General features: G+C 60.2%; 403 protein-coding genes, 1 other RNA gene and 4 pseudogenes (2 of these 408 running past the window's edge). 243 read left to right on the top strand and 165 right to left on the bottom strand.

Features of this window, described 5'->3' with window-relative positions; all coding sequences use genetic code 11:
• The 4 genes and pseudogenes from LCU97_RS02885 to LCU97_RS02870 all read left to right on the top strand — a co-directional run.
• Positions 1 to 47 (top strand): annotated as a pseudogene (locus LCU97_RS02885) (transposase) (its annotated part extends 384 nt beyond the left edge of the window); the annotation flags it as partial.
• Between the two features lie 90 nt (positions 48 to 137).
• On the top strand, positions 138 to 443 hold the full coding sequence (locus LCU97_RS02880; RefSeq protein ID WP_156315969.1) for a hypothetical protein: 306 nt from the start codon (positions 138 to 140) through the stop codon (positions 441 to 443).
• A gap of 112 nt (positions 444 to 555) precedes the next feature.
• Entirely contained in the window at positions 556 to 636 is an 81-nt protein-coding gene (locus LCU97_RS02875) for a type II toxin-antitoxin system RelE/ParE family toxin (protein WP_232775574.1), read from the top strand.
• The gene (locus tag LCU97_RS02870) at positions 636 to 923 is read left to right on the top strand and encodes a HigA family addiction module antitoxin (RefSeq protein ID WP_232775492.1); all 288 of its coding nucleotides are present in this window, start codon (positions 636 to 638) and stop codon (positions 921 to 923) included. Before LCU97_RS02875 ends, LCU97_RS02870 begins: the two co-directional genes overlap by 1 nt.
• A gap of 20 nt (positions 924 to 943) precedes the next feature.
• Here LCU97_RS02870 and LCU97_RS02865 read toward each other — a convergent pair whose 3' ends face one another.
• The 3 genes from LCU97_RS02865 to LCU97_RS02855 form a co-directional block, all read right to left on the bottom strand.
• On the bottom strand, positions 944 to 1135 hold the full coding sequence (locus tag LCU97_RS02865) for a helix-turn-helix domain-containing transcriptional regulator (RefSeq protein ID WP_232775491.1): 192 nt from the start codon (positions 1133 to 1135) through the stop codon (positions 944 to 946).
• Between the two features lie 101 nt (positions 1136 to 1236).
• Positions 1237 to 1509 carry a hypothetical protein gene (locus LCU97_RS02860; RefSeq protein ID WP_232775490.1) on the bottom strand — a complete coding sequence of 91 codons (273 nt, stop codon included), beginning with the start codon at positions 1507 to 1509 and terminating at the stop codon, positions 1237 to 1239.
• A 260-nt stretch (positions 1510 to 1769) separates the two neighbouring features.
• Positions 1770 to 2501, bottom strand: coding sequence for a DUF899 domain-containing protein (locus LCU97_RS02855; RefSeq protein ID WP_232775489.1), 732 nt, complete (start codon positions 2499 to 2501; stop codon positions 1770 to 1772).
• Positions 2502 to 2676: 175 nt separating this feature from the next.
• On the opposite strand from LCU97_RS02855, the gene LCU97_RS02850 reads away from it, so the two are divergent.
• Positions 2677 to 3069, top strand: coding sequence for a hypothetical protein (locus tag LCU97_RS02850; protein ID WP_053155721.1), 393 nt, complete (start codon positions 2677 to 2679; stop codon positions 3067 to 3069).
• Positions 3070 to 3245: 176 nt separating this feature from the next.
• Here LCU97_RS02850 and LCU97_RS02845 read toward each other — a convergent pair whose 3' ends face one another.
• The 3 genes from LCU97_RS02845 to LCU97_RS02835 form a co-directional block, all read right to left on the bottom strand.
• Entirely contained in the window at positions 3246 to 4112 is an 867-nt protein-coding gene (locus LCU97_RS02845) for a DUF6279 family lipoprotein (RefSeq protein WP_053155719.1), read from the bottom strand.
• 82 nt (positions 4113 to 4194) lie between these two features.
• Entirely contained in the window at positions 4195 to 4911 is a 717-nt protein-coding gene (locus tag LCU97_RS02840) for a TorF family putative porin (protein ID WP_053155717.1), read from the bottom strand.
• 186 nt (positions 4912 to 5097) lie between these two features.
• Positions 5098 to 5286 carry a hypothetical protein gene (locus LCU97_RS02835; RefSeq protein WP_172679659.1) on the bottom strand — a complete coding sequence of 63 codons (189 nt, stop codon included), beginning with the start codon at positions 5284 to 5286 and terminating at the stop codon, positions 5098 to 5100.
• A 339-nt stretch (positions 5287 to 5625) separates the two neighbouring features.
• Here LCU97_RS02835 and LCU97_RS02830 point away from each other — a divergent pair, with 339 nt between their 5' ends.
• Both LCU97_RS02830 and LCU97_RS02825 read left to right on the top strand, forming a co-directional pair.
• Entirely contained in the window at positions 5626 to 6462 is an 837-nt protein-coding gene (locus LCU97_RS02830; protein ID WP_232775488.1) for a CvfB family protein, read from the top strand.
• A 317-nt stretch (positions 6463 to 6779) separates the two neighbouring features.
• The gene (locus tag LCU97_RS02825) at positions 6780 to 8234 is read left to right on the top strand and encodes an NCS1 family nucleobase:cation symporter-1 (protein WP_232775487.1); all 1455 of its coding nucleotides are present in this window, start codon (positions 6780 to 6782) and stop codon (positions 8232 to 8234) included.
• On the opposite strand, the gene LCU97_RS02820 is transcribed toward LCU97_RS02825, so the two are convergent.
• Entirely contained in the window at positions 8235 to 9407 is a 1173-nt protein-coding gene (locus LCU97_RS02820; protein WP_232775486.1) for an MFS transporter, read from the bottom strand.
• Positions 9408 to 9510: 103 nt separating this feature from the next.
• On the opposite strand from LCU97_RS02820, the gene ptrR reads away from it, so the two are divergent.
• Together ptrR and LCU97_RS26615 are read left to right on the top strand one after the other, a co-directional pair.
• Positions 9511 to 10404, top strand: a complete 894-nt coding sequence (gene ptrR / locus LCU97_RS02815; protein WP_232775485.1) for a putrescine utilization regulator PtrR — start codon at positions 9511 to 9513, stop codon at positions 10402 to 10404.
• Positions 10405 to 10543: 139 nt separating this feature from the next.
• A complete protein-coding gene (locus tag LCU97_RS26615) occupies positions 10544 to 10672 on the top strand; it encodes a PA1414 family protein (RefSeq protein ID WP_256222727.1) in 129 nt (42 codons plus the stop codon).
• Between the two features lie 141 nt (positions 10673 to 10813).
• Here the strand turns inward: LCU97_RS26615 and LCU97_RS02810 are convergent, their stop codons facing one another.
• Genes LCU97_RS02810 through speB form a run of 4 tightly spaced genes read right to left on the bottom strand, consistent with a single transcriptional unit; the run spans position 10814 to position 15176 of the window.
• Positions 10814 to 12202: a sodium:solute symporter gene (locus LCU97_RS02810; protein WP_232775484.1), complete on the bottom strand. Its 1389-nt coding sequence runs from the start codon at positions 12200 to 12202 to the stop codon at positions 10814 to 10816.
• A gap of 25 nt (positions 12203 to 12227) precedes the next feature.
• On the bottom strand, positions 12228 to 13736 hold the full coding sequence (locus LCU97_RS02805; RefSeq protein ID WP_269802790.1) for a purine-cytosine permease family protein: 1509 nt from the start codon (positions 13734 to 13736) through the stop codon (positions 12228 to 12230).
• Positions 13737 to 13790: 54 nt separating this feature from the next.
• Positions 13791 to 14216, bottom strand: coding sequence for a YybH family protein (locus LCU97_RS02800; protein WP_053155703.1), 426 nt, complete (start codon positions 14214 to 14216; stop codon positions 13791 to 13793).
• A gap of 9 nt (positions 14217 to 14225) precedes the next feature.
• A complete protein-coding gene (gene speB, locus LCU97_RS02795) occupies positions 14226 to 15176 on the bottom strand; it encodes an agmatinase (RefSeq protein WP_053155701.1) in 951 nt (316 codons plus the stop codon).
• Between the two features lie 180 nt (positions 15177 to 15356).
• Here speB and LCU97_RS02790 point away from each other — a divergent pair, with 180 nt between their 5' ends.
• Both LCU97_RS02790 and LCU97_RS02785 read left to right on the top strand, forming a co-directional pair.
• Entirely contained in the window at positions 15357 to 16250 is an 894-nt protein-coding gene (locus LCU97_RS02790; RefSeq protein ID WP_053155699.1) for a LysR family transcriptional regulator, read from the top strand.
• Positions 16251 to 16257: 7 nt separating this feature from the next.
• Positions 16258 to 16854, top strand: a complete 597-nt coding sequence (locus tag LCU97_RS02785; protein ID WP_232775483.1) for a tRNA-uridine aminocarboxypropyltransferase — start codon at positions 16258 to 16260, stop codon at positions 16852 to 16854.
• A 144-nt stretch (positions 16855 to 16998) separates the two neighbouring features.
• Here the strand turns inward: LCU97_RS02785 and LCU97_RS02780 are convergent, their stop codons facing one another.
• From LCU97_RS02780 to LCU97_RS02770, 3 genes are all read right to left on the bottom strand, one after another.
• Positions 16999 to 18363, bottom strand: coding sequence for an HlyD family type I secretion periplasmic adaptor subunit (locus LCU97_RS02780; RefSeq protein ID WP_053154808.1), 1365 nt, complete (start codon positions 18361 to 18363; stop codon positions 16999 to 17001).
• A 72-nt stretch (positions 18364 to 18435) separates the two neighbouring features.
• Entirely contained in the window at positions 18436 to 20595 is a 2160-nt protein-coding gene (locus LCU97_RS02775) for a type I secretion system permease/ATPase (RefSeq protein ID WP_053154811.1), read from the bottom strand.
• Between the two features lie 18 nt (positions 20596 to 20613).
• On the bottom strand, positions 20614 to 21972 hold the full coding sequence (locus LCU97_RS02770) for a TolC family outer membrane protein (RefSeq protein WP_053154814.1): 1359 nt from the start codon (positions 21970 to 21972) through the stop codon (positions 20614 to 20616).
• A 449-nt stretch (positions 21973 to 22421) separates the two neighbouring features.
• Between LCU97_RS02770 and LCU97_RS02765 the strand changes: the two genes are divergently transcribed.
• Positions 22422 to 29537: a retention module-containing protein gene (locus LCU97_RS02765; RefSeq protein ID WP_232775482.1), complete on the top strand. Its 7116-nt coding sequence runs from the start codon at positions 22422 to 22424 to the stop codon at positions 29535 to 29537.
• 93 nt (positions 29538 to 29630) lie between these two features.
• On the opposite strand, the gene LCU97_RS02760 is transcribed toward LCU97_RS02765, so the two are convergent.
• The 5 genes from LCU97_RS02760 to LCU97_RS02740 all read right to left on the bottom strand — a co-directional run bounded on the left by LCU97_RS02760 (position 29631) and on the right by LCU97_RS02740 (position 35753).
• Positions 29631 to 31940 (bottom strand): hypothetical protein, encoded by a 2310-nt coding sequence (locus LCU97_RS02760; RefSeq protein WP_232775481.1) that lies wholly within the window; start codon positions 31938 to 31940, stop codon positions 29631 to 29633.
• Positions 31941 to 32243: 303 nt separating this feature from the next.
• Positions 32244 to 33890, bottom strand: a complete 1647-nt coding sequence (locus LCU97_RS02755; RefSeq protein ID WP_232775480.1) for an Ig-like domain-containing protein — start codon at positions 33888 to 33890, stop codon at positions 32244 to 32246.
• Positions 33891 to 33970: 80 nt separating this feature from the next.
• A complete protein-coding gene (locus LCU97_RS02750; protein ID WP_053154826.1) occupies positions 33971 to 34300 on the bottom strand; it encodes a DUF6124 family protein in 330 nt (109 codons plus the stop codon).
• 459 nt (positions 34301 to 34759) lie between these two features.
• Positions 34760 to 35155: a YbaN family protein gene (locus tag LCU97_RS02745; protein WP_232775479.1), complete on the bottom strand. Its 396-nt coding sequence runs from the start codon at positions 35153 to 35155 to the stop codon at positions 34760 to 34762.
• A 10-nt stretch (positions 35156 to 35165) separates the two neighbouring features.
• Positions 35166 to 35753 carry a UPF0149 family protein gene (locus tag LCU97_RS02740; RefSeq protein ID WP_053154832.1) on the bottom strand — a complete coding sequence of 196 codons (588 nt, stop codon included), beginning with the start codon at positions 35751 to 35753 and terminating at the stop codon, positions 35166 to 35168.
• Positions 35754 to 36077: 324 nt separating this feature from the next.
• Here LCU97_RS02740 and recQ point away from each other — a divergent pair, with 324 nt between their 5' ends.
• The 3 genes from recQ (at position 36078) to LCU97_RS02725 (ending at position 40824) form a co-directional block, all read left to right on the top strand.
• Positions 36078 to 38204 carry a DNA helicase RecQ gene (gene recQ, locus LCU97_RS02735; RefSeq protein ID WP_232775478.1) on the top strand — a complete coding sequence of 709 codons (2127 nt, stop codon included), beginning with the start codon at positions 36078 to 36080 and terminating at the stop codon, positions 38202 to 38204.
• A 117-nt stretch (positions 38205 to 38321) separates the two neighbouring features.
• Positions 38322 to 38756 carry a MarR family transcriptional regulator gene (locus LCU97_RS02730; RefSeq protein WP_053154838.1) on the top strand — a complete coding sequence of 145 codons (435 nt, stop codon included), beginning with the start codon at positions 38322 to 38324 and terminating at the stop codon, positions 38754 to 38756.
• A 100-nt stretch (positions 38757 to 38856) separates the two neighbouring features.
• Positions 38857 to 40824 carry a FimV/HubP family polar landmark protein gene (locus LCU97_RS02725; protein WP_232775477.1) on the top strand — a complete coding sequence of 656 codons (1968 nt, stop codon included), beginning with the start codon at positions 38857 to 38859 and terminating at the stop codon, positions 40822 to 40824.
• A 59-nt stretch (positions 40825 to 40883) separates the two neighbouring features.
• Here the strand turns inward: LCU97_RS02725 and LCU97_RS02720 are convergent, their stop codons facing one another.
• Complete coding sequence (locus LCU97_RS02720; protein ID WP_232775476.1) at positions 40884 to 43085, bottom strand: patatin-like phospholipase family protein; 2202 nt, start codon at positions 43083 to 43085, stop codon at positions 40884 to 40886.
• A gap of 70 nt (positions 43086 to 43155) precedes the next feature.
• Between LCU97_RS02720 and LCU97_RS02715 the strand changes: the two genes are divergently transcribed.
• Complete coding sequence (locus LCU97_RS02715; protein WP_053154847.1) at positions 43156 to 43443, top strand: SelT/SelW/SelH family protein; 288 nt, start codon at positions 43156 to 43158, stop codon at positions 43441 to 43443.
• Here the strand turns inward: LCU97_RS02715 and LCU97_RS02710 are convergent.
• Both LCU97_RS02710 and LCU97_RS02705 read right to left on the bottom strand, forming a co-directional pair.
• Positions 43437 to 44324, bottom strand: coding sequence for a DMT family transporter (locus LCU97_RS02710; protein WP_232775475.1), 888 nt, complete (start codon positions 44322 to 44324; stop codon positions 43437 to 43439). The two genes, LCU97_RS02715 and LCU97_RS02710, sit on opposite strands and share 7 nt — an antisense overlap.
• A 245-nt stretch (positions 44325 to 44569) precedes the next feature.
• Complete coding sequence (locus tag LCU97_RS02705; protein ID WP_232775474.1) at positions 44570 to 45313, bottom strand: helix-turn-helix transcriptional regulator; 744 nt, start codon at positions 45311 to 45313, stop codon at positions 44570 to 44572.
• Between the two features lie 134 nt (positions 45314 to 45447).
• On the opposite strand from LCU97_RS02705, the gene LCU97_RS02700 reads away from it, so the two are divergent.
• Positions 45448 to 46266: a UDP-2,3-diacylglucosamine diphosphatase gene (locus tag LCU97_RS02700; RefSeq protein WP_053154856.1), complete on the top strand. Its 819-nt coding sequence runs from the start codon at positions 45448 to 45450 to the stop codon at positions 46264 to 46266.
• Between the two features lie 52 nt (positions 46267 to 46318).
• Here LCU97_RS02700 and LCU97_RS02695 read toward each other — a convergent pair whose 3' ends face one another.
• Positions 46319 to 46630, bottom strand: coding sequence for a DUF962 domain-containing protein (locus LCU97_RS02695; RefSeq protein ID WP_232775473.1), 312 nt, complete (start codon positions 46628 to 46630; stop codon positions 46319 to 46321).
• A gap of 136 nt (positions 46631 to 46766) precedes the next feature.
• Between LCU97_RS02695 and LCU97_RS02690 the strand changes: the two genes are divergently transcribed.
• Positions 46767 to 47822 (top strand): AraC family transcriptional regulator, encoded by a 1056-nt coding sequence (locus tag LCU97_RS02690; protein ID WP_232775472.1) that lies wholly within the window; start codon positions 46767 to 46769, stop codon positions 47820 to 47822.
• On the opposite strand, the gene LCU97_RS02685 is transcribed toward LCU97_RS02690, so the two are convergent.
• Positions 47779 to 49233, bottom strand: coding sequence for a TrkH family potassium uptake protein (locus LCU97_RS02685; protein WP_232775471.1), 1455 nt, complete (start codon positions 49231 to 49233; stop codon positions 47779 to 47781). The genes LCU97_RS02690 and LCU97_RS02685 overlap by 44 nt on opposite strands.
• Before the next feature lie 172 nt (positions 49234 to 49405).
• Between LCU97_RS02685 and LCU97_RS02680 the strand changes: the two genes are divergently transcribed.
• Complete coding sequence (locus LCU97_RS02680; protein WP_053154868.1) at positions 49406 to 49969, top strand: NAD(P)H nitroreductase; 564 nt, start codon at positions 49406 to 49408, stop codon at positions 49967 to 49969.
• 72 nt (positions 49970 to 50041) lie between these two features.
• Here LCU97_RS02680 and LCU97_RS02675 read toward each other — a convergent pair whose 3' ends face one another.
• The 3 genes from LCU97_RS02675 to phhA form a co-directional block, all read right to left on the bottom strand.
• Positions 50042 to 51235 (bottom strand): amino acid aminotransferase, encoded by a 1194-nt coding sequence (locus LCU97_RS02675; RefSeq protein WP_053154871.1) that lies wholly within the window; start codon positions 51233 to 51235, stop codon positions 50042 to 50044.
• A complete protein-coding gene (locus tag LCU97_RS02670; RefSeq protein ID WP_003184087.1) occupies positions 51235 to 51591 on the bottom strand; it encodes a 4a-hydroxytetrahydrobiopterin dehydratase in 357 nt (118 codons plus the stop codon). The genes LCU97_RS02675 and LCU97_RS02670 overlap by 1 nt, the downstream gene beginning before the upstream one ends.
• A gap of 97 nt (positions 51592 to 51688) precedes the next feature.
• Positions 51689 to 52534: a phenylalanine 4-monooxygenase gene (gene phhA, locus LCU97_RS02665; RefSeq protein WP_082339825.1), complete on the bottom strand. Its 846-nt coding sequence runs from the start codon at positions 52532 to 52534 to the stop codon at positions 51689 to 51691.
• Between the two features lie 242 nt (positions 52535 to 52776).
• Between phhA and LCU97_RS02660 the strand changes: the two genes are divergently transcribed.
• The 62 genes and pseudogenes from LCU97_RS02660 to LCU97_RS02355 all read left to right on the top strand — a co-directional run bounded on the left by LCU97_RS02660 (position 52777) and on the right by LCU97_RS02355 (position 118311).
• Entirely contained in the window at positions 52777 to 54342 is a 1566-nt protein-coding gene (locus tag LCU97_RS02660) for a sigma-54-dependent transcriptional regulator (protein ID WP_053154877.1), read from the top strand.
• 231 nt (positions 54343 to 54573) lie between these two features.
• The gene (locus LCU97_RS02655; RefSeq protein WP_003199043.1) at positions 54574 to 55311 is read left to right on the top strand and encodes a flagellar basal body rod protein FlgF; all 738 of its coding nucleotides are present in this window, start codon (positions 54574 to 54576) and stop codon (positions 55309 to 55311) included.
• A 49-nt stretch (positions 55312 to 55360) separates the two neighbouring features.
• Positions 55361 to 56146, top strand: a complete 786-nt coding sequence (gene flgG / locus LCU97_RS02650) for a flagellar basal-body rod protein FlgG (RefSeq protein WP_053154880.1) — start codon at positions 55361 to 55363, stop codon at positions 56144 to 56146.
• 52 nt (positions 56147 to 56198) lie between these two features.
• Positions 56199 to 56894, top strand: a complete 696-nt coding sequence (flgH, locus tag LCU97_RS02645; RefSeq protein ID WP_053154883.1) for a flagellar basal body L-ring protein FlgH — start codon at positions 56199 to 56201, stop codon at positions 56892 to 56894.
• Between the two features lie 30 nt (positions 56895 to 56924).
• Entirely contained in the window at positions 56925 to 58010 is a 1086-nt protein-coding gene (locus LCU97_RS02640; RefSeq protein ID WP_172679650.1) for a flagellar basal body P-ring protein FlgI, read from the top strand.
• A gap of 10 nt (positions 58011 to 58020) precedes the next feature.
• A complete protein-coding gene (gene flgJ / locus LCU97_RS02635) occupies positions 58021 to 59328 on the top strand; it encodes a flagellar assembly peptidoglycan hydrolase FlgJ (RefSeq protein ID WP_232775470.1) in 1308 nt (435 codons plus the stop codon).
• Between the two features lie 10 nt (positions 59329 to 59338).
• Entirely contained in the window at positions 59339 to 61399 is a 2061-nt protein-coding gene (gene flgK / locus LCU97_RS02630) for a flagellar hook-associated protein FlgK (RefSeq protein WP_053154891.1), read from the top strand.
• A 13-nt stretch (positions 61400 to 61412) separates the two neighbouring features.
• Entirely contained in the window at positions 61413 to 62981 is a 1569-nt protein-coding gene (locus LCU97_RS02625) for a flagellar hook-associated protein 3 (protein ID WP_053154894.1), read from the top strand.
• Positions 62982 to 63105: 124 nt separating this feature from the next.
• Positions 63106 to 66675, top strand: a complete 3570-nt coding sequence (locus LCU97_RS02620) for a glycosyltransferase (RefSeq protein WP_232775469.1) — start codon at positions 63106 to 63108, stop codon at positions 66673 to 66675.
• Positions 66676 to 66980: 305 nt separating this feature from the next.
• Positions 66981 to 67754, top strand: coding sequence for a glucose-1-phosphate cytidylyltransferase (rfbF, locus tag LCU97_RS02615; protein ID WP_053154898.1), 774 nt, complete (start codon positions 66981 to 66983; stop codon positions 67752 to 67754).
• Positions 67736 to 68818: a CDP-glucose 4,6-dehydratase gene (rfbG, locus tag LCU97_RS02610; RefSeq protein WP_053154900.1), complete on the top strand. Its 1083-nt coding sequence runs from the start codon at positions 67736 to 67738 to the stop codon at positions 68816 to 68818. Before rfbF ends, rfbG begins: the two co-directional genes overlap by 19 nt.
• Positions 68815 to 69375: a dTDP-4-dehydrorhamnose 3,5-epimerase family protein gene (locus LCU97_RS02605; RefSeq protein WP_232775468.1), complete on the top strand. Its 561-nt coding sequence runs from the start codon at positions 68815 to 68817 to the stop codon at positions 69373 to 69375. Before rfbG ends, LCU97_RS02605 begins: the two co-directional genes overlap by 4 nt.
• Positions 69372 to 70598 (top strand): class I SAM-dependent methyltransferase, encoded by a 1227-nt coding sequence (locus LCU97_RS02600; RefSeq protein ID WP_232775467.1) that lies wholly within the window; start codon positions 69372 to 69374, stop codon positions 70596 to 70598. The genes LCU97_RS02605 and LCU97_RS02600 overlap by 4 nt, the downstream gene beginning before the upstream one ends.
• Positions 70595 to 71716 carry a DegT/DnrJ/EryC1/StrS family aminotransferase gene (locus LCU97_RS02595; RefSeq protein ID WP_053154906.1) on the top strand — a complete coding sequence of 374 codons (1122 nt, stop codon included), beginning with the start codon at positions 70595 to 70597 and terminating at the stop codon, positions 71714 to 71716. The genes LCU97_RS02600 and LCU97_RS02595 overlap by 4 nt, the downstream gene beginning before the upstream one ends.
• Complete coding sequence (locus LCU97_RS02590) at positions 71713 to 72378, top strand: acetyltransferase (protein ID WP_053154908.1); 666 nt, start codon at positions 71713 to 71715, stop codon at positions 72376 to 72378. The genes LCU97_RS02595 and LCU97_RS02590 overlap by 4 nt, the downstream gene beginning before the upstream one ends.
• Positions 72379 to 72405: 27 nt before the next feature.
• Entirely contained in the window at positions 72406 to 73134 is a 729-nt protein-coding gene (locus tag LCU97_RS02585) for a cephalosporin hydroxylase family protein (RefSeq protein ID WP_053154911.1), read from the top strand.
• A gap of 51 nt (positions 73135 to 73185) precedes the next feature.
• On the top strand, positions 73186 to 76119 hold the full coding sequence (locus tag LCU97_RS02580) for a TIGR00180 family glycosyltransferase (protein WP_232775466.1): 2934 nt from the start codon (positions 73186 to 73188) through the stop codon (positions 76117 to 76119).
• 6 nt (positions 76120 to 76125) lie between these two features.
• A pseudogene (locus LCU97_RS02575) lies at positions 76126 to 76269 on the top strand (DegT/DnrJ/EryC1/StrS family aminotransferase); the annotation flags it as partial.
• Between the two features lie 6 nt (positions 76270 to 76275).
• Entirely contained in the window at positions 76276 to 76977 is a 702-nt protein-coding gene (pseF, locus tag LCU97_RS02570) for a pseudaminic acid cytidylyltransferase (RefSeq protein WP_232775465.1), read from the top strand.
• 320 nt (positions 76978 to 77297) lie between these two features.
• Positions 77298 to 78224 (top strand): ketoacyl-ACP synthase III, encoded by a 927-nt coding sequence (locus LCU97_RS02565; protein ID WP_053154917.1) that lies wholly within the window; start codon positions 77298 to 77300, stop codon positions 78222 to 78224.
• A gap of 84 nt (positions 78225 to 78308) precedes the next feature.
• Positions 78309 to 79601: a motility associated factor glycosyltransferase family protein gene (locus tag LCU97_RS02560; RefSeq protein ID WP_232775464.1), complete on the top strand. Its 1293-nt coding sequence runs from the start codon at positions 78309 to 78311 to the stop codon at positions 79599 to 79601.
• Positions 79598 to 79867 carry a hypothetical protein gene (locus LCU97_RS02555; protein ID WP_053154921.1) on the top strand — a complete coding sequence of 90 codons (270 nt, stop codon included), beginning with the start codon at positions 79598 to 79600 and terminating at the stop codon, positions 79865 to 79867. Before LCU97_RS02560 ends, LCU97_RS02555 begins: the two co-directional genes overlap by 4 nt.
• 252 nt (positions 79868 to 80119) lie before the next feature.
• Positions 80120 to 80965, top strand: a complete 846-nt coding sequence (locus LCU97_RS02550) for a flagellin domain-containing protein (protein WP_053154923.1) — start codon at positions 80120 to 80122, stop codon at positions 80963 to 80965.
• Between the two features lie 72 nt (positions 80966 to 81037).
• Positions 81038 to 81403, top strand: a complete 366-nt coding sequence (locus tag LCU97_RS02545; protein ID WP_053154925.1) for a flagellar protein FlaG — start codon at positions 81038 to 81040, stop codon at positions 81401 to 81403.
• A gap of 82 nt (positions 81404 to 81485) precedes the next feature.
• Positions 81486 to 82925, top strand: a complete 1440-nt coding sequence (gene fliD, locus LCU97_RS02540) for a flagellar filament capping protein FliD (RefSeq protein ID WP_053154928.1) — start codon at positions 81486 to 81488, stop codon at positions 82923 to 82925.
• 125 nt (positions 82926 to 83050) lie between these two features.
• Positions 83051 to 83446 (top strand): flagellar export chaperone FliS, encoded by a 396-nt coding sequence (gene fliS, locus LCU97_RS02535; RefSeq protein ID WP_053154930.1) that lies wholly within the window; start codon positions 83051 to 83053, stop codon positions 83444 to 83446.
• An 11-nt stretch (positions 83447 to 83457) separates the two neighbouring features.
• On the top strand, positions 83458 to 83754 hold the full coding sequence (locus LCU97_RS02530) for a hypothetical protein (protein WP_053154932.1): 297 nt from the start codon (positions 83458 to 83460) through the stop codon (positions 83752 to 83754).
• A 161-nt stretch (positions 83755 to 83915) separates the two neighbouring features.
• Positions 83916 to 85391 carry a sigma-54 dependent transcriptional regulator gene (locus LCU97_RS02525; RefSeq protein WP_053154934.1) on the top strand — a complete coding sequence of 492 codons (1476 nt, stop codon included), beginning with the start codon at positions 83916 to 83918 and terminating at the stop codon, positions 85389 to 85391.
• A 110-nt stretch (positions 85392 to 85501) separates the two neighbouring features.
• Positions 85502 to 86710: a sensor histidine kinase gene (locus LCU97_RS02520; protein ID WP_232775463.1), complete on the top strand. Its 1209-nt coding sequence runs from the start codon at positions 85502 to 85504 to the stop codon at positions 86708 to 86710.
• Between the two features lie 5 nt (positions 86711 to 86715).
• The gene (locus LCU97_RS02515) at positions 86716 to 88110 is read left to right on the top strand and encodes a sigma-54-dependent transcriptional regulator (protein WP_232775462.1); all 1395 of its coding nucleotides are present in this window, start codon (positions 86716 to 86718) and stop codon (positions 88108 to 88110) included.
• Between the two features lie 238 nt (positions 88111 to 88348).
• Complete coding sequence (fliE, locus tag LCU97_RS02510) at positions 88349 to 88675, top strand: flagellar hook-basal body complex protein FliE (RefSeq protein WP_003199082.1); 327 nt, start codon at positions 88349 to 88351, stop codon at positions 88673 to 88675.
• A gap of 15 nt (positions 88676 to 88690) precedes the next feature.
• Entirely contained in the window at positions 88691 to 90475 is a 1785-nt protein-coding gene (gene fliF, locus LCU97_RS02505; RefSeq protein WP_053154941.1) for a flagellar basal-body MS-ring/collar protein FliF, read from the top strand.
• On the top strand, positions 90468 to 91487 hold the full coding sequence (fliG, locus tag LCU97_RS02500) for a flagellar motor switch protein FliG (protein ID WP_053154943.1): 1020 nt from the start codon (positions 90468 to 90470) through the stop codon (positions 91485 to 91487). Before fliF ends, fliG begins: the two co-directional genes overlap by 8 nt.
• A 7-nt stretch (positions 91488 to 91494) precedes the next feature.
• Entirely contained in the window at positions 91495 to 92325 is an 831-nt protein-coding gene (fliH, locus tag LCU97_RS02495) for a flagellar assembly protein FliH (protein ID WP_232775461.1), read from the top strand.
• A complete protein-coding gene (fliI, locus tag LCU97_RS02490) occupies positions 92315 to 93673 on the top strand; it encodes a flagellar protein export ATPase FliI (RefSeq protein ID WP_053154947.1) in 1359 nt (452 codons plus the stop codon). Before fliH ends, fliI begins: the two co-directional genes overlap by 11 nt.
• 6 nt (positions 93674 to 93679) lie before the next feature.
• On the top strand, positions 93680 to 94129 hold the full coding sequence (fliJ, locus tag LCU97_RS02485; protein ID WP_053154949.1) for a flagellar export protein FliJ: 450 nt from the start codon (positions 93680 to 93682) through the stop codon (positions 94127 to 94129).
• A 102-nt stretch (positions 94130 to 94231) separates the two neighbouring features.
• Positions 94232 to 94531: pseudogene (locus tag LCU97_RS02480) on the top strand (STAS domain-containing protein); the annotation flags it as partial.
• Between the two features lie 99 nt (positions 94532 to 94630).
• Positions 94631 to 96337 carry an ATP-binding SpoIIE family protein phosphatase gene (locus LCU97_RS02475; RefSeq protein ID WP_053154951.1) on the top strand — a complete coding sequence of 569 codons (1707 nt, stop codon included), beginning with the start codon at positions 94631 to 94633 and terminating at the stop codon, positions 96335 to 96337.
• Positions 96338 to 96368: 31 nt separating this feature from the next.
• Positions 96369 to 96713, top strand: a complete 345-nt coding sequence (locus LCU97_RS02470) for an Hpt domain-containing protein (RefSeq protein ID WP_042731736.1) — start codon at positions 96369 to 96371, stop codon at positions 96711 to 96713.
• 97 nt (positions 96714 to 96810) lie between these two features.
• Entirely contained in the window at positions 96811 to 98184 is a 1374-nt protein-coding gene (locus LCU97_RS02465; RefSeq protein ID WP_232775460.1) for a flagellar hook-length control protein FliK, read from the top strand.
• A gap of 200 nt (positions 98185 to 98384) precedes the next feature.
• Positions 98385 to 98888, top strand: a complete 504-nt coding sequence (gene fliL, locus LCU97_RS02460) for a flagellar basal body-associated protein FliL (RefSeq protein WP_053154955.1) — start codon at positions 98385 to 98387, stop codon at positions 98886 to 98888.
• A 9-nt stretch (positions 98889 to 98897) separates the two neighbouring features.
• A complete protein-coding gene (fliM, locus tag LCU97_RS02455; protein ID WP_053154957.1) occupies positions 98898 to 99866 on the top strand; it encodes a flagellar motor switch protein FliM in 969 nt (322 codons plus the stop codon).
• A gap of 64 nt (positions 99867 to 99930) precedes the next feature.
• The gene (fliN, locus tag LCU97_RS02450) at positions 99931 to 100389 is read left to right on the top strand and encodes a flagellar motor switch protein FliN (RefSeq protein ID WP_053154959.1); all 459 of its coding nucleotides are present in this window, start codon (positions 99931 to 99933) and stop codon (positions 100387 to 100389) included.
• 27 nt (positions 100390 to 100416) lie between these two features.
• The gene (gene fliO, locus LCU97_RS02445) at positions 100417 to 100830 is read left to right on the top strand and encodes a flagellar biosynthetic protein FliO (protein ID WP_156315965.1); all 414 of its coding nucleotides are present in this window, start codon (positions 100417 to 100419) and stop codon (positions 100828 to 100830) included.
• Entirely contained in the window at positions 100830 to 101579 is a 750-nt protein-coding gene (fliP, locus tag LCU97_RS02440; protein WP_053154963.1) for a flagellar type III secretion system pore protein FliP, read from the top strand. The genes fliO and fliP overlap by 1 nt, the downstream gene beginning before the upstream one ends.
• 23 nt (positions 101580 to 101602) lie before the next feature.
• Positions 101603 to 101872: a flagellar biosynthesis protein FliQ gene (gene fliQ / locus LCU97_RS02435; RefSeq protein WP_047226258.1), complete on the top strand. Its 270-nt coding sequence runs from the start codon at positions 101603 to 101605 to the stop codon at positions 101870 to 101872.
• Between the two features lie 10 nt (positions 101873 to 101882).
• Entirely contained in the window at positions 101883 to 102659 is a 777-nt protein-coding gene (fliR, locus tag LCU97_RS02430) for a flagellar biosynthetic protein FliR (protein ID WP_371259605.1), read from the top strand.
• A 3-nt stretch (positions 102660 to 102662) separates the two neighbouring features.
• On the top strand, positions 102663 to 103799 hold the full coding sequence (gene flhB / locus LCU97_RS02425) for a flagellar biosynthesis protein FlhB (RefSeq protein WP_053154967.1): 1137 nt from the start codon (positions 102663 to 102665) through the stop codon (positions 103797 to 103799).
• 123 nt (positions 103800 to 103922) lie between these two features.
• Positions 103923 to 106052: a flagellar biosynthesis protein FlhA gene (gene flhA / locus LCU97_RS02420; RefSeq protein ID WP_053155391.1), complete on the top strand. Its 2130-nt coding sequence runs from the start codon at positions 103923 to 103925 to the stop codon at positions 106050 to 106052.
• Between the two features lie 11 nt (positions 106053 to 106063).
• Entirely contained in the window at positions 106064 to 107413 is a 1350-nt protein-coding gene (gene flhF, locus LCU97_RS02415) for a flagellar biosynthesis protein FlhF (RefSeq protein ID WP_053154970.1), read from the top strand.
• A 116-nt stretch (positions 107414 to 107529) separates the two neighbouring features.
• Positions 107530 to 108360 carry a flagellar synthesis regulator FleN gene (gene fleN, locus LCU97_RS02410; protein ID WP_003184001.1) on the top strand — a complete coding sequence of 277 codons (831 nt, stop codon included), beginning with the start codon at positions 107530 to 107532 and terminating at the stop codon, positions 108358 to 108360.
• Complete coding sequence (gene fliA / locus LCU97_RS02405) at positions 108357 to 109100, top strand: RNA polymerase sigma factor FliA (protein ID WP_053154972.1); 744 nt, start codon at positions 108357 to 108359, stop codon at positions 109098 to 109100. Before fleN ends, fliA begins: the two co-directional genes overlap by 4 nt.
• Positions 109101 to 109263: 163 nt before the next feature.
• A complete protein-coding gene (locus tag LCU97_RS02400) occupies positions 109264 to 109635 on the top strand; it encodes a chemotaxis response regulator CheY (RefSeq protein ID WP_003183998.1) in 372 nt (123 codons plus the stop codon).
• A gap of 18 nt (positions 109636 to 109653) precedes the next feature.
• Positions 109654 to 110442 carry a protein phosphatase CheZ gene (locus LCU97_RS02395; RefSeq protein ID WP_053154974.1) on the top strand — a complete coding sequence of 263 codons (789 nt, stop codon included), beginning with the start codon at positions 109654 to 109656 and terminating at the stop codon, positions 110440 to 110442.
• A gap of 30 nt (positions 110443 to 110472) precedes the next feature.
• Entirely contained in the window at positions 110473 to 112740 is a 2268-nt protein-coding gene (locus tag LCU97_RS02390) for a chemotaxis protein CheA (protein ID WP_232775459.1), read from the top strand.
• A 48-nt stretch (positions 112741 to 112788) separates the two neighbouring features.
• On the top strand, positions 112789 to 113922 hold the full coding sequence (locus tag LCU97_RS02385) for a protein-glutamate methylesterase/protein-glutamine glutaminase (protein ID WP_053154979.1): 1134 nt from the start codon (positions 112789 to 112791) through the stop codon (positions 113920 to 113922).
• The gene (locus LCU97_RS02380; RefSeq protein WP_053154981.1) at positions 113922 to 114662 is read left to right on the top strand and encodes a flagellar motor protein; all 741 of its coding nucleotides are present in this window, start codon (positions 113922 to 113924) and stop codon (positions 114660 to 114662) included. The genes LCU97_RS02385 and LCU97_RS02380 overlap by 1 nt, the downstream gene beginning before the upstream one ends.
• Before the next feature lie 15 nt (positions 114663 to 114677).
• The gene (gene motD, locus LCU97_RS02375; RefSeq protein WP_053154983.1) at positions 114678 to 115562 is read left to right on the top strand and encodes a flagellar motor protein MotD; all 885 of its coding nucleotides are present in this window, start codon (positions 114678 to 114680) and stop codon (positions 115560 to 115562) included.
• 49 nt (positions 115563 to 115611) lie between these two features.
• The gene (locus LCU97_RS02370) at positions 115612 to 116403 is read left to right on the top strand and encodes a ParA family protein (RefSeq protein WP_232775458.1); all 792 of its coding nucleotides are present in this window, start codon (positions 115612 to 115614) and stop codon (positions 116401 to 116403) included.
• An 80-nt stretch (positions 116404 to 116483) separates the two neighbouring features.
• Positions 116484 to 117356 (top strand): CheW domain-containing protein, encoded by an 873-nt coding sequence (locus tag LCU97_RS02365; protein WP_053155392.1) that lies wholly within the window; start codon positions 116484 to 116486, stop codon positions 117354 to 117356.
• Between the two features lie 72 nt (positions 117357 to 117428).
• Positions 117429 to 117914, top strand: a complete 486-nt coding sequence (locus LCU97_RS02360; protein WP_003183968.1) for a chemotaxis protein CheW — start codon at positions 117429 to 117431, stop codon at positions 117912 to 117914.
• 1 nt (position 117915) lies between these two features.
• Positions 117916 to 118311, top strand: coding sequence for a DUF2802 domain-containing protein (locus tag LCU97_RS02355; RefSeq protein ID WP_053154987.1), 396 nt, complete (start codon positions 117916 to 117918; stop codon positions 118309 to 118311).
• Positions 118312 to 118502: 191 nt separating this feature from the next.
• On the opposite strand, the gene LCU97_RS02350 is transcribed toward LCU97_RS02355, so the two are convergent.
• Positions 118503 to 118832, bottom strand: coding sequence for an EscU/YscU/HrcU family type III secretion system export apparatus switch protein (locus tag LCU97_RS02350; RefSeq protein ID WP_053154989.1), 330 nt, complete (start codon positions 118830 to 118832; stop codon positions 118503 to 118505).
• Positions 118829 to 120400 (bottom strand): flagellar hook-length control protein FliK, encoded by a 1572-nt coding sequence (gene fliK / locus LCU97_RS02345; protein WP_232775457.1) that lies wholly within the window; start codon positions 120398 to 120400, stop codon positions 118829 to 118831. The genes LCU97_RS02350 and fliK overlap by 4 nt, the downstream gene beginning before the upstream one ends.
• Before the next feature lie 198 nt (positions 120401 to 120598).
• Between fliK and ccmA the strand changes: the two genes are divergently transcribed.
• The 11 genes from ccmA (at position 120599) to LCU97_RS02290 (ending at position 130336) form a co-directional block, all read left to right on the top strand.
• The gene (gene ccmA, locus LCU97_RS02340) at positions 120599 to 121234 is read left to right on the top strand and encodes a cytochrome c biogenesis heme-transporting ATPase CcmA (protein WP_232775456.1); all 636 of its coding nucleotides are present in this window, start codon (positions 120599 to 120601) and stop codon (positions 121232 to 121234) included.
• Positions 121231 to 121899, top strand: coding sequence for a heme exporter protein CcmB (gene ccmB, locus LCU97_RS02335; protein WP_053154995.1), 669 nt, complete (start codon positions 121231 to 121233; stop codon positions 121897 to 121899). The genes ccmA and ccmB overlap by 4 nt, the downstream gene beginning before the upstream one ends.
• A 94-nt stretch (positions 121900 to 121993) precedes the next feature.
• Positions 121994 to 122749 (top strand): heme ABC transporter permease, encoded by a 756-nt coding sequence (locus LCU97_RS02330; RefSeq protein ID WP_053154997.1) that lies wholly within the window; start codon positions 121994 to 121996, stop codon positions 122747 to 122749.
• Positions 122746 to 122922: a heme exporter protein CcmD gene (gene ccmD, locus LCU97_RS02325; protein WP_053154998.1), complete on the top strand. Its 177-nt coding sequence runs from the start codon at positions 122746 to 122748 to the stop codon at positions 122920 to 122922. Before LCU97_RS02330 ends, ccmD begins: the two co-directional genes overlap by 4 nt.
• On the top strand, positions 122919 to 123374 hold the full coding sequence (gene ccmE / locus LCU97_RS02320) for a cytochrome c maturation protein CcmE (RefSeq protein WP_053154999.1): 456 nt from the start codon (positions 122919 to 122921) through the stop codon (positions 123372 to 123374). Before ccmD ends, ccmE begins: the two co-directional genes overlap by 4 nt.
• A 3-nt stretch (positions 123375 to 123377) precedes the next feature.
• Entirely contained in the window at positions 123378 to 125366 is a 1989-nt protein-coding gene (locus LCU97_RS02315) for a heme lyase CcmF/NrfE family subunit (protein WP_232775455.1), read from the top strand.
• A complete protein-coding gene (locus LCU97_RS02310) occupies positions 125363 to 125899 on the top strand; it encodes a DsbE family thiol:disulfide interchange protein (protein ID WP_053155003.1) in 537 nt (178 codons plus the stop codon). The genes LCU97_RS02315 and LCU97_RS02310 overlap by 4 nt, the downstream gene beginning before the upstream one ends.
• Positions 125896 to 126369, top strand: coding sequence for a cytochrome c-type biogenesis protein (locus LCU97_RS02305; protein WP_053155005.1), 474 nt, complete (start codon positions 125896 to 125898; stop codon positions 126367 to 126369). The genes LCU97_RS02310 and LCU97_RS02305 overlap by 4 nt, the downstream gene beginning before the upstream one ends.
• Positions 126362 to 127570 carry a c-type cytochrome biogenesis protein CcmI gene (gene ccmI / locus LCU97_RS02300; protein ID WP_053155007.1) on the top strand — a complete coding sequence of 403 codons (1209 nt, stop codon included), beginning with the start codon at positions 126362 to 126364 and terminating at the stop codon, positions 127568 to 127570. The genes LCU97_RS02305 and ccmI overlap by 8 nt, the downstream gene beginning before the upstream one ends.
• 14 nt (positions 127571 to 127584) lie before the next feature.
• Positions 127585 to 127992: a hypothetical protein gene (locus tag LCU97_RS02295; RefSeq protein ID WP_232775454.1), complete on the top strand. Its 408-nt coding sequence runs from the start codon at positions 127585 to 127587 to the stop codon at positions 127990 to 127992.
• 250 nt (positions 127993 to 128242) lie between these two features.
• A complete protein-coding gene (locus LCU97_RS02290) occupies positions 128243 to 130336 on the top strand; it encodes an LTA synthase family protein (protein WP_053155011.1) in 2094 nt (697 codons plus the stop codon).
• 51 nt (positions 130337 to 130387) lie between these two features.
• Here LCU97_RS02290 and LCU97_RS02285 read toward each other — a convergent pair whose 3' ends face one another.
• A complete protein-coding gene (locus LCU97_RS02285) occupies positions 130388 to 130540 on the bottom strand; it encodes a DUF3309 family protein (protein WP_018606531.1) in 153 nt (50 codons plus the stop codon).
• Between the two features lie 313 nt (positions 130541 to 130853).
• On the opposite strand from LCU97_RS02285, the gene LCU97_RS02280 reads away from it, so the two are divergent.
• From LCU97_RS02280 to csrA, 3 genes are all read left to right on the top strand, one after another.
• Positions 130854 to 131669 carry an SDR family oxidoreductase gene (locus LCU97_RS02280; RefSeq protein WP_053155016.1) on the top strand — a complete coding sequence of 272 codons (816 nt, stop codon included), beginning with the start codon at positions 130854 to 130856 and terminating at the stop codon, positions 131667 to 131669.
• A gap of 57 nt (positions 131670 to 131726) precedes the next feature.
• Positions 131727 to 132059, top strand: a complete 333-nt coding sequence (locus LCU97_RS02275; protein ID WP_053155017.1) for a YnfA family protein — start codon at positions 131727 to 131729, stop codon at positions 132057 to 132059.
• 150 nt (positions 132060 to 132209) lie between these two features.
• Positions 132210 to 132410 carry a carbon storage regulator CsrA gene (gene csrA / locus LCU97_RS02270; RefSeq protein WP_053155018.1) on the top strand — a complete coding sequence of 67 codons (201 nt, stop codon included), beginning with the start codon at positions 132210 to 132212 and terminating at the stop codon, positions 132408 to 132410.
• On the opposite strand, the gene LCU97_RS02265 is transcribed toward csrA, so the two are convergent.
• The 5 genes from LCU97_RS02265 to mnmC all read right to left on the bottom strand — a co-directional run bounded on the left by LCU97_RS02265 (position 132399) and on the right by mnmC (position 139833).
• A complete protein-coding gene (locus LCU97_RS02265; protein ID WP_024778700.1) occupies positions 132399 to 132626 on the bottom strand; it encodes a YheU family protein in 228 nt (75 codons plus the stop codon). The genes csrA and LCU97_RS02265 overlap by 12 nt on opposite strands.
• Positions 132627 to 132835: 209 nt before the next feature.
• Positions 132836 to 134026, bottom strand: a complete 1191-nt coding sequence (locus LCU97_RS02260) for an osmoprotectant NAGGN system M42 family peptidase (protein ID WP_053155020.1) — start codon at positions 134024 to 134026, stop codon at positions 132836 to 132838.
• A gap of 129 nt (positions 134027 to 134155) precedes the next feature.
• Positions 134156 to 135904, bottom strand: coding sequence for an N-acetylglutaminylglutamine synthetase (gene ngg / locus LCU97_RS02255; RefSeq protein WP_232775453.1), 1749 nt, complete (start codon positions 135902 to 135904; stop codon positions 134156 to 134158).
• 3 nt (positions 135905 to 135907) lie between these two features.
• Positions 135908 to 137680: an N-acetylglutaminylglutamine amidotransferase gene (locus LCU97_RS02250; RefSeq protein ID WP_053155024.1), complete on the bottom strand. Its 1773-nt coding sequence runs from the start codon at positions 137678 to 137680 to the stop codon at positions 135908 to 135910.
• 170 nt (positions 137681 to 137850) lie between these two features.
• Positions 137851 to 139833, bottom strand: coding sequence for a bifunctional tRNA (5-methylaminomethyl-2-thiouridine)(34)-methyltransferase MnmD/FAD-dependent 5-carboxymethylaminomethyl-2-thiouridine(34) oxidoreductase MnmC (mnmC, locus tag LCU97_RS02245; protein WP_232775452.1), 1983 nt, complete (start codon positions 139831 to 139833; stop codon positions 137851 to 137853).
• Positions 139834 to 139984: 151 nt separating this feature from the next.
• On the opposite strand from mnmC, the gene pap reads away from it, so the two are divergent.
• A complete protein-coding gene (gene pap / locus LCU97_RS02240; RefSeq protein ID WP_053155027.1) occupies positions 139985 to 141493 on the top strand; it encodes a polyphosphate:AMP phosphotransferase in 1509 nt (502 codons plus the stop codon).
• Positions 141494 to 141598: 105 nt separating this feature from the next.
• On the top strand, positions 141599 to 142783 hold the full coding sequence (locus LCU97_RS02235) for a thiolase family protein (protein ID WP_232775451.1): 1185 nt from the start codon (positions 141599 to 141601) through the stop codon (positions 142781 to 142783).
• A 117-nt stretch (positions 142784 to 142900) separates the two neighbouring features.
• Here LCU97_RS02235 and LCU97_RS02230 read toward each other — a convergent pair whose 3' ends face one another.
• A complete protein-coding gene (locus tag LCU97_RS02230; RefSeq protein ID WP_232775450.1) occupies positions 142901 to 143098 on the bottom strand; it encodes a DUF6316 family protein in 198 nt (65 codons plus the stop codon).
• 190 nt (positions 143099 to 143288) lie between these two features.
• Here LCU97_RS02230 and LCU97_RS02225 point away from each other — a divergent pair, with 190 nt between their 5' ends.
• Positions 143289 to 144251, top strand: a complete 963-nt coding sequence (locus LCU97_RS02225) for a DMT family transporter (RefSeq protein ID WP_053155034.1) — start codon at positions 143289 to 143291, stop codon at positions 144249 to 144251.
• 59 nt (positions 144252 to 144310) lie between these two features.
• Here the strand turns inward: LCU97_RS02225 and LCU97_RS02220 are convergent, their stop codons facing one another.
• On the bottom strand, positions 144311 to 145705 hold the full coding sequence (locus LCU97_RS02220; protein WP_053155036.1) for a class II fumarate hydratase: 1395 nt from the start codon (positions 145703 to 145705) through the stop codon (positions 144311 to 144313).
• 191 nt (positions 145706 to 145896) lie between these two features.
• Between LCU97_RS02220 and LCU97_RS02215 the strand changes: the two genes are divergently transcribed.
• The 5 genes from LCU97_RS02215 (at position 145897) to LCU97_RS02195 (ending at position 150251) form a co-directional block, all read left to right on the top strand.
• Positions 145897 to 146418 carry a DUF2059 domain-containing protein gene (locus LCU97_RS02215; protein ID WP_053155038.1) on the top strand — a complete coding sequence of 174 codons (522 nt, stop codon included), beginning with the start codon at positions 145897 to 145899 and terminating at the stop codon, positions 146416 to 146418.
• A gap of 12 nt (positions 146419 to 146430) precedes the next feature.
• Positions 146431 to 146730 carry a BolA family protein gene (locus LCU97_RS02210; protein ID WP_053155039.1) on the top strand — a complete coding sequence of 100 codons (300 nt, stop codon included), beginning with the start codon at positions 146431 to 146433 and terminating at the stop codon, positions 146728 to 146730.
• Positions 146731 to 146860: 130 nt separating this feature from the next.
• Complete coding sequence (trhO, locus tag LCU97_RS02205) at positions 146861 to 147802, top strand: oxygen-dependent tRNA uridine(34) hydroxylase TrhO (protein WP_232775449.1); 942 nt, start codon at positions 146861 to 146863, stop codon at positions 147800 to 147802.
• A 3-nt stretch (positions 147803 to 147805) separates the two neighbouring features.
• Entirely contained in the window at positions 147806 to 148441 is a 636-nt protein-coding gene (locus tag LCU97_RS02200) for a DsbA family protein (protein WP_232775448.1), read from the top strand.
• Positions 148434 to 150251, top strand: a complete 1818-nt coding sequence (locus LCU97_RS02195) for an ABC transporter ATP-binding protein (RefSeq protein WP_232775447.1) — start codon at positions 148434 to 148436, stop codon at positions 150249 to 150251. Before LCU97_RS02200 ends, LCU97_RS02195 begins: the two co-directional genes overlap by 8 nt.
• 10 nt (positions 150252 to 150261) lie before the next feature.
• Here LCU97_RS02195 and LCU97_RS02190 read toward each other — a convergent pair whose 3' ends face one another.
• On the bottom strand, positions 150262 to 154953 hold the full coding sequence (locus tag LCU97_RS02190) for a hypothetical protein (protein WP_232775446.1): 4692 nt from the start codon (positions 154951 to 154953) through the stop codon (positions 150262 to 150264).
• A 304-nt stretch (positions 154954 to 155257) separates the two neighbouring features.
• Between LCU97_RS02190 and LCU97_RS02185 the strand changes: the two genes are divergently transcribed.
• Complete coding sequence (locus LCU97_RS02185) at positions 155258 to 157717, top strand: EAL domain-containing protein (protein WP_232775445.1); 2460 nt, start codon at positions 155258 to 155260, stop codon at positions 157715 to 157717.
• A 78-nt stretch (positions 157718 to 157795) separates the two neighbouring features.
• Complete coding sequence (locus LCU97_RS02180; protein ID WP_269802788.1) at positions 157796 to 158554, top strand: TenA family transcriptional regulator; 759 nt, start codon at positions 157796 to 157798, stop codon at positions 158552 to 158554.
• A gap of 75 nt (positions 158555 to 158629) precedes the next feature.
• On the opposite strand, the gene LCU97_RS02175 is transcribed toward LCU97_RS02180, so the two are convergent.
• The 5 genes from LCU97_RS02175 to LCU97_RS02155 all read right to left on the bottom strand — a co-directional run bounded on the left by LCU97_RS02175 (position 158630) and on the right by LCU97_RS02155 (position 163514).
• Positions 158630 to 159556 carry a GGDEF domain-containing protein gene (locus LCU97_RS02175; protein ID WP_053155054.1) on the bottom strand — a complete coding sequence of 309 codons (927 nt, stop codon included), beginning with the start codon at positions 159554 to 159556 and terminating at the stop codon, positions 158630 to 158632.
• 361 nt (positions 159557 to 159917) lie between these two features.
• Positions 159918 to 160658, bottom strand: coding sequence for a YciK family oxidoreductase (locus tag LCU97_RS02170; RefSeq protein WP_232775444.1), 741 nt, complete (start codon positions 160656 to 160658; stop codon positions 159918 to 159920).
• Between the two features lie 87 nt (positions 160659 to 160745).
• A complete protein-coding gene (gene mupP, locus LCU97_RS02165) occupies positions 160746 to 161417 on the bottom strand; it encodes an N-acetylmuramic acid 6-phosphate phosphatase MupP (protein ID WP_053155057.1) in 672 nt (223 codons plus the stop codon).
• A gap of 4 nt (positions 161418 to 161421) precedes the next feature.
• Positions 161422 to 162120, bottom strand: a complete 699-nt coding sequence (gene ubiG / locus LCU97_RS02160; RefSeq protein WP_053155394.1) for a bifunctional 2-polyprenyl-6-hydroxyphenol methylase/3-demethylubiquinol 3-O-methyltransferase UbiG — start codon at positions 162118 to 162120, stop codon at positions 161422 to 161424.
• Between the two features lie 62 nt (positions 162121 to 162182).
• A complete protein-coding gene (locus LCU97_RS02155; RefSeq protein ID WP_053155062.1) occupies positions 162183 to 163514 on the bottom strand; it encodes a TRZ/ATZ family hydrolase in 1332 nt (443 codons plus the stop codon).
• 107 nt (positions 163515 to 163621) lie between these two features.
• Between LCU97_RS02155 and mtnA the strand changes: the two genes are divergently transcribed.
• From mtnA to LCU97_RS02005, 30 genes are all read left to right on the top strand, one after another.
• Complete coding sequence (mtnA, locus tag LCU97_RS02150) at positions 163622 to 164698, top strand: S-methyl-5-thioribose-1-phosphate isomerase (RefSeq protein ID WP_053155063.1); 1077 nt, start codon at positions 163622 to 163624, stop codon at positions 164696 to 164698.
• Positions 164699 to 165070: 372 nt separating this feature from the next.
• Positions 165071 to 167734: a DNA gyrase subunit A gene (gene gyrA / locus LCU97_RS02145; RefSeq protein ID WP_053155065.1), complete on the top strand. Its 2664-nt coding sequence runs from the start codon at positions 165071 to 165073 to the stop codon at positions 167732 to 167734.
• 159 nt (positions 167735 to 167893) lie between these two features.
• Positions 167894 to 168979 carry a 3-phosphoserine/phosphohydroxythreonine transaminase gene (gene serC / locus LCU97_RS02140; RefSeq protein WP_053155067.1) on the top strand — a complete coding sequence of 362 codons (1086 nt, stop codon included), beginning with the start codon at positions 167894 to 167896 and terminating at the stop codon, positions 168977 to 168979.
• Positions 168979 to 170073, top strand: a complete 1095-nt coding sequence (gene pheA, locus LCU97_RS02135) for a prephenate dehydratase (RefSeq protein WP_053155069.1) — start codon at positions 168979 to 168981, stop codon at positions 170071 to 170073. The genes serC and pheA overlap by 1 nt, the downstream gene beginning before the upstream one ends.
• Positions 170074 to 170086: 13 nt before the next feature.
• Positions 170087 to 171199, top strand: coding sequence for a histidinol-phosphate transaminase (gene hisC, locus LCU97_RS02130; RefSeq protein ID WP_232775443.1), 1113 nt, complete (start codon positions 170087 to 170089; stop codon positions 171197 to 171199).
• A 28-nt stretch (positions 171200 to 171227) separates the two neighbouring features.
• Positions 171228 to 173435, top strand: coding sequence for a bifunctional prephenate dehydrogenase/3-phosphoshikimate 1-carboxyvinyltransferase (locus LCU97_RS02125; protein WP_232775572.1), 2208 nt, complete (start codon positions 171228 to 171230; stop codon positions 173433 to 173435).
• Positions 173432 to 174121: a (d)CMP kinase gene (gene cmk / locus LCU97_RS02120; RefSeq protein WP_053155075.1), complete on the top strand. Its 690-nt coding sequence runs from the start codon at positions 173432 to 173434 to the stop codon at positions 174119 to 174121. The genes LCU97_RS02125 and cmk overlap by 4 nt, the downstream gene beginning before the upstream one ends.
• A gap of 119 nt (positions 174122 to 174240) precedes the next feature.
• The gene (rpsA, locus tag LCU97_RS02115; protein WP_053155077.1) at positions 174241 to 175926 is read left to right on the top strand and encodes a 30S ribosomal protein S1; all 1686 of its coding nucleotides are present in this window, start codon (positions 174241 to 174243) and stop codon (positions 175924 to 175926) included.
• A 219-nt stretch (positions 175927 to 176145) separates the two neighbouring features.
• The gene (locus tag LCU97_RS02110; protein WP_053155080.1) at positions 176146 to 176424 is read left to right on the top strand and encodes a hypothetical protein; all 279 of its coding nucleotides are present in this window, start codon (positions 176146 to 176148) and stop codon (positions 176422 to 176424) included.
• 144 nt (positions 176425 to 176568) lie between these two features.
• The gene (gene ihfB / locus LCU97_RS02105) at positions 176569 to 176865 is read left to right on the top strand and encodes an integration host factor subunit beta (RefSeq protein ID WP_053155082.1); all 297 of its coding nucleotides are present in this window, start codon (positions 176569 to 176571) and stop codon (positions 176863 to 176865) included.
• 27 nt (positions 176866 to 176892) lie between these two features.
• Entirely contained in the window at positions 176893 to 177117 is a 225-nt protein-coding gene (locus tag LCU97_RS02100; protein ID WP_053155083.1) for a LapA family protein, read from the top strand.
• A gap of 179 nt (positions 177118 to 177296) precedes the next feature.
• On the top strand, positions 177297 to 178355 hold the full coding sequence (locus LCU97_RS02095) for an LPS O-antigen chain length determinant protein WzzB (RefSeq protein ID WP_232775442.1): 1059 nt from the start codon (positions 177297 to 177299) through the stop codon (positions 178353 to 178355).
• 233 nt (positions 178356 to 178588) lie between these two features.
• Entirely contained in the window at positions 178589 to 179845 is a 1257-nt protein-coding gene (locus LCU97_RS02090; RefSeq protein WP_053155085.1) for a lipopolysaccharide biosynthesis protein, read from the top strand.
• Positions 179846 to 179877: 32 nt separating this feature from the next.
• On the top strand, positions 179878 to 180876 hold the full coding sequence (pseB, locus tag LCU97_RS02085) for a UDP-N-acetylglucosamine 4,6-dehydratase (inverting) (protein WP_053155088.1): 999 nt from the start codon (positions 179878 to 179880) through the stop codon (positions 180874 to 180876).
• A 3-nt stretch (positions 180877 to 180879) separates the two neighbouring features.
• Positions 180880 to 182037, top strand: coding sequence for a UDP-4-amino-4,6-dideoxy-N-acetyl-beta-L-altrosamine transaminase (gene pseC / locus LCU97_RS02080; RefSeq protein ID WP_232775441.1), 1158 nt, complete (start codon positions 180880 to 180882; stop codon positions 182035 to 182037).
• Positions 182034 to 183659, top strand: a complete 1626-nt coding sequence (locus tag LCU97_RS02075; RefSeq protein WP_232775440.1) for an aldo/keto reductase — start codon at positions 182034 to 182036, stop codon at positions 183657 to 183659. The genes pseC and LCU97_RS02075 overlap by 4 nt, the downstream gene beginning before the upstream one ends.
• Positions 183660 to 183662: 3 nt before the next feature.
• Positions 183663 to 184463 carry an SDR family NAD(P)-dependent oxidoreductase gene (locus LCU97_RS02070; protein ID WP_232775439.1) on the top strand — a complete coding sequence of 267 codons (801 nt, stop codon included), beginning with the start codon at positions 183663 to 183665 and terminating at the stop codon, positions 184461 to 184463.
• The gene (gene pseG / locus LCU97_RS02065) at positions 184457 to 185578 is read left to right on the top strand and encodes a UDP-2,4-diacetamido-2,4,6-trideoxy-beta-L-altropyranose hydrolase (RefSeq protein WP_269802786.1); all 1122 of its coding nucleotides are present in this window, start codon (positions 184457 to 184459) and stop codon (positions 185576 to 185578) included. Before LCU97_RS02070 ends, pseG begins: the two co-directional genes overlap by 7 nt.
• A gap of 31 nt (positions 185579 to 185609) precedes the next feature.
• On the top strand, positions 185610 to 186101 hold the full coding sequence (gene pseH / locus LCU97_RS02060) for a UDP-4-amino-4,6-dideoxy-N-acetyl-beta-L-altrosamine N-acetyltransferase (protein WP_232775438.1): 492 nt from the start codon (positions 185610 to 185612) through the stop codon (positions 186099 to 186101).
• 1 nt (position 186102) lies between these two features.
• Complete coding sequence (pseI, locus tag LCU97_RS02055) at positions 186103 to 187161, top strand: pseudaminic acid synthase (protein WP_232775437.1); 1059 nt, start codon at positions 186103 to 186105, stop codon at positions 187159 to 187161.
• Positions 187151 to 188041, top strand: a complete 891-nt coding sequence (locus tag LCU97_RS02050; protein ID WP_232775436.1) for a hypothetical protein — start codon at positions 187151 to 187153, stop codon at positions 188039 to 188041. The genes pseI and LCU97_RS02050 overlap by 11 nt, the downstream gene beginning before the upstream one ends.
• Before the next feature lie 40 nt (positions 188042 to 188081).
• Positions 188082 to 189194 (top strand): hypothetical protein, encoded by a 1113-nt coding sequence (locus LCU97_RS02045; protein ID WP_232775435.1) that lies wholly within the window; start codon positions 188082 to 188084, stop codon positions 189192 to 189194.
• A gap of 53 nt (positions 189195 to 189247) precedes the next feature.
• The gene (gmd, locus tag LCU97_RS02040) at positions 189248 to 190366 is read left to right on the top strand and encodes a GDP-mannose 4,6-dehydratase (RefSeq protein ID WP_053155099.1); all 1119 of its coding nucleotides are present in this window, start codon (positions 189248 to 189250) and stop codon (positions 190364 to 190366) included.
• Positions 190367 to 190368: 2 nt separating this feature from the next.
• Positions 190369 to 191343 carry a GDP-L-fucose synthase gene (gene fcl / locus LCU97_RS02035; protein ID WP_053155101.1) on the top strand — a complete coding sequence of 325 codons (975 nt, stop codon included), beginning with the start codon at positions 190369 to 190371 and terminating at the stop codon, positions 191341 to 191343.
• Between the two features lie 98 nt (positions 191344 to 191441).
• Complete coding sequence (locus LCU97_RS02030; protein WP_053155103.1) at positions 191442 to 192857, top strand: mannose-1-phosphate guanylyltransferase/mannose-6-phosphate isomerase; 1416 nt, start codon at positions 191442 to 191444, stop codon at positions 192855 to 192857.
• 4 nt (positions 192858 to 192861) lie between these two features.
• A complete protein-coding gene (locus tag LCU97_RS02025) occupies positions 192862 to 193632 on the top strand; it encodes a glycosyltransferase family 2 protein (RefSeq protein WP_232775434.1) in 771 nt (256 codons plus the stop codon).
• Positions 193629 to 194585: a UDP-glucose 4-epimerase family protein gene (locus LCU97_RS02020; protein ID WP_053155107.1), complete on the top strand. Its 957-nt coding sequence runs from the start codon at positions 193629 to 193631 to the stop codon at positions 194583 to 194585. Before LCU97_RS02025 ends, LCU97_RS02020 begins: the two co-directional genes overlap by 4 nt.
• Complete coding sequence (locus LCU97_RS02015; protein WP_232775433.1) at positions 194585 to 195598, top strand: MraY family glycosyltransferase; 1014 nt, start codon at positions 194585 to 194587, stop codon at positions 195596 to 195598. The genes LCU97_RS02020 and LCU97_RS02015 overlap by 1 nt, the downstream gene beginning before the upstream one ends.
• A gap of 114 nt (positions 195599 to 195712) precedes the next feature.
• Positions 195713 to 197707 carry a polysaccharide biosynthesis protein gene (locus LCU97_RS02010; protein WP_408636345.1) on the top strand — a complete coding sequence of 665 codons (1995 nt, stop codon included), beginning with the start codon at positions 195713 to 195715 and terminating at the stop codon, positions 197705 to 197707.
• A gap of 114 nt (positions 197708 to 197821) precedes the next feature.
• Entirely contained in the window at positions 197822 to 198157 is a 336-nt protein-coding gene (locus LCU97_RS02005; RefSeq protein WP_053155111.1) for a ComEA family DNA-binding protein, read from the top strand.
• A gap of 76 nt (positions 198158 to 198233) precedes the next feature.
• Here LCU97_RS02005 and LCU97_RS02000 read toward each other — a convergent pair whose 3' ends face one another.
• Complete coding sequence (locus LCU97_RS02000; protein ID WP_082339828.1) at positions 198234 to 199322, bottom strand: acyltransferase family protein; 1089 nt, start codon at positions 199320 to 199322, stop codon at positions 198234 to 198236.
• A gap of 174 nt (positions 199323 to 199496) precedes the next feature.
• Here LCU97_RS02000 and LCU97_RS01995 point away from each other — a divergent pair, with 174 nt between their 5' ends.
• Positions 199497 to 200348 (top strand): urea carboxylase-associated family protein, encoded by an 852-nt coding sequence (locus LCU97_RS01995; protein ID WP_053155114.1) that lies wholly within the window; start codon positions 199497 to 199499, stop codon positions 200346 to 200348.
• Positions 200349 to 200411: 63 nt separating this feature from the next.
• On the opposite strand, the gene LCU97_RS01990 is transcribed toward LCU97_RS01995, so the two are convergent.
• On the bottom strand, positions 200412 to 200579 hold the full coding sequence (locus LCU97_RS01990) for a DUF2897 family protein (protein WP_082339829.1): 168 nt from the start codon (positions 200577 to 200579) through the stop codon (positions 200412 to 200414).
• Positions 200580 to 200835: 256 nt separating this feature from the next.
• Between LCU97_RS01990 and kdpF the strand changes: the two genes are divergently transcribed.
• From kdpF to LCU97_RS01960, 6 genes are all read left to right on the top strand, one after another.
• A complete protein-coding gene (gene kdpF / locus LCU97_RS01985; RefSeq protein WP_053155116.1) occupies positions 200836 to 200925 on the top strand; it encodes a K(+)-transporting ATPase subunit F in 90 nt (29 codons plus the stop codon).
• 8 nt (positions 200926 to 200933) lie between these two features.
• Positions 200934 to 202628, top strand: coding sequence for a potassium-transporting ATPase subunit KdpA (gene kdpA, locus LCU97_RS01980; RefSeq protein WP_232775431.1), 1695 nt, complete (start codon positions 200934 to 200936; stop codon positions 202626 to 202628).
• Positions 202629 to 202638: 10 nt separating this feature from the next.
• Complete coding sequence (gene kdpB, locus LCU97_RS01975) at positions 202639 to 204693, top strand: potassium-transporting ATPase subunit KdpB (RefSeq protein ID WP_408636343.1); 2055 nt, start codon at positions 202639 to 202641, stop codon at positions 204691 to 204693.
• A 65-nt stretch (positions 204694 to 204758) separates the two neighbouring features.
• Positions 204759 to 205304: a potassium-transporting ATPase subunit KdpC gene (gene kdpC / locus LCU97_RS01970; protein ID WP_053155122.1), complete on the top strand. Its 546-nt coding sequence runs from the start codon at positions 204759 to 204761 to the stop codon at positions 205302 to 205304.
• A 54-nt stretch (positions 205305 to 205358) separates the two neighbouring features.
• Positions 205359 to 208010 (top strand): sensor histidine kinase, encoded by a 2652-nt coding sequence (locus tag LCU97_RS01965; RefSeq protein WP_232775430.1) that lies wholly within the window; start codon positions 205359 to 205361, stop codon positions 208008 to 208010.
• A 48-nt stretch (positions 208011 to 208058) separates the two neighbouring features.
• Positions 208059 to 208772 (top strand): response regulator, encoded by a 714-nt coding sequence (locus LCU97_RS01960; RefSeq protein WP_053155127.1) that lies wholly within the window; start codon positions 208059 to 208061, stop codon positions 208770 to 208772.
• Positions 208773 to 208824: 52 nt separating this feature from the next.
• On the opposite strand, the gene LCU97_RS01955 is transcribed toward LCU97_RS01960, so the two are convergent.
• Positions 208825 to 209862: a patatin-like phospholipase family protein gene (locus tag LCU97_RS01955; protein ID WP_053155128.1), complete on the bottom strand. Its 1038-nt coding sequence runs from the start codon at positions 209860 to 209862 to the stop codon at positions 208825 to 208827.
• 205 nt (positions 209863 to 210067) lie between these two features.
• Here LCU97_RS01955 and LCU97_RS01950 point away from each other — a divergent pair, with 205 nt between their 5' ends.
• From LCU97_RS01950 to LCU97_RS01940, 3 genes are all read left to right on the top strand, one after another.
• Positions 210068 to 210358, top strand: a complete 291-nt coding sequence (locus LCU97_RS01950; protein WP_053155130.1) for a hypothetical protein — start codon at positions 210068 to 210070, stop codon at positions 210356 to 210358.
• A gap of 98 nt (positions 210359 to 210456) precedes the next feature.
• Positions 210457 to 211218: a CHAD domain-containing protein gene (locus LCU97_RS01945; protein WP_053155133.1), complete on the top strand. Its 762-nt coding sequence runs from the start codon at positions 210457 to 210459 to the stop codon at positions 211216 to 211218.
• Positions 211219 to 211448: 230 nt separating this feature from the next.
• Positions 211449 to 212246 (top strand): acyl-CoA thioesterase, encoded by a 798-nt coding sequence (locus LCU97_RS01940; protein ID WP_053155135.1) that lies wholly within the window; start codon positions 211449 to 211451, stop codon positions 212244 to 212246.
• A gap of 16 nt (positions 212247 to 212262) precedes the next feature.
• Here LCU97_RS01940 and LCU97_RS01935 read toward each other — a convergent pair.
• The 3 genes and pseudogenes from LCU97_RS01935 to LCU97_RS01925 all read right to left on the bottom strand — a co-directional run.
• Positions 212263 to 212481: pseudogene (locus LCU97_RS01935) on the bottom strand (terminase); the annotation flags it as partial.
• Positions 212482 to 212638: 157 nt separating this feature from the next.
• Positions 212639 to 214120, bottom strand: a complete 1482-nt coding sequence (locus tag LCU97_RS01930) for a methyl-accepting chemotaxis protein (RefSeq protein WP_232775429.1) — start codon at positions 214118 to 214120, stop codon at positions 212639 to 212641.
• Between the two features lie 129 nt (positions 214121 to 214249).
• A complete protein-coding gene (locus tag LCU97_RS01925) occupies positions 214250 to 215059 on the bottom strand; it encodes a TatD family hydrolase (RefSeq protein ID WP_232775428.1) in 810 nt (269 codons plus the stop codon).
• A 234-nt stretch (positions 215060 to 215293) separates the two neighbouring features.
• Here LCU97_RS01925 and LCU97_RS01920 point away from each other — a divergent pair, with 234 nt between their 5' ends.
• The 3 genes from LCU97_RS01920 to LCU97_RS01910 all read left to right on the top strand — a co-directional run bounded on the left by LCU97_RS01920 (position 215294) and on the right by LCU97_RS01910 (position 217811).
• A complete protein-coding gene (locus tag LCU97_RS01920) occupies positions 215294 to 216715 on the top strand; it encodes an MltF family protein (RefSeq protein ID WP_232775427.1) in 1422 nt (473 codons plus the stop codon).
• 102 nt (positions 216716 to 216817) lie between these two features.
• Positions 216818 to 217255: a DoxX family protein gene (locus tag LCU97_RS01915; protein ID WP_053155143.1), complete on the top strand. Its 438-nt coding sequence runs from the start codon at positions 216818 to 216820 to the stop codon at positions 217253 to 217255.
• Positions 217256 to 217502: 247 nt separating this feature from the next.
• Positions 217503 to 217811, top strand: coding sequence for a hypothetical protein (locus tag LCU97_RS01910; protein ID WP_053155145.1), 309 nt, complete (start codon positions 217503 to 217505; stop codon positions 217809 to 217811).
• Here LCU97_RS01910 and LCU97_RS01905 read toward each other — a convergent pair.
• From LCU97_RS01905 to LCU97_RS01890, 4 genes are all read right to left on the bottom strand, one after another.
• On the bottom strand, positions 217798 to 218685 hold the full coding sequence (locus tag LCU97_RS01905; RefSeq protein WP_232775426.1) for a PI-PLC domain-containing protein: 888 nt from the start codon (positions 218683 to 218685) through the stop codon (positions 217798 to 217800). The two genes, LCU97_RS01910 and LCU97_RS01905, sit on opposite strands and share 14 nt — an antisense overlap.
• A gap of 142 nt (positions 218686 to 218827) precedes the next feature.
• Positions 218828 to 219325: a transcription elongation factor GreB gene (greB, locus tag LCU97_RS01900; RefSeq protein ID WP_053155148.1), complete on the bottom strand. Its 498-nt coding sequence runs from the start codon at positions 219323 to 219325 to the stop codon at positions 218828 to 218830.
• Positions 219326 to 219358: 33 nt separating this feature from the next.
• On the bottom strand, positions 219359 to 221863 hold the full coding sequence (locus tag LCU97_RS01895; protein ID WP_232775425.1) for an ABC transporter permease: 2505 nt from the start codon (positions 221861 to 221863) through the stop codon (positions 219359 to 219361).
• Entirely contained in the window at positions 221863 to 222546 is a 684-nt protein-coding gene (locus tag LCU97_RS01890; protein WP_053155152.1) for an ABC transporter ATP-binding protein, read from the bottom strand. Before LCU97_RS01890 ends, LCU97_RS01895 begins: the two co-directional genes overlap by 1 nt.
• Positions 222547 to 222556: 10 nt before the next feature.
• On the opposite strand from LCU97_RS01890, the gene LCU97_RS01885 reads away from it, so the two are divergent.
• The 3 genes from LCU97_RS01885 to LCU97_RS01875 all read left to right on the top strand — a co-directional run bounded on the left by LCU97_RS01885 (position 222557) and on the right by LCU97_RS01875 (position 224619).
• Positions 222557 to 223162, top strand: a complete 606-nt coding sequence (locus tag LCU97_RS01885) for an arylesterase (RefSeq protein WP_053155154.1) — start codon at positions 222557 to 222559, stop codon at positions 223160 to 223162.
• A gap of 56 nt (positions 223163 to 223218) precedes the next feature.
• Positions 223219 to 223512 carry a hypothetical protein gene (locus LCU97_RS01880; RefSeq protein ID WP_047226351.1) on the top strand — a complete coding sequence of 98 codons (294 nt, stop codon included), beginning with the start codon at positions 223219 to 223221 and terminating at the stop codon, positions 223510 to 223512.
• Between the two features lie 135 nt (positions 223513 to 223647).
• Positions 223648 to 224619 carry a L,D-transpeptidase family protein gene (locus LCU97_RS01875; protein WP_053155156.1) on the top strand — a complete coding sequence of 324 codons (972 nt, stop codon included), beginning with the start codon at positions 223648 to 223650 and terminating at the stop codon, positions 224617 to 224619.
• A gap of 122 nt (positions 224620 to 224741) precedes the next feature.
• On the opposite strand, the gene oprI is transcribed toward LCU97_RS01875, so the two are convergent.
• Positions 224742 to 224993, bottom strand: a complete 252-nt coding sequence (gene oprI / locus LCU97_RS01870) for an outer membrane lipoprotei OprI (RefSeq protein ID WP_011335311.1) — start codon at positions 224991 to 224993, stop codon at positions 224742 to 224744.
• Between the two features lie 684 nt (positions 224994 to 225677).
• Between oprI and LCU97_RS01865 the strand changes: the two genes are divergently transcribed.
• Positions 225678 to 225959 (top strand): GNAT family N-acetyltransferase, encoded by a 282-nt coding sequence (locus LCU97_RS01865; protein WP_042728324.1) that lies wholly within the window; start codon positions 225678 to 225680, stop codon positions 225957 to 225959.
• Between the two features lie 68 nt (positions 225960 to 226027).
• Here LCU97_RS01865 and LCU97_RS01860 read toward each other — a convergent pair whose 3' ends face one another.
• A complete protein-coding gene (locus tag LCU97_RS01860; RefSeq protein WP_053155158.1) occupies positions 226028 to 227104 on the bottom strand; it encodes a 3-deoxy-7-phosphoheptulonate synthase in 1077 nt (358 codons plus the stop codon).
• A 218-nt stretch (positions 227105 to 227322) separates the two neighbouring features.
• Here LCU97_RS01860 and LCU97_RS01855 point away from each other — a divergent pair, with 218 nt between their 5' ends.
• The 4 genes from LCU97_RS01855 (at position 227323) to cysB (ending at position 230892) form a co-directional block, all read left to right on the top strand.
• Positions 227323 to 228276 (top strand): putative 2-dehydropantoate 2-reductase, encoded by a 954-nt coding sequence (locus LCU97_RS01855; RefSeq protein WP_232775424.1) that lies wholly within the window; start codon positions 227323 to 227325, stop codon positions 228274 to 228276.
• 20 nt (positions 228277 to 228296) lie between these two features.
• Positions 228297 to 229202 carry a 5'-nucleotidase gene (locus tag LCU97_RS01850; protein WP_053155161.1) on the top strand — a complete coding sequence of 302 codons (906 nt, stop codon included), beginning with the start codon at positions 228297 to 228299 and terminating at the stop codon, positions 229200 to 229202.
• A 96-nt stretch (positions 229203 to 229298) separates the two neighbouring features.
• Positions 229299 to 229799, top strand: a complete 501-nt coding sequence (locus LCU97_RS01845; protein WP_053155163.1) for a universal stress protein — start codon at positions 229299 to 229301, stop codon at positions 229797 to 229799.
• A 118-nt stretch (positions 229800 to 229917) separates the two neighbouring features.
• Complete coding sequence (gene cysB / locus LCU97_RS01840) at positions 229918 to 230892, top strand: HTH-type transcriptional regulator CysB (protein WP_053155165.1); 975 nt, start codon at positions 229918 to 229920, stop codon at positions 230890 to 230892.
• An 8-nt stretch (positions 230893 to 230900) separates the two neighbouring features.
• On the opposite strand, the gene LCU97_RS01835 is transcribed toward cysB, so the two are convergent.
• Both LCU97_RS01835 and LCU97_RS01830 read right to left on the bottom strand, forming a co-directional pair.
• Positions 230901 to 231383, bottom strand: coding sequence for a GreA/GreB family elongation factor (locus LCU97_RS01835; RefSeq protein ID WP_232775423.1), 483 nt, complete (start codon positions 231381 to 231383; stop codon positions 230901 to 230903).
• A gap of 2 nt (positions 231384 to 231385) precedes the next feature.
• Complete coding sequence (locus tag LCU97_RS01830) at positions 231386 to 231772, bottom strand: cytochrome b/b6 domain-containing protein (protein ID WP_053155170.1); 387 nt, start codon at positions 231770 to 231772, stop codon at positions 231386 to 231388.
• A 120-nt stretch (positions 231773 to 231892) separates the two neighbouring features.
• Here LCU97_RS01830 and earP point away from each other — a divergent pair, with 120 nt between their 5' ends.
• Complete coding sequence (gene earP / locus LCU97_RS01825) at positions 231893 to 233026, top strand: elongation factor P maturation arginine rhamnosyltransferase EarP (protein ID WP_232775422.1); 1134 nt, start codon at positions 231893 to 231895, stop codon at positions 233024 to 233026.
• A 48-nt stretch (positions 233027 to 233074) separates the two neighbouring features.
• Positions 233075 to 233644 carry an elongation factor P gene (locus LCU97_RS01820; RefSeq protein WP_053155174.1) on the top strand — a complete coding sequence of 190 codons (570 nt, stop codon included), beginning with the start codon at positions 233075 to 233077 and terminating at the stop codon, positions 233642 to 233644.
• A 73-nt stretch (positions 233645 to 233717) separates the two neighbouring features.
• Here LCU97_RS01820 and LCU97_RS01815 read toward each other — a convergent pair whose 3' ends face one another.
• The 3 genes from LCU97_RS01815 to LCU97_RS01805 all read right to left on the bottom strand — a co-directional run bounded on the left by LCU97_RS01815 (position 233718) and on the right by LCU97_RS01805 (position 236016).
• Positions 233718 to 234731: an alpha/beta hydrolase gene (locus LCU97_RS01815; protein WP_053155176.1), complete on the bottom strand. Its 1014-nt coding sequence runs from the start codon at positions 234729 to 234731 to the stop codon at positions 233718 to 233720.
• Positions 234732 to 234765: 34 nt separating this feature from the next.
• A complete protein-coding gene (locus LCU97_RS01810) occupies positions 234766 to 235185 on the bottom strand; it encodes an organic hydroperoxide resistance protein (RefSeq protein WP_053155178.1) in 420 nt (139 codons plus the stop codon).
• Positions 235186 to 235554: 369 nt separating this feature from the next.
• Positions 235555 to 236016 (bottom strand): MarR family winged helix-turn-helix transcriptional regulator, encoded by a 462-nt coding sequence (locus LCU97_RS01805; RefSeq protein ID WP_053155180.1) that lies wholly within the window; start codon positions 236014 to 236016, stop codon positions 235555 to 235557.
• A gap of 154 nt (positions 236017 to 236170) precedes the next feature.
• Between LCU97_RS01805 and LCU97_RS01800 the strand changes: the two genes are divergently transcribed.
• Positions 236171 to 236920 (top strand): sulfite exporter TauE/SafE family protein, encoded by a 750-nt coding sequence (locus tag LCU97_RS01800; RefSeq protein ID WP_053155182.1) that lies wholly within the window; start codon positions 236171 to 236173, stop codon positions 236918 to 236920.
• Here LCU97_RS01800 and LCU97_RS01795 read toward each other — a convergent pair.
• Entirely contained in the window at positions 236910 to 237764 is an 855-nt protein-coding gene (locus tag LCU97_RS01795; RefSeq protein ID WP_024776693.1) for a LysR substrate-binding domain-containing protein, read from the bottom strand. The two genes, LCU97_RS01800 and LCU97_RS01795, sit on opposite strands and share 11 nt — an antisense overlap.
• A gap of 97 nt (positions 237765 to 237861) precedes the next feature.
• Here LCU97_RS01795 and LCU97_RS01790 point away from each other — a divergent pair, with 97 nt between their 5' ends.
• The gene (locus LCU97_RS01790; RefSeq protein WP_053155186.1) at positions 237862 to 238083 is read left to right on the top strand and encodes a DUF1127 domain-containing protein; all 222 of its coding nucleotides are present in this window, start codon (positions 237862 to 237864) and stop codon (positions 238081 to 238083) included.
• 64 nt (positions 238084 to 238147) lie between these two features.
• Positions 238148 to 239377: a winged helix-turn-helix domain-containing protein gene (locus tag LCU97_RS01785; protein ID WP_232775421.1), complete on the top strand. Its 1230-nt coding sequence runs from the start codon at positions 238148 to 238150 to the stop codon at positions 239375 to 239377.
• 133 nt (positions 239378 to 239510) lie between these two features.
• On the opposite strand, the gene LCU97_RS01780 is transcribed toward LCU97_RS01785, so the two are convergent.
• Positions 239511 to 240857 carry a class II 3-deoxy-7-phosphoheptulonate synthase gene (locus LCU97_RS01780; protein WP_053155189.1) on the bottom strand — a complete coding sequence of 449 codons (1347 nt, stop codon included), beginning with the start codon at positions 240855 to 240857 and terminating at the stop codon, positions 239511 to 239513.
• A gap of 154 nt (positions 240858 to 241011) precedes the next feature.
• Between LCU97_RS01780 and LCU97_RS01775 the strand changes: the two genes are divergently transcribed.
• Together LCU97_RS01775 and LCU97_RS01770 are read left to right on the top strand one after the other, a co-directional pair.
• Complete coding sequence (locus LCU97_RS01775) at positions 241012 to 241767, top strand: spermidine synthase (RefSeq protein WP_053155191.1); 756 nt, start codon at positions 241012 to 241014, stop codon at positions 241765 to 241767.
• A gap of 303 nt (positions 241768 to 242070) precedes the next feature.
• Positions 242071 to 243741 (top strand): DEAD/DEAH box helicase, encoded by a 1671-nt coding sequence (locus LCU97_RS01770; protein WP_053155193.1) that lies wholly within the window; start codon positions 242071 to 242073, stop codon positions 243739 to 243741.
• A 142-nt stretch (positions 243742 to 243883) separates the two neighbouring features.
• Here the strand turns inward: LCU97_RS01770 and LCU97_RS01765 are convergent, their stop codons facing one another.
• Positions 243884 to 244651, bottom strand: a complete 768-nt coding sequence (locus tag LCU97_RS01765; RefSeq protein ID WP_053155195.1) for a DODA-type extradiol aromatic ring-opening family dioxygenase — start codon at positions 244649 to 244651, stop codon at positions 243884 to 243886.
• A 104-nt stretch (positions 244652 to 244755) separates the two neighbouring features.
• Here LCU97_RS01765 and LCU97_RS01760 point away from each other — a divergent pair, with 104 nt between their 5' ends.
• Positions 244756 to 245409 carry a thiopurine S-methyltransferase gene (locus LCU97_RS01760; protein WP_232775420.1) on the top strand — a complete coding sequence of 218 codons (654 nt, stop codon included), beginning with the start codon at positions 244756 to 244758 and terminating at the stop codon, positions 245407 to 245409.
• A 72-nt stretch (positions 245410 to 245481) separates the two neighbouring features.
• On the opposite strand, the gene htpX is transcribed toward LCU97_RS01760, so the two are convergent.
• Both htpX and LCU97_RS01750 read right to left on the bottom strand, forming a co-directional pair.
• Positions 245482 to 246369: a protease HtpX gene (gene htpX / locus LCU97_RS01755; protein ID WP_053155198.1), complete on the bottom strand. Its 888-nt coding sequence runs from the start codon at positions 246367 to 246369 to the stop codon at positions 245482 to 245484.
• 301 nt (positions 246370 to 246670) lie between these two features.
• A complete protein-coding gene (locus tag LCU97_RS01750; RefSeq protein WP_053155200.1) occupies positions 246671 to 247882 on the bottom strand; it encodes a pyridoxal phosphate-dependent aminotransferase in 1212 nt (403 codons plus the stop codon).
• A gap of 221 nt (positions 247883 to 248103) precedes the next feature.
• On the opposite strand from LCU97_RS01750, the gene msrB reads away from it, so the two are divergent.
• From msrB to LCU97_RS01735, 3 genes are all read left to right on the top strand, one after another.
• Positions 248104 to 248499, top strand: a complete 396-nt coding sequence (msrB, locus tag LCU97_RS01745) for a peptide-methionine (R)-S-oxide reductase MsrB (RefSeq protein WP_232775419.1) — start codon at positions 248104 to 248106, stop codon at positions 248497 to 248499.
• 140 nt (positions 248500 to 248639) lie between these two features.
• Positions 248640 to 249125: a glutathione peroxidase gene (locus tag LCU97_RS01740; RefSeq protein WP_053155203.1), complete on the top strand. Its 486-nt coding sequence runs from the start codon at positions 248640 to 248642 to the stop codon at positions 249123 to 249125.
• Entirely contained in the window at positions 249122 to 249583 is a 462-nt protein-coding gene (locus tag LCU97_RS01735) for a MarR family winged helix-turn-helix transcriptional regulator (protein WP_053155205.1), read from the top strand. The genes LCU97_RS01740 and LCU97_RS01735 overlap by 4 nt, the downstream gene beginning before the upstream one ends.
• Here the strand turns inward: LCU97_RS01735 and LCU97_RS01730 are convergent.
• Complete coding sequence (locus LCU97_RS01730; RefSeq protein ID WP_232775569.1) at positions 249567 to 251888, bottom strand: hybrid sensor histidine kinase/response regulator; 2322 nt, start codon at positions 251886 to 251888, stop codon at positions 249567 to 249569. The genes LCU97_RS01735 and LCU97_RS01730 overlap by 17 nt on opposite strands.
• Before the next feature lie 163 nt (positions 251889 to 252051).
• On the opposite strand from LCU97_RS01730, the gene LCU97_RS01725 reads away from it, so the two are divergent.
• Together LCU97_RS01725 and LCU97_RS01720 are read left to right on the top strand one after the other, a co-directional pair.
• On the top strand, positions 252052 to 252942 hold the full coding sequence (locus LCU97_RS01725; RefSeq protein ID WP_053155210.1) for an ATP-binding protein: 891 nt from the start codon (positions 252052 to 252054) through the stop codon (positions 252940 to 252942).
• Positions 252939 to 253421: a GAF domain-containing protein gene (locus LCU97_RS01720; RefSeq protein WP_053155211.1), complete on the top strand. Its 483-nt coding sequence runs from the start codon at positions 252939 to 252941 to the stop codon at positions 253419 to 253421. Before LCU97_RS01725 ends, LCU97_RS01720 begins: the two co-directional genes overlap by 4 nt.
• A gap of 35 nt (positions 253422 to 253456) precedes the next feature.
• Here the strand turns inward: LCU97_RS01720 and LCU97_RS01715 are convergent, their stop codons facing one another.
• The 8 genes from LCU97_RS01715 to LCU97_RS01680 all read right to left on the bottom strand — a co-directional run bounded on the left by LCU97_RS01715 (position 253457) and on the right by LCU97_RS01680 (position 263814).
• Positions 253457 to 256408, bottom strand: a complete 2952-nt coding sequence (locus LCU97_RS01715) for an HD domain-containing phosphohydrolase (protein WP_232775418.1) — start codon at positions 256406 to 256408, stop codon at positions 253457 to 253459.
• A gap of 58 nt (positions 256409 to 256466) precedes the next feature.
• Complete coding sequence (locus LCU97_RS01710; RefSeq protein ID WP_232775417.1) at positions 256467 to 260087, bottom strand: transporter substrate-binding domain-containing protein; 3621 nt, start codon at positions 260085 to 260087, stop codon at positions 256467 to 256469.
• Positions 260088 to 260098: 11 nt separating this feature from the next.
• The gene (locus LCU97_RS01705) at positions 260099 to 260725 is read right to left on the bottom strand and encodes a response regulator transcription factor (RefSeq protein ID WP_024776711.1); all 627 of its coding nucleotides are present in this window, start codon (positions 260723 to 260725) and stop codon (positions 260099 to 260101) included.
• A gap of 313 nt (positions 260726 to 261038) precedes the next feature.
• Positions 261039 to 262367 (bottom strand): deoxyguanosinetriphosphate triphosphohydrolase, encoded by a 1329-nt coding sequence (locus tag LCU97_RS01700; RefSeq protein ID WP_053155217.1) that lies wholly within the window; start codon positions 262365 to 262367, stop codon positions 261039 to 261041.
• 64 nt (positions 262368 to 262431) lie between these two features.
• Positions 262432 to 262767 carry a hypothetical protein gene (locus tag LCU97_RS01695; protein ID WP_053155220.1) on the bottom strand — a complete coding sequence of 112 codons (336 nt, stop codon included), beginning with the start codon at positions 262765 to 262767 and terminating at the stop codon, positions 262432 to 262434.
• The gene (locus LCU97_RS01690) at positions 262764 to 263156 is read right to left on the bottom strand and encodes a phage holin family protein (protein ID WP_053155222.1); all 393 of its coding nucleotides are present in this window, start codon (positions 263154 to 263156) and stop codon (positions 262764 to 262766) included. The genes LCU97_RS01695 and LCU97_RS01690 overlap by 4 nt, the downstream gene beginning before the upstream one ends.
• A gap of 2 nt (positions 263157 to 263158) precedes the next feature.
• Positions 263159 to 263473: a DUF883 family protein gene (locus LCU97_RS01685; protein ID WP_053155225.1), complete on the bottom strand. Its 315-nt coding sequence runs from the start codon at positions 263471 to 263473 to the stop codon at positions 263159 to 263161.
• Between the two features lie 173 nt (positions 263474 to 263646).
• Complete coding sequence (locus LCU97_RS01680) at positions 263647 to 263814, bottom strand: hypothetical protein (RefSeq protein ID WP_232775416.1); 168 nt, start codon at positions 263812 to 263814, stop codon at positions 263647 to 263649.
• Between LCU97_RS01680 and LCU97_RS01675 the strand changes: the two genes are divergently transcribed.
• Complete coding sequence (locus LCU97_RS01675) at positions 263813 to 265021, top strand: ammonium transporter (protein WP_232775415.1); 1209 nt, start codon at positions 263813 to 263815, stop codon at positions 265019 to 265021. The two genes, LCU97_RS01680 and LCU97_RS01675, sit on opposite strands and share 2 nt — an antisense overlap.
• Positions 265022 to 265029: 8 nt before the next feature.
• Here LCU97_RS01675 and LCU97_RS01670 read toward each other — a convergent pair whose 3' ends face one another.
• Positions 265030 to 266742: a cation:proton antiporter gene (locus LCU97_RS01670; RefSeq protein WP_232775414.1), complete on the bottom strand. Its 1713-nt coding sequence runs from the start codon at positions 266740 to 266742 to the stop codon at positions 265030 to 265032.
• A 181-nt stretch (positions 266743 to 266923) separates the two neighbouring features.
• Here LCU97_RS01670 and LCU97_RS01665 point away from each other — a divergent pair, with 181 nt between their 5' ends.
• The 3 genes from LCU97_RS01665 (at position 266924) to LCU97_RS01655 (ending at position 268558) form a co-directional block, all read left to right on the top strand.
• Positions 266924 to 267178 (top strand): glutaredoxin family protein, encoded by a 255-nt coding sequence (locus tag LCU97_RS01665; RefSeq protein WP_053155231.1) that lies wholly within the window; start codon positions 266924 to 266926, stop codon positions 267176 to 267178.
• 95 nt (positions 267179 to 267273) lie between these two features.
• Positions 267274 to 267594, top strand: a complete 321-nt coding sequence (locus LCU97_RS01660) for a hypothetical protein (protein ID WP_053155233.1) — start codon at positions 267274 to 267276, stop codon at positions 267592 to 267594.
• Between the two features lie 73 nt (positions 267595 to 267667).
• On the top strand, positions 267668 to 268558 hold the full coding sequence (locus LCU97_RS01655) for a pseudouridine synthase (RefSeq protein ID WP_232775413.1): 891 nt from the start codon (positions 267668 to 267670) through the stop codon (positions 268556 to 268558).
• Between the two features lie 79 nt (positions 268559 to 268637).
• Here the strand turns inward: LCU97_RS01655 and LCU97_RS01650 are convergent, their stop codons facing one another.
• The gene (locus LCU97_RS01650; RefSeq protein WP_053155237.1) at positions 268638 to 268859 is read right to left on the bottom strand and encodes a YgdI/YgdR family lipoprotein; all 222 of its coding nucleotides are present in this window, start codon (positions 268857 to 268859) and stop codon (positions 268638 to 268640) included.
• A gap of 104 nt (positions 268860 to 268963) precedes the next feature.
• Complete coding sequence (gene mobA, locus LCU97_RS01645; protein ID WP_053155239.1) at positions 268964 to 269560, bottom strand: molybdenum cofactor guanylyltransferase MobA; 597 nt, start codon at positions 269558 to 269560, stop codon at positions 268964 to 268966.
• A 78-nt stretch (positions 269561 to 269638) separates the two neighbouring features.
• Here mobA and moaB point away from each other — a divergent pair, with 78 nt between their 5' ends.
• Positions 269639 to 270178: a molybdenum cofactor biosynthesis protein B gene (moaB, locus tag LCU97_RS01640; RefSeq protein ID WP_053155241.1), complete on the top strand. Its 540-nt coding sequence runs from the start codon at positions 269639 to 269641 to the stop codon at positions 270176 to 270178.
• Between the two features lie 22 nt (positions 270179 to 270200).
• A complete protein-coding gene (locus LCU97_RS01635) occupies positions 270201 to 271388 on the top strand; it encodes a molybdopterin molybdotransferase MoeA (RefSeq protein WP_232775568.1) in 1188 nt (395 codons plus the stop codon).
• 61 nt (positions 271389 to 271449) lie between these two features.
• Here LCU97_RS01635 and LCU97_RS01630 read toward each other — a convergent pair whose 3' ends face one another.
• Positions 271450 to 271758, bottom strand: a complete 309-nt coding sequence (locus tag LCU97_RS01630; protein ID WP_232775412.1) for a hypothetical protein — start codon at positions 271756 to 271758, stop codon at positions 271450 to 271452.
• Positions 271759 to 272105: 347 nt separating this feature from the next.
• Here LCU97_RS01630 and yegS point away from each other — a divergent pair, with 347 nt between their 5' ends.
• Positions 272106 to 273023 carry a lipid kinase YegS gene (yegS, locus tag LCU97_RS01625; protein WP_232775567.1) on the top strand — a complete coding sequence of 306 codons (918 nt, stop codon included), beginning with the start codon at positions 272106 to 272108 and terminating at the stop codon, positions 273021 to 273023.
• Here yegS and LCU97_RS01620 read toward each other — a convergent pair.
• The 3 genes from LCU97_RS01620 to LCU97_RS01610 form a co-directional block, all read right to left on the bottom strand.
• Entirely contained in the window at positions 273007 to 273666 is a 660-nt protein-coding gene (locus LCU97_RS01620) for a response regulator transcription factor (RefSeq protein ID WP_053155247.1), read from the bottom strand. The genes yegS and LCU97_RS01620 overlap by 17 nt on opposite strands.
• Positions 273663 to 274556 carry a sensor histidine kinase gene (locus tag LCU97_RS01615; protein WP_232775566.1) on the bottom strand — a complete coding sequence of 298 codons (894 nt, stop codon included), beginning with the start codon at positions 274554 to 274556 and terminating at the stop codon, positions 273663 to 273665. Before LCU97_RS01615 ends, LCU97_RS01620 begins: the two co-directional genes overlap by 4 nt.
• Positions 274557 to 274781: 225 nt before the next feature.
• Complete coding sequence (locus LCU97_RS01610; protein WP_053155251.1) at positions 274782 to 275252, bottom strand: hypothetical protein; 471 nt, start codon at positions 275250 to 275252, stop codon at positions 274782 to 274784.
• 485 nt (positions 275253 to 275737) lie between these two features.
• Between LCU97_RS01610 and LCU97_RS01605 the strand changes: the two genes are divergently transcribed.
• Both LCU97_RS01605 and LCU97_RS01600 read left to right on the top strand, forming a co-directional pair.
• A complete protein-coding gene (locus tag LCU97_RS01605) occupies positions 275738 to 276661 on the top strand; it encodes a chemotaxis protein CheV (protein WP_053155253.1) in 924 nt (307 codons plus the stop codon).
• 70 nt (positions 276662 to 276731) lie between these two features.
• Positions 276732 to 277541, top strand: a complete 810-nt coding sequence (locus LCU97_RS01600; protein WP_053155255.1) for an MOSC domain-containing protein — start codon at positions 276732 to 276734, stop codon at positions 277539 to 277541.
• A 106-nt stretch (positions 277542 to 277647) separates the two neighbouring features.
• On the opposite strand, the gene ppnP is transcribed toward LCU97_RS01600, so the two are convergent.
• From ppnP to LCU97_RS01570, 6 genes are all read right to left on the bottom strand, one after another.
• Positions 277648 to 277932 carry a pyrimidine/purine nucleoside phosphorylase gene (gene ppnP / locus LCU97_RS01595; protein ID WP_053155256.1) on the bottom strand — a complete coding sequence of 95 codons (285 nt, stop codon included), beginning with the start codon at positions 277930 to 277932 and terminating at the stop codon, positions 277648 to 277650.
• An 87-nt stretch (positions 277933 to 278019) separates the two neighbouring features.
• Positions 278020 to 278562: an exonuclease domain-containing protein gene (locus tag LCU97_RS01590; RefSeq protein ID WP_232775411.1), complete on the bottom strand. Its 543-nt coding sequence runs from the start codon at positions 278560 to 278562 to the stop codon at positions 278020 to 278022.
• 82 nt (positions 278563 to 278644) lie between these two features.
• Entirely contained in the window at positions 278645 to 280612 is a 1968-nt protein-coding gene (locus LCU97_RS01585) for an acetyl/propionyl/methylcrotonyl-CoA carboxylase subunit alpha (protein WP_053155407.1), read from the bottom strand.
• 5 nt (positions 280613 to 280617) lie between these two features.
• Entirely contained in the window at positions 280618 to 281775 is a 1158-nt protein-coding gene (gene atuD / locus LCU97_RS01580; RefSeq protein ID WP_232775410.1) for a citronellyl-CoA dehydrogenase, read from the bottom strand.
• Positions 281776 to 281802: 27 nt separating this feature from the next.
• Complete coding sequence (atuC, locus tag LCU97_RS01575) at positions 281803 to 283419, bottom strand: geranyl-CoA carboxylase subunit beta (protein ID WP_053155262.1); 1617 nt, start codon at positions 283417 to 283419, stop codon at positions 281803 to 281805.
• Positions 283420 to 283449: 30 nt separating this feature from the next.
• The gene (locus tag LCU97_RS01570; RefSeq protein WP_053155264.1) at positions 283450 to 285240 is read right to left on the bottom strand and encodes an acyclic terpene utilization AtuA family protein; all 1791 of its coding nucleotides are present in this window, start codon (positions 285238 to 285240) and stop codon (positions 283450 to 283452) included.
• A 150-nt stretch (positions 285241 to 285390) separates the two neighbouring features.
• On the opposite strand from LCU97_RS01570, the gene LCU97_RS01565 reads away from it, so the two are divergent.
• From LCU97_RS01565 to LCU97_RS01555, 3 genes are all read left to right on the top strand, one after another.
• Positions 285391 to 286017 (top strand): TetR/AcrR family transcriptional regulator, encoded by a 627-nt coding sequence (locus LCU97_RS01565; RefSeq protein ID WP_053155266.1) that lies wholly within the window; start codon positions 285391 to 285393, stop codon positions 286015 to 286017.
• A 110-nt stretch (positions 286018 to 286127) separates the two neighbouring features.
• Positions 286128 to 286904 (top strand): substrate-binding periplasmic protein, encoded by a 777-nt coding sequence (locus LCU97_RS01560; RefSeq protein ID WP_232775409.1) that lies wholly within the window; start codon positions 286128 to 286130, stop codon positions 286902 to 286904.
• A gap of 69 nt (positions 286905 to 286973) precedes the next feature.
• Complete coding sequence (locus tag LCU97_RS01555; protein WP_232775408.1) at positions 286974 to 287987, top strand: GNAT family N-acetyltransferase; 1014 nt, start codon at positions 286974 to 286976, stop codon at positions 287985 to 287987.
• 72 nt (positions 287988 to 288059) lie between these two features.
• Here the strand turns inward: LCU97_RS01555 and LCU97_RS01550 are convergent, their stop codons facing one another.
• Positions 288060 to 288608 (bottom strand): RNA polymerase factor sigma-70, encoded by a 549-nt coding sequence (locus tag LCU97_RS01550; RefSeq protein WP_053155271.1) that lies wholly within the window; start codon positions 288606 to 288608, stop codon positions 288060 to 288062.
• A gap of 270 nt (positions 288609 to 288878) precedes the next feature.
• On the opposite strand from LCU97_RS01550, the gene LCU97_RS01545 reads away from it, so the two are divergent.
• Positions 288879 to 301865 carry a non-ribosomal peptide synthetase gene (locus LCU97_RS01545; RefSeq protein WP_232775407.1) on the top strand — a complete coding sequence of 4329 codons (12987 nt, stop codon included), beginning with the start codon at positions 288879 to 288881 and terminating at the stop codon, positions 301863 to 301865.
• A gap of 153 nt (positions 301866 to 302018) precedes the next feature.
• Here LCU97_RS01545 and LCU97_RS01540 read toward each other — a convergent pair whose 3' ends face one another.
• Positions 302019 to 302282: a hypothetical protein gene (locus LCU97_RS01540; RefSeq protein WP_053155274.1), complete on the bottom strand. Its 264-nt coding sequence runs from the start codon at positions 302280 to 302282 to the stop codon at positions 302019 to 302021.
• 164 nt (positions 302283 to 302446) lie between these two features.
• On the opposite strand from LCU97_RS01540, the gene LCU97_RS01535 reads away from it, so the two are divergent.
• On the top strand, positions 302447 to 303253 hold the full coding sequence (locus tag LCU97_RS01535; RefSeq protein ID WP_053155277.1) for an alpha/beta fold hydrolase: 807 nt from the start codon (positions 302447 to 302449) through the stop codon (positions 303251 to 303253).
• A 30-nt stretch (positions 303254 to 303283) separates the two neighbouring features.
• On the opposite strand, the gene dsbG is transcribed toward LCU97_RS01535, so the two are convergent.
• From dsbG to dsbD, 3 genes are read right to left on the bottom strand one after another with little or no spacing between them, the layout of a single operon-like run.
• Positions 303284 to 304051: a thiol:disulfide interchange protein DsbG gene (gene dsbG, locus LCU97_RS01530; protein ID WP_232775406.1), complete on the bottom strand. Its 768-nt coding sequence runs from the start codon at positions 304049 to 304051 to the stop codon at positions 303284 to 303286.
• Positions 304027 to 304896 carry a TlpA family protein disulfide reductase gene (locus tag LCU97_RS01525; RefSeq protein WP_053155281.1) on the bottom strand — a complete coding sequence of 290 codons (870 nt, stop codon included), beginning with the start codon at positions 304894 to 304896 and terminating at the stop codon, positions 304027 to 304029. The genes dsbG and LCU97_RS01525 overlap by 25 nt, the downstream gene beginning before the upstream one ends.
• Positions 304896 to 306623: a protein-disulfide reductase DsbD gene (gene dsbD / locus LCU97_RS01520; protein WP_232775405.1), complete on the bottom strand. Its 1728-nt coding sequence runs from the start codon at positions 306621 to 306623 to the stop codon at positions 304896 to 304898. The genes LCU97_RS01525 and dsbD overlap by 1 nt, the downstream gene beginning before the upstream one ends.
• 174 nt (positions 306624 to 306797) lie before the next feature.
• On the opposite strand from dsbD, the gene LCU97_RS01515 reads away from it, so the two are divergent.
• From LCU97_RS01515 to LCU97_RS01500, 4 genes are all read left to right on the top strand, one after another.
• Positions 306798 to 307478 (top strand): response regulator, encoded by a 681-nt coding sequence (locus LCU97_RS01515; protein ID WP_053155284.1) that lies wholly within the window; start codon positions 306798 to 306800, stop codon positions 307476 to 307478.
• Positions 307475 to 308821, top strand: coding sequence for a sensor histidine kinase (locus tag LCU97_RS01510; RefSeq protein WP_232775404.1), 1347 nt, complete (start codon positions 307475 to 307477; stop codon positions 308819 to 308821). Before LCU97_RS01515 ends, LCU97_RS01510 begins: the two co-directional genes overlap by 4 nt.
• A gap of 67 nt (positions 308822 to 308888) precedes the next feature.
• Positions 308889 to 310301, top strand: coding sequence for an aspartate aminotransferase family protein (locus LCU97_RS01505; RefSeq protein WP_232775403.1), 1413 nt, complete (start codon positions 308889 to 308891; stop codon positions 310299 to 310301).
• An 84-nt stretch (positions 310302 to 310385) separates the two neighbouring features.
• Positions 310386 to 310613: an MbtH family protein gene (locus LCU97_RS01500; RefSeq protein WP_232775402.1), complete on the top strand. Its 228-nt coding sequence runs from the start codon at positions 310386 to 310388 to the stop codon at positions 310611 to 310613.
• 136 nt (positions 310614 to 310749) lie between these two features.
• On the opposite strand, the gene LCU97_RS01495 is transcribed toward LCU97_RS01500, so the two are convergent.
• Positions 310750 to 311649 (bottom strand): LysR family transcriptional regulator, encoded by a 900-nt coding sequence (locus LCU97_RS01495; protein WP_053155298.1) that lies wholly within the window; start codon positions 311647 to 311649, stop codon positions 310750 to 310752.
• A gap of 103 nt (positions 311650 to 311752) precedes the next feature.
• Between LCU97_RS01495 and LCU97_RS01490 the strand changes: the two genes are divergently transcribed.
• Positions 311753 to 312598, top strand: a complete 846-nt coding sequence (locus tag LCU97_RS01490; RefSeq protein WP_232775401.1) for a type 1 glutamine amidotransferase domain-containing protein — start codon at positions 311753 to 311755, stop codon at positions 312596 to 312598.
• Between the two features lie 132 nt (positions 312599 to 312730).
• Here LCU97_RS01490 and ppsR read toward each other — a convergent pair whose 3' ends face one another.
• On the bottom strand, positions 312731 to 313549 hold the full coding sequence (ppsR, locus tag LCU97_RS01485) for a posphoenolpyruvate synthetase regulatory kinase/phosphorylase PpsR (RefSeq protein WP_042732259.1): 819 nt from the start codon (positions 313547 to 313549) through the stop codon (positions 312731 to 312733).
• A 179-nt stretch (positions 313550 to 313728) separates the two neighbouring features.
• Between ppsR and ppsA the strand changes: the two genes are divergently transcribed.
• From ppsA to LCU97_RS01445, 8 genes are all read left to right on the top strand, one after another.
• A complete protein-coding gene (ppsA, locus tag LCU97_RS01480; protein ID WP_053155302.1) occupies positions 313729 to 316104 on the top strand; it encodes a phosphoenolpyruvate synthase in 2376 nt (791 codons plus the stop codon).
• Between the two features lie 146 nt (positions 316105 to 316250).
• Positions 316251 to 317243 carry an alpha/beta fold hydrolase gene (locus tag LCU97_RS01475; RefSeq protein ID WP_232775400.1) on the top strand — a complete coding sequence of 331 codons (993 nt, stop codon included), beginning with the start codon at positions 316251 to 316253 and terminating at the stop codon, positions 317241 to 317243.
• 138 nt (positions 317244 to 317381) lie between these two features.
• Positions 317382 to 317873, top strand: a complete 492-nt coding sequence (gene rraA / locus LCU97_RS01470; protein ID WP_053155307.1) for a ribonuclease E activity regulator RraA — start codon at positions 317382 to 317384, stop codon at positions 317871 to 317873.
• Between the two features lie 25 nt (positions 317874 to 317898).
• The gene (locus LCU97_RS01465) at positions 317899 to 318894 is read left to right on the top strand and encodes a zinc transporter ZntB (RefSeq protein ID WP_053155309.1); all 996 of its coding nucleotides are present in this window, start codon (positions 317899 to 317901) and stop codon (positions 318892 to 318894) included.
• A 58-nt stretch (positions 318895 to 318952) separates the two neighbouring features.
• Positions 318953 to 319204 (top strand): CrfX protein, encoded by a 252-nt coding sequence (locus LCU97_RS01460; protein WP_371259599.1) that lies wholly within the window; start codon positions 318953 to 318955, stop codon positions 319202 to 319204.
• A gap of 2 nt (positions 319205 to 319206) precedes the next feature.
• Positions 319207 to 320031 carry a mechanosensitive ion channel family protein gene (locus LCU97_RS01455; RefSeq protein ID WP_053155313.1) on the top strand — a complete coding sequence of 275 codons (825 nt, stop codon included), beginning with the start codon at positions 319207 to 319209 and terminating at the stop codon, positions 320029 to 320031.
• A gap of 91 nt (positions 320032 to 320122) precedes the next feature.
• Entirely contained in the window at positions 320123 to 320713 is a 591-nt protein-coding gene (gene sigX / locus LCU97_RS01450) for an RNA polymerase sigma factor SigX (protein ID WP_053155315.1), read from the top strand.
• Positions 320714 to 320821: 108 nt separating this feature from the next.
• On the top strand, positions 320822 to 321856 hold the full coding sequence (locus tag LCU97_RS01445) for an OmpA family protein (RefSeq protein WP_232775399.1): 1035 nt from the start codon (positions 320822 to 320824) through the stop codon (positions 321854 to 321856).
• A 203-nt stretch (positions 321857 to 322059) separates the two neighbouring features.
• Here the strand turns inward: LCU97_RS01445 and cobA are convergent, their stop codons facing one another.
• The 8 genes from cobA to LCU97_RS01405 form a co-directional block, all read right to left on the bottom strand.
• Complete coding sequence (gene cobA / locus LCU97_RS01440) at positions 322060 to 322815, bottom strand: uroporphyrinogen-III C-methyltransferase (protein WP_232775398.1); 756 nt, start codon at positions 322813 to 322815, stop codon at positions 322060 to 322062.
• A gap of 10 nt (positions 322816 to 322825) precedes the next feature.
• Entirely contained in the window at positions 322826 to 325543 is a 2718-nt protein-coding gene (locus LCU97_RS01435; RefSeq protein WP_269802783.1) for a nitrate reductase, read from the bottom strand.
• Positions 325540 to 325860, bottom strand: coding sequence for a nitrite reductase small subunit NirD (gene nirD, locus LCU97_RS01430; protein ID WP_053155322.1), 321 nt, complete (start codon positions 325858 to 325860; stop codon positions 325540 to 325542). The genes LCU97_RS01435 and nirD overlap by 4 nt, the downstream gene beginning before the upstream one ends.
• Entirely contained in the window at positions 325857 to 328310 is a 2454-nt protein-coding gene (gene nirB, locus LCU97_RS01425; RefSeq protein ID WP_232775397.1) for a nitrite reductase large subunit NirB, read from the bottom strand. The genes nirD and nirB overlap by 4 nt, the downstream gene beginning before the upstream one ends.
• Positions 328311 to 328685: 375 nt before the next feature.
• The gene (locus LCU97_RS01420; RefSeq protein WP_232775396.1) at positions 328686 to 330356 is read right to left on the bottom strand and encodes a bifunctional protein-serine/threonine kinase/phosphatase; all 1671 of its coding nucleotides are present in this window, start codon (positions 330354 to 330356) and stop codon (positions 328686 to 328688) included.
• Positions 330357 to 330363: 7 nt separating this feature from the next.
• Positions 330364 to 331575: a nitrate/nitrite transporter gene (locus LCU97_RS01415; RefSeq protein ID WP_232775395.1), complete on the bottom strand. Its 1212-nt coding sequence runs from the start codon at positions 331573 to 331575 to the stop codon at positions 330364 to 330366.
• A gap of 390 nt (positions 331576 to 331965) precedes the next feature.
• The gene (locus LCU97_RS01410) at positions 331966 to 332541 is read right to left on the bottom strand and encodes an ANTAR domain-containing response regulator (RefSeq protein ID WP_053153356.1); all 576 of its coding nucleotides are present in this window, start codon (positions 332539 to 332541) and stop codon (positions 331966 to 331968) included.
• Positions 332542 to 332555: 14 nt separating this feature from the next.
• Positions 332556 to 333767, bottom strand: a complete 1212-nt coding sequence (locus LCU97_RS01405) for a CmpA/NrtA family ABC transporter substrate-binding protein (RefSeq protein WP_053153353.1) — start codon at positions 333765 to 333767, stop codon at positions 332556 to 332558.
• A gap of 239 nt (positions 333768 to 334006) precedes the next feature.
• Here LCU97_RS01405 and LCU97_RS01400 point away from each other — a divergent pair, with 239 nt between their 5' ends.
• Positions 334007 to 335026 (top strand): quinone-dependent dihydroorotate dehydrogenase, encoded by a 1020-nt coding sequence (locus LCU97_RS01400; protein ID WP_232775394.1) that lies wholly within the window; start codon positions 334007 to 334009, stop codon positions 335024 to 335026.
• A gap of 172 nt (positions 335027 to 335198) precedes the next feature.
• Here the strand turns inward: LCU97_RS01400 and rmf are convergent, their stop codons facing one another.
• Entirely contained in the window at positions 335199 to 335414 is a 216-nt protein-coding gene (gene rmf / locus LCU97_RS01395) for a ribosome modulation factor (RefSeq protein ID WP_003223300.1), read from the bottom strand.
• 530 nt (positions 335415 to 335944) lie between these two features.
• Between rmf and rlmKL the strand changes: the two genes are divergently transcribed.
• Together rlmKL and LCU97_RS01385 are read left to right on the top strand one after the other, a co-directional pair.
• Complete coding sequence (gene rlmKL, locus LCU97_RS01390; RefSeq protein ID WP_232775393.1) at positions 335945 to 338209, top strand: bifunctional 23S rRNA (guanine(2069)-N(7))-methyltransferase RlmK/23S rRNA (guanine(2445)-N(2))-methyltransferase RlmL; 2265 nt, start codon at positions 335945 to 335947, stop codon at positions 338207 to 338209.
• 141 nt (positions 338210 to 338350) lie between these two features.
• On the top strand, positions 338351 to 340735 hold the full coding sequence (locus LCU97_RS01385; RefSeq protein ID WP_053153344.1) for a sensor domain-containing diguanylate cyclase: 2385 nt from the start codon (positions 338351 to 338353) through the stop codon (positions 340733 to 340735).
• A gap of 112 nt (positions 340736 to 340847) precedes the next feature.
• Here the strand turns inward: LCU97_RS01385 and dacB are convergent, their stop codons facing one another.
• On the bottom strand, positions 340848 to 342314 hold the full coding sequence (gene dacB / locus LCU97_RS01380; RefSeq protein WP_232775392.1) for a D-alanyl-D-alanine carboxypeptidase/D-alanyl-D-alanine endopeptidase: 1467 nt from the start codon (positions 342312 to 342314) through the stop codon (positions 340848 to 340850).
• Between the two features lie 233 nt (positions 342315 to 342547).
• On the opposite strand from dacB, the gene LCU97_RS01375 reads away from it, so the two are divergent.
• On the top strand, positions 342548 to 342892 hold the full coding sequence (locus LCU97_RS01375; RefSeq protein ID WP_053153338.1) for a YggL family protein: 345 nt from the start codon (positions 342548 to 342550) through the stop codon (positions 342890 to 342892).
• Between the two features lie 159 nt (positions 342893 to 343051).
• On the opposite strand, the gene LCU97_RS01370 is transcribed toward LCU97_RS01375, so the two are convergent.
• The gene (locus tag LCU97_RS01370; RefSeq protein WP_053153271.1) at positions 343052 to 344242 is read right to left on the bottom strand and encodes a benzoate/H(+) symporter BenE family transporter; all 1191 of its coding nucleotides are present in this window, start codon (positions 344240 to 344242) and stop codon (positions 343052 to 343054) included.
• A 342-nt stretch (positions 344243 to 344584) separates the two neighbouring features.
• Here LCU97_RS01370 and LCU97_RS01365 point away from each other — a divergent pair, with 342 nt between their 5' ends.
• A complete protein-coding gene (locus LCU97_RS01365; protein ID WP_053153273.1) occupies positions 344585 to 345349 on the top strand; it encodes a GntR family transcriptional regulator in 765 nt (254 codons plus the stop codon).
• A gap of 133 nt (positions 345350 to 345482) precedes the next feature.
• On the opposite strand, the gene guaD is transcribed toward LCU97_RS01365, so the two are convergent.
• From guaD to xdhA, 4 genes are all read right to left on the bottom strand, one after another.
• Positions 345483 to 346787, bottom strand: coding sequence for a guanine deaminase (gene guaD / locus LCU97_RS01360; RefSeq protein WP_232775391.1), 1305 nt, complete (start codon positions 346785 to 346787; stop codon positions 345483 to 345485).
• Between the two features lie 21 nt (positions 346788 to 346808).
• The gene (gene xdhC, locus LCU97_RS01355) at positions 346809 to 347645 is read right to left on the bottom strand and encodes a xanthine dehydrogenase accessory protein XdhC (protein ID WP_232775390.1); all 837 of its coding nucleotides are present in this window, start codon (positions 347643 to 347645) and stop codon (positions 346809 to 346811) included.
• 113 nt (positions 347646 to 347758) lie between these two features.
• Positions 347759 to 350155, bottom strand: coding sequence for a xanthine dehydrogenase molybdopterin binding subunit (gene xdhB, locus LCU97_RS01350; RefSeq protein WP_053153286.1), 2397 nt, complete (start codon positions 350153 to 350155; stop codon positions 347759 to 347761).
• Positions 350148 to 351602 carry a xanthine dehydrogenase small subunit gene (gene xdhA / locus LCU97_RS01345; protein ID WP_232775389.1) on the bottom strand — a complete coding sequence of 485 codons (1455 nt, stop codon included), beginning with the start codon at positions 351600 to 351602 and terminating at the stop codon, positions 350148 to 350150. Before xdhA ends, xdhB begins: the two co-directional genes overlap by 8 nt.
• Before the next feature lie 369 nt (positions 351603 to 351971).
• Here xdhA and LCU97_RS01340 point away from each other — a divergent pair, with 369 nt between their 5' ends.
• The 7 genes from LCU97_RS01340 to LCU97_RS01310 all read left to right on the top strand — a co-directional run bounded on the left by LCU97_RS01340 (position 351972) and on the right by LCU97_RS01310 (position 362076).
• Positions 351972 to 352631, top strand: a complete 660-nt coding sequence (locus LCU97_RS01340; protein WP_232775388.1) for a GntR family transcriptional regulator — start codon at positions 351972 to 351974, stop codon at positions 352629 to 352631.
• A gap of 2 nt (positions 352632 to 352633) precedes the next feature.
• On the top strand, positions 352634 to 356122 hold the full coding sequence (gene smc, locus LCU97_RS01335) for a chromosome segregation protein SMC (protein WP_232775387.1): 3489 nt from the start codon (positions 352634 to 352636) through the stop codon (positions 356120 to 356122).
• A gap of 206 nt (positions 356123 to 356328) precedes the next feature.
• On the top strand, positions 356329 to 357171 hold the full coding sequence (gene zipA, locus LCU97_RS01330; protein ID WP_053153298.1) for a cell division protein ZipA: 843 nt from the start codon (positions 356329 to 356331) through the stop codon (positions 357169 to 357171).
• Positions 357172 to 357319: 148 nt separating this feature from the next.
• A complete protein-coding gene (gene ligA / locus LCU97_RS01325) occupies positions 357320 to 359683 on the top strand; it encodes an NAD-dependent DNA ligase LigA (protein ID WP_232775386.1) in 2364 nt (787 codons plus the stop codon).
• Positions 359684 to 359793: 110 nt separating this feature from the next.
• Positions 359794 to 360954 (top strand): zinc-binding metallopeptidase family protein, encoded by a 1161-nt coding sequence (locus tag LCU97_RS01320; protein WP_232775385.1) that lies wholly within the window; start codon positions 359794 to 359796, stop codon positions 360952 to 360954.
• A gap of 120 nt (positions 360955 to 361074) precedes the next feature.
• Positions 361075 to 361171: signal recognition particle sRNA small type (gene ffs / locus LCU97_RS01315), an RNA gene on the top strand.
• A gap of 254 nt (positions 361172 to 361425) precedes the next feature.
• Positions 361426 to 362076, top strand: coding sequence for a Pr6Pr family membrane protein (locus LCU97_RS01310; protein ID WP_232775384.1), 651 nt, complete (start codon positions 361426 to 361428; stop codon positions 362074 to 362076).
• A gap of 122 nt (positions 362077 to 362198) precedes the next feature.
• Here the strand turns inward: LCU97_RS01310 and LCU97_RS01305 are convergent, their stop codons facing one another.
• Positions 362199 to 362978, bottom strand: a complete 780-nt coding sequence (locus LCU97_RS01305) for a hypothetical protein (protein WP_232775383.1) — start codon at positions 362976 to 362978, stop codon at positions 362199 to 362201.
• Between the two features lie 285 nt (positions 362979 to 363263).
• Positions 363264 to 363578: a helix-turn-helix domain-containing protein gene (locus LCU97_RS01300; RefSeq protein WP_232775382.1), complete on the bottom strand. Its 315-nt coding sequence runs from the start codon at positions 363576 to 363578 to the stop codon at positions 363264 to 363266.
• Between the two features lie 331 nt (positions 363579 to 363909).
• Here LCU97_RS01300 and LCU97_RS01295 point away from each other — a divergent pair, with 331 nt between their 5' ends.
• Positions 363910 to 365652 carry a putative bifunctional diguanylate cyclase/phosphodiesterase gene (locus tag LCU97_RS01295; protein ID WP_232775381.1) on the top strand — a complete coding sequence of 581 codons (1743 nt, stop codon included), beginning with the start codon at positions 363910 to 363912 and terminating at the stop codon, positions 365650 to 365652.
• On the opposite strand, the gene LCU97_RS01290 is transcribed toward LCU97_RS01295, so the two are convergent.
• The gene (locus LCU97_RS01290; protein WP_053153318.1) at positions 365604 to 366368 is read right to left on the bottom strand and encodes a substrate-binding periplasmic protein; all 765 of its coding nucleotides are present in this window, start codon (positions 366366 to 366368) and stop codon (positions 365604 to 365606) included. The two genes, LCU97_RS01295 and LCU97_RS01290, sit on opposite strands and share 49 nt — an antisense overlap.
• A 142-nt stretch (positions 366369 to 366510) precedes the next feature.
• Here LCU97_RS01290 and dnaX point away from each other — a divergent pair, with 142 nt between their 5' ends.
• The 4 genes from dnaX (at position 366511) to recR (ending at position 370860) form a co-directional block, all read left to right on the top strand.
• Positions 366511 to 368574, top strand: coding sequence for a DNA polymerase III subunit gamma/tau (gene dnaX / locus LCU97_RS01285; protein WP_232775380.1), 2064 nt, complete (start codon positions 366511 to 366513; stop codon positions 368572 to 368574).
• A 64-nt stretch (positions 368575 to 368638) separates the two neighbouring features.
• Positions 368639 to 368977 carry a YbaB/EbfC family nucleoid-associated protein gene (locus LCU97_RS01280; RefSeq protein ID WP_053153324.1) on the top strand — a complete coding sequence of 113 codons (339 nt, stop codon included), beginning with the start codon at positions 368639 to 368641 and terminating at the stop codon, positions 368975 to 368977.
• A gap of 179 nt (positions 368978 to 369156) precedes the next feature.
• Complete coding sequence (locus LCU97_RS01275) at positions 369157 to 370191, top strand: NADP-dependent oxidoreductase (RefSeq protein WP_053153326.1); 1035 nt, start codon at positions 369157 to 369159, stop codon at positions 370189 to 370191.
• Between the two features lie 66 nt (positions 370192 to 370257).
• Positions 370258 to 370860: a recombination mediator RecR gene (gene recR / locus LCU97_RS01270; RefSeq protein WP_053153329.1), complete on the top strand. Its 603-nt coding sequence runs from the start codon at positions 370258 to 370260 to the stop codon at positions 370858 to 370860.
• Positions 370861 to 370974: 114 nt separating this feature from the next.
• Here the strand turns inward: recR and LCU97_RS01265 are convergent, their stop codons facing one another.
• The 20 genes from LCU97_RS01265 to ccoN (LCU97_RS01170) all read right to left on the bottom strand — a co-directional run bounded on the left by LCU97_RS01265 (position 370975) and on the right by ccoN (LCU97_RS01170) (position 392412).
• Positions 370975 to 371523, bottom strand: coding sequence for an adenine phosphoribosyltransferase (locus LCU97_RS01265; protein ID WP_047701465.1), 549 nt, complete (start codon positions 371521 to 371523; stop codon positions 370975 to 370977).
• A gap of 76 nt (positions 371524 to 371599) precedes the next feature.
• On the bottom strand, positions 371600 to 372334 hold the full coding sequence (fnr, locus tag LCU97_RS01260; RefSeq protein ID WP_232775379.1) for a fumarate/nitrate reduction transcriptional regulator Fnr: 735 nt from the start codon (positions 372332 to 372334) through the stop codon (positions 371600 to 371602).
• A gap of 94 nt (positions 372335 to 372428) precedes the next feature.
• Positions 372429 to 373811 carry an oxygen-independent coproporphyrinogen III oxidase gene (gene hemN, locus LCU97_RS01255; RefSeq protein ID WP_232775378.1) on the bottom strand — a complete coding sequence of 461 codons (1383 nt, stop codon included), beginning with the start codon at positions 373809 to 373811 and terminating at the stop codon, positions 372429 to 372431.
• A gap of 203 nt (positions 373812 to 374014) precedes the next feature.
• Positions 374015 to 374698: a sulfite exporter TauE/SafE family protein gene (locus tag LCU97_RS01250; RefSeq protein ID WP_232775377.1), complete on the bottom strand. Its 684-nt coding sequence runs from the start codon at positions 374696 to 374698 to the stop codon at positions 374015 to 374017.
• Positions 374691 to 374909: a cbb3-type cytochrome oxidase assembly protein CcoS gene (gene ccoS / locus LCU97_RS01245; protein WP_053158784.1), complete on the bottom strand. Its 219-nt coding sequence runs from the start codon at positions 374907 to 374909 to the stop codon at positions 374691 to 374693. The genes LCU97_RS01250 and ccoS overlap by 8 nt, the downstream gene beginning before the upstream one ends.
• Positions 374910 to 374934: 25 nt before the next feature.
• Positions 374935 to 377385: a heavy metal translocating P-type ATPase gene (locus tag LCU97_RS01240; protein WP_232775376.1), complete on the bottom strand. Its 2451-nt coding sequence runs from the start codon at positions 377383 to 377385 to the stop codon at positions 374935 to 374937.
• Between the two features lie 147 nt (positions 377386 to 377532).
• Positions 377533 to 378072, bottom strand: a complete 540-nt coding sequence (locus tag LCU97_RS01235; protein WP_053158898.1) for a FixH family protein — start codon at positions 378070 to 378072, stop codon at positions 377533 to 377535.
• 11 nt (positions 378073 to 378083) lie between these two features.
• Entirely contained in the window at positions 378084 to 379499 is a 1416-nt protein-coding gene (ccoG, locus tag LCU97_RS01230) for a cytochrome c oxidase accessory protein CcoG (protein ID WP_053158778.1), read from the bottom strand.
• 446 nt (positions 379500 to 379945) lie between these two features.
• On the bottom strand, positions 379946 to 380233 hold the full coding sequence (locus LCU97_RS01225; RefSeq protein ID WP_232775375.1) for a hypothetical protein: 288 nt from the start codon (positions 380231 to 380233) through the stop codon (positions 379946 to 379948).
• A 3-nt stretch (positions 380234 to 380236) separates the two neighbouring features.
• On the bottom strand, positions 380237 to 384592 hold the full coding sequence (locus LCU97_RS01220) for an RHS repeat-associated core domain-containing protein (protein WP_232775374.1): 4356 nt from the start codon (positions 384590 to 384592) through the stop codon (positions 380237 to 380239).
• Positions 384593 to 384695: 103 nt separating this feature from the next.
• Positions 384696 to 385106: a type II toxin-antitoxin system VapC family toxin gene (locus LCU97_RS01215; protein ID WP_053158772.1), complete on the bottom strand. Its 411-nt coding sequence runs from the start codon at positions 385104 to 385106 to the stop codon at positions 384696 to 384698.
• Complete coding sequence (locus LCU97_RS01210) at positions 385106 to 385363, bottom strand: type II toxin-antitoxin system Phd/YefM family antitoxin (RefSeq protein ID WP_232775564.1); 258 nt, start codon at positions 385361 to 385363, stop codon at positions 385106 to 385108. The genes LCU97_RS01215 and LCU97_RS01210 overlap by 1 nt, the downstream gene beginning before the upstream one ends.
• A 147-nt stretch (positions 385364 to 385510) precedes the next feature.
• On the bottom strand, positions 385511 to 386494 hold the full coding sequence (ccoP, locus tag LCU97_RS01205) for a cytochrome-c oxidase, cbb3-type subunit III (RefSeq protein WP_053158766.1): 984 nt from the start codon (positions 386492 to 386494) through the stop codon (positions 385511 to 385513).
• Entirely contained in the window at positions 386491 to 386676 is a 186-nt protein-coding gene (locus tag LCU97_RS01200; RefSeq protein WP_003183474.1) for a CcoQ/FixQ family Cbb3-type cytochrome c oxidase assembly chaperone, read from the bottom strand. Before LCU97_RS01200 ends, ccoP (LCU97_RS01205) begins: the two co-directional genes overlap by 4 nt.
• Before the next feature lie 5 nt (positions 386677 to 386681).
• Positions 386682 to 387290, bottom strand: coding sequence for a cytochrome-c oxidase, cbb3-type subunit II (gene ccoO / locus LCU97_RS01195; protein ID WP_053158763.1), 609 nt, complete (start codon positions 387288 to 387290; stop codon positions 386682 to 386684).
• Positions 387290 to 388732 (bottom strand): cytochrome-c oxidase, cbb3-type subunit I, encoded by a 1443-nt coding sequence (gene ccoN, locus LCU97_RS01190; RefSeq protein ID WP_053158760.1) that lies wholly within the window; start codon positions 388730 to 388732, stop codon positions 387290 to 387292. Before ccoN (LCU97_RS01190) ends, ccoO (LCU97_RS01195) begins: the two co-directional genes overlap by 1 nt.
• A gap of 480 nt (positions 388733 to 389212) precedes the next feature.
• Positions 389213 to 390163, bottom strand: a complete 951-nt coding sequence (gene ccoP, locus LCU97_RS01185; protein ID WP_232775373.1) for a cytochrome-c oxidase, cbb3-type subunit III — start codon at positions 390161 to 390163, stop codon at positions 389213 to 389215.
• Positions 390160 to 390363 (bottom strand): cbb3-type cytochrome oxidase subunit 3, encoded by a 204-nt coding sequence (locus LCU97_RS01180; protein WP_053158754.1) that lies wholly within the window; start codon positions 390361 to 390363, stop codon positions 390160 to 390162. The genes ccoP (LCU97_RS01185) and LCU97_RS01180 overlap by 4 nt, the downstream gene beginning before the upstream one ends.
• 5 nt (positions 390364 to 390368) lie before the next feature.
• Complete coding sequence (gene ccoO / locus LCU97_RS01175) at positions 390369 to 390977, bottom strand: cytochrome-c oxidase, cbb3-type subunit II (protein WP_053158751.1); 609 nt, start codon at positions 390975 to 390977, stop codon at positions 390369 to 390371.
• 10 nt (positions 390978 to 390987) lie between these two features.
• The gene (gene ccoN / locus LCU97_RS01170) at positions 390988 to 392412 is read right to left on the bottom strand and encodes a cytochrome-c oxidase, cbb3-type subunit I (protein ID WP_053158748.1); all 1425 of its coding nucleotides are present in this window, start codon (positions 392410 to 392412) and stop codon (positions 390988 to 390990) included.
• A gap of 96 nt (positions 392413 to 392508) precedes the next feature.
• On the opposite strand from ccoN (LCU97_RS01170), the gene LCU97_RS01165 reads away from it, so the two are divergent.
• Complete coding sequence (locus LCU97_RS01165; RefSeq protein ID WP_232775372.1) at positions 392509 to 393201, top strand: alpha/beta family hydrolase; 693 nt, start codon at positions 392509 to 392511, stop codon at positions 393199 to 393201.
• A 150-nt stretch (positions 393202 to 393351) separates the two neighbouring features.
• Here the strand turns inward: LCU97_RS01165 and LCU97_RS01160 are convergent, their stop codons facing one another.
• The 3 genes from LCU97_RS01160 to acnA all read right to left on the bottom strand — a co-directional run bounded on the left by LCU97_RS01160 (position 393352) and on the right by acnA (position 398891).
• A complete protein-coding gene (locus tag LCU97_RS01160; RefSeq protein WP_232775371.1) occupies positions 393352 to 394917 on the bottom strand; it encodes a methyl-accepting chemotaxis protein in 1566 nt (521 codons plus the stop codon).
• Between the two features lie 219 nt (positions 394918 to 395136).
• Positions 395137 to 395925: a CPBP family intramembrane glutamic endopeptidase gene (locus LCU97_RS01155; protein WP_232775370.1), complete on the bottom strand. Its 789-nt coding sequence runs from the start codon at positions 395923 to 395925 to the stop codon at positions 395137 to 395139.
• Positions 395926 to 396149: 224 nt separating this feature from the next.
• Positions 396150 to 398891, bottom strand: coding sequence for an aconitate hydratase AcnA (acnA, locus tag LCU97_RS01150; RefSeq protein WP_232775369.1), 2742 nt, complete (start codon positions 398889 to 398891; stop codon positions 396150 to 396152).
• Positions 398892 to 399063: 172 nt separating this feature from the next.
• Between acnA and rlmM the strand changes: the two genes are divergently transcribed.
• Entirely contained in the window at positions 399064 to 400158 is a 1095-nt protein-coding gene (gene rlmM, locus LCU97_RS01145) for a 23S rRNA (cytidine(2498)-2'-O)-methyltransferase RlmM (RefSeq protein ID WP_053158734.1), read from the top strand.
• Between the two features lie 167 nt (positions 400159 to 400325).
• Complete coding sequence (gene tusA, locus LCU97_RS01140) at positions 400326 to 400577, top strand: sulfurtransferase TusA (protein WP_053158731.1); 252 nt, start codon at positions 400326 to 400328, stop codon at positions 400575 to 400577.
• Here the strand turns inward: tusA and LCU97_RS01135 are convergent.
• Positions 400574 to 401977, bottom strand: coding sequence for an MATE family efflux transporter (locus tag LCU97_RS01135; protein ID WP_332875334.1), 1404 nt, complete (start codon positions 401975 to 401977; stop codon positions 400574 to 400576). The two genes, tusA and LCU97_RS01135, sit on opposite strands and share 4 nt — an antisense overlap.
• Positions 401978 to 402170: 193 nt before the next feature.
• On the opposite strand from LCU97_RS01135, the gene pdxB reads away from it, so the two are divergent.
• Positions 402171 to 403313, top strand: coding sequence for a 4-phosphoerythronate dehydrogenase PdxB (gene pdxB, locus LCU97_RS01130; RefSeq protein ID WP_232775368.1), 1143 nt, complete (start codon positions 402171 to 402173; stop codon positions 403311 to 403313).
• A 66-nt stretch (positions 403314 to 403379) separates the two neighbouring features.
• On the opposite strand, the gene LCU97_RS01125 is transcribed toward pdxB, so the two are convergent.
• Positions 403380 to 403559, bottom strand: coding sequence for a PA1571 family protein (locus tag LCU97_RS01125; RefSeq protein WP_232775367.1), 180 nt, complete (start codon positions 403557 to 403559; stop codon positions 403380 to 403382).
• A 221-nt stretch (positions 403560 to 403780) separates the two neighbouring features.
• On the opposite strand from LCU97_RS01125, the gene LCU97_RS01120 reads away from it, so the two are divergent.
• A complete protein-coding gene (locus LCU97_RS01120; RefSeq protein WP_053158717.1) occupies positions 403781 to 405553 on the top strand; it encodes an ABC transporter transmembrane domain-containing protein in 1773 nt (590 codons plus the stop codon).
• A gap of 117 nt (positions 405554 to 405670) precedes the next feature.
• Here LCU97_RS01120 and LCU97_RS01115 read toward each other — a convergent pair whose 3' ends face one another.
• Entirely contained in the window at positions 405671 to 407599 is a 1929-nt protein-coding gene (locus LCU97_RS01115; RefSeq protein WP_053158714.1) for a transglycosylase SLT domain-containing protein, read from the bottom strand.
• A 224-nt stretch (positions 407600 to 407823) separates the two neighbouring features.
• On the opposite strand from LCU97_RS01115, the gene LCU97_RS01110 reads away from it, so the two are divergent.
• Positions 407824 to 409743 (top strand): ATP-binding cassette domain-containing protein, encoded by a 1920-nt coding sequence (locus LCU97_RS01110; RefSeq protein WP_053158711.1) that lies wholly within the window; start codon positions 407824 to 407826, stop codon positions 409741 to 409743.
• A 130-nt stretch (positions 409744 to 409873) separates the two neighbouring features.
• Here LCU97_RS01110 and LCU97_RS01105 read toward each other — a convergent pair whose 3' ends face one another.
• On the bottom strand, positions 409874 to 410314 hold the full coding sequence (locus LCU97_RS01105) for a universal stress protein (protein WP_232775366.1): 441 nt from the start codon (positions 410312 to 410314) through the stop codon (positions 409874 to 409876).
• Between the two features lie 102 nt (positions 410315 to 410416).
• Here LCU97_RS01105 and LCU97_RS01100 point away from each other — a divergent pair, with 102 nt between their 5' ends.
• The 7 genes from LCU97_RS01100 to LCU97_RS01070 all read left to right on the top strand — a co-directional run bounded on the left by LCU97_RS01100 (position 410417) and on the right by LCU97_RS01070 (position 418876).
• On the top strand, positions 410417 to 410854 hold the full coding sequence (locus tag LCU97_RS01100; RefSeq protein WP_053158705.1) for a hypothetical protein: 438 nt from the start codon (positions 410417 to 410419) through the stop codon (positions 410852 to 410854).
• 500 nt (positions 410855 to 411354) lie between these two features.
• Positions 411355 to 413502: a fatty acid oxidation complex subunit alpha FadB gene (fadB, locus tag LCU97_RS01095; RefSeq protein WP_232775365.1), complete on the top strand. Its 2148-nt coding sequence runs from the start codon at positions 411355 to 411357 to the stop codon at positions 413500 to 413502.
• A gap of 30 nt (positions 413503 to 413532) precedes the next feature.
• On the top strand, positions 413533 to 414708 hold the full coding sequence (gene fadA, locus LCU97_RS01090; protein WP_053158700.1) for an acetyl-CoA C-acyltransferase FadA: 1176 nt from the start codon (positions 413533 to 413535) through the stop codon (positions 414706 to 414708).
• A gap of 98 nt (positions 414709 to 414806) precedes the next feature.
• Positions 414807 to 415043 (top strand): DUF1653 domain-containing protein, encoded by a 237-nt coding sequence (locus LCU97_RS01085; RefSeq protein WP_053158697.1) that lies wholly within the window; start codon positions 414807 to 414809, stop codon positions 415041 to 415043.
• A 115-nt stretch (positions 415044 to 415158) separates the two neighbouring features.
• On the top strand, positions 415159 to 417768 hold the full coding sequence (gene topA / locus LCU97_RS01080) for a type I DNA topoisomerase (RefSeq protein WP_053158694.1): 2610 nt from the start codon (positions 415159 to 415161) through the stop codon (positions 417766 to 417768).
• A gap of 243 nt (positions 417769 to 418011) precedes the next feature.
• On the top strand, positions 418012 to 418536 hold the full coding sequence (locus LCU97_RS01075; protein ID WP_053158895.1) for a DUF6586 family protein: 525 nt from the start codon (positions 418012 to 418014) through the stop codon (positions 418534 to 418536).
• 106 nt (positions 418537 to 418642) lie between these two features.
• Positions 418643 to 418876 (top strand): hypothetical protein, encoded by a 234-nt coding sequence (locus tag LCU97_RS01070; RefSeq protein ID WP_053158690.1) that lies wholly within the window; start codon positions 418643 to 418645, stop codon positions 418874 to 418876.
• Between the two features lie 73 nt (positions 418877 to 418949).
• Here LCU97_RS01070 and sulA read toward each other — a convergent pair whose 3' ends face one another.
• Both sulA and lexA read right to left on the bottom strand, forming a co-directional pair.
• Positions 418950 to 419423, bottom strand: coding sequence for an SOS-induced cell division inhibitor SulA (sulA, locus tag LCU97_RS01065; RefSeq protein WP_053158686.1), 474 nt, complete (start codon positions 419421 to 419423; stop codon positions 418950 to 418952).
• 11 nt (positions 419424 to 419434) lie between these two features.
• Positions 419435 to 420043 carry a transcriptional repressor LexA gene (gene lexA / locus LCU97_RS01060; RefSeq protein ID WP_053158679.1) on the bottom strand — a complete coding sequence of 203 codons (609 nt, stop codon included), beginning with the start codon at positions 420041 to 420043 and terminating at the stop codon, positions 419435 to 419437.
• A 241-nt stretch (positions 420044 to 420284) separates the two neighbouring features.
• On the opposite strand from lexA, the gene LCU97_RS01055 reads away from it, so the two are divergent.
• Both LCU97_RS01055 and nagZ read left to right on the top strand, forming a co-directional pair.
• Complete coding sequence (locus LCU97_RS01055; RefSeq protein WP_053158676.1) at positions 420285 to 420992, top strand: TetR/AcrR family transcriptional regulator; 708 nt, start codon at positions 420285 to 420287, stop codon at positions 420990 to 420992.
• Positions 420993 to 421155: 163 nt separating this feature from the next.
• Positions 421156 to 422154: a beta-N-acetylhexosaminidase gene (gene nagZ / locus LCU97_RS01050; RefSeq protein WP_232775562.1), complete on the top strand. Its 999-nt coding sequence runs from the start codon at positions 421156 to 421158 to the stop codon at positions 422152 to 422154.
• A gap of 83 nt (positions 422155 to 422237) precedes the next feature.
• Here nagZ and LCU97_RS01045 read toward each other — a convergent pair whose 3' ends face one another.
• Genes LCU97_RS01045 through mfd form a run of 3 tightly spaced genes read right to left on the bottom strand, consistent with a single transcriptional unit; the run spans position 422238 to position 428969 of the window.
• Entirely contained in the window at positions 422238 to 424931 is a 2694-nt protein-coding gene (locus LCU97_RS01045; protein WP_053158671.1) for a DEAD/DEAH box helicase, read from the bottom strand.
• Positions 424932 to 424942: 11 nt separating this feature from the next.
• On the bottom strand, positions 424943 to 425509 hold the full coding sequence (locus LCU97_RS01040; RefSeq protein ID WP_053158668.1) for a CsiV family protein: 567 nt from the start codon (positions 425507 to 425509) through the stop codon (positions 424943 to 424945).
• A gap of 10 nt (positions 425510 to 425519) precedes the next feature.
• On the bottom strand, positions 425520 to 428969 hold the full coding sequence (gene mfd, locus LCU97_RS01035; RefSeq protein ID WP_053158665.1) for a transcription-repair coupling factor: 3450 nt from the start codon (positions 428967 to 428969) through the stop codon (positions 425520 to 425522).
• Positions 428970 to 429138: 169 nt separating this feature from the next.
• On the opposite strand from mfd, the gene LCU97_RS01030 reads away from it, so the two are divergent.
• Entirely contained in the window at positions 429139 to 430602 is a 1464-nt protein-coding gene (locus LCU97_RS01030) for a glyceraldehyde-3-phosphate dehydrogenase (protein ID WP_053158662.1), read from the top strand.
• 102 nt (positions 430603 to 430704) lie between these two features.
• On the opposite strand, the gene tcuC is transcribed toward LCU97_RS01030, so the two are convergent.
• The gene (tcuC, locus tag LCU97_RS01025; protein WP_053158659.1) at positions 430705 to 432006 is read right to left on the bottom strand and encodes an MFS transporter; all 1302 of its coding nucleotides are present in this window, start codon (positions 432004 to 432006) and stop codon (positions 430705 to 430707) included.
• A gap of 142 nt (positions 432007 to 432148) precedes the next feature.
• On the opposite strand from tcuC, the gene LCU97_RS01020 reads away from it, so the two are divergent.
• Positions 432149 to 433135: an FAD:protein FMN transferase gene (locus LCU97_RS01020; protein WP_232775561.1), complete on the top strand. Its 987-nt coding sequence runs from the start codon at positions 432149 to 432151 to the stop codon at positions 433133 to 433135.
• Positions 433136 to 433608: 473 nt separating this feature from the next.
• On the top strand, positions 433609 to 435003 hold the full coding sequence (gene sthA / locus LCU97_RS01015) for a Si-specific NAD(P)(+) transhydrogenase (RefSeq protein WP_053158653.1): 1395 nt from the start codon (positions 433609 to 433611) through the stop codon (positions 435001 to 435003).
• Between the two features lie 42 nt (positions 435004 to 435045).
• Here sthA and LCU97_RS01010 read toward each other — a convergent pair whose 3' ends face one another.
• Together LCU97_RS01010 and LCU97_RS01005 are read right to left on the bottom strand one after the other, a co-directional pair.
• Positions 435046 to 435768 (bottom strand): glycerophosphodiester phosphodiesterase, encoded by a 723-nt coding sequence (locus tag LCU97_RS01010; RefSeq protein WP_053158650.1) that lies wholly within the window; start codon positions 435766 to 435768, stop codon positions 435046 to 435048.
• A complete protein-coding gene (locus LCU97_RS01005; protein WP_232775364.1) occupies positions 435765 to 436361 on the bottom strand; it encodes a PilZ domain-containing protein in 597 nt (198 codons plus the stop codon). Before LCU97_RS01005 ends, LCU97_RS01010 begins: the two co-directional genes overlap by 4 nt.
• Before the next feature lie 94 nt (positions 436362 to 436455).
• On the opposite strand from LCU97_RS01005, the gene LCU97_RS01000 reads away from it, so the two are divergent.
• The 3 genes from LCU97_RS01000 to LCU97_RS00990 all read left to right on the top strand — a co-directional run bounded on the left by LCU97_RS01000 (position 436456) and on the right by LCU97_RS00990 (position 439703).
• Positions 436456 to 437706 (top strand): lipoprotein-releasing ABC transporter permease subunit, encoded by a 1251-nt coding sequence (locus LCU97_RS01000; RefSeq protein WP_053158644.1) that lies wholly within the window; start codon positions 436456 to 436458, stop codon positions 437704 to 437706.
• Positions 437707 to 437713: 7 nt separating this feature from the next.
• Complete coding sequence (gene lolD / locus LCU97_RS00995) at positions 437714 to 438397, top strand: lipoprotein-releasing ABC transporter ATP-binding protein LolD (protein WP_232775363.1); 684 nt, start codon at positions 437714 to 437716, stop codon at positions 438395 to 438397.
• Positions 438398 to 438458: 61 nt separating this feature from the next.
• Positions 438459 to 439703: a lipoprotein-releasing ABC transporter permease subunit gene (locus LCU97_RS00990; RefSeq protein ID WP_053158639.1), complete on the top strand. Its 1245-nt coding sequence runs from the start codon at positions 438459 to 438461 to the stop codon at positions 439701 to 439703.
• A gap of 59 nt (positions 439704 to 439762) precedes the next feature.
• Here LCU97_RS00990 and LCU97_RS00985 read toward each other — a convergent pair whose 3' ends face one another.
• Positions 439763 to 441115, bottom strand: coding sequence for a heavy metal sensor histidine kinase (locus LCU97_RS00985; RefSeq protein ID WP_053158636.1), 1353 nt, complete (start codon positions 441113 to 441115; stop codon positions 439763 to 439765).
• On the bottom strand, positions 441112 to 441792 hold the full coding sequence (locus tag LCU97_RS00980) for a heavy metal response regulator transcription factor (protein WP_053158633.1): 681 nt from the start codon (positions 441790 to 441792) through the stop codon (positions 441112 to 441114). Before LCU97_RS00980 ends, LCU97_RS00985 begins: the two co-directional genes overlap by 4 nt.
• A 155-nt stretch (positions 441793 to 441947) precedes the next feature.
• Between LCU97_RS00980 and copI the strand changes: the two genes are divergently transcribed.
• Together copI and queF are read left to right on the top strand one after the other, a co-directional pair.
• A complete protein-coding gene (gene copI / locus LCU97_RS00975; RefSeq protein WP_232775362.1) occupies positions 441948 to 442487 on the top strand; it encodes a copper-resistant cuproprotein CopI in 540 nt (179 codons plus the stop codon).
• A 61-nt stretch (positions 442488 to 442548) separates the two neighbouring features.
• On the top strand, positions 442549 to 443379 hold the full coding sequence (gene queF, locus LCU97_RS00970; protein ID WP_232775361.1) for an NADPH-dependent 7-cyano-7-deazaguanine reductase QueF: 831 nt from the start codon (positions 442549 to 442551) through the stop codon (positions 443377 to 443379).
• Between the two features lie 135 nt (positions 443380 to 443514).
• On the opposite strand, the gene LCU97_RS00965 is transcribed toward queF, so the two are convergent.
• Both LCU97_RS00965 and LCU97_RS00960 read right to left on the bottom strand, forming a co-directional pair.
• Positions 443515 to 443781: a DUF4404 family protein gene (locus tag LCU97_RS00965; protein ID WP_232775360.1), complete on the bottom strand. Its 267-nt coding sequence runs from the start codon at positions 443779 to 443781 to the stop codon at positions 443515 to 443517.
• Between the two features lie 106 nt (positions 443782 to 443887).
• Entirely contained in the window at positions 443888 to 444508 is a 621-nt protein-coding gene (locus LCU97_RS00960; RefSeq protein ID WP_232775359.1) for an HAD family phosphatase, read from the bottom strand.
• A 202-nt stretch (positions 444509 to 444710) separates the two neighbouring features.
• Here LCU97_RS00960 and LCU97_RS00955 point away from each other — a divergent pair, with 202 nt between their 5' ends.
• The 3 genes from LCU97_RS00955 to rssC all read left to right on the top strand — a co-directional run bounded on the left by LCU97_RS00955 (position 444711) and on the right by rssC (position 447397).
• The gene (locus LCU97_RS00955; RefSeq protein ID WP_053158619.1) at positions 444711 to 445400 is read left to right on the top strand and encodes an MlaA family lipoprotein; all 690 of its coding nucleotides are present in this window, start codon (positions 444711 to 444713) and stop codon (positions 445398 to 445400) included.
• A gap of 327 nt (positions 445401 to 445727) precedes the next feature.
• Positions 445728 to 446909 (top strand): two-component system response regulator RssB, encoded by a 1182-nt coding sequence (gene rssB / locus LCU97_RS00950; RefSeq protein ID WP_053158617.1) that lies wholly within the window; start codon positions 445728 to 445730, stop codon positions 446907 to 446909.
• Positions 446909 to 447397 (top strand): anti-sigma factor antagonist RssC, encoded by a 489-nt coding sequence (gene rssC / locus LCU97_RS00945; RefSeq protein ID WP_053158614.1) that lies wholly within the window; start codon positions 446909 to 446911, stop codon positions 447395 to 447397. Before rssB ends, rssC begins: the two co-directional genes overlap by 1 nt.
• A gap of 115 nt (positions 447398 to 447512) precedes the next feature.
• Here the strand turns inward: rssC and tal are convergent, their stop codons facing one another.
• The 4 genes from tal to dusA all read right to left on the bottom strand — a co-directional run bounded on the left by tal (position 447513) and on the right by dusA (position 453526).
• Positions 447513 to 448439, bottom strand: a complete 927-nt coding sequence (tal, locus tag LCU97_RS00940) for a transaldolase (protein WP_232775358.1) — start codon at positions 448437 to 448439, stop codon at positions 447513 to 447515.
• A gap of 183 nt (positions 448440 to 448622) precedes the next feature.
• Positions 448623 to 450611, bottom strand: coding sequence for a UvrD-helicase domain-containing protein (locus tag LCU97_RS00935; protein ID WP_232775357.1), 1989 nt, complete (start codon positions 450609 to 450611; stop codon positions 448623 to 448625).
• Positions 450608 to 452344, bottom strand: coding sequence for a DEAD/DEAH box helicase (locus LCU97_RS00930; protein ID WP_232775356.1), 1737 nt, complete (start codon positions 452342 to 452344; stop codon positions 450608 to 450610). Before LCU97_RS00930 ends, LCU97_RS00935 begins: the two co-directional genes overlap by 4 nt.
• Positions 452345 to 452506: 162 nt before the next feature.
• A complete protein-coding gene (dusA, locus tag LCU97_RS00925) occupies positions 452507 to 453526 on the bottom strand; it encodes a tRNA dihydrouridine(20/20a) synthase DusA (RefSeq protein ID WP_232775355.1) in 1020 nt (339 codons plus the stop codon).
• Positions 453527 to 453628: 102 nt separating this feature from the next.
• Here dusA and LCU97_RS00920 point away from each other — a divergent pair, with 102 nt between their 5' ends.
• From LCU97_RS00920 to LCU97_RS00910, 3 genes are all read left to right on the top strand, one after another.
• On the top strand, positions 453629 to 454732 hold the full coding sequence (locus LCU97_RS00920; protein WP_232775354.1) for a tyrosine-type recombinase/integrase: 1104 nt from the start codon (positions 453629 to 453631) through the stop codon (positions 454730 to 454732).
• Between the two features lie 63 nt (positions 454733 to 454795).
• Positions 454796 to 455713, top strand: coding sequence for an endonuclease/exonuclease/phosphatase family protein (locus LCU97_RS00915; protein WP_232775353.1), 918 nt, complete (start codon positions 454796 to 454798; stop codon positions 455711 to 455713).
• 1 nt (position 455714) lies between these two features.
• Positions 455715 to 456572 carry a hypothetical protein gene (locus tag LCU97_RS00910; protein WP_232775352.1) on the top strand — a complete coding sequence of 286 codons (858 nt, stop codon included), beginning with the start codon at positions 455715 to 455717 and terminating at the stop codon, positions 456570 to 456572.
• Between the two features lie 93 nt (positions 456573 to 456665).
• On the opposite strand, the gene LCU97_RS00905 is transcribed toward LCU97_RS00910, so the two are convergent.
• The 10 genes from LCU97_RS00905 to LCU97_RS00860 form a co-directional block, all read right to left on the bottom strand.
• Positions 456666 to 456935: a pyocin activator PrtN family protein gene (locus LCU97_RS00905; protein WP_232775351.1), complete on the bottom strand. Its 270-nt coding sequence runs from the start codon at positions 456933 to 456935 to the stop codon at positions 456666 to 456668.
• Positions 456936 to 457221: 286 nt separating this feature from the next.
• Positions 457222 to 457764: a phosphohydrolase gene (locus tag LCU97_RS00900; protein WP_232775350.1), complete on the bottom strand. Its 543-nt coding sequence runs from the start codon at positions 457762 to 457764 to the stop codon at positions 457222 to 457224.
• Positions 457761 to 457982, bottom strand: coding sequence for a hypothetical protein (locus LCU97_RS00895; protein WP_232775349.1), 222 nt, complete (start codon positions 457980 to 457982; stop codon positions 457761 to 457763). The genes LCU97_RS00900 and LCU97_RS00895 overlap by 4 nt, the downstream gene beginning before the upstream one ends.
• Positions 457979 to 458395 (bottom strand): hypothetical protein, encoded by a 417-nt coding sequence (locus LCU97_RS00890; RefSeq protein ID WP_232775348.1) that lies wholly within the window; start codon positions 458393 to 458395, stop codon positions 457979 to 457981. The genes LCU97_RS00895 and LCU97_RS00890 overlap by 4 nt, the downstream gene beginning before the upstream one ends.
• A gap of 49 nt (positions 458396 to 458444) precedes the next feature.
• On the bottom strand, positions 458445 to 458768 hold the full coding sequence (locus tag LCU97_RS00885) for a pyocin activator PrtN family protein (RefSeq protein ID WP_106271166.1): 324 nt from the start codon (positions 458766 to 458768) through the stop codon (positions 458445 to 458447).
• The gene (locus LCU97_RS00880; protein WP_232775347.1) at positions 458761 to 458940 is read right to left on the bottom strand and encodes a hypothetical protein; all 180 of its coding nucleotides are present in this window, start codon (positions 458938 to 458940) and stop codon (positions 458761 to 458763) included. Before LCU97_RS00880 ends, LCU97_RS00885 begins: the two co-directional genes overlap by 8 nt.
• On the bottom strand, positions 458927 to 459211 hold the full coding sequence (locus LCU97_RS00875; protein ID WP_232775346.1) for a phage antirepressor KilAC domain-containing protein: 285 nt from the start codon (positions 459209 to 459211) through the stop codon (positions 458927 to 458929). Before LCU97_RS00875 ends, LCU97_RS00880 begins: the two co-directional genes overlap by 14 nt.
• 10 nt (positions 459212 to 459221) lie before the next feature.
• Positions 459222 to 459806 (bottom strand): hypothetical protein, encoded by a 585-nt coding sequence (locus LCU97_RS00870; RefSeq protein WP_232775345.1) that lies wholly within the window; start codon positions 459804 to 459806, stop codon positions 459222 to 459224.
• Between the two features lie 271 nt (positions 459807 to 460077).
• On the bottom strand, positions 460078 to 460389 hold the full coding sequence (locus tag LCU97_RS00865; protein WP_232775344.1) for a hypothetical protein: 312 nt from the start codon (positions 460387 to 460389) through the stop codon (positions 460078 to 460080).
• A gap of 26 nt (positions 460390 to 460415) precedes the next feature.
• Positions 460416 to 461189: an XRE family transcriptional regulator gene (locus LCU97_RS00860; RefSeq protein ID WP_232775343.1), complete on the bottom strand. Its 774-nt coding sequence runs from the start codon at positions 461187 to 461189 to the stop codon at positions 460416 to 460418.
• 106 nt (positions 461190 to 461295) lie between these two features.
• Between LCU97_RS00860 and LCU97_RS00855 the strand changes: the two genes are divergently transcribed.
• A protein-coding gene (locus tag LCU97_RS00855) for a transcriptional regulator (protein WP_332875333.1) crosses the window boundary here: on the top strand, positions 461296 to 461373 show its 5' portion. Its footprint extends 210 nt past the window's final position; the window shows 78 of its 288 coding nt (coding positions 1-78); it begins with the start codon at positions 461296 to 461298; its stop codon lies off the right edge, out of view.

Raw genomic sequence — 461373 nt, 5'->3', positions numbered from 1 at the left:
CGGGGCGGCCGAGGGCTGGGTCTGCGAGGGCTGGGTCTGGAAAATAAATCTGTCCCCTTTTCTCTTAGTGTTGAACAAAATATTGCTGTTGGGGTTGGCTCAAACGGCTTCGTGGTTCGAGCTAATCCGGTCAGCTCTTGGAAGCCATTGCCATGATCAGGTTAAGACTAACAAATGAGTATTTGGCTGGGCCGATATTCTGCCCAGATCCGGATAGAATGGGGCACATTGATATTGAAGATCTGCCGATTTCTCAAGAGTTGAGGGCCAAAATCAGTAAGTGGGACGGTGAGTATCAGGCGACGTTCAACAGTGACTACCCGCCAGATTCTGGTTTTACCACGCCTGAGGCAGAGCTTCGGCACATAGCCGAAGGGATGCAACTGGCCAAATCGATACAACAAGAACTAGAGAGTGATTATACGGTGGAGTACTGCCCATAGCCGATAATTAGTCGGTGTAAAAGGTACTGGTAGGAAAAAAGGGGACAGATTTATTTTTCAAGGCGTGCGTTGAAAATAAATCTGTCCCCTTTTTTCCTGACGCTGGTCGATCATGGTGAACGGCAACTGGCGGTTGACGTTCGAGTTTCGTGAAGGGAACGCTTATGTTCTGGACTATGAGGATTACCACTGATGAACATGCACAACCCTCCCCACCCTGGTGAATTTATCACTGAGGTCTACCTGGAGCCGAACGGTATCAGTGGTCGCGAATTGGCTGAAAAACTTGGCGTTGCGCCCTCAACTCTCAGTCGTGTTTTGAAGGGTTCCAGCCGCGTTTCACCTGAAATGGCGCTGCGGCTGTCGGTCGCGCTGGGCCGCTCACCAGAAAGCTGGTTGGCTATGCAAGATGCTCACGATCTTTGGGTAGCTCGCCAGCACGTTGATTTGCAGCAGGTAGGAAAGCTTGCTTTTGCATGATCAGCAAAGGGTTGGATGAGTTATTCCTGTTTTCGAAGTTGGTTGGTCTTGCTGGGTAATTCGATCATTCCCTGGGCGTATGCGACCGTCGCTATAGCTTTGTCGATATAGCTAGCATTGCCGGTTTCCAAGGCATCGGCAATGAATTCAGAAATGGCTTCAGGTGTGCTGAGGTATTCGGCGGGGTTGAACTCTGTGAAAGTCTCTGTCATGTGCTTTCCGTGTCTACGGTACGCAGGTTCAACCGCGTCCTCCGATGGCAACTTTGCTTATTGAAACGTGAAACGGGCGACCTAAAATCGCCCGTTTTTCATTACTCCGCCGCTTGCGCCCGCAAGCGCCTCCCAATCACGTCCATCACATCACACCCATCGCGCAGCGATATCATCGCCATTTTGCAAAAATCGGTAAGCACCAACGTGTCGGAGCTGATATCCGAGCGGAACGCTAGATTTTCAAGCAGTTGGGTCACTGTGCGGATGCGGTAGTCGGCGGTTTCGAAGAGGACGTCGAGTGGGGCTTCGGTGTCGATGAGAAAGGTGGCCGGGGTAATGTCTATGCCGGTGATAGGCATGTATCGAGTCATGATCAGAGCCTCGTGAAAAATTAATGAGTCTCTCTGTAAGTCGGGTCGCCAAACCCGTTCGCCTTTTTGGACGACGGGAGACTATAGGCCGTGCCGTTCTTCAGCCACAAGCCGCCGCTTTCCGAGTTTCAAGTAGGACGTTTGACCTGCTTGCGCTAGGTTTCGTGATTGCGGTGGTGCAGGCAATGTAGGCGCCTGCTGCGCAGTCGAGCGGGAGCAAGCTCCCTCGCCACGGGAGCTGCGCCCGACCAGCGTCCACGTCAACTGTGGCAGCAGCTATGGGGCTTGGCCTCATCATACTTATCGTGATGCCGCACCCAATCCATGATCTCGTCTTCGTTGCGGCCCTTGGGCGTTAGATCGAGGTAGTGGTAGGTACCGACCAGCATGTCCAGGCCGCGGGCATAGGTGGAGTAGGTGTGGAAGATGTCGCCGGCTTCATTGCGATAGAAGACGCTCAGGCCTGGGAGTTCGCCCTCGGTGGTGTCGGTTGTTTCGTAGTTGTAGGTGGCTTTCCCTCCGGCGGTGTCTTCGGCTTTGAAGCTGACACCGAAGTCGTAGTTGAAGTCGCAGCCGTTTGAAGAGACCCAGTCGAAGGCCCAGCCCATGCGGCGTTTGAACGGTTGGAATTCGGCGAACGGGGCGCGGGAAACGGCGACCACCGCGACGTCGTGATGGGCCAGGTGCTGGTTGGCGCCGTCGATGTGGTCGGACAGGAAGGAGCAGCCCTGGCAGCCTTCTTTCCAGCCGGGGCCGAACATGAAGTGATAGACGATCAGTTGGCTGCGGCCGCCGAACAGGTCGGCCAGGCTCAGTTCGCCGTGAGGGCCCTGGAAGCGGTAGGGTTTGTCGATTTTCACCCAGGGCAGGGCGCGGCGTTCGGCGCTGAGTTTGTCTCGTTCGCGGGTGAAGGCTTTTTCGCGGGCCAGGTGTTCGCGGCGGCCGGCGAGCCATTCTTCGCGCGAGACGACGGGGTGATTTTCTACGTTCATGGCGATTTCTCCTGTAGGCAAAGGCGCTTCAGCAAATGGTCGTTTGACCCTGGTCGGATTCGACAGACCGTTGGTCGGCGTGTGAAATGACCCGCCTGGAAGCTCGGCTGAACGGTGACGTAGCGTCTCGGTCACACCTTGAGTAGGCATCTCACTCTTTGGAGGATGGATCAGGATGACGACTTATAACTGGGACTTGATCGAAAAGTTGTTGCACGAAGTGCAGAACGGCGCCGGCCACAGCTTCACCCCTCGGCCTTATGCGGAGCAATACGCTGCAGAGAAAGCGGCGGCGGGCGAAGAAATCGAGAACCTCGATCATCTGAAAGCGGTCGCCGCCGAGTATGAAAAGTTACTGCTGGAGCGTGGCTTCATCGAGCCACGGCCGGAGGAAGAGGGCGGTAACGGCGAGAATTTCGTGCTGACGATGCGCGGCTCGCGGTTGTTGAGCCTGATCGACAGTAGCATTCCCGGCAATGATCATCCGCGTCAGGTGCTGGATGAGCAGGAGGATGCGCTGGATGAGTTTACGTTTGATGATCTGGCTTCGAAGGCGCAGATTGCCTGACGGGCAAAACACTGTCCTATTCCTGTGGGAGCGAGCCTGCTCGCGATGGCGGCGTGTCAGGTTGCATACATGTTGACTGACATACCGCTATCGCGAGCAGGCTCGCTCCCACAAGGGATCTGCACTGCACAAGGGAACTCAACAAGGGACCTCCTACATGGGGTCTGGGGGTGTTCTTATGAGCGTGCCGCCTTCAAACACTTCAAATCACTGAAATCCTTTTTCACCCCGTCGATTTTCTTCAACAACCGTTCCCGCTGGGGCGGGGTGCTGTCGGCCATCAGGTCGATCAACAGGCTGCGGGCCTGGGCTTCGGTTTTGTTGTAGGCCTCGCGGTAGGCGGGCGTCCACAGGCTTTCGCGGTCGACCAGCAGTTGTTCGATGCGTCGTGGAAAGTCGGGGCTGTGGCGTTGGGCCACGGCGGCGCTGAACTGGTTCTGCCAGTGGGCGCGGTTGGCGATCCACTGCTGGTTCTGGTCGCCCAAGGCAGTGGACCAGGCCACCACGCGTTGGCGTTGAGCGATGTTGAGCGGGCCGAGCCAGTCGTTCAGGCGTTTTTCCATGCGTTCGCTGCGTTCCTGGATCTGCTGTTGCAGCGTGGGCTTGAGGTATTGTTCCTGGCGTTTGCGCTGGTCCTTGACGAATGCGGCGTCCATGTCCGCGACTTGATCGTCGCTCAGCCCTTGTAACAATTCGATGGCCGACGGGGTGATCGCCCGTGCGGTTTCGGCGATGGCGGCCTTGGCTTCGCGGGTGCGTTGCTGGAGGGCTTCGTCGGTGACCTGATCGGTTTGCACCATGGTCTTCAAACGGTCCAGCCAGTCGAGGTAACCCGGCAGTTGGGTGGTGCAGTGCCAGCTCAGGTGTTCCTTGAGGCGCTCGTTGAACCAGTCTTTCTGCTCCCCGTTGATTTCCAGGTAGTCGTTGAGGGTCCAGGGAATGATCAGATCGAGATTGCGGTAAGCCAGGCCAATGCGGCTGCACGCAGTAAGTGTCAGCAGCAGGGCGATGAACATGGCGGTGCGGGTGAGCCAGCGCGACATGAGCGAGTCCTTGCGAAGCCATCAGGTGTTTTGTTTGAGCTTCGCAGACGCGTGGCAGTTCAGCCGATTAAAAGCGTAACGGTTAGTAAAATGGATGAGCCATCTTGAGGGTCAGCAGGCCGTCGCATTCGCTATTGTGGCCTGAATAGGCCGAGCAATTACTGCCGCTGAGGCTGGAGTCGCTGTAGATCAGGTCCAGGTCGATGCCCCGCCATGGACGGGAAATTTTCAGCGACCAATCACTGAAACTGCCGACATAGCCGTTCTCGACGGAGACAGGCGTGTTGAGCTGGTGAGTGGTGTATTTGGCGCTGACACCGATGCCGAATGGCACGTTGCCGCCGAGGTCGGCGAACAGCGTGCTGTTCTGTTTGTCCGGATCGTTACTCAGGGCCGCGCCGAAACGGCTGCCTAGCACGGTCAGGCCGCCGTAGAGCTCCTGGCTGTCGAGGGTGTCGACGGTGGGGTAGCTGTAGTGGATCAGGCCGACTTCGTAGCCCAGGGTCTGGTCGAAAGGCTGTTTGAAGCCCAGGTAGGAATCGACTTCGAGGTCGGTGGATGGGCTAAGCCCGGCGCTGGGTGACCACTGACCGAAATACCAGCCACTGTCATGGCTCAGGTCCAGGCCACCATGGAACGAACCGGTGCTCGACGGCGTGACGAGGCCCTGGGCCATGCTACGGCTGGGCGTGGTGCCGAGCTTGAGGTCGAAGTCGCCGAGTTCGCGCTGGAACACCTGCCCATGGGCAAGCGCGCAGGCCAGCAGGCTGACGGTCAGCGGGACAATAGAAATACGCATGCTTCACTCCATCAATAGCGAGGAGCAACCCGGCTGGAACACTTGAAATAGAGAGGTGCAAGCATACCGGCGAATGCCAGGCATCGAGGGCCGTTCGTCGATTTTTACGAAGGGAATGTCGCGGGAAGGGCTTCCAGTCCAAGCGCTTCGAAGCTCAAAGCGCTTTGGGACCAGATGGTGCGGGGATTACTTCTTGCCCAGGCTGATCTGCTTGGACGGGCCGAATGTCTGGCCGCTGACGCCCTTGGCAATTTGCTGGATTTCACCGCCGTTCTTGAGGAACGCAGCGATCTGATCGTTGATCGATTCGCTGGTTTCAACGGCTGGAGCTGGCTTTGCTTTGCTGTTGGATGCTTTTACGCGCATGGCGGCCATTAACCTGTGTAGATAATTAATTGGGCCAGGCATCGTACAGGAAATAACCGGCCCTTGCTTGGCCGATATTTCTGGAAACGTCCTGGCAATTGCCAGGACGGATAGGGAATTTCTCGCCAATTATTCCCCTAAGCCGCTGTTTTAAATAACAACCATGCGAAAAATATATTCGCGATGCAGCGCTGTGCAACCGCCGCCCAGCCTGAGGGCCGTCTGACGAACGGCCGGCTGAAGGCGAAAAGCCAGGAAAATCAATGGCTGCACAGGCGGCTGGCTGGCGACCACGAATCGCCGTGTAAAAACAGGTAGAATGCCGCCCACGCAATGAGGGTATTGGAAATGGCTTTAGTCGGGCGCTACAACAGTTTGCAAGTGGTTAAACACACTAACTTCGGTTTATATCTGGACGGTGGCGCTGATGGCGAGATTTTGTTGCCCAACCGTTATATTCCCAAGGATATTCCCAGCGAAGATGAAGATTGGCTGAACGTATTTATTTACCTGGACAGCGACGACAAACTGATCGCGACCACGGAAAAACCCAAAGTCCAGGTCGGTGAATTTGCCAGCCTGAAAGTGGTTGAGGTCAACAGCATCGGTGTGTTCCTCGACTGGGGATTGCCCAAGGATCTGTTGCTGCCGTTTTCGGAAGAAAAACGCCAGATGAAGGCCGGGGACTATTGCGTGGTGCATGTCTATCTCGACAAGCACACCCGCCGCATTACCGCCACGGCGCGCCTGGATCGTTATCTGGACAAGACGCCAGCCAACTACACGCCGGGCCAGGAAGTTGACCTGTTGGTGGCCGAAGCCACCGACATGGGGTTCAAGGCCATCATCAATAACAAGCACTGGGGACTTATCCACAAGAACGAAATCTTCAAGTTCATGCGCGTCGGCATGCGCGAGAAGGGCTTCATCAAGGAAGTTCGCCCGGACGGCAAGATCAGCCTGAGCCTGCAGCCGGTAGGCCAGGAAGCCGCCACCAGCCTGAACGCCAAGATCCTCGCCAAGTTACGTGAGAACAGCGGCACGCTACCCGTCAGTGACAAGAGCGATCCGGCACTGATCAGCAGCCTGTTTGGCGTGAGCAAGGGCAACTTCAAGAAAGCCATTGGTGCGCTGTACAAGAATGGGCAGATTGTCATTCATGCCGATCGGATCGAGTTGATCTGATCCTCTGCCCGACCACACTACTGAAGGTTGAGGTGATCTTGTGGCGAGGGGATGACTCCCCTTGCCACAGGTGCGGTACTCGACCACCCTCTGTATACAAATCCATGCACCTTTAGCATGCATCCGCGCCCTGTTCGTGGGCGCCTGGCTGCGCCGGCCTGGCTTCCAGCCTCGCTACACCCCCCGATTTGTCTCACATCCAACCCCTGTGGCACGCATTCTGCGTAGAGCTTCGTATACAAACCATGCCGGCTCCCGTGCGCAGTAGGGTGAACAGTTGATTCGGGGGCCCGGCTTCATAAAAAAGGAGCCCCGCAATGTCCGAGCAATTGCCCGACGGCTACAGTCCCCGCCTCTATAACGAGGACTTGGGCCCGCTGCCGCAGAAATGGAATTGGTACAACATCTTCGCGTTCTGGATGAGCGATGTGCACAGCGTGGGCGGTTATGTATTCGCCGCCAGTCTGTTTGCGTTGGGGCTGGCGAGTTGGCAGGTGCTGATTGCCTTGCTGGGCGGGATTTGCATCGTGCAATTGATCGCCAACCTGGTCGCCAGGCCGAGCCAGCAGGCGGCGGTGCCGTATCCGGTGATTTGCCGATTGGCGTTCGGGGTGTTCGGGGCGAATATTCCGGCAGTTATCCGCGGCCTGATCGCTGTGGCGTGGTACGGGATTCAGACTTATCTGGCGTCCAGCGCGCTAATCATCGTGGTACTGCGGTTTTTCCCTTCTATGGAAGCCTACGCCGCGCCGCACTTTGCCGGTTTGTCCTACTTGGGTTGGTTCGGCTTTCTCACTCTCTGGTTCGTCCAGGCGCTGGTGTTCTGGGCGGGCATGGAGTCGATCCGGCGTTTCATCGATTGGGCCGGACCGGTGGTGTATGCGGTGATGTTCCTGTTGGCCGGCTGGATCGTGTGGAAGGCCGGTTGGAGCAACATCAGCTTCACCCTGGCGGAAAAGTCTCTGTCCGGCTGGCAGGCGTTCGGCCAAGTGATCGTCGCAATGGCCCTGGTGGTGTCGTACTTTTCCGGTCCCACCCTGAATTTCGGTGATTTCAGTCGCTACTGCCGGAGCATGTCTGATGTGCGCCGGGGCAATTTCTGGGGGCTGCCGGTGAATTTCCTGGCGTTCTCCCTGGTCACGGTGGTGATCGTATCCGGGACGCTGCCGGTGTTCGGCGAAATGCTCCATGATCCGATTGCCACGGTGGCGCGCATCGACAACAGCGTGGCTGTACTTCTAGGGGCGTTTGCTTTCGTAACTGCGACGGTCGGCATCAACATCGTCGCGAACTTTGTGTCGCCGGCGTTTGACTTTGCCAACGTCGCGCCCAGCAAAGTCAGCTGGCGCGCCGGTGGCATGATCGCGGCAATTGCGTCGATTTTCATCACACCCTGGAACCTGTTCAACAACCCCGAAGTGATCCACTACACCCTGGACGTGCTGGCCGCGTTCATCGGCCCGTTGTTCGGGATCCTGCTGGTGGATTACTACCTGATCAAGAAGCAGCAGATCGACGTGGATGCGCTGTTCAATGATGGGCCGAGCGGTCGCTATTACTACAGCGGCGGCATCAATTGGACGGCGGTCAAGGCGCTGATTCCGGCAACGCTGATGGGCGTAGCGATTACCTTCACCCCGATGCTGCAACCGATGGCCAATTTCGCCTGGTTCACCGGTTGCTTCCTCGGCGGGGTGTTGTATTTCGCCTTGGCCCGGCGCGAGCCGGCCATGTTGCCGAAACCGTCGTTCAGCCAGGTCGGCCAAGCCTGATCAGCGCACGGCAGTTTGAGCGCAAGGGTTCGCTGTGCGTTCGCCGCTGGGGTGCAATAGCAGCCCACCGGCCAACAGCAGACCACTGCCGGCAATGATCAACGCCGGTTGCAACCCTCCGCTGAAATGGCTGCTCAATGCCGCCAGCAGCGGGCCACTGAGCTGGCCCACGGCAAAGCAGGCAGTCAACAGGCCGGCGTTGCGCTGGGTGGCATGAGGCGCCAGTTCTCGCGAGCGCTGCATCACCAGTTGCATGCAGGCCAGGAACGGTGTGCCACACAGGATGACGCCGAGCGCCAACCCTGCGCCGCTGCCCGACAGACAGGCGAACACCCCGACGGCCTGCAGCCACAGCGTGCCGATCAGCCAACGACCCGTGGTGCTTGGGTCCGGACGGCGCAGGCTGACCACCAGCACCCCGAGGGCGGCGGCCAAGCCGAAGCAGGGCCAGAACAGATCGGCTTGCCATTGCCCGTGGAACTGCGACGACGCCATCTGCGACAGGAACGTGGCCGGAATGATGTAGCCCACGCCGTACAAGGCGTAGACCACGCCGAGGCGGGCGATGCCACGGTTCGATGAGGTGGCGGCCGGCGCTGCAACGGTCGCGGTCGCGGCGGTGTGTGGCAGGATCGGCAGGATCACCAGCAACATCGCCAATGCCACCCCGGCGTACACCAGCCACAGGGTCGCAGAGCTCTGGCCCAGTAGATTGGAGCCCAGGGCGAGCAAGCCTGTCAGGAAAATCCCCAGCCCCGGTCCGGCAAACACCACAGCGCCAAGCCGTGGTCGCCCGGCCGTCGCTGCCAAAGGCTGGCTCAACGCGGTGATCATCACCAGTACCCAGGCACTCGCCACACCGGTGCCGAAGCGCAGCGCCAGGTGCGGCCAGAAACCCCAGGCCCAGAACGACGCCAGGGTCAGCAGCACACACAGCCACAGGCCGCCGAGCAGACGCCGCCGCACTTGATCCGGCCGGCGGGCGAACATGGCATCCAGCGCGCCGAGGAAGTAGCCCAGGTAGTTGGCGGCGGCAATCAGACCGGCGGCCGTCAAGTCGATCTGACCTTCGCCGATCAAATGAGGTAACTGAGGCGTAAGTGCGAAGCGGCCGATGCCCATGGCCATCATCAGCGCGATGAAACTGCCGAGCAGGCGGATAAGAGGTGACATGGTCGTTCTCCAGCAATGAGGCGAATGACCGTCAGGCTAGAATTCATTGACTTTCATTAAAATTGAATAATAGTGAGTAACTTGTTCTTTTTTGGAGAAGGTCGTGGAGTTCAGCCAATTGCGGATTTTCCAGGCGGTGGCCGAAGAAGGCTCCATCACCCGAGCCGCTGAACGCTTGCACCGGGTGCCGTCGAACCTCTCGACCCGGCTCAAGCAGCTTGAAGAGCAGTTGGGTGTGGATCTGTTCCTGCGCGAGCGTCAGCGTTTGCAGTTGTCACCGGCGGGAAAGGTCCTGCTGGACTATGCGACCAAGCTCTTTGCCTTGCACGATGAAGCCTACGCTGCCGTGCAAGGGGGGCAGCCCGCCGGGGATTTTGTCTTGGGTACGATGTACAGCACGGCGGCAATCCATCTGCCGGACCTGCTGGCCGGTTATCACCGCCGCTATCCGGCGGTGAACCTGCAAGTGCAATCGGGGCCCAGTGGCGAGTTGCTCGAAGGCTTGCTCACCGGGCGGCTTGATGCGGCGTTGGTGGATGGACCGCTGGAGCTGGCAGGGTTGGACGGGGTGCCGTTGTGCGATGAACGGTTGGTGCTGATCACCGAGGCCGATCATGGGCCGGTGCGCAGTGCGCTGGATGTCCAGAGGCGTTCGGTGTTCACCTTTCGTCGAGGCTGTTCGTACCGCATGCGCCTGGAGGCCTGGTTTGCCCACGACCACGCGACCATGGGCCGGGCGATCGAGATTGAGTCTTACCAGGGGATGCTGGCGTGTGTGATCGCCGGGTCCGGAGTGGCGCTGATGTCCGAGTCGATGCTGGCCAGCCTGCCGGGCCGTGAGCGGGTGGCGGTGCACCCGTTGGCCGAGCCGTTTGCCAGCGCCACGACCTGGTTGATGTGGCGCAAAGGGATGGTCGGCGCCAACCTGAACGCCTGGATCGAATTGCAACAACAAGCCTGGCCGCGAGCCTCGCGGTTGACGGCTCAATTGGCTTGAACTCCGGAGAACGGATTTGGATCAATTTAGTAACAGATCATTGCAAACTGAAGCGAGCATTGCGTAGCACATCGGACTATTATCAACGCGAAGGGGCCACAGATATCTGCCGCTCGCACGACCCTGAGGGGGCACCACGATGAAAGAGAAAATCCAGAACTGGCTTCATGACCTGGGTGTCGCGCTTGGCTTGATCGAACCGCCGATGCAACCGATCCCGATTCGCACCGATGACGAGCAACGCCGTCGCCAGCCGCGTCGCCGCTGAATACCTGTCAGGTCGTTTTTTTGTGGGAGCGAGCCTGCTCGCGAATGCGTTGTATCAGCAGCATAAGCCGTGGCTGATACGCCGCCATCGCGAGCAGGCTCGCTCCCTCAGTCTTAACCGGCAACCCTTGCGGCGCGTTGTTCAAACCGCCTTGGCCACTACGTTCGAACGTGGCGATAACACGCTCACCACCACAAAACTCACCAGCGCCACGCCCAGGCTGTAGTAGATCGGCGTGTTGGCGTCCAGCCCGTCCTTGAACATGAAGAACAGCGCCGTCACGAAGCCCAGGGACATGCTGGTGATCGCCCCGGCGGTGGTGGCACGTTTCCAGTAGATGGCACCGATCAGCGGGATAAGCATGCCGCCCACCAGCAGGTTGTAGGCCAGGGTCAGGGCGCTGATCACATCACTGACCACCAGGGCGATGCCCAGTACCACCACACCCAGCAGCAGCGTCGCGATGCGGTTTTCGTGGACGTCGGCGTTGTTGCCCTCGCGGCCACGGCGCAAGCGGGGCAGCAGGTCCTGGACCACCGTCGTGGACGCCGCCAGCAGCCCCGCCGAGGCGGTGGACATCAACGCTGCCAGTGCCGCAGCGACCACCAACCCACGAATGCCATTGGGCAGGCTGGTCTGTACGACGCTGGCGAAGGCGTTGTTGACGTTGGCGAGGTCCGGTAGCAACACCTTGGCGGCCATGCCGATCAATGCTCCGGCCAAGCCGTACAGCACGCAGTACAGGCCGGCGGCGGTGCCCGCCATTTTCGCCACGCCTTCGCTGCGGGCGGTGAAGACCCGTTGCCAGATGTCCTGGCCGATGAAGATGCCGAAGAAGTAGATCAGGAAGTAGGTGACGATGGTGTCCCAGCCGATGGCTGTGAAATCGAAGTAGCTGGCCGGCAGTTTCGCCACCATCGCGTCCCAGCCGCCCGCGTCGACGATGGACATCGGCATCAGCAGGAACACCAGACCGATGGTCATGATCAGGAACTGCACGATGTCGGTCAGGGTCAGCGACCACATGCCACCGATGGTCGAATACAACACCACCACGCCGCCGCCCACCAGGATCGAAACCCAGAAGGGCAGGCCGAACAGCACTTGCATCACGGTGCCGATGGCGATGGTCGAGGTGGCGCCGATCATCAGTGCATACACCAGCATGATCACTGCACTGGCGTGGCGCGCGGCCGGGTTGTAGCGGCGCTCCAGGACCTGGGTAACGGTGTAGATCTTGAGTTTGAGCAACGGCTTGGCCAGGAACAGGCTGAGGCCGACGATGCCCAGGCCGATGGCCCCGCAGAGCCAGAAGCCAGAGATGCCATGAACGTAACCCAGGCGCACGGTGCCGATGGTGGACGCGCCGCCCAGGACCGTGGCGGCCATGGTGCCCAGATAGAACCCCGGACCGAGGTTGCGACCGGCGACCAGATAGTCGTCACGGGTCCGGGCGCGGCGCATGCCATACCAGCCGAGGGCAATCATGCCGGCGGCGTAGATGAGAACGACGATTAAATCCAAAGCCATGGTGGCGTGTCTCCGATTGTATTTTTTATTGGAAGGTCGGGATGCTTGGCTCAGCGGTGTGCCCCGAACCCTTGCTACGCAAATCCCTCGGCCCGTAAACCTCCGCCGGTTCCGGGAACACCCCCAACAACACCAGGTACACCACGCAAGCCAGCCCGAGGGTCACCGGCAGGCTGATGTCAATGCCACCGGCCAGTTCGCCCAGGGGCCCGACGAACTGCCCCGGCAGGTTGACGAAGCACAAGCCCACCAGTGCGCTGGGAATCCAGGCCCCCAGACCGCGCCAGTTCCAGCCGTGGTTGAACCAGTAGCGCCCGCCGGTTTCGCCCCGGGTGAATACTTGCAGGTCATCCGGGCAGTAGAAGCCGCGGCGTACCAGCAGGCCGATGATCATGATCACCATCCACGGGGTGGTGCAGGTGATGATCAGCACGGCGAAGGTCGACACGCTCTGCACCAGGTTCGCGGCGAAGCGTCCGATGAAGATGAAGGCAATCGACAGCACGCCGATCAGCAGCGTCGCCTTGACCCGCGACAGCACCCGTGGAAGCACGCTGGACATGTCCAACCCGGTGCCATACAGCGACGTGGTGCCAGTGGACATGCCGCCGATTACCGCGATCAGGCACACCGGCAGGAAGAACCAGCTCGGCGAAACCGCCAGCAGGCCACCCACGTAGTTGTTGGAAGCGATGTAGTCCGGTGCCTTGATCGCCACGATGGTGGCGGTGGCGAGGCCGAACAGGAACGGGATCAGCGTGGCCAGTTGTGCGGCAACCACCGCTGCCATGATGCGGCGCTTGGAGGTGTTGCGCGGGATGTAGCGCGACCAGTCGCCCAGGAATGCACCGAAGGAAATCGGGTTGCTCATGGCCACCAGCGCCGCGCCGATGAACGCCGCCCAGAAACCCGGCTGGCCGAGGCCGACGGTGCCGGCGAACTGGCTGTCGAAGGTCGGTGCGAAGGCCACGATGCCCAGCAGGAACAACAGGCTGGCAGCCCACACGGCGATGCGGTTGACCCACAGCATGAAGCGAAAGCCGTAGATGCACACCGTCAGCACCAGCAGGGCGAACAGACCGTAGGCCAGGCCCAGGCTCAGGTCGGTTTCCGGTACGCCCGCCAGGCGCTTGGCGCCGCCGATCAACGCATCCCCCGAGCTCCATACCGACAGCGAGAAAAACGCAATGGCCGTCAGCAACGACAGGAACGAGCCGACGATCCGCCCGTGGACGCCGAAGTGCGCCCCGGAAGACACCGCGTTGTTGGTGCCATTGAGCGGCCCGAACAGCCCCATCGGCGCAAGGATGATTGCGCCCAGCAGTACCCCCAGCACAATCGCCCAGACCCCGGCCTGGAACGAAAGTCCGAACAACACCGGAAAGCTGCCGAGCACGGCGGTGGCGAACGTATTGGCGCCGCCGAAGATCAGTCGAAACAGATCCCCCGGGCCGGCGGTGCGTTCATGGTCCGGGATCTGCTCGACCCCGTAGGTTTCGATTTGCGTAAGGCTTTTATCGTTATTGTTATTCATGATCTGCTCCGATCATCGAGGCGCGCTCATCGGATGTGAGCGCTGCCTGTTTGGCTAAGGGGGTGGCAGCCCTTCCGGCATGGCGGATAAATGTTCGTGACAGGCCAGCCATCGGCCCTGTTGTTCTTGTACGTGTCCTTCCTGTCTGCGGAACAGGATGGTTTCGCGTTCCTGGCTAGAGTGTCGCTCCCCTTGCATGCGCAGCTCGGTAGCCACGTCATGGATAAACACCGCCACGTCTCCTTGCAGGCTGACGAAGGCGTTGCTTGAGGTGCATGAGAGCACCTCGAAGCCATCCTCGGACCGCCAGCGATCCCACAACGCCTGGTAGGCGTCGCGTGACAGCAGGGGCTGTTCGAGGGTGTGAAACACGAAGCTTGCGTCGGCCGTGAACGCCCCGAAGTAAGCATCGCGGTCATTTCGGGCGAAGGCCGACACCAATTGTGCGGCGGCCTGGAGCACTTGATCCTGATCGTTCATCACGGCGCCTCAGCGATGAGCCACGCCGGGCAGTACGCAAAGCATCTCGTACAACAAATTGGCGCCCAGCAACGAGGTGTTGCCAGTGGTGTCATACGGCGGCGAGACTTCCACCAAGTCGCAACCGACCAGGTCGAGGCCCTGGCAACCGCGCACGATTTCGATGGCCTGGATGGTGGTCAGGCCGCCGATTTCCGGGGTGCCGGTGCCGGGCGCCCAAGCCGGGTCGATGCCGTCGATGTCGAAGCTCAGGTACACCGGACCGCCGCCGACTTTCTCGCGGACTTCGGCCATCAGCGGCGCCAGGGATTGGTGCCAGCACTCTTCGGCCTGGACCACGCGAAAGCCCTGGCGGCGGCTCCAGTTGAAGTCATCGGCGGTGTAGCCCTGGGCCCGCAGGCCGATCTGCACCACCCGGTCGCAGTCCAGCAGGCCTTCTTCCACGGCGCGACGGAAAGTGGTGCCGTGGGCAATTTTCTCGCCGAACATGTGATCGTTCACGTCGGCGTGGGCGTCGATGTGGACCAGGCCGACCTTACCGTGCTTCTTGTGGATGGCCCGCAGGATCGGCAGGGTGATGGTGTGATCGCCCCCCAGGGTCAGGGGGATGACGTTGTGTTCGAGAATCTTGTGGTACGACTCTTCGATGATTCGTACCGCTTCCAGCAGGTTGAAGGTATTGATCGCCACGTCGCCGATATCGGCCACCGACAGCGAGTCGAACGGCGCGGCACCGGTGGCCATGTTGTAGGGGCGGATCATCACGGATTCGGCGCGGATCTCCCGAGGCCCGAAGCGAGTGCCGGCGCGCAGGGAGGTGCCGATGTCCAGCGGCACGCCGACGAATGCAGCGTCCAGGCCGGCAGCGGTGGGCACGTGGGGCAGGCGCATCATGGTGGCGATGCCGCCGAAGCGCGGCATTTCGTTGCCGCCCAGTGGTTGGTGAAGAATCTTGTCCACGGGTAGGGCCTCATCGTTTGTTTTAGTTATCAGGGGCCGATTCTGCGAAAAGCCGTTGCCGTGAAAAATCGCTGGGGGCAAATACTTAGTTCAGATTTTTCTAAACTAAGGCGCAGCGCGGCGATAGACTCCAATCCCTCGCCACAAATGTGGAATGACACGCCTGTCTGGAGAAACCCAATGGCCAACGCTCTACCCGACCTCAAGCTGCTACGGATTTTCGCCAGCGTGGTCCGGCACCAGGGGTTTGCCAACGCCCAGCACGAGCTGAACCTCTCCACATCGGCCATCAGCACCTACATGAGCCAGCTTGAATCGAGCCTGGGCCTGGTGCTGTGTCACCGCGGGCGGGGTGGGTTCAGCCTGACCAGCAAGGGTGAGTTGTTCCATCAGGAAACCCTGCGTCTTTTGGGCGAGCTCGAAGGGTTCGAGCAGTATGCCGCGGCGCTGAAAGGTGAGTTGCGCGGTACGCTGAACCTGGGCGTGATCGATTCCACGGTCAGTGACAAGGCATTGCCGTTTGCCGAAGCCATCGGTGCCTACAGTCAGGAACACCCGGCGGTGCACCTGCATCTGTCGGTGATGAGTCCCTATGAGCTGCAGCTCGGTGTACAGGACAACCGCCTGGATCTGGCCATCGGTGCGTTCTCTACGCGCATGAGCGGGTTGGTGTACATGCCGCTGTACCGCGAGCAGCACTGGTTGTATTGCAGTAATCGCCATCCGCTGTTCACTGAGCGGCGCATTCCCGAGCAAGTCATCACCCAGCAACGCATGGTCGGGCGCGGTTATTGGAGCCAGGCGGAACTGGCCCGCCACGGTTTCAAGCACAGTGCGGCGACGGTGGAGAGCATGGAGGCGCAATTGATCCTGGTGCTGTCGGGCGCTTATGTCGGTTACCTGCCCGAGCACTATGCCCAGGCGTGGGTCGACAAGGGCGACCTGCGCGTGCTGTTGCCGGCGACGTTCGGTTATCAGGCGCCGTTTTCGATGATCATGCGCCGAGGCCGCAGCCGCGAACCTTTGATCCAGACTTTCCGCGACCTGCTCAAGGCGCAGCTCAACCAGGCCTGAGGTCCCCATGTCCAGAATTCATTGCCCACGCTGCCAGCGACCGCAGAGCCATTGCCTTTGCCCCTTGATCCCGAGTCTCGACAGCCGCACCCGGGTCTTGCTGTTGCAGCATCCCAGCGAAGTGAATCATGCCCTGAACACCGCCCGGCTGGCGGCCTTGGGCCTGAACAACGCCGAGTTGATCGTGGGCGAGGTGTTCGAAGACTTGCCACGATTGCTCAACCCACCGGGCTATCAGGCCCGACTGTTATTTCCCGGCGATGAGGCGCAGCCGTTGCAAACCTGTGCGGCGTCCGATGAGCCCATCCTGTTGGTTGTCCCTGACGGCACCTGGCGCAAGGCGCGCAAGCTGCTGCACCTCAATCCGCTGCTGGCGGCGTTGCCGAGGGTAACCCTGGCCGACGGTGGTATGTCCCGCTACCGTCTGCGCAAGGCACCGGGGCCGGGGGCATTGTCGACGGTGGAGGCGATTGTCCAGGCGTTGCAGGTGCTTGAAGCACCGGACAGTTTCGAGCCGTTGCTCAGGCCGTTCGAGGCGTTGATCGAGGGGCAGATTGCGGCGATGGGGGAGGAGACGTTTCAGCGTAATCATGCGGGAAAATGAGGTTGTTCTTGTGGGCTTCTTCGCGAGCAAGCCCGCTCCCACAGTAGATCTCCAGTGGGCGAATGAGTGTCCGTCGCAGATCCACTGTGGGAGCGGGCTTGCTCGCGAAGGCGGCGTATCAAACAACACATTCTTCTGAGGATATCAGCGCTCCCGCATCGCCTCGGTCCTGGCCTTCAACACCGGCTTGAGCAAGTAATCCAACACACTTTTCTCCCCGGTGATGATATCCACCGTCGCCACCATCCCCGGGATGATCAGCAACGGCTTGGCATCGCCGCCCAGGTGGTTCTTATCGGTGCGCACCTGGATCAGGTAGAAGCTGTTGCCCTTGTCGTCGGTGATGGTGTCGGCACCGATCAGTTCGAGCCTGGCGCTCAGACCGCCATAGATGGTGTAGTCGTAGGCGCTGAACTTGACCATGGCTTTCTGGCCCGGATGGAGGAAGGCCACGTCCTGTGGGCGGACCTTGGCTTCGATCAGCAGGTTGTCTTCCAGGGGCACGATTTCCACCATGTCGCTGCCCGGCTGGACCACGCCGCCGATGGTGTTTACCTTCAGTTGTTTGATCACGCCGTGCACCGGCGAGACGACGGTGGTGCGGGTCACGCGGTCGTCGATGGCGATGCTCGAAGCGGTGATTTTCGACAGATCGGTGCGTTTCTCGTTGAGCTCCTTGGCTGCGTCCGAGCGGAAGCTCTGTTCCGATTCGTCGATCTTGCTCTTGATCTCGTTGATCGCCGATTCGGCCCGGGGAATTGCCAGGGTGGTGGCGTTGAGCGAGCCGCGGACTTCTACCGCGCTGCGTTTGAGCCGCAGGATTTCCACCGGCGACACCGCCCCGGTTTTCACCAGCGGTGCGGACATGTTCATTTCTTCCTGCAGCAGGGCCAGGGCGGAACTGAATTGGCCTTGCTTGGAGCGAAACTCCGCCAGCTCCTGGGTTTTCTGCCGCAGTTGTTCGGTCAGGGTGCGTTGTTCGCTGGCCAAGCGCCGCTGCCGTTGTTCATACAGCGAGCGCTCGTCTTCGGCCACCTGCGGTGCCTTGGCGGTCACTTCGGCGGATACCTGGAACGGCCGGCCCTCGGCCTCGGCCGACAGGCGCTCGACCTGGGCCATCAGGGCGTACCGGTCGGCTTCGCTTTCACCCTTGTTGGAAAGATAGCGCGTGTCGTCCAGGCGCAGCAGCGTATCGCCCTTGTTCACCATCTGGCCTTCGCGCACGAAAATCTCGGTGACGATGCCGCCCTCCAGGTTCTGGATGACCTGCACCTTGCTCGACGGAATCGCCTTGCCTTCACCGGTGGTGACTTCCTGCAAGACCGCCAGCTTCGCCCACACCAGCCCGGTGATAATCAGCCCGGCGGCCAGCCACACCGTGACGCGGGACCGACGGGGCGAATCCTGCAACGCAGCCCCGGTGGTTTCCGACATGAACTCGCTTTCGGCGCTTTTGCTGAAGCTGCCGAAGTAGCTTCGGGCGGCGGAATCGGATGTTTGAGCAGACATGGCGGTACTCGTCGGTTAAATGAAGTTGAAGCTCGGCACATGACCGATGGGAGCGAGCAGGCATGGAAGCTGTTAAACCGCCCCGGAACCCACTCGCCCCTTGCGCAACGCATCGATCACCACGTCCTTGGGCCCATCCGCCACGACCCGACCGTTGTCCAGCACCACCAGCCGCTCCACCAGGCTCAACATCGAGGTGCGGTGGGTGACCAGCAGCACGGTCTTGCCCTGGACGTGGTTCTGGAGTTTTTGCCGCAAGGCATCTTCGCTGCTGTTGTCCATGGCACTGGTGGGTTCGTCCAGCAGCAGAATCGGTGGATCGAGCAGCAGCGCCCGGGCCAGCAGTACCGCCTGGCGCTGCCCACCGGACAGCAACTGGCCACGTTCGCCCACCGGGCGGTCGAAGCCTTGGGGATGTTGGCGGGCCAGTTCGGTGACGCCGGTCAGTTCCGCCACTTCCAGCATGCGTGCGTCGCTGATGTAGCGAGCGCCGAGGGTCAGGTTGTCCCGCAGGCTGCCGGCCAGCAGCGGCAGGTCATGGGCAACGTAACCGATCTGTTGCCGAAGGTCGGCGACGTCCAGTTGTCGCAGGTCCAGGCCATCGAGCAGTAACTGACCTTCCTCCGGTGCATAGAACCCCATCACCAGCCGTGCCAGGGTGCTTTTGCCCGAGCCGCTGCGGCCGATGATCCCGACCCGCTCGCCGGGCTTGAGGCTGAAGCTCACGTTCGCCAGGGCCGGGGTGTTCTGGCCGTTGTAGTGGAACGTCACGCCCTGGATGTCCAGGGCACCTTGTAATTGAGGATGGTCCAATGGCCGCTGTTTGGCGTCGCGCTCCTGGGGCAAGGCCATCAAGGCGTCGGTGCTGCGCATGGTGAGTTGGGCCTGCTGGTAACGCGTGATCAGCCCGGCGATTTGTCCCAGCGGCGCGAGAACCCGGCTGCCCAGCATGTAGCTTGCCACCAGCGCACCGACGCTGAGGTTGCCGGCGATGATGCTGTAGACGCCGGCAACGATGGTCGCCATGCCGGCCAGTTGTTGCAGGAACAGCGTACCGTTGGTCGCCAGGGCCGAGAGGTTGCGCGCATGGCTGTCCAGGCGGGTGAGGGCGCCGTGGGTGCTTTCCCACTGATGCTGACGCTCGCTTTCGGCGCTGCAGGCCTTGAGGGTTTCCAGACCGCCGAGGGTTTCGATCAGCAGGGCCTGGCGTTGGGCGCCCAGGGCCAGGCTTTTTTGCACGGTGTCGCGCAGGCGTGCCTGGATGATCATGGCGAAGACAATGGTGATCGGAAAAGCCACCACCGGAATCACCACCAGCCAGCCCCCCAGCAGGCCGATCACCAGCAGCATCAGCACGGCGAAGGGCAGGTCAATCAGGCTGGTCAAGGTGACAGCCGTGAGAAATTCCCGCAGCCCCTGGAAGTCGTGGATGCTCTGGGCGAAACCGCCGATGGTCACTGGCCGTGCCTTCATGGCCATCCCGGTGATGCGCTCGAACAGGGTCGCGGAGAGAATCACATCGGTTTTCCTGCCGGCCGTGTCCAGCAAGTGGGCGCGCACCACTCGTAGCACCAGCTCGAATCCCGTGCCGATCAACAGCCCCACGGCCAGCACCCACAGGGTGGACGTGGCCTGGTTCGGCACCACGCGGTCGTAGGTCTGCATGACGAACAGCGGGACCATCAGCCCGAGCAGGTTGATCAGCAGGCTCGCCAGGATCGCGTCGCTGTACAGCCAGCGCGACAGTTTCAAGGTATCCCGAAACCAGGCCTCGACCCGTGGCACCAAGGGTGCTCGCAGGTCTTCGAGTTCATGGCGTGGTCGGGCGAACAGGGCCTGGCCGCTGTAGTCGAGGGCCAGTTCCTCTGCGTTGACCCATTGTTCGCCGCCATCGGCTTCGCTGGGCAAAATCAACGCTTGGCCATCCTCACCCCAGCGCCGCAGCACCGCACAGCGGCCACCGGCGAGAATCAGCATCACCGGCAGGTTGAGCGGTGAAATTTCGGCCAGCTTGCGACGCAGCACCCGCGCCTGCAAACCGACCCGGGCCGCCGCGCGTGGCAGCAGGTCCGGGCTCAGCCGTTGGTGCGCCATTGGAAGCCCGGCGCTGAGGCTGGCGCGGCTGGCCGTCGCGCCATGGAGTTTGCAGAGGATCAACAGACCGTCCAGCAATGGGTCATCGACAGTCACGCGCGGATCGGCGCTGGGCGTTGCGGGTGCCATGCTGGTCATCGGATCGCTCCCCGTGGACTACTTCAGTTCAGGCAACCGCGCTTCGTTCTTGACCTCGGTCTGGGCAACTGCGTCAGCGGGCAGTACTACCCGCTGCTTGCTCAGCAACACGCCCATGTTCGCCAGCACGCGGTACATCGAGTATTCCTCGGTGTAGCGGACTTCCGTGTAACGACGGTTGGCGTTGTACAGCTCGTTTTCGCTGTCGAGCAGGTCGAGCAGGGTCCGCTGGCCGAGGCCGAACTGATCCTGGTACGCCGCCCGGACACGGGCGGTGGTGTCGGCATATTCCCGGGCGGTGGGGGTCTGTTTGCGGGCATTGTTCATGGCGTTCCAGGCCAGGCGCGTGTCTTCGTTGAGCTGGCGCAGGGCGTTGTTACGAATGTCCATGGCCTGGTTGATCTGGTGGGAATTGGAGGCCAGTCGCGCTTTGTCGCTACCGCCGCGGAACAGGTTGTAGTTCATCACCACACCGACCCGCCAGTTGTTGTCATGGCCTTCTTCGCCACCGATGTTGTTATTGGCACCCACCGCCGCTTCGGCGTCGAAACGTGGGTAGAACGGCGACTTGGCCGACTCGTACTGGCTCTGGGCGGACTGTATGTCGGCCTGGGCCGATTTCAGGTACGGGTTGTTCTCTACCATGCTTTGCTGGGCCTGGCGCAGGTCTGCGGGGATCTCGCCCCGGGTCGAGGGGGGCGTTTCCAGCTCGTCGGGCATGCGTCCGACCACGCTGTAGAAGTTCGCCTCGGCGTCGGCCAGGTCTACCTGGGCGGTGTCGTAGTTGTTTTCCGCCAGGGCGCGGCGGGCATTGGACTGGTCGGAGTCGGCGGTGCTGCCCACCCCGCGCTCGGTGCGCAGGCCGATCTGGTCGTTGACTCGCAGGTGGGCTTGCAGGTTGTTCTTGGCCAGGGTCACCAGTTCGCGGCGCTTGAGCACTTCCAGATAGACCTCGATGGTGCGCAGGGCCAAGTCCTGGGCAGTGCCCTGGGCGTAATAGGCGCGGGAGTTGACCACGCCTTTGGTGCGTTCCACTTCGTTGGTGGTGTTGAAACCGTCAAAGAGCATCTGCCGCAGGCGCAACTCCGACTGGGTGTAAGTCAGGACATTCGTGTGGTGGTCGCCTTGTCCCCGAGTACTGGGGTTATCGCTGTAGCCCCGGCCGTAGCCGGCATTCAAATCCACCGACGGGAAAAAGCCCCCCCTGGCGACCTTGACGTCTTCATTGGCCGACAGACGGCTGTCCACTCGTTGGGCCAGTTCCGGATGGGTCGCGATGGTGCTCTGGATCGCTTCGGTCAATGACATGGCCTGGGCGTGAGAAGAGCAGGCCATGGCCAGCAAAACCGCGCTGCAGAGGGGGGATAAAACGCGCATGGGGTGCATCTCCTGAGGTCTGTTGTGCTTCTGTGTCGCCAAAATCTTGACGTATTTAAGATCAAAACCGTTTCAACCTTGTAACAACACAGCTAAGAACATCCTGCGAGAAACCTAAGAAGAATTTCTCATAGCGGTTATTCCGAAAAAAACTTATGTGCTTAGAAAAAAGCGGCACATTGTTCAAAGCGAAAACCTTTGAAAATGCGGGTTCTGACGGCTTTTAGGCGTCAATAAAAGTTCCATGGAAATTTTTGAACGACGTGGGGAAGTGGTCGAAAGAGCGAAATGAAGGGTGATGTTTTGCGACGGTTTTTTGTCATTGTGGCAAAGAGCTAGCCCTTCGGATCCTGTGAAACCTGGCAGATTTTCCAGATTTCCGGGGGGCTCTTCAGGCATCGCTTCTTCACCCAGACATGCCGACCGCGGTTGGCAACGGAGGAATGCACATGGCAGCGCTCATCGGTACCGTCAGCAAGGTAATCGGGCAGGTTTTCGCGCAAGCGGCCGGGGGCCTGCGACGCCCGCTGGTGGAGGGAGATCGACTGTATGCCGGTGAGCATCTGGTGACCGGTGCCGAGGGTGCCGTGGCCGTGCAGCTTGCCAATGGCCAGGAGTTGACCCTCGGACGTGAAAGCGACCTGACCCTGACCTCGCAGTTGCTGGCCCGGCAGGCGCCTCGCGTCGAGACGCCTGAGGCAGCGGCACCGAGTGATGCGCAACTGACCGATGTGCAGAAGCTGCAACAAGCCATCGCCGCCGGTGCCGACCCGACCCAGACCGGCGAAGCCACGGCGGCCGGCCCCGGTGCTGGCAATGCCCCGGGCGGCCTTGGGGGGGGACACAGTTTTGTGCTGCTGGAAGAGGTGGGCGGGGCGGTTGACCCGAGCATCGGATTCCCTACGGCGGGATTCAACGGGATTCCCGAATTTCCTCTGCTGCGCCTGGCGGGGGATGTGGATGACGGTGACAATGGAACCGTACCGCCAGTGACCCCCGAGACGCCTGATAACCCGGTGACCCTCGACGGGCTGACCGTGGAGGGCGGCGAGCTGACGGCAGACGAGGCCAGTCTGTCCGACGGTTCGGCCAGCAACCCGGCGGCGCTGGTGCAAAGCGGTATCTTCACCATCAACGCCCCCGACGGGCTGAGCAGCCTGAGCATCGGGGGCATCAGCGTCATCGCTGGCGGCGTACCGGCAGGTTTTCCTCAATCGATCACCACGGTACTGGGCAACACCCTGACCATCACTGGCTACAACCCCGCCACCGGTGTCGTCAGCTACAGCTACACCCTCACGGACAACGAAACCCATCCTGCCGGTGCCGGCGCCAATACCCTCACTGAACAGTTCCCGGTCGTGGCCGTGGACAACGACGGTGACAGCGCGAACGGCACCCTGGACGTCAATATCACCGACGATGTGCCCCAGGCGATCGACGATAGCCACGCCAGTACAGCGTCGGAATCGTTGGTCACCCTCACCGGCAACGTCTTGCCCAACGACCATCAGGGGGCCGATCGTATCCCCACCGGCCCCGACAGCGGGCCGATCATTGGCGGCACGTTCACCGGCACCTACGGCACCCTGGTGCTTAACCCCAATGGCACTTACACCTATACGTTGAACACCAGCGATCCGCAGTTCATCGCGTTGCACGGCGGCGGCAGCGGCACGGAAACCTTCACCTACACCCTGACCGATGCCGATGGCGACACCAGCACCGCCAACCTGGTGCTGCAGGTCCATAACAACGACGATCCGGTGATCATCCAGGGGCTGGACACTGAAGGCGGCGAGCTGACCGTCCGGGAACAACACCTGGCCGATGGCACCAGCCCGGATGCACCGGCCCTGACCCAGAGCGGCACGTTCACCGTGACAGCGCTGGACGGTGTGCAGAACCTGAGCGTCGGTGGCATCACCGTGGTCAGCGGTGGCGTGGCGGCCGGTTTCCCTCAATCGATTACCACGGCGCTGGGCAATACCCTGACTATCACCGGCTTCAACGCTGTCACCGGCGTGGTCAGCTACAGCTACACCCTGCTGGATAACGAGGCCCACCCGAATGCCAGCGGTGCCAACAGCCTGAGCGAGCAGTTTGCCGTGGTGGTTACCGACGACAACGGCACCACCGCCACCGACAGCCTGGACGTGAACATCGTCGATGACCTGCCCCAGGCCGTGGATGACAGCAACGCCGGTACCGCCTCGGAGACCCAGCTGACCCTGAGCGGCAGCGTCCTGACCAATGACAGCCAAGGCGCCGACACCGTGGCGTCCGGCCCCATCACCCCCGGCACGTTCACCGGCACCTACGGTACGCTGGTGCTCAATGCCGACGGGTCGTACACCTACACCCTCAACACCAGCGATCCGCAGTTCATCGCGTTGCATGGCGGCGGCAGCGGCACGGAAACCTTCACCTACACCCTGACCGATGCCGATGGCGACACCAGCACCGCCAATCTGGTGCTGCAGGTCCATAACAACGACGATCCGGTGATCATCCAGGGGCTGGACACTGAAGGCGGCGAGCTGACCGTCCGGGAACAACACCTGGCCGATGGCACCAGCCCGGATGCACCGGCCCTGACCCAGAGCGGCACGTTCACCGTGACAGCGCTGGACGGTGTGCAGAACCTGAGCGTCGGTGGCATCACCGTGGTCAGCGGTGGCGTGGCGGCCGGTTTCCCTCAATCGATCACCACGGCGCTGGGCAACACCCTGACCATCACCGGCTTCAACGCCGTCACCGGCGTGGTCAGCTACAGCTACACCCTGCTGGATAACGAGGCCCACCCGAATGCCAACGGTGCCAACAGCCTGAGCGAACAGTTCACGGTGGTGGCCACCGATGACAACGGCACCACTGCCACTGGCAACCTGGATGTGAACATCATCGATGACGTGCCCAAGGCCGTGGACGACAGCAACGGCACCGCATCGGAAAGCAGCCTGACCCTGACCGGCAACGTGTTGACCAACGACACCGAAGGCGCCGATCACGTGGCGTCCGGCCCTGTCACGGCGGGCACGTTTACCGGGACCTACGGCACTCTGGTCCTCAACGCCGACGGTTCCTACACCTACACTCTCAATACAGCCGATGCGGATTTCAAAGGCCTGCACGGCGGTGGCAGCGGCACCGAAACCTTCACCTATACCCTGACCGATGCCGACGGCGACACCAGCACCGCCAACCTGGTGCTGCAAGTCCACAACAACGACGACCCGGTGATCCTCGACGGCCTCGACACAGAGGGCGGCGAGCTGGTGGTGCAGGAGAACAACCTCTCCGATGGCACCAGTCCCGATGCGCCGGCCCTGACCCAGAGCGGTACGTTCACTGTCACCGCACTGGATGGGGTGCAAACCCTCAGCGTCGGCGGTATCAACGTCGTCACCGGCGGCGTGGTGGCAGGCTTCCCGCAATCCATCACCACCGCGTTGGGCAACACCCTGACCATCACCGGTTTCAACGCCATTACTGGCGTTGTGAGTTACAGCTACACCTTGCTGGACAACGAGTCCCATCCAAACGCCAACGGCGCCAACAGCCTGAGCGAACAGTTCACGGTGGTGGCCACCGATGACAACGGCACCACCGCCACCGGCAACCTGGATGTGAACATCGTCGATGACCTGCCCACCGCTCATGCCGATTCTGCCTCGGTGCAGGAGGGCGGGACGGTCAGCGGCAACGTGCTGGACAACGACGTGGGCGGTGCCGACGGGCCGGCCCCGAGCGGCGCGGTGATCGGTGTACGCGCCGGCGACGACACCTCGACGCCGGCCATCGGCGGGCTCAACATCCAGATCAACGGCACCTACGGCTACCTGACCCTGGACGCCAATGGCAATGCGGTCTATCACAGCAACCCGGACAGCGTCAGCGCACCCGGCGCCACCGACGTGTTCACCTACACCGTGCGCGATGCTGATGGCGATGAAAGCACCACCACCATAACCATCAATGTGCATGACGTCTGCCTCATCGCCACGCCGGACCAGGACATCAGCGTCGACGAAAAAGCCCTCGACCTGCAGCAGGACGGCCAGGACCTGGCGCCGGGCACGGTCAACGGCAGCGACCCGAGTGCTACGGGTGAAACGGCCATGGGATCCCTGGTGGGCTCGGTCACCGGTGCCACGGGCGCCGTGACGTTCACTCTGGTGGGCAACGCCACCGGCGCCTACGGCCAGTTGTTGCTCAACCCGGACGGTTCCTACACCTACACGCTGACCTCTCCCGCCACCACGACGCCCCACGCCAACGATGGCCCGAACGTGATGACTGAGAGCTTCACGTATCAGGCCACGGATTCCCTGGGCAACACGGTGACCAGTACCATCGTCATCAACATCGTCGACGACGTGCCGCAGGCTCACTGCGATACCGCTTCGGTGTTGGAGGGCGGCACCGTCAGCGGCAACGTGCTGTACAACGACGTACTCGGCGCCGATGGCGGAACGATCATCGGTATACGCGTCGGCAACGATACCTCGACCCCCGCCATTGGCGGGCTCAACACCCAGATCAACGGCACCTACGGCTACCTGACCCTGGACGCCAACGGCAACGCCGTCTACCACAGCAACCCGGACAGCGTTGGCGCACCCGGCGCCACGGACGTGTTTACCTATACCGTGCGCGACGCCGATGGCGATGAGAGCACCACGACGATCACCATTGATGTGCACAACAGTTGCCTGGTCGCTGAAACCGATCAGGACATCACCGTCTACGAAAAAGCCCTCGACCTGCAGCAGGACGGCCAGGACCTGGCGCCGGGCACGGTCAACGGCAGCGACCCGAGTGCTACGGGTGAAACGGCCACGGGGTCCCTGGTGGGCTCGGTCACCGGTGCCACGGGCGCCGTGACGTTCACTCTGGTGGGCAACGCCACCGGCGCCTACGGCCAATTGTTGCTCAACCCGGACGGTTCCTACACCTACACGCTGACCTCTCCCGCCACCACGACGCCCCACGTCAACGACGGCCCGAATGTCCTGAGCGAAAGCTTCACCTATGAAGCCACGGACGCCCTCGGCAACAAGGCAACCGGCAGCCTGGTGGTCAATATTGTCGACGATGTGCCCACGACCGTTGCGTCCGAGCGTTCGGTGACGGCGGTGGAGATCGACTCGAACCTGCTGATCGTGCTCGATGTGTCCGGCAGCATGGCCGATCCTTCCGGTGTGCCGGGGCTGTCGCGGCTCGATTTGGCGAAACAGGCCATCAGCGCCTTGCTGGATAAATACGATGACATGGGGGACGTGAAGGTCCAGTTGGTAACCTTCAGCAGCAGCGCCACCGACCAGACGTCCGTGTGGGTGGATGTGGCGACCGCCAAGACATTGCTCACCAACCTGTCGGCCGGAGGCGGCACCAACTACGACGCGGCAGTGGCTGCGGCGAAGACGGCCTTCGTCACCTCCGGGCAACTGACCGGGGCGCAGAACGTCGGCTACTTCTTTTCCGACGGCAAACCCACCTCGGGCCAGGAAACCGGCACGGCGGATGAGGCTGCATGGAAAGCGTTTCTCGACGCCAACGGCATCAAGAATTACGCCATCGGCTTGGGCAGTGGCGTGAGCAATGCCAACCTCGATCCGCTGGCCTACGACGGCAGTACCCACACGGACACCAACGCGGTGGTGGTCACCGACCTGAACCAGCTCAATTCGGTGCTTTCCGGCACTGTGCAAGGCGTGCCGGTCACCGGCAGTCTGCTGGGCGAGGGCGGTTCGTTCGGCGCCGACGGCGGCTTTGTCAAAAGCCTGGTGGTGGATGGCACGACCTATTCTTATAACCCGGCCGCCAACGGTGGACAGGGCGCATTGACTGCCAGCGGCGGAGCCAACCATGGCACCTTCAACACGGTCGACAACACCCTGAGCATCGCCACCGATCACGACGGCACTCTGGTGGTCAACCTCGACACCGGCGAGTACAACTACACCTCGCAAACCACCACCAGCACGCTCATCACCGAGAACATCGGCTACACCGTCAGTGACAACGACGGTGATCTGGCGAACTCCACGCTAGTGATCAAGGTCGTGCCCAACAGCGCGCCCGTAGCGATGGACGACCACATCATCACCAACGTGCTGTCGGGCAATATCGTGGTGCCGGGTGAATTGCTGCTGGGCAATGACAGCGATGCCAACGGCGATCCGCTGACTGCTTCGCCCACCGGCTTCAATACTGGCTGGATCGCCAGGGGCGCGGACTTCACCGGCACTACCGGCACGGTCAGCTTCACCGGCCACAACGTACAGTCGATCAATCTCGACCGTAGCACCTTCGTCGCCAATGCTGCCGCCATGACGGCGGTGCTGGTGGTCAGCGGTGCGCTGGGGGCGGTATCCAACAACAATGCCAACGATGAAGACCGGCTCAACATCAGCCTCAAGCAGGGCGAAACCCTTACCCTGGACCACAACCTGGCGGCAGGGCGTATCGCCCTGGAATACTCCCTCAATGGCGGACCTTTCATCGCCATCAACGACGGTGCCTCGTTCACCGCAGCGGCGGACGGCAACTACCAGATCCACGTGACCAACATCCCCAACCCCGGCAATGGCAACGTCAATGCCTCGGAAAACTACCAACTGACCTTGACCGTCAACTACGCCGGCGCCCAAGACAGCACGCCGGATTACCACGGCACCTACACCGCCAGCGACAACCATGGCGGCAGCGACAGCGCGGCGGTGGACATCAGCTACCAGGCGGGCCACACCCTGACGGGCACCAGCGGGGACGACGTGCTGCTGGCCGGTAACGGCGACAACATTCTGAGCGCGGGTGACGGCAACGACATCCTCAGCGCCGGTACGGGCAACAACACGCTGCATGGCGGCGCGGGTAATGACTGGCTCTACAGCGGCGCTGGCAATGATCTGCTCGACGGCGGCACGGGCAACGACACCGCCAGCTACGCCCACGCCACGGCGGGCGTCACGGTGAACCTGAGCCTGCTGGCTGCACAAAACACCTGGGGCTCCGGCACCGACACCCTGGGCAGCATCGAGAACCTGGTGGGTTCGAACTTCAACGACACCTTGACCGGTAACGGCGGCAACAACCGCATCGACGGTGGGCTTGGCCATGACGTACTCAATGGTGGCGGTGGCGACGACATCCTCATCGGCGGCCTGGGCAACAACACCCTCACCGGCGGCAGCGGCGCTGACACCTTCCAGTGGCAGGCGGGCAACAGCGGCCACGATGTCGTGACCGACTTCACCCCGGGCTTGGACAAGCTCGACCTGTCCCAACTGCTATTGGGCGAGAGCGGCAGCAGCGCATCGCTGGACGATTACCTGCATTTCACCGTCACGGGCAGCGGTGCCTCGGTCATCACCAGCATCGACGTCAGCACCACCGCCGGCGCCAACCCGAACCAGACCATCGACCTGGCCGGTGTCGACCTCGCCAGCCACTACGGTGTCACACCGGGGGCGGGCGGAATCATATCGGGCGGGGCGGACACGGCGACGATCATCAATGGGATGCTGAATGATCATTCGTTGAAGGTGGATACGGTGTGAGGTGAACTGAAACGACAGACCCCGCCTTTCCCTCGCTGGAAATGCATCGGCCGAGGCCAACGGCGCCGAATTGCCGCTGGGGGGCGGGGACTGTCATATCGCCTTGATCATCCATCCTGTCGCATAGTCGTCATCCTGATGCAATGACTCAGTAGCCCCTGTCAAAGGATTGATGGAATATTCTCTTCTATCACCGGGAGCTGGGTTTGAAGTCCATGAACGCAGGTTGCTCAAACCCGGGTCACCGTCATGGATTGTTCGAATGGCTCCCCAAGTCTGAAGGTCTGGGATGACACCTCCAAAGCTCACCGCAGCGCTCCAGCAATACCAGTACGTGTGCCATTTATAGACATCACCCATGCCCATGAGCAGCCAAACGCCGGAGGTGGTGACTGGGTAGCTGACGTGCCCACCGAATTGATCATGAACGGTGATGGTGGCCGACCCTGAGAATTTCGACACAACCCGTGGTTGTGTTGACGTAAGAAGCTCAGCAATATTGGGATCGCTGGAGGTGTATATATAGGGAGGCACCCCCCCTGTCGGTGTCCGCTCCACGTATGCACCTACCGGCGGGCGCGCTGGAAACTTGGCAGTTCTATACATTCTCGTGCTGAGAATGGCGTCGCTGGTATCGATCGCCATAGGTTCCACTACTGTAAATCGCCAAGGAGGCGACACTGGATTATCACGGTAGGTCGCCCGAGCGGTGATGCTATGCCCCCCTATCTGGAGTCCACTGAGGGTGTCATGCCATAAGCCATTGGCATCAACTTCTACGGTTTTTATATATCCACTGCTGTCAAAAATTTCGACTTTCGTATTGGGCGTTGCTTCGCCGGTCAGCCTTACGCTCGTCGCGAGTGTATAACCGCTATCGGAGATTGGGGTGCCGCTTAAATCCTTGACCGAGGTAATAAGCGGTGTATCCAGCACTGCGGACTTGACCGAATAAGTGCGTAACGGAAAGGCGGTGGCCTCCAGGACATCAGCGGAAGCGTTGAAGGTTACCCGCAGCACAATGGTCAGGTCAGAGCGGTCCCGCAAAAGTTGTAGCTGGCCCCGTGAAACCGGTTTGAGCAGTCCCGCTCGGACTTCATCAGCGGTCACTTCGGACGCGGTTTGCAAGATGATCGTATGCTTTGTACCGTCGGTCCTGGTGCCTTCACAACTCAGCCAAACCCGCTGCCCCACCGCAATCAACGGCCAAGGCGCTACGGTAACGCGTGCATCCCCGATAAATTTACTCAGATCCAACTCACTACCAAGCCCCCCCTGCGCCGCCTCCGGAATCAACGGTATCGTCAGGCTGGCCACGGGCATCGCCTGCACATTTAACGTCAATACCTCCGAGGGCGGCGACTCCACGCCGTTCTGGATCACCGTGTAACTGACCGTCACCGCTTTACCCATGCTGAACGCCACTACACTGTTCGGAATCGGAACCTCCAAGCCATCCCTGACCGGCCATTCGCCCGAGGTGTGTGAACCTCCGGCTGGCGTGCCCGACGCGCCGGTCCAGGTGACTTTCAATGTGTCGTCGGGCAGCAGCGCGGCGTTGGCCGGCACCTGAACGGTCAGCGTGTCCTTGGCATTGACCGGGTTCAGGGTCGCGCCAGCGGCCTCTTTCACCGAAGGGGGAAGCAGATCTGACGGCCGACCAAGATGAATATCCAAACGCTTGATGGGCGACTGATTGGTATTGCCCAATTGGTCGGTCACCCGGTATTGGATCAAGGTATTGGCGTTGTCACCCGCCTGTTGGAAGGTATCGGTAAACAAGGTCTTCACCACAGGTGTCGAAGCGTCGGCCACCTCGAACGGAATGGTTACATCCCCCAACAGAAAATCGATGCGGTCGTAGTTTCGCGGGTTGGAGTAGGCAAAACCAAACTCCACGCCCTGCGCCGCTCGCTCGGCGCTGACCCCATCGCGGATCACATCGGGGGGAATCACCAGATCCAGGCCTTCCGGCGCGGGTTCGCCCGGAGCGCGCAGGTGATACAACACGAATAAGTCCCTGGAGGGCTGTGAGGAATTGTCACTGGGGCGGGTCACGAGGTAGTACAGCCTGTTGACGCCATGGATCAAGCGTCCATGGGGGATATGCAACGACATGCGGTTTCCTTCCTCCCCCGGCTGGACGGTATCGCCAGCGACGGGAGTGGGGTTGTCATTGACATACAGATCGACTCGATCCCAAGCCGCCAGCGGCCAGGCTAAACGCTGCATCTCCGGCAACGGGTCGATCAGGCATTGGAGCCCTTGAGGCTGATCGTCGTAAAGGCTTTTAGGGATACCGCCATCGGCGAGGTCGACCGGTTTCACTGGCGTAATCCAACCCGGAATGATGACGGGATAAAGCGCGAACAGATCGTCCAGGGTAGAAGAGTGGCTAGCCATCGGGTTCTCCTAGCGGGTGACGGGCGTGAGGTTCTTGGGTAGGGCTTATCACACGCCACACCGAGGCAATTGCCTACTGTCAGAATTGACAGTAGAGAACAGGTTTAGGACGGATGGTAGGGACTGTTGGTTGAACGCGAAAATATGCCGGAGACGGTGATTCACTGAGCAAACGGCAGGCAAGGCCTGCGCAGTTGCTTCTGCCTGAGGATATACACCGTCACCAGCAGGTACAGGGGTAAGGGGTCCGGGATCTGGGGACGGGTTCCCGCCGCGCCTGAGCCGAAATTCAGGTTTGTGCATTTACCCGATGACCCGCATACAGATCAGAGCCCTTCCCGCAAAATGCGTGGCGTTGTCAGTAGAACTCACAATGTCTGACGGGAACGAGGTAAATCCCCAGCTGCCGTTTGGGGGAATAGGGGGAGGAGCCCATATCAATACGGTCGGATATAGCCACTCGCTTCCGATCTCGAAGCGCGTAATCAGAGAGCTGCCCCAACCAAATTCGGGCCTGAAGCCCCCGGCCTGAACGTAAGGCGTAGCCCAGGTATTGGCTTGCCATGCATCCATGTAGGCGTTCCCGTTATTTAGGATAACGTCGTGAACCCTGCCGGCTGTGACGTCGTAGCTCGAGGTTTTCCCTGCGGAGTCACGAACGGTGATTGTGGTAGTGCCGGCGCCCTTGACCAGAACGCCTCCTTCTTCAGCATCGACCGTGGCGACACTTGGCTTGCTGGACCGGTAGGTATACGGGGGCATTCCTCCGGTTGGCTTTCGTTCCAAGTCGTAGTAACGATTTTTCGGCGCGAAGTTGCTGGTGGTGTAGATGATCTGGGTAAAGACATGTGGGGTTGTATCAATGATCTCGGAGGTTCCGACAGTAAACGTCCAGGGTTGCGACACCGGTTCGGTTCCATATTTCCCTTTGGCGGTGAAGCTGTGGTGACCCATGGCCAAGCCGATGACGGCGTGGGTCCAGATACCGCCGTCGACGTAGGCGATACCTTTGGAGTCGATGACGTCGAAAATCTCCACTCGCTGACCGCTCACCCCGGTGCCCCTGAGCGTGACGGCGGTAGCCTCGGTGCTTGTGCCATCGGGAATGTCAGCGCCTTGGGCATCTTTCACCAAGGTGATTTGCGGTGGGGCAAGTTGGTTCAGGTGGATATCCAGGCGCTTGGCGGATGACTGGTTGAAATTGCCCAATTGATCAGTAACCCGGTATTGGATCAAGGTATTGGCGTTGTCACCCACCTGTTGAAAGGTGTCGGTGAAAAGGGTTTTTGTCACGGGGGTCGAAGCGTCGATCACCTCGAACGGGACGGTTACATCCCCCAACAGAAAATCGATGCGGTCGTAGCTTCGCGGGTTGGAGTAGGTAAAACCAAACTCCACGCCCTGCGCTGCCCGTTCGGCACTGACCCCATCGCGGATCACATCGGGGGGAATCACCAGATCCAGGCCTTCCGGCGCGGGTTCGCCCGGAGCGCGCAGGTGATACAACACGAATAAGTCCCTGGAGGGCTGTGAGGAATTGTCACTGGGACGGGTCACCAGGTAGTACAGCCTGTTGACGCCATGGATCAAGCGTCCATGGGGGATATGCAACGACATGCGGTTTCCTTCCTCCCCTGGCTGGACGGTATCGCCAGCGACGGGAGTGGGGTTGTCATTGACATACAGATCGACTCGATCCCAAGCCGCCAGCGGCCAGGCTAAACGCTGCATCTCCGGCAACGGGTCGATCAGGCATTGGAGCCCTTGAGGCTGATCGTCGTAAAGGCTTTTAGGGATACCGCCATCGGCGAGGTCGACCGGTTTCACTGGCGTAATCCAACCCGGAATGATGACGGGATAAAGCGCGAACAGATCGTCCAGGGTAGAAGAGTGGTTAGCCATCGGGTTCTCATGGCAAGTGATGACCGTGACCTCTAGAGACACGGTCATCACACTCCAGGCTGAAGAGACTGGCTACTGTCAGAACTTACAGGTTAGGACTGGTTTAAGACGAGCGGTCGGTGTGTCGACTAGCGCGGGTTGACGGTGTCCAGCGCCCGGTTCGCCAGTAATCCGCTCAGCTCGATCAACTGCTGGATGCCCAGCGCCACGTGCCGCCGCGAACCGTCCAGTTCAAAGGCCAGGTCGCTGATCATGGCGTCGGCCGAGGCCAGTGTTTCGCTGAGGTTGGCGAGCAGGTGTTCGGTGTCGATGCCGTTTACGACGGTAAAGAGTTGATTGGGGGGCGGATCGGTGTCGGGCTTTGACTCTAGATAAAAATCGAGGGCGCGTTTGGCGGCTTTGTCGAAGGCTGTTGGGGTTGGATCGGTGTCCGGCGGATTGGGGGTTGGTTTGAACATGGTGAATCTCCTACGGGGATGGCACCACCCAAACCTGTCGCTAAACAGAACTGGGTGGCGGCTGCATGCGGGTTAGCGAACCGGTCGTAGGCACCCGGCAGACCCGAAGGTCTCCCACATACAGCCGCCATAACGTAATTGCAGTCAGAACTGCAACGAAGCATGGAGTGCTTATTGTGCCTAGAGTGATCCGGGTCGCTAAACCCGATCGCTGATCAGTCAGCGACCCGCAAACGATAGAACCCACCCCCCAGGCGCACAAGCCGGCGGATTCTGGCGTAGTTGTAGGCAATGGCGCAAGGCGATGTAGCCAAGTCCAGCAGTGTCCTACGGCAGAATAAACATAGGATCGCTGGGGACAGTTCCGCTTTCAGAAACCCGATCGCCCGCATCGCGAGCAAGCTTTGCTCCCACAGGGGATTCGGTGCGCTAGAAGCAACAGGCAGGGTTGGACTGCAATCAGGGACGGCGCAGCGTCTTCTGCCTGAGGATATAAACCGTCACCAACACCGCACTCGTCAACATGAACCCCCGTGCCCACGGCAGCGGCACCAGGTAGCAGGACAACAGGATGCTCGCCCACATCAAGCCGATGGCGTAGACCTTGCCCTTGAGCGGGATGCCGTGGCCGCTGAGGTAGTCCTTGATCCACGGGCCGAGCCGGGGATGTTCCACCAGCCAGTGGTAGAAGCGGGGCGAGCTGCGGGCGAAGCAGGCAGCGGCGAGCAGCAGGAAGGGGGTGGTGGGCAGTACCGGCAGGAAGATCCCGATCACCCCTAACGCCACGCTCAGCCAGCCGATGGACAGCAGCACGTAGCGCAACATCAGGGGGCGGTTGCCTATGGGGTTGTCCATAGGCCGTGTCTTAGTGGTGGCGAGGCTTGAGAATCGCCGGTTTCTCGTCCGGTGCGTTGCACAGCAGATACAGGGCGGTGAGGGCTTCCGGGATCTGCACGATCATGTCGTCCATCAGGTTCGGGTCGGCGGCGATGTCGGAAAACTCCGGTTGTTCATCGAACAGGCCGGAACCGACCATGATCGGCAGGAGCATTTCGCTGACTTCTTCTTCGGCGGTTTCGAACCAGGCGGCTTCGCGCAGGAAGACACCCTCCATGAAGCCGATGCACCAGCCACGTAATTCAGAATCGTCCGGGTCGTCGCCCAGGTCGAGTTCGCACGGCAGTTCGAATTCTTCGTCCGAGGCCAGCTGACGGGCGATATGGGCCTTGAGACCCACCAGCGTCGCTTCGATCTCGGTGCGCTGGGCTTCGTCGGTGTAATGCGGCTCTTCGGCGAACAGGGCGTCGATCCACTCCCGGTCGGGCACTTGCTCGGAACAGATCGAGAGGGCGGTCAGATAGCCATGAGCGGCCACGTAATCCAGCGCTTCGTCGTGCAGCTCATCGGCATCGAGGAAGACTTGCAGGCGGGTCAATTGCTCAGCGAAGGACATTGCGGGCTACCTTGGGGGAATAAACAATGCGGGAATTCTAGGCCTTCTTGAGCGCCCAGGCCAGCCGCGTGGCAGATTTGCCTCTTTAAGGCGCGAGGTGGTCGCGAATACAGCGGCGCCGCCGATTAATGTGGGAGCGTGAGAAGGCGCGATCACCTCTTGTCAGCATCGCCCTCTGGGACGAAGGCCTCGGGTATACTGCCGCGTTTTGTGATGCCCTGCGGCGTCCCACCGGTTCGAAACGCGCCCTTACGATTTGCCGGTGCAGCCTTTTCGATTCTGAACCAGCCTTGCAGGGATGTTTCGGTGATTTTTGGAGTTTCTATGCTCGAACAGGCTCAACGCGTCCTCAAGGACATCTTCGGCTACGACAGTTTCCGTGGCCGTCAGGGTGCCATTATTGAGCGCGTGGCCAACGGTGGCGATGCCCTGGTGCTCATGCCCACCGGCGGTGGCAAGTCCTTGTGCTACCAGGTGCCGGCGCTGTTGCGCAACGGCCTGGCGGTGGTGGTTTCGCCGCTGATCGCCCTGATGGACGATCAGGTCGCCACCCTTGAGGAACTGGGGGTTGCCGCCGCTTCGCTGAACTCTACCTTGAGTGCCGATCAGCAGCGGGACCTGGCGGCGCGGATCAAGCGCGGCGAAGTGAAGATGTTGTACCTGGCCCCCGAACGCTTGGTGCAGCCGCGCATGCTGGCCTTCCTGCAGGGCCTTGAAATTGCCCTGTTCGCCATCGACGAAGCCCACTGCGTCTCCCAGTGGGGTCACGATTTCCGTCGTGAGTACCTGCAACTGGGGCAACTGGCGGAACTGTTCCCGGACGTACCGCGCATCGCCCTGACCGCCACCGCCGACAAGCGTACCCGCGAGGAAATCGTCGAGCGCCTGCACTTGCAGGACGCCGAGCGCTTCCTGTCCAGCTTCGACCGACCCAATATTTTCTACCGCATCGTGCCCAAGGAGCAGCCGCGCAAGCAGTTGCTGGCGTTCTTGGCCGAGCGTCGCAGCGATGCCGGTATCGTCTACTGCCTGTCGCGAAAAAAGGTCGATGAGGTGTCGGCATTCCTCTGCGACCAGGGATTTCCGGCGCTGCCATATCACGCTGGCCTGCCCAACGACCTGCGGGCCTATCACCAGAAGCGCTTTCTCAACGAAGAAGGCCTGATCATGGTTGCCACCGTGGCGTTCGGTATGGGTATCGACAAGCCCAACGTGCGTTTCGTCGCACACCTGGACCTGCCCAAGTCCCTGGAGGCCTATTACCAGGAAACCGGCCGAGCCGGCCGTGATGGTTTGCCCGCGGATGCCTGGATGGCCTACGGCCTGCAGGACGTGGTGATGCTCAAGCAGATGTTGCAGAACTCCGAAGGCGACGAGCGCCACAAGCGCCTTGAACAGCACAAGCTCGATGCCATGCTCTCGCTGTGCGAAGAAACCCGTTGCCGACGCCAGACTTTGCTTGCCTATTTCGACGAAGACATGCCCCAGCCGTGCGGGCATTGCGACAATTGTGTCGATGGCGTGGAAACCTGGGATGCCACCGAACCGGCCCGTCAGGCGCTGTCGACCATTTATCGCACCGGCCAGCGCTATGGCGTCGGTCATCTGGTGGATGTCTTGCTGGGCAAGGACAACGAAAAGGTCCGCAACTTCGGCCATCAGCATCTGTCGGTGTTCGGCGTGGGCAAGGCCCGTTCCGAGAGCGAATGGCGTTCGTTGTTCAGGCAACTGGTGGCGCGTGGCCTGGTGGATATCGACCTGGAAGGCTACGGCGGCCTGCGCCTGAGTGCGAGTTGCCGGCCGTTGCTCAAAGGCGAGGTCACCCTGGAGTTGCGTCGTGATCTCAAGCCGGCAACGGCGGTCAAGAGCAGCAAGAGCCAGGCCAGCCAACTGGTGCGTGGCGAGGAGCGCGATCAGTGGGAAGCTTTGCGCGCCTTGCGTCGCAAACTGGCCGAAGAGCATGGTGTACCACCTTATGTCATTTTCCCCGACTCGACGTTGCTGGAAATGCTGCGCAGCCAACCCACCTCCCTCGCCGAAATGGCCCGGGTCAGTGGCGTGGGCGCCCGCAAGCTGGAGCGTTATGGCGAGGCATTCCTCCAGGTATTGGGCGGGGAGGCCGAGACGCCGAGATCGGTGGCCGATGTACGTCACGAACTTATCACTCTGGCCCGGGCCGGCATGACGCCATTGCAGATTGCCGGGCAATTGCAATGCTCGGAAAAGAACGTCTACGCGATGCTCGCCGAGGCCATTGGCATGCAGCAATTGTCCCTGGAACAGGCATTGGACCTGCCGGAGGAATTGCTGGGCGAGGTCCAGGACGCGTTCCTCGATGGCGAGGGCGAATTACCTTCCGTGTCGGAGGTTGCCGCGCTGTTTGTCGGGCGTGTGCCGGAAGGCGTCCTGTATTGCGTCAGGGCCGCCTTGCAGTCGGAATTCGAAGTCTGATCAATATGTTGCGTCCCTTTAACGATTCAGTACGGAGCGGGCCTTGCCTGAATCCGATACGCATGCTTAGCTGACTAATAATTAGTATTCCTCTATTTCAGATCTGATGAGTTTTTTATGTCGTTAACCGATCAACACCGTTTTGGCATGCAACTGGCGCAGATGTCCCGAGGTTGGCGTGCCGAGCTAGACCGGCGCCTGGCCGGGCTGGGCCTGTCCCAGGCGCGTTGGCTGGTGCTGTTGCACCTGGCCCGTTTCGAACACGCGCCGACCCAACGGGAGTTGGCCCAGAGCGTCGCCGTCGAAGGCCCGACCCTCGCGCGCCTGCTCGATAGCCTGGAAACCCAGGGGCTGGTGCAGCGCCAGGCCGTGGCCGAAGACCGTCGAGCCAAGAAAATCGTCCTTTGCGCGCCGGCCCGGCCGTTGATCGAGCAGATCGAAACCATTGCCACCCAGTTGCGCAAGGAACTGTTCGAAGGCGTCGACGAAGCGGACATGCGCGTGTGCATGCGCGTTCACGGCACAATCCTCGCCAATCTGGAAAAATCCTGAGGCATATCACGGCTGGCATGCCTTTGAGATTCGGCGGTTAGCGAACTATAACCAGTACTAAGCGTTCGTATTGGAAGCGTTCGAATCGAAAGGGATACCCATGCTTGAAAGTTTGCAGTCCACGTTGCGCAGTTGCGTCAACGTGTCGGTCGTCTTGGGTGCCTTGGGGTATTCGGCTTTGGCGTCTGCGCTGGGGCTGGGGGAGATCACGCTCCATTCAGCCCTGAACCAGCCGTTGCGCGCTGATATTGCCCTGGTCGACGTGGCCGGGCTGGAAGAGGGCGATCTTTCGGCCAGCCTGGCGAGCCCGGACGATTTCAGCCGAGCCGGCGTGGAACGGGTGTTTTTTCTCAACAATCTACGCTTTACGCCGGTGCTGCGTGGTGAGCGCAGTTTCATCCGGGTGACCTCCAGCAAGCCGGTGGAGGAGCCGTTTCTCAATTTCCTGGTGCAGCTCAGTCAGCCCAATGGACGCCTCCTGCGCGAATACACCGTACTGATCGACCCGCCGGGCACGCCCGGCGTCGTGCCTGCCGCCGACCCACTTGCCAACGTGTCCCAGTCTTCGCTGCCGACCCAGGCAACACCTGCCATCAAGCCGCCCCCTGCCACACAAGGCAAGCACTATACCGTCGTGCAGGGTGACAACCCCTGGCTCATTGCCAAACGCCTGCACGCTGCCGGCAGCGGCGGTTCGGTCAATGAGTTGATGCAGGGCATCCAGGCCCTGAACCCGGGCAGTGACCGGCTTTCTATCGGTCAACGCTTGTTATTGCCCGACTCGGTGGTACTGCCGTCCACCGCCGAAGCAGCGACTGGGCCTGCCGCTGCCGCTTCCGACGAACAACTGGCCGCCAGCGTGCTGCAAAACCAGCAGCAACAGAAAACCATCGACGAACTTCAAGCCAGGATTCAGGCCCAGGATGAAGAACTGGCCGGCCAACGCAAGCAGATCAGCGAGTTGCAGGCGAAATTGGCCGAGGTCAGCCCAGTTGCCGAAACCGCGGCAACACCGCCACCGGCGCCACCGGCAGGCGAGGCGATGAATGACAAAACGGCTGTCGAGCCTCCCATGACAGCGCCAGAAGCGGAGTCCGAGGGCTTCAGCGGTTTGTTGTGGGCGGCGCTGGCAGGCCTGTTGGGGCTGCTCGCGCTGTTGCTGTTCATGCGCCGTAGGCAACAGGCGCAGGCTGGCTCGGAGTCCATGAGCGAGCGTCCCGAACTGCTGCTCGACGACGATACTGAAAGCTTTGCATCGCCGGTCGACACGGGGCAGTCCGAGGCCGCGACGTCATTCAATAACGGCGACACGCCTTTAGGGGATGTACTGGAAGGCGTCGGGATCTACCTCACCTATGGCCGCTTCAGCGAAGCAGCGGGATTGTTGCGGGCCGCGCTGTTGGCGGAACCGGAGCGCACGGACCTGGGCCTGAAGTTGCTGGAGGTGCTGGGCAAGCAGGGCGACGCCATCGGTTTTCAGGCTCAGGAGCATCATTTGGCAACCCAGGGCGTCGATGCCAGCCTGCTGGAGGAAATTCGCGGGCGGTATCCGAAGGTTGCCGTGACCAGCGCACCCGAGGTGGTGCCAGCGCCACCGTCTCCGCTTCCTGAACCCGCACCTGAACCCGGCGACGAATTCGAGCTGGACCTGGACGCGCTGTCCATGGAAACCAGCTGGGACCTGGCCGATGGGCAGGGCTCCGTCGCTGGAAAAAACGCCGCTGCGTCACCCGCTGCCGAGGCTTCGGAGGGGCTGTCGCTTTCCGGTTTCGACGAGTCGGATCTGCAGTGGAGCGCCCCGCTGGAAACCGAGTCGCTGGATGACGCCTTTCTTGATGGATTTGCCGATGAAGAACAGTCGCTCGAGCTGGAGCCGCTGCCCTCTGAGTCAGAATCAATGTCCCTGGAACCTCAGGCCGCGGAACATTCGGAAAAGCTGGAACAGGCGCAGAACTGCATTGATGAGGGCGATTTGAAGACCGCCGTCACACTGCTGGAGGAACTGCTTGAGGACGGCGACGAACCGCTCAAGCAGACCGCTCGGGTGCTGCTGGCCGGGATTCGCTGATACGTGGGGATCAAGGCTGGCTGGGTGCAGCTCTTCGCGGGCAAGCCCAGCCAGACCCGTCAAAACGTTTGCCCCAAATTCAGGTACACCGCTTGTTCATCGTCGTCGTTGAAGCCGTAGCTGAAGTTCAGTGGCCCCAGTGGCGTATCGAAACCCAGGAAAATGCTAGCGGCATTGATGTAGCCGCTGTCGAACGCGTTGTCGTTGTTCCAGGCCCGGCCCCGTTCTAGCGAGCCGCCGAAGTACAGTGGGAAATCCAGGGGCAGGTAGGCTCGTGGTGTCAGCCGGCGATAGTAAACGGTGCGCATCAGGCTCATGTTCTGCCCGGAAATCCCGTCTTCGCGAAAACCTGATAGCTGCCGTGCCCCGCCAAGTACGAAGCTGGAAGTCACGACCTCGGCCGTGTCGAGGGTGCGGCCGTAGCGCCCGCCGAGAATAAACGTGTTCGGGCCATTGCTCAGGGCTTTGTCCAGCTTCAGCTCCCACTGGCGGTAACGCTGGTCCGAGCCCAGCCCTGGATCGTACTGGCGCCAGGACAAACCGACGTCTTCGCCTTCGTGGGGAAAATACACGTTATCCAGGGAATCGAACGAGTACTTGAGCTCATAGAAGCCTTCGTTGAAGTCTTCGCTGGGCTGGTCGTGATCACCGATGCGTACGTCCGCCTTGCCCCAAGCCTGGCCGACCCCGAAACGGATCTCGCCGCTGTTGCCGATCTGGCGGCCCAGGTTCAGGCCCAGTCCATAACGTTCAACGCGATACTGCGCGATCGGGTCATTGTCCAGGATCGCGTCGACATTGCGGGATTCGAACTGCCCATAAGGGGCAATGAAGTAACGCGAGCCTACATCCAGGGGCTGATAGAACTCGCTGTACAATTCCTGCCTGTCGCCGATCTGCGCCCGGGTCAGCCATTCGGCGCCCAGGCGATTGATGCCGTTGACCCGATAGCTGGCACCGAGGTTGAAGGCGCTGTCACCGCGCATGTCGTCTGACAGGCTCAGCCCCAGTCGTAGATAGTCGGTGCCGGTGCGCTTGCCCCGGGCATTGATTACCAGGGTATTGTCCGACCCCTTATGGACCACGCGGTATTGCACCTGCTCGAAGTAATCCAGGCCGTACAGCGTGCCCATGTCGGTTTGCAGGCGCCCCAGGTCCAGCGGCTCGCCGATCTGCTGGCGAATGTAATAGCGAATCACATCGTCGCCGACCTTCGAGTCGTTCTCCACGCGGATCGCCGTGATGACCGGTGTCCGTTCGCTGGGGGTGCGGGCCGCCACGAGTTGCGGATCGGCTGCCTCGAGGGGGCGCAGGTGTGCCAGGCGGGCCTGGAGAATCCGAGTGGCGCGGTAACCCGCATCGATCATTTCACGAGCCTGGCCGAAGTCGGTCGAGCCGAAACTCGCCAGGGCCGGTTGGATCAGCACGTCGTCTTTTTTCAGCGTGGCCAGTTGTTCTTCCGAATTGCGCCGGGTCATCAGGGTGGTCGACTGGTTCAGGACGTCCAATACCGTGACCAGTTGCTTACGGTTGCGCAGCGGGGTGCCGATGTCGACCACAATGGCCATGTCCACGCCCATTTCCCGCGCCACATCCAGGGGGATGTTGTCGCTCATGCCGCCATCCACCAGCAGGCGGCCGTCCAGCTCCACCGGAGCGAACACCGCCGGGATCGACATGCTGGCGCGGATGACCTTGGGCAGGTGGCCTTTGCGGAACACGACCTTTTCACCGCTGGCAATGTCCGTTGCGACGGCACGGAACGGGATCGGCAGTTTGTCGAAGTCTCGGGTGTCGCTGGCATGCGCCAGCAGGCTCTCAAGCAGCAGGGCCAGGTTTTGTCCCTGGATAACGCCTAATGGAAGGCCGAGGCTGCCGTCATCGCGAAAGCTCAGTTTTTGTTTCACCAGGAAGTCCCGGTCGTCCTGCTTGCGTCGGAATGGCACGTCCTTGCGGGGTGGGGCATCGGACAGGGCCTGTTGCCAGTCGATGTCCAGGGCGAGTTTTTCCAGTTCGTCGATCTTGTAGCCGGAAGCGTACAGCCCGCCGATCACGGCGCCCATGCTGGTGCCTGCAATGGCGTCGATCCTGATGCCTTGCTCTTCCAGGGCCTTGAGCACACCGATATGGGCCAGGCCTCGCGCCGCGCCGCCGGACAGCACCAGGCCAATCTTCGGGCGCGGGGTGTCGACGGCGGATTCACTGGCATGGCCGAACAGGGGCATCAATAGCAAGAGCAGGCAGGGCAGCAAGCGGCGCATCGTCAATCTCGGGGCGTGGGGCAAAGGCGAGTATTATAGCGATGCCTTCGAACCCACGAGCCGACCTCCAATGACTGAGCAAAAACCGGAAATCGTCATCACCTATTGCACTCAATGCCAATGGTTACTGCGTGCGGCCTGGCTGGCCCAGGAACTGCTCAGCACGTTCGGCGACGATTTGGGCAAAGTTTCCCTGGTGCCCGGCACTGGCGGAGTGTTCCGCATCGCTTGCGACGGCGTGCAACTCTGGGAGCGCAAGGCTGATGGCGGATTCCCTGAGGCCAAAGTGCTCAAGCAGCGGGTGCGCGACCGTATCGATCCGGAGCGGGACCTGGGCCATAACGACCGGGTTCAGTGAGACGTCGCTTCGACGCTTGCCTGTGGTTTCTTCGAACTCAACTGACTCGACACCACGATCGCGACGATGATCAGGAGGCCGCCCAGCAGCATGCGCAAGGTCGGGGTCTCGCTGAACAACAGCCAGGCCATGGCGATGCCATAGACCGGTTCCATGGCGAAGACCACGGCCGCGGTGCGGGCCTTGATCACCCCCAGGCTGGCAACGAACAGACTGTGTGCCAGACCGGTGCAGAACACCCCGAGCAGGCCGATCCACAGCCAGTCGAGCGGGCGCACATCACTCAGTTGCGGAGCGGCCAGGGGCAACAGGCATAACCCGACCACCAGGTTCTGGCAGAGCGCGGCCTGTACGGGAGGGACATGGCCGGAGCCGGCGCGGTTGGTCAGCGACAACAGGGAAAACAGCAACCCTGATGCCACCGCCCACAGGAGCCCGGAGGTGGCGCTGCTGGCCAGGTCGAATGCTGGCGTGACCAGCACCAGCCCGATGCTTACCAACACCACCAGCAGGATTTCATTGGCGCGAATCCGCTCGCGAAAGATCAGTCCTTCGAGCAATACCGTGAAGGCCGGGAAACTGGCGAACCCCAACGTGGCGACCGCCACCCCCGCGATTTTTACCGCAATGAAAAAGCTGACCCAATGCCCCGCCAACAGCAGGCCACCCAACAGCAATCGCCGGCCGTCCGCTGCACGGAGTTTCTGCCAACGGGCGCGGCTGGCAAAGCGGGCGAAGAGCGCCAGGGCCAGTACGGCAAATACCGCACGACCGAACACAATGACTGCCGGCGACGCGGCCGCGAGCTTGCCGAACACGCCAGTCAGACCAAACATGAGAGCGCCAATGTGCAGGGCGCCGAGGGCAGTACGGGGCGTCATCACAATCCTTCCAGACAAAACGGTAACAGGCGGATCCCTGAGGGAGGCATTCACAAAAGCCCGGAACACCGCCGCCCCTGTGGGAGCGGGCTTGCTCGCGAATGCGTTCGACCTGTCACGAAAGTATTCACTGACACACCGCGTTCGCGAGCAAGCCCGCTTCCACCGAAGCTTTCTCCGGTCAGTATTTAAACGTGGTCAAGAGCAGTGTGTCTGTCGCGATCCTGGCGATTTTTAGCGCCAGGCTAGCGCCGAAGCTTGCTCGGCGACACGCCGAATTCGCGCAACACCGCGGCGGCAAAGGCGCTCTGGGAGCCATAGCCGACCCGGTGAGCGACCTCGCCAATCGGCAGGTCCGTGTCGCGCAGCAACCCTACGGCCTTGTGCAGGCGACGGCTGCGGATGTACTCCATCGGCGTCTGGCCGCATTCGGCGATGAAGCGCGCATGCAGGCGGGCGCTGGACAGCCCGGCGACCTGGGCCAGGTCCGCCACTTGAAGCGGATAGGCCGCGTATTGGTCGATGTGAGCGTCGAGCGCGGCGTAGGGCAGGCGACGGCCTCCGGTCGTGGCGGGACGAGCACCATTGAGACTGGCCAGGAGCAGCACCGCCCCCTGTCGGGCAATCAGCGGATCGTCCATCCGGCTACTTGCCAGCCAACAGACCAATTGGCTTTGCCCCGCATTCAGGGGCAGGCGGGCACTGCTGTCGAGCAACCGTCGGCTGGCGTCGGCGTGGTCCCCCAGGCACTGATCGATCCAGTCGTCGCCCGGCACGTCCATCACCAGGCAGCGGCTGCCGTGGGGGCTGTCACAAGCGTGGTGTGCTCCGGCCGGCACTACCACCAAACTCTGCCGGACCACCTGGCTGCCGCAACCTTCGATCTCGAAATCCAGCGCACCGGACAACCCGAATACCAATTGCGCATGGTCATGGCTGTGGACGATCAGGTCCTGGCTGTATTGGCGTAGCGTGAGGATCGGTCTCATCGCGGTCTCCCGTGGCAGGCCGTCAGGATACACTGAGGGCGTGACGTAGCGCGCTGTCATGCAATGGACTTGTGTTTGTCATGGGGCATTAATCGCCGGCGTGCACAGTGGTGGAAACGATAGAGGGGGTGCCCATGACCAGCGCCGAGCTCGCCAGACCCAGCCGCAAGCAGCGTGTCCGCACCCTGTGGATTTCCGACGTACACCTGGGCACCCGGGACTGCCAGGCCGAGCACCTGTCGCAGTTCCTCAAGGGCTATCACGCCGACAGGATCTACCTGGTCGGTGACATCATCGACGGTTGGAAACTGCGCGGCGGCATGTACTGGCCCCAAGCGCATACCAACGTCATCCGACGCTTGCTGACCATGAGCAAGCGCGGCACCGAAGTGATCTACGTCACCGGCAATCATGATGAATTTCTGCGGCGCTATTCGAAGCTGATCCTGGGCAATATCCAGCTGGTGGACGAGGCGGTGCATGTCACCGCCGATGGCCGGCACCTGCTGGTGATCCACGGCGACCAGTTCGATGTCATCACCCGTTACCATCGCTGGTTGGCATTCCTCGGCGATTCGGCGTACGAACTGACCCTCACACTGAACCGTTGGCTTAACCATTGGCGCGCCCGTTATGGCTACGGCTACTGGTCACTGTCGGCTTACCTCAAGCACAAGGTAAAGACCGCTGTCAGCTTTATCAGCGACTTTGAGGAGGCCATCGCCCACGAATGCGTGAAACGTGAGTTGCACGGCGTGGTGTGCGGCCATATTCACCATGCCGAGATTCGCAAGGTGGGAGAGGTGGAGTACCTCAACTGCGGTGACTGGGTCGAATCGTGCACGGCATTGATCGAACACTGGGATGGCTCGATCGAGTTGTACCGGTTGGCGGATGCCCAGGCGCGCGAGGCGCAGATCAAGGCCGGGTTGAAGATTTCCGAACCTGCTTGAGTCGTGTCGCGGGCAAGGCTTGCCCCGCGATAAGAACACCATGGTCCGCCGGTTAGAACGCCACCTTGCCCCGCAGCATGTCGCGGTACATCACAAAATCCCCCAACAGGCTGTAGAGCGGATGCTGGAAGGTGGCCGGCCGATTCTTTTCGAAGAAGAAATGCCCGACCCAGGCGAAGCCGTAGCCGGCCACCGGCAAGGCGATCAACCACCACCAGACGGTTGCGACGAGCGCCAGGACGAAAATCAGGATGACCAGGGAGGTGCCGACGAAGTGCAGGCGCCGACAGGTGCTGTTGCTGTGTTCGCCGAGGTAATACGGGTAAAACTCGGCAAAGCTGTCGAATCGTTTGCGCTTTTCCAAGACTGCGGGCTCTTTGGTTGTTGTGCTGTATCCAAGTCTAGGGCGAACGGTTGCATTGGCCAGTGACAAAGAGCGCCACTTTAGTATCCTTCGCAAAACCGGCCGTGGCACACGGCCCGTCATGCGGGGGAAACGTATGGGCGAACGAACCACTTCTTCCAGCTGGGCGATGGGGATTGTCAAGGCGCTGGAAATGGACGGCCTGGATTGTCGCGCGCTGTTCGGGCAACTGGGGCTGGACTTTGATGCGTTGGACGATCCGGACGCCCGTTTCCCCCAGGACTCGATGACGCGACTCTGGCAACGGGCGGTGGAGCTATCGGGTAACCCGGCCATCGGCCTGAACATGGGCAAGGTGGTCCGCCCGGCGTCGTTCCATGTGGTGGGTTATGCCCTGATGTCCAGCCGCACGTTGATCGAGGGTTTCCAGCGGCTGGTGCGCTATCAGAGAATCATCGCCGAAAGCGCCGAGGTCAGTATTCGCCAGTTGGATGGCCATTACGGACTGATCCTGACGGTGCACGGCGACCATATTCCGCCCACCCGGCAAAGTACCGAGGCCTCCCTGGCCTGTGCGCTGAGCCTGTGCAACTGGCTGACCGGACGCACCCTGCATCCGGTGAAAGTGTTGTTCCAGGCCCCTGAACCCCTTGATCCGACACCTTACCAGCAGGCTTTTGCCGCGCCGCTGATATTCAATTCGCCGTACGATGCGCTGGTCTTCGAACGCTCAGACATGGAAGCGCCGCTGCCGACGGCCAACGAGGCCATGGCATTGCTTCACGACCGCTTTGCCGGCGAGTACTTGGCCCGTTTTTCGGGAAGCCGAGTGACCCACAAGGCGCGGCAAGCCCTCTGCCGGCTGTTGCCCCAGGGCGAACCCAAGCGCGATGTGGTGGCGCAGGCATTGCACTTGTCCCAGAGGACCTTGCAGCGACGGCTGCAGGAGGAGGGCACCAGCTTCCAGCATTTGCTCGACGACACCCGCCGAGAACTGGCCGAGCAGTACCTGACACAGCCGGACATGACATTACTGCAAATCGCCTATCTGCTGGGGTTTGCCGACCCGAGCAATTTTTTCCGCGCCTTCCGCCGCTGGTTCGATGCCACGCCCGGAGAATACCGGGCGGCAAGGGGACTCAAGCCGGTCAGTGACGCCAGAACGCCGGGATGCACAGCACGAACACCGTGATGATTTCCAGGCGACCCAGGAGCATGCCCGCCGACAGGATCCACTTGGCCGCATCCGGCAGCGGCGCGAAGTTGCCGGCCGGCCCGATGGTTTCCCCCAACCCCGGGCCGACGCCGGACACCGTACTGGCTGCCCCGGTCAGCGCGGTCATCCACTCCACGCCCAGCAAGGACAGCAGGAGGGCGATCACGCAGATGGTGATGGCGAAGAAGAACGAGAACGTAAGGATCGACCGCACGATTTCTTCATCGAGGCGGTGACCGTTGTATTTTTGCTTGATCACCGCGCGCGGGTGGATCAATTGCATGAGGTTGGCCCTGAGCAGGATATACGCGACCTGGAAGCGGAAAATCTTGATCCCGCCAGCCGTCGAACCCGAGCAGCCGCCCACGAAGCCCAGGTAAAAAAACAGCATGAGCGAGAAATTGCCCCAGAGGCTGTAGTCTCCCAGGGCGAATCCCGTGGTGGTCACGATGGACGTCACATTCAGCGCCACGTGGCGCAGTGCGTCCAGCCAATGCAGGTCGGTGGTGGCCCAATACCAGGTGCCGAGGACCAGCCAGGTGACCAACAACACACCGATCAGACCCTGAACCTGCTGGTCCTTGATCAGCGCCCGACGATGGCCTCGCAGCATCGCGACATACAGGGCGAACGGCAGGCTGCCGAGGATCATGATGACGATAGCGACCCAATGCACCGCCGGTTGGGTCCATTTGGCCAGGGACAGGTCCGAGGTGGAAAACCCGCCGGTGGAGATCGCCGACATCGAATGGTTGATGGCATCGAACGGGCTCATTCCAGCCCACCAGAGCGCCAGGGTTCCGAATATGGTAATGCCGACGTAGGACGCCACGATCAGTCGCGCCACCATATGGGAGCGGGGCATGACTTTTTCCGAACGGTCCGACGACTCGGTCTGGAACAGCCGCATGCCACCGATGCGCAGCAGCGGCAGGATCGCTACCGCCATGCCGATGAAGCCGATACCGCCGAGCCAGTGCAGCAGCGAGCGCCACATGAGGATGCCGGGAGACATGGTGTCCAGGCCACTGAGGACCGTAGCGCCGGTGGCGGTGATCCCCGACATGCTTTCGAAGAACGAATCCGTATAGCTGATGTGCTGGGTCAGCAGAAATGGCAGCGCCGCGAAGATGCACACCACCAACCAGCTGCTGACGGTCAGCAGGTACATGTCCCGGGGGCGCAGATGAATGTGTTCAGGGCGTCCGGGCAGCACCAGGGCCAGGCCGGCGACGAAGGTGATCATGCTCGACCAGAGAAATGATGGCAGGTCGCCCGTGCGCTCGAAGACCAGCAGGGTGGCCATGGGCACGACCATGAAGATCGCCAGGGTGATCAGGAAGATGCCGATGATAAAACCAATGATCCGTAGGGTCGGCAACGCCATGGAGTCCGCTCGGGCTGAAAGGGAAGGGCGCCATTCTACCTGCGACAGACCTCGTGTAAACCAGCCCCTTTGGGCGCTTGCGGCGAGCAGGAGCCTGACATCGGAATTTGCGCTGACGGACGGGCCGTGCAGCCACTAGAATAGTCGGACATTTTTTCCAGGGAGGTGCCTGATGCAGGCTCTCGACGTACTGCTCAACCGTGTTTCCGTTCCACGCCTGATGGAGCCGGCGCCCACGGCCGAACAACGGGAAGTGATGTTCGCTGCCGCAATGCGCGCTCCGGATCACGGCCAGTTGCGGCCATGGCGTTTCCTGACGGTCGAAGGGCAAGCGCGTTATCGCATGGGCGAACTGCTGGCCGAAGCGGCGCGCTTCAATGACCCGCTGGTACCCGAGGCCGTGGTGGAAAAGGCCCTCAATGGCCCGTTGCGCGCACCGCTCGTCGTGGTGGTGATCGCTCGTCTGCAGGACCATTTCAAGGTGCCCAAGTCCGAACAGCTGCTGGCGGCGGGTTGCGCGGCGCACGCCATCCTGCTGGCGGCCTACGCCCAAGGCATCGGTGGAGTCTGGCGCACGGGGGAACTGGCCTATTCGCCACATGTGGCCGAGGGGCTTGGCCTGGAGGTTGGCGAAGAGGTGATCGGCTTCCTCTACCTGGGCACGCCGCAGAAAGAAGCCCGGATCGCGCCGAAGGAGGATACGGCTGAATTCGTTGGTGAGTGGACGGGGGCGTAGGTCCGTCAGACTAACCTGTGGGAGCAAGCGTTGCTCCCACAGGTTGTCCGCCGTTTGAGCTTTCGGTGTTGGTTATTTGCAGACGTCTGCAATGGCCCCGGCCAGCAAGTCCAGGCGAGTGGCGTCGATGCCGGCCACGTTGGCCCGGCCCGTACCGACCATGTACACGCTGTGGCACTCGCGCAGTTGCCTGACCTGTTCCGGATTCAAACCGGTGTAGGAAAACATCCCGCGTTGCACGCCGATATGGGCGAAGCGTTCCCGTAAACCATGGGGCTCCAGCGCCTCCAGCAGGCCATTGCGTAACTGCGCGATACGCAGCCGCATGTGCTCTACCTCATCGCTCCACCGGCTTTTAAGTGCTGCATCACCGAGGATGGTCGCCACCACCGACGCGCCATGATCCGGTGGGGTCGACCACAGGTTGCGGGCAATATTCGCCAGTTGGCTGCGCACGTCCACCAGCTTGTCGGCATCGCGGGCGCAGACGATCAGCGCGCCGGTACGGTCGCGGTACAGGCCGAAGTTCTTGGAGCAGGAGCTGGTGATCAATACTTCGGGCAAGGTATCGGCAAACAACCGGACAGCCCAGGCATCCTGCTCCAGGCCATCGCCAAAGCCCTGATAGGCGAAGTCGATCAGCGGCAGCAGTTCACGGCTGCGCACCACCTCCAATACCTGGCGCCATTGGTCATGGGACAGGTCGAAGCCGGTGGGGTTGTGGCAGCAGGCATGCAACAGCACCACATCACCGGTCGGCGCTTGCTTCAGGGTCGCCAGCATCGCCTCGAAATCCAGACGGTTGTCGTTGCCCACGTAAGGGTAATGACTGGCCTTGACGCCGGCGGCTGCAAAAATGGTTTCGTGGATCGGCCACGTCGGATTGCTCAACCAGACGCCACGGCCCGGCAGGCACTGGGCGATGAAATCGGCGCTCAGGCGCAAGGCCCCGGTGCCTCCCGGGGTCTGTGTGGCGCCAGCACGCTGTTGCGCGATCAGCGAGGAGCCGGCGCCCAGCACCAGCGCGTTGATCAAGTGGCCGAATACAGCATCGCCATGACCACCGATGTAGGTCTTGGTGGTCTGGCGATCCACCAGCCGCTGTTCGGCCAGTTTCACCGACTCCAGGATGGGCGTCAGACCCTGTGCATCCTTGTAGACGCCAACGCCCAGGTCGAATTTGCTCGGGTTGCTGTCCGCCCCGTAGGCCTCCATCAAGCCCAGGATCGGGTCGCCGGGCACCCGGCCGATGGCGTCGAAATGCATTACTTGCGGCCCTCGGCGGTTTTGGCCACGTCATCGGTGCGGGCGGCCATGATGAAGTCGTTGCGGTGCAGGCCCTTGATGGAGTGGCTCCACCAGGTCACGGTGACCTTGCCCCATTCGGTGAGCAGGCCAGGGTGATGGCCTTCGGCCTCGGAAATCTCGCCGACGGCGTTGGTGAACGCCAGGGCATGCTTGAAATTCTTGAACAGGAAGACTTTTTCCAGCTGCATCACGCCGTCGCGCACTTCGATGTTCCAGTCCGGGATCTGCTTGATCAGGACCGGCAGTTCTTCGTCGCTGACTTGTGGGGCGTCGGCGCGGCAGGCTTCGCAGTGGGCTTGGTTCAGAGTGTTCATGGTGTGTTCCTGGATCAATAGATGAAAGCGTCGATGCACCCACGCTAAAGCAAAGCCGTGCGGTGCAACAGACTCACTTGAGGTCGAAAAACGCCATTCAGGCGGCTTTCGGCGGAAATTTCGGTGCGTGCAGGCCCAGTTCCCGGCCGCGCTTGACCATCCCCATGATGTCTTCGTGGGCCAGGTCGAACAGGCGCTTGAGTTCGGGCAGCACGAAATACACCGGCTGCAAGATGTCGATGCGATACGGCGTGCGCATGGCTTCCAGCGGGTCGAAGGGCTGGTGCTCCGGCTCATCGGACAGGCAATACACGGTTTCCTTGGGCGATGACAGGATGCCGCCGCCGTAGATGCGTCGACCTTGAGGCGTTTCCACCAGCCCGAACTCGATGGTCATCCAGTACAGGCGAGCCAGGTAGACGCGCTCTTCCTTGGAGGCCTGCAGGCCGAGCTTGCCGTAGGTGTGGGTGAACTCGGCGAACCAAGGGTTGGTCAGCAGCGGACAGTGGCCGAATATCTCGTGGAAGATGTCCGGTTCCTGCAAGTAGTCCAGTTCTTCACGGGTACGAATGAAAGTCGCCACCGGAAACTGCTTGCTGGCAAGCAATTCGAAGAAGGTCTGGAAGGGGATCAGCGCTGGCACCCGGGCGACTTGCCAGCCCGTGGTCTCGCCCAGCACTTTGTTTATTTCTCCCAGCTGCGGAATGCGGTCGTGGGGCAGGCCAAGTTTGTCGATGCCGTCCAGGTATTCCTGGCACGCACGGCCTTCGATGACTTTCAGCTGGCGGGTGATCAGCGTGTTCCACACCGCGTGTTCTTCGGCGGGGTAGTGAATAAAACCTTGCGCATCGGGCTCGCGGGCCACGTATTGCGTCTGCTTCATGCTGCTCTCCTGCTGTTTTTTCACCGGTGTTTCGAACCGGGGAAAGCTGTTTGTTGTTATGTCCAGCGATGCATTAGAGATAAACCCGATACACGCAGATGCACAGCAGGTCCATGGAAGGCGAGACAGTCGATTGATTGAAATTCGTAACGTTTTCTTTACGTATCTGGTCGGAGTTAATGCGTATCGAGATTTCACGGTGGGAATCAGCCTACAACTGTCACATAATCTTGACGACTATTTGCGCCGCCAGACAGAAAAAGCGGGTGGCGTGCAGGCTGTTCCTACTCATCGGGCCTTTTATGCGCATCAAAGTCCATTGCCAGAACCGCATCGGCATCCTGCGGGATATCCTCAACCTGCTGGTGGAATACGGAATCAACGTCGCCCGGGGCGAAGTCGGTGGCGAGCACGGCAATGCGATCTACCTGCACTGCCCGAACCTGATCAACATTCAATTCCAGGCGCTTCGACCGAAGTTCGAAGGCATCGCCGGGGTATTCGGCGTCAAGCGCGTAGGGCTGATGCCCAGCGAGCGGCGGCACATGGAGCTCAATGCCTTGCTCGGCGCCCTGGAGTTTCCGGTGCTGTCCATCGACATGGGCGGATCCATCGTCGCGGCCAACCGGGCGGCGGCGCAGTTGCTCGGGGTGCGGGTGGATGAGGTGCCGGGCATTCCATTGTCCCGGTACGCCGAGGATTTCGATTTGCCGGAACTGGTGCGAGCCAATCAGTCGCGCATCAACGGACTGCGGGTCAAGGTCAAGGGTGATGTGTTCCTGGCCGACATTGCTCCGCTGCAATCGGAGCACGACGACAGCGAGGCCATGGCCGGCGCGGTGTTGACCTTGCACCGCGCCGACCGGGTCGGTGAGCGTATCTATAACGTACGCAAGCAGGAACTGCGGGGCTTCGACAGTATCTTCCAGAGCTCCAAAGTCATGGCGGCCGTAGTCCGCGAAGCCCGGCGCATGGCACCGCTGGATGCGCCGCTGCTGATAGAAGGCGAAACCGGCACCGGCAAGGAATTGCTGGCCCGTGCATGCCATTTGGCGAGCCCTCGCGGGCAATCGCCATTAATGGCGCTCAACTGCGCGGGGTTACCGGAGTCGATGGCCGAGACCGAGCTGTTCGGCTACGGCCCCGGCGCCTTCGAAGGCGCACGCGCCGAAGGCAAGCTTGGCCTGCTGGAGCTCACTGCCGGAGGGACCCTGTTTCTCGACGGCGTGGGCGAGATGAGCCCGCGTCTGCAAGTGAAGCTGCTGCGCTTCCTGCAGGACGGTTGCTTCCGACGGGTGGGCAGCGATGAAGAGGTGTACCTGGATGTGCGGGTGATCTGCGCGACCCAGGTGGACCTGTCCGAGCTCTGTGCTCGGGGAGAATTCCGCCAGGATCTGTATCACCGCTTGAATGTGCTGTCGCTGCACATCCCGCCGCTGCGTGAATGTCTCGATGGCCTGGCGCCGCTGGTGGAGCACTTTCTCGATCAGGCCAGCCGGCAAATCGGCTGCTCGTTACCGAAGCTGGCTCCGGCGGCAATGGAGCGACTGAGCCATTACCACTGGCCGGGCAATGTCCGGCAATTGGAAAACGTATTGTTCCAGGCCGTCTCCCTGTGCGATGGCGGTACGGTGAAGGCCGAGCACATCCGCTTGCCGGACTATGGCGTGCGTCAGCCCCTGGGGGATTTTTCCCTTGAAGGCGGGTTGGATGAGATCGTCGGGCGTTTCGAGAAGGCCGTGCTGGAACGCCTGTATTCCGAACACCCCAGCAGCCGGCAGTTGGGTAAGCGGTTGGGGGTTTCCCATACGACCATTGCCAACAAGTTGCGTGAGTATGAGGTGGGCAAGGAGCCGGCTCGTGAGTGACTGACAAACAGTTCCTTTTGTGGCGAGGCTATCAAAGGCCGTTGCTTGCCGTAAGCGGCATGACACCGCCGGTTTTACGTCTTTCCCCTTGCTGAAAAAACTCCCTTCAATTCCCTCAAGCCCTTTGTTTTCCGGGCTCTTGAGCGTCAGGAAATAACTTGGTCTGCAAATTGCTTAAGGCTCAGCAGTACAGCAGTGGGCGGCAAACGTCCGGCATGCAGAGGAACGAAAGTGGACAAGTACCTTTATGTGGCAATGACCGGTGCCAGCCAGAACGCATTGGCGCAGCGGGCTCATGCCAACAACCTGGCGAACATCTCCACCAACGGTTTTCAGAAAGACCTGGAGCAGGCGCGTTCGATGCCGGTGTTCGGCGACAGCTTTCCGGCGCGGGCATTCGCCATGTCCGAACGTCCTGCCACTGACTTCACCCCAGGCGCGCTGGTTGAAACCGGTCGCGACCTCGACGTGGCGGTCAGCGGGCCAGGCTGGATGGCCGTGCAGAACCCGGACGGCGGTGAAAGCTATGTGCGCACCGGCAGCCTGAACGTTGACGCCCTGGGCGTTCTGCGGGCCGGCAACGGTATGCCGGTGATGGGCAACGGCGGTCCGATTGCCGTGCCGCCGGAGCAGAAAATCGAGATTGGCCAGGACGGTACCATCAGCATCCGCGCCATGGGCGAAGGTCCGCGCGTGATGGCTGAGGTCGACCGCATCAAGCTGGTCAATCCCGACCTCAAGAATATGACCAAAGGGCTCGACGGCTCGATTCGTACCAAGGATGGCCAGCCGGCGCCGATCGACGCCAACGTGCAGTTGGTGTCGGGCTTCCAGGAAGCGAGCAACGTCAACGCCGTGGATGAGATGACTTCGGTGCTGGCCCTGGCCAAGCAATTTGAGCTTCACGTGAAAATGATGAACACCGCCAAAGAAGGCGACGAGGCCATGGCTCGGGTCTTGCAGATCTAACCATTAATTAAAGCGTCGCGCCGAAAATCAGGCGTACGAGGAGAATCGAATGCTTCCGGCTCTGTGGGTTGCCAAAACAGGTTTGTCCGCCCAGGACACCAACCTTTCCACTATTTCCAACAACCTGGCAAACGTCTCGACCACGGGTTTCAAACGTGATCGCGCCGAGTTCCAGGACCTGCTGTACCAAGTCAAGCGCCAGCCAGGTGCCCAGTCGACCCAGGACAGCGAACTGCCGTCGGGCCTGCAAGTGGGTACCGGTGTGCGCATCGTCGGCACGCAGAAGAACTTCAACGCCGGCAGCCTGCAAACCACTGAGCAGCCACTGGATATGGCCATCGACGGTCGCGGTTTCTTCCAGATCCTGCAACCGGACGGCACCACGTCCTACACCCGTGACGGTACGTTCCACCTCGATTCCAATGGCCAGATCGTCAACGCCAGCGGTTTCGCCCTGGAGCCGGCCATCATCATCCCGAACGATGCCCAGACCTTCACCGTGGGCCGTGACGGCACCGTGTCCATCACCGTGGCGGGCAACCCGGCCGCTCAGGTGATCGGCAACCTGCAGACCGCCGACTTCATCAACCCGGCCGGCCTGCAAGCGGTGGGCAACAACCTGTTCCTGGAAACCGCTGCCAGCGGTGCGCCACAAGTCGGTACGCCGGGCCTGAACGGTTTCGGCACCACCCTGCAGAACACCCTGGAAACCTCCAACGTGAGCACCGTTGAGGAGATGGTCAACATGATCACCACCCAGCGCGCCTACGAGATGAACTCCAAGGTGATCTCCACCGCCGACCAGATGCTCTCGTTCGTTACGCAGAATCTGTAATTACGTCCATGAGGCGGTCGCAAGCCGCCTTGCAACACCTAGAGGTAGGGTCATGAATCGCTTTGTATCTGTACTGGCACTGAGTGGGATCACCGCGCTCGCGGGCTGCGTCGCGCCTACGCCCAAGCCCAATGACCCATACTACGCTCCGGTGTTGCCGCGCACGCCGTTGCCGGCCGCCGCCAACAACGGCTCGATCTATCAGGCCGGTTTCGAGCAGAACCTGTACAGCGACCGCAAGGCCTTCCGGGTCGGTGACCTCATCACCATCACCCTGAACGAGCGGACCCAGGCCAGCAAGAACGCCAACTCGCAGATCGACAAGACCAGCGAAACCAGTGTCGGCCTGACCTCGTTGTTCGGTTCGAGCATGACCACCAACAACCCTATCGGTGGCGGTGACCTGAGCCTCAACGCCGGCTATGGCGCCGACCGGGCCACCAAGGGCGACAGCAAGTCCGGGCAGAGCAACAGCCTGACCGGCTCGATCACCGTGACCGTTGCCGATGTGCTGCCCAACGGCATCATCGTCGTACGTGGCGAGAAGTGGCTGACCTTGAATACCGGTGACGAACTGGTGCGTATCGCCGGCATGGTTCGTGCTGACGATATCGCTACCGACAATACTGTGTCGTCGACTCGTGTGGCGGATGCGCGCATCACCTACTCGGGTACCGGTGCGTTTGCCGATGCGAGCCAGCCGGGCTGGTTCGACCGTTTCTTCCTCAGCCCGAAGTTCCCTTTCTAGGTGGCCCCGTTGAATCTTAAGAAGCTGTTGATGGGTGCATTGCTGATGTCGGCAGCCTTCGCCGCTCAAGCCGAGCGTTTGAAGGACATCGCCAGCATTTCCGGTGTGCGTTCCAACCAGTTGATCGGCTACGGCCTGGTCGTGGGCCTGAACGGCACCGGTGACCAGACCACCCAGACGCCGTTCACGCTGCAGACCTTCAACAACATGTTGTCGCAGTTCGGTATCAAGGTACCGGCCGGTTCGGGCAACGTGCAGCTCAAGAACGTCGCTGCGGTGTCGGTCAGTGCCGATCTGCCAGCGTTCGCCAAGCCCGGTCAGCAGGTGGATATCACCGTTTCGTCCATCGGTAACTCCAAGAGCCTGCGTGGCGGCACACTGCTGCTGACACCGCTCAAGGGTATCGACGGCAACGTATACGCCATCGCCCAGGGCAACCTGGTGGTGGGTGGTTTCGATGCCGAAGGGCGTGACGGTTCGAAGATCACCGTCAACGTTCCGTCGGCCGGTCGAATCCCCGGTGGTGCGTCGGTGGAGCGTGCGGTGCCGAGCGGTTTCAACCAGGGCAACAGCCTGACGCTGAACCTCAACCGCTCCGACTTCACCACCGCCAAGCGCATCGTCGACAAAATCAACGACATGCTCGGCCCAGGCGTGGCCCAGGCCATCGACGGCGGTTCGATCCGCGTCACCGCGCCCCTGGACCCGAGCCAGCGGGTCGACTACCTGTCGATCCTGGAAAACCTGGAAATCGATCCTGGCCAGGCTGTGGCGAAAGTCATCATCAACTCGCGCACCGGCACGATCGTGATCGGCCAGAACGTCAAGGTTTCGCCGGCCGCCGTGACCCACGGCAGCCTGACGGTGACCATCACCGAAGACCCGATCGTCAGTCAGCCGGGCCCGTTGTCCAACGGCCAGACCGCGGTAGTTCCCCGTTCGCGGGTCAATGCCGAACAGGAAGCCAAGCCGATGTTCAAGTTCGGCCCAGGCACTACCCTGGATGAAATCGTCCGGGCGGTGAACCAGGTCGGCGCGGCACCGGGTGACCTGATGGCAATCCTCGAAGCCTTGAAGCAGGCCGGGGCGTTGCACGCCGACCTGATCGTGATTTAAGGAACGAGCCATGGATATGCGCAAAGGTGCCTTGATCAGCGGGGATTCGGCGTCCTACTCGGACCTGAATCGCCTGAACCAGCTCAAGGTCGGCGACAAGAACAGCGATGGCAACCTGCGCAAGGTGGCGCAGGAATTCGAGTCACTGTTCCTCGGCGAAATGCTCAAGTCCATGCGTTCGGCCACCGAGGCCCTGGGCAAGGACAACCCCATGAACACGCCCGAGGCCAAGCAGTACCAGGAAATGTACGACCAGCAGTTGGCCGTCTCCATGTCCCGCGAAGGTGGCGGCATCGGCCTGGCCGATGTGCTGTTGCGTCAGATGTCCAAGAACAAACCGTTGGCGTCGGGCGAGGCGGCTACTTTGTCGGCTGCCAAGCAGCAAGAAGCGCTGGACAAGGTGGCCAAGGCGCCGGTACCCACGCCCGTGGCGGCGGGAACGTTGTCCGACGGGCCTCTTTCGCGCACCAGCGGCCAGCGTCCGTTGTGGGCGTCGCGGGCCGCGAATGCGCCGCATGGCGCAGAAGGCGTCCACCGCAACGACATGGAACTGCTCAACCAGCGTCGCCTGGCCCTGCCGCCGAAACTGGCTGACCGCTTGCTGGCCGGCCTGGTGCCTTCGGCCGCGGTCAACGCCACGGGCGACGCCGCTGCGCAAAATATTCTGCCGGATCGTGCCGTCGCAGCCGTCAAGCCCGCGTCCGGCGAATTGGCCAATGGCGACTGGCTGGCTGCGCTCAAGGCCTCCGAGTCGAAAGGGGATATGCAGATCTACGGCCGTGCCGTGGCCCAGCCGCCACTTGCGCCGGCCCGCAAGGCCTTCCGCGATGCCGACGAGTTCGTCAACGCCATGTTGCCCATGGCCAAGGAAGCGGCAGATCGCATCGGTGTCGACCCGCGTTACCTGGTGGCCCAGGCCGCCCTGGAAACCGGGTGGGGCAAATCGGTCATGCGCCAGCCTGATGGCAGTAGCAGTCATAACCTGTTCGGCATCAAGGCCAGCCAGAACTGGAAAGGCGGTTCGGCGCGGGCAATCACCAGCGAGTTCCGTAATGGCGAGATGGTCAAGGAGACGGCCGAGTTCCGTTCCTACGCCTCGTACCGCGACAGTTTCCATGACCTGGTCAATCTGCTGCAAAGCAACAGCCGCTATCAAGATGTGCTGAAGTCGGCCGATAACCCGGAACAGTTTGTACGCGAGCTGCAAAAGGCCGGTTATGCCACCGACCCGAACTACGCCCGCAAGATTTCGAATATTGCCCGGCAGATGACGAGTTACCAAAACTACGCATCTGTAAGCGCCACCACGACTTTATAAGGTCTGAACCATGAGTTTGCTCAACATAGGGATGTCGGGTCTGTCTGCAAGCCAGACCGCGTTGGTGACCACCGGTAACAACATCGCCAACGTCGATACCGCCGGTTATTCGCGTCAGCAGACCGTGCAGACCACGAAGGCGTCGAACCAGTACGGCAACGTGTTCATCGGTTCGGGCACGACGCTGGCCGATGTGCGCCGGGTGTATAACTCCTATCTCGAAGCTCAACTGAAGACCACCACATCGCTCAACAGCGATGCGGCAGCCTATCAGGGGCAGATCACGCCCCTGGATTCGTTGTTGTCGGACAGTGGCACCGGCCTGAACGGCGCGCTGACCAAGTTTTTCGCCTCGGTGCAGAACGTCAATGCCAAGCCGGGCGACGATGCCTCGCGTCAGTTGCTGCTCAGCGACGCCCAGGCCTTGAGTAACCGGTTCAATTCGGTTGCCAGCCAGATGACGGAGCAGAGCAATAACATCAACGGCAACCTGAGCAGCATGGTCGATCAGGTCAATAAACTGGCGACCACCATTGCCCAGTTGAACAAGAAAATCGCCGAAGTCTCCAACACCGGCGGTGCGCCCAACGACCTGCTGGATTCCCGTGGCGAGGCCATTCGCCAGTTGTCGACTTTCACCGGCACCCAGGTCGTGGAAAACGGCAGCAGCCTGGACATCTACCTGGGCTCCGGCCAACCGCTGGTAATGGGCAACATCACCAATACCCTTGAGGCCGTGCCGGACAAGAACGACCCGGGTCGCATGGGCATCCAGCTCAACAGCGGTTCCAGTTCCATGGACATTACCTCGGTGCTCACCGGTGGCGAAATCGGTGGCCTGATGCGCTACCGCAGCACCGTGCTCGACCCGGCCATGAACGAGTTGGGCCGTGTGGCGCTGGTGGTCGCCGACCAGATGAACCGCATCCAGGCGTCCGGCATCGACATGAACGGAGCCTTCGGCTCCAACCTGTTCAGCAACATCAACAGCACCGCGCAGATGAGCCAGCGCAGCGTCGCTTCACTGAACAACAGTGCCGGCGCCGGTAACTTCAACGTGTCCATCGAGGACACCGGCAAGCTGACCACCAACGACTACAAAGTGACGTTCACCAGCGCCACCGGGTACATCGTGCAACGCTTGCCCGAAGGCACGTCGATGGGCGCGTTCAGCACCACCACCACACCGCCACCGGTGATCGATGGTTTCTCCATGTCCTTCGCTGGCGGCGCTCCGGTGGCCGGTGATTCGTTCAAGATCACCCCGACCCGCAACGCGGCGGGCAGCATCAAGACCGAAATGACCGACTCCAAGCGGTTGGCGATTGCCGCGCCGTTGGGCGCTGCCATCGCGCCGGGCGGTAGCGGCACGCTGACCATTCCTGCCAGCGGCCAGCCGACCCTGACGACGAAGTTTGACATTTATGATCAAGCCACCACGTCCATCATCCAGGACGGCATCAAGAATTCCATGCCGGTCAAGGTGGTCTTCGACGCGGCTTCAGGTACCAGCCAGGGTTACCGCTTGCTGGATGCCAAGGGCGGCCTGATCAGCAGCGGCACAATCACCCCTGGCCAGAGCAATACGCTGAGCTTGAGTGTTCCGCTCAAGGACGCCAGCGGCAACCCGATCATGGATTCGTCCGTTCCGCCAGCACAGCGCACCGTCACGTTCGAGATGTCCATTGCTGGAGCGCCATCGGATGGGGCTGGCATCAACATCAGCCTCAGCCAGCCCGGCAGCCTGGACAACCGTAACGGTACTGCCCTGGCTGCGTTGCAGACGGCCAAGACCGTGGATACCGGTTCGAGCAGCAAGGGTATTTCCCTGAACGATGCCTACGGCAAGCTCGTGGAAGGCGTGGGGGCCAAGGCCGCCCAAGGCAAGCTCGACAGCGCCGCCACCGGAGCGATCCTGAACAACGCCAAGAACGCCCGCGATTCGCTGTCGGGTGTGGACCTGGACGAAGAAACCGGCAACCTGGTCAAGTTCCAGCAGTACTACACCGCGTCTTCGCAGATCATCAAGGCGGCGCAGCAAATCTTCAGCACACTGATCAACAGTCTTTAAGGAGCCGTAGCCCATGCGCATCTCTACCTCCCAGTTTTACGAAAGCACGGCTGCGAACTACCAGAAGAACTTCGCCAAAGTCGTCAAGACCAGCGAAGAAGCCAGCAGCCTGGTGCGGGTCAATACCGCCGCCGATGATCCGGTAGGGGCTTCGCGCTTGTTGCAGTTGGGTACGCAGGCTTCGATGCTGAATCAGTATTCGGCCAACATGACCACCATCAAGGGCACGCTGGGCCAAACCGAAGCGGTGATGACGAGTATCAATAATGTGCTGCAACGGGCCAAGGAACTGGCTTTAGGTGCCGGTAACGCGGGCTACACCGACAGCGATCGGCAGGCGAATGCATCCGAGCTGGGGCAGATCGAAGAGCAGTTGCTCAGCCTTATGAACAGCAAGGACGAAAACGGCAAATACATTTTCTCCGGTTCAAAGGGCGACGTAGCGCCGTTCTCGCGCAATAGCGACGGCACGTACAGCTATAACGGAGATCAGGTGACGCTCGATCTGCCGATTGGCGATACCCAGTCGATGGCCACCAACAGTACCGGTTGGGAAGTATTCCAACAGGCAATCAACACCAATCGCACCGGAACCACGCTGGTAGCGCCGGCCGTGGATGACAATCGCGTGGTGTTGTCCAACGGTCAGGTCGAGTCCGATGTGACCTACAACGCCAAATTTCGCAGCGGTGAACCTTACACCGTATCGTTTTTGAGCAGCACTCAGTTGCAGATCACCGATGCGTTGGGCAATGACGTGACGGCTGAAGCCAGCCAGAACGGCGCGTTCAAATCCGGCACCGCAGACTCGCAGACGGTGAGCTTCCGGGGCGTTGATTTGAAGCTCAACATTAACCTCAAGGCCGGTGATACCAACCCTGACGCTGTTATCGCCGGCCACACGTTTACCCTGGCGGCCAAGCCGGACAGCTTCATCACGTCGCGCAGTCCGGGTAATCCGACCGCAGCCCTGGTCACGGGTGCCACGGTGACTAACAGCGTGGACTACCATGCCAGCTTCCCAAGCGGCGGAGCGGTCCTCAAGTTCACCAGTGCCACCGATTTCGAGCTGTATGCGTCCCCCCTGACCGCCAATAGCACGCCGGTATCTACTGGCACCATGGCCGGAACGACTGCAACGGCCTCAGGTGTTTCGTTTACCGTGTCCGGCACGCCTGGTACAGGCGATCAGTTTTCCATAGGGGTCAATACGCACCAGACCCAAAACGTCCTGGACACCGTAAGTCAGCTGAAAACAGCGTTATCGACGCCAACCAATAATGACCCGATCGCCATTCAGAAAATGAACGCGGCGGTCCTTGCCGGTGTCGGTAACTTGTCTGCTGGTATTGATAAGCTGTCGTCGAGCCTCAGTTCGGTGGGCGGGCGCGGGGCATCGCTGGTGACCCAGACCGACATCAATCAGAGCCTGGCGTTGGCCAATACCCAGACCCAGGGTGCCATCCGCGATTCCGATCCAGCGGAAGTCATGACCCGCCTGACGCTACAGCAAACCATGCTGCAGGCTTCGCAACTGGCCTTCAGCAAAATCGCTCAGTTGGGCCTGTTCAACAAAGTCTGAGTCAGCGCCTTTGTGATCATCCTGCGATGGTTGCGAATGCCGAGCGAAAAACCGTTTTCATTCAGCGGTTAAGGGGGTTTCACTTCGTTGAAGTGAGCTCCCGCCGCTCGCGAGTTCAGCCACAGTGAAATCAGCCCCTCTCGTTACCATTGCCATCCCCGCTTTCAATCCGCAATTCTTCCAGGCGGCGCTGCAAAGTGCGCTGAATCAGACCTACTCCCCTCTGGAAGTCATAGTTTGTGATGACAGCGGTGGCGAGGAAATCCGCCAACTCGTCGCTGCTTGCGAAGTGCCGGCCACGACCCGACTGCGTTACGTGTGTAACCCAAGCCGGTTGGGCTTCCAAGGTAACCTGCTGGCATGTGCGCAAGAGGCTACAGGCGAGTTTCTCAAGTTCCTGTGTGACGATGATCAGTTGTTGCCTGAATGTATTGCGCAGCAGATCATCGGTTTCGTTGACCACGAAGATGTCAGTCTGGTGACCGCGCAACGGCAGTTCTGCGATGAGGATTACCTGCTGCTGTCAGAGCGTCTGGAAAACTGCTGTTTTTCCACCGGGGTTACCTTGTTCAAGGGTGAGGATCTGTTGGGGATTCTTGAAAGTACCCTGATCAATTTCCTCAGCGGTTTGAGCGGGGCGTTGTTGCGTACCCGCCATGCGTTGGAATACCTGCCCGCGCTGACCCAGGTGGGGGATGGTTTTATCGCTCGCCTGGACTTCGCCTTGTTCGCCTGTCTGCTGCGACGCGGTAATCTGGTGGTGGTCAGCCAGGTGCTGAGCCTGGAGCGTTTGCATCCGGCACGCTTGAGTAACCAGTTATCGGTCAGCAATGCCGTGATGACGGAACTCGACTGGCTTAAGCAGATGCTTGCCCTGCGCAGTGGCGAGCCGGCACCTGCTCCCGGCTGGGTGCGCTATATCGCATTGGCCGATGCCATTCAAGGGCAGCCCTATGCCTGGGAAGAAACCGGTCTTGGTCGGCAGCTGGGTTTTATTCAAACACTCATTGAGTCTCGGGTCGGCAGCGAAAGTGACAGTTTTACCGACCTTTATCAGGAGTGGCTGTCCTGTCGTCATTTGAATCCAGCGCAGGAGCGCTTGTTGGGGACGCGCTTGCAGAGTTGGAGCTGGCGTCCACGCATCGTACCGATTGTGTTGGACGCCAATGGCGACACCCACGCGCTGAACGTAACGCTCAAGAGCATTCGCCAACAGCTCTACGCTGCAGAACAGATCGTGGTGCTCTGCGATTCTTCGCAAACCGATGAAGATGTGCGCTATGTGCTTCTGGAGGAAAACCCGGTCGCTCAGTTCAATCGCTTGCTGGCTGAGCTGCACGATGCTGACTGGGTCTATCTGCTGCGTGCCGGTGATCGCCTGAGCGAGTGTGCGTTGCTGTTGTTGGCCGAACGCATGGTAGAAATGCCAGACGTGCGGTGCCTTTACAGTGACGAGGGTGGCCTGCGCGACGATCTTTCGGTCGAACCGGTGTTCAAGCCGGATTTCAACTTGGACCTGATGCGCAGTTACCCCTATATCGGGCGAGTCCTGGCTTTTGAGCGGCAGCAGGCTGTGGCGCTTGGGGGCATTGCCGACGGCTTCGGCGACCTGGCTGTCCACGACCTGATCTGGCGCCTGGTGGAAACCAACGGCCCTCATGCGGTAGGGCATGTCACTGAGGTTCTGGTGCAATCAACGTTGCGCCTCTCCCAATGGCTGATGCAACCGCAAGTCGTCGAGCACAATCCAGGTGTGCTGGCCGCTCATTTACAGCGGATTGGCGCGCCCCATCGGATCCGTTCCGGCAGTGTGCCGCTGATCAACCGCGTGGACTATCTGCATGATCAACCGGCCATGGTGTCGATCATCATTGCCACCCGCAACGATCTCGACACTTTGGAGCGCTGTGTTGAAAGCCTGTTGGAGAAGACGGCCAATACCCGATACGAAGTTCTTGTTGTCGATAACGCCAGTACTGCGATTGATGCTCGTGACTGGTTGTCGGCCATGGAGCAGGTCGGCGGTGACAAGCTGCGGATTCTGCGCTGTGATCACGGTGACAATCTGGCGGCTGTGCACAATTTCGCCGCGGCTCAGGCGCGGGGCGATTACCTGTTGTTCCTCAGTTCCTACAACCGGATCGTCAATCCCGATTGGCTGGATGAATTACTCAACCATGCCCAGCGTCCTGAGGTCGGAGTGGTCGGCGGGCGCCAGGTAAGTTCGCAAGGCCGCATCGAAGGTACGGCCCTGGTGCTGGGCTTACGCGGAGCCATTGGCGTCCCGAATCGTGGTGAGCCGCTCAGTACGCCGGGCTATATGAAGCGTCAGCAAACGGTGCAAAACTTCAGTGCCGTGAGTATTGAGTGTCTGCTGATACGCAAGACAATATTCGATGACCTGAACGGGCTGGATGAGCAAGACCTGTCGCAGGTGCTTAATGGTACCGACCTGTGCCTGCGAGTCAGGGAGAGCGGCCACCTGGTGGTATGGACGCCTTACGCCGAGTTGGTGCGTGCGGTACCTGCGTCGGCTCCCCATCCAACGCCCAGCGTGTTGCAGGCCGAGCAGAAAAGTTTCTATCGGCGCTGGATGCCGTTGGTGGCCCGGGATCCGGCCTATAACCCTAACCTGAGCCTGGGGACCAGTAATTTCAGCATGGAACCAGGTTTCAAGGACGGCTGGGATCCGTTCTCACGGCAGATTCTGCCCAAGGTCCTGGCGATTCCCATCAATGCGACCGCCGTGGGCCATTACCGCGTCAGCCAGCCATTTCTGGAACTGGAGGCTGCCGGTCGCGTGGTCGGGCACTTGAGTTATCACACGCCGTCGGACATTGAACTTGAGCGTTGCTCGCCCGATGTGATCGTGTTGCAGGGCCGATACAGCCAAGGCGCGGTCGACGAGGTTGAACGGGTCAAAAATGCCTCACGGGCGTTTCGGATCTTTGAACTCGATGATTACGTGATCGATGTGCCGAAAAAGAATGCACATATCCGTAAAGCCGAAATTGGGGTCGATAAACTGGTGCGTCGTGGCGTTGGCCTGTGTGACCGTGTCGTGGTGTCGACCCAGCCCCTGGCTGATGCCCTGCGAGACATGCATCACGACATCCGGGTCGTTCCGAACATGCTTGCACCGCATTTGTGGCTCGGATTGACCAGCCAACGGCGTACCTCACGTAAACCCCGCGTCGGTTGGGGCGGCGGAACAAGTCATGATGGCGACCTGGCAATCATTGCAGACGTCGTACGTTTGTTGGCCGATGAGGTCGATTGGGTATTCTTCGGCATGTGTCCAGAGGCGCTGCGTCCGTTCGTTCACGAGTTCCATTCCGGCGTCGGGCTGCAAGCCTATCCAGCCAAACTGGCCAGTCTCAATCTCGACCTGGCTCTCGCCCCGTTGGAATTTCATATTTTCAACGACTGCAAGAGCAACCTGCGCCTGTTGGAATATGGCGCTTGCGGGTATCCGGTCATCTGCACCGACACCGAGGCCTATCGCGGCTATCTGCCCTGTACGAAGGTCGTCAGCAACAGTACCGAAGAATGGCTGGAGGCAATCCGCATGCATCTGTCTGACCCGGATGCCAGTTACCGTATGGGCGACGCGCTGCGAGAAGAAGTGCTGCGCGATTATCTATTGCGGGGTAACAACCTTAACTACTGGGCGGAGGGTTGGTTGCCGGGCTGAGCTGAGACGGATGCCTATCGCAGGTGATCTTGGTTTTACCTGTTTTGTTGGGACAGCCAATCGCAAGCTCTGTTGTTATTCATCAAAGGGACAGCCCTGGCTAATCCAGCAGGGGGCGTCCCTTTCTCATACCGTTTATCCTCCCTTGAGCTGGCGCGTTTCCTGCAAGTCCCTCCCTGAATCGCCATAAAAAGAGCACTCGCGGGTCATCCCGACAGTACTTGAACTGGCAACCGGTTTAGCCACAAGGCCCGCGAAGCTCAAGACAGCCGCGCGCGGCCCTGAGATGAACGAGAGGGGAGTTGATGAAGGCAGTTATTTTGGCGGGTGGCCTGGGCACGCGCATCAGCGAGGAGTCGCACCTCAAACCCAAGCCAATGATCGAGATCGGCGGTAAGCCAATTCTCTGGCACATCATGAAGCAGTATTCCGCCCATGGAATTCATGATTTCGTGATTTGTCTGGGCTACAAGGGCTACGCGATCAAGGATTTCTTCGCCAACTACTTCCTGCATACCTCCGATGTGACCTTTGACATGCGTGAAAACCGCATGGATGTCCACCAGAACTACAGCGAACCCTGGCGCGTCACATTGATCGACACCGGCGAGGAGACTATGACCGGCGGTCGTTTGCGGCGCGCATCGCGTTATCTGAAAGACGAAAAAGCCTTCTGCTTTACCTATGGCGACGGTGTATCGGACCTGAACATCAGCGCGTTGGTGGAGTTTCATCTTGGTCACGGTAAATCCGCGACGGTGACCGCAGTTCAACCACCAGGACGCTATGGCGCGTTGGATCGCGATGGGGACCGGGTGCTCGGCTTCACCGAAAAGCCGCGCGGCGATGGTGGCTGGATCAATGGTGGCTTCTTTGTCTTGTCCCCCGATGTCCTGCCTATGATCAAAGGGGATGAAACCTCTTGGGAATCCGGCCCTCTTGATGATCTCGCCAGTCGTGGGGAGCTAATGGCCTATCAGCACGACGGTTTCTGGCAACCCATGGACACCCTGCGTGACAAGAACCATCTGGAAGCGCTGTGGCAAACCGGGGAGGCACCGTGGAAGCAATGGGACTGAGCCCGGAATTCTGGCGCGGCAAGCGTGTCCTGTTGACCGGTCACACCGGGTTCAAGGGCAGTTGGCTGGCGCTGTGGCTGCAGAGTCTCGGTGCTGAGGTCAGCGGGTTCGCTCTGGAGCCATCGACCCGTCCCAGCCTTTTCGAGCTGGCGCGTGTGCACGAGGGGATCAATGACCGACGTGGCGACTTACGCGATCTTGGCGCGCTGTTGGAGTTGATCGCTGAAGTGAAACCGCAAATCGTCCTGCACCTGGCTGCCCAGCCGTTGGTGCGTGAAGGTTACCGGGATCCGCTAGGGACCTACTCCAGCAATGTCATGGGTACGCTCAACCTGCTCGAAGCCATACGCCAGGTCGGCGGCGTGCGAGCCTGCGTGCTAGTGACCACTGATAAGGTTTACGCCAATAAAGAGTGGGTGTGGCCATATCGTGAGGACGAGCCTCTCGGTGGTCATGACCCCTACAGTAGCAGCAAGGCTTGTTGCGAGTTGCTGGCGCAGTCTTTCGCGGCGTCGTTCTTCCCGGCCGAAAGATACGCCGATCACGGTTTGGCGTTGGCCACCGCCCGTGCCGGTAACGTGCTGGGCGGAGGGGATTTCGCACCCGAGCGCCTGATTCCGGATGTCCTCAAGGCCTGGTCGGCGGATGAGCCGGTGACCCTGCGCTATCCGCAAGCCGTGCGCCCTTGGCAGCATGCGCTGGAGCCGCTGGCCGGTTATCTGTTGGTGGCGGCAGGCCTCTATACAGAGGGGCCGAAATTTGCCGGGGCGTGGAACTTTGGACCCGGCGAAGCGGACATGCGCAGCGTGGGCGAAGTGGTCCAGCTGCTCGCCGATCGCTGGCCTGAAGCGCCTGGTTTGCGCATCGAGCCGAGCGATCTGCATGAGGCCGGCCTCCTGCGCCTGGACAGTAGTCGCGCCCGCCAGCTCCTGGGCTGGCAGCCCCGTTGGACATTGCAGCAATGCCTGGCCCAGACACTCGATTGGCATTTGGCCTGGCAGCAAGGCGACGACATGCGCGCGGTTACACTCGGCCAATTGAGCCTGTATCGGGGGACGCTGTGAGCGAATTTTCCCTGAAGGAACTGCCCCTGGCCGGACTATTCAGCGTCCAGCACAAACGTTTTGAAGATCAGCGAGGGCATTTCGCCCGATTATTTTGTGAAGGTAGCCTGATGGCGTTCGGCCAATCTTTTCACATTCGCCAGATCAACCATTCCTGCACCCGCGAGCGTGGAAGCGTGCGCGGTCTGCATTACCAGGGAAGCCAGGCACCCGAAGCCAAGCTGATCACCTGCTTGCGAGGGGAGGTATGGGACGTGGCCGTGGATCTTCGACCAGATTCGGAGAGCTTTTTACATTGGCATGCCGAACATCTGAAAGCCGGGGATGGCCGCAGTCTGCTGATTCCGGCCGGATTTGCCCATGGCTTCCAGACCCTCACCGACGACGCCGAATTGCTTTACCTGCACAGCGCCGACTACGCGCCAGAGCATGAGGGCGGCCTGTCGGTCGTCGACCCCAGGCTGGCCATTACTTGGCCGCTGCCTGTCAATAATCTGTCGGCCAGGGACGCCAGTCATCGTCCGCTCGATCAAAATTTTGCCGGAGTGCGTCTATGAATTGCCGTGGTTGCGCTGCACCACTGAGCCTGCCGTTGATCGATCTCGGTACCGCTCCACCTTCCAACGCCTATGTGCATGCCGATCGCCTGGCCGAGGCCGAGCAGTGGGTTCCGTTGAAAGCCGCGGTATGCCAGCAATGCTGGCTGGTACAGACCGAGGATTACACCAGCGCGGACAGCCTGTTCGATGCCGAATACGCCTATTTCAGTTCATTCTCCACAACCTGGCTGGCCCATGCCGAGTCCTATGTGGATGCGATGGTCAAGCGTTTTGCTTTAAATGCCGACAGCCGCGTTGTGGAAATTGCTGCCAACGACGGGTACCTGTTGCAGTTCGTCGCTCAGCGCGGCATAGCGTGCCTGGGCGTCGAGCCGACCCGCAGCACTGCGCAGGCGGCGCGTGAAAAGGGCCTGGAGATTCGCGAGGTGTTCTTTGGTCGCGAGACGGCGACGCAGCTGAAAAGCGAAGGCTGGGCCGCCGACTTGATGGCTGCCAACAACGTGCTGGCCCATGTACCGGACATCAATGATTTTCTCGCCGGCTTTGCGACCCTGCTCAAACCCACGGGAGTGGCAACCTTCGAGTTCCCGCAATTGCTGACGCTGATGGCTGGGCAGCAGTTCGACACGCTGTATCACGAACACTATTCCTACCTGTCACTCACCGCCGTTCAGGCGTTGTGCGAGCGCAACGGCCTGGAAGTCTTCGATGTCAGCCAGTTGACCACCCACGGAGGCTCGCTACGGGTATTCGTCCAGCGTCAGGATGGCGAACGACGCGCTGTGCAGCCAGAAGTGCGAGAGCAGTTACAGCTCGAACTGGCGGCGGGTGTGAAAACGGTCGAGTACTACGCGACCCTGGCGCCCGCGGCCGAGCGGATCAAACATCAGTTGCTGCGGTTTCTATTGCAGGCCAAGGCCGACGGCAAGCGTGTGGTGGGCTACGGCGCCGCCGCCAAAGGCAACACCTTGCTCAACTACGCCGGGATCAAGCCGGATCTTTTGGCCTGGGTGGCCGATGCCAACCCTCATAAGCAAGGCAAGTACCTGCCAGGTAGCCGCATCCCTGTTGTGGCGCCCGATCGCATAGCGCTGGAAAAGCCTGACTACATTCTGGTGCTGCCGTGGAATCTGCTGGAAGAAGTTACCCGCCAGTTGGCCCATGCAACCCAATGGGGAGCTAAATTTGTCGTTGCCGTGCCGGAGTTGAGCATTCGATGAGCAGAATTCATTACACCAAACCCAGTGTTGGCGAGCTTGAAGCGCGCTATGCCCTGGATGCTGTGCAGAACGGTTGGGGAGCTCGTTGCTACGAGTATCTGACCCGCTTCGAAAGCAGTTTTGCCGAGCATCTGGGGGCGAACTACGCAATTGCGACTTCCAGCTGCACCGGAGCCCTGCACATGGGCATGGCGGCGCTGGACATCGGTCCTGGCGACGAAGTGATATTGGCCAACACCAATTGGATTGCCTCCGCAGCGCCGATCACCTACCTGGGGGCCACCCCGGTATTCGTTGACGTGCTGAGTGATAGCTGGTGCCTTGACCCTCAGGAAGTCAGACGCGCCATCACAGCGCGAACCAAGGCGATCCTGGCGGTTCATCTGTACGGCAACCTGTGTGACATGGACGCTTTGCTGGCAATCGGTCGGGAGTTCGGCATTCCGGTGATCGAGGACGCGGCGGAGGCCATCGGTTCGCAATGGCGCGGTAAAGCGGCGGGCTCGCTGGGCGCGTTCGGGGCTTTTTCGTTTCATGGCACGAAGACAATGACCACTGGCGAGGGCGGGATGTTCGTCACCTCGGACAAAGCGTTGTACGAGCGCGTCCTTACCTTGTCCAATCATGGCCGGGTAGCCGGTAGCACCAAACAGTTCTGGCCGCAAATGCTCGGCTTCAAATACAAGATGAGTAATCTGCAGGCGGCAGTCGGCTGTGCCCAAGTGGAAAGGATCGAGGAGTTGATCACGCGCAAGCGGGCAATCTTCGCCAACTATGCGCAGGCACTTGAAGGCGTGCAGGGCGTTTCCCTGAACCCTGAACCGGCACATGGACGCAACGGCTACTGGATGCCCACTGTTGTATTCGATGCTGATACCGGCGTGCGTCGCGAGCAGTTGATTGGCGCTTTCGAGGCCGCGAACATCGACGCCCGGGTATTTTTCTGGCCGCTGTCGTCGTTGCCGATGTTCAGTGCTCATGTCGTGGATACGCCAAATGCGTTCGCCTTGCCCGAGCGAGCCTTCAACCTGCCCAGTTATCACGACATGACCGATGCCGATCAGCAACGCGTGGTGGATGTCGTGCTCGGCCAACTGGTAAGCAGGCACGCGCTGTGAAGATGTATCTGCTGGGGGCCGCGAACCCGGAAGCGGTGCGAATGCTGCTCGCCGTCAAACGCAGCGTGCCGAATATCGATTTTGCATTTCTGGATAACGATCCGCGCAAACAGGGCACGTTGTTCCACGGCGTACCGGTGGTCGGCGGATCTGATCGAGTGGGCGAGCTCAACGGTCCGGATGTTCATTTCGTCAACCTGATCACCGGCTCCACCCGGTTGCGCTACGAGACCACCTGCCAACTGGTCGAGGCCGGTGCGCGCCTGGGGCAGTTCATTCATCCCAGTGTCGATTTGAGCATGATCCGTGTCGGAGCGGGGTGCTATCTGCAAGAAGGTGTACTGATGCAGGCCGAAGTCACACTGGGCGACAACACCAGCATCAGTGCCGGCAGCGTCGTGGGCCACGAAGGGCGAATCGGTCATTCGGTATTCCTGGCACCAGGCGTGTGTATCGCCGGCTGTGTGGAAGTCGGCGACGGCACCTTTATCGGCACGAATGCGACGATCCTGCCGCGCCTGCGTATTGGCCGTTGGGTCACCATTGGTGCCGGTGCCGTGGTCACCAAGGACGTTCCTGATTTCTCGGTCGTGGCGGGCAATCCCGCCAGGATCATCAAGACTAACTCAGTGCCTTATCCCGACGGTCGGGTACTGAAGTAGTTGCTTCCCTATTTTCTGGAGAGTTCAATGAATCCCCATGAGCAGTTTCGCGAAGAAGTAAAAGGCAACATCGAAGGCTTGCAACAGGACAAAGCGCTGCAGGAGCAGTCGCTGGGCTGGGTCGGCACCACGGCCAAGCACAAATACACCTACAACTTCAGCTGGATGGGCCGGCCGATCATTCAGTTCCCGCAGGACATGGTCGCCATGCAGGAAATCATCTGGAACTTGCGTCCGGACGTGATTGTTGAAACCGGGATTGCCCATGGCGGTTCGCTGGTGTTCTACGCCTCGATGCTTGAGCTGATAGGCCATGGTGAAGTGCTGGGTGTCGATATCGATATCCGTCAGCACAACCGCGAGGCCATCGAAGCTCATCCGATGAGCAAACGGATCAGCATGATCCAGGGTTCCAGCATCGACACTGCAGTCGTCGATCAGGTCCGTGAACGTATCCAGGGCAAGAAAGTACTGGTGGTGCTGGACTCCAACCACACCCATGAACACGTGCTGCAAGAGCTGCGTCTCTATGCGCCGCTGGTCTCGGTGGGCAGTTACTGTGTGGTGATGGATACCGTGGTCGAAGATATGCCGGAGGACGCGTTCCCCGATCGCCCGTGGGGCAAGGGAGACAACCCGAAAACCGCAGTCTGGGCCTACCTTGAAGAGAACCGCGATTTTGAGATCGATCAAGCGATCCACAGCAAGTTGCTGATCACAGTCGCACCGGACGGTTACCTGCGCCGAGTGCGCTAAACGGTCCCTCATTCAAGCGTTCATCGGCAGTCGATTTTGGCGAGGAAAGAAATGCAAGGCATCCATGGTTCTGAACATACATTGCCCCTGAGTGAGCTGTTCACTCTGGTGCTGATTACACACAATCGCCCGGCGTTCCTGCGTAGGGCATTGCAGTTCTATAGCACGTTGCCTTGCCGGATCCTGGTTCTCGACTCCTCGTCCGCCGCGCTTGAAGGCGCCGGCGCAATAGCCCGGACCATCGACTATCGGCATTTGCCCGAGTTTGGCTACTGGGGAATCCAGAACAAGCTCAAGTACGGCGTCGAACAGGTCACCACGCCATACATGGTCTTCGCCTCCGATGACGATTTCCTGGTGCACGAGGCGTTGATCGAATCGGTTGATTTCCTTGAGGCCAACCCTGACTACGGCCTATGCCACGGCTACTGCCTGATGTACCTGACGCACTCCAACTATGTGCAGTACTACAGGCGAGACAAAAAGGTGCAGGAGGACTACTGCGCCGACCGTGCCCAGGATCGTGTGCTTGATTGCATGAGCCAGTACATCCCGCCGTTCTATGCGGTGCATCGCACGGCGCTGTTGCGCGACTGGTATGCAGTGATGCCGGACGGGACAATTTTCCAGTGGCAGGAAATCGGCCACGTGTACTACATGCTGGCACGGGCCAAGGCGCGCATTCTGCCAAGGCCGTATGTGGTGCGAGAGGTCAATTATGGCCGCTCCGACCACAACACCGAAATCATGAGCACACTGAGTTTCAAGGATGCCCGCTCCGTCGCCGACCGCGAGCGTTTCGCCGCTTTCCTCGCGACGTTGCCAACCGGCATCAGCGATCTGGACGAAGCCCAGACCGCGCAGTTCGCCATGAAAAGTTTCCAGGCACTTGCGGACAGCCTTGCCCAGCGCAACGCGTTGACCATCGAGCCGATTTTCGAGTCCTACTGGAAGGATCCGACTGTGGGGCCGAAGCGGGTATTCGGTACTGAGCAGTATGTCGAGATGCCGTTCTACAACCAGGCTTTTTTTGATCGACTCACCGAATATGAATTCCTGCTGCACGCGATGCCTGCCGGCCGTTTGCAACTGGAAGAAATGGAAGGTGCACTGCTCCAGCAGCACCGGCTGCAACGTACTTATTCGAACGATAGCCCGGAAACCATCCAGAACCGTTTGCTGGAAGCCGTGCAGTTGGGCGCGTTCAACCGCCACGTCGTGCAGAAACTGGAGCAGCAGATATTGGATAAGGGAGAGTCCGCCGAAGCAAAAGTGCTGAGCGACTGGATTGCGCGGCTGGACAGTGTCCCGACCTTCGACAGTCGCCGATTGCTCGACAGCATGCCGTCGGGTCGGCTGTTGAACTGGTTGCAGGCGCGTCAACCGAACGACACGGCCGTGCGCAAGATCAACCAGCATCTGGCGGCCACGGGTGGAGGCCCGCAGTTCGGCATTCTGCTGCTCGATCTTGAAGCTGACATGGATAAGTTGCAGCGCACCTTCGACAGTCTGATGGAGAGCGCTTTCCGGGCCTTCAAGGTCGTGGTCTTCACCACTGGGGAACTGCCGGCCGTCACCACCGAAAAACACACGGTGCATTTCGTCAAGGTCACTGCCGATAATTATGTCGACCGGCTCAATCAGATAGCCCGGCGTTCAAGCGCCGATTGGCTGCTGCTGGCCGAGGCGGGCGATGAGTTCACCGCTGCCGGTTTGTTGCGTGCCAGCCTGGAATTGCAGAAAGCCGACGGCTGCCGTGCGGTGGCAATGGATGAAATTCATCGTCGCAGTAACGGCACTCTGACCGATATTTTCCGTCCGGCCTTCAACCTCGATTTATTGCAAAGCCTGCCGGCGCTGATGTCACGGCATTGGCTGATCAGTCGCGAAGCACTGAACGATGTCGGTGGCTATGATCGGGAGTTCGCCGATGCGCTGGAGTTCGACTTGCTGCTGCGCCTGATCGAGGCGGGTGGGATGGCAGGACTGGCGCATCTGGCCGAACCGTTGTTGCTCGCACCAGCAGCGTCCATGGCGCCGAACGAGCAGGCGCGTCAGGCCTTGCTGCGTCATCTGAAAAACCGCGGCTACCAGGCGCAGGTGAGCGCCGAGGCGTTTGGTGGCTTGCGTGTCGACTACCGTCATACCGACCGACCGAAAGTGTCGATCATTATCGCCAGCGAAGACAATCAGGCGGATTTGCAGCGCTGCCTGGTGAGCGTATTGCAACGCACGCGCTACCAAAACAACGAAATCATCATTACTGATAATTGCAGTCAGTCAGCGGAACTTCTGGACTGGCTCGACAGCCTTCAACAAAACGCTCGTGGGCGGATCCATCTGATTAAAAACGAGCAGCGCTTGAGTTCTTCGGCGTTGCTTAATCAGGCTGCCGCGCAGGCGCAGGGTGAATACCTGGTGTTGTTGGCAGCCGACGCTGAGGTGATCAATGCCAATTGGATCGAAGCGTTGCTGAACCAGGCCCAACGTCCGGAAGTCGGCGTGGTCGGTGCCAAGCTGGTGGATCGCGAAGGTGGTGTGACCGGCGCCGGGCTGATTTTAGGCTTCGAGGGCGGTGTGGTTTCAGCATTCGTTGGCGAGGAAAAGGACGCTCAAGGCTATATGTATCGATTACAGGTCGAGCAGGACTGCTCGGCGGTCTCTGGTGCGTGCCTGATGGTGCGCAAGGCTGTGTTCGACGAGCTGGGCGGGCTCGATCAGGAGTATTTTGCACAGGCATATGCCGATGTCGATTTGTGCCTGAGGGTCGCAGACCACGGGTTGTTGACCGTGTGGACGCCGCAGGTCCAGATCGCACACCCCGGCACCTTGCCGGAAAATCCTCAGGCGGTGGCTGCGCTTCGGAAAAAATGGCAGGCACGTTTTGCTCAAGACCCGGCCTACAACCAGAGCCTGGCCGTCACTGGGACGCCTTTTACGCTGGGCGAAGCCCATGCAGTGGACTGGGCACAATTGCTCGCATAGGCACGGCGCGACCTGGGGGTTGCCGAAGGCGATTTTCCCCAGGCCGAACGTTATTACACCGAGGCCATAAGCTTGCCCATGTTTCCTTCCCGGAGCGACGAACAATTGGGTTATGTGGTTGAGCAACTTCGCCGATTGTTTGAGGGGTAACGGCCAGTGAGTACTGTCGCGATCATTCCCGCCCGTGGCGGCAGCAAGCGGATCGCTCGCAAGAACCTGAAGCCGTTCGACGGCGTGCCGATGATTGTCCACTCGATTCGAACCGCGTTGTCGTCACAATTGTTCGATGAAGTGATTGTCAGTACCGACGACGAAGAAATCGCCCGGCTGGCTCAGGCCCACGGTGCGCAGGTTCCGTTCATGCGCCCGGCGGCATTGGCCGATGATTTCACGGGAACGGCCGCGGTGATCGCCCATGCCCTGAGGGAGTTGCAGGAGCGGGCATTTGATCTGGCATGTTGCATCTATGCCACCGCACCGCTGCTGCAGGCCCGATACCTGCGGCAGGGATTGGAACTATTACGGGCGCATCCCGAGAAATCGTTCGCGTTTTCTGTCACGGATTTCGGCTTCCCTGTGCAGCGTGCCTTGACCCTGGATAGGCAGGGGGCACTGACGCCGCTCTATCCTGAGTTTCGCAACACTCGTTCCCAGGACTTGCCTCAGACCTTCCACGATGCCGGCCAGTTCTACTGGGGGCGCCGGGAAGCATGGTTGAGCTGTGACGTGCTGTTTTCATCCAAAAGCTTGCCGGTGATCCTGCCCCGTTATCTGGTGCAGGACATCGACACGCCTGAGGACTGGACGCGTGCCGAATACCTCTTCGCCGCATTGAAGGCTGGCGGAGAGCTGCAATGAAGATACTGATCCGCGCTGACGCTTCGCCAATCATCGGCTGAATAATGCAGAGTCAATCGTCGGCGCGTCGCGCTCGCCTTGTAATCAAGTGGGGTATGCCGTTGGCCTGGTCGCTGGTTGAATAGCCTGTAGATCGGCCTTATTCGGCAAAATTGCGTGACCTGCGAGTCATAACGCGCATCTTCACTGTATTGTATTGACCGGGAAGATGGCGCCTGGCCGTTATCGGGTCCAGTGATAGCCCTTTGTACTTCCCTTTGTCGGCGCCCCTCGATTCCTGCGAGCGGTGGTATTGGGCTGTTTTTGATTGGGAAGCCGTAATGATTGGCATAAAGAGCATTGCGAGCTACGTTCCTGTAGCCGGCGTGGACAATTACGCACAGGGTGCGAAGTTTGAAAAGGATGAAGAATTCATTCTCGGCAAGATCGGCTCGGCATTCCTGCCTCGCAAGGGTGACGACCAGGAAACCTCGGATTTGTGTGTCGAAGCTGCCAACGCGCTGTTTGCCAACAATCCCAGTCTGAAGCGCGAAGCCATCGATGTACTGATCGTGGTCACCCAGAACGGTGACGAGGAAGGATTGCCCCATACGGCGGCCATCGTTCAGGACAAGCTGGGCTTGCCTACCACCGTGGCAGCATTCGATATCTCCCTGGGGTGTTCGGGTTATGTCTATGGAATCTATGCCATCAAGGGCTTCATGGAAGCTGCTGGCTTGAAGAACGGGCTGTTGATCACGGCTGACCCGTACTCCAAGATCGTTGACCCGGAAGACCGCAACACCACGATGCTGTTCGGCGATGCCGCCACCGCCACGTGGATGGGTGAAGATGCGCCGTGGCAACTGGGCAAATCCAAATTCGGCACCGACGGTTCCGGTGCGCCGCATCTGAAGGTCAGCGACGGCGTGTTCTTCATGAATGGCCGTCAGGTGTTCAACTTCGCCTTGCTCAAGGTTCCTGCCCATCTGCATGAGTTGCTGGCCGATTCCGATCTGCAGCCCGCTGATATCGACGCGTTTTGCATCCATCAGGGCAGCGCGGCGATTGTCGATGCCGTGGCGCGGCGATTTGAAGGTGAACCAGAGAAATTTATCAAGGATATGGTCGAGACCGGGAACACGGTATCGTCGAGCATTCCTTTGCTGCTGGAAAAGCATGTACTCGATTCCAACTGGAAACGCGTGGCCCTGAGCGGTTTCGGGGTCGGGCTGTCCTGGGGCTCGGCGATCATCTATCGTCCTTGATTCACTTGGATCCGGGCACAAAAATAGCGTCCAAGGTGTAATCTTGAGCGCTATTTTTTTTTGCCCGACGAAAGGCGAGACGCAATGAGTGAGTTCTTCGCGCGCAATCTCCAACTGATCGAACAGCGCTGGCCGGCCCTGGCCGAACGCCTGGTGCTGGAGGATGCCAGCCGATTGCAGGCGGATCTGGTGGAGGGTATGGGCTCGACCTTGAGCATCAATGGCATTCAGCTGACCAGTCGTCATGATCGCCTCGCCGAGGCCGAGCTACAGGCCTCCAGCCTGCCGTCGGACGCTGCCGTTGTGCATGTCTATGGCACGGGGCTGGGGGATCTGCAAAACCGGATGCTGGAGAGACCAGCGCTTGAGCGCCTGTACGTGCATATTCTCAACGGCTCTGTGTTCGCGCTGGTGTTGCAGGTGCTGGACCAGTCGCCATGGCTCGTCGATCCTCGCGTCGAGTTGCTTTACGCCGGCGATCTGACGGAAATCCAGCTACCGTTCTTCGCCTTGCCTGCAGAACTGGTGTTGGCCGACGACTACAACGCCAAGATTCGCGACCGATTAATCAGTGAAACCCATCTGTTGTTCAACAATCGGGAGTTCGATCCCGGTGCCCCGGAGATTATCGAGCGCCTGCGATCGACCTTCAACCTTGTGCAGCGTGATCGTGATGTAGGCGAGCTGTTCGGTTCTTATAAGGGGCGGGACGCTTTCGTCATCGCAACCGGGCCCAGCCTCGAGCAGCACTTCGAGAAACTACGCAACCTGCATGACCAGGCCGAGCGGCCCTTGTTGATTTGTGTCGATACTGCCTACCGACCGTTGATCAACCATGGCATACGACCAGATATCGTGGTCACCATCGATCAACGCATTTCGATGCGGCACCTCCCGGCCGAACATTCAGGCGGCGTTACGCTGGTTTATCTCCCCATGGCTGATCCGCTGGTAATTGAAGCTTGGCAGGGCGCGCGGTATGTGGGGTATTCCGCCAGTCCGATCTATCGGCAGATGCGCCAGCAGATGCTCCGGCATGAGTTGTATGTGGGGGGCAGTGTGATCCATCCGGCCGTCGACCTGGCCGTCAAAATGGGAGCGTCAAGGGTCACTCTGTTCGGTGCTGACTTCGCGTTCCCCCATGACAGGACTCATGCAGGGTGGAATGACGGGGACCTGGGGCCCAAATTGGACGCCGCAAGGCACTGGGTGCTCGATGGTCATGGGCAGCGAGTCAAGACCCAGCTCAACTTCCGCAGTTATCTGTGTGAACTGGAGCGTTTTATCGCCGGGCATCCCCGGGTGCGTTTCTTTAACAGTAGCCGGGACGGGGCGATGATCGCCGGCACTGATTTCGATCCGGAGTTTACCCAGTGAACAAACTTCAAGACGTGGTCCGGGAGGCTCATGACTGTGCCCGGCTGTTTCGCCTGGGGCGGGACGTCGAGGCGGGGCTGGCGATGGTGGTACTGGTCGAGTCTGCTCAACTGTTGGTTGAAAATATGACGAGTGACATCCACTCGTCATGGCATGAGCTGTTGACCTTGATGATCAATGACCAGATAGCGCAGAACTGGCTATCACTGGCAGATTATCTCGACCGCGAACTCGTCGATCTGCTGACGGGCGGGGCTCGTATCTAGGCTTCACCGACAGGCTGCCTTGTCTTGCTCCCCCGGAATCCTGGTCGACATATCTCTGGCGTCATTTTTTCAGTCCTCGATCTCGTCCAAGTCCTTGATTTATGAGGGGTGGCACCCTGATGGCAAAAAATTTGAAAAAACTGCTAAAGCAAGCTCCGATTACGACGATAACTATTACGAAGGTTCTCTAGGCCACACCCGGCGAGTTGCCAGGGCCGGAAGCCGCAGTACCCAACCAACGAGGAATTCGTCATGGCTTTAACAGTAAATACCAATACCACATCGCTGGGTGTTCAGAAGAACCTGGGCCGCGCTTCCGACGCGCTGTCGACTTCGATGACCCGTCTGTCTTCCGGCCTGAAAATCAACAGCGCCAAAGACGACGCCGCCGGCCTGCAGATCGCTACCCGTATGACTTCGCAGATCCGTGGTCAGACCATGGCTATCAAAAACGCCAACGACGGTGTTTCGATCGCTCAGACCGCTGAAGGCGCCCTGCAAGAGTCGACCAACATTCTGCAGCGTATGCGTGAAATTGCACTGCAATCGCGAAACGACTCCAACGGCACTGCCGACCGTACCGCTCTGGACAAAGAATACCAACAGTCCGTTGCTGAACTGACCCGTATCGCTCAGTCGACCAACCTGAACGGTAAGGCTCTGCTGGACGGTACTGCTGGTTCGATGGAATTCCAGGTAGGTTCGAACACCACTTCGGACAACCAGATCACCCTGACTCTGGCTTCGAGCTTCGACTCCAGCGCCCTGGGCATGACCGGTACTACCATTTCGGGTACCTCCAACGGCGCTAACCACTCGGCAGTTCTGTCGGCCATCTCGGCCATCGACGCGGCTCTGGGACGAATCAACAGTACTCGTGCCGACCTCGGTGCTGCTCAAAACCGTTTCTCGAGCACCATCTCGAACCTGCAGAACATCAACGAAAACGCCAGTGCTGCACTGAGCCGCGTACAAGATACCGACTTCGCTGCTGAAACTGCACAGCTGACCAAGCAGCAGACTCTGCAACAGGCTTCCACCTCGGTTCTGGCCCAGGCCAACCAATTGCCATCCGCTGTACTGAAACTGCTTCAGTAATCGCTGGATGAATTTTAGCGGGGGGGTGCGCTTGCGTGCTCCCTCGCTTTTTCAGTTTAAGAGGTGTTGGACATGGATATGAGCGTGAAGCTGAACTTGTCTTATCCTGCGGCTCAGCAGGCGACAACTGTTGCCAGCAAGCCGGTGGAGAAGCCTCGAGCGGAAGCCGCGCCTGCGGTTGCCGTCAAGGATGAGCGCAAAAGCGAGCAGGTTGAACAGGAAAAGCTTAAACGGGCCGTTCAGGAAATCGAAAAGTTTGTTCAATCGGTCAAGCGCAACCTGGAGTTCTCGATTGACGAGCCTTCTGGCAAAGTAGTGGTCAAAGTGATTGCCGGTGATTCTGGTGAGGTGGTCCGTCAGATCCCTAACGAGGAAGTCTTGAAGCTGGCAAACAGTTTGAATGATGCAAACAGTCTGCTATTCAGTGCGAAAGTCTGATAGCTGGCATGAATTTTGTTGCTATGTTCTTTTGGGCGTTGTAGTGGTCAAAAAGCCGGCGACACACTGAAGGGAGTCCCACATGGCAAGTCCAATTCTACCTGGCTTGGGTTTAGGTTCCGGCCTCGATACTACCGCGATCGTCAAGGCTCTGGTTGATGCTGATAAATCTGCCAAGCAGAACCAGATCACCCGTCAGACCTCCATCAATACTGCGCAGATTTCCGGTGTTGGTACTCTCAAAAGTGTCCTGGCGAACTTTCAGACGGCGATCAAAAATCTGGGGGACACCAAGACCCCGCAGTTTCTAGGGTACAACGCAACGTCGGCTGATCCCAAAGTGCTGACGGCCGTGGCCAGCAATACGGCGGTGAATGGCACTTATTCCATCAAGATCAACAACCTGGCGACGTCCTCCAAGGTGGCTACTGCTGCTTTTGCAGGCGGTCCAACCAGTGCCATTCCGAGCGGTACGCTCACCATCACTCAAAACGGTGTATCTCGCCCCGTCACCATTGGTGCGAACGCAACCCTGCAGTCGGTGCGTGACGCGATCAACGCCCAGCAAGGCATCAACGGTTTCAGTGCGAACATCGTCACCGACTCGTTCGGCTCGCGCTTGGTAATGGGGTCTACGACGACCGGTGCCGGTTCCGACATCACCCTTAGCGGCATTGCCGGCCTGGAAGTCAATGCCGGCCAGCAAATGGGGGCAACGCCTACGGCGACTTCGGCAGGTGCCATTGGCGATTTCGCCACAGACGCCAGCTTCACCGTGGATGGCCTGACGCTGACCAGCAAAAGCAATACCGTCGATAAGGCTATTTCGGGATTGACCTTGAATCTGGTGGCCACCACTGGAACCACTACCGTGACAGTCGGGCCGAACAATGATGGCCTGAAGAAGTCGATTCAAGCGTTCGTCGATGCGTACAATCAGGTTGTCAGCAGTGTCAACACTCTGACCAAGCCGACTTTGGACGCTGACGGCAAGCCTACAGTTGGCGCGGCGCTGACAGGTGACCCGCTGGCGCGTAGCATCCTGGCTTCGATTCGCGAGCCGTTGGTGACCACCGGTGCCGGTGACAAGCTGACCGTGCTTTCGCAGTTGGGTATTACCACCAACCAGAAAACCGGTGCGTTGGACTTCGATAGCACCAAGTTTTCGAAGGCGATGGATACCCAGCAACTGGGCGGTGAGATCCAGAAACTGTTCCTGGGGGATCCGGCTGCGACCGGTACTGCGGCCAAAGGCCTGCTGGAACGCATGAACGATGCAATCACGCCATACACCTTGACGGGCAACAACGGCATTCTCGATGCCCGTTCGACCAGCCTTGCCAAGATCAAGACGAATCTGGCAAGCCAGCAGGAAGCTTTGGATCGTCGGATCGAAACCCTGACGGCTACGTTGACTAAAAAATACAACGACATGGACAAGCTGGTCGGTCAGCTCAAGGCGACAGCAAGTAATATCACTTCGATGTTCGAAGCGATCAATGCCCAGAAAAACGCCTCGTAACCTATGAGCGCCAGAAGCCCGGCAGCGGATGACGCTTGCCGGGCTTTTTGGTTTTTGATCTAAAGAATTCTGACGCCAGGTCGATAGACTGGTTATACGAATACAGAGTTTGGATGAGGTAAAACATGAACCCGATGTTGGCCCTTCGGCAATATCAGAAGGTCGGTGCCCATGCCCAGACTTCCGTGGCCAGTCCTCACCGTCTGGTGCAAATGCTCATGGAAGGGGGGCTGGATCGTATTGCTCAGGCCAAAGGTGCCATGGAGCGTAAAGACATCGCTAATAAAGGTGTTTTCATTGGCAAGGCCATCGGCATTATCGGCGGCCTGCGCGAAGGCCTGGACCTGGAAAACCAGGCCGAGTCCGTGGCTGAGCTGGATAGTCTCTATGCCTACATGATGCAACGCCTGGCCGAAGCCAACGCCAAGACCGACCCGAAGATCCTTGACGAAGTGGCCGATCTGCTTCGTACGGTCAAGGAAGGCTGGGATGGTATCGCCGATCCCGGTCCGCAATTCTAAGGAGCACTCCCATGAGTCATGTCCTGCAGCGGATAGAACAAACCCGTGACGCTCTGGTCGATGCTTTGGCCGAGCGAAATTGGGAGGCCATTGGTCAGTTGGACATGACGTGTCGTTCCTGCATGGAAGATGTGCTGGAGGCGTACGAGGTGGATGGAGCGGCATTGCGCGCCAATCTTGAGGAACTGATGGGGGTCTACAAGCAGCTTCTGGAGGCTGCGACAGGGGAGCGCCAGGCAATCGTCGACGAGATGTCGCAGGTTCATCAAGCACAAAATGCGGCAAAGGTCTACAACTTGTTTGGATAATAAATCCATGCAAAGTGCGCCATAAATTTGACTGTGACCCGTTTTTTGACTTAACTAGTAACTGTTTTCAGATTTCAGACGTCTACAGGCACAACAAGTCTGCAAGCGTCTAGCTTGCCCCCAAATCCCGGGCTCTGAGTTGACTAGGAAGTTGCTATTGCATGTGGCGTGAAACCAAAATTCTCCTGATCGATGACGACAGCGTCCGCCGCCGTGATCTGGCGGTAATCCTGAATTTTCTCGGTGAAGAAAATTTGCCCTGCGGCAGCCATGATTGGCAGCAGGCTGTCGGCTCTCTGTCGTCCAGTCGTGAAGTCATTTGCGTCCTTATCGGGACCGTAAATGCTCCCGCAACTCTTTTGGGCTTGTTAAAGACACTGTCAACCTGGGATGAGTTCCTTCCGGTTTTGTTAATGGGCGAAAATTCTTCCCTTGACTTACCGGAAGACCAGCGCCGTCGGGTGCTTTCCACCCTGGAAATGCCCCCTAGCTATAGCAAGTTGCTCGATTCGCTGCACCGCGCCCAGGTCTATCGCGAGATGTACGACCAGGCTCGTGAGCGTGGCAGGCACCGCGAACCCAATCTGTTCCGCAGTCTTGTCGGCACCAGTCGGGCGATCCAGCACGTGCGCCAGATGATGCAACAGGTGGCCGACACCGACGCCAGTGTGTTGATCCTGGGCGAGTCGGGCACCGGCAAGGAAGTGGTGGCGCGCAACCTGCACTACCATTCCAAGCGTCGTGAAGCTCCGTTCGTGCCGGTCAACTGTGGCGCAATCCCGGCCGAGTTGCTGGAAAGCGAATTGTTCGGTCATGAGAAGGGCGCTTTCACAGGCGCCATCACCAGTCGGGCCGGGCGTTTCGAATTGGCCAACGGCGGTACGCTGTTCCTCGATGAAATCGGTGACATGCCGCTGCCGATGCAGGTCAAGCTGCTGCGAGTTCTGCAGGAGCGTACTTTCGAGCGTGTGGGCAGTAACAAAACCCAGAGTATCGATGTACGCATCATTGCTGCGACCCACAAGAACCTCGAGAGCATGATCGAGGTAGGCAGTTTCCGCGAAGACCTCTATTACCGCCTCAACGTATTCCCGATCGAAATGGCGCCGTTGCGCGAGCGTGTCGAAGACATCCCGTTGCTGATGAATGAGCTGATTTCGCGCATGGAGCACGAAAAGCGCGGTTCGATCCGCTTCAACTCGGCGGCGATCATGTCCCTGTGTCGTCATGGCTGGCCGGGTAACGTGCGCGAATTGGCCAACCTGGTGGAGCGCATGGCGATCATGCATCCCTATGGCGTGATCGGCGTGGCTGAGCTACCGAAGAAATTCCGCTACGTCGACGATGAAGATGAGCAAATGGTCGACAGCCTGCGCACCGATCTGGAAGAGCGGGTGGCGATCAACGGCCACACGCCTGATTTCACCGCCAATGCCATGCTGCCGCCTGAAGGTCTTGATCTCAAGGACTACCTAGGTGGCCTGGAGCAAGGGCTTATCCAGCAGGCCCTGGATGACGCCAACGGCATCGTGGCTCGGGCAGCGGAGCGCCTGCGTATCCGTCGCACCACCCTGGTGGAGAAGATGCGCAAGTACGGCATGAGCCGTCGCGAAGGAGACGAACAGGCGGATGATTGACGCCTGTTTTGCAACCGCCTGATTTTCAGGCGGTTTTTTTTAGGCATGGGTATTGCTAAGGCTCTCTCAACATTCCGTTTAACTGACGGTCAGCCAAGCGAGAGAGTCCGATGCCCCAAGTCGCCCAGATATCTCCTGTCTCCGAATCAGGGAGCATGCCGTCCGCCGAGCAGGCAAGCCGGCTCGGACTTGAACAGGCGTTTTCTCTGTTCAACCAGATGTCCAGCCAGCTGACCGATTCCTACAGTCTGCTCGAAGCCCGTGTCACTGAGCTCAAGGGTGAATTGGCAGTGGTCAGCGCCCAGCGCATGCAGGAGCTGGCGGAAAAGGAACGCCTGGCCAACCGGTTGCAGAATCTGCTCGATCTTTTGCCGGGCGGCGTCATTGTCATCGATGCCCATGGCTTTGTCCGCGAGGCCAACCCGGCCGCTTGCGAATTACTCGGGCTGCCGCTCGAAGGCGAGCTGTGGCGACATGTCATAACCCGATGCTTCGCACCTCGTGAAGACGATGGTCATGAAGTATCCCTCAAGAACGGACGACGCCTGTCCATCTCGACCCGTTCGCTGGACGCCGAGCCCGGGCAGTTGGTGCTGCTCAACGACCTGACTGAAACCCGTCACCTGCAAGACCAGCTGGCGCGCCATGAGCGTCTGTCTTCCCTGGGGCGAATGGTGGCGTCGCTGGCGCACCAGATTCGTACGCCGTTGTCCGCCGCTTTGCTGTACGCCAGTCATTTGACCGAGCAACAACTGCCGATGGAAACCCAGCAGCGTTTCGCCGGGCGCCTGAAAGAGCGTTTGCACGAGCTGGAACATCAGGTGCGGGACATGCTGGTCTTCGCCCGTGGCGAGTTGCCGCTGACCGATCGCGTGACGCCGAAAGCCTTGTTGCAGGCGTTGCAAGCGGCGGCGTCTACCCATGTACAGGGTTTGCCGATCCGCTGGCAGTGCGACAGCCATGTCGGCGAGGTGCTGTGTAACCGCGACACCTTGGTGGGGGCGGTGCTGAATCTCATCGAAAATGCGATCCAGGCTGGTGGCGAGACAGTTCGCCTGAAGATTCACCTTTATACCCGCGATGATTCCCTTCGCCTGTGTGTCAGCGACAGCGGCGGTGGTATCGAGCCGGCCGTGCTGGCACGCCTCGGCGAGCCGTTCTTCACGACCAAGGCGACTGGCACCGGGCTCGGCCTGACCGTGGTCAAGGCCGTGGCTCGTGCCCATCAGGGAGAATTGACGTTACGTTCGCGGCTGGGGCGTGGGACCTGTGCAACGGTGTGCCTGCCATTGTTTTCCAGTGCGCCGCAGGTGGAGTGATAGCGATGGCGATCAAGGTGTTGCTGGTAGAGGATGATCGGGCCCTGCGTGAAGCGCTGGCCGATACGCTGGTTTTGGCCGGGCATGGCTACGTGGCCGTAGGTTCGGCTGAGGATGCGTTGCAGGCGGTGGCTCGGGAAACCTTCAACCTGGTGGTCAGCGATGTGAACATGCCGGGTATGGATGGGCATCAGTTGCTCGGGTTGTTGCGTACCCGTCACCCTCAGTTGCCGGTATTGCTGATGACGGCCCATGGGGCGGTCGAGCGTGCGGTGGAAGCCATGCGCCAGGGCGCAGCGGATTATCTGGTCAAGCCATTCGAACCCAAGGCGCTGCTTGATCTGGTGGCGCGTCATGCGTTGGGCACCCCTGTTGTCGAGGGTGAAGGCCCGGTGGCGTTCGAGCCGGCCAGTGCGCAATTACTGGAATTGGCGGCGCGAGTGGCGCGCAGTGATTCAACCGTGTTGATTTCCGGTGAATCCGGTACAGGCAAGGAAGTGTTGGCGCGTTATATCCACCAGCAATCCCGTCGCGCCAACGAACCGTTCATTGCCATCAACTGTGCGGCAATTCCCGACAACATGCTCGAAGCGACACTGTTCGGTCATGAGAAGGGGGCGTTTACCGGGGCCATTGCGGCCCAGGCCGGCAAGTTCGAACAGGCCGATGGTGGCACCATTTTGCTCGATGAGATCTCCGAAATGCCCCTGGGCTTGCAAGCCAAGCTGCTGCGGGTGCTCCAAGAGCGGGAGGTGGAGCGGGTCGGTGGGCGCAAACCCATCAGCCTGGATATTCGCGTGGTGGCGACCACCAACCGCGACCTTGCGGGCGAAGTGGCGTCGGGACGGTTTCGCGAAGACCTATATTACCGCCTGTCGGTTTTTCCCCTGGCCTGGCGTCCACTTCGCGAGCGCACTGCCGATATCCTGCCGCTGGCTGAACGGCTATTGGCCCGGCACGTCAATAAAATGAAACACGCGACGGCGAGGCTTTCGCCGGCGGCCCAGGCCTGCCTGGTTGCGTATCCATGGCCCGGGAACGTACGAGAGCTGGATAACGCCATCCAGCGGGCGCTGATCCTGCAGCAGGGCGGCTTGATCCAGCCGGAGGATTTCTGCCTGGCCGGTCCGGTGGCCTGTGCGCCGTTGCCCGTGTTGGCAGCGGCACCCGCACCGGTGTTTGCGGCCCCGGTGGACGTGGATGGCGAGTCGGCCGGCGCTTTGGGCGACGACCTGCGTCGGCGTGAGTTCCAGATGATCATCGACACCCTGCGCGCCGAGCGCGGGCGTCGCAAGGAGGCGGCAGAACGCTTGGGCATCAGCCCTCGCACCTTGCGCTACAAACTGGCGCAGATGCGTGATGCCGGTATGGATGTGGAGGCTTATCTGTTCGCTAGCTGATAACACACCGACACCGCCATTCCTTTGGAAGCGAGATTGCTCGCGAAGGCGGTGATTCCAGCGATGCACAGCTTGACTGTCAGACCGCTATCGCGAGCAGGCTCGCTCCCACGGGAGCCTGACGGGACGGTATGCGCATTTGTTTATCGCGGCCATGGAGCTGGCACCCTTGTTGCTACTACCTAGATACCCGCTGACCAAGTGTCAAAAAAACGCGGACCGCCAGAGAGAATAGAGCATGAGCCAAGGTATTGAATTTAATCGATTGATGTTGGACATGCGGGCCATGCAAATGGACGCCATGGCCCAGCCGAAATCGGTCGCCGTACCCCAGGTGGGTGGCAGCAGCTTTTCCGACATGCTCGGTCAGGCCGTCAATAAAGTGAACGATACCCAGCAGGCATCGAACCAATTAGCCAGTGCCTTTGAAATTGGCAAAAGTGGCGTCGACCTGACTGACGTAATGATCTCTTCGCAGAAAGCCAGTGTCTCGTTCCAGGCGTTGACCCAGGTTCGCAATAAACTGGTTCAAGCCTACCAAGACATCATGCAGATGCCGGTTTAAGGAAACTATTGAGTCATGGCAGAAGCAGCCGTAGATAACGTTCCGGCCAAGGCCACCCCGACCGACGGCAAACCGCCGCTGTTCGGCCTGTCCTTCCTGGAAAATCTCTCCGAGATGACCATGCTGCGTCAGGTGGGCCTGTTGGTCGGCCTGGCTGCCAGCGTGGCGATTGGTTTTGCCGTGGTGCTGTGGTCTCAGCAGCCGGACTACCGTCCTCTGTACGGCAGCCTGGAAGGCATGGACGCCAAGCAAGTCATGGAGACCCTGGCTTCTGCCGACATTCCATACACCGTCGAGCCCAACTCCGGCGCCTTGCTGGTCAAGGCTGACGATGTTGCCCGTGCGCGCCTCAAGCTCGCCGCCGCCGGCGTGACGCCGAGCGACGGCAATGTCGGTTTCGAGATCCTCGACAAGGACCAGGGCCTGGGCACCAGCCAGTTCATGGAAGCGACCCGTTATCGTCGTGGCCTGGAAGGCGAACTGGCGCGTACCATCTCCAGCCTGAACAACGTCAAGGGGGCTCGTGTGCACCTGGCGATTCCGAAAAGCTCGGTGTTCGTGCGTGATGAGCGCAAGCCGAGTGCTTCGGTACTGGTCGACCTTTATCCGGGCCGTGCCCTCGAGCCTGGCCAGGTCCTGGCGATCGTCAATCTGGTGGCGACCAGCGTTCCCGAGTTGAGCAAGTCGCAGATCACCGTGGTCGACCAGAAAGGCAACCTGCTGTCCGATCAGGTGGAAAACTCCGAACTGACCATGGCCGGCAAACAATTCGATTACAGCCGTCGCATGGAAGGCATGTTGACCCAGCGTGTGCATAACATCCTGCAACCGATCCTGGGCAATGACCGTTACAAAGCCGAAGTGTCGGCCGATGTGGATTTCAGCGCCGTTGAATCGACGTCCGAGCAATTCAACCCCGATCAGCCGGCGTTGCGCAGCGAGCAGTCGGTCACCGAGCAGCGCACCGCCAGCAATGGCCCACAAGGTGTGCCCGGTGCCTTGAGCAACCAGCCGCCATCACCGGCCAGTGCGCCGCAGACCACGGGTGGTGCCGCCGGTGCCGCCGGCATGGTGCAGCCAGGCCAGCCGCTGGTGGACGCCAACGGTCAGCAGATCATGGACCCGGCCACCGGCCAGCCGATGCTCGCGCCTTACCCGGCCGACAAGCGCCAGCAAGCGACCAGGAACTTCGAACTGGACCGTTCCATCAGCCACACCAAGCAACAGCAGGGGCGTTTGAACCGCCTGTCGGTTGCGGTGGTGGTGGACGATCAGGTCAAGGTCAACCCGGCCAATGGCGAAACCACCCGTGCGCCATGGAGCGCCGACGAACTGGCGCGCTTCACCCGCCTGGTGCAAGACGCCGTCGGTTTCGACGCCAGCCGTGGTGACAGCGTCAGCGTGATCAACGTGCCGTTCTCCTCCGAGCGCGGAGAGGTGATCGCCGAAATTCCGTTTTATTCGCAACCCTGGTTCTGGGATGTGGTCAAGCAAGTATTGGGCGTGCTGTTCATCCTGGTGCTGGTATTCGGGGTGCTGCGCCCGGTGCTCAACAACATCACCAATGGCGGCAAGAACAAGCAACTGGCCGGCCTGGGTGATGTAGAGCTGGGAGGCATGGGCGGCCTGGATGGCGAATTGGCCAACGATCGCGTCAGCCTCGGCGGGCCGCAGAGCATTCTGCTGCCAAGCCCGAGCGAAGGTTATGACGCACAGTTGAACGCCATCAAGAGTCTGGTGGCAGAAGATCCGGGTCGTGTGGCCCAGGTCGTGAAAGAGTGGATTAACGCAGATGAGTGATAATCGAGCCGCCGTAGCCAAATTGTCCCGGGTCGACAAAGCCGCGATCCTGCTGCTGTCCCTGGGGTCGACCGATGCCGCGCAGGTGCTGCGTCACATGGGGCCCAAGGAGGTCCAGCGTGTGGGCGTGGCCATGGCCCAGATGGGTAACGTGCATCGTGAACAGGTCGAGCAGGTCATGAGCGAGTTCGTCGACATCGTCGGCGATCAGACCAGCCTCGGCGTCGGTTCCGATGACTACGTGCGCAAAATGCTCACCCAGGCCCTGGGCGAAGACAAGGCCAACGGTCTGATCGACCGGATCCTGCTGGGTGGCAACACCAGTGGCCTGGACAGCCTCAAGTGGATGGAGCCACGTGCCGTGGCCGACGTGATCCGTTACGAGCACCCGCAGATCCAGGCGATCGTGGTGGCCTACCTTGATCCGGACCAGGCCGGCGAAGTGCTCGGCAACTTCGATCACAAGGCGCGCCTGGACATCATTCTGCGGGTGTCATCGCTCAACACCGTGCAGCCGGCGGCCCTGAAGGAATTGAACCAGATCCTCGAGAAGCAGTTCTCGGGCAACTCCAATGCCTCGCGCACCACCCTGGGTGGCATCAAGCGTGCGGCGGACATCATGAACTTCCTCGACAGTTCGATCGAAGGTCAGCTGATGGACTCGATCCGCGAGTTCGACGAAGACCTGTCCGGTCAGATCGAAGACCTCATGTTCGTGTTCAACAACCTGGCCGATGTCGACGACCGTGGTATCCAGGCCCTGTTGCGCGAAGTGTCCTCCGATGTGCTGGTGCTGGCCCTCAAGGGATCGGACGAAGGCGTCAAGGAAAAGATCTTCAAGAACATGTCCAAGCGGGCGGCCGAACTGTTGCGCGACGACCTCGAGGCCAAGGGCCCGGTGCGCGTCAGCGACGTGGAAACCGCACAGAAGGAAATCCTCACCATCGCCCGTCGCATGGCCGAAGCCGGAGAAATCGTGCTCGGTGGCAAGGGCGGCGAAGAGATGATCTAAGGTCGTTATGTCTGCCAAGAGTGATGAAGCACCCAGCGACCTGATCCGCGCCCGGGACGTCGGCGGTTTCGACGTCTGGTCGCTGCCCAGCTTCGACCCCCATGTGCCGGAGCCTGAACCCGAGCCGGTGGAGGAACTGCCGGAAATCGAGGAAGTGCCGCTGGAGGAAGTCCAGCCGCTGACCTTGGAGGAAGTCGAAAGCATTCGTCAGGAAGCCTACAACGAAGGCTTCGCCATTGGTGAAAAGGAAGGCTTCCACAGCACCTCGATCAAGGTCCGCCAGGAAGCCGACATTGCACTGGCGGCCAAGCTTCAGACGATGGAGGCGTTGATGCACAACCTGTTCGAGCCCATCGCCGAGCAGGATACGCAGATCGAAAAATCCCTGGTGGGGCTGGTGCAGCACATCGCCCGGCAGGTGATCCAGCGCGAACTGGCCATCGATTCGAGCCAGATCGAACACGTCATGCGCGAAGCCCTCAAGCTCTTGCCACTGGGCGTGGACAATGTGCGGCTCTACATCAATCCCCAGGATTTTGCGTTAGTCAAAGCCTTGCGCGAACGTCATGAGGAAACCTGGCGCATCGTCGAAGACGAGTCCATGCTGCCGGGCGGTTGCCGGGTGGAAACCGAACACAGCCGCATTGACGCGACCATCGAAACCCGCATTGCGCAGATCATGGCCAAGTTGTTCGACCAGCTTCACGAGCAGGCCCTGCATCCGGCCGCTCCGGACCTGAGCCTGCAATTGCCGGATGAACCCAAGGTCACCGCCGGCGTCAGCCCGGACGCCGCTGAATCGATCGCAGCTGAACCGGATGGTCGCGATGCGTCTTGAACGAACCAGCTTCGGCAAGCGCCTTGGCAGCTATGCCGAGGCCACCGAACTGGCCGGCCAGCCCATCCTGGAAGGGCGCCTGCTGCGCATGGTCGGCCTGACCCTCGAAGCCGAAGGCCTGCGCGCCGCCATGGGCAGCCGCTGCCTGGTTATCAACGACGACACTTATCATCCCGTACAGGTCGAAGCCGAAGTCATGGGCTTCTCCGGCAGCAAAGTCTTTTTGATGCCGGTGGGCAGTGTGGCCGGGATCGCCCCCGGTGCGCGCGTGGTGCCTTTGGCCGATACGGGCCGACTGCCCATGGGCATGAGCATGCTCGGCCGAGTGCTGGATGGGGCCGGTCGTGCCCTGGATGGCAAGGGCGGCATGAAGGCCGAGGACTGGGTGCCGATGGACGGCCCGACCATCAACCCGCTCAAGCGTGATCCCATCAGCGTTCCGCTGGACGTGGGCATTCGTTGCATCAACGGTTTGTTGACGGTGGGGCGCGGTCAGCGTCTGGGTCTGTTCGCCGGTACCGGCGTGGGCAAGAGTGTGCTGTTGGGCATGATGACCCGCTTCACCGAAGCCGACATCATCGTGGTCGGGTTGATCGGCGAGCGGGGTCGTGAGGTAAAGGAATTCATCGAGCACATCCTCGGCGAGGAAGGCCTCAAGCGTTCCGTCGTGGTGGCTTCGCCGGCGGACGATGCGCCGTTGATGCGGTTGCGGGCCGCCATGTATTGCACCCGTATTGCCGAATATTTCCGCGACAAGGGCAAGAATGTCCTGTTGCTGATGGACTCGCTGACCCGTTTCGCCCAGGCCCAGCGGGAAATCGCCCTGGCTATCGGCGAGCCCCCGGCCACCAAGGGTTATCCACCTTCGGTGTTCGCCAAATTGCCCAAGCTGGTGGAGCGTGCCGGTAACGCCGAAAAGGGCGGCGGTTCGATCACCGCGTTCTATACCGTCCTTTCCGAAGGGGACGACCAGCAGGATCCCATTGCCGACTCGGCGCGGGGTGTGCTCGATGGGCACATCGTGCTGTCCCGGCGCCTGGCGGAGGAGGGGCATTACCCGGCCATCGATATCGAGGCGTCCATCAGCCGGGTCATGCCGTCCGTCATCAGCGCCGAACACCTGAAGCGTGCGCAACAGTTCAAGCAATACTGGTCGCGTTACCAGCAGAGCCGCGATCTGATCAGTGTGGGTGCCTACGTACCGGGTGGCGACCGCGAGACGGACACTGCCATCAATCTTTATCCGGCCATGGCGGTTTACCTGCGCCAGAGCCTGAACGACAACATTGGCATGGGAGCCAGCGAAGCGCACCTGCAGACCATCTTCGCCCCGGTATCCGGCGGATAACCGATCATGGCCACGAGTCGTGCGGCGCGTCTGGCGCCTGTGGTGGATATGGCGGAAAAGGCCGAGAAAACTGCCGTTCAACGTTTGGCGTATTTTCAGGGCCAGGTGGCCGTCGCCGAAAGCAAACTGGCGGACCTCGAGAATTTTCGCCTCGAATATCAGGAACAATGGATCGCCCGTGGCAGCCACGGCGTTTCCGGCCAGTGGTTATTGGGCTATCAGGGGTTTCTCGCGCAACTGGGGACGGCCATCGACCAGCAGCGCCAGAGCCTGGTCTGGCACCAGAACAATCTGGAGAAGGCTCGCCAGAGCTGGCAAGAGGCCTTCGCCCGGGTCGAAGGGCTGCGCAAGCTGGTGCAGCGCTATATCGATGAGGCGCGGCAGTTGGAGGACAAGCGCGAGCAAAAATTGCTGGATGAACTGTCCCAGCGCCTGCCGCGCCAGGATCCATTCTGATCGCGGCACCGAATTTAGAGGAACGGGCGATCCAAAACCTTGCTCAGACCTCTACCAGGTGCTACACCTTGTACACGTATGTCCATGACAGGGAAGCCTACTATGTCAGTCGTTACAGAAGTCTCCGGCGATGGGAAGAAACTGACGATTTCGATCAAGGGTCGTTTCGATTTCGGGCGGCATCAGGAATTTCGTGAATCTTACGAAAAGTTTTCCCAAAAGCCCGAAATTTACGTCGTGGATCTGAAAGACACCACTTATCTTGATAGCTCCGCCTTGGGCATGTTGCTCCTGCTTCGGGATTACGCCGGAGGGGAAGACGCCAATGTGAGCGTCTCCAACTGCAGTGCGGATGTGCGCAAGATTCTTGCGATTTCCAATTTCGACAAGCTGTTCGACATCGACGGCCCGAAAGAGGACAGGTCGGATCCTAAAGACGCAGCGCAGCACGACCACGCCCATCGGGACAAGCTTCATGCAGGCAAAGCTTGACCGGCAGCCATGTTGTCCGATACCGAGCCCCTGACGGTCCTGATTGCCGAGGACAGTGCCGCTGATCGGCTGCTGTTGTCGACCATTGTCCGTCGCCAGGGTCATCATGTGCTGACTGCCGCCGATGGCGCCGAGGCAGTGGAGGTCTACCGGCAGCAACGTCCTCACATGGTATTGATGGATGCCATGATGCCCGTCATGGACGGATTCGAAGCGGCACAGAAGATCAAGCACCTGGCCGGCGAACAGCTGGTCCCCATCATCTTTCTCACGTCCTTGACCGAAAGTGAAGCCTTGGCTCGTTGCCTGGAGGCCGGTGGCGACGATTTCCTGGCCAAACCCTATAACCAGGTGATTCTGGCGGCCAAGATCAAGGCCATGGACCGCTTGCGCCGGTTGCAGGCCACGGTTGTCGAACAGCGCGACCAGATCGCTCGACACCATGATTACCTGCTCAACGAACAACGGGTCGCCAAGGCCGTGTTCGACAAGATCGCCCATTCCGGCTGCCTGAGCGCGCCGAATATCCGATACCTGCAATCGCCCTATGCCCTGTTCAACGGCGATTTGCTCCTGGCCGCCTTCAATCCGGCCGGAGACATGCACGTCCTGTTGGGGGATTTTACCGGGCACGGCTTGCCGGCGGCGGTCGGCGCCATGCCCCTGGCGGAGGTCTTCTACGGCATGACCGCCAAGGGCTACGGCCTGGCGCAGATCCTGCGGGAGATGAATGCCAAGCTCAAGCGCATCCTGCCGGTCGACATGTTTTGCTGCGCGACGCTGTTGTGCCTGAGCTTTCAGCGTTGCACCGTGGAAATCTGGAACGGTGGCATGCCCGACGGCTACCTGCATGACAGTCTCAGCGGCGCGCGCAAGCCCCTGCCAGCGCGCCATTTGCCGTTGGGCGTACTGACGCCACAACTGTTCGACGACCGTACCGAAGTGCATCCCATGGCGGTGGGGGATCGGGTATTCCTGTTGTCGGATGGTGTGATCGATACCAGTAATGAAGAGGAAGAACTGTTCGGTGTGGAACGGCTACAGGCGGTATTCGCTGCCAATCGCGAGCCGGACTGCCTTTTTGAAGAAATCCAGCAGTCGCTGCGCGAGTTCCGTGGCGAGGCTCGCGATGACTTCAGCATGGTGGAGGTGCGGATGGTTGCGCCGACGCAACTCAACCCGCCGCCACCGGTCTATTCCGATAGCGGCCAGTCCAGCCCCCTGGACTGGTCGGTGAGCTTCGAATTCCGGGCGCAGACGCTCAGGCGGTTCAATCCGATGCCGTACTTGCTGCAGCTGTTGCAGGAGGTTCATGGGCTCAGGGCTCAGAGTGGAGCCCTCTACAGCGTTCTCTCGGAGCTGTATTCCAACGCCCTTGAGCATGGGGTGCTGGGACTCGACTCGGGTATCAAGCGTGATGCGTCGGGTTTTGCGCGCTACTATACGGAGCGCAACTCACGCCTGGAGGCGTTGAGTGACGGTCATATCAGGGTGCATTTGCACGTTACCCCCCATGGTGAGGGGGGGCGCTTGGTGATTGAGGTCGAAGACAGTGGTGGGGGCTTCGATGTCGCCCATGTGCTGGCGCGCCCGCAGGACTGCGACAGGCTGTCCGGGCGAGGCGTGAGCCTGGTACGCCAGTTGAGTCACCAGGCCGTCTGGTCAGACGATGGTCGTAATGTACGCGTGGAGTTTTTCTGGGAGGCTCTGGCATAATCCAGGCCATTCTTGATCAAGGAGTGAACAAGTGAGTGAGATACATCTGGACCGCGATGTGCTCAGCACATTGAAGGAAGTCATGGAGGAAGGGTATCTGGAATTGCTCGATACCTTTCTCAACGATTCCGAGGCTCGCCTTCGGGTGCTGCACGAGGCCCGCGACGCCGAGAAACTGAGTGCCACGGCCCATAGCTTCAAGGGCAGCAGCAGCAACATGGGCGCCATCCGCCTGGCCGAGCTGTGCGGTGAGCTGGAGCAGCGCGCCAAACAGCCTTCACTGGGTGGCATCGAGAAACTGGTCAGCGAAATCGACAGTGAATTTGCTCATGTGCGCAACCTTTGCAGGGAAGAGCGCGAAGGTTTCCACTGCTGAGAGTCGTGCGCGCAATTCCATGTTTGCCTGAGTTGGCCCAACCCTTGCAGTGACTTGTCCCGACTGTACCTATGATTTCAGTGCAGCGGAGACTTTTATGCCCGTTACGCCCAACACACTGCTGCAGGCCGCTACCCAGGCCAAGCCCCAGACCGCCGTCAATTCACCGGCAGCGGCCCCGGAGCCAGGGAATAGAGCCTCCAGCTTCGCGCAGGTCTTCGCCAAGCAGACGCCTGTCAAATCACCGTCGGTCTCGGACCCTTCGATCAAGCCGGTGCGTGATAAGAGCCCCGACAACCCCGTCAAGAAGGAGGTCGACAGCGAAACGGCTGCCGCGCCAGAACCGACCGTTGCCGATAGCGGCAAACCTTTGCCCGCCGACAAGCCGGCTACGGCTGACGATCAGGGCGCCAGCGAAGACCGCGACGATACCGCCCAAGCGCCTGAGGCCGAGGCTCAGCCTGCCAATCCGACGCTCGATCCTGCCTTGTTGCCGGAGACCGTCGCACCGGTCGTGACCGTGGAGGTTGCCCCCGCGCCGGTGGACGCTTCCTCTGCATCTCAAGTGGCTACTGCGGTGGCATCGCCGGTTGTTCCCCTGATCACGCCGGCCAAGGCCGAGACGCCAGTGGTGGATCCGGAGTTCGATCCACAGGCTGATCCTCTCGATGCCCTGCCAGTGCTGCGCCTGGCGATGGAGCAGAGCGGCCATGTTTCCGCTGCCAGCCAGCCAAAGGCGGCCGCTACGGCGCCGCTCGAAGCTGAACAGACGTCCACGTCGGCCCAGGCATTTGCCGCCGGCATGGCCAATATGCTCAGCGTCCAGGCCGACCAGGACAGCACCGGCCCGGGTAGTCAGGGCGGCGACAAAGCCTTTAGCGGCCTCATCAGCGAAGGTCTGAAGGATTTGGGCGCTGCATCCAGCGATACCCGGGTGGATGATTTCGCCAACCGTCTGGCGGCACTGACCCAGGCCGCTACACCCAAGACGGCCAATGCGGTACCGGTCAACCAGCCCATCGCCATGAACCAGAGCGGTTGGACTGAAGAAATCGTCAACCGGGTCATGTACCTCTCCAGCGCCAATCTCAAGGCGGCGGACATCCAATTGCAGCCGGCCGAACTCGGGCGACTGGATATCCGGGTGAACATGGTTCCGGACCAGCAGACCCAGGTGACCTTCATGAGCGCCCATTCCGGCGTTCGCGAGGCCCTCGAAGGCCAGATGCACCGCTTGCGGGACAGTTTCGCCCAACAGGGCATGGGGCAGGTCGATGTCAACGTCTCCGATCAGTCCCGTGGCTCCCAGAACCAGGACCAACAGGCACAGCAGCAGGCCCAGGCCGGACGCATCACCTCAAGCGGTTCGCGTCTGGATTCGGCCGATGAAAGCCTGCCGGCCAACGTGGTCGATGCCGCGGCCAACACCACCAGCGTCATCGGCACCAGCGCGGTGGATTACTACGCCTGATCAGGCGCCACAGACCCTGTGGGAGCGGGCTTGCTCGCGAAAGCGGTATATCAGTATCGATGACGTCGACTGACACTCCGCCTTCGCGAGCAAGCCCGCTCCCACAGTTGTTTTGAGTTTTGCAAATTGCTTCTGGCATAACACTTGCTCCTGCCTTCCCATGCAACCGTAAACCCCCCGATTAGTGACGGATTATTGGCATGGCGAAGAGCGAAGCAGCAGCTGTAAAAGACCCCGCGACCAAAGGCAAACTCAAGATGATCATTCTGATCGTGGTGGGCTTGCTGCTGGCGATCGGTGTTTCCGTGGGGGCGACGTGGTATTTCATGCACAACGCTCAAAGCAAGCCAGCGCCCGTGGCCGAAGCGGCTCCGGTCGGCAAGCAGCCGGCTATTTTCGAGCCCATGGCGCCTGCGTTCGTGGCCAACTACACCCAGAATGGTCGCCAGCGCTACATGCAGGTCAGCATTACCTTGTTGGGCCGCAACCAGGCCGACCTCGAAGCGCTGCGTGTGCACATGCCGCTGATCCGCAATAACCTGGTGATGCTGTTTTCCGGACAGAATTTCGACACCCTGGCGACTCCGGTCGGCCAGGAAATGCTCCGTCAGAAAGCCACGGCCAGCGTTCAGGAAGTGGCTCAGAAAGAGCTGGGCAAAGTGGTGATCGAACAACTGCTTTTCACTAACTTCGTATTGCAGTAGGAACACGACATGGCCGTGCAGGACCTTTTGTCCCAGGACGAAATCGACGCGCTGTTGCATGGTGTCGACGACGGCCTGGTGCAGACCGAAACCGCTACTGAACCGGGCAGCGTCAAAAGCTATGACCTGACCAGCCAGGACCGCATCGTTCGTGGACGCATGCCGACCCTGGAGATGATCAACGAGCGTTTTGCCCGATACACCCGCATCAGCATGTTCAACATGCTGCGCCGTTCGGCCGACGTGGCCGTCGGTGGCGTGCAGGTGATGAAGTTCGGTGAGTACGTGCATTCGCTGTATGTGCCCACCAGCTTGAACCTCGTGAAGATCAAGCCGCTGCGCGGTACCGCGTTGTTCATTCTGGACGCCAAGCTGGTGTTCAAGCTGGTGGACAACTTCTTTGGCGGCGACGGTCGGCACGCCAAGATCGAAGGGCGTGAATTCACTCCCACCGAATTGCGGGTGGTGCGCATGGTGCTGGAGCAGGCCTTCGTTGACCTGAAGGAAGCCTGGCAGGCGATCATGGAAGTGAACTTCGAGTACATCAACTCGGAGGTGAACCCGGCCATGGCCAACATCGTTGGCCCGAGCGAAGCCATTGTGGTATCGACTTTCCACATCGAGCTCGACGGAGGAGGCGGTGATCTGCACGTGACCATGCCTTATTCGATGATCGAGCCGGTGCGCGAAATGCTCGACGCCGGTTTCCAGTCGGACCTCGACGATCAGGACGAGCGCTGGATCAATGCCCTGCGCCAGGACGTCCTGGACGTGGATGTGCCGATCGGGGCGACAGTTGCCCGGCGTCAACTGCGCCTGCGGGACATCCTGCACATGCAGCCAGGGGACATCATTCCCGTCGAAATGCCCGAAGACATGATCATGCGCGCCAACGGCGTGCCGGCCTTCAAGGTCAAGATGGGCTCTCACAAAGGCAACCTGGCGTTGCAGGTAATCGAGCCGATCGAACGCCGTTGAGTGGTGTCGAACGCTGTAATCGAATTTAGGTTTTTTACTGATTTTTGCCCGCCGAGGACAAATGATGGCTAACGATATGAACAACCAGGACGACCAGGCGCTGGCCGATGAATGGGCTGCGGCCCTGGAAGAAGCCGGTGAAGCCGGGCAGGCCGACATCGACGCCTTGCTGGCCGCCGACACCGGCGCCCATGCGTCCAACCGTCTGCCGATGGAAGAGTTTGGCAGCGTGCCCAAGAGTCATGAGCCGGTGACGCTGGATGGACCGAACCTGGACGTGATTCTCGACATCCCGGTGTCGATATCCATGGAAGTGGGCAGCACCGACATCAATATCCGCAACCTGCTGCAGCTCAACCAGGGGTCGGTGATCGAGCTGGACCGCCTGGCCGGCGAACCGCTGGACGTGCTGGTCAACGGCACCCTGATCGCCCATGGCGAGGTGGTGGTGGTCAACGAGAAGTTCGGCATCCGCCTGACGGACGTGATCAGCCCGAGCGAACGCATCAAGAAGCTGCGCTGAGTGAAAGGGGTTATCGCAACAGCCCTCATGCTGCCGTTCAGCGTGTTGGCCGCCGAGCCTGCGGCGACTGCAACGGCAAGCGCAGCGGCGACCGGCAGTGGCATGGCCGGGCAGCTGGCGCAATTGGTGCTCGGCCTGCTGTTGGTGCTGGGGTTGATCTTTTTCCTGGCCTGGCTGCTGCGTCGCGTTCAGCAGGCGGGGCCGGCCGGCAAGGGGCAGGTCATCGACATCGTCGGCTCCCGCGCGCTGGGACCGCGTGATCGTCTGGTGCTGGTGCAGGTTGGCAATGAACAGATCCTGCTGGGCATGAGCCCCGGCACCATCACCGCGTTGCACGTGCTCAAGGAGCCGGTGCAGGTGCCCACTTCCGAACAGGCTGCTCCCGAATTTGCCCAGCGCCTCATGGAACTGCTGGGTAAAGACCAGAAGGATAGAAAGTAATGCCGTTGCGCATTCTGTTGGCGCTGGCCTTGATGCTGGCCGCACCGTTGGCGTTTGCCGCCGATCCGTTGTCGATCCCGGCGATCACCCTCGGCACCAACGCCGAAGGAGCCCAGGAATACTCGGTCAGCCTGCAAATCCTGCTGATCATGACGGCGCTGAGTTTCATCCCTGCGTTCGTCATGCTGATGACCAGTTTCACCCGGATCATCATTGTCTTTTCGATCCTGCGCCAGGCCCTTGGCCTGCAGCAGACGCCGTCGAACCAGATCCTTACCGGCATGGCGCTGTTCCTGACCATGTTCATCATGGCTCCGGTGTTCGATCGGGTGAACCAGGATGCGCTGCAACCTTACCTGGCAGAGAAAATCACCGCCCAGGAAGCCGTGGCCAAGGCTGAGGTGCCGGTCAAGGACTTCATGCTGGCCCAGACCCGCAGCAGCGACCTGGAACTGTTCATGCGCCTGTCCAAGCGCACGGATATCCCCAGCGCCGACCAGGCGCCGCTGACCATCCTGGTGCCGGCCTTCGTGACGTCCGAGCTGAAAACCGCGTTCCAGATTGGCTTCATGATTTTCATCCCGTTCCTGATTATCGACCTGGTGGTCGCCAGTGTGCTGATGGCGATGGGTATGATGATGCTGTCGCCGCTGATCATTTCCCTGCCGTTCAAGATCATGCTGTTTGTGCTGGTGGATGGCTGGGCCTTGATCATCGGTACGCTGGCAGGCAGTTTCGGCGGTGTTTAGACCATTCGTGCAGGTAGCAAGATATGACGCCTGAAGTAGCGGTAGACCTGTTCCGCGAGGCTCTCTGGCTGACGACCATGATGGTGGCCGTGCTGGTGATTCCCAGTTTGTTGGTGGGCCTGCTGGTGGCGATGTTCCAGGCCGCAACCCAGATCAACGAACAGACCCTCAGCTTCCTGCCACGTCTGCTGGTCATGCTGGTGACGCTGATCGTCGCCGGTCCATGGCTGGTGCAAACCTTCATGGAATACATCCTGCAGTTGTACGGCAGTATTCCCCAGTTGATCGGTTGACCCGATGTCGATGCTAGCGTTGACGGATACCCAGATCAGTACGTGGGTGGCGTCCTTCATCCTGCCGCTGTTTCGCGTGACGGCCGTATTGATGAGCATGCCGGTCTTCGGCACGACTCTGGTACCCACGCGCGTGCGCCTTTATTTTGCCTTGGCTATCACAGTGGTCATCGTGCCCGGCCTGCCGCCGATGCCGCCGGTCAACGCCCTGGACCTCAGTGCGCTGATGCTGGTGGCCGAGCAGATCCTCATCGGTGTGTTGTTGGGTTTTTCGCTGCAATTGTTTTTCCAGGCGTTCGTGGTGGCCGGGCAGATCATCTCGATCCAGATGGGCATGGCTTTCGCCTCCATGATCGACCCCACCAACGGGGTCAACACGGCGGTGATCGGGCAGTTCCTGACCATGCTGGTCACGCTGCTGTTCCTGGCCATGAACGGTCATCTGGTGGTGTTCGAGGTATTGACCGAAAGCTTCACGACCTTGCCGGTGGGCAGCGCGATGCTGGTCAACCATTTCTGGGATGTCGCCGGCAAGCTCGGTTGGGTGCTGGGAGCTGCCATGGTTCTGGTCTTGCCTGCAATCACAGCATTGCTGATCGTCAATATCGCATTCGGGGTCATGACCCGCGCCGCGCCGCAATTGAACATTTTCTCCATCGGTTTTCCACTGACTCTCGTCCTTGGCATGGTGATTTTCTGGATCAGTCTGGGAGATATCCTTAATCAGTATCAGCCGCTGGCCACCCAGGCCTTGCAGTTGCTGCGTGACATGGCACAGGCGCGCTAAACCATGGCGGAAAGCGAGAGCGGTCAGGACAAGACAGAAGACCCCACGGACAAGCGCAAGCGCGAATCCCGGGAGAAGGGGGAGATTGCGCGCTCCAAGGAGCTCAACACCCTGGCGGTGACACTGGCCGGTGCCGGTGGACTGCTGATTTATGGGGGAGGATTGGCCCTGGACCTGCTGGAGATCATGCGCCTGAACTTCTCTTTGCCCCGTGAGGTGTTGCTCACGCCGGGGGCCATGACCCAATACCTGCTGCATTCGGGCAAGATCGCTATCCTGGCGATGCAGCCGATCCTGATTTTCCTTCTGCTGGCTGCCATCATCGGTCCGATTTCCCTGGGAGGGTGGTTGTTCGCGAGCGGAAGCCTGGCGCCCAAGTTCAGTCGGATGAATCCGCTCTCGGGTCTCAAGCGGATGTTCTCCACCACGGCGCTGATGGAGTTACTCAAGGCACTTGGCAAGTTCCTGCTGATCCTGTTCGTGGCCCTGACAGTGTTGCAAGCCGACATCGACGATCTGCTGCGCATCGCCCATGAACCGTTGGAGCAGGCCATCATCCACAGTGTGCAACTAGTGGGCTGGAGTACCCTGTGGATGGCCTGTGGTTTGATTCTGATCGCAGCGATCGACGTGCCGATCCAGCTCTATCAGAGCAAGCAGAAGCTGATGATGACCAAGCAGGAAGTTCGTGACGAACACAAGGAGCAGGAGGGCAAGCCCGAGGTCAAACAGCGGATTCGTCAGTTGCAACACGAAGTGTCCCAGCGGCGGATGATGGCGGCGATCCCGCAGGCCGATGTGGTCATCACCAACCCGACCCACTACGCCGTGGCGCTCAAGTACGACCCCGACAAAGGCAACGCCCCGGTGTTGCTCGCCAAGGGTAGCGACTTCCTGGCGTTGAAGATCCGTGAAATCGCCGTTGCCAACGAAGTGATGCTGCTCGAATCCCCGGCGCTGGCGCGGTCGATCTATTACTCCACCGAACTCGACCAGGAAATCCCTGGCGGCTTGTACCTGGCGGTGGCTCAGGTGTTGGCCTACGTGTACCAGATCCGTCAGCACCGCGCCGGCAAGGGCAAGCGACCCGAACCGCTCAAGGACTTGCCGATTCCGCCGGACCTGCGCCGCGACTCTTGATTCACCGGGTTGGCTTTCAGGCCCCTGTTCTGGCCTTTGGCAAAAGTTGGAAGGCTTCTTGCAATACCCCCTCCGAGCCCGCTCCGGGCGTCAAAAGTTTGCTTCACGGAACGGGGAATATTGGTGGATCGCTCTCAGCTACTCAGCACCGCGCGCAGCAACGTCGTAGACCTCAGCAGGGGCAATCTGGGCGTGCCGCTGTTGCTCATGGTCATGCTGGCCATGATGATGCTGCCGGTACCACCGTTCCTGCTGGACGTGTTCTTCACGTTCAACATCGCTTTGTCGATCGTGGTCCTGCTGGTCTGCGTGTACGCCCTGCGTCCGCTGGATTTCGCGGTGTTCCCCACCATCCTGCTGGTGGCAACGTTGTTGCGCCTGGCGCTGAACGTGGCGTCCACCCGCGTGGTCATGCTCCATGGCCAGGAAGGTCACGCCGCCGCCGGTAAGGTGATTCAGGCCTTCGGTGAGGTGGTGATCGGCGGTAACTACGTGGTCGGTATCGTGGTCTTCGCCATCCTGATGATCATTAACTTCGTGGTGGTGACCAAGGGTGCCGGACGGATTTCCGAGGTGAGCGCGCGCTTTACCCTCGATGCGATGCCCGGCAAGCAGATGGCAATCGACGCCGACCTCAACGCCGGTCTGATCGATCAGGGTCAGGCCAAGGCGCGTCGCTTGGAAGTGGCCCAGGAAGCCGAGTTCTACGGTTCCATGGACGGTGCCAGCAAATTCGTGCGCGGTGATGCCATCGCCGGTCTGCTGATCCTGTTCATCAACCTTATCGGCGGCATGGCTGTCGGTATTTTCCAGCATGGCATGACCTTCGGCGACGCCGGCAAGGTCTACGCGTTGCTGACCATCGGTGACGGTTTGGTGGCGCAATTGCCATCACTGTTGTTATCCACAGCCGCCGCGATCATGGTCACCCGTGCCTCGGGCTCCGAAGACATGGGCAAGCAGATCGGCCGGCAGATGTTCGCATCGCCCAAGGCTCTGGCCGTGGCCGCGGGTCTGATGGCGGTGATGGGGCTGGTGCCGGGCATGCCGCACATCTCCTTCCTGAGCATGGCGGCCGTGGCGGCAGGCGGTGCCTACCTGTTCTGGAAGAAGCAGAACGTGCAGAAGGAGCAGGCCCTGCAAGAGGTCAAGCGTCAGCAGGAGCTGTTGCCGTCGCCAGCGCGCGCCATGGAAACCAAGGAGCTGGGCTGGGACGACGTGACGCCCATCGACATGATCGGCCTGGAAGTCGGCTATCGCCTGATCCCATTGGTCGACCGTAACCAGGGCGGCCAGTTGCTGGCGCGGATCAAGGGCGTGCGCAAGAAGTTGTCCCAGGACCTGGGCTTCCTGATGCCCACCGTGCACATCCGCGACAACCTCGACCTGGCGCCGAGCGCCTATCGGCTGACGCTGATGGGGGTCATCCTGGCCGAGGCCGAGATCTACCCGGATCGCGAACTGGCGATCAACCCGGGTCAGGTCTATGGTTCGCTCAACGGCATCACCGCCAAGGATCCGGCTTTCGGCCTGGAAGCGGTGTGGATCGAAATCAGTCAACGGGCCCAGGCCCAGTCCCTCGGTTACACCGTGGTGGACGCCAGTACCGTGGTTGCAACCCATTTGAATCAAATTCTGTACAAGCACTCCAGCGAGCTGATTGGCCACGAAGAAGTCCAGCAATTGTTGCAGGTACTGGCCAAAGGCTCGCCCAAACTGGCCGAAGAGCTGGTGCCAGGTGTGGTTTCGTTGTCGCAACTGCTCAAGGTCCTGCAAGCGCTGCTGGCCGAACAGGTGCCGGTGCGCGACATCCGCAGTATCGCCGAAGCGATCGCCAACAACGCTTCCAAGAGTCAAGATACCGCCGCCCTGGTGGCTGCGGTGCGGGTCGGCGTATCCCGTGCAATCGTCCAAAGCATTGTAGGCACTGAGTCCGAGCTGCCTGTGATCACTCTGGAACCAAGGTTGGAACAGATATTGCTCAATAGTCTTCAGAAGGCAGGACAAGGCTCGGAAGAGGGTGTTCTGCTGGAGCCAAGCATGGCCGAGAAGCTGCAACGTTCGTTGATCGAGGCAGCCCAGCGGCAAGAGATGCAAGGCCAACCGGTGATCCTGCTGGTGGCAGGTCCGATCCGCGCGATGCTCTCGCGCTTCGGCCGCCTCGCAGTTCCGGGGCTGCATGTGCTGGCGTATCAGGAAATACCGGACAACAAGCAAGTGACCATTGTTGCGACAGTAGGGCCCAACGGCTGAGGTAGTGGTTTATGCAAGTGAAGCGTTTTTTCGCCGCCGATATGCGTCAGGCCATGAAACTGGTTCGTGACGAGCTGGGCGCCGAAGCAGCCATCATCGGCAACCGCCGGATCGCCGGCGGTGTCGAGCTGACGGCGGCCCTGGACTACAAACTGTCTGCGCTGGCCCCGCGGGTTCCGAACATGGAACTCGAGGATGAGCTGCGCAAGACCCAGTCGCGCATCGCCAGCGCCCAGGCTGAACTGAGCCTGCGCAGCAGCGAAGGCGAGGCCGCGGCGGGTACCAATCGTCAATTGTTCGCCGGCCAGCCGTTGACCGCCGGCCTGCCCTTGACCGCTGCCGAGCCGCTGATCGAGCCGACCCCGGCCGAGCCGCGTCGTCCGGCTCCGGCACCGGCCGCGCCAGCCCCCGGTCTCGATCCGCGGGCTCTGGACTCGATGCGCTTCGAACTCAACAGCCTGCGCGAGTTGATGGAAGTCCAGCTCGGCTCCCTGGCCTGGAACCAGTTGCAAGGTAGCCGTCCGGCCCAGGCCAACCTGTGGCGTCGTCTGCAACGCATCGGCCTGTCCGGCCCGTTGGCTCGCGACCTGCTGGCGCTGATCAATGACATCGAGGAGCCTCGCCAGGCCTGGCGCATGCTGCTGGCGCACCTGGCACGGATGATCGCCACGCCGGAAGTCGAGCCGCTGGAAGAGGGCGGGGTGATTGCGATGGTCGGCCCGGCCGGCATGGGCAAGACCACCACCCTGGCCAAGCTCGCCGCCCGTTATGTACTCAAGTACGGTGCCCAGAGCATTGCCCTGGTCAGCATGGACAGTTTCCGCATCGGCGCCCAGGAACAGCTCAAGACCCTGGGTCGGATTCTCAATGTGTCGGTGACCCACGTGGACCCGGGCCAATCCCTGGCCCAGGCGCTGGAACCCCTGCTGCGCAAGCGCGTCGTGCTGATCGATACCGCCGGCCTGCAAGCCAGCGATCCGGCCCTGCGTATGCAGCTTGAAAGCCTGGCCGGTCGCGGTATACGGTCAAAAAATTATCTCGTGTTGGCAACCACCAGCCAGAAACAGGTTCTAACGGCCGCTTATCACAGCTACAAGCGCTGTGGTCTGGCCGGTTGCATCCTGACCAAGCTGGACGAAACGGCAAGCCTGGGCGAGGTATTGAGCCTGGCGATCGGTCACGATCTGCCGGTGGCGTACCTGACCGATGGGCCGCGGATCCCGGATGATTTGCATCTGCCGCGTCGCCATCAACTGGTCAGCCGTGCAGTGAGTGTGCAAATGCAGGACGAACCCAGCGAAGAAGCCATGGCTGACATGTTCGCTGATATCTACCACAGCCCGACCAAGCAGGTTGGCTGAGGTAATCATGAATATTTTTTTTGTACCTACATCGATGGTCTGCCATGCAATGTTCAATGTGAACGCGCAGCCAGTAATGTGGCCTCCGTCTAAGTAAGACAAGGTAAAGAACGAACATGGGCAGCATGCATCCCGTACAGGTGATCGCGGTGACCGGCGGCAAAGGTGGCGTCGGCAAGACTAACGTGTCAGTGAACTTGTCCCTGGCTCTGGCAGAGCTTGGCCGACGGGTCATGCTGCTGGACGCCGACCTGGGCCTGGCGAACGTCGACGTGCTGCTGGGGCTCACACCCAAGCGCACCCTGGCGGACGTCATCGAAGGTCGTTGCGAGCTGCGTGACGTGCTGCTGCAAGGCCCTGGCGGGATTCGCATCGTGCCGGCCGCCTCTGGCACCCAGAGCATGGTTCATCTGACTCCGGCGCAGCACGCGGGCCTGATCCAGGCGTTCAGCGATATCGGTGACAACCTCGATGTGCTGGTGATCGATACCGCGGCCGGCATCGGTGACTCGGTCGTCAGCTTTGTGCGCGCAGCCCAGGAGGTGTTGCTGGTGGTCTGCGACGAGCCGACGTCCATCACCGACGCCTATGCCCTGATCAAGCTGCTGAACCGCGACTACGGCATGAACCGCTTCCGCGTCCTGGCCAACATGGCCCAGAGCCCCCAGGAGGGACGCAACCTGTTCGCCAAGTTGACCAAGGTCACGGATCGCTTCCTGGATGTTGCGCTGCAATACGTGGGCGCCGTGCCTTACGACGAAAGCGTACGCAAGGCCGTCCAGAAGCAACGTGCCGTCTATGAAGCCTTTCCACGTTCCAAATGCGCGCTGGCGTTCAAGGCAATCGCCCAGAAGGTCGATACCTGGCCGCTACCGGCAAACCCACGCGGGCATCTGGAATTTTTCGTCGAGCGTCTTGTGCAACAAACAGCAGGGCCCGTGTTATGACAGCCAGCGGTTACAACCATCTCTACAAGAAATCGGCACGGGACGCCCAATACGAGCTGGTGGAGCGTTACGCGCCCCTGGTCAAGCGTATTGCCTATCACTTGCTGGCGCGTCTGCCAGCCAGTGTCCAGGTCGAGGATCTGATCCAGGCCGGCATGATCGGCCTGCTCGAAGTGGCGAACAAATACGACGCTAGCAAGGGCGCCAGTTTCGAGACCTACGCGGGTATCCGTATCCGTGGGGCGATGCTCGATGAGGTCCGCAAGGGCGATTGGGCACCGCGTTCGGTCCACCGCAATACCCGCATGGTCAGTGACGCGATTCGCGCCATTGAATCTAAAACCGGGCGTGACGCTAAAGATCACGAGGTTGCGGCCGAACTCCAGTTGAGTCTCGACGATTATTACGGGATTTTGAACGATACCCTGGGCAGCCGCCTGTTCAGTTTCGACGACCTGTTGCAGGACGGCGAACACGAAGGGCTGCATGAGGATGGCCCAAGTACCTACATGGAACCGTCGCGTGACCTGGAAGATGAACGCTTCCAGAGTGCGTTGGCGGATGCGATTGCCAATTTGCCGGAGCGCGAGCGACTGGTCTTGGCGCTGTACTACGACGAGGAGCTGAACCTCAAGGAAATCGGTGAGGTCCTGGGAGTCAGTGAATCGCGGGTCAGCCAGTTACACAGCCAGTGCGCGGCCCGTTTACGGGGGCGTTTGGGGGAGTGGCGAGCGCGCTGACAGGCGGCAGGAACGCATTGGGCGAGGTTGGCGAGGCAAGCCGCGTCAGTCGCCGTACGGTGTGTTCCGGACCGTTGTCGAGTGTTGTGCCGGATTGATTGAAATGGCGCGTTCAGGTGCTGGACACGTTTAAGACTGCTTGGAGGTCGAATTGGACAAGAACATGAAAATCCTCATCGTTGACGATTTTTCAACGATGCGGCGGATCATAAAAAACCTGTTGCGTGACCTTGGGTTCACCAACACGGTCGAGGCGGACGATGGCACCACTGCCATCCCGGTCCTCAACAGCGGGAGTATCGACTTTCTGGTAACAGATTGGAACATGCCCGGCATGACCGGTATCGACTTGCTGCGTCACGTGCGCGCCGATGAAAAACTCAAGCACCTTCCCGTGCTGATGGTCACCGCCGAAGCCAAGCGCGAGCAGATCATCGAAGCGGCCCAGGCCGGTGTGAACGGCTATGTGGTCAAACCCTTCACGGCCCAGGCGTTGAAAGAGAAGATCGAAAAAATCTTCGAACGCATCGGTTAATGGCGCCACGGGGGAGCTATGGAGCATAACGAATCTTCAATGGGCGATTTCGAATCGACCCTGAAAAAACATGCCCACGAACTGGTCGAGAACCTTGAAAAAGGCCGCTTCGGCGATGCAGTCCAGATGATCCACGAGCTCAATCAGACCCGGGATCGTGGTCTGTATCAGGAAGTCGGCAAGCTCACCCGTGAACTGCACAGCGCGATCGTCAATTTCCAGATCGACCCGAACACGCCGCAGGCCGAGGAAGTCTCGCAGATCACTGATGCGACCGAGCGTCTGTCCTATGTGGTCAAGCTGACCGAGGCTGCGGCCAACCGCACCATGGACCTGGTGGAAAGCGCAACGCCCCTGGTCAACGGCCTGAGCGACGAAGCCCAGGCCTTGAGCACCGATTGGGGCCGGTTCATGCGGCGTGAAGTCGGAGCGGAAGAGTTTCGCGAGCTGGCCCGTCGCGTCGACGGTTTTCTGACGCGCAGCAGCACCGAAAACCGCGCCGTGGCGAACAACCTCAATGACATCTTGCTGGCCCAGGACTATCAGGACCTGACCGGTCAGGTGATCAAGCGCGTGACCCAACTGGTCACCGAAGTCGAAAGCAATCTGCTCAAACTCGTGCTCATGGCCAGTCAGGTGGACCGCTTTGCGGGCATCGAACATGACCGTGCGGCGATGCTCGCTGAAAAAGATCCACAAAAACATCTCTCTCAGGGTGAAGGTCCGCAGATTCATGCCGATAAAAGAGAAGACGTTGTGTCCGGTCAGGACGATGTGGACGATTTGCTGTCCAGCCTTGGATTCTGAGTTTTAGCCCTGTTTTAGGAGCACCCCTTGATGAGCTTCGGCGCCGATGAAGAGATCCTTCAGGATTTCCTGGTTGAGGCCGGCGAGATTCTAGAGCAACTGTCCGAACAATTGGTCGAGCTGGAAAGCCGTCCCGATGATGCGGATCTGCTCAATGCAATTTTTCGCGGTTTCCACACTGTAAAAGGAGGCGCCGGCTTCCTCCAGCTCAACGAGCTGGTGGAGTGCTGTCACATTGCCGAGAACGTGTTCGACATCCTGCGCAAGGGGGAGCGTCGCGTTGACTCGGAGTTGATGGACGTGGTGCTTGAAGCGCTGGATGCGGTCAACAGCATGTTCAGCCAGGTGCGCGAGCGCTCGCCCATTACCCCCGCCACGCCTGAGTTGCTCGCCGCGCTGTCGCGCCTGGCCGAGCCGCAATCGGCTGACGAAGCCGCTCCGGTCGAAGCCGTGGTTGAAGAACCCGCTGTCGAAGAGCCGGTTGCCGAAGCGTCGGGCGATATTACCGATAACGAATTTGAACAACTGCTGGACTCCCTGAGCGCGGTGAAAGCCGAAGCCCAGGCCCCGGCAGCACCTGTTGCCCCGGCCGCCGAGGGCACGGCCAGCGATGAAATCACCGACGCCGAGTTCGAGTCGCTGCTCGACCAGCTTCACGGCAAAGGTCAGTTCGCGCCCGACGCCGTAGCCCCGGCAGCGGCGCCTGCCGCTCCGAATGCAACAGGTGACAATTCCGATATCACCGACGATGAATTCGAAGCGCTGCTCGACCAATTGCATGGCAAGGGCACGTTTGCCGTTGATGCACTGGAGTCGGCTATCGCATCTGCGCCGACCGCGGACAAGCCTTCGGCTGCAGCGGCCGGCAGTGACCTGATCACCGATCAGGAATTCGAATCGCTGCTTGACGAGCTGCACGGCAAGGGCAAATTCAGCGAAGTCGGTACGGCTTCCGCTGCGCCTGCAACTGCCGCGACTACGGCTGCACCGGCCGCCAAGGCTGCGCCAAAACCCGCCGCCAAGGCGCCGGAACCGAAGGCCGAGACACCCAAGCCTGCCGCTGCCGCTGCCGCCCCGGCGCCAGCCCGCGCTGCCGCCGCGCCACCGCCGGAAAAACCTGCCAGTGAAGCCGAAACCACCGTGCGGGTCGATACCGCGCGCCTGGACGAGATCATGAACATGGTTGGCGAACTGGTGTTGGTGCGTAACCGTCTGGTGCGCCTTGGCCTCAACAGCCAGGACGAAGCCATGTCCAAGGCCGTGTCGAACCTCGACGTGGTCACGGCCGATCTGCAGACCGCGGTCATGAAGACCCGGATGCAACCGATCAAGAAGGTGTTCGGGCGCTTCCCGCGCCTGGTACGTGACTTGGCTCGCCAGCTCAAGAAAGAAATCAACCTGGAACTGGTGGGTGAAGAAACCGACCTCGACAAGAACCTCGTCGAGGCCTTGGCCGACCCGCTGGTCCACTTGGTGCGCAACGCGGTCGACCACGGTATCGAGTCGCCGGAAGAGCGCGAAGCCGCGGGCAAGGTCCGTAGCGGCAAGGTGATCCTGGCGGCCGAGCAGGAGGGTGACCACATCCTTCTGTCGATCTCCGACGACGGCAAGGGCATGGACCCGGAAATACTGCGCGCCATCGCCGTGAAGCGCGGCGTGATGGACAAGGATGCCGCCGACCGCCTGAGCGACACCGAGTGCTACAACCTGATCTTCGCTCCGGGGTTCTCGACCAAAACCGAGATTTCCGACGTGTCGGGCCGCGGTGTAGGCATGGACGTGGTGAAAACCAAGATTTCCCAGCTCAACGGTTCGATCAACATCCAGTCGGTCAAGGGTTCGGGCTCGAAGATTCTGATCAAGGTCCCGCTGACCCTGGCGATCATGCCGACCCTGATGGTGATGCTGGGCAACCAGGCATTCGCCTTCCCGCTGGTCAACGTCAACGAGATTTTCCACCTCGACTTGTCGAAAACCAACGTGGTGGACGGCCAGGAAGTGGTGATCGTGCGGGACAAGGCGTTGCCGCTGTTCTACCTCAAACGCTGGTTGGTCAGTTCCGCCGCCCATGAAGAACAGGGCGAGGGCCATGTGGTGATCCTTTCGGTGGGCACCCAGCGGATCGGCTTTGTCGTCGACCAGCTCGTAGGCCAGGAAGAAGTGGTCATCAAGCCGTTGGGCAAGATGCTCCAGGGGACCCCAGGCATGTCCGGCGCCACCATCACCGGCGACGGTCGCATCGCGCTCATCCTCGATGTGCCAAGCATGCTCAAGCGTTACGCCACACGGCGTATTTGATTCTGGAGGGGCGTGGCCCAGGGCCGCGCCTCGTCTAACGGAGTGTTTATGGTAGTTAAAGTCCTGGTGGTGGACGATTCGGGGTTCTTCCGCCGCCGCGTCTCGGAAATTCTTTCAGCGGATACGAGTATTCAGGTCGTCGGCACCGCGACCAACGGCAAAGAGGCGATCGATCAGGCCCTGGCCCTCAAGCCGGACGTGATCACCATGGACTATGAGATGCCCATGATGGACGGCATCACGGCCGTGCGGCATATCATGCAGCGCTGCCCGACTCCGGTATTGATGTTTTCCTCACTGACCCACGAAGGCGCTCGGGTGACCCTCGATGCGCTGGACGCCGGTGCGGTGGATTTCCTGCCGAAGAATTTCGAGGACATCTCGCGCAACCCCGACAAGGTCCGGCAGTTGCTCTGCGAGAAGGTCCACAGCATTTCCCGCAGCAACCGGCGTGTCAGCGCCTATAGCCCACCGGCCTCGGCGCCTGTGGCTGCCCCGGCGCCTGCCCCGGCGCCATCGAGCAGCTTCAGTCCTTCGCCCTCACGCAGTGTACCGGCCCCCGTGCCGGCCCGTTCTGCGCCAGCCACGGCCACGGCTTCGTCGCCCGCGCCCAAGCGAAAGGCCTACAAGCTGGTCGCCATCGGTACGTCCACCGGCGGCCCGGTGGCGTTGCAACGGGTTCTGACCCAGTTGCCGGCCAACTTCCCGGCTCCCATCGTATTGATCCAGCACATGCCTGCCGCGTTCACCAAGGCGTTCGCCGAACGCCTGGACAAGCTCTGTCGCATCAGTGTCAAGGAAGCCGAGGACGGCGATATCCTGCGTCCTGGCCTGGCCCTGCTGGCGCCGGGTGGCAAACAGATGATGATCGATGGCCGTGGCGCAGTGAAAATCCTGCCTGGCGATGAGCGCTTGAACTACAAGCCTTGCGTGGACATCACCTTCGGTTCCGCTGCGAAATCCTACGGCGACAAAGTTCTGGCGGTGGTGCTCACCGGCATGGGCGCCGATGGTCGCGAAGGCGCGCGCCTGCTCAAGCAGGGCGGCAGTACGATCTGGGCCCAGGACGAAGCCAGCTGTGTGATCTATGGCATGCCGATGGCGATCGTCAAAGCGGACCTGGCCGATGGGGTATACGGGCTGGACGATATTGGCAAGCACCTGGTCGAGGCGTGCGTGTAATGGACGTACTCAGCCTGATCGGCATCATCATGGCGTTCGTCGCCATCATTGGTGGCAATTATCTGGAAGGCGGCCATCTGGGCGCGCTGGCCAACGGCCCCGCAGCATTGATCGTGCTCGGCGGCACCATCGGTGCGGCTTTGTTGCAATCGCCCATGAGCGCTTTCAAGCGCGCCATACAGGTTCTGGTCTGGATCCTTTTCCCGCCACGGGTGGACTTGGCCGGTGGTATCGATCGCGTCGTGAATTGGAGCTTGACCGCTCGCAAGGAGGGCCTGCTCGGCCTGGAAGGGGTCGCCGATGCGGAGCCGGACGCCTATTCGCGCAAAGGCCTGCAATTGCTGGTGGATGGCGCCGAACCGGAAGCCATCCGCAGCATTCTGGAAGTGGATTTCTACACCCAGGAGAGTCGCGACATCGAAGCGGCGAAGGTGTTCGAAAGCATGGGCGGTTACGCACCGACCATTGGCATCATCGGTGCGGTCATGGGCCTGATCCATGTGATGGGCAACCTGGCCGATCCATCGCAGCTGGGCAGCGGCATTGCGGTGGCCTTCGTCGCCACCATCTATGGCGTGGCGAGTGCGAACCTGGTGCTGTTGCCGATTGCCGCCAAGCTCAAGTCCATCGCATTACGCCAGTCGCGTTATCGCGAGATGTTGCTGGAAGGCATCCTGTCCATCGCCGAGGGTGAGAACCCGCGTTCCATTGAGTTGAAGCTTCAGGGCTTCATGGATTGATGGGAGTAATGGACCATGGCGCGCCGCAGACATCATGAAGAACACGTCAACCATGAACGCTGGCTGGTTTCCTACGCCGATTTCATCACGTTGCTGTTCGCCTTTTTCGTGGTCATGTACTCGATCTCGTCGGTGAACGAGGGCAAATACAAGGTTATTTCCGAAGCGTTGATAGGGGTCTTTACCGACTCGGACCGTGCCCTCAAGCCCATTCCCATCGGGGAGGAACGACCCAAGACCACGACGCCGGCCAAGCCGCTGGTCAGGGACGCCGAGCAGGTCGATGCCGGAATCGCTGGTGGCAGCGATCCGCTGAAAAGCATCGCCGATGATATCAGCGCTGCGTTCGGCGACTTGATCAGCTCCAACCAGATGACCGTGCGCGGCAATGAGCTATGGGTAGAGATCGAGCTCAACTCCAGCCTGTTGTTTGGCAGCGGCGATGCGATGCCCAGCGACATGGCGTTCAATATCATCGATAAAGTGGCGGCGATCCTGAAGCCGTTCGACAACCCGATTCATGTGGAAGGCTTCACCGACGACCAGCCGATCCGCACCGCGCAGTACCCGACCAACTGGGAATTGTCTTCGGCTCGTTCGGCCAGCATCGTGCGCATGCTCGCCATGCAGGGCGTCAACCCGGGTCGCCTGGCGTCGGTGGGGTATGGCGAGTTCCAGCCGGTGGCCAACAACGCCACCGTCGAAGGGCGGGCCAAGAACCGTCGCGTGGTACTGGTGGTGTCGCGCAACCTTGATGTGCGCCGCAGCCTGACCGGTACCGGCACGGCCCACGCGACGCCGGACGCGGCATTGAAGCGGGCTGGCACACAAACTGCACCGGCTCCGGTCAAGACACCGGGAAGACAGAGCGCCGTCAATTCTCCGTCACCCGCTTTATAACCGAGCTATTTCTCGGTCGAGCCAGTTTCGGCCGGGAGGAACGATCCGAATGAGAGTCTGGGCAGTTGCCAATCAAAAAGGGGGCGTGGGTAAAACCACCTCTTCCATCGCTTTAGCCGGATTGCTGGCGGAGGCGGGCAAGCGCGTGGTCATTGTCGATCTGGACCCCCACGGCTCGATGACCAGCTATTTCGGCTACGATCCCGACAGCCTCGAGCACAGCAACTACGACCTGTTCCTGCACAAGGGCAGCGTGCCCGAAGGGTTGCCGGGGCAATTGTTGTTGTCCACCAGTGACGAGCGGATTTCACTGTTGCCGTCCAGCACCGCCCTGGCCACCCTGGAGCGCCAGTCGCCCGGCCAGAGCGGCCTGGGCCTGGTGATCGCCAAGAGTCTGGCGCAGCTGTGGCAGGATTTCGATTACGCGATCATCGACAGCCCGCCGCTGCTCGGCTTATTGATGGTCAATGCCCTGGCGGCCAGCCAGCAGTTGGTGATCCCGGTGCAGACCGAACACCTCGCGGTCAAAGGCCTGGAGCGGATGGTCAACACCCTGGCGATGGTCAACCGCTCGCGCAAGCAATCGCTGGCCTTCAACATCGTGCCAACCCTGTTCGACCGGCGCACCCAGGCTTCCATGGGCACCCTGCGGGTATTGCGCGACATGTATCCCGATGACATTTGGCAAGGCTATATCCCGGTGGACACACGCCTGCGCGATGCCAGCCGCGCCGGCCTGACTCCTTCGCAATTCGATGGCAAGAGCCGTGGCGTGCTGGCTTACCGGGCACTGCTCAAGCATCTGCTGGCTCAGCAGCTCGTTTCACAGCAGGTGGCCTGATTGAACGCCTCTAAATGTTTCCCAGGCTCAAGTCCCATGGCAATCATGCCGATAACATCCATATGCGGTGCACTGTTTCAATGAACCGCCCGATCAAGACAACCTCGCGTCCGCAATTGGCCTTGCAGTCCTACCTGGACGGGCTTCTGCAGGAAGCGACCGAAGAACTGCCACCGCAGCCGAGCGTGGTCGAGGCTACGCCCGAACCCGTCGAAGCCGAAGGCGCGTTGGATGAGTTTCAAGCGGCCGTGCTCGAGGAGCAGGCCCGTGATGCACGCCAGTCGGTCATGACTGCGGCGGTCGAAGCACCGTTCGTCAAGCCGCCGGTGAAAGTGATGGAGGCACCCGCGCCAATCCTGGCGCCGGTCTCGACCGTTGCGCCGTTGTTGCAGGGCCTGGTCAAGCCGGTGGTGGAAGTCCACCTGCCGCCGAGCAGTCCGCCGCCACCGGTGCCGGGCGACGACCGTCCGGCCTGGGCCGCCGAAGCGTTCGAGTGCCTGTTGTTCGATGTGGCCGGGTTGACCCTGGCCGTGCCGCTGGTGTGCCTGGGATCGATTTATTCCCTGGCCGGGCAGGAATTGACGCCGTTGTTCGGCCAACCGGAATGGTTCCTCGGGATCCTGCCCAGCCAGGCCGGCAACCTGAAGGTACTGGATACCGCGCGCTGGGTGATGCCGGATCGTTATCGCGACGATTTTCGCCAGGGCTTGCAGTACGTGATTTCGGTACAGGGTTACGAGTGGGGGTTGGCGGTGCATCAGGTCAGTCGCTCGTTGCGCCTGGACCCGAACGAAATCAAGTGGCGCAGCCATCGAGGGCAACGGCCATGGCTGGCCGGTACGGTGATCGAACACATGTGCGCCTTGCTGGACGTTTCCGAGTTGGCTGAGCTGATCGCCAGCGGCGGGGCAAAACACCTGGGCGGCACCAAGCCGGTCCAGAAACCGAAATAACACAACCGGCGACGCGCAGCGTCACGGGGCAGAATACACACCGCCACAGGCGGTTTTTCGAGGGGTCAGGGTATGAATGATAAGGCGTCGTCTCTCAAGGGTTCCGAAGATCCGATCCTGCAATGGGTCACCTTCAAGCTCGATAACGAAACCTACGGCATCAACGTGATGCGCGTGCAGGAAGTGCTGCGCTACACCGAGATCGCGCCGGTGCCGGGTGCGCCCAGCTACGTGCTGGGTATCATCAACCTGCGGGGTAACGTGGTCACCGTGATCGACACCCGTCAGCGTTTCGGCCTGAGCTCCACCGAAGTCAACGACAACACCCGTATCGTGATCATCGAGGCCGACAAGCAAGTGGTCGGTATCCTGGTCGACAGTGTTGCCGAAGTGGTTTACTTGCGTCAGTCGGAAATCGAAACCGCGCCTAACGTCGGTAACGAAGAATCGGCCAAGTTCATCCAGGGCGTCTGCAACAAGAACAACGAGTTGCTGATCCTGGTCGAGCTGGAAAAAATGATGAGCGAAGAAGAGTGGTCGGAACTGGAGAGTATCTGATTTGATCCTTGAGGTAGCAGTCATTGTCCTGTTCCTGTTCTGGGCGGGCACGCTGGCGATGTTTTTAGCGTACATACGCGGCCAGCGGCAGATCGCCGCACAGCAGGCCCAGGGCGATGCGCTGCGTGACCAGCGCATCAAGGACTTGGCCAAGCGTGTCGACGATTACCAGAACGGCACCGTGCGCATGGGCGAAGCCATCCATGAGCTGCGTGCCGTGCTCGCGCCGTTGCCGGACAAACTGGCCCAACTGGAACAGCGCGACCCCTCCAGCCTGTCCTTCGCCCAGGCCGCCCGCCTGGTCGGCATGGGCGCCAGCGTCGACGAACTGACCCAGGCCTGCGGCCTGACCCAGGCCGAGGCGGAGTTGATGAGTAAGTTGCACCGGGGCGGGTGAGCGCCTCAAGTCGCAGAACCTGTGGGAGCACAGCTTGCTCGCGATAGCGGTAGACCAGTCAAGACAATTGTCGACTGACCTGCCCCAATCGCGAGCAAGCTATGCTCCCACGGGTGTTGTAGCGCCGTTTGATCCCTGACTGACCAGCATCGGGTAGCAGCCAGGATCTTTTTATCCCAAGGTCGTCGTGGTCAATAATCGTCGCCGCGATCGGTCACGTCTTTCTCGAGACTCGGCGCGTGCGGGTCATAGCCCTGAGGAAACTTGCCCTTGAGGTTCCAGGCAAACGCGATGATTTCGGCAATCGTGCGGTACAACTCTTCCGGAATGCTATCCCCCAATTCCAGCCGTGCCAGCAGCTTCACCAGCTCGGCATTTTCATAGATCGGTACTTCGCTGTCCCGGGCGATCCGCAGGATTTCCTCGGCCAGGGCTTCGTCGCCCTTGGCGGTGAGGGTCGGGGCGTGATGGCCATCGTACTTGAGGGCGATGGCCTGGCGGGGTTCGGTGTGGCTTGTCATGCGGTTTCGTCCACCCAGCGTTGTTCGAGCCGGGTCTTGGGGCCTTGGGGCGGGGTGCCGAGATGGCAATCGAGATCACCCACGTTCAGACCACAGGTCAGTAGGCGTTCGCGCAGCGCGGCCAGGTTGCTTTCGATCAGGCTGGCCGTGTAAGGCCGTTGTGCCCACAACTGGCTCGACAGACTGCCGCTGAGCAGCTGCACCTGAACCTGTAACGGCCCCAGCGGCTCCATGTCGAACGCCAGCTCGACCCGCCAGAGCTGCTGTCGTGTCTCGCGTTCTTCCCGATGCTCGTTCGATTGCTCACGGGGCGGGGTTTCCTCGCGCTGAAACTTCACCTGCAACGGCACAATATCCTGCAGGTTGCGCATCGGGATTTCCAGTTGCCAGGTGCTCATCAAGCGACCGTCGTCGGTCAGGCCGGTCTGTTCCAGGCTGGACAGTTGATGGCTCTGCAGGCGCGACACGGCGGCAGCGGCGAGGCGCAGCAGGTGTTCAAGATCGCCTTCGTCGTCCTGCTCTTTCAACAGGCGCGAGGGGAGGGGAAAACTGGTGGGTTGCGGCTTGGCGCTGACCTGACCGAGGGTGCCGAGGGCGTTGCGCACGAAGCTGGGCAGTGCCTGGGCCAGGGTGTTGGCAGCAATGATTGCACTCAGGTTAGTGGAGGCGGGCAGGGCCGGTGTCAGTTGCGCGATCAGTTTCAGCAGGTCACCCTTGAGGTCCGGCGCCACGGCGGGCGGTTGTCCGGCCAGCAATTTGCTTTCCAGGAACACGCCGCTGGATGCCAGGGCCAGGGCGAGGCCCTTGGGCGTGCTCAGTTGCTGGACGTCCGGCAGACTGGCCAACAGACGCGTCACCGCGGCGCGCAGCTCGATACCGGTGTCTTCGGTGGCGGGCAGGTTCTGCAACACGGTAATCAAATTGTCCAGCGAGCCCTGGCGGCTCACTTGGGTGACCAGTTGCTGGCTCACCGCCAATTGTTCCTGGCGGTTGCTCAATGGAACGAACTTCAGTGTCTGGGCATCCTGGACCTGGGCGCTGAGCAGCGCGCCGATACGCAGCGGCTGGGGACTGTCGATATCCAGGGTGGCGCCGGCCTGGGCGGTGTTGAGCAGGCTCACCAACGACCGGTATACCACCGGCTGCCCTGGCACCTGCGGCAGCGCCTGACTGGTGATGACCTTGCCTTGCAACAGGGTGCCGACGGGCATCTGTGTTGTGTCGATACGGGTCAGGGTGGCCACGCTGGACGCGACGGCCTGCTGCACGGCAATCGCCAGGTTGTTGGCGGACGGCTGGGTCACCGCCAGGCTGGTGCCCTGGGGCAGCGGCTGGGTGCTGGTGGCCTGTACCGTGGCCTGGCGACCGCTGTCCAGGGTGAGTTTGAGCAACAGCTGAAAGGTCTGGTCCGCCTGTTTAAGTGACAAGACCTCGGCCTGGGCGGTCTGGCCGGAGCCGATCAGGCCCTCGACCGGCGTCAACAGTTTGAGCAGCTCGCCGTTGACCACCGGCGTGCGTGTCGTTGCCGTGGCCTGGGGCAGCGGCAGGATGTTCATGTCGCCTGTCATCTGCGGTCTTACCTTGGAAAAATAAGCTCTCTTTAGACCCGGGAGCGGCATGTATAATGCCGCCCGTCTTTCAGGCAGTGGCGAAAACCTTGCAATTGTTTGACGCAGCTCTGTGGAACAGGCCCTCAAAGCATCTATGCTGCACCTCTTTAACGGCCGCTGCACCGCCGACTTGAACCGTATAAGGCCCGCGATCCCTTGACCAGTCCTCTTTTGCAAACCGTCGGCCTCGCCTGTGAGCGAGACTTGCGGCTGCTTTTCGAACACCTCGAATTGAGACTCTCGCCTGGCGATATGGTGCAGGTCAGTGGTCCCAACGGCAGCGGCAAGACCAGCTTGTTGCGCTTGCTGGCCGGATTGATGCAACCGACCGCTGGCCACGTGTTGCTCAACGGCCAGCCGCTGCAGGAGCAGCGCAGCGAACTGGCCCGCAACCTGCTCTGGATCGGCCACGCCGCGGGTATCAAGGACCTGCTGACCCCCGAAGAAAACCTCAGCTGGCTCTGCGCGCTGCATCGGCCCGTCGGGCGGGAGGCGATCTGGCAGGCATTGTCGCGGGTAGGATTGCGCGGTTTCGAAGACGTACCGTGCCATACCCTGTCCGCCGGCCAACAGCGCCGCGTGGCCCTGGCCCGGTTGTATCTGGACAGCCCGCCGCTGTGGATTCTCGACGAACCGTTCACCGCCCTGGACAAACAAGGGGTAGCGCAACTGGAGGAGCATTTGGCTCGCCACTGCGAAAACGCCGGCATGGTGTTGCTGACCACCCACCATACATTGGCCCGGATGCCGACCGGTTACCGCAATATCGATCTGGGGAATTGGGCCGTATGACTGTGTTTGGCCTGTTGCTCGCCCGCGAAGCACGCCTGTTGTTCCGTCGACCGGCCGAACTGGCCAACCCCTTGGTATTTTTCGCCATCGTCATTGCGCTGTTCCCGCTGGCGGTTGGCCCCGAGACTCAATTGTTGCAAACCTTGTCGCCGGGGTTGGTCTGGGTGGCGGCGCTTTTATCGGTCCTGCTCTCGCTGGACGGGCTTTTCCGCAGTGATTTCGAGGACGGCTCGCTGGAACAGTGGGTCCTTTCGTCGCACCCCCTGGCCCTTCTGGTTTTGGCCAAGGTACTGGCACACTGGGTTTTTTCCGGCCTGGCGCTGGTGTTGCTCTCGCCGCTGCTGGCGATGATGCTGGGGTTACCCGCCGCCTGCATGCCGGTGTTGCTGGTGTCTCTGTTGCTGGGTACACCGGTGTTGAGCCTGCTCGGCGCAGTGGGCGCGGCATTGACCGTAGGATTGAAGCGCGGTGGCCTGTTGCTTGCGCTGTTGATCCTGCCGCTGTACATCCCGGTCCTGATTCTCGGCAGCGGGGCTTTGCAAGCCGCGCTGCAAGGCATGCCGGCAACCGGTTATCTGCTGTGGCTTGGGAGCCTGACCGCCCTGGCGATAACCCTGACACCCTTTGCAATAGCTGCTGGCCTGAAGATCAGCGTCGGCGAATAATAATGAGGCCTGGTCAAAAACTGACCACTTCCCGTGAAGTAAAGGCATACCCTGCGGCGCGTGACAGCGAGCCGCGACCGTGATGGAAACAGCAATGAATTGGACCTGGTTTCATAAGCTCGGCTCACCCAAATGGTTCTACGGCATCAGTGGCAGGTTGTTGCCCTGGCTGAGCATCGCCGCACTGCTGCTGATCGGTATCGGCGTGGTCTGGGGCCTGGCTTTCGCCCCTCCGGACTATCAGCAGGGCAACAGTTTCCGCATCATCTATATCCACGTTCCCACGGCGGTGCTGGCCCAGTCCATCTACGTGATGCTGGCGGTATGCGGGGTGGTCGGGCTGGTGTGGAAGATGAAGCTGGCCGACGTTGCCTTGCAATGCGCCGCGCCCATTGGCGCCTGGATGACCGCCGTGGCGCTGGTCACCGGGGCAATCTGGGGCAAGCCGACGTGGGGTTCGTGGTGGGTCTGGGATGCCCGACTGACGTCGATGCTGATCCTGCTGTTCCTGTACTTCGGTCTCATTGCGCTGGGCAACGCCATCAGCAATCGTGAGAGTGCGGCCAAGGCCTGCGCGGTTCTGGCGATTGTCGGCGTGATCAACATCCCGATCATCAAGTATTCGGTGGAATGGTGGAACACCCTGCACCAGGGCGCCACCTTTACCCTGACCGAAAAACCGGCGATGCCCGTGGAAATGTGGCTGCCGTTGCTGCTCACTGCGCTGGGTTTCTACTGTTTCTTCGGCGCGGTGTTGCTGCTGCGCATGCGCCTGGAAGTGCTCAAGCGCGAAGCCCGCGCCAGTTGGGTGAAGGCCGAAGTACAGAACAGCCTGGAGAGCGCTCGATGAGTTTCGCTTCATTCGGCGAGTTTCTCGCCATGGGCCATCATGGCCTGTATGTCTGGTCAGCCTATGGCATTTGCGTGGCCGTGCTGGTCCTCAACGTGGCGGTGCCGATCCTGGCCCGCAAGCGGTATCTGCAACAAGAGGCGCGTCGTTTGCGCCGGGAGAGTGGTCAGTGAATCCGGTGCGCAAAAAGCGTCTTGTCATCATTCTTGCGATCCTGGTGGGGGTGGGCGCCGCGGTCGGCCTGGCCCTCAGCGCCTTGCAACAGAACATCAACCTGTTCTACACCCCGACCCAGATCGCCAATGGCGAAGCACCGAAGGACACGCGCATCCGTGCCGGCGGCATGGTGGAGAAGGGCTCGCTGGTGCGGTCCGGGGATTCGCTGGACGTGACCTTCAACGTCACCGACTTCAACAAGACCGTGACCATCACCTATCGGGGCATACTTCCCGACCTGTTCCGCGAAGGGCAGGGCATCGTCGCCCTGGGCAAGCTCAATGCCGACGGCGTGGTGGTGGCCGATGAGGTGCTGGCCAAGCACGACGAAAAATACATGCCGCCGGAAGTGACCAAGGCTTTGAAAGACAGTGGTCAATCGGCACCTGCTCCCGTGAAGGAGGGCTGATCGATGACGGCAGGACTTTTTATCCCCGAATTGGGCCACCTGGCGATGATCCTGGCCTTGTGTCTGGCCCTGGTACAGGCCTTGGTGCCGTTGCTCGGCGCCTGGCGCGGTGACCGCCTGTGGATGAGCCTGGCGCAACCGGCGGCCTGGGGACAGTTCGCATTCATGGTGTTCGCCTTCGGTTGCCTGACCTATGCCTTCATGGTCGATGACTTCTCCGTGGCATATGTCGCCAGCAACTCCAATAGCGCGTTGCCCTGGTACTACAAGTTCAGCGCGGTGTGGGGTGCCCACGAAGGTTCATTGCTGCTGTGGGCGCTGATCCTCAGCGGCTGGACCTTCGCCGTCTCGGTGTTCTCCCGGCAGTTGCCTCAAGTCATGCTGGCTCGGGTGCTGGCGGTGATGGGCATGATCAGCACCGGTTTCCTGCTGTTCCTGATCGTCACGTCCAACCCGTTCGAGCGCATCCTGCCCCAGGTGCCGATGGATGGCCGCGACCTCAACCCGCTGCTGCAGGACATCGGCCTGATCGTTCACCCGCCGATGCTTTACATGGGCTACGTCGGTTTCTCCGTGGCGTTTGCCTTCGCCATCGCTGCCTTGCTGGGCGGTCGCCTCGATGCCGCCTGGGCCCGCTGGTCGCGTCCATGGACCATTGTCGCCTGGGCCTTCCTCGGTATCGGCATCACCCTCGGTTCCTGGTGGGCCTATTACGAGTTGGGCTGGGGCGGCTGGTGGTTCTGGGACCCGGTGGAGAACGCTTCCTTCATGCCATGGCTGGTGGGGACGGCGCTGATCCATTCTCTGGCCGTCACGGAAAAACGCGGCGTGTTCAAGAGCTGGACGGTATTGCTCGCCATCGCGGCGTTTTCGTTGAGCCTGCTGGGGACTTTCCTGGTGCGTTCCGGCGTGCTGACGTCGGTGCATGCCTTCGCCTCGGACCCTGAGCGTGGCGTGTTCATCCTGATATTCCTGCTGTTCGTGGTCGGCGGTTCGCTGACGCTGTTCGCGGTGCGTGCTCCGGTGGTCAAGAGTCAGGTCGGCTTCAACCTCTGGTCGCGGGAAACCCTGCTGCTGGGCAACAACCTGGTGCTGGTGGTGGCGGCGTCGATGATCCTGTTGGGGACGCTGTACCCGCTGGTGCTCGATGCGCTGTCCGGCGCCAAGCTGTCGGTGGGGCCGCCGTACTTCAATGCATTGTTCATCCCGCTGATGGCGATCCTGATGGTGGTGATGGCGGTCGGCGTGCTGGTGCGCTGGAAAGACACGCCGGTCAAGTGGCTGGTGGGCATGTTGACCCCGGTGCTGCTGGGTACCGCCGCCTTGTCCGTGGTGGCCGGCATCGTCTATGGCGATTTCAACTGGGCGGTGCTGGCGACGTTCGTGCTGGCGGCCTGGGTATTGCTGGCCGGCATCCGGGACATCTTCGACAAGACCCGCCACAAGGGCCTGATCAAGGGCCTGCCAACCCTGACCCGCAGTTACTGGGGCATGCAGATCGCGCACCTGGGCATTGCCGTCTGCGCCCTGGGCGTGGTCCTGTCCAGCCAGAACAGCGCCGAGCGCGACCTGCGGCTGGCGCCGGGCGAGTCCATGGAGCTGGGGGGCTACCAGTTCGTTTTCGAAGGGGCCAAGCATTTCGAAGGGCCGAACTTCACGTCCGACAAGGGCACCGTGCGGGTCATCCGTGACGGCCAGGAAGTGACGGTGCTGCACCCGGAAAAACGCCTCTACACCGTTCAGAACTCAGTAATGACCGAAGCCGGGATCGATGCCGGTTTCACCCGCGACCTCTATGTGGCGCTGGGCGAATCCCTGGGTGAGGGGGCATGGGCGGTACGGGTGCACGTCAAGCCGTTCGTACGCTGGATCTGGTTCGGTGGCCTGCTCACCGGCCTGGGTGGGGCGCTGGCGGCTTTGGACCGGCGCTATCGAGTCAAGGTGAAGACCCGGGTGCGTGAAGCCCTGGGTGTAACGGGAGCCACTGCATGAAACGTTGGTTGATGCTGTTGCCGCTGGCGCTGTTCCTGGTGGTGGCGGTCTTTCTGTACCGGGGGCTGTTCCTGAACCCGGCTGATTTGCCCTCGGCGATGATTGGCAAGCCGTTCCCGGAGTTCACCCTGCCTTCGGTGCAAGGCGACAGGACCCTGACTCGCGCCGATCTGCTGGGCAAGCCAGCGCTGGTCAACGTATGGGGCACCTGGTGCATTTCCTGCCGGGTCGAGCACCCGGTGCTGAATAAGCTGGCCCAGAACGGTGTGGTGATCTACGGCGTCAACTACAAGGACGTCAACGCCGACGCCTTGAAGTGGCTGGCCGAATTCCATAACCCCTACCAACTGGACATTCGCGATGAGGAAGGCACCCTGGGACTGAATCTGGGGGTCTATGGCGCGCCGGAAACCTTCTTCATCGACGCCAAGGGCATCATCCGCGACAAGTTCGTCGGCGTGATCGACGAGCAGGTCTGGCGCGAGAAACTCGCTGCCAAGTATCAGGCGCTGGTGGACGAGGCCAAGCCATGAAGCGCTGGTTAGCCGCTGTCATCCTCGGCTTGAGCCTCGCCGGTGTGGCGCATGCCGCCATCGATACTTATGAGTTTGCCAACGACGCCGAGCGCGAGCGGTTTCGCGAGCTGACCAAGGAACTGCGCTGCCCCAAGTGCCAGAACCAGGACATCGCCGATTCCAATGCGCCGATTGCCGCCGACCTGCGCAAGGAAATCTTCCGCATGCTTGGTGAGGGCAAGGACAACCAGCAGATCATCGATTTCATGGTGGATCGCTACGGTGAGTTCGTGCGCTACAACCCGGCCCTGACCTCCAAGACCGCGCTGCTCTGGTTCGGTCCCGCCGGGCTGTTGCTTGGCGGTTTCGTCGTCATTGCTGTGATCGTGCGCCGTCGCCGGGTCCAGCGCACCGCAGCCCCGGACTCGCTTTCCGTCGAAGAGCGCCAACGCCTCGACCAACTGTTGGATAACACCAAGCATGATTGATTTCTGGCTCGCCGCAGGTCTGCTTCTCCTGGTTGCCCTGAGTTTTCTGCTGATCCCTGTGTTACGCGGTCGCCGCGCCCAGCGGGAAGAGGACCGTACTGCCCTCAACGTAGCGTTGTATCAGGAGCGCGTCGCCGAACTGCAGGCCGAGCAGGAGGAGGGCGTGCTCAACGCCGCGCAATTGGACACCGGCCGCGCCGAAGCTGCCCGTGAATTGCTCGCCGACACCGAAGGCGCCGACGCGCCACGGGAGTCCCGACTGGGCAAGCCATTGCCATTGCTCGCCGCCGTGCTCGTGCCGGTGCTGGGCCTGGGGTTGTACCTGCACTTCGGCGCCAGCGACAAAGTCGAGCTGACCCGCGAATTTGCCCAGGCACCACAGTCGATGGAAGAAATGACCCGGCGCCTGGAAAGGGCCGTGGCGGCCCAACCGGAAAACGCGGAGGGCTTGTATTTCCTGGGGCGTACGTACATGGCCCAGGACCGCCCGGCGGACGCGGCGAAGATCTTCGAGCGCACCGTGGCGCTCGCCGGTCGGCAACCTGAACTGCTCGGGCAATGGGCTCAGGCCCAGTATTTCGCCGACGGGAAGAAATGGTCCGACAAGGTCCAGGCCTTGACCGACGAAGCCCTGAAGGTCGACCCCAAGGAAGTCACCAGTCTGGGCCTGCTGGGGATCGCTGCGTTCGAGGGCGAGCGCTATCAGGACGCTATCGATTACTGGGGACGCCTGCTGGCGCAACTGCCGGAAGGTGACAAGTCCCGTGAGGCCTTGCAGGGCGGCATCGCTCGCGCCACCGAGAAGCTTCAGGCCAGTGGTGGCAAGGTCGCCCCGGCCCCGGCTGCCGTAACGACAGCCGCTGCCGTACTCACGGTGCGCGTCGACCTGGCTCCGGCGGTCAAGGCCAAGGTCAAGCCGGGCGACAGCGTGTTCGTCTTTGCCCGCGCCGCTTCCGGCCCGCCCGCGCCGCTGGCTGCCAAGCGCCTGACGGTCGCTGACCTGCCGGCCAATGTCGAACTGGGCGATGCGGATGCGATGATGCCGCAACTGAAACTGTCGAACTTCCCCGAAGTCCAACTGGTGGCGCGGATTTCCCGCGCCGGTCAACCGACCGCCGGCGAATGGATTGGTCGCAGCCAGCCTCTGGCGAGCAGCACCCGGACGCCGCAACAACTGACCATCGACAGCCCGGACCAATGACAGGAACTCGCACCATGACCGCCCTCGCTCGTATCACCCTGCTTTCGCTCGTCCTGGGCCTGAGCGCTTGTGCGGTCCACCGCCCGCCGGAGCCCTCGGCGCCGTTGCCACCCATCCCGCCTTCCGGACCTGCCAGCAAGCCGGTGCCATCGACGGTCCCCGGCAAACCGGCTACGCCGAGCAAGCCGGCCAAGCCGCTGCCCCGTACTTCCGCCAGCTTCGCCCCGCCGCCGGGCGGCAACAGTCATTGGGACGCAAGGCTTGGGGTCTATGTGTTGGATAACCAGACCAATACCTTTTACCGCCAACGGACCTACTACCGTTGGAATAACGGCTGGAGCCGCTCTGTCAGCCCTAACGGCCCTTGGGAGGAAACCACCATCGAAGGGGTGCCGGCGGGTCTGGGGCGTCAGTTCCGTTAATCGCTCTCCACGACAGCCCGGTCAATGCCATCGGCGGACCGGGCTTTTTTGTATTTCCGAATATGCATTGAACGAAATTTTCACAAATGCTTGAGGACAATTCCTCGCGCTTTTATTGCCGTCGGTTATTTAATGGAAATGCCCCGACCGTTCGTGCAAGATTTGCCCCCTCTGCGCAAACCCCTCGGGCAACAGAGGGGGACGCCGTTGTTCCATCTGTCTCACACACTCCAATAGGTCCTCAAAAGACATGGCAATTCCGGACGCCCTGAGCCCACAGCGAAGTACGCATCGCCTGCTGCAACCGACCGTCAAATCACACTTGGCCTATACCTTGCTCTGTGCCCTGGTGATGATGGTGATGTTCAGCCTGCTGCGCCTGGCGCTGCTGGTTTATAACCGCGAGATGATCCTCGATACCCCGGCTTCGACCTTCGTCGAGGCCTTTGTCAATGGTCTGCGTTTCGACCTGAGACTGGTGGTCTATCTCAGTATTCCGCTGCTGCTGTCCCTGGTCAGTGTCCGGGCAATGGCGGCACGCGGATTCTTCCGTTTCTGGCTGACGGTGACCTCCAGCATCGCGCTGTTCCTGGGCTTGATGGAAATGGACTTTTACCGCGAGTTCCACCAACGGCTCAATGGCCTGGTCTTCCAGTACGTGAAGGAAGATCCGAAGACCGTAATGAGCATGCTCTGGTATGGTTTTCCGGTGGTTCGCTATCTGCTGGCCTGGGTCGGCGGAACCCTTCTCCTGAGTTTTGCATTCAAGGGCGCCGATCGTGCGACCCGACCGCGTGGACCTTTCAGCGGCGGTAGCATCAGCACGCGCCGGGTCGCCCCGTGGTATGGGCGTGTAGCGGTGTTCATGGTCTGCCTGTTGGTGGCCGTCGCTGCCGCCCGTGGCACCCTGCGCCAGGGGCCACCCATGCGTTGGGGGGACGTCTATACCACCGATTCGAATTTCGCCAACCAGTTGGGCCTCAACGGTACGCTGTCGTTGGTGGAAGCGGCCAAGAGTCGGATGTCCGAAGACCGTGACAACATCTGGAAAGCCACCCTCGAACAACCATTGGCCCAGCAGACCGTCCGCGACATGCTGGTGATGCCCGACGACAAACTGGTGGATACCGAGACCGCCGCCGTACGTCGTGATTACACGCCACCGGTCGACAAGACCCTGCCGATCAAGAACGTGGTCGTCATCCTCATGGAAAGCATGGCGGGGCACTCGGTGGGCGCCTTGGGCGCGCCGGGAAACATCACGCCATATCTGGACAAATTGTCCAAGGAAGGCCTGTTGTTCGATCGTTTCTTTTCCAACGGCACCCATACCCACCAGGGTATGTTCGCCACCATGGCCTGTTTCCCGAACCTGCCGGGCTTTGAATACCTGATGCAGACGCCGGAAGGCAGCCACAAGCTGTCGGGCCTGCCGCAACTGCTCAGTGCCCGTGATTACGACGATGTGTACGTCTACAACGGCGATTTTGCCTGGGACAATCAGTCGGGGTTCTTCAGCGGCCAGGGCATGACCAATTTCATCGGGCGTAACGACTTCGTGAACCCGGTATTTTCCGATCCGACCTGGGGTGTGTCCGACCAGGACATGTTCGACCGTGGCCTGATCGAGCTCAAGGCGCGGGAAAATGGCAAACCGTTCTATGCCTTGCTGCAAACCCTGTCCAACCACACGCCGTATGCGCTGCCGACGCCGTTGCCGGTGGAGAAGGTCACTGACCGAGGCAGCCTCAACGAGCACCTGACCGCCATGCGCTATGCCGACTGGGCGCTGGGCCAGTTCTTCGAGAAGGCGCGCAAGGAGCCTTACTTCAAGGAGACGCTGTTTGTGGTGGTAGGCGACCATGGTTTCGGTAACGAACGCCAGATCACCGAAATGGACCTGGGTCGTTTCAACGTGCCGATGCTGCTGATCGGCCCGGGCATCCAGGAAAAGTTCGGCCAACGCAATCACACCGTGGGGACCCAGGTCGACATCGTCCCGACCATCATGGGCCGGATCGGTGGCCAGGTGCGCAACCAATGCTGGGGCCGGGACCTGTTGAACCTGCCGGAAGGCGACACCGGTTTCGGTGTGATCAAGCCATCGGGAAGCGAGCAGACCACGGCGATCATCCGCGACGACCAGATCCTGGTACTGCCAAGGGAGAAGGAAATGGCGCCGAAGATGTACCGCTATGAGTTGGGTAGCAACCCCCGTGCGGAAATCATCCCGGACGCACCGGCTACGGCGCAGATGAGGCTCCAGCTTGAGTCCTTCCTGCAAACGGCCACCAAGAGCCTGCTGGATAACACCGCCGGCGTGGTAGACGGCAAGCCGGACTGATGAGCGATAAAAAAGAGGCCTTGAGAAAGGCCTCTTTTTTTTGCCTGGGTTTTATATCTTGCCCAGTAACAGCAGGATCAACAGCACCACTAACACTACGCCGATGATACCGGATGGGCCGTAACCCCAACTTCTGGAGTGTGGGAAGACCGGCAGGCCACCGATCAGGAGGAGGATCAGGATAATGATGAGTATTGTGCCCATTGTTGATTTCCTTATTGGTCAGTTTCGGAGTGAGACAACTTTTCAACTGCCAGCGCGCTGCATTAAATCCGGGCGGCTTAATAATTCCGACCGTAACGTCCTGTAAAAAATTCAAAGTTTTTAATGGTATTGGCCGGTGAGTTCAAAAGTCGGTGGTGTCTGCATCGCGGGCAAGCCTTGCTCCCACAGATCTTGCTCTCACTGGGACTCTACAAGTTTGTCCCTGCCATTCAGCAATCTGATGGAGGATGGGGCAGGTCGTGTCCTTCGCTACACTCGGCCCATCTCTCCCGGAACAACAAGGCTGTTTCCTATGCAAAATCGCATGATGATCACCGGTGCCGGCTCCGGCCTGGGTCGCGAAATCGCGCTGCGCTGGGCCCGTGAAGGTTGGCGCCTGGCCTTGTCGGATGTCAGTGAGGCGGGCCTTGCGCAGACACTCAAGCTGGTGCGTGATGCCGGCGGCGACGGCTTCGTCCAGCGCTGTGATGTGCGCGACTACAGTCAGCTGACTGCATTTGCCCAGGCCTGCGATGAGAAGCTCGGTGGCATCGATATCATCGTCAATAATGCTGGCGTGGCGTCGGGCGGCTTTTTCAGTGAGCTATCCCTGGAGGACTGGGACTGGCAGATCGCGATCAATCTGATGGGGGTGGTCAAGGGCTGCAAGGCGTTCCTGCCGTTGCTGGAAAAAAGCCATGGCAAGATCATCAACATCGCTTCCATGGCAGCGCTGATGCAAGGGCCGGCGATGAGCAACTACAACGTGGCCAAGGCCGGCGTGGTCGCCTTGTCGGAAAGCTTGCTGGTGGAGTTGGCGCAGCAGGAAATCGGTGTGCACGTCGTCTGCCCGTCGTTCTTCCAGACCAACTTGCTGGACTCTTTCCGTGGCCCGACCCCGGCGATGAAAGCCCAGGTGGGCAAATTGCTGGAGAGTTCGCCCATTACGGCAGCCGACATCGCCGATTACATTTATCGTCAGGTGGCACAGGGCGAGTTCCTGATCTTGCCTCATGAGCAGGGGCGCCTGGCCTGGGCGACCAAGCAGAAGAATCCGCAGCTGCTTTACGATGAGATGACCGCCATGGCCGATAAAATGCGCGCCAAGGCCCGCCAAAGCTCGAGTTGACCTGGGCGCTCGGTGTCCTCAGGATGTCGCCATCCGGCCTTCCTGATGGACATTCCAATGCTCAATTACTTGTGGTTTTTACTGGCCGCGCTGTTTGAAATCGCTGGCTGCTACGCCTTCTGGATGTGGCTGCGCCAGGGCAAAAGCGCCTGGTGGATCGCGCCGGCATTGCTCAGCCTCACGCTGTTCGCGCTGCTGTTGACTCGCATTGAGGCAACGTATGCCGGTCGCGCCTATGCCGCCTATGGCGGTATCTACATCATCGCCTCGATCGGCTGGCTGGCGGTGGTGGAACGCGCCAGGCCGCTGGGATCCGACTGGATCGGCGTGGCGCTCTGTGTGTTGGGAGCCAGCGTCATTCTGTTCGGTCCGCGGTTCTCGGCTTCCTGAGAACCGGACAATTCCACAGGGTTTTGCAGGACGTTTCCGTCAGTCACGAGTGCCTTGTTTGTAGGGGTTTACTGAATTCTTGTCGTTGTCTTGTGAACATGCGTGAGGCCGGGCATGGTCAAGGTCCAGACATTCTTAAGGACAAGGACCATGCTCGTATTAAGCCGTGCTGTGGGTGAACTGATTTCCATCGGTGATGATATTTCCGTCCGGGTGCTGTCGGTCAACGGCACCACCGTGCGGTTCGGCGTGGAAGCGCCACGGCACATCGATGTTCATCGCTTTGAAATCTACGAGAAAATCCAGAAAAAGAAGGCGCAAGCCACGCCTGGGGCGTGTTCAGTCAAATAGGTGTTTGGGCACGTCGTGCTTGAGCATCAATTGGCACTGTTCGCTTTCGGGGTCGAAGACGATCATCGCCTGACCTTTCGTCAGGGCTTGTCGAACCCGCAACACTCGCGTCTCCAGGGGCGTGTCGTCGCCGTTGTCGGTGCCGTCGCGGGTCACGAAATCCTCTATCAGGCGAGTGAGCGTGTCGACTTCGAGTTGGTCGTGGGGAATCAGCATGGTCTACCTCGGCTGGATAATGTCGCGATGCTACGTCCAATGGACGATGGCGGCTAGCCTTGGGGACGTGGGTGTCCGGGTGATTGCCATCGCGAGCAGGCTCGCTCCCACAAGGTTTGTATGGAACACGACATGTGCATCCGCTGAAGATCCCCTGTGGGAGCGAGCCTGCTCGCGATGACGATCGCCCAGGCAACAAAAAGTGCCGGTCAGTTCTCTGAACGCTGCCCCACCAGGCTGTCCACCGACGGCACGCGGGTATCGCTTTCCATCTGTGCATCATGCTCGATCTGATGGCTGAAGCGGTCCAGGGAGCCTTGGGCCGGTTGCGCGTCGCTGGCAAACACTGGCGGGCTGAGGATATAGGCACCCAGCAGGCGGCTGAGCGCGGCGAGGCTGTCGATGTGGGTGCGTTCGTAGCCATGGGTGGCATCGCAGCCGAAGGCGAGCAGGGCGGTGCGGATGTCGTGGCCGGCAGTGATGGCCGAATGGGCATCGCTGAAGTAATAGCGGAACAGGTCCCGGCGGGCCGGCAGGTCGTTTTCCTTGGCCAGGCGCAGCAGGTGCCGGGACAGGTGATAGTCGTAGGGGCCGCCGGAGTCTTGCATCGCCACGCTCACCGCGTGTTCGCTGGAGTGCTGGCCCGGCGCGACCGGCGCGATGTCGATGCCGACGAATTCGCTGACGTCCCAGGGCAGCGCGGCGGCGGCACCGGTGCCAGTTTCCTCGGTGATGGTGAACAGCGGATGACAATCGATCAGCAGTTCCTCGCCGCTGTCCACGATGGCCTTGAGCGCCGCCAGCAACGCTGCCACGCCGGCCTTGTCGTCCAGGTGCCGGGCGCTGATGTGGCCGCTCTCGGTGAACTCCGGCAAAGGATCGAAAGCGACGTAGTCTCCGACGCCCACCCCCAGGGTCTCGCAATCGGCGCGGGTGGCGCAGTAGGCGTCCAGGCGCAGTTCGATGTGGTCCCAACTGATGGGCATCTCATCCACGGCGGTGTTGAACGCGTGGCCGGACGCCATCAATGGCAGCACACTGCCGCGAATCACCCCGGTGTCGGTGAACAGGCTGACCCGGCTACCTTCGGCAAACCGGCTGGACCAACAACCCACCGGGGCCAGGGTCAGGCGGCCGTTGTCCTTGATGGCACGCACAGTAGCGCCGATGGTGTCCAGGTGGGCGGATACGGCGCGGTCCGGGCTGTTCTTGCGGCCCTTGAGGGTTGCGCGAATCGTGCCGCGCCGGGTCATCTCGAAAGGAATGCCCAGTTCTTCGAGCCGCTCGGCGACATAGCGCACGATGGTGTCGGTGAAGCCGGTGGGGCTGGGAATGGCCAGCATTTCCAGCAGGACCTTTTGCAGGTAGTCGAGATCCGGTTCGGGAATTTTGCTGATCATGGAAACTCCTGATCGGTTGGTTTCGATGAGTGGCCCGTCTTCTGAAGGGTGGGTGTCAGGTCGCCGTTGTCCGCCCTGACATATTGTGGGAGCGAGCCTCGCGATGAGGCCCGCTCAGGCGCTACATCGCTATAAGGCCACCGCCTGGCTATGGGGAAACAACAGATCCACAAAACGCTCGGCGGTAGGTTGCGGTTCATGATTGGCCAGGCCGGCGCGTTCGTTGGCTTCGATGAAGACGTATTCGGGCTGGTCGGCAGCTGGCACCAGAAGGTCGAGGCCAACCATGGGAATGTCCAGCGCCCGCGCGGCGCGTACCGCCGCATCGGCCAGGGTCGGATGAAGAATGCCGGTGACATCCTCCAGCACGCCGCCTGTGTGAAGGTTAGCCGTGCGTCGCACGAACAGATGTTCGCCAGCCGGCAGGACACTGTCGTAGTCATAACCCGCCGCGCTCAGGGTGCGTTGGGTCTCCGCGTCCATCGGGATTTTGCTTTCGCCCCCGGTAGCCGCCTGCCGACGGCGGCTCTGTGCTTCGATCAACGCGCCGATGGTGTGCTGGCCGTCACCGATCACCTCCGCCGGACGCCGGATCGCTGCTGCCACCACTTCGAAGTTGATCACCAGGATCCGCAGGTCCAAGCCTTCGTGGAAACTCTCCAACAGCACCCGGCTGTCAAATTGCCGGGCGGCTTCGATGGCGCTCTGCACGTCTTCGATGGTGCGCAGGTCCACCGCCACGCCCTGGCCCTGTTCACCGTCCAGCGGCTTGACCACCACCCGTGCGTGCTCATCGAGAAACGCCAGGTTGTCGTCGGCATTGCCTGCCATCTGTTGGGCCGGCAGGTTCAGGCCGGCGTTTTTCAGGACCTTGTGGGTCAGGCTTTTGTTCTGGCACAACGTCATGCTGATGGCGCTGGTCAGGTCGCTCAGGGATTCGCGGCAACGAACCCGGCGGCTGCCGTGGATCAGCGTGAACAGCCCGGCCTCCGCGTCGTCCACCTGCACTTCGATACCCCGGCGATGCGCCTCGTCGACGATGATCCGGGCATAGGGATTGAATTGCGCTTCGGGCCCCGGGCCCAGGAACAGCGGTTGATTGATGCCGTTCTTGCGCTTGATGGCAAAGGTGGACAGGTTACGGAAGCCGAGCTTGGCATAAAGGTTTTTCGCCAGGCGGTTATCGTGCAGCACCGACAGGTCGAGGTAACTCAACCCCCGGCTCATGAAGTGCTCGATGAGGTGACGCACCAGCACTTCGCCAACCCCTGGCCTTGAACATTGCGGGTCCACGGCCAGGCACCAGAGGCTGCTGCCGTTTTCCGGATCGTTGAAGGCTTTCTGGTGATTCAGGCCCATGACGCTGCCGATCACCGCGCCGGTGTCATCGTCTTCCGCCAACCAATAGACCGGCCCTCCCTGGTGGCGCGGGGTCAGTCGTTGTGCGTCGATAGGCAGCATGCCCCGGGCCAGGTAGAGCTGGTTGATGGCTTGCCAGTCGGTCTCGCTCTGGGCCCGGCGAATTCGGAAACCGCGAAACACCCGTGTGGCTTGCCGATAGTCGCTGAACCACAGGCGCAGTGTGTCGGAGGGATCGAGGAACAGATGCGCCGGCTCCAGTCCCAGCACTTGCTGGGGAGCGGCGACGTATAACGCGATGTCGCGCTCGCCGGGTTGTTCGTTGAGCAGCTCCCGGGCCAGGGTGGCAGGGTCCGGGAAGGTGTGGCCGATCAGCAATCGGCCCCAGCCGCAATGCACGGCGATGGGAGCTGCGCCCAGTTCGCTGCCATCTTCGGCCAGACGAGCCTGCAAGCGCTCGTAGGAGGGGGCCTGGCCGCGCAGCAGGCGTTGGTTGTGAACGGTAGGGTTGGGTTTCATCAATCAGATTCCTTGCTCGCTGAGCCACAGGTTCAGCGCTGCCAGTTGCCACAGCCGGGAGCCGCGCAATGGGGTGAGCTGGCCGTTAGGGTCGGTGAGCAGGCGGTCGAGCATGGCCGGTTTGAACAGGCCGCGATCCTGGCTCGGGTCCAGCAGCAGTTCGCGAACCCAGGCGAGGGTATCGCCTTCCAGGTGCTTGAGACCGGGCACCGGGAAATAGCCCTTCTTGCGGTCGATCACTTCGCCGGGGATCACCCGCCGGGCCGCTTCCTTGAGCACCTGCTTGCCGCCGTCGGGCAATTTGAATTTCGCCGGGACCCGGGCCGAGAGTTCTACCAGTCGGTAATCCAGGAACGGCGTGCGAGCTTCCAGACCCCAGGCCATGGTCATGTTGTCGACTCGCTTGACCGGGTCGTCTACCAGCATCACGGTGCTGTCCAGGCGCAGCGCCTTGTCCACCGCCGCGTCTGCACCCGGCTGGGCGAAGTGGTCCTTGACGAAATCACCGGCCGCGTCGTGAGCGACCAGCCATTGGGGTTGCACGGTGGCGGCGTACTCTTCATAACTGCGATCAAAGAACGCCGCACGATAGGCCGCGTAAGGGTCGCTGGCACCGTCCACCTGCGGGTACCAGTGGTAACCGGCGAACAGTTCATCGGCGCCCTGGCCGCTTTGCACCACTTTGCAATGCTTGGACACTTCCCGCGATAGCAGATAGAACGCAATGCAGTCGTGGCTGACCATCGGTTCGCTCATGGCGCGGAAAGCCGCCGGCAGTTGTTCGATGATCTCTTTTTCGTCGATGCGCAACTGGTGATGACGGGTGCCGTAGTGCTTGGCGATCAGGTCCGAATACTGGAACTCGTCACCTCGCTCGCCACCGGCATCTTGGAAACCGATGGAGAAGGTCGACAGGTTTTCCACACCGACTTCCCGCAACAGTCCTACCAGCATGCTCGAATCCACGCCGCCGGACAGCAGCACACCGACATCCACGGCGGCCCGCTGACGGATCGCGACAGCCTCGCGGGTACTGTCGAGCACGCGATCGATCCAGTCTTCCAGGTTAAGGTTCTGTTCATCGGCTCGTGGGCCGTAGGGCAGGGTCCACCAGGTTTTCTGTTCGCTGCTGCCATCGGCTTCGATGCGCATCCAGGTGGCCGGTGGCAGTTTTTCAACGCCGGCCAGCAACGTGCGGGGGGCCGGGACCACTGCGTGGAAATTCAGAAAGTGATTGAGTGCCACCGGGTCGAGCACCGGACTGATGTCGCCCCCCTTGAGCAGTGCCGGCAGCGCGGAGGCAAAACGCAACCGCTGGCCGGTGCGCGACAGGTATAAAGGCTTGACGCCGAGCCGGTCGCGGGCGAGGAACAGCCGCTTGGCGTCGCGTTCCCAGATGGCGAAGGCGAACATGCCGTTGAGCTTGGGCAGCAGCGCTTCACCCCAGGCGTGATAGCCCTTGAGCAGCACTTCGGTGTCGCCACCCGAGTAAAAGGCATAGCCCAGCGCTTCGAGCTCGGCGCGCAGTTCCGGATAGTTATAGATCGCACCGTTGAACGCCAGGGACAGACCCAGTTGATTGTCGATCATCGGCTGGGCCGAGCCATCGGACAGGTCCATGATTTTCAGGCGACGGTGGCCCAGGGCAATCGGGCCCTGGCTATGGAAGCCCCACGCGTCGGGGCCGCGAGGGGCCAAGTGATGGGTGATTCGCTCTACGGCCGCAAGGTCCGCAGGTTGTTGATCGAAACGTAACTCTCCAGCTAATCCGCACATAAGTCCTTACCGGTTTTTCCGTTGGGGAGGGGTCAAGCGGTACGCGCCGATAGGGCGGGTACTCTGAAACTGACCGGAGGGATTGCCGTGAGTTTTATATCGATGCGTTATAAGCCGATGGATGGGGACTGGCTCGCTCCCACAGATGTTGTGGCATGTCGGCAATGGTGTCAGGGTTTGCCACGAATCAACGACCGCAACGCAAACCGGTTCGGGTGGCAGGCCTCGGCCACGCTGCGGGGCAGAGGAAGGGGTTCGTTTTCCAGCCAGGCGGCGATCAATTCGCCCGACAGCGGGGCGGTGATCAGGCCCCGGGACCCGTGGCCGCTGTTGATGTACAGGCCGTCGAGCCAGGGGCAGGGGGTATCCGGTACCTGGCGGGCATCCTTGCCCAGTACCGAATAGGCCTCGGTGAACGCTTGGCTATCGGCCAATGGGCCGACGATGGGCAGGTAGTCCGGGCTGGTGCAACGGAACGCCGCGCGGCCTTCGAGGTTTTCCGGGGCCAGGGCGTCGGCCTCCAGACGATCCAGCAGATCGGCGGAAATTTCCTCCAGCATCTGTAGGTTGCCGGCATGTTCGGCAGCGGTGGGGGTCAGGTCGTCGCTGTTGAAGTCGAAACTGGCACCGAGGGTATGCTCGCCCAGCCGCACCGGGGCCACGTAGCCTTCGGCGCAGACCACGGTGCGCAGGTCCTGGCTGCGGGCGGTCTGCGGCAAGCGAGTGATCTGCCCGCGGATGCGCTTGAGCGGCAGGTCGGCGGCCGGTTCGAAACGTTTGATTTCGGCGGCACTGGCGAGGATCGCCACCGGTGCGCTGGCCAGGCACCGTTTGCCATCCCAAGCTTGCCATTGCCCGTCGACGCGGCGCAGCTCCAATACTTCATGGTGAGTCTGTAGGTCGATGGCCGGCGCCGAAGCCTGCCAGCGGCACAACGCCGGCGGATGCACCCAACCACCCTCGGGATAGAACACGCCGCCACAGGCCAGGCCGATGCCCGCGCGCGCCTCGGCCTCGGGCTGGTCGAGTCGATGCAGCAAATCTTGGGGAAACGCCTCGGCCAGTTGGGCCTGGCGTTCGGCTTCCTTGTGGTTGAAGGCCAGTTGCAGGACACCACAACCGTCCCAGTCAACGCCCCGTTGCAGATGTTCGAGCAAGCGTCGGGTGTAGCCGAAACCGCTGAGGATTATCTGCGACAATGCCGTGCCATGGGCGGAAAGCTTGAGGTACAGCACGCCCTGGGGGTTACCGGACGCTTCTTCGGCCAATCCGGCGTGGCGTTCCAGCAGCGTGACCTGCCAGCCTCGTGCCGCGAGACTGGCCGCGCTGGCGCAACCGGCCAGGCCGCCGCCGATCACCAGTGCGCGGCGCTCTCCGGCCAGTGGGGCGGGGCGGTCATACCAGGGTTTCGCCTGGGATGGTGCCGGCGTCTGCTCCGGCCAGCCGAGATAAGTCCCTCGAAGAATTTCCCATTTATGGCCGATGCCCGGTGTGCGCTTCATCTTGAATCCGGCCGAGTTCAGCAGCCGGCGCACCCAACCTGTACTGGTGAAGGTACTCAAGGTGGCGTCGGGTGCCGCCAGCCGCGCCAGCTCGGCGAACAGTTCGGCGGTCCACATATCGGGATTCCTGGCCGGCGCGAAGCCGTCCAGGAACCAGGCGTCGATCTGCCCGTCCAGTTGCGGCAACTGTTCCAACGCGTCGCCGATCATCAGGGTCAGCGTGACGCGTCCACCCGCCAGTACCAGGCGCTGGAAGCCCTGGTGAATCGCGACGTACTGTTCAAGCAGTTGATCGGCCTGGCCCTTGAGCGACGGCCACAGGGCGAGCGCGCGCTGCAGGTCCGCCGGAGTCAGCGGGTATTTTTCGACGCTGACAAAGTGCAAGCGTGCCCCGGCCGGCGCGCATTGCTCGAACAACTGCCAGGCACAGAGGAAATTCAGACCGGTGCCAAAGCCGGTTTCACCGATCACCAGCCGGCCGTTGTCCGGCAACGCGGTAAAACGCTCGGCCAGGTTGTTCTGCTCCAGGAACACGTAGCGGGTTTCTTCCAGCCCCGAGTGGTCGGAAAAATACACGTCGTCGAACACCCGCGAGCGCGGGCGACCGTGTTCGTCCCAGTCGAGTTGGGCGTGGAGCTGGATGGGTGTCATGGCAGGCTCGGTGAAAACGGGGAGGCCATTCTAGCCGATCGCTATCGGCTTGCTTGATCCATCGCAACAGACTGCGCATCTGGATGGAATCTGCTGCGCGTCGGCGTATCCAATCCGCTAGTCTTGGCCCATTCCCTGGAAGGAGCTGCCCATGTTCGAATCCGCCGAAATCGGCCACGTCATCGATAAAGACACCTTTGAAGCCGAAGTGCCGGCCTTGCGTGAAGCGTTGCTCGAAGCCCAGTTCGAGTTGCACCAGCAGGGGCGCTTTCCGGTCATCGTGTTGATCAACGGTATCGAAGGGGCGGGCAAGGGCGAGACGGTGAAGTTGCTTAACGAATGGATGGATCCGCGGTTGATCGAAGTGCGCACCTTCGACCAGCAGACCGATGAGGAGCTGGCGCGGCCACCGGCCTGGCGCTATTGGCGAATGCTGCCGGCCAAGGGGCGCATGGGGATTTTCTTCGGCAACTGGTACAGCCAGATGCTCCAGGGGCGGGTTCATGGCGAGTTCAAGGATCCTCGGCTGGACCAGGCGATCAACGCGGCCGAGCGCCTGGAGAAAATGCTTTGCGATGAGGGCGCGTTGATCTTCAAGTTCTGGTTCCATCTGTCCAAGAAGCAGATGAAGGCCCGGCTCAAGAGCCTCAAGGATGACCCGCTGCACAGCTGGCGCATCAGCCCGCTGGACTGGCAGCAATCCGAGACCTACGACAAATTCGTCAAGTATGGCGAAAGGGTGCTGCGCCGGACCAGTCGCGATTACGCGCCGTGGCATGTCATCGAAGGCATGGATGCCTGCTACCGCAGCCTCACGGTCGGCAGGATTCTGCTCGAAGGGTTGCGTCAGGCTCTGGACCGGCCGAAGATCAAGCCGGAGAAAGTCAGCGTGGCGCCGTTGCCGGCGCTAGACGAGCAGATCACTTTGATCGACAGCCTCGACATGACCTTACGCCTGGACAAGGCCGACTACGAAGAACAGTTGATCACCGAACAGGCACGGTTCGCCGGTTTGTTGCGGGACAAACGGATGCGCCGACATGCTCTGGTGGCCGTGTTCGAGGGTAACGATGCGGCGGGCAAGGGTGGGGCAATCCGGCGGGTGGCGGCGGCCCTCGATCCGCGCCAGTACAGCATCGTGCCGATCGCTGCGCCCACTGAAGAAGAGCGCGCCCATCCCTATATGTGGCGGTTCTGGCGGCACATTCCGGCACGGGGCAAGTTCACCATGTTCGATCGCTCCTGGTATGGACGGGTTTTGGTGGAGCGGGTCGAAGGTTTTTGCAGCCGGGCCGATTGGTTGCGAGCCTACGGCGAAATCAACGATTTCGAGGAGCAGATCGCCGACGCCGGTGTGGTGGTGGTCAAGTTCTGGCTGGCTATCGACAAGCAAACCCAGCTCGAACGTTTCCAGGAGCGCGAGGAAATTCCATTCAAGCGATTCAAGATCACCGAGGACGACTGGCGCAATCGAGACAAGTGGGACGCCTACCGGTCAGCGGTATGTGACATGGTGGATCGCACCAGCACGGAGATCTCCCCCTGGACCCTGGTGGAGGCCAACGACAAGCGCTGGGCACGGGTCAAGGTGTTGCGCACCCTCAATGAGGCGCTGGAGGCAGCGTTCGAACGCAGTGCAAGGCAGGCGCGCAAGAAGTAGCCAACGATGACGCTGCATACGCGAGGTGAATGATCATCGCGATCGGTTATGTGTCGGATCTATGCTCGTTGTCACTTAATCCAATAACGACAATGAGGTAGCGCCATGCGTGAAGTGGTGATCGTCGACAGCGTCCGGACTGGCCTGGCCAAGTCCTTTCGTGGCAAGTTCAACATGACTCGGCCGGATGACATGGCGGCCCATTGCGTCAACGCGCTGCTGACGCGCAGTGATATCGACCCCGCCAGCGTCGAAGACTGCATTGTCGGCGCCGGCTCCAACGAGGGAGCCCAGGGTTATAACATTGGTCGTAACGTGGCGGTGCTGTCCCACCTGGGCACCGGCACCGCCGGCATGACACTCAACCGTTTCTGTTCTTCCGGCCTGCAAGCCATCGCCATCGCTGCCAACCAGATCGCCTCCGGTTGCAGCGAGATCATCGTGGCCGGGGGCGTGGAGTCCATCAGCCTGACGATGAAAAGCGTCAACACCGACAACCTGATCAATCCGTTGCTCAAGGAACAGGTACCGGGGATCTATTTTCCCATGGGCCAGACTGCCGAGATCGTCGCACGCCGTTATCAGGTCAGCCGCGAGGAGCAGGACCGCTACGCCTTGCAGAGCCAGCAACGCACCGCCCGCGCCCAGGCGGCGGGCTTTTTTCAGGATGAGATCGTGCCGATGGCGGTCAAGTACAAGGTCGAAGACAAGCACACCGGTGCGGTGCAGATCCTCGATGGGGTGGTCGATCGCGACGATTGCAACCGCCCGGACACGACCTATGAGAGCCTGGCCGGCTTGAAGCCGGTGTTCGCCGAGGACGGATCGGTTACGGCGGGCAACTCGTCGCAACTCTCCGACGGTGCTTCGATGACCCTGGTGATGAGCCTGGAAAAAGCCCTGGCCCTGGGGCTCAGGCCCAAGGCGTTTTTTCGTGGCTTTACCGTGGCCGGTTGCGAGCCGGACGAAATGGGCATCGGTCCGGTGTTCTCGGTACCGAAACTGCTCAAGGCCAAGGGACTGCAGATCGCTGACATCGATCTGTGGGAGCTCAACGAGGCGTTCGCGTCCCAGTGCCTGTACAGCCGCAATCGCCTGGAGATCGACAACGAGAAATACAACGTCAACGGCGGCTCGATCGCCATTGGCCATCCGTTCGGCATGACCGGCTCGCGCCAAGTGGGGCATCTGGTGCGTGAACTGCAACGGCGCAGTTTGCGTTATGGCGTGGTGACCATGTGCGTGGGCGGCGGTATGGGGGCGACGGGGTTGTTCGAGGCGGTGAGGTAATCAAGCCGCGAGCTGTTGTGGCGAGGGGATTTATCCCCGTTGGGCTGCGCAGCAGCCCTCATTTAACAGCGGGATGCTTTGGTCTGTTGCTCCGGTCAGACAGTCCCGATAAGGTCGTCAGCTGGCGACCTTATCCACCTGCAGCATTCGCTTGATATAGGCCTCGACTTCGAGCAAGGCAACCTCGCGGCTGACGAACGGGCCTTCCTGGGTGCCTTCCCGGGTACTGAAATAGAATTCACCGTTTATCCGGCAAATCCGGTCACTGGGGAAGACCATCGCCGGGGCGACGTCTTGGGCGCGTTTGCCAAGCATTGGAAGGCTCCAAAAAAAGCGTCGAACGAAGGGCGCATTCTATGAGTTGCCGTTCACTGGCGCTTGGCCAGCCGATAGGCGGCAATGTGCCATACCCTTTTGCCCGAACTGTTAGTATCCAACTGTCTCTGTGTCGCCAAAGCATTCTCCAACTAGAATAGCCGTTCTTTTCTTGAGCCTCGGGGATTGCATGCACATTTCGTCCGGTCGTTGGGTCTACGGCCTGCTGCTCGCCTTATTGACCGCGCTGTTATGGGGCATCCTGCCAATCAAGCTCAAGCAAGTGCTGCAAGTGATGGATCCGATCACCGTGACCTGGTTTCGCTTGCTGGTGTCCGGCGGACTGCTGTTCATCTACCTGGCGGCGACGCGACGCTTGCCCAGCCGCAAAGTGCTTGGCCCGCGTGGCGGCTGGTTGGTGGCAATGGCAGTGTTGGGACTGGTGGGTAACTACGTCCTGTACCTGATGGGCCTCAATCGCTTGAGCCCCGGCACCGCGCAACTGGTGGTACAGATGGGGCCGATCATGTTGCTGGTGGCCAGCCTGTTTGTGTTCAAGGAGCGTTTCAGCCTGGGGCAGGGAATCGGCCTGCTGGTGTTGTTGATCGGTTTCACGCTGTTCTTCAACCAGCGCCTCGCGGAATTGTTGACTTCCTTGAGCGACTACACCGCCGGGGTTCTTATGGTGCTGCTGGCATCGACGGTCTGGACCTTCTACGCCTTGGGCCAGAAGCAATTGTTGACGGTCTGGAATTCCTTGCAGGTGATGATGGTGATCTACCTGTTCTGCGCCTTGTTGCTCACGCCGTGGGTGCATCCGCTGGAGGCCTTGCAACTGAGTCCTTTGCAAGGCTGGCTGCTGTTGGCCTGCTGCCTCAACACCCTGATTGCCTATGGTGCGTTTGCCGAGGCCCTGGCTCACTGGGAAGCCTCGCGGGTGAGTGCGACCCTGGCGATCACGCCGCTGGTGACTTTCGCTGCGGTGGCGCTGGCCGCCTGGTGGTGGCCCGATTACGTCCATGCCGAGCAGATCAATCTGCTGGGCTATGGGGGGGCAGTGCTGGTGGTGCTCGGTTCGGCGCTGGTGGCGTTGGGGCCTTCGCTGATGGCCGGGCTCAGGGCCCGGCGTGAGCGGATGGTTACAGAGCGATAGGGTTCATTCCCCTGTGAGAGCGAGCCTGCTCACGATGAGGGCTGTCAGTCACACACGACTCAGCCCTGGCTTCCCGCCTCCAGCATGTTCTCCGGCCGTACCCAGGCATCGAACTCTTCGTCGGTCAAATACCCCAACTGCAAGGCCGATTCGCGCAAGGTCAGCCCTTCGCCATAGGCCTTCTTGGCGATTTCAGCGGATTTGTCGTAGCCAATGTGCGGATTCAGGGCGGTGACCAGCATCAGGCCGCGTTCCAGGTGCGCCGCCATCTGCTCGCCGTCGGGCTCCAGCCCGGCGATGCAATGCGCCTGGAAGTTGCTGCAACCGTCGGCCAGCAGGCGGATCGATTGAAGCAGGTTGTGGATGATCACCGGTTTGAACACGTTCAGTTGCAAATGACCCTGGCTGGCGGCGAAGCCGATGGTCACGTCGTTGCCCAGGACTTGGCAGGCCAGCATCGACAATGCTTCGCACTGGGTCGGGTTGACCTTGCCGGGCATGATGGAGCTGCCCGGCTCGTTGGCTGGTAGCTTCACCTCGGCGAACCCCGCACGAGGCCCGGAACCCAGCAGGCGCAAGTCGTTGGCAATTTTCATCAGGGTCACGGCAAGGGTCTTCAGGGCGCCGGACAGGGTGGTCAGCGGCTCATGGCCCGCCAGGGCCGCGAACTTGTTCGGCGCGGTGACGAACGGCAGGCCGGATAGCGCCGCCAGCTCAGCGGCAATCGCTTCGCCGAAACCATGGGGCGAATTCAGTCCGGTGCCCACTGCGGTGCCGCCCTGGGCCAGTTCGTACACCGCTGGCAACGCGGCACGGATCGCCCGTTCGGCATAGTCCAGTTGGGCGATGAAAGCCGACAGTTCCTGGCCAAACGTGATGGGCGTGGCGTCCATCATGTGGGTACGACCGGTCTTGACCAGTTTCATGTGCCGCGCCGCCAGTTCCGCCAGCCCGCCCGACAACTCGGCGATGGCCGGCAGCAGTTGCTGATGGACGGCCTGAGCGGCGGCGATGTGCATGGCGGTCGGGAAGCAGTCGTTGGAGCTCTGGGAACGGTTGACGTGATCGTTAGGGTGCACCGGGCTCTTGCCACCACGGGGATTGCCCGCCAGCTCGTTGGCGCGACCGGCGATCACTTCGTTGACGTTCATGTTGCTCTGGGTGCCGCTGCCAGTCTGCCAGACCACCAGCGGGAACTGATCGTCGTGCTGGCCGGCCAGTACCTCGTCGGCGGCCTGTTCGATCAGGCGGGCGATGTCGGCGGGCAGGTCGCCATTGCGGTCGTTGACCCGTGCGGCGGCTTTCTTGATCAGTGCCAGGGCGTGCAACACCGACAGCGGCATGCGTTCGTTGCCGATGGCAAAGTTGATCATGGAGCGCTGGGTCTGGGCTCCCCAGTAGGCTTCATCCGGGACTTCAACCTGGCCAAGGCTGTCGGTTTCAATACGGCTCATCGGGTCAAACTCCTGTAGGTCTGAATGCGCTGTTTAGGCCCTGGCGGGCGGCACCGGTTCCGTCAATGTAGGAGCGCCCGGTTCGGTCCGTCAATCGGACCCGGCAAGGGACGGGGTTGAGGCGCGGCGTTTTTTAGGCGCAGAATGGTCGCCCCTGGGGTTTAACCTCGCCAGCTAGAAAAGGAAACTCGATGACCCGTCTTCGTGCCATCTGTACCGCAGTTGCTCTGGTGTGTGCCAGCGGCCCTGTTCTCGCCGATACCGCCAGCCACAACGCCAGTGCCGAAGCGTTCCTGACCCTGGCGCATGCTGACAAACTGGGCACCCCGGTGTACATGCAGGTGCAGCAGATGTTTGCCCAACGCTTCGAGCAGACCAAGGCGCCCGAGTCGAAGAAAGCCACCCTGGAAACCTACCAGGCCAAGGCCAACGCCGCGCTGGACCAGGCCATCGGCTGGAACAAGCTCAAGCCGGATATGGTCAAGCTCTACACCACCAACTTCAGCGAGTCGGAGCTCAAGGACCTGGTAGCCTTCTACCAGTCGCCCCTGGGCAAGAAAGTCCTGGAAAAAATGCCGCAGCTGACCCAGCAGTCGGCCCAACTGACCCAGGCCAAGCTGGAAAGCGCCGTGCCGGTGGTCAACAAGCTGCTGGCGGACATGACCGCCGAGCTCGAACCGAAAGCCGCCGCCCCGGTCAAGAAAAAGCCGTAAGCGGAGCCCGATATGAGCATGCAACAACGCATCGAATCGACGCTCGGGCTGCTGCAGCCCGAGCATCTGCAAGTGCTGGATGAAAGCCACATGCATAGCCGCGGGCAGCAGACCCATTTCAAGGCGGTGGTGGTCAGCCGACAATTCGAAGGCCTCAATCGGGTCAAGCGCCACCAGAAGGTCTATGGCACCCTCGGCGAGCTGATGGGCGAATTCCATGCGTTGGCGCTGCACACCTACACCCCCGAGGAGTGGGCACAGATCGACGCGGCCCCGGCTTCGCCGACCTGTGCCGGTGGCAGCAAGCACTGATGCAGTCGCCACAGGTGTGCTCCTAAAGCCACCGTGTATTTGTTAGAATCCGCAGCGCGCCGCTTACCCGGCGCGTTTTTTTTCGTATCCGGTTCACCCTTTACGAGGGTAGCCACCTGGAGAAATACCCATGACACCACCCATTGTCGTGGCGGCACTATATAAGTTCGTCACCCTGGAAGATTACGTCGAGTTGCGTGAGCCACTGCTCAAGGCCATGCTCGATAACGGCATCAAAGGCACCTTGCTGATTGCCCTGGAAGGCATCAACGGCACGGTTTCCGGTACTCGCGAAGGCATCGACGGACTGCTGGCCTGGCTGCGCAGCGATCCGCGCATGGTCGATATCGACCATAAAGAGTCGTACTGCGACGAACAGCCGTTCTACCGCACCAAGGTCAAACTCAAGAAAGAAATTGTCACCCTTGGCGTCGAAGGCGTGGACCCGAACAAGCAGGTCGGCACCTATGTCGAGCCCAAGGACTGGAACGCACTGATCAGCGATCCGGAAGTGCTGCTAATCGACACCCGCAACGACTACGAAGTGTCCATCGGCACTTTCGAAGGCGCCATCGACCCGAAGACCACCAGTTTTCGCGAATTCCCCGACTACATCAAAGCCAACTTCGATCCGGCCAGGCACAAGAAAGTGGCGATGTTCTGCACCGGCGGCATTCGTTGTGAAAAGGCTTCCAGCTACATGCTTGGCCAAGGGTTCGATGAGGTCTATCACCTCAAGGGTGGGATCCTGAAATACCTCGAAGAAGTGCCTCAGGAAGAAACCAAGTGGCGCGGTGACTGCTTCGTGTTCGATAACCGTGTGACGGTTCGCCACGACCTCAGCGAGGGCGACTATGATCAATGTCATGCCTGCCGTACGCCGGTCAGCGTCGAAGATCGCGCTTCGGAGCATTACGTACCGGGTATCAGTTGCCCGCATTGCTGGGACACGCTGAGCGAGAAGACCCGGCGCAGTGCCATCGACCGGCAGAAGCAGATCGAGCTGGCGAAAGCTCGTAACATGCCGCACCCGATCGGTTACAACTACAAGCAATCAGCTTCCGAGGCTTGAACCATGGCATCGCGCCTGCTCTATGTGATGGACCCGATGTGTTCCTGGTGCTGGGGCTTCGCGCCGGTAGCCGATGCATTGGCCGAGCAGGCGCACGCCGCTGGCGTCGAACTGCATTTGGTCATGGGGGGGCTGCGTACCGGCAGTGGTTCGGCGCTGGAGCCGACGACCCGGCGCTACATCCTCGAGCATTGGCAGGCCGTGACCCATGCCACCGGCCAGCCATTCAAGTTCGAAGGGGCATTGCCGGACGGTTTCGTCTATGACACCGAACCTGCCTGCCGGGCGGTAGTGACGGCTCGCTGCCTGGCGCCGGACCTGGCCTGGAAGCTGGTGAAGCTGATCCAGCAGGCGTTCTATGTACAAGGGCGCGACGTGACCCATGCCAGCGTCCTGGTGGAACTGGCCGAGCAGGCCGGGCTACCGCGCATCGAGTTTGCCGAAGCGTTTGACCGTGCCGACCAACATGCGGCCACCGCTGCGGATTTCACTTGGGTGCAGGACCTCGGTATTGCCGGGTTCCCCACGCTGCTCGCCGAGCGTGACGGCCAATTGGCCTTGCTCACCAACGGCTACCAGCCTCTGAGCCAGTTGTCTCCATTGCTGGGTCGTTGGCTGGAGCGCGCGGCCTGTGCCTGACCTGCCGGAGGGGGCTTCGGTCCCGCAACGCACCGATCGATTGACCTGGGCAGAAATCCGTCGCCTGGCCCTCAAGCACAAAAAAGCCCTGTGGATCGCCAACGGCGTGGCCGTGCTGGCGACCTTGTGCAGCGTACCGATTCCCTTGCTGTTGCCATTGCTGGTGGACGAAGTGCTGCTGGGCCGTGGCGATGCGGCACTGGAGGTGATGAACCACGCCTTGCCGACAGGTTGGCAGAGCGCGGCCGGCTACATCGGGCTGATGCTACTGGCGACCCTGGTTCTGCGCTGCGGCGCGTTGCTGTTCAACGTCTTGCAGGCGCGCTTGTTCGCAAGATTGGCCAAGGACATTGTCTATCGCATCCGCATCCGCTTGATCGACCGCCTCAAGCGCATCTCCCTGGGTGAATACGAAAGCCTGGGCAGCGGCACCGTGGCGGCTCACCTGGTCACCGACTTGGACACCCTCGACAAGTTCGTCGGCGAAACCCTCAGCCGGTTCCTGGTGGCGATGCTGACTTTGGTGGGCACCGCGGGAATTCTGATGTGGATGCATTGGAAACTGGCGCTGTTGATTCTGCTGTTCAACCCCCTGGTGATCTACGCCACGGTGCAACTGGGTAAACGGGTCAAGCACCTCAAGAAGCTGGAGAACGACAGCACCTCGCGTTTCACTCAAGCCTTGACCGAAACCCTGGATGCCATCCAGGAGGTACGGGCCGGTAACCGCCAGGGTTTCTTCCTCGGGCGACTGGGTCTGCGTGCACGGGAAGTGCGTGACTACGCCGTCAATTCCCAATGGAAAAGCGACGCATCTGGCCGCGCCAGTGGCCTGCTTTTCCAGTTCGGTATCGATATCTTTCGTGCCGCGGCGATGCTCACCGTACTGTTCTCCGACCTGTCCATTGGCCAGATGCTGGCAGTGTTCAGCTACCTGTGGTTCATGATCGGCCCGGTGGAGCAATTGTTGAATCTGCAGTACGCCTATTACGCGGCGGGCGGTGCCCTGAGCCGCATCAACGAGTTGCTGGCGCGCAACGACGAGCCCCAGTACAGCGGCGACATCGACCCCTTCGAGGGGCGTGACACCGTGGGGATCGATATTCAGGGGCTGAGCTTCGGTTATGGTGAGGAACTGGTGCTCAACCAGTTGAACCTGTCTATTTCGCCCGGGGAAAAAGTCGCCATCGTCGGGGCCAGCGGCGGTGGCAAAAGCACCCTGGTGCAGCTACTGCTGGGACTTTACACACCGCAGTCGGGCAGCATCCGCTTCGGCGATGCCATGCAACAGGAGATCGGCCTGGAAACCATCCGGGAAAATGTCGCAGTGGTTCTGCAACACCCGGCACTGTTCAACGATACGGTGCGGGCCAACCTGACCATGGGCCGCGAACGCAGCGACGAGGCCTGCTGGCGGGCATTGGAAATCGCGCAGTTGCACAGCACGATCCGCGAGCTGCCCAACGGACTGGACAGCATCGTCGGGCGTTCCGGCGTGCGTTTGTCCGGTGGGCAACGCCAGCGCCTGGCCATCGCCCGCATGGTACTGGCCGAGCCGAAGGTGGTGATCCTCGACGAGGCGACGTCCGCCCTGGACGCCGCCACCGAATACAACCTGCACCAGGCGCTGGCCCGGTTCCTGAGTAACCGGACAACCCTGATCATTGCGCACCGTTTGTCGGCCGTGAAACAGGCTGACCGGGTGCTGGTGTTCGATGGCGGGCAAATTGCCGAAGACGGCGGTCACCAGCAACTGATGGCTGATGGTGGCCTCTACGCCAAGCTCTACGGTCATCTGCAACAGCATTGATGACGCGGGATCATTCCGAATCGCTTGATGCGTTCATTTCCGTGGCCGGGCGCTTGCGCCGCTGTCCCCAGATGACGTTCAGTGCGTCGGCACCGCGTTCATGGCCGAATTCCTTCATGACAATCGAGCAGGATTCGCAGGGCGGCAGGGTCGTCGCCATTGTGATCGACTTGATGTCTTCCGGATCCGGGTACTTTTCACTGAGATAGGCGACCAGTTTGCTTTCGCTGTCACCCGAAGTGACGCGGCTCAGCCTGTCCGAACTGCCTGGGCCGTCCATGAGGTGAGGGATGGCCAGCAGTTTCCCTTCAGGGCTCAGGCTAAGCGCGGCTGGATCGATGGGCGGCCTGAGGCCGTCGACATTGAAGTATGTGGTGTCGCCCCGTGGAATCTCGGTCAGCCCACCGCTGGATTTGAACAGTGGCAGATGCCGGGTGTAGTCCTCGATTCCGGAGACGCTGACATAGACTTCATTTTTGCCCGACGCGGTGGTCACGCTGGCGAAGGCGATGTTCTTCTGGTTTTGCGTCGGCAGGATTTTTTGCAGTTCCTGCATGGCGTCGTTGATGGTGATGACCCGGCTTGTCGATGACGCCGTATCGGGGGTGGATGGATTTGTAAAAAGCGCGTTGAACACGTCCCCTGTAGATTTTTGCAGGGCTTCGGGCGCCTGCGTGGAAGGCTTCCAGACGGCCGCGCCATTGGGTAGCTCGCAGACGATCATTCTCGTCCTGCGGTCGAACAACACGGCTTCAGCGGAGTAGGTATTAACTTTCACCCACTTCATGTTCGAAGGCGGGTGGACAGGCGCTCCAATGGGAATCGAAATTTCATCGATTTTGTCCAGCGCCAGTTCGATCTGGTCTCTGCCGTAGACCCTGGCGGCATTGTTCGCATTCAGCGAACCGATGTACACCCGTTGCAGTTCCTCACCCACCGTGCCTGGCGCCAGGTCGTCAGTGCTCAATTTCTTCAGGGTCAGCGCAGACTCGACACTGTCGGTGGAGGACAGTGTCGTCATGTAGTAATCATCGAAGTTCAGGCGAGTGAAGACATACGTGGATTTCTCGTCGAGAGAGCGGATGATCAACGCGCCCGTCTCATGTATATCGTCGATGTTCTGTGCTGTACCCGTAACTTTGATTCCCCCATACAGACCGGTCTGGAACTGCAGTGTCGCCGAAACGGTTTCCCGAGGGACGGGGACTTTGCTGGTGAGGCCAATCCATTCCGGTCGGCCTTTGTAAGTGTTGAGCTTGCCGCCCTTGAGTTCATAGATCTTCCCTTCGAAGGCCAACAGGGCGCGGTCATTGACGGTTTCCGGCACGGAGGGATAAAGCGTCGTATCGCCGAACCAGGGGGCCCAACTCGGTTCGGGGTCGAACTCACCGGCAGGTGGCCGTTCGGCGGGCTTGCCCGGCAACACATACCTGGTCTTGCAAAACTCGTCGGGTGCACGACGCACACGGCATGGGCGTTGCCCGAGTCGTTCGCTGGCGTCCAGTTGGCTGGCCCGACGCAGGCGTCCATCGTGCAACCGATAGGGCACATCATCCAGATAAAAGGTCCGGTTGCCGTCGACTTCAAGCAATTCTCGCACGCGGGTTTTATCCGGCACCTGGACGATGACATGGGCGTCGGTCCGGACCAGCGTGCTGTAGTGGGAGCGTCCCAGGGACAAGTCGGCCGAAGCCGCGGTCAGCGACGAACCGTAAGGTTTGGAGGAGAGCGGGTCTACCAGGCGGTAGTCGGCAATCTCCAGGGTGCCGACGTTGCGCACAGGCACATCATCGACACCACGCACGGCGCCGAGGTGGTCATTTGGCAGCAGGGGGCGCCATCGTCCAGGATCGGTGACCTGGCCCATGCCTTTCACGAAATCATATTGTCCTGCTCTGCCGCTCAAGGTCTTGAGGCTCAGATAACCTTTTTTGCCGAGCCGGTAGGCGCTTTGGCTACCCGCCTGCAACAAGGATGGAATGCCATCGAGGGGGTTCAGGGTGGCGTTAAGCAAGGTGCCCGAGAGTTTCGCAAAGGCGGGAAGGGTTTCGCGGATACTCCATTTCCCCACCGTCCTGACCAGCTTCAATGAGCCCGAGGCGAATTTCCCGATGGGCAGGACGAACGATGCAAAATCAATGAACAGGCCAAAGGCACCGCTTGCCAGCCGGCCACGATCACCTGAGGTCAGGTCTTCGATGCTGCTCCAGAAAGGCACCAGCATCTTTGCCCATTCGATGATCTTCTTGCGCCTGGCTTCTTCATGGTCGAATTCGGTTTTTCCATAGCAACTGTCGTACAGCGCTTTTTCATCGACGAAAAGCAGATGTTGGGCAATGTGCCGGGTGATTCGGTGAGTGGTCTTCGACTCCAATGTATTTGGCAGGGCGGTGTTGTCATTTCTTTCTGTCGGTTCAAGTGTTTCACCGAGCTGGTCCAGGATCGCGTCGCAGTGGGCATCAGCGCCTGGAGCCGTTCCTTTTACATGGGCATCCCAATCGAAAGGGAGACGCTTGTGACGTATCACTGTCGCGCTCACGGCTGAACCGCGGCTGACTCTCCATTTCTCGGTTTTTTGTTCGCCACCCAGGTGCTGCGAAGTCATATCCGTTCGGCGCCGGATGACTCCGGCCCGGGGCAGCAGTTCATAGTAGGCAGTTTTTTCGTCTCGGGTCGCCGCCAGGATGAATCCGTTGCGTGCGCGCAGAGGGAGCGTCGTCTCGTGCGTCTCATTCGCCGCTTCGACCCCGGTGGTTGCTTGTCTCAAGGAGTAGACCTTGATCGATCCATATTCCAAGGTGTGACGGTCAGACAACGGAAGAGACGCGAGTTGGTGGGCGATCAGTGTCCTGTAGGCGCTTTTGATTTGGTGGATGTAAATCTTGAAGTGAGTCGCAAAGGTCTTCTCGATATCTGGCAGAACTCTGTCTTCCCGGGGTATTGCAGACAGGTTCGGCCACCACAGATTCGTCTGGACGGTTCGATCACTGGCGATTTTCAACCAGGCATTGGTTGCATATTTTCCATCGGGCCCGGTGACAAACCATTTTCGCCCGGTGAGTTGGCCGGAGGCGTAGACGTCAATAAATGAATAAGTGTTTGGGGCAGTTCCGCCAATCGGGGGCACACTTCGAAAGTTTGGGGCGGCGTGAACAGCATCGGCTTCCTTGACCAGTTTCCTTCCATCGGTCACGAAGCGTCCTTCGCCAAAGAGTCTCGCCACCTTGAGTTTGGCAATGTTCAGCCTTTCGGGCGGTGGACTGTCGAGCCAGCGGATCGCCTGATTCAAACTATCGATGGTGGTATCGAGCTTTTGCGCGGTGTCCTGTAGATCTTGCGTCGAATAGTTGGCGTCAGCTTTGTAAGAAACCATTCCATTCGTCACGGCCCATTCCAGCATCGGTTTCAATCGGGTCAGCGTAATCAACTTCAAGTCTTCGGATGTTGCTTCGTCGGCCTGCCGTATTGGCAGATCGACCAATTGCTGGAAGTTCAGGCGGTGCAATAACAAAGGGTCAATGGCATTGGCGAGATGGACGCCATGGACAAAATTCACCCAGACAGTGGAGCTTCGGTAAGCCAATTGTGGCGGTATATCGCGAACTTGGAACTCCGCCGGGAACAAGGGTTGGAAAAGCCCCGCAATCAAAATGGATTCGTTCTCGGACGAGGCGCGTTTGGACGCGAGCAGATGCTCCTCGAACCCTGTCTGGATTTCCTGGTAGCTCTTTCCCCAATAGGACGACTTTTGCCAAACATAGCCGGCAACGCCCTCCGGATTTTCGCCACCTGCCGGGGCGATCCACAGGCGAAGGGCTTTGATCACCAGCTGGACGCGAATTCCAGGAGCGGTTTCTTCGCCGGCTCCGCCACCGAACCAGCCCAGGGCTTGCAACAGTAGGTTCGCCAAGGCCTGGGCTTTTGCCGATTGCAGGATTGTTTCGAGGTACATCGACGGTTTCGCACGGAGTTTCGCCGTCGTCAGCTTGTCGATGTCGACAGCATCGAGACAGGCCAGCAGGGAGGTTTGTGGTGTGGGCAGGAATCGGCGCACCGTGTCGATGATCCGACTGTTGGTCAGCGCCTGTTCGGGTGTCGGCTCCTGGCTGGCTTCGTCGAGATTTATGCCATGCCACAGTCCGAGTGAATGGCGAGCACGCTTTTCTTCCAGAGCATCGATCGTGGCTTCGCGTTGTCCGGCGTCTTGCGGGTCCCAAGGGATAAAACCATAGAAGCGGGTCATTCTGATCAGGGAAAACTGACTGTCGAAGCGGATCTTGCCACCCAGCCTTAGAGCGGATTTTTCAATGTTCACCAATAAGCCCTGGCAGCCAGGCTGCTTGTCGAGTTCAAGCTGGACGACATCGGGACCGCTCTTCTGGTGTGTCGAGTAAAAGGCTTTGCCTTCTTTCAGCGTGACCGTCAGCTTGTCGGGCGAGGCATCCAGCCTGTCGCACAGCGCTTGATAAGCCTTGTCTTCGATCAGCGCTCGCAATGCACGTTGACCGACTTCATTTTCCAGGGCCATGGGCGAGCACGGTCTGGGGATCAGCAGCCTGTCGATAAACCTGTCGGAGGGTGTTTCATTGCTTCGAATCACTGCCAGCAGTGCGTCATATTCATCCAGCAGACCCTGGTGCGCTTGGGCATGAGACGGCCATGGGTTCAGTGCTGAAAGGTCAGAAGCGGGCGAGGACGGCATAGTGGGGTTCCCTGATAACTAACGAAAGGTTCTCTACCGCTTCAAAAGTGCGAAATAGAGAGCGCTCGTATCCAATCAGTCCAGGGAAAGTCCGAGGCGGTAGATATGTATAGCGTGCAGGCATGTTGTCACTTTTTCGGTAGTTACCCTCACGCGTCGCCAGCAGCGGTTCGGGTGTTCGAGTGGGAGCAACGTTAAATAATGTGTGGCCTCTTGCGGGGAACTCTCGCTGCTCCTAGTCTTGCTGGAATGATCGGTCTGAAGGCTGGTCGACGAGCCTAGCAGGCCACTAGACAGGGACCTCATGAATCAAGCGCGGACTCTCGGAACTCCCCGGTTGTTGGGCATCGTCTGGCCTTTTATAGCCGTTGTCCTGTTTCAGGCCTTGTTGGGAGGCGTCAGTCTTTACGTATTGTCGGCGGTCCGTGGCTATGTGGCGGGAGAAAGTCTCTGGTCGAAGGGACAGAAAGATGCGATCTATTATCTCAATCTTTACGCCGACAGCCGCGACGAGGCGATTTTTCACAAGTACCAGCAAGCCATCGCCGTGCCCGAGGGCGGTCATGAACTGCGAGTGGCGCTGGATCGCCAGCCGCCGGATCTGGAAGCGGCACGGGCGGGTATCCTCAAGGGGGGCAATCACCCGGACGACGTCGCCAGCCTGATCTGGCTCTACCTGAATTTCCGTCACTTCAGTTACCTGGAAGAAGCCATCGATCTCTGGACGGTGGGGGACAGCTATCTGACCGAACTCAATAGCGTCGCCCGGCAGATGCACGAGAGCATTTCCCAAGGCAAGGCCACGGACCCCGATATCCGCGGCTGGAAGGCGCGGATCTTTGCCATCAACGATTCCGTCACACCTGCCGCGAAGGCTTTCAGTGATGCGCTGGGCGAGGGGTCTCGCTTTATTCTGCGCCTGTTACTGGTGACCAACTTCGCCACCGCCCTGGGTCTGATTGTCCTGGCATTGTTGCGTACCCATAAACTTCTGGCCCAACGACAGATTTTTGCCAACGCGCTGCAAGTGGAGAAAGAGCGGGCGCAGATCACGCTGCAGTCTATTGGCGACGGTGTCATTACCACCGACGTCGAGGGCGCCATTGCCTATATGAACCCTGCGGCCGAGGCGATGACCCACTGGAAGGCCGAGCATGCCACCGGCCTGCCCCTGGCTGCGCTGTTCAATTTACTCGACGACAACGCCCAGACCGAGGGCTTGACCCTGATCGAGCATATCCTCAGCGGTCGGCTCGGTGGCGGCAGTGAGCATTCGAAACTGATCCAGCGCCTGGACGGCAGCACGGTTTCGGTGACGCTCGTGGGTGCGCCGATCCGCCATGGCGGCAAGGTCAGTGGCGCCGTGCTGGTATTGCACGACATGACCCAGGAGCGTCAATACATCGCCAACCTATCGTGGCAGGCCACCCATGACGCCTTGACCGGCCTGGCTAACCGCCGGGAATTCGAGTACCGCCTGGAGCAGGCCTTGCACAGCCTGACGCGCCAGAGCGGTCGTCATGCCTTGATGTTCCTCGATCTGGACCAGTTCAAACTGGTTAACGATACCTGCGGCCACGCGGCGGGTGATGAACTGTTGCGCCATATCTGTGCTTTGTTGCAATCGGGGTTGCGGGAAAACGACACCCTTGCCCGGCTGGGTGGGGATGAGTTCGGTATCCTGCTGGAGAACTGCGCGCCAGACGCGGCGGAGAAGATCGCCGAGGGGCTGCGCCAGACCGTGCAGAATCTGCATTTCGTCTGGAAAGGCCGGCCCTTTGTGACCACCGTCAGTATCGGGCTGGTGCATATCGCTCAGAACCCGGCGACCCTGGAGGCGTCCCTGCGTGCCGCCGACATGGCCTGCTACATGGCCAAGGAGAAGGGCCGCAACCGCGTGCAGGTTTATCACGCCGACGATTCGGAGCTGTCCCTGCGATTTGGCGAAATGGCCTGGGTGCAGCGTTTGCACATGGCCCTGGAGGAAAACCGCTTCTGTCTTTATGCCCAGGAAATTGCCGCGCTCGGGCCAGGTGACCATGGCGGCGGGCATATCGAGATCCTGTTGCGCCTGTATGACGAAGCCGGTCGGATGATATTGCCTGACAGCTTCATTCCCGCGGCGGAGCGCTATGGCCTGATGACCTCTCTGGACCGTTGGGTGGTGGAGAACGTCTTCAAGATCATTCGTCAGTGCCTGAATGAGACGGGACAGAGACCGCTGGCCATGTGTGCGATTAATCTGTCAGGCACTACTATCGGAGATCAGGCGTTTCTCGATTTCTTGCGTAAACAGTTTGCGGTCTATTCGGTTCCGCCAGAAATGATTTGTTTTGAAATAACCGAAACCAGCGCTATTTCGAATTTAGGCAGTGCGATCCGCTTTATTAATGAACTCAAGGGCTTGGGTTGTTATTTCTCCCTGGATGACTTTTGTGCCGGAATGTCTTCATTCGCTTACCTGAAACATTTACCTGTAGACTTCCTGAAGATCGATGGGAGTTTCGTAAAGGATATGCTGGACGACCCGATTAACCGTGCAATGGTCGAAGTGATCAACCACATCGGCCACGTCATGGGTAAGCGCACCATTGCAGAGTTTGTTGAAACCGCCCAGATCGAGCAGGCATTGCTGGAAATCGGCGTGGATTACGCTCAAGGGTATGTGATCGAGCGCCCGCAATTGTTTACCTGTGACACGTTGCAGTGTAGGCCGGCCCGGCCCCAGCCGTTGTTATTCAAGGCCCCCGGCACGTTCCGCTGAACCTCTTGTTGATCCGTAAAAATCACAATCAAAAGGAGCCAGACAGTGATCGACACATTCAACCGAACAGGCCCGCTCATGGACGCCACAAGCTATCCGAAATGGGCACAGTTGCTCATTGCCGATTGCAGCGAGAGCAAGCGCCGGGTTGTCGAACACGAGCTGTATCAGCGCATGCGTGATAACAAGCTCAGCACCAGGACCATGCGCCACTACCTCATCGGTGGTTGGCCGGTCGTCGAACAGTTCGCCTTGTACATGGCGCAGAACCTCACCAAGACCCGCTTTGCCCGCCACCCTGGCGAGGACATGGCCCGTCGTTGGCTGATGCGCAACATTCGTGTCGAACTCAACCATGCCGACTACTGGGTGAACTGGAGTGCGGCCCATGGCGTTACGCTGGAAGACCTGCAAGCACAGCAGGTGCCACCTGAACTGCATGCATTGAGTCACTGGTGCTGGCACACCAGCTCATCGGATTCGTTGGTCGTGGCGATTGCGGCGACCAACTATGCCATCGAGGGTGCGACCGGGGAGTGGTCGGCGCTGGTGTGTTCCAGTGGTGTCTACGCGGCAGCCTTTGCCGAGGAAGACCGCAAGCGGGCCATGAAATGGCTGAAGATGCATGCCCAGTACGACGACGCCCACCCGTGGGAAGCGCTGGAAATCATCTGCACGCTGGCGGGCATGAACCCGAGCAAGGCTTTGCAAGCCGAGCTGCGCCAAGCCATTTGCAAGAGCTATGACTACATGTACCTGTTCCTGGAACGCTGTATGCAACTGGAGCAGGAGAAAATCTCATCCACTCGCGAGCGTCTGGCCCTGGCCGGGAGCTGATCACCCCTGAGTCAGTCCGATGGCCAACGGGGAGGTTGGCTGTCGGACTTCATTGCGAACAGGCTCGCAAACATTTCAGCCCGCCATCGCCAACCGGTTCCGTCCTTCTCGTTTGGCGACATACAGCGCGCTGTCGACCCTTCTGAGCACGCTATCGACGGATTCCCCCGGCAGCAGGGTCGCGCAACCGAGACTGACCGTCAGGTCGATCCTCGTTTGCGCTGCAAAATAATCCTGCAACTGAGCGGCATGACGCAGCCTTTCACCGACCACGGCTGCGGCCTCTCGGCTGGTATTGGAAAGCAGGATCAGGAACTCCTCACCGCCGAACCTGAACACCATGTCGACGTTGCGCAATTGCTGTTTGATCGACTCGGCGACAGTCTTGAGCACTACATCGCCAGCGTCATGGCCGTAGGTGTCGTTGATGCGCTTGAAATGATCGATATCGAGCATCAGCAGCGACAGCGGCTGCATATGACGCCGGGACATGTCTATTTCCCGATTCAAGGTCTGTTCCATCGCGATGCGGTTACCGGTGCCGGTCAACGGATCGCGCAGGGCGCTCTGGGTCGCGACGCGGTAGAGCAGGGCGTTGCGCAGTGGAAACAGCAGCGTCGACATCACGGACTCGAGGTCGTGCTGCTCGGGATCGGTAAAGCGCTGATTGCGCCGGAATACCAGCTCGCCCAGATCTTCGCCTCCATGACTCAAGTTGTAGCTGAGCACGTGGTGTCCGCGCTGGCCGAACTCCATGCGTAGGTCGCTGGGCTTGTGCTGGTAGGCCAGTGCATCCAATGGCACCAGCCGCTGGACTTCACGGAAGAACAGCCCCAGGACCCGCTGTGGCTCCAGGCTGGTCTGCAATTGCTGGCCCAGTTGTTGGCGCAATTGCTCAAGAGTGACGGACCGCGCCGATAACGGTGACGGCTGGCCGAGCCCCAGGCGCTGCAACTTGGCGCTGTCGAAGTCAATCGTATTGGTCTGGGTGGGCGTTTTCATATGGCGTAAGCCCCTGCAAAATCTGTCCCGATAGGGTGGGCGAGGCAGCGCCGGGCTGCGTATCGTACTGGTCCATCAATCCCGTGAGGCATTGAGTTGAGTCTAGTCTGCTTTCCCTGAGTGGCCGCAGGTCTCGCCTCAATGCCTGTTACCCGCCGGACATGGCGTGTTTGAGGGTATTTAGAGCGAAACTCGTGCCAGTCCGTTCAATACGGAAAAATCACTTGGAAAATCAACGCAGTGAAATGCAGATGCGGGCCTGGCGCTGGTGTCGAGCGACAGAGGTCTGGCGATTCGCCTGGCTTGGCATTGCACGAGGCAGCGCCGCGACGGTAAACCGCCGCGACGTGAAGTGGAGGCGTTATTGGGCGTTGAAAGCCTGGCCGTTGACACCCGTGCTGTCCGGGCCCATCAAATACAGATAGACCGGCATGATCTCTTCAGGCGTCGGGTTGTTGAGTGGATTTTCTCCTGGATAGGCCTGGGCACGCATGCTGGTGCGGGTGGCGCCCGGGTTGATGCTGTTGGCGCGAACCGCCGAAACGGAGTCGACCTCGTCGGCCAGGGTCTGCATCAACCCTTCGGTCGCGAACTTTGACACGCCATACGCACCCCAGTATGCCCGGCCCTTGCGTCCGACGCTGCTGGAGGTGAACACCACCGATGCATCCTTGGACAGTTTCAGCAAAGGCAGCAGCGTGCTGGTGAGCATGAACATGGCGTTGACGTTCACGTGCATCACGCGCATGAAGTTTTCGCCGGAGAGTTGTTCAAGCGGTGTGCGCGGGCCGATGATCGAGGCGTTATGCAGCAAGCCGTCCAGGTGACCGAATTCGGTTTCGATCATGGCCGCCAATTCATCGTACTGGTGGGGCAGGGCGGTTTCGAGATTGAATGGGATCACCGCCGGTTGTGGATGGCCGGCCGCTTCGATTTCATCGTAGACCTGGGTCAGGTTGGCTTCGGTCTTGCCCAATAGCAACACGGTGGCGCCATGGGCGGCGTAAGCCTTGGCGGCAGCGGCGCCGATGCCGCGACCGGCGCCGGTCACGAGGATGACCCGGCCTTCGAGCAGGTCGGAGCGGGCGGTGTAATCAAACATAAAGAACCTCACGAAACAAAACGATGCGTGGTGATGCACTGTTGTGGTGAGGGGATGGATCCCCTTCTCACGACTGCGACTTTCAGCTCAGCAACTGCACAACGCGTTATCCAATACTTCCCGCAGCGCCGACGGGTGATCGATCACCACATCCGCCCCCCAATGTCTGGGGTTGTCGTCTGGATGGATATAGCCGTAGGTCACCGCACAGGTCCGGGTACCGGCGCTGCGGCCGGACTCGATGTCCCGCAGGTCGTCGCCCACGAACAGTACGCTGGACGGGTCCAGGTCCAGCATTTTGCACGCCAGGATCAACGGCTCCGGGTCGGGTTTGCTGTTCTTCACATGATCCGGGCAGATCAGCACCTTCGAGCGCTCGGCCAGCCCCAGTTGCTGCATGATCGGTTCGGCGAAGCGCACGGGTTTATTGGTCACCACGCCCCAGATCAGGTTGGCGGCTTCAATGTCGGCCAGCACCTCGGCCATGCCGTCGAACAGGTGGCTGTGGACCGCGCAACCCTTGAGGTAACGATCCAGGAACTCCTGGCGCAGTTCCTCGAACCCGGGTGATTCCGGGTCCATGGAAAAGGTCACCGCGACCATCGCCCGGGCGCCCCCGGAAATCTCGTCGCGGATATGCTGCGTATTCATCGGCGGCAAGCCGCGGTCGGCACGCATGGCCTGGCAGATGGCGATGAAGTCCGGTGCCGTGTCGAGCAGCGTGCCATCCATGTCGAAGAGAACTGCCTTCAGACGCATTGACTTACTCCTCGCGCAGGGTCTGGATCATGTAGTTGACATCAACGTCCGAGGCCAGTTTGTAATGCTTGGTCAGCGGGTTGTAGGTCAGGCCGATGATGTCCTTGACGGTCAGCCCGGCCATGCGGCTCCAGGCGCCGAGCTCGGATGGACGGATGAATTTCTTGAAGTCGTGGGTGCCGCGCGGCAGCAGCTTCATGATGTATTCGGCACCGATGATGGCGAACAGATACGCCTTCGGGTTGCGGTTGATGGTGGAGAAGAACACCTGGCCGCCGGGTTTGACCATGCGGAAGCAGGCACGGATGACCGACGAGGGGTCTGGCACGTGTTCAAGCATTTCCAGGCAGGTGACCACGTCGAACTGCCCGGGCATCTCTTCGGACAGGGCCTCGGCGGTGATCTGCCGGTATTCGACGTTGACGCCGGATTCCAGTTGATGCAGTTGCGCGACCGCCAGGGGCGCTTCGCCCATGTCGATGCCCATCACCGTCGCCCCGCGCAGAGCCATGGCTTCGCTGAGGATGCCGCCGCCGCAGCCGACGTCGAGCACTTTCTTGCCGGCCAGATTGACCCGTTCGTCAATCCAGTTGACCCGCAGCGGGTTGATGTCGTGCAGCGGTTTGAATTCGCTTTCACGGTCCCACCAACGATGGGCCAGTGCTTCGAATTTGGCGATTTCGGCGTGGTCGACGTTACTCATGTGCAGATCCTCGAAAAACTTTAAAAAAATCAGGGCCCCGAGCCGCGGCTCGAGGGGCAGGGTCATTCGTCATGGCCGCCGATACGACGCCCCCAGGCCTGGGCCGTGGCGATCAGTTGCGATTCGTCCAGGCGAGTCAGCCGGCCGTCCTCCAGCAATGGTTTGCCGGCCACCCACAGGTACTTCGCGCAATCGCGGCCCGTGGCATAAATCAGTTGTGACACCGGATCGTAGATCGGTTGCTGCGCCAGTCCCGACAGGTCGAAGGCCACCAGGTCGGCCGCCTTGCCGACTTCCAGCGAGCCAACCGTCGCTTCGAGGCCCAGCGCCCGGGCGCCATTGAGCGTGGCCATGCGCAACGCCCGGTGGGCATCGAGGGCGGTGGCCGAGCCGGCGACAGCCTTGGCCAGTAGCGCCGCGGTGCGGGTTTCGCTCAGCAGGTCCAGGTCGTTGTTGCTCGCCGCGCCGTCGGTGCCGATCGCGACATTGACCCCGGCTTGCCACAGACGCTCCACCGGGCAAAAGCCGCTGGCCAGCTTGAGGTTCGATTCGGGGCAATGAATCACGCTGCAATTGCTTTCTACCAGCAACCCCAGGTCTTCATCGCTGACCTGAGTCATGTGCACGGCCTGAAATCGTGGGCCCAACAAACCCAGTCGACCCAGGCGCGCCAGGGGCCGCTCAGCAGTGTTATCCAATGCCTGCTGCACTTCGAAGGCGGTTTCGTGGACGTGCATATGGATTGCTGCGTCCAGTTCCTCGGCGATGACGCGGATTTTTTCCAGGTTGTCGTCGCCGACGGTGTAGGGCGCATGGGGCCCGAATGCAACTTTGATCCGAGGATGGTGCTTGAGGTCGCCAAACAATTCGATGCCCTGACGGATGGCTTCGTCGGCGTTGGCGGCTCCGGGAATCGGGAAGTCAAGGATCGGAAGGGCGATTTGTGCGCGGATGCCGCTGTTATGAACGCGTTCGCTGGCAACCTTGGGATAGAAATACATGTCAGAGAAACAAGTGATGCCGCCCTTGATCTGCTCGGCGATTGCCAGATCGGTGCCATCGCGGACGAATGCCTCATCGACCCATTTGCCCTCGGCCGGCCAGATATGCTGCTCGAGCCAGGTCATCAACGGCAGGTCGTCCGCCAGGCCGCGGAACAGGGTCATCGCCGCATGGCCGTGAGCGTTGATCAGCCCTGGGCTGAGTAGCATGCCCGGCAGCTCGCGGACTTCGGCGGCGTTGCACTGGAGGGCTTCTGCCCGTGGCCCGATGAAGACAATGCAGCCGTCGCGGACACCCAGACCATGATCCTTGAGTACCACACCGGCGGGTTCGACAGGCACCAACCAGGTCGGCAGCAATAATAAGTCGAGCGCAACGGCGGTCCTGGGCATCGTGGGTCGGTTCCATCGGATATATAAGGATGGCGAAGTATACCCGAGCGTCTTCGCGGAGGGATCGCTATAATCGGCGGCTTTTGTTCATGAGTGCGGGGTGAGGGATGCGCGATCGTCTGTTGGCAGCTGAGAAGGTGAAGGCCATCGACTGGCGCAATGGCTACCTGCACTTGCTGGATCAGCGTCTTTTGCCGTTCGAGGAACGCTGGATTGCCTATGACAGTGCGGCCGGCGTGGCCGAAGCCATCCGTTCGATGGTGGTGCGCGGTGCGCCGGCTATCGGCATCAGTGCGGCCTATGGCGTGGTGTTGGCCGCTCGCGCGCGATTTGCCGAAGGCGGTGAATGGCGGGTCGCGCTGGAAACCGACTTTGCGCTGCTGGCCGAATCCCGGCCGACAGCGGTGAATCTGTTCTGGGCCCTGGACCGGATGCGCGACCGGCTGGCGCGTCTGAAGGAGCATGTCGAGCCGCTGGCGGCGCTCGAAGCCGAGGCCATGGCTATCCATGAAAGCGACCGCGAAGCCAACCTGACCATGGCCCAGCTCGGTGTCGATCTGATTCGCAGGCACCAGGGCAATGCCCAGGCCATCCTCACTCACTGCAACACGGGCGGCCTGGCTACCGGTGGTTTCGGTACGGCCCTGGGCGTGATCCGTGGCGCGTTTCTCGAAGGCATGGTCGAGCGCGTCTATGTCGGCGAAACCCGTCCGTGGCTGCAGGGTTCGCGCCTGACCGCCTGGGAATTGCTCAACGAAGGCATCCCGGTAACCCTCAACGCAGACTCCGCGGCCGCCCACATCATGAAAACCAAGGGCGTGACCTGGGTGATCGTCGGTGCCGATCGCATCGCCGCCAATGGTGACGTGGCGAACAAGATCGGCACTTACCAACTGGCGGTCTGCGCCATGCACCACGGCGTGCGCTTCATGGTGGTGGCGCCGAGTTCGACCATCGACATGAGCCTGGCCAGTGGCGAGGACATTCCCATCGAGGAGCGCGATGGGTGCGAACTGTTGGAAGTCGGCGGCAAGCGGGTGGGCGCGCAGGCGGATGCCTTCAATCCGGTATTCGACGTGACGCCGGCAGACCTGATCGACGCCATCATCACGGAAAAGGGCATCGTCGAGCGCCCGGATACCGCGAAACTGGCGCAGTTGATGTGTCGCAAGCGGTTGCATTGATATCAGGGTTGACCAAAAAGCCGCTATTGCGAGCCTGCTCGCGATAGGGCCCTTAAAGTCAGTGGAATAGCCAGAACCACCCCACCATTCTGCATCCGGCAAGCCTCTAAGCGCCTCTGCTCCGATATCAGCCTGTCATCGGTCAACTAACTACTCACCATGCGCATCTGGGGGATAGGTGCGTGGCGGCTCTTGTGATAACATCCGGCGGTTTCCAGGGCTGCCTTGCGAGGCAGTCTCTACTGCGCAGATCCATGGCATAACTCGTTGATTTGTCGTAAGTCGTTGCATGGCACTTGTTCTGCAGCGGCGAGCTTCGTTCGTCCCATCTGGACGCACGGGGTTTCACCAGAAAAAGGAATCAGGCTTCTCATGGGCGAACTGGCCAAAGAAATCCTCCCGGTCAATATCGAAGACGAGCTGAAACAGTCCTACCTCGACTACGCGATGAGCGTGATCGTCGGGCGGGCGCTGCCGGATGCGCGCGATGGCTTGAAGCCCGTGCATCGGCGCGTGCTGTACGCAATGAGCGAGCTGGGCAACGACTTCAACAAGCCGTACAAGAAATCCGCCCGTGTCGTCGGCGACGTGATCGGTAAGTATCACCCCCACGGTGACACTGCCGTGTACGACACCATCGTCCGGATGGCGCAGCCCTTTTCCCTGCGCTACCTGCTGGTAGACGGTCAGGGCAACTTCGGTTCCGTGGACGGCGACAACGCCGCGGCCATGCGATACACCGAAGTGCGCATGACCAAGCTGGCCCACGAGCTGCTGGCCGACCTGCACAAGGAAACCGTGGACTGGGTGCCGAACTACGACGGCACCGAGATGATTCCGGCGGTGATGCCGACCCGTATCCCGAACCTGTTGGTCAATGGCTCCAGCGGTATCGCCGTGGGCATGGCCACCAACATCCCGCCGCACAACCTCGGTGAAGTCATCGACGGCTGCCTGGCCCTCATCGACAATCCCGAGCTGACCGTCGATGAGCTGATGCAGTACATTCCCGGCCCGGACTTCCCGACCGCCGCGATCATCAACGGCCGCGCCGGTATCATCGAAGCCTATCGCACCGGCCGTGGTCGCATCTACATGCGCGCCCGCTCCACCGTCGAAGATATCGACAAGGTCGGCGGCCGCCAGCAGATCGTTATCACCGAGCTGCCATACCAGCTGAACAAGGCCCGCCTGATCGAGAAGATCGCCGAGCTGGTGAAAGAGAAGAAGCTCGAAGGTATCACCGAGCTGCGTGACGAGTCCGACAAGGACGGTATGCGCGTGGTGATCGAGTTGCGTCGTGGCGAAGTGCCTGAGGTGATCCTCAACAATCTCTACGCCCAGACCCAGCTGCAAAGCGTGTTCGGCATCAACATCGTTGCGCTGATCGACGGTCGTCCGCGGATCCTGAACCTCAAGGACCTGCTGGAAGCCTTCGTGCGTCACCGTCGCGAAGTGGTGACCCGCCGTACTGTGTTCGAACTGCGCAAGGCTCGCGAGCGTGGCCATATCCTCGAAGGCCAGGCCGTTGCCTTGTCGAACATCGACCCGGTCATCGCCCTGATCAAGGCCTCGCCGACCCCGTCGGAAGCCAAGGAAGCGCTGGTCAGCACCCCTTGGGAATCCAGTGCGGTGATGACCATGGTCGAACGTGCCGGCGCCGACTCATGCCGTCCGGAGAACCTCGATCCGCAATACGGTCTGCGCGACGGCAAGTATTTCCTGTCCCCGGAACAGGCCCAGGCCATCCTGGAATTGCGTCTGCACCGCCTGACCGGCCTGGAGCACGAGAAGCTGCTGGCCGAGTACCAGGAAATCCTCAACCAGATCGGCGAGCTGATCCGCATCCTCAACAGCGCCACGCGCCTGATGGAAGTGATCCGCGAAGAACTGGAAGTGATCCGCGCCGAATACGGCGACGTGCGCCGCACCGAGATCCTCGATGCGCGCCTGGACCTGACCCTGGGTGACATGATCCCGGAAGAAGACCGCGTGGTGACCATTTCCCACGGCGGTTACGCCAAGACCCAGCCGCTGGCCGCCTACCAGGCCCAGCGCCGTGGCGGCAAAGGCAAGTCGGCCACTGGCGTGAAGGACGAGGACTACATCGCTCACCTGCTGGTCGCCAATAGCCACACCACGCTGCTGCTGTTCTCCAGCAAGGGCAAGGTGTACTGGCTCAAGACCTATGAAATCCCCGAGGCGTCCCGTGCTGCGCGCGGTCGTCCGCTGGTCAACCTGTTGCCGCTGGACGATGGCGAGTACATCACCACCATGCTGCCGGTCGAGGAATACACCGAAGGTCACTACATTTTCATGGCGACCGCCAACGGTACGGTGAAGAAGACCCCGCTCGAATCGTTCAGTCGCCAGCGCAGCGTGGGCCTGATCGCCCTGGAGCTGGACGAAGGCGACGTGCTGATCTCCGCTGCCATCACCGACGGCGAGCGTGAAGTGATGCTGTTCTCCGACGGTGGCAAGGTGACCCGCTTCAAGGAATCCGACGTCCGCGCCATGGGCCGTACCGCCCGCGGTGTGCGCGGTATGCGCCTGCCGGAAGGGCAGAAGCTGATTTCCATGTTGATCCCCGAAGAAGGCAGCCAGATCCTCACGGCTTCCGAGCGTGGCTATGGCAAGCGCACGCCTATCAGCGAGTTCCCGGAGTACAAGCGTGGCGGTCAGGGCGTGATCGCCATGGTCAGCAACGAGCGTAACGGCCGCCTGGTGGGGGCTGTCCAGGTGCTCGATGGCGAGGAAATCATGTTGATTTCCGACCAGGGTACGCTGGTCCGTACACGGGTCGATGAAGTGTCCAGCCTGGGCCGTAATACTCAGGGCGTGACGCTGATCAAGCTGGCCAACGACGAAACGCTGGTGGGACTCGAGCGGGTCCAGGAGCCATCGGAAGTCGAAGGCGAGGAGCTGGAAGGCGACGAGAACGTGACCTTCGACGGCGCCCTTGGGGCTGACGTCGATGACATGACCGGCGACCAGTCGCTCGACGCTGCCGCAGATGAAGAAGAACCGCAGGACTAAGCAGACACGCAGGGGGCGGATGAAGATTCGCCCCCTTGTTGTTTATCCCTTTTGAAAATTTGCGACACTGCATAACTGTGTAAGCGAGCCTTGCTCCCACAGTGAGCACTCGCTGACACCGTATTAATGTGTGACCACCAGATCAGAGCGAGATTGGATGTGAGCAAGAGAGCCTATAACTTCTGTGCCGGCCCGGCGGCGCTTCCTGAAGCGGTCCTGAAGCGCGCCCAGGGTGAACTTCTCGACTGGCATGGCAAGGGCCTGTCCGTCATGGAAATGAGCCATCGCAGCGATGAGTTCGTGTCCATTGCCACCAAGGCCGAGCAGGACCTGCGTGATCTGCTGAACATCCCGTCCAACTACAAGGTGCTGTTCCTGCAAGGCGGCGCCAGCCAGCAATTTGCCCAGATTCCGCTGAACCTGCTGCCGGAAAACGGCCACGCCGACTACATCGACACCGGCATCTGGTCGCAGAAGGCCATCGAAGAGGCTTCGCGCTACGGCCGCATCAATATTGCCGGCACCGCCAAGCCCTACGACTACTTCGCCATTCCTGGCCAGAATGAATGGAACCTGTCCAAGGACGCGGCCTATGTTCACTACGCGCCAAACGAAACCATCGGCGGCCTGGAATTCAACTGGATCCCGGAAACCGGCGACGTGCCGCTCGTGGCCGACATGTCCTCGGACATTCTTTCGCGCCCTGTGGATGTCTCCCGCTTCGGCATGATCTATGCCGGAGCCCAGAAGAACATCGGCCCGAGCGGCATCCTGGTCGCCATCATCCGTGAAGACCTGTTGGGTCGCGCCCGCTCCCTGTGCCCGACCATGCTCAACTACAAGGTCGCGGCCGACAACGGCTCGATGTACAACACCCCGCCGACCCTGGCCTGGTACCTGTCCGGCCTGGTATTCGAGTGGCTGAAAGAGCAGGGTGGCGTCGAGGCCATCGGCAAGCTCAACGAAGTGAAGCAGCGCACCCTCTATGACTTCATCGATGCCAGCGACCTCTACAGCAACCCGATCAACAAGACCGACCGTTCGTGGATGAACGTGCCGTTCCGCCTGGCCGACGACCGTCTGGACAAGCCGTTCCTGGCCGGTGCCGACGAACGCGGCCTGCTGAATCTCAAGGGGCATCGCTCGGTGGGCGGCATGCGCGCTTCGATCTACAACGCCGTGGACATCGACGCTGTCAATGCGCTGGTGGCCTACATGGCGGAGTTCGAGAAGGAACACGGCTGATGTCAGAGCAAGAACTCAAGGCGCTGCGCCTGCGCATCGACGCCCTGGATGAAAAGGTCCTGGAGTTGATCAGTGAGCGCGCGCGCTGCGCCCAGGAAGTTGCCCGGGTAAAAATGGCGTCCCTGGCCGAAGGCGAGACGCCGGTGTTCTATCGCCCAGAGCGTGAGGCCCAGGTGCTCAAGCGGGTCATGGAGCGCAACAAGGGGCCGCTGAGCAACGAAGAAATGGCACGGCTGTTCCGTGAAGTCATGTCCTCGTGCCTGGCCCTCGAGCAACCGCTGAAAGTCGCCTACCTGGGGCCGGAAGGCACGTTTACCCAGGCCGCCGCCTTGAAGCACTTTGGTCACGCGGTGATCAGCAAGCCAATGGCGGCCATCGACGAAGTGTTCCGCGAAGTGGCGGCCGGTGCGGTGAATTTCGGTGTGGTGCCGGTGGAAAACTCCACCGAAGGTGCGGTCAACCACACGCTGGACAGCTTCCTCGAGCACGACATGGTGATCTGTGGTGAAGTCGAGCTGCGTATTCACCATCATTTGCTGGTGGGCGAGAACACCAAGACCGACAGCATCAGCCGGATCTATTCCCATGCCCAGTCCCTGGCCCAGTGCCGCAAGTGGCTGGATGCCCATTACCCGAATGTGGAGCGCGTGGCGGTGTCGAGTAACGCCGAAGCGGCCAAGCGGGTGAAGGGCGAGTGGAATTCCGCCGCGATCGCCGGGGATATGGCGGCGGGCCTCTACGGCTTGACCCGATTGGCCGAAAAGATCGAGGACCGTCCGGACAATTCCACGCGGTTCCTGATGATCGGCAATCAGGAAGTGCCTCCGACCGGCGACGACAAGACCTCGATTATCGTCTCCATGAGCAACAAGCCCGGCGCGCTTCACGAATTGCTGGTCCCGTTCCACGATAACGGTATCGACCTGACCCGGATTGAGACCCGTCCTTCGCGCAGCGGTAAATGGACCTATGTGTTCTTTATCGATTTCGTCGGCCATCACCGCGATCCGCTGGTAAAAGGTGTGCTGGAGAAAATCAGTCAGGAAGCAGTGGCACTCAAGGTGCTGGGTTCCTACCCCAAGGCAGTTCTTTAAGGGCGGATAGCAAATGAGTGGCAACTTCCTCGCGCTGGCTCAGCCAGGCGTGCAACAACTGTCGCCTTACGTTCCGGGCAAGCCTGTGGATGAACTGGCTCGCGAGCTGGATCTGGACCCGGCAAGCATCGTCAAGTTGGCGAGCAACGAAAATCCGCTGGGAGCGAGCCCCAAGGCGCTTGAGGCAATCCGCAGCGCATTGACCGAGCTGACCCGGTATCCCGATGGCAACGGCTTTGCATTGAAAAGCCTGCTGGCCGAATGTTGCGGTGTTGAATTGAGCCAGGTGACGTTGGGCAATGGTTCCAACGATATCCTCGAACTGGTGGCGCGTGCCTACCTGGCGCCGGGCCTCAATGCCGTTTTCAGTGAGCACGCCTTTGCGGTCTACCCGATTGCCACCCAGGCCGTCGGTGCCGACGCCCACGTGGTGCCGGCCAAGGATTGGGGGCATGATCTCCCGGCGATGCTGGCAGCCATCGATGCCAACACCCGAGTGGTATTCATCGCCAACCCGAACAATCCGACCGGCACCTGGTTCGATGCCCAGGCCCTGGACGATTTCCTCCAGGACGTACCCGAGCATGTGCTGGTGGTGCTGGACGAGGCCTATATCGAATACGCCGAAGGCAGCGACTTGCCGGATGGCCTGGATTTCCTCGCGGCCTACCCGAACCTGCTGGTCTCGCGCACCTTCTCCAAGGCCTATGGTCTGGCGTCGCTACGGGTCGGTTATGGCTTGTCCACTGCGGTGGTGGCCGACGTGCTGAACCGGGTGCGTCAGCCATTCAACGTCAACAGCCTGGCCTTGGCCGGTGCCTGTGCGGCGTTGCAGGATGAGGCCTACCTGGCCGAAAGCCGACGCTTGAACGAGGCGGGCATGGGGCAACTGGAGGCCGGGTTCCGTGAGTTGGGCCTCAGCTGGATTCCGTCCAAGGGGAATTTCATTTGCGTTGACGTTGGTCGTGTTGCCGCGCCAGTGTTCCAGGGCTTGCTGCGCGAGGGCGTGATCGTCCGTCCGGTGGCCAACTATGGCATGCCGAACCACCTGCGCGTCACGATTGGTCTGCCAGCGGAAAACAGCCGTTTCCTCGAGGCGCTGAGCAAGGTCCTGGCACGTGGTTGATGTCACTTCACTGCAACCTGCCGTCCCTATGATCGGTCGCCTGGTGGTGATCGGCCTTGGGCTGATCGGTGGTTCGTTTGCCAAGGGCCTGCGTGAAAGCGGCCTGTGTCGTGAGGTGGTCGGTGTCGACCTGGATCCGCAGTCGCGCAAGCTGGCGGTGGAGCTAGGGGTAGTGGACCGTTGCGAGGATGACCTGGCCATCGCTTGCCAGGGCGCGGACGTGATCCAGCTGGCAGTGCCGATCCTGGCCATGGAAAAACTACTGGCACGCCTGGCGACCATGGAACTTGGGCAGGCGATCCTGACTGATGTCGGCAGTGCCAAAGGCAACGTCGTGCGCGCAGCCACCGAAGCTTTCGGTGGAATGCCGACGCGTTTCGTGCCCGGCCACCCAATTGCCGGTTCCGAGCAGAGCGGGGTGGAAGCTTCCAATGCCGAGCTGTTTCGTCGCCACAAGGTCATATTGACGCCGCTGGACCAGACCGATCCGGCCGCGTTGGGGGTCGTAGACCGTTTGTGGCGTGAACTGGGTGCCGATGTCGAGCACATGCAAGTCGAGCGTCACGATGAAGTACTGGCCGCCACCAGCCATTTGCCACACCTGTTGGCGTTCGGCCTGGTGGATTCATTGGCCAAACGCAATGAAAATCTTGAGATCTTCCGTTACGCTGCCGGCGGTTTCCGCGATTTCACGAGAATCGCGGGTAGCGACCCGGTCATGTGGCACGACATCTTCCTCGCCAACCGCGAAGCTGTCCTGCGCACACTCGATACATTTCGCAGCGACCTCGACGCCTTGCGCGACGCGGTCGATGCAGGGGACGGGCACCAATTGCTGGGCGTTTTCACACGCGCCAGGGTAGCCCGCGAGCATTTCAGTAAAATCCTGGCCCGTCGGGCCTATGTGGACGCTATGAATTCCAACGATCTGATTTTCCTGGCACAACCTGGTGGCTCCCTGAGCGGGCGTATTCGTGTACCGGGTGATAAATCGATTTCCCACCGCTCGATCATGCTCGGCTCCCTGGCTGAAGGTGTGACCGAGGTGGAAGGCTTCCTTGAGGGCGAAGATGCCCTGGCGACGCTGCAAGCGTTTCGCGACATGGGCGTGGTCATCGAGGGGCCGCACCACGGCCGCGTGACCATCCATGGCGTTGGCCTGCATGGCCTCAAGCCTGCACCGGGTCCGATCTACCTGGGCAACTCCGGTACTTCGATGCGCCTGTTGTCCGGCCTGCTGGCGGCCCAGGACTTTGACAGTGTCCTGACCGGTGATGCGTCGCTGTCCAAGCGTCCGATGAATCGCGTCGCCAATCCTTTGCGCGAAATGGGCGCTGTCATCGAGACCGCAGCCGACGGTCGTCCGCCGATGACCATTCGTGGTGGCCACAAGCTCAAGGGTTTGACCTATACCATGCCGATGGCCAGCGCCCAGGTGAAGTCCTGCCTGCTATTGGCCGGTCTCTATGCCGAAGGCAAGACCACTGTCACCGAACCGGCCCCGACCCGCGACCATACCGAGCGCATGCTGCGCGGCTTCGGCTATCCGGTCACGGTGAATGGCGCCACGGCTTCGGTCGAGTCCGGCAGCCAATTGACCGCGACCCACATCGAAGTGCCTGGCGATATCTCCTCGTCCGCGTTCTTCCTGGTGGCGGCGTCAATCGCCGAAGGTTCAGACCTGGTCCTCGAGCATGTCGGGATCAACCCGACCCGTACCGGCGTGATCGACATCCTGCGCCTGATGGGCGCGGACATCACCCTGGAGAATCAGCGCGAGGTCGGCGGTGAACCGGTTGCGGACCTTCGCGTAAGAGCGGCTAAACTCAAGGGTATCGAGATTCCGGAGGCGCTGGTTCCGCTGGCGATCGACGAGTTCCCGGTGCTGTTCGTGGCGGCGGCTTGTGCAGAAGGGCGTACCGTATTGACGGGCGCCGAAGAGCTGCGGGTCAAGGAATCGGACCGTATCCAGGTCATGGCGGATGGCTTGCTGGCGCTTGGCGTCAAATGCGAACCAACCCCGGATGGCATCATCATCGATGGCGGCCAGATCGGCGGCGGCGAAGTCCATGGGCATGGCGACCACCGTATCGCCATGGCGTTCAGTGTTGCGTCCCTGCGTGCCAGCGCACCGATCCGCATCCATGACTGTGCCAACGTCGCGACGTCGTTTCCGAACTTCCTGGCGCTGTGCGCGCAGGTCGGTATTCGAGTAGCACAAGAGGCGCAGTCGTGAAGATCAAGACACCGGTCATCACTATCGATGGCCCAAGCGGTTCGGGCAAGGGCACCGTGGCCGGGATCCTGGCCCGGCAGTTGGGCTGGAACCTGCTCGATTCCGGGGCTCTGTATCGATTGCTGGCTTTCGCGGCCGGCAACCATGGCGTGGATCTCACCAACGAAGAGCTGCTAAAGGCCCTGGCGGCTCATCTGGATGTACAGTTCATTGCCGCCACCGAGGGCCAGCTGCAACGCATTATTCTGGAGGGTGACGAAGTCAGCGATGTCATCCGTACGGAGAGTGTCGGCGCCGGCGCTTCCCAGGTTGCCGCGCTGCCAGCGGTGCGCGAGGCCTTGCTGCAGCGCCAACGTGCATTTCAGGAGGCGCCAGGGTTGGTGGCCGATGGGCGGGACATGGGAACGGTGGTGTTTCCGGACGCACCATTGAAGATTTTCCTGACCGCCAGTGCGGAGGAGCGGGCTCGCCGCCGATATTTGCAGTTGAAGGGCAAAGGCGAGGATGTTAGTCTGTCGAGTCTGCTAGATGAGATCCGTGCGCGCGATGAGCGTGACACCCAGCGCGCAGTAGCCCCGCTCAAGCCGGCGGCCGATGCGATACAGCTGGACTCCACGGAGTTGTCCATCGATCAGGTGTTGCAACGCATCATGAGCGAGATCGCTATTCGCGATATCGCCGGGTGACCAGGAAGCTCCGCAGGGGACCAGTCATAGTCCTGCGGTCTTCTTTTATATGAAACTAACCCACGTCGTCTGGGGCGTGGAGCCGGGCGTATTCTTCGCCCCCATCAACAGGAATTAAAATGAGCGAAAGCTTTGCGGAACTCTTTGAAGAAAGCCTGAAAACCCTGAACCTTCAGACAGGCTCCATCATCACCGGTGTTATCGTTGATATCGACTACCAGGCTCGCTGGGTAACCGTTCACGCTGGCCTGAAGTCTGAAGCCCTCATCCCGCTGGAACAGTTCTACAATGACGCTGGCGAGCTGAACATCAACGTCGGTGACGAAGTTCACGTTGCTCTGGACTCGGTTGAAGATGGCTTTGGTGAAACCAAGCTGTCCCGTGAGAAAGCCAAGCGCGCTGAATGCTGGATCGTTCTGGAAGCGGCTTTCGCAGCTGAGGAAGTGGTCAAGGGCGTTATCAACGGTAAGGTTAAAGGCGGCTTCACTGTCGACGTTAACGGCATCCGTGCGTTCCTGCCAGGTTCCCTGGTTGACGTCCGTCCAGTGCGCGACACCACGCACCTGGAAGGCAAAGAGCTGGAATTCAAGGTCATCAAGCTGGACCAGAAGCGCAACAACGTTGTCGTTTCCCGTCGCAGTGTCCTGGAAGCCGAGAACTCCGCCGAGCGTGAAGCTCTGCTGGAATCGCTGCAGGAAGGCCAGCAGGTCAAAGGTATCGTCAAGAACCTCACCGATTACGGCGCATTCGTCGATCTGGGTGGCGTCGATGGCCTGCTGCACATCACCGACATGGCCTGGAAGCGTATCAAGCATCCTTCGGAAATCGTCAACGTTGGCGACGAGATCGATGTCAAGGTTCTGAAGTACGATCGCGAGCGCAATCGTGTTTCCCTGGGTCTGAAGCAACTGGGTGAAGATCCATGGGTCGCTATCAAAGCCCGTTACCCAGAAGGCACCCGCGTCACCGCTCGTGTTACCAACCTGACCGACTACGGCTGCTTCGCTGAGCTGGAAGAAGGCGTTGAAGGTCTGGTACACGTTTCCGAAATGGACTGGACCAACAAGAACATCCACCCTTCGAAAGTCGTACAAGTCGGCGACGAAGTGGAAGTCATGGTTCTGGACATCGACGAAGAGCGTCGTCGTATCTCCTTGGGCATCAAGCAGTGCAAGTCGAACCCATGGGAAGACTTCTCTGGCCAGTTCAACAAGGGCGACAAGATCTCCGGTACCATCAAGTCGATCACCGATTTCGGTATCTTCATCGGTCTGGACGGCGGCATCGACGGTCTGGTTCACCTGTCCGACATCTCCTGGAACGAAGTGGGCGAAGAAGCTGTACGTCGTTTCAAGAAGGGTGACGAGCTGGACACCGTTATCCTGTCGGTTGACCCAGAGCGCGAGCGTATCTCCCTGGGTATCAAGCAGCTGGAAAGCGATCCGTTCTCCGAATACGTCTCGGAAAACGACAAGGGCGCCATCGTCAAGGGCACTGTGAAGGAAGTTGACGCCAAGGGCGCCATCATCACTCTGGCCGATGATATCGAAGCGACTCTGAAAGCCTCCGAAATCAGCCGTGACCGCGTTGAAGACGCTCGCAACGTGCTGAAAGAAGGCGAAGAAGTAGAAGCCAAGATCATCAGCGTTGACCGCAAGAGCCGCGTAATCCAGCTCTCGATCAAGTCGAAAGACGTTGAAGAAGAGAAAGAAGCTATCCAGAGCCTGCGCGACAAGCCAGCTCCGGATGCGCCGGCCACCACTCTGGGTGACCTGCTGCGTGCGCAAATGGAAAAACAGAACTGAGTTCTGGGTTTCTGTAGAAAAAGGGCGACTTCGGTCGCCCTTTTTTGTGCCTGCGGATATTCTGCGTTTCGTGGTGTACAGGGGGGGATTCGCCGGTGCGGTTACCGCGAAACCAACCTCCGATTCAAATTGTCTCTTTATCAGGTGGGCCGATTATCTATAAGAGTGGGTCCGAGCCTGGCGCGTATGATTGGTCAGGTTCTTGGCTCAAGGAGTCGAATGAAGAAGCTTTTTCCAGTCTTGGTTGTTCTGGTGCTGGTGGGGTGTTCTACCAGTGCTAAGACACACGCAGTGCGCGGCGTCAGCGGCATTGAGATTGATTGCTCGGGACTGGGTTCCGGGTGGGAGAAATGCCATAAACGTGCTGCCAGGGAGTGCGAAGGGGCGGGTTATAAGGTGATAACCCGGTCTGACGATGCAAAGGATGAGGATTGGTATCCTTTGGGCTTCAACCCTGCTGGGTACCTGACCCGAACAATGCTGGTTATATGCCGATAGTCATAAGAGCTCTCGTGTCTGCACCAAAAAAGGGATAGCCAGATACATAAAAGATTTGTCAATACTCGGGCTGTTCAAATCCCTTCGGGCATGCTAAAACCTTTTGAAGCACTGATCTAGCTGCTTGATAAAGAAGGGAAAAATATGACGAAGTCGGAGTTGATCGAACGAATTGTCACCCATCAAGGGCTACTCTCATCCAAAGATGTGGAGCTGGCCATCAAGACCATGCTTGAACAAATGTCCCAGTGCCTGGCGACCGGGGATCGTATCGAGATCCGTGGCTTTGGCAGTTTTTCCCTGCATTACCGTGCTCCGCGGGTAGGGCGTAATCCCAAGACCGGGCAGTCGGTAAGCCTGGACGGCAAATTCGTTCCTCATTTCAAGCCAGGTAAGGAGCTCAGGGATCGTGTGAATGAGGAGGAGGGGAGTGACCTTTAAAGGAGAATCGACGAAAAGGGGGTGGGGATGCGGAACATTAAGCGCCTGATGTTTGTCGTAGCTGTGCTACTCGTGGCTGCTGCCATTGTCCTGTTCGTGCTCGAAAATCGTCAGCCCGTTACGCTGCTATTCTTGGGGTGGTCGGGTCCGCAATTTCCGATCTCGGTTTTCGTGCTGCTGGCGCTTCTCGCTGGTATGATGATAGGACCTCTGCTCACATGGTTCATTGGTGTGAGTCGACGGTTGAAATAATGGATGCCTGAGCCCGTAGTCTTGGTAAGGATCACTGTCTGCAATTTTTCTGACTTTTGGGTGCGTTTTGTTCGTATTGAATCTGACTCCGTTTTTTACTGTATCTGCTGAGGCCTTGCTCGTTTTGCCTTTTGATGCGTTTGATGTGTCTGCAAGTGCGATATCGGGCGGGGATCTTCATGCAAAATGATCGTATTGAAGCTCGTGGCGCTGATGAAGTTGATCTGATTGAACTGGCTCAAGGTCTCTGGGTTCAAAAATGGCTGATCTTGGGAGTGGCTCTACTGGTTGCCGTGGGCGCAGGCGCTTACGCGTTCCTCAGTAAGCCGGTTTATGAAGCCAAGCTTTTTATTATGCCTCCTACCCAGAACGGCATTGCTGAGCTGAATTATGGTCGAGGGAAAAGCACGGAGTTGGATCTTTATACTATCCAGCATGTTTATGATGTGTTTGCCCGGAACCTGCAGGCGGAAACTCTTCGGCAGGCATTCTTCAATGAGGTGTACCTTCCTTCTCTCGAGGAATCTCAGCGGAAAGGGGCGTTGGACCGGGTGTATGAGCGCTTCTCTCGCGATTTAATAATAAAAGGTCCTGGCAAGGACACTCCGGATCGGTTTTCAGTTACTGTCAGGAGTGACAATCCGGTAGAGGCCACAGAGTGGGCCAAGGCCTATGTACAGCGCGCTAATGATGCTGCAGAGTCGGAACTGATCAAGAACGTCACCACCGAAGCTTCGGTCAGGGCGCGTAACCTTGAACAGAGAATTGTCAGCTTGCGCGAAAATGCGCTGCGGATACGAGAGGATCGTATACAGCAACTTCGCGAAGCATTGAAGATTGCGCAGGCAATCGGGCTCACAACGCCTACAATCAATTCTTCCGCCGCTATCGATATCACGGTAGAGACAAATAACAAGATGGATTACCAGCGAGGCAGCAAGGCGCTGATCGCCGAAATCAATGCGTTGGAGTCGCGTTCTTCCGATGACGCCTTTATCAAGGATTTGCGGTTGTTGCAAATGCGGTACAACTTCTATCGTAAGTTGAATATTGATCCTGAGCGTGTTTCGATTTATCGGCAGGACGGTAACGTCGATGTGCCAGAGAGTCCAGTAAAACCCAAGAAAGCTCTGATTCTTATCTTGGGTATTGTTGTGGGCTTTGTGCTGGGCGGTTTTATAGCCCTTGTTAGATTTGTGATAGGCCGAAGCAAACAAAGGCAAGCTCATCCGGTGTAATAAACACGGTGTGCTTGTTCAAACTCGCCATAGCCTGGGTTGTTCGGCTGTGGCGGGTTTTTAGTGTTGGCCTAAAATAAAAAGATCCTCCTTCCTCGCTGTGCCTGTAGCATCCAATTGTCGATAGAGCTTGTTCTATTCATGATTGTGAGGGCGGCGCACTAATGAGGAGGGGGCAACGGTATCTTTCTGCAGCCATCGCTGCGCAGTAGCAAAGCCGAATAGAATATCTCATGCGCACGCGAAATTTATCACAGCTTACCAATATCGCAATTCGCGGTTTGACACTGGTAAGTAAGTTTTTACTTATATTTTTTCTGGCTCGATTTCTTGAGCCCGGAGAGTTGGGTGTCTACGGTTTGCTGGCTGCTACCGTAAGTTACTCCTTGTATTTTTTGGGTTTTGACTTTTATACCTACAGCACCCGCGAGCTGCTTAAGCGTGACCGGAAGGAATGGGGAGGGCTGCTCAAGGCTCAAGGCGCGTTGACGTTGGTGCTGTACGTGGTTTTTCTGCCATTGCTGACTTTGATTTTTATCGGTGGGTTGCTACCTGTAAGTGTCATCGGTTGGTTTTTTGCGTTATTGGTTCTTGAGCACCTTACTCAGGAACTCGGTCGCTTGCTGGTGGCGGTGTCTGATCAACTGTATGCGAGCCTGGTTCTTTTTTTTCGTTCCGGTATATGGGCGGTCTTGGTGGCCGGAATGATGTGGGGAGTTCCGAAGACCCGAGATCTTGATGTTGTATTGGGTGCGTGGGTTCTGGGAAGCCTGGTGGCTCTATCCTTAGGATTTTCCAGAGTATGGCGAATGAGGCTGTCCGGGTGGCAGCAGGAAATTGATTGGGCTTGGGTCTTGAAGGGGCTGAAGCTCGCGTTTGCGCTGTTGATTGCGACGTTGGCTATCCGTGCGCTTTTCACTCTGGATCGTTACTGGTTTGGACACCTGGCGGGGCTCGATGCACTGGGAGCCTATGTGCTGTTCATGGGAATCAGTATGGCGCTTATCTCTTTTCTGGATGCTGGTGTATTCGCATTTATCTACCCTGGGTTGATAAGCGCTCATCAGCAGGGAAATGCAGCTGGATTTCGTAGCGGAATGCGTAGGCTCTTGCTGCAGACGATCAGCTTTTCCTGCATTTTTTCTGTGGCCGGGCTATTGGCGGTGGGGCCGTTGCTGCTGTGGCTTGACAGGCCGCTGTACAGCGCGCAGCAAGGGCTTTTCGTCTGGATCCTATCGGCTACCGTGCTCTATGCGGTAGGCATGGTTCCGCATTTTGGGCTATATGCTCAAGGGCATGATCGGCCCATTATCCACAGTCACATCGTCAGTTTGATAGTATTCGTTCTGGCCACCTGGATTTTTGCGCAATTTTGGCCCCAGCTGGCGGTGCCGTTAGGATTGTGCATCAGCTTTTTCTTCGTTCTGTGCTGGAAGGCTTGGAGTTTCCACCGCCTGACTCCAGCACCTTACCGTTTATTCCAATCCTGACCTCGTGCGGGAAGTAACCAAGGGACGCGTCAATGTTTACCAACAAAACCATTCTCATCACCGGCGGTACCGGCTCTTTCGGTAATACGTTCGTGCCTATGACCCTGGCAAAATACAACCCGAAAAAAATCATCATTTTTTCCCGGGATGAGATGAAGCAGTGGGACATGGCGAAGAAGTTTGAGGGCGACTCGCGTGTTCGCTTCTTTATTGGCGACGTTCGCGACAAGGAGCGCTTGTACCGAGCCTTGGATGGCGTCGATTACGTAGTCCATGCTGCGGCGACCAAGATCGTTCCAACGGCGGAATACAACCCTTTTGAGTGCATCAAAACCAATATCAATGGTGCCATGAACCTTATCGACGCGTGCATCGATAAAGGCGTCAAGCGTGTCGTAGCCTTGTCCACCGATAAAGCCAGCAGTCCGATCAACCTGTATGGCGCAACCAAACTGGCGTCGGACAAGCTGTTCGTTGCCGGTAACTCCTACGCCGGTGGCCACGAAACTCGCATGGCGGTCGTGCGCTACGGTAACGTCATGGGGTCGCGCGGTTCGGTCATTCCGTTTTTCATGTCGATCAAGGGTAAAGGGGAACTGCCGATCACGGATGATCGCATGACTCGTTTCATGATCTCCCTGGAAGAGGGGGTAGAGCTGGTCTGGCATGCTTTTGAAGACATGGAAGGCGGGGAAATCTATGTAAAGAAGATCCCTTCAATGAAGGTAACCGATCTAGCCCGCGTCGTTGCCCCTGATGCCAAGCAGACAATCGTCGGTATCCGCCCAGGTGAAAAACTCCACGAACAAATGATCAGTGCTGAAGACTCCTACTACACGTATGAGTATCCGGAGCACTTCAAAATCCTTCCGGTGATCAATGACTGGGCAACTTGTCCGAAGCGCATCAAGGATGGCAAGAAGGTCGCTGAGGGGTTCGTTTACTCCAGCGATAACAACACTGAATGGATGAGCGACGACGATCTGCGCAATTGGATCAATCTCAACGAAGCCAAGATTGGGAGTATCTGATCGATGATTCCCTACGGTCGCCAGGATATAACCCAAGCTGACATCGATGCGGTAATTGGGGTGTTGCAATCCGACTTTCTAACCCAGGGCCCGATGGTGCCTCGCTTCGAACAGTTGGTTGCTCAGCATGTCGGTGCCAGTCACGCGTTGGCAGTTAACAGCGCGACATCTGCGTTGCACATTGCTTGTCTTGCATTGGGTCTTGGTCCGGGCGACCGTTTATGGACGAGCCCTATTACGTTTGTGGCATCTGCCAACTGCGGACTGTATTGTGGGGCAAAAGTTGATTTCGTGGATATAGATCCAAAAACTTATAATCTTTGCCCCGTTGCGCTTGAACGCAAATTGGAGCAGTCTGAGCGAGACGGTACGCTGCCAAAAGTGGTAGTGCCGGTACACCTCTGTGGCCAGCCTTGCGATATGCAAGCAATCCATAGCTTAGCCAAGCGTTATGGATTCAAAATAATCGAAGATGCTTCGCACGCCATCGGTGGAAAGTATAAAGGCGAGTTCATTGGTAACGGTAAATATAGCGACATTACCGTATTCAGCTTTCATCCGGTAAAAATCATCACTACCGCCGAAGGCGGTATGGCGGTGACTAACAACGCCGAACTGGCGAACAAGATGGCGTTGCTGCGTAGTCACGGTATTACCCGCGACGTACAGTATATGACTCAGGAAACTGACGGTCCTTGGTACTACCAGCAGATTGATCTGGGTTTCAACTACCGGATGACCGAATTGCAGGCAGCCTTGGGCGTCAGTCAAATGGAGCGATTGGATCAATACATCGCTCGACGCCATCAGTTGGCTGCTCGTTATAATGAGCAGCTATCGACATTGCCTATAACACTCCCTTGGCAGCATGCTGATAGCTATTCGGGCCTGCATCTTTATGTGATCCGACTGCAATTGGAGAAGATCGCAAAAACGCACCGGCAAGTGTTCGAGTCGTTACGAGAACAAGGAATTGGTGTGAATCTGCACTACATACCAGTCCACACACAACCTTATTATGCACGGATGGGTTTTAAACCTGAGGAGTTTCCGGAGGCTCAGAGTTATTACCGCGAAGCCATCAGCATTCCAATGTTTCAAACCATGACATCGGATCAGCAGGATGCGGTAATCGCCTCGTTGCAAAAGGCCATTTCATGACAAGTGTAGCTGTGCTGCAGGCCAGAACTTCCTCGTCTCGTCTCCCTGGTAAGGTGCTGCTGCCTGTTAAGGGAATTCCTCTGGCTTTACTGGCAGCTAAGCGTGCGGCTAATACTGGCCGAGATGTGATAGTGGCGACCTCGAGCCTGGCCAGCGATGATGCACTTGCTGATTTAATCGCCCATCATGGCCTAACTTGTTTTCGGGGCAGCCTTGAAAATACGCTGGAACGTGTTGTCCTGGCGTTAGAGGCGTACGACGATGACGCAATCGTATTTCGTCTAACAGCGGACAATGTGTTCCCTGACGGCTGTCTGTTAGATGAGCTCGAAAGAGTATTTGTCGAGGGGGAATACGAATACCTCTGCTGCAATGGTGTGGAATCTGGCCTGCCCTATGGGGTTAGTGCTGAAGTTACACGATTGAGGCATCTACGCTGGGCATTGGCAAATGCCGTCGAAGCGTTTGATCTTGAGCACGTGACGCCATTGATAATCAAGCGATTTGGGCGTCACTATTTTAAAGGCAACACGTCGCTCGGCCTAGGATTGTTGCGCTGCACGGTTGACAACCTTGATGATTACTTGCGAGTCCAAAGAGTATTCAATTCGGTTGACGATGCCGTAAATGTGAACTGTGAACAGTTAATTGATAAATTGAAGGCGCTGCCGGATGGGCCGGTGGTAACGCAAGCGGCTAGTAAGTTGGTGTTCGGTACGGTGCAGTTAGGATTGGACTACGGGGTAAATAATACCTCTGGCCGCCCAAACCTCGCCCAAGCCTGTGAGATGCTTCGTACAGCAGTAAACAATGGTGTTGCCTATATCGATACGGCCCGGGCATACGGTTCTAGCGAAGCCGTGGTTGGCAATGCTTTCAAGGGGGGCTGGGAGGGACGCGTCTCTGTAATTACCAAGCTCAGTCCTTTGGCAGACTGCCCTGATGATGCAGCGTCCTTCTGGATCCGCTCGGCAGTGGATGCCAGTGTTTTCGAATCTTGCTATCGCTTGGGCACGACAACGTTGGACATCGTCATGCTGCATCGAGCCGCTCAGCTTGATCAATGGCAAGGGGCCGCATGGGAGAGGCTTGTCCAGCTGAAGCAGGATGGCGTCATCAAGCTGCTGGGCGTCTCTGTCCAGAACCCCGCAGAACTACGCCGGGTGCTTGATGAGCCGCTTGTGAGTCATGTCCAGCTTCCTTGCAATCTGTTGGACTGGCGATGGGACAACTCGATTTCGCTCGTTGAAGAAATCAAGCGTCGCCGGCCGCTCACCATTCATATCCGTAGTGCTTTGTTGCAGGGCTTGTTGGTGAGTGACAGTGAAGAAAATTGGCGATCAGCCCATGTTGGGAGTTCTGTTGCGGTGCGTAACTGGCTGAACGAACAGGTATCCAATATGGGACGCAGTAGCATCGTTGATCTGTGCCTTGCATATTTGCGTGGGCTAACATGGGTCGATGGCATCGCTGTGGGAATGGAGACCAGCGAGCAGTTGAAGGAAAACTTGGAACTGTTTTGCAAGTCGCCGCTGGAAGCCGAAGAGATAACAATGCTTCAGGCCTCGCGTCCTCGGTTGGCGGAGCAGACATTGAATCCAGCGTGCTGGCTAAGGAGCTGAGTGTTGAACAAAGGACTTGAGCTGTTCTCTTTGTCCGGCAAAAACGTGTTGATTACGGGGGCTACAGGTTACCTGGGGACCGCGATGTGCAACGCTGTGGCAAGTGCGGGCGCGCATGTGTTGGTAAACTCTCGTTCATCACAGCGTGGATTGTTGCTGGTCAATGAACTGTTGGACAACGGTTTGTCTGCCGAACTCGCGATATTCGATGTGAGCGATGAAGTGCAGGTAGCTGGGTATATGGATAAATTTGCTCCGCGCGAGTTGCATGTGTTAATTAACAATGCTTACGCAGGAGGCGGCGGAACAATAGAGGCCAGTTGTGGCAAGAGTTATCTCGATGCTTATGAAGTATCGGTCATGGCTGCTCATAATCTTCTGAAATATTCTCTGTCTTCATTAAGAAGAGCTGTTCGTTCCACTGGAGAAGCTTCGGTAATAAACGTTGGATCAATGTACGGTGTGGTAAGCCCAGACCCTCGAATCTATGATACCGCTGGTGGCACCAACCCTCCTTTTTATGGGGCTGCCAAGGCGGCGATGATTCAATGGAGCAAGTACGCAGCATGCGAATTTGGAAAAGAGGGAATCCGCGTAAACTCGATTTCGCCTGGTCCTTTCCCATCGACACAAGTACAGCAGACCAGCCCTGAATTTATTGCCAGGCTCGAACAGAAAGTTCCAATGGGGCGCATCGGTCAAGCCCGGGAGATGATGGGGCCCATACTGTTCCTTGCATCGTCCGCTGCTTCCTTTGTAAATGGCACCAACCTTGTCGTGGATGGCGGCTGGACGGCATGGTAAACAAGGCCACCGTTGTATTCCGGGTCGATGCTTCGCTGCAGATGGGTAGCGGGCACGTCATGCGTTGCCTGACGTTAGCCAAGGCGTTGAGGGCGGGGGGGGCCGAGTGTTTGTTTATCTGTCGGGAGCATCCCGGTCATCTGACTGACTTTATCCGGAGCGAGGGGTTTGGAGCTTACGGCTTGGGGCACGCTTGCGCTGAAGTAGGGGCCGATACCCATGCTGAGCGGGCCGGTGGGCTCGCACATGCTGCTTGGCTGGGAGTGAGCCAGAATCAGGACGCAGAAGCCTGTGCAGTGATTCTTGAAGATCTCAGGCCAGATTGGTTGATCGTTGACCATTACGCCTTGGACGTGGAATGGGAGCGCTCTCTCCGAGTATTTTTCACCCATCTTCTGGTCATCGATGACTTGGCTGATCGCGAGCACATTTGCGATTTGCTACTTGACCAGAACCTGGGGCGAGTGAAAGAAGACTACACGTCATTGGTTCCCGGCGGATGCCAGCTTCTGGTCGGGCCGCAGTACGCGCTTCTGCGGTCGGAGTTCGCCAGGCTTCGCGAGAAGAGCCTTGAGCGACGTCGCCATCCTCGTGTTCAACATATCTTGATTACGATGGGGGGTGTCGATCATTCGAATGCAACGAAGGCGACCCTGGAGGCCTTGAAATGTTGCGCACTACCAGCGAATGGTCGCATTACTGTCATAATGGGACTGAAAGCCCCATACCTGGCCGAAGTGCTAGACACCGCGTCCCACATGCCTTGGCCTACAGAAGTGCTTGTTAATATCACTGACATGGCAGAACAGATGGTATCGGCAGATGTTGTTATCGGGGCTGCTGGAAGTACTTCATGGGAGCGGTGTTGTTTGGGCGTCCCTACAATTATGGTGGTATTGGCAGATAATCAACGGTCGGGCGCTAAGGCATTATCAAACTCAGGAAGTGTATTGTTGATCGAGCAAGTAAGCGATATCCATGAATGCTTGCCTCTAGCCATGCGCGTCGTAGAGGACGAGAAAATTCTGGCAGAGCTGAGCCACAGCGCGCGCGATGTTTGTGATGGGTTGGGTGTGCAGCGGCTAATCAAGGAAATGGGTGGCTTGAATGCATGATTCACGGCCCGAGTATTCATCGATACGGAGAATGAATACTAACGATCTGGACATCGTGCTTAGCTGGCGCAATCATCCCGACATTCGTCGTTATATGTACACTCAGCATGAGATCACGATTGAAGAACACCGCTCGTGGTTTTTACGTGTTTCTCAGGATCCACGCACGCATCTCCTTATATTCGAGCAGGAGGGGAGGCCACTGGGTTATGTGAATATAACAGAGCAGCGCTCCGTTGGAGTAGCGGACTGGGGATTCTACATTGCGCCAGATGCGCCCAAGGGAACGGGGCGACAGTTAGGGGAGGCTGCTCTGGCATTTGCCTTTCGCAAACTCAATCTGCACAAAGTTTGTGGTCAGGCGATTGCCTTCAATGAACGCTCAATTCGATTCCATCGCAGCTTGGGATTCCAGCAGGAAGGGACTCTGCGTGACCAGCACTACGATGGAGAAAATTATCATGCCATCATCTGCTTTGGATTGTTAAGCGCTGAATGGCTGCAAAAAAATGGGAATGAATAGCATGCCGAATCCATCGATCAGTATTGCCGGCAGGAAGATTGGTGTCGACGAACCGCCTTATGTTATAGCTGAATTGTCTGCCAATCATAATGGTCATTTTGAAACCGCCAAGAGAATCATGGAGGAGGCAAAAAAGGCCGGCGCTGACGCGATCAAGTTGCAGACGTATACAGCCGATACCATTACATTAAAGTCTGATTCAGATGAGTTCCGGATCAGCGGCGGGTTATGGGATGGACGAACGTTATATGACTTGTACGAAGAGGCACACATGCCTTGGGAGTGGCACGCCCCACTTTTTGATTATGCACGAAAGTTGGGTATCACGATTTTCAGTTCGCCCTTCGATAGGACGGCAGTCGATCTGCTGGAAGGATTAAACGCCCCTGCTTATAAAATCGCATCGTTTGAAGCGATTGATTTGCCTCTCATCAAATATGTCGCCAGTACGGGGAAACCCATGATTATTTCCACTGGCATGGCTGATGCCGAGGAAATAGAGGAGGCCATTGTGGCGGCCCGTGAGGGTGGTTGTAAGGAGTTGGCGATACTTCACTGCGTCAGTGGTTATCCTGCTCCTGCGCATGACTATAATTTGCGAACGATACCCGACATGATCCGGCGACACGGGTTGGTGACGGGGTTGTCCGATCATACATTGGATAACACTACTGCTATTACGAGTGTAGCGTTGGGTGCATCAATCATTGAAAAACACTTCACACTTGACCGGAGTGGTGGTGGGCCCGATGACAGTTTCTCACTCGAACCCTCGGAGTTGATGGCCTTATGTCAGGATAGCAAAACGGCATGGGCTGCGTTGGGCAGGGTTGATTACGGCAGAAAATCAAGCGAGCAGGGAAACGTGCAGTTTCGGCGTTCGTTATATTTTGTCAAATCCTTGAAGGCAGGTGATGTTATTGCGGCCGACTCGGTTAGAAGTGTGAGGCCAGGGTTTGGTGTGCCTCCTAAATTCATGGACAGTGTTGTTGGTAGTGTGTTGACTAGGGATGTGGCGGAAAACACTCCTGTAAAAATGGACGATTTCCATGCCAGATAAGAAGCAAATAAGGACCGTCCTCGGTCGTTTGCCGCTGATGCTTCAGCTCTGCTGTGCACACTTGATTTGTGGTTTTGAATCTATTGTGCAGCAGCGGCGGGCAGCCAAACTAAAGCGTATGGGTATGTCCGAGTTTGTTATTCCTGTGAATGAATTTGACTCCTCCAGAGTCTGTCATATCCTTGCCTCGGGTTGGAGTTTAAATCACTCCTTTGACAGTATTGATCGTTCAAATTCATTTGTCATCGGGTTTAATTTTTCTTTTTTAAAGTGCAAAGATCCCGATTTGCACTTTATAGAAAATGCCTCTGTGAAAAATTTGCGTTTTTTTGTCAATACCTATCAAGCGTATTTTGCACTAGAGAAATTCAATGTTTTCTCCAGATCAAAGGTTATTTTCAAGAATTTGTCGGAACTTAAAAATTCGATCGGTCTGATTGGCATGCTGTACGCGGGTAAGGCGCTATTTATCAAGGATCGGCATTTCCGGATCTTTGGTAGCAAGGGAGTCGCTCCTATAGTGGCTCAGATGTGTGCAGACTCCCGGCATTTGCCCCAGGCCGTTTCCAGTGTCGTTGGCTTGGTTATATTGGCCAAAACCATGGGCTTCAAGAAAATTATCGTTCATGGTCTGGACTTTCAAGGGCCGCACTTTTATGGTGCCGATGCTTCCGAGGTGATTTTCAATGATGCGGAGCTTCCTCCACCATTGAAGTTGGATGAGACAGGGGTCGAGTTGCATAAAACCGCTGTCGGTGAAAATGGCGTTGGTGTAGTGACGGTCATGCAAGCGTTAAAGGAAGAACTAAAGAAATACGATGTTGAAGTGTTGGCAGCCAGTCGGCTGTCTCCGTCGGCCAAAGTCTTGGGGTGGGTTTAGCCTGAATGATAAATGGACTGTTTCTTGTAAAGGTGACTGAGTGACCGCTGTCCTTCAAGGTAGCGCATTTTTGTGTGCGTGCATGTACATCGTTTTTTCTGTATTGGCCTTTTTTTATGGGGCGATCGACTACCGTACCGGAGCGGTGGCCGTTGGAGGGGCGGTATTCGCTGTCATGTTATCGGTTTCCCGAGGACGAAACGGCTTAGCTTTCTTTTCTATGCTGCTTTTGCTTGTCTGTCTGTTCGCGTTCTCATTGTTTAACTATGATTGGTCTGAGTACCGGAGTATTTTCACGGTTTTTGTTTTTGTTTCAGGGCTTGGTATTGCCTGGTATGCGGTAGAGTGTCGTAAGACGGCAATGTTCTTCGAATATCCCTTTCTGATGTTTTTGGCTGCTACGGTTTGGCTGATTGTGGCTGAAGGTTATGGGCCAACTGAATTTAATAGGGTTTTAACTGGATCAAGTCGGAACGTGTATTCGGGCATTCTGCTGGCGCTCGCAAGTGGTTATATTTTTTCTCGGGAGCTTCGGGGTAAATCTGTTTCCGTCACGTTGCTTTTTTTAGTGTTTTTGATAAGTATTCCCTTGTACAGCCGTAATGGGCTGTTTGTTTCGTTTGTGCTGTTGTTGTGTGCGTTGTGGCGTAAAAACGCTTTTGTCGTTCTGGCTATGGGATTGATCGGTGCCATAGTTTTGGTTTTTGGTTGGGAGTATTTTTATGATCTTTTGCAGTCGCAGACGAATTTAACAGCGGGGTTGGAGAGTGAGAGGTATCTCATTGCCCAAGATTATTTTGCCCATCTAGATCCTATCAGCTTTTTTGCGGGTGTGGATTTAACAGGTGTGCCAATGGTCGAGTCTTTTGGGGGCAACCCTCATAGCGCATTCCTTCGATTGCATTCATTTTTTGGTGTTTCAATATTTTTTCTGATTTTTATTGCCGGTTGGTCTCTCATAGCCTTGCTGGCTGATGAAAGGTATTTTTTGGCGATTGTTCTCTTGCTGTATTTGTTTCGTGCTGCGTTTGATATATTTTACTTGTTTAATCTGATGGATTTTCTGGTTTTTCCGTTGGTTTTTTATTGGTATTTCAAACGCTTCATACCCCGTTTCGGAAGGGCGGCGGAATCACCCCCTTCGTATGGTTAGGTGGACAGGCTGGTGTTTTTAGGATTTACAAAAATGACTGGGAGTGTAGGTATATGAAGAAGGCTCTAATCACCGGGGTTACCGGTCAGGATGGCTCGTATTTGGCGGAGCTGTTACTCGAAAAAGGCTACGAGGTCCACGGTATCAAGCGCCGGGCGTCGTCCTTTAATACCCAGCGCGTCGATCATATCTATCAGGATCCACACGTCGATAACCGCAATTTTGTCCTCCATTACGGCGATTTGAGCGACTCATCCAACCTGACTCGGATCATTCAGGAAGTTCAGCCGGATGAGGTCTACAACCTTGGGGCTCAATCTCACGTTGCGGTGAGTTTCGAGTCTCCCGAATACACGGCTGACGTTGACGCAATGGGAACGTTGCGGATACTTGAAGCTATCCGTTTGCTGGGCTTGGAGAAGAAGACCCGTTTTTATCAGGCTTCGACTTCTGAATTGTATGGTTTGGTCCAGGAGATTCCCCAAAAGGAGACGACGCCTTTCTACCCGCGCTCTCCCTATGCGGTGGCGAAGCTATATGCCTACTGGATTACCGTGAATTATCGCGAAGCCTACGGCATGTACGCTTGTAACGGGATCCTGTTCAATCATGAATCTCCGCGTCGCGGCGAGACATTTGTAACGCGCAAGATCACCCGGGCCCTGGCAAACATCTCCCAAGGACTGGAAAAATGCCTCTTCCTGGGCAATATGGATGCGCTGCGGGACTGGGGGCATGCCAAGGATTATGTGCGCATGCAATGGATGATGTTGCAGCAAGAGCATCCAGAGGATTATGTGATCGCTACGGGCGTTCAATACTCCGTACGGGAGTTCGTGCGCTGGTCTGCTGCTGAATTGGGTATCACACTGCGCTTTGAAGGCGAAGGTGTGGAAGAACGTGCCGTCGTTGAGCGTATCGACGGTCAGTTGGCTCCGGCGTTGAGTGTTGGAGATGTTATTGTTCGCGTGGACGCACGTTACTTCCGGCCTGCTGAGGTGGAAACGCTGTTGGGCGACCCAAGCAAAGCCAAGAAGAACCTGGGTTGGGTGCCGGAAATCACCGTACAGGAGATGTGTGCGGAAATGGTCAGGGAAGACCTCAAGGCGGCTCAGCGTCATGCTTTGCTCAAACAGTACGGCCACGATGTCCCGGTCGCCTTGGAGAATTAATAATGTCCCGCGAATTGAACCAGACCATTTTCGTTGCCGGCCATCGAGGCATGGTGGGCTCGGCCATCGTGCGTCGGCTCCAGGCTCTTGGCTATCGTTCCGTTCTTTGTGCCAGCCGTGACGAATTAGACTTGCTGGATCAACAGGCGGTACGGGCTTTTTTCGCGCGAAATCAAATTGATCAAGTGTATCTGGCGGCAGCCAAGGTAGGGGGGATTCACGCCAACAACACGTTTCCCGCGGACTTCATCTACGACAATTTGATGATTCAAGCTAACGTGATTCGGGCGGCGCATGATTCGGACGTGCAGAGGCTGCTGTTCCTCGGGTCCTCCTGCATATATCCCAAGCAGGCGGTACAACCGATGAAAGAAGAGGCGTTGCTTACCGGCGTCCTTGAATCGACCAACGAGCCGTATGCGATCGCCAAGATTGCCGGGATCAAGTTGTGCGAGAGCTATAATCGCCAGCATGGCCGCGATTATCGCAGCGTCATGCCAACCAATCTATATGGGCCGCATGACAACTATCATCCGGAAAATAGCCATGTGATCCCGGCTCTGCTTCGTCGTTTTCACGAAGCAGTGCAGACAGACCAGGCGGAAGTGGTTATCTGGGGAAGTGGCAACCCGATGCGCGAATTTCTTCACGTCGACGATATGGCGGCGGCCAGTGTGCACGTGATGGAACTTGATGGCGCCACCTATCAGGCCAACACCCAGCCTATGCTGTCTCATATCAATGTGGGGACAGGCAAGGACTGTACAATACGCGAGCTTGCGCAAACCATCGCCAAAGTCACTGGGTTTAAGGGGCGATTGTCGTTCGATGCCAGCAAGCCTGATGGCACACCCCGTAAATTGATGGATGTCTCCCGGCTTCGCGCGCTGGGATGGCAATCGTCGATTGAGCTGGAAGAGGGGTTGAGTGATGCGTATCAATGGTTTGTAGAGCATCGTCTGGAAGCCAGACATTGATTTTGTCTAAGTACGTTTTTACGGCCTGTCGCGCCGTAAGCCTATGAATAAAAAATTTAATGGCCAACCTCGATAGCAGCAGTACAGGACGATCTTGAATGTTTCTTCCGGTCATCATGGCAGGGGGGGCGGGGTCTCGCCTCTGGCCCTTGTCTCGCCAGCTCAATCCCAAGCAGTTTCTTCCTTTGGTGGATGCTGGGCAATCGTTACTCCAATCGACAATCAAGCGGTTGGAAGGGCTCGATCATCATTTGCCCATACTGATTTGCAATGAACAGCATCGCTTTCTTGCGGCCGAGCAACTGCGGCAGCTTGAAATGGAGCAAGCTCGTATTCTGCTCGAACCGGTGGGGCGGAATACCGCACCGGCTATCGCGCTGGCAGCATTACAAGCCACGGTTTCGGGGGCGGATCCAGTCCTGTTGGTTCTTGCGGCGGACCATCTTGTTCAAGACGTTGGAGCGTTCCACACAAGTATCGAACGCGCCTTGGCGCTGGCTGAGGGGGGGAAGCTGGTGACGTTCGCAATCGTCCCCACTCACCCGGAAACCGGTTTTGGTTATCTGGAAAGGGGCCAGGCACTTGGCAACGGTGGTTATGTTGTCAATCGCTTCGTGGAGAAACCCGATTCAGCGGCTGCTCAAAAATATCTGGAAAGTGGAGAGTATTTTTGGAATAGCGGCATGTTCATGTTCCGGGCTAGCCGCTATTTAGAAGAGTTGGAGCGTTTTGCTCCCGATATTCTGCATGCTTGCCGTGCCTCTTTTGCCAGTGCTCAAGAGGATATGCACTTTACACGCGTCAATGCTCAGGCCTTTGCAGCATGCCCTGAAAACTCAATTGACTATGCTGTGATGGAACGCACTTCGGATGCGGTGATGGTGCCGTTGGACGCCGGATGGAATGATGTGGGGTCTTGGTCCGCACTTTGGGATACCGCAGAAAAAGATGCCCATGGCAATGTTCTTAAAGGTGACGTGATCACGGAGCGTACCAGCAGCAGCTATGTACATGCTACCCATCGACTTGTGGCGACAATCGGGGTTGACGACCTGGTGATCGTTGAAACCAAAGACGCGGTGCTTGTCGCCCATAAGGGGGACGTACAGGACGTCAAGAAAATCGTCGATCAGTTGAAAAGCTGCAAGCGTCCCGAGTATGCCAATCATCGTGAAGTCTATCGTCCATGGGGGGTTTACGACTCTATCGATAATGGACCGCGTTATCAGGTCAAACGTATTACAGTTAATCCCGGTGCCAAGTTGTCGGTACAAATGCACCACCATCGGGCGGAACACTGGATAGTGGTGAGCGGAACGGCGCAGGTAACCAACGGAGATAAAACTTATCTGGTTACGGAAAACCAGTCAACTTACATTCCCGTTGGTCAAGTTCATGCCCTTGAGAATCCTGGTGTGATCCCTTTGGAGTTGATTGAAGTCCAGTCGGGTACCTACCTGGGGGAGGATGACATTGTCCGTTTTGAAGATAGATACGGTCGGGTAAAGGAATGATGGTTTGAAAATTTCGATTATTACTGTTTCCTATAACAGTGCAGCCACCATTCGCGACACGATAGAGTCAGTCTTGTCGCAGCGGTACGAAGACATCGAGTACATCATTGTCGATGGGGCCTCCAAAGACGCAACCATGGCTATTGTCAACGAGTACAGTGATCGAATCGCGAAAATCGTCAGTGAGCCAGATAAAGGTATTTATGATGCCATGAACAAGGGCATTTCACTGGCGAGCGGAGATGTTATCGGTATTCTCAATTCAGATGATTTTTTTGAATCGAGCGACGCCGTTGGCGCGGTAGTTGAATGTTTCAATTCCTCACCGGAAAGCCAGCTTGTGTTCGGTGATATCGTTTTTGTCAACGCTGAGGATTTGGGCACGGTAACTCGGTTCTATAGCGCAGGTCATTTTCGTCCCTGGAAGCTTCGTTTTGGTTGGATGCCGCCTCATCCCGCGACGTTTGTTCGAGCCGATGCATACAAGGCGGTAGGGCCTTATTCGGTAAAATATAAAATATCTGCGGATTATGAGATGTTCGTTCGGCTGCTGCTGGTTCATAAGTTTGCATTTGCGAGGCTTGATCGGGTTCTGGTTCGTATGCGGGCTGGCGGCGTGAGTACTTCCGGTGTGAAGAGCAGTCTTCATCTGAACAAGGAGATCGTTCAAGCATGTCGCCGCAATGGTGTTTATACCAATTTGCTTATGGTCCTGAGCAAGATTCCGTTCAAGTTGTTTGAATACATTAAGCGTCCTGCAGGGTCTTCCCGATGACTCGAGTGTTGGTGACAGGTGCGAGTGGATTTGTTGGGACTGCCTTGGTTGATAAGATCAAATGCGATAAGCATTTTGAGCTCAGTGCCTCGGTTCGTGATGCGCGACAGCTCTCGGGTGTCCTGACGCACCAGATACCGGATCTTGCCGCTGAAACTTCATGGGCCGCGGCCCTTGAAGGAGTAGATATAGTTATCCACACCGCTGCACGTGTGCATGTCATGCGCGATGCTTCGACTGATCCACTGGCGGATTTCAGAAAGATTAATGTCGACGGCACTCTGAATCTCGCACGCCAGGCTGCCGCTTCAGGTGTACGACGATTTATTTTTCTCAGTTCAATCAAGGTTAACGGAGAAAGCACTGCGCTGGGCCAGCCTTTCAAACCGGATGATATTCCTTGTCCGCTGGACCCTTATGGTGTTTCCAAGATGGAGGCTGAAAAAGCGCTGCTGACACTGGCTGAGCAAAGTGACATGGAAGTGGTAATTATCCGCCCGGTTCTGGTTTATGGTCCAGGTGTCAAAGCCAATTTCCTGAATATGATGCGTTGGCTCAGTAAAGGAATACCGTTGCCTTTGGGAGCTATTCATAATGCCCGAAGCCTGGTAGGTATCGACAATCTGGTTGATTTGATCGTGACGTGCGTAAGTCACCCCGCTGCGGCTAATCAGATTTTCTTGGTCAGCGATGGGGAAGACTTATCCACTACCCAGCTTTTAGTACGGATTTCGAGAGCGCTTAAAAAACCTTCGCGCTTGGTTCCTGTTCCATCCTGGATACTCGACTTCGCTGCGCGATTGGCTGGGAAAGGAGACTTTTCCAAGCGTTTGTGCGGTTCGCTTCAGGTCGATATCAGTAAAACTCGTAAATTGTTGGGCTGGGCTCCTGTCACTAGCGTCGATCAAGGATTGGCAGACACGGTGAGCTTTTTCTTGAAGCAGGGTAAATAATGGTCTCGCAAGGTTTACTGGTTGTTGTGGTCGTTTCATTTCTCACAACATGGCTACTGCGCCGTTATGCGTTGTCCAGAAGCATTATCGATATCCCCAACGCTCGCAGTTCACACACCGTCCCAACTCCTCGTGGCGGAGGCGTAGCCATTGTTCTCAGCTTCCTTGCGGCTCTGCCCGTATTGGCAGCCAGTGGGTTCCTGACGGGGGCAACCCTATGGGCAATGCTGGGGGCAGGAGCAGGGATCGCTGTGTTGGGATTTCTTGATGACCATGGGCATATCGCTGCTCGGTGGCGATTGCTGGGGCATTTTGCGGCATCAATATGGGCGTTGTACTGGCTGGGCGGCTTGCCGGCTATCTCTTTGTTCGGACTGGAGCTGAATTTAGCTTGGCTTGGCCACGTTCTGGCGGTGTTCTACCTGGTGTGGTTGCTTAACCTCTATAACTTCATGGATGGAATAGACGGAATCGCCAGCGTTGAAGCGATTTGCGCTTGCCTTGGGGCTTGCCTGCTTTATTGGTTAGGTGATTTTGAAACGCTGATCGTGACTCCGTTGGTGCTCGCAATGGCTGTCGGAGGTTTCCTGTATTGGAACTTTCCTCCCGCACGTATCTTTATGGGCGACGCGGGAAGTGGGTTCCTCGGTATTATCCTGGGCTTGTTGTCACTGCAGGCCGCCTGGGTTTCATCCAAGCTTCTTTGGGTCTGGCTGATTTTGCTGGGTGTTTTTATTGTCGATGCTACCGTGACCTTGATCCGTCGTCTCTTGCGGGGCGATAAGGTCTATGAAGCTCACCGCAGTCATGCTTATCAATTTGCCTCGCGCCGGTATGGCAGGCATTTGCCAGTGACGCTCGCGGTGGCGGCGATCAATGTGTTATGGCTCTTGCCTCTGGCGGCGGCTGTGGTTTTGTTGAACATGGATGGCGCGTTGGCTTTGGTAGTTGCCTACGTACCTTTGGTGTTGCTGGCCATCAAGTTTCATGCGGGTGAACTCGAGAAAGCCTGACTTCAGGCAAGGGTCGCGCTTTTCGCTTTTCGAGTGTCCAACGGTCAATGATGTGACAGCGTATATTGGGTAATGGACCGTTTTCAGGAGCAGGCCAAGGTGCATGAAGGGGTTATGGATAAGATAAGAACGGCATTGTTGGGATTGCCAAGGCGTCATAAGCGTGCGATCCAGGTGGCAACGGATGTGTTTCTGGTCTGGGGCGCCTTATGGCTGGCGTTTGTCGTTCGTTTGGGCGTCGAGGCGTTGGCCAGCCCGATCGAGACGCATTTATGGCTTTTCGGCTCAGCGCCACTGATCGCCATTCCGATCTTTATCCGCTTTGGGATGTATCGCGCCGTCATGCGCTATTTCGGTAATGACGCGTTAATCACCATCTGTAAGGCGGTCAGTCTCTCTGCCTTGCTGTTGGCGCTCGTAGTGTATTGGTACAGCAATCACACGAACGTTGTGCCACGCTCCATCATTTTCAACTATTGGTGGCTCAGCCTCATCATGATTGGGGGGTTGCGCTTGATGATGCGGCAGTACTTCCTGGGCGACTGGTTTACGGCTGCCCAGCATGTGCCGTTTGCCAACCGAGACGACGGGCTGCATAAAGTCGCTATTTATGGTGCAGGGGCCGCAGGTAACCAACTCGTGGCCGCTTTGCGCATGGGGCGGGTGATGCGGCCTGTCGCGTTTATTGACGATGATCGCAGCATTGCAGACCGGGTCATTGCGGGATTACAGGTCTACCAGCCCAAACATATTCAGAAAATGATCGATGAGACCGGTGCGCAGGAGATCCTACTGGCGATCCCTTCGTCATCACGGGGGCGCCGTCGAGAGATCCTCACGTTGCTCGAAGGCTTTCCGCTGCACGTACGCAGTGTCCCCGGCTTCATGGATCTAGCGAGCGGTCGGGTCAAGGTGGACGACATCCAGGAAGTGGATGTGGCAGATCTTCTGGGGCGTGATCCGGTACCTGCGCAAGCCGATTTGCTTGAGCACTGCATCGCAGGACAGGCGGTTCTGGTGACCGGAGCAGGGGGATCGATCGGTTCGGAGCTTTGTCGGCAGATCCTGGCTCTCAAACCTACGACATTGCTGCTATACGAACACAGCGAATTCAATCTCTACAATATTCTTTCCGAACTTGAACCTCGAGTCGCTCGAGAGTCGTTATCCGTTCGTTTGTTGCCTATCCTGGGTTCGGTGCGGAATCAGGAAAAGTTGCTGGATGTGATGAAGACCTGGAGTGTCGACACGGTCTATCATGCCGCCGCTTACAAGCACGTACCGATGGTCGAGCACAATATTGCGGAGGGTGTATTAAATAATGTGATCGGAACGCTGAACACCGCACAGGCCGCTTTGCAGGCGGGAGTGTCGAATTTCGTTCTGATTTCAACGGACAAGGCTGTGCGTCCCACCAACGTGATGGGTAGTACCAAGCGGCTTGCCGAACTCACTTTACAGGCCCTCAGCCACGAACTGGCCCCTGTGTTGTTCGGGGATAAGTCCAACGTCTCGCGTGTCAATAAGACCCGCTTCACAATGGTGCGGTTCGGTAACGTATTAGGCTCGTCTGGTTCTGTTATTCCTTTGTTTCATAAACAAATCAAATCCGGTGGGCCGCTGACTGTCACTCATCCCAAGATCACACGCTATTTCATGACCATTCCTGAAGCCGCTCAGTTGGTCATTCAGGCCGGCTCCATGGGGCTGGGTGGTGATGTTTTCGTATTGGACATGGGTGAGCCAGTAAAGATTGTCGAACTGGCGGAAAAGATGATCCATCTGTCGGGCCTGAGTGTGCGATCAGATAAAAACCCTCACGGAGACATCGCTATCGAGTTCACAGGCTTGCGCCCTGGCGAGAAGCTTTACGAGGAGTTGCTGATAGGCGACAACGTGGTAGCGACACCGCATCCCATGATCATGAGTGCCAACGAAGATCATCTGCCCTGGGATGTGCTGAAGGCCAAGCTGGCGGAGTTGCTGGCAGCCATAGAGCATGATGACTATGCAAGAGTCCGGCAGCTGCTTCGGGACACCGTCAGTGGTTACGCCCCGGACGGCGAGATTGTCGACTGGATCTACCAGCAACGTCGCCTCGAACCTTGATTGTTACATATGCTGTAACGTAGACGCTTTTGACAGCGGCCCATCATCGCCTAGATTTCAGAGGCAGCTTCGGAAAAGCTGCTTCTCTCTTAACGATGTCATGGAGCGTCACTTATGCGTATAGGCTATTTCTACTCCCTGGTTTTTGCCCTTCTGACCAGCGCTTCCATAGCCGCCATTGCTGCGCCTACGGCCAAGCCCGAGACGATAGCCACGCCGCACGCATCGGAGGTTTCAGTAAAACCTCAAAGTGCCAAGGTGGATCTCAACGTAGCGGATGCCGCGACGTTGCAACGGGAGCTGGCGGGAATAGGCAAATCCAAGGCCGAGGCGATTGTTGCGTATCGTGAAAGTAATGGGGGCTTTTCGTCGGTAGATGAACTGCTTGAGGTCAAGGGGATTGGCAAGGCGATTCTGGACAGAAATCGTGACAAGTTGGAAGTTAACTGAGTGTGATGTTGAAGAGGCCGGTCGAACCTGACTGGCCTTTATCAGGTGGACGTAGCCTCATGAACGTTGAAGTCTATTAAATTGTTTGTGGAATAGCTGCTCGTTGTCGGCCAAATTTCATTATCGGTTTTTCCACGAAGGTGTAGAAAAAATACGAAGCAATCAAAGTGATCGGAGCAGTAAAATACATGAGGAGTCGATACTTTTCCTCTTGGCTGGTCATGTCTAATGCCGGAGCGATGAGCTGGAGCGTGAATTGACCCAAAGCCCCGTGGAACATATATATTGTGTACGAGATATCGCCGAGAATCTTGAGCAGTGGCGTAACGGTGTTCCCCAGATTGAGTCGCATGTTAAGAACTGAAAAGCAGATGGCGCCGCAGAAGGCGGTGAAGAGCACTCGATCAATGCCGGTTACGATGGAAATCTGATTGCCTTCTGCTGGATACACCAAGAACAGTAACGTGCTAAGTGCCAGAATGGCGATAAGTCCGCTTTGAGGGATTTTGTGTTGAATGTTTTTACTGGCCCAGGCGATAGATATGCCAAGGATGAACAGGAAGGCATTGTTCAGCGGGTTGATATAAGTTTTCCATTGGCTCGCAAGTGTCGTGCCTGTGGAAAGTTTGTACAGCGCATAAAATAAAAACGCGCTTGCACTTATTAACAGAGCAAGCTTGATCGAGCGGTTTCGGTTTTTGGCTTGCCACATGATAAGAGGAAATATGGCATAAAAAACAACCTCGTTGCCGATTGACCACCCTCCAACTGTCAAGTAATTGCCCGGGTCCAGGAAGCCAAACGTCAGGGATAGGTTGAGCGAGAGATTTACAAAAAGCGTCTCCCAATGTATAGGTCGGTTACCGATGGTCAGGAAGAATAAACTAATACTTAGAAAACATCCTGCCCAGAACGCCGGAATCAGCCGCAGGTATCGTTTCTTTATAAAGAAAACCAGTTCGTCTCTATTCCAGTTTTGATGCTGATAGGCGATATAGAGCGACATTCCGCTGATGATGAAAAATATGGAAACTGCATAAATACCAAGGCGGCCCAATAAAGTGCTGGAGTCTGGCACCCCCACGCTCCAGCCGGCAAAATGATAAAATAAAACAGACAGGGCCATAAGACCCCGTAAATAGTCTATCGAGTGAACCCTTTGCATGTTTGACCTGAAACTGGTTTACGTTTTCTGATCATAGCAATCTTTCTGATTTGCCTGCACTATCTTCTTCCTCTAAAGAATTTTCCCTTGCTGCTCTGGTGCGAAAGGTTTGTCGCCGATGAGCGTTTGGATCAGCCGAAATTTATCAATCAAAACTGATCAAGGATCCGAGCCATGTATAAAGACTATCCAGCCGCCTACCAGGTCAGCAAAGGTTCCGCCCTGCAGGTGGACAAGCCGTTCTACGAACGCATCCGCACCCAGCAGGACAAGCGCACGCTCATCGAACAATTCGAAGTCCCTATCCGTACCGGTCGCGCTTGGCACGTGCCGGCCGGCCATGTATTTCGCGTCACCACGCCCGTGGGCCCGCAGGTGGGGGATTTCAACGTCTGGAACGCCCACGATCCGCGGGAGCGCCTGTGGGCGGCGCGCACCCGGCAGCTTCAGGGCGCTCACGTTACTACCCATGACCGACTGTGGTCGAACCTGCCATTCCTGCGTCCCTTGGTGACCATCACCGATGACAGTCTGGCCGGCTACGGAATCGATGAACACGGCGGACGACTGCATGATCTGTTGGGAACGCGTTGTGATCCCTATGTGAACAAGATGCTCACCGGTGAGGACTTCCATCACCATTGCCATTCCAACCTGACCCGTGCAGTGCTTCCCCATGGCCTCACGGAGTTCGATGTGCATGATGTGCTGAATATTTTCCAGTGCACGGGACTGAATCATGACGACATGTACTTCATGAAGGCCTGCCCGGCGCAGAAGGGGGATTATCTGGAGTTCTTTGCCGAGATCGATCTTCTATGCGCCTTGTCTACCTGTCCTGGCGGTGACTTGTCGCTGGCGATGTGGGGTCCGGATGCCCAGGATCCGCTCAGCGTCTGCCGCCCCTTGGGCGTGGAGATTTATCAGCTTGCAGATTCATTGCTGGAAGGCTGGGCCCAGCCCGAGCGTGCGGCGTATAACGGACTGCATGGCTTGCAAATTGCCAAGGCGTCCTGGGAGAAATAGGCGCAAAAGTTTTTCGTGGCGAGGGGACCTGCCCCGGGTTACGAAAAAGCAAGCCATGGACAGTTAACGATCCTTGGCTTCTTTCGCATCCATTTCGGCGTTCCTCTCGGCAACGCGCTTGCGTTGCTCTTCAGTCAGTTCGACCTTGTTGGCGGTGTCGCGCAGTAGCATCAAGCCGCCGACGATCGAGCCGATGGCAATAATCAGAATCAACCAGGCATACCAGGGCATAGGGCTCTCCTAGAGGCGCACGTTAAGGGCCGCTTGCCTCAGCCGTCATTACAGTTTGGAGCGAACGTCGTTCGCAGTGGTTCAATATTACCCCTGCAGCACACTGTCTGCTGCGCACTGTCGTTGTCATAACAAAACCCTGGCTCATTCTTTACGCATTTTTTATCCCCACGCTCGCTCTCGATCTCGCTCCTTTACAGCCTCCCTGAGGACAATCGCTCCAACACGGCACGACGCCGTAACACGGAGAAATCCCATGAGTGTTCTGGACGGGGTGTCATTGCTCTTGGCAGTGGCGCTGTTCATTTATCTGCTGGTTGCGCTGTTGCGCGCGGATCGGAGCTAGGAGCGGCCATGCACGGTTATGACTACGGATTGATACTTGCCTTTTTCGCGTTGGTGCTGATTCCGGCACCGTTTCTGGGACGGTTCTATTACAGGGTCATGGAGGGCCAGCGCACCTGGCTTTCAACCATTCTCGGCCCGATGGAGCGTGGCTGTTATCGCCTGGCTGGTATCGATCCTGCTATCGAGCAGAGCTGGCAAAAATATGCCCTGGCCTTGCTTGCTTTCAACCTGGCGGGGTTCGTGTTGCTGTTCGCAATGCTGCTGCTACAGGGATATCTGCCCCTCAATACCGAGCAATTGCCTGGCATGGAGTGGACTCAGGCCTTCAACACGGCCGTCAGTTTCATGACCAATACCAACTGGCAGTCCTACAGTGGCGAGGCATCCCTGAGCTACTTGAGCCAGATGGTCGGCCTGACCGTGCAAAACTTCGTCAGCGCCGCCACTGGCCTGGCGGTGCTGGTGGCGCTGTGTCGTGGCATCGGGCGCCGGTCCGCCGCGACGCTGGGTAATTTCTGGGTCGATATGACCCGTGCCACGCTCTACGGGCTCTTGCCGTTGTGCCTGTTACTGGCCTTGTTCCTGGTGTGGCAGGGCGTGCCGCAGACCTTCGCGCATTACGTCCACGCCGTGACGATGCAGGGCACGGACCAGGTGATCCCGCTGGGTCCGGCCGCCAGCCAGATTGCGATCAAGCAACTGGGTACCAACGGTGGTGGGTTCTTTGGTGTCAACTCGGCGCATCCGTTCGAAAACCCGACGGCCTGGAGCAACCTGTTCGAAGTCGCCTCGATCATCCTGATTCCCGCCGCGCTGGTGTTCACTTTCGGCCACTACGTCAAGGACCTGCGCCAGAGCCGGGCGATCATCGCCTGCATGCTTGTGCTGTTCTTGATCGGCGGCGCTACTTCGTTATGGGCGGAATACCAGCCCAATCCGGCCCTGATCAACGAGGCGGTGGAACAAGCCGCGCCACTGGAAGGCAAGGAGTCACGGTTCGGTACCACCGCCACGGTGCTGTGGTCGGTGACCACCACCTCGGCCTCCAATGGCTCGGTCAACGCGATGCACGACAGCCTGAACCCGCTCAGCGGCATGGTCGCGTTGGTAAACATGATGGTCGGCGAAGTGATCTTCGGCGGCGTGGGTGCCGGGCTCTACGGGATGCTGTTGAACGTGCTGATCGGGGTGTTTCTGGCAGGCTTGATGATCGGCCGAACTCCGGAATACCTGGGCAAGAAGCTCGGTGCCAGGGAAGTGCAGTTGTTGGTGGTGACCTTGCTGGTCATGCCCGTCAGTGTCCTGGTGCTCGGTGCTGTCGCCGCGAGCCTGCCGGGACCATCGTCCGCAGTGAGCAACCCTGGCGCCCACGGCTTCAGCCAGTTGCTGTACGCCTATACCTCGGCGGGGGCGAACAACGGTTCGGCATTCGCCGGGTTCGGCGCCAATACGCCTTTCCATAACCTGATGTTGGGCCTGGGCATGCTGATCGGTCGTTTCGGCTACATCCTGCCGGTGCTGGCATTGGCCGGCAGCCTGGCGCTGAAAAAAAACGCGCCGATCGGCCAGAACAGCTTCCCCACCCACGGTCCGTTATTCGTGACCCTGCTGACCGTGACCATTCTATTGGTAGGCGGCCTGAGCTTCCTGCCGACCCTGGCCCTGGGGCCGATTGCCGAACACCTGAGCATGGGCTTCTGAGGAACCGATGATGACTATGTCTGCAACCGAAACGGTCGCCACCAAGGCCGCCCAATCACCGAAGACTTCGATCTCTACCCTGTGGCGGCCCGCGCTGAAGCAAGCTTTCGTCAAGCTCGATCCGCGGCAGTTGTATCGGGCACCGGTGATGCTGGTGGTGGAGTTGACCGCGATTTTCACTACGGTGTTGTGCTTCATTCCCGACAGCGTTGTGCCAGTCTTCGTGGCTGCGCAGATTGCGCTCTGGCTGTGGTTCACCGTGCTGTTCGCCAATTTCGCCGAAGCCTTGGCCGAGGGGCGTGGCAAGGCCCGGGCCGACAGCCTCAAGGCCGGTAGCGACGGCCTCACTGCACGCCGTCGGACAGCTACAGGGTTTGAATCGGTCCCCGCCAGCGCCTTGAGCAAGGGCGACGTGGTTCGCGTCGAGGCGGGGGAGATGATTCCGGGTGACGGTGAAGTGATCGAAGGAATCGCCGCAGTCAACGAGGCCGCCATCACGGGGGAGTCGGCACCCGTGATCCGGGAATCCGGTGGGGATCGTTCGGCCGTCACCGGCAACACTCGGCTGGTTTCCGACTGGTTGCTGGTGCGTATCACGAGCAACCCCGGTGAGTCCACGCTGGACCGCATGATCGCCCTGGTCGAAGGCGCCAAACGCCAGAAGACCCCCAACGAAGTGGCGTTGGATATCCTGTTGATCGGCCTGACCCTGATCTTCCTGCTGGTGGTCGTCACGTTGCAACCGTTCGCCCATTTCGCCAATGGCAGCCTGCCGCTGGTTTTCCTGGTGGCGCTGCTGGTTACGCTGATTCCCACCACCATCGGCGGTCTGCTGTCGGCCATTGGCATCGCCGGCATGGACCGGCTGGTACGCCTGAATGTGATCGCCAAGTCCGGTCGTGCGGTGGAGGCGGCGGGGGACGTTCATGTGCTGATGCTGGACAAGACCGGCACCATCACTTTTGGCAATCGGCGTTGCGCCGCGGTGTATGCCGCTCCGGGTGTCAGTGCCAGGGAGCTGGCCGAAGGCGCGCTGTTCGCCTCGTTGGCCGACGAGACCGCCGAAGGCAAGTCCATCGTCGAATACCTGCGCGGTCTGCATCCGCAGCCCGAACCCGCTGTCGACTTGCTGACTGTCGTCCCCTTCAGCGCGGAGACCCGTTTGTCCGGTGTCGATTATCAGGGACGCAAATATCGCAAGGGGGCCGTCGATTCGCTGCTGGCATTCGTTGGTCTGCCACGCGATGAGTTGCCCCCGGTGCTCGCTCGGGAGGTCGACAGGATCGCCCAGAGTGGTGGCACGCCTCTGCTGGTGTGCGTCGACGGCAAGTTGTTGGGCGCCATCCATCTCAAGGACGTGGTCAAGCCCGGCATCCGCGAACGGTTTGCCGAGCTGCGCAAGCTGGGGATTCGCACGGTGATGGTCACTGGCGACAACCCTCTGACCGCCGCCGCAATTGCTGCCGAGGCCGGTGTCGATGACGTGCTGGCCGAAGCCACGCCGGAAAAGAAACTGGCGCGTATTCGTCACGAGCAGAATGACGGCCGACTGGTAGCCATGTGCGGCGACGGCGCCAACGACGCGCCGGCCCTGGCCCAGGCCGATGTCGGCATGGCAATGAATGACGGCACGCAGGCAGCGCGGGAAGCGGCCAATATGGTCGACCTCGACAGTGACCCAACCAAATTGCTGGATGTGGTGCAGATCGGCAAGGAGCTGCTGGTCACCCGGGGCGCGTTGACCACGTTCTCCGTGGCCAATGACGTCGCCAAGTACTTCGCAATCCTGCCGGCGTTGTTCGCTTCTATCTATCCGCAGCTCGGTGTGTTGAACGTGATGCACTTGAACAGCCCGCAAAGCGCGATTGTCTCGGCCATCGTCTTCAATGCGCTGATTATCGTGGTGCTGATCCCCTTGGCCCTGCGGGGCGTGCGGGTGCAGGCGGCGAGCGCGGCGGCACTGCTGCGGCGCAACCTGTTGATCTACGGCCTGGGTGGGATCGTGGTGCCATTCGCAGGCATCAAGGCAATCGATATGTTGCTGACAGCGTTGAACCTGGTCTGAGCCTGATGCCGGCCAACTGGCCTGAGCGTCGCTAGAGGTTGTTGTTTCAATTCGAGGATTCTGAGATGTCCACACTGTTACGCCCGGCCTTGAGCCTGTTATTGCTGATGACCCTGATCACAGGTGTTGCTTATCCGTTGGTGGTGACGGGCGTCGCGCAAATGGTGTTTCCCGCCCAGGCCAACGGCAGCCTGGTCCAGGATGCCGACGGCAAGGTGCGCGGTTCGATGCTGATCGCCCAGGATTTCCAGGGCGATGCCTGGTTCCATCCACGGCCATCGGCCGGTGCCTTCGCCACGGTCGCCAGTGGCGCCAGTAACCTTTCCCCGAGCAATCCGGCTCTGGCCGCCCGAGTGATCGAAGACGCTCGCAAGCTTCAGGTGACCGAGCAAGGGCCTGTACCGCTGGCGCTGCTCACCACCTCCGGCAGCGGCCTCGATCCGCACTTGCCTCCGGCAGCGATTGCCTATCAACTGGCGCGTGTCGCGGCGGCGCGCAATCTGCCGGTTTCGACTGTGCAGCAATTACTCGATGCACACATCGAGCAGCCCTTGGTGGGGCCGCCGGTGGTGAATGTCCTGGCATTGAACCTGGCTTTGGAAAAGCTGTAATCAGGCGTCGGAACATTCACTGCATCAAAATCTGAAATGAGAGAACCCCATCGCATGAGCGACTCCGACCGTGCCGACGCACTGTTAGCCAACTTGCCCCGCACTGGCCGTGGTCGGCTCAAGGTCTTCCTTGGTGCGGCCCCTGGGGTCGGCAAGACTTACGCCATGTTGCAGGCGGCCCACGCCCAACTGCGCCAGGGCGTGCAGGTGCTCGCTGGGGTGGTGGAGACTCATGGTCGAACCGAAACCGAGGCGCTGCTCGGTGGCCTGGCACAGCAACCGTTGGTGCGCTCGGAATACCGTGGTGTGACGCTTGAAGAAATGGACCTCGACGGCCTGCTCGCGGCACGTCCGGCCCTGGTGCTGGTGGACGAACTGGCCCACAGCAATGCCCCCGGCAGCCGGCACGCCAAGCGATGGCAGGATATCCAGGAATTGCTTACCGCCGGCATCGACGTCTATACCACCGTGAACGTCCAGCACTTGGAAAGTCTCAACGACCAGGTGCGTGGCATCACCGGCGTGCAGGTTCGCGAGACCTTGCCCGATTGGGTTCTGCAGGAGGCCGACGAGCTGCTGCTGATCGACCTGCCCCCTCGTGAGCTGCTGGAGCGTCTGCGCGAAGGCAAGGTCTACGTCCCGGAGCAGGCTCGGGCAGCCATCGATGCGTTCTTCAGCCAGACCAACCTGACCGCCTTGCGCGAGCTGGCGATGCAGACCGCCGCGGCCCAGGTGGACAAGGACCTGACCCAGGGCTATCGGCAACTGGGTCAGGCTGCGCCGGCGGTGCGCGGACGACTGCTGGTGGGGGTGGATGGCGACATCCAGGCCGAACGTCTGGTGCGCCACGCCAGCCGCGTCGCCCAGCGCCGGCATCTGCCGTGGAGCCTTGTGCATGTGGATAACGGCAGCACCCGGGACGAGACCTCGCGTCAACGCCTGCAAACCGCCCAGCAACTGGCGGAACGCCTGGGCGGCGAAGTGGTGCTGCTGAGGGCCGGTGAAGTGGCCAGGACCTTGATCCAGCACGCCACCGAGCGCCGTGCCACGCTGGTGTTGGTGGGGCAATCCCGGCCACGCTTGCGCCGGCGCTGGTTCGGCGGCGGTCTGGCGTCGCGTCTGCTGCGAGATGCCCGGGGGCTGGAGATCAACGTGTTGGACAGCGATGAGCAGCCGCGTCCCGCCCATGTGCGTTCAGATGCCGCGCGCAGCGGGTTCGACTATGCGTTGGCGCTGTTAGCAACCATGGCCGCCAGCGCGCTGGCCTGGGGGATCTCCGGGCTGCTGGCATTGCCCAACATTTCTCTGGTATTTCTGATGGCGGTCTTGCTGGTGGCGGTGCGCAGCAGCCTCGGCCCCGCGCTGGCGTGCGCGGCTCTGTCATTCCTGGCCTATGACTTTCTGTTCATCCCGCCGAATTTCTCCTTCACCATCCAGCGCGAAGAGGACGTGCTGACGCTGGTGTTCTTCCTGCTGATGGCGGCCCTGACCGGCAACCTCGCCGCTCGCCAGCGTCGTCAGTTGCAGGTGCTGCGCGATACCCAGCAGGAAACCGGCGAGTTGCTCGACCTGTCTCGAAAGCTCACGGCGGCGACTGACAGACAGGCAGTGATCAGTGCCGCCGTGCAGCACTTTGACGGTTGGCACGATTTGCAGTTGTGTCTGCTCAACCGTGATGGCCAGGCGGGCTGGAAAGTCGAAACCGGCGAACCGCTGACCTTCAGCGAGGCCGAGCGTGCCGCCGCCGACTGGGCCTGGCAGCATGATCAGTCAGCCGGGGCAGGGACCGGTACGCTGCCATCCGGGCGTTGGTGGTGGTGGCCATTGTCGGTGGAGGGGGGGCCCTTGGCATTGTTGGGGGCATGCCCCAGGGACGGCAAGCCGTTGAGTGGTCAGCGGCGACGTCTGCTGGCCGCCCTCGGTCAGCCGCTGGCCCAGGCGTTGGCGAGGGCCCAGCTGGCCCAGGATCTGGAAGCGGCACGCTTGCACGGCGAAACCGAGCAACTGCGCAGCGCCTTGCTGGCCTCGGTGTCCCATGATCTGCGCACACCGCTGACCGCGATGCGGGGTAGCATCGACAGCCTGCTGGCGCTGGGAGAGGCGATCCCGTTGGCAGATCGTCGCGAATTGCTTGAAGGCACTCGCGACGAAGCCGAACGGCTGGATCGCTACATCCAGAACCTGCTGGACATGACCCGGCTTGGCCACGGCGCCCTGAAACTGGCGCGGGACTGGGTGGCGCCGGCCGATATCGTGGGCAGCGCGCTCAATCGATTGCGTGCGGTGCTGGCGTCGCTGGAGGTCAGCGTCGAGGTGCCGGCCGAACTGCCGTTGCTGCACATCCATGCAGCGCTGATCGAACAGGCCCTGGTGAATGTACTGGAGAACGCTGCGCGATTCTCACCGGCGCACGGCCGGTTGTTACTGAGCGCCGGAGCGACGGATCGCGAAGTATTCTTTGCCGTGGCCGATGAGGGGCCGGGAATTCCGGCAGAGGAGCGGGACAAAATCTTCGACATGTTCTACACCGCTGCGCGCGGCGATCGGGGCGGACAGGGCACCGGGCTGGGATTGGCCATCTGCCAGGGCATGGTCGGTGCCCATGGCGGGCGGATCAGTGTGGACGAAGGGCTCGACGGACGCGGAACCTGTATCACGTTGCACTTGCCCTCGCAGGCACAACCGGGCATGGACGATGAAGCCTGAGCCGGGCTGGGATATTCTCCTGCCATCTATTTGTATTGAACGGACCTCATGAACCAGACCGCCACACTTTTGGTCATCGACGATGAACCGCAGATCCGCAAGTTCTTGCGCATCAGCCTGGCCTCCCAGGGCTACAAGGTGCTGGAGGCCGCCACGGGCAGCGACGGCCTGGCCCAGGCAGCGTTGAACAAGCCCGACCTGCTGGTCCTCGACTTGGGCCTGCCGGACATGGACGGCCAACAAGTGCTGCGCGAGTTTCGCCAATGGTCGGCGGTACCGGTGCTGGTGCTGTCGGTGCGGGCCAGCGAAGCGCAGAAGGTCGAGGCGCTGGACAATGGGGCCAATGACTACGTTACCAAGCCGTTCGGCATCCAGGAGTTCCTGGCCCGCATCCGTGCGCTGCTGCGACAGGTTCCAGCGGCGGAGGGGCGGGAAGCGGCTGTGACCGTCGGCCCGCTGACGGTGGACCTGGCTTACCGGAGGGTGCTGCTCGATGGCGCCGAAGTGTCGCTGACCCGCAAGGAATATGCAGTGTTGGCGCAACTGGCGCGTCACCCTGGGCGGGTCATCACCCAGCAGCAACTGCTCAAGGACATCTGGGGCCCGACCCACGTCGAAGACAGCCATTATCTGCGGATTGTGGTGGGCCACCTGCGGCAAAAGCTGGCGGATGATCCTACGCGGCCCCGGTTCATCGTGACCGAAGCGGGGGTGGGGTATCGGTTGCTGGAAGAGGGTGGGATCCAGTTCAGTGGTGTCTGATCTGATGCCATCGCGATCAGGCCCTGACAGCCGATAGAGATCCTTCAGTCACTCATCGCTCCTCACGCTCATACCGATCCAGCGTATCACTGGCAATTTCCCGCCCCAGCGCGATCAATTCAGGCGCCTTGTAGAACTCGAAAAAACGGCATACCCGTTTCGGCACGTTGATCAGCACATCCGGCGGGTACCCGGCGATCTTGTACTGGGCGAGAGAGGTCTGCATCACCTCGAAACTCTGGTTGATCAGGTCCAATAACGAAGCCGGGCCGACGTTATCGATGATGAACGAGCCCGTAGCGGACTTTGGTGCGCCTTCGGCCTCAGGCGCGGCGGCCGGTTGCTGGCCTTCGGGTTCGGCGGATTCGATCCATGGATTGAGCGCCGCTGCCTCCGCCTTCAGCGCCTCCTGTTCCAGCAGCAGCAATTGTTCGGCTTGTTTGCGCCGGAACGGCATGCGCGAGCCCAAGGAGTTGACCAGGGTGTCGAAGCGGCGCCGGAACGCAGCTGGACGCGGGATTACCGGCAACCGATATTGTCGCTGGTTCGTGGCATTGAGGTTGACCGCGATGATCAGGTCGCAATGGCTGGACACTACCGGCACGATCGGCAATGGATTGAGCAGGCCGCCATCCACCAGCATGCGGTTGCCTTGCATCACTGGTGTGAACAGGCTGGGAATTGCCGCCGACGCCCGCATGGCCTGGTGCAGGCAACCTTCCTGGAACCAGATTTCCTGTTGGTTGGTCAGGTCGGTGGCCACGGCCGTGTAGGGAATGCGCAGATCTTCGATATTGAGTTCGCCGACGATCTTGCGGATCTGTCCGAAGACCTTTTCCCCACGGATCGCCCCCAGGCGAAAGCTCACGTCCACCAGTCGCAGGACATCCAGATAGTCCAGGCTTTCGATCCAGTTGCGATAGTCGTCGAGTTTGCCCGCGGCATAGATCCCGCCGACGACGGCGCCCATGGAGCAACCGGCGATGCAGGCGATGTCATAGCCACGCCGTTCGATTTCCTCGATCACACCAATATGCGCGTAGCCCCGTGCGCCACCCGAGCCCAATACCAATGCGACACGTTTTGTCATGACCTGGCCCCCTTGTCGAACAGACTTCAACAATGCACTCATCGACGGCCCGGCTCAATCGTCATGGCGCAGGCGTCGTTTTTTGACACGCCGATGTGGCTTTTTTGTATTCTCGCCCACACTTGAATTAACGCGGTCCGGCCTCGGCACTTTTTGCTGGCGGGACCGTCTTACCAGCACGACTGTTGACCTTGAGGTGTTATCGATGAAAGCCCGGATCTGCCTGCCCTTGGTGGCTTCCCTGATGGTTCTGGCCCTGGCCGGTTGCGCCGGCAAAACCGCTTACCGTGACAGCTGCGGCAGCCAGCTCGACGCCGCCTGGAAGGAACTCGACCTGGCCAAGGCCGAAGGTTTTGCCGGCACCGTGAGTTATTCCAAAGCCCTGTCGCTGCTGACCGGTGCCAAGACCCAGCAGCAGTTCGAAGCCTTTGAAGGCTGCACCAGAAAAGCCGAGAAGGCGCGTTTCTACATCCGCGAATCCCGCGCAGGACGATAAAACCAGCGACAAGCCATGAGCTGCGAGCTACAAGTGAAGGGGCATGCATCGCTCCTCACTTGACGCTTGCAGCTGAAAGCTGCGTACGGAGTACGTCCATGATCGATCGATTGGTGGCCCGGATACTGGGCCTGGAAGTCCGCCTGCTGGCCTGCCAGGCCCGCTTGAATGCCCATACCGACAGCGAGGCGCTGCATGACCTGCGTACCACGGTTCGCCGTTTGCGCAGCCTGCTTCGTCCGTTGCGGGGGTTGCCCGGCGTCGAGCAGTTGGAGTCCGCCGCTTCGGCGGTCGGCACCCTGACCACCCCGTTGCGTGATCGGGAAGTGCTGGCGGCCTATCTTGAGAAACATGGCAAGGCCCAAGCCGCCGAGCAGCGTCGGGTGCAGATGGAGGGCGCCTATCCTGCCGTGGCCGAAAGCCCGGAGCTGGCGCAGCTGTTGATGATCCTCGACGCGTTCCCGCGCTTCATTCGTGCCGCCCAACGTGAAGGGCTGCTCAAAGGCCTGCGCAAGCGCATCGAAAAGCGTCTGGACAAACAATGGAAGAAACTCGGCGAAGCCTTGCGCGATCCAGCTCACGACCGCCATCGGCTGCGCCTGCTGATCAAGCGCGTGCGCTACGCCATCGAGGCTTACCCTGAACTCAACCGCTTGCCCGAAGCGGCCATGCCACGACTCAAATCCGCCCAGGGCGCGCTGGGTGACTGGCACGATTGCTGGCAGTGGCTGGCCAGGGCCGAGCAGGAGCGAGATCTGCAACCTTGCGTGCCGGTCTGGCAAATCACCATGGGCAAGGCCGAGGCCAAGTCCGACAGGGTTCTCGATAAGCTGATTGCCAGTTGCTTCGAAAAATCCTGACCCCTGCACCTATTCCGCCTGTGGGAGCGGGCTTGCTCCGGGCGGCGTGTCAGTCGACATCTCTATTGGATGTGCCTGCCTCTTCGCGAGCAAGCCCGCTTCCACATGGAGATGGGTAGATTCAGGTATGGCGGCTTTTCTGTCAGCCTCTTTGGCCGGAATGAGCGCTGTGCCATTGCCCCCGGCTGGTTAAGATCCGTTCAACTTTCTTCCCAGTCTTCGAGGTTGTCATGCGCTTTTCCGATTTGATCGATGCCGTGCGCCACCAACCCGGCGCCGTGGTTGTTCCGCCGGAATGGGGCCAGGGACGCGCCAGTTTTGGTGGGCTGATAGCGGCGTTGCAATACGAAGCGATGCGTGCGCAGGTCCCGGCGGATCGTCCGGTGCGTTCGCTGGCGATCACCTTCGTCGGCCCGGTCGAACCGGACGTACCCGTCAGTTTCGAGGTCGACGTGTTGCGTGAAGGCAAGGCGGTCAGCCAGGTCGTGGGGCGTGCGGTACAGAAGGGGCAGGTGGTGACCCTGGTCCAGGGCAGCTTCGGTGCATCCCGTGCTTCCGTGGTGGCGGTACACGCCGAACCTGCTCCGCCCTTCACTGAGGTGGAGCGGTGCCAGGAGCTGCCCTACGTCAAAGGCGCCACGCCGGAGTTCATGAGGCATCTGGCAATGCGTTGGAGCGTCGGCGGCCTGCCGTTTACCGGAAATAAATCCCGGAGTATGGGGGGCTGGGTACGGTTACGGGGGGATGTAAAGGAGGAACCGCTCAACGAGGCTCACATCCTGGCGTTGGTGGACGCCTGGCCTCCCGCGTTGTTGCCTCACCTCACGCAAATGGCGCCGGGCAGCACGCTCACCTGGACCATCGAGTTTGTCCAGCCGGTGCTGGAGCTTACGACCCTGGACTGGTGCCAATACCTGGCCGAAATCGAGCACGCCCAGGACGGCTACGGACACGTCGCCGCGAAGTTCTGGAGCGCCGATGGGCGTCTGATCGCCATGAGCCGGCAGACCGTGACGATCTTCGGCTGACGCTGCGGTCTGTTCAGTGTCGGTGACGTTGCAGTGAAAGCGACGCGAACACACCGATGATGCCGATGGCGACATCCGCCAGGTTCAGCTTGAACATCCCTGTGAGGATCAACAGGAACGCAACGATGAACAGGGGGATCGCAATCAACTGCAAAACCTGATGGGTCGGTTGGCGGTGGTTGTCGGGGTAGACGCGCCATTGCCAGGCCGCAAGGTTGGGGTGACGTTTGCCCATGATGGTGATCCTTGAGTCGATGGAACCGAATGACCCAAGGATAGGCGCGGCAGGAAGGGCGGGCGAATCGTGGTTGGCTATCGAAGCGATAGGTGCTGGAGTCTGGATCAATGGCAGACTGTCATCGCGGGCAGGCCTTGCCTGCGATAACAGTGTCTCAGAGTTTCAACTGCCCGATCGCCTTGTTCAGTTCACCCGCCAGGGTCGCCAGTTCATGACTGGTGGTGGCCGAGTCCACGGTTTGGCGCACGGTGTTTTCAGTGACATCACGAATACCGACTACCGCCCGGTTCATTTCTTCGGCAACCTGGCTCTGCTGTTCGGCCGCGACGGCGATCTGGGTGTTACTTTCACGCATCTGCGCCACCGCGCCGGTAATCTGTTCCAGCGCCTCGCCCGCTTCGCGAGCTTGCTGTACGCAGTCGTCAGCCTTGTAGGAACTTTCCTGCATGAAATCCACCGCATCCCGGGTCCCTGCCTGCAGGGCGGAGATCATGGTGGTGATTTCGTCTGTTGAGATTTGCACCCGCTTGGCGAGGTTGCGTACCTCATCGGCGACCACGGCGAAGCCCCGACCCATGTCCCCGGCCCGCGCCGCCTCGATGGCTGCATTGAGGGCCAGCAGGTTGGTCTGTTCGGCGATGCTGTGGATCACGCTGACCACGCTGTTGATCTTCTGGCTGTCTTCGGCCAGGCGCTGGATCATTTCGGCGGTCTGTTGCACGCCGGATGAAAGCCCGGTGATCGATTGTTGTACACGGCCCACCACTTCGCGACCGTTGCCGGCCAGGGTGTCGGCGGTTTTCGACAGGTCGCGGGTGGCGCCGGCATGTTGGGCGATGTGGTGCACCGTGGCAGACATTTCGTTGATCGCCGTTGCTGCCTGATCGGTTTCGCTCTGCTGGCCGAGCATGCCGTGGCGCACATCGTTCATGCTCGACGCCAGGCGTGCCGCTCCGTTGTCCAGTTGTCGAGCGGTGTTGGCTACGGTATCGACGACCCGCTGATAACCGGCCTGCATGGCGTTGAATGCCGCGGCCATCTGGCCTACTTCATCCTGGCAGGCCAAGGGCACGCGGGCGGATAGATCGCCGGTCCGTTCCACGTGCAGCATCACGTCCTTCAACGTGTTGAGTTGGCTCAGTAAAAAGCGGATCAACAACTGAGACGCACCCAGCATCGCCAACATCAGCACGAATACCGCCACGGCGTATTGGCTGAAGCGTTCGCTGAAGACCTGGCTCAGGCTTGCCCCAGGGACGAGGACGGCGAGTTGCTGGCCGTCGCTTCGCTGGATCACCTCGGCGCCCAACAGCGGCCGGTCGCCGAATAATGGCTTGGCATCGAGCTCGACCCAGCCTGCGGCCGCCGCCAGTGTCGGCAACGGCACGCCCTCGAAAACGGGGACCTGGCCTCGGGGGAAGGTCAACAGGTAATCGGTCTTGGGCATGGCCTGTCCAACAGGCCAACGGTCGAGCAACCGGGCCTGGGCCTGGGCATTCGCCAGGGCTGCGTGGTTGCGAGCCTGTTGCTCCAGATGCACCGCGAAAAGGACAAGCAGCAGGGTGGTCACGAAGGCCACCGCATTGACCGCCCAGAATTTGTATTTCAGCGAGATGTTGCTAAGCCAGGCACCCATGGAAGGTCTTCTCTGATAGCGGAAACAGTTTTGGCAAGGTGCCATTATTGTGCCGCTAACCAAGGCTGGGGATTTTGATACGGATCAACAGATCACACTGTCCAGGGACTGCCGCAGAGGAGGTGTGTCCTAGCCTGGAATGACCGGCAACCCGAAAAACGCTCGGGCACACGCTGTGCTGTGCGCCGCGAGGTCTTCCTGGGACTCACCCCGGTGCAAGGCGACTTCGCGCAACACTTCGGTCAGGTAAGCCGGTTCGTTGCGGCCGTTCCTGGGCTTGGGACGCAGCGTGCGGGGCAGCAGGTACGGCGCATCGCTTTCCAGCATCAGCCGGCCGCGAGGGATGTCGCGTACCAAGGGATGCAAGTGCGTGCCCCGGCGCTCGTCGCAGATCCAGCCTGTGATGCCGATGTGCAGATCCAGGTCGAGATAGCTGTACAGCGCTTTTTTCTCGCCGGTGAAGCAATGCACCACCGCGGCTGGCAAGCGGTCGCGAAAGTCCCGCAGGATTTCGAGCAGTCGTTGGTCGGCGTCGCGTTCGTGGAGGAAGACCGGAAGCTGCAGTTCCACCGCCAGGGCAAGGTGCTCTTCCAGGACTTTTTCTTGCTGTGGACGAGGCGAGAAGTCCCGGTTGAAGTCCAGTCCGCATTCACCTACCGCCCGGACCCGGCTTTGTTTCAGCAGATCCTTGAGGTGCCGCGCGCTGTCGGCAGTCCATTCGCTGGCACTGTGAGGGTGAATGCCGGCGGTGGAAAACAGCCGTTGCGCGGTTTCATCGAGGCGCTGGCAGAGCTCGATCGCCTCTTCGCTGCCCTCGATGCTGGTGCCGGTCAGGACCAGTTGGCAGACACTGGCATCGTAGGCGCGCTCGAGCACCGCCTCGTGTTTGTCGGCGAAACTGGAGTTGGTCAGGTTGACGCCGATATCGATGAGTTGCATGGTGCTATCTCGGCCAAGGGCCCGAAAGCATACCAGAGCTGTAGATTTATAAGAAAAGCCAAGAACTACAATGAGTTGAGGCTGTCTGTTGAGGCCATGAGACAGGTCGGGTTGGTATAAAAGCCAGCACTGTGCCAGTCTTGCGCACTTTTCAGCGCCTCGGGCGCTCTGTTTCCGTCGACTCAAGCCTCGATTTTTCTGAAAGGCGAGTCCCGGTATCCTCCCGGAGAATGGATGGCACGTCCTCAGGTATTGTTACTGCTGTGTTGTTCGCTGCTTTTGCCGTGGTCGGCCGAAGCGCGGCTGCCCGGACCAGTGCAAACCGTGGCGCCGGGTACCGTGCGGGATCTGGCGCAGATCCGCAGCAGTCGCGTGCTCAAAGTGCTGGTCAATCAAAGTCGAAATAGTTCCGGTGAAGTCCAGGGACAATCCGTCGGCGTCGAATATCACAGGCTGCGAGCCTTCGAGCAGTACCTGAACGGCCACGCCCGCGATGGCCAGGAAATCACCCTCAAGATCATCCCCACTGCCAAGGACCAGTTGCTAGGTGCTTTGCACCGTGGCGAGGGCGACATGGTGGCGCCGGGCGAATTGCTCGAACCCCAGGCTGGCCAGGCGGTCAGCGCCAGCGATCCGATCCGATCCGATGTGCCCCTGCTGCTGGTGGGCATAAAGGGCGAGAAACGTTATACCCGCGTGGAACAGCTCTCCGGCAAGAGCCTGGCCCTGCCCAATGGCAGTGCGGCGGGAGATGCCGTGAATCAGATTAACCAGAAGCTGGGGCTGCTCAAATTGCCACCGGTGAAGATCGAATGGGTGGATCCGAGCCTGGCGGTGGAAGATGTGCTGGAGATGGTCCAGGGTGGGATCTTTCACCTGACGATCGTCGAACAACCGATTGCCGAGCGCTGGGGCAAGATTCTCCCCAAGCTGCGTTTCGATCGACAGGTGTTGATTGGTGAACCGCGAAGCGAGCACTGGTTCGTTCGCCGTGACGCTGCCATGCTGCGCGCCAGCATCAACGGATTCCTGACCACCTACAAGGTGCCGTCAAATCAGGATGCGGCGTTCCTGCGTATCTATCGTCGTTTGTATCAGGTCCACAACCCATTGGCTCGGGCCGATCGCCAGCGTTTGGAGAAGCTGCGTCCGGTGTTGCAAAAGCATGCCGAGGCTCAAAACATGGACTGGCTGAACCTGGCTGCCCTGGCGTTCAAGGAGTCGGCCTTGCAACCCAATGCCCGCAGTGGCAGCGGGCCCACAGGCCTGATGCAGATCACTCCGTCGGCAGCCCAGCGGGTAGGTGTAGGCAATATCCAGAACCTGGATGCGAACGTGCAGGCCAGCGCAAAGTACCTGGCCATGATCCGTCGCAAGTTTTTTTCCAGCCCCAAACTCAACGAACGCGAACGCATGGCCTTCGTGTTGGCAGCCTACAACATGGGACCGGAGCGGGTGCAGGGCATGCGTGCCGAGGCCCGGCGACGGGGCCTCAATCCCAACCAGTGGTTCTTCCAGGTCGAGCGCATTGCCATGGAGCAGGTGGGAATGGGCGCCGTCAGCTACGTTAATAGTGTGAACAAGTACTATCTGGCGTTTGATCGGGAACGAGAGTCGCTGGAGCCCAAGGAGCAAAAAGTCGCCACACGGAAGTGATCTAATCATTTGATATGAATGACGAATATTTTCCACTTTTGTCATTTGTTTATTTGATTAATATGGCGACCATCAACTGCACTCACTCAGGAAATGCACGCTATGAGCACCGTCATCAACAAAGTCCTATCTACCCGCGCTGGCTATGGCCTGACCGTTTTGCGTATAGCGGTGGGCATCATTTTCGTCGCTCATGGCGCGCAGAAACTTTTCGGCCTGTTCGGTGGCTACGGTCTGGCCGGGACGGCTCAATGGATGGAAAGCATCGGGCTGACCCCCGGTTACCTGATGGCGACTTTGGCAGGCGGCACGGAGTTCTTCGCCGGGTTGGCGTTGGTCATCGGTTTGCTGGCCCGTCCGGCGGCATTGGGCCTGGCTTTCCTATCGCTGGTGGCGATTTTTTCGGTCCATATCGGTAACGGTCTGTTCATGGCAAACAATGGTTATGAGTTCGCCCTGGCCTTGTTGGCCGGCAGCATTGCGGTACTGATCGAAGGTGCGGGCAAGTTCTCGGTCGACGGCGCTGTCGCTCGCTCATAGTCAAATCCACCTTTGAAAGGCCCGTCTGGTACGGGCCTTTTTTATGGACGCTGATTCTTGACACCGGCCGGTCGGCTTCTCTAGGATGCTGCCCATGCGCCGATTTAAACAGCTACTTGCGGGGCGCCAGGTGACTCAGGGAGTTGCCGTCAGAAGCCAGAGACACGGCTTCGAAATACCGCTAAAGCGCTGGTTCGGTGTTGCCTCTCACCTGCCATGCAGACTTTCGAGGCAGAGACACGACACGATGAACGCACCCAACTCCCTGGCCCGTCTGGCGCCTATTACGGCAAGTCTTCTGCAGCGCAATCCGAAAATTCTCCTGGGCGGTACCCATCAGCCGACACTGTTGCGCTATCTCGACGGATGGCCAAGGCGTAGTCACGGGCCTGCCGCGTTCTTGATCCAGTTTGTCGAAGACGGCGAGTCGCTGGCACGTTTTGCCAACGACAGTTTCGACCTGGCCGTCATCCAGTCCCCCAGCGCAGCGGATGCCCCCGAGATGATCCGACAGCTGACCCGCATTGCGCGGCAGGGATTGATCACTCGGCGTTGAGACGGTCGGCCTTTGCCATCGCTCTGACCCCGTTGGCGTGCATGCAGTTGAACACAATCCGGCTACGGGTCGACCAGTCGGTATTGATGATATGAAAGCGCTGGATATAGCTGTTGCTGTTCCTGGAGTCGAACCATGCGTCGATCTTGTCGCTGAAATCATCCGGGACATGCAGGGGCAGCACGTACTTGGCGCATTGTATCGAGCGCAATGCGAAGTCCGGTTTTTGCCTGGCGGACTGCTCGTCCATGAACTTTTTCAACTCGGCGGTTGTGTTCAGGTTCTGGCCGCTCCATTGATGTTCCACGCCTTTCCAGTACTTCGCCCTGACACGATGGTTGTAGGCAATCACCACGGTTCGTTCCGGGCGATGGGTCCAGATGTCGCCCACCGTTGAACGTCGCCAGTTCCGGGGGATCAAGCGTGACCCCAGTTTCTTATTGATCAATTTGTGCAACTCCTGGTGGGTCGCACGAGTGAAGTGCTTGAACTTGTGAAAGTTCAGGATGACGATTTCCTTTGCCCTGGTTGCCTTGTTGTCGGGGTCGTCATAGAAATGATTCAACGGGTCCAGGACATCGCCACCCACGGTGCGACCGGAAGAGCTGAAGTGGAACAGTTGGAAGCGCTTGTCGCTGTCGGGGGGCGCGTGGGCGCTGAACACCACGCGCAAGTCCAGCACACGAAAGCCTGCCAGAATCTGTTCGATGATTGGAACGTCCTGGGTTTTCTCCTGAAGCAAGGTCGGGCTGGGCGCTGCCTTGTCGGCACCCGAGTCATGGGTGCCAGGCAGGATAAGTTCATCGATACGCAGTGTGTCCAACCCCGGAGTGTTATACATCCAGTTGTCGAGTCCATGATGGGTCGCTTTCACGATTATTCTTCCTTGAATAATGTTCTGGGCAACAGGCGTGAGGCCGCCCGCGCCCATCATTCTGCGCAGCGCGGCTACCTTGTCAAAGGTTCAAGTTTGGAGGGATGTTTCCAGCCGGCGGGCTTTGAGCGCGGTGGACGGCTCAGGGGTAAGTGATGTCCACGATGTAGACCAGTTTTTCCCCGGTGGGCGTCTGCACCCTGACTTCAGCATCCAGCGCCTTGCCGATCAACGCCCGAGCCAACGGCGAGTCGATGCTGATGAGGTTCTGTTTCAAATCCAGTTCGTCGGGCCCGACGATGCGATAGCGAGACTCCTTGCCATCTTCATCTTCGACGGTGACCCAGGCGCCGAAGTACACCTTGTTCGGGTCGCTGGGCTTTTCCGTCACCACCTTGAGCGCTTCCAGGCGTTTGGTCAGGAAGCGAACGCGACTGTCGATTTCCCGCAGCATTTTCTTGCCGTAGGTGTACTCGGCATTCTCCGAGCGGTCCCCCTGGGCTGCCGCTTCGCTGACCGCCTGCGTGACCTGCGGGCGGCGCACATGCCATAGCTCATGAAATTCGGCGCGCATCCGCGCTTCCCCCTCGGGAGTGATCAGTGCGGTGCCGGCGGTGCGTGGTGGACGATAACGACTCATGGCGAATTCTTGTGAGGATGAGACCGAAGTCTATCAACCCTCGCGCAACACTGTCAGCGGGCTGGCGTTGAGGGCGCGACGGGTGCCGAACACACCGGCAGCGCCGATCAGCAGTGCGCCCACCACCGGCAACACCAGCAACCAGGGGTGCGGATGCCAGGGCAGGTCGAAGGCGTAGCGATACAGCACCAGGCTCACCAGCTCCGAACCCAGTGCCGCCAGCAAGCCGCTGACCGCACCGAGCAAGCCGAACTCGATACGCCGCGCCTTGACCAGCAGCGCTCGTCCGGCACCCAGGGCCCGCAACAACGCGCCTTGGCGAATACGCTCGTCGAGGGTGGCCTGCAGGCCGGAGAACAGGACGGCCATGCCTGCTGCGAGCACGAACAGCAACACGTATTCCACGGCCAGGGTTACCTGGGCCAGGATGCTGCGCAACTGCTCGAGCAAGGCTTCCACCTGCAGGATCGTCACGGCCGGAAAGGCTCGCGAGAGTTCAACGATCTGCTGGTCGTGACCGGCCGCCAGATAGAAGCTGGTGAGATAAGTGGCCGGCAGGTCCTTCAAGGTGCCAGGCTGGAAGATCATGAAGAAGTTGGGCTGGAAGTTGTCCCAGTTGATCTCGCGCAGGCTGGTGACTTTCGCTTCACGGTTGACGCCGCCTACGCTGAACAGCAGTCGGTCGCCCAGCTTGATCTTGAGGTTCTCGGCCACCTTGCCTTCCACCGAAACCCCCGGCATGTCGTCCGGTGGCTGCTGCGGCCACCAGTTTCCGGCGGTGACAACGTTGCCCGCTGGCAAGTCCGCGGCCCACGTCAGGCTCAGGTCGCGTTGCAGTGCGCGGTCCCCAGCCGAATCCTTGGTGACGAACTCCTTGGCCGGTTCGCCATTGATGCTGATGAGTCGCCCCGGCACGACAGGGTAGAGCGGGGCCGATTGCGCCGAAAGCTGGAGCAGCTTGTCGGTGAAGGCCTGCTTGTCGTTGGGCAGAATGTTCAGGGCGAAGTAGTTCGGCGCGTTTTTCGGCAGTTGGTTTTGCCAGGTGTCGAGCAGTTCGCCGCGTAACAGGGCGATCAATGCCATGGACAACAGGATCAGGCCGAACGCCAGTGCCTGGCCGGCCGCCGCCAGCGGATGGCGCAAGAGCTGGCCGAGCCCCAGCCGCCAGGGCAGCGGGGCACGGGCGAGCATCCGGCGCAAGCTCTGAAGCAACAGCAACAACAGCCCCCCGAGGGCCAATGCGGCGATGACGCCGCCACCAAGCAGCGCGAACGTCAGCACCAGGTCCAGGCTCAGGCGCCACATGATCAGGCCCAGGGCACCCAACGCGGCGCCGTAGACCAGCCAGGTGCTGGGGGGGATCGGCAGCATGTCCCGGCGTAATACGCGCAACGGCGGCACGCGCCCCAACGCGGCGAGGGGCGGCAGTGCGAACCCTGCGAGCGCCACCAGCCCGGTGCCGATCCCGGCAACGGCCGGCAAGAGGCCACCCGGCGGGACGGTGGCAGGCAGCAGATCCTGCAACAGGGCGAAGAGTCCCAATTGCGCGACCCAGCCGAGCAGGGCGCCACCGATGCTGGCCAACAGGCCCAGTACCGTCAGTTGCAGACTGAACAGCACCATGGTTTCCCGACGTGAAAGGCCCAGGCAGCGCAGCAGGGCGCTGGCATCAAAGCGCCGAGTGGCGAAGCGGTTGGCGGAGAGGGCGACGGCGACACCGGAGAGCAGCACGGCGACGAGGCTGGCCATGTTCAGGTAGCGTTCGGCCTTGCCCAGGGCGCCACCGATCTGCCGATTGCCGTCGCGGGCGTCCTGCAGGCGCTGGTTGGCTTCCAGGCCAGGCTTGATCAGGTCGCGGTAGGTTTGCAGTGCCGGTGCCGGGCCTCGCCAGAGTTCGCGATAACTGACACGGCTGCCGGGCTGGACCACGCCAGTGGAGTCGAGGTCCTTGAGGTTGATCATGACCCGAGGCGTGAGGCTGTAGAAGTTGCCGGCGCGATCCGGTTCGTAGGTCAGTATGCGGCTCAGACGCAGGGTGGCATTGCCGACGTCGATGCTGTCGCCGATCTTCAGGTCCAGGGCCGTCAGCAGTCGTGCCTCGACCCAGGCTTCGCCCGGGGTCGGGCGGCCGCCGGTTTCTTCCGGAGCGAACGGGGTCGGGGCGCTTTTCAGCTCTCCGCGCAAGGGGTAGGCGTCATCGACCGCCTTCACGCTGGAAAGCTGGATGCCGTTATCCGTGGCCACGACGCTGGAGAACTCCACCACCCGGGCATGTTCCAGGCCCAACTCGGTGCCGCTGCGGATCTGTTCGGGACGGGTAGGCGAACTGCCTTCGAGCAGCAGGTCGGCGCCGAGGAATTCGGTGGCGCGCATCATCATCGCGCCGTTGAGGCGGGCACCGAAGTAACCGATGGCGGTACTCGCCGCCACCGCCACCAACAGGGCGAAGAACAGCACGCGCAGCTCTCCGGCACGGGCGTCCCGCAGTAACTGGCGGACGGCGAGACTGAACAGGCGCAACAGCGGCAAGCGTGCCATCAAGGCTCCAGGGGCGCGACCATCTGGCCGGCTTCAAGTCGGATCAGGCGCCGGCAACGGTGGGCCAGGCGTTCATCATGGGTGACCAGCACCAGGGTCGTGCCGCTTTCCTTGTTCAGTTCGAACAGAAGATCGCTGATGCGCTCACCGGTATGGCTGTCCAGGTTGCCGGTGGGTTCGTCGGCAAACAGCACGTCGGGCTCGGCGGCGAAGGCGCGGGCAATGGCTACCCGTTGTTGTTCGCCGCCGGAGAGTTGTCGGGGCGAGTGGGCCAGGCGCTGGCCCAGGCCGACTCGCTGCAGCAGTTCCGTGGCGCGTTCGCGGGCATCGCTGCGGCCGTCCAGCTCCAGCGGCAGCATGACGTTTTCCAGCGCGTTGAGGCTGTCGAGCAACTGGAACGACTGAAAGACGAAACCGACGTGTTCGGCGCGGATCCGGGCCCGCTGGTCTTCATCGAGTGCGCTGAGAGCCTGTCCGGCCAGGGTTACTTCGCCGCTGCTGGGCAGGTCGAGTCCGGCCAGCAGGCCCAGCAGGGTGGATTTGCCGGAGCCGGACGCGCCGACGATGGCCAGGCTGTCGCCCTTGTTCAGTTCCAGGCTGAGTTCGTGCAGGATGGTCAGTTCACCTTCCGCGCTGGGGACCACTTTGCTAAGGTCCTTCGCGGTGAGAATGCTTGAGCCCATGGAGAATCCGATGCGTGTGTGGTTTTTGAGTGCCGGCCTGGCCTTGATGTGCATGGTCCAGAACGCAGCGGCGGGTACAGTCCTGATCGTTGGCGATAGTATCAGCGCCGCTTTCGGCCTGGATACCCGGCAAGGCTGGGTGTCATTGCTCGAACAACGGCTCAAGGCCGAGGGTTTTGACGACAAAGTGGTCAATGCATCCATCAGTGGCGACACCAGTGCAGGGGGCCAGGCACGCCTGCCGGCGCTGCTTGCAGCCCATAAGCCGGACTTGGTGATTCTGGAGTTGGGGGGTAACGATGGCCTTCGCGGGCAGCCGCCAACACAATTGCAACAAAACCTTGCAGCAATGATCGATAGCGCCCGCGCGAGCGGTGCCAAGGTGCTATTGCTGGGTATGCAACTGCCGCCCAATTACGGACGGCGCTACACCGATGCCTTCGCCAAGGTCTACAGCACCCTGGCCGAAGAGAAAAAAGTGCCGCTGGTGCCGTTTTTTCTCCAGGATGTCGGAGGGGTTCCCGGGATGATGCAGGCTGATGGATTGCACCCGTCCGTCGCCGCCCAGGGCAAGTTGCTGGAAAATGTCTGGCCGACGCTCAAACCACTGCTTTGACGCTTTTCTAGCGGCGGTCTTTCGGCTAATGTGGCGCCCCCGATCTGGAGCCCCCGATGCCGCGTCCCGCCTGGTCCCTTTTTGCCTATCAATTGATCGAGCCAGACGAACAGCTGGACCTGTTCGCCTGCCAGGAAGTGCGGGTACATCTGGTGACCCGGCAGTTGGAGCTTGGTGGCTCGGCCGACCGGACCCTCTGTGGCAGTCTACTGCCGGCCCAGCCGCGCTGGTCGGCGGTGGATCGCAAGATATTTCAGGATCACCGCCTTTGTTCATTATGCCGGGCGATCCTGGAGTCCCAGAAGCGCGGCACCTCGCCGATCTGGCCCGAGTTGCGGTTCGAGTTGTAAGCACCGACCGTGAACATGGCTCCGACTGTGGAAGCGAGCCGCCACCACAATTGATGCCCACCTCCCCGAAATAACGGGGGGCAGTGTACAATCGCTTCCTCTATACCTCTGTTCGATCTGCGAAGGATTCCCCGGATGTTGCCGCGCTTGCCTGCCGTCGCCCGCTGCCTGTCTCTTGCCGCCCTGTGTGTGGCGGGCCCCGTTGCCGCACTGGAACTGCCTCTGCCACCGCCGGGCGAAGACATTGTCGGCCAGGTGCAGGTGATCAAGGCCCAATACGAAGACACTTTCGCTGACCTGGGCACCAAGTATGACCTGGGCTACAGCGAAATGGTCGCCGCCAACCCGGGTGTCGACCCCTGGCTGCCGGGCGCTGGCACCGAGATCGTCCTGCCGACCCGTTTCATCCTGCCGCCGGGCCCGCGCGAAGGCATCGTGATCAATCTCGCCGAATACCGCCTCTATTACTTCCCCAAGGGTCGGAGCGTGGTCTACACCTTCCCGCTGGGGATTGGTCGTGAAGGCTGGGGGTCGCCGATTGCCCATACGAGCATCATTGCCAAGACGCCGAACCCGACGTGGACTCCGCCGGCTTCGATCAGGGCTGAACATGCCGCCGATGGCGAAATCCTGCCAAGCGTGGTGCCGGCCGGTCCCGATAACCCATTGGGTCCGTTCAAGTTCACCCTGGGCACCCCCGGTTACCTCATCCATGGCTCGAACAAGAAGTTCGGTATCGGCATGCGTACCAGCCACGGCTGCTTCCGGATGTTCAACAACAACGTCCTGGAAATGGCCGGCATGGTTCCGGTGGGCACATCGGTGCGGATCATCAACGACCCTTACAAGCTGGGGCTCAGTGGTGGCAAGGTATATCTCGAAGCCCACACCCCGCTGGACGACAAGGGCAATCCGTCGGTGGTGGACAAGCACACCGCAGTGATCAACGCGATGCTCAAGCGTGAGGACATCACCAGCAACCTGCGCATGGATTGGGATGTTGTGCGTGACGTGGTCGCCGCCGAAGATGGCTTGCCTGTAGAAATCGCCGTGCCGAGCGCTTCTGCACCGATGGTTTCGAGCGCCCCGGTCGACTTGCAGCAGTAAGAGTTTTTTCAGACCCGCCGGTGTCTTGCGACGTCGGCGGGTTTTTTATCGCCTGCAAAACACCCGGCCATAAAAAAGCCGACCCAAAAATGGGTCGGCTCGATAACAATCCCGAAGGATTATTACTTGCGGCTAGCTTTTTCCAGCATGCGCAGAGCACGCTCGTTAGCTTCGTCAGCAGTCTGTTGTGCTTTTTGAGCAGCAGCCAGAGCTTCGTCAGCTTTACGGTATGCTTCGTCTGCACGAGCTTGGGCGCGAGCTGCTGCGTCTTCGGTAGCAGTCAGACGTGCTTCGGTTTCTTTCGATGCGCTGCTGCAACCGGTAGCCAGAACTGCGGCCAGGGCCAGAGCAGAGAATTTCAGAACGTTGTTCATCGTGTTCCCCTTCAAGGACTTTCTATTAAATGACTGTCTCCTCAGGGCGAGGAGTTAGCCGGCGTACATACTACCCATTACTTGTAGTAAGTAAACTGACGTAGCGCAAGAAGCAAAAAAATTGTAGGCGGTGATTCTTTTTCGAGCAACTTTTCTTGCGGTTGTTTAAAAAATATACAGCTGCAAGCCTCTGAATGGAACGTGCCGATGGAGAAAAGTTCCGCTCCGGAGAAGAACTCTGTCACGCCCGCTAAAGTCGCTGCTTATTGATTCGTCTGGATTTTTGTTCATTTTTTGCGCAGCACCGCGAGCATCTTTATTGGAGTTGGTGACTTTAACTACGCTCGCTCGTCTCAAGACTCAACAACTGGCGTTGTTCAGCTAATGCACCTTCGCTGACTTCAGCATGACGGCAGCGTTCAAATCGCTAAAACCGACGGGCTTACCCTTCAATGACAGGCGTGCCTTGAGCATTTGCGTCATTGGTGCCTACTATTCACGACGTGCTCGGGTTTGAGCGGTTAGGTTTCAGGCTTCGTACGAAAAGTCGCCGAGCGCCGTGCAGGCACTTTCCTACAAAGCCTAGCGCTCGGTGGCCGGACAGGCACGGGGTGGCGTAGATGTTCCTTCGCCGGAAAAACATCGGTAAGGTAGGGTCAGCATTCAGACCCGCGAGGAGTAATGATGAGCGAGGCGTTGTCCATCCACCATGACCAGGCTGGTCATCAGTTCGAGACCACTGTGGACGGTCATCGTGCCTATCTGACTTACATGGATCTGGGCAAGCAGACCCTGGACATCTATCGCACGTTCGTGCCCAACGCCCTTCGTGGCCGGGGCATCGCGGCGGCGTTGACCGAGAAGGCGCTGCAGTACGCCGAAGAGATGGGCTATACGGTGATCCCGTCCTGTTCCTACGTGGAACGCTACATGGAGCGTCACCAGCGACATGCGGCGAAGCTATGACGCAACGGATTCCCCAAAAAAACGCCGGGTCGAAAGCCCGGCGTTTTTTTATGCATTGAAAATGCCGATCAGGTGCGCTGACGCTTGGGCAGCACATCCTTGAGCTTGGCGTGCATGCTGCGCAGGGTGTTCTCAGTCGTACTCCAGTCGATGCAGGCGTCGGTGATGGAGACGCCGTACTGCAAGTCGGCGAGGTCCTTCGGAATCGCCTGGCAGCCCCAGTTCAGGTGGCTTTCGACCATCAGGCCGATGATCGACTGGTTGCCTTCCAGGATCTGGTTGGCCACGTTTTCCATCACCAGAGGTTGCAGTGCCGGGTCCTTGTTGGAGTTGGCGTGGCTGCAGTCGACCATGATGTTCGGCTTGATCTTCGCTTTGTTCAGGGCCTGTTCACACAGCGCGACACTGACCGAGTCATAGTTTGGCTTGCCGTTGCCACCACGCAGCACCACGTGGCCATAGGCGTTGCCCTTGGTGGTGACGATGGAGACACCGCCTTCCTGGTTGATGCCCAGGAAACGGTGAGGGTTGGACACCGACTGCAAGGCGTTGATGGCTACGGTCAGGCCGCCGTCGGTACCGTTCTTGAAGCCCACGGCCGAGGACAGGCCCGAGGCCATTTCGCGATGGGTCTGGGATTCGGTGGTACGCGCACCGATGGCCGACCAACTGATCAGGTCCTGCAGGTATTGAGGAGAGATCGGGTCCAGGGCCTCGGTGGCAGTGGGCAGGCCCATTTCCGCCAGGTCCAGCAGCAATTGACGACCGATGTGCAGGCCGTCCTGGATCTTGAACGAGTCGTCCAGGTACGGATCGTTGATCAGGCCTTTCCAGCCGACAGTGGTCCGGGGTTTCTCGAAATACACCCGCATGACCAGATACAGGGTGTCGGAGACTTCCGCCGCCAGCACTTTCAGGCGCTCGGCGTACTCGTGGGCGGCCTTGATGTCATGGATCGAGCAAGGCCCGATGACCACGAACAGGCGATGGTCGGTGCCGTCGAGAATGTTGCGGATGACTTCCCGGCCCTTGGTCACGGTGCGCAGGGCTGCGTCGCTCAGGGGGATATCGCGCTTGAGCTGGTCAGGCGTGATGAGGGTCTCGTTGGAGGCGACGTTAAGGTCATTGATCGGTAAATCAGCCATCGTGTTACTCGTCAGGTCACGGGTGCCGGCCGCCAGCGATCCCCGCGCGGCGGTGCACAGCGGATTTAAGCGCGTCGGGGAGCCGAACCTTATCGCGTTACGAGGTTGCTCGACAATGGGCAGGCGCTGGTTTAATTGTGGTTGGCTCCCTACAGCAAAACTCCTTGCCACCAAGGGGCTGTGTAATGATGGAAGCAGGGTCACCTAGGAGAGGCAAGATGCAGACAGGCGTTAAACCGCGGATCGGAATAATTGGCACCGGGGCGATCGGCGGATTCTACGGCGTAATGCTGGCGCGGGCCGGTTTCGATGTGCACTTTTTATTGCGCAGCGAATTCGGCGCGGTCGTCGAAAAGGGCCTGCGGGTGGAAAGTGCAGTTCACGGGCCGTTGCAGCTCGATCCGGTCCAGGCGTATCGGTCTGCTACCGACATGCCGCCCTGTGACTGGCTGCTGGTCGGTGCCAAGACCACCAGTAATGCCGACCTGGCCCCGGCCATCGTCCAGGCGGCGGCTGACGGCGCGAAAGTCCTGTTACTGCAGAACGGCCTCGATGTCGAAGACGATCTTAGGCCGCTGCTGCCCGAGTCGCTGCATCTGCTGGGCGGCTTGTGCCTGGTCTGTGTGCACCGAGTCGGCCCTGGCGTCATCGCCCATCAGGCACTGGGTTCTGTCAATATCGGTTATCACAGCGGTTCGTGCGGCGATCAGGCGGGTCGCATGACAATGGTGGAAGAGGCGGTGGGGCTGTTTCGTACTGCCGGTATCGACTCCCAGGCCATGCCTGACCTGAGGCAGGCCCGCTGGCAGAAGCTGGTGTGGAACGTGCCCTACAACGGCCTTTCGGTCCTGCTGGGGGCCAGTACCACGCCATTGATGGCTGACAGCGGCAGCCGCGGTTTGATTCAGGCGCTGATGGGCGAAGTGGTGCGTGGAGCCCAGGCCTGTGGCCATTACGTCGAGCCAGGCTATGCCGATTACTTGTTCGCGATGACTGAAAAGATGCCCGACTATTGGCCAAGCATGTACCACGATTATTCACACGGGCGTGCGTTGGAACTGGAGGCCATCTACGGCCGGCCGTTGGCATCGGCAAGGGCGGCGGGCTGCGAATTGCCGAAAATCGAAGCCTTGTATCAGGCGCTGGCGTTCATGGATCGACGCAACCGCTGACCGGGCGAGAGGGGGAAGGCATGGCAAATAATATCGACGACCGGCTGGTGCTGGCGATCTCGTCTCGGGCGCTGTTCGACCTGAGGGAAAGCCACAAGGTCTATCTGTCGAGCGGCGTCGAGGCCTATCGGCAATACCAGATCGAGCATGAAGACGAAGTCCTGGCACCCGGCGACGCGTTCGCCCTGGTGCAAAAGCTGCTCAGCCTCAACGAGCATCTGGGGCGTGCCCGGGTCGAGGTGATTCTGGTGTCACGCAACAGTGCCGACACGGGCCTCAGGGTATTCAACTCGATCCATCATTATGGTCTGGCGATCTCCCGTGCGGCATTCGTCGGCGGTCGCAGTCCTTACCCTTACCTCAAGGCGTTCGGCTGTGACTTGTTTCTTTCCACCCATGCCGAGGATGTGCGCAGCGCCCTGGATGCCGGATTTGCTGCCGCGACCATCCTGTCGGGAGGTGCCAGCCGTGCTGCCAGCGACGAGTTGCGCATTGCTTTCGATGGCGATGCGGTGCTGTTTTCCGACGAGTCGGAGCGCGTCTATCAGAGCGGCGGCCTGGAGGCTTTCCAGGCCAGTGAGCGACAAGCCGCTCGCGAGCCGTTGCGAGGTGGGCCGTTCAAGGGCTTCCTGGCAGCACTCAACGCGCTGCAGCGCGAGTTCCCCGAGGATGCCTGTCCGATCCGCACCGCACTGGTCACCGCACGTTCGGCACCTGCTCACGAGCGGGTCATCCGCACTCTGCGCGAATGGGATATCCGCCTGGACGAGTCGCTGTTCCTCGGTGGCCTGACCAAATCGGCGTTTCTCGAAGCCTTCGCTGCCGACGTGTTTTTCGATGATCAGACCGGCCACTGCGAACTGGCTCGCGAAGTGGTCGCCACGGGCCATGTACCCCACGGCATCAGTAACGAAGTGAAGCCCTGACGAGCCGCTGTCCGGGACGTCAAGCCGCACGTCGTACTCCTCAAGGCACTGCTAAGCTGAATCCAACTCCGCCATTCTGGCACGCGAGGAGGTCACATGATTCGTTCGATGCTGTACGCCACAGACTTGGGGCTCTATGCCCCTTATGTGATGCAGCATGCCTTGGCGTTGGCACGGACGTTTGAAGCCGAGTTGTATGTGGTGCATGCGGTAGAGCCGATGGGGCTGTTCGCCGAATCGGTGTTGCAAAGCTATCTCGATGAGCAGGCGCTGAACGAATTCCATCGCCAGGGTCTGAATACGGTGATGGCCAATATCGAACAACGGGTACTCGACAGCTTTCGCGAGGAACTGGGGGAAGGGCAGCAGGACTTGAAGCTGATCAGATCGGTCAGGGTGTATCAGGGTGATCCTTCCCAGGTCATTCTCGAACAGGCTGCGAAACTCTCCGTCGATCTGCTGATCGTAGGCAGTCACTGCCAGGGAGCAAGTGGTGAGACGCCCCTGGGCAGGACCGCCGCACGGGTATTGCAGTTATCCCGGGTACCGGTCTACCTGGTGCCGCTGGTGCAGCGTCGGCGTCAGGGAGAGGCGTGAGGCTAAATGATGGCTTTTTTATAAAAAAGTTCTAGATTTATTGCGCAAACCATCCATATAGTTATATACCGTCGCTGTCGCTGATGCCCGTGGCGTCCAACTGCTTTGAGGGATACATATGAAGCTTCAACAACTGCGCTACATCTGGGAAGTGGCGCACCACGACCTCAACGTTTCCGCTACTGCGCAAAGCCTCTACACGTCGCAACCTGGCATCAGCAAGCAGATCCGCCTGTTGGAAGACGAACTGGGCGTAGAGGTATTTGCCCGCAGTGGCAAGCACCTGACCCGCGTCACCCCGGCGGGTGAGCGCATCATTACCACGGCCGGCGAAATCCTGCGCAAGGTCGAAAGCATCAAGCAGATTGCCCAGGAGTTCTCCAACGAGAAGAAAGGCACCCTGTCGATCGCTACCACTCACACCCAGGCACGTTACGCGCTGCCTCCGGTGATCAGCAATTTTATCAAGCAATACCCGGACGTGGCCCTGCACATGCATCAGGGCTCGCCGATGCAGATCGCCGAAATGGCCGCCGACGGCACCGTGGATTTTGCCATCGCTACCGAGGCCCTGGAGTTGTTCGGTGATTTGGTGATGATGCCCTGCTATCGCTGGAACCGTTGCGTGGCCGTGCCTCAGGGCCATCCATTGACGAAGCTGCCGAAGCTGACCCTCGAAGCGCTGGCCGAATACCCCATCGTCACGTACGTGTTCGGTTTTACCGGCCGGTCGAAACTCGATGAAGCCTTCAGCCATCGAGGGTTGACCCCGAAAGTGGTGTTCACCGCTGCCGACGCCGACGTGATCAAGACTTACGTGCGCCTGGGCCTGGGCGTGGGCATCGTGGCGAAGATGGCGGTCGATACCAAGCTCGACAGCGACCTGGTGGTGTTGGACGCCAGCGAATTGTTCGAGTCGAGCGTGACCAAGATCGGCTTCCGCCGCGGCACCTTCCTGCGCGGGTTCATGTGCGATTTCATCGAGAAGTTCGCGCCGCACCTGACCCGCGAAGTCATGGCCAAGGCCATCCAGTGCCACAACAAGCAGGAGCTTGAAGAGTTGTTCGAAGGTGTCGAACTGCCGGTGCACTAACCCTTATTCTAGAACGCCTCGGTGACAGCGAACTGTTGCCGGGTGCCTCCCACGACGATCTCCACCTCATCCCCTTCGAATTTGCCCAGCAGGCCCCGGCCCAGCGGTGAACGAGGGGTGATGACCGTGATGGGTTGCCCCACCAGCGAGACTTTCAACCCCGCGGCATCCGGTCCCAGGAACAACCATTGTTCGCGACCTTCCTCGTCCTCCAGCCCGATCAGCGTGCCCAGCTGGATGCCACGCTGCTCGTCGTACGGTCTGAGCGTCAGGTTCTGGCAAAGGGCGAGGGCTTGACGAATCTCCTCCACACGTCGGGCTTGTCCGGCAGCGAGGTAGGACGCTTCGAGGCCCAGGGTATCGTATTTATTCTCGGCAATATTCTCTTCGTGGGTCGCGGCTTCGTAGGCGGTCTGTGCGGCGCGCTCGGCGATCTCCAGGTCGGTCTTGAGCCGGTCGAGAATCAACTGGTGGACGGTCTGTTTGTTCATGGTCATTCACAGAATTGCAGGACGTTGGCGCGGCTTTTCTCGCTGGGAGCGTTCTGATCCTGTTGCAGCCAGAACTGGCACTTGGGGTTGGACAGATTGCGGGGATTGTTGCGGGCCTGATCAAGGGCCTGGCGCTGCTCGTTCCGTTGCAGGTTCTGTTGGTACTGCTCGAACATCGGGGTAGGCGGTTCAGCCGGTGGCTGCATGGCGGGCGGTTGCGCCAGTTGATGCACGGCGGCAGCCACCGGAGCCAGTTGTTCACTGAACAGGAATTTCGACAGCAGCCAGCCGGTCAGAATGATGGCGAGGAAACCCAGCCATAATCCCAAGGCAATGCTGAGGGTCAGTTGCAAGGCACCAAGGCGTGGGGCGGATGGATGGTCGGGCATGGCTGCTTCCTGGCAGGGGCACGTAAAGCCGTGATTGTCGCATGAAGATTAATCGTCGTCGGCTCTTCTGCATCATCGGTTTATTCGGGACAATCGGCGCTTTGCCACGGGGAGTCGGGAATGGCTGTGCGTTGGGACATTTTTTGCACCGTCGTCGATAACTTTGGTGATATTGGCGTCACCTGGCGCCTGGCCCGGCAACTGGTGGCCGAGCATCGATGCGCCGTTCGGCTGTGGGTCGATGATCTGCGTGCTTTCGAGCGACTGTGTCCGGAAGTCGATGTCACGCTTGCGCAGCAGTGGCAACAAGGCGTGGATGTACGCCATTGGCCTCGGGAGTGGCTTCCCGCTGAAGCCGCCGATGTGGTGATCGCCGCGTTTGCCTGTCAATTGCCAAGCGCTTATATGGATGCGATGGCTGAACGTGAGGTGACGCCGCTGTGGATGAACCTCGACTACCTGAGCGCTGAAGATTGGGTTGTCGGGTGCCACGGATTACCGTCGGTCAAATACAAACACGTCCAGAAATACTTCTTTTTCCCTGGCTTTCGAGAAGGTACGGGGGGCTTGCTGCGTGAAGCGGGGTTACTGGAGCGACGGCAGCAGTTCCAGCAGAATGCCGAGGCGCAGGGCCGGTTCCTGCAAGGGCTGGGCGTGGAACGGGTTCCAGACGCACGTCTGATTTCGCTGTTTGCTTACGAAAACACTGGCCTGGCGAGCTGGTTCGACGCGATGGCGGCCGATGTCCAGGCCGCTCATGTGTTGGTTCCCGAAGGGCGGGTGCTGGGGGACGTCGGGCGTTGGCTCGGGGTCGAAGGCCTGGCGGCAGGGGCGGTGCACCGACGCGGTGCCCTGACGGTGCAGGTGCTGCCGTTCGTCCGACAGGACCAGTACGACTCGTTGCTTTGGTGTTGCGATTTCAACGCCGTGCGGGGCGAAGATTCTTTCGTGCGCGCCCAATGGGCCGGTCGACCGCTGCTCTGGCACATCTATCAGCAGGAAGAAGACGTCCATCTGGAAAAGCTCGAAGCCTTTCTCGGGCTCTACACCCAGGGACTTTCTGAGTCGGCGCAAAAGGCGATGAGCGGCCTGTGGCGGGCATGGAATGCCGGCCAGGACATGGCCGGTCACTGGAAAAACACCTGCGAACAGCAGCAGGAACTGGCCGAACATGCCCAGGCGTGGTGTCTGGAACAGGCTTCGCGGTCCGATCTTGCCACGGCGCTGGTGAAGTTTTATGGAAATTGGATATGATACGCGGCCTAGATTTTTGTCAATCCCATCCAAATTCGGATATTCGCAATGAAAACTGGTAAAGAACTCAAACCCGGTACCGTGATTCGTATCGACAACGATCCTTGGCTGGTTCAGAAAGCTGAATTCACCAAGTCGGGTCGTAACAGCGCGATCATGAAGACCAAGCTGAAGAACCTGCTGACCGGTTACAAGACCGAAACCGTCTACGGTGCGGACGACAAGCTGGACGACGTGATCCTCGACCGCAAGGAAGCGACCCTGTCCTTCATCAGCGGCGATTCCTACACGTTCATGGACACCACTGACTACACCATGTACGAGCTGAACGCCGAAGACATCGAAAGCGTTCTGCCATTCGTTGAAGAAGGCATGACCGACGTCTGTGAAGCCGTATTCTTCGAAGGCCGCCTGGTATCCGTAGAACTGCCGACCACCATCGTGCGTCAGGTTGACTACACCGAAGGTTCCGCTCGCGGCGACACTTCCGGCAAGGTCATGAAGCCTGCCAAATTGAAGAACGGTACCGAACTGTCGGTCGCTGACTTCATCGAAATCGGCGACATGATCGAGATCGATACCCGCGACGGCGGTTCCTACAAAGGCCGCGCTAAATAAGCGAAGTCTTTTGCATGAAAAAGCCCGACCATTGAGTCGGGCTTTTTCATTTCTGATTGTGTAGAGCTACACGTTACTTCAAGTGCTGCTTGAGCTCTTCGGACACCTGCAACATCGCCGAGCGCACCGCGGGCACCTGGCTCACCACGTTGAGCAGGCCATAGTCGTGGATCATGCCGTTGTAGCGTACGGCGGTCACAGGCACGCCAGCGGCGTCCAGTTTGCGGGCATAGGCTTCGCCTTCGTCACGCAATACATCGGCTTCGGCGGTCTGCACCAATGCTGGCGGCAGGCCCTTGAGTTGCGCAGTGGTCGCCCGCAACGGTGAGGCGTAGATCTCGTTACGCTGCCCGGCGTCGGTGGTGTAGTTGTCCCAGAACCACTTCATCATGTTCTTGGTGAGGAAGTGCCCCTCGGCGAACTGGTTGTAGGACGCCGTCTCGAAGCTGGCATCGGTCACCGGCCACAGCAGGGCCTGGAACCGAATCGCCGGTGTGCCTTTGTCCTTGGCCATCAGGGCCACGACGGCCGCCATGTTGCCGCCGACGCTATTACCCGCTACAGCCAGGCGTTTGCCATCGACATTGATCTGCTTGCCATGCTCGGCCACCCATTTTGTCGCGGCGTAGGCCTGGTTGATTGCCACCGGGTAATGCGCTTCAGGTGAAGGCGTGTAGTTGACGAACACCGCAACCGCCCCCGATCCCGCCACCAAGTCCCGGACCAGCCTTTCATGGGTCGGGAAGTCCCCCAGTACCCAGCCGCCGCCGTGGAAAAACATGAACGCGGGCAGCTCACCCTTGACGCCGGCCGGACGAACGATGGTCAGGTTGATTGCCTGTCCATCGACCTGAATGGTTTTCTCGCTGACCTCAGCCTTGGGCAAGGTCAGCTTTACACCTGCCTGGGCGCCGCTCAGTACCGCACGGGCGTCCTTGGGCGACAGTTGCTCCAGGGGTTTACCGGTGCCGGCGTTCAGGGCATCGAGGAACGCCTGGGTGTTGTGTTCGACGATGCCGTTGGCAAAGGCGCTGCTGACGCTGAGTGCGAGAAGGGTGCCGGTCAGGGCTTTGCTGAATGTGTTCATGTGGGTCTCCTTGGATTCGGTGCCGGGTCGGTGGTTAAACGGTTACGTGCAGGCGTACATCGACGTTGCCACGGGTGGCGTTGGAGTACGGGCAGACCTGATGAGCCGCTTCCACCAGGCTTTGCGCATCGGCCTGGTCCAGGCCGGGCAGGCTGATGTGCAGGTCAATGTCGAGACCGAAGCCACCGGGGATCTGGCCGATGCCGACATGGGCGGTGATCGAGGCATCGTCCGGGATCTTGCGTTTACTCTGGCCGGCGACGAATTTCAACGCGCCGATGAAGCAGGCCGAGTAGCCCGCGGCAAACAGCTGTTCCGGGTTGGTCGCCGCACCGCCTGCGCCACCGAGTTCCTTGGGCGTGGCGAGTTTGACGTCGAGGATGTTGTCGCTGGAGATTGCACGACCGTCACGGCCGCCGGTGGAGGTTGCGATTGCGGTATAGAGCGTTTTCATGATGTTTGCCTCGTTCTCAGTGGTCGTTTGCGCTAAATGTTTGTGCGCTAAGTAGGTGTGAGACGAATATAGTTCGTTAATATTTAGCGCGCAAGATAAATTTTTGAGAAGCGCGCGAATCAACAAGCTGAAAAGCTCTGCAACCATTGAATTAGAGCGGTTTGTGATGGGGAAAAATTTTTTGTGGGAGCATGGCAGGTCAATGCCGTGGGCTAGTTGAGAACTGTGTGGGAGCGGGCTTGCTCGTGAACGCGGAGGGTCGGTTTGTGATGAGATTGGTGTACCGCCTTCGTGAACAAGCCCGCTCCCACTGGATCAGCTCGATATCTGTAGGAGGGCGAGCCTGTCCGCGATGCGGTGAATATGCCTTCAGAGGCTGTCCTGCAGATTTGCGCGCAATGCCTGCAGGTCCATTTGCAGTTTCTTCAGCTGCTCCAGCGTCTGGCCACTGGAGGCGAGGATGCACTGGGGAATGTCGAGGGCTTTTTCCCGCAGGGCGCGGCCTCGTTCGGTCAGTTCGATATTCACCACACGCTCGTCTTCCCGGCTGCGGGTGCGGCTCAGCAGGCCCTCGGCCTCCAGACGTTTGAGCAGTGGGGTCAAGGAGCCGGGATCGGTCAGCAGGCGGTTGCTGATCTCGCCTACGGTCAAACCGTCTTTTTCCCACAAAACCATCATGGCGAGGTATTGCGGATACGTCAGGCCCAGGGCCTGCAACAGGGGCTTGTAGACCTTGGTCATCAACAGCGAGGTGGAATGCAAGGCAAAGCACACCTGATTGTCGAGCAGCAGGGCTTCGCAGGCTTCAGGGGTGTCGCGCTGGGTGCTCATGGGTAAAACCTTCATCAATGAATACAGTGAACGTCACAAATCTAGCGGGTGAATCTTTAATGCGCCAGATAATTCCGATGTATCGAGCGGACATCACGTTCCCCCCAAGGCATTGACTGCGTAGGATATGTGCCTTGATGAAGGGGAGTCGTCTGTGATCGAGAGTCTGTTGTATCTGGTATTGGGTGCTGCATTGGGCACCTTGGGGGGATTGTTCGGTATCGGTGGTGGACTGATCGCGATTCCAGTGCTGGGCGTCTGGTTCGGTCTTGACCAGCAGATTGCTCAAGGCACGGCGCTTGTCATGGTGGTCCCCAACGTGATGCTCGCGTTGTGGCGTTATCACCAGCGTAACCGTATCGAGCTGCGTCACGTGCTGCCGCTGGCCACGATGGGTTTCTGCTTTGCCTGGCTGGGCTCGATCTGGGCCGTCGGCATCGATTCGGAGAGCATGCGGATCGGCTTCGTGGTGTTCCTGATCGTCCTGGCAGCCTACAACCTGATCCGCATGTTCACCGCGACTGCGCCGGCATCGGCGCAGATGCGATATGGCTGGCCATGGCTGGGTGTGCTGGGTGCGGTATCCGGGACCATGGGCGGTCTGTTCGGTGTAGGCGGGGCGGTCGTCGCGACGCCGATCCTGACCAGCCTGTTCGGCACCACTCAAGTGGTTGCCCAGGGTTTGTCGCTGTCCCTGGCCCTGCCCAGCACCGGCGTGACCCTCGCCACCTATGCCTTTCACCATCAGGTGGACTGGTGGATCGGATTGCCACTGGCCGCGGGTGGCCTGTTGAGCATCAGTTGGGGGGTGAAAGTCGCCCACGCCATGCCGGAACGGCTGCTGCGGGCACTGTTCTGTGGCTTCCTGGTGGTCTGCGCGGTGCTGCTCGCCCTTAAAGTTTGAAGCCTTCGACGATGTGCTCGGCCAGGCATTCGGTGATCGGCGATGGATTATGCAGGTTGCGGATCAGCATGATGCTGGCCTCGGGCAGTTCCGGCAGGTTTTCCGCCTCGCCCAGCACGCGCATGTCCGGCGTCAGCAGGCTTTCCAATTGCGCGGTGATCGCCAGGCCCGCGCCCACCACGGCCATGAGCGCCGACAGGCTGGAGCTGTTGTAGGCCACGCGATACTCGCGGCCCATGGCATCCAGCGCATTGCAGGCCCATTGCCGGCAGAAACAGTCACTGTTGAACATCGCCAGCGGCAGCGGTGTTTTTTCGTGGGCGCTGAAACAGGCCGCTTCGGCCCAGACGAAGCGTTCCTTGCGCAGCAACTGGCCTATCTCGTCTCCCGGTTTACGGGTGACGATGGACAGGTCCAGGTCCTGGCGCAGTAACAGCTGCTTGGACGACTCGCAGTGCACCTCGATTTCGATCAGCGGATAGAACTGGGCAAAACGTTGCAGGATGCCCGGCAGGAACCGCATGACGTAGTCGTCCGGGGTGCCGATGCGCACCGTGCCGACCATGTGCGGTTCGCGCAAGGTATTGAACACTTCACTGTGCAGCTTGAGGATTCGCCGGGCGTAGCCCAACAGCACCTGGCCTTCGGCGGTGAGCTTGACTTGCCGCCCGTCACGCTCGAACAGTCGGCGCTGCAATACATCTTCTTCCAGGCGCTTCATCTGCATGCTGACGGCCGACTGGGTGCGGTTCACCAGTTCACCGGCGCGCGTGAAACCGCCCTGGTCGGCGATGGCGACGAAGGTTCGCAGCACTTCCGTATCGATGCTGGGGTAACTCGACAATGGATCAATCTCCGAGATGTATTGCATCAGAAACATTCGTTGGATTGATCTTAGCTGTGGCGCGAGACTTGAACCACCCCCAACGGAGGACATCACGATGAAAGGTCAGAAAGGATACATATCGATCGATAAACACTCATCCCACCGGTTTTCCCTCGGCGAGCTGTTCCACAAGTTTAGCCGCTGGTATGAATTGCACCACGAGCGTGAATTGCTCGCCGGTTTAAGCGACGAGGCGCTCAAGGACATCGGCGTCAGCCGTGCGGATGTTGAACAGGAAGTGGTTCGGCCGTTCTGGGATGACCCCATGCACAAATGAGCCATCCTTCCCTACACAAATCGACTCTTGGTGAGGTAGGTTGCGAGCAGACAAGGAGATCTCCATGCCCGCGACTGCATCCTTTACCCTCAAACAGGCCCGGCGTCTGGCGTTGGCCGCCCAGGGATTCGATGGGCGGCTGCCGCCGGCTTCGGTGCAACCCTCTCGCCTCAACCGTCTGATCGAACGCCTCGGCGTGCTGCAGATCGATTCGGTCAATGCGCTGGTGCGCTCGCATTACCTCCCGCTGTTCTCCCGCCTCGGTCACTACAATCCCGATTTGCTCGATCAAGCGGCCTGGAGCCAGGGGCGACGTCGTACCTTGTTCGAATACTGGGGCCACGAAGCTTCCCTTTTGCCCTTGTCGATGTATCCGCTGATGCGCTGGCGCATGGCCCGTGCGTCCCGGGGTGAAGGCATTTACCAACAACTGGCGCGTTTTGGCCAGGAACGCCAGGACGTCATCCGCCGTGTCCTGGCTTCGGTGCGGGAGCAGGGTGCCCTGGGTGCGGGCAGCTTGTCCACTCGCCAGGAAAAGGCCGGGCCCTGGTGGGACTGGAGCGCCGAGAAGCACGCGTTGGAATGGCTGTTCGCCGCGGGAGAGGTCACGGTGGCGGGGCGGCGTGGTTTCGAACGGCTGTACGACTTGCCGGAACGGGTACTCCCGGCCTCGGTCCTGCAACAACCTCTGCCGGACGAGGCCCAGGCCCAGCGTGCGTTATTGCTGCATGCCGCCGATGCCTTGGGCGTCGGCACCGAGAAGGACTTGCGCGATTACTTCCGCCTCGATCCCGCCGACAGCCGGGTGCGGCTGGCCGAGCTGGAGGAGGCCGGCGAGTTGATGCGCTGTCAGGTGCAGGATTGGAAGCAGCCCGCGTGGTGCCGGCCCGCCCCGAAAATCCCCCGCAAGGTGGCGGCCAGTGCCTTGTTATCGCCGTTCGATTCGCTGGTCTGGGAGCGCGGCCGTACCGAGCGGTTGTTCGACTTTCGTTATCGATTGGAAATCTACACCCCGGCCCACAAGCGGGTGTATGGCTATTACGTGTTGCCGTTCCTGCATAACGAACGCATCGCGGCGCGTGTTGATCTGCGGGCCGAGAGAGCCCAGGGCCGGCTGGCGGTGCATGCCGTGCACGAGGAAGAACCGGGGTTGGACGAGGAGGGGATGCAGGTGTTAGCGGCGAACTTGCATCGTCTGGCTGACTGGCTGGGGTTGGAGCGGGTACAGCTTAATTGTCGGCGGGTGGGTGGGGTTCGGTTGGCGGGGGCATTGGCCGAGATCTCGGGTGACTGATCTGGCGCTATCGCGAGCAGGCTCGCTCCCACAGTGGAATGCTGACGAACACAGGATCTGTGCGCGACGCGGTCAATGTGGGAGCGAGCCTGCTCGCGATGAGGGAATCACAGGCGCTGCATAATCACCTGACTCACCGCCGAACCTGCTTCAACGTCTCGGCAATCAAGAACGCCAGCTCCAGCGACTGGTCGGCGTTCATCCGTGGGTCGCAATGGGTGTGGTAGCGGTCTGACAGCCCATCCTCGGTGATGGGCCGCGCGCCGCCGATGCATTCGGTGACGTTCTGGCCGGTCATTTCGATGTGGATGCCGCCGGCATAGGTGCCTTCGGCTTCGTGGACCTGGAAGAACTGTTTCACTTCGCCAAGGATCTGCGCGAAATCCCGGGTCTTGTAGCCGCTGCTGGCCTTGATGGTATTGCCGTGCATCGGGTCCGAACTCCACAGCACCTGCTTGCCTTCACGCTGCACGGCGCGCAGCAGGGATGGCAGGTGGTCGCCGACCTTGTTCGCACCCATCCGCGCGATCAGGTTCAGGCGGCCCGGATCGTTGTCCGGGTTGAGCACATCGATCAGGCGGATCAGGTCGTCAGGGTCCATGGTCGGCCCGACCTTGACCCCGATCGGGTTGTTCACGCCGCGCAGGAATTCGACATGGGCACCGTCCAGCTGACGGGTGCGATCACCGATCCAGAGCATGTGGGCCGAGCAGTCGTAATAATCGTTGGTCAGGCTGTCACGGCGCACGAAGGCTTCTTCGTAATTGAGCAGCAGGGCTTCGTGGGCGGTGAAGAAGCTGGTTTCGCGCAGTTGCGGCGAGCTGTCCATGCCGCAGGCGCGCATGAACGCCAGGGTTTCGTCGATGCGGTCGGCCAGGTGGCTGTATTTTTCTGCCAGGGCCGAGTTGGCGATGAAGTCCAGGTTCCATTTGTGCACCTGATGCAGGTCGGCGAACCCGCCCTGGGCGAACGCCCGCAGCAGGTTCAACGTGGCCGTCGACTGGTGGTAGGACTGCAGCAGGCGCTCCGGGTCCGGCACTCGGCTCTGTTCGTCGAAGCCGATGCCGTTGACGATATCGCCCCGGTAGGCCGGAAGGGTCACGCCGTCGATGGTTTCTTCGTTGGCCGAGCGCGGCTTGGCGAACTGTCCGGCCATGCGCCCGACCTTGACCACCGGACAGCCGGCGGCGAAGGTCATCACGATCGCCATCTGCAACAGCACCTTGAACGTATCGCGGATCTTGGCCGCCGAGAATTCGGCAAAGCTTTCGGCGCAGTCGCCGCCCTGCAGCAAAAAGGCACGGCCCTGGGTCACTTCGGCGAACTGACGGCGCAACTCCCGCGCCTCTCCGGCAAACACCAGCGGCGGATAGCTGGCCAGGGTCTGCTCGACACGCAGCAGATGCGCCGCGTCGGGGTAGCGGGGTTGTTGCTGGATCGGCAGGGCGCGCCAGCTGTCAGGGCTCCAGGGTTGGCTCATCATGATCTCTAGGTGGTTTACGCTCGGGCGGTCATGTTATCAGCAAATTAGTGCGTGACCTGCTCCCGTCGCATGGCCGACAATCGCGCTTTTGCCCAGGCTGCCCATTGGCTTGGCCCGTTGTGAGGCGCTTCGGTTGCCATCAGGAGATGAAATGACAGAGGAGCGCGTCGAGCATCTGCTCGCCGAGGTGCACGATGAGTTCGGCATGATCCGGGTGTTCGAAGTGGCCGACTACCGGTTCCTCGAGTTCGGCGACGCCATTGAGCAAAGCTGTGTGTTCACTGCCGATCCCAGCTGGCTCGAATACGATTACACCCGTGCCATGCTGATCGGTGCGTTATGTCATGAGCAGCCGGAAAGCGCGCTTTTCCTGGGGTTGGGGGCCGGTACGCTGACCCAGGCCTGTCTCAAGTTCCTGCCGCTGGAAGACGTCGAGGCCATCGAGTTGCGCCCCGATGTACCGCGCCTTGCGATCGAATACTTGGGGCTGGACGACGATCCGCGCTTGTATATCCGGGTCGGCGACGCCCTGGAGCTGCTGGAAACCGCCGAGCCTGCAGACCTGATCTTCGTCGATCTCTATACCGATGTCGGCCCCGGCGTCGGGCATCTGGCCTGGGGGTTCCTGGAGGATTGTCAGAAACGCCTGAACCCGGGCGGCTGGCTGGTGATCAACCAATGGGCCACCGATGACGGCAAGCCCTTGGGCGCGGCTCTATTGCGCGGCCTGTACCACCGGCATTACTGGGAATTGCCGGTGAAGGAAGGCAATGTGATCCTGATCGTGCCGGCGGACCTGGAGCAGGCCGTGGACCTGGAAGGGCTGGTTGCCCGGGCCGAGGCGCTGGCGCCGCGATTGGGCTATTCGTTGCTGCCGTTGATCAAGGCGATCCGGCCTGCGACCTGATACAAGCGTGGCACCCACATTCCTCAGGATGAAACGGTTTAGCGGCTGTAAAAAAAGCTCCCTTTTCGGGCGAATTCCGGTATAGTGCGCGCCGGCCTTTAGCCGGGCCGCGTCAAGACAGCGCAGTTACGAAGCCAGCTTCGGTTGCATGTCCGTATAACGGACGCGTTCTCGACGTTCTTTTTCATTCATTCGTTTTCGCAAATCCCCGCCGACAAAGCTGCCAGGGCGACTCTTGAGTCTCAACACGGCATGCGCAGCTTTGGAGCATGGGTCTTTGCGGATGCACTTAGAGGCAGACCCATGACCCAGGAAATCGGCGGCTTCGCCGCTCTTGAACTTCATCCCAATATTGTCGCTGCAGTAGTCGCTACCGGCTATGAAGAGCCTTCGGCCATTCAGCAGCAGTCGATCCCGATCATTCTCGCCGGTCACGATATGATTGGCCAGGCGCAAACCGGTACGGGTAAAACCGCCGCGTTCGCCCTGCCGATCCTGCACCGCATTGATCCGTCCAAGCGCGAGCCGCAAGCTCTGATCCTGGCCCCAACCCGCGAGTTGGCGCTGCAAGTTGCAACCGCTTTCGAAACCTACGCCAAGCAGATGCCGGGCGTGACTGTCGTGGCTGTCTACGGCGGCGCGCCGATGGGCCCACAACTGAAAGCAATCCGTAATGGCGCACAGATCGTTGTCGCCACGCCGGGCCGTCTGTGCGACCACCTGCGTCGCGACGAAAAAGTCCTGGCTACCGTGAACCACCTGGTTCTCGACGAAGCCGACGAAATGCTCAAGCTGGGCTTCATGGATGACCTGGAAGTGATCTTCAAGGCCATGCCGGAAACCCGCCAGACTGTACTGTTTTCGGCCACCCTGCCGCAGTCGATCCGTGCGATCGCCGAGCGTCATCTGAAAGACCCGAAACACGTCAAGATCCAGAGCAAGACCCAGACCGTCACCGCGATCGAGCAGGCTCACCTGCTGGTTCACGCCGACCAGAAGACCTCTGCCGTCCTGAGCCTGCTGGAAGTCGAGGATTTCGACGCCCTGATCATGTTCGTGCGCACCAAGCAAGCGACCCTGGACCTGGCCAGCGCCCTGGAAGCCAAAGGCTACAAAGCCGCTGCGCTGAACGGTGACATTGCCCAGAACCAGCGTGAGCGCGTGATCGACTCCCTCAAGGATGGCCGTCTGGACATCGTTGTGGCGACCGACGTTGCGGCCCGTGGCCTGGACGTTCCGCGCATCACCCACGTCTTCAACGTGGACATGCCGTACGATCCGGAATCCTACGTTCACCGTATCGGCCGTACCGGTCGTGCCGGTCGCGAAGGTCGTGCGTTGCTGCTGGTCACTCCTCGTGAGCGCCGCATGCTGCAAGTGATCGAGCGTGTGACCGGTCAGAAGGTTGCGGAAGTCCGCCTGCCGGATGCCCAGGCCGTTCTGGATGCTCGCATCAAGAAACTGACCAACAGCCTGTCGCCGCTGGTAGCGGATGCCGAGTCGACTCACGGTGATCTGCTCGATCGCCTGACTGCCGACATCGGTTGCAGCCCGCGTGCCCTGGCCGCCGCCCTGTTGCGCAAGGCGACCAATGGACAGGCGCTGGACCTGGCTGCGATCGAGAAGGAGCGTCCGCTGGTACCGAACAGCACGCCTCGTGGCGACCGTCCTGAGCGCGGTGACCGTCCGGATCGTGGTGATCGTGAGCGCCGTGCGCCGATCCCGCTGGCCGAAGGTCGTGCCCGCTGCCGTACCGCACTGGGTGCCCGTGACGGCATCGCCGCCAAGAACCTGCTGGGTGCCATCCTCAACGAAGGTGGTCTGGCGCGGGAAGCCATCGGTCGCATCCAGGTACGTGACAGCTTCAGTCTGGTGGAGCTGCCGGAAGAAGGCCTGGAGAAGTTGCTGACCAAGCTCAAGGACACTCGCGTGGCTGGCAAGCAACTCAAGCTGCGTCGTTATCGCGAAGATTGATCGGCTTGCCTGCTGACTGATCGAGCATAAAAAATCCCCGACTGGTTCGGGGATTTTTTTTGCCTGTTGTCCGGTGCTTTTCCTGTAGTTGGAGTCGCCTCGATCGCGAGCCTGCTCGCGATCGAGGCGACTCGGGGTATGGTCAATCGAACCTATAAATGTCCATCCCCAACGCCCCCATCGTGAACCCTTGGTGAGCCACGCTGAATCTTCCCCCGGCGCTTCGGGCAAAATACAGCGGCAACAGGTGCTCGTCGCTGGGGTGACTGCGCACGGCATTGGGTGCCTGGCGGCGATAGTCATGCAGCGCGACCTCATCATCGGCCGCCAGTTTTTCCACGATCCAATCCCGAAACGCCTTCGCCCACGGTTCGATGCTTTCAGGGCCAGCATTCCAATCGAGGTCGCGCAGGTTGTGGGTGATGCTGCCGGAGCCAATCAACAGGATGTCGTCCTGGCGCAAGTTCGCCAGCGCTCTGCCGACCTGGGTCTGCAAGGTCGGTCCCTGATGGCTGGGCAGGGAAACCTGCACCACCGGGATATCGGCCTCGGGATACATCAAGGCCAGCGGTACCCAGACGCCGTGATCAGAGGGACGTTGAGTGTCAAGGTGCGCGGGCAGTTGCGCAGCGTTGAGCAGGTCCGCCACCTTCGCCGCCAGCTCGGGGTTTCCCGGTGCGGGATACTGCACCTGATACAGCGCGGGCGGAAAACCGCCGAAATCGTGCCAGGTACGCGGCTGTGGGTTGGCGCTGACCTGCAGCTCGTTGCTCTCCCAGTGGGCGGACACAATGACGATGGCTTTGGGCCTGGGCAGTTGAGCGGCAAGGCGAGCCAGCGCAGGGCCGCTGTCGCCGGGCTCCAGAGCGAGCATTGGCGAGCCATGTGAGATAAACAGGCTGGGCAGCATGAAACGGCTCCTGAACGTTAAGATGTCGTCATCTTCCATCAGGCTTATGATCGGAATCTAATATAAGTTTTAGCCCGTTTTCATCGATATTTTTGGAGCACATCATGGACCCTGCGTTTTGGCATCAGCGATGGTCGGCCAATCAGATCGGCTTTCACTTGCCGGAAGTGAATCCCTATCTGCATCGTTTCTGGTCGCGGCTGGCGTTGGAGCAGGGCAGTCGGGTGCTCGTACCATTGTGCGGCAAGACCTTGGACCTGCTGTGGCTCGCCCATGAGGGCCATTCGGTGTTGGGCGTGGAGTTATCGGAAAAAGCCATCACCGATTTCTTCCAGGAGCATCGATTGGAGCCGAGTGTGAGCGAAGAGGGGGTGTTCAAGGTCTTCCGTGCTGGTGACATCGAGCTCCGTTGCGGTGATTTCTTCGCCTTGACGGCAGAGGATGTGGCCGACTGCACGGCGTTATACGATCGGGCGGCGTTGATTGCCTTGCCTGCGCCGATGCGCGAACAGTATGCCGCTCACCTTCAGAGTCTCTTGCCGGACTGTGTCGGCCTGCTGATCACCCTGGATTACGACCAGGCGCAGATGCCCGGACCACCCTTTGCCGTGGGGAATGATGAGGTGCAGCGGCTGCTGGGGAGCAACTGGCGACTGGAGGTCTTGCAGGAGCAGGATGTGCTGGGGGAAAGCTGGAGGTTCTTGCAGGCTGGGGTGACGAGGTTGGATGAGCGAGTTTATCGGGTTTCAAATCGCTGATGTGGGGAGCGGGAGAGGCGACACAAAAAGAAGCCCGCATCGCTGCGGGCTTCTTTTTGTCGTTCGAACTGATCAGCCGCGACGACGCAGTGCGTCGATACGCTCTTCCAGCGGCGGGTGGCTCATGAACAGGCGAGCCAGGCCCTGTTTGATGCCGCCGTTGATGCCAAACGCATTCAGGGTGTCGGGCATGAGCACCGGCAGGCCTTGTTCGGCACGCAGGCGCTGCAGGGCGCCGATCATGGCGCCGGTGCCAGCCAGGCGGGCGCCGGCGTCGTCGGCGCGGAATTCGCGTTTGCGCGAGAACCACATGACGATGGCGCTGGCGAGGATGCCCAGGACCAGCTCGGCGAAGATGGTCGCCACGTAGTAGGCGATACCCTGGCCTTCTTCGTTCTTGAAGATCACCTTGTCGACGAAATTACCGATGATGCGGGCGAAGAACATCACGAAGGTGTTCACCACGCCCTGGATCAGCGCCAGGGTCACCATGTCGCCATTGGCGACGTGGCCGATCTCGTGGGCCAGCACCGCCTTGACTTCATCGGGCGAGAATCGCTCGAGCAGGCCCTGGCTGACCGCGACCAGCGCGTCGTTCTTGTTCCAGCCGGTGGCGAAGGCGTTGGCTTCGTAGGCCGGGAAGATCCCGACCTCCGGCATCTTGATGCCGGCTTCGCGGGACAGCTGCTCGACGGTCTGCAGCAGCCATTGTTCATGGCGAGTGCGCGGCTGGCTGATGATCTGGGTGCCGGTGCTCATCTTCGCCATCCACTTGGAGATGAACAGCGAGAACAGGGAGCCGGCGAAACCGAACACCGCACAGAAGATCAGCAGCTGATTGAGGTTGAGATCAACCCCATTGGCCGCCATGAACCCGTTGAAGCCGAACAGGCTCAGGGTGATGCTGGCAATCAGCACGACCGCCAGGTTAGTGGCCAAGAACAGCAGGATGCGCATCATGGTGGTAGCAAACTCCTCATGCTTAGGATGTAGCGTTATGCGGGGTATATAAGGTGCTGTAGCAGCCTATTCAACTCACCGACTATTTCAAACTGTGTCCTACAGGCTTCCCAAATGATTGAAAGATTTTTCTGAAAGTACCAGAGGAGTGAAATATGCCGCCTTTCCCCCGTGAGCATGGGGGCCTGCAGCCCATCGGGTGCTGGACAGTCAGTGTAGAAGGCCCCTCAAAACCGACTGAACAGATATGTTGCTGAATCAGTCAGCGCGCGAGGCGAGGTGCCTCGCACGCTGAACCGGCTTATTGACGGTAGGACTTGAGGAAATTGCCGATACGGCCAATGGCCTGCTCCAGGTCATCGACCCGCGGCAGAGTCACGACGCGGAAATGGTCCGGCCACGGCCAGTTGAACGCCGTGCCCTGGACGATCAGCAGCTTTTCGGACAGAAGCAGGTCGAGTACGAATTTTTCGTCGTTGTGGATCGGGCAGACTTTCGGATCGATCCGTGGAAAGGCGTAGAGCGCGCCCATCGGCTTGACGCAACTGACGCCGGGAATGTCATTAAGCAGTTCCCAGGTGCGGTTGCGCTGTTCCAGCAGCCGGCCCGGGGGCAATACCAGGTCGTTGATGCTCTGGTAGCCGCCCAGCGCCGTCTGGATGGCGTGCTGGCTCGGTACGTTGGCGCACAGGCGCATGTTGGCCAGCATGTCGATGCCTTCGATGTAGCTCTGGGCGTGATGCTTGGGCCCGGAAATGGCAATCCAGCCGGAGCGGAAACCCGCCACGCGGTAGGATTTGGACAAGCCGTTGAAGGTCAGGCACAACAGGTCCGGGGCCAGGGAGGCGGTGCAGATGTGGACGGCATCGTCGTACAGGATCTTGTCGTAGATCTCGTCGGAGAACACCACCAGATTGTGCTGGCGGGCCAGCTCCAGCATGCCCAGCAGCACTTCCCTGGAGTAGACCGCGCCGGTCGGGTTGTTCGGGTTGATGATCACCAGTGCCTTGGTGTTCGGCGTGATTTTGGCCTTGATGTCCGCCAGATCGGGGAACCAGTTGGCCTGTTCGTCGCAGAGGTAATGCACCGGGTTGCCACCGGACAGGCTCACGGCAGCGGTCCACAGTGGGTAGTCCGGGGCCGGTACCAGCACCTCGTCACCGTTGTTGAGCAGTGCCTGCATCGACATCACGATCAGCTCGGACACACCGTTGCCCAGGTAGATGTCCTCGATGCCGACGCCTTCGACCTGCTTCTGCTGGTAATACTGCATCACCGCCTTGCGGGCGCTGAACAGGCCCTTGGAGTCGCTGTAGCCCTGGGCGGTCGGCAGGTTGCGGATCACGTCCTGGAGAATTTCATCGGGCGCTTCGAAACCAAAGGGTGCCGGGTTGCCGATGTTCAGCTTGAGGATGCGATGGCCTTCCTCTTCCAGGCGTTTGGCGTGCTTGAGCACCGGGCCGCGAATGTCGTAGCAGACGTTGGCGAGCTTGTTCGATTTGCTGACCTGCATGGCGATGTGTTCCCGAAAATGAACGATCCAGGCGGGCGCCTCGACGACCGCACTGGTGATCCTGCGTCTGTACCCGGGCTTGACGCGGCATGGGCGTCACAATCCGTTTGAATACGCAGGACGCGACTGCCAGACTGGCATCTGACGAGGCGCAATCATACGTGCCGCCCGACCCGTGGAAAAGCGTCGGATCGGGCTTTTTCAATTGCCGAGGCAAGACGATGGAAAAGTTGCAGAAAACCCTTGAAGAGTGGCGCGCCATGCTCGATCCGGAGCAGTACAACGTTTGTCGATTGAAAGGTACCGAACGACCGTTCTCCGGTAAGTACAACGCCACCAAGACCGATGGCGTGTACCACTGCATCTGCTGCCACGAGCCGCTGTTCGATTCGCACACCAAGTTCGATTCCGGCTGCGGCTGGCCGAGCTTCTACGCGCCTATCGAGGGCAACGCGGTGATGGAGGTGCGGGACATGAGCCATGGCATGATCCGTACGGAGGTGGTGTGCGCCAAGTGTGATGCCCACCTGGGGCATGTATTCCCCGACGGCCCGCCGCCGACGGGATTGCGCTATTGCATCAACTCGGTGTGCCTGGACCTCGTGGCCCGCGAATAAACCCCTGTAGGAGCGAGGCCTTGCTCCTACAGGCCTTGCTCTTGAACAGTCCATGGTGTTGGTAGTCCTGCTAATTAAATTGCACACAATTGAATTGCTCGCTATCTTGCACACCTGTCCCATTTCTTCGGAGCCTTGCCATGAGCGACAACTTGCTGAGCATCCCCTGCACCACCATCAAGGGCGAGCAAAAGACTCTCGCCGATTTCGCCGGCAAGGCCGTGCTGGTGGTCAACACCGCCAGCCAGTGCGGTTTCACGCCGCAATACAAAGGCCTCGAATCGCTGTGGCAGACCTACAAGGACCGAGGCCTGGTGGTGCTGGGCTTTCCCTGCAATCAGTTCGGCAAGCAGGAGCCGGGTGACGAGGGCGCGATTTCCGAGTTCTGCGAGCTGAATTTCGGCGTGAGCTTCCCGCTGTTCAAGAAAATCGAAGTCAATGGCGCCAATGCTCATCCACTGTTCGTCCAGCTCAAGCAGCGTGCCCCTGGCGTGCTGGGGTCCAAGGGCATCAAGTGGAACTTCACCAAGTTCCTGATCGGCAAGGATGGCCAAGTGGTCAAGCGTTTTGCCCCGACCACCAAGCCCCAGGACCTCACTTCAGAGATCGAAGCCCTGCTCAAATGAATGACCTGTCGATCGATGCATTGAGGCTCGACAGCCAGTTGTGCTTCAAGCTGTACGCCGCGTCGCGGGCGGTGATACGCGGCTATAAGCCGATGCTCGACCAGCTCGGCCTGACCTACCCGCAATACCTGGCGATGCTGGTGCTGTGGGAATGGCAGGACACCGCGCCGGAGCAACCCACGGTCAAGGCTCTGGGGGAACGGTTGCTGCTGGATTCCGGGACGCTGACGCCGCTGCTCAAGCGTCTGGAACAGCTGGCGCTGGTGCAGCGCCAGCGTTCGGCCCGGGACGAGCGCGAAGTGCACTTGAGCCTGACGGATACAGGACGGGCCCTGCGTGACCAGGTCGGCCCGCTGAAGGCCCGCCTGTTATGCGACAGCGGGATCGACCTGGACGGCCTGGGGACGTTGCGCGAGGATCTCGATCACCTGCTGGCACAAATCAAGGCGCTGACTTAGTCGGTACCCACTGATCCAGTACCGCTGCCAGTTCCTCGCGGCGGAACGGTTTGGACAAGTAGTCGCTCATGCCGGCGGTCCGGCAGCGTTCCCGCTCCTCGGGCATGGCATTGGCTGTCAGTGCGACAATCGGCAGGTCCGGCCAGCGCCCGCTTCGGCGTATTTGCCGACTGGCTTCGTAGCCGTCCATCACCGGCATGTTGCAATCCATCAGCACCAGGTCGAAATCCCGCTGTTCGAGCTGATTCAATGCTTCCGCGCCGTGGGCTGCGACGGTGACTTCGCAGCCCAGCTTCACCAACATGCCCTTGGCGACCAATTGATTGACCGGATTGTCCTCGACCAGCAAGACCTGGGCGCGCCTGGACAGTGGCGGCGTCTCGACCTGCGTTTCGTTGATGGTGGTCGCTTCGCTTTGCAGGGCGCGACGCAGGATCTGATACAGGGCATGGCGTGCCAGCGGGCGGGCCTGTTGCAACAGAGGGGCAAGGGCTGCGGCTTCCTGGCTGGGCATGAAACTGCCGTAGGCGGTGACCAGCAGGATGGGGGCGCTGAAGGTCGGTCTCAAGTTGAACAGGCATTCAGGGCAGTCGGTGATCAGCACATCGGGCTTGAGGCCCAGCAGCGAGTCATCCACGGAGCGTCGCTGGTAGTCCAGCCCCCAGGTGGGCAGCAGCATGTCCAGCAACTCGGCCAACCCGCTGCTGCCGGCGGTGATGGCGACGATATTGCCGTGCAACGGTTCGGCGGGCATCGCCGGGGTATGGCAAGGCAGGGGCAGGTCAGCGCAGAACTGGCTGCCGAAGCCGGCTTCGGAGCTGATCGTCAACCGGCCCTGCATGGCTTCGCAGAGGTTGTTGGTCAGCGCCAGGCCCAGGCCGGTTCCACCAAATTGACGGGTAATGCCGGCACCGGCCTGGGTGAAGGGCTGGAAGATCCTCGCCTGGGCCTCCTGGGGGATGCCGATGCCGGTGTCGCAGACCTCGATGCGTACCCCGCCGTCGTAGGCAGTCAGTCGTACATCGACCCGGCCGAAGCGGGTGAATTTGAGTGCGTTGGACAACAGGTTGCTGACAATCTGACGCACCCGGGTCGGGTCGCCAAGCACCTGCGCCGGGAATCGTGGATCGATCAGGCAGGCCAGCTCGACACTGGGAGCGGCGTTCTGGGAAAGCAGGTTGGCAGTGTCCTCGATCAGAGAGGCCAGATCGAACGGGATGCGTTCGAGTTCCAGTTGGCCGGCATCGAATTTCGACAGATCGAGAATGTCATTGAGCAGTTCCACCAATACCTTGCCCGAGTCATGGGCAATCGAGAGCTGCTGTTGTTGTTCAGCGGTCAGGGGCCCATCCAGGGACAAGGCAATCATCCCCAGCAGGCCGTTGAGCGGCGTGCGGATCTCATGACTCATGCTGGCCAGGAAGGCGGAACGGGCTTCGGCCATGTCCAGGGCGGTACGCCTGGCCACTTCCAGTTCTTCGTTGGATTGGCTGAGGCGATCATTGATGGCCTTGAGTTCGGCGGTGCGCGCCGAGACGATGTTTTCCAGTTGCGCCAGGTATTCGGTGAGGCGATTTTCGGCGGTACGCCGCTGCTGGATTTCGGTGGAGATATTCTCGAACTGCTGGTTGGCGACCGAGACCAGTACGCCGATCTCGTCGTATTGGTGGCCGGAAGGGCAGTCCAGCCGGCTCTGTTCGCTGCTGGCCGGGTCTCGACTGCTCAACTCACGGATCACCCGCACCAGGGGTTTGGTCAGCATCACGTAGAACAACGCCAGTAACAGCCCGGTCAGGATCAGGCTGCGGGCAAAGCCGTTGAGCAACGTAACCTCGGCCCGGCGCAGGAAACGACTGCCGAATGTATAGGTGTCGACGTCCAGGCGCAGCACGCCCAGGGATTCGCCGGGCAGATGGTCCAGGTAGAGCCGGTCTTCGAATTGACGCTGTGCACCGAACAGAAAGTCGCTGATGAATCGGTAACTGCTCTGGAGTTCGGGTCGTTTGACGCTGGCCAGTACGGTATTGTTGTTGTCGACCAGTTCGGCGCCGATGATCGCCGGTGAACGCAGCAGCCCCAGGGACAGTTCCTGAGCCAGTTCGGCGTCGATGTTGTAGGCGATGCGCGAGGCGGGGTTGTGGCTGATTTCCATCAGCGACAGGATCTCGCGGTTGATCGACGCGTCTTCGCTGGCATAATCGATGCCTATCTGCACCAGGCTGAGCAAAGTGCCCAGTACGAAACCCACCAGGACGGTCAGTCGAGCCTGCTTGTATGACAGCCGTTGGGTGAACCTGATGTCCATGGAATGGTGAACCACTTACGTTTCCCTTCGCCGCTCAAGCATAGCTGATCATCTCTGAATACCGGCCCGGCCGGTTTATGTTGTGTGGGATAGACCCGCCAATGAATACGGTGTTTCGTCGCCGTGGCACCATCATTACTGTGAACTTGCCCGAGGAAAAGACGTGGACTCGCGATTGAATGCTTTTCTTGAGCGCGCCGATGCGGTGCTGGCCCGTATCGAACCTTTGCTGCCCGCGCCCCGGCCTGCCATTGACTGGACCGCAACCCTGGCTGCCCGCTGGCAGCGCGACGGCCGCAGCGGGTATCTGCTGCCGCTGCAGGTCAGCCTCGACATGCGCCTGTCGGACCTGATCGGCGTCGAGCGCCAGGTCGAACAACTGGGACGCAACACGCACCAGTTCATTCAGGGGATGCCGGCCAACCACGCGTTGCTCTGGGGCTCGCGGGGTACGGGAAAGTCGTCCCTGGTGCGCGCCTTGCTGGCCGAACATGCCCAGCAGGGCTTGCGATTGATCGAGATCGAGCGCGATCACCTGGCGGATCTGCCTCGGGTGGTCGAGCAGGTTGCCAAGCTGCCCCAGCGCTTCGTGTTGTTCTGCGATGACCTGTCGTTCGAATCCGGCGAAGGTGATTACCGGGTGCTCAAGAGCGTGCTGGATGGCTCTCTCGAACAGGCTCCGGACAACGTGTTGTTGTATGCGACCTCCAACCGCCGCCATCTGGTGCCGGAAAAGGAAAGCGACAACGAGAACTGGAAGCGGGTCGATGGCGAGCTGCACCCCAGCGAAGCCGTTGAGGACAAGATCGCATTGTCCGACCGTTTCGGGCTGTGGTTGTCGTTCTATCCCTTTACCCAAGAACATTTTCTCAACGTGGTCGAGCACTGGATCGGCGAACTGGCGGCCAAGGCCGGGCTGGCCTGGCAGCGTGATGAAGCACTCGATATACAAGCAGTCCGGTGGGCCACCGGGCGGGGCAACCGCAACGGACGTTGCGCTTATCAATTTGCCCGTTATTGGGTAGGCCTCAAACTTCTGGAGCATAAGGCATGATCGATCTGAAGAGCACCGGCCAGGGCCTCGATGGCTACGAGCTGTTATCGGCACAGCTGCAATCCCTGTTGGCCGATGAACGTGATTTCATTGCCAATGCCGCGCAGTTTTCGGCCTTTCTGTTCAGTCAGCTGGATGACTTGAACTGGGCCGGCTTTTACCTCAATCGCAACGAAGAGCTGGTGCTGGGCCCGTTCCAGGGCCAGATCGCCTGCGTGCGGATCCCCTTCGGCCGGGGTGTTTGCGGCACGGCGGCGGCAACCGGCCAGACCCAGCGCGTCGAGGACGTGCATGCCTTCGCGGGTCACATCGCCTGTGACAGTGCGTCGAACAGTGAACTGGTGGTGCCGCTGTTCAAGGATGGACGCCTGATTGGCGTGCTTGACCTGGACAGCCCGAAGCTGGCGCGCTTCAGCGAGCATGACCAGGCCGGCATCGAGCAGTTGGCGCAGATTTTCCTGCGTCTGACCGACTGCTGAACGAGCAGGCTCGGCTCGAACGGGGGCGATTGCGATCAGCATGGCAGCAATCCCGCCTGAGCCAGGAGCCGTTCCTCGTCGACGTCATCGATCTGGCTCGGATCGAGGAACTGCTCGGCGTAGCTCAGGTAGACCCGTTCATCGATGAACAGCTTGAACAGCTCCGGATCGATATGGGCGTCATGGCACATGGTGGCCATGATGCCCAGGGCTTCACTCAGTTTCTTGGCTTTCTTGTAGGGGCGGTCAGCCGCCGTCAGTGCTTCGAAAATATCGGCGATGGCCATCATGCGGGCCGGCAGACTCATTTCCTCGCGCTTGAGTCGCTTGGGGTATCCGGTGCCATCCATTTTTTCGTGATGACCACCAGCGATTTCCGCAACGTGCTCCAAGTGATTGGGGAAGGGCAACTGGCTGAGCATCAGGATCGTCTGCACCATGTGGTGATTGATGACGTAGCGTTCCTCGCGGGTCAGCGTGCCCCGCGGGATGCTGAGGTTGTAAAGTTCGCCACGGTTGTATTTCCAGGCCGGCACATCCAGTTGGAAGCCCCATGGGTTGTCTGCCGGGATCAGTTCGGCCTCGTGTCGCGCCACCAGGTGTTCGGGTTTGTCGGACAATAGGCTTTCGACGACCGGGAGCGTTGGCTCGGGCGTGCGTGCCTGGCGCCGGCTCTCTTCCCAGGACACGCCCAGGCGATCGTCCAGTGTCCGGACCCAGGGGCGCTGGGCAATCTTCTGCAAACGTTGCAGGTCGGTGTCGGCCATGGCTTCGGTACCCAGGTTGCAACGCGCGACGAACGCGAAGTCGTCATCGAGGCCGGCCAGCGTTTCATCGCGTTTGTGCGCCAGCAAGGAAGGTTCGCCTCCCGTTGCCAGGGCTTTCCAGTAGTCGATCCAGGCGTCGCGCTTGAGCACCTCGAAGCGGGTGCGGATTTCGTGGATCCGGTCGTTCAGGGTTTCCAGCTTGGTGGCTTTATCCACCACGTACTCGGGGGTGGTGACCTTGCCGCAATCGTGCAGCCAGGCGGCGATGTGCAGCGCTTCCCATTCATCTTCGGTGGGTTGGTAGCCTTCGAACGCCGGAGCGGTGCTCGCGGCGGCGGCCTGGGCGAGTAGCAGTGTCAGGGCTGGCACCCGCTGGCAATGACCTCCGGTATAGGGACTTTTGGCATCGATCGCACCGGCCAGCAACTGGATGAACGAATCCAGCAACTGTTTCTGGCGGGTTTGCAGGCGCTGGCTTTCGATGCTCACGGCGGCGGCGCCGGATACCGCCTGCAGGAAGGCGATGCGGTCTGGTTGCAGTTTCTCCAGGTCGGCTTCGGTGCCCGTATCGCAGATCAGCAGCACCAGCACGCCGATGGTGTCCTGGTGGCGGTTGCGCAGGTGGATGCCAATCAGATGGACCCGGGGAGATTCGAGTATCTGCAGGATACGCTGCAGATCACCGGTCTGCTCGAAGCCCAGGGAGGTGACGAGGTTGTCCGTGAGGGCCAGTTGCCGGAGCCAGGGTGGGCTGGTATCGCCGGCCAGCGCATGGCTTTGCAGTTCAAAGGCCGCCAGCGACTGTACGGCCCCATCGATGACCAGTCCGTACGGCTTGATCTGGTCGCTATCGTTCTCGCGTAGATAGATCAGGCCAGCCTGGGCCTGGCCGATTTTCACAGTCTCGAACAGCACCCGTTCGAGCAGTGGGGCGAAGCGGGTTTCGGCGCGCAGACTGGCGGTGATTTCGAAGAAGCTTGCCAGTGTCTCTTTCATTCGGGCCATCGAGAGGCTCAACTGATCGATCTCCAGCACCAAGGTATGGCGCGACACCGGATGAGTGAAGTCGAAACTGCGAATGGCATCCGCTTCCTGCACCAATGCGCTCAGCGGCTTGACCAGCAGCCTGGAAGTCAGCCAGCCCAAGGGCAGACACAGCAGCAGGGTGGCCAGGGTAATCAGGGCGCCCTGCCAGCGCATGCGATAGGCATCGGCCAGCAATTCATCTTCGGGCACCAGCAACGCCAGCTCCAGGCCCTGTGGGCCGCCTTCCTGCATATGACTGCGGGCCACGATCCATTGACGGCCGGCTGCCTCCAGGTGCGTCGCGTCACTGTTGACGTCGAGCGCGGCGGCGATGGCTGGGTTGAGCTCGCGGGCTTGGATCAGTCGGGCCGATGCCGTGTCAGCGAGCAACCGATCACTGTCGGGATAACCCACGGCGTTGCCTTGGGGATCGATCAGCACGATCTCGGTGCCGAGGGTCACCTTGTGCTTGGCGAGCGTCTGGGACAAGGCTGCGAGGGTGAGGTCGGCACCGATGACCGCGTCTTCGCCGCTTCGGCGGGCAAGGGTCGTGCCGATGTTGCGGGTGGAAAAGAAAACGTAGGGCTCGGTCGTGATCTGCCCGGCAGTGTCCAAAGCACTGCGAAACCAGTCACGTGTGCGTGGATCGAAAGTGCCATCGGCATTGTCCTGGGCACTGATGAAAGCCAGTGTCTGATCGTAGAACAGCGATTGGGAGCGCACCTGGCCCGGCAGGCTCGTCCGGTCTATCGTCCAGACTTGGTAGACTGCGTCGACTGGCGCGTTCAGCGCGGTCTTCAGCGCCTGGGTGCGCAGCGGCCGGACCATCAGGAAATTGCCATGGCGATCGCCCAGGTACAACGAGGCCAGGTTCGGGTTGTCCCGCAGTGCCTGACTGAACGGGGTGAGCAGCGCCAGGCGTTGCTCCATTCCGGGCGCCCGCGTCGCCGGATAATCGGCCAGCAGGCTCAACACATGACGGATCGGTTCGTAGGTGTCGTACAGGTCCAGACGCACGTCCCGCTCAATGCGGTTGAACAGTTGTTCGCTGCTCGACAGGATGACCTGCGTGGTCTGCCGGTAATTGAAGAGGCCCAGTGCCACGCCGGTCAGCAGCAGAAGCAGGGTGAACATCACGCTGATGTGCACGTGCAGGGGGAATCGGCGTTGTTCCGGACGCGGTGCGCTGGGCATTGCAGTCACTCCAAGTGTGGGTACGCACTGCTGATCGGCCAGCATAGTAAATACCGGGCTATTTTGCCTTGGCGACCTCGTTTTCCAGCACTCGCTCCAGCTCCGTCATGGCGCGTTCGAGGGCTTGGGCGCACGCCTGGATTCGTTCGGGTGCCCGGTCTTGAAGACAGGCATGCTCCAATGCTTCGCATCGCTGGATCAGATCGGTGGCCTGCACGATACGGGCAACGCCCTTTATCTTGTGTGCCGTTTCGGTCAGCGCCTGCCGGTTCCCTCCCCGGGCGATATCGAGCAGTTCCTGGCGATCGGAGCGGTTACTGTTCAGCAGCTCTGCCAACAACCGCCGGGTGGACGAAGGATCACCGCCCGTGAGCGCTCGCAGATTGTGAACATTGAAGGCTCGTGGCTGGCTGGCGGGGCTGACCGTGTTCATCCATTGGCTCAGGACAGTCAGGCTGATCGGCTTGAACAGACAGTCGTCCATCCCCGCGTCCAGGCAGCGTTGTTTTTCTTCGGGTTGAGCATTGGCGGTGAACCCCAGGAGCGTGCAGGGCGGAAGATGCCGCTCGGACTCGTGCCGGCGGATCGACCGGGCCAGCTCGTAGCCGCTCATGACGGGCATGTTGCAGTCGACGATGACCAGATCGAAACTCCCGTCCTGCCAGGCCGCAAGCCCTTGTTCGCCGTCGTCGGCGACCTGGTAGTGATGGCCAAGGTACTCCAGTTGCTGTGACATCAATAAACGATTGGCCGGATGATCATCCACCACCAGCACGTTCAGGGCGACCGATGCCGTTTCGATCACGGGCGGGGGAGGTGTGCAGGTGTCAATCGTTGGCAGCACGCTCAATTGCAGGCAAATCCGGACTTGCGTGCCGGCTCCCGGTTGGCTGTTCATGTGCAGGTTACCTCCCATCATCCGGCACAGGTTACGGCTGATCACCAGGCCCAGCCCGGCGCCCTTGCGGGCCATCCGGCCGGTATTGTCGGCCTGGGCAAAAGGCTCGAACAGGCGTTGCAGGTCGGTCGGACTGATGCCGATGCCGCTGTCGCTGATGTCCAGTTGCAGCTGCAGTACGTCGTCCCGGTCGGTTCGGGACCACCGGGCGTGAATCCGTACCCAGCCCTGTTCCGTGAACTTGAGGGCATTGCTGACCAGATTCGAAACCACCTGCTTGAATCGAAGGGGGTCCATCAGCACGTCCGGGTTGGCATCCGCCGGGTCGAACTGCAGGGTCAGCGTCAGGTTCTTCTGTCGGGCCAGGCCCTCGAATACCCGTATGACCGATTGAAGCAGGGCCCTGAGGTTCACCCGCTCGGGAGCCAGGCTCAGATGCCCCGACTCGATGCGGGCGATGTCCAGGATGTCGCCGATCAGATCCAGCATGCCGGAGGCCGATTCGTAGGCGACAGCGATGGTGGCGCGGTCCACCTGTCCCTTGTCGGCCTGTTTCAGGGCCAGTTCAAGCATGCCGATCACCGCGTTCATGGGGGTGCGGATTTCATGGCTCATGGTCGCCAGGAAGGTGCTCTTGGCCCGGTTCGCCTCATCGGCACGTTCCTTGGCCGCCCGAAGTTCATCGAACAGCTGCCGTCGTTCGCTGATGTCTATCCAGCCGCCAATGATGCCCTGCACCTGCGCGGCGGAGTTGCGATAGGGCAGGACCCAGTGGTAGATCGTCAGCGTCCTGTCGCCGATGCACAGCGGCCTGTCGACGATCAAGGGGGTGCCTTCCTCCATGACACGCAGGTAGTCCGCCTGGTACTCCTGGGCTTCGAAGGCATTACTCATCGAACCGGGCATCACGTCCTTGCCGATGACGTCTTCGCGTTTGGCGTCGAAGGTTTGCAGATAGCTGTCGTTACAGCTCTGCAGGACGCCGTTGCGGTCTCTGACGTAAATGGGATGCGGAGTGCCGTTGAGCAGCGAGTGCATGAACTCGAGCTGATCGTTGAGCGCCAGTTCCGCTCGTTGGCGCTGGAGGATCTGCCGTCGCATGTAGGCGTTCCAGGCCAAGGACAGCAGCAGTAGCAGGCCGACCCCCGCGACGGCCTGGAGGAACAGGCGGTTATAGGTGCGCCAGGTCTGCTCCGATGCCGGGATGTAACCCCTCCATCGGTTGTTGATGACCCCCAGTTCGTCGGGGTCGATGCTGGTCAGAGCCTTGTCGAGAATGGAGCTCAGCTCGGTGGCGTTTCCGGCGGTGGCCAGGGAGAACAGGGCTTGCTCGGTGCCCACGGTGCTGCTGATCTGCAAGGTGTCTTTGAACGTGTGGAACGAAAGAAAATAGTTGGCCATCACCAGGGAATGCACACTGCCTTCGACCTGGCCTTGGGCAAGCATTTGCACGGCGTGCGCGGAATCGGTGGTTTCGATGATCCTGATACGTGGGTACTGGCGACGTAGCCAATCGATGATCGGGTTGCCTTTGGCGATTGCCAGGCTTCTCGTTTCGAACTGGTCGAGCGTCGTGGGCGCGTCGGATGGTTTGCGGCTCAGCAGGACGAATGAGCTGTCGACGTAGGGACGACTGAATCTGAGATGCCGTTGCCGTTCGCTGCTGGGCAAGAGTGCCGCAATCATGTCGGCCTGACCATTGCCCAGCGCGGCAATCGCCTCGCTGTCGCCGCGATGGCGCTGGATATCCAGGCGCAAGCCTGTACGCAGCCGGATCAGCTCCAGCAGGTCGGCGCTTATCCCACGTAAATCGCCATCCGGATCGAAGAATGTGAATGGAGCGAATGTTTCGTTCACAGCCACCCGAACCACCGGATGACTGGCCAGCCAGCGTCGTTCCCGGTTGGTCAGTTGTATCCGATGCTCGGTGAGGTAGAGATCGCTGCCTGCGCTCCAGCGTTTGGAGATCGCCGCCTGTTCGGTAACCGGAATCCGGTTGAGCGTGGTATCGATTATTTCCAGCAACCGGGTGTCCTGACGTCGTACCGCGAAACCGAATCCATGGGATTCATGCTTGCCGAAGCTGGCCATGCGGATGTTGTTCAGGTAACCCTTGTTGATCATGTAGTGGGTAGAAATGGTATCGCCGAGAAATACATCGGCCTGGCCGAAGGCGACGGCGTTGAGGGCGTTCTGGTAGGAGGGGTAGGTGGTGATTCGTGCCTTTGGGTACAGCCTTTCGATGTCCTGCTCCGGCAGGTAGTGATAAACCATGCTCAGACGCAGCCCTTCCAGGTCCTCGGCCAGGGACCGGTTTTCACGGGTTCGGGTAACAAGAACAGGTTGGTCCACGGCATAGGGCGTCGAAAGGACCAGGTCGGGGTCGCGGCCTTCAAAGCCGTTGGCGGTCCCCAGCATGTCGATCTGTCCGTTCTTGAGCGCGGCGATGGCCGCACCACGGGAGTCGAACCGCAGAACCTTCATGGGCAACCCGGTCGCCTTGGCAATGACGGCGGCGTAATCGGCGGTCATGCCTTCATAGTCGCGTCCACTGGTCGAAAGATCGAAGGGCGGATAATCCGGCGCGGAGGTACCCAGGACCAGTTCCCGGCGTTCTCGCAGCCAGGCGCGTTGGGAGTCATTGAGGTTGACCTCGGCCCGGGCCGTGCTCGAGCGGCCCAGGAGCGTGTAATGCTCGGGTGCAGCGGGGGTGGCCGCGACGAGTTCTGCAAATAGCCCTGCGATCAATGGCAGGAAAGTTCCTTTTATGCCTGTGGACATCCTGTTTTTTCTCACACCAGTGCGTTTCGTTTCGCCATCTCTATGAGTTCTACCAAGGACTTGACCTTGAGTTTCTGCATCAACCGTTTCTTATAGGTACTGACTGTCTTGTTGCTCAGAAACATGCCTTTGGCTATTTCCTTGTTGGTACGACCCTGGGCAAAAAGTTGCAATACCATCAACTCGCGATCGTTGACGTTCTTGAACAGATCCAGCTCGATACTTCGAGGATCATCGGGGCGCACCGGATTAAGTGCCTGGCTCGGAAAATAGTTGTAGCCTGACAATACCGCCTTGATCGCACTGACGAGTTCGCTGAGGTCTTCCTGCTTGCAAACGTAACCGGAGGCACCGGATTGCATGCAACGGATACCGAATAGCGTCGGTGATTGCGCCGTGAGCACCAGGGTCTTGAGCGGTGTGGTCATGGCGTTGAAGCGCGAAAGAATTTCCAGCCCGTCAAGTTTGGGAATGCTGATGTCCAGAATCACCAGATCCGGCATGCATTCGCGCACCATTTGCATCGCATCGACGCCATTGTCGGTTTCCCCTACGACTTTATAGCCCTCATGCTCCAGCAGCATGCGAACAGCGAGGCGGATGACCGGATGATCGTCGACAATGAAAACGGAGTTCATGAATAAAAGTCCCATGCGAGCCTAAATAAAGCGCGCACCTTAGCCCAGTTAAAGCCCAGGCCGTACGAGGAGACGGGCATTCATCCTTTGTTTCAGAAGTTTCCTACAAAAAAAGAGGTCGAATACTACGAGGTATTTGGTTTTTTAGTAGGTCATTGGCGTGAAGTTGGGTGAGCTTTATTAGTGGGCGTCATGTTTAGAGATGTTTATCATTTGGTTAATGACAAACAGATCGAGGGCTTTTTGCAACTTCAGCAAAAAGCCCGATCTCATGCGAGCGGTGGGTCATGGGTATGTGACGTGCAATAAGTTTTTATTGACGGATGCGACCCGTCATCTCCTGGGCCATCTCACTGGCGTAACTGTCTGTCATCCCAGCGATGAAATCGATCATCCGCAGGAACGCCGCATGCAGGGATCCATTGGGGTCGGGCGCGTTGTTCCCCAGCAGGTCGAGGATGCGTCGATTCTTGAATGAAGGGGTACGCCCGCCATGTTGTTCCAGGGCGGCGCCACAAAATCCGTTAAGCAGGATTTCCAGCGTGGTGTAGGCGCCGATTTCATTCAATGTTTTGCGTTTGTCCTGGAATATCTTCTTGCGCGCCATGTCCTTGGCATTCAACACACAGCGCTTGGCCGGTCCATGCATGTGCTCCACGAGATCGCCTGGCAGCGTGCCGGCCAGCAATGCTTCCTGCTGTTCGACGAATGCCCGGGCGGCGGCGTTGGTCAAGTGCTCGATGGCCTTGCCTCGAAGGATCGCCAGTTTGCGTCGGCGTGAATCCAGCGGTCCGAGTTGACGGTAGGTTTCCGGCAGATCGTCACCCACCAGGTCCAGGAGCAGCGACTCCACCTCCGAGTAAGCCAGCAGGTCCATCTCCACGCCGTCTTCCAGATCGATCAGGGCGTAGCAGATATCGTCCGCGGCTTCCATCAGGTACACCAATGGGTGCCGCGCCCAGCGCTGGTCTTCGATCTGCGGCAGGCCAAGCTTGTGGGCAATCTGCTCAAGCAGGGGCAATTCGCTCTGGTAGCATCCGAACTTGTGCTTCTTGTAGCCCAGGGAATCGGCATGGCGGGCCGTCCAGGGGTATTTCAGATAAGTGCCGAGGGTGGCGTAGGTGAGGCGGGTGCCGCCGTCGAACTGATGGTATTCAAGTTGTGTGAGGACCCGGAACCCCTGGGCGTTGCCTTCGAAGTGGAGAAAGTCGTTGCGTTCGGCCTCGCTCATGGCATCGAGCCAGCCACGGCCTGCCGCCTGTTGAAACCAATAGCGGATAGCGTCCTCGCCGGAATGACCGAACGGTGGGTTACCGATGTCGTGGGCCAGGCAGGCCGACTGCACCACCATGCCCAGGTCGCTCGGTTCGCACCAGTCGGGCAGGGCGCCGCGAATGGTTTCCCCCACGCGCATCCCCAGGGAGCGTCCGACGCAACTGACTTCCAGCGAATGGGTCAGGCGTGTGTGGATGTGATCATTGCTGGAAACCGGGTGCACCTGGGTCTTGCGTCCCAATCGCCGGAAGGCGCCGGAAAAGATGATGCGGTCATGGTCTTTATGGAAAGGGCTTCGGCCCAGTTCTTCCGAGCTGTGCAGCGGTTTCCCGAGGCGTTCGCGAGTCAGCAGGGTGTGCCAGTCCAAGGCCGGTTGCTCCGTTGAGGATTTGTCGCTAGCTTCCCTGTTCGGGCAGCGCCCCGCAAGCCCGTCAAGGCTTGCGTGCGCTCTTGGCCAGTTTGATCAATGGCAGCAGCGTCGTTGCCAGTCGCACCAGGCGAAGCAAGCCAGTGCTGCGTCCGCGGCGGGTGCGCTTGCCGGTGAGGAAGCCCAACAGCGTCACCGCGGCCATGCCCCAGAGGGGGGCATGCTTGATGCCGAAACCTTCGTGCCAGTTCTGAGTGAAGCCACGTACCCGCTGCAAGGGTTGCAACAGTTGGTTCGTTTCCTGGCGGATTTCCTGGCGATGCATTTCCATGCGCAAGCGCACCAGTGCCTTGCGCATTTCCTGTCGTGTCCGGGCTTGAGGGATATCGGGCAGGCTCATGGCAGCAGACGCTCCCGGTCGTTGGACAGTTCTTCCAGCGTGGCGTGAAAGGGGGATGATTCGTCGTAGATCGCCGCCTTGAGCCGAAGTCCGCAGAATAATGCCGCCAGCAGGTAAAACAGGCACAGGCCGATGATTCCCGCCATCCGATAGGTATCCCACACCAGAATCAGCACCAGTGTCGAGAGTCCTACCAGCAGCAACAGTGCAAACACCAGCGCCAGACCGGCGAACAACAGAAGGCTGACGGTACGGGCCTTTTGCTCTTGCAGTTCCATGCCGAACAGTTCGACATGGCTGTGCAGCAGCCCGAGAAACGCAGCCCCCAGACGGCGTGCCGACGATTTCGTGCCCGCCGCTTCGGACGAGCCAGGTTCGTTCATACCCATCATCAGCGCCGTGTCGCCAGCAGACCGATCAAAAAGCCCACCCCAGCGGCGATGCCGACCGATTGCCAAGGGTTGGCCTGTACGTATTGCTCTGTGGCGATCACTGCCGCCTGGCCGCGTTCGCGCATGGAGTCCTCGGTCACTTTGAGGGTGTCGCGGGCACGCAGGAGGGTTTCGTGGATCTGGCTGCGCAGTTCGTCTGCCTGGTCACCCGCCAATGTCGCGGTATGTTCCAACAGGCGTTCGGTGTCGCTGACCAGTGTCTGAAAATCTTCCTTCAGGATTTCTTGTGCAGTCTTTGCCTGGGGGCTGGCCATGGATGGATCTCCGTGAAATGACATCTGATGCGTTCGAGTGTAAGCCTTGCTGGAAGGTTCAGTGAAATTGACTGGTACAACTTTTGCTGGGTCTTGGCCCAAGGTTTGCCATGCGCTGGTGCATCGCCTGTCTCCGTGCGCCGAAGTCGGGCGCAGGGCAGCAAGACCTTAACTCAAATAAACAGAACCGGCGAAGCATCACCTCTGTATTGACCTGATTCATGCACCAAAGCGGTTCGTCGGCCTTCGAGCGGCAGGCGAATCGGTTCAACTTGGTGCACTGCAGGCGGTGCGATCCGCTCGGATGCTTCTTTCAACTTTTTCAGGTCTGCCAATACCATGGAAAATCTGCAAAGCGCTGTGGACAGTCTGGTCCACAGCTCCAACACGCTGTTCATTCTGCTCGGCGCGGTCATGGTCCTGGCCATGCACGCCGGTTTTGCGTTCCTGGAAGTGGGGACCGTCCGGCAAAAAAACCAGGTTAATGCATTGTCGAAAATCCTCAGCGATTTTGCAGTCTCGACCTTGGCCTATTTCTTCGTGGGCTACTGGATTTCCTATGGCGTGACGTTCCTGCAGCCTGCAGCGGTGCTGAGCACCGATCATGGCTACAGCCTGGTGAAGTTCTTTTTCCTGCTCACCTTCGCCGCTGCGATCCCGGCGATCATCTCCGGTGGTATTGCCGAACGTGCGCGATTCGCACCGCAGTTGTGCGCCACGGTGTTGATCGTGGCGTTCGTGTATCCCTTTTTCGAAGGCTTGGTGTGGAATGGCAATCTTGGCCTGCAAGCCTGGCTGCAAGCCCGGTTCGGCGCTGGCTTTCATGACTTTGCCGGTTCTGTGGTGGTGCATGCCATGGGCGGCTGGTTGGCGCTGGCCGCTGTCCTGCTGCTTGGCGCGCGCAACGGTCGATACCGGGACGGTCGACTGGTGGCGTTCGCGCCATCGAGTATTCCGTTTCTCGCGCTCGGTTCCTGGATTTTGATTGTCGGTTGGTTTGGTTTCAACGTGATGAGCGCCCAGACGCTGCCGGGGGTGAGTGGACTGGTGGCGGTCAACTCGTTGATGGCCATGGTCGGCGGAACCGTGGCGGCACTGATCGTCGGACGCAACGACCCGGGCTTCCTGCACAACGGCCCATTGGCCGGGCTGGTGGCGGTCTGCGCCGGCTCCGATCTGATGCACCCGGTGGGTGCGCTGGCCACCGGTGCCATTGCCGGCGTCCTGTTTGTCTGGTGTTTCACCGCGGTCCAGGTCAAATGGAAGATCGACGACGTGCTCGGCGTCTGGCCATTGCACGGGTTGTGCGGGGTCTGGGGTGGCGTTGCCTGCGGTATCTTTGGTCAGGCTGCCCTGGGCGGCCTGGGTGGGGTCAGCCTGACCAGCCAACTGATTGGCAGTGCATTGGGTGTGGCGGTCGCCCTGGTCGGTGGGTTCGCGGTCTATGGCCTGATCAAGGTCGTATTGGGGCTTCGGCTGACGCAGGAACAGGAGTATTACGGTGCCGACCTGTCGATTCACAAGATAGGCGCCGTCAGCCAGGACTGAAGGAGGCATCAGGGCTCCTTGTCCTGGTTGCCGGGATAAAAACCGTGCAGCAGCCGATAGCGGTCGTGGCGGACCTGATCCACATGCTGGCGAACCTGCTGCTCGGCCAGACCGAGCATGATCAGGGCATGGGACGCGAGCATCAGGCTTGACTCCAGCAGTTCCGGAACCACTTCACTGGCCCCGGCGGCCTGCAGTTCGGCCAGTTGGCTGTCGTCGCGGGTACGCACCAGAATCGGTACCTGCGGGTTGAGCCGACGGGCCTCCCTGAGCACACTGATGGCAATGTCGGTCTTGTCCACCGCGATTACCACCAGTCGGGCACGGCCCAGGCCGACGGCGGTGAGCAGGTCTGCACGTCGTGAATCGCCGTAATACACGCAGCTTTCTCCGACGGTGGCTTCCTGGATGATCACCGGATCGTCATCCAGGGCGACGAAGGCCTGGTCTTCCCGACGCAGGAAGCGCCCGATAGACTGGCCGACGCGCCCGTACCCACAAATGATCACATGGCCGGACAGGCCGGCATTGAGTTCGCTGATCTGGTCCAGTTGGGCGGCTTCGTTGGGTTTGCGGTGCAGGCGGGCGGCGATACCCGGCGCGGCCCGCAGCAACAATGGCGTGAGCAGCATCGAACTGAACGTCGCTGCCAGCAGCGGGCCGCCAAGATCGGTCGGCATGAGGCGGTTCTGCTGCATCAAGGCCATCAGGGCAAAGCAGAACTCTCCGCCCTGGGCCAGGGCCAGGCCGCTGCGCCACGCGGTTTCGCCGTCGCTGCCTCGCCATTTCACCAGGAGGGCGACCACGCAGCCCTTGATGAGCATCAGTCCCAGGGTGAGGCCAAGGATCAGCCAGCCGTCGTCCACGAACAACTGCAGGTCGATCAGCATGCCGATGCTGACAAAAAACAGGCCCAACAGAATGTCGCGGAACGGCCGGATGTCTGCCTCGATCTGATGCCGGTAATGACTTTCCCCCAGCAGCATGCCCGCCAGGAACGCGCCAAGGGCTGGCGAGAGCCCGAGCAGATGGGTCAGCCATGCCGTCAGCAAAACGATGACCAGGGCCAGCAGCACGAACAATTCGGCGGAGCGGGACGCAGCCACCTCATGGAACAATCGGGGCAGTAGCAGGCGACTGGTCAGCAGCAGGCCGCCGAACAGCACCAGGGTCTTGCCCAGTGTCAGGGGCAGCGCCCAATACCAGGCCTGTGTACTGCTGCCGGCGAACACGGGTACGAGGGTCAACAGCAATACCGCGACGATGTCCTGGAACAGCAGCACACCGATAGCGTTCTGGCCGTGGCTGCTGAAAATCTCCCCGAGGCTGGTCAGCTCCTTGCTGACGATGGCGGTGGATGACAGGGCCAGCCCGGCCCCCAGCAACAGCGCGACCGGAACCGGTGCGCCGCACGCCACCAGCACGCTACCCAGGAGTGCCCCGGAGCATGCCACTTGCAGGCTGCCGAGACCGAACACGACACGCCGCAGTTCAAGCATCCTGGACAGAGAGAACTCCAGCCCCAGGGAAAACAACAGGAAAACCACCCCGAGCTCGGCCAGGTCCGGCAGTTCCTCGCTGTCGTTCACCCAGCCCAGCGCAGTGGGTCCGACCGCCAGCCCGACGCACAGATAGCCCAGCACCGGTGGCAGCCGCAGCCGCCTGAACAGGGCGATGACCACCAGGGAGGAGGCGAGAATGATCAGCAGGTTGGCAAACAAGGGACACTCCGTATCAGGACTTGTGACACATAGCTTAGAAGACAAGAAGGCGCCAAAAAGCATTTGCGCTCAATGATTTGCATCAGCGTTTTGCCGAAAGGGACTGATGCGGCTTACGCGGCTCGACGGTTTTCGGGAGCGGGCCTAGAATGACCGTCTATCTTTTGTGGGTCTACCTGCCATGCCTCCTGGAAGCGAACTCCCTGAATGTCAGCTGTACGGTACCTTGGGTTGTCATCTTTGCGAAGTTGCCGAAGGGGTGCTGATGCCTTTCGTTGAACATGGGTTGTTGGTGGAGCTGGTGGATATCGCCGAAAGCGAGTTCCTGTCCGAAACCTATGGGTTGCGCATCCCGGTATTGCGCAGGAACGATACCGGCGAGGAACTGGATTGGCCTTTCGATAATGCCAACCAGGTGGCTGTTTTTCTCAGTTGAGCGCTTTTGTGCGTTCCGTGTCCGAGCATTGCCATTGGCGAAAAGGGAATTCTTCGGTTACTGTATGTATATACAGTTATCTGGAGTGCGTGACTTTGCTCAACGTCGAACAATTGAAGAACAGCGTGAACAGGATGTCCGTGGACGTCGTGCGCGAGGCCGTGCTGGAGCTGCGTCTCGACGGACTGGTAACCGAGGGCAAGACACCCTTCAACAAGCTGCATTTCAACACCTGTTTCGCTGAGATCGAGGCGCTGTTCCAGCGTGCCGGTTATCACAAGCAGCTGGATGTCGTGGGTTACCAGGGGTTGTTGTACGCTTTGTACGACCCGGGGCGCTGGGAGGCAGTGGAAGTGCTGCGCTGGCTGAAGGAGTTCACCGAAGCGACGGCAGCCTCTACCCCGATCACTGCCTGAGTCAATCATGGCTGGGCTGACTTGCGCACCTGTCGGATAATGTCGCCTTGTAAATATTGCCCAAGAGTTTCGAATGTCCGATTCATCCTTTTCCGCCGCGCACCATCAGGCCAGTACCTTGTATCTACCCCCCGGTCCCTGGCAAACGGTGCTGGAATGTCTGTGCGAGCATTTCAGCGCCATCAGCCGCGAGCAATGGCTGGACCGGATTGCCCGGGGGCGCGTGCTGGACGGTGAGGGCAAGGCGATCCGAATCGACTTGCCCTACCGTGAAGGACTACGCATCCACTATTTTCGCGAGGTGCCCGATGAGAAGCCGATCCCGGTCGTCGAGACGGTCCTGTACGCCGACGAGCATCTGGTGGTGGCTGACAAGCCGCATTTCCTGCCAGTCACTCCCGCGGGGGAGTACGTCGAGCAGACCCTGTTGCGACGACTGATCCGGCGATTGGACAATCCTCATCTGGTCCCCTTGCACCGTATCGACCGGCACACCGCCGGGCTGGTGTTGTTTTCAGCCAGTCCGCTAAGCCGATCGGCTTACCAGTCACTGTTCCCTGCGCGGCAGATCGACAAACGCTACCAGGCCATTGCGCCGGCGTTGCCTCAGTTGACGTTTCCCCGGGTGCATAGAAGCCGGATGGTCGACGGCGAGCCGTTTTTCCGGATGCAGGAAGGGCCGGGCGAACCCAATACCGAAACGACCATCGAGGTGCTGGAAAAGAATGGCGAACTGTGGCGCTACGGACTCTATCCGGTCACCGGCAAGAAGCATCAGTTGCGGGTGCACATGAGTGCCCTTGGGGCGGGCATCTGCAACGACCCGTTTTATCCCGATGTGCAGCGGGATGCGCCGGACGACTATGCCAATCCGCTTAAATTGCTGGCCCAGGGGCTGCGCTTCGTCGATCCGGTCACGGGGCAGGAGCGTATTTTTGAAAGCGGTATCACGCTGCAATGGTAGCCGCTGCGGCTTTGCGTCAGGCATGAAAAAGCCCGCAATCTTGTTTGCGGGCTTTTTCGTATCGGTGCGGCGTTGGCGCTTAGAGGTCTTTAACGGTGCGGACCTGATCCTTGTTTACGCGGGTTTGCTTGCCGTCCAGCTGTTCGAACTCATAGAAACCGGTGTCTTCGTCGTAATGGGGAGTGTCGACGGCCTGGATTTCGCGACCATCATTCAAGGTGATCACAGTTGGCGATGCACACCCTGCAAGAGTGGCCAGGCCCAGTGCGAGCATGAAAGTGGCGAGGGTCCGTTGAGTCATGGTGTTTCTCCGAAATGGAATTCTTCAGGTTACTGACCTTCAGACGTATACAACGTGCGCAAGTTCCTGGCTAGAGGCCTGTAGCGTGAAATTGAATGCCGGCATCAGCGCTCTTGGTGTTGGTACAGCAGTTCAGGTGTATTCAGATTCGCCAGCCGGGGATCGTCAGCCGGACATTGCAAGGCAACTGCGTGCAGCATTCGCATGATCCGGCCCGGACTGCGTTCGCCTTCGCGCCAGGCCTCTTCGAATGTGGCTGCCACAGCCAGCGGAATGACACACAACAACGGTTCCCAGTGTTCGCCGTGGCGCACCATCAGCGGCTTGTCGGGATGCTGGCTTGCTGTTTGGCGCATATCGTCCAGCAGGTTCGAGTCGATGTTCGGTACGTCGCAGGGCAACACCAGCAAAAAACGATGCTTCGCGACCCTCAAGCCCGCCCGTATGCCCGCCAGCGGGCCAGGAAAGTCACCCTCATCGTCATGCACCAGTTGATCGGCATACAACGCATAGCGTTCCGGATTGCGATTGCAGGAAATGATCAGGTCATCGCTCAGCGCGCGGGTATGACGATGGAGATGGGCAATCAGCGGTTCGCCCTGCCATTCCACCAGGCCTTTGTCCCGCCCGCCCATCCGTTGTCCGCGTCCACCTGCCAGCAGCAGGATGGAGCACGGTGGCAAGGAAATATTCGAGGTCATGGTGTGTTTCCCCACAGGCGGAAAAATGAAGCGCTGTGATATAACACCGGGCTGTTTCTCCCACAACTGGACGAGCCTATGAAAGCCAAGGCTGATGTACCTTTCGTGCCGCTCAACATCGCGGTGCTGACAGTCAGTGATACCCGCACCCTGGAAACCGATACCTCCGGGCAGGTCTTTGTCGATCGGCTGATGGCGGCGGGTCATAATCTGGCTGAGCGGGTCCTGCTCAAAGATGATCTGTACAAGATCCGGGCGCAAGTCGCGACCTGGATAGCCGATGAGATCGTGCAAGTCGTACTGATTACCGGCGGTACCGGTTTTACCGGTCGCGACAGTACGCCGGAAGCCGTGGCCTGCCTGCTGGACAAGCAGGTCGATGGTTTCGGAGAGCTGTTCCGACAGATTTCCGTGGCGGATATCGGTACCTCCACTGTCCAGTCCCGAGCATTGGCGGGTCTGGCCAACGGTACGCTGGTGTGCTGCCTGCCGGGCTCGACCAACGCAGTGCGTACCGGTTGGGACGCAATCCTGGCCGAGCAACTGGATGCGCGACATCGCCCGTGTAACTTCGTGGCCCATCTGAAACAGGCGGCCCCTTGTGAATCCCGTGGGTAAACCAGGCAAGACCGGCACTTTGATGGCCGTCGAGGTCGCGTTGCAGCGGCTGCTCGAGATGGCGGCGGCGGCACCGATTACCCAGCGTGAGCAGGTACCCTTGGGTGAGGCGCAAGGGCGCGTGCTCGCCGAGGATCTGGTGTCGTCCCTCGACTTGCCTCCCTGGCCCAACAGCGCGATGGACGGGTATGCCTTGCGGCTGGCCGATTGGCATGGCGAGCCGCTGGCGGTCAGCCAGCGAATCTTTGCCGGCCAGGCCCCGCAGCCATTGGCTGCAGGAACCTGTGCGCGGATCTTTACGGGAGCACCGGTGCCTGCCGGTGCTGACTGCGTCGAGATGCAGGAAAACGCGGTGGTGGACAGTGACCAGCGGGTACGGTTTACCGCACCTCTGGTCAGCGGGCAAAACATCCGTCCCCAGGGCCAGGAAACCACTGTGGGCGAACAGGTCCTTCCAGTGGGCACTCGCCTGGGGCCAATCGAGCTGGGGCTGGCGGCATCCTTGGGCTGTGCGACGCTGCAAGTGGTGCGCAAGGTCAGCGTTGCCGTCCTGTCCACCGGTGACGAACTGGTCGAACCCGGTCAGGCACTGGGTCCAGGTCAGATCTATAACAGTAACCGTGTGTTGCTCTGCGGCTGGTTGCAACGGCTGGGCTGTCATGTAGTCGACGCGGGCATCCTGCCAGACGATTTACCCGCTACCCGTGCACGCCTGGCCCAACTGTCGGACGTCGATCTAATTTTGTCCACCGGCGGTGTGTCGGTCGGAGAGGCTGACTTCCTCGGCACCGCATTGCGGGAAGAAGGCGAGTTGACGCTCTGGAAGCTTGCCATCAAGCCGGGGAAACCGCTGACGGTCGGGCATTTCCGTGGCGTCCCGGTGATAGGGCTGCCCGGAAACCCCGCCTCGACACTGGTGACTTTTGCGCTACTGGCCCGGCCTTACCTGTTGCGACGCCAGGGTGTGGAGTCGGTCGAGCCGCTCAAGTTCAAGGTGCCGGCCGGATTCGTCTGGGCGAAGGCCGGCAACCGGCGAGAATATTTGCGGGGTCGACTGGAGAATGGAAGGGCCACCCTCTACCGGAACCAAAGCTCCGGTGTTCTGCGCAGTGCGGCCTGGGCCGACGGGCTGGTCGAAGTGTTCGAAGGGCAGACCCTGGTCGAAGGTGATGAGGTCGGTTTCATCCCTTTAAGCGAAGTTCTGGGCTAAAAGGGCGCAAAGGGTTTGCTCCGGCCCGGACCCGCTGCCTGGGCCGTGGCACCCACCGTCGTTAGCGTGAGAGCAGCATGACCAACTGATCGAAACGACTGTTTGCGAGCCAACCCAGCAGGCCGAGGATCACCGCTGCCGCGCCAGCCGAATAGGCGAGCCGGTGTCGGATGATCTTTACGTCGGTGCGGATCTCATCCATGTCTCTGCGGATGTATTTGAGGTGGGTTTCCAGTTCGACGACGCGCGGTTCCAAATCGACTCCTCCAGCAGGATTGCTGCAACTTTTGCATTCGTTCCGGTTCTCGGCCCGCTCGCTTCCAATCGAGGCGAGCGGCCTGTGTGACAGCGTATATTCCTGGCTATGCATGGGCTCGCTCGTCCCTTCGATCAACCCGGTTCGAGCCACTGATAAGGCCCTTGTGGGCCGTGACGTATCCATCCATGGGGTAGCACATCCTTGTGTGATGAGTGTTTTGAAGGTCCAGACAACAGAGTGCCAAGGTGTCTCAATACAGCTAGAGGGTCAATTGAGCGGATTCGCCACGCCTTGTAAGAAAACTCTTTGAGTGAAGAAGTCTCCGTCCGGTAGTCCGGACTGGCGTCCTCTCATGGACAAGGCATTTGCTTTTTTTTGATCGAAATTGATCCGTGGGGGGCTTTTTCGGCTGATTGAGCGGTCCGATTTCCTGGAACCTTCCAATGACGGAGACGATGATGAGCAAAGGCAAGGCGCTGTTGATCCTGCATGGCAAGCAAGCGCTCAACGAAGAGGTTCGGGCAGCAGTGATGTCCAGGCGCAAGCAAGGCTGGGACCTGGCGGTAAGGTTGACGTGGGAGGCCGGCGATGCCCAGCGTTGTGTCGACGAGGCGCTGGCGGCAGGCTACACGCGACTGATTGCCGGTGGCGGGGACGGTACCTTGCGGGATATTGCCGAAGCGCTTGCGCGTCAGTCGACAGATGCCAGTCTGGTGCTGTTGCCATTGGGCACGGCCAATGATTTTGCCCGGGCAGCGGGCGTTCCGCTGGAACCGGACCAGGCCCTTGATTTGCTGGATGTCGAGCCGCAAGCCATCGATCTGGGCGAAGTCGGCGGGCGGATATTCCTGAATATGGCCACGGGTGGTTTCGGCAGTCAGGTCACGGCAAACACTTCCGAGGACCTCAAGAAGGTGCTGGGGGGCGCCGCTTATCTGTTCACCGGTCTGACGCGCTTCAGTGAGCTGAGTGCGGCCTATGGCGAATTGCAGGGCCCCGGATTCAGCTGGCAGGGTGATTTGCTGGCGCTGGGTATCGGCAATGGCCGGCAGGCCGGGGGAGGCCATCAGTTATGCCCGCAAGCACTGGTCGATGATGGTTTGCTCGACATCAGTATCCTGCCGGCCCCCCAGGAAGTGGTCAGTACCTTGAAGGACTTGCTGGCCGGAGGCCTGGGCATCGACAACATGTTCGTGCGCGTGCGCCTGCCCTGGGTGGAAATCAAGGTCGCCCAAGGCCTGGACATCAATCTTGATGGTGAGCCGTTGCAGGTCGACAGTCTGAAGTTTACGGTGCGTGAGCGGGCGTTGCGTGTGCATCTGCCGTCCGATTCGCCTCTGCTGACGACTTCTGCGCTACTCAATCGTCCAGACTGATGATCTGCTCGCGCACGGCGAAAAGCACCAGCCCTGCCACATCGTGGATCTGCAGGCGCTTCATGATCTGGGCCCGGTGAGTTTCCACGGTCTTGATGCTCAGGCTCAGGCCATTGGCAATTTCCCGGGTCGACTTGCCGCGCACGATCAGCCGCAAGATTTCCAACTGGCGCGCCGTCAGGTTATGGGTCTGGACGGGGGCGGGTTGAAGCTTCTGGGCGCGGGTCAGCGCCTGGTTGATCACCGTGTGGGCGATGGCCGGGCTCAGGTAGCGTTCGTTGTTGCGCAACGCGTCCAGGGCGTGCCCCAGCTCGGTGGCGGTGGTGTCCTTGAGCAGATACCCGTGGGCGCCGGACTCCAGCGCCTGCATGATCAGCGCCGGATCGGTGTGCATCGACAGGATCAGTACTTTGCTGTGGGGACGCGCCTGCTTGAGCTGCTGCAAGGCCTCCAGGCCGCTGGTGTTTTTCATGGAAATATCCAGCAGCACGATGTCGGGCGCCAACCGTTCTACAAGCTCCAACAGCTGGGTGCCGTCACTGGCTTCGCCGATGACGGCATAACCAGGCAAATCCGTGACCAGGGCGCGTACGCCGGCTCGGATCAACGAGTGGTCATCTACGAGAAGTAAATTACAAGTCAATGGAGAACCTTATTCTTACTGGCCCGCGCCAGGGTCCGAGGGGCCCAGGGAAAACGTGCTTCGATATGTGTGCCCTTGCCGGCTTCACTGGTCACCTTGAGGGTGCCGCCCAATTGTTGGGCCCGCTCCGACATGCCGGCCATACCCCGTTGGCCTGCCCGGGCGGGGTGGTCCGCCGGGACGAATCCCTGGCCGTCGTCGCTGATCAACAGGAACAGGCCTTCGGGCAGGCGCTGTAGACGCACCAGCAGATTCTGCGCCTGGGCATGACGCAGGATATTGGTGACGGCCTCCTGGGTGATCCGAAAGGCGGCGACGGCCATTTCCTCCGGAATGCCAGTCATGCGCTGCTGGCAATCGAGGCTCCACTTTAGCGAGGTATTGGCCAATGTCTTGAGCAGGTGCGCACGCAGGCTGGCTTCAAGCCCAAGGCTGGTCAATTGGCGAGGGTTGAGGATTGCCGATACATCGCGGACCTTGTGCAGGGTTTCGTCCAGTGTTTCGCAGAGGACCGAGCATTGACCTTGCAATTCCTCCGGTATCCGGCGCTTGAGCCACTCGCCTTGCAGTTTCGCCGCGGTCAGTAACTGGCCGATATCGTCATGCAGTTCCCGGCTGAGTCGATGACGTTCGTTTTCCTGAACTTCGAGTAACCGGTCGGCCAGTTCCTGGGGCTGGAACTTGATGGATTTGCGCGACAGCCGGTAGTGGATCCAGACACAGGTCAAGGCGGCGACATCCAGCGCCAGCAGGCTCACCGGCATGGCTTGGGCGGACAGGTAAACCAGCAGGTTGCCGAGGGTCGAGCTCATGCACAGAAACAGTGTGAACCGGCGGGCGTTTTCTCGGGAGGGTGGCCAGGTGACGAATGACTTGAGGCTGGCGTACATAGCGGATGGAGCCAATGAATGTTCGCTGCGGGCTGGCCGGTCAGCGGATCTGACAGGCCGGGTTGGGTAAGTGCTTCGGGTCGAGGTTGGCTTCGATGGACGGCTTTCACCACGCCGTACTTTTGAAACGACTGACGCGAGACATAGTACCACTTCATCTAACGTTGGTCGCGTTCGGCATGGTGTCGTGAAAGCGCCATGCATCGGATGGCGGGCCGGAGCTTGTCAGGCTTGCTTCTGGGAGTAAGGCACCAGGGCCAGCCGGTGTGCTGCGTGGACTTCTTCGCAAGGTGTCCGGCCTACCTGGAAGGCAAATGCCTCGATCAGTGAGGTCTGTTCGCTGTTGTCCAGGCTGAGTTGGCCGGTGGTGGGATCGACCAGCTCCAGTTGCCAGGCCATCAGGGTGAAGCAATCCTTCAATGCGTCCAGAGCCTGCTCATGCAGGTCCATGTGGCTCTGCGCATGGCTGAGCAAACCGTGGATATGCAGGGAAAATTCCGAAACGGCTTCCAGCGCCAGGGCATCGGCCTTGTTTGCCAGCTTCAACAAGGTACTGAGCATGCAATCGATCGCATCCTTATCGTTACTGATCAGTTGCAGATGGCTCAGGCACTCCTCCGATTTGGCCAGAAGCGTTTCGGCTTCGATCAGGAATTCGGGCAGGCGCTGAGACCAGTCCTTACGATCGTTCGGCATGCTTATCTCCACAACATCATGTCAGACGAAAGAAAATCACGTGTGACGAACGGCTGGATCTCACGACTGGCAACGAACGAAAGTGCGTCGGCACATCCTTGCCATACGGCAGGACAGAGCACGCGGATAGTTGCAAGGGTGGGATCGGCCGAAAGGCTGAAAGTCCGATGTCCTGCTGTCGCGCACAAAGGCCTGACTCCGTTCAGCAATGAGAATGGCGTCACATTAATGGCTATTGGAAATTGGGAATATCAGGTTGGACCTGATTGTTGCTAGGGGATTCCCTTAGGCAAGGGAACCATACGCGAAAAACGAGGTCGCGCAGCGCGGAAGGGGAAGCGGATTAAAGCGTGAGGCCAGTAAAGCATGATGTTAAGGTGATATCAATGCCCCGAGATGTATTTCATCGAGGGGTCAAGATCCGGCTCGCGCGGCCGATAGTTGCATTATTGGATTTATCCGAACAATCCCAGGAGTCATCAATAATGGCCGGCATTCTCGACACAGTAGATCAACGAACCCAGCTGGTGGGTGAGAATCGCCTGGAAATTCTCATGTTTCGCCTGGCAGGGCGGCAGTTGTTCGCCATCAACGTGTTCAAGGTCCAGGAAGTGTTGCAACTGCCGAAGCTGACGTTGATGCCGCAACGCCATCCGTTCGTGTGTGGCGTGGTCAATCTGCGCGGCCAGACGCTGCCGGTGATCGACCTGTCCCAGGCCATTGGCATGCGTCCGCTGGTGCCGGGAGCCAATAGCACGATCATCGTTACCGAGTACAACCGTTCGGTCCAGGCGTTCTTGGTAGGTGGCGTGGATCGTATCGTCAACATGAACTGGGAAGCGATCCTGCCGCCTCCGGGCAGCGCCGGCCGTGAACACTACCTGACGGCTATCAGCAAGGTGGACGACCAGTTGGTGGAAATCATCGACGTGGAAAAGGTGCTGGCCGAAATCGTGCCGTACAACGCCAAGGTCTCCCGGGACAAGCTCGAAGATCCGGTGTTGGAAAAGGCTCGGGGGCGCGAAGTGTTGCTGGTGGACGACTCCAACGTGGCGCTTTCGCAACTGCGCGACACGCTGGGGCAGTTGGGCGTGAAAATGCACATCGCCAGCGACGGTCTGAAAGCCTTGAATATGCTCAAGGCCTGGGCTGACACCGGCGAGGTGATGACCGACAAATTACTGATGATCTTCACCGACGCGGAAATGCCGGAAATGGATGGTTATCGCCTGACCACCGAGATCCGCAATGACCCGCGTCTGCGTGGGCTCTATGTCGTGCTGCACACCTCGCTGTCGGGCAGCTTCAACGATTCGATGGTCAAGAAGGTCGGCTGCGACAATTTCCTCTCCAAATTCCAGCCGGACAAATTGGTGGATGTGGTGCGCCAGCGACTGATGCTCGGCTGAAACCGAACATGGTTTGCTTCGATGGCCGGTTCGTATAGGGTGGCATTTTTTCGCCATCAGGGAGCTGACCATGTTGCGGCTGAGCGCGCTGTACCGTTACCCGTTGAAATCCGGCAAGGGCCAGTCCCTGCCGGGAATTGGCCTGGACAAGCTCGGGCTGGACGGTGATCGGCGCTGGATGTTGGTGGATGAAGCCAGCGGACGCTTCCTGACCCAGCGGGCCGTGGCGAAGATGAGCCAACTCTCGGCCCTGTGGAATGAGGCGGGCGGCCTGACGCTCAGTGCGCCAGGCTATGGCAGTGTCGACGTGGCGCTGCCTTCTGCTACTCAAGAGCAACTGCGCGGGGTGACGATCTGGCGCGACACCCTGCGTGTCCCGGATGCCGGTGACGAGGCGGCCGGCTGGGTCAGTGAATTCATCGGCAACGCCACCCGGCTGGTGCATGTTCCGGTGGAAATGGCACGCACCACGGCGGCCGGTTATGGCAAGGATGACGACAAAGTCGCCTTTGCAGATGGATTCCCGCTGCTGTTGATTGGCCAGGCCTCTCTGCAGGACCTCTCGAACCGGGTCGGGCGCCCGTTGGAGATGCTGCGCTTTCGTCCCAACCTGGTGATCGAGGGCAGCGGGGCGTTTGCCGAGGATGACTGGAAGCGCATCCGTATCGGCGATGTGGAGTTTCGCGTGGTCAAGCCTTGCTCGCGCTGCATCATGACGACGGTCGATCCGCAAACCGGCGAGCGCGACCCGAACCGCGAGCCGTTCGCTACCTTGCAGCAGTATCGTTCCACGCCGGACGGCGCGATGTTTGGCCAGAATCTGGTCAACGATGGCAACGGCCGACTTGAAGTCGGCATGCCGGTTGAAGTGCTCGAATAACCAGTGGCCTGTGTGGCTGATTCGTACACTCAAATTAACCGTACAGGCCACGAGCATGAAAAAGCCCGTGTCACTGGACACGGGCTTTTTCATGCTCGAAGCAATCTCAGCCGCGGTATTCGCACAGGTAGGCCGTGTCGACGGCGACCTTGAGCTGGAACTTGCTGTTGGCCGGAACATTGAACTGACTGCCGGCCGCGAAGGTTTCCCATTCGGTGCTGTCGGGCAGTTTCACGGTCAGAGCGCCGGAAACGACGTGCATGATTTCCCGCTGGGCGGTACCGAACTCGTATTCGCCCGGTGCCATGACACCGATGGTCGCAGGGCCTTCGGCAGTCCCGAAAGCGATCGACTTGACTGTGCCGTCGAAGTATTCGTTGACTTTGAACATGGGCGATTCCTCGAAAAAGGGCTGAAAAAGGCCGGCCAGTATGCACAAGGCATCGGCACTCGTCATCTGCAACGCGGGGTGGGTCGTTCAGTCCGTAAGCACCAGAGGCAACAGTCGCGCCGTATTGCGTGCATCCTCCAGGGCCCGATGCTGTTGACCGCAGAATTGCAGGCCGGCCAATTGCAATGCCCCATTGAGGCCCAAGGGACGTTCAAGCCGACGGGCCTTGGCGAAGCGCTGCTTGAGGTTCATGTGTGGCACCTGGCCGAGAAAGCTCTGTAGCTGATGATGCTGCCATTCCTGAAGCAATTGCTTACGGTCGTAGTCGCCCCAGCTGACCCAGCCTCCCAGGTTCGTCCGGTACGGTGTCAGCCAGCGTTCGAACGCCGGCCAGACTTCGGAAAGAGGCATTGCCCCGTCGATATTGGCCTGGGTGATGCGCGTCAGCTCGCGGCAGAACGGTGTAAGCAGGGGCCGCCTCAGCGGGCGAACGAAACGCTGAAAATGATCCACTTCGTGGCCGTCGCGATTCACCAGCGAGGCGCCGATCTCGATAATTTCCATTTCGGTTACTGGCCAGCCACCCTCATCGGTAGTGGCCTCCAGGTCAATCACCAGCCAGTTGGGCATCGCAGGGTTCCGATAGAAGGCAAGCCGATGGGTTTGAGCGTAGTCAAACCCGACGCATCCGCCTAGGCTCTGTATGAAAAGCCTAATGGTCTGTTTCGATCCGCAACAGAATCTGTCGGTTCCGTACCTGCTCACCCTGCTTGACTTGCAATGCCCGGACCACCCCGTCCCGGTCTGCTTCGAGCGGATGCTCCATTTTCATTGCTTCGAGCACCATCAATAGCTGCCCCCGATGCACCACGCTGTTCTCTTCGACCCGCAGTTCGACGATGGCGCCATCCATGGGCGCCCTGAGCATACCGTCGCCGACCGCTGCGCGGGGTGTGACGTTGGCCTGGGTCCGGTCTTGCAGGTGCAAGCTACCGGGCCGAGTGAACAGCCAGAGATCGCTACCGTCGAGACGCCAGGTGCAGTGCTGGCGAACGCCATCGACCCATACGGTGGCATCACTCCCGTCCACATCGAGCAGTTTCAGTTCCACCACGGAATCGTCGAGGCGGACTCGCAGCGTGCCGTCGGCTTCGGCGGTCAGGCTCGGCCTCCAGTCGAGCTCTCCCGTACCGAGTCGATATTGCAGCGTCGCGCCGGCGGTGTTTCGCCATCCAGCCAGACCGTGGCCATGACGTGCCCCGCTGGCCTGATAGAAAAGTGCGGTGGCGATGGCGAGTTGTTCGAGCGAGGGGGCATGGGGCTGGAGGGCCGGATGATCGTTGAAATGCCGTGGGATGAAGCCGGTGCTGAAGTCGCCTTCGACGAATCGCGGATGCGCCAGCAGCGCCGCCAACATCCGCTGGTTGCTGCGGACCCCCAGCAATACGCAATCCTCCACCGCCCGCAGCAACTTGCGCCGGGCCTCTTCGCGAGTGGCGCCATGGGTGATCAACTTGCCCAGCATTGGGTCATAGAACGGGCTGACGAACTGGCCTTCCAACAGGCCATGATCGATGCGCGCCTCCCGCTGAGGCGGCTTCCAGCCGATTAATCGTCCGGTCTGGGGCAGGAACGCCTCGGCCGGGTCTTCGGCGTAAAGTCGTGCTTGCATGGCATGGCCGCTGAGTTGTACTTGGTCTTGGCGCAGGGGCAATGGCAAGCCTGCGGCGACGTCCAGTTGCCAGGCCACCAGGTCCAGGCCGGTGACCTGCTCCGTGACCGGATGTTCGACTTGCAATCGGGTATTCATCTCCAGGAAATAAAACTGGCCATCATCGGCCAGCAGGAATTCCACGGTGCCGGCACCGACGTAACTCACCGCGCGGCCGGCCTTGAGCGCCGCCTCGCCCATGGCCCGGCGCAGATCAGCAGTCATGACCGGGCAGGGCGCCTCCTCGATGATTTTCTGATGTCGGCGCTGGATCGAGCAGTCCCGTTCGCCGAGGTGGATGAGATGCCCGTGATGATCGCCGAAAATCTGCACCTCCACATGCCGCGGATCGACCAACGCCTGTTCAAGAATCAACTCGTCGCTGCCGAAGCCATGCAGGGCTTCGGAGCGAGCGCTGCGCAGCTGCTCCAGAAGGTCTTCGGCCCGTTGGACCAACCGCATGCCCCGGCCACCACCGCCGGCGCTGGCCTTGATCATCAGTGGGTAGCCGATGCGTTTGGCTTCGTGGCTCAAGGTGTCATCGTCCTGAGCGGCGCCCTGGTAGCCAGCGATGCAGGGCACGCCGGCGGCAAGCATGGCGATTTTCGAACGTCGCTTGCTGCCCATCAGCTCGATGGCCTCGGGGCTGGGGCCTATGAAGAGGAGGCCGGCGTCTTCGCAGGCCCTGGCGAACCCGGCGTTTTCCGAAAGGAAACCGTAGCCCGGATGGATCGCATCGGCGCCCGTGCGTCGAGCCGCCGCGAGAATGGCCGGCTGGTTGAGATAGGACTGTTGCACCGGGGCAGGGCCGATCGAGACGGCTTCATCGGCCATGCGCACATGCAAGGCATCGGCGTCGGCCTCGCTGAAAACCGCCACCGTGCGATAGCCCAGGGCCTGGGCAGTGCGCTGGATCCGGCAGGCGATCTCGCCGCGGTTGGCGATGAGGATTTTGCTGAAGGTGGGCAAGCGGCTCATTTCTTCTTCCCCGGCAAAATCCCCATCAGCTTGCAGATGATGCCGAGCATGATTTCATCCGCTCCGGCGCCAATGGACACCAGCCGGACGTCGCGATAGGCCCGCGCCACCGGGTTGTCCCACATGAACCCCATGCCGCCCCAGTATTGCAGACAACTGTCGGTGACTTCCCGGCTCAGGCGCCCGGCCTTGAGCTTGGCCATGGAAGCCAGCCGCGTGACGTCCTGTCCGTTGATGTATTGCTCGGTGGCCTGGTAGACCAGCGCCCGCAGGCATTCGATTTCGCTCGCCAGTTCTGCCAGGCGGAAGTGGATCACTTGGTTGTCGATGAGCGCTGTATCGAAGGTCTTGCGTTCCCGGCAGTACTCGATGGTGCTGTCGACGCAGCGTTCCAGACCCATGATCATGTTCGCGGCACCGAACAGCCGTTCCTCCTGGAACTGGATCATCTGCATCATGAACCCGGCACCTTCCTGGCCGATGCGATTGCGTTGCGGCACCCGCACGTCATCGAAGAACACCGGGGCGGTTTCCGAGCTGCGCATGCCCAGCTTGTCCAAGTGCGCACCGAGGCTGATGCCGGGGCTGTCCATGGGCACCATGATCAGCGATTTGTTGAGGTGCGGCTTGTCGTCCGACGTGTTGGCCAGCAGGCAGATGAAGTCGGCGCTTGGCGCATTGGTGATCCACATCTTGCTGCCATTGATGACATAGTCTTCGCCATCCTTGCGCGCCGTGGTCTTGAGGCTGGCGACATCGGAACCGGCGCCGGTTTCAGACACGCCGATGCAACCCACCTGGTCGCCACGGATGGCCGGGCGCAGGAATGTTTCGCGTAGTTCATCGGAGCCGAAACGTGCCAGGGCCGGGGTACACATGTCGGTCTGGACGCCGATGGACATCGGCACGCCGCCGCAATGGATGGTGCCGAACGCCTCGGCCGCGACGATCGAATAACTGTAGTCCAGGCCCATGCCGCCAAAGGCTTGCGGCTTGGAGATCCCCAGCAATCCCAAGTCGCCGGCCTTGCGGAAAATCTCATGGATTGGAAAACGCCCGGCCTTTTCCCATTCGTCGACGTAGGGGTTGATGTCGCGGTCGACAAACTGGCGAACGGTGCGCCGCAGTGCTTCGTGTTCCTGGGTGAAGATCATGTTCGTTGCTCTCCTGGGCGGCTGCGGTCAGAAACGGGCGACTCCGAAACTGTTGGATTGCAGTGGGCGGGCCTCGGCCTCGTGGCAGATGTCCAGCAGGTAGCCCAGCAGCGTGCGGGTGTCTCGCGGGTCGATGAGCCCGTCGTCCCACAGGTTGGCACTGCCGTAGAGGGCGGTGGACTGGCTGTCGAGCGTCTGCGCGGTGGTGTGTTCGAGCAGGTCCAGCATCTTCGGGTCGGGAGTGACGCCGTTCCTGAGTTGCGCGGCTTCGGTGACGATGCGCAGCACCTTGCCGGCCTGGGCGCCACCCATCACGGCCGTGTGGCTGTTGGGCCAGGCGAAGATGAAACGCGGATCCAGCCCGCGCCCGCACATGGCGTAGTTGCCGGCACCGTAGGAACCGCCCACCACGATCGTGAGCTTGGGTACGCGGGCGTTGGCCACGGCCTGGATCATCTTGGCACCGTGTTTGATCACGCCTTGCTGTTCCGCCTCGGTGCCCACCATGAACCCGGTGGTGTTGTGCAGGAACAGCAGAGGCGTGCGGCTCTGGTCACAGAGTTGGATGAACTGCGCCGCCTTGCTCGCGCCCTTGGGCGTGATCGGGCCGTTGTTGCCGATCACGCCGCAGGCATGACCGCGAATGTGCAAGTGGCCGCAGACCGTATGGGGGTCGAATTCGCGCTTGAAGTCGAGAAAGTTCGAGCCGTCGGCGAGGCGGGCAATGATTTCTCGCACATCGTAGGGTTTCTTCGGGTCATCGGGGACGACGCCCAACAGTTCTTCGGCGGCGTAGCGCGGTTCTGCCCAGGTTCGTTCAGGTCGTGGCGGCAACTGCGCATTCCAGGGCAGCAGGCTGACGATTTCCCGGGCCAGGCGGATGCCGTCGGCGTCGTTCTCAGCCAGGTATTCGGCGGTGCCCGCCACCTGGGCATGCATCTGCGCCCCGCCCAGTTCTTCCTCGGTGGCCACTTCACCGGTGGCGGCCTTGAGCAGCGGCGGTCCGGCCAGGAACAGCCGCGCCTTGTCGCGCACCACCACGACGTAATCCGACAAGCCCGGTTGATAAGCGCCGCCGGCGGTGGCCGAACCGTGCACCACGGTGATCTGCGGCAGGCCCATGGCCGACATCCGAGCCTGGTTGGCGAAGCTGCGCGCGCCTTCGATGAAAATCTGTGCGGCATAGTTGAGATTGGCACCGCCGCTTTCGGCGAGGGTGATGAGTGGGAGTCGGTTTTCCATGGCGATCTGTTGCAGGCGCAGGGTCTTTTGCAGGCCGCTGGGGGAAATGGTGCCGCCCTTGATGGCGCTGTTATTCGCCATCACCAACACCCGTACGCCGCAGACAAAGCCGATACCCGCGATCAAGCCGCCGCCGGCCTCGCTGCCATCCTTGTCTTCATGGAGCTTGTAGCCGGCCAGGCTCGCCAGTTCGAGGAACGGCGCACCGGGATCGAGCAGCAGGTTCAGGCGTTGGCGCGGCAGCAATTGGCCGCGCTGGTCGAATCGGGCCTGGGCCTGGGCGGCTTTCTCCAGCATGGTCTGTTCGAGTCGGCGCAGTTGCTCCACAGCGGCCAGCATTGCCGCATGATTGCGGGCGAAGTCAGCGCCGTGCGGGTCCAGGTGCGATTCGATGACGGGCATGGCCATGGCTCCTTGTCGGACACGTTTGCATCAGTTGACCCGGTCGGCGATGTCCTGGGGGACCGGAATCTGGATCTCCAGCAATTGTTGTGCGAACGCCTTGCCTTGGGGGTCGATGCGCAGGCTGGCGACACCACCACCGCCGAGGGCGTTTTCCAACAGGAAGTTCAGGCTGTGGGTGCCCGGCAGGTACCAGCGTTCGACGCGGCCCAGCAACGGGTCGAGTACGTGGCTCATCCAGTCGACCATCACCTCCGGCGTCAGCGCCTCGGCGATCCACGGTAAATATTCGGGTTCCCGGGCGATCACGCCGATGTTGCTGTGGTTGCCCTTGTCGCCGGAACGGGCCACCGCCAGCTTGACCAACGGGACGCTGGCATCGGCCCGGCCATGGGGTTTGGGCAGTTGCGGGGCAACGGGCAATTCGCGGGTTTCCAGGGGCTCGGGCACGGGCAGGGCACAAGGGTGGCGCTGGCCGTCGAGTTCGATTTCGAGTGGGCAGGCGGTTTTGGCGATCAGGAACGAGAAGAGGCGAATCAGCGGCTGTACCGTCGGACGGCCGCCCGCCAGACCGGTCAGGCCCGGCGCCATGGCGGTGGCAGCCTGGGCGATTTCCCGGGAAAACAGTACTAGTGCCGGGCGTTCCGGGTGGCGCACCGCCAGTTTGATCAGCACTTCGCGACTGTCCTGGCGTTGGCCGTGGTGGCCATAAGTGGCCTCGCTGCCCAGCAACTCGACGTTCACTTCGCTGTAAGGCGCCCATCCCTGCTGGATAAACATGTGCGAGGTTCTGGCGATAATCGCCTGGCTGACCCGTTCGGCCTTGGCCACCGCATCGATGCCGGCGATCAGGCACAGGGCCGTGCAGCGAAAGCCGTCTGGCCAGGTGGCGCACACCTTGTAGCGATCGGTGGGCGGCAGCCCCCTGGCGCCATGGACGCGGACTGCCTGCTTGCCTTGCTGGATCAACTTGACGTGGCTGAAGTCACAGATCACATCCGGCAGCAGATAGCCCTGCGGGTCGCCGATTTCATAGAGCAGTTGCTCGCCGACGGTCAGCGGCGTGACCAGCCCGCCGGTGCCTTCGACTTTAGTGACGATGAACTGGCCGTCCGCGCTGACTTCGACGATAGGAAAGCCGATGTGCTCGTAATCCGGTACGTCCCGCCAGTCGGTGAAATTGCCGCCCGTGCATTGGGCGCCACATTCGATGAGGTGCCCGGCCAATGCGGCCTGGGCCAGTTTGTCGTAGTCGTGCCAGGCCCAGCCGAATTCGTGCACCAATGCGGCGCTGACCACCGCACTGTCCACTACGCGGCCGGTGATCACGATATCGGCGCCCAGGCGCAGGGCTTCGACAATGCCGGGGGCTCCGAGGTAGGCGTTGGTGGAAATACAGGTCCAGGGCAATGGCTCGCCGCTGAACATCTCGCGGATTCCCTGTTCGGCGAGCCGTTGGCTCTGTGATTGCAGATCGTCCCCCAGCAGCACGGCGATCTTCAACGACACGCCCGCGGCGTCGCAGGCCGCTTGCAGGGCGGCGGCACATGCCTGGGGGTTGACCCCGCCGGCGTTGCTGATGACACGGATGGCGCCAGCTTGCAAACGCTGGAGTAGCGGCGCCAGCACTTCGACGAAGTCTGTGGCATAACCCGCCCGAGGGTCTTTCAAGCGTGCGCCGGCCATGATCGAGAGCGTAATCTCGGCCAGGTAGTCGAACACCAGGTAATTCAGGTTTCCACCTTCGACCAGCTGCGCCGCGGCAACACGGGTGTCGCCCCAGAAGGCGCTGGCGCAACCGATACGGATCGTGCTTGGCATGGGGAATCCCTCCAGCAAACGTGGTCCGAGACTACCAAGCAAGCGCTTGGTCTGTAAACGGCGTTGAGTTCTTTGGCCCGAGCGCTTGCTTGGTTGATCCACCCGGCTTAAATTGCCGGCGCCACGTCGAACGACTGTAGGAGAGAAAGGGTGGATGAGCAAAAAGCCCTCAAGGTGATGCGGGAGTTGGTTGAACTCGGGCAACTGACCGATCCGGACAGCGCGCGCGGCAAGCTGCTCCAGACAGCCGCTCACCTGTTTCGCAACAAAGGCTTCGAACGCACCACGGTGCGTGACCTGGCGAGTGCCGTGGGTATCCAGTCCGGCAGCATCTTTCATCACTTCAAGAGCAAGGATGAGATTTTGCGGGCGGTGATGGAAGAAACCGTCCGCTACAACACTGCGCTGATGCGAGCAGCCCTGGCCGAGGCGGGCAGTGTGCGTGAACGGGTGCTGGCGCTGATCCGTTGCGAACTGCAGTCGATCATGGGCGGAACCGGCGAGGCGATGGCCGTGCTGGTCTATGAATGGCGCTCGTTATCCGAGGACGGGCAGCGGCGGGTGCTGGCCTTGCGCGATATTTATGAGCAGTTGTGGCTGGAGGTGTTGGGTCAGGCCAAGGATGCCGGGTATATTCGCGCAGACGTGGCCATCACCCGGCGGTTCCTTACAGGTGCATTGTCCTGGACCACCACCTGGTTTCGGGCCGAAGGCAGCCTGAGTCTGGATGACCTGGCCGAACAGGCATTGATCCTGGTGCTTGAAGAAAAACAATAAACAGGGCTGTCCCATTCGCTGGCCAAGTGGCTGGCCAAATGGCTGAAACCGCCTAGCTTGAATGTATGACTTATGGGGAGTGGGTGACCTTGACGTGTTCGACGATGGGGATGACCTCCCGTGTTCTACTGGCCGCACTGGCCGTTTTCCTGGTCTTGCCCGCTTCGGCGGCGCAATTGGTCCGTATCGGTGCCGCGCATTTTCCGCCTTATACGGTCCGTCCCGAGAATGGAGCCGACACCGGCTTGTTGCCGCAACTGGTCGAGGCCCTGAATCGCTCCCAGACTGACTATCAGTTCGTGCTGGTGCCAACGTCGATCCCGCGCCGCTTCAATGATTTCAAGCAGGGCCGGGTGGACATGGCGATTTTCGAGAACCCCGAATGGGGCTGGAAAGACGTGCCCCATACGGCGGTGGACATGGGCCTGGAGGACGCGGAGATCTTCGTCACCCAGCGCCAGCCAGATCGCCAGCAAAGCTATTTCGCCGATCTCAGGGGCAAGCGCCTGGCCCTGTTCAGTGGCTACCACTACGCCTTTGCCGAATTCAACGCCGACCCCAAATTCCTGATCGGCCAGTACAACGCCACGCTGACGTATTCCCACGACAGCAACCTGTTGATGGTCCTGCGTGGGCGCGTTGACATGGCGCTGGTGACCCGTTCGTACCTGCACGATTACATCTTGCGCAATCCCGAAGTAGGTCCCCAATTGCTGATCTCCGATCGTATCGATCAGATCTACCATCACTACGCGCTGATCCGGCCCCAGGCGCCGATCACCGGCGAAGCATTTACCCGCTTGCTGCAAACGCTGCGGGACAACGGTGAACTGTTGGCGATTTTCAAGCCTTACCAGATAGCGCTGGTGCCGGTGCACAGCCATTGACCGGCGACTAAATTTCCCCTACCGGCTCACGTCCCACGTTGACTATCGACGAACACGCGAGCCTCTGCCATGCCTGACCTCTTTCAACCGACCATGCTGCCCTTGCCCGGTGGGCGTCGCTTGGGTGCCGATGAAACCGAGCGCCATCTGAGCCTCATGCTCGAAGGCGCACCCCTGATCCGGTTGCGCCTGGATCGTGGCCCCGAGCGGCGGGTGCATTTGCAGGAAATCAACGACCGGCCCGTAGGTCCGGCCCTTTGGGCAGCCTGCTATTGGCTGTTTGCCCGAGAGCCGCAGTGCCAGCGCCTGATCTGGCACCTCGCTGAGCGCCCCGTTGAAGCCTTGCTCAGTGGCCTCCTGACGGCCACCGGTCAGGCCGACGAGTATGTCTGCGAGCGCACGATGTTCTGGCAGTTGCCACAACCTTGGCTGGGTGAGTCATTCAATGGCAGTTATCCGCAGCAGATGATCATCACGGACGGCAAGCGGCATCCGCGTCGACCCGTGAAGCCGCGCGGCGAAGTGTATCGGCGTTTCGATGCGCGTCTGGGGGCCTGGGTGTCCTTGCGCACGCTGGAAATCGAGCAGGACCTGGCGCGTTTCAATCGCTGGCAGAACAGTCCCCGGGTGGCGAGCTTCTGGCAGGAGGAGGGCAGCCTGGAACAGCACCGCGAATACCTGGACAAGTTGCAGCGCGACCCACGGGTCCTGACCTTGATCGGTTGTTTCGACGACCAGCCGTTTGCCTACTTCGAAGCCTATTGGGCCAAGGAGGATCGTATCGCGCCGTTCTATGAGGCGGCGGATTACGATCGTGGCATTCATATGCTGGTGGGCGAAGAGCAGCACCGGGGCCCGCACAAGGTGGCGAGCTGGCTGTCGGCGCTGGTGCACTATCTGTTCCTGGATGACCCGCGCACCCAGCGCGTAGTGGCCGAGCCCCGCGCCGACAATGCACGGATGATCGGCCACCTGCACAACCAGTGTTTCCACTGTGAAAAGGAATTCGACTTTCCTCACAAGCGAGCGGCACTGATGATCCTTGGGCGCGAGCGGTTTTTTGAGCGGTGTGCGTTGATGTAGATCGGGGCGGTCTCCCGGTGTCATCGCGGGCAAGACTTGCCCGCGATGACACCGGGACTGACACACACAGCCTCAGCGCCGGGAGAAGGTGTCAGCCCGTACCCCCGATACCTTGCGGCAGTGCACCAGGGCGTCGCGGATCATGAAGTTCACCAGAGTCGGCGAGACCCCCAGTTCCTTGGCGATGTCCTTCTGTGGGACGCCGTGCAGGCGGTACATCTCGAAGGCGTAGCGGGTGCGACTGGGCAGTTCGGTCAGCGCGTCGGCAATGTGCTCCAGCGTGGAAAAGTTGATGTGAGACGTTTCCGGCGAAGCACCCTGGATCACCACGTTCAGTCCTTCCTCCTCCGGCCCCGAATATTTCTGTTCCAGCGCCTGCTTGCGGTAGTGGTCGATCGCCAGGTTGCGCACGATCTGGAACAGGTAGCTGAGCTGAGCCTTGATGGAAGAGGTGATCTGGGGCGCCGATTGCAGCCGGAAAAACGCATCCTGTACCACATCTTCCGCGCGGGACCGGCAACCGGTAATGCGTGCTGCGATCTTGACCAGGATCACCCGGTTATCGACGAACGCCTGAAGTAACGGTGAGTCGCACCTGCTTGTGGATACTTGTTCCGTCATGGAATTCACCTTGCTGCAAAAAGTTAGCAGGACGAGCGGTAAAGGCGGGCGTCCTGCACATCGAGCGCCAAATTAGGCTTAATGATAATTATTGTCAATTGAGAAAAAGAATTATTGATGAGCTGCGATTCGGCGCGAGCGCTGCGACCCGTTGCCGCAGGGACGTTGTCGTCGAACGGTCCGCTGCGCTGCGCCCCTGACTAATTATTTGCCTGTGTTGTCCGTTCCTTGGGGGACAACTTGCAAGCCGAATTTCAGGCAGGAACCCCCATGACCGACGCGTTCGAACTTCCCCGCACCCTGGCCCATGCCCTCCAGCGCCGCGCCGCCTTGACGCCGGACCGCGTGGCCTTGCGCTTCCTTGCCGACACGCCGGAACAGAGCGTGGTGCTGAGCTATCGCGATCTGGACCTGCGCGCCCGCACCATTGCCGCCGCCTTGCAGGCCGGGGCGACAGTCGGCGATCGCGCGGTGCTGCTGTTTCCCAGCGGCCCGGACTATGTCGCGGCGTTTTTCGGTTGCCTGTACGCCGGTGTGATCGCCGTGCCAGCCTATCCACCGGAGTCGGCCCGTCGTCATCACCAGGAACGCCTGCTGTCGATCATCGCCGACGCCGAGCCGCGCCTGTTGCTTACCAGCAGCGATCTGCGCGAAGCCTTGCAGGCCATCGAGTCCGCACCACCGTTGCTATGCGTCGACAGCCTCGACCCGGCACGTGCCGGACAGTGGGTCGCGCCGACCTTGCAGGACGATGACATTGCGTTCCTGCAATACACCTCCGGCTCCACTGCATTGCCCAAGGGCGTGCAGGTCAGTCACGGCAATCTGGTCGCCAATGAACTGTTGATCCGCCAGGGCTTCGGCATCGACCTGAATCCCGATGACGTTATCGTCAGTTGGCTGCCGCTGTATCACGACATGGGGTTGATCGGCGGCCTGCTGCAACCGATCTTCAGTGGCGTGCCATGCGTGTTGATGTCGCCGGCGTATTTCCTGGCCAGGCCGCTGCGTTGGTTGGAAGCGATCAGCGAATATGGCGGCACCATCAGCGGTGGCCCGGACTTCGCCTATCGGTTGTGCAGCGAGCGGGTCAGCGACTCGGCCTTGCAGCGCCTCGACCTGAGCAGCTGGCGGGTGGCTTATTCGGGCTCCGAGCCGATTCGGCTCGACACCCTGGAACGCTTCGCCGAGAAGTTTGCGCCGTGTGGTTTCACGTCGGATAACTTCATGGCGTCCTACGGCCTGGCGGAAGCCACTCTGTTTGTCGCCGGCACGCCCCGCAGCCACGGCATTCCTTCATTGCGCATAGACGACGCGGCACTGGCGCAAAACCGCGCCGAGCCGGGGCAGGGCAGCGCGGTGATGAGCTGCGGTATCGGCCAGCCCGGGCACGGGGTGCTGGTCGTCGAACCCAACACGCTGCAACCGTTGGGCGATCAACAGGTGGGCGAAGTCTGGGCCACCGGGCCGAGCATCGCCCACGGTTATTGGCGTAATCCCGAGGCCACGGCCAAGACCTTCGTCCAGCATGAAGGCCGCATCTGGCTGCGTACCGGCGACCTGGGGTTCTTCCATGGCGGCGAGCTGTTCATCACTGGCCGCCTGAAAGACATGCTGATCGTGCGCGGGCACAATCTCTATCCCCAGGACATCGAGCAGACCATCGAGCGAGAGGTGGAGGTGGTGCGCAAAGGCCGGGTGGCGGCATTTGCGGTAGACGACGGCGCGGAAGAAGGAATTGGCATTGCGGCGGAAATCAGCCGCAGCGTGCAGAAAATCCTGCCGCCCGAGGCGCTGATCAAGACGATCCGCCAGGTCGTGGCTGACGCCTGCCAGCAAGCGCCAAGCGTGGTAGTACTGCTCAATCCCGGTGCCTTGCCCAAGACCTCCAGCGGTAAGTTGCAACGCTCGGCGTGCCGCACCCGCCTGGCCGATGGCAGCCTGGACAGCTATGCGCAATTCCCGTCGATCGAGGCCGCGAGTGCCCATGCGGCGGAGTCGGCCTCGCCGTTGCAGGCGCAGATCGCCCTCGTCTGGCGCGAGCTGTTGCAGGTTGACGAAGTGCAGGGGGACGATCATTTTTTCCTGCTGGGGGGCAACTCCATCACCGCCACCCAGGTGGTTGCGCGGCTGCGCGAAACCCTGGGCGTCACGCTGGACCTGCGCCTGCTGTTCGAGGCCCCGACGTTCCACGCTTTCACGGCCGCCGTGGAGGGCCGACAACAGGACGGCAACCTGTCCCAGGACACGATCAGCCCGTTGTCGCGTCATGAGGCATTGCCCCAGTCCCTGGCCCAGAGCCGCTTGTGGATCACCTGGCAATTGGACCCGACGAGCAGCGCCTACAACATCCCTGGCGGATTGCACCTGCGCGGGGAGTTGGACGAAAGCGCTTTGCGGGCCAGCTTCCAGCAACTGGTCGAGCGCCACGAGTCCCTGCGCACGCGGTTCCTGGAGCGCGATGGCGTGGCTTTGCAACAGATCGACCCGGCCGCTGAATTCACCCTGCAACGGATCGACCTGAGTGATCTGCCGGCCGACCAGCGCGAAGCCCGGGCCGGGCAGATTCGGGAAGATGAAGCGATTGCGCCATTCGATCTGGAAAAAGGGCCACTGCTGCGGGTCACCTTGTTGTGCCTCGACGAAGACGATCACCAACTGCTGGTGACGATGCATCACATCATTGCCGATGGCTGGTCGATGAACGTGCTGGTCGATGAGTTTTCCCGGTTGTACGCCGCTGCGATCCAGGATCAGGTTGCCACGCTGGCGCCGTTGCCCTTGCAGTACGCCGACCATGGCTGTTGGCAACGCCAGTGGCTCGCCCAGGGTGAGGCCGAGCGCCAATTGGCGTACTGGAAACAGCAACTGGGCGATGAACACCCGGTCCTGGCCCTGAGTACGGATCATCCTCGCAGTGCCCAACGCCGTCGCAGCGCCGCCCGCTATAGCTTGCGCCTGGACAAGCGCGTGGGTGACGCCGTGCGCCAGGTGGCCCAGGCTCACGAGGCGACCTGCTTCATGCTGTTGCTGGCGGCCTTCCAGGCATTGCTGCAGCGCTATAGCGGCCAGGCGGATATCCGCGTCGGCGTGCCCAACGCCAACCGCCCACGCCTGGAAACCCAAGGGTTGATCGGCTTTTTCATCAATACCCAGGTGCTGCGCGGGCAGGTCGATTCGCGCCAGTCGTTCGCCGCGTTGCTGGCCCAGGCCCGGGAGGCCACGCTGGGCGCCCAGGCCCATCAGGACCTGCCTTTCGAACAATTGCTCGAAGCGTTCCCACAGGCTCGGGAACAAGGCCTGTTCCAGGTCATGTTCAACCATCAGCAACGGGACCTGGGTGCCCTGCGTCGCCTGCCGGGGCTGCTGGCCGATGAGTTGCCGTGGCACAGCCGTGAAGCCAAGTTCGACTTGCAGCTGCACAGCGAAGAGGATCGCAACGGGCGGCTGACGCTGTCGTTCGACTACGCCGACGAGCTGTTCGACGCCGCGACCATCGCGCGTCTTGCGGGACATTTCTGCAACCTGTTGCAAGCCGTCTGCGCCGATCCACGACAAGCCATTGGTGATGTGCCGCTGCTGACTGGCGAGGAACAGGCGCAACAGCAGCAATGGAGTGTTGCCCCGTGCACACCGGCGACGCAATGGCTGCCGGAATTGCTGAACGAACAGGCCCGGCGCACGCCGAGTCGCACCGCGCTGCTTTGGGACGGCGGCGAAATGACCTATGCCGATCTGCACACCCAGGCCAATCGCCTGGCGCATTATCTGCGGGACAAAGGCGTCGGCCCCGATGTGTGCGTGGCGATTGCCGCCGAGCGCTCGCCGCAGTTGCTCATCGGCGTACTGGCAATCATCAAGGCCGGGGGGGCCTACGTGCCGTTGGACGCAGACTATCCCGCCGAGCGCCTGGCCTACATGCTCCAGGACAGCAGCGTCGACTTGCTGCTGACCCAGACCGCGCTGCTCGAACGTTTGCCGGCCTGCGAGGGCGTCAGTGTAATCGCCCTGGATGCGCTGCACCTGGAGCAATGGCCGGGCAACCCGCCGGGCCTGCATCTGCAGGGCGATCACATGGCCTACGTGATCTACACCTCTGGTTCCACGGGCCAGCCCAAAGGCGTCGGCAACACCCACGCCGCCCTGGCCGAGCGCCTGCAATGGATGCAGGCCACCTATGGCCTGGATGAAGCCGATGTGTTGATGCAAAAGGCACCGATCAGCTTCGACGTGTCGGTGTGGGAGTGTTTCTGGCCGCTGATCACCGGCAGCCGGTTGGTGCTGGCCAGCCCCGGCGAACACCGCGATCCGCATCGTATTGCCCAACTGGTTCAGCAGTTCGGCGTGACCACGCTGCACTTCGTGCCGCCGTTGCTCAGCCTGTTTATCGATGAACCGTTGAGCGCTCGCTGCACCAGCCTGCGCCGGGTGTTTTCCGGTGGCGAAGCCTTGCCGGCCGAATTGCGCAACCGGGTGCTGGCGAAACTGCCGGCGGCGCAACTGCACAACCGATATGGCCCGACCGAAACGGCCATCAACGTCACCCATTGGCAATGCAGCGAGGCCGATGGCGAGCGCTCGCCTATCGGTCGTCCACTGGGCAACGTGGCGTGTCGTGTACTGGACAGCGAGCTCAATCCGGTACCGGCCGGTGTCGCGGGCGAACTGTGCATCGGTGGCCTGGGCCTGGCCCGAGGTTATCTCGGTCGGCCGGGTTTGAGTGCCGAGCGTTTTGTCCCGGATCCGCTGGGCGTGGCCGGTGCGCGCCTGTATCGCACCGGCGATCGGGCACGCTGGAGCGCCGACGGAGTGATCGAATACCTCGGCCGCCTCGATCAGCAGGTCAAGCTGCGGGGCTTTCGGGTCGAGCCGCAGGAAGTCGAAGCGCGATTGCTGGCCCAGGAGGGCGTTGCCCAAGCGGTCGTGCTGGTGCGCGATACTTCGGCCGGCCCGCAGTTGATCGGCTATTACACTGCACCGGATGTCACCGAGGCCCAGGATGACCTCGGCAACCGGCTCAAAGTGGCGCTGGCCGCCGAATTGCCGGAATACATGGTACCGGCCCAACTGATGCGCCTGGACGCCATGCCCCTGGGGCCAAGCGGCAAGCTGGACCGCCGGGCCTTGCCCGAACCACAGTGGCAAGGGCGCGAGCACGTCGAGCCGGTCAGCGCCCTGGAGCGTCAGCTCGCCGACATCTGGGGCGAAGTGCTGGGACTTTCCCGGATTGGCCTGCGGGACGATTTTTTCGCCCTTGGCGGCCATTCGTTGCTGGCGACCCAGATCATTTCCCGCACCCGTCAGGCCTGCAACGTCGAGTTGCCGCTACGGACGCTGTTCGAGGCCAGTGAGCTGGGGGCGTTTGCCGAACAGGTACGCTCGATCCAGGTCAGCGGCCAGACCAACCGCCAGCCGCCCATCGAGAAAGTCGACCGCAGCCAACCGGTGCCGCTGTCTTATTCCCAACAACGGATGTGGTTCCTCTGGCAGATGGAACCGGACAGCCCGGCTTATAACGTGGGCGGCATGGCGCGGTTGCGCGGCGTGCTGGACGTGGGGCGTTTCGAGGCGGCTTTGCAGGCGCTGGTCCTGCGCCACGAGACCCTGCGCACCACCTTCCCGAGCGTCGATGGCGTGCCCCGCCAACAAGTGCACGGCGAGACGGGCCTGCGTATGGACTGGAAAGATTTCTCGACGCTGGCTGCCGAGGTCAGCGAGCAACGGGTGCAGGCACTGGCCGACAGCGAGGCCCATCGGCCCTTTAATCTGGAAACCGGGCCGCTGCTGCGAGTTTGCCTGGTCAAGACCGGCGAGCAGGAGCATTACCTGGTGCTGACCCTGCACCACATCGTCACCGAAGGCTGGGCGATGGACATTTTCGCCCGGGAGCTGAGTGCGCTGTACGAGGCCTTCATCGACGACCGCGAGTCGCCCCTGGAGCCGCTGCCCGTGCAATACCTGGACTACAGCGTCTGGCAGCGCCAGTGGCTGGAATCCGGTGAGCGCCAACGGCAACTGGCCTACTGGACTGCGCAACTGGGCCATGAACATCCGCTGTTGGAATTGCCCAGTGACCGGCCGCGCCCGCCGGTGCAGAGCCATCGCGGCGAGCTGTTGCGTTTCGACCTCAGCGACGCTCTGGCCGCCAGGGTCCGCGCCTTCAACGCCCGACACGGCCTGACGTTGTTCATGACCATGACCGCCGCCCTGGCTGTGCTGCTTTATCGCTACAGCGGTCAGACCGACCTGCGCATCGGTGCGCCGGTGGCCAACCGTATCCGGCCGGAAAGCGAAGGGCTGATCGGTGCGTTCCTCAACACCCAGGTGCTGCGCTGCCAACTGGACGGGCAGATGTCGGTGGGCGAGCTGTTCGAGCAGGTGCGTCATACGGTGATCGAAGGCCAGTCCCACCAGGACCTACCGTTCGACCATCTGGTGGAGGCTCTGCAACCGCCGCGCAGCGCGGCCTACAACCCGCTGTTCCAAGTGATGTGCAACGTGCAGCGCTGGGAATTCCAACAGAGCCGCACATTGGCCGGGATGACGGTGGAGTATCTGGTCAACGATGCGCGGGCCACCAAGTTCGATCTCAACCTGGAGGTCACCGAGCTGGATCATCGCCTGGGTTGCTGCCTGACCTACAGCACCGACCTGTTCGATGAGCCACGCATCGCTCGCATGGCCGGGCATTGGCGCAACCTGCTGGAGGCGTTGCTGGACGATCCGACCCGGCGCCTGAGCGAACTGCCGCTGCTGGACGCCAGCGAGCGGCAACAACGGCTGCGCAGCCTCGGTGCTGAACCCGGCGCCCATCGCCTGGACCAGTGCCTGCACCCCCTGTTCAGCGAACAGGCCCAGGTCCGTCCCGAGGCACCGGCCCTGACCTTTGCCGGACAGACCCTGAGCTATGGCGAACTCGACAGGCGCGCCAATCGCTTGGCCTGGATGCTGCGTGAGCGCGGTGTCGGGCCCCAGGTTCGGGTGGGCCTGGCCTTGGAACGCTCGCTGGAGATGGTCATTGGCCTGTTGGCGATTCTCAAGGCCGGCGGTGCGTACGTGCCGCTGGACCCGGAGTACCCCTTGGACCGTTTGCACTACATGATCGAAGACAGCGGCGTCGGGTTGCTGCTCAGCGACGGGGCGATGTTCCAGGCCCTGGGCCCGTTGCCGGACGGCGTCGGGCGCTGGTGCCTGGAAGAGGACACGACGGCCCTGGCGCAATACCCGGAACAGGCGTTGCCATTGGTCAACCTGCCACAGCACCCGGCCTACCTGATCTACACCTCAGGCTCCACCGGCAAGCCCAAGGGTGTGGTGGTGTCCCATGGTGAAATCGCCATGCATTGCCGGGCGGTGATTCAGCGTTTCGGCATGCGCCCGGATGATTGCGAGCTGCATTTCTATTCCATCAATTTCGACGCCGCCACCGAGCGCCTGCTGGTGCCGCTGCTCAGCGGAGCCCAGGTGGTGCTGCGAGCCCAGGGACAATGGGACGCCCAGGATATCTGCGAATTGATCCGCAAACAGGGCGTGAATGTGCTCGGCTTCACGCCCAGCTACGGCAGCCAGCTCGCTCAATGGTTGGCGTCCCAGGGGCAAACGCTGCCCGTACGCATGTGCATCACGGGTGGTGAGGCCCTGACCGGAGAGCATCTGCAGCGCATTCGGGCAGCGTTCACCCCGGCACTGTTTTTCAACGCCTACGGGCCGACGGAAACCGTCGTCATGCCACTGGCGTGCCTGGCGCCCGAGCAGTTGGAGGAGGGCGCGGGCAGCGTGCCGATCGGCAGCGTGGTCGGCGCCCGGGTGGCCTATATCCTCGACGCCGATCTTGCCTTGGTGCCACAAGGGGCGACCGGCGAGCTGTATGTCGGTGGCGCCGGGCTGGCCCAGGGGTATCACCAGCGTCCGGGCATGACCGCCGAACGCTTTGTCGCCGACCCGTTCGGCACCGACGGTGGACGGCTCTACCGCACCGGCGACCTCGTGCGCCAGCGTGCCGATGGCCTGGTCGAATACCTGGGGCGCATCGACCATCAGGTGAAAATCCGCGGCTTCCGTATCGAACTGGGGGAAATCGAAACCCGCCTGCTGGAGCACGCGGCGGTGCGCGAGGCTGTGGTACTGGCGCTCGACATGCCGGGAGGCAAGCAGTTGGCTGCCTATCTGGTGACGGACGTCGCCGCACAAGAAGCCGACCAACAAGCGATCCTGCGCGAAGCCCTGAAGACCCATCTCAAGGCGCAACTGCCAGACTATATGGTGCCCACGCACCTGATCCTGCTGGCGAGCATGCCGCTGACCGCCAATGGCAAGCTCGACCGTCGCGCCTTGCCGGCGCCGGATCCAGAGCTCAATCGTCAACACTACGTGGCGCCGAGCAACGCCCTGGAGCAGATCCTGGCGACCATCTGGTGCGAAGTGCTGAACGTGGGGCAGGTCGGCCTCAACGACAACTTCTTCGAATTGGGCGGCGATTCGATCCTGTCCATCCAGGTCGTCAGCCGGGCCCGGCAGCAGGGTATTCACTTCACGCCTCGCGACTTGTTCCAGCACCAGACGGTGCAGACCCTGGCGGCTGTCGCCACCCGCAGCGAGCAGGTCAGCGCCGAACAGGGCCTGTTGAGCGGCGAGTCGGGATTGACGCCGATCCAGCATTGGTTCTTCGAGCGCCCCATCCCCCATCGACAGCATTGGAACCAGGCGCTGTTGCTGGAGCCGGCCACGACCCTGGATCCTCAGTCGCTGGAACAAGCGTTGCGGGCTGTTTTCCAGCAGCACGATGCCTTGCGCCTGGGCTTTGATGAAGCCGCCGGCCACTGGCGCGCCGAGCATCGACCGGTGTCGGATGCTGCGTTGTTGCAGTCGTTGTCCGTCGAGTCCCTGGAGCACTGCGAAGTTTTATTCGAGCAGGCCCAACGTAGCCTGGACCTGTCGGGTGGTCCGTTGCTCAGGGCGGTGCTGGTGCAGGTGCCCGACGGGCGGCAGCGCCTTTTGATCGTCATTCATCACCTGGTGGTCGACGCGGTGTCGTGGCGTGTGTTGATGGAGGATTTGCAAATCGTCTATCGCCAGATCAGCGCTGGGCAGGAGGCGCTGCTGCCAGCCAAGACCAGCCCGTTCCGTGACTGGGCGGCGCGTTTGCAGGCCTACGCCGGCAGTGAATCCCTGCGCGAGGAACTGGGCGGCTGGCAGGAGCGCCTGAGTGGTGCGGCTGTGGCATTGCCCTGCGCCCATCCTGACGGCGGTCTTCAAGAGCGTCACGGGCAAACTGTCAGCGTGCGCCTGGATGCCGAGCGCACGCGGCAATTGTTGCAACAGGCACCGAGCGCCTACCGCACCCAGGTCAACGATCTGTTGTTGACGGCACTGGCCCGGGCGCTGTGCCGCTGGAGCGGCCATGAGTCGGCTCTGGTCCAACTCGAAGGTCACGGTCGAGAGGCGCTGTTCGATGACCTCGACCTGACCCGCACCGTGGGTTGGTTCACCAGTGTCTATCCGGTGCGCCTGAGCCCATCGGGTGAAGATCTCGGCGCATCGATCAAGGCCATCAAGGAGCAACTGCGCGCCGTGCCCCACAAGGGCCTGGGGTACGGTGTGCTGCGCTACCTGGCCGACGCGGACACTCGCGAGGCGATGGCTGCCCTGCCGCAAGCGTCCATCACCTTCAACTACCTGGGACAGCTCGACCAGACCCTGGGCCACGACGCCTTGTTCCAACCGCTGGACGCACCGCTGGGGGCGATCCATGATCCCGATTCGCCGCTGCCTAACGAATTGAGTGTCGACAGTCAGGTCAGTGGTGGCGAATTGGTGCTGCGTTGGACATTCAGTGGCGAGCGCCACGACCGGCAGGCCATCGCCGCCCTGGCCGATGCCTACCTCGACCAACTGCACGCCCTGATCGCCCATTGCCTGACAGACGAGGCGGGCGGCCTGACGCCATCGGACTTCCCGCTGGCGAAATTGACCCAGGAGCAGCTCGACAGCCTGCCCGTACCGACGGCGCAGATCGAAGATGTCTACCCGCTGACCCCGATGCAGGAGGGTATGTTGCTACACACCCTGCTGGAGCCGGGCACGGGTCTGTACTACATGCAGGACCGCTACCGCATCGACAGCGATCTGGACCCCCAGCGTTTCGCCCAGGCCTGGCAGGCGGTCGTCGCCCGTCACGAAGCCTTGCGCGCCTCGTTCTGCTGGAACGTCGGCGAAGACATGCTGCAGATCATCCACAAGCCCGGCAACACGCCCGTGGATTATCTCGACTGGCGCGAAGTGCCCGAGGACCAGCAGGAAGAGAAGCTCCAGACGCTGCTCAAGCGCGAGCGCGAAGCCGGTTTCGATCTGCTGAGCCAGGCGCCGTTCCACCTGCGGCTGATCCGGGTCGGCGCGACGCGCTACTGGTTCATGATGAGCAACCACCACATCCTGATCGATGCATGGTGCCGTTCGCTGCTGATGGATGATTTCTTCGAGATCTACACCGCCCTTGGCGAACACCGTGAGCCTCGGCTGGCGATGCCGCCACGCTACCGCGACTACATCGGCTGGCTGCAACGTCAGAGCCTGGCGGAGGCCCGGCAGTGGTGGAAGCACAACCTGCAAGGCTTCGAACGGACCACGTCGATCCCCGGCGACCGGCCGTTCCTGCGCGAACACGCCGGTGACAGCGGCGGCATGGTCGTCGGCGATTGCTACACCCGACTCGACCCGCAGGACGGCGCGCGACTGCGAGAACTGGCCCAGGCCCACCAACTGACGGTCAACACCTTCGCCCAGGCGGCGTGGGCCCTGGTGCTGCGGCGGGTGAGCGGCGACCGGGACGTGCTGTTCGGGGTCACCGTGGCCGGACGCCCCGTGGAACTGCCACAGATGCAGCGCACCGTGGGGCTGTTCATCAACAGCGTCCCGTTGCGGGTGCGGATACCCGAGGAGCATCAGCGCCGCACGGTGCGCCAATGGTTGGGCGAACTGCTGGACAGCAATATGCGCCTGCGCGAGTACGAATATCTGCCGCTGGTGAGCATCCAGGAAGTCAGTGAGCTGCCCAAGGGCCAGCCGTTGTTCGACAGCCTGTTCGTGTTCGAAAACGCGCCAGTGGAGGTTTCGGTGCTGGACCGCGCCCGGAGCCTCAACGCCACGTCGGACTCCGGTCGCACCCACACCAACTTCCCGCTGACGGCGGTTTGTTATCCGGGGGATGACCTGGGCTTGCACCTGTCCTACGACCAGCGTTATTTCGATGAGCCAACCGTCCAGAGGCTGCTGGGTGAGTTCAAGCGCTTGCTGTTGGCCCTGATGGAGGGGGTGCACGGTGACATGGCCGCGCTGCCACTGGTGGGTGTCGAGGAACAGGATTTCCTGATCGAGGGTTGCAACCAGAGCGAGCGGGCATATCCACTGGAACGCAGTTACGTCGAGCTGTTCGAGGCCCGAGTCGCCGCCCATCCGCAACGCATCGTCGCCACGTGCCTGGACCAGCAGCACAGCTACGCCGGGTTGAACCTGTGCGGCAACCGCCTCGGCCATGCCTTGATCGCTGCCGGCGTGGGCCTCGATCAACCGGTGGCGCTGCTGGCCGAGCGGGGCCTGGATCTGCTGGGCATGATCATCGGCAGCTTCAAGGCCGGTGCCGGTTACCTGCCGTTGGATCCCGGCCTGCCAAACCAGCGCCTGGGGCGGATCCTGGCCATGAGCCGCACGCCGCTTTTGGTCTGCACCCAGGCCTGTCATGCCCAGGCCGTGGCGCTGCTCGACGAATTCCCCTGTTCCGAGCGGCCGAAGCTGCTGGTGTGGGAAGCCGTCCAGGCCAGCGATGTTTCGCCGCAGAACCCTGGTGTCTACAGTGGTCCGGACAACCTCGCCTATGTGATCTACACGTCTGGCTCCACAGGGCAGCCCAAAGGCGTGATGGTGGAGCAGCGGGGCATGCTCAATAACCAGCTCAGCAAGGTGCCTTATCTGGCGCTGAGCGAGTCCGACGTGATCGCCCAGACGGCCTCCCAGAGCTTTGACATTTCGGTCTGGCAGTTCCTCGCCGCGCCGTTGTTCGGCGCTCGGGTGGACATCGTGCCCAACGCTATCGCCCATGATCCGCAAGGGTTGCCGATGCATGTCCAGCGCCAGGCAATCACCGTGCTGGAAAGTGTGCCGTCGCTGATCCAGGGCATGCTGGCCCAGGAGCACGTCGGCATGGACGGCCTGCGCTGGATGTTGCCCACTGGCGAAGCGATGCCGCCGGAACTGGCCCGTCAATGGCTGTCGCGTTACCCGGACATCGGCTTGGTGAACGCCTACGGTCCGGCGGAGTGCTCCGATGACGTGGCGTTCTTTCGCGTCGACATGGCGTCGACCCGCGGCAGCTACTTGCCCATCGGCACGCCCACCGACAATAACCGTTTATACCTGCTCGACGGTGCGCTGGACCTGGTGCCGCTGGGGGCCGTGGGTGAGCTGTGCGTGGCCGGTACCGGCGTCGGGCGCGGTTACGTCGGCGATCCATTGCGCACCGCCCCGGTGTTCGTGCCGAACCCGTTCGGCGCGCCGGGGGAGCGGTTGTATCGTACCGGTGACCTGGCACGTCGGCGCAGCGATGGTGTGTTGGAGTACGTCGGGCGCATCGACCATCAGGTCAAGATCCGGGGCTACCGCATCGAACTGGGGGAAATCGAGGCGCGACTGCATGAGCAGCCGGAGCTGCGCGATGCCGCGGTGGGAGTACAGGAGGGTGTCAACGGCAAGTATCTGGTGGGCTACCTGGTTGCTTCGGATTCCATGTTGCAAGCGACCGAACGCCTGGAGCGCATCAAGCAGCGCCTGCGGGCGGAACTGCCGGAATACATGGTGCCGCTGCACTGGCTATGGCTTGAATGCCTGCCCCGCAATGCTAACGGCAAACTCGACCGCAACGCCTTGCCGGCCCTGGAGATCGGCCAGTCGCACAGCCAGGATTACCAGGCACCCCGTACCGGGCTGGAGCAGACCTTGGCGGATATCTGGGCACAGGTGCTGAAGGTCGAGCGAGTGGGTGTGCGGGATAATTTCTTCGAACTGGGGGGCCATTCGTTGCTGGCGACGCAAATTGCCTCACGAGTACAAAAGGTCCTGCAACGCAATGTACCGCTGCGGGCCATGTTCGAATGCAGCACCGTGGAGGAACTGGCCGCGTACATCGAAGGGCTGACGGCCGGTGAAATCACCGAGGAGAAAGTGGACCGGTTGAATGACTTGATGGCGGAGCTGGAGGGTATGTAGACAGCGGCTTTGAGAGCCTCATCGCGGGCAAGCCTTGCTCCCGCATGGCCTGTGTGCACAGATCCGTTTGTGTGCGCAGGTCCATTTGTGGATACAGACCCATCTGTGGGTTCAGATCCATTGTGGGAGCAAGGCTTGCCCGCGATGAGGCCATCAGCTTTGGCAACATTCTTCTGGCTTGCTGAAGAAGGTCACGCCGGAAGCAAAAGCCCCGATTTCCTGAAAGGTGTCATTGACGGCATCCAGCAACCCGAACTGCTCCGGGGTCTGGGTGTTGCCATAAACCGCCAGCAACGCTTCATAAAACAGCAGCTTTCCTTTGGCCCTCTGCCCCGAAGCCTTCGTGATATCCACGGCTTTCGGTCTCAAGAGATCAACTTGCGCCTGGGCGAACGCTTGAAGCTCGGCTTTGGTCATGACGGTTCTCCACCCATTGATATCGAGTCTTCACCCTATCGTCAGTGCCCCGGCAAAACTACTGTCAGGTCTTACAGGTCCGTCCAGGCAACCGGCGATTGACGGCGTGCGGTTTGGCACGTCAGGCTGTCGCGGTTTTCCACATTCAAACAAGGAGGTCATCGATGCCCTTTGCCAATATTGACGGACAACCGCTCCACTACCTGGACCAGGGGCGCGGCCCTGTGGTGGTACTGGGCGGCAGCTATTTGTGGGATCACACCATGTGGGCGCCGCAGATCGAGGCGCTGTCCCGGCACTTCCGGGTCATCGCCCCGGATCTGTGGGGACATGGTCAATCCGGGCGCTTGCCCGAGGGCATGAGCTCCCTCGATGACCTGGCCCGCCAGATGACGGAATTGATGGATTACCTGAGCATCGATTGCTTCAGCCTGGTAGGACTTTCGGTGGGCGGGATGTGGGGCGCGCGGCTGGCGCTCGCGGCGCCGAAACGGGTCCAGGCACTGGTGTTGATGGACACCTACGTGGGCGTCGAGCCGGAGCCGACCCGCCAGTATTATTTTTCGCTGTTCGACAAGATCGAAGCCAATGGCAGCATCCCCGAGCCGCTGCTGGACATTATCGTGCCGATCTTCTTCCGGCCGGGCATCGATCCGCAATCACCGCTGTACCAGCAGTTCCGCGCCACCCTGGCGGCACTCCCGACCGATCGCTTGCGCGACAGCATCGTGCCGCTGGGCCGGATCATCTTCGGTCGGGACGACATCCTGCCACGCTTGCGTGAGCTGGACCCCCGGCGTACGCGGGTCATGTGCGGCGACCAGGACAAACCCCGCCCGCCGTCCGAGTCCCAGGAAATGGCCGAGCTGATTCGCTGCCCCCATATACTGATTCCCGATGCGGGGCATATCTCCAACCTGGAGAATCCGAAGGCCGTGACTACTGCGCTGCTGGAGTTCCTGGGGAACTGACGCTCCCACAGGGATTGGTGTCAGGCCGGGTTACTTCGGCCCGAGTATCTTCACCAGCTTGTCCGGCGACGGGGCGCCTTGCTGTTGTTGCAGGTCGCCTTTGCCGTCGAGGTAGAAAATCGCCGGGGTGGCGGACAGCTCCAGTTCGTCCATCAACTGCTGGTTGGCGTCGAGTTTGGCCTGGATGGCCGGCGGTATGTCCTTGAGCGGTTTGAGCGCGCTGCCCTTGCCGGCCTTTTCATGGTCTTCCAGGGCTTTCTCCGGGTCCTTGGCGGCCAGCAACGCGGCGGATTTACCGGGGCTGTCTTCGCGGATGATGCCCACCATGATATGCCGCAGCTGCACCTTGCCGGCCTTGACCCAGGGCCGTGCCTGTTCCCAGAACATGTTGCAGTACGGGCAGTTCGGATCACTGAACAGGTACACCGTGCGCGGTGCGTCCTTGCTGCCGTCGGCGATCCAGTTGCTCGCCTCCATTTTCCCCCAGATCTCCTTGGCCATGGGCGCATAGACCAGTTTCTGCAACGGCTCGGCGCTCAGGTCCTTGCCATCGGCGTCGTACAGATTGCCCAGCAGGACGTGCTGGCCGTCCGGTGTCAGGTACAGCGTCATGCCACGGTTCTGGTACTGCGCGGCATAGCCGCGAAGCCCGTTCGGGGCCTCGAAAGTGCCCACGATTTTCGCACCCTTGGCTTCGATCTTCTTGATGGCGGCGGGCAGTTCTTCGGCCTGCAGCAATGGAGCTTGCGTGAGCGCTGTGGCGACAACCAGCGTCAACAGGTGGCGGAAGCGGGGCATGGCGATTTCCTTATGGCGGGATGGGAGGCCGTGGTCGAGCCCGGCGTTTCGAAGTTCTCCAGGGCGCGGGCCAGGCTCGCCTCCGACAGTTCACCCAGGTGACTGGCCAACAGGCTGCCGTTGGCGCTATAGAACAAGGTCGTCGGCAAGGCCATGGAGCCGACGGCCTGGCCGAGGCGGCCGCTGCCATCGAACAGCACGTTGTCCAGGCTCAGGCCCTGGGTGGCGAGAAAGGTACTGACGCTTTGCATGCTTTCGGCCTGGTTGACGAACAGGAACGTCAGGTCGGGGCGTTGCCGTTGCGCCTCTTCCAACACCGGCATTTCACGCCGGCAGGGCGGGCACCAGGTGGCCCAGAGGTTGATGACCAAAGGGCCGCCCTGGTAGTCGGTGAGTTTCACTGTCTCGCCGTCGGCGTTGCGCAGGCTGATGTCCGGCAGCCGGGTGCCTTGTTCATAGATCGCCAGCGACATTGTCGCCGCCAGCCAGAACAGCAGGCCGCTGCCGACGCCAAAACCCAGCGGCCGGCGCAGGGGAGGGCGACGTCGAGCCCACAACAACGTGCCGATCACCAGCGCGACGATGCCGGGCCAGGCCAGGAAGCCGCCATCGCGCAGGTCGACGATCTGCCACGGATCGTCCTGGTAATGGCCCCAGTAGGCGGCGACAAAGCCGATCCGCGCCACCAGGAGCCCGAGCAGGAACAGCACGAACAACACCGATTCGGGGTTCTCGCCGCCGCGCCGGGCCACCCGCCAGCCGACGAAGGTGGCCAGCGCCAGGGCGCTGATCAACAACAGATGATTAAGGGCAATGGCGAAGGTGCCCAGGGTGAGCGTCAGCATCAGCGTGCGTCCCGAGTGGCGTTCCAGCGCGCCAGGAAGCCCTGGGCATCGACTTCCCCGGTGATCCGCTGGCTGCGGCGTTCTTCGCCGTCGGCGCCTATCCACAACAGGCTCGGGGGGCCTGGCACCTGATAGCGGCTCAGCAGCTCACGGCTGGCCGGGTTGTCGGCGGTTACGTCCAGGCGCAGCAGGCGCACCCCCTTCAGGGCGTCCAGCACCTCGGCACGGCCGAACACCTGTTTTTCCATGATCTTGCAGGACACGCACCAGTCGGCGTAGTAGTCCAGCAACACCCATTGGCCCTGGGCCCGGGCGGCATCGAGTTCCCGTTGCAGGGCGGCGGGTTCGCTGACCGTGACGAAAGCCTCATGGGCCGTGACGGCCGCGCTGCCCTGGCCGCCGGTGTAGACCTTCAAGGGTTGGAAGAAATCATCGCTGCCGCCCGCCGCGCCGATCACCAGCAGGCTGCCCCACAGGCCGAACAACAGCGACGCACTGCCGCACACATAGGCGGTGCGGCCGAATCCTTCGGTCTGCCGCCAGGCGCTGTAGGCCGCAATCAGCAACAGCACGCCCCACAGGCCGATCCACAGCGAATCGTTGATGACGGGACGAATCATCAGCAACGCGGTGCCCAGGAACAGGAAGCCGAACACGCCCTTGACCAGGTCCATCCAGGCGCCGGGCTTGGGCAGGAAACGATTGCCCACGGTCACCAGCAGCAACAGCGGCAGACCCATGCCGATGCCCATGGCGAACAGGATCAGCCCGCCGTGCAGCGCATTGCCGCTCTGGGCGATGTACAGCAGCGCCCCGGCCAGCGGAGCGGTCATGCAAGGTCCCACCAACAGGCCGGACAGCGCCCCGAGGATGCCGGCGCCCAGCAGGCTGCCGCCGCGTCGCTGGCGACCGGCGTTTTCCAGTCGATCCCGCAGGGCCGCCGGCAATTGCAGTTCGAAGAAACCGAACATCGGCAGGGCCAACAGCACGAACACCGCCGCGAAGGTACCCAACAGCCATGGCTGTTGCAGCAGTGCCTGCAGATTGGCCCCCAGCAGCGCGGCGAGCACGCCCATGGCGGCGTACACCAGGGCCATGCTGATCACATAGCTGCCGGCCAATGCCAGGCCGCGCCGGGGCCCGGCGCCACTGCCCACCACCAGTCCGGCGAGGATCGGCAGCATGGGCAGGGAGCAGGGTGTGAATGCCAGCAACAGCCCAAGGCCGAAGAACACCAACAGGCTCCAGCCCAGCGCCCGCTGTTGCAGGCCGCTGGCCAGGGCCTGGTCCGCTGCCTCGCCACTGGCAACCGCAGGTGCGTTGCCACCCAGATCGACCATCTGGGTCTGGGGTGGGTAGCACAAGCCTGCGTCGGCACAGCCCTGGAAACCCACCTTGATCTTGCCGGTAGCACCCGCCGGAATCTTCAGTTCCAGCGCCTGGCGGTAGACCTGTTGATCGCCGAAGAACTCGTCGCTGTGGGCTTCACCCTCGGGCAACTTCGGTTTTTGCGCCTCGGCCAGACCGTCGAACCTGAGCCGTTGCTGATACAGGTAATACCCGTCGGCGATCTGCCAGAACAGCTGGGTTTCACCGGAATCAAGGCGCTCGGAGGTGAACACGAACGCTTTTTCCACCGGCAGGAAGTCGGGTTTGGTTTCGAAGGGATTGGCGGCCTGGGCCAGGCCCGAGAGCAGGAGCAGCCACAGCAAAAACAATCGACGCATGTAAGGAAGCCTTAGAACGAAGCAAGTGAGGGCACAATGGCGGCTGGCGATTAACCGTCGATTAACCCGGCGACAACGGGTTTGCCGCAATGATCGCCCATAGGGCGGTGCTCGTCGCATAATGTCGGCTTAATCGGCCGGCGGCCTAATGTACCTTTTTCCACGAGGCTTACCATGCACGTACTGGTCTGCGAAGACGATGAGTTGATCGCCAGCGGCATCGTCGCCGGCCTGACGGCCCAGGGCCTGGTCGTAGAGCACGTGGCGACGGCGTCGGCGGCGCGGGCGATACTCGCCGTGGCCACATTCGACGTCATGGTGCTGGACCTCGGGTTGCCCGACGAGGACGGTCTCAGGCTGCTGCGACAATTGCGCCAGCAAGGCCTGGAAATTCCGGTGCTGATCCTAACCGCACGGGACTCCGTGACCGACCGGGTCGATGGGTTGCAGGCCGGCGCCGATGACTATCTGCTCAAACCCTTCGACCTGCGTGAGCTGGCGGCGCGCCTGCATACGCTGCTGCGGCGCGTGGCGGGGCGCAGCGTGAACCTGATCGAGCATGGCCGCCTGACTTATGACCCCAGCAGCCGCGAAACCACCCTGGATGGCCAGCCGGTGGACCTGTCGCGTCGCGAGCAGTCGTTGTTGCAGGCGCTGTTGCACAACCGCGGCAGGGTGTTGTCCACCGAACAACTCAAGGACAGCGTCTACGGTTTCAGCGACGAGCTGGAAAGCAATGCGCTCAACGTTCATATCCATCACCTGCGGCGCAAACTGGGCAACGGAATTGTCGAGACGGTGCGCGGGCTGGGTTATCGACTGGGGCCGGCCGATGGCGGGGAGCCTTCCAAGTGATGAGCCTGCGACTGCGCCTGAGCCTAACATTGGGAGCTGCCTTCATCCTGATCTGGACCCTGGCCGCGGCCTGGATGCTCAGCGATCTGCGCAACCAGATGATGTTTTCCCTCGACCAACGCCTGGTGGCCTCGGCGCGGATGGTGGCCGGGCTGCTGGAACAGTTGCCCCCCATATCCAGCAAGGGCGAGGGCACGCACTTCAGCGCCGAGCAACTGAACATACCGGGTGGCATGGCCTGTCAGGTCAGCTCCCTGCGCGGTGAGATTCTGGCTCGCAGCCACAGCACTCCGGAACAGACCCTGGAAGCCGAGAAGATGGGGTTCCATGACCAGATCATCGACGGCGCGCCGTGGCGCAGCTTTACCCTGGCCCGAGGTGACGTGCGTATCACCACCGCCGACCGCCAGATCGAACGCGAAGCCTTGAACATGTCAGTGCTCCTGGCGGCCTCGGTGCCGGTGGGCGTGGCGCTACTGGGTTGTCTGTGCCTGTTGTGGCTGGGCATCGGCCAGGGCCTGGCGCCACTCAATCGCATGCGCGACGCGCTGATGCGGCGCAATGCCGACTCCCTCGAACCTCTGCAGATTCATCCGCTGCCCAGTGAGCTGCGACCGCTGCTGGAAACCCAGAACCAGCTGTTCCAACGCATCGGCAAGACCATCGAGCGCGAGCGCCGGCTGACGGGGGACGCTGCCCATGAACTGCGCAGCCCGCTCACGGCCATCAAGACGCATCTGCAAGTGGCGCGCATGACCGATGGCGTCGCCCGGGATCAATCCCTGGCCCGGGCCGAGGAGGGTGCCGACCGGTTGCACCGTACCCTTGAGCAGTTATTGCTGCTGGCCCGGGTCGAAGGCAGCCTGTCGTTCGACGACGGCGTGCAATGCAGTGCCGAACAGGTGGCGCGGCTGGCGATCCAGGACGCGGCCGGCGGGGCTCGCCAGCGGATCAAATTGCAGGTTTCTCCCGAAGTGTCCGAGGCGCCGGTGCAAATGCCGTCGGTGCTCTCCATCGCGGCACTGCGTAACTTGCTGGACAACGCTCTGCGCCACACCCCGGACGATACCGATGTGGAACTGAACCTGGAGATGATCGGCCAGCGGGTGCGCTTCCAGGTCCGCGACCATGGGCCCGGCATTGCCGCCGACGATCTGCAGCACCTTACCCAGCGTTTCTGGCGCAATGGCCAGAGCACCGGTTGTGGCCTGGGGTTGGCGATTGTCCAGGCCATCGTTCAACGCTGCGGCTGTGGGCTGCATTTCGACAGTCGCGGAGATGGCTTGCGGGTGGAGTTGACGGTGCCGGTGCAATCGCTGCCCGGCTCTGTTCCCAAATGCTAAATTCCTCCCTCGCTGATGCGTTTCCCTAGCAGGAAACCTGCACATGTGTGCACAGCGAGGTCGAGAGATGTCAGTCGCCAACAGTCTTATCGAAGCACAACCGGCGCGGGTCAGCCCCATTCCGGCAGAGACGCTTTACCAATTCGATGAATCGCCTCTGTTGGCTCGACAGAGCCGGCAGGAGTCCAACGCCCGTAGTTATCCCAGGCGGATTCCCCTGGCCCTCAAGCGTGCCCGAGGGCTGTATGTCGAAGACGTCGAGGGCCGGACGTTCATCGACTGCCTGGCCGGTGCCGGTACGCTGGCGCTGGGACATAACCACCCGGTGGTGATCGAGGCGATCCAGCAGGTGCTGGCCGATGAGCTGCCCCTGCACACCCTGGACCTGACCACGCCCGTGAAAGATCGCTTCGTCCAGGACCTGTTCGGCCTGTTGCCGGCGGCGTTTGCGGCTGAAGCAAAAATCCAGTTCTGTGGCCCCACGGGCACCGACGCGGTGGAAGCCGCGCTCAAGCTGGTGCGTACCGCCACTGGACGCAGCACCGTGCTGTCGTTCCAGGGCGGTTACCACGGAATGAGCCAGGGTGCGTTGAGCCTGATGGGCAGCCTGGGGCCGAAAAAGCCCCTGGGAGCCTTGCTCGCCAACGGTGTGCAGTTCATGCCGTACCCCTATGATTACCGCTGTCCGTTCGGGCTGGGCGGCGCCGAGGGCGTGAAGGCCAATCTGCATTATCTGGAGAACCTGCTGAACGATCCCGAAGCCGGCGTGCAGTTGCCGGCGGCGGTCATTGTCGAGGTCGTGCAGGGCGAGGGCGGGGTGATACCGGCCGACATCGACTGGCTGCGCGGGTTGCGCCGGATCACCGAGCAGGCCGGGGTTGCCCTGATCGTCGACGAAATCCAGAGCGGCTTTGGCCGCACCGGCAAGATGTTCGCCTTTGAACACGCCGGGATCATTCCGGACGTGGTGGTGCTCTCCAAGGCCATCGGGGGCAGTCTGCCGCTGGCGGTCGTGGTCTACCGCGAGTGGCTCGATACCTGGCTTCCAGGGGCTCACGCCGGGACATTCCGGGGTAACCAGATGGCCATGGCCGCCGGTTCCGCAGTGATGCGCTATCTGCTGGAGCATGACCTGCCGGCTCATGCCGCGGCCATGGGCCGGCGCTTGAGCGAGCACCTGCGCAATCTGCAACAGGATTTCCCCCAATTGGGCGACATCCGTGGCCGCGGCCTGATGCTCGGCGTCGAGCTGGTGGATCCGGCAGGTGCGCCGGATACCCTCGGTCATCCGCCGGTGCATGCACGGTTGGCGCCCCGGTTGCAGCGCGAGTGCCTCAAGCGCGGGCTGATCCTGGAGCTAGGGGGGCGTCAGGGCGGCGTGGTACGTTTCCTGCCGCCGCTGATCATCACCGCGACGCAAGTCGACCGGGTCGCGGAAATCTTCGGGCGAGCCTTGAAGGCGGCCGTCACCGAGGCTTAATTTTCGCCCGGCCCAAAACGTTCCTTTCATACCCCGCCTGCGCGTGCCGCGCAGCGAACCTCGAGCAAAGATGGAGAGACACCCATGACGTCAGTATTCGACCGCGAGGACATCGTTTTCCAGGTCGTGGTCAACCACGAAGAACAATATTCGATCTGGCCCGACTACAAGGCCATCCCGGAGGGGTGGCGTACTGTTGGCAAAAGCGGTTTCAAAAAGGAATGTCTGGCCTATATCGAAGAAGTCTGGACTGACATGCGGCCCTTGAGCCTGCGCAAGAAGATGGAAGAGCAGGCGACTGCGGTTCATTGATAGCGCCAACGCATTTTTGTGGGAGCTGGGCTTGCCCGCGATAGCGGTCTGTCTGCATCGATGATGTCGGATATGCAGCCGTCATCGCCAGCAAGCTGGGCTCCACAGTGGTCCGACGTTGATCGTGATTTCGGCTTCAGCCCTGTCCCACCAGAAAATCGATCAACGCCCGTGCCGCCGCCGGCAATTGCCGGTGGGGCGGGTAGATCACCGAAAATGGGCGGCTGCGGCCGCCGAATGCCTCCAATACCTCCACCAGTTCTCCGCGTTCGATCCGCTCTCGGACGATGAAATCGTAGGTCTGGCAGATCCCCAGTCCAGCCAGCGCCAGCGACACGATGCCCAATACGTCGTCGGACACCTGCACGTGACCCGCCGGCATCCACTCCCGATTTTCGCCCTTTTCGCAAAACAACCAGGGTGCGATACGTCCGCTGCTGGGCATGACGAACGGCAGGCAACTGTGGGTGATCAGTTCATCGACCTGCCGGGGTATGCCTGCTCTATCCAGGTATTTTGCAGAGGCCACCAGGCAGAGGCGGGCATCTTCGAGCTTGCGCCCCACCAGGCCGCTGTCCGGCAACTGACCGAGACGGATCGCCAGGTCATACCCTTCTGCGACCAGGTCGACATTGCGGTTGGTAATACTCAGCTCGACCCGGACCTGTGGGAACGCCTGGGCGAAGCGTGCCAGCAACGATGGCAGGCGGTAATGGCCGTAGGTGGTCGGTACGCTCAGGCGTACCCGGCCGGTCAAGACACCCTCCTGACCCTGTATCCGTCGTTCGGCGTCGTCGATCAAGGCGAAGGCCGAACGTGATTGTTCCAGATACAAGGTGCCGGCATCGGTCAGGTTCAGCCGTCGAGTCGTGCGGCGCAACAATTGCACCCCGAGCCGGATTTCGAGGCGGGAGATGGCGCGGCTCAGTACCGAAGGCGTGGTGCCCAGGGTCACGGCGGCGGCGCTGAGCGTGCCTTTCTCCACAACGGTGACGAAGGCTTCCACGTCGGCCAGGTAATCGAATCGACGGGCCATTATTGTCTCCAAAGGCCAAGTGATGTTCTCGTTGGCAAGTTTATCGCCAGTGAAGGCATCAATACAGTGAGGGCTGTCTTCTTCCACAGCCTTCGGAGTCATCATGAAAAAGCTTTCCACCCTTGCGTTATCCGCTGCACTGGCTGCCACCAGCGTCGCTGCCCAGGCCGACAATGTGCTGGTGGTCCTGTCGGATGCCGATCACCTGGATCTGCGCGACGGTAAGGTGTTTTCCACCGGTTTCTACCTCAACGAACTGTTGCAGCCGGTCAAGCTGTTGCTGGACGCCGGTCATCAGGTCACTTTCGCCACCCCCGAGGGCAAGGCCCCGACCCTGGATCGGTCGTCGATGGACAAGATGTATTTCAACAATGATGTGGCGGAGCTGGAGCGCTACCAGGCGCTGCTGGCGCAACTGAAGATCACCTCGGCGACCGAATCGCCCGTGGTCAGCCTGGCCCGTGTCGAACAGCAGGGCCTGGACCGTTTCGATGCCCTGTACATTCCCGGCGGCCATGCGCCGATGCAGGATCTGCTTACCAGCGCGCCACTGGGTCGGGTGCTGGCGCATTTTCATGGCAAGGGTAAAACCACTGCACTGGTCTGCCACGGGCCGATAGCGTTGTTATCGGCTTTGCCAGACGCCCAGGGTTTCGTCGGTCAATTGACCACCAAAGGCCAGGCCTCGGCCCCGTCGGACTGGATCTACGCCGGGTACAAAATGACCGTGATCAGCAATCAGGAAGAAGAACTGGCCAAGGGACTGCTGGGCGGCGGGAGCATGAAGTTCTACCCACAGACCGCGCTGCAACAGGCCGGCGGGCAGTACAGCGGCAACACCACGCCGTGGACTGCTCATGTGGTGAAGGATCGGGAACTGATCACAGGCCAGAACCCGGCGTCGGCGCTGGCGGTGGGGCAGGAGTTGGTTGAGCGGTTGAGTCACTGAACTCAGAGTAAACCTTGATCCCTTGTGGGAGCGAGCCTGCTCGCGATAGCGGTGGGTCAGCCAGCACAAATTCTGCTGACACGGCGCAATCGCGAGCAGGCTCGCTCCCACAGGGTCTTGTGTTGTGCGGGTTTACTTGAACCGCCGCTCCACCCCTTTCTCCACCAGAATCTTCGCCGAAATCTCTTCCACGGAAAAATGCGTGGAATTGATGTGCGGAATGTTCTCCCGCCGGAACAGGTTTTCCACTTCGCGCACTTCGAATTCGCACTGGGCATAGCTCGAGTAGCGGCTGTTGGGCTTGCGCTCGTTGCGGATCGCCGTAAGGCGGTCCGGGTCGATGGTCAGGCCGAACAGCTTGTGCTGGTGGGCGCGCAGGGCGCTGGGCAGTTGCAGGCGTTCCATATCTTCTTCGGTCAGCGGGTAGTTGGCCGCGCGGATGCCGAACTGCATCGCCATGTACAGACACGTCGGCGTCTTACCACAGCGCGACACCCCCACTAGGATCAGGTCGGCCTTGTCGTAATAATGCGTGCGGGCGCCATCGTCGTTGTCCAGCGCGAAGTTGACCGCCTCGATCCGCTCCATGTAATTGGAGTTGTGGCCAATGGAATGGGATTTGCCGACCGAGTAGGAGGAATGCTCGCTCAGTTCCTGCTCCAGTGGCGCCAGGAAGGTGGAAAAAATGTCGATCATGAAACCATTGGACGTTGCGAGAATCTCACGGATGTCCTGATTGACGATGGTGTCGAAGATAATCGGGCGGAAGCCGTCTGTTTCGGCGGCTTTATTGATTTGCTGTACCATCGCCCGCGCCTTGTCGACGCTGTCGATGTACGGGCGTGTCAACTTGGTGAAGGTAATGTTTTCGAATTGCGCCAACAGGCTTTGACCTAGCGTTTCGGCCGTAATGCCGGTGCCGTCGGAGATAAAGAAAGCGGATCGTTTCATTTGCGCCTTGGGCCCTAGTGAGCTAGTGACGATTCTTGGATATGATAGGCGCGATTTGCCGGCCGCCGATGGCCCGCATTCTCACTTATTTTCCAGGTCCAGGCCATATCGCCGGTACTCGCTCCCCTGGAGCCACCGGTGCCTTGAGCTTTTCCAACACAGTTAGTGGAGAGATCACCTTGGTAGAGTACGTAGTTTCCCTCGATAAGCTCGGCGTCCATGATGTGGAGCATGTGGGGGGCAAGAACGCATCCCTGGGCGAGATGATCAGTAACCTCGCCGGCGCCGGCGTCTCGGTGCCAGGTGGCTTCGCCACGACGGCTCAGGCTTATCGTGATTTCCTGGAACTGAGCGGCCTGAACAAGCAGATCCACGATGCGCTCGATGCCCTGGACGTCGATGACGTCAATGCCCTGGCCAAGACCGGTGCCCAGATCCGCCAATGGATCATGGAAGCCGAGTTCCCCGAGCGACTGAACACCGAAATTCGCACCGCCTTCGCCAAACTGTCCGAAGGCAACCCCGACATCGCCGTCGCCGTGCGCTCCTCGGCGACTGCCGAAGACCTGCCGGATGCGTCTTTCGCCGGCCAGCAGGAAACCTTCCTGAACATCCGTGGCGTGGACAACGTCATCCGCGCGGCCAAGGAAGTCTTCGCTTCCCTTTTCAACGACCGTGCCATTTCCTACCGCGTGCACCAGGGCTTCGACCACAAGCTGGTGGCCCTGTCGGCCGGTGTGCAGCGCATGGTCCGCTCCGAAACCGGCACTGCCGGGGTGATGTTCACCCTCGACACCGAGTCGGGCTTCCGTGACGTGGTGTTCATCACCGGCGCCTACGGCCTGGGTGAAACCGTCGTCCAGGGTGCCGTGAACCCGGACGAGTTCTACGTTCACAAGAGCACCCTGCAAGCCGGTCGCCCGGCCATCCTGCGCCGTAACCTGGGCAGCAAGGCCATCAAGATGGTCTACGGCGACGAAGCCAAGGCCGGTCGCTCGGTGAAAACCGTCGACGTGGACAAGGCCGATCGCGCCCGTTTCTGCCTGACCGACGCCGAAGTCAGCGAACTGGCCAAGCAGGCGATGATCATCGAGCAGCACTACAAGTGCCCGATGGACATCGAATGGGCCAAGGACGGTGACGACGGCAAGCTGTACATCGTGCAGGCCCGACCGGAAACCGTGAAGAGCCGTACCCAGGCCAACGTCATGGAGCGCTACCTGCTCAAGGAAACCGGCACCGTACTGGTAGAAGGCCGTGCCATCGGCCAGCGCATCGGCGCCGGCAAGGTGCGGATCATCAAGGACGTCTCGGAGATGGACAAGGTCCAGGCCGGCGACGTCCTGGTGTCCGACATGACCGACCCGGACTGGGAGCCCGTGATGAAGCGCGCCAGCGCCATCGTCACCAACCGCGGCGGCCGTACCTGTCACGCGGCGATCATTGCCCGCGAACTGGGTATCCCGGCGGTGGTGGGTTGCGGTAACGCCACCGAACTGCTCAAGGACGGCCAGGGCGTGACCGTGTCCTGCGCCGAAGGCGATACCGGCTATATCTTCGAAGGCGAACTGGGTTTCGACGTCAAGAAAAACTCCGTGGACGCCATGCCGGAGCTGCCGTTCAAGATCATGATGAACGTCGGCAACCCGGACCGGGCTTTCGACTTCGCGCAACTGCCGAACGCCGGCGTAGGGCTGGCCCGCCTGGAATTCATCATCAACCGCATGATCGGTGTGCACCCCAAGGCACTGCTGAACTACGATGGCTTGCCATCGGAGATCAAGGACAGCGTCGACAAACGCATCGCCGGTTACCACGATCCTGTCGGCTTCTATGTCGAGAAACTGGTGGAAGGCATCAGCACCCTGGCGGCGGCGTTCTACCCGAAAAAGGTCATCGTGCGCCTGTCGGACTTCAAGTCCAACGAGTACGCCAACCTGATCGGCGGCAAGCTCTACGAGCCTGAGGAAGAAAACCCGATGCTGGGCTTCCGTGGCGCCTCGCGTTACATCAGCGAATCGTTCCGCGACTGCTTCGAGCTCGAATGCCGCGCTCTCAAGCGCGTGCGCAACGAGATGGGCCTGACCAACGTCGAGATCATGGTGCCGTTCGTGCGTACCCTGGGCGAAGCGAGTCAGGTGGTCGACCTGCTGGCGGAAAATGGCCTGGCCCGTGGCGACAACGGTCTGCGCGTGATCATGATGTGCGAACTGCCGTCCAACGCCATCCTGGCCGAAGAATTCCTCGAGTTCTTCGACGGCTTCTCCATCGGCTCCAATGACCTGACCCAGCTGACCCTGGGTCTGGACCGTGACTCCGGGATCATCGCGCACCTGTTCGACGAGCGGAACCCGGCTGTCAAGAAACTGCTGGCCAATGCCATCGCCGCCTGCAACAAGGCCGGCAAGTACATCGGCATCTGCGGCCAGGGGCCTTCGGACCATCCGGACCTGGCCAAATGGCTGATGGAGCAGGGCATCGAAAGCGTTTCGCTGAACCCGGACTCCGTGCTGGAAACCTGGTTCTTCCTGGCTGAGGGGCAGGGCGCGGTCTGATCGAGGGAAGGGCCTGATCGACTAAAGCCGGCCAGTTAACCGTCGAACCTGTGGGAGCGCTTGACCGACTGGCATTAGCCGGGTCCTTTTTGATTGAAGTAGGGCGGGCTCCTGACAGATGCCGCCCTTTTTTGTGCAAGAGCATCATGCAAAGCAGCAGTCACCTATTTCCTGTCGCCCTGATCAGCGCCGAGCGGCGTGGCGATCTGAGCGAAGATGTCTATCGTTTGAAACCTGGCAACAGTCCCGACTGCACCGTCGAACTGGCTGTCACCCGGCTGGGCATGGCCGATGCCACCGAGGCGGCCCGCGGGGTCCCGGTAATCCTGTTGCATGGCAGTTTTTCCAACCGGCGCTTCTGGTATTCGCCCAAGGGCCTGGGCCTGGGGGCGTATCTGACGCGGCTGGGGTTCGATGTGTGGATTCCCGAGATGCGCGGACACGGGTTGTCCCAGCGTAATCAGGATTACCGCAAGAACCGTGTGGCCGACTACGCCCGTTACGACTTGCCGGCCATCGGCGCCTTTGTGCGCGAGCAGAGCGGGCAAGTGCCCCACTGGATCGGTCACTCCCTGGGTGGTATCACCCTGGCGGCGGCGCTGGGCGGTCATTACCTGGGCGAGCCGGCCGTGGCGTCGGCGGCATTTTTCGGGACCCAGGTCAGTCGCACCTACTGGCCGTTGAAAATTCCACCGGTGGAGTGGGGCGGACGGTTTATCCTCAAGCGGTTTGCTCAACTCTCCGGTTCAAGGCTCAAGCGCGGCCCGGAGGACGAGCCCATTGGCCTGGCCCTGGAGAGCATGCGTTGGTATGGCCTGTTCGGCCGTTTCGGCGATGCCGAGAAAAACTGGTGGGCCGGTTTGGCCGATGTGCCGGTGCCGGTGCTGGCGGTGAGCGCTGTCGGCGACCATCAGGATCCGACCTGGGCTTGTCGCAAGCTCTTCGAGCAGATCGGTTCCGAACACAAGCGGTTCGTCTGCCTCGGCCGGCAGCACGGTTTCAGTGATGATTTCGGCCACGTGGCGATGCTGGTCAGCAAGGCCGCACAGGCCGAGGTCTGGCCGCTGGTGGCGCATTGGCTGGAGAATCAGCGTGCGCCATTGCCGGCAAGCCAGCCCATTCTGGCCGAGGCGGTTTGAAGCACAGGCTCTGACAAGGGCATTTCGCTCTTCCCGGCTTGCGGCTAAGATATGACGCGTTACGTTGTTCCGGTCATAAACGGTTGTTCATTCAGCCTGACGTTCAAGCCCTTGCAGGGCCCTTGCGGGAGTCATTCGATGAAGCATTACCTCACGCCCGACCTGTGCGACGCCTATCCGGACCTGGTTCAGGTGGTGGAGCCGATGTTCAGCAACTTCGGTGGCCGCGACTCCTTCGGTGGCGAAATCGTGACCATCAAATGCTTCGAGGACAACTCGCTGGTCAAGGAGCAGGTTGAGCTCAAGGGCAACGGCAAGGTGTTGGTGGTCGACGGCGGTGGTTCCCTGCGTCGGGCCTTGTTGGGCGACATGCTGGCCGAGAAAGCCGCAAAGAATGGTTGGGAAGGACTGGTGATCTACGGTTGCATCCGCGACGTGGACGTCATTGCCCAGACCGATCTGGGCGTCCAGGCTCTGGCCAGCCATCCGATGAAAACCGACAAGCGCGGCATCGGCGATCTTAATGTGGTCGTGACGTTTGCCGGCGTGACCTTCCGTCCGGGCGAGTATGTCTACGCGGACAACAACGGCGTGATTGTTTCACCCAGCCCGTTGCAAATGCCTGAATGAAGCGTCAAAGCCGTAAGGGATGAGGATGTTCGAGGAAGAAAACGCGCAGTGGGGGCTGGTGCATGCCCTGGTGCTTGATGGTAAAGGTGGTGCGCGTTCCATAGCCCGGACCGAACTTGACGATCTGCAGCTGCAGGCACATGAGAGCCTGTGGTTGCATTGGGACCGCAGCCATCCCCAGACGCATACCTGGCTGCGCAAGTCCAGCGGCCTCAGCGAATTCAACTGTGACCTGCTGCTGGAGGAGAACACCCGGCCGCGCCTGTTGCCGTTGCCCGACGCCGAGCTGTTGTTGTTCCTCAGGGGAATTAACCTCAACCCAGGGGCCGAGCCGGAAGACATGGTGTCGGTGCGTATCTTCGCTTCCGCCCAACGGGTCATCTCCCTGCGCCTTCGTCCGTTGCGCGCCACAGATGAACTGCTGGCGCACCTGGCCGAGGGCGAAGGGCCGAAGAGTAGCTCCGAACTCATCCTGTATATGGCGCAGTACCTGACCGACAAGGTGCAGGACCTGGTGTCCCAGCTTTCGGAAATCGTCGACGGCGAGGAAGAAAAGCTCGATGCCGACGAACGGTACACCCCCGAGCACGACGCCATTTTGCATATCCGTCGCCGAGCGGCCGGACTGAAGCGTTTCCTGTCGCCACAGCGAGACATTTTTGGGCAGATGTCGCGCATCAAGTTGCCTTGGTTCGTCGAGGACGACGGTGATTACTGGAATGAATTGAACAACAGCCTGACCCGCTACCTGGAGGAGCTGGAATTGGCCCGGGAGCGCGTGGGGCTGGTGTTGGAGGCCGAGGACCGGCGCCTTTCGGTACGCATGAACCGCACCATGTACCGCTTCGGCATTATTACCGGGATTTTTCTGCCCATGAGTTTTCTCACCGGCCTGTTGGGCATCAACGTGGGCGGTATTCCGTTTTCCGACAGCCCTTACGGTTTCCTGGTCGCCTGCCTGCTGATGGTCTGCGTGGCCTCGGGGCAGTGGTGGCTGTTCCGCCGCTTGCGCTGGGTGTGATGGGGCTTTCATGTGACCCGACGAATGTTGATCGCGTCTTCCACAGACATCACGAGAGGTGCGTATGCACGATCCGTTTGAACAGTCTTTGCGCGACATGCTCAAGGCCTCGCCGTCCAGCCGGGACGACGATGCCTGCCTGGGGCGTGTACTGAAAACCGCCAACCGCCAGGTGGGCGCCGGCGATCTGTTCAGCCTGCTGGGCCGCTGGCTGCCCGCGCTGATGATCGCCTTGAACAACGGCTCGGCCCACGTCTTGCCGGTTTCCCGTCGTAAACCCGCTACTCGCACCGCTCATAAGGCTGACTGAATATGGAATTGAATCTCTGGACCCAGAGCCTTGTCGCGGCAATGACTGCGTTGTGGACCAAGGTGGCCAACTTCATCCCGAACCTGTTCGGCGCCCTGGTGGTGGTGTTGCTGGGGTTCGTGGTGGCCAAGTTGCTCGACACGCTGCTGTCCAAGCTGCTTGCCAAACTGGGCCTTGACCGCCTGATGGGGGGCACCGGCCTGACCAAGCTGCTGTCCCGTGGCGGTATCCAGGTGCCGATCTCGACCCTGATCGGTAAGATCGTCTACTGGTTCGTATTGCTTATTTTCCTGGTTTCCGCGGCAGAGTCCCTTGGCCTGCAGCGCGTTTCAGCTACGCTCGACATGCTTGCGCTGTATCTGCCGAAAGTGTTCGGCGCTGCGTTGGTATTGCTGGTCGGGGTCCTGCTGGCGCAACTGGTCAACGGCCTGGTCCGCGGCGCGGCCGAAGGCGTGGGGTTGGATTATGCATCGGGTCTTGGACGTATCGCCCAGGGTCTGGTGATCATCATCAGTATTTCCGTTGCGATCAGCCAGTTGGAGGTCAAGACCGACCTGCTCAACCATGTGATCGTGATCGTATTGATTACCGTTGGTCTGGCGATTGCGCTGGCCATGGGGCTGGGAAGCCGGGAAATTGCCGGCCAGATTCTTGCGGGAATCTATGTGCGTGAGCTGTATGAGGTTGGACAACAAGTGCGTGTTGGCGAGGTCGAAGGCCAGATCGAGGAGATCGGCACGGTGAAGACCACATTGCTGACCGAAGAGGGCGAACTGGTGTCGCTCTCCAATCGGATCCTGCTGGAGCAGCATGTGAGTAGCCGCTAACCCGGCAAACTCTGCTAATGTATGCCGCCGCAAAATGCCTGCTACCGCAGGCTGCGGCGCACATTGACCTAGACCGTCGGCCCGACTTGTTTTGAACAAACCCCAATCGCTATCCACGCGCTATGACCCCCGTGATCTCTCCGATGAGGAGTTGGTCGCGCGCGCGCATACGGAGCTGTTCCACGTAACACGTGCTTACGAAGAGTTGATGCGCCGTTACCAGAGAACATTATTTAACGTCTGTGCACGTTATCTGGGGAACGATCGCGATGCTGATGATGTCTGTCAGGAGGTGATGTTGAAGGTGCTTTACGGCCTGAAGAACTTCGAGGGGAAATCGAAGTTCAAGACATGGCTATATAGCATCACCTACAACGAATGCATCACACAGTACCGCAAGGAACGGCGAAAGCGTCGCTTGATGGATGCGTTGAGCCTGGATCCTCTCGAGGAAGCGTCTGATGAAAAGGCGCCCAAGCCGGAGGAAAAAGGCGGACTCGATCGCTGGCTGGTTTATGTGAACCCGATCGACAGGGAGATTCTGGTGCTACGATTTGTCGCAGAACTGGAGTTCCAGGAGATCGCAGACATAATGCATATGGGTTTGAGCGCGACCAAAATGCGTTACAAGCGCGCTCTTGATAAGCTGCGTGAGAAATTTGCAGGCATTGCCGAAACTTAACTTCGGCGCAAATATCTCTTACGTGTAGGCAAGTTCTGATAGACTTGCCGCCGAGTTGTCCCCCGGTTTGCGGGACTGCTTCACAATCACCAGATGGGGATTTAACGGATGAAACTGAAAAACACCTTGGGCTTTGCCATTGGTTCTCTTATTGCTGCCACTTCGTTCGGCGCTCTGGCACAAGGCCAAGGCGCAGTTGAAATCGAAGGCTTCGCCAAGAAAGAGCAATTCGACAGCGCTCGTAACTTCAAGAACAACGGCAACCTGTTCGGCGGTTCGGTTGGTTACTTCCTGACCGACGACGTGGAACTGCGTCTGGCCTACGACGAAGTGCACAACGCTCGCACTGACGATGGTACCAACGTCAAGGGCGCCAACACCGCTCTGGACGCTCTGTACCACTTCAACAACCCAGGTGACATGCTGCGTCCTTACGTCTCGGCCGGTTTCTCCGACCAGAGCATCGACCAGAATGGCAGCAACGGTCGTAACCGTTCGACCTTCGCCAACGTTGGCGGCGGCGCCAAGCTGTACTTCACCGAGAACTTCTACGCCCGTGCCGGCGTTGAAGCTCAGTACAACATCGACCAGGGCGACACCGAGTGGGCGCCTAGCGTTGGTATCGGTGTGAACTTCGGTGGCGGCTCCAAGCCTGCTGCTGCTCCAGTTCCAGCTCCGGCTGAAGTCTGCTCCGACAGCGACAACGACGGCGTGTGCGACAACGTCGACAAGTGCCCTGACACCCCAGCCAACGTTACCGTTGACGCTGATGGCTGCCCAGCTGTTGCTGAAACCGTACGTGTTGAGCTGGACGTCAAGTTCGACTTCGACAAGTCGGTCGTCAAGCCAAACAGCTATGGCGATATCAAGAACCTGGCTGACTTCATGAAGCAGTACCCATCGACCACCACCACTGTTGAAGGTCACACTGACTCCGTCGGTACTGACGCTTACAACCAGAAGCTGTCCGATCGTCGTGCGCAAGCCGTCAAGGACGTTCTGACCAAGCAGTACGGTGTTGAATCGTCCCGCGTTCAGTCTGTTGGCTACGGCGAATCCCGTCCAGTCGCTGACAACGCCACTGAAGCTGGCCGCGCTGTAAACCGTCGCGTAGAAGCTGAAGTAGAAGCCCAAGCCAAGTAATTAGCCCAAGGCTTTTGGAAAAACCCGGCTCAGGCCGGGTTTTTCTTTGCCTGCGATTCATGAAATGAGGCTGTGGTGAGTGGTGATTCTGTGAGCGCAAGCGGTCAATTGTGGAAGCGAGCCTGGATCAGCCAACAGAGGGGTTGACTGACTGACCGCTAGCGCGAGCAGGCTCGCTCCCACAGGTTCGTTGTTGTATGCGGTTACAGCGCTGCCGCCTGGACCCAGGTCTGTTGTGACTGGGTTAACTGCGCGCCGGCCGCTACTGACCCTATGACCAGAATTGCCGGGCTCTTGAGCTCGAACGTGCTGGCGTCGGCTTCCATCGAGGCCAGGTCACTGCGGCAGTCCCGTTGGTGGGGCAGGGAGGCGTTTTCGATCATGGCGACCGGGGTATCCGCTGCCAAGCCACCGGCCAGCAACTGCTCGCGAATTTCGCTCAGTTTTGCCACGCCCATGTACACCACCAATGTCGTCCCGCTCTGGGCCAGGGCTTGCCAGTTCAGGCTGCTGCCATCTTGTGTATGGGCCGTGACCAGGGTCACACCTCGGGCGATGCCGCGTAGCGTCAGTGGAATATCGCACTGGGTCGCTCCCGCCAGGCCAGCGGTGATGCCGTTGACCAACTCCACCGCTATGCCATGGTCGCGCAGCCATTGCGCTTCTTCACCGCCCCGACCGAAGATGCACGGGTCGCCGCCCTTGAGGCGTACCACGCATTTGCCCTGGCGGGCATAGCGCAGCATCAAACGATGGATAAACGCCTGTGGCGTGGACCGGCATCCGCCGCGCTTGCCCACGGCGATGACACGGGCACCGGGGCAATGCTCCAGCACTGCCTCGTTGACCAAGTCATCGATCAACACCACGTCGGCTTCGCGCAGGGCGCGCACGGCTTTGAGGGTCAGTAATTCGGGGTCGCCAGGACCTGCACCCACCAGCCAGACTTTCGCGTTCATAGTGTTTTCCTCACGAGACTGCCGCCACCGGACGCGCAGTGGCGACCAGCAGACGCTTGATTTCCGGTACGCAGGAACCGCATTGCGTGCCGCACCCCAGCTCCTGTTTCAGCCCTTGCAGATCCAGGCCGCGTTCGATGCCCGCGCAGACCGCACGCTGGCTGACGTTCATGCAGTTGCACAAGGTTCTACCGCCACCCAGCGCGGCGCCAGTATTCCCCGGCGGTGCGCTCAGCGGCGCCAGCAACCAGCGTCGCAGCTGCTCGTCGGCACGACCTTCCAGCCATAGATTCTGCAGCCAGTGCCGGGCCAGGGTTTCACCGGCCAGACGGATAGCGGTGATGCGGCCATTTTCGATCCGCACCCGTTTGCCGATGGCGCGACGCGGATCGTCATAGGCCAGTACTGGCCCCTCGATCAGGCCCAGTTGTTCATCAATAGCCTGCAGCAGTTGTGGTTCGGGGGCCAGGGCGCTGGCGGCGCGAATCAGCAGCGCCGGGCGCTCACGACCGGTAAGGCTCAGGCTGACGTAGGCAAACGCCTCACACAGTGGTCGCAGGGTTTCCAGATGCTGCTGGACATCGCCTTCGACCAGAGCGAAGAGCTGCCAGGGCAGGTTCACCGGTTCCAGGCGTACGCCGCTGTGCTTGAGCTCAGGTTGTTTCGACAGTGGGTCGAACGCCGGCTGGGTCAGGGTGTTGACCCCACCCTTGAGGAAGCGGTCGCCCCAGTGCATTGGCAAAAAGGCCTGGCCGGGCCGAACGCTTTCGTCGCTGTCCACGGCCACGATCACGCTGCCGCGACGACTTTTCAGGCTGACCAGGTCGCCGGTTTTCAGGCGATGGCGAAGCAGTTCGTCGGGGTGCAGGCTGAGCACGGCCTCGTTCACATGGCCAAACAACTGTGCAGCGGTGCCGGTGCGGCTCATGCCGTGCCATTGGTCCCGCAGCCGACCGGTGTTGAGGGTCAGCGGGAAGCGGGCGTCGCGCAGTTCCCTGGCGGCGTGATAAGGATCGGCCACGAAACGGGCACGGCGGCTGTCGGTAGGGAAAATCCCGTCCACGTACAGACGAGGCGTGCCTTCGGTGGCGCCCTCCGGGAACGGCCATTGCTGAGGGCCCAGTTGATCGATCAACGAATGGCTGATACCGGACAAGTCCAGGTCTCGTCCTCGCGTCAGTTGCTTGTACTCGTCGAAGAGTTGGGCGGGCGCGTCAAAGGCGAACAGGCTGGGCTGGCCAGGGCGCAGACGTTTCTCCAGGCGTTGTGCGAAATCCACGGTGATCGCCCAGTCCGGCCGTGCTTCGCCCGGTGCCGCGATGGCGCGGCGAACGTGGGAAATGCGCCGTTCAGAGTTGGTCACCGAACCTTCTTTCTCACCCCAGCTGGCTGCCGGCAACAGCAGGTCGGCAAAGCCGGCGGTTTCGGTGGTCCGGAAGGCCTCTTGCAGCACCACGAACGGACAGGCTTGCAGGGCCTCGCGCACCGCTGTCTGGTCTGGCATCGATTGGGCCGGATTGGTGCAGGCGATCCACAGCGCCTTGATCTTGCCGTTGCGCACCTGCTCGAACAGTTCGATGGCGCTCAGTCCCGTGGTGGCGGGCAATTGCTCAACGCCCCAGTAGCGGGCGACTTCGGCGCGATGTTCCGGGTTGGCCGCTTCGCGGTGGCCCGGCAGCAGGTTCGACAGACTGCCGGTTTCCCGGCCGCCCATGGCATTGGGCTGGCCGGTGAGCGAAAAGGGCCCGGCGCCCGGCCGGCCGATCTGCCCAGTGGCCAGATGCAGGTTGATCAACGCGCTGTTCTTGGCGCTGCCGGCGGTGGATTGGTTCAAGCCCATGCACCACAACGAGAGGAAACTCGATGTGGTACCGATGGATTCGGCGCACTGGTGCAGTTGTTCGACGCTGATGCCGCACAGTTGGGCGACCATGGTCGGTGTGTAATCGCGCACCAGATTCTTCAGGTCCGCCAGACCTTCGGTGTGGGCCTTGATGAAGTCGCGGTCGATCCAGTCTTCCCACAGCAGCAGATGCAAAATCCCATGGAACAGGGCGACGTCGGTTCCAGGCAGAATCGCCAGGTGCAGGTCAGCCAGATCGCAGGTGTCGGTGCGTCGCGGGTCGATGACGATGATTTTCATCTGCGGCCGGCGGGATTTGGCTTCTTCGAGGCGACGAAACAGGATTGGGTGGGCGTAGGCCATGTTGCTGCCGACGATCATCACGCAATCGCTCAGTTCCAGGTCCTCATAGCTGCAGGGTGGCGCGTCGGCGCCGAGGCTGCGCTTGTAACCCACCACCGCCGATGACATGCACAGCCGGGAATTGCTGTCGATGTTGTTGGTGCCGACCAACGCTCGGGCGAGTTTATTGAACGCGTAGTAATCCTCGGTCAGCAACTGGCCCGAGATGTAGAAAGCCACGCTGTCGGGGCCGTGTTCGGCGATGGTATCGGCGAACGCGCTGGCGGCGTGATCCAGGGCGCTGTCCCAGTCGATACGGGTCCGGGCCAGGCCTTTGCCCAAGCGCAGTTCGGGATACAGGGCGCGTGCGGCGAGGTCGCCGGTCAGGTGCAGGGTCGAACCCTTGCTGCACAGTTTGCCGAAATTGGCCGGGTGGGCGGGATCGCCGCTGACGCCGAGGATGCGCTCGTCGTCATGTTCGATCAGCACGCCGCAACCGACCCCGCAGTAACAGCAGGTCGAGGCAGTGGTCTGGCGGCTCATCGGCTTGCGTCCCGCAATGCCAGCAGCACCCGGCCGTTTTCGACCCGTGCCGAATGATGATGGGCGCAGCCCACGTCCGGGGCCTGGGCCTGACCGGTTTCCAGGTCGATCTGCCAGTTATGCAGCGGGCAGGCCACGCGTTTGCCATAGACCAAGCCCTGGGACAGCGGGCCCCCTTTGTGAGGGCAACGGTCATCGAGTGCGAAAACCTCATCGTCGCTGGTGCGAAAAATCGCGATATCGCCTTTCGGGCTGCTGATGATGCGCGAGCCCAGGGCATTGATGTCTTCCAGTGCGCAGATATCCAGCCAGTTCATGCTGGCACCTCCAGGTTCTTCACAGGGATGACTTCAAACTCTTTTTTCAACTGGGGTTGTTCCAGGCGCTGTTTCCACGGGTCCTGTTCCAATGACAGGGAAAACTTCAGGCGCTCGTGGAGCGCTTTGCGCCGCGCCGGGTCTTCGAGCACGGCTTTCTTGATGTACTCCATGCCGACCCGTTGCAGGTAGTGCACGGTACGCTCCAGATAGAAAGCCTCTTCACGGTACAACTGCAGGAAGGCGCCGTTGTATTCACGGACTTCCTCGGCGGTCTTGAGCTTGACGAAGAACTCGGCGACTTCGGTCTTGATGCCGCCGTTGCCACCGATGTACATCTCCCAGCCAGAGTCGACGCCGATGATGCCTACATCCTTGATGCCGGCTTCCGAACAGTTGCGTGGGCAACCGGAGACGGCCAGTTTCACCTTGTGCGGCGACCACATATTGAACAGGTCATGCTCCAGCTCGATGCCCAGCTGCGTGGAGTTTTGGGTGCCGAAGCGGCAGAACTCACTGCCTACGCAGGTTTTCACGGTGCGGATGGACTTGCCGTAGGCATGGCCGGACGGCATGTCCAGGTCTTTCCAGACACCGGGCAGGTCTTGCTTCTTGATCCCCAGCAAGTCGATGCGCTGCCCGCCGGTGACCTTGACCATGGGCACGCTGTATTTGTCGGCCACGTCGGCAATGCGCCGCAGCTCCGAAGGCGTGGTGACCCCGCCCCACATGCGCGGAACGACGGAATAGGTGCCGTCCTTCTGGATATTGGCGTGGGCGCGTTCGTTGATCAGGCGCGATTGTGGGTCGTCATGGGCTTCGCCGGGCCAGGTGGAAATCAGGTAGTAGTTCAGTGCCGGGCGGCAGGTGGCGCAGCCGTTCGGGGTGCGCCAGTTCAGATAGCTCATGGTGCTGGCGACCGTCAGCAAGTGTTCGTCGCGGATCGCCTGGCGAATCTGGCCATGGTTGAGGTCGCTGCAACCGCAGATGGCTTTTTCGCTTTTCGGCTTGACGTCCGCCGCGCCACCCACGGTGTTGATCAGGATCTGCTCCACCAATCCGGCGCAGGAGCCGCAGGAACTGGCGGCCTTGGTGTGTTTTTTCACGTCGTCGACACTGAACAGGCCGTGTTCCTGGATAGCCTTGACGATGGTGCCCTTGCACACGCCATTGCAGCCGCAGACCTCGGCGGAGTCGGCCATGTTCATGGCTTTGTTCTGGCCCTGATGTCCTACGTCGCCCAAGGCGTTTTCGCCGAACATCAAGTGATCTCGGATCTCGCTGATGGCGGCATTCTCACGGATCTGGCGGAAATACCAGCCGCCATCTGCCGTATCGCCGTACAGACAGGCACCGACCAGCACGTCATCCTTGATCACCAGTTTTTTATACACGCCGCCGATGGGGTCGGAGAGGGTGATGGTCTCGGTGCCTTCGCCGCCCATGAAGTCACCGGCGGAGAACAGATCGATGCCGGTGACCTTGAGTTTGGTTGAGGTCACCGAGCCCTTATAGGTGGCGAAACCCAACTGGGCGAGGTGGTTGGCGCAAACCTTGGCCTGTTCGAACAACGGGGCCACCAGACCATAGGCGGTCCCGCGGTGGTTGGCGCATTCACCGATGGCGTAGATGCGCGGGTCATAGGTCTGCATGGTGTCGTTGACCAGGATGCCACGGCTGCACGGAATGCCGGATTTTTCCGCCAGTTCGACGTTGGGCCGGATACCGGCAGCCATGACCACCAGGTCGGCGGGAATAATGTCGCCATTCTTGAACTGCACGGAGCCGACCCGGCCGTTGCCAGCGTCGTGCAGGGCCTGGGTCTGTTCGTTGAGGCGGAATTTCAGGCCGCGGCTTTCCAGAGCGGTTTGCAGCAGTTGGCCGCTGGTCTTGTCCAGTTGCCGTTCGAGCAGCCAGTCACCGAGGTGCACCACGGTGACATCCATGCCCCGCAGCTTCAGGCCATTGGCCGCTTCCAGGCCCAGCAGGCCGCCACCGATGACCACCGCATGCTTGTGGGTCTTGGCGGTTTCGATCATCACCTGGGTGTCGGCAATGTCGCGGTAGCCGATCACGCCTTCCAGGGTGTGGCCGGGAATCGGCAGAATGAACGGCGTGGAGCCGGTGGCAATCAGCAGGCGGTCGTATTCGGCCTCGGTGCCGTCTTCGGCGATGACCTTGCGCTTGACCCGGTCGATTTGCACGACTTTGCGGTTAAGCAACAGGTTGATGTTGTTGTCCTGATACCAGCTCAAGTCGTTGAGCACGATTTCTTCGAACGTCTGTTCACCGGCGAGCACGGGAGATAGCAGGATGCGGTTGTAGTTGGTGTGCGGTTCGGCGCCGAACACCGTGATGTCGTACAGCTCGTTGCTGAGCTTGAGCAACTCTTCTAGGGTGCGCACGCCGGCCATGCCGTTGCCGATCATCACCAGTTTGAGTTTTTTCATCAGGCTTCTCCGCGAACTCAGGTCCGTTTCATCACGGCGATCGGACTGGCTCGGTCATTTTCACGAAAACAAAAAAAGGCGTCTCGCTGGTGATCCAGCGAGGACGCCTTTGTCCTGGTCCCGTTCTCTCGGGAAGCATCGCCTTCATCGTTGGAGGCGCTGCCTTATGTCTGTTGAAAGAGGTTATGCAGTGGTTGTGCCAAGTGAGTTAGGGGTGCGGATTTATTGAGGATGAGGGCACTGACAGGCGTTGCGGGAGGATTTATTGCACCGAATCAAAGCGTGTTGCCCGGTAATGGAGCGCCCGACTGCTAGATGTGTATTTGGCAGTCCTGCCCTCATCGCGAGCCTGCTCGCGATGGGCGCGACCGGATCTCAGCTATGAAATACCATGAACAGCAGCACCAGATTCACCATCAAAGACACCAGCGCCAACGTCCGCCAGACCTTCAGCGGTTCCCTTTCCAGCAACGGTCGGGGTCGTACGCTCAAGCTCCGGCGTTCGCCCTGTTCCAGCAGCAATAGCCACTCTTCAGCCGTTTCAAAACGTAGAACCGGATCCGCCGCGACCGCCCGCTCCAGGCTTTGTCCGAGCCAGTCCGGCAGGTCAGGACGATAGCGGTTGGCACTGACGGGCACGCCGAAGCGTGGTCGTTGAAAGGCCTCGATTTCGCCGTAGGGATAATGACCGGTCAGCAGGAAATACAGAGTCACGCCCACGGCATACAAGTCCTGTTGCGCCGTCGGTGCGATGCCGCCGAAGGCTTCCGGGGCGATATAACTGGGGGTGCCCGGCAAGATGTTGGCCTGGTCCTCGGAAAGACCCGGGCAGTACGCCAGGCCGAAATCCAGCAGGCGCAGTTCCCCATCGTCCCCCAGGTGCAGGTTTTCCGGCTTGATGTCGCGGTGGTAGATCTGCCGTCGGTGCAGCAACCCCACCGCCCGCACCAATCGCTGCGCCAGGTCTTGCCATTGAGCCAGCGGCAAGGCACCACCCCGGTCGAACAGCTCGGCAAGGGTCATGCCCGGATATTCACGCATCAAGTAGTACAAATGCTGGCGCTGGGGAACGCCATGGATTTCCGGAAACTGCCGGCCGGCAACCCGCTTGAGGAACCATTCTTCCGAGAGCAACGCCTGTCCCGCCCGGGTGTCGTCCCGCAGATGCCCGGGCAGGGTCTTCAGCAACCAGGGCTGGCCCTGGCTGTCGTGCACTCGGTAGAGCAGCGATTGCTGGCTCTGGCCGAGCAACCCTTCGACCCGCCAGCCCTCGAACATCTGGTCCGGTTTAAGGGTCGGGGGCAGGGGCCATTGCTGCAGTTGGATCAGGGCATCACCGATACTCGCTTCACCCAGCGCATCGACCCGCACCAGCAAGGCGCTGGCGTTGTCCTGGCTGCCGGCCAGGTGCGCCGCGTTGACCAGGGTCTGGGCGGCGAGGTTCAGGTCCGTCTGGTCCCGCAGGATGCCAGCGATGGCCGTGTCACCCAGTACCGCCCAGACGCCGTCGCTGAGCAGGACGAAGGTTTCGTCGGTGCGCAATTCGCCGTCGAGAAAGTCGAGAATCAGGTGTTGATCCAGCCCCAAGGCACGCTTGAGCACGTGTTGCATGCCCTGTTGTTCCCAGACGTGGTCTTCACTGACGCGTTGCAGGTGATCGCCGTGCCAACGATAGACCCGGCAATCGCCGACATGGGCCAGGGTGAAACGCCGGCCCCGCAGGACCAGGGCGCTGACAGTGGTGAGCAACGGCTGCCCGCCGCCGTTGGCCTGTAACCAGCGGTTTTGTGCGAGCAACAACCGGTCGAGCGCCTGGGCCACGCCCCAGGTTTGTGGCGTGGAATAGTAGTCCAGGGCCAGCGCCTGCAACGTCGAGCGGGCGGCCAGTCCGCCATCGGCGCATTGGCTCACGCCATCGGCGATGGCGAACAGGTAACCTTTGCTGGCGGCCAGCGCCGGGGCAGGCGTGACCAGGCGCAGGGCGTCCTGGTTTTCCTCACGCGGGCCGATGGCACTGGCTTCGGCGAAACTCAGTTGCAGGCTCATGCGTTATTTATACCCGAGCCGCGGTGACGGCTGCCGAACCCCAAGTGGTCCTCCAGCGACGCTTGACACCGTGCAGGCCGAACCAGGCCAGTACACCGAGGCTGGCGAACAACCACAGCGCCAGTTGATAGCTGCCGGTGCTCTGCTTGATAGCGCCCATGCCTGCCGCCAGTGCGAAACCACCGATGCCGCCGGCCATGCCGATCAGCCCCGTCATCACACCGATTTCGCGACGGAAGCGTTGTGGCACCAGTTGGAACACCGCGCCGTTGCCTGCGCCGAGACCGAGCATGGTGCAGACGAACAGGGCCAGTGCCGCGTAGGAGTTCGGCAGGTTGAAGCCTACCGCTGCGATGCAGACGGCCGCTACGGTGTACATCGCCAGCAAGGTGCGGATGCCGCCGAAACGGTCCGCCAGGGCGCCGCCCAGCGGTCGCATCAAGCTGCCGCCGAAGACACAGGCCGCGGTGTAGTAGCCGGCGGTCACCGGACTCAGGCCGTACTGGTCGTTGAAATAGCCGGGCAGGGCGCTGGCCAGGCCGATGAAACCGCCGAAGGTCACGCTGTAGAAGAACATGAACCACCAACTGTCACGGTCGCCCAAGGCCTTGAGGTAGTCGGCCATGGACTTGGTTTTCGGCCGCTCAGGCGCGTTCTTGGCCAGCCAGGCGAACAAAACAAGGGTCAGGCCAAGGGGGATCAGCGCGAAACCGAAGACATTGCTCCAGCCAAACGTGGCCGCCATGATCGGCGCGATCAGCGCGGCCAGGACCGTGCCCGAGTTTCCGGCACCGGCGATGCCCATGGCCTTGCCCTGGTGCTGCGGCGGATACCATTGGGAGGCGAGTGGCAGGGCGACGGCGAACGATGCGCCGGCCACGCCCAGGAACAACCCCAGCAACAATGCCTGCTCATAACTGTGGATGCCCAGCTTCCAGGCGCAGAACAGTGCGCCGATCACGATCACCTGGCCGACCATGCCGGCGGCCTTGGGGGAAATCCGATCGGCCAGCAGACCCATGAGCAGGCGCAGTACCGCGCCCGCCAGGATCGGCGTCGCTACCATCAGGCCGCGTTGTTGGGTGGTCAATTGCAGGTCGACGGCAATTTGCACCGCCAGGGGGCCCAGCAGGTACCAGACCATGAAGCTCAGGTCGAAATAGAGAAAGGCCGCGAACAATGTCGGGGTGTGGCCGGATTTCCAGAAGCTTGAGTTCATCGCGCACCTCAGCGGTTAAAGTCTCGGGTAATGAGTCAGTGCTTCGAGGTGGGGCGCCGTCATGGCGACCCGCCGACCCCGGACGGTGGGGCCAAAGCAAAAAAACGCCGCAACCCGGATCGCCTGGAAGGGCAAGCAGGGTGTGCGACGTCTTTGTCGTAGGTGGGCAACCGCCGTTGGTTACCGGTGAGGTTGTCCAAGCGAGAACTGTGCCAACAGGGGAATCGGTGTGGTGCCTATCGCGAGCAGGCTCGCTCCCACAGTGGGTCCGGGTATCGCAAATGCTGTGCTCGCCGGAGGAATTCTTGTGGGAGCGGGGTGCTGTTCACCTCGAACCCTTGTGGGAGCGAGCCTACTCGCGATGACGCCGGGTCAGACGCTGCGAGGCCGTCAGCCCAACAACTCATTCATGGCAATGATCTGTTCCGCCACCTGAATCAGCTTCTGCTGGCGGCTCATGGCTTGGCGGCGCATCAGGGTGTAGGCCTGTTCTTCGTTGCAGGCTTTCATCTTCATCAGCATGCCCTTGGCCAGTTCGATGCGCTTGCGTTCGGCCAGTTGCTGGTCCCTGGCCAGGAGCTGGGCGCGCAGGGCCTGGTCGCTTTCGAAGCGCGCCATGGCCACGTCGAGAATCGGCTGCAGGCGTGCGGCGTGGATACCTTCGACGATGTAAGCGCTCACGCCGGACTTGATCGCCTGGCGCATCACATCGGGGTCGTGCTCGTCGGTAAACATGACGATCGGTCGTGGCTGGTCGCGACTGACCAGTACCACTTGCTCCATCACATCCCGTCCCGGTGACTCGGTATCGATCAGGATCACGTCCGGACGCACTGTTTCGACGCGTTCTGGCAAATCGATGGTCAATCCGGATTCGTCGATGACATCGAACCCGGCTTCCGTCAGGGCAGCCTTGAGACGACCGACTTTTTTCGCGGTGTCGTTGATCAGCAGGATACGCAACATGCTCAAGGCTCCTGTCAGCGGCTGGCGAGAAGGGGAGCCGCATCGCTCAAGGCGTGCAGTTTGAAGCAGCGGGCATACCCGGCCGGATCCGAACCGTCCCAAGTAATACCGTCGATCAATTGGCTGCTGCGCATGTCCTGACGGGGAGATGCGATGCCCAGTGCTGCACTGGCCTGGCGATACAGCGCCAGCTGTTGGACCTCTTGCGCCACGGCCAGGTAATCCGGGTCTTCACGTAACAGGCCCCAACGGCGGAACTGGGTCATGAACCACATGCCGTCGGACAGGTAAGGGACGTTCACTTCGCCGTCACCGTGGAAACGCATGGCGTGGGGATCCTGCCAGCTATTGCCCAAGCCGTCGGCATAGATGCCAAGCAGGCGGGGCTCGATGCAGTCCAGCGGTGCGTCGAGGTATTCGGGCGCACTCAAGAGTTGTGCGGTGCTGCGGCGATTCTCGCTGCTCTGTTCGATGAAGCGACTGGCCTCAAGGACCGCCATCACCAGGGCACGTGCGGTATTGGGGTATTGTTCGACAAAAGCGCGAGTGCAGCCCAGGACTTTTTCCGGGTGATCGGGCCAGATGGTCTGCGTGGTCGCCAGGGTGAAGCCCAGGTTCTGTTTTACCGCACTGGCGCACCAGGGTTCGCCGACGCAGAGGCCATCGATACGGCCGGCCTGCAAGTGGGCGATCATTTGCGGTGGCGGTACCACCACGCTGTCCACATCCGACAACGGATGAATACCCTGGGCGGCGAGCCAGTAGTAGAGCCACATTGCATGGGTGCCGGTTGGGAAGGTCTGGGCGAAGGTCAGTTTCGTGCGAGTTTGGTGCACATGGCGTTCCAGTGCCTCAGGACTGGTCACGCCCAGCGCTTGCAGCCCATGAGAGAGGTTGATGCTCTGGCCGTTCTGGTTCAGGCCCATCAGCACGGCCATGTCAGTCGGCGCGACACCGCCGATGCCCAGGTGCACCGCATAGATCAAGCCGTACAGGCTGTGGGCCGCATCGATTTCGCCGCTGACCAGCTTGTCCCGCAGATTGGCCCAGGATGCCTGGCGCTTGAGGTTCAAGGTCAGGCCATAGGGTTGGGCGAAGCCCTGGGTGGCGGCCACCACCACCGGGGCGCAATCACTCAAGGCCATGAAGCCAAGATCGATCGCGCTCTTTTCCGGAGCGTCGCTGCCATTGACCCAGGCCAGGGGGTTGGCTGGAATTTCATTCATCGGGCATCACCTTGCACATAAAAAGCGCCGTACCCGACAACTGCCAGAGCAAGGCCGGAGGACGACGCCGTTGTCCTTTAAATCAGTGTGGCACTCATTCCGTCGTTGGCATGAGCGTCGATGAGCACAAACGGTGCAAGGCATATGCCATCGGCACTGTTTTATGCAGGCGCCTCGCTGAACCGCCGCTGCGCGGCTATAATCCCCGCCTCATTTTGTCGCCCGAGTCAAAATCGCCCATGTACACCCTGGCCCGCGAACTGCTGTTCAAACTTTCCCCGGAAACCTCCCACGATTTGTCCCTGGACCTGATTGGCGCGGGCGGGCGCCTGGGCCTCAATGGGCTGCTGTGCAAGGCACCGGCGAAACTCCCGGTGAGTGTGATGGGATTGCAGTTTCCCAACCCGGTGGGCCTGGCCGCGGGGCTGGACAAGAACGGTGCAGCCATCGACGGCTTCGCGCAGCTGGGTTTCGGTTTCGTGGAAATCGGCACCGTCACGCCACGGCCGCAACCGGGTAATCCCAAGCCGCGCCTTTTTCGCTTGCCGCAAGCCGAGGCGATCATCAACCGCATGGGCTTCAACAACCTGGGCGTCGACCATTTGCTGGCCCGTGTTGCCGCCGCCAAGTACAAGGGCGTGCTGGGCATCAACATCGGCAAGAATTTCGACACTGCGGTGGAGCGCGCCGTCGACGATTACCTGATCTGCCTGGACAAGGTATATGCCCACGCCAGCTACGTGACCGTCAACGTCAGCTCGCCGAATACCCCGGGGCTGCGCAGCCTGCAATTCGGGGATTCCCTCAAGCAGTTGCTGGCGGACCTGGCCCGGCGTCGCGCGGAGCTGGCACTGATTCATGGCAAGCATGTCCCGCTGGCGATCAAGATCGCTCCGGACATGACCGACGAAGAAACCGTGCAAGTGGCCCAGGCCCTGATCGAGACGGGCATGGACGCGGTGATCGCCACCAACACGACGCTGGGTCGCGAAGGCGTCGAAGGGATGGATCACGGTGATGAGGCGGGCGGGTTATCCGGCGCGCCAGTGCGTGACAAGAGCACCCACACCGTGAAGGTGCTGGCCGCCGAGCTGGCCGGGCGCTTGCCGATCATCGCCGCTGGCGGGATTACCGAAGGGCGCCATGCGGCCGAGAAAATCACCGCCGGGGCGAGCCTGGTCCAGATTTATTCGGGCTTCATCTACAAGGGACCTGCGTTGATTCGTGAGTCCGTGGACGCCATCGCGGCGTTGGGCTAGAGCCGGGCAAGGATCCCTCGCCACAAGGGTGTGTTTGAATGTGTGAAAGCCGCCCATTAAAAAGGGCTCCTCGAAGGAGCCCCTGGGCCGTAGCCCGCCGTCCGGATGGGACGCGCGTGGTTAAGTCGATGGTCGGATCAAATTGTCGAGTTCTGGAGTATTAAGCCCTGTGTCAGCCGACGGCGTGAAGTTCGTTGAGTCTATGGATACCCGCAGTGCCGGTCATACCGTCCCAGTTGTCGCCGCGTCCTTCTCGCCAGCCATTGATCCAGGCTTGACGTACTGACGGTAGAGTAAAGGGGCAAAGCTCACGGGATTTACCACCAACGCCATATTGGTAACCGCGTAAAAATGCTCTTTCCAACGGATCACGCTTAAGTCTTCTCATAGGGTGTTGCCCTCACTTGTTGACTGTTGCTTCGCGTCGACCTCTATCGAGGCCGGGGCAGAATCATTCTGCCGTTGGTGGCTCGTTGCCGGCGTGACGAGCCAAGGTGTTGGCGCCGTTGCGACGTCAACCTGTGTTGAGTTCTAACCAAAGCGTCACATGGATGGAATGATCTTTTTGTCATAAGCACGTAACAATAAAGATGCCAGAGCGATAAGTAACAAGCTGTTCACTGACCGCTTTTGAGCAAGACCCCTGTATGATCGGCCCTGCGTTGAAGAGGGCTGCGCTGGTTCGAATGAGAATGTCCTCCCGTTGCACTCGGGTACTATTCGACGAAAGGGATGAGTTTTCACAATTTGTTGTACAGAATTTTTAACCTGCCCCTGCATCTAAGCTCTTTTAACCTGAGCGGCGAGGGTGGAACGGCATACTTTCATGCCACCGGGTGCTCTTGAGAAAAGTACCTGATTGAACCCGACCGGCAATGCGTTGCCCGGTCCACTTGGCCAAAGGCTCTGGAAACTCCCATGTCCGACCGTTTTGAACTCTTCCTCACCTGCCCCAAGGGCCTCGAAGGCCTGCTGCTCGAGGAAGCCACCGGGCTTGGCCTTGAAGAGGCACGCGAGCACACCTCCGCCGTTCGCGGCATGGCCGACATGGAGACGGCGTATCGCCTGTGTCTGTGGTCTCGGCTGGCCAACCGTGTACTGCTGGTCCTCAAGCGCTTTTCGATGAAAAACGCCGACGACCTGTACCACGGCGTATTGGACGTCGACTGGCAGGATCACATGTTGGCCGATGGCACCCTGGCGGTGGAGTTCAGCGGGCACGGTTCGGGCATCGATAACACCCACTTCGGCGCACTGAAGGTCAAGGATGCCATCGTCGACAAGCTGCGTACGCCCTCTGGAGAGCGACCGTCCATCGACAAGCTCAACCCGGATCTGCGCATTCACCTGCGCCTGGATCGCGGCGAAGCGATTCTCTCCCTGGACCTTTCCGGCCATAGCCTGCACCAGCGTGGCTATCGCTTGCAGCAAGGCGCGGCGCCGCTGAAGGAAAACCTCGCCGCGGCCATCCTGATCCGTGCCGGCTGGCCGCGCATTGCCGCCGAAGGTGGGGCTTTGGCCGACCCGATGTGCGGTGTGGGCACGTTCCTGGTGGAAGCGGGCATGATTGCCACCGACATGGCGCCGAACCTGCGTCGCCAACAATGGGGCTTCACCGCCTGGCTAGGCCATGTGCCAGCGTTGTGGAAAAAACTCCATGAAGAAGCCACCGCCCGCGCTGCTGCCGGGTTGGCCAAACCACCGTTGTGGATTCGCGGCTACGAAGCCGACCCACGGTTGATCCAGCCGGGCCGCAACAACGTCGAACGTGCGGGCCTGAGCGAGTGGATCAAGATCTATCAAGGTGAAGTCGCCACCTTCGAGCCCCGTCCGGACCAGAACCAGAAAGGCCTGGTCATCTGTAACCCGCCCTACGGCGAGCGTCTGGGCGATGAAGCCAGCCTGCTGTATCTCTACCAGAACCTCGGTGAACGCCTGCGCCAGGCCTGCCTGAACTGGGAGGCCGCGGTGTTCACCGGCGCGCCGGACCTGGGCAAGCGCATGGGCATTCGTAGTCACAAGCAGTATTCGTTCTGGAACGGCGCCTTGCCATGCAAGCTGTTATTGATCAAGGTGCTGCCGGATCAGTTCGTGACCGGCGAGCGCCGCACCCCGGAACAGCGTCAGGCCGAGCGCGACCTACAGGATCGGGTACCGGAAGTGCCGCAAGAGCGCCAGTACAACAAGAACGGCAATCCGATCAAACCGGCGCCGGCCCCGGCGCCCGTGGCCGAGCAGGCGCGCCTGAGCGAAGGCGGGCAGATGTTCGCCAATCGTCTGCAAAAGAATCTCAAGCAGTTGGGTAAATGGGCCAAACGTGAGGGCGTCGATTGCTACCGGGTCTACGATGCCGACATGCCCGAATACTCCATGGCCATCGACCTGTACCACGATTGGGTGCATGTCCAGGAATACGCCGCGCCGAAGTCCATCGACCCGGAAAAGGCCTCGGCCCGGCTGTTCGACGCGCTGGCGGCCATCCCGCAGGCGCTGAACGTCGACAAGAGTCGCGTAGTGATCAAGCGTCGCGAGCGCCAGAGTGGCACCAAGCAGTACGAACGCCAGAGCGCCCAGGGCAAGTTCACCGAGGTCAACGAAGGGGGCGTGAAGTTGCTGGTCAACCTCACCGACTACCTGGACACCGGACTGTTTCTCGACCACCGTCCGATGCGCCTGCGTATCCAGAAAGAGGCAGCCGGCAAACGCTTCCTCAACCTGTTCTGCTACACCGCGACCGCCAGCGTCCACGCCGCCAAGGGGGGCGCCCGCAGCACCACCAGCGTCGATCTGTCGAAAACCTATCTGGACTGGGCACGGCGCAATCTGTCGCTCAATGGTTTTTCCGATAAGAACCGCCTGGAGCAGGGCGATGTGATGACCTGGCTACAGGACTGTCGCGACGAATACGACCTGATCTTCATCGACCCACCGACCTTTTCAAACTCCAAGCGCATGGAAGGTGTGTTCGACGTACAGCGCGACCACGTCCAGTTGCTGGACCTGGCAATGGCCCGTCTGGCACCGGGTGGCGTGTTGTATTTCTCCAACAATTTCCGCAAGTTCCAGCTCGAGGACAATGTGTGCGAGCGCTACGCGGTGGAGGAAATCACCGCCAGCACCATCGATCCGGACTTTGCCCGCAATGGCAAAATCCATCGCGCCTGGAAAATCATGTCACGTTGAAATGTCCCGATTGGATCCACGAAGCCTTGTATTTCAAGGCTTCCAGCCGTTTTCAGGGCTGGTCAAAGTGATGGCTAATAGCTATAACTAAAGCTGTGGTCAGGGCTGTATCCCATGCCTGCCCCTTTTCGAGTTGTCGTTATGGCATTGCATCCGGTACGTCCCAGGATCCTGGGTTTTATCAGCGAAGATGTCTCGGCCTGGCTGGTGGCTTCACTGGTCTTCCTGGCCGGCACCTGCATGACCGGTTTGCTGACCTGGGCAATGACCAATCTGTTCAACCAGCAACTGCGCCAACGTTTCGAGCTGCAAGCCGAGGAGCGTTTCAGTCGCATCGAGGAGCGGTTCCAGGACCAGGAGCAGCGCCTGGACAGCCTGCGGCGTTTCTTTGCCAATTCCTCGGGGGTTTCCAGCGAGGAGTTCCATGGCTACGCCGAAGCGTTGTTGCACCGTACCCAGGCGTTCGGCTGGGCACCACGCGTGCTTCGGGACGAGCGCCAGGCATTCGAGCAGCAGGCTCGCGCCGAGGGGATGGATGGGTTCTCCATCCGTGAGGCGGACGGTCACGGTGGCCTGCGACCAACTGCCGAGCGGGACGAGTATGTCCCCGTTCTGTACGTCCAGAGCCAGCCGTCCTCCGCCTCGCCAGTGGGCTTCGATCTGCTGTCCCAACCCTTGCGCCGGGCCGCACTTGAAGGAGCGCGTCAGCGCGATGCCCTGGTGGTCTCGCAACCCCTGGATTTGATGGGCACCGATCCGGCCTTCGCCCGTGGGGTCTTGCTGGTTGCACCGGTAAAAAGAGCAACGTCCCCGGAACCGTTCGGTTACGTGGTGGCCGCCATCAACATGCGCCGTCTGGTGGGCGATGGGTTGCCGGCGTCCGGCCATGAAAACCTGTCCTTGCGTGTCCTGGACCTGTCTACCGACGATCGGGAAGAAATCTTGTTCGAGTCCGCCGAACCGCCAGGTGAAAGCGATTTGTCAGCGATCCGCCTGCTGCGCCTCGGGAGTCATGATTACCGGATAGAACTGCGACCCAGTCGGATATTCCTGGCGGCCAATCATTCCTCGGTGTCGAGCCTGGTGGTGTTGGGTGGCTTGCTCAGTTTCCTGCTCAGCGCCTTGCTCTATGTGCTGGTCAGCCAGCGGCAGCGGGCGCTGACACTGGTGGAACAACGCACCCGGGAACTGCGGGCCCGGGAGCAGGAACTGCGCGGGACCCATAATCAATTGCGCGGTGTACTGGATGCCGCGACCCAGGTGGCGATCATCGCCACGGACTTGCGGGGCGTCATCACCACCTTCAACGCCGGCGCCGAACACATGCTGGGCTACCCAAGCCAGGAAGTCTTGCAGAGCATGACTCTGGAGAGCCTGCACGTTCCCCGGGAACTCCAGGCTCGGGCCGCTCAGCTCGCCGCACGCTTTGGCAAGCCGATCCCCACGTGCCACGCGATGTTGTTGGAGGGCAGCGAGCGTGGAGGGCAGCAAGCCCGGGAATGGACCCTGGTGCGTCGTGATGGCAGTCACCTGACAGTCAACATGCTGGCCACGCCGATGCTCGACGATCAGGGGCTGTGGGTCGGGCACCTGGCGATCTGCATCGATATCACCGAGCGCAAGCGTGTCCATGAAGCACTGGCCGCCAGGGACATGTTGCTGAAAAAACTCAGCGCCCACGTTCCCGGCGGTATCTATCAGTTCAAAATGGATTTCAATGGCCGGTTCAGCGTGATTTATGCCAGCGACGGCATCCGCGATATTTACGAGCTGGCACCCGATGTGCTGGTCCAGAACGCGGAGGCGATTTTCTCGCGCATCCATCCGCTGGACGGTGCCCGGGTTCGCGCTTCGATCCGCACTTCGGCCGATACCTTGAGCCCATGGCGTGAAGAGTATCGGGTACAACTGCCGCAACGGGGGTTGCGCTGGGTACGTGGCGAGGCGACGCCCGAACAGCTTCCGGGCGGTGGCGTGCTATGGCATGGCTACATCTCGGACATCTCCGATCTCAAGCGCGTGGAAGAAGAACTGCGGGCCTTGTCAGTGACCGATGCGCTGACCGGCATCCGCAACCGGCGTTATTTCCAGGAACGCCTGACCTCGGAGATGACGCGAGTCGAACGCGGCCCCGGCAATCTTTCGGTCATCATGCTGGACATCGATCATTTCAAGCGCATCAACGACCAGCACGGTCATGCGGTGGGCGACCGGGTGTTGCAGGCCGTCTGCCAGCGGATTACCCAGCGGTTGCGGCGTACCGATGTGTTCTGTCGATTGGGCGGTGAAGAGTTCGTGGTGCTGTGTCCCGACACTGACGGCGAAAGCGCCTACGCCCTGGCCAGCGGGCTATGGGAAGGTCTGCGCACTGCGCCGATCGACGACGTGGGTGTCGTCACGGCCAGCTTCGGTATCGCCAGTTGGCGCGCCGGAGAGGGGGCGGATGCATTGCTGTTGCGAGCCGACTCATGCGTGTACGCGGCCAAGCAGGCCGGGCGCGATCGGGTGGAAATGCTGTTGGGGTAGCGCGCTGGACGCGGTCAATGTGGGAGCGGACTTGCTCGCGAAGGCGATATGACATCCGACATTTGTATTGGCTGACACAACGCCTTCGCGAGCAAGCCCGCTCCCACAAGGGTTACAACACCGAAGCCGTCTGAGGCAGTTTCGGCTGCCGGTACAGGTCCAGCAACACCTGGTCCAGCACTGACGAAGCGCCCCATGGCTTCGGATCGTTGAGAATCGCCACCACCGCCCAGGTATTGCCATTGACGTCCCGGCTGTAGCCGGCGATGGCCCGCACGGTGTTCAGCGTGCCTGTCTTGACATGGGCTTCGCCGGCCATGGCGGTGGTCTTGAGGCGTTTGCGCATGGTCCCGTCCGTGCCGACGATGGGCATCGAACTGATGAATTCCGCCGAGTACGGGCTACGCCAGGCCGCTTGCAGCATGGCGGCCATCTCTCGGGCGCTGACCCGTTCGGCACGGGACAGGCCGGAGCCGTTCTCCATTACCAAGTGTGGCGCGGTGATGCCTTTCTTGGCCAGCCACTGGCGCACCACGCGCTGCGCCGCCTTGGCGTCGTCACCGTCGGCTTCGTTGCGGAACTGCGCGCCCAGGCTCAGGAACAGTTGCTGGGCCATGGTGTTGTTACTGTACTTGTTGATGTCGCGGATGATCTCCGCGAGGTCCGGCGAAAAGGCCCGGGCCAGCACCTTGGCGTTGCCTGGTGTCGGCGCCAGGCGATCCTTGCCCTGGATGCTGCCGCCCAGTTCCTTCCAGATCGCCCGTACCGCACCGGCGGTGTAGGTGGCGTGATCGAGCAACGACAAATAGGTCTGGGAACTGCACCCATCGCCGAGCTGGCCGCCAACGGTCACCGTCACGCTGCCGTCTGCCTGGGGCACCGGATTGTACCGCACACCGCCGGCGCATTGCTTGGAGTTGACGGCCTTGACCTGGTTTTCGATACGGATACTGGCAATCGGCGGCTCCACCGACACCAGCACCCGGCCACCGTCGTTGCGGGCGACGAAGCGCAGGGCCTTGAGGTTGACCAGCAAGGAGTCGGGCTTGACCAGGAAGGGTTTGTTTTCGTCATTGCCGTCGTCGTTGAACTCGGGCAGTTGCGGCTGGATGAAGAAGCCACGATCCAGCACCAAGTCACCGGTGACTTGCTGCACGCCGTTGGCTCGCAGGTCGCGCATCAGCAGCCAGAGTTTTTCCATGTTCAGCTTGGGATCGCCGCCGCCCTTGAGGTAAAGGTTGCCGTTCAGGATTCCGCCGCTGAGCGTGCCATCGGTATAGAACTCGGTTTTCCACTGGTGATTGGGGCCGAGCATTTCCAGGGCCGCGTAAGTGGTCACCAGTTTCATGGTGGAGGCGGGGTTGACCGAAACGTCGGCGTTATACAGGGTCGGCGTACCAGGGCCGTTGAGTGGTACCAGCACCAGGGACAGGGCATTGTCTTGCAGCTTGCTGGCCTTGAGGGCCTTTTGCACGTTGGGCGACAGGGCGGTGTTGATCGTGGCGGCGCTGGTGGAGACGGGGAGAGCCAGGGGAAGAAGAAGGCTGGCTAGAAGCAGTGGACGAAAAGACTTGATCATTTGAAATAAAACCCTGCGGGCGAGGGAAGAAAAAACGAGGACACGAAAATTGAACGTCCTCAACGGTCATGAATGTGTCGGCATTATGCCCCAAGGTGCAGCGGCTTTGCCGAGCACGAGCCCTTCCAGACGCTATTTTTTTACCGACGGTAGGCTGGCGCGCCGATCAGACGGGCAATCGGTGCTTCAAACTGGTAAAGTGCCGGCCGTTATTACTGATGAGGATTGTTTCAATGGCGACTAACCGTTCCCGGCGTCTGCGCAAAAAACTTTGCGTGGATGAATTTCAAGAGCTGGGTTTCGAATTGAACCTGGATTTCAAAGAAGATCTGGCCGATGAGGCTGTTGACGCTTTCCTCGACGCATTCCTGAAAGAAGCCATGGAAGCCAATGGCCTGGGCTATGTGGGTGGCGACGACTACGGTCTGGTCTGCCTGCAGAAGCGCGGCTCGGTAAGCGAAGAACAGCGCACGGCCGTTGAAACCTGGCTCAAGGCTCGTCCTGAGCTGACCAGCGTCGAAGTCAGCCCGCTGATCGACGTGTGGTATCCGGAAAAGCAGATCAACGCTCAAGCGTGATGGTCTGGAACCGGCGACCCGATGAGGGCGCCGGTTTTTTTGTGCCTGTCTTTTGAGGTCGGGTTGCTCTCTCGGCCGCCTTCGCGAGCAAGCCCGCTCCCACAGAGAGTCTGAGCCCCCTGTGGGAGCGGGCTTGCTCGCGAAGTTCTTAAAAGGCTTTCAAGCGCTGCGCCAATTGAGGATCAGCAAGGTCACCACCCCCGCCACGATTCCCCAGAACGCCGAACCGATGGAAAACAGGGTCAACCCCGACGCTGTGACCATGAAGGTGATCAGCGCCGCTTCCCGTTCCCTGGCTTCGCTCATGGCGATGCTCAAACCGTTGATAATCGATCCGAACAACGCCAGCGCCGCGATGGACAGCACCAGTTCCTTGGGCAACGCCGCGAACAATGCCGCCAGCGTCGCGCCGAAGACCCCGGCGATGCCGTAGAAAACCCCGCACCAGACCGCCGCCGTATAACGCTTGTTGCGATCTTCGTGAGCGTGTGGTCCGGTGCAGATCGCTGCGCTGATGGCCGCCAGGTTGATTCCGTGGGAGCCAAAAGGCGCCAACAGCAAGGAGGCGATGCCGGTGCTGGTGATCAGCGGCGAGGCCGGTACGTGGTAGCCGTCGGCCCGCAAAACGGCGATGCCCGGCATGTTCTGGGAGGTCATGGCCACCACGAACAGGGGGAGACCGATGCTGATGGTGGCCGCCAGGGAAAAGTGCGGCGTGGTCCAGACCGGCGTCGCGACTTCCAGGGCAAAGCCGCTGAAGTCCAGCAGACCCATCAGGCCTGACAGTGCGGTGCCGATCAACAGCGCCGCGAGCACGGCGTAGCGGGGCGACAATCGCTTGAAGATCAGATAGGTGAAGAACATCCCCAGCACCAGACCGGTGCGATGCTGCGCAGCGACGAAAATCTCACTGCCGATCTTGAACAGGATCCCGGCCAGCAATGCCGCCGCCAGCGATGCCGGAATGCGCTTGACCAGCCGTTCGAAGCTGCCGGTCAGGCCGCAGATCGTCACAAGCACTGCGCAGGTGATGTAGGCACCGATGGCTTCGCCATAACTCACACCGCCCAGGCTGGTGATCAACAACGCCGCGCCGGGCGTCGACCAGGCGATGGTGATCGGCGTGCGGTAGCGCAACGACAGCCCGATGGAACACACCGCCATGCCGATGGAAATCGCCCAGATCCAGGATGAAATCTGACCACTGGTCAAGCCGGCGGCCTGGCCGGCCTGGAACATCAGCACCAGGGAACTGGTGTAGCCGGTCATCATGGCGATGAACCCGGCGACGATGGCCGAGGGCGAAGTATCGGCCAATGGACGAAGTGGCGCGGTCGTGACTTCGGTCATGGTGGGCGGTGATCCTTGTTATAGATTGAGTGCCTGTAGGGGCAAGGCTGCCCGCGATCCAGGCGATTCGGTCTGTCAGAGAACTGCGTGATCGTTCAACGCGGGCAAGCCGTGCTCCCACAAGCTTTGCCCACAGCAGTTGCCACAGGTTCGAGGGTTTAAGCCTAAACTCAACGCAGTGGGCGATTGCGATACAGCCATGCCCGCAAACGGCCGTACAGTCGTGTTGCCATCAGAGGTTGTGTACAATCGCCGTGATTTTTACGCGATACTTGCCAGCGACCTGCTGTGCCGTATTACAGTCACGGTCAATTCGCCGCAGTTTTCCCGACTCGAGTGCCCATGAACGAACAGTTGCAACCCCTCAAGAAACAACCGCGAGCAGGCAAAGCCGGCCGCAGCGGAACCCAGGACGATATTGTCTATGCGCATATTTTCGAGGCCATCCTCGAACAGCGCCTGGCGCCCGGCACAAAGTTGAGCGAAGAGGCACTGGGGGAGATTTTCGGAGTCAGCCGCACGATCATCCGTCGTGCGCTGTCACGCCTGGCCCATGAAGGCGTGGTGCTGCTGCGGCCCAATCGCGGCGCCGTCGTCGCCAGCCCGAGTGTCGAAGAAGCTCGCCAGGTATTCATGGCCCGGCGTCTGGTGGAGCGGGCGATCACTGAACTGGCGGTGCAGCACGCCACCGCCGAGCAATTGGCTGAGTTGCGCCAGATGGTCAGCGACGAACGCGACAGCTTTTCCCGTGGCGACCGTGGCGCCGGTATCCGCCTGTCGGGCGAGTTCCACCTCAAACTGGCCGAAGCGGCGAAGAACGCTCCGCTGATCAGCTTCCAGCGCAGCCTGGTGTCCCAGACCTCGCTGATCATCGCCCAGTACGAAAGTGGCAACCGCTCCCACTGCTCCTACGACGAACACACCCAGTTGATCGACGCCATCGAAGCCCGGGACGCCACCCTGGCGGTGGACCTGATGATGCACCACATGGATCACATCGACAGCAAGCTCAACCTCGACGAGGAAGGCGCTTCCGATGACTTGCATGCGGTGTTCTCGCATTTGATGCAGAGCAAGAAGCCGGGGCGGTCGACCGCTAAGCTCTGATTGAATCAGTGATGCTGAATCGCGCCCTTCGCGAGCAAGCCCGCTCCCACATTCGACCGCGTTGTTAAGCTATACGCCGAACAAATGTGGGAGCGGGCTTGCTCGCGAAAGCGGTCTGACAGACGAAAAAACTCTACCGTTGATGCACCAACCGGCCGGCCGCATAAGTCTGCGCCACCGTCCGGTCATCCCCCAACGTCATCAACACGAACAACCGTTCGGCAATGTCCTTGGCCTGCTTGAGCCGATAGCTCAGCAGCGGCGTGGCGTGGTAGTCCAGCACCAGGAAATCGGCGTCGGTGCCCGGCTGCAAGGTGCCGATCTTGTCTTCCAGACGCAGGGCTCGGGCGCCGCCCAGGGTGGCCAGGTATAAGGATTTGAACGGGCTCAGCCGCGCGCCTTGCAACTGCATCACTTTGTAGGCTTCATTCAAGGTGTGCAGCAGCGAAAAACTGGTGCCGGCGCCGACATCGGTGCCCAACCCCACATTCACTTTGTGTTTCTCCGCCATCGGCAGATTGAACAGGCCGCTGCCCAGGAAAAAGTTCGAGGTTGGGCAGAACGCGATGGCCGAACCGGTTTCGGCCAGGCGTGCGCATTCATCGTCACACAGATGCACGCCGTGGGCGAACACTGAGCGCTCGCCGAGCAGTTGATAATGGTCGTAGACGTCCAGATAGCCTTTGCGCTCGGGGAACAGTTCCTTGACCCACTGCACTTCCTGAAGGTTTTCGCTGATGTGGGTCTGCATGTACAGATCCGGGTATTCCTGCAGCAGTTGACCGGCCAGGGTCAGTTGCTCCGGAGTGCTGGTCGGCGCGAAGCGGGGGGTGACGGCGTAATGCAGGCGACCCTTTGCGTGCCAGCGCTCGATCAGCGCCTTGCTCTCGATATAGCTGGATTCGGCCGTGTCGGTCAGGTAGTCCGGGGCGTTGCGGTCCATCATCACCTTGCCGGCGATCATCCGCAGGTCGAGTTTATCGGCCACTTCAAAAAACGCATTCACCGATTGCGGATGCACGCTGCCGAACACCAGGGCGGTGGTGGTGCCGTTGCGCAGCAGCTCCTTGACGAAGATATCGGCTACGGCTTCGGCGTGGGCCTGGTCGGCGAACTGGCTTTCGCAGGGAAAGGTGTAGGTGTTGAGCCAATCCAGCAGTTGTTCCCCGTAAGCACCCACCATGCCGGTCTGGGGCAGGTGGATGTGGGTGTCAATGAAGCCGGGTGTGATCAGTGCGTCCGGGTAATGGGCTATTTCAATGCCCGCCGCCAGGGTCGGCAACAGGTCATGGGCGTGGCCGATGGCGCTGATCCGGCCGTTTTCCACCACCAGCAGACCGTCCTCGAAATATTCATAGGACGCTTCGAGACCGACTTCGGCCGGGTCGGCGAGGCTGTGGAGCAGGGCGGCGCGGTAGGCTTTGCGTGTCAGGGGCATGAGCTTGTCTCAATTGAGGTATCAACGCTGGCTGCGGCGTGAAGCCGGCAGCAGCTTGGCGATGGGTTCGGCGCGTGAGGTGTGCTGGCCAAAATCCGCGTTATAGGTGGCAATGATCTCGCCGGCGATGGAGATAGCGATTTCAACGGGCAACTTGCCTTTGACCCCGCCGATCCCCATCGGGCAGCGCATGCGCTGCAAGGTGCTGCTGTCGAAGCCTCGGTCGCGCAGGCGATGTTCGAACTTGACCCGCTTGGTCTTCGAGCCGATCAGGCCGAAGTAGGTGAAGTCGTTGCGCTTGAGGATCGCCGCGCTCAGTTCCAGATCGAGCTGATGGTTGTGGGTCATGACGATGCAGTAGCTGCCAGGGGGCAGTTCGTCGACCTCATCCAGCGGGTCTTCAGTGACGATCTTGTGCACGCCGTGGGGCAGGTGTTCGGGGAACTCCGCCTCCCGCGAGTCGATCCAGCGCACCCGGCACGGCAGACTGGCCAGCAGCGGCACCAGCGCCCGGCCGACATGGCCGGCGCCGAACACGGCAATCTGTGCCTGCACCTGGCCCATGGGTTCGAACAGCAACACCGTGACGCCGCCGCAGCACTGGCCCAGGCTGGCACCGAGGCTGAAACGCTCCAGATGCGTGTTCTGCTGGCCGCTGGCGAGCATCTGCCGGGCGATCTCCATGGCCTTGTATTCCAGATGTCCGCCACCGATGGTGTCGAACGCCTGGCTGGCGCTGATGACCATTTTTGAACCGGCATTACGCGGCGTGGAGCCCAGCTCTTCGATGATCGTCACCAGCACGCAGGGTTCGCCGCGGGTTTGCAGGTCGGCGAGGGCGCTGATCCAGTTGTACATGTTCACCTCGACATCTGGGTTGTTCGTTCTGGCGTCTTCGCGAGCAAGCCCGCTCCCACACGGATCGTGTTCCTCTGTGGGAGCGGGCTTGCTCGCGAAGGCCGCGCCGTGGTCTAGAGCGAAGCCAACTCGGTTTCAGCTTCTACAGCCTTCACCTTCAACCCGCGCATCTGCTCACACCCCCACAACACCCGCTCCGGCGTCGCCGGGGCATCGATCTTCGGTTGATGCCGGTAATCCCCCAGGCTCGCCACGGCGTCCTTGATGGCACACCATGCGGCGATGCCGAGCATGAACGGCGGTTCGCCCACGGCCTTGGAATGGAACACGGTGTCTTCCGGGTTCTTGCGGTTTTCCACCAGCCGGACCCGCAGGTCCAGGGGCATGTCCGCCACGGCCGGAATCTTGTAGCTGGCCGGGCCATTGGTCATCAGCTTGCCCTTGTCGTTCCACACCAGTTCTTCCATGGTCAGCCAGCCCATGCCCTGGATGAAGCCGCCCTCGACCTGGCCGATGTCGATGGCCGGGTTCAGCGAGGCGCCGACGTCATGGAGGATGTCGGTGCGCAGCATCTTGTACTCGCCGGTGAGGGTGTCGACGATCACCTCGGCGCAGGCTGCCCCGAACGCGTAGTAGTAGAACGGCCGGCCACGGGCCTGGCTGCGGTCGTAGTAGATTTTCGGGGTCTTGTAGAAGCCGGTGCTGGACAGCGAGACCTGGGCGAAATACGCCTGCTGCACCAGCGCTTCAAAGGTCAGGATGTGATCGCGTACTCGCACATGGCCGTTATGAAACACGACGTCTTCTTCGCTGACCTTGTACTGCCGCGCCGCGAATTCCACCAGGCGCCGCTTGATGGTTTCGGCGGCATTCTGCGCGGCCTTGCCGTTCAGGTCGGCGCCGCTGGAGGCGGCGGTGGGCGAGGTGTTCGGCACCTTGTCGGTGTTGGTCGCGGTGATCTGCACCCGGTCCATTTCCACCTGGAACACCTCGGCCACCACTTGCGCGACCTTGGTGTTCAGTCCCTGGCCCATTTCGGTGCCGCCATGGTTCAGGTGGATGCTGCCGTCGGTGTAGACGTGGATCAGGGCACCGGCCTGGTTGAGGAAACTGGCGGTGAACGAAATGCCGAATTTCACCGGCGTCAGCGCCAGGCCTTTCTTCAGGATCGGGCTATTGGCGTTGTAGCGACGGATCGCTTCGCGGCGTTCGGCGTACTGGCTGCTTTCTTCCAGCTCGGCGGTCATTTCTTCGAGCATGTTGTGCTCGACGGTCTGGTAATAATGGGTGACGTTGCGCTCGGTCTTGCCGTAATAGTTGGCCTTGCGCACCGCCAACGGATCGAGCCCCAGGTGCCGGGCGATGGCATCCATCACTTCTTCGATGGCGACCATGCCCTGGGGGCCGCCGAAGCCACGATAGGCGGTGTTCGAGGCGATATTGGTCTTGCAGCGATGGCCGTTGATGGTCGCATCGCCCAGGTAATAGGCGTTATCGGCGTGGAACATTGCCCGGTCTACAATCGAAGCCGACAGGTCCGGCGAGCAGCCACAGTTGCCGGCCAGTTCCAGAGCGATGCCCTGCAGGCGCCCGGTGCTGTCGAAGCCGACGTCGTATTCGATGTAGAAGGGGTGGCGCTTGCCGGTCATCAGCATGTCTTCGACCCGGGGCAGGCGCATCTTGGTCGGTTGGCCGGTCAGGTGAGCGATCACCGCGCACAGGCACGCCGGGCTGGCAGCCTGGGTTTCCTTGCCGCCAAAGCCGCCGCCCATGCGGCGCATGTCCACCACGACTTTGTTCATCGACACGCCCAGCACTTCGGCCACCAGCTTTTGCACTTCGGTGGGATTCTGGGTCGAGCAGTAGACGAGCATCCCCCCGTCTTCGGTGGGCATCACCGAGGAAATCTGGGTTTCCAGATAAAAATGCTCCTGGCCGCCGATGTGCAGCGAGCCCTGGATGCGATGCTCGGCGTTCGCCAGCGCCGTGGCCGAGTCGCCGCGCTGATGGGTGTGGCTGTCGAGCACGAAGTGACGCTTGCGCAGTGCTTCGACCACATCCAGTACCGGCTCCAGGTCTTCGTACTCTACGATGGCCGCCATCGCGGCCTTGCGAGCGGTTTCCAGGTCTTTTGCAGCGACGGCCAGCACCGGTTGGCCGACGAACTGTACGTCATCAATGGCCAGCAGAGGGTCGCCGGGCAGCAACGGACCGATGTCCTTCAGGCCCGGGATATCGGCATGGGTAATGGCGATGCGCACGCCTTCGAAGGCATAGCAGGGCGTGGTATCGATGCGCAGGATCCGTGCGTGGGCGCGGTCCGACAACCGGGCATAGACGTGCAATTGGTTGGGGAATTCCAGGCGGTCATCGATGTACTGCGCTTCGCCGGACACGTGCTTGGCGGCGCTGTCATGCTTGACGCTGCGGCCCACGCCAGTGGTCAGGTCACGGGCGAACAACTCGGCCAGTTCAGCCTGGGTCTTTTCTACGGCGTGATGGTTAGACATATGCGGTCACCCGAGTCTCGATGTGCGGCGTTTGCAGTTCGATGAAGTATTTGCGCAGCAGGTTGCGAGCGCTGAGCAGGCGATACTCCTTACTGGCGCGGAAGTCCGACAGCGGTGTGAAGTCCTCGCCGAGGGCGGCGCAGGCGCGTTCGATGGTGTTTTCGTTCCACGGGGCACCGATCAGGGCCGTCTCGCAATGGGTAGCGCGCTTGGGCGTCGCGGCCATGCCGCCGAAGGCCACGCGGGCGTCGCGGACCACCCCCTTGTCGATCCGCAGGTTGAAGGCGGCGCATACGGCGGAAATGTCATCGTCCAGGCGCTTGGACACTTTGTAGGCACGGAAGGCCTGCCCGGCGCTGGCGCGGGGCACGATGATCTTCTCGATGAATTCGCTTTCCTGGCGGGCAGTGACCCGGTACTCGATGAAGTAATCCTCCAGCGCCAGCGTGCGGCGGGCCTGCCCCTTGCACAGCACGATCTGCGCACCGAGGGCGATCAACAGGGGAGGAGCGTCGCCTATCGGCGAAGCGTTGCCGATATTGCCGCCCAGGGTGCCCTGGTTGCGGATCTGCAACGAAGCGAAGCGCTGCAGCAGTTCGCCGAAGTCCGGGTATTCGGCTTTCAGGACCTCATAGCAATCCGATAGCGTGGTGGCGGCACCGATCTCCAGACGGTCGTCGAACCGTTCGATGCGCTTGAGTTCGGCGACATTGCCTACGTAGATCATCACCGGCAGGGGGCGGTGGAACTGGGTGACCTCCAGGGCCAGGTCGGTACCGCCGGCCAGCAGCCGCGCTTGCGGATAGGCGTCGTAGAGGTCGGCCAGGTCGGCGACGGTCAACGGCACCAGGCAGCGTTTGTCGCCGCTGTTGAGTTCGCCGGTCTCCTTCGGTGCGATGGCTTTGAGGCGGGCGATGGTTTCGGCTTCGCGAGCATCGAACTGGTCCGGTTGCCTGCTGCAGCAGACCTGATCGGCGGCGGCCAGGATCGGCCGGTAGCCCGTGCAACGACACAGATTTCCGGCCAGGGCCTCATGAGCTTGGTGGATGTCGGCGTGCTCGCTGTTCTTTTGCAAGGCAAACAGCGACATCACAAAACCGGGGGTACAGAAGCCGCATTGGGAGCCATGGCAATCGACCATGGCCTGCTGGACGCTGTGCAATCGGCCTTGATGCTTGAGGTCTTCGACCGTGATCAGTTGTTTGCCGTGCAGGGACGAGACGAAGGTCAGGCACGCGTTGAGGCTGCGGTAGCGGATGCGCTCCTGGCCATTTTCATCCGTGTCCAATTCGCCGGTCACCACGGTACAGGCACCGCAGTCGCCGCTGGCGCAGCCTTCTTTGGTGCCGGACTTGCCGACATGCTCACGCAGGTAATTGAGCACCGTCAGGTTCGGGTCCAGGGTGTGCTCGCTTCGGAGTTCCTGGTTGAGTAAAAACTGGATCACGGAAGGCCTCGCAGATTCATTATTGTTGTATCGACGTGGGCTGAATTTATCAGCTCTGACTTTTCGGTCAATAATTTTTTGACTTAAAGGTCAGGAAAATTCCTTTTGTCGATCAACCAGGGTGTTCATACCCTCAGTATGTACGCTCTTTGGGAGCGAGCTTGCTCGCGATAGCGGTGGCTCAGCCAATAAATGAGTGACTGACCTGACGCCATCGCGAGCGGGCTCGCTCCCACAGGTTTTTTCCAGCGTGAACGGTTAAATTTTTGCTTATATCGTGCCAAAAACCCGGTGCAGGCCCTGCGCCATGACGTATCGAGTGCGCTACACTGCGCCGCTTGTGCAAATCGAAGAGTTTGAAGGACAACCATGACGTTCAAGGCCCCGGACAGCCTCGCCGAGCAAATCGCCCATCACCTCGCCGAACGCATCATTCGAGGCGAGATGAAGCCGGGAGAGCGCATCCAGGAACAGAAAGTGACCCTGGCGCTCAATGTCAGCCGTGGTTCGGTCCGCGAGGCCCTGTTGATCCTGGAGCGTCGCCACCTGATCGCGATCCTGCCGCGCCGCGGCGCCCACGTCACCGAACTCACCGAACACAATGTGCGCAGCCTCTGCACGATGATGAGCGAGCTGTACATTCTGCTGGGCAATGCCGTGGCGCATGGCTGGCGGGAATCGGCCGACATGGCGCCGTTCCTCGAGATCCAGCAACGTCTCAAGGACGCCTACGCTCGCCAGGACATCCGTACCTTCGTCGATGAAAGCTTCAGCGTAATGCGTGCTGCCTATCCGTTCGCCAATAACCCGTACTTGCAGGAGACCGTCGAGAACCTGCAGCCGGCCATGAGCCGTGCGTATTTCCTGGCCCTGGAGCAACGCAAGGCGGAAATGAACGAGTACCTCGATCTGTTCGAGCGTCTGCTCGCCGCCGTGTTGGCCCGTGATCTGCCGCAGATTCGCACCGTGTTGACGGCCTACGCCCAGCGCAGTTGCGATCTGGTGGTTTCTGCCCTGACGGCGGCCTGAACGTGCGACTCAAGTGCATCAAGCTGGCGGGGTTCAAATCCTTCGTCGACCCGACCACGGTGAACTTCCCCAGTAACATGGCGGCGGTGGTGGGCCCCAACGGCTGCGGCAAGTCGAACATCATCGACGCCGTGCGCTGGGTGATGGGTGAGAGCTCGGCCAAGAACCTGCGCGGCGAGTCGATGACCGACGTCATCTTCAACGGCTCCACCAGTCGCAAGCCGGTGAGCCAGGCAAGCATCGAGTTGGTATTCGACAACTCCGACAGCACCCTGGTGGGCGAATACGCCGCCTATGCGGAGATTTCCATTCGTCGCAAAGTGACCCGCGACAGCCAGAACAGCTACTTCCTCAACGGTGCCAAATGCCGGCGTCGCGACATTACCGATATTTTCCTCGGCACTGGCCTGGGGCCGCGCAGCTATTCGATCATCGAACAGGGCATGATCTCCAAGCTGATCGAGGCCAAGCCCGAGGACCTGCGCAACTTCATCGAAGAAGCCGCGGGCATCTCCAAATACAAGGAGCGACGCCGGGAAACCGAGAACCGCATCCGTCGCACCCAGGAAAACCTCGCTCGCCTCACCGACCTGCGTGAAGAACTCGACCGCCAGCTCGAACGCCTGCACCGCCAGTCCGAAGCCGCACGAAAATACCAGGAATACAAGGGCGAAGAGCGCCAGCTCAAGGCCCAGCTCTCGGCCCTGCGCTGGCAAGCGTTGAACGAGCAGGTCGGCCAGCGCGAGGCGATCATCGGCAACCAGGAAGTCAGTTTCGAAGCCCTGGTGGCCGAACAGCGCAACGCCGATGCCGCCATCGAACGTTTGCGCGACGGCCATCATGAACTGTCCGAGCGCTTCAACCTGGTGCAGGGACGCTTCTATTCGGTCGGTGGCGACATCGCCCGGGTCGAACAGAGCATCCAGCACGGCCAGCAACGGCTGCGCCAATTGCAGGATGATTTGAAGGAAGCCGAGCGAGCGCGCCTGGAAACCGAATCCCACTTGGGTCACGACCGGACCTTGCTGCTGACCCTTGGCGAAGAACTGGACAGGCTGACGCCGGAGCAGGAGATCACCAGCGCCGCCGCCGAAGAGGCCGCCGCGGCCCTTGAAGAGGCCGAGCTGTCCATGCACGGCTGGCAGGAGCAATGGGACCGTTTCAACCTGACGTCCGCCGAGCCGCGCCGTCAGGCCGAGGTCCAGCAGTCGCGTATCCAGCAGTTGGACACCAGCATGGAACGCCTGGCCGAACGTCAGCGACGCCTGGCCGAAGAGCGGGCGCTGCTCGCGGCGGACCCGGAAGACGCGGCAATCCAGGACTTGAGCGAACAACTGGCCGCCAGCGAGGCCACCCTCGAAGACTTGCAGGCCAGCGAAGATGCTCAGGTCGAACGCCTGGAACAGCTGCGTCAGGCCTTGCAGCAGGCATTGCAGAACCAGCAGCAGGCTCAGGGTGAGTTGCAACGGCTCAACGGTCGTCTTGCCTCCCTGGAAGCCTTGCAGCAAGCCGCGCTCGACCCGGGTACCGGCACCGCGCAATGGCTGCGCGACCAGCATCTGGCCGAGCGGCCGCGCCTGGCCGAGGGCCTGAAGGTCGATGCCGGCTGGGAACTGGCGGTGGAAACCGTGCTGGGTGCCGATCTGCAAGCGGTGCTGGTAGACAATTTCGGTGGCATCGACCTGTCGGGCTTTACCCAGGGCGATCTGCGCCTGCTCAGCCCGGCCGGCGACGGCGTGCGGATTCCGGGTAGCCTGTTGGATAAAGTCGAGGCCCAGGTGGATCTGTCGCCGTGGCTGGGACAGGTCAAGCCGGTGGACAGCCTCGAACAGGCCTTGGCCTTGCGCGGGCAACTGGCAGCCGGCGAGAGCCTGATCAGCCGCGATGGGTATTGGGTCGGCCGGCATTTCCTGCGGGTGCGCAGGGCCAGCGAAGCCGAGAGCGGCATGCTTGCCCGGGGACAGGAAATTCAGCGCCTGGGTGCCGAACGCGAGGAGCGCGAGGCCAGCGTTGAAGCCCTGGAAACCGAATTGCAAAACCTGCGGGCGCAGCAGCGTCAGCAGGAGAACGGCCGCGAACATCTGCGTCGATTGTTGCAGGACGAAGCGCGTCAGCAGGGTGAGCTCAAGGCCCAGTTATCGGCCGGCAAGGCCAAGGTCGAACAACTGACCCTGCGTCGCGCTCGCCTGGAAGAGGAAATCGCCGAGCTGGGCGAGCAACGGGCACTGGAGCACGAGCAGATCGGCGAAGCGCGCCTGCAATTGCAAGAGGCTCTCGATGCCATGGCGGTGGATACCGAACAGCGTGAGCTGTTGCTGGCCCAGCGTGACAGTTTGCGCGAGCGCCTCGACCGAGTGCGCCAGGAAGCCCGTCAGCACAAGGACCATGCCCATCAGTTGGCGGTGCGCCTTGGCTCGCTGAAGGCGCAGTACGATTCCACGCGCCAGGCCCTGGAGCGCCTGGAGATGCAATCCGAGCGCCTGACCGAAAAGCGCGAACAGCTGAGCCTGAACCTGGAGGAGGGCGAGGCGCCGCTGGAAGAGTTGCGCCTCAAGCTCGAAGAACTGCTCGACAAGCGCATGAGTGTCGACGAAGAACTCAAGACCGCGCAGATCGCCATGGAAGACGCCGACCGTGAACTGCGCGACGCCGAGAAGCGCCGCAGCCAGGCCGAGCAGCAATCCCAGCTGATCCGCAGCCAGATGGAGCAGCAGCGCCTGGAATGGCAGGCCCTGACGGTGCGCCGCAAAGCCTTGCAGGATCAGTTGCTGGAAGACGGCTACGACCTCGATGGCGTGCTCGCCACCCTGGTGGCCGGTGCCAACGAGAAAGAGGCCGAAGAAGAACTGGAGCGCATCGCTGCACGTATCCAGCGCCTGGGGGCGATCAACCTGGCGGCCATCGACGAATATGAGCAGCAGTCCGAGCGCAAGCGTTATCTCGACGCCCAGGACGCCGACCTGGTGGAAGCGCTGGAAACCCTGGAAAACGTCATCCGCAAGATCGACAAGGAAACCCGCAATCGCTTCAAGGATACCTTTGATCAGATCAACGGCGGTTTGCAGGCGCTTTTCCCGAAAGTTTTCGGTGGCGGCAGCGCTTACTTGGAACTGACGGGCGAAGATCTACTCGATACTGGGGTGACCATCATGGCGCGTCCTCCAGGGAAGAAGAACAGCACCATTCATTTGCTCTCCGGCGGTGAAAAGGCGCTGACGGCGTTGGCTCTGGTGTTCGCCATCTTCAAACTGAATCCGGCGCCGTTCTGCATGCTCGACGAGGTCGATGCACCGCTGGATGACGCCAACGTAGGCCGTTACGCACGGCTGGTAAAGGAAATGTCCGAAACGGTGCAGTTCATCTATATCACCCACAACAAGATCGCCATGGAGATGGCCGATCAGTTGATGGGGGTGACGATGCACGAACCGGGCTGTTCGCGGCTGGTGGCGGTGGATGTCGAGGAGGCCATGGCGATGGTGGACGCCTAGCGCGAGCGGCGGCAAGCAGGGTGGTTTTGAGCTTGTGACTTGCCGCTTGTAGCTTGTGGCTGTTGGTCATGCTAGTTTAAGAGCAATTTTTTTCTGTTCGTGGGCAAAACGCCATTCAGAACATAGAGTTGGCGCCACGTTTTAAAGCGGTTTGCAAATAGCTAAGCCCCTTATTTTTCAGCATTTTTATAGAGGCACGGGATTACATGGAAATCGGTCTGCGCGAGTGGCTGATCGTCATCGGCATCATTGTCATTGCCGGTATTCTTTTCGACGGCTGGCGTCGCATGCGCGGCGGCAAGGGCAAGCTCAAGTTTCGCCTTGACCACAGCCTGTCGAACCTGCCGGATGAAGATGACAATGCCGAACTGCTGGGCCCGCCCCGGGTGCTGGACACCCACAAGGAGCCGCAGTTGGATGAGCACGACCTGCCTTCGGTGAGTGCGCCGGTGCGTGAGCCTCGGGAGTCGGGTTCCAAGCGTGGCAAGCGCAACAGCGAGCCGTCCCAGGGCGACCTGAACCTGAACCTGGATCTGGACGGCGGGCCGAGCTTCAGCAGCCGCGATGACTTCCCGGACGAGGGCAAGGCCTCCAGCAGCGACAAGGAACAGGCTCAGGCCGAAGAAGTATTGGTCATCAGTGTCATCTGCCGCGATCCGGGCGGCTTCAAGGGCCCGGCGTTGTTGCAGAACATCCTGGAAAGCGGCCTGCGTTTCGGCGAGATGGACATCTTCCACCGCCACGAAAGCATGGCCGGCAACGGCGAGGTGTTGTTCTCCATGGCCAACGCCGTCAAGCCTGGCGTGTTCGACCTGGACGACATCGACCACTTCAGCACCCCGGCGGTGAGCTTCTTCCTCGGACTGCCTGGCCCGCGGCATCCCAAGCAGGCTTTCGACGTCATGGTCGCGGCGGCGCGCAAGCTGTCCCAGGAGCTCAACGGCGAGCTGAAGGACGACCAGCGCAGCGTGCTGACGGCCCAGACCATCGAACATTACCGCCAGCGCATCGTCGAATTCGAACGCCGGGCGCTGACGCAGAAGCGCTGACAGATGAAAAAGCTCTCGCGGGATGAGAGCTTTTTGTGGCGAGGGAGCTTGCTCCCGCTGGGCCGGGCTGGCGCTCCAGTGCGAAGCGCCCCGCCATGATTGAAAACAGAGCAGCTTCGGCTGCTCTTTTGTTTTATGAGAGAACACCATGAATGCCGTCGAAACCCGCATCCTAGAACTGCGTGCAGAGCTGGATCAGCACAACTACCGCTACCACGTCCTCGATGAGCCGACCATTCCGGACGCCGAGTACGACCGGCTGTTCCATGAACTCAAGGCCTTGGAAGAACAGCACCCCGAACTGGTGACCAGCGATTCCCCGACTCAACGGGTTGGCAGCGTAGCGCTGTCGGCGTTCAGCCAGGTGCGTCACGAAATTCCGATGCTCAGCCTGGGCAACGCCTTCGATGAGAACACCATGCGCGAATTCGACCGCCGGGTGACCGAGGGCCTCGACCTGCCTCTGGGGGATCTCTTGGGTGGCGGTGCCGCGGTGGAATACAGCTGCGAGCCGAAACTCGATGGCCTGGCGGTCAGTTTGTTGTATCAGGACGGCTTGCTGGTGCGCGGTGCCACCCGGGGTGACGGCACCACGGGCGAAGACATCAGCGTCAACGTGCGCACCGTGCGCAACATCCCTCTCAAGCTACAGGGCAGCGGCTGGCCGCCCGTGCTGGAAGTGCGGGGCGAGGTGTACATGTCCAAGGCCGGTTTCGAGCGGCTCAACGCCTGGCAGTTGGAGACAGGCGGCAAGACCTTTGCCAACCCGCGCAACGCAGCGGCCGGCAGCCTGCGCCAGCTCGATTCCAGGATCACCGCCAACCGGCCCCTGGAGTTCTGCTGCTACGGCATCGGCCAGGTGACGGCGGACATCGCCGATACCCACATTGGCAACCTCAAGCAGCTCAAGGCCTGGGGCCTGCCCATCAGCCGCGAACTGAAACTGGCCCATGGCATCGACGAGTGCCTGGACTACTACCGCGACATCGGCGAGCGGCGCAACGCGCTGCCGTATGAAATCGACGGCGTGGTGTTCAAGGTCAACAGCATCGCCTCCCAGCGCGAGCTGGGTTTCCGTGCCCGAGAGCCGCGCTGGGCCATCGCCCATAAATTCCCGGCCAGCGAAGAACTCACCGAATTGCTGGACGTCGAGTTCCAGGTCGGCCGCACCGGGGCGGTGACGCCTGTCGCACGGCTCAAGCCGGTCAAGGTGGCCGGCGTGACCGTGGCCAATGCCACGCTGCACAATATGGACGAAGTGGCGCGCCTGGGGCTGATGATTGGCGACACGGTGATCATCCGCCGCGCCGGGGACGTCATCCCGCAAGTGGTACAGGTGATCACCGAGCGCCGTCCGGATGACGCCCGGCCGGTGGACGTGCCCAAGCAGTGTCCGGTCTGCGGCTCCCACGTGGAGCGCACGCAACTGATCAAGCGCAGCAAAGGGCGTGAAACCGTCAGCGAAGGCGCGGTGTACCGCTGCGTCGGACGCCTGGCCTGCGGGGCGCAGCTCAAGCAGGCGATCATTCACTTTGTGTCGCGCCGGGCCATGGACATCGAAGGTCTGGGGGAAAAGAGCGTCGAACAATTGGTGGACGAGGGCTTGGTCGGCTCACCCGCCGACCTCTATGCGCTGACCTTCGAACAAGTGGTCGACCTGGAAGGGTTCGCCGAACTGTCGAGCAAGAATCTGTTGGCGGCCATCGCCGACAGCAAGAAGCCGAGCCTGGCGCGTTTCATCTTCGCCCTCGGCATCCCGGATGTGGGTGAGGAAACCGCCAAGGTTCTGGCTCGCTCCCTGGGTTCGCTGGAGCGCGTGCAGGCGGCCTTGCCCCAGGTGCTCACCTATCTGCCGGACGTGGGCCTGGAAGTGGCCCACGAGATTCACAGCTTCTTCGAGGACCCCCACAACCGTCAGGTGATCGAGGGTCTGTTGCGCCATGGCCTCGATATCCAGGACCAAGGCGAGCTGGGCGCCGAATTCTCCGCCAGCACTACCCTGGGCAGTTTCCTGGACAAGCTGAACATCCCCTCGGTAGGGCCGGGCGGGGCGCAGAAACTGGCGGACAAGTTCGGCTCCCTCGAAGCGGTCATAAGCGCGGACTGGCTGGACATGCGCCAAGCCCTGCCGGAGAAGCAGGCCAACGCCGTGCGGGATTATTTCGCCGTTGCCGAAAACCGCCAGCAGGCCGAGGCCGCGGAGAAGCAGCTGCGGGACTTCGGCATGCACTGGCAGAGCGAGAAGAAAGTTGTCGAAGGGTTGCCAGAAGCAGGGCGTACCTGGGTGCTGACCGGGTCCCTGGAGCTGATGAGTCGCGATGTCGCCAAGGACAAGCTTGAAAGCCTGGGCGCCAAGGTGGCCGGCTCCGTGTCGGCGAAAACCCATTGCGTGGTGGCCGGGCCGGGCGCGGGTTCGAAACTGGCCAAGGCCAACGAGCTGGGGGTCAAGGTGTTGGATGAAGCGGCGTTCGTGGCATTTCTGAACAAGCACGGTATCAACGTTCAGGCATGAGCAATGTATGAGGCTTCCCTTGCCACGGTTCCAGCGCAGATGAAGCAGCGTGTGGGAACGATCAGGAGCAGGCAATGATCTAGTCTTGCAGGCTCCAGGGAGAGATCGCCATGTTCCGCTTCTTCGAACAGCTGAGTTCACGCATCGCCGCGCCGTTCGTGGGCGACCGTTCGCGCAACAGCAAGGTCTGGCCGTGTCGCTGCGGCCAATCCTTGTTCTTTCGCAACAGCCAGTGCCTGGCCTGCCTGGCGGCGTTGGGGTATCAGCCGGAGCAGAGCCGACTCTCGTCCCTGCAGCCCGGCGAGCAACCGGGCACCTGGACGTTGGACGCCGATCCAGAGGCCGGGCTGTTCCGGCGCTGTGCCAACCTCGACACGCCGGCAGCCTGTAACTGGCTGTTGCCGGCCAATGACCACGACACCCTGTGCATCGCCTGCAGCCTGAACCGCACCATCCCCGATCTGTCGATTCCGGAAAATCCCGAACGCTGGCGCAAGGTCGAAACCGCCAAGCGCCGTCTGGTGGCGCAGCTGATTACCCTTGGTTTGCCGGTTGTCCCTAAAACCGTCGATGAAAACATCGGGCTGGCTTTCGATTTCATCGGCGTCGACCCCGACGGCACGCCGCCAACCACCGGCCATGCCAGCGGCTTGATCACCCTCGACATCAAGGAAGCCGATGACGCCCACCGCGAACATGTCCGCCAGCAAATGCGCGAGCCGTATCGCACCCTGCTGGGGCATTTTCGTCACGAAGTGGGGCATTATTACTGGGATCGGCTGATCGCCAACAGCCACTGGATCGAGGCGTTTCGCGGGCTGTTCGGCGACGAGCGCGCCAGTTATTCCGACGCCCTGGAACGACATTACCAACAAGGGGCGCCGCAGGGTTGGCAAACCCATTACGTCAGCGCCTACGCCACCATGCATCCCTGGGAAGACTGGGCCGAAACCTGGGCCCACTACCTGCACATGGTGGACGCGGTGGACACCGCCCTGGGTTTTGGCATGAGCGCCCGGGAACTGGATTTCGACTACCAACCGTTCCCGCCCGAAACCCTCTTCGACCCCGAACACACCGAAGGCACGGCCTTCCTCTCATTCGTCAATGCCTGGATCGAACTGGCCGGCATGCTCAACGAACTGTCGCGTAGCATGGGTCAACCGGACTTCTACCCGTTCGTTCTCCCGTCGACCGTCATCACTAAACTGCATTTCATCCATCTGGTGATCCAGGAAGAGGGCGGGCGGGCGGATGAGGTGCTGTTGTAGCTTCCATGGCAAGTACTTGAACACCTTCGCTTTTTTAATCCGTCCCGAACGGTTGTAACTTCCCGTCAGATAGGTACAATGGCGCGGCTCGCCGTCAGGCGGGCATCGTTATGGTGACCCCATCGGTCCCCCCGCAACGATTACCCGTGAACCTGGTCAGATCCGGAAGGAAGCAGCCACAGCGGGAACATTGTGTGCCGGGGTGTGGCTGGTGGGGTTGCCTCCATAGCGCCAAAGAACGTCCAAGCCTGCATTCGCGAGGCTTTTTTTCTTTATATCTTCCTTTTTTGATCGAGCCTCGCTCGATGTATCGTGCTGTCCGAGCCATGACCATCGGTCGGAACTGTCATAACTGACAGTAGAATCCACTGCCACCCTTTCCTACGGTCTCGCTCAACCGGCAGCCTGTCATGAATGCCCCTCCTTCGGGACTTCGCAGTCGCAGCTGCCACGTAGCCGGAGGGCAACGTGATGAGCGACGACTTGGTGTTAACGCAAAGGCGGGGTAGTGCGGCTGTGATGCTGGCAGCAGTGCTGGCATGGTTTGCCCTGTTCCTTCAACTCTGCCTGATCCTGATGTCGCGATGGCAGGGCGATAAAAGCCTGCTGGGTGGCCTGGACATCTTCTTCAGTTATTTCACGATACTCACCAATATCCTGGTGGCGGTGGTGTTGACCTGTGCCGCGACCACGGGGGATTCGACGCTGCGGCGTTTTTTTCTGCTGCCTTCGACACAGGGCGGCGTCGCGGCCGCCATCGTGTTGGTTTCGATCGCGTACAACCTGCTGCTGCGTAACGTGTGGGATCCCCAGGGCTGGCAATGGCTTGCCGACGAGCTGCTGCACGACGTGATGCCGGTGGTGTTCGTGGTTTATTGGTGGTTCTGCGTACCCAAGGGGCTGCACTGGAGCAATATCTGGCCGTGGTTGCTGTATCCGCTGGCCTATTTCAGCTATGTCCTGATTCGCGGAAGCTTCGTTGGCGCCTATCCCTATCCATTCATCGAAGTGGATCGGTTGGGGTATGCACAGTCGATTGGCAATGCGGCGATGATGCTGCTGGGGTTTGTGGTGGTGTCTTTGGTGGTGGTCGCGGTGGATCGAGTAAAAGGTGGCCGCTGAGTCGTGTCTTGTCAGGCGGCTGGTCGCTCAAGATAGGGCAGTCATACCATGATGTTGTCGATGGGTTGACTGCCTCTGTCTCATTTCTCAAATCTTGATTTCGAAACATTTCAGGGCTGTTGTCATATCCCGAAGCATATATTGGGGGTGCCAGAACTGAATTGTCTGATATCGCATGCCCGGCAATTATGTGCTGTTATGGTTATTTCAACGCTTCTGCTGTTTTTTTCATGATTAAACTGGATCATCGCAAAATTTTCCAGGAAGCCATCCTCGATAAGAAATGTCGATATGCCCTCGGGATAAAGATTTTGCATGTCGTTGGTAAGAGCATAACTGCCACCAGAGGAAGCTAAGGCGCCTAAGATACGCCTATCCACCTTGATCAGTTTGTTGGTGTCAAAATTCATCTGATGGAACATTCCGGACTGATGGGCTCCTCTGAAGAAATACATGTTGCTGTTGGTGGTAAAGGTAAAATACTGATTGTTCGGGATAACGATGGATTTTTTTCCGGTTGCAGAAACAGTTTGAGTGTCTACAGTCGTCGTTTGATAATGGATGTAACGCATGGATGGTTCGAATTTTTTCTTATTGGCTGGAGCAGGAGTCTCCGACTCGCCTATGATCAAAGCAACGCAGGCTATGATATCGTCATAAAAAAAGCCTTCAAGCTCAACCCGCGCATTCGGGGTCATCGCCGTATAAGCTACTTCACTTCCGTGTTTGTCCAACCTGAAGACACATTTCAGCGAGGGACCGGTCATGGTCAATAAAGTTGCTGATTCGGAAATGTAGGCGACTTCAAGGTCGTATTTGTTCTGACGTATTTCGGTGGTTGTCTGAAATGCTATGCTGCCACCCTGCCATTGGTCGATAAGCATGTAGGCAGGGTTGGTCAAACTGGTTCTGGTGTAAAGGCTTGGGGATAGCGCCAGTATTTCGTTAGTATGCGCCACGATGATGAAGGGGTTTTGTTTGACGCGCTTATTGAGTGCTTATTCATTTTTATCACCTGAATGTTGGATTGCGAGGTTTTATCTTCGAGTCATAGGCGTTCGGTAATAGAAGATTGTCTCGCGCTCCATTTGGCCTGCGCAGGTTTGAAGTAACTACTGTTAACTCTTACAGGCCGGACGAACGGCGACTGTCCAGGTTACGACAGAAAACGATGTCAATATTTCACGTCAAGGCTTGGATAACGCCTGATCAACCGCGGCAATCAGCTTCCCGAGGTCCTTCGAGGTGGCTCTGTGTATGACGCCAAACAGGTAGGCTCGCTGTTCGTCTTCGTCGTTCATGTCGGCGAAGAAGGCCTTCAATTGCACGTCCAGGACGTTGGCAAGCAGGAACAGGGCTTCGATGCTGGGGGTGTAGGTGCCGGTTTCGAAACGGCTGATGGTTTTGGGGTCAAACCCGGCCCTTTCACCCAGTTCAGCCTGAGTCAGCCCCGCTACTTTGCGATAGCGTCTGATGGCTGCACCCAAGCTCGAAATTTGCATCGCTCAATTCCCATTTAGAATCAAGAACTTAACGATAGATTTTTGCATTAGGCAACCGCATGTTCCATCACCTTGCTTTGCAAAATGTGATGTGTTTCGTAGAATCGGGCTTTGGCACGTGGCTTTGATGGCCTGTTACAGACACCGGGATGTGCGAAAAGATGGGCGTTGCGTTTATTGTGGCGACGAACGGTAGAAGCCTGACCCTCTCGCCTGTACCGCCTGCGCCCCACCTGATTGCCCGGTGTCAGATGCGGATGGGTTTTCGCCGCTCCGCAGGTGCTGCAACCGCGCGCGACAGATGAGCCATGATTCATGGATGACTGCTTCGATGGATAAGAAGTACCGCAGAGCCGTTGATGCAGCCGTTGTTTTTTCCGAAACCGATTTGTGCGGGCGTATCACCTACGTCAACGATCAGTTCTGTCAGCTCTTCGGCTATCGACGCGATGAGTTGCTGGGGGCCAATCATCGACTGCTCAATTCCGGTCATCACCCAGGCGAATTCTTTGGCGCGATGTGGAACACCATAGCCCTGGGACAGGTCTGGAAGGGCGAAATCTGTAACCGGGCCAAGGACGGTACGTTGCACTGGGTCGATACGACGGTGGTACCGGTCTCGGATGAGGCGACGGGGCAAATCGAGCGCTATCTGGCGATTCGCTTCGATGTCAGCGAAAAGCGTCGGCAATTGCATGCCCTGCAATGGCGGGTCGGGCACGATGTGCTGACCGGACTGCCCAACCGTGCTTACCTGTCTGACTTGCTGGATGAGGCCCTGGCGTTTTCCCGGGCGGAGGATATTCCGCTGGCGGTCTGTATGCTCGACCTGGACGGTTTCAAGGCCGTCAACGATGGGCACGGCCATGCCAGTGGCGATCGGCTGCTGGTGGAGGTGGCCAGGCGGCTGCGCAGTATCGTGCGGGGTGAAGACGTGGTCGCCCGGCTGGCCGGGGATGAGTTCGTATTGGTGTTGCGCCACGTGCGTGGGCTGGATGAGTTGCGTGGGGCGCTGAACCGCGTGTTGATCGCTGTCTCGGCGCCGTATGCCATCGATGGCAAAAGCATCAAGGTCTTTGCCAGCATTGGGGTCACGTTGTTTCCTGGGGACGACGAGGACGCCGAGACCTTGTTGCGTCATGCCGACCAGGCAATGTACGTGGCCAAGCAAAGTGGCCGCAATCGTTTCCATTTGTTCGATGTATCCCGGGACAAGGAGGTGCGAGCCACTTATCAGTCTGTCGAACGGGTTCGCCAGGCGTTGGCTGGCAACGAATTGCGGCTGCATTTCCAGCCCAAGGTCAATATGCGTAACGGCACCGTGGTGGGGCTCGAAGCGCTGCTGCGCTGGAAACATCCGCAACGTGGTCTCGTACCGCCCCGCGATTTCCTGCCGTTGGTGGAAGAAAACGACCTGATCGTCGAGATCGGTGAATGGGTCATGGAGCAGGTCATGGCCCTGTTGCAGCAGTGGCTGCAAGCGGGGCAGGGGTGGCCGGTGAGTATCAATATCTCGGCGCGGCATTTCCAGCGCACGGACTTCGTCGAGCGGCTGCGGCAGGTTTTGGAGCGGTACCCGACGGTGTCGCCGCGCCTGCTGGACCTGCAAATCGTCGAATCCGTCGCGGTGGAGAACCTAGCGCACGTCAGCGCCTGCCTCCAGGCTTGTCAGGCCCTGGGCGTAGGATTTTCACTGGGGGGCTTCGGTACGGGGCATTGCTCGCTCAATGACCTCAAGCACCTGCGCACTCAGACCATCAAGATCGATAAGACCTTCGTGCGCGATATTCTCGAAAACCGCGACGACCTGGCCTTGACCCGGGCCGTAATCGGCCTGGCTCAGGCGTTTGGCCGCCAAGTGGTGGCCGAGGGGTTGGATAGCCTCGAACATGGGCAACTGTTGTTACGACTGGGCTGCGAAGTGGCCCAGGGCTATTTCATCGCCCGGCCCATGCCGCCCGAGCAAATCCCGGGATGGGTAGCCCGGTTTGTTCCGCCACCGCAATGGAAGCAGCGACCCGGCCTTCAAGGTGCATCGGTTTCGGCCTCCGATTCGGCGTTGCGACCGGTATAGAGCTGGATGATCGCGTCGATTTCCCCTGACGCTTTCATTTTTTGCAAGGTGTCCAGGATGCGTTGCGCCGGAATGTCAGGGTCCTTGCGCAAGTAGCAGTTCAGCTCCTGCTCCTGGAGAACGGCCACCCCATGCAGCTGGCGGTCAGCGGTATGCCGTTGGTTGAACCAGTCCAGCGCCCATTGATTGCTGACACCGTAGCGATAGCGACCGGCGAGTAACTTAGCCAGCACCTGTTCCTGGCTGCGGGCATCGTCGCGCCGCAGCTGGCCGCTGTCGAACAGCGGTTGCAAGGTCGGGTAGGTATAGCTGAGTACGGTACCGACCGGCTGTTGCGTCAGGGCCGCCGGTGACACGCTTGCGGGCGCGCTGGCCGTGCCGACGAGCAAGTCACGCTGGAAGAACAGCGGGACACTCCACAGGTAATCGTCCCTGTCATCCACCCAGGTGGGGCTGACGTAACATCGTATATCGACCTCGCCGTTTCTCATGGCAGCGCTCAGCCGGGCGCGGGACAGGACGTGAAACTCCGCCGGCATCCCCACCTGAGTCGCCAGGCTGGTCATGACGTCAGGGAGTATGCCCTGGGTCGGGCGGCCACGTTCGATCTGCACCATGGGCATGGCCCAGCCATCGGTAATGGCGAAGCGCAAGGGTATTTCGGCAGCGAGACAACTGGTACTCCATAACAGCAACGCCCCCAAGGTCCCGTGCATAAACTCTCCTGATCCTGCAAACCGTGTCGACAACCGAGCCCTTAAACACAGCTTAGTCAGATTAGACGAGCGCATCGGATGCAATTTCGCCCCTGCTCCGCTAGCATTAGCCGCTTCTGTTCCTTCGTTGCGACGGTTTTCGATGAGTTATCAGGTTCTTGCACGTAAATGGCGTCCGCGCTCGTTCCGCGAAATGGTCGGCCAGACCCATGTGCTCAAGGCTCTGATCAATGCCTTGGACAGCCAGCGCTTGCACCATGCCTATCTGTTCACCGGCACCCGGGGCGTGGGCAAGACCACCATTGCGCGGATTATCGCCAAATGCGTGAACTGCGAAACCGGTATCACCTCGACGCCGTGTGGCGAATGTTCGGTCTGTCGTGAGATCGACGAGGGCCGTTTCGTCGACCTCATCGAGATCGACGCCGCCAGCCGCACCAAGGTCGAGGACACCCGCGAGCTGCTCGATAACGTGCAGTACGCGCCGAGCCGTGGGCGCTTCAAGGTCTACCTGATCGATGAAGTGCACATGCTCTCCAGCCATTCCTTCAATGCGCTGCTCAAGACCCTTGAAGAACCGCCGCCCTACGTCAAGTTCATCCTGGCGACCACGGATCCGCAGAAGCTTCCCGCAACGATTTTGTCCCGCTGCCTGCAGTTCTCCCTGAAGAACATGACGCCAGAGCGGGTCGTCGAACATCTGACGCACGTGCTGGGTGTCGAGAACGTACCGTTCGAAGACGATGCGCTGTGGCTGCTGGGCCGCGCCGCCGACGGTTCGATGCGCGACGCCATGAGCCTGACCGACCAGGCCATCGCCTTTGGTGAAGGCAAGGTCATGGCTGCCGACGTGCGGGCCATGCTCGGCACCCTCGACCATGGCCAGGTCTATGACGTCCTGCATGCGCTGATCGAAGGCGACGCGAAGGCGTTGCTCGAGGCGGTACGTCACTTGGCCGAACAAGGGCCTGACTGGAATGGCGTGCTGTCGGAAATCCTTAACGTGTTGCACCGTGTCGCCATCGCCCAAGCCCTGCCCGACGGCGTCGACAACGGCCATGGCGACCGTGATCGCGTGCTGGCCCTGGCCCGGGCTTTGCCGGCCGAAGATGTGCAGTTCTATTACCAGATGGGCCTGATCGGCCGTCGTGACTTGCCTTTGGCACCGGATCCGCGAGGCGGCTTCGAAATGGTGCTGCTGCGGATGTTGGCGTTCCGGCCCGCCGACACGGCGGACGCCCCGAGGCCGACGCTAAAGCCAGTGGGGATCAGCCAGGCCACAGCTGATTCCGCCAAGCCAGTGGCTGCCGCGCCTGTGGTGGCGGCAGTCGCTGCGGCTCCGGCTGTAGCGCCCGTTGCGCAACCGGTCGCGGCACCTGTCATCGCGAGCCCGACGCCTGAGCCCGTCGTCGAGCCGGCTCCCGAGCCCGTGGCTGCAGAAGTCATCGACTTGCCCTGGAACGATCCGGTCGAGCCCGAGATCGTCCAGCAGCCCGCTGTGGAGCCCATGCTGGACACCACCGCCGAGCAGCCCGAATTGCCACCGATGCCCATGCCGACGCCCGACAGCGTGGTGCCCGATGCGCCCGAATGGGTCGCCGCACCGATGCCCGAGCCAACGGCGGCCGACGTCGACGTCGCCACGCCCGGCATGGACCTGGATGATGAGCCTCCATTGGATGAGGACTACATCGAGCCGGACATGGATTCGGCCTACAGCTACCTGGACGATCTCGCCAGCGAGCACACTGCCGAGCCGACGCCTGAGCCCGAGCCGGAACCTGCCGCGATGCCGGCCACCGGTTTGGCACTGCAATGGCTGGAGCTGTTCCCGAAGCTGCCGATCTCCGGCATGACCGGCAGCATCGCCGCCAACTGCACGCTGATCGCGGTGGAGGGCGACCATTGGTTGCTGCATCTGGATCCGGCGCATAGCGCGCTGTTCAACGCGACCCAGCAGCGCCGTCTCAACGATGCGTTGAACCAGTACCATCAGCGCACGCTGACCTTGAGCATCGAGCTGATCAAGCCCGAACAGGAGACGCCGGCCCAGGCTGCGTCCCGTCGCCGTGCCGATCGCCAGCGTGAGGCCGAGGAGTCGATCCACAACGATCCGTTCATCCAGCAGATGATGCAACAGTTCGGCGCTGTGGTCCGTCACGATACTATCGAACCTGTCGAGGCCCCGGTCACCCAGGGCTCATAACTGAAGGCGCCGGGCCGAATGGGCCGGGCGCCGTGTCTATCCAAGTACTTTCGAGGTGATTCCCATGATGAAAGGTGGCATGGCCGGCCTGATGAAGCAGGCGCAGCAGATGCAGGAAAAAATGGCCAAGATGCAGGAAGAACTGGCCAACGCCGAAGTCACCGGCAAGTCCGGCGGCGACATGGTGACCGTGGTCATGACCGGTCGCCACGACATCAAGCGCGTCAGCATCGACCCGAGCGTGGTTGAAGGCTTGAGCGAAGACGACAAGGAAATGCTCGAGGCTCTGTTCGCCGCCGCCGTCAACGACGCAGTGCGCAAGATCGAAGCCAACAGTCAGGAAAAGATGTCCGGCATGACCGCTGGCATGCAACTGCCGCCGGGCATGAAACTGCCGTTCTGATTCGCCATCCCGGCAGGGATGGGCTACACACAATGCCAGGCATCGCGCCTGGCATTTTTGTTTGTGCTTGAGAGGGCTATCGCGAGCAGCGCAGTCCAACGGCAAGAACATCGAACGCTATCCCCTTCAAGAAGGTCTGCTCCCTATAGGTCTACCACTAACGATCAAGGAGAACGCCCATGTCACAAGCATCGATTTCCAATCAGCGTATCGTTCTCGCTTCCCGCCCCAAAGGCGCGCCCACCCAGGACAATTTCCGTATCGAGCAAGTGACGTTGCCTGACCTTGTGCAAGGGCAAATCCTGCTCAAGACACAGTTCCTGTCTCTGGATCCCTACATGCGCGGACGCATGAGCGATGCGCCGTCCTACGCCGCCCCGGTGGAAATCGACGAAGTGATGACCGGTGGTGCCGTCAGCCGCGTGGAGCGCTCCATGCATCCGAAATTCCAGGAAGGCGATTTGGTGGTAGGCGTTACGGGTTGGCAGAGTCACAGCATCAGTGATGGTCGCAATGTCATCCCCATTCCGTCCGGGCTGCCCAGCCCGTCGATGGCCCTCGGCGTATTAGGTATGCCGGGCATGACCGCCTACATGGGGTTGATGGACATCGGGCAGCCCAAGGCCGGGGAAACCCTGGTGGTGGCGGCGGCTTCGGGCGCGGTGGGGTCGGTGGTCGGCCAAGTGGCAAAGATCAAAGGATTGCGGGTCGTCGGCGTGGCCGGAGGCAGTGACAAATGCAAGTATGTAGTCGATGAATTGGGGTTTGACGCCTGCGTCGATCACAAGCGTTCGGATTTTGCCGAGGAATTGGCACGGGCCTGCGACAAAGGCATCGACATCTATTATGAAAACGTCGGCGGCAAGGTCTTCGATGCTGTCGTCCCATTGCTCAACGCCAGGGCGCGAATCCCGCTCTGCGGATTGATCGCTTCCTACAACGATCAACAAGCCCCGAGTGGGCCGGATCGCTTGCCGCTATTGCAGCGAACCTTGTTGACCAAGCGAGTGCGGATGCAGGGATTTATCGTGTTCGACGACTACGGTGACCGTCAGCCTGAATTCCTCAGTGCCATGGCGCCGTGGGTGCGGGAGGGGAAGGTCAAATTCCGCGAGGATGTGGTCGATGGCCTCGAGAATGCGCCGCAGGCCTTTATCGGGCTGTTGGAAGGGCGCAATTTCGGCAAGCTGGTGGTGCGGGTTGCGCGAGATTGAGTATTTGACGCTGGTCAGAGGCGCGGGTATAAACCGCGTCTCGTTGTTATGTCGGACGTTTCCTCGATGAGCTTCAGCCCTTTGATTCGCCAACTGATCGATGCCCTGCGAACCTTGCCAGGTGTGGGTCAGAAAACTGCCCAGCGCATGGCGTTGCAATTGCTCGAGCGTGATCGCAGCGGCGGTTCGCGACTGGCTCAGGCCCTCAGCCAGGCCATGGAGGGCGTGGGGCATTGCCGCCAGTGCCGCACCCTCACCGAGGATGACCTCTGCCCGCAATGCGCCGATCCACGTCGGGACGACAGCTTGCTGTGTGTGGTGGAAGGGCCGATGGATGTGTATGCCGTGGAGCAGACCGGTTTCCGAGGTCGTTATTTTGTCCTCAAGGGCCATCTCTCGCCGCTCGACGGCCTGGGGCCGGAAGCCATCGGTATCCCGGAGCTGATGGCGCGTATCGAAGAGGCGGGGACTTTCACGGAAGTCATCCTGGCGACCAACCCAACGGTGGAAGGTGAAGCCACGGCCCACTACATCGCCCAGTTGCTGAGCAACAAAGGCCTGGTCGCTTCCCGCATCGCCCACGGCGTGCCGCTGGGGGGCGAGCTGGAACTGGTGGACGGCGGGACGCTGGCGCATTCGTTTGCCGGGCGCAAGCCGATTTCCCTCTAAAAGCCACCCAAAACCCGCTGTGGGAGCGGGCTTGCTCGCGAAAGCGATGTGTCAGCCAAATAAATCTTAGCTGATCCACCGCTTTCGCGAGCAAGCCCGCTCCCACAGGGTGGGTTATCGTTCGCTCAGCGAGAACTGCGTCAGGCAGAATGTCGGGATGCCCATGTCTTCCAGTCGCTGGGAGCCCAGCAACTCCGGCAAGTCGATGATCGCTGCGGCTTCGTGGACTTTTGCGCCCATTCGGCGGATCAGGTTGGCGGCGGCGATCAGCGTGCCGCCGGTGGCGATCAGGTCATCGAACATCACCACCGAATCACCCTCGCACAGGCTGTCGGCATGGACTTCGAGAAACGCTTCGCCGTATTCGGTCTGGTAACCCTCGGCGAGCACATCCGCCGGCAGCTTGCCTTGCTTGCGGAAAAGCACCAATGGCTTGTTCAACTGGTAAGCCAGGATCGAACCGATCAGGAAACCCCGGGCATCCATGGCGCCGATGTGAGTGAAGTCGGCTTCGACATAACGGTGGGCAAAGCTGTCCATCACTAGCCGCAAGGCAGTGGGAGACTGGAACAGCGGAGTGATGTCGCGGAAGATCACGCCGGGCTTGGGGAAATCGATGACGGGGCGGATCAGGGATTTGATGTCGAAGGAGTCAAAGACCATCGTGGACGTATCCTGGCAGGGCTGCAAACGCGGGAGTATAGCGCGGCCGAGCGAATCCCTCAGCCGCGCACGTCCGTCAGCCTTCGACCGAGCCGCCGGCCAGGGCGCAGAGCTGGATCGGGTCCAGGATGTGAATTTCCTTGCCTTCGGCGGCGATCAGCTCATTTTGCTGGAAGCGCGTGAACACCCGGGACACGGTTTCCACCGCCAGGCCCAGGTAGTTGCCGATTTCGTTGCGCGACATGCTCAGGCGGAACTGGTTGGCCGAAAAACCACGGGCACGGAAACGTGCCGAGAGGTTGACCAGGAAGGTGGCGATGCGCTCGTCGGCGGTTTTCTTTGACAGCAGTAGCATCATTTGCTGATCGTCGCGGATCTCGCGGCTCATCACCCTCATCAATTGACGACGCAACTGCGGCAGTTGCAACGCCAGTTCGTCGAGACGCTCGAAGGGGATTTCGCACACCGACGTGGTTTCCAGCGCCTGGGCCGAGACCGGATGACTCTCGGTGTCCATGCCTGACAGACCTACCAGCTCGCTGGGCAAGTGGAAGCCGGTGAGCTGCTCTTCGCCACTGTCGCTCAGGTTGAAGGTCTTCAAGGCGCCCGAGCGCACGGCGTAGACGGAATCGAAAGCATCGCCCTGGCGGAACAGGAATTCACCTTTTTTCAACGGGCGGCCCCGCTTGACGATCTCGTCCAGCGCGTCCATATCCTCCAGATTCAGGGAAAGTGGCAGGCAGAGGGGGGCCAGGCTGCAATCCTTGCAATGGGCCTGGCTGTGGGCGCGCAATTTGACGGGCTCGGGCATTTCTTTAATCCTTGTGGGAAAACACACATCAGCCGTAAGGGTAACCTAGCAATGGCACTCCGGCCAGTGTGCTTTCATCGTCAAATTGTCGCGCTCAGATGACGCGTGAGAAACGCTGGCGGTTCTGCTGGTTCAAATAGGCATCGAACTCCATGCACACCGAGCGTACCAGCAGGCGACCGGCGGGCAATACCCTGACGCGTTCGTTATCGACCTCGATCAGGCCGTCCTTGGCCATGCGTTGCAGTGATGGCCATACAGCGGCGAAGTAGTCGGCAAACACGATGTCGAAAGCCTGCTCGATTTCGGTGAATACCAGCTCGAAATGACAGATCAGTTGCTGGATGACCGCTCGCCGCAAACGGTCGTCAGCGGTGCACACCAGACCACGACTGGTTGCCAGTCGGCCATCGACCAAGGTGTTCTGGTACTGGTTCAAGTCGCTGTTGTTCTGGCAGTACAAATCGCCAATCTGGCTGATGGCCGACACACCGAGGCCGATCAGATCACAATGTCCATGGGTGGTATAACCCTGGAAATTGCGTTGCAAAGTGGCTTCTTCCTGGGCAATCGCCAGGTCGTCGTCGGGCAGGGCGAAGTGGTCCATGCCAATGTAGCGATAGCCGGCGGCGCTCAGTTGTTCGATGGTGCCTTGCAACATAGCCAGCTTTTGCTCCGGGTTCGGCAGGTCATGGCTATTGATGCGCCGCTGGGGCATGAAGCGTTCCGGCAGATGAGCATAATTGAATACCGACAGGCGGTCCGGCTGCAGTTGGATGACTTCCTGGACGGTACGGGCAAAGTTCTCCGGTGTCTGTTTAGGCAGGCCGTAGATCAGGTCGATGTTGATCGAGCGAAATTGCAAGGTGCGGGCCGCCTCGATCACGGCGCGGGTTTCCTCCAGGCTTTGGAGGCGATTGACGGCACGCTGCACGGCAGGGTCGAAGTCTTGTACGCCGATACTGACCCGGTTGAACCCCAGTTCTCGCAAAAGACCCATGGTGGACCAGTCGGCTTCCCGCGGATCGATCTCGATTCCGTAGTCGCCGGAATCGTCGTCCTGCAGCTTGAAATGCTTGCGCAGCTTGGCCATCAACTGGCGCAACTCGTCGTGGCTCAGAAACGTCGGGGTGCCGCCGCCCAGATGTAACTGTTCCACACGCTGGGCCGGGTCCAGATGGCAGCCGATCAGCTGGATTTCCTGCTCGAGACGCTGCAGGTAGGCGTGGGCACGGCCACGGTCCTTGGTGATGACTTTGTTGCAGGCGCAGTAGTAGCAGATATTCGCGCAGAACGGCACGTGTACATACAGCGACAGCGGCCGCAGACCTTTGCGGCTTTCGCGCAAGGCATGAAGCAGATCGAATGTCCCGACCTGACTGGTGAATTGCACTGCGGTCGGGTACGAGGTGTAGCGAGGTCCCGCCAGATCATAACGGCGGATCAGGTCTGGGTCCCAACGTATGGCGTCGAGCATGCGGGCATTCCCCGGATAGGCTGGCATGGGCGCGAGTCTAGGGGCACGGGTTTGGTGGCGTGTTGATTTGCATCAACGGGGCAGGGGCAAAGGGCCAATCGCGAGCAGGCTCGCTCCCACAGTGGATCTTCAGCGATGACAAATCTATGTCCGGCACAAAACCCTTGTGGGAGCGAGCCTGCTCGCGATGGCGGACGACCCGGTCAATGGCCCATCAACCAATGCTGATGCGGCCCCGGCAGTGTCCAGATCCCAAAAACGATGACCACCAACCCACCGGCCACGCGCACGCTGCGTTTACGCAGCAGGGCGGTGATACGCTCGGCTGCCAGGCCGGTGACGAGCAGCACCGGCCAGGTGCCGAGTCCGAAGGCCAGCATCAGCATCGCGCTGTCCAGCGCATTGCCCTGGCTGGCGGACCACAGCAGGGTGCTGTAGACCAGGCCGCACGGCAGCCAGCCCCATAACGCGCCCAACAGCAGCGCCCGAGGCAGGCTCGACACCGGCAGCAAGCGATTGGCAGCAGGCTGGATGTGCCGCCACAGTCCGCGACCGACGCTTTCGATACGGGTCAGACCGCTCCACCAGCCAGCCAGGTACAGACCCATGACAATCAGCAGCACACCGGCCAGCACGCGCATGAACATGGCCGCCGGGCTGTTGGCAACGGCCCAGCCGGCCAGGCCGATCAGCAAGCCGGCGGTGGCATAACTCAGGATGCGTCCCAGGTTGTAGGCCAGCAACAGCCGAAACCGCCGGCTGCGCTGTTCCTTGGGAATTGCCAGGGTAAGAGCCCCCATGAGACCGCCGCACATGCCCAGGCAGTGCCCACCCCCCAATAAACCGAGAATGACCGCCGAGACCAGGAGTGGCACCAGATCAAGCATGGGGCGGGGCCTTGTCGTCCGGCTCGCGGGGTTGTCCGTCGGCTTCGTCCACCGCGGCTTTGTGGTTAGGGTCCTGGTCGTCGAACAGGATGCTGTGGGCCGGACCGTCGAGGTCGTCGTACTGCCCGCTGTCCACGGCCCAGAAGAAAATGTAGACGGCAATGGCGACTATCAGCAGCGCCGCCGGGATCATCACGTAAAGAGCTGGCATTGTCGGAACTCCATGACCGCCCGGCTCAGGCCGGCAGCGGACGGGTGTCGGGCGAGGTGTTGTGAATGTGCTCCCCGGGCTGGCGAGTCAGCCTCAGCGCATTCAACACCACGGTCAACGAACTGATGGACATGCCGACCGCGGCCCACACCGGCGTAATCCAGCCGAGGGCGGCGAACGGCAACATGAGGCCATTGTACAGCGCTGCCCATATCAGGTTCTCGATGATCACCCGTCGGGTGCGTCGGGCCAGGGTGAAAGCGTGGACCAGGGCATCGAGGCGGTTGGACAGCAGCACCGCGTCGGCGCTGGTCTTGGCCAGGTCGGTGGCCGAGCCCATGGCGACGCTGATGTCCGCCGCCGCCAGTACCGGCACGTCGTTGACGCCATCCCCAAGCATAAGTACTTTGCGGCCTTGTTGATGCAGCTGTTGCAACACCACCAGTTTATCGTCCGGGCGCAAACCGCCCCGGGCTTCATCGATGCCCAGTTCAGCGGCGACGCTGGCAACCATCGGTGAACTATCGCCCGACAACAGCAGCGTGCGCCAACCCCGCGCCTTACAGGCTGCAAGCAGCGCCGGGGCATCGGTGCGCAGGCGGTCGTCGAGGACAAACCAGGCCAATGGCCCGTCGGTGTCACTCAGCAGCAGCCATTGACCGGGTTCGTCAGGCATAGGCGGAACCGGCGTGTTGCTCAGTTCACACGCAAAGCCGGGCTGACCGATGCGCAGGCGCCGGGTGCCCACCAGACCCTCCAACCCCAGGCCTGGGAAGCTTTGTACCTGCTCGGCAGCCAGCGGGGCACGACCGAAGGCGCGGGCGATGGGGTGTTCGGAGCGGTTTTCCAGGGCGGCGGCCAGGCTCAGGCAGTGATCGCTGTCGAGTGCCGCCAATGGCCGAATGGCACGCAAGGCCAGACGCCCTTCGGTCAGGGTACCGGTCTTGTCGAAGATGACGGTGTCGATCTGATTCAACCCTTCCAGCACGTGCCCACGGGTCAGCAGCAGCCCGAGTTTGTGCAGGGTGCCAGTAGCGGCGGTGAGCGCCGTGGGCGTTGCCAGCGACAGCGCGCAAGGACAGGTCGCGACCAGCATTGCCAGCACGATCCAGAATGCCCGGGAGGCGTCCAGTTGCCACCACAACAGGCCGATGGCCGCAGCGGCAACCAGAGAGAGCAGCAGGAACCATTGCGCGGCCCGGTCGGCGATTTCCGCCAGTCGCGGCTTCTCGCCCTGGGCCCGTTCCAGCAGCCGGACGATGGCTGACAATCGCGTATCTTGCCCCAGAGCCAGCACCTCCACCGTCAGGGCGCCTTCGACGTTGAGTGTGCCGGCGGTGACCGCGTCGCCCGCTTGCCGAGGTTGCGGCAGGTACTCGCCGGTCAGCAGCGATTCGTCGATGCTGGATTGTCCATCGAGGATCCTGCCATCGGCCGGCAGGACGGCGCCTGGATGCACCAGCACACGGTCGCCGGTGCGCAATTCACTGAGCAGGATGCGTTCGCTCTGGCCGTTTTCTTCCAGGCGCAGGCACGAGGCGGGCAGCAGGTTAACCAGTTGCGCGGTAGCCGCTGCAGTGCGTTCTCGCGCACGGCGCTCCAGGTAACGCCCCGCCAGCAGGAACAGGGCGAACATGCCCACCGCATCGAAATACAGTTCTCCCACGCCGGTGATGGAGGTCCAGATTCCGGCGACGTAGGCGCTGCCGATGGCCAGGGACACGGAAACGTCCATGGTCAGGTGGCGGGTGCGCAGGTCGCGCATTGCGCCCTTGAAGAACGGCGCGCAGCTGTAGAACACAATCGGCGTGGTGAGAAACAGCGCCACCCAGCGCAGGATGGTGTGCATCTCGGGGCTGAGGTCGATGTTGAATTCCGGCCAGGTGGCCATGGTTGCCATCATCGCCTGGAACCACAGCAGTCCCGCGACGCCGAGCTGGCGCAGGGCCAGGCGGTTTTGCGCGGCGAGTTGCTCGCTGGCCTGATCGGCCTGGTACGGGTGGGCGGCGTAGCCGATCCGGCGCAGTTCGGCCAGCAACGTACTCAGCGGCAACTTTCCATCGGCCCAGCGTACATGCAGGCGATGATTGGAAAGATTCAGTCGCGCCTCAGCCACGGCAGGCAGGCTGCGCAGTTGTTTTTCGATCAGCCAGCCGCAGGCAGCACAGCTGATGCCCTCCATCAGCAGAGTGGTTTCAGCCAACTCGCCTTCGTGGCGGACGAACGATTGTTGCACGTCCTGGCGGTCATAAAGCGTCAGTTCGTCGGTCAACTGAACGGGCAGGGTTTCCGGGTTGGCCGATGCTTCGCTGCGATGCTGGTAATAACTCTCCAGCCCCCCAGCCACGATGGCCTCGGCCACCGCCTGGCAACCCGGGCAGCACAGCTCGCGGGTTTCACCGAGGACGACGGCGGTGAAGCGACTGCCGGGAGGGACGGGCAGGGCGCAGTGGTAGCAGGGCTGGGGAGTTGTCATCAGGTATTCACTGGTACCGCTGAATCCGTATTGTCAGGGAGGGCCTCATCGCGAGCAGGCTCGCTCCCACAGTTGATCGCGGGCGGCCAAACCACCGCAATCCCCTGTGGGAGCGGGCTTGCTCGCGAATGCGCGAAGCGCAGTTTTTTACTTTCTCAGATCTTCAGCACCTTGCAGGGGCTCATCCCCGAGCAAGATGGCCTGGTCATGATTGACCTGCTCTTCCTCGAACAGGCGCCAGGTCTTGTCGCCCTCGACCCCCAGCAATTCGACAAAGCGCCGGCCTTCGATCTTGTCCGTCAACTGGCCCACGTACCGTCCCGGCTCGCTGTCGTTGCGGGTCAGGACAATCTTGCGGTCTTTCTCCGGCTGAGTCGGCGAAATCAGGCTCAGTTCCACGGTCTGGGGACGACTGTTGCCGTTCAGACGCAGGTTCACCTCGCCGGTGACGTCGTCCAGCTGCACGTTGGCATGCAGTTGCAGCGTCTGGGCCAGCAGTTCGCGCTCGAGCGAACGGTTGATGCCCTTGCCGGCTTCGTAATAGTTGTCGTTGACCAGATTGTCCGGGTTTTTGACGGCGATGGTCACCATCGTCAGGCTCAGGGTCACCGAGCACGCCAGGATCCCGATGATGATCCACGGCCAGAGGTGCTTGTACCAGGGGCTGGTGGCGGTTGCTGCAGGCATGTGCATTTCTCTCAACGGGTTTGTGGGCCGATGAACCGGCTCTTGGCTTCGACATGTACGCTGTCGTCATCGGCATCCTTGAGGATGAAGGTCACCTCGTTGGTGCTCGACGGCAGTTGTTCCGGTGCGCTGGACAGTTCAACCGGCTGGCTGACGATATCGCCCGCCGCGACCTTGAATTCCCGCCGGCCTTGCAGCTTGAGATCGGGCAGGCCAGTGGCTTGCAGGACGTACGTATGGTCGCGCTGGTCCTTGTTCATGATCTTCAGGCTGTAGACGTTCTCGATCCGGCCTTCGGCGTTTTCACGGTACAGCACGCGGTCCTTGCTGACGTCGAAGCCCACCAGCGAGCGCATGAAGAACGCTGTCACCAGCAAGCTGATCATCGCCAGCAACACCAGGGCATAGCCGATCAGGCGTGGGCGCAGTTTATGGGTTTTCTGCCCCGACAGGTTGTGTTCAGTGGTGTAGCTGATCAGGCCGCGCGGGTAGTCCATCTTGTCCATGATGTTGTCGCAGGCGTCGATACAGGCGGCGCAGCCGATGCACTCGATCTGCAAACCGTCGCGGATATCGATGCCGGTGGGGCAGACCTGGACGCACATGGTGCAGTCGATGCAATCCCCCAGGCCCAATGCCTTGTAGTCGATGCCTTTCTTGCGTGGGCCACGGCTTTCGCCGCGACGTGGATCGTAGGAAACGATCAGGGTGTCCTTGTCGAACATCACGCTCTGGAAACGGGCGTAAGGGCACATATAGATGCACACCTGTTCCCGTAGCCAGCCGGCGTTGCCATAAGTGGCAAGCGTGAAGAAACCGACCCAGAAATAAGACCAGCCATCGGCCTGGCCGGTGAAGAATTCGAACACCAGTTCGCGGATCGGCGTGAAATAACCCACGAAGGTCATGCCGGTGACGAAGCCGATCAACAGCCACAGGCTGTGCTTGGCAAACTTGCGCAGGAACTTGTTGGCGCTCATGGGCGCCTTGTCCAACTTGATGCGCTGGTTGCGGTCGCCTTCGGTGACTTTTTCACACCACATGAAGATCCAGGTCCACACGCTTTGCGGACAGGTGTAACCACACCAGACCCGCCCGGCGTAGACCGTAATGAAAAACAGGCCAAAGGCCGCGATGATCAGCAGCCCGGACAACAGGATGAAATCCTGGGGCCAGAAAGTCGCACCGAAAATAAAGAACTTGCGCTCCGGCAGGTTCCACCAGACGGCCTGGTGGCCGCCCCAGTTCAACCAGACCGTACCGAAATACAACAGGAACAGCACCGCACCGCCCACCATCCGCAGGTTGCGGAACAGGCCAGTGAAGGCACGGGTGTAGATTTTTTCCCGAGAGGCATACAGGTCGACGCTTTTACTGGCGTCCTTGGCAGGCGGGGTAACGTCATGTACCGGAATCTGGTTGCTCATCAAATGCATCCCACGGCAGTGGAAAATGCCGAGGCCAGTGCGTGCCGACCACGGTCAGAAAGGGTGTTGCAGTGGCGCAATGATACGCCTGTCGCTCTAGCCCAAGGGTGCGACCTTTGGTCGCGTTGGGCGCGAGGACTGAATGGTGTAGCAGATGTAACAAGTCATGATCCAGATCAATTGACTATAGACATTTCATGGCGCTGGAGGAAAAACGAAACGGTCTGCTGACTCATTCCGCGAGCCCTTCAGGGCGCCTTGGAGTTTATGAGCTACGTAATAGTCTGAAGATAGATGGGTCTCCAAGTCTCGAACTCGCTACGTCCCGGATTCTGGAATCTGAACGTGCTGAAATGCGGCGGCATTACCAGCCTCGGTACTACCTTGGAATTGCTGGCTCTGCTCGTTGAGCGACAAGAGCTCAATGCCTGGCTCGGTTTTTATAATTAAAAAGGCAAGGTTTTTTTTATGGTCGAGAGTTTTTCTATTTCGGCACCTTTTGTAAGTAAATGGTTGAGAGCGGTATCCAGGTCGGGAAACTTCTTGATTTCTTCGTTTTCGTCATCTTCAAGTAAATCCATGCGAGACTCTTCGATCGAGAAGTAATAGGTGTAGTAGAAATTTTCTTGTTTTTTTATGGCGTACTGGATGAGATGTGGAACGCCGTTAATCAAGCGTGTTTCTTCGTAACCACGTCTTTTTCCTTCGTTAAGTGCATCTGTAAGTTTTTTCATGTTTTAGCCTGTGATGTCGATACGAACCATTGTTCCGTCGGCCCGCTTGATGTTGACGTGTGGTAGTTCTCCGTGACCTGTACCTTTCGGGTCGTCGTGACCATAAACTCGTCCTGTTTCCTTGTTGATAGGGTAATCCTTTCTGTATCGGACTTTTCCATCCCGCTTTTTAAATTGATCCATTTTATTTTTCTTTCTGATGCCTTGAGCGTCCTGCGATCCAATGCCCCTGACTTTCTGAGCCTTGGGGAACGCCTCGGCCAACAACTCATTGGCTTCTTTTTTGGTTTTTACCGTTACGACTGTTTTTTGCGGCCCGTTGCGCAAGGCATCCACTTTCTTCGAACAGGCTGCCAGCCCCAATGGGTCGGACCACATAAATGGATTGGGCGAGTAAGCGTAGGTATTCAGTCCTCCCGCCAACCCAATCGGATCCGGCGTCGTAAACCGCCCCACATCCGGATCATAAAACCTGAACGTATTGAAATGCAGCCCCGTCTCTCGATCCAGGTACTGCCCCTGGAACCTTAGGTTCTGCTCTTCGATGTAATATGGCTCGCGCACTTCTTGCAGCGTATTGCCCCACACCCGGTACGTCGCCCGCCAGACGCTGTGCCCGTCGGTTTCGGTGAGTTGTTCGGGCAGGCCGTTGAGGTCGTTGTGGTAGTAGCGCACTTTTTGCAGCGCGCCGCTGCCGTCGACGCGGGCCAGAAGGTCGTAGCCGTCGTTTTCGTAGATGTAGAGGCTGGTCTGTTGGTGGCGGTGTTCCTGCAACAGGCGCAGACCGTCCCAGGTGAAGCGGGTTTCTCCCAGCGGGTAGCCGCTGGTGTCGTGTTCGGTCTTGGCGATGCGTCGGCCCAACGGGTCGTAGATCATGTTGACGACGCTACCGTTTTCATCGCGCACCTCGATCAGGCGGCTTTCGGCGTCGTAGGCAAAGCGTTGCAGGCCGCGGGCGGCGCTGCGTTTTTCGATCATGCGGCCGAAGGCGTCGTAACGGTAGCGCTTGTCCTGGTAGGTCAGCAGTTTGTTATGCACCACCAGCCCGGCGCCTGCCTGCGGGCCGTCCAGTAAATTGGCGGCGGCGTCGTAGGCGAAGGTTTCGCGCTGGCCGTGCAGGCTGTCCTGGCTGGCGATGATGCGGCCGGTGGCGTCGTAGTGCAGCAACTGGTGGTGTTGCGCGGCGGGTTGCTGGTCGTGTTTGCCAATCAGGTGATCGGCGGGGTCGTACTCGAAGTGCTTTTGCACCGCCGCCGGCGACAACGTGGGCTGGCTGCTGTGGCGGCGTTGCCGCGCGCGCAGGCGGCCGCTGCGGTCGTATTCGCTGCGGGTGCTGATCTGCCCCTGGGTGCGTAGCACTTCGCGGTGCAGGCGGTCGCGCTCGAAGTCGCTGATGACCTGGCCGTCGAGGTTGATCTGGTGCAGGTGGCCGCTGCCGTAGTACAGGCGATTGACCCAGCGGCCATCGGGCAGTTGGGTCTGGATCAGGTTGCCGAGTTCGTCGTAGTGGTGCTGCAGGCGACCGGCCGCGCCGTGTTCTTCCAGCAACTGGCCGAGGGCGTCGTAGACGAAGCTCAGGCTCTGGACATTTCCTTGTCGGTCGGTGAAGGTGACGGCGGTGAGCTGGTCCAGCGGGTCGTAGCTGTAGTCGGTACGGCCATCGTCGGTGATCTTGGCGATCAGCCGGCCTGCGGCGTCGCGTTCCAGGCGATGGACGATGGGCTGCGGTGGGGGTTCGGGCACCACGGCGAGACCGTTGCCATAGGCCGCTGGAATGGCTGTTACGGCCGAGACGTTATCGAGCACGTCATAGCTGTAGCGTTTGGCGCTGCCATCCAGGTCCCGTTGCTCGACCAATCGATCCCCGGCGTCCCAGGCAAACCGATAGCTCTCGCCATTCTCATTGACCAGCGCTTGCAGCCGGCCAAAGCCGTCATAGGCAAATTGCACCTGCCGGCCCAGAGCGTCGGTGCGCTGGCGCACCTGGCCGCGACGGTTGTGCTGGTAGCGCGTGGTGTGCCCGGCCGGGTCGGTGTAGCCGGTGAGCTGGCCGGCGGCGTCGCGCTGGTAGTGCTCGCTGCGGCCGTCCGGCAACTGGCTGCCGAGCAAGCGACCTTGGGCGTCGTAGCTGAACTGGATGCGCTCGCCGAGGGCATCGGTGATGGTCTGCAAATAGCCACGCGAGTCGTAGTTGAAGCGGGTGGGATAACCCGAGCAATCGATGTGCTCGACGAGTTGCCCGAACGGGTTCCAGCGCAGCTTCTTGCTCTTGCCGGTGGCATCGATGATTTCGACGACCTGCCCGTGGCTGTCGTAGCGGTAGCGGGTGACGTGGCCCAGCGGATTGGTCTCGGCGATGCAGTTGCCCCGTGGGTCGTAGCGATACTGCCAGCTTTGGCCGGCGGCGTCCGTGTCCACCAATGGCAGGGCCCAGTGTTCGAGCCACTGGGTGGAATCGCTACGGCCCAGCGGGTCGGTTTCGCTGATCAGGTTGCCGGCTTCGTCGTAGTTGAACGTGTAGCCACCACCTTGCGGGTCGGTGGCGCCGAGCAACTGGCGCTCGTCGTTCCATTCGAACAGCCAGGTCTGACCGAGGTTGTCGGTGGAGCGGATGATCTGGTGCTGGGCGTTCCAGTGGCGGGTGCTGGTGCGCTGCAAGCTGTCGGTGATGCGCGTCGTCCCGGCGATCAGATCATAGTCGAACTGGTAGGCGTCGCCTTCGTCGGTCCAGTGGCGGGTCACGCGCCATTCCTGGTTTTCGATCGAGGCCCATTCGTAGAAGCAGCGCAGACCGGTGGGCAATTGGTGTTCCACCATGCGCCGCCCGGCGTCGTAGTTGAAGCGCCGTTGCACCTGGCCGGTGGTGTCGCGTACTTCGGCGAGGTTGTTGGCGGCGTCGTAGGCGTAGCTGACCAGCACTTCGCGCTGTTGGTCGGGGTAGAGGCGCTCGAGCCGGACGACGCGCTCATGTTCGCGAATCAGCTCCACCTGCACCAGATCGAAGGTGTCGCGCAGGCGCACCAGACGCCCGGCTTCGTCGTAGTCGAGGTGGATGCGGTTGTCGTTGCGGTCGCCCAATTGGCTCAGGCGCAGCAACGAGGCCTGCCCCGGCGTCGGTTCGAACAGGCGGTACAGGCCGTCGTCGCTTTCGATCAGCAACTGGCCGTTGACATGCCGGCGCACGGCTAGGCCTTCACCGGCGCTGAACACCGCGCCGCCCAGGGGGATCGAGCCCATGTCGATGGGGCGGCCCTGTTCGTCGGTGTAGACCAGGGTTTCGCCGCCTTCGGGATGGGGACGAATCTCGACCTGTACCTCGTAGCTCACGCTCCAGCCGACGCCGAACAAGCCGTCGCCACGCTCGTCGCGGCTGTTGTAGAAGCGCTGCCAGTCAATCGGCAGGATGCCGGGCAGGACGAAGTCCAGCTCTTGATCACCGCCCAATACCTTGGCCCCGGTGGCGGCATGCACCGGATTCGACGAACCCATGGCCGCATTGGCCGCCGCGCCCATCGCACTGCTGACCGCCATCGACGCCGCAGCGCCAGCCAGCATGCACGGCAATTTGCTGAAGAACTTCCCCTTGCCGCCCTTGAGCATCAGCAGCGCGGTCACTGCCAGGCCCACGCCCGGCGTCTTGCCGCTGCGAATCTCGCGCACCACCACCGAACCACCGCCAATGGTGACATTGGACGAAATCAGCCCGGACGAGACGACCTTACCGTCGCAGGTGCTGCGGTCGCCGCTGCGCACAGCCGGCTGGCCGTTGATGGTGACCTTGTCCGAGCCTTCGGCCAGAAACTGCGGCGGCATCGGCGGGTGCTTCAGGCAGGTGATCATGTCCAGCGGCTTGGGCACGGCGCCGGGGGCGGGGGTGGCGACGGTGGGGCGCCACATCTGCGAGAAGAAGCTCTCGGCCATGTCCAGGTAGCTGGGCTCGGCCTCGGGTGTCTCGAGTTCGGTCCCGGCCGGCGCGACATGGGACTCGATGGCCCCGGCGGCACGAGCGGCGGGAATGTTGTTGGTCAGGGTGTCGGTGGAGCCGGTGAGGATGTTGGCTTGCACCGTGGGGGGGAATAGGGCATTGCCAATGCCCTCGCAGATATTGCTCAGGCCCTTGTCGGCCCCGGTCTTGCTCATGGCGATGCCGACCACGGCGCCCACCACCGCGCCGAGCAGGAAGCAACCCAGGCCGCCCGTGGCCACGGTGATGCCCGTGGCTGCGACCACGGCGGCGGTCGCCAACGCGGTGATCGCGATGTTGGCCGCTACCTCCAGCACGCCGCCAAGAATATCGGCCATCATCGAGGTGTGGTCGAGCGCATCGCCCAGGCGGGCAGCCCAGAGTGCGTCAGACATGCAGGAGCCCCGGACGTTTGCCGGCCATCTGCTTGAAGGGGTTGATACCTGCCACTGTGCCTGTCTCCTTGGCGGTGAATTGAGGGTCCGTTGTAACGTTATTTCAGCTTGACCAGGGGTTGAGCAGCGCCACGCCACTGCTCTGGAAATCGTTCACGTTGCGGGTGACCACGGTCAATCCATGGACCAATGCGGTTGCGGCAATCAGCGCATCACATTCATTGCTGCGGTCCGGTACGTGCAGGCGGGCGCAGCGCAGGGCGACGGCGCGGTCGACCGTCAGGATTCTACCTGCAAACGCGGGCATGACATGGTTATCCAGCCATGCACGCAAACGGCTGCCTTGGACCGGGTCCTTGCGTTCGAAGCGCAACACACCGGTTTCCAGTTCCAATACGGTAATCGCCGAAACGTAAAGGCTGGGGGCGGGCACGCTGCGCGCCCAGGATTGTACATTCTTGTCTGCCTGCGGTTTGCGCAGTTCCGAGATGACGTTGGTGTCGAGTAAAAACATCAGGACAGGTCTACCGATCGAGGAGAGATGACGGCACGCTCGGTGTCGAAATCGATATCCGGCGCATCGGGCATCACCAGCAACTCGACAATGCTGGTGCCGCCGATGCCGGTGAGTTTTTGGTACTCCTCAATGCTTAGCAGCACATGGGCCGGCTTGCCACGGTCGGTGATGATCACCGGCCCCTCAAGAGTGGCTTTTTTGGCACCACTTGTGTCGTGATTGAACTCGCGGCTGGAAATAGTGGTGATGGACATGGAAATGCCCTCGCTGAACTTGAATGTAGGCACGTTACTACCTGGATGTGGAGCGCGCAAGGTAAAACAAATGAGCCAGCCATCGGGCCAAACAAAAGGCCCCGCCAATATTCATTGACGGGGCCTTCGGTGTATCAGGTGCTTGTCTTACTGGGCGTCAGCGGCCGGAGCCTTTTCGCCGTGGGACAGGCTGTAGACGTAGGCGGCCAACAGGTGGACCTTGTCGTTGCCTTGCAGGTCAGCCTGGGCAGGCATCTGGCCCTGGCGACCATAGCGGATGGTCTGCTGCAGTTGGGCGAAGCTCGAACCGTAGATGAAACCGGCTGGATGCGTCAGGTCAGGTGCGCCCATGGCAGGCGTGCCTTTGCCGGCTGGGCCGTGGCACGCCACGCAGTTGGCTGCGAACAGCTTCTGGCCGTTGGCCGGATCAGCCTTGGCACCTTCCGGCAGCTTGCGACCGTGCAGGCTGGTCACCACGTAGGAGGCCACGTCGGCTACGCCTTGCTCGCCCACCACGGCAGCCCAACCCGGCATGACCGCGTGACGACCGCCCATGATGGTGGTCTTGATGGTTTCCGGCTCACCGCCCCAGCGCCAGTCGGCGTCGGTCAGGTTCGGGAAACCGTAGGCACCCTTGGCGTCGGAACCGTGGCAAACCGAGCAGTTGGAGGCGAACAGGCGACCGCCCATTTTCAGCGCTTGCGGATCTTTGGCGACTTCTTCGATGGGCATGGACGCGAATTTGGCGAAGATCGGACCGAACTTGGCGTCCGAACGAGCCATTTCCTTTTCCCATTCGTGTACGCCGGTCCAGCCGGTCTGGCCATTGGCGAAAGGGGTCTGCTTTTCGGTGTCCAGGTAGTTATAGCCCGGCAGCAGGCCTTTCCAGTTGCCCAGGCCCGGGTAGAGCACCAGGTAACCGAGGGCGAACACGATGGTGCCCACGAACAGCATGAACCACCACTTTGGCAGAGGGTTGTCATATTCCTCGATGCCATCGAACGAGTGGCCAACGGTCTCGTCCGTTTGTTCGGCGCGCTGGCCCTTGCGGGTCGACAGCAGCAGCCAGGTCAGGGAGAAGATCGTTCCCAGACTGAGGACTGTGACGTACAGACTCCAGAACGTAGTCATTCTTTGTTACTCCTAGAAGCTTGCTCGACGTGCTTGATGGCTTCGGGATCATCCGCGAACGGCAGCAAGGTCGCGTCGTCAAACTCCGACTTGCGCTTGGGGCTGAACACCCACAGGGCCAGACCGATAAAGGCCACCATCACGACGACGGTGCCCAGGCCACGAATCATCCCGATATCCATCTAAATCACCGTTTGCTTTTGATGATGGTGCCCAGGCCTTGCAGATAGGCCACCAGCGCGTCCATTTCAGTCTTGCCCTTCACGGCATCCCTGGCACCGGCGATGTCTTCGTCGGTGTAAGGAACGCCCAGGCTGCGCAGGACTTCCATTTTTTTCGCGGTGTCTTTGCCGTCGAGCTTGTTTTCTACGAGGAACGGGTAGGCCGGCATTTTCGACTCCGGCACCACGTTGCGCGGGTTGTACAGGTGCGCACGCTGCCAATCGTCGGAGTAGCGACCGCCAACACGGGCCAGGTCCGGACCGGTGCGCTTGGAGCCCCACAGGAACGGGTGGTCCCAGACGCTTTCGCCGGCGACCGAGTAGTGGCCGTAGCGTTCGGTCTCGGCGCGGAACGGACGGATCATCTGCGAATGGCAGCCGACACAGCCGTTGGCGATATAGACGTCGCGGCCTTCCAGTTCAAGGGCGGTGCGCGGCTTCATGCCTTCGACCGGCTTGTTGGTCACGTCCTGGAAAAACAGCGGAACGATCTGGGTCAGGCCGCCGACGCTGACGGCGATGACCATGAAGAAGGCCAGCAGGCCGATATTCTTCTCTACTGCTTCGTGCTTCATCAGTGAGCTCCAACTACGGCGATCTTGGCGGCGGCTTCAGCTTCAGCCGGGTCAGAAGCACGAACGGTGCGGTACACGTTGTAGGCCATGAGCAGCATGCCGCTGGCGAAGAACGCGCCGCCCAGGGCACGCACGATGAAACCAGGATGGCTGGCTTGCAGCGCTTCGACGAACGAGTAGGTCAGGGTGCCGTCGTCGTTGATTGCGCGCCACATCAGGCCCTGGGTGATGCCGTTGACCCACATCGAGGCGATGTAGAGCACGGTACCGATGGTCGCGAGCCAGAAGTGCGCGTTGATCAGGCCGGTGCTGTGCATCTGCGCACGACCGAACAGTTTCGGGATCATGTGGTAGATGGCGCCGATGGAGATCATCGCGACCCAGCCCAGCGCGCCGGCGTGTACGTGGCCGATGGTCCAGTCGGTGTAGTGGCTCAGGGAGTTGACGGTCTTGATGGCCATCATCGGGCCTTCGAAGGTCGACATGCCGTAGAACGCCAGAGACACCACGAGGAAGCGCAGGATCGGGTCGGTGCGCAGCTTATGCCAGGCGCCGGACAGGGTCATCATGCCGTTGATCATGCCACCCCAGCTTGGGGCCAGCAGGATGATCGACATCGCCATGCCCAGGGACTGCGCCCAGTCTGGCAGCGCGGTGTAGTGCAAGTGGTGCGGACCGGCCCAAATGTACAGGGTGATCAGCGCCCAGAAGTGCACGATGGACAGGCGATAGGAGTAGATCGGACGCTCGGCCTGCTTCGGCACGAAGTAGTACATCATTCCCAAGAAGCCGGTGGTCAGGAAGAAGCCCACGGCGTTGTGGCCGTACCACCACTGGATCATCGCGTCGGTCGCGCCCGAGTAGGCCGAGTACGACTTGAACAGACTGACCGGCAGCGACATGTGGTTGACGATGTGCAGCATCGCCGTTACGACGATGAAGGCGCCGTAGAACCAGTTACCGACATAGATGTGCTTGGTCTTGCGCTTGACGATAGTGCCGAAGAACACCAGACCGTAGGTCACCCAGACGATGGCCAGCAGGATAGCCAGGGGCCATTCCAGTTCCGCGTATTCCTTGGTGGTGGTGAAACCCATTGGCAAGGTCACGATCGCGCCGACGATGACGGCTTGCCAACCCCAGAAGGTGAAGGCAGCGAGGCTGTCGGAGATCAGTCGCGTCTGGCAGGTTCGCTGCACGACGTAGTAGGAAGTGGCGAACAATGCACAACCACCGAAGGCGAAGATCACCAGGTTGGTGTGCAGCGGGCGCAGGCGTCCAAACGTCGTCCATGGCAGATCGAAGTTCAACTCCGGCCAGACCAGTTGCGAGGCGATGAAGACACCGAGCCCCATGCCAAGGATCCCCCAGACCACCGTCATGATGGCGAACTGGCGGACTACCTTATAGTTATAAGCAGTCGGACTGATTGCTGTGCTCATTCTAAGGTTCCACGGTTTGGGTGTTTTATTAGGATAAAAATCGGCCGCAAGTATGGAGAAAGCGGGGGGTCATTGCAACGCGCCATGACCTGGGTCAATGCTTTCAAAAGCTGATTCTGCGGCCTTTCCATGTTTTGCGTAGGGACAAAATACGGTCCCGGCAAACGGTCGCTGCAAAGGAAAGAGGCGAGGGGGTCGGGTCGGTTGTAACGGGGTGTGTTTACACAAGGCGTTCGGGTGATACGAGGCGATCTCGGAAATAGCCGGTATCTGCCTGTCTTTGCGGCATTTTTATCGAACGATTGTCGAACACATCGGGTCGGGTCGACCTGAAACCGGCAGTCGCCAGTACACGCAGAGGGAAGCTTAGACCCGATTCCGGTGAACCGAAAGGAAGACCATGGGAGGGTGCGACAATGGGTCGCGCAGGCAAGCGAACAACCGCATCCGAGTGAATGCGGTTGTTCGTGTGGTCAGGATTTATTCGCTTTTGCGTTCAGCCAGGCGCTCGGCACCTGAAGGGTGGGACAGGCTGTAGACGTACGCTGCGAGCAACTGCACTTTGTCGTTGCCGAGCAGTTCGTTCTGGGCCGGCATGTGACCCTGACGACCGTGGCGGATGGTTTGCTGCAATTGCGCCAGGCTGGTGCCGTAGATGAAGCCCGCCGGTTGCGTCAGGTTTGGCGCGCCCATGGCTTCGGTACCCTGGCCGTTGGCGCCGTGGCAGGCGACACAGGTGGTATTGAAGGCCTGCTTGCCGGCTTCCAGGTCGGCGCCGCTGTCCGCTGGCAACGGCAGGCCGGCCAGGTCATGACGCACATAGGCGGCTACGTTCTTGACCCCGGCATCGCCCAGCACTTCGCCCCAGGCCGGCATTGCCGCCATGCGCCCGCCCATGATGGTGGCCTTGATGGTGTCGGCAGCGCCACCCCAGCGCCAGTTGCTGTCGGCCAGGTTCGGGAAGCCGAATGCCCCCTTGGCGTCCGAACCATGGCAGACCGAGCAGTTGGAAGCGAACAGGCGACCGCCCATTTTCAAGGCCTGCGGGTCCTTGGCGACTTCTTCAACGGGCATCGCGGCAAATTTGGCGAAGATCGGTCCGAATTTGGCATCGGCCTTGGCCATTTCCTTTTCCCATTCATGGGCGCCGGTCCAGCCGTTCTCGTAGCCGGGCAGAACGCCTTTCCAGTTGCCCAGGCCCGGATACAGGATCAGATAACCTACAGAAAATACCAGGGTGCCGGCAAACAACAGGAACCACCATTGTGGCAGTGGGTTGTCGTATTCCTCGATGCCGTCGAAGCTGTGGCCCATGGTCTGGTCGACGCTGCCCTTGGTCTCGCCCTTACGGGTGCCGATCAGCAGCCAGGTCAGGCCGATAAGGCTGCCAAGAGTCAGTACGCAGATCCACGTACTCCAGAAGGTGGTCATGGTCGGGTACTCCTTGTTGCAGGGTCTTGAGGATTGACGATATCGGCTGACGGCTCGTCGGCGAACGGCAGCAGGCGCGCCTGGGCGAATTCCGGGCCGCGCTTGCTGCTGAAGACCCACAGGATCAGGCCGACGAAGGCGACGAAGACCACGACCGTGCCCAGGCCTCGGATCATTCCAGTGCTCATTTCAAGAAACATGGGACTCACCTCTTGCTCTTGATGGCGGTGCCGAGCACTTGCAGGTAGGCCACCAGTGCATCCATTTCGGTCTTGCCCTTGAGGGAGGCCACGCTGCTGGCAATGTCGTCATCGGTGTACGGCACGCCGAGGGTGCGCATGGCGCGCAGCTTGCCTTCGGTGTGGCTGCTGTCGACCGCCTGGTTCACCAGCCACGGATAGGCCGGCATTTTCGACTCGGGCACGACGTTGCGCGGGTTGTACAAGTGGGCGCGGTGCCAATCGTCGGAGTAACGCGCGCCGACCCGGGCCAGATCCGGTCCGGTACGCTTGGAGCCCCACAGGAACGGATGGTCCCAGACACTTTCACCGGCCACCGAGTAGTGGCCGTAGCGCTCGGTCTCGGCGCGGAACGGACGGATCATCTGCGAATGGCAACCGACGCAGCCTTCACGGATATAGATGTCGCGGCCTTCCAGTTGCAGGGCGGTGTAGGGCTTCATGCCGTCCACCGGCTTGTTGGTCACGTCCTGGAAGAACAGAGGGACGATCTGGGTCAGGCCACCGATGCTCACGGCCAGGACCATCAGCAGCATCAGCAGGCCGACGTTCTTTTCAATTGTTTCGTGTTTCATGGTGGACTCCTCAGGCCATCTGCGCGGCAGCGGCAGCTTCGGCAGGCTGGTAGGCCCGCACGGTGCGCCAGGTGTTGTAGGCCATCAGCAACATGCCGGCGAGGAAGATGGCACCGCCCGCCAGTCGCACGACGAAGCCTGGGTGGCTGGCCACCAGGGTTTCGACGAAGGAGTAGGTCAGGGTGCCGTCCTCGTTCACGGCGCGCCACATCAGGCCCTGGGCGATCCCGTTGACCCACATCGAGGCGATGTAGAGCACGGTGCCGATGGTGGCGAGCCAGAAGTGCGCGTTGATCAGGCCGATGCTGTGCATCTGCGTGCGGCCGAAGACTTTCGGGATCATGTGGTACAGCGCGCCGATGGAGATCATTGCCACCCAGCCGAGGGCGCCGGCGTGTACGTGGCCGATGGTCCAGTCGGTGTAGTGGGAGAGGGCGTTGACGGTCTTGATCGCCATCATCGGGCCTTCGAAGGTCGACATGCCGTAGAACGCCAGGGACACCACCAGGAAACGCAAGATCGGGTCGCTGCGCAGCTTATGCCAGGCGCCGGAGAGGGTCATCATGCCGTTGATCATGCCGCCCCAGCTCGGTGCCAGTAGGATCAGCGACATCACCATGCCCAGGGACTGCGCCCAGTCCGGCAGCGCGGTGTAGTGCAGGTGGTGCGGACCGGCCCAGATGTACAGGGTGATCAGCGCCCAGAAGTGCACGATGGACAAGCGATAGGAATACACCGGACGCTCGGCCTGTTTCGGCACGAAGTAGTACATCATTCCCAGGAAACCCGCGGTGAGGAAAAAGCCCACGGCGTTGTGGCCGTACCACCATTGCACCATCGCGTCAGTGGCCCCGGCGTATACCGAGTAGGACTTGGTGAGGCTCACCGGCAGTTCCAGGTTATTGACGATGTGCAGGATCGCCACGGTCAGGATGAAGCCGCCGAAAAACCAGTTGCCCACGTAGATGTGCTTGGTGTTGCGCTTGGCCACGGTGCCGAAAAACACGATGGCGTAGGCGACCCAGACGATGGTGATCAGGATGTCGATCGGCCATTCCAGTTCGGCATATTCCTTGGAGCTGGTGTAGCCCAGCGGCAGGCTGATGGCCGCCAGCAGGATCACCAGTTGCCAGCCCCAGAAGCAGAATGCAGCGAGCTTTGGCGCAAACAGCTGGGTCTGGCAGGTGCGCTGCACCGAATAGAACGAGCTGGCGAACAGGGCGCAGCCACCGAAGGCGAAGATCACCGCGTTGGTGTGCAACGGGCGCAGGCGGCCGAAGCTGGTCCACGGTAGATCGAAATTGAGCTGTGGCCAGACCAACTGGGCAGCGAGAAAAACCCCGAGCCCCATGCCGACGATGCCCCACACCACCGTCATAATGGCGAATTGGCGGACCACCTTGTAGTTGTAGGCGGTACTGATAGAAGTGTTCATGGTTCCCCATCCACGGTTCAGCCGAAGAACGCGCCCGCGCAAGGCAGTACGGCATTCTTCGCCTGGAGTTATAGGCAGACTGAAAGCGAGGCAAGCATGGACAAACAGCACAAGGCCAGTATTGACGGGGATCAATGGGCGGAGTGTGTGACTCGACACGGCTGGCTATGGACGGTTGCGCAACCGGGCTTCAGCGTCGAGCCCCCGACCCTGATCCTGGCCCACGGCGCCGGCGCGCCGATGGACAGCGGTTTCATGGATGAGATGGCTACGCGCCTTGCCGCACATGGGGTGAACGTGTTGCGCTTCGAGTTTCCCTACATGGCCCAGCGACGCGCGGACGGGGGCAAGCGCCCGCCCAATCCAGCACCGAAACTGCTCGAGTGCTGGCGTGAGGTGTACGCCACGGTGCGGCCCTATGTCGCGGGGCGACTGGCCATTGGCGGCAAGTCCATGGGCGGGCGCATGGCAAGCCTGGTCGCCGATGAGCTGGGCTGTGACGCGCTGGTATGCTTGGGTTACCCGTTCTACGCGGCGGGCAAGCCGGAGAAACCGCGGGTCGAGCATCTGGCGGGGTTGAAGACCCGGGCCTTGGTCGTCCAGGGCGAACGCGATGCGTTGGGCAATCGTGAAGCGGTGCAGGGTTATGCACTGTCATCGAGTATCGAAGTGTTGTGGCTGGCAGCGGGGGATCATGATCTAAAGCCGCTGAAGGCTTCGGGGTTTACTCATGGGCAGCATCTGGAGACGGCGGCCCAGGCAGTGGCCGGGTTTCTTCAGCGCAATTGAGGGTGTCTGTACCACACTCATCGCGAGCAGGCTCGCACCCACAGGGAAATGCATTCCAATGTGGGAGCGAGCCTGCTCGCGATAGCGGTATCCCTGACAGTAGAAAACCCGGAGGCTCTCGCTGTCCGGGTTTTAGCAAGCCAACTGACGTCAGCGGTTAAACCGCTCCACCAACGAATACTGCGTATTGGCCGTGCGGGTCAGTTCTTCGCTCAGCAGCGCCGAGCTGTGCGCCTGTCCCGAGGTCTGGTCGGCCAGTTCCGAAATATTGCTGATGTTGCGACTGATCTCCTCGGCTACCGAGCTTTGCTCCTCGGTGGCGGCGGCGATCTGGGTAGTCATGTCGGTAATGTTGGCCACCGCTTCACTGATGCCCACCAGCGCTTCGTCTGCTTCCATGACCCGCGCCACGCCTTCTTCAGCCTGACGGTGACCTGCGTCCATGGTCTGTACCGCATTGTTGGCGGTCTGCTGGAGCTTGGCGATCAAGGCGTGGATTTGCCCAGTGGATTCGCTGGTACGTTGTGCCAGTTGCCGCACTTCATCGGCCACCACGGCGAAGCCACGGCCCATTTCGCCGGCACGGGCGGCTTCGATGGCGGCATTGAGGGCCAGCAGGTTGGTCTGGTCGGCAATGCCCTTGATCACGTCCACCACGCCCCCGATCTCGTCGCTGTCCTTGGCGAGCTGGGTCACGGTCTCACCGGTTTCTCCGACGACCTTCGACAGGCGTTCGATGGCTTCGCGGGTCTCCCCGGCGATGTCACGTCCGCGGCCAGTGAGGCGATTGGCTTCCTGGGTGGCGTCGGCGGTGCGCTGCACGTGGCTGGCGACCTCCTGGGTGGTGGCGGCCATCTGATTGACCGCGGTGGCTACCTGTTCGGTCTCTACCCGCTGACGCTCAAGGCCGCTGGAGCTGTCATGGGCCAGGGTGTTGGACTGCCGTGCCTGGTCGTTGAGATGCTCGGCGGTATCCTGAAGACGGGTCAAGCAGGTCTTGAGGCGCGCTTCCTGGCTGAGGATCGACATTTCCAGGCGTGCCTGGACGCCACGGCTGTCCGTGTACATCTGGGCAATCAGCGGATCAGAAGTGGTCTGTTCCGCCAGGCGCAGCAGGCGTTTGATCCCGCGTTGCTGCCATTGCAGGCCCATCAGGCCCAGGGGCACCGACAACAGGGCGGCCAAGGCAAAGCCCCAGGAGGAATTGAGGAACGCGCCCACGACGAAGCTCAATTGGCTGACCAGGATGAACGGCAGCCAGTCCTGCAGCACGGGTACCCACTTATCGGTGCGCGGTACCGCCGGCTTGCCCTGGTTGATGCGTCGATAAAGCGCTTCGGCCCGCGCGATCTGTTCGGCGGTGGGCTTGACCCGCACCGATTCGTAACCGACCACCTGGTTGGCTTCGAATACGGGCGTGACGTAAGCGTTGACCCAGTAATGGTCTCCGCTCTTGCAGCGATTCTTGACGATGCCCATCCATGGCAAGCCTTGTTTCAGGGTGTTCCACATATGGGCGAACACGGCCGACGGGACGTCGGGGTGGCGCACCAGGTTGTGGGGCGAACCGATCAGTTCTTCCTTGGAAAACCCACTGATTTCGACGAATGCATCGTTGCAGTAGGTGATCACTCCCTTGGCATTGGTGGTGGAGATCAATCGTTGCTGGGCCGGGAAGGTCCTTTCGCGTTGTGTAATGGGTTGGTTGTTACGCATGGTGTGTAGATCCGCAAGGCTTTGAGAGGTTGTCGGCGCAGTCAGCTTTAAATTGAGGTAATTTTTACCCTGCGGTCCTAGGCTCTGTCTGAAAAGCCTTGATACTCGTTCATGCTGCGTTGAAAACCGGCTCGGAATGCTCATTTACTCCAGTAAACTCCGCTCCCTCGCCGATTTTCGCCTTGCCTGACCTTCGTCTCAAGACTTTTCAAACAGAGCCTAAGCCAGCATCGGATAGGTAAACAGGGTGAAATGCAGTAGGTTCAGACCGAAATGAGTGGCAATCGCCGCGCCGAGGCCGCCGAACCGATACGCAAGGCCGTAGCCGACCCCCGCCAGGCCCGATAGCAGTACCCATTGCCAACCCGCGCCGACGTGTACCAGGCCGAACAGCAACGAAGCCAGGAGCAACGCCAGGTTGTCGCCATGGGCCAGCTGGCTGAAGCGACGGCTCAGACCTCCCTGAATGTAGCCACGAAACAGCGCTTCCTCCACCACCGTGACCAACAAAAGATTGTTCAGCATCCACAGCCAGGCGTGATCCGGCCACTTCGGCGCCCATTGGATCATCCCCAGCAGGATCGCTCCGCCCAGGGCCAATACCGCGCTCAGCGTCAGGCCGAGGGCGGTTGCATAAACAGACAGGCGAAACGTAGGTCGCCCGACGATCCACGGGCAGGCCAGCAACAACCAGAAGCCAATCAAGGGCTTGTCCTGATTGAAATACATGGCGAACGGCACCGCGTCATCGGTCAGGCGTTGCGCCGGGATGGCCCGACCGTTGAAAAAACCGGGCATCCAATGCAGTGCCAGCGCCAGGGCCATGATCAGGAACAGGGCGTGCCCCAGAAACCGGCCCACAGGCGTCAGCTGCTGGCGAGCTGCATACCCGGCGAACAGCAGCAGCGCGACCGAGATGGCGGCTGTCCAGGCCAATTGGCCGTAAGCCAGCGCCAGGCAGTAACCGATGGAAAGCAGGGCCAGATAGGGCCAGGGTAGAGCGGGCATAAAACGTCCTTTTAGGCTGTGAAGCTTCGGCGAGAATGGCCGCCGCGTCTACGACGCTGCCATCTCGTGCAAAGAGCACATTTGTATCCATACGGATTTATGCGTAGGAATGGAAAAGTCGCTGCCGGACTCAGGTCCTTGAGCGCCGGCGGCGGGGGGATTATAAGAGGATCCAAACGAAAACACCGCCCGAAAAAGGCGGTGTTTTGGTAGGACAGGTCCTTTCAGGCTGCAATCAATTGCCGTAGGACATAGTGAAGAATGCCTCCCGCCTTGAAATATTCCACCTCGTTCAAAGTATCGATCCGGCACAACACTTCGATGCGCTCCTGGCGACCGTCTTCGCGGGTGATCACCAGTGGCAGATTCATCCGCGGCGTCAGTTCAACGTCGCTGAGGCCGAGGATGTCGAGGGTTTCCCGGCCGGTCAGGTTCAGGCTCTTGCGATTCTGATCGAGCTTGAACTGTAACGGCAGCACACCCATGCCCACCAGGTTGGAACGGTGGATGCGCTCGAAACTTTCGGCAATCACAGCCTTGACGCCCAGCAGATTGGTGCCTTTGGCGGCCCAGTCCCGACTCGAGCCGGTGCCATATTCCTGGCCGGCAATGACCACCAGCGGCGTGCCCATGGCCTGGTACAGCATCGCGGCGTCGTAGATCGGCATCTTTTCGCCGCTGGGAATGTAGATCGTGTTGCCGCCTTCTTCACCACCGAGCATCTCGTTGCGGATGCGGATGTTGGCGAAGGTACCGCGCATCATCACCTCATGATTGCCGCGCCGTGAGCCGTAGGAGTTGAAGTCCCGAGGCTCCACGCCCTGTTCGCGCAGGTAGCGGCCGGCCGGGCTGTCGGCCTTGATGTTGCCGGCGGGAGAGATGTGGTCGGTGGTGACTGAGTCTCCGAGCAGAGCCAGTACCCGGGCGCCTTCGACGTTCCGGATGGTCGGAGGCGGGCCACCGATGCCGTCGAAGAACGGCGGATGCTGGATGTAGGTCGAGTCCGGCTGCCAGACATAGGTCGCCGCTTGCGGCACCTCGATGGCCTGCCATTGCTCGTCACCGGCAAACACGGCGGCGTATTCCTTGTGGAACATCCCGGTGTCCACCTTCGCCACGGCATCGGCCACTTCCTGGCTGCTGGGCCAGATGTCCCGTAGATACACGGGCTTGCCGTCCCGGTCGTTGCCCAACGGTTCACTGCTGATGTCGATGCGCACCGTGCCGGCCAGGGCATAGGCCACTACCAGCGGCGGTGAGGCCAGCCAGTTGGTCTTGACCAATGGGTGTACGCGGCCTTCGAAGTTGCGGTTGCCGGACAATACCGATGCCACAGTCAGATCGGCTTTCTGGATAGCCTTTTCGATCGGGTCCGGCAACGGCCCGGAGTTACCGATGCAGGTCGTGCAACCGTAGCCCACCAGGGCAAAACCCAGTTGATCCAGGTATTCAGTCAGGCCGGCAGCCTGATAGTAATCGGTGACGACCTTGGAGCCTGGCGCCAGGGAACTCTTGACCCATGGCTTGCGCGTCAGGCCTTTCTCCACCGCTTTTTTCGCCAGCAGACCGGCCGCCATCATCACGCTCGGGTTGGAGGTGTTGGTACAGGAAGTGATGGCGGCGATGACGACCGCACCGTTCTTCAGGCGATAGGTATGGCCTTCGAATTCATATTCGGCTTCCCCCACCTGATCGGCATTACCCACTGCGACGCCTCCGCCGCCTTCGCTTTCCAGGCGGCCTTCTTCCTTGCTGGTAGGTTTGACCTGCAGGCCCAGGAAGTCGCTGAAAGCCTGGCCGACGTTGGGCAACGCGACCCGGTCTTGGGGACGCTTCGGTCCCGCCAGACTGGCTTCGACGCTGCCCATGTCCAACTCCAGGGCGTCGGTGAATACCGGTTCCTGGCCGGGCAGTCGCCACAAGCCCTGGGCCTTGCAATAGGCTTCTACCAGTTTCACGGTTTCTATCGGTCGTCCCGACAGGCGCAGATAGTCCAGTGTCACCTCGTCCACCGGGAAGAAGCCGCAGGTGGCGCCGTATTCCGGGGCCATGTTGGCGATAGTGGCTCGGTCGGCCAGGGGCAGGTCGGCGAGGCCATCGCCATAGAACTCGACGAATTTTCCCACCACGCCTTTCTTGCGCAGCATCTGGGTGACGGTCAGCACCAGGTCGGTGGCGGTGATGCCTTCGCGCAGTTTACCGGTGAGCTTGAAGCCGATGACTTCGGGAATCAGCATCGACACCGGCTGGCCGAGCATGGCCGCTTCTGCTTCGATCCCGCCTACGCCCCAGCCCAACACGCCAAGGCCATTGATCATGGTGGTATGGGAGTCCGTACCCACGAGGGTGTCCGGGAACGCATAGGTGCGGCCGTCTTCTTCGCGGGTCCACACGGTGCGTCCCAGGTATTCGAGGTTGACTTGATGGCAGATGCCGGTGCCCGGCGGGACCACGCTGAAATTGTCGAAGGCACTCTGGCCCCAGCGCAGGAAGGCGTAGCGTTCACCGTTGCGTTGCATTTCGATATCGACGTTCTGTTCGAACGCCTGACGGCTGGCGAACCTGTCCACCATCACCGAGTGGTCGATCACCAGGTCCACCGGCGATAGCGGGTTGATCCGCTGGGGGTCGCCGCCGGCCTGCTCCACGGCGGCGCGCATGGCGGCCAGGTCGACCACGGCGGGGACGCCGGTAAAATCCTGCATCAGCACGCGTGCCGGGCGGTACTGGATCTCTCGGTCGGAACGGCGTTCCTTGAGCCAACCGGCCAAGGCCTTGAGATCGGCGCCGGTAACGGTTTTTTCGTCTTCCCAGCGCAACAGGTTTTCCAGCAACACCTTGAGGGACATGGGCAGCCGGTCCAGATCGCCCAGGCTTCGGGCGGCATCCGGCAGGCTGAAATAGTGGTAGGTCCTGGCGTCGATTTGCAGCGTCTTGAGGGTTTTCAGGCTATCGAGGGAGGGCATTGAAATCACTCCTTTGGGTCCGCACGGCTACGGACTGACGGGACGGACAGAGCCTTTAACCTAGCCCTGTTTTAAGCTTCTGACCAATCACTGGACTGTGCGGGCAGGTTCGGGGTTCCGAACTCCGCTATCATGCGCCGATTTTCGTGACAGGCTTTGCTACGGAGTTTCAATGAACACGCTTTTCATGCACTGCCGGCCGGGCTTCGAAGGCGAGGTCTGTTCGGAGATTGCCGAACACGCCGCCCGGCTCGATGTGGCCGGATACGCCAAGGCCAAGCCGGCCAGCGCCTGCGCCGAGTTTGTCTGTACTGAAGAGGGCGGTGCCGAACGGCTGATGCGCGGCCAGCGTTTCGCCGAGCTGATTTTTCCACGCCAGTGGGCACGCGGCTTGTTCATCGATCTGCCGGAAACCGATCGCATCAGCGTTATCCTGTCTCATCTGGCCGCGTTCCCGACCTGCGGCAGCCTGTGGCTGGAAGTGCTGGACACCAATGATGGCAAGGAGCTGTCGAACTTCTGCAAAAAATTCGAAGGGCCGTTGCGCAAGGCGTTGACCGGTGCCGGCAAGCTCGTCGATGACAAGGATAAGCCGCGCCTGCTGCTGACCTTCAAAAGCGGCCGTGAAGTGTTCCTCGGGATGGCGGAGGCGGGGAACTCCGCCATGTGGCCGATGGGCATTCCACGGCTGAAGTTTCCTCGCGAAGCGCCAAGTCGCTCCACCCTCAAACTTGAAGAAGCCTGGCACCACTTCATCCCTCGGGATCAGTGGGACGAGCGCCTGCACAGCGATATGACTGGCGTCGACCTTGGGGCCGCACCGGGTGGCTGGACCTGGCAGTTGGTCAACCGCGGGATGCTGGTGACCGCCATCGACAACGGCCCGATGGCCGAAAGTCTGATGGACACCGGCCTGGTGCAACATCTCATGGCGGATGGCTTTACCTTCAAGCCGAAACAACCGGTGGACTGGATGGTCTGCGACATCGTCGAGAAGCCGGCACGCAACGCAGCGATGCTGGAAGAGTGGATCGGCGAAGGGCACTGTCGCGAGGCGGTAGTCAACCTCAAGCTGCCGATGAAGCAGCGATACGCCGAAGTGAAGCGCTTGCTCGAACGTATCGCAGAAGGCTTCAAGGCCAGGGGGATCAAGGTCGAGATCGGTTGCAAGCAGCTGTACCACGATCGCGAGGAGGTGACCTGTCATCTGCGGCGGCTGGAGAGCAAGAAGCCTGTGGGAGCAAAGCTTGCTCGCGATAAACGATAACGCGGTCCTTGTGCAGATCGAGTCGCCTGCATCGCGGGCAAGCCTTGCTCCCACAGGCCTTGCTCAAATAGGCCTTGCTCCCACAAGGCCTCCTACAGGCACGTTAAGCGAAAGGTGACCGCACGCCGACATTGCGCGACAATACCGCCCGGTTTCAGGAGTAGATCATGAGTGAAATGAACGATACGCCGGTCGACGGCACACTGGATGCCTCCGGTCTCAATTGCCCGGAGCCGGTGATGATGTTGCACCAGCACATCCGCGACCTGGTGCCTGGCGGGCTGTTGAAGGTGATTGCCACCGACCCCTCGACCCGCCGTGATATTCCCAAGTTCTGTGTGTTCCTCGACCACCAGTTGGTGGCCCAGGACGAAGAGAATGGCACCTACCGCTACTGGATCCGCAAGAAGCTCGCTTAATCCATCGAGCGGCTGATGCGGATCTGCCTGCGTGCGCTGCGGGCCAGTCGGATCGACAGCATCAGCGCCGCGCAGCTCAAGCCCACGATCAACCCTTGCCACAATCCGCTCGGGCCGCTGGCCGCGCCCAGCCAGTCGGTCAGGCCCAGGGCGTAACCCACCGGCAAGCCAATGCCCCAATAGGCGAACAGCGTCAGGATCATCGTCACCCGGGTGTCCTGATAGCCGCGCAACGCGCCCGCGGCCGTTACCTGGATCCCGTCTGAAAATTGGAACAATGCCGCGTACACGATCAGCATGGATGCCACTTCGATCACCACCGGATCGGCGGTGTAGATCGAGGCGATCGGGCCGCGCAACCCGAACATCAGGCTCGCTGACAGGCAGGCGTAAGCCAGGGCGGTGCCCATGCCGACGCCGGCGGCAAACCGCGCCTCCCGGGGCTGGCGTCGCCCGAGAGCCTGGCCGACCCGAACCGTCACGGCCATGCCCAGAGAATAGGGGATCATGAACACCAGGGAGCTGAAATTCAGCGCGATCTGGTGCCCGGCCACCACCGTGGCGCCCAGACTGCCGATCAGCAGGGCAATCACCGCAAAAATACTCGACTCGGCAAACACCGCAATACCGATGGGCAGGCCGATGCCCAGCAGTCGCTTGATCACCGGCCAATGTGGCCAATCGAAGCGACTGAACAAATGGCTCGACTGATAGGCCGGTGCCCAGCGCGCCCAACCGGCCATGCCCAGGGCCATGACCCACATCACGATGGCCGTGGCCCAGCCGCAGCCGACGCCGCCCATGGCCGGTACGCCCAAATGACCATAGATAAAGATGTAGTTGAACGGAATGTTCAGAGCCAGCCCGCACAACCCTAATACCATCGCCGGTCGCGTACGGCCCAGGCCGTCGCTGAAGCAGCGCAGCACATGATAAAGCGCCACTGCAGGCAGGCCCGTGCCAATGCCCCGCAGATACTCCATACACGGTCCGATCAGCTCAGGGTCCACTTTCATGATGTGCAGGACCGGTTCGGCGCTGAACAATGCCAGCGTTGCGAGCAACCCTACCGCCAGCGCCAGCCACAGCGCCTGGCGCACAAGGGGACCGATCTCGTCGAAGGTCCCGGCCCCGAAGCGCTGGGCAACTTTTGGGGTGGTGGCCAGCAACGTACCGGTCATCAACAGGAACACCGGCACCCAGATCGAATTGCCCAGTGCCACCGCCGCCAGGTCCCGAGGACCGACGCGTCCCGCCATCACTGCATCGACGAAGCCCATCGCTGTGGTCGCCAGTTGCGCCACCATGATGGGCAGCGCCAGGGCCAGCAGGGTCTTGAGCTCCAGGCGAAGCCGGGCCGGGCGGGAAAGAGAGGCAGGGGTGTCGATGACAGGATTCACAGGTAAAACGTCCGAAAGGTAAGCGCAAGGCGGCGAATTCTACGCCTTGACACAACGGTCAGGAAAAAACCTGTGTAGTGGATTTGTAATCGCGGGCAAGCCTTGCTCCTACAACCGCATTCTCTTGCTCTTCGAGTAATGCACTGACCCACCGGAACGCCTACACTGCCCACCCCGCCAAAGGAGCCGCGCCATGCTGATAGTCGCCGATGAAAATATTCCCCTGCTCGATGCATTCTTTGCCGGCTTCGGCGAAATTCGCCGGGTACCGGGGCGAGGCATCGATCGGGCGATGGTCGCCCAGGCCGACGTGTTGTTGGTGCGCTCCGTCAGTCAGGTCAATCGGGCGCTGCTGGAAGGCAGCAGTGTGCGCTTTGTCGGCACCTGCACCATCGGCACCGATCACCTGGACCTGGAGTACCTTGCGCAGGCCGGGATCCGCTGGGCCAGCGCGCCGGGCTGTAATGCCCGGGGTGTGGTGGATTATGTACTGGGCAGCCTGATGACCCTGGCCGAAATCGAAGGTGCGGATCTCGGCCAACGTACTTTTGGTGTCGTTGGCGCAGGTCAGGTAGGTGGGCGCTTGATCAACGTGCTCAAGGGGCTGGGCTGGGCGGTGAAGGTCTGCGATCCACCTCGCCAGGTCGCCGAAGGCGGAGACTATGTCAGCCTGGAGCAGATCATCGAACAGTGCGATGTGATCAGCCTGCACACGCCGCTGACTCGCGATGGGGAGCTGCCGACCTGGCATTTGTTCGACGAGCAACGCTTGAATCGCCTCCGGCCCGGCACTTGGCTGATCAACGCCGCACGGGGGCCTGTCATCGATAACGTTGCGCTACGCAATGTGTTGCTGGAGCGCGAGGACCTGCAAACGGTACTGGATGTCTGGGAGCAGGAGCCGACGGTGGATGTAGACCTGGCCGATTTATGCGTGATCGCTACGCCGCACATTGCCGGCTACAGCTTGGACGGTCGGCAACGCGGCACCGCGCAGATTTACGAAGCCTTGTGCGATTTCCTGCAACGACCGGCTCAAGTCAGCCTTGCCGACCTGCTGCCCAGGCCCTGGTTGGGCGGTGTAACCCTGGATGCCGCAACCGATCCTGCCTGGGCGCTGGCGGCGTTGTGTCGCAGCGTCTACGACCCACGTCGCGATGATGCGGATTTTCGTCGCAGTCTGGTGGGCACGGTCACTGAGCAACGTGCGGCCTTCGACGCTCTGCGCAAGCATTACCCGCCTCGTCGGGAGATCGACAGCCTGAAGGTGCGTATCGAAGGGCAGTCCCCGGCTCTGCAGCGGATCGTCACTGCGCTGGGCGCCATCGCTGTATAAGCTGCCTATCCGGCCACGCACAAAAAACCCGACATCAAGGTCGGGTTCAGTTGAAGACGGGCTGTATCACTTTTGTTCGGCAGGCTTGACCAGTCGTTTTTCCAGCTCGCTGCAAGCTTTCTGGATCATCGCTTCAGTGATCGGTACTTCGCGCCCTTGGGCATCGATGAACGAGCAGCCCAGGGACTGGTCTGGTTGCGTTCGGATCACTTGAATCTTGTCGTCGCTGCGGTGTTGCAAGGACATGGCCTGTCTCCTCATCAGGTTGTGTGCCTAGTTTAGTGTCGCCAGGTGACCGAGCCATGACACTCCTTGTAGGTCCATGGCGACACCATTACTCAAACAGAAACATCGTTGCGTTTCCACCCGGACTTTAGACCGATAACATCTAGCCATTCGTCGTTGTGGTCATATTTAACCTGACTCATTCCGATTCAACGTGGTTCCGCATTATCGGATATTCATTGATGCTTACTTCCCGACATCGTCGTGCCATTGGCTTGGCCAGTGGTTTTATCGCCCCCTACCGCAAGCAGGTCGCCGGCGCCTTGCTGGCCCTCATAGTCACGGCAGCCATCACATTGTCCATGGGCCAAGGGATCCGGTTGCTCGTGGACCAAGGCTTCATGACCCGATCTCCCCATTTGCTCAACCAGTCCATCGGGCTGTTCATGGTCCTGGTGGTCGGATTGGCAATCGGGACCTTTTCCCGTTTCTATCTGGTGTCGTGGATTGGCGAGCGGGTGGTGGCCGACATCCGCCGCCAGGTGTTCAACCATCTGGTGTATCTGCACCCGGGGTTCTACGAGAACAACCGCAGTTCGGAAATCCAGTCGCGGCTTACAGCCGATACCACGTTGCTGCAATCGGTGATCGGTTCTTCGCTGTCGCTGTTCTTGCGTAATGCCTTGATGGTGGTCGGCGGCATCGTGCTGCTGTTCATTACCAACCCCAAGCTCACCAGCATCGTGGTGATTGCGTTGCCGCTGGTGTTGGCGCCGATCCTGGTGTTCGGTCGGCGGGTACGCAGCTTGTCCCGCGAAAGTCAGGACCGCATCGCCGATGTCGGCAGTTATGTTTCCGAAACCCTGGGCCAGATAAAGACCGTGCAGGCCTACAATCATCAGGTCCAGGACGAGCGACGTTTCGCCCTCACCGTGGAGCAGGCCTTCAACACCGCGCGCAAGCGCATCGCCCAGCGGGCCTGGCTGATCACCCTGGTGATCGTGCTGGTGCTGGGGGCGGTGGGGGTGATGCTCTGGGTCGGTGGCATGGATGTGATCGCGGGGCGGATATCCGGCGGTGAGCTGGCGGCTTTCGTGTTCTACAGCCTGATCGTCGGCAGCGCCTTTGGCACCCTGAGCGAGGTAATCGGTGAGCTTCAACGGGCGGCTGGCGCGGCCGAGCGCATTGCCGAACTGCTGCGTTCGGAAAACATCATCCAGCCACCGATCTCTGGCCAGGTGAAGTTGCCTGCTCGGGTGCGGGGGGATCTGCGCCTTGAAGGCGTGCGTTTCTCCTATCCCTCCCGACCTGAAAGCTATGCCCTCGACGGCTTGGATCTGACTGTCCAGGCCGGCGAAACCCTCGCTTTGGTCGGCCCGTCCGGGGCAGGAAAATCGACGGTGTACGATTTGTTGCTGCGTTTCTACGATCCGGCGCAAGGGCAGATTTTCATAGATGAGGTACCGCTCACCCGGCTCGACCCGCTGGACCTGCGCCGGCACTTCGCCCTGGTTTCGCAAAGTCCCGCGCTGTTCTTCGGCACCGTCGAAGAAAACATCCGCTATGGCAATCCTGAAGCGACGTTGGAGCAAGTGCGCAACGCGGCGCGGATCGCCCATGCCCACGACTTCATCGAAAGGATGCCCGACGGCTATCAGACCCATCTGGGCGACGGTGGCCTGGGGCTGTCCGGCGGCCAGCGCCAGCGCCTTGCGATCGCACGGGCGTTGCTGGTAGACGCGCCAATCCTGCTGCTGGACGAAGCCACCAGCGCCCTCGATGCCCAAAGTGAACACTTGATCCAGCAAGCCCTGCCCAGCCTGATGAAGAACCGCACCACCCTGGTCATTGCCCACCGCCTGGCCACGGTGAAAAACGCCGACCGGATCGCGGTGATGGACCAGGGCAGGGTGGTTGCGGTGGGCACGCATCAGGAATTGGTTGTCAGCAATGCGTTGTATGCGCGGTTGGCGGCATTGCAATTCAATGCTGGTCGGGAGTCGGCAACTGACTGAGAACTGCTCTCGTAAGGTCCAGTAACCGACAAAAAATGCCCGTAGCTTTCGATACGGGCATTTTTTTGCTTTTGAGGAACAGCTTGCCGCTTGAAGCTCGACGCCTGCCGCTAACCCTCACTGATCATCAAAATACCGCTCATGCCAGTCAACCAGCGGCTGTGGTGAATTGAGTTTCTGGCCGTAGATCACCGAGTAGGACAGCACGTTCTGCACGTATTGGCGGGTTTCATCGAACGGGATGCTCTCGACCCAGACGTCGAAGCTCAGGTGATCGGCGCCACGCAGCCACTGGCGCACGCGCCCGGGGCCGGCATTGTAGGCGGCCGAAGCCAGTACACGGTTGCCGTTGAACTGACTGTGGACCTGGCTCAGGTAGGCCGCGCCGAGCTGGATATTCTTGTCCGGGTTCAATACCTGCTGTGGCGAGGCCAGGGGGATGCTGAACTTGCGCGCTGTTTCCTTGGCGGTGCCGGGCATCAATTGCATCAGGCCGGCGGCACCGACGCTGGAGCGGGCGTCATCCATGAAGGCGCTTTCCTGGCGGGTAATCGCGAAGACCCAGCTTGAATGCAAGCCACGGACCTTAGCCTCGCGCACGAGGGTATCGCGGTGGGCCATTGGGAACCGGATGTCCAGATCGTCCCAATACTTGGCCTGACTGATGGTGCGGATGGCCGGGAAATACCATTTGAGGTCATAGGCGAGCTTCGCCTGGGCGACCATTTCGTCGCGGTTGAAATGCCGACTGACGTGGTACCACTCCCGGCGCCCATCGACGATTTGCCCGCGGGCATGAAACTCCAGTGCCCGGCGTACCCCCGGGGTATTGCGTACTTTGTTGATCAGCGCCTGGCTCATGACCAGCGGCTTGTTGACAAGTGAGTAGGGCGCCTGGGAGCGGTCGGCGGCCAGGAAGCCATAGAAGTCCCGCTCCCGCGCCAGATGCTTGTAGAGATTCTGCACTTCCGGGTTTTGCGGTTGCGCCAGTTCCAGACTGCGTGCCTGCCAGTAACGCCAGCGGTTGGTGCTGGCCAGCGATTCGGGCAAGCGACGGGTCAATTCATAGGCCTCGTTCCAACGCCCCAGGCGCAGCAGCAGGCGTAAGCGCCATTCCGAGACGGTATCGTCGCGCAGCTCCGGATCATATTTGGTCATTACGTCCAGGGCACGGCTGTCGAAACGCTTGGCCAGGGTCAGGCCGATTTCCCGGGCAATGGCGACCTTTTCATCCCGGGAAAAATGCATGGTGCTGGCGTAGCCGTCCAGCAACGCCATGGCTTTGTCTGGATCCTGGCGGGCGAGGCGGCGAAGGCCGAGGCTGACGATATCGGACATCGGCTCGTCGGCCGGGCTGAAGCGCGATGGCTGGTTGAGCAGCTCGGGTTTCTGCGCCACGTCCACCAGCAATTTGCCGCGGGAGGCGAGCGTGGTCAGACCGCTGACCAGGCTGTTGGCCAGCGGATAGTTGCGGGCCTGGGCGGCCAGCTTGGCCCGCTCCCAGCGTCTCTGTTCCGTCAACTGACCCTGTGAGGCCCACAGGCCGAATAGTGCATCGCACGCCTGGGGCTGGGATTTGCCGGTAAGCCAGAGTTTCTCGGTGTTGGCGTAGCCTTCGGCTTTCAGGCCATGGGTGAGCTGGTACTGAGCATTGAGGCAATCCAGCTCGGTGAAGTTGAGCTTGGGATCGTAGTATTTGACGAAGGTCTGCCAGTCACCGCGTTCGCTCAGCCAACGCAACCAGCGCAACTTCATCCAGTTGGCCTGGGGCAGGTCACCGTGTTCGGCGAGGAATTTCTCGATTTCGGCGTTGCTGGCGCTCTTGAGGCGTGCGGTCAGTTCGTCATAGGCCAGGTACGGTTCCAGCGGATAATCGCGCAGAGCCTGGCTGTAGCGAAAATACGGGCCGGAGTCGCCCTTGGCCAGGGCACGCTTGGCCTCATCGTAATACTGGCGTTGAGTGGAGATATCCACCGCCTGGGCGGTTTGGACGGCAGTGGCACACACGAAAAGACAAGACAAGACACTAAAAAGGCGACTGCGCATGATACGTCCGGGCAGAAAAAACATGACAAGCCCAAGGAAAAACCCAGGGTAACTGTCTGTAGCTTAGCCTTTTGCCAGCAGGCGGCGAAAGCTTTGCAAGGTTGTCGACGCAAGTTCACGGTATTTGTTGTGCAGAACATGTAAAGAGCCTTTGGGTGACGAAATTGGCGGCCCTGCGAGGTCCCATCTCAGGTAGAATGCGCGCCCGGTTTTTGGAGAAGCTCATGACCCTGCTCAAATTCAGCGATGTGTCCCTTGCGTTCGGCGCCATGCCGTTGTTGGACAAGGTGTCCTGGCAGATCGCCCGTGGCGAGCGGGTGTGCATCATCGGCCGCAACGGCACCGGCAAGTCCAGCATGATGAAGCTGGTCAAGGGCGACCAGAAGCCCGACGACGGCTCGGTCTGGCGTGCACCGGGCCTGAAGATCGGCGAATTGCCCCAGGAACTGCCGGTGGCCGACGAGCGGACGGTGTTCGATGTGGTCGCCGAGGGCCTGGATGGCGTCGGCGCGTTGTTGGCTGAATATCATCATCTGAGCCAGAACATCGTTACCGATGCCGACCTGGAAAAACTGATGCATGTGCAGCATGACCTGGAGGCCCGCGATGGCTGGCGCCTGCAGCAACTGGTGGACAGCACCCTGAGTCGCCTGCAATTGCCGGCCGACAAGACCCTCGCCGACTTGTCCGGTGGCTGGCGGCGCCGTGTCCTGCTGGCCCAGGCCCTGGTGTCCGAGCCAGACCTGCTGCTGCTCGACGAACCGACCAACCACTTGGACATCGGCGCCATCGCCTGGCTTGAAGAAGCCTTGAAGGACTTCCAGGGGGCCGTGCTGTTCATTACCCACGACCGCTCGTTCCTGCAAAACCTCGCGACCCGGATCCTGGAGCTGGACCGTGGTGGCCTGATCGACTGGAACGGCGACTACGCCAGTTTCCTGGTGCACAAGGAAGCAGCGCTGGCGGCGGAAGAAACCGCCAATGCCCTGTTCGACAAGCGCCTGGCCCAGGAAGAAGTCTGGATCCGCCAGGGAATCAAAGCCCGTCGTACCCGTAACGAAGGCCGCGTACGCGCCCTCAAGGCCTTGCGTGTCGAGCGCAGCGAGCGTCGCGAGCGTACCGGCAAGGCCAACATCCAGCTGGAAACCGCGGAAAAATCCGGAAAGCAGGTGATGGTGCTGGAAAACGTCAGCTTCGCTCATCCGGATGGCCCGTTCCTGATCAAGGATTTTTCCATGGTCCTGCAGCGGGGCGACCGCATCGGCTTGCTGGGGGCAAACGGTACGGGCAAGACCACATTGCTCAAGCTGATGCTGGGCGGCTTGACGCCGACCAGTGGCAAGGTGGAGGAAGGGACGAAAATCGATGTCGCCTACTTCGACCAGTTGCGCCATCAACTGGATCTGGAAAAGACTGTGATCGATAACGTCGCCGAAGGTCGTGATTTTATCGAGATCGACGGTCAGAGCCGTCATGTGTTGAGTTACCTGGGCGATTTCCTGTTCAGCCCCCAGCGTGCCCGGACCCCGGTCAAGGCCTTGTCTGGCGGCGAGCGTGCCCGCCTGTTGCTGGCGAAACTGTTCAGCAAGCCGGCGAACCTGCTGGTACTCGACGAGCCAACCAACGACCTGGACGTAGAAACCCTCGAGTTGCTGGAAGAGGTCCTGCTGACGTTCAGCGGCACCGTGCTGATGGTCAGCCACGACCGGGCTTTCCTCGACAACGTAGTCACCAGCACGCTGGTGTTCGAAGGTGAGGGGCGTGTACGCGAATACGTCGGTGGGTATCAGGACTGGTTGCGCCAGGGCGGTTCACCGCGTCTGCTGGGCGTGACCGAGAGCAAGTCCGGCAAAGCCGACCTGAACTCGGCCGTGGTCAAGGCCGAGCCCGCTCCGGTTGTCGCGGCAGCGGCTCCCGCACCGGCCAAGAAGAAACTGAGCTACAAGTTGCAGCGCGAGCTGGAAGCCCTGCCAGGCGATATCGATGCCAAGGAAGCGCAAATCGCTGCGGTGGAGGCCGAAATGGCCGAGGCCGGCTTCTACCAGCGTCCTCCTGCCGAAACCGCCAGGGTGATCGCCCATCTGGAGCAGTTGCAGGCGGAGCTGGATGCCCTGGTCGAGCGCTGGGCTGAGCTGGACGCTTGATCCTTCGCGCCAGGATGTTCTGAAACGTAATCTCCTGTGGGAGCGGGCTTGCTCGCGAATGCAGTGCGTCAGTCAATAGTTGTGTAACTGATACACCGCATTCGCGAGCAAGCCCGCTAGCACAAGTTTTTTATGCGCGTTTGACCAGGTGGACCGCCAGCACGTCGCAAGGCGCGCCATGCAGCACGTCATTGGCAGTGGAGCCCAACAGCAGCGCCAGGCCGTGGCGGCCATGGCTGCCGACGACGATCAGGTCGCAACCCTGTTCCTTGGCCAGGTGATGAATTTCCTGGCGCGGCTGGCCGTAGGTCAGGTGGCTGTTTTCACGTTTCAGGTCAGGGTATTTCACGATCAGGCGGTCAAGACGCTCCTTGGCTTGGTCGAACTGTTGCTGCTGCAGCTGGGAAAGGTCCATTGGCACATCACCGCCAAACGCCATGGCCATCGGCTCGACGATATGCACCAGCGACAGCTTGGTGTTTCGACCGTCGCACAGGGCGCGAGCGCGTTTGATGACGGGATCGCATTCTTCAGTGAGGTCGACGGCGACCAGGATGTGTACGTAGTACATGAAAAGCACTCCAGAGAATTGCGATACGGTTAAGTATGGCTGGTTTCAAGCGCATTGACGGCGACATGGGTCAATGGCCCATCAGAATTCGGGAGTACAGATATGACGGTCTGGATAGTGGTGTCAATCATTCTGGTGGTGTTGAGCCCATTGGCATGGTTGCGCCCGTCCCGTGTACAAAATGGTCGCATGGCCTTGCGCATGGAGGCGCGTCGCCTTGGCCTGGCCATGCAATTGGCTCCACAGCAATGGCCGCACTGGCTCGATCCGCAACCGCCGAACCCCTGTGCGCAGTACTATCGGCCCAGGCGTGGCAAGCAACCGGACACCTGGAGTTACTGGCAAAGCGCACCGGGGGTCTGGGTCAACCAATGGCGGGAAGCCTGCCAGGATGAGTCGCTGCTCGTTCATCTGAGCAAGTTGCCGGCCAACGTCTACAAAATCGAGGCTGACGGGCAGATGATTGCCTTGTTCTGGGGTGAAAAAGGCGAAGCCACTGTATTGCAGGACATTTCCGACGTGCTCAAGGCTTGCGCCTGAACCCTGATCCGAACCATAAAAAAGCCCGACAGTCTCATCGGGCGGGTTGGCCAGGCAGGCCGGTAACCAAGGGCTATTTGGGCGTTCGTTCGTAACGCCTTTCTCGAAGATTTTTCAAAAGCACTGTCGCCAGCATAGCCGGTTGAATTCATTGCGCCCGGAATTAGGGCGACTTTTCTAATTATTGATCTTATGAATGGCCTTTCATGCGGCGCCGTGTTGCGGATCCGTGCGGTACGGAAATGACCGTAAAGTCGCGCTCAAGGCCTTGTTTAGGGCGATTGACAATTGTCGGAATTTCCGTGAAGGTGACGTACCCAAATCAAACGGGCGTATGAATTGAGCGTTTGTATTTTCCGAACGGTCCTACAGAAACCCGACTATCGCGTTGACGGGTGTGCCTGGCGGATTGGCGTAGCATCGACGGTAAACGTCAATGCCGAACCAGTGGTCAGCGTCCAACGTGTACTGTTCAGCTTCCATATCGTGGAGATCAGTTGATGATTTACGAAGGTAAAGCCATCACGGTTAAGGCTCTTGAAAGCGGCATCGTCGAACTGAAATTCGACCTCAAGGGTGAGTCCGTCAACAAGTTCAACCGTCTAACCCTGAATGAATTGCGTCAGGCCGTGGACACTATCAAGGCAGATGCTTCGATCAAAGGTGTGATCGTCAGCAGTGGCAAGGACGTGTTCATCGTCGGCGCCGACATCACCGAGTTCGTCGACAACTTCAAGCTGCCCGATGCCGAACTGATCGCTGGCAACCTCGAAGCCAACCGTATCTTCAGCGACTTCGAAGACCTCAACGTTCCGACCGTGGCGGCCATCAACGGTATCGCCCTGGGGGGCGGGCTGGAAATGTGCCTGGCGGCGGATTATCGCGTCATGTCGACGTCGGCCAAGATTGGTCTGCCCGAAGTCAAATTGGGGATCTACCCCGGCTTCGGCGGCACCGTGCGCCTGCCACGCCTGATTGGTGTCGACAATGCCATTGAGTGGATTGCCGCCGGCAAGGAAAACCGTGCCGAAGACGCGTTCAAAGTGGGTGCCGTGGATGCCGTGGTCGAGCCTGGCAAACTCCAGGACGCCGCCCTCGAACTGATCAAGCGTGCCATCAGCGGTGAGTTCGATCACAAGGCCAAGCGCCAGCCAAAACTGGAAAAGCTCAAGCTCAACGCCATCGAACAGATGATGGCCTTCGAAACCGCCAAAGGTTTCGTGGCCGGTCAGGCGGGCCCGAACTACCCGGCGCCGGTCGAAGCGATCAAGACTATCCAGAAAGCCGCGAACTTTGGTCGCGACAAGGCCCTGGAAGCCGAGGCCGCCGGCTTCGTCAAGTTGGCCAAGACCTCTGCGGCACAAAGCCTGATCGGTCTGTTCCTCAATGACCAGGAACTGAAGAAAAAGGCCAAGGCCTACGACGAAATCGCCCGTGACGTGAAGCAGGCCGCCGTGTTGGGCGCGGGCATCATGGGCGGTGGTATCGCTTATCAGTCGGCGTCCAAAGGCACGCCGATTCTGATGAAAGACATCAATGAACACGGTATCGAGCAGGGGCTGGCCGAAGCCGCCAAGCTGCTGGTGGGCCGCGTCGAGAAAGGTCGCATGACCGCGGCGAAGATGGCCGAAGTGCTCAACGGCATTCGCCCGACCCTGTCCTATGGCGACTTTGGCCATGTCGACCTGGTGGTCGAAGCGGTCGTCGAGAATCCGAAGGTCAAGCAGGCGGTATTGGCTGAAGTCGAAGACAAGGTGAAGGAAGACACCATCCTGGCCTCCAACACCTCGACCATTTCCATTTCGCTGCTGGCCAAGGCCCTCAAGCGTCCGGAAAACTTCGTCGGCATGCACTTCTTCAACCCCGTGCACATGATGCCGCTGGTGGAAGTGATCCGTGGAGAGAAGTCCAGCGAACAGGCCATCGCTACCACCGTGGCCTACGCCAAGAAAATGGGCAAGAACCCGATCGTCGTCAACGATTGCCCGGGCTTTTTGGTCAATCGCGTGCTGTTCCCGTACTTCGGCGGTTTCGCCAAGTTGGTCAGCGCTGGCGTTGACTTCGTGCGTATCGACAAGATCATGGAAAAATTCGGTTGGCCGATGGGGCCGGCCTACCTGATGGACGTGGTCGGTATCGACACCGGTCACCATGGTCGCGATGTCATGGCCGAAGGTTTCCCGGACCGCATGAAGGACGACCGTCGCTCGGCCGTCGACGTGCTCTACGAAGCCAAGCGCCTGGGCCAGAAGAACGGCAAGGGCTTCTACGCCTACGAAACCGATAAGCGCGGCAAGCAGAAGAAAGTGGCCGACCCGTCGGTACTGGAAGTGCTCAAGCCGATCGTCTACGAGCAGCGCGAAGTTACCGACGAGGACATCATCAACTGGATGATGATCCCGTTGTGCCTGGAAACCGTGCGTTGCCTGGAAGACGGCATTGTCGAAACCGCCGCTGAAGCGGACATGGGTCTGGTCTACGGTATCGGTTTCCCTCCATTCCGTGGCGGTGCGCTGCGCTACATCGATTCGATCGGTGTTGCCCAGTTCGTTGCCCTGGCTGACCAGTACGCTGATCTGGGCGCGCTGTACCACCCCACCGAGAAGCTGCGTGAAATGGCCAAGAACGGCCAGAGCTTCTTCGGTTAAGCGCCCAACGACTAGAGCGAGAGAACATTTATGAGCTTGAATCCTAGAGACGTCGTGATCGTCGACTTCGGTCGTACGCCGATGGGCCGCTCCAAGGGCGGCATGCACCGCAACACCCGCGCCGAAGACATGTCGGCGCACCTGATCAGCAAGCTGCTGGAGCGCAACGTCAAGGTCGATCCGAATGAAGTCGAGGACGTGATCTGGGGCTGTGTCAACCAGACCCTGGAGCAGGGCTGGAACATTGCCCGCATGGCCTCGCTGATGACCCAGATTCCCCACACGTCGGCCGGCCAGACCGTCAGCCGCCTGTGCGGTTCGTCGATGAGCGCGCTGCACACCGCCGCCCAGGCAATCATGACCGGCAACGGCGACGTTTTCGTCGTCGGCGGCGTAGAGCACATGGGCCACGTGAGCATGATGCACGGTGTCGATCCGAACCCGCACATGTCTCTGTATGCGGCGAAAGCATCCGGCATGATGGGCCTCACCGCGGAAATGCTGGGCAAGATGCACGGCATCACCCGTGAGCAGCAGGACGCCTTTGGGGTGCGTTCCCACCAGCTCGCCCACAAGGCGACGGTGGAAGGCAAATTCAAGGACGAGATCATCCCGATGCAGGGTTACGACGAGAACGGCTTCCTGAAGCTGTTCGACTATGACGAAACCATCCGACCGGAAACCACCCTCGAAAGCCTGGCGACCCTCAAGCCGGCCTTCAACCCCAAAGGTGGTACCGTGACGGCCGGTACTTCGTCGCAGATCACCGACGGTGCTTCGTGCATGATCGTGATGTCGGCCCAGCGTGCCCAGGACCTGGGTATCCAGCCGATGGCGGTGATCCGGTCGATGGCGGTGGCGGGTGTGGACCCGGCGATCATGGGCTATGGTCCAGTACCGGCCACGCAAAAAGCCTTGAAGCGTGCCGGCCTGAGCATGGCCGATATCGACTTCATCGAGCTCAACGAAGCGTTCGCTGCACAGGCCCTGCCCGTGCTGAAAGATTTGAAAGTGCTCGACAAGATGGACGAGAAGGTTAACCTTCACGGCGGCGCGATCGCCCTGGGTCACCCGTTCGGTTGTTCCGGTGCGCGTATCTCCGGTACGTTGCTGAACGTCATGAAACAGAACGGCGGCACTTTCGGGGTGTCCACCATGTGCATTGGTCTCGGCCAAGGCATCGCCACTGTCTTCGAACGCGTCTAAGCGTTGCGGTGATGGAAGCCGGGGCCGAGTGCCCCGGTTTTTGTTTTTGTGGATTTATTTTGTTTTTATTTTGAAACGACTTGAGTGAGGGCCGAAGCATGCCGATACAACCAGGGCTCTACCAGCATTACAAAGGTCCGCAGTACCGCGTGTTCAGCATTGCGCGGCATTCCGAGACCGAGGAAGAAGTGGTCTTTTACCAGGCCCTGTATGGCGATTACGGCTTTTGGGTGCGCCCCTTGAGCATGTTTCAGGAGTCCGTCGAGGTTGACGGCGAACGGGTGCCGCGCTTTGCTTTGGTCCAGGCCGAGGAGAGCATTTTTTCAAAGCCATGAGGCCTGTATGCAGGAAACCCTGCGCTTGACCTCACCTTGCAGCCACTATATATAGCGGTGCCGCGTCAGGCGCCTACCGCCTTTCACTTTTTAGAATTCAGGAATTTTCCGATCCATGGGCAAATCGCTGGTCATTGTGGAATCCCCGGCTAAGGCCAAGACCATCAACAAGTATCTGGGCAACCAATACGTGGTGAAGTCGAGTATCGGCCATATCCGAGACCTGCCCACCAGCGGTTCGGCCAGCGCCAGCAAGGAGCCGGCCGCCAAGCGCGGCAAGACGGCTGGTGAAGCGCCGGCATTGTCGCCGAAAGAAAAGGCGCGCAAGCAGCTGGTCTCACGCATGGGCGTGGATCCGGAACACGGTTGGAAAGCCAAGTACGAGATCCTTCCGGGCAAGGAAAAGGTTATCGAAGAACTGCGTCGGCTCGCCAAGGACGCCGACACCATCTATCTCGCAACGGACTTGGACCGCGAAGGGGAAGCCATTGCCTGGCACCTGCGCGAAGCCATCGGTGGCGATGACAGCCGCTACAAGCGCGTGGTGTTCAACGAAATCACCAAGAAGGCCATCCAGGAAGCGTTCTCCGAGCCGGGCGAGCTGGACATCGCTCGTGTCAACGCTCAGCAGGCGCGTCGCTTTCTCGACCGCGTGGTGGGTTACATGGTCTCGCCTCTGCTGTGGGCAAAAATCGCCCGTGGCCTGTCGGCCGGTCGTGTGCAGTCGGTTGCGGTGAAGCTGGTGGTGGAGCGCGAGCGCGAGATCCGGGCGTTCATCCCCGAAGAGTACTGGGAAGTCCATGCGGACCTTGGCACTGCCAAGGGGGCGACCGTGCGTTTCGAAGTGGCTCGCGAAAAGGGCGAAGCCTTCAAGCCGCTCAACGAAGCCCAGGCCATGGCCGCACTGGAGAAGCTCAAGGCTTCTTCCTACAGCATCGTCAAGCGTGAAGACAAACCGACCAGCAGCAAGCCTTCGGCCCCGTTCATTACGTCCACGCTGCAACAAGCCGCGAGCAACCGCCTGGGCTTCGGCGTGAAGAAAACCATGATGATGGCCCAGCGTCTGTACGAAGCGGGCTACATCACTTACATGCGTACCGACTCGACCAACCTGTCGGCCGATGCCGTGGCGATGGCGCGCACTTACATCGAAAGCGAGTTCGGCAAGAAGTACCTGCCGGACACGCCAAATGTCTACAGCAGCAAGGAAGGCGCGCAAGAGGCTCACGAAGCGATTCGTCCGTCCGATGCCAACACCGAGCCGAGCAAGTTGTCGGGCATGGAGCGTGATGCGGAGCGTCTCTATGAGCTGATCTGGCGCCAGTTCCTGGCCTGCCAGATGCTGCCGGCGCAATATCTGTCGACTACCGTCAGTGTGGGGGCCGGTGACTTCGAGCTGCGCGCCAAGGGCCGCATCCTCAAGTTCGACGGCTACACTCGCGTCATGCCGCAAATTACCAAGCCAGGGGATGACGATGTCTTGCCGGACATGGCCCAGGGCGATGTGCTTAAGCTCATCAAACTCGATCCGACGCAGCACTTCACCAAGCCGCCGGCCCGTTACTCGGAAGCCAGTCTGGTCAAGGAAATGGAAAAGCGCGGTATCGGTCGCCCTTCGACTTACGCGGCGATCATTTCCACCATCCAGGATCGCGGCTACGTGGCGTTGCACAACCGTCGGTTCTATTCGGAAAAAATGGGCGACATCGTGACCGAGCGTCTGTCCGAAAGCTTCTCGAACCTGATGGACTACGGCTTTACCGCCGGTATGGAAGAGAATCTCGACGATGTGGCCCAGGGCGAGCGGGACTGGAAGAGCGTGCTCGACGAGTTTTACGGCGACTTCAAGAAAAAGCTCGAGGTGGCTGAAAGCGCTGACAATGGCATGCGGGCCAACCAGCCGGTCATGACCGACATTCCGTGTCAGACCTGCGGCCGTCCAATGCAGATCCGCACGGCATCGACCGGTGTTTTCCTTGGCTGCTCGGGCTATAGCCTGCCGCCCAAGGAGCGCTGCAAGGCGACGGTCAACCTGGTGCCGGGCGATGAAATCGCGGCGGACGACGAGGGCGAGTCGGAGTCTCTGGTGCTGCGCGGCAAGCATCGCTGCCCGATCTGCAGCACTGCGATGGATGCCTATCTGCTGGACGAAAAGCGCAAGCTGCATATCTGCGGTAACAACCCGGATTGCGCGGGGTATGAGATTGAGGAGGGCACTTATCGCATCAAAGGTTATGAGGGCCCGAGCCTGGAATGCGATAAGTGCGGTAGCGAGATGCAGCTCAAGACCGGCCGTTTCGGCAAGTTCTTCGGTTGCACCAACCCGACCTGCAAGAATACCCGCAAGCTGCTCAGGAGCGGCGATGCCGCACCACCGAAAATGGATCCGGTGAAGATGCCGGAGCTCAAGTGCGAGAAGGTCAACGACACCTATATCCTGCGTGACGGTGCATCTGGCCTGTTCCTGGCGGCCAGCCAATTCCCGAAGAATCGCGAAACCCGCGCGCCCCTGGTGATGGAACTGCTGCCTCACAAGGACGAGATCGATCCGAAGTACCATTTCCTCTGCGAAGCGCCGCAGAAGGATCCGGATGGGCGTCCGGCGGTGATTCGCTACAGCCGCAAGACCAAGGAGCAATACGTGCAGACCGAAGTCGATGGCAAGCCTACCGGTTGGAAGGCGTACTACGATGGCGGTAAATGGACGGTGGAAGACAAGCGTTGATCGAGGGTGGCAGGGCTTGTTCAGCGCCTGTCAGCCAGACTAAAGAACTGTGGGAGCGAGCCTGTTCGCGAAGCGGTGGGTCAGTCAACCTCAATGCTGACTGTTTGCACCGTTATCGCGAGCAGGCTCGCTCCCACAGCACACCGCTTGTTCCTTTGGCCGTATTTGGCTTGCAGAGGTCTTGGTTGATCCACGACACTGTCGCACTTGCGTGAAGCTTTCATGTCGTTGGGAGATGCCGTCATGGCGCACGAGCTCTACACCCGCACCAACCAGAAAATCTATTTCGCCGGCTTGTCCCTTGAAGCGCTTGCCAGGGCAGAGGATGGGCGCGCAATCAATTCCCCGGCGTTGCTTCAGGCCGGGCGCGAGTCCGCATTATTTCATCTGTATGGGGCGTTATTGGGGTTGTGCCATGAAATTGCAGGCTTCTATCGACTGCCGCAGGCTAATGCCTCGCGGGCAGAGTTGCTGCTGACTCGGGAAGTGCTGCAAGACATTGCCATTCCTGAACTGGCCGAGATGATCGAGCTGGCTCAAAACCCGGAAACCTGGCTGGCCAAGTTGCTGGCGGCGCACGGGGCGCTGTTCCAGCCTCCACGGGCCCCGCGCAAGCCCAAGGGCGACGTGACCCAGCCGTTGATCATGGCGGTCAACCTAGACGAACAGGAGCCCGAGGAGGAGCTGAGTCGGGAGGAGCTGGAGAGCTGGCGCCAGAACCTCAAGAGCCTGGCGATTCGCTTCCGTGAAAGCTTGAACGAATGCTGAATACCGCTTGCGGCCGTCACGTTCACCGACAGCGCTTGGTCAAGATCCTGAGCGAAGCCTGGCCGATGACTATATAATCCTCGCCTTTCGTGGAGAACAGACTTTTATGCCTACGTCCTTTCTAGAAATTGTCGAACTTCCTGATGGCCGCATCGAGCTGCGCAGGGCTGAGGACGAGGGTTCCCTGGTTACCCTGAGTTTCTCCGAAGATGCCAAGGCGTTCCTGCAAGGCCAGCATGTCGAGGTCGCCAAGGCGATGTTAAGCGTGGGTGTCCAGATGGCAGGCCGCCTGGTTGAAGGCGAATTCAACAAGGAAGAAGGACCACGGGTTCTTCATTGATCCCGTCTGTCGGTTTTTTTGATAAATATTGCTTTCGGTCGGCTTCTCAATCCTCGAGAAGCCCGCGCTTGTCTCAGCCCAAACGAATATTCAAGCTTTGTGCGTCCCCGGTGCGGGCGGCGCTGATCAGCTGTTGCCGCGCTGTCGCGCTTAACGGGTTGAGCCAGCTGACCACCGTATGGCTGCGGCCCAGGCGCAACGCTTCGCACGTCAATTGATGAGCGCTCTGGGTGCCCCGTGGTTGCAGCAGCAGGATGCGTTCGCGATTAAGGCCCGCGTCCCGCAGCCAAGCCTGGGTAACGCTGGCCGGAGGCGCGATCAGCGTCAGCCAGCGAGCGTCCTGGTCCTGGCTCAGTTCTCGTAGGATCGGTGCCAGCAGATTCAGGCAGTTCCCGGCCGCACCACGCAGCGACAATTCACTGAAGGCCTCGGGCTCAACGCCCCAAGGGGACTCGATCACGTCCTTCAGGACTGGAGCCAAAGGCTGGGCCATGAATGCCTCGAACAGCGGGAGTTGCGTGTGCTGTGGTGTGAGAGGGAAATGCATAAAGCCTCCTTTTAGCGGCGAATGACGCCGACGCTCAAGCCTTCGATGACGAGGTCCTGTTCTTTCAGGTTCACTTCGATGGGGGCGAATTCGGGGTTTTCGGCGATCAGCCAGACCTTGCTGCCATCGCGCTTGAAACGTTTGACGGTGACTTCGTCACCGATACGCGCCACGACGATCTGGCCATTACGGGCTTCACGGGTGGTGTGAACAGCCAGCAGGTCGCCATCGAAGATGCCGATGTCCTTCATGCTCATGCCGTGGACGCGAAGGAGGTAGTCTGCTCGTGGATGGAAAAACGAAGGATTGATATTGCAGGATTCTTCAACATGCTGTTGGGCAAGAATCGGCGCTCCAGCCGCCACGCGGCCGATGATCGGCAGGGTGGTTTCGTCGGCTTTGGCTTCGAAGCCCGGGATGCGAATGCCGCGGGAGGCCCCCGGCGTCATTTCGATTGCGCCCTTGCGAGCGAGTGCCTTGAGGTGTTCTTCAGCCGCGTTGGGCGACTTGAAACCCAGTTCCTGAGCGATTTCCGCGCGGGTCGGTGGATAGCCGTTGTCTTCCAGGCAGCGTTTGATGAAGGCCAGAATCTCGGCTTGGCGTGGCGTCAGCTTTAGCATATTGATCGCTCTGTCTTTTTATACAGTGACTGGGATTATATACAGTGAGCGTCGCTTGGCAATCCTCCTTTTTTTGCGGGCCGCTGGACGGTCGATCGTACGGTTGCTTGCTGCATGGCTACAGCCCGTCGAAGGTGTGGTTAAATAGCTGACCGGTCGTTCGCAAAACGTCCCGCCAGGCTTGACAACCCCAGGGCTCGAAACGTATGTTTCAAACAAGTGTTTGTCAGGCGGAGTAGTCATGGCCCAGTCGGAAACCGTTGAACGTATTCTCGATGCTGCCGAGCAGTTGTTCGCGGAAAAAGGTTTCGCCGAAACCTCGTTGCGTCTGATTACCAGCAAGGCCGGGGTTAATCTGGCGGCGGTGAACTATCATTTCGGCTCGAAAAAAGCGCTGATCCAGGCGGTCTTTTCGCGATTCCTCGGACCTTTCTGCCTCAGCCTCGACCGCGAGCTGGAGCGTCGCCAGGCCAAGCCCGACGTCAAGCCTACCCTCGAAGAGCTACTGGAAATGCTGGTCGAGCAGGCGCTTGCCGTGCAGCCCCGCAGCGGTAATGATCTTTCCATTTTCATGCGCCTGCTGGGTCTGGCTTTCAGCCAGAGCCAGGGCCACCTGCGGCGTTACCTTGAAGACATGTACGGCAAGGTATTCCGTCGCTATATGTTGCTGGTCAACGAAGCGGCGCCGCGTATCCCGCCGATCGAGCTGTTCTGGCGCGTGCACTTCATGCTCGGCGCCGCCGCGTTCAGTATGTCCGGCATCAAGGCGTTGAGGGCGATCGCTGAAACCGATTTCGGCGTAAACACCTCGATTGAGCAGGTGATGCGCCTGATGGTGCCGTTCCTGGCCGCTGGCATGCGTGCCGAAAGTGGTGTCACCGACGATGCCATGGCCGCCGCACAGTTGCGCCCGCGCAGCAAAACGGCCCCGGCGCTCGCCAAGGCCTGAGGGTGGGCGTGACGGCCTACATCCGCTAAGCTAGCCGCCCATGCCCACTTTCTTCCGAATCCACTCCATCCCTCATTGCACGACCGCGACAGCCGTCAGTCCGGTCCGTGCAACCGTGGTCGCGTGGGTTCATCGTTATTAAGGAAATGCTATGACTGCTGGCCTGCAAGGCTCGTTGATGGTGGACGTCGCCGGTACCTGGCTGACGGCCGAAGATCGCCACCTGTTGCGTCAGCCGGAAGTGGGCGGCCTGATCATTTTCGCTCGCAATATCGAGCATCCGCGGCAAGTGCGCGAATTGAGCGCGTCGATCCGCGCCATTCGTCCCGACCTTTTGCTGGCGGTCGACCAGGAGGGCGGACGTGTCCAGCGCTTGCGCCAAGGGTTTGTCCGCTTGCCGGCCATGCGGGCTATTGCTGACAATCCGAATGCCGAGTACCTGGCCGAGCAGTGCGGCTGGATCATGGCGACCGAGGTGCTGGCCGTTGGTCTCGACTTGAGTTTTGCCCCGGTGCTGGACCTCGATTATCAGCGCAGTGCAGTGGTGGGCAGCCGTGCCTTCGAAAGTGATCCGCAACGCGCCGCGTTGTTGGCTGGCGCGTTCATTCGCGGGATGAACGGGGCTGGCATGGCGGCGACCGGCAAGCATTTTCCTGGTCATGGCTGGGCAGAGGCCGACTCCCATGTGGCTATTCCCAACGACGAGCGCAGCCTCGAACAGATTCGCGCCAATGACCTGGTGCCCTTCGCCAGGTTGAGCAAGCAGTTGGCTGCGGTGATGCCTGCCCATGTCATTTATCCGCAGGTAGATACGAATCCGGCGGGATTTTCCCGGCGTTGGTTGCAGGACATCCTGCGGGGCGAATTGCAATTCGACGGCGTGATCTTCAGTGACGACCTGTCGATGGCCGGCGCCCATGTGGTCGGCGATGCCGCCAGTCGTATCGAGGCTGCGTTGTCGGCTGGTTGCGACATGGGCCTGGTCTGCAACGACCGTGCTGCCGCGGAGTTGGCCTTGAGCGCTGCCCAGCGTCTGAAGGTCAAGCCGTCGGCCCGGATCGCACGAATGCGCGGCCAGGCGTTCGCCACCACCGAGTACCGCCAGGATCCGCGCTGGCTAAAGGCCGTCGGTGCGTTGAAAGCTGCGCAGTTGATCGATTAGGGCGCTGTTCGATGGCTGTTGCACAAGCAGGCCGCGAGTGCCGATAACGGACTGACTGGCGATCCAGGAGGGCGCGGACCCTGTCAGCGCTTTTCCAGCTTGTCCGGCAGGGGCGCAAACAGTGCTTCGATATCATCGCTCTGCAACTGCCAATCGCCTGTCACGCGGCCGTCCAGTACGCCGGCCGCCAGGTCGGATTTCTCCTTTTGCAGTAGCTGGATCTTCTCTTCCACCGTGCCTCGGGCAATCAGTTTGTAGACGAACACTGGTTTTTCCTGACCGATGCGATAGGCGCGGTCGGTTGCCTGGTTTTCGGTGGCGGGGTTCCACCATGGGTCGTAGTGAATCACGGTATCGGCTTCAGTCAGGTTCAACCCCACGCCTCCTGCTTTCAGACTGATCAGGAAGATCTGGCGCTTGCCATTCTGGAACTCTTTGACGGGCGTGCGGCGATCCCGGGTCTGGCCGGTCAGGATGGCGTAGTCGACACTGCGTTTTTTCAGTTCATCCTCGATCAGCGACAACATCGAGGTGAACTGGGAAAACAGCAGGACCCTACGACCTTCTTCAAACAGTTCTTCGAGCATTTCCATCAGGCTGTCGAGTTTGCCCGAGGTGCTGCCCCGGACAGGCAACGCAGCATCATTGATCAGGCGCAAGTCGCAACAGACCTGGCGAAGCTTGAGCAAGGCCTCGAGGATGATGATCTGGCTACGGGCGACGCCTTTGCGGGTGATTTCATCGCGAACTTTCTTGTCCATGGCCAGGCGCATGGTTTCGTAGACATCTCGCTGCGCATCGCTGAGTTCAACCCAGTGGACGATCTCGGTCTTGGGCGGTAATTCCGTCGCCACTTGCTCTTTCGTCCTGCGCAGCAAAAAGGGTTTTACCCGACCATTGAGGTGCTTGAGTCTTGCATCGCTGCCGCGCTTCTCAATCGGCACGCGGTAATCGCGGTTGAAGCTTTTAACGTCTCCAAGCCAACCCGGCAGCAAGAAGTGAAACAACGACCACAATTCGCCCAGATGATTCTCCAGCGGCGTGCCGGACAGGCACAGGCGCTGTCGGGCGTCGAGTTCCCGTGCGGCCTGGGCGGCTTTGCTGGTGGGGTTCTTGATGTACTGAGCTTCATCGAGGATCAATACATGCAGGGGCTGGTTTTTCAGGCGCTCCACATCCTTGGGCAACAGCGCGTATGTCGTCAGTACCAGATCGTAATCGGCCAGCCGGTCAAAATACTTCTTGCGCCCGGCGCCATACAGCGCGAGCACCTTCAGTTGCGGTGTGAAGTGAGCAGCCTCGTCGAGCCAGTTGGGAATCAGGCTGGTGGGCATCACTACCATGCAAGGCCGGTCGAGGCGGCCGGCGTTTTTTTCGCTGAGAATATGCGCCAGGGTTTGTAGGGTCTTGCCCAGGCCCATGTCATCCGCAAGGATGCCGCCGACCTCCAGCTGTCGCAGCGATTGCATCCAGCTCAAGCCTTCGAGCTGGTAGGGCCGCAGTGTCGCGTTAAGGCCCTCTGGCGCTGTCGCGGTGTAGTCCTTGATGTCCCGCAGGCGTTGGGCCAGGCTGCGAATGTGCTCGCCACCTTCCCAGCGCAGAGGCAGGTCCTGCAGCGGGTTGAGGCGCAGGGCGTCCGCGGTGTTCAGACGCAGCTTGGTGGTGCCGGGTTCCTGCAGATAGAACTCGCCCAGAGTCGCCAGTACCGGTTTCAACCGACCATAGGGCAGGGCCACCTGTTGCGGACCGAACTCCGAATTCGGGCGGTTCGGCAAGTTGACCAGGATGAGTTCGTCATCGCGACGCCTTGCCAGGCGTTCCGGGTTGAACAGTTCGATGTGCGAGCGCATCAGGTTCAACAGGATTGGCAGCAGGCTCAGTCGTTCGCCGTTGACGATGATTCCCAGCTCCAGGTCGAACCAGTCTCGCTCTGGTGTCTCCTCGACGGTGGCATACCAGTCATCCACGGCGGTCAGGTCGAAGCCGAAATCCTCGTCAATCTGCAATTCCCAGCCCTGGCCTCGCAGTTTTGGCAGGTCATTGAGGGTGAAGGTCAGCCAGGCGCTGTCGTTGACCATTTCATACAGCTCGCCGGCACTTTCCGGCAGGGCCTTGCTTTGTCTGGTCGCGATCTTGAAGCCGAGAATTCGCAGTTGTTCGCGGTAGGACTGTTCCACCTCGGTGTGGCGTTTTATCCGTAGCGTCTGGGTTTCCTGGCGAATCAGCACATCCGTGTTGCGCTGGCCGCTGACGTATTCGTCCAGATAGTTGAACGAAAGGGCGGCGCGGTGCTGGATGTAGCGTTGCATTTTGCCGTTGCGTGGCTCGAAGGCGCTGAACTCGATGCTGGCCAGCCATAAGCGCGGGACGGGTTGAACGTTGTCCACCAGCACCTGCGGAGGAGCCTTGGGGCTGCGGTTGTCCAGCACCGCCTGGAGTTTCTCCAGCAACTGTGCGTCTTTTTCGGCAGCCGGGTAGGCCAGGGTTTCCTGGACTTGCAGCAACACCGCGGCGCAGTGCTTGCAGTTGATGCGCACCGGGCAGGAACAGGCGGCTTCAAGCAACAGGAGCGTGCCCTTGGCTGACTCTTTCAGGCGAATGGTCTGACGGTAAACGCTGCCGCCGGAACCTTCGCAACTGGCGGTGATAATGCTTTCGCCGGTCTCGACGATCCTGACGCGGTTTTCCTGCGCGTAGCGGCGCCCACGCTCCAGGCTCTGTTCCTTGAATCGATTGACCCAGGAAGGTGCCAACGGTTTGCTCAGGGGCGAGGGCATAGGCGCGCCGATCAGTCCGGAATGACGTCAGGTGCCTGCCGTGGAGCGGGCGCGGTGAGCGAGGTGATCTTGATCAGCAAGGCAAGATGACCATTGTCCAGGTAGTTGAGCTGGCCATTCTTGGTGTGGCTTTTCTGTTTCAGGCGTTCGCTGGCGGTGACCAGGCCATTGCCGTCGATCTGGTTGACCCAGAAGTCGGCGTCTACATCGGTGAAGCGACCCAGCTTCAATTCCAATGTGCCTTCGATGGGGAACTGACCGAACTGTTCGGCGCCGTCGCTGATGGCGATCTTGTTGCCTTGTTCACCGAGGGTCTGTTGCCAGGCTTTGTGCATCAATACCGTGTACTGGCCGCTGGTGTTGAGTTTTTCCACGATGTTGCCCATAGCCGGCGTGCGCTGGCTATCGGCGGCCAGGCGTTGGGCGCCGGCATCCCAGTCTTCCGGCGCGGCTCGGCTGATAATCGCCGGCTCGGCATTCTGGCGTACCAGAATCATTTCAACCTGATACAGGTCGTCGGCAAATGCCAGGGGGGCGACCAGGGTCATCAACAAGGTCAGTGAGCGAAACAGGCGCATTGGGCGTCCTTCAAGCAGTGGTCGGAGTGAGGCGCTCGAACAGCGCTTCTACGGTATTGAAACGCTCTTCCGGGCGTTCCATCGGCACCATGAATTTGAACATCGTGGCGCCTTCGAATTTGTAACGCTTGGGCTGGCCCTGGATCAGCTTGATCAGTACCAGCGGATCGACCGGTGTCTGGGCTTCGAATTCGATACGACCGCCATTGGGCCCGCCGTCGACTTTCTTGATGCCCAGTTGCTCGGCCTTGAGCTTGAGCAGCGTGGTGCGCACCAGGTTCTTGGTCGGCTCCGGCAACAGGCCGAAACGGTCGATCATCTCCACCTGCAAGTCTTTGAGGCCTTCCTCATCGGTGGCCGAAGCGATGCGTTTGTAGAGGATCAGTCGCGCGTGGACATCCGGCAGGTAATCTTCCGGAATCAGCGCCGGCACTCGCAGGTTGATTTCCGGCCCGCCGCCCAGAGGCTGGTCGAGGTTCGGCTGTTCGCCCTTGCGGATCGACTTGACGGCACGTTCGAGCATTTCCATGTACAAGGTAAAGCCGACGGCCTGGATCTGGCCACTCTGACCATCGCCCAGCAATTCGCCGGCGCCGCGGATTTCCAGGTCGTTGGTGGCCAGCACGAAGCCCGCACCCAGGTCCTGGGTATTGGCGATAGCTTCCAGGCGTTTCTCCGCATCCGGGGTGATCTGCTGCCGAGGTGGCGTCAGCAGGTAGGCATAGGCCTGGTGGTGGCTGCGTCCGACCCGACCGCGCAATTGATGCAACTGGGCCAGACCGAACTTGTCGGCGCGCTCGATGATGATGGTGTTGGCGCTGGGCACGTCGATGCCGGTCTCGATGATGGTCGAGGCGATCAGCACGTTGAAGCGCTTGTGGTAGAAGTCGCTCATCACCTGTTCGAGTTCGCGCTCGCGCATCTGTCCGTGGCCGATGCCGATCCGTGCTTCCGGTACCAGCTCAGCCAGGTCGGCGGCGCATTTCTCGATGGTCTTGACGTCGTTATGCAGGTAGTAGACCTGGCCGCCGCGCAGCAGCTCCCGCAGCAAGGCTTCCTTGACCGTGCTTTTGTTCTGCTCCATGACGAAGGTGCGCACAGACAGCCGACGGGCTGGCGGCGTGGCGATGATCGACAGGTCGCGCATGCCCGACACGGCCATGTTCAACGTGCGAGGGATCGGCGTGGCGGTCAGGGTGAGGATGTCGACCTCGCTGCGCAGGGCTTTGAGCTGTTCTTTCTGGCGTACGCCGAAGCGGTGCTCTTCATCGATGATCACCAGCCCGAGGTTTTTGATCTTTACGTCGTCCTGCAGCAATTTATGCGTGCCGATGACGATGTCGATCTTGCCTTCGGCCAGGTCCTGCACCGCAGCGTTCACTTCCTTGGCGGACTTGAAGCGGCTCATCACTTCTACGGTCACCGGCCAGTCGGCGAAGCGGTCGCGGAAACTGTTGTAGTGCTGTTGGGCGAGCAGGGTGGTTGGCACCAGGATCGCCACCTGCTTGCCGCTGTGCACCGCAATGAACGCGGCGCGCATCGCCACTTCGGTCTTGCCGAAGCCCACATCACCGCACACCAGCCGGTCCATCGGCTTGGGCGCGAGCATGTCGGCGCGCACGGCTTCGATGGTGGTCTGCTGGTCGACGGTTTCTTCGAACGGGAAACCGGCGCTGAAGGTTTCGTAGTCGGCCTTCGGATCGGTGAAGGCAAAACCTTCGCGTGCGGCCCGGCGGGCATAGATGTCCAGCAGCTCGGCGGCGACGTCACGCACTTGTTCGGCGGCCTTGCGCTTGGCTTTCTGCCAGGTTTCCGAGCCCAGGCGGTGCAGCGGCGCCAGTGCGTCGTCGCTGCCGGTGTAGCGGGCGATCAGGTGCAGGTTCGCCACCGGCACGTAGAGCTTGGCGCCTTCGGCATACTCCAGGGCCAGAAATTCGGCCGTCTGGTTGTCCACTTCCAGCGTCGCCAGGCCCAGGTAGCGGCCCACACCGTGGTCGATGTGCACCACCGGTGCGCCTTCGCGCAGCTCGGTGAGGTTCTTGATGACGGCTTCATTGCTGGCGTCGGCGCGTTTTTCGCGGCGACGGCGTTGCATCACGCGTTGCCCGAACAATGGGCTTTCGGCGACCAGTGCCAGCGCCGGATCGTCGAGCACCAGGCCTTCGTCCAGCGGGGCGATGGTGATGGCCAGGCGATCCTTGCCGGCGACGAAGTCCGGCCAGCTGTCCACGGTCTTCGGTCGCAGCTTCAGGCGTTCGAGCAGTTCCAGCAGCACTTCGCGACGCCCGGCGGACTCGGCGGTGAACAGCACACGTCCGGGGAATTCGTCGAGAAAGCCCGCCAGCGCCCACAGCGGTTGCGGGGCCTTGGCTTCGATCGCCAGGTCCGGCAGGGGCTTGGCGGGGAAGCGTTCGCGGCCGGCGCCGCTTTCCACGTCCTGCTGGCTCGCCACTACCCGTGGCCAGCTCTTGAGGCGGGCAAAACAGTCTTCCACTGGCAGGAACAGCTCGGCCGGTGGCAGCAGGGGGCGAGAAGGGTCGACACGTCGTTCTTCGTAGCGGTTGCGTACGTCGTTCCAAAAGTTTTCCGCCGCCTGTTCGATGCCCGGCAAGGAGAAGACCTGGGTGTCCTGGGGCAGGTAATCGAACAGGGTGGAGGTTTCTTCGAAGAACAGCGGCAGGTAATACTCGATACCGGCCGGGGTAATCCCGCTGCTCAGGTCCTGGAAGATCGGGCAACGACGGAAATCCACGTCGAAACGCTCGCGAAAGCGTGCCTTGAAGCGGGTCACCGCTTCTTTCTGCAGCGGGAACTCCTTGGCCGGCAGCAGGCGGACAGATTGCACTTTGTCGATGGAGCGTTGGTTTTCCGGGTCGAACGTGCGCAGTGTCTCGATTTCGTCATCGAACAGGTCGATGCGGTAAGGCAGCTTGCTACCCATCGGGAACAGGTCGATCAACGCCCCGCGTACCGCAAACTCGCCGTGCTCGTACACCGTATCGACGCAACGATAGCCACTGGCTTCCAGACGACTACGCATCTGCTCGACGTCGAGCTTCTGGCCGATGTCCAGCACCAGGCTGCTGCCGAGCAGGAACTGCGTCGGTGCCAGGCGATGTAGGGCCGTGGTGATTGGCACTACCAAAACGCCATGACTGAGCTCCGGCAGTCGATACAGGCTGGCGATCCGCTGGGAAACAATGTCCTGGTGCGGGGAGAACAGGTCGTAGGGCAGGGTTTCCCAATCCGGAAAATGCAGCACCGGCAAATCCGGGGCGAAGAAACTCAGCGCCTGTTCCAGCCGCTCGGCGCTCTGGCTGTCGGCGGTCAACAACAGGGTGAAGCGCTTGGCAGCGCTGGCGGCCTCGGCGATGGCCAGGCTCAGGGCGGCACCGGGCAGATTGCCCCAGTGCTGTTTACCTGCGGTGGCAGGGAGATGCGGGAGACGCAGAACGGGCACGGAAGGTTGAGCTCCAAGCGTTGCGACAAAGTCGACAATTGTAGCGGGGTAAAGGGGCGGCTGTCAGTCGCAGACTACCCCGGCAGAGGGGAAAGCCACGGCGCGACAGGCGCGCATTGCTCCGCAGTGGAGTCGGCGGCATAATGTAGCCCCTTTTTTCAGCCCCTACATGTGGAAGGTTCCCGTGACTCAGAAGCCCGACCAGTGTCTTGGTGAATGGATCGATCGTGAAGCACTCGCCGAAGCGATGATCCCTCTCATCGGTCAGCTCTACCGCAATAACAACGTGGTGAGCTCGATCTATGGCCGCAGCCTGATCAACCAGTCTGTCATCGCGATTCTCAAGGCTCACCGCTTTGCTCGCCACCGTCAGTCCGACGACAGCGAATTGTCCGTGCACGAAACTTTCCCACTGCTCAAAGCCATGAGCGAGCTCAAGCTCGGCGCCGCTTCGGTGGACCTGGGCAAGCTGGCCGTCAAGTTCAAGGCACAGGGCAATGGTCGCACCGCCGAGCAATTCGTTCGCGAAGAGCTGGCCGATGTCGTCGGTCAACAGAACGCATCGGCCCGTAAAGGCACCGACGTAGTGCTGTACGGTTTCGGTCGGATCGGTCGCTTGCTTGCACGCATCCTGATCGAGAAGACCGGTGGCGGCGACGGCCTGCGCCTGCGGGCCATCGTAGTGCGCAAGGGCGCCGAAAACGACCTGACCAAGCGTGCCAGCCTGCTGCGCCGCGATTCGGTCCACGGTTCGTTCAACGGCACCATCATCATCGATGAAGAAAACAACACCATCTGCGCCAACGGTAACCTGATCCAGGTGATCTACGCGAAGAACCCGACCGAGGTGGACTACACCCAGTACGGCATCAAGGACGCTCTGCTGGTGGATAACACCGGCGTATGGCGTGATGCCGACGGTCTGGGCCAGCACCTGGCGTGCCCGGGTATCGACCGCGTCGTGCTGACCGCGCCCGGCAAGGGCAAGCTGAAGAACATCGTTCACGGCATCAACCACGGCGAAATCACCGCTGACGACAAGATCGTTTCCGCTGCCTCCTGCACCACCAACGCCATCGTGCCGGTGCTCAAGGCTGTTAACGACAAGTTTGGCATCGTCAACGGTCACGTCGAAACGGTTCACTCGTACACCAACGACCAGAACCTGATCGACAACTTCCACAAGGGCGATCGCCGTGGCCGCAGCGCCGCGTTGAACATGGTCATCACCGAGACCGGTGCCGCCACCGCCGCTGCCAAGGCCCTGCCTGAACTGGCCGGCAAGCTGACCGGTAACGCGATCCGTGTACCGACGCCGAACGTGTCGATGGCTATTCTCAACCTGAACCTGGAGAAAGCCACCAGCCGCGAAGAGATGAACGAGTACCTGCGCTACGTGGCGCTGCACTCGGAACTGCACAAGCAGATCGACTTCGTTAACTCGCAGGAAGTGGTGTCTACCGACTTCGTTGGCTCGCGCCACGCCGGTGTGGTCGACGCTGAAGCCACCATCTGCAACGACAACCGCGTTGTCCTATATGTGTGGTACGACAACGAGTTCGGTTACAGCTGCCAGGTGGTTCGCGTGATGGAAGACATGGCCGGTGTGAACCCGCCAGCGTTTCCGCGCTAAGCGTTAGCTGCTCATGAAAACGCCCCGACTTGTCGGGGCGTTTTTGTGTCTGGGCTTTATGTCCTGCGCAAGGCCTCTTCACAAGTCTGCTCGCGACAGGACTTATCTGGCGCCGCCCGCCACCGAAGCCTGTGCAGTGCGCAACTCATGACGATTGCCTCTGAACAGCACCAGGGTAGCCACCAACCCCAACACCGCCGCGCCACTGAGCCATATGCCGGGCGCTGCCTTGTTCCCCAGCTCATGGATCAGATAAGTACAGGCCGCCGGGGTAAAGCCGCCGAAAGTGGCGGTGGCAAGGCTGTAGGCCAGGGAAAAGCCGGTGGTGCGCACCTCAACCGGCATGATTTCCGTCAAGGCCACCACCATGGCGCCGTTGTAGGATCCGTACAGAAACGAAAACCACAGTTCGACCATCAGCAGGTGGCTGAAGCTAGGGTTCGTCACCAGCCATGACAGCGCTGGATATGCCGTTAGGATCGCCAGGATTGTCGCTCCCAGCAGCAAGGGCTTGCGTCCGATCTTGTCGGAAAACGCACCCATCACCGGTAACCAGAAGAAGTTCGACAGGCCGATGCATACCGTGACCAGCAAGGCATCCAGATCCGACAGGTTCAATTCGGCCTTGCCGAAGGTCGGGGTATAGGCGGTGATCAGGTAGAACGACACCGTGGTCATGACCACCATCGCCATGCCGGCCAGGACGATGCCGAAGTTCTGACCGATGGAGCGGATGATTTCCGACAGGGTAGGGCGGTGTTTTCTTGCTTGGAATTCAGGCGTCTCCTCCAGAGAGCGACGGATCACGAAAATGGCCGGCACGATCATGCAGCCCACCAGGAAAGGTACGCGCCAACCCCATTCGCCCATCTCCTGAGGGCTCAGCCAATGATTGAGGCCAACCCCCAGCAGTCCGGCGAATACCACGGCAGCCTGCTGGCTGGCGGATTGCCAACTGACGAAGAAGCCCTTACGGCCCGGCGTGGAAATTTCCGCCAGGTACACCGAGACGCCGCCCAGCTCGACACCGGCGGAGAAGCCTTGCAGCAAGCGGCCCAGCAGCACCAGCAGCGGCGCCACCACCCCCAGGGTGGCATAGCCCGGCACGCAGGCGATCAGCAGGGTGCCGGCGGCCATCATTGCCAGAGTGATGATCAGGCCCTTGCGACGACCGTGGCGGTCAATATAGGCGCCCAGGAAGATCGCCCCCAGGGGGCGCATCAGGAACCCGGCACCAAAGGTGGCCAGGGACAGCATCAGCGAGGCGAAGGCACTGTCGGTGGGAAAGAACGTCTTGGCGATGGCCGTGGCATAAAAGCCGTAGACCATGAAATCGAACATCTCCAGGAAGTTGCCGCTGACAACGCGAAAGATCGCCTTGCCATTGCTTGTGTTGGAGGGCATTTGGAGTACTCACTCTGTAAACCTTATGTGGAAGCGCGGCACCCTGATGTGGGAGCGCAGGGTCGCTCTAACACCCATAATGGCGGGCTCGGTTTTGAGGGGGGATGAAGATTTGTTAACTGGACGATGGGGGCTGCTTGTGATGCTGGTCGGTGTGTTGTCCGGCTGCGGCAATGGTGACACCCTCGAACGTTTCGATGGCCCGACCATGGGCAGCCGTTATTCCATCCAGTACGTCAGGCATTCCGCCACGCCGCGTCCGAAAGCGGTACAAGCCGAGGTGGAAAACATTCTCGCCGAAGTGGACAGGCAGTTCTCGACCTATCGAAGCGATTCGGACATCGAGCGTTTCAATGCGCTGCCGGCAGATGCATGCCAGGTCATGCCTGGCCCGGTCCTTGAACTGGTCCGGGTGGGCGAGCAATTGTCCTTGCAGAGCGATGGCGCCTTCGATCTGACGGTGGAGCCCTTGCTGAATCTGTGGGGCTTCGGTCCGCAGTCCCGAGAGGAGAACGTGCCGAGTGCAGCAGCGCTGGCGTCGGCACGGCAGCGCGTCGGTCACGCTCATTTGCGCATCGATGGCGACCGGCTGTGCAAGGATGCCGCGGTGGAAGTCGACTTCAACAGCATCGCCGCCGGCTACGCCGTCGACCGGATCGCCGCGAGGCTTCAGGCGTCGGGCATCGACAGTTACCTGGCCGAAGTCACCGGCGAGCTGAAGGCCGTCGGACGCAAGCCTGACGGCTCGGCCTGGCGAGTGGCCCTGGAAGAGCCCCGTGATGACCGGCAAGTGGCCGAGCGTGTGATAGTGGTGGATGGCTACGGGGTTTCAACTTCCGGCGACTACCGCCGATACTTCGAGCGGGACGGAGTGCGGTACTCCCACACCTTCGATGCGCGTACCGGTGCTCCGGTCCTACATAAGCTGGCGTCAGTCACGGTGATTCATCCTTCGGCGTTGATGGCCGATGGACTATCGACGCTGTTGCTGATTCTCGGTCCCGAACGGGGTTGGGACTATGCCGAGAAGCATGGCATCGGGGTATTTTTCGTGATGCGTGACGGCGGGCGTTTTGTCACGCGCACCAATGATGCGTTTGAACGGATCAGCAGCGGAAAAAACCAATGATGACAGCGCTGTGAAAGCTTACCTGTGGCGAAATAGCGCAGGCAAAGGGGGCGTTCTCAATTAGTTTCCCCTCCGCGCCGGGCCTGCTGTTGTGCAGGGCAAGGCGCGAGAAGCGTGGTTTGGTTATTCCAAATAAGCTTCGAGCAACGCGGCCCTGCACAACAGCAGGCCCGGCCCTCCGGGTTTTGCCTTAAAGCGGGCCAGGCTGCGTTGCAGGCCTTGGAAAGGGAGTACCATTCCCAGCGGCCTGCGCCTTGCCTGGCCCGCTTTAAGGCACAACGCGGTGGGGAAGCTAATTGAGAACGCCCCCTAGCCTCTGACGCGACCAAGGGGTAATGTGCGCGGCGTTGAAGCTTCTATAGACTGCGGCCGGATCCGTGAACCGGCTCAAAATTGTTCCTTCATGTCGCAACCCGACGTGATTTAGCCGTCGGTACCATACCGGGTACCGCGGCCTGTTCTGAGGAGTACGCATGGCTGTCTACAACTACGACGTGGTGGTACTGGGTTCCGGCCCGGCGGGAGAAGGCGCGGCAATGAACGCCGCCAAGGCAGGACGCAAGGTGGCAATGGTCGACAGCCGTCGCCAGGTCGGCGGCAACTGCACCCACCTGGGTACCATCCCGTCCAAGGCCTTGCGTCACTCGGTCCGGCAGATCATGCAGTTCAACACCAACCCGATGTTCCGGGCCATTGGCGAACCGCGCTGGTTCTCCTTCCCGGACGTACTCAAGAGCGCCGAGAAAGTCATTTCCAAGCAGGTGGCTTCGCGTACGGGCTACTACGCCCGCAATCGCGTGGACGTGTTCTTCGGCACCGGCAGCTTCGCCGACGAGCAGACTGTCGAAGTGGTCTGTGGCAACGGCGTCGTGGAAAAGCTGGTGGCCAAGCACATCATCATCGCCACCGGCTCGCGCCCGTATCGCCCGGCCGATATCGACTTCAACCATGCGCGTATCTACGACAGCGACACCATCCTGAGCCTCGGCCATACCCCGCGTAAGCTGATTGTCTACGGTGCCGGCGTGATCGGATGCGAATATGCCTCGATCTTCAGCGGCCTGGGTGTGCTGGTGGAACTGGTGGACAACCGCGGTCAGTTGCTCAGCTTCCTGGATTCGGAAATCTCCCAGGCCCTGAGCTATCACTTCAGCAACAACAACATCACCGTGCGCCACAACGAAGAGTACGACCGCGTCGAGGGCGTGGACAACGGCGTGATCCTGCACCTCAAGTCCGGCAAGAAGATCAAGGCCGACGCCTTGCTCTGGTGCAACGGTCGCACCGGCAACACCGACGCCCTGGGCCTGGAAAATATCGGTGTGAAGGTCAACAGTCGCGGCCAGATCGAAGTAGACGAGAACTATCGCACCTGCGTGCCGAACATCTACGGCGCCGGTGACGTGATCGGCTGGCCGAGCCTGGCCAGCGCTGCCCACGACCAGGGGCGTTCCGCCGCCGGTAGCATCGTCGACAACGGCAGCTGGCGCTTTGTGAACGACGTGCCGACCGGCATCTACACCATTCCCGAGATCAGCTCGATCGGCAAGAACGAGCAGGAACTGACCCAGGCCAAGGTGCCGTATGAAGTGGGCAAGGCGTTCTTCAAGAGCATGGCGCGGGCGCAGATCGCCGGCGAGCCGCAAGGCATGCTGAAGATTCTCTTCCACCGCGAGACACTGGAAGTGCTGGGTGTGCACTGCTTCGGCTACCAGGCTTCGGAGATCGTCCACATTGGTCAGGCCATCATGAACCAGCCGGGCGAGTTGAACACGCTGAAGTACTTCGTCAACACCACATTCAACTACCCGACCATGGCCGAAGCCTATCGGGTAGCGGCCTACGACGGGCTCAACCGGCTTTTTTGAGCGGCTCCGGCCGGTGGCCTGAGCCGGCCGGGGAGACCGATTTCAGCAATTCTCGAGCGTGGCAGTGGCCAAACCGGGAAAGTCTGTAATCAGGCTGTCAGCGCCAAAGTCGGCGAGCCTGCGCATGAGCGCGGGCTCGTTGACGGTCCACACCGAGACATGCAGGCCTTGACGCTGCGCCTTGATCAGGCGTTCCGGCGTACAGAGCGTCCAGTTCAGCGCCAGAATCTCACAGCCATAGCTCTGCGCGACTTTCAGTGGGTCGAGCCAGGCGTATTCCGCCACCAGACCACGGGAAATATCCGGTGTCAGCTCCAGGGCGGCCTTGAGCACTTCGCGGGAGCTGGAGGTGATGGTGATCTTGTCGAGTAGCCCGAACCGCTGCGCCATTTCACGAATACCCAGCACCGTGGCTGCCGCACGGGTCCGTGATGCGCTTTTGACCTCCAGTTGCCAATGTTCGAAATCACATTTCTCGAACAGCTCTTCCAGGCGCGGAATCGGGCAGGGTGTGATCCAGCCCGGGCCGCCTTTGCGCGCATCGTAGGTCACCAGCTCGGCGGCGGTATGTTCGACCACCTTGCCTCGGCGATCCGTGGTGCGCTTGAGGGTCGGGTCGTGAATGACCATCAACTCGCCATCCATGGACAGATGCAGGTCCAGTTCGCAACGGCGCACGCCGTGCTTGAGACATTCCTGAAAACCGGTCAGGGTATTTTCCGGCGCTTCGCCCTTGGCGCCGCGGTGGCCATAAATGAGGGTCACGGTTGTTCCTTATTGGTACCTGATTCGTTCAGTTCCCGCGCCAGGCGACGTTCTTGTGCCTGTTTCTGCAGGATGTAGCGGGCCAGCAACTGGCGTTGGGCATCGGTGGGGCGCTCGAATTCGGTGCCGACGTCGTAGCCCTCACCCTTGGGATCGCAATGGGTGACCCGCGCCCGCAGCAACAGGCCCAGGGCCTGGGGCATCAGCACCATCTTGATCGACAGGTGCGCGCCGATGGCGATGGGGGTGGGGTGCTGGAAGTCAATGCCGCCTTCGGAAATGATCACCGGCTGCGGTTCGCCGATTTCCCCCAGTACTGTCAGGGCAATGACCTGGCTGAGAAGGTCGATGCGCTTGTTCATCACCTTGAGGTACGCCGCGATGCTGCGTTCACGCTCGCTGATCTGGCGTAGCAGGTGTTGCGACTCGAATTCGCTCAGGTGCAGTTCGCTGAGCAGGTTGAATAATGGAGACGCATCCTGCAACACATCCAGGCCGGCAGCTTCCGGAATGGACAGGGGCCGAATTTCCAGTGCGATCGTGTCCTCGATACGGTAGTATTCGCGGCGATCTTCTTCATCTAATGTCGACATGGCGAACCCATGGTAGCGGCGGTGGTCTGAGTGTAAAGCTGGTTTGTGACCCCCGCCACAAGGACGTTTCTTTTCCCTCCGAACAAGCCCCGACATGTTCAGACCTCTCTTCGTATTTATCGGCACGCGTTATACCCGTGCAAAACGTCGCAATCATTTCGTATCGTTCATTTCCCTGACGTCCATCATCGGGCTGGCCCTTGGCGTGGTCGTGATGATCGTCGTGCTGTCGGTGATGAACGGCTTCGACCATGAGATGCGCACCCGCGTGCTCGGCATGGTGCCCCATGCGACGCTGGAATCCGGCGAAGCCATCAGCGACTGGCCGACCCTGGCCGACAAGGTCAAGCGGAACCCGCAGGTGCTGGCCGTGGCGCCGTTCACCCAGATGCAGGGGCTGCTGACCAACGATGGCAAGGTGTCCAAGGTCTTGCTCAACGGCATCGACCCCGGGCTCGAGCGGAATGTGTCGATCATCGACAATTTCATGAAACAGGGGAAACTCGATGACCTGGCGCCGGGCGGCTTCGGCATCGTCATCGGCGACAAGGCCGCGGCCAAGCTCGGCGTAGCCATTGGCGACAAGTTGACCTTTGTCGCCCCGGAAGTCACCGTGACCCCGGGCGGCATGTTCCCGCGCATGAAGCGCTTTACTGTGGTCGGCATTTTCCATGTCGGCGCCGGTGAACTCGACGGCTACCTGGGCGTCACCAACCTTCAGGACCTGGCGCGTCTGCATCGCTGGAAGCCGGATCAGGTTCAGGGGCTGCGATTGAAGTTCGACGATCTGTTCCAGGCGCCGCGTGTCGCGTGGACCATTGCCCAGCAACTCGGCGAAGACCGCTACTACGCCCGTGACTGGACCCGTACCCACGGTAATCTGTACCAGGCGATCCGGATGGAAAAGGCCATGATCGGGCTGCTGTTGCTGCTGATCGTCGCCGTTGCGGCGTTCAACATCATTTCCACGCTGGTGATGGTGGTGAACGACAAGAAGGGCGACATCGCCATCCTGCGCACATTGGGCGCCACGCCGGGTCAGATCATGCGGATCTTCATGGTCCAGGGCACGGTCATCGGCGTGATCGGTACGCTCGTCGGCGCCCTGGTCGGCATGTTCGCGGCATTGAATGTCAGCGCCGCGATTGCTGGCCTCGAAAGCCTGATCGGGCACAAATTTCTCAACGCCGACGTCTATTTCATCGACTACCTGCCTTCACAATTGCAGGCCGATGATGTGTTGATGGTGTGCGGCGCCGCGTTGGTCCTGAGTTTCCTCGCCACCCTGTATCCAGCCTGGCGTGCCGCGCGCACCCAGCCGGCGGAGGCGTTACGTTATGAGTGAGTCGGGCATGAGTGAAAAAGCAATCTTGAGCTGCCGCAATCTGAGCAAATCCTACGAGGAAGGGCCAGAGTCGGTGGTGGTGTTGTCGGGCCTGCAACTGGAGCTGCATCCCGGCGAGCGCGTGGCGATTGTCGGTACTTCCGGGTCGGGCAAGAGTACCTTGCTCAACTTGCTGGGGGGGCTCGACACGCCGACCGCCGGCAGTGTCTGGCTGGCGGGCGAGGAGCTTTCCGCGTTGAACGAGAAGGGCCGAGGCTTGCTGCGAAACCGCTCCCTGGGCTTCGTCTACCAGTTCCACCATTTGCTGCCTGAATTCACTGCGCTGGAAAACGTCTGCATGCCGCTGTTGATCGGTAGCACCGCGATCCCCGAGGCCCGTCAGCGCGCCACCGCGTTGCTGGAGAGGGTCGGTCTCGGGCATCGCCTGGAACACAAGCCGGCCGAACTGTCCGGCGGCGAGCGCCAGCGGGTGGCGATTGCCCGGGCCCTGGTCAACAAGCCAGGGCTGGTGATGCTCGATGAGCCGACCGGCAACCTCGACTCCCACACTGCCCAAGGCATTCAGGATCTGATGCTGGAGCTCAGTACCTCGTTGCGCACCGCCTTCCTGGTGGTCACCCACGACATGAACCTGGCCCGGCAGATGGATCGTGTCCTGCATCTGCAGGAAGGTTGCCTGACGCCTATCTGACCGACCGGAACCCGGCGCTGGATGCATGCACCGGGTCATTCATTCTTTTACGGTGCCCCGAATGTTCAGACCGTTATCGATCTTTATCGGCACGCGCTATACCCGTGCCAAGCGCCGCAATCGCTTCGTTTCGTTCATCTCCATGACGTCGATGATCGGCCTCGCCCTGGGTGTGCTGGCGATGATCGTGGTGCTCTCGGTGATGAACGGCTTTCAGCGTGAAATGAGCTCGCGCATCCTGGGCATGGTGCCCCACGCCACCATTGTCGGGGTCAATCCCATTGACGATTGGCAGCCGGTGGCCGCCGCGGCGCTGAAAAATCCCGAGGTAACGGCCGCCGTGCCGTTCACCGAGATGGAAGGCATGTTGAGTCATAAAGGTTCGATGCAGCCGATCCAGATCAGCGGTATCGATCCTGCGCAGGAAGGCAAGGTCTCCATCGTGGCCCAGCATATCGTCCAGGGGCGTCTCGATGCCCTGAAGCCGGGCGAATATGGTGTGGTGATCGGTGAAATCACGGCTCGGCGCTTCCGTTTGAACGTCGGCGACAAACTGACCTTGATCGTGCCGGAAGTCAGCACCGCGCCGGGGGGAATCACTCCACGCATGCAGCGACTGAACGTGGTGGGTGTGTTCAAGGTGGGCGCCGAGCTGGATGGCTCCATGGCGCTGATTCACCTGGCCGACGCCGCGCAAATGCAGCACTGGCAGCCGGACCAGGTGCAGAGCGTGCGCCTGGCGGTGAAGGATCTGTACGCCGCGCCGAAGGTTTCCGGTGACATCGCCGCGAGTCTGGGCGCCGGGTTCAAGGCCGACGACTGGACCCACACCCAGGGCAGCCTGTTCAGCGCAATGAAAATGGAAAAGACCATGATCGGACTGCTGTTGCTGATGATCGTCGCGGTGGCGGCGTTCAACATCATCGCGACCCTGATCATGGTGGTGAACGAAAAGGGCGCGGACATCGCGATCCTGCGAACCATCGGTGCCACGCCACGGCAGATCATGGCGATCTTCATGGTCCAGGGCACAGTGATCGGTATCGTCGGCACGGTGATCGGCGGCGTACTGGGTGTGATCGCGGCGTTGAATGTCAGTGAGCTGGTGGGCTGGCTGGAGCGCGTCAGTGGTCAGCACATCTTCAGTTCCGACGTTTATTTCGTCAGCAACCTGCCGTCGGAGCTTCAGCGTGGCGACGTGGTGTTGATCTGTTCGGCAGGTTTCATCCTGAGCTTCCTCGCCACGATCTACCCGGCCTGGCGTGCGGCAAAGACCGAGCCGGCGCAGGCGTTGCGGTATTCCTGACGTCGACGTAGCTTTCTGTGGCGAAGGAACGAATCCCCTCGCCACAGGTTGGTGGGTGCTCAATCAGCCTTTGGCAACTCAATCATGAACCGCGTCCAGCCATCGACTGATTCACAATGGATGTCCCCACCGTGAGCACGAATGATCGAGCGGGTGATGGCCAGGCCCAGCCCGGCGTGTTCGCTGCTGCCTTCCTGGCGGGCCGGGTCGGCGCGGTAGAAACGATCGAACAGGCGCGGCAGCAAGTCCGCCGGGATGCCTTCGCCGCTGTTCTCCACATGGATTTTCAGCACATGCGGGCCGTCGATGATCCGTATTCGCACTTCGCCGTCGGCGGGGGTGAAGCGCAAGGCATTGTCCAGCAGGTTGGAAAAGGCCCGGCGGAGCATGCTGCGGTCTCCCTCGACACGACCATCGCCTTCCCGGTTCAACCGGACACCGACGTCCTCGGCCAAGGGCGCGAAGAATTCCAGCAGCACATCGATTTCCTCAGCCAGGGCCAATCGCTCACGGTTGGGTGCCAGCAGGCCGTGGTCGGCCTTGGCCAGGAATAGCATGTCGTTGACCATTTGCGCCATCCATTGCAATTCTTCAAGGTTGCTGTGCAGCGCCTCGCGGTAATCCTCCAGGGAGCGTTCGCGGGTGAGGGTGACCTGGGTATGGGTCAGCAGGTTCGACAGTGGCGTGCGCAGCTCATGAGCGATGTCGGCGGAGAATGCCGAGAGCCGCTGAAAGGCGTCGTCGAGGCGTGCGAGCATGGCGTTGATGCTGTGGGCCAGTTCGGCCAGTTCGGCAGGCATTTGTTCCTGGGGCAGGCGGGCGTTGAGGGAGCGGGCCGAGACATTACCGGCGATTGTCCCCATGCGGCGTAAAGGTCGCAGGGCGCGTCGTGCGGCCCAGGCACCGAGCAGGGCGGTGGCCAGGGCGGAAAGTCCTACTGTCAGCCAGATCAGGCGCTGCATGCGTTGCAGGAAGTGCTGATGATGCGTGATGTCCAGCAGCAGTGTCAGTTGCGGCGAGCCTGGACGACCGGGATCGAGCGGTGCATTGAGCACCCGATAATCGCTGTCCGCGTCGCTGAGGGTCGACAGGCCGGGTCTTTCCGGTAGTTGCGCCGGAATCCGGATCGAACTGTCATACCAGCGTACGCCGTTGCTGTCCTTGATACGCAACGCCAGATCGGACTGGCGACTCAGTTCGTCCTCCAAGCGCCTGCGCAGCTGCTCGGCGTCGAGACCTTGTACGGTTCGGCGCAGGCCGATCAGCCTGCCTTCCAGCAGCTGTTGATCCAGCTCGATGAAGTGCGCCTCGCTGCCGCGGCTGAACAGCAATCCGGCAAACAACGAGACCACGGCGGTACACGCGGCAAACAACAGCGCGAGGCGACTGCTCAATGACCACTGGCTTTTCACAGGCTGCGCTCTTCAAGCACATAGCCCATGCCGCGTACGGTGTGAATGAGCTTGCAGGGAAAGTCGTCGTCAATCTTGATCCTCAGTCGCCGGATCGCGACTTCGATGACGTTGGTATCACTGTCGAAATTCATGTCCCAGACTTGCGAAGCGATCAGCGACTTGGGCAGCACTTCGCCCTGTCGACGCAGGAGCATTTCCAGCAAGGCGAACTCCTTGGCGGTAAGGTCGATGCGCCGACCACTGCGTTCGACGCGGCGACGGATCAGGTCCAGACGCAGATCCGCCAGTTGCAGGCTGGTTTCCAGAGGCGTCGAACTGCCCCGACGCAACAGGCTTCGCACGCGCGCCAGCAATTCGGAAAAGGCGAAGGGCTTGACCAGATAGTCGTCGGCGCCCAGTTCCAGGCCATGCACCCGGTCCTGAACCGCGTCTCGTGCCGTGAGAAACAGCACGGGTGTATCCAGCCCGGCGCCGCGGACCGCCTGCAGAATCTGCCAGCCGTCACGGCCGGGCAGCATCACATCGAGAATCAACAGAGCGTAATCGCCGCTCAGGGCCAGTTGCTGGCCCGTGATGCCATCGGCCACCAGGTCGGCATTGAACCCGGCTTCGCTCAGGCCCTGGCGCAGGTATTGACCGGTTTTCGTTTGGTCTTCGACGATCAGCAGTTTCATGCACAGCCCCAGACATTGTTGGACGCAGCTTTATACCGCAGCAGGTACCGTCGCGACGCAAGCTGACAAAGTTGTAATCGAGCTGTCAGCCGACTGGCAGCGCTGTAAGGATAGAGTTTCCCACAGGCTGAACCTAATCCGATTGGAGTATGGACATGTTGATGGGGAAACGTTTGATCGTGGCTGCTTGTGCGCTGGCCTTCAGTGCGTCGTCGTGGGCGTCGCCGGGCCGACATTTTGAATTTGGCCGTCCGGCATCGGCTGCCGAGGCGAGCCGCAGCATTAAGGTGGTCATGGGAGACATGACCTTCAACCCCCGCGAACTCGACATCAAGACTGGCGAAACCGTGCGGTTCGTGCTGATCAATAAAGGACAGTTGTTGCATGAATTCAATCTGGGCGATGTGACGATGCACGCCGAGCACCAGCAAGAAATGCTGAAGATGCAACAAAGCGGGCAATTGACGCCCACCGCGATGGCGCCGGCCATGGATCATGGCTCAATGACTCACGGCTCGATGGGACACGATCAGGCCGGTATGCGCCACGATGACCCCAACAGCGTATTGGTGGAGCCGGGCAAGACGGCTGAACTGACATGGACGTTCAGCCAGGCCACCCGCCTGGAGTTTGCCTGCAATATCCCCGGCCATTACCAGGCTGGAATGAAAGGGGGCCTGACCGTCAGACAGTAAGCACTCAAAGGCTGCGGTAAAGGCTGATAGAATCCGCTGATTCTTCAGTCAGGTTTCCGTCATGCATCCCGCAGCCGAACACTCGCCGCTGGGCAAGTCCAGCGAATATATCGCCACGTACACGCCGTCACTGTTGTTCCCGATCCCGCGCACCGCGAAATGGGCAGAGCTGGGCCTGACGGCCGAAACCCTGCCGTACAAGGGCGTGGATTTCTGGAACTGTTTCGAGCTGTCGTGGTTATTACCCTCCGGCAAACCAGTGGTGGCGATCGGTGAATTCGCGATCCCGGCGGACTCTCCCAACATCATTGAGTCCAAGTCCTTCAAGCTGTACCTCAATTCCTTGAACCAGACTCCGTTCGCCGATAACGCAAGCTTGGAAGCGACCTTGCGCGAGGACTTGTCGGCCGCGGCCGGCAAACCGGTGGAGGTGCGGATTCGCAGCCTCGAGGACGTGGAAAGTGAAGGTGTGGTGGCACTGCCCGGCACGTGCATCGATGACCTGGATATCAGCGTCGATTCTTACGCGCATCCGCGTCCGGAATTGCTGCGTTGCGACGCGTCGCGCATCGTCGAGGAAAGCCTGCACAGCCACTTGCTCAAATCCAACTGCCCAGTCACCAGCCAGCCGGACTGGGGCAGCGTGGCGGTGGAATATCGCGGCGCGGCCCTGGATCACGCCAGCTTGTTGGCCTACATCGTCAGCTTTCGCCAGCATTCGGATTTCCATGAGCAATGCGTTGAACGGATCTTTCTCGACCTGCAGCGCTTGCTCAAGCCGGAGAAATTGACGGTGTATGCGCGGTATGTACGCCGGGGTGGGCTGGACATCAATCCCTATCGCAGCACAGAAACGGTGCAGTTGCCGAACCGTCGTCTGGTTCGTCAATAAGAGTTCTGCGGGAGCTAGCCAGCCCGCGAAAGCGTCGGATCAGCTTGCCTCGATGTAGAATGTGTGGGAGCAATCGCGAGCAGGCTTGCTCCCACAAGAGGTCATTGCAGGTTCGTGTCCCGCTGGCGAGACTGATCAGATACCCATATTGCCCAGCGTCAGCATGATATTGCGCAGCGTTCCGGCAACGGCGGGATGACTGATTTCGAATCGTTCCACGGCCAGGTTCACGCCGTCGACCAGGCTGGTGTCCTGAAGGGTGTTTTCCAGCGCAATTTCGGCCTCGATCTGGCTCATCAGCTGTTGCAGGTGCTCGCGGTCCGGTTCAGAAAGTGGCGGGTCCTGATCCAATTGAACGCGCAGGTTGTTGAGCTTTTCTTGCAGTTCTTCGCGGCCAGGCATGGCGTACTCCTTATTGATCGGCACAGCCATGGACCGCGACGGTGCGTCAAAAGTCCGTGGCTTGCCTTAAGAGTAATCCACCCTCACGCCTGCTGCATGATCAGGGTCAGGGCTTCTCGCCTTTGAATCGACGTTGGCAGATATCGGCCAGGCAGGTGTCGAGTTCTCCCAGATGGTCGATCACTGAATGTACACCCAGGCTGAACATCTGAACCGTTGCCTTGGCTCGCTTGGCTTCTCGTTGTTGCTCGCTCAGGGCTTGCCATTCGCCGGGCGTCAGGCCGCACAGCGAGCCGCAGGAGGCGAGTCCGATGGTCCACAACCCGGCGTTGAGCCCCGACTGCAATAATCCGGGTTCACCGCTGACCAGTACGCATCCGTCCAATTGCTGGACATTCAGCGCCATCAATGCTTGCCAGCAGGCGTGAGGAGCAGGCCACGGATTATTTGTTGCAGGAAGTTGCGGAGGCTTGATCCATGCTGGCAACGAAGCCGCCAGGCCATGACTGACGGTGGGGGGCAGTTCATCGAGCCAGGCGCAGGGGATCTTCTGAAGTTGCAAGCGATGCAGGCTTTCGAGCGCACCGGGTGTCGGTTGCGCATGCTCGGCCGACGTTGCTCCAGGCTGGCGAGCGCGTGCCCCGAAATCTACCAGGCACCCGCTCAGGCCAAACAATACGGCGGTGAGGTCGAGGACGGGGAGGGGCAGAGCTTCGGCGCGAGGCATGGGAACGTCCTTGAAATAACCGGGAGCCTACCGGCCCTCCATGACAGTCCGGTGACATTGAAATGAACGCGTTTGATGTAGGAAATGTCCTACGGGCAGGTTCTTATTCCTATGCTGCCTATCGGCACGTTCCGCTTTATACTAGCGGCCTCACCGCCTGGGCTTGGCGCCCTAGCCTGAATCATCCAAGGAGTTTTCCCCTATGCGCTGGAGCCATCGTCTAGCTCAGCTGTGTCTTTCCGCGAGTGTCCTGCTGGTACCGTTCGCCTCCCAGGCCGCTACGGAAGACGACCCTTGGGAAAGCATCAACCGTCCGATCTTCACCTTCAACGACACTGTCGACACTTATGCGCTCAAGCCGCTGGCGCAGGGGTATCAATACGTGACGCCGCAATTCCTGGAAGACGGCATCCATAACATGTTCCGCAACATCGGTGACGTGGGCAACCTGGCCAACGATGTGCTGCAAGGCAAGCCGGCCGCCGCCGGAGTCGACACTGCCCGATTGATCTTCAACACCACCTTCGGTCTGTTGGGCTTCTTCGACGTGGGCACCAAGATGGGCCTGCAGCGCAATGACGAAGACTTCGGCCAGACCCTGGGCTACTGGGGCGTTGGTAGCGGTCCATACGTGATGCTGCCGCTGCTGGGCCCCAGCACCTTGCGTGATGCGCCGGCCAGGTTCGTGGACAGCTACACCACCCCCTATCCCTATATCGATAACGTCTCGGTGCGTAATTCTATTTTCGGCCTGAACATTGTCGACACCCGCGCGAGCCTGCTGTCGGCCGAAAAATTGGTGAGCGGCGACAAATACGTGTTCATCCGCAACGCTTTCTTGCAAAACCGCGAATTCAAGGTCAAGGACGGCCAAGTCGAAGACGATTTCTGATCTTCGACTCTGTTGGAGGGCGGCTTGACGGGCCGCCCTTCGTGTTTTTGGGGATTTGTCCTTCCATTGAGTTACGCTTCGCTCGGTTCTTATAACTCTCTGTACTTTGACAAATAAAGAGGGCGAGCGGCGATCTGCATGAGCTTGAAACGCCCCGCGGATGGGAGTACCGTCTGCGCCTTAGAAGGGCACCTCTGATGTAATGGTGTGTAGGCCAAAGGCCTGAAACCTGTACGACAGAGAGGCTAGAAAGCGAATCCAGTAGTGTGTGCCCGGCCCGACAGCCCAGCCTGCTACGCCAACCCAATTCTGGCGCCGTTTGCCCACATGCCAAAAACCAGTGCCACGCTGCTGATAATCGATGATGACGAAGTGGTGCGAGCCAGCCTCGCTGCCTACTTGGAAGACAGTGGTTTCAGCGTCCTGCAGGCCAGTAACGGCCAACAGGGTCTCCAGGTGTTCGAGCAAGACAAGCCCGACCTGGTCATCTGCGATCTACGCATGCCGCAGATGGGCGGACTCGAACTCATTCGTCAGGTTACCGAGATTTCCGCACAGACACCGGTCATCGTGGTCTCGGGCGCGGGCGTGATGAACGACGCGGTCGAGGCCTTGCGCCTGGGCGCGGCGGATTACCTGATCAAGCCCCTCGAAGACCTGGCTGTGCTCGAACATTCCGTGCGCCGGGCCCTGGACCGTTCGCGCCTGTTGGTGGAAAACCAGCGCTACCGCGAGAAACTGGAAACCGCCAACCGTGAGTTGGAAGCCAGCTTGAACCTGCTGCAGGAGGACCAGAACGCCGGGCGGCAGGTGCAGATGAACATGTTGCCGGTCAGTCCCTGGGCCGTGGACGGCTTCCGTTTCGCCCATCAAATCATCCCGTCGTTATACCTGTCGGGCGATTTCGTGGATTATTTCCGGGTCGATGAGCGACGAGTGGCGTTCTACCTGGCGGATGTCTCCGGCCATGGCGCCTCGTCGGCGTTCGTGACGGTGCTGTTGAAGTTCATGACCACGCGCCTGCTGTTCGAGTCCAAGCGCAATGGCACGCTGCCGGAGTTCAAGCCGTCAGAGGTCCTGGGGCATATCAACCGGGGCCTGATCAGCTGTAAGCTGGGTAAACATGTCACCATGGTCGGTGGAGTCATCGACGAGGAAACGGGTTTGTTGACTTATAGCATCGGCGGCCATCTGCCGTTGCCTGTGTTGTACACCCCCGACAGTGTTCGTTATCTGGAAGGACGTGGTTTGCCGGTAGGCCTGTTCAACGAGGCGACCTACGAGGATCACGTACTGGAGTTGCCACCTGTGTTCAGTTTGACGCTGATGTCTGATGGCATTCTGGATCTTTTGTCTGAGCCTACACTCAAAGAGAAAGAAGCAGCCTTGCCCGAGCGGGTAAGTGCTGCGGGCGGCAGCCTGGAAGGTCTGCGGCAAGTGTTTGGATTAGCTACGCTAGGGGAGATGCCGGATGATATCGCCCTGTTAGTGTTGAGCAGGAACCTTTGATGAGTACCGGTAGAATCCAGTTCGCCGAGCAGGACGGCACATTTGTCCTGAAGTTCGTCGGTGAAGTGCGTCTGACCCTGTGTTCGGCGCTGGATGCGACTATTGAGCGGATCTTCACTGCATTGAACTTCAATGCCATCGTGATCGACCTGACTGAAACCCGCAGTATCGACAGCACCACCCTCGGCCTGCTGGCCAAATTGTCGATCCTGTCGCGGCAAAAGGTCGGCCTGCTGCCGACCGTCGTCACCACCCACAGCGACATTACCCGCCTGCTGCAGTCGATGGGTTTCGATCAGGTGTTCAACATCGTCGGCGACCCAATACCATGCCCCGAGTGCCTGGACGATCTGCCAGATCAGGACCAATCCGAGGAAGATGTGCGGATCAAGGTGCTCGAAGCCCACAAGATCCTGATGGGGCTGAACGAGTCCAATCGTGAAGCTTTCCATGATCTGGTGAATGCGCTGGAGCGACCTGGAGGCTGACGATCCTCAATCATCCATTGGAGTGATGGGCTCTTCGCGGGCAAGCCCACTCCCACAAAAAGCAAAAGGGGCGAATCCCTCAGGATTCGCCCCTTTTGCATGCCGCCGGATCAGCTCAAAGCTTGGCTTGCAACAACGCCTCCAGCTTTTCCTGGTCCCGGGCAAACTGGCGGATACCTTCAGCCAGTTTCTCGGTCGCCATGGCGTCTTCGTTGGACAGCCAACGGAACTGCGCTTCGTTGAGGCTCAAGCGCGCTTCGCCGGTTTGTCCTGGTGCCAGTTTGCGCTCCAGCTTGCCCTCGTCGGTGGCCAGCTTTTCCAGCAACTCCGGGCTGACGGTCAAGCGATCGCAACCGGCCAACTGCTCGATCTGGTTGAGGTTGCGGAAGCTGGCGCCCATGACCACGGTCTTGTAGTCATTGGCCTTGTAGTAGTTGTAGATGCGGGTTACCGACTGCACGCCAGGGTCATCGGCGCCGGTGTAGTCGTTGCCATTGGCCCTCTTGTACCAGTCGTAGATGCGACCCACGAACGGTGAAATCAGGAACACCCCGGCATCGGCGCAGGCAGCGGCCTGAGCGAAGGAAAACAGCAGGGTCAGGTTGCACTGGATACCTTCGCGCTCCAATTGTTCGGCTGCGCGGATGCCTTCCCATGTGGAGGCGATCTTGATCAGCACGCGATCACGGCCAACGCCGGCTTTTTCATAGAGATCGACCAATCGATGGGCGCGTTTCAACATGGCATCGGTATCGAACGACAGGCGTGCGTCCACCTCAGTGGAAATACGTCCAGGAATCACTTTCAGGATCTCTTTGCCAACCGCCACGCCAAAACGGTCGCTGGCAAGGCCGACATCGCCCTTGCAGTCCGCCACACAGGCGTTCAACAGCTCGGCATAACCGTGCATCGCCGAAGCCTTGAGCAGCAGGGAAGGGTTAGTAGTGGCATCCACCGGCTTGATACGTGCAATAGCTTCGAAATCGCCGGTATCGGCCACGACGGTAGTGAATTGCTTGAGTTGTTCCAGCTTGGAAGTCATGTGCGTGCTCTGTCCTATGGGTCTGTTGACATTACCCGAGGGCCGGCAGCCACTCAAGGGCATGAAGGAGTATCGAAAGCCCCGATGGCAACAACCTGAAAAACGGCTGTTTGAAAGGGCGGGGCAAGTACCGGTAGATACGATGCCAAAACCGTCCTCAGGTTCAACACGATTGCCTGACGGTCATGCTTGTTGTGTGTTCAGGAACAGGCTGGCGATGCTTGTTGGCAGCCGCGTCGTAGAGATCAGGATCAATCGCTGACCCGCTCTTGTCATTGCCATATAAAGTTTGCGTGAGTTCTGTTCGCGCTCCTGGGCAGACAGCAAGCCCGCCTGGGCCGTCTCTTTCATGAGTTTCTCCAGGCCCAACAGCAACACCACGCTGGCTTCAAGCCCGGTAGCGGTGTCCAGAGTGGAAACACGCAGGTTATCGGCGTCCACATGGACAGCCTCCATGCTGTTCAGATCCCAGACTTTACGCCGGCCGAATCGATCGCTCAGCGCTTTGAACAGCAGCTTCTTATTGGTGTCCCGGCCATATAGAACAAGCATGTTCGAAAGATTGATCTGCTCAGTTTGCAAGTACTCCGTTATTTCGTTACAGGCCTGTATAACCGCATCCTGGGGGGTGTCTGATTGGATCAATAGCGGGGCGATGCCTTCATCCATGCCATTAAAGTCTGGCTGCAGATAATCGTCCGGGTCGGTTTGAGTAAATTCGGCCAGGACAAGACCTGCTGCCCGCAATAGCGCCTGGGTAGTTCGATAGGAATGATGAAGCTTCTTGGTTTTACCCGCCACATCCAGGCCTACACGCTTCCAACTGAGTCGGCTTTTCAAAAAGCCCTGATTGGGGTCGGCACATAAAAACAGGCTGCCCTCGGAGTCGAGCAAGGTGCTTTTGACCAGTTGGAACCAGGTCGGCGCGAAGAACTGAGCTTCGTCTATGAGGATGTGCTGATATTTATCGAGTTTGTCGAGCTTCGTCAGACACAAATCCCGGGACAATGAGCTCCATAGGCGAGAGCCTTGCTTGCGCAGCGCATCAGTGACCTGCGTGTAGAGCGCCCACACTTGTACCCGTTCTTCCTTGCGCAAGGCAAACCCTTGACCGGCGCGTTCGGCATCCAGATAACCTTGCTCGTCGCAAATCAGCGACTCATTGATGAAATCGAACTCGTCCAGCAGTTGCTCATCTGCGGACTTCAAGTTCGGAAAAAACGTTCGATAATGGGCAATTTGGCTGGTTACCGTTTTGGGGAATGCCATCTCTGGTTGCGGTTCGAAATGGTTCACCCATTGCTGCCGTATCCAGGCCAGCGCGGTCATGATGGTCAGGTTGCGTGGCAAACCCTCCGGACTCGCCTTTTTCAGGCGGTGCTTGAGGTCTTTGACCACTGGCACATTGTGGATCAGCATCAATATCTTCTGATCTGGAAATTTCTTCGCCAGGATCAACGCCCGGTTAGCGGCAATCAGCGTCTTGCCGCTTCCCGCAACGCCGTTGACCAGCCGCACCGAGAAGTCATTCAAGGTCTGCGTTTGCTCCTCAGGCAGTTCCAGATCCAACTTACTGGCCCATTCTTGTTGAGTGTCCAGGAAATAACGTGTGGTCTTCGCTGAGTTATCTCGCAAGCGATGCCGGCGAGTTGTGCAGATCCCGGCTATTTCGGCTTCTGGAAAGTAATGTCCCATGAGCGTATCGCTGGCATCGTGGCTCAGCGAGCCGAATAACTTGGCCAGTTGTTCATGGCCGCACTCCAGAAAAGTGCTTTTGGACATGAGCCGCGGGCCGCCTGACCTTGAGTAGTGCTCCCACAGGCGTTTGGTCTGTTCGGGCGTGCAGTTCCACATGATGATCAGTTTGCCGATTCGTTGCCCGGTCGGCATCTCGTTGGGCTCGGTCGCTTCGAGGCGTGAAACCAGCTCTGCAAAAGACTGCTGTTCGGTAGTAGCGAACAGTTGATCGGGGTCCAGTGCTTCAAAAGAGATTTCACACAACACAATGGCCAGCCATTGATGTTGCGCATGCTGGAGGAAGAGGTCGGGTGCCCAGGCTTCGCGAGCGAGGCATTGGCGTACCACGTGGCTATCGTCCAGTTTGCGCAACGTACGTTTTACGTGAACATATGCGCCAGTGCTGCGCTGCCATTCAGGGATAAAAAGAGTCATAGAGGCAGCGCCACCTTGCGGCATCGACCAATCAGATCCAAATACTCATCGGCCCACCGCTGCGTGATGCTGTTACTGCATTCAATTCCCTGAGCCAGCTCGGGCCCGATAATGATCAGTTTGGTCATGGCCCGGGTGATGGACACGTTCAGGCGCTCAGGCTGGAAAAAAAACTCTGCGACAGCACCCAGGAACGCCTCGTCGCCGGTGGCCAATGATACGATGATCAGTTCGCGTTCCTGTCCCTGCATGCGTTCAACGGTATCGGCGACAATGGTACGGGCGAGTTCGCGTCCGAAATGACGCGTCAACAACGTTCGAATCGCTCGGCCCTGAGCCCGGTAAGGTGTGACAATACCAATATCCGATAGCTCGACGCCCATGGCATGGGCGGTTTTGCAGAGTTCAAGTACCTGCTGGGCGTCCCGATAATTGCGGGTTTTTGCCGTTCTGTCAGTGGTGGGAATAAATACGGCACTTGCGTCTGGATCAAATACGCGATCCATCGGGGGCGCGATATCGACACAGTTGAAGCGTCGCTCTTTATTGGGGCCCGCTGCGCGTAACTTGCCTTTGTAGTAGCTGTGGCTCGGCCATTCGGTCAGCCACTGGTTCATTCGATAGGTCTCTTCCAGCATGATCGTATGGTCGGCTGTCTGCGAAGTGAGGCGGCCGAAGATCGACATCGATTCGCCAGAGAGAATCGACTGGGACAACAGCACCGGTGGCAGTTGTTTCTGGTCTCCAATGAAGATAAACCGTCTGCCTTTGCGCATGGCCATCAGCGCGAGGGGAAGGGTGATTTGACTGGCTTCGTCGAAGATCACTGTATCGAACTTGAAATGTTCGAGCTGACTGTAAGTGGCGAACGGCGTTGCGCCGATCACATAGCCGCTTCCGTCCACAGGCAGCTTTTCCCAGTCGGCGGGTGTTCTTGCCCAATCAACGTTTTTGCTTACATCCTCGGGACGGCCACCAATCTTCACTGTCGGTATCTTGCGCTCGGCAATTTTTGCCAGGGCATTGTTAATGGCCATGTGCGTGTGAGAGGTGACGAATACCCGCTCCTGACGCTCGACCAGTAGTTGGGCAATCAGAGCCAGCGCCCGAGTCTTGCCGGTGCCCGGCGGGCCTTGAATGCAAGCAATTTGCTCGGTGGCAAACGCCATGGCAACCGCCCGGACTTGAAGCTCGTTACACTTGTTTTTGATGGCGAAATCTTCGGCGTAATCCAGATCCGAGTCGTTGAAGGTGATGACTGGCGTATCGCTGAGCAGCGGGATAATCAGATTGTCGGTATCGATTGAATCGGCGATGTCTTCCAGGGCTTTTTCATAGCGAGGCGTCAGGTCCAGTGCGTCCATATCTGCATAGCAAGGTCCGCCCTGATAGTTATCCCATACCGTATTAGCCAGTTTCTCGCTCAGTAACCATCGACCTTCTTCTTCGCGTTCAAAGGTCATCCGGGCGCATAACAATCCGGTAGACGGATCACCCAGGTGCAAGCGCAGCATATCCCCTTCACGAAAGCGCGATTCGCTCTCATCCAAGTAAGCCCAGAGACAGGTGGATTTGTCGGCTTTTTCAAGGCATATGAAACCTTGGGTCAAACCCTTTTCAAGCTTCTCATGTAATGGGCGCTGCCAGGTTTGCAAGAGTTGCTGAAGGTTCGCATCGCGCTCGGCATGGACAAATTCAAAAAGCTTTTCAATAAGCGGATGCTGCCCTTGCATGGTGATATTCGTCCTTGAACGGTGATGGCACAATAGTTTTACATACTGTCGAAGCCAGGCGCGAGCAAATGGATCCAATATCTTGCGGCAGGCGATGAGCCGGGCGATTAATGCAACTGCAGTTCAGGGGATTTTCGGAACGATTCGCCTCAGATGCGCGTATTAACGGCCTTCCAGTAACTGCCCCGCCTGATCCAGCAACGCCAGCGGATCCTTGGTCTTATGAATATCCACCGACAATAGCTGCCGGAAGCGCCGTGCGCCCGGAAAACCGGTGCCCAGACCCAGTACATGGCGGGTGACGTGATGCATCGCCCCCCCGCGGGATAAGTGATTGGCGATGTAGGGTCGCAACTGCGCCAATGCCTCGGCGCGGCTGATGATCGGCGCGGTGCTGCCGAACAGCTGGCTGTCCACCTCGGCCAACAGATAAGGGTTGTGATACGCCTCGCGCCCGAGCATCACACCGTCGAAGGTCTGCAAATGCTCATGACACGCCTCCAGCGTCTTGATGCCGCCATTGAGCACAATCTCCAACTCTGGAAAGTCCGCCTTCAGTCGCGCCACCACGTCGTATCGCAAAGGCGGGATGTCGCGGTTCTCCTTCGGTGAAAGCCCCTCCAGAATTGCAATCCGGGCATGCACGGTGAAGCTCTTGCAGCCGGCGTCGCGCACCGTTGCCACGAACTCGCACAACTGCTCATAGCTGTCACGCCCATTGATCCCGATCCGATGCTTGACCGTCACCGGAATCGACACCGCATCGCGCATCGCCTTCACGCAATCGGCCACCAACCCCGGATGCCCCATCAGGCACGCGCCGATCATGTTGTTCTGCACCCGGTCGCTGGGACAGCCGACGTTGAGGTTCACTTCGTCATAGCCATGGTCCTGGGCCATGCGTGCGCAGGCCGCCAGATCGGCGGGAACGCTGCCACCCAACTGAAGCGCTAACGGGTGCTCGGATTCATGGTGACGCAAAAAACGCTCGTGGTCGCCGTTGAGCAGCGCACCGGTGGTGACCATTTCGGTGTAGAGCAGGGCGTTTTTGGACAGGATGCGTAGGAAGAAGCGACAGTGGGCGTCGGTCCAATCCATCATCGGGGCCACGCTGAAGCGACGAGACGGCCCTTTGCGAGTTGATCCAATGTTTACGGGGGCTTCACGTTTTTCTAAATTCATTGATACTGATCTTTTATACAGCGGTTTTTACCCATTTTTCCTTGTTTTTGGAAAGCGGTTGCTACATTGTAGCAATCGGTTTCGGCAATGTAGCAACTGGATATGGGCACGATCACATCACGCAAGCGCAAGGACAATTCGACGGCCTACACGGCGCAAATACGGATCAATCGGGACGGGAAGACAGTTTATCAGGAAAGCCAAACCTTCGACCGCAAGCAGATGGCTCAGGCATGGATCAAGCGGCGGGAGACGGAGCTGGCCGCGCCTGGTGCTATCGAACGTGCGAATCGGAAGGGGGTGACGATCAAGAAAATGATCGACCAGTACCTGGACGAGTACGAGAAGATCCGGCCACTGGGGAAGACCAAGAGAGCAACTTTGACGGCGATCAAAGAGACGTGGCTGGGTGAGGTCGATGATTCTGCGCTAAACAGTCAGAAGCTGGTTGAGTTTGCTCAATGGCGGATGAGCAAGGAGGGAGGACGTGTCCAGGCGCAGACAGTAGGGAATGATCTATCGCACCTAGGGGCGGTACTTTCGGTAGCTCGGCCAGCCTGGGGGTATGAAATTGATCCCCTCGCAATGGTGGACGCCCGGAAGGTGCTACGCAAACTTGGGATGGTTACCAAAAGCAGGGAGCGCAATCGTCGGCCTACCCTTGATGAGTTGGATAAACTGATGAAGCACTTCTTTGAGATGCGGACTCGGGGAAATAGCTCGATTCCCATGCCGGAAATAATCGCCTTTGCGCTCTTTTCCACACGTCGCCAGGATGAGATAACACGTATTCGCTGGGAGGACCTCGACGAATCCAGGCGAGCTGTCCTTGTACGAGACATGAAAAATCCTGGGCAGAAAATTGGTAACGATGTGTGGTGTCATCTACCAGATGAGGCGTGGGCGATCCTGCACACCATGCCCAAGGTTGAGAGAGAAATCTTCCCCTATAATGGCAAATCCGTGTCAGCATCCTTTACGCGAGCTTGCCCGTTATTGGGTATTGATGATTTGCATTTTCACGACTTGAGGCATGAAGGTGTCAGTCGGTTATTTGAAATGGATTGGGATATCCCAAGGGTGGCGAGCGTGTCGGGGCATAGGGATTGGAACTCCTTAAGGCGGTACACGCACTTGAGGGGTAGAGGTGATGCGTACGTTGAGTGGAAATGGCTACCCAAGATAAATGTCGCAATAGCCACCTGATTCACTATTCTAAGTGCTTGTTCTGGGCTGCCCGAATAGGGCATTGAGGGCGTGGGAGAGAATATGGATGTGAGCATCGCTTGGTGGAACACCGGTATGTCTCCCCCAACAACCAAAAAAAGTGTAAAGCTGAATAAAAAGGCCGCCGAGGGCTTTTTAATTGTTATAAAGCATTTGCTGGTGGATGATGGTGTTGATGTTTTAGGTTTGTGTGAAATCGACGAAACTGATATACAGCTTGTTAGGGTGTTTCTCCAAGGCCTGGGCGTTGGAAATTTTGAAGTTTGTTCGCTATATAGTTCGTCGAAAAATCGAATAAATGATTATTGCGTGGTTGTAAATAAAGATAAGATTGAATTTTTAGAGTATGAGTATGTCGCTCGCGTTGATGAAGTTAAGACTTATTATAAGGCAGGTGTAAAAATAAGGCTTTTGGTAGGGGGGGACTCGATTTTTAATGTTTACCTCTCTCACTGGCAAAGCAGAATGTCTATGCCAGCAAAGGCTCATCGGGACCAGTTGGGCGGGACGTTAAGGTCCTCCATAAATTCTGTATTTGAGAAAGATGGAGAGAAGTCTCATGTGATTTTAATGGGGGATTTTAATGATGATCCCTATGAGGATTCCATGACGCATCACTTGAAATCTACTCGTGATAAGAGTTTTATGATGGAGAATAAACGGGTATTGTATAACCCCTTTTGGAGGGAGATGGGTGCCTTGATACCGCATGTTTACGATCAAGAACAGCTTTGGAATTATCCGTCGGGGACATGCTATTTCAAGCAAAAGAAAGAGCTTACATATTGGAAGACTTTCGATCAGATATTGTTTTCATCATCGTTTTTTGGTGAGGGTAAATGGCACTTTTCAGAAAGCTCTACAAAGATTTATTCTTTGCTGGAATTTGGATGCTATTTCCAAGACTGGAGTGATGTGTCGGATCATTTGCCGATTTTTACAAAAGTATTGAGGGTTTAGTATGTCTGATTTTATTTCTGCTCTTAAGGTTGGTGTAAAGGCAGCAAAAGATCTGCATAAGCATGAGCTTGAAATTGATGAGGTTTTCAATGAGCTTGCTCGAGCTATGCGTAACGCTACAGGTGGGAAACTCACAATAATACGTTCGACATCTACCATATCAGCTGCAGCAGCAGCTATGGATACAATTCTTGGTGCTGCCCCGCGTGTCAGGACGGGGGCAGATGGCGGCGTGTATATGAGTGAAGTGTCTGGCGCGAAAAAAAGTGTGCGCGTTGCAAATTGGGTTAAGCAGGCTAAAGGATTTAATTTTTCGCTGCAGTTTGACTCTCGTGAAATAATTACACGAAGTAAGGTTGAGCTAAGTAACGCACTGACAGAGTTGCTGAGTTCTCCAGTGGTCGGTGTTGCATATCTTAGCCTAACTAATCCTTCCAGCAGTACTGGATCTGGGAGTAGCAATTCAGTATCGGTAGTGGCAAAAACGGCAGCCAAGCCAGCGGCCAAGCCGACAGCGGTGAAAGCAGTAGCCAAGCCTGCATCGAGAAAAGTGGCAGCCAAGCCAGCGGCTAAGCCGACAGCGGCGAAAGCAGTAGCCAAGCCAGCGGCTAAGCCGACAGCGGCGAAAGCAGTAGCCAAGCCAGCGGCCAAGCCGACAGCGGCGAAAGCAGTAGCCAAGCCAGCGGCCAAGCCGACAGCGGCGAAAGCAGCGGCCAAGCCAGCTGCGGCGAAACCAACCAAGCCTACTGCGTCGAAGCCAGCAGGAAAAGCATCAGCTGTAGCAAACTCAACGTCTCCCGTACCTTCAGTTGGCAGGGCTAAAGGGGCCGATGATGATTCCCTTCAGCCTACAAATTAAATTTTAGAGTAGAGTAGTTATCTCAAATAATATGAATGGTTGATTTTGGAGGGGGCGTAGGTATAGCCGGCTTTATAATAAGCCGGCAATAGTTTACTGATTCCTTCCCATCAATTTGTTTTGCTCCATAGTAGCTCTCTCCCGCTGTCTATCAATGTAATCGGCCAAGTCTTTTAGATATATACCCAATGATGCTTTTTGACTGTCGGCTCCAAGCCTTACTACTGGAATATCTATCTCGCCGGCTAACTGCTTGCGTTTGAATTTCTCGACAGTCAAGTGCATGTAGTCCATGCATACTTGATCTAATGGTATTACAGCCTTCGCATTGTACTGAGCCATGAGTAAGAATAGAGTGTTCATACACTGCTCCTTGCCACGTTGATTCTGTTTTTTACTTGAGAGGGGTGAACGTAGTTATACCCAATGACAAGCTGCGCGAGCGGGTATTTTCGAGCGTTTAGCGTTGCATCAGCGAGCGCTGCACTGCGCAGCCTTTCGTGGGGTATAAGCGCTTCGGTGGTGCTGCTGGGAGGAGCAGTAGTAATGCCTGCTGCTACGCAGCAGAGACTGTTTTTTACAGGCGCCTCGACCCTGCTAGCGCTGCGGAGCAAAGCGGCCTGGGATGGGGTGTGGGTCTTTACTTGCTTCATGCCGCTTTTCTCCGGTGTTCGATAGCGAGTTGGTCCATCAGGCGCTGGTGGTAGGTGAGCCGGGCTTCGGTGGGTGACCATGGCCGGATGCGTTCGGGCGCGGGTTCTATGCCGACAAGACAATCCCAGGTGGCCGGGTCAGGTGGCATCAGGTCGCGGCGTTCGGTAGCAAGGGCGATCAGGTCGGCTTGGGTGACGGATGCCGGCAGGTCCTGATCGAGGCTGAAGCGGGTGCAAATGCGGTCCCAGATCCAAGTCTCGACGTCCTGGTAGGCGTGCATCCACTGTTTGAGCGGCCGCACCATGTCGCCGATGTAGGCTTCGGTGGCGTCGTGGAGCAAAGCGGCGAGCTTGTGCTCGGCCGGAACCAGATCCGCAACCAAGCAGCTATGCTGGGCCACGCTGTAGAACTCGTGGGTGTGGCCGTTGAAACGGCACAAATGAGCGAGCGCGTGCGCAATGTCTCGCGGATTGATCATGGCGACGTCCGGCTCGAACAGGTCAAAGCGTTTGCCGGTATGCGTGAGGATCCAGTTCATGCTGCCTCCTTGACCAGGTCGGCAAGCAGCAAGGCGTTCTGGGTGTCCTTGTGCAACTTGCGCAGGGCGTCGCAGCCGATCAGCAGCGACAGGTGCCGGTCGAACTCTTTGCGGAATCGAGTCACTTCGCGCAGTTCGGCTGTGGCTTTGACGTGTTGCTGTTGAAGCACGCCGGCGTCTTGAGGTGAGAGGCGTAGCATCGGGCTATGACGGCTCATGCTGCGTTCTCCACTTTGACCTGATCCAGCAGAGCGGCCATGCCCAGTGCTTTCTCGCGTAGGTCGAGCGCCTGCTGTGCCTGTGCCTTCGAACTCATGGCGCGGAAGGTGTCAGAGGCCAGCCTAAGTTTCTCGGCAATCTGCATAAGCGTTTGGTGCTCTTGAGGGCCGAAGGCTTGGCTTTCTCTCAGCCGTTTCGCATGGGCTGCGAGGTGCTTGTGATCGGCGCGGATGAATTGGAGGGATGCCTCCAGTTCACGAATCGTTTTCGCATTGGCAGCTCGTTCGTCGTTCGTGCCCTCTTCGATACCTTCGACGCGGCCATCAATTAGCCCGCCTCGGTAGCCGGTCCAATAAATGAGAGCCGCGCCGACTATCAGGCCGATCAATGCGCAGATTTGAATTGCAGTCATGTGGTGTGCTCCTGGTGGTGTGGGTGGCTGGTGGTGGCAGCCGTTACGGTTAGGCTTCTTCTGTTGCGTCGGCCTGGGCCTTCGCGTGGACTTCGTCGGCCTTGTAGGCCTGGATGTCGATCAGTGCCGCGACGTGGCGGATATGCGCGTACTTCGGTGCCTTGCGGCTGCTGTCCAGCGTGGTCACGGGCAGTTGAATGCGGCCGCTGGTGATTTCGGCTGCAAATGACTGCTCGTTGAGGTTGCGGAAGTACTGCACGCGCAGCTTTTCGAGGGGGATAAGCACGTCGCCGAAGGTGCGATACAGCAGCTCGACGGTGGCCGTTTCTGGTGCTGGCATCAGGCGCAGCGGGTTTTGAGGCTGGTTACTCATGAGGCTTTTGGCTCTCCATGCGTTTGTGTCGGGCTGGGTGGTTCCAGGCATTCAGGCAATGGCGTTTGGTCAGCTCGCGCAGATGTTCCGGCACCTCAAGGAGCGCGGCGTTGCGCTCCTCTCGGGTACGTAGGGCGATGATCTGGCGGGCGTATTCCCTAGGCCACGTCACGGTTGTCTGCCGGGATGGCAGGGAGGTCGAGGCCTAGTTGCTCTGCTAGCCAGGGAATGCCGGCCTGCCGGACGCGTGTCGATTGGCTGTACTGCATGCCCAGCGTGTCGTGGTACCAGTTGCTGTCCTTGACCCGCAGGTATTCACGGTCGCGGACGGGGAACGCCGGTAGGTTGCGGTCGGTGAGCAGGCCCTTGTCACGCATGAGCTTGATCAGGGCGGGTCGGGTCAGGCCGAAGTGCTTGGCGGTCTTTTCGAGATTGCGCTCCATGGCATACCTCCTAAGCTGCGTGCGCGGCGGGTGTCGCCAGCGCAGCCAGGTGGTTGATGGATTCGCAGACCTGCTCATACAGCTCGTCGTCGGTGCCGTATACCGTGAAAGACTTGGTGCGTGGGCTTTTGACGCCGATGCTCATAACCACGGTGATACCGGAGCGTGACCGTGTCCTGTGTACGGCTAGCCTGATTGGCAGTTCAAAGCCCAGGTCCAGGTCGAGAAAGCCGCCTGTTGAAACCAGTCTGTAAACCTGTTCCCGCTGCTGGCTACTAAAAGCGCCGTACTCGCGTTCAGCATGTCGTTTCGGCTGGGGGGCGCCTGCCAGGTCTGAAGGACCGTTAACGACCTCCTCAATGAAGTCGGCGAGCTTCAGGTGTGTTTTCTTGGTGTTGGGCACGGTCAGTGTGTGACGCTCTGAGCCCAGCTCAACAGTGAAGGTGCTGTCGGTTTTGTTGCGTTCAACTTTCAGCCGAAACGCCAATACATCGCGTCGATACAGGCGTCGAAGGGTGTGATTGAACGTTCCGCTCAGGTTTACCTGGGCTTTAAGTAGCGTCAGCGTGCGGTTATCCATCAAGAATTTGCTCATGCCGCCCGGCCTCCATCGTTTGGGTCGAAGGGGGTAGGTAGAGAGCTTTTCGCAACGAGCTTAGGTTTTTTGTTGTGAAGAATGACCAAGCAACCGGTGGTGGATTGGAGTTGCTCGATCAGTTTGGGGTTGCTGCTGCAGGCTGGATGGACGTGCAGAGTTGCAGTGGTGTGCATGGTGTTGCCTCGCTCTGTGGTGGAAGAGTGAGGCAAAAAATAACCTAGGTTTTAATTTATGGCAATAACCTAAGGTTTAATTTTCGGAGTTGTCTTTATGCGGTCGCAGATCTTAAAGAGGAGACCTCATGCTGAAGCTGGCTGACAACGACCTGGAGAAGCTCTGTGAAGGTCTCCGCATAGAAACGAGGTTCGGTCTTGAAGGGGTGCATGGTGGATTTGTTGGCTCCGAATCGTTCGCCGGCCTCTGTCAGCCTTTTGAAGGACTTCATTACTCCGCTACCTGTTGTGCTCGGATACTCATGATTCTCGGCATGCCCTGCTTTGATGAGGGCGTTCATGATTGTATTGGCATCAAAGGAGACGCCATGCTCAGCGAGCAGTGATTTCAAGGTTTTGATTTCCATATGTCATCCTTTACGTACTGACGTTGTCAAAGCAATGTTGAGTTCGCAGGGTTTAGTGTCGACCACCAGAAGACACGGCCAATGATCTGGATCCGTTGTTCCATAACCTGATCCAGCGTGTAGTCTTCGTCCGCATATTCGGCGCGGTTGAAGCTGCGCAATCTGATAGACCCACCAGGTAGTCGATACACAAACTTAACCCGCAGTAGCCCGTCATGGTCCAGGGCATAGAGCTGGCCGTCTATGATCCGGGTCATGCCCTTGTCTATGCCAATGGTGGCTTTATCGAGAATGAGAGGGTGGTTCGAGTTGCCGCTATTGGTTGCGCAAGCGGCATTCTTAGGGTCGATACCAGCCTTTCTCAATGTGTAGCTGGAGAAGCGAACCTTACGGTACGCATCTATCTGTACTGCAGACCTACCAATGCCGGATGCCATTTCGACTTCTTTGTAGAGAGGCAACGCAACTTCATCGTCATCCAGCGGGGTAGTGTCATCCCAGGTGGATAATTCACCCAATATGACTGGGGCTCCGTCCACTGCCTGTTTTGATTCCGATTGTTCTTTCGATGATGGAGGAAGCGTACCTAACTCCAGCCAGTCCACATCCACTTGAAGGGCCCGCGCAATGGCAGCAATAAAGCGACTTTTCTTGCTCTTGCCAGAGGTGAGTTTTTGGATGGTGGTTTGTGTGCATCCCGCTGCAGTAGCAAGTCGATCCTGCACCATGTTGCGTTGCTCCATGGCGTAGACCAAGCGGTCCGCCAGCTCTGGAAGCACTGAGGTATCGAGATAATTCATCATGGCGCCATGCTAAAACCAAGGTTATAGATTGTCCAACAACCTAGGTGCTTGACAGATTATTCCCTAGGTTGTAATTTCGCCTCCGCATTAAGGAGGAATCACAGTGAAAACCACGCATCCATTGGAAGTCTGCTCAGATCGCAGCTCGTCGCCGCTTGATGCTCTGAACAGGGCATTGCAA

It is taken from the genome of Pseudomonas uvaldensis, assembly GCF_021271205.1.
GTDB classification, from domain to species: Bacteria; Pseudomonadota; Gammaproteobacteria; order Pseudomonadales; family Pseudomonadaceae; genus Aquipseudomonas; species Aquipseudomonas uvaldensis.
This window is presented reverse-complemented; position numbering and strand designations above follow the sequence as displayed.

Bases quoted from the DNA above. Each gene is read 5' to 3' on its own strand.
- LCU97_RS02875 (WP_232775574.1), top strand. From the start codon at position 556: ATGGTGAACGGCAACTGGCGGTTGACGTTCGAGTTTCGTGAAGGGAAC.
- LCU97_RS02870 (WP_232775492.1), top strand. From the start codon at position 636: ATGAACATGCACAACCCTCCCCACCCTGGTGAATTTATCACTGAGGTC.
- LCU97_RS02865 (WP_232775491.1), bottom strand. From the start codon at position 1,135: ATGACAGAGACTTTCACAGAGTTCAACCCCGCCGAATACCTCAGCACA.
- LCU97_RS02860 (WP_232775490.1), bottom strand. From the start codon at position 1,509: ATGACTCGATACATGCCTATCACCGGCATAGACATTACCCCGGCCACC.
- LCU97_RS02855 (WP_232775489.1), bottom strand. From the start codon at position 2,501: ATGAACGTAGAAAATCACCCCGTCGTCTCGCGCGAAGAATGGCTCGCC.
- LCU97_RS02850 (WP_053155721.1), top strand. From the start codon at position 2,677: ATGACGACTTATAACTGGGACTTGATCGAAAAGTTGTTGCACGAAGTG.
- LCU97_RS02845 (WP_053155719.1), bottom strand. From the start codon at position 4,112: ATGTCGCGCTGGCTCACCCGCACCGCCATGTTCATCGCCCTGCTGCTG.
- LCU97_RS02840 (WP_053155717.1), bottom strand. From the start codon at position 4,911: ATGCGTATTTCTATTGTCCCGCTGACCGTCAGCCTGCTGGCCTGCGCG.
- LCU97_RS02835 (WP_172679659.1), bottom strand. From the start codon at position 5,286: ATGGCCGCCATGCGCGTAAAAGCATCCAACAGCAAAGCAAAGCCAGCT.
- LCU97_RS02830 (WP_232775488.1), top strand. From the start codon at position 5,626: ATGGCTTTAGTCGGGCGCTACAACAGTTTGCAAGTGGTTAAACACACT.
- LCU97_RS02825 (WP_232775487.1), top strand. From the start codon at position 6,780: ATGTCCGAGCAATTGCCCGACGGCTACAGTCCCCGCCTCTATAACGAG.
- LCU97_RS02820 (WP_232775486.1), bottom strand. From the start codon at position 9,407: ATGTCACCTCTTATCCGCCTGCTCGGCAGTTTCATCGCGCTGATGATG.
- LCU97_RS26615 (WP_256222727.1), top strand. From the start codon at position 10,544: ATGAAAGAGAAAATCCAGAACTGGCTTCATGACCTGGGTGTCGCGCTT.
- LCU97_RS02810 (WP_232775484.1), bottom strand. From the start codon at position 12,202: ATGGCTTTGGATTTAATCGTCGTTCTCATCTACGCCGCCGGCATGATT.
- LCU97_RS02805 (WP_269802790.1), bottom strand. From the start codon at position 13,736: ATGAATAACAATAACGATAAAAGCCTTACGCAAATCGAAACCTACGGG.
- LCU97_RS02800 (WP_053155703.1), bottom strand. From the start codon at position 14,216: ATGAACGATCAGGATCAAGTGCTCCAGGCCGCCGCACAATTGGTGTCG.
- LCU97_RS02790 (WP_053155699.1), top strand. From the start codon at position 15,357: ATGGCCAACGCTCTACCCGACCTCAAGCTGCTACGGATTTTCGCCAGC.
- LCU97_RS02785 (WP_232775483.1), top strand. From the start codon at position 16,258: ATGTCCAGAATTCATTGCCCACGCTGCCAGCGACCGCAGAGCCATTGC.
- LCU97_RS02780 (WP_053154808.1), bottom strand. From the start codon at position 18,363: ATGTCTGCTCAAACATCCGATTCCGCCGCCCGAAGCTACTTCGGCAGC.
- LCU97_RS02775 (WP_053154811.1), bottom strand. From the start codon at position 20,595: ATGACCAGCATGGCACCCGCAACGCCCAGCGCCGATCCGCGCGTGACT.
- LCU97_RS02770 (WP_053154814.1), bottom strand. From the start codon at position 21,972: ATGCGCGTTTTATCCCCCCTCTGCAGCGCGGTTTTGCTGGCCATGGCC.
- LCU97_RS02765 (WP_232775482.1), top strand. From the start codon at position 22,422: ATGGCAGCGCTCATCGGTACCGTCAGCAAGGTAATCGGGCAGGTTTTC.
- LCU97_RS02760 (WP_232775481.1), bottom strand. From the start codon at position 31,940: ATGGCTAGCCACTCTTCTACCCTGGACGATCTGTTCGCGCTTTATCCC.
- LCU97_RS02755 (WP_232775480.1), bottom strand. From the start codon at position 33,890: ATGACCGTGTCTCTAGAGGTCACGGTCATCACTTGCCATGAGAACCCG.
- LCU97_RS02750 (WP_053154826.1), bottom strand. From the start codon at position 34,300: ATGTTCAAACCAACCCCCAATCCGCCGGACACCGATCCAACCCCAACA.
- LCU97_RS02745 (WP_232775479.1), bottom strand. From the start codon at position 35,155: ATGGACAACCCCATAGGCAACCGCCCCCTGATGTTGCGCTACGTGCTG.
- LCU97_RS02740 (WP_053154832.1), bottom strand. From the start codon at position 35,753: ATGTCCTTCGCTGAGCAATTGACCCGCCTGCAAGTCTTCCTCGATGCC.
- recQ (WP_232775478.1), top strand. From the start codon at position 36,078: ATGCTCGAACAGGCTCAACGCGTCCTCAAGGACATCTTCGGCTACGAC.
- LCU97_RS02730 (WP_053154838.1), top strand. From the start codon at position 38,322: ATGTCGTTAACCGATCAACACCGTTTTGGCATGCAACTGGCGCAGATG.
- LCU97_RS02725 (WP_232775477.1), top strand. From the start codon at position 38,857: ATGCTTGAAAGTTTGCAGTCCACGTTGCGCAGTTGCGTCAACGTGTCG.
- LCU97_RS02720 (WP_232775476.1), bottom strand. From the start codon at position 43,085: ATGCGCCGCTTGCTGCCCTGCCTGCTCTTGCTATTGATGCCCCTGTTC.
- LCU97_RS02715 (WP_053154847.1), top strand. From the start codon at position 43,156: ATGACTGAGCAAAAACCGGAAATCGTCATCACCTATTGCACTCAATGC.
- LCU97_RS02710 (WP_232775475.1), bottom strand. From the start codon at position 44,324: ATGACGCCCCGTACTGCCCTCGGCGCCCTGCACATTGGCGCTCTCATG.
- LCU97_RS02705 (WP_232775474.1), bottom strand. From the start codon at position 45,313: ATGAGACCGATCCTCACGCTACGCCAATACAGCCAGGACCTGATCGTC.
- LCU97_RS02700 (WP_053154856.1), top strand. From the start codon at position 45,448: ATGACCAGCGCCGAGCTCGCCAGACCCAGCCGCAAGCAGCGTGTCCGC.
- LCU97_RS02690 (WP_232775472.1), top strand. From the start codon at position 46,767: ATGGGCGAACGAACCACTTCTTCCAGCTGGGCGATGGGGATTGTCAAG.
- LCU97_RS02685 (WP_232775471.1), bottom strand. From the start codon at position 49,233: ATGGCGTTGCCGACCCTACGGATCATTGGTTTTATCATCGGCATCTTC.
- LCU97_RS02680 (WP_053154868.1), top strand. From the start codon at position 49,406: ATGCAGGCTCTCGACGTACTGCTCAACCGTGTTTCCGTTCCACGCCTG.
- LCU97_RS02675 (WP_053154871.1), bottom strand. From the start codon at position 51,235: ATGCATTTCGACGCCATCGGCCGGGTGCCCGGCGACCCGATCCTGGGC.
- LCU97_RS02670 (WP_003184087.1), bottom strand. From the start codon at position 51,591: ATGAACACTCTGAACCAAGCCCACTGCGAAGCCTGCCGCGCCGACGCC.
- LCU97_RS02660 (WP_053154877.1), top strand. From the start codon at position 52,777: ATGCGCATCAAAGTCCATTGCCAGAACCGCATCGGCATCCTGCGGGAT.
- flgG (WP_053154880.1), top strand. From the start codon at position 55,361: ATGCTTCCGGCTCTGTGGGTTGCCAAAACAGGTTTGTCCGCCCAGGAC.
- flgH (WP_053154883.1), top strand. From the start codon at position 56,199: ATGAATCGCTTTGTATCTGTACTGGCACTGAGTGGGATCACCGCGCTC.
- LCU97_RS02640 (WP_172679650.1), top strand. From the start codon at position 56,925: ATGGGTGCATTGCTGATGTCGGCAGCCTTCGCCGCTCAAGCCGAGCGT.
- flgJ (WP_232775470.1), top strand. From the start codon at position 58,021: ATGGATATGCGCAAAGGTGCCTTGATCAGCGGGGATTCGGCGTCCTAC.
- flgK (WP_053154891.1), top strand. From the start codon at position 59,339: ATGAGTTTGCTCAACATAGGGATGTCGGGTCTGTCTGCAAGCCAGACC.
- LCU97_RS02625 (WP_053154894.1), top strand. From the start codon at position 61,413: ATGCGCATCTCTACCTCCCAGTTTTACGAAAGCACGGCTGCGAACTAC.
- rfbF (WP_053154898.1), top strand. From the start codon at position 66,981: ATGAAGGCAGTTATTTTGGCGGGTGGCCTGGGCACGCGCATCAGCGAG.
- LCU97_RS02600 (WP_232775467.1), top strand. From the start codon at position 69,372: ATGAATTGCCGTGGTTGCGCTGCACCACTGAGCCTGCCGTTGATCGAT.
- LCU97_RS02595 (WP_053154906.1), top strand. From the start codon at position 70,595: ATGAGCAGAATTCATTACACCAAACCCAGTGTTGGCGAGCTTGAAGCG.
- LCU97_RS02585 (WP_053154911.1), top strand. From the start codon at position 72,406: ATGAATCCCCATGAGCAGTTTCGCGAAGAAGTAAAAGGCAACATCGAA.
- LCU97_RS02580 (WP_232775466.1), top strand. From the start codon at position 73,186: ATGCAAGGCATCCATGGTTCTGAACATACATTGCCCCTGAGTGAGCTG.
- LCU97_RS02565 (WP_053154917.1), top strand. From the start codon at position 77,298: ATGATTGGCATAAAGAGCATTGCGAGCTACGTTCCTGTAGCCGGCGTG.
- LCU97_RS02560 (WP_232775464.1), top strand. From the start codon at position 78,309: ATGAGTGAGTTCTTCGCGCGCAATCTCCAACTGATCGAACAGCGCTGG.
- LCU97_RS02550 (WP_053154923.1), top strand. From the start codon at position 80,120: ATGGCTTTAACAGTAAATACCAATACCACATCGCTGGGTGTTCAGAAG.
- LCU97_RS02545 (WP_053154925.1), top strand. From the start codon at position 81,038: ATGGATATGAGCGTGAAGCTGAACTTGTCTTATCCTGCGGCTCAGCAG.
- fliD (WP_053154928.1), top strand. From the start codon at position 81,486: ATGGCAAGTCCAATTCTACCTGGCTTGGGTTTAGGTTCCGGCCTCGAT.
- fliS (WP_053154930.1), top strand. From the start codon at position 83,051: ATGAACCCGATGTTGGCCCTTCGGCAATATCAGAAGGTCGGTGCCCAT.
- LCU97_RS02530 (WP_053154932.1), top strand. From the start codon at position 83,458: ATGAGTCATGTCCTGCAGCGGATAGAACAAACCCGTGACGCTCTGGTC.
- LCU97_RS02525 (WP_053154934.1), top strand. From the start codon at position 83,916: ATGTGGCGTGAAACCAAAATTCTCCTGATCGATGACGACAGCGTCCGC.
- LCU97_RS02520 (WP_232775463.1), top strand. From the start codon at position 85,502: ATGCCCCAAGTCGCCCAGATATCTCCTGTCTCCGAATCAGGGAGCATG.
- LCU97_RS02515 (WP_232775462.1), top strand. From the start codon at position 86,716: ATGGCGATCAAGGTGTTGCTGGTAGAGGATGATCGGGCCCTGCGTGAA.
- fliE (WP_003199082.1), top strand. From the start codon at position 88,349: ATGAGCCAAGGTATTGAATTTAATCGATTGATGTTGGACATGCGGGCC.
- fliF (WP_053154941.1), top strand. From the start codon at position 88,691: ATGGCAGAAGCAGCCGTAGATAACGTTCCGGCCAAGGCCACCCCGACC.
- fliG (WP_053154943.1), top strand. From the start codon at position 90,468: ATGAGTGATAATCGAGCCGCCGTAGCCAAATTGTCCCGGGTCGACAAA.
- fliH (WP_232775461.1), top strand. From the start codon at position 91,495: ATGTCTGCCAAGAGTGATGAAGCACCCAGCGACCTGATCCGCGCCCGG.
- fliI (WP_053154947.1), top strand. From the start codon at position 92,315: ATGCGTCTTGAACGAACCAGCTTCGGCAAGCGCCTTGGCAGCTATGCC.
- fliJ (WP_053154949.1), top strand. From the start codon at position 93,680: ATGGCCACGAGTCGTGCGGCGCGTCTGGCGCCTGTGGTGGATATGGCG.
- LCU97_RS02475 (WP_053154951.1), top strand. From the start codon at position 94,631: ATGTTGTCCGATACCGAGCCCCTGACGGTCCTGATTGCCGAGGACAGT.
- LCU97_RS02465 (WP_232775460.1), top strand. From the start codon at position 96,811: ATGCCCGTTACGCCCAACACACTGCTGCAGGCCGCTACCCAGGCCAAG.
- fliL (WP_053154955.1), top strand. From the start codon at position 98,385: ATGGCGAAGAGCGAAGCAGCAGCTGTAAAAGACCCCGCGACCAAAGGC.
- fliM (WP_053154957.1), top strand. From the start codon at position 98,898: ATGGCCGTGCAGGACCTTTTGTCCCAGGACGAAATCGACGCGCTGTTG.
- fliN (WP_053154959.1), top strand. From the start codon at position 99,931: ATGGCTAACGATATGAACAACCAGGACGACCAGGCGCTGGCCGATGAA.
- fliO (WP_156315965.1), top strand. From the start codon at position 100,417: ATGCTGCCGTTCAGCGTGTTGGCCGCCGAGCCTGCGGCGACTGCAACG.
- fliP (WP_053154963.1), top strand. From the start codon at position 100,830: ATGCCGTTGCGCATTCTGTTGGCGCTGGCCTTGATGCTGGCCGCACCG.
- fliQ (WP_047226258.1), top strand. From the start codon at position 101,603: ATGACGCCTGAAGTAGCGGTAGACCTGTTCCGCGAGGCTCTCTGGCTG.
- fliR (WP_371259605.1), top strand. From the start codon at position 101,883: ATGCTAGCGTTGACGGATACCCAGATCAGTACGTGGGTGGCGTCCTTC.
- flhB (WP_053154967.1), top strand. From the start codon at position 102,663: ATGGCGGAAAGCGAGAGCGGTCAGGACAAGACAGAAGACCCCACGGAC.
- flhF (WP_053154970.1), top strand. From the start codon at position 106,064: ATGCAAGTGAAGCGTTTTTTCGCCGCCGATATGCGTCAGGCCATGAAA.
- fleN (WP_003184001.1), top strand. From the start codon at position 107,530: ATGGGCAGCATGCATCCCGTACAGGTGATCGCGGTGACCGGCGGCAAA.
- fliA (WP_053154972.1), top strand. From the start codon at position 108,357: ATGACAGCCAGCGGTTACAACCATCTCTACAAGAAATCGGCACGGGAC.
- LCU97_RS02400 (WP_003183998.1), top strand. From the start codon at position 109,264: ATGAAAATCCTCATCGTTGACGATTTTTCAACGATGCGGCGGATCATA.
- LCU97_RS02395 (WP_053154974.1), top strand. From the start codon at position 109,654: ATGGAGCATAACGAATCTTCAATGGGCGATTTCGAATCGACCCTGAAA.
- LCU97_RS02390 (WP_232775459.1), top strand. From the start codon at position 110,473: ATGAGCTTCGGCGCCGATGAAGAGATCCTTCAGGATTTCCTGGTTGAG.
- LCU97_RS02385 (WP_053154979.1), top strand. From the start codon at position 112,789: ATGGTAGTTAAAGTCCTGGTGGTGGACGATTCGGGGTTCTTCCGCCGC.
- LCU97_RS02380 (WP_053154981.1), top strand. From the start codon at position 113,922: ATGGACGTACTCAGCCTGATCGGCATCATCATGGCGTTCGTCGCCATC.
- motD (WP_053154983.1), top strand. From the start codon at position 114,678: ATGGCGCGCCGCAGACATCATGAAGAACACGTCAACCATGAACGCTGG.
- LCU97_RS02370 (WP_232775458.1), top strand. From the start codon at position 115,612: ATGAGAGTCTGGGCAGTTGCCAATCAAAAAGGGGGCGTGGGTAAAACC.
- LCU97_RS02365 (WP_053155392.1), top strand. From the start codon at position 116,484: ATGAACCGCCCGATCAAGACAACCTCGCGTCCGCAATTGGCCTTGCAG.
- LCU97_RS02360 (WP_003183968.1), top strand. From the start codon at position 117,429: ATGAATGATAAGGCGTCGTCTCTCAAGGGTTCCGAAGATCCGATCCTG.
- LCU97_RS02350 (WP_053154989.1), bottom strand. From the start codon at position 118,832: ATGACAAGCCACACCGAACCCCGCCAGGCCATCGCCCTCAAGTACGAT.
- fliK (WP_232775457.1), bottom strand. From the start codon at position 120,400: ATGACAGGCGACATGAACATCCTGCCGCTGCCCCAGGCCACGGCAACG.
- ccmB (WP_053154995.1), top strand. From the start codon at position 121,231: ATGACTGTGTTTGGCCTGTTGCTCGCCCGCGAAGCACGCCTGTTGTTC.
- LCU97_RS02330 (WP_053154997.1), top strand. From the start codon at position 121,994: ATGAATTGGACCTGGTTTCATAAGCTCGGCTCACCCAAATGGTTCTAC.
- ccmD (WP_053154998.1), top strand. From the start codon at position 122,746: ATGAGTTTCGCTTCATTCGGCGAGTTTCTCGCCATGGGCCATCATGGC.
- LCU97_RS02315 (WP_232775455.1), top strand. From the start codon at position 123,378: ATGACGGCAGGACTTTTTATCCCCGAATTGGGCCACCTGGCGATGATC.
- LCU97_RS02310 (WP_053155003.1), top strand. From the start codon at position 125,363: ATGAAACGTTGGTTGATGCTGTTGCCGCTGGCGCTGTTCCTGGTGGTG.
- LCU97_RS02305 (WP_053155005.1), top strand. From the start codon at position 125,896: ATGAAGCGCTGGTTAGCCGCTGTCATCCTCGGCTTGAGCCTCGCCGGT.
- ccmI (WP_053155007.1), top strand. From the start codon at position 126,362: ATGATTGATTTCTGGCTCGCCGCAGGTCTGCTTCTCCTGGTTGCCCTG.
- LCU97_RS02295 (WP_232775454.1), top strand. From the start codon at position 127,585: ATGACCGCCCTCGCTCGTATCACCCTGCTTTCGCTCGTCCTGGGCCTG.
- LCU97_RS02290 (WP_053155011.1), top strand. From the start codon at position 128,243: ATGGCAATTCCGGACGCCCTGAGCCCACAGCGAAGTACGCATCGCCTG.
- LCU97_RS02285 (WP_018606531.1), bottom strand. From the start codon at position 130,540: ATGGGCACAATACTCATCATTATCCTGATCCTCCTCCTGATCGGTGGC.
- LCU97_RS02280 (WP_053155016.1), top strand. From the start codon at position 130,854: ATGCAAAATCGCATGATGATCACCGGTGCCGGCTCCGGCCTGGGTCGC.
- LCU97_RS02275 (WP_053155017.1), top strand. From the start codon at position 131,727: ATGCTCAATTACTTGTGGTTTTTACTGGCCGCGCTGTTTGAAATCGCT.
- csrA (WP_053155018.1), top strand. From the start codon at position 132,210: ATGCTCGTATTAAGCCGTGCTGTGGGTGAACTGATTTCCATCGGTGAT.
- LCU97_RS02265 (WP_024778700.1), bottom strand. From the start codon at position 132,626: ATGCTGATTCCCCACGACCAACTCGAAGTCGACACGCTCACTCGCCTG.
- LCU97_RS02260 (WP_053155020.1), bottom strand. From the start codon at position 134,026: ATGATCAGCAAAATTCCCGAACCGGATCTCGACTACCTGCAAAAGGTC.
- ngg (WP_232775453.1), bottom strand. From the start codon at position 135,904: ATGAAACCCAACCCTACCGTTCACAACCAACGCCTGCTGCGCGGCCAG.
- LCU97_RS02250 (WP_053155024.1), bottom strand. From the start codon at position 137,680: ATGTGCGGATTAGCTGGAGAGTTACGTTTCGATCAACAACCTGCGGAC.
- mnmC (WP_232775452.1), bottom strand. From the start codon at position 139,833: ATGACACCCATCCAGCTCCACGCCCAACTCGACTGGGACGAACACGGT.
- pap (WP_053155027.1), top strand. From the start codon at position 139,985: ATGTTCGAATCCGCCGAAATCGGCCACGTCATCGATAAAGACACCTTT.
- LCU97_RS02235 (WP_232775451.1), top strand. From the start codon at position 141,599: ATGCGTGAAGTGGTGATCGTCGACAGCGTCCGGACTGGCCTGGCCAAG.
- LCU97_RS02230 (WP_232775450.1), bottom strand. From the start codon at position 143,098: ATGCTTGGCAAACGCGCCCAAGACGTCGCCCCGGCGATGGTCTTCCCC.
- LCU97_RS02225 (WP_053155034.1), top strand. From the start codon at position 143,289: ATGCACATTTCGTCCGGTCGTTGGGTCTACGGCCTGCTGCTCGCCTTA.
- LCU97_RS02220 (WP_053155036.1), bottom strand. From the start codon at position 145,705: ATGAGCCGTATTGAAACCGACAGCCTTGGCCAGGTTGAAGTCCCGGAT.
- LCU97_RS02215 (WP_053155038.1), top strand. From the start codon at position 145,897: ATGACCCGTCTTCGTGCCATCTGTACCGCAGTTGCTCTGGTGTGTGCC.
- LCU97_RS02210 (WP_053155039.1), top strand. From the start codon at position 146,431: ATGAGCATGCAACAACGCATCGAATCGACGCTCGGGCTGCTGCAGCCC.
- trhO (WP_232775449.1), top strand. From the start codon at position 146,861: ATGACACCACCCATTGTCGTGGCGGCACTATATAAGTTCGTCACCCTG.
- LCU97_RS02200 (WP_232775448.1), top strand. From the start codon at position 147,806: ATGGCATCGCGCCTGCTCTATGTGATGGACCCGATGTGTTCCTGGTGC.
- LCU97_RS02190 (WP_232775446.1), bottom strand. From the start codon at position 154,953: ATGCCGTCCTCGCCCGCTTCTGACCTTTCAGCACTGAACCCATGGCCG.
- LCU97_RS02185 (WP_232775445.1), top strand. From the start codon at position 155,258: ATGAATCAAGCGCGGACTCTCGGAACTCCCCGGTTGTTGGGCATCGTC.
- LCU97_RS02180 (WP_269802788.1), top strand. From the start codon at position 157,796: ATGGACGCCACAAGCTATCCGAAATGGGCACAGTTGCTCATTGCCGAT.
- LCU97_RS02175 (WP_053155054.1), bottom strand. From the start codon at position 159,556: ATGAAAACGCCCACCCAGACCAATACGATTGACTTCGACAGCGCCAAG.
- LCU97_RS02170 (WP_232775444.1), bottom strand. From the start codon at position 160,658: ATGTTTGATTACACCGCCCGCTCCGACCTGCTCGAAGGCCGGGTCATC.
- mupP (WP_053155057.1), bottom strand. From the start codon at position 161,417: ATGCGTCTGAAGGCAGTTCTCTTCGACATGGATGGCACGCTGCTCGAC.
- ubiG (WP_053155394.1), bottom strand. From the start codon at position 162,120: ATGAGTAACGTCGACCACGCCGAAATCGCCAAATTCGAAGCACTGGCC.
- LCU97_RS02155 (WP_053155062.1), bottom strand. From the start codon at position 163,514: ATGCCCAGGACCGCCGTTGCGCTCGACTTATTATTGCTGCCGACCTGG.
- mtnA (WP_053155063.1), top strand. From the start codon at position 163,622: ATGCGCGATCGTCTGTTGGCAGCTGAGAAGGTGAAGGCCATCGACTGG.
- gyrA (WP_053155065.1), top strand. From the start codon at position 165,071: ATGGGCGAACTGGCCAAAGAAATCCTCCCGGTCAATATCGAAGACGAG.
- pheA (WP_053155069.1), top strand. From the start codon at position 168,979: ATGTCAGAGCAAGAACTCAAGGCGCTGCGCCTGCGCATCGACGCCCTG.
- hisC (WP_232775443.1), top strand. From the start codon at position 170,087: ATGAGTGGCAACTTCCTCGCGCTGGCTCAGCCAGGCGTGCAACAACTG.
- LCU97_RS02125 (WP_232775572.1), top strand. From the start codon at position 171,228: ATGATCGGTCGCCTGGTGGTGATCGGCCTTGGGCTGATCGGTGGTTCG.
- rpsA (WP_053155077.1), top strand. From the start codon at position 174,241: ATGAGCGAAAGCTTTGCGGAACTCTTTGAAGAAAGCCTGAAAACCCTG.
- LCU97_RS02110 (WP_053155080.1), top strand. From the start codon at position 176,146: ATGAAGAAGCTTTTTCCAGTCTTGGTTGTTCTGGTGCTGGTGGGGTGT.
- ihfB (WP_053155082.1), top strand. From the start codon at position 176,569: ATGACGAAGTCGGAGTTGATCGAACGAATTGTCACCCATCAAGGGCTA.
- LCU97_RS02100 (WP_053155083.1), top strand. From the start codon at position 176,893: ATGCGGAACATTAAGCGCCTGATGTTTGTCGTAGCTGTGCTACTCGTG.
- LCU97_RS02095 (WP_232775442.1), top strand. From the start codon at position 177,297: ATGCAAAATGATCGTATTGAAGCTCGTGGCGCTGATGAAGTTGATCTG.
- LCU97_RS02090 (WP_053155085.1), top strand. From the start codon at position 178,589: ATGCGCACGCGAAATTTATCACAGCTTACCAATATCGCAATTCGCGGT.
- pseB (WP_053155088.1), top strand. From the start codon at position 179,878: ATGTTTACCAACAAAACCATTCTCATCACCGGCGGTACCGGCTCTTTC.
- pseC (WP_232775441.1), top strand. From the start codon at position 180,880: ATGATTCCCTACGGTCGCCAGGATATAACCCAAGCTGACATCGATGCG.
- LCU97_RS02075 (WP_232775440.1), top strand. From the start codon at position 182,034: ATGACAAGTGTAGCTGTGCTGCAGGCCAGAACTTCCTCGTCTCGTCTC.
- pseG (WP_269802786.1), top strand. From the start codon at position 184,457: ATGGTAAACAAGGCCACCGTTGTATTCCGGGTCGATGCTTCGCTGCAG.
- pseH (WP_232775438.1), top strand. From the start codon at position 185,610: ATGAATACTAACGATCTGGACATCGTGCTTAGCTGGCGCAATCATCCC.
- pseI (WP_232775437.1), top strand. From the start codon at position 186,103: ATGCCGAATCCATCGATCAGTATTGCCGGCAGGAAGATTGGTGTCGAC.
- LCU97_RS02050 (WP_232775436.1), top strand. From the start codon at position 187,151: ATGCCAGATAAGAAGCAAATAAGGACCGTCCTCGGTCGTTTGCCGCTG.
- gmd (WP_053155099.1), top strand. From the start codon at position 189,248: ATGAAGAAGGCTCTAATCACCGGGGTTACCGGTCAGGATGGCTCGTAT.
- fcl (WP_053155101.1), top strand. From the start codon at position 190,369: ATGTCCCGCGAATTGAACCAGACCATTTTCGTTGCCGGCCATCGAGGC.
- LCU97_RS02030 (WP_053155103.1), top strand. From the start codon at position 191,442: ATGTTTCTTCCGGTCATCATGGCAGGGGGGGCGGGGTCTCGCCTCTGG.
- LCU97_RS02020 (WP_053155107.1), top strand. From the start codon at position 193,629: ATGACTCGAGTGTTGGTGACAGGTGCGAGTGGATTTGTTGGGACTGCC.
- LCU97_RS02015 (WP_232775433.1), top strand. From the start codon at position 194,585: ATGGTCTCGCAAGGTTTACTGGTTGTTGTGGTCGTTTCATTTCTCACA.
- LCU97_RS02010 (WP_408636345.1), top strand. From the start codon at position 195,713: ATGGATAAGATAAGAACGGCATTGTTGGGATTGCCAAGGCGTCATAAG.
- LCU97_RS02005 (WP_053155111.1), top strand. From the start codon at position 197,822: ATGCGTATAGGCTATTTCTACTCCCTGGTTTTTGCCCTTCTGACCAGC.
- LCU97_RS02000 (WP_082339828.1), bottom strand. From the start codon at position 199,322: ATGCAAAGGGTTCACTCGATAGACTATTTACGGGGTCTTATGGCCCTG.
- LCU97_RS01995 (WP_053155114.1), top strand. From the start codon at position 199,497: ATGTATAAAGACTATCCAGCCGCCTACCAGGTCAGCAAAGGTTCCGCC.
- LCU97_RS01990 (WP_082339829.1), bottom strand. From the start codon at position 200,579: ATGCCCTGGTATGCCTGGTTGATTCTGATTATTGCCATCGGCTCGATC.
- kdpF (WP_053155116.1), top strand. From the start codon at position 200,836: ATGAGTGTTCTGGACGGGGTGTCATTGCTCTTGGCAGTGGCGCTGTTC.
- kdpA (WP_232775431.1), top strand. From the start codon at position 200,934: ATGCACGGTTATGACTACGGATTGATACTTGCCTTTTTCGCGTTGGTG.
- kdpB (WP_408636343.1), top strand. From the start codon at position 202,639: ATGACTATGTCTGCAACCGAAACGGTCGCCACCAAGGCCGCCCAATCA.
- kdpC (WP_053155122.1), top strand. From the start codon at position 204,759: ATGTCCACACTGTTACGCCCGGCCTTGAGCCTGTTATTGCTGATGACC.
- LCU97_RS01965 (WP_232775430.1), top strand. From the start codon at position 205,359: ATGAGCGACTCCGACCGTGCCGACGCACTGTTAGCCAACTTGCCCCGC.
- LCU97_RS01960 (WP_053155127.1), top strand. From the start codon at position 208,059: ATGAACCAGACCGCCACACTTTTGGTCATCGACGATGAACCGCAGATC.
- LCU97_RS01955 (WP_053155128.1), bottom strand. From the start codon at position 209,862: ATGACAAAACGTGTCGCATTGGTATTGGGCTCGGGTGGCGCACGGGGC.
- LCU97_RS01950 (WP_053155130.1), top strand. From the start codon at position 210,068: ATGAAAGCCCGGATCTGCCTGCCCTTGGTGGCTTCCCTGATGGTTCTG.
- LCU97_RS01945 (WP_053155133.1), top strand. From the start codon at position 210,457: ATGATCGATCGATTGGTGGCCCGGATACTGGGCCTGGAAGTCCGCCTG.
- LCU97_RS01940 (WP_053155135.1), top strand. From the start codon at position 211,449: ATGCGCTTTTCCGATTTGATCGATGCCGTGCGCCACCAACCCGGCGCC.
- LCU97_RS01930 (WP_232775429.1), bottom strand. From the start codon at position 214,120: ATGGGTGCCTGGCTTAGCAACATCTCGCTGAAATACAAATTCTGGGCG.
- LCU97_RS01925 (WP_232775428.1), bottom strand. From the start codon at position 215,059: ATGCAACTCATCGATATCGGCGTCAACCTGACCAACTCCAGTTTCGCC.
- LCU97_RS01920 (WP_232775427.1), top strand. From the start codon at position 215,294: ATGGCACGTCCTCAGGTATTGTTACTGCTGTGTTGTTCGCTGCTTTTG.
- LCU97_RS01915 (WP_053155143.1), top strand. From the start codon at position 216,818: ATGAGCACCGTCATCAACAAAGTCCTATCTACCCGCGCTGGCTATGGC.
- LCU97_RS01910 (WP_053155145.1), top strand. From the start codon at position 217,503: ATGAACGCACCCAACTCCCTGGCCCGTCTGGCGCCTATTACGGCAAGT.
- greB (WP_053155148.1), bottom strand. From the start codon at position 219,325: ATGAGTCGTTATCGTCCACCACGCACCGCCGGCACCGCACTGATCACT.
- LCU97_RS01895 (WP_232775425.1), bottom strand. From the start codon at position 221,863: ATGGCACGCTTGCCGCTGTTGCGCCTGTTCAGTCTCGCCGTCCGCCAG.
- LCU97_RS01890 (WP_053155152.1), bottom strand. From the start codon at position 222,546: ATGGGCTCAAGCATTCTCACCGCGAAGGACCTTAGCAAAGTGGTCCCC.
- LCU97_RS01885 (WP_053155154.1), top strand. From the start codon at position 222,557: ATGCGTGTGTGGTTTTTGAGTGCCGGCCTGGCCTTGATGTGCATGGTC.
- LCU97_RS01880 (WP_047226351.1), top strand. From the start codon at position 223,219: ATGCCGCGTCCCGCCTGGTCCCTTTTTGCCTATCAATTGATCGAGCCA.
- LCU97_RS01875 (WP_053155156.1), top strand. From the start codon at position 223,648: ATGTTGCCGCGCTTGCCTGCCGTCGCCCGCTGCCTGTCTCTTGCCGCC.
- oprI (WP_011335311.1), bottom strand. From the start codon at position 224,993: ATGAACAACGTTCTGAAATTCTCTGCTCTGGCCCTGGCCGCAGTTCTG.
- LCU97_RS01865 (WP_042728324.1), top strand. From the start codon at position 225,678: ATGAGCGAGGCGTTGTCCATCCACCATGACCAGGCTGGTCATCAGTTC.
- LCU97_RS01860 (WP_053155158.1), bottom strand. From the start codon at position 227,104: ATGGCTGATTTACCGATCAATGACCTTAACGTCGCCTCCAACGAGACC.
- LCU97_RS01855 (WP_232775424.1), top strand. From the start codon at position 227,323: ATGCAGACAGGCGTTAAACCGCGGATCGGAATAATTGGCACCGGGGCG.
- LCU97_RS01850 (WP_053155161.1), top strand. From the start codon at position 228,297: ATGGCAAATAATATCGACGACCGGCTGGTGCTGGCGATCTCGTCTCGG.
- LCU97_RS01845 (WP_053155163.1), top strand. From the start codon at position 229,299: ATGATTCGTTCGATGCTGTACGCCACAGACTTGGGGCTCTATGCCCCT.
- cysB (WP_053155165.1), top strand. From the start codon at position 229,918: ATGAAGCTTCAACAACTGCGCTACATCTGGGAAGTGGCGCACCACGAC.
- LCU97_RS01835 (WP_232775423.1), bottom strand. From the start codon at position 231,383: ATGAACAAACAGACCGTCCACCAGTTGATTCTCGACCGGCTCAAGACC.
- LCU97_RS01830 (WP_053155170.1), bottom strand. From the start codon at position 231,772: ATGCCCGACCATCCATCCGCCCCACGCCTTGGTGCCTTGCAACTGACC.
- earP (WP_232775422.1), top strand. From the start codon at position 231,893: ATGGCTGTGCGTTGGGACATTTTTTGCACCGTCGTCGATAACTTTGGT.
- LCU97_RS01820 (WP_053155174.1), top strand. From the start codon at position 233,075: ATGAAAACTGGTAAAGAACTCAAACCCGGTACCGTGATTCGTATCGAC.
- LCU97_RS01815 (WP_053155176.1), bottom strand. From the start codon at position 234,731: ATGAACACATTCAGCAAAGCCCTGACCGGCACCCTTCTCGCACTCAGC.
- LCU97_RS01810 (WP_053155178.1), bottom strand. From the start codon at position 235,185: ATGAAAACGCTCTATACCGCAATCGCAACCTCCACCGGCGGCCGTGAC.
- LCU97_RS01805 (WP_053155180.1), bottom strand. From the start codon at position 236,016: ATGAGCACCCAGCGCGACACCCCTGAAGCCTGCGAAGCCCTGCTGCTC.
- LCU97_RS01790 (WP_053155186.1), top strand. From the start codon at position 237,862: ATGAAAGGTCAGAAAGGATACATATCGATCGATAAACACTCATCCCAC.
- LCU97_RS01785 (WP_232775421.1), top strand. From the start codon at position 238,148: ATGCCCGCGACTGCATCCTTTACCCTCAAACAGGCCCGGCGTCTGGCG.
- LCU97_RS01780 (WP_053155189.1), bottom strand. From the start codon at position 240,857: ATGAGCCAACCCTGGAGCCCTGACAGCTGGCGCGCCCTGCCGATCCAG.
- LCU97_RS01775 (WP_053155191.1), top strand. From the start codon at position 241,012: ATGACAGAGGAGCGCGTCGAGCATCTGCTCGCCGAGGTGCACGATGAG.
- LCU97_RS01770 (WP_053155193.1), top strand. From the start codon at position 242,071: ATGACCCAGGAAATCGGCGGCTTCGCCGCTCTTGAACTTCATCCCAAT.
- LCU97_RS01765 (WP_053155195.1), bottom strand. From the start codon at position 244,651: ATGCTGCCCAGCCTGTTTATCTCACATGGCTCGCCAATGCTCGCTCTG.
- LCU97_RS01760 (WP_232775420.1), top strand. From the start codon at position 244,756: ATGGACCCTGCGTTTTGGCATCAGCGATGGTCGGCCAATCAGATCGGC.
- htpX (WP_053155198.1), bottom strand. From the start codon at position 246,369: ATGATGCGCATCCTGCTGTTCTTGGCCACTAACCTGGCGGTCGTGCTG.
- LCU97_RS01750 (WP_053155200.1), bottom strand. From the start codon at position 247,882: ATGCAGGTCAGCAAATCGAACAAGCTCGCCAACGTCTGCTACGACATT.
- msrB (WP_232775419.1), top strand. From the start codon at position 248,104: ATGGAAAAGTTGCAGAAAACCCTTGAAGAGTGGCGCGCCATGCTCGAT.
- LCU97_RS01740 (WP_053155203.1), top strand. From the start codon at position 248,640: ATGAGCGACAACTTGCTGAGCATCCCCTGCACCACCATCAAGGGCGAG.
- LCU97_RS01735 (WP_053155205.1), top strand. From the start codon at position 249,122: ATGAATGACCTGTCGATCGATGCATTGAGGCTCGACAGCCAGTTGTGC.
- LCU97_RS01730 (WP_232775569.1), bottom strand. From the start codon at position 251,888: ATGGACATCAGGTTCACCCAACGGCTGTCATACAAGCAGGCTCGACTG.
- LCU97_RS01720 (WP_053155211.1), top strand. From the start codon at position 252,939: ATGATCGATCTGAAGAGCACCGGCCAGGGCCTCGATGGCTACGAGCTG.
- LCU97_RS01715 (WP_232775418.1), bottom strand. From the start codon at position 256,408: ATGCCCAGCGCACCGCGTCCGGAACAACGCCGATTCCCCCTGCACGTG.
- LCU97_RS01710 (WP_232775417.1), bottom strand. From the start codon at position 260,087: ATGTCCACAGGCATAAAAGGAACTTTCCTGCCATTGATCGCAGGGCTA.
- LCU97_RS01705 (WP_024776711.1), bottom strand. From the start codon at position 260,725: ATGAACTCCGTTTTCATTGTCGACGATCATCCGGTCATCCGCCTCGCT.
- LCU97_RS01695 (WP_053155220.1), bottom strand. From the start codon at position 262,767: ATGAGCCTGCCCGATATCCCTCAAGCCCGGACACGACAGGAAATGCGC.
- LCU97_RS01690 (WP_053155222.1), bottom strand. From the start codon at position 263,156: ATGGGTATGAACGAACCTGGCTCGTCCGAAGCGGCGGGCACGAAATCG.
- LCU97_RS01685 (WP_053155225.1), bottom strand. From the start codon at position 263,473: ATGGCCAGCCCCCAGGCAAAGACTGCACAAGAAATCCTGAAGGAAGAT.
- LCU97_RS01675 (WP_232775415.1), top strand. From the start codon at position 263,813: ATGGAAAATCTGCAAAGCGCTGTGGACAGTCTGGTCCACAGCTCCAAC.
- LCU97_RS01680 (WP_232775416.1), bottom strand. From the start codon at position 263,814: ATGGTATTGGCAGACCTGAAAAAGTTGAAAGAAGCATCCGAGCGGATC.
- LCU97_RS01665 (WP_053155231.1), top strand. From the start codon at position 266,924: ATGCCTCCTGGAAGCGAACTCCCTGAATGTCAGCTGTACGGTACCTTG.
- LCU97_RS01655 (WP_232775413.1), top strand. From the start codon at position 267,668: ATGTCCGATTCATCCTTTTCCGCCGCGCACCATCAGGCCAGTACCTTG.
- LCU97_RS01650 (WP_053155237.1), bottom strand. From the start codon at position 268,859: ATGACTCAACGGACCCTCGCCACTTTCATGCTCGCACTGGGCCTGGCC.
- mobA (WP_053155239.1), bottom strand. From the start codon at position 269,560: ATGACCTCGAATATTTCCTTGCCACCGTGCTCCATCCTGCTGCTGGCA.
- moaB (WP_053155241.1), top strand. From the start codon at position 269,639: ATGAAAGCCAAGGCTGATGTACCTTTCGTGCCGCTCAACATCGCGGTG.
- LCU97_RS01635 (WP_232775568.1), top strand. From the start codon at position 270,201: ATGGCCGTCGAGGTCGCGTTGCAGCGGCTGCTCGAGATGGCGGCGGCG.
- LCU97_RS01630 (WP_232775412.1), bottom strand. From the start codon at position 271,758: ATGCATAGCCAGGAATATACGCTGTCACACAGGCCGCTCGCCTCGATT.
- yegS (WP_232775567.1), top strand. From the start codon at position 272,106: ATGAGCAAAGGCAAGGCGCTGTTGATCCTGCATGGCAAGCAAGCGCTC.
- LCU97_RS01615 (WP_232775566.1), bottom strand. From the start codon at position 274,556: ATGTACGCCAGCCTCAAGTCATTCGTCACCTGGCCACCCTCCCGAGAA.
- LCU97_RS01610 (WP_053155251.1), bottom strand. From the start codon at position 275,252: ATGCCGAACGATCGTAAGGACTGGTCTCAGCGCCTGCCCGAATTCCTG.
- LCU97_RS01605 (WP_053155253.1), top strand. From the start codon at position 275,738: ATGGCCGGCATTCTCGACACAGTAGATCAACGAACCCAGCTGGTGGGT.
- LCU97_RS01600 (WP_053155255.1), top strand. From the start codon at position 276,732: ATGTTGCGGCTGAGCGCGCTGTACCGTTACCCGTTGAAATCCGGCAAG.
- ppnP (WP_053155256.1), bottom strand. From the start codon at position 277,932: ATGTTCAAAGTCAACGAATACTTCGACGGCACAGTCAAGTCGATCGCT.
- LCU97_RS01590 (WP_232775411.1), bottom strand. From the start codon at position 278,562: ATGCCCAACTGGCTGGTGATTGACCTGGAGGCCACTACCGATGAGGGT.
- atuD (WP_232775410.1), bottom strand. From the start codon at position 281,775: ATGATCTTCACCCAGGAACACGAAGCACTGCGGCGCACCGTTCGCCAG.
- atuC (WP_053155262.1), bottom strand. From the start codon at position 283,419: ATGCCCGTCATCGAATCGCACCTGGACCCGCACGGCGCTGACTTCGCC.
- LCU97_RS01570 (WP_053155264.1), bottom strand. From the start codon at position 285,240: ATGCCAAGCACGATCCGTATCGGTTGCGCCAGCGCCTTCTGGGGCGAC.
- LCU97_RS01560 (WP_232775409.1), top strand. From the start codon at position 286,128: ATGACCTCCCGTGTTCTACTGGCCGCACTGGCCGTTTTCCTGGTCTTG.
- LCU97_RS01555 (WP_232775408.1), top strand. From the start codon at position 286,974: ATGCCTGACCTCTTTCAACCGACCATGCTGCCCTTGCCCGGTGGGCGT.
- LCU97_RS01550 (WP_053155271.1), bottom strand. From the start codon at position 288,608: ATGACGGAACAAGTATCCACAAGCAGGTGCGACTCACCGTTACTTCAG.
- LCU97_RS01545 (WP_232775407.1), top strand. From the start codon at position 288,879: ATGACCGACGCGTTCGAACTTCCCCGCACCCTGGCCCATGCCCTCCAG.
- LCU97_RS01540 (WP_053155274.1), bottom strand. From the start codon at position 302,282: ATGACCAAAGCCGAGCTTCAAGCGTTCGCCCAGGCGCAAGTTGATCTC.
- LCU97_RS01535 (WP_053155277.1), top strand. From the start codon at position 302,447: ATGCCCTTTGCCAATATTGACGGACAACCGCTCCACTACCTGGACCAG.
- dsbG (WP_232775406.1), bottom strand. From the start codon at position 304,051: ATGCCCCGCTTCCGCCACCTGTTGACGCTGGTTGTCGCCACAGCGCTC.
- LCU97_RS01525 (WP_053155281.1), bottom strand. From the start codon at position 304,896: ATGCTGACGCTCACCCTGGGCACCTTCGCCATTGCCCTTAATCATCTG.
- dsbD (WP_232775405.1), bottom strand. From the start codon at position 306,623: ATGCGTCGATTGTTTTTGCTGTGGCTGCTCCTGCTCTCGGGCCTGGCC.
- LCU97_RS01515 (WP_053155284.1), top strand. From the start codon at position 306,798: ATGCACGTACTGGTCTGCGAAGACGATGAGTTGATCGCCAGCGGCATC.
- LCU97_RS01505 (WP_232775403.1), top strand. From the start codon at position 308,889: ATGTCAGTCGCCAACAGTCTTATCGAAGCACAACCGGCGCGGGTCAGC.
- LCU97_RS01500 (WP_232775402.1), top strand. From the start codon at position 310,386: ATGACGTCAGTATTCGACCGCGAGGACATCGTTTTCCAGGTCGTGGTC.
- LCU97_RS01495 (WP_053155298.1), bottom strand. From the start codon at position 311,649: ATGGCCCGTCGATTCGATTACCTGGCCGACGTGGAAGCCTTCGTCACC.
- LCU97_RS01490 (WP_232775401.1), top strand. From the start codon at position 311,753: ATGAAAAAGCTTTCCACCCTTGCGTTATCCGCTGCACTGGCTGCCACC.
- ppsR (WP_042732259.1), bottom strand. From the start codon at position 313,549: ATGAAACGATCCGCTTTCTTTATCTCCGACGGCACCGGCATTACGGCC.
- LCU97_RS01475 (WP_232775400.1), top strand. From the start codon at position 316,251: ATGCAAAGCAGCAGTCACCTATTTCCTGTCGCCCTGATCAGCGCCGAG.
- rraA (WP_053155307.1), top strand. From the start codon at position 317,382: ATGAAGCATTACCTCACGCCCGACCTGTGCGACGCCTATCCGGACCTG.
- LCU97_RS01465 (WP_053155309.1), top strand. From the start codon at position 317,899: ATGTTCGAGGAAGAAAACGCGCAGTGGGGGCTGGTGCATGCCCTGGTG.
- LCU97_RS01455 (WP_053155313.1), top strand. From the start codon at position 319,207: ATGGAATTGAATCTCTGGACCCAGAGCCTTGTCGCGGCAATGACTGCG.
- LCU97_RS01445 (WP_232775399.1), top strand. From the start codon at position 320,822: ATGAAACTGAAAAACACCTTGGGCTTTGCCATTGGTTCTCTTATTGCT.
- cobA (WP_232775398.1), bottom strand. From the start codon at position 322,815: ATGAACGCGAAAGTCTGGCTGGTGGGTGCAGGTCCTGGCGACCCCGAA.
- LCU97_RS01435 (WP_269802783.1), bottom strand. From the start codon at position 325,543: ATGAGCCGCCAGACCACTGCCTCGACCTGCTGTTACTGCGGGGTCGGT.
- nirD (WP_053155322.1), bottom strand. From the start codon at position 325,860: ATGAACTGGCTGGATATCTGCGCACTGGAAGACATCAATGCCCTGGGC.
- nirB (WP_232775397.1), bottom strand. From the start codon at position 328,310: ATGAAAAAACTCAAACTGGTGATGATCGGCAACGGCATGGCCGGCGTG.
- LCU97_RS01420 (WP_232775396.1), bottom strand. From the start codon at position 330,356: ATGAGCCTGCAACTGAGTTTCGCCGAAGCCAGTGCCATCGGCCCGCGT.
- LCU97_RS01415 (WP_232775395.1), bottom strand. From the start codon at position 331,575: ATGAACTCAAGCTTCTGGAAATCCGGCCACACCCCGACATTGTTCGCG.
- LCU97_RS01410 (WP_053153356.1), bottom strand. From the start codon at position 332,541: ATGTTGCGTATCCTGCTGATCAACGACACCGCGAAAAAAGTCGGTCGT.
- LCU97_RS01405 (WP_053153353.1), bottom strand. From the start codon at position 333,767: ATGAATGAAATTCCAGCCAACCCCCTGGCCTGGGTCAATGGCAGCGAC.
- LCU97_RS01400 (WP_232775394.1), top strand. From the start codon at position 334,007: ATGTACACCCTGGCCCGCGAACTGCTGTTCAAACTTTCCCCGGAAACC.
- rmf (WP_003223300.1), bottom strand. From the start codon at position 335,414: ATGAGAAGACTTAAGCGTGATCCGTTGGAAAGAGCATTTTTACGCGGT.
- rlmKL (WP_232775393.1), top strand. From the start codon at position 335,945: ATGTCCGACCGTTTTGAACTCTTCCTCACCTGCCCCAAGGGCCTCGAA.
- LCU97_RS01385 (WP_053153344.1), top strand. From the start codon at position 338,351: ATGGCATTGCATCCGGTACGTCCCAGGATCCTGGGTTTTATCAGCGAA.
- dacB (WP_232775392.1), bottom strand. From the start codon at position 342,314: ATGATCAAGTCTTTTCGTCCACTGCTTCTAGCCAGCCTTCTTCTTCCC.
- LCU97_RS01375 (WP_053153338.1), top strand. From the start codon at position 342,548: ATGGCGACTAACCGTTCCCGGCGTCTGCGCAAAAAACTTTGCGTGGAT.
- LCU97_RS01370 (WP_053153271.1), bottom strand. From the start codon at position 344,242: ATGACCGAAGTCACGACCGCGCCACTTCGTCCATTGGCCGATACTTCG.
- LCU97_RS01365 (WP_053153273.1), top strand. From the start codon at position 344,585: ATGAACGAACAGTTGCAACCCCTCAAGAAACAACCGCGAGCAGGCAAA.
- guaD (WP_232775391.1), bottom strand. From the start codon at position 346,787: ATGCCCCTGACACGCAAAGCCTACCGCGCCGCCCTGCTCCACAGCCTC.
- xdhC (WP_232775390.1), bottom strand. From the start codon at position 347,645: ATGTACAACTGGATCAGCGCCCTCGCCGACCTGCAAACCCGCGGCGAA.
- xdhB (WP_053153286.1), bottom strand. From the start codon at position 350,155: ATGTCTAACCATCACGCCGTAGAAAAGACCCAGGCTGAACTGGCCGAG.
- LCU97_RS01340 (WP_232775388.1), top strand. From the start codon at position 351,972: ATGACGTTCAAGGCCCCGGACAGCCTCGCCGAGCAAATCGCCCATCAC.
- zipA (WP_053153298.1), top strand. From the start codon at position 356,329: ATGGAAATCGGTCTGCGCGAGTGGCTGATCGTCATCGGCATCATTGTC.
- ligA (WP_232775386.1), top strand. From the start codon at position 357,320: ATGAATGCCGTCGAAACCCGCATCCTAGAACTGCGTGCAGAGCTGGAT.
- LCU97_RS01320 (WP_232775385.1), top strand. From the start codon at position 359,794: ATGTTCCGCTTCTTCGAACAGCTGAGTTCACGCATCGCCGCGCCGTTC.
- LCU97_RS01310 (WP_232775384.1), top strand. From the start codon at position 361,426: ATGAGCGACGACTTGGTGTTAACGCAAAGGCGGGGTAGTGCGGCTGTG.
- LCU97_RS01300 (WP_232775382.1), bottom strand. From the start codon at position 363,578: ATGCAAATTTCGAGCTTGGGTGCAGCCATCAGACGCTATCGCAAAGTA.
- LCU97_RS01295 (WP_232775381.1), top strand. From the start codon at position 363,910: ATGGATAAGAAGTACCGCAGAGCCGTTGATGCAGCCGTTGTTTTTTCC.
- LCU97_RS01290 (WP_053153318.1), bottom strand. From the start codon at position 366,368: ATGCACGGGACCTTGGGGGCGTTGCTGTTATGGAGTACCAGTTGTCTC.
- dnaX (WP_232775380.1), top strand. From the start codon at position 366,511: ATGAGTTATCAGGTTCTTGCACGTAAATGGCGTCCGCGCTCGTTCCGC.
- LCU97_RS01280 (WP_053153324.1), top strand. From the start codon at position 368,639: ATGATGAAAGGTGGCATGGCCGGCCTGATGAAGCAGGCGCAGCAGATG.
- LCU97_RS01275 (WP_053153326.1), top strand. From the start codon at position 369,157: ATGTCACAAGCATCGATTTCCAATCAGCGTATCGTTCTCGCTTCCCGC.
- recR (WP_053153329.1), top strand. From the start codon at position 370,258: ATGAGCTTCAGCCCTTTGATTCGCCAACTGATCGATGCCCTGCGAACC.
- LCU97_RS01265 (WP_047701465.1), bottom strand. From the start codon at position 371,523: ATGGTCTTTGACTCCTTCGACATCAAATCCCTGATCCGCCCCGTCATC.
- fnr (WP_232775379.1), bottom strand. From the start codon at position 372,334: ATGCCCGAGCCCGTCAAATTGCGCGCCCACAGCCAGGCCCATTGCAAG.
- hemN (WP_232775378.1), bottom strand. From the start codon at position 373,811: ATGCTCGACGCCATACGTTGGGACCCAGACCTGATCCGCCGTTATGAT.
- LCU97_RS01250 (WP_232775377.1), bottom strand. From the start codon at position 374,698: ATGCTTGATCTGGTGCCACTCCTGGTCTCGGCGGTCATTCTCGGTTTA.
- ccoS (WP_053158784.1), bottom strand. From the start codon at position 374,909: ATGCCAGCTCTTTACGTGATGATCCCGGCGGCGCTGCTGATAGTCGCC.
- LCU97_RS01240 (WP_232775376.1), bottom strand. From the start codon at position 377,385: ATGACAACTCCCCAGCCCTGCTACCACTGCGCCCTGCCCGTCCCTCCC.
- LCU97_RS01235 (WP_053158898.1), bottom strand. From the start codon at position 378,072: ATGCCTGCAGCAACCGCCACCAGCCCCTGGTACAAGCACCTCTGGCCG.
- ccoG (WP_053158778.1), bottom strand. From the start codon at position 379,499: ATGAGCAACCAGATTCCGGTACATGACGTTACCCCGCCTGCCAAGGAC.
- LCU97_RS01225 (WP_232775375.1), bottom strand. From the start codon at position 380,233: ATGAAAAAACTTACAGATGCACTTAACGAAGGAAAAAGACGTGGTTAC.
- LCU97_RS01220 (WP_232775374.1), bottom strand. From the start codon at position 384,592: ATGTCTGACGCACTCTGGGCTGCCCGCCTGGGCGATGCGCTCGACCAC.
- LCU97_RS01215 (WP_053158772.1), bottom strand. From the start codon at position 385,106: ATGTTTTTACTCGACACCAACGTCATCTCGGAACTGCGCAAACCGCAG.
- LCU97_RS01210 (WP_232775564.1), bottom strand. From the start codon at position 385,363: ATGTCCATCACCACTATTTCCAGCCGCGAGTTCAATCACGACACAAGT.
- ccoP (WP_053158766.1), bottom strand. From the start codon at position 386,494: ATGACTACGTTCTGGAGTCTGTACGTCACAGTCCTCAGTCTGGGAACG.
- LCU97_RS01200 (WP_003183474.1), bottom strand. From the start codon at position 386,676: ATGGATATCGGGATGATTCGTGGCCTGGGCACCGTCGTCGTGATGGTG.
- ccoO (WP_053158763.1), bottom strand. From the start codon at position 387,290: ATGAAGCACGAAGCAGTAGAGAAGAATATCGGCCTGCTGGCCTTCTTC.
- ccoN (WP_053158760.1), bottom strand. From the start codon at position 388,732: ATGAGCACAGCAATCAGTCCGACTGCTTATAACTATAAGGTAGTCCGC.
- ccoP (WP_232775373.1), bottom strand. From the start codon at position 390,163: ATGACCACCTTCTGGAGTACGTGGATCTGCGTACTGACTCTTGGCAGC.
- LCU97_RS01180 (WP_053158754.1), bottom strand. From the start codon at position 390,363: ATGTTTCTTGAAATGAGCACTGGAATGATCCGAGGCCTGGGCACGGTC.
- ccoO (WP_053158751.1), bottom strand. From the start codon at position 390,977: ATGAAACACGAAACAATTGAAAAGAACGTCGGCCTGCTGATGCTGCTG.
- ccoN (WP_053158748.1), bottom strand. From the start codon at position 392,412: ATGAACACTTCTATCAGTACCGCCTACAACTACAAGGTGGTCCGCCAA.
- LCU97_RS01165 (WP_232775372.1), top strand. From the start codon at position 392,509: ATGGACAAACAGCACAAGGCCAGTATTGACGGGGATCAATGGGCGGAG.
- LCU97_RS01160 (WP_232775371.1), bottom strand. From the start codon at position 394,917: ATGCGTAACAACCAACCCATTACACAACGCGAAAGGACCTTCCCGGCC.
- LCU97_RS01155 (WP_232775370.1), bottom strand. From the start codon at position 395,925: ATGCCCGCTCTACCCTGGCCCTATCTGGCCCTGCTTTCCATCGGTTAC.
- acnA (WP_232775369.1), bottom strand. From the start codon at position 398,891: ATGCCCTCCCTCGATAGCCTGAAAACCCTCAAGACGCTGCAAATCGAC.
- rlmM (WP_053158734.1), top strand. From the start codon at position 399,064: ATGAACACGCTTTTCATGCACTGCCGGCCGGGCTTCGAAGGCGAGGTC.
- tusA (WP_053158731.1), top strand. From the start codon at position 400,326: ATGAGTGAAATGAACGATACGCCGGTCGACGGCACACTGGATGCCTCC.
- pdxB (WP_232775368.1), top strand. From the start codon at position 402,171: ATGCTGATAGTCGCCGATGAAAATATTCCCCTGCTCGATGCATTCTTT.
- LCU97_RS01125 (WP_232775367.1), bottom strand. From the start codon at position 403,559: ATGTCCTTGCAACACCGCAGCGACGACAAGATTCAAGTGATCCGAACG.
- LCU97_RS01120 (WP_053158717.1), top strand. From the start codon at position 403,781: ATGCTTACTTCCCGACATCGTCGTGCCATTGGCTTGGCCAGTGGTTTT.
- LCU97_RS01115 (WP_053158714.1), bottom strand. From the start codon at position 407,599: ATGCGCAGTCGCCTTTTTAGTGTCTTGTCTTGTCTTTTCGTGTGTGCC.
- LCU97_RS01110 (WP_053158711.1), top strand. From the start codon at position 407,824: ATGACCCTGCTCAAATTCAGCGATGTGTCCCTTGCGTTCGGCGCCATG.
- LCU97_RS01105 (WP_232775366.1), bottom strand. From the start codon at position 410,314: ATGTACTACGTACACATCCTGGTCGCCGTCGACCTCACTGAAGAATGC.
- LCU97_RS01100 (WP_053158705.1), top strand. From the start codon at position 410,417: ATGACGGTCTGGATAGTGGTGTCAATCATTCTGGTGGTGTTGAGCCCA.
- fadB (WP_232775365.1), top strand. From the start codon at position 411,355: ATGATTTACGAAGGTAAAGCCATCACGGTTAAGGCTCTTGAAAGCGGC.
- fadA (WP_053158700.1), top strand. From the start codon at position 413,533: ATGAGCTTGAATCCTAGAGACGTCGTGATCGTCGACTTCGGTCGTACG.
- LCU97_RS01085 (WP_053158697.1), top strand. From the start codon at position 414,807: ATGCCGATACAACCAGGGCTCTACCAGCATTACAAAGGTCCGCAGTAC.
- topA (WP_053158694.1), top strand. From the start codon at position 415,159: ATGGGCAAATCGCTGGTCATTGTGGAATCCCCGGCTAAGGCCAAGACC.
- LCU97_RS01075 (WP_053158895.1), top strand. From the start codon at position 418,012: ATGGCGCACGAGCTCTACACCCGCACCAACCAGAAAATCTATTTCGCC.
- LCU97_RS01070 (WP_053158690.1), top strand. From the start codon at position 418,643: ATGCCTACGTCCTTTCTAGAAATTGTCGAACTTCCTGATGGCCGCATC.
- sulA (WP_053158686.1), bottom strand. From the start codon at position 419,423: ATGCATTTCCCTCTCACACCACAGCACACGCAACTCCCGCTGTTCGAG.
- lexA (WP_053158679.1), bottom strand. From the start codon at position 420,043: ATGCTAAAGCTGACGCCACGCCAAGCCGAGATTCTGGCCTTCATCAAA.
- LCU97_RS01055 (WP_053158676.1), top strand. From the start codon at position 420,285: ATGGCCCAGTCGGAAACCGTTGAACGTATTCTCGATGCTGCCGAGCAG.
- LCU97_RS01045 (WP_053158671.1), bottom strand. From the start codon at position 424,931: ATGCCCTCGCCCCTGAGCAAACCGTTGGCACCTTCCTGGGTCAATCGA.
- LCU97_RS01040 (WP_053158668.1), bottom strand. From the start codon at position 425,509: ATGCGCCTGTTTCGCTCACTGACCTTGTTGATGACCCTGGTCGCCCCC.
- LCU97_RS01030 (WP_053158662.1), top strand. From the start codon at position 429,139: ATGTGGAAGGTTCCCGTGACTCAGAAGCCCGACCAGTGTCTTGGTGAA.
- tcuC (WP_053158659.1), bottom strand. From the start codon at position 432,006: ATGCCCTCCAACACAAGCAATGGCAAGGCGATCTTTCGCGTTGTCAGC.
- LCU97_RS01020 (WP_232775561.1), top strand. From the start codon at position 432,149: ATGCTGGTCGGTGTGTTGTCCGGCTGCGGCAATGGTGACACCCTCGAA.
- sthA (WP_053158653.1), top strand. From the start codon at position 433,609: ATGGCTGTCTACAACTACGACGTGGTGGTACTGGGTTCCGGCCCGGCG.
- LCU97_RS01005 (WP_232775364.1), bottom strand. From the start codon at position 436,361: ATGTCGACATTAGATGAAGAAGATCGCCGCGAATACTACCGTATCGAG.
- LCU97_RS01000 (WP_053158644.1), top strand. From the start codon at position 436,456: ATGTTCAGACCTCTCTTCGTATTTATCGGCACGCGTTATACCCGTGCA.
- lolD (WP_232775363.1), top strand. From the start codon at position 437,714: ATGAGTGAAAAAGCAATCTTGAGCTGCCGCAATCTGAGCAAATCCTAC.
- LCU97_RS00990 (WP_053158639.1), top strand. From the start codon at position 438,459: ATGTTCAGACCGTTATCGATCTTTATCGGCACGCGCTATACCCGTGCC.
- LCU97_RS00980 (WP_053158633.1), bottom strand. From the start codon at position 441,792: ATGAAACTGCTGATCGTCGAAGACCAAACGAAAACCGGTCAATACCTG.
- copI (WP_232775362.1), top strand. From the start codon at position 441,948: ATGTTGATGGGGAAACGTTTGATCGTGGCTGCTTGTGCGCTGGCCTTC.
- queF (WP_232775361.1), top strand. From the start codon at position 442,549: ATGCATCCCGCAGCCGAACACTCGCCGCTGGGCAAGTCCAGCGAATAT.
- LCU97_RS00965 (WP_232775360.1), bottom strand. From the start codon at position 443,781: ATGCCTGGCCGCGAAGAACTGCAAGAAAAGCTCAACAACCTGCGCGTT.
- LCU97_RS00960 (WP_232775359.1), bottom strand. From the start codon at position 444,508: ATGCCTCGCGCCGAAGCTCTGCCCCTCCCCGTCCTCGACCTCACCGCC.
- LCU97_RS00955 (WP_053158619.1), top strand. From the start codon at position 444,711: ATGCGCTGGAGCCATCGTCTAGCTCAGCTGTGTCTTTCCGCGAGTGTC.
- rssB (WP_053158617.1), top strand. From the start codon at position 445,728: ATGCCAAAAACCAGTGCCACGCTGCTGATAATCGATGATGACGAAGTG.
- rssC (WP_053158614.1), top strand. From the start codon at position 446,909: ATGAGTACCGGTAGAATCCAGTTCGCCGAGCAGGACGGCACATTTGTC.
- tal (WP_232775358.1), bottom strand. From the start codon at position 448,439: ATGACTTCCAAGCTGGAACAACTCAAGCAATTCACTACCGTCGTGGCC.
- LCU97_RS00935 (WP_232775357.1), bottom strand. From the start codon at position 450,611: ATGACTCTTTTTATCCCTGAATGGCAGCGCAGCACTGGCGCATATGTT.
- LCU97_RS00930 (WP_232775356.1), bottom strand. From the start codon at position 452,344: ATGCAAGGGCAGCATCCGCTTATTGAAAAGCTTTTTGAATTTGTCCAT.
- dusA (WP_232775355.1), bottom strand. From the start codon at position 453,526: ATGAATTTAGAAAAACGTGAAGCCCCCGTAAACATTGGATCAACTCGC.
- LCU97_RS00920 (WP_232775354.1), top strand. From the start codon at position 453,629: ATGGGCACGATCACATCACGCAAGCGCAAGGACAATTCGACGGCCTAC.
- LCU97_RS00915 (WP_232775353.1), top strand. From the start codon at position 454,796: ATGGATGTGAGCATCGCTTGGTGGAACACCGGTATGTCTCCCCCAACA.
- LCU97_RS00910 (WP_232775352.1), top strand. From the start codon at position 455,715: ATGTCTGATTTTATTTCTGCTCTTAAGGTTGGTGTAAAGGCAGCAAAA.
- LCU97_RS00905 (WP_232775351.1), bottom strand. From the start codon at position 456,935: ATGAACACTCTATTCTTACTCATGGCTCAGTACAATGCGAAGGCTGTA.
- LCU97_RS00900 (WP_232775350.1), bottom strand. From the start codon at position 457,764: ATGAACTGGATCCTCACGCATACCGGCAAACGCTTTGACCTGTTCGAG.
- LCU97_RS00895 (WP_232775349.1), bottom strand. From the start codon at position 457,982: ATGAGCCGTCATAGCCCGATGCTACGCCTCTCACCTCAAGACGCCGGC.
- LCU97_RS00890 (WP_232775348.1), bottom strand. From the start codon at position 458,395: ATGACTGCAATTCAAATCTGCGCATTGATCGGCCTGATAGTCGGCGCG.
- LCU97_RS00885 (WP_106271166.1), bottom strand. From the start codon at position 458,768: ATGAGTAACCAGCCTCAAAACCCGCTGCGCCTGATGCCAGCACCAGAA.
- LCU97_RS00875 (WP_232775346.1), bottom strand. From the start codon at position 459,211: ATGGAGCGCAATCTCGAAAAGACCGCCAAGCACTTCGGCCTGACCCGA.
- LCU97_RS00870 (WP_232775345.1), bottom strand. From the start codon at position 459,806: ATGAGCAAATTCTTGATGGATAACCGCACGCTGACGCTACTTAAAGCC.
- LCU97_RS00865 (WP_232775344.1), bottom strand. From the start codon at position 460,389: ATGGAAATCAAAACCTTGAAATCACTGCTCGCTGAGCATGGCGTCTCC.
- LCU97_RS00860 (WP_232775343.1), bottom strand. From the start codon at position 461,189: ATGAATTATCTCGATACCTCAGTGCTTCCAGAGCTGGCGGACCGCTTG.